Here is a 456,851-nt window from a genome sequence, read left to right as displayed (position 1 = left end):
TGGTGGCCGCGCTGGTCGGCGGTGCGACCGGGTTGTGGCAGATCATGCTCGTCGTGCCGTTCGCGGTGCTCCTGCTGTTCGTGCTCCGGCCGATGCTGATCAGGCTGGGCGAGCGGCGCGCGCAGGCGGGGGATACCTGGGTCGGCCGCGTCGGTGTGGTGATCGCTGTCGCTGTCGGCCTGGGCCTCTCGGCCGCGGTGACCGAGTGGATGGGGCTGCATCTGATCTTCGGCGCGTTCCTGTTCGGAGCGGCCATGCCGCGCGAATACGGACGGCGGGTGCGCGAATGGGCGCTGCCGTGGGTGTGGCGGGTGTCCTCGCTCCTGCTGCTGCCGGTGTTCTTCGCGGTCGCCGGATTGAAAGTCGACCTCTCCGGTGTCGGCGCGACGGCGCTCGGGGAACTGGTCCTGATTCTGCTGGTGGCCATCGGGGGCAAGGGAATCGGCGCTTATGTGGGCGCCCGCGTGCACGGCATTCCGCCGCGTCATTCGGCGGTGCTCGCCACCTTGATCAACACCCGCGGATTGACCGAACTGATCGTGCTGACCGTCGGGTTGGGGCTGGGTGTGCTCGACACCGAGTTGTATTCGCTGATGGTGGTGATGGCGTTGGTCACTACCGCGATGACCGGCGTCGTGCTGTCGCTGATCTATCCGGAGCACCGCGCGCGGGCCGACCGGGAACCGGCTGTCGATAGGGAGCCACGGCCCGACCGCTCCGGCATCTGACCCGAAAGCTGTATCAGCAGTGGGTGATTCGGTGGATCACCTGGCCGGCAAGTGTGGATCCGACCTGCTGAGCGGGCGACGGGCGGCCTGCCGAGAGGTCAGCGCGCGGGGATGAGATAGGGCGCGAGGGACGCGAGTTTCTCGCACGTCTCCTCGTGCTCGCGCTCGGGCGCCGAGCCCGCGACGACGCCCGCCCCGGCTCGCAGCCAGCTGCGGCCCGCGCGCTGGTAGACGGCGCGCAATATCAGTGCGGTGTCGAGGTTTCCGGCGCTGTCGGCGCGAACGACGGTGCCGCTGTAGAGATCTCGCGTACCGGGTTCGAGGTCGCCGATGGCGGCGCGCGCGGCGGCCTTGGGGATGCCCGACGCGGTCACCGAGGGGTGCACGGCTTCCAGTGCGTCCCAGCAGGTCCGCCCGGCGTGCAGCCGTGTCTCGACGCGCGAGGCGAGGTGCTGCACGCTGCCGCGCTGCGCGACCGCGAGGAAGTCGCGGACGCGGGCGTCTCCGCCGACCCGGCCGAGTTCGTCGCAGGCGAGCCGGACGGAGGTGGCGTGCTCGTAGATCTCCTTCGGATCGGCGAGCAGTTGATCCCGCAGGGCGCGATCGCGCGCGGCGTCACCGGTGCGGGCGCGAGTCCCGGCCAGCGGCCGGGTCGCGACCAGACCGCCCGCGTCGACCTCGACCACGGTTTCCGGACTGACCCCGGCGGCCTGCCAGCCTCCGAGGTCCAGCAGGAACGACCGGGCCGGGGTGTTCGCGCGGCGGATCGCCGCGTAGGTGGCGGGCATGTCCACCGCGAAGGGCAGATCGACCCGGCGCGACAGGATCACCTTCTGGAATTCGCCGTCCCCGATCCGGCCCAGGGCGGCCCGGACGCGCCGCAGGTAGCCGGTGTCGATCGCGTCGGTCCGCACCGCGGCCGCAACGCCGTCGACGGCGCGCAGCGCCTCGGGTTCGAAGTCGAATGACGTGTCGTAGCTGTGGATTTCGACCGTGGTGCCGGTGATCTCGAGTTCCACGCCCGGCACCATGAAGTGGGCGAGGGCGCCGTCGTGGGTGACGGCGCCGGGCCGGCCGAGTTCGAAACCCGCCCAGCCGTACGCGCGCCAGCGCGGCGTGGGCGCGCGGTGCAGCGCGTCCCGGATCTGCGCCCACGGCCTGCCGTTCGCGGGTTCGGTGTACTCACCACCGAGCGTCGAGTGCACCCGGTCGCGATAGACGCGCACCGCACCGATCGGGTTGCCCGCCACGAACCAGCGTCCCGGCCGCTCGTACACGACGTAGTCGGTGAGCAGCCCGGACGCGGCGACGGCGGCCGCCGTCGCGACCGGATCCCCGCGGTGTGGGCGCACGGTGTGCGCGGATCTCACAAGAAGGAGTCCCTGATGAACCCGGGCGCGTCGGTGCGGGACCAGCGCATGAACCGCATGGCGACGTCCTGGCTGATGTCGAAGTACTTGACGTCGGGGTTGCCGTGCGGCAGGTAGTCGGGCCAGAACCGCTGCTCGTTGATCCGGTCGACGATCGCCTTCGCGCCGGCGTCGGGCGCCAGCTCCCCGCGGTCGACCGCCTCGCAGGTGGTGCGCGCCGTGGCCAGCAGCTCGGACAGCGCCTTCGCCAGCGCGGAGTCGTTGCGCTCCAGGTTCCGGAAGATCGAGTCGTCGCGGCTGCCCAGGTAGCGGGACAGCGAATGTTCCAGGGCCGCATCCGAATAGAAGCTGTAGGTGTGCCACACCCGCACGATCGCGTCCCACAGGGGGTAGTGGCGGAATCCGACGTAGGAGGAGTAGGCGAGATCGTCGTGCACGTCGAACATCCGCTGCTGCACCGCGTCCACGCCGGCGAACCGCTCGGTGGACCAGTCGTTCGCGCGCGCCGCGTCGATGAGCCGCCAGGCCAGCGCGTTCACGGTCTGGAAGGAGTTCGCGAGTCCGCGCGAGAACAGCGCGTCGATGGTGCCTGCCGACTGCGCCGTGAGACAGAACCGGTCACCGACGGTATTCGACGCGGAGTACTGCAATCGCCCGGTACTCACCCAGGGCCGAACGGCTTTGGCGTCGCGGAACTGTGCCGCGACGGCGGGGAATCGTTCGAGGAAGTCGGCGAATTCGCGCTCGGGCGCGGCGCGGTCGTCGAAGACCGCGTCCCCGGTGAGCGTGAGTCCCACACTGCACAGGGGATTGTGCGACTTGTCGTTATTGTCGAACGGGATCACCCAGAGCCAGCCGCCGTCGAAGACGTGGTGCAGCGTGCCGTTGTGCCACCGGCTCGGCTGCCCGTACGGCACCGGCGTCACCTCGTCGAAGGGGCGCACGCCGATCATGTGGGTGAACAGCGACCGCGAATGCGTGCGCGCCCGGGTGGGCTCCTCGCGCAGCCCGAACCGGTCGGCCAGCACGGACCGGAAACCGGTGGCGTCCACCAGATATCGGGCGCGGAAGGTCTCGCCGGAGGCGGTCCGCAATTCGGCCCCGCGCTGCGGATCGACGTCGATGTCGCTGATCCGCGTGTTCAATCGGGGCGTCGCGCCGTAGCGGACGGCGAGATTGAAGACGTGGGCGTCGATATCCTGGCGGAACCAATGGGATTCGGCGCGGCGGTACGACGACGCCAGCACGACCTGATTGGCCGCGTCCCGGTCGGGCGCGCGGCCCGGCTCATGGTAGACGAATCCGAAGTTCTGCTTCTGCCCGCAGGTGGTGCTCACGTGCTCGGCGGTGTCCTGGAAGTTGGCCAGGTGCGCGAATTCCGGGATGTCGTAGCGCTCGGCGAGGATGTGCATCGTGGTGGTCGCGTGCGGAATCGTGGACTCCCCGACCACGAATCGCGGGTGGACGCCGGCGTCGATCAGCAGCACCCGCACGTCGTGACGGGCCAGGATGGCGCCCAGGGTGCTACCGGCGATCCCGGCTCCGAGGATGGCGACGTCGTACTCGGTGTCGGTGGACGGTGTCATGGCGCGAACTCCTTGTGCCCTTCGTGGCCGACTCGACAGCGCGGGTTCCCGCACCGCCGAGTCCAGCGGCCCCTGCCCACCGTGCGCGAATGCCTACGCGGTGGCGGTTAATGAAAATGATTGTCACTAGAGTAGCGTAGGTCCGTCCGCTGCGCCAGCGGCTCATTCGCGGGCCGTCCACTGCGGGGCCGGGTAATCGGTTGTGCCGCAATGACTTCGGGTATCGCCGACCTGGTTGCCGATGGCGCTGCGGGCGTCGATCTCGGTAATGACAATCGTTTCTGATTTGGGTAGCGTGTCGCGGGAGGGCGATTCGGCTGCGCGCGGCAGGGGCGGACGCGGCCGCGATGGGATCCACCCGAACACCGGACAAGGAGCCGTGATGAAGGCTGACGCCGAGGTGTCGCCGCAGGTGAACGAGGACGAGCCGGGCGCGGACCCGCCGTCGGGGGCGACGCCGGGGAGCGCGCTGTTCCGCGTGGTCGCACCGGTCCGGGGACGGTTGGGCCTGGCGCTGGCGGTCGCCGGTCTGGGCGCTGTCGCGGGCGTGATCGGCTACGTCGGCATCGCGCTGGCGCTGTGGGAACTGCTGGAGGCCGACACCGACTCCGGTCGCGTCACGCGATGGCTGGCGGTGGCCGCGGTCGGGGTGCTGGCCCGGTTCGGATTGCGCGCGTGGTCGTTCCGCGCCTCCCATATGGCTTCGTTCGATCTGGAACAGCGGTTGCGCACCGATATCGCCACGCACCTGGCCCGGGTGCCGCTGGGGGACGTGCAGCGGCTCGGCGCGGGCGCGGTGAAGAAGGTCGTCCAGGACGACGTGCGCGGTCTGCACATCGCGGTGGCCGACTCCGTGCCGCTGGCGGGTTTCAGTGTGGCGCAACCGATCGCGGCCCTGATCGCCCTCGGCTTCGTGGACTGGCGGCTGCTGCTGGCAGTGCTGGCGATCTTCCCGCTGGTGATGATCGGGATGCAGCTGTCCATGCGCGACTACGCCGAGGTCCGCCGCCGCTACGACGACGCGAACGAGGCGATCAACGCGGCCGTGGTGGAGTTCGTGCAGGGCATGCCGGTGGTGCGCACCTTCGACGACGGCGCCGGCTCGTTCCGGCGCTTCGTACAGCGCGTCCGCGAGTTCACCGCGGCCACCACGGCCTGGCAGGACTCCAGTCGCGGCGCGATGATCTTCGCCAACCAGGTGATGGCCCCGCTGCTCACGCTCGCGCTCGCGCTGCCGGTGGGCATCTGGCTGATCTCCGCCGGGTCGATGTCGCCCGCGCAACTGATCGCGGTGATTCTGCTGGGCACGTTGCCGGTGGAGTCGATCCTGCCGCTGATCTACCTGACCAACATGATCAACCAGTCCAAGGCGGGCGCGGCGCGCATCGTCGACCTGCTCGACATCCCGGCGCTGCCGGAGCCGACGCAGCCCGCCGTCCCGGCCGACGGCTCGATCTCCTTCCGCGGTGTCGAGTTCGCCTACGCGGGCGCGGACCGGGCCGCGCTGGACGGACTGGATCTCGAGATTCCCAGCGGCGCCGTGTGCGCGCTGGTCGGGGCCTCGGGTTCCGGGAAATCGACTGTCGCGCGGCTGATTCCGCGGTTCTGGGACGTGACGGCGGGGCAGGTGCTCGTCGGCGGCGTGGATGTGCGCCAGATCCCGTCCGAGGAACTGCTGCGTCACGTGACGCTTGTGTTCCAGGACCCGTTCCTGCTGGCCGACACGGTGGCGGAGAACATTCGCCTCGCGCGGCCCTCGGCCACCGACGCCGAGGTGGAGGCCGCCGCGCGGGCGGCGCAGGCGCACGACTTCATCGTGACGAATCTGCCGCAGGGCTACGACACCCCGGTCGGTGAGCGCGGCGCGCGCCTGTCCGGCGGCCAGCGCCAGCGGATCACGATCGCGCGGGCGATGCTCGCCGACGCGCCGATCGTGATCCTGGACGAGGCGACGGCGTTCGCCGATCCGGAGAACGAGGCGGCGATCCAGGACGCCGTCGCCGCGTTGACCCGCGGACGCACCGTGGTCGTGATCGCGCACCGGTTGTCGACCATCGTCGACGCCGACCAGATCGTCGTGCTCGACGCGGGCCGGGTGGCCGAACGCGGAACGCACGCCGAACTCCTTGCGGCGCAAGGCCGGTACGCCGGGCTCTGGGAACACCATCAACGCGCGCGCGGCTGGGGACTCAACGCCGGCGCGACCGAGGAGACGACTGTCCGATGAGAAGGATCCTGAGGCTGATGCTGCTCGCGGCGGGCAGCTATCGCGCCGAATTCCGCCGCGCGCTGTGGTGCGCGGTGATCGCCGCGATCGCCCAAGCCCTGGCGTACGCCGCGCTCGTGCCGCTCCTGTACGAACTCAGCCGTCCTGAGATCGACACCGGCGCCGCGTGGCTGTGGTTCGGCGTGTTCGCGGCCTGCTACGCCGTGGAAGCCGTATTCCACTACGGGGAGCTGCGATTCGAGTTCGGCCGGTGGGCCGATATGCTCGCCGCCACGCGTCTGGAGTTGGGCGAGAAGCTGCGGACCATGCCGCAGTCCGAACTGGAGCGCCGCTCGGCGGGTGACCTGACCATGCTGCTGGGCGCCACCGTCGCCAACGCCACGGTGAGCGCGTCCACGCTGGCGCTGTGGTTCTTGCGCCTGGTCTCGGTGCCCGCGATACTCGGGGTGATCGTGCTGGTCATCGACTGGCGGCTGGGCCTGGTGCTGGCGTTGTCGGTGCCGTTCGCCGCGCTGTTCGTCCGCCGCATCCAGCGGGTGTCCGGCGCGGGACTGCGCGAGACCGACGAGGCCGACGCCGCGGCGGCCAACCGCATCGTCGAGTACGTGCAGGGGTTGCCGGTGCTGCGCGCGACCGGACAGGTCGGCGCGTCGTCGCGGCGGCTGGTCGAGACGCTGGAGCGGCAGAACGAGGCGATGTCGGCCATGCAGAACCGGTTGACGTGGCCGGGTCTGCTGGCCTCGAGCATCGTCCAGCTCTGCCTGGTCGCCATGGTGTCGGTGGGCGCGGCGCTGGTGCTGGACCTGGACATCTCGGCGGCGCTGCTGGTCGCCGTGGTGGTCGCGGCCGTGCGTTTCGCCGAGCCGCTGTCGAACGTGGCGTCGATGTCGTCGCTGTTCGAGGTCACCGACTCCGCGCTGGAGCGGATCGGCGACGTGCTGAGCACCGATCCGCTGCCGGTGGGCGACCCCGAGGCCCGGATCACCCGCCACGACTTGGCATTCGACGACGTGCACTTCGCCTACGCGGACGGACCGCCGGTGCTGCGCGGGGTGTCGTTCGCCCTGCCCGCGCGGTCGCTGACCGCGCTGGTCGGTCCCTCGGGGTCGGGCAAGACCACGATCACCCGGCTGCTGACCCGCTACGCCGATCCGGAGCGGGGCACGGTGCGGATCGGCGGCCTCGACCTGCGGGATCTGGACCCGGTCGAGATCTACCGCCACATCTCGGTGGTCTTCCAGGACGTGTACCTGTTCGACGACACCATCCGGGCGAACATCGCGATGGCCCGACCCGACGCCGGCCAGGAGGAGATCGAGTCCGCGGCCAGGGCGGCCAACGCCCACGATTTCATCGCGCGGTTGCCGCACGGCTACGACACCCGCGCCGGCGAGATCGGCAACGCGCTGTCCGGCGGGGAACGCCAGCGCATCTCGATCGCCCGCGCGATCCTCAAGGACGCGCCGATCGTGCTGCTGGACGAACCGACCGCCGCGCTCGACGCCGAGAACGAGGTCTACGTCCAGCAGGCCATCGACGCGCTCGTCGCGGAGAAGACGGTGGTGGTGGTCGCGCACCGGCTCTCCACCGTCGTCGCGGCGGACCGCATCCTGGTGCTGGAGGACGGCGAGATCGTGGAGCAGGGCACGCACGAGGAGCTGATCGCCGCGGACGGGCGGTATCAGTCGATGTGGTCGGCGCAGACCCGCGCGCGGCACTGGCGGGTCCCCACCTCGGCCTAGCGGAGATATGTCCCCGGCACGAATCACCGTGCCGGGGACAGCCGTTCCGTCGGGTGAGGGCCGCACCGGGAGGCGACGCAGCCCCCGCAACCCCATGCCGGGGCGCCAGCGCAGTTCGGCGGGGTCCACGGCCAAGCGGCAGGTCGGGCCAGCGGGCGAGCAGCGCGGTGGGCGCGATCCGGCCTTCGGTGCGCGCGAGCGCGGCGCCCATGCAGTGGTGGGTGCCGCCGCTGAACCCGCGGTACGGCCGCGGTGCGCGGTGGATGTCGAAGCGGTGCGGATCGGTGACGTGGGCGGGGTCGCGGTTGGCCGCGGCCGGGAACACCAGCACCCGATCGCCGATTTGGATGCGCCGCCCGGCCAGATCGATCGGCAGGCGGGCGTAGCGCGCGGTCGCCGATTCCACCGGCCCCCAGTAACGCATGGTCTCTTCTATTGCGGGAGCGGCCAATTCGGGATCGGCGCGCAGCGCGTCCCATTGCGCGGGGTGGGTGATCAAGGACAGGACGGCGCTGGCGATCAACCCTACTTCCTGTGTTCGCGCCGAAACACATTCGGCGCGTGGGTATTCCGATCTGGGAGTTCGGGAAGTGCCTTGACCTGAGTTGGGCGGACCTCGTAGATTGTAGCACTAATGAAAATGATTGTCGTTTGCTAGCGTTGGGGTGTGTGATGCAGGAAAAGCTCGGCCGACCGCACGGACGCACCGCCGGGGACTTCGACTGGAACCGTGGCATCGACGCCCTGCGCGAGTGGGTCGGAGAGCTCGCGGGCGTGCCCGTCGCGGCGTTGACCGACGACACCGATCTGCTGGCGCTGGGGTTGGACTCGGTGACCGTCATGCGGATCTCGGGGTTGCTACGGCGCGCGGGCAAACGGGTGGAGTACCGCGACCTGGTCCGGAGCCCGACACTCGGCTCGTGGTGGAAGTTGTTGCAGGACAGGGACTCCGAGGGTGCCGTGGAGACGACCGCGGTGGACCCGGCGGCTCCCTTTCCGCTGGCGGTGATGCAGCACGCGTTCTGGATCGGGCGGACCTCGGCGCAGGAACTGGGCGCGGTGGCCGCGCACCTGTACGGCGAGTTCGACCACGCCGGAGGTCTCGAACCCGAGCGGCTGGAGCGCGCCGTGCGCGCACTGATGGCGCGACACCCGATGCTGCGGGTGACCATCGACGCCGAGGGCATGCAGCGGGTGACCGAGCGCGGGCACTGGCCGGGCCTGACCGTGCACGATCTGCGGGCGCTGCCCGAACCCGAGCGCACCCGGTGGTTGGCGCGCACGCGGGGCGCGCTCTCGCACCGGAGCATGGACGTCGCGGCGGGTGAGGTGTTCGACCTCCAGCTCTCGCTGCTGCCCGACGGCGGCACCAGGGTGCACCTGGATCTGGACATGATCGCCGCCGACGCGCTGAGCCTGCGCAATCTGCTGGCCGACCTGACCGCGCTCTACACCGAAGGGCCCACGGCGCTACCCGCCCTCGGATACAGCTACCAGCAGTATCTGGCGGATCGGGCGGGCGTTCGAGCCGCTGCGCGCGAGCAGGCCCGCGCCTGGTGGCAGTCGCGACTGCCGGAACTGCCCGCGGCACCGGAACTTCCGGTGCTCACGTCCGAGACGGCCACCGGGGGACCGCGAGTCGACCGCCGCCACCACTGGTTGTCCCCGGAGCGCGCGGCGCTGTTGCGGGAACGGGCGCACCGTGCGGGTCTGACCACGGCGAGCGTGCTGGCCACCGTATTCGCGGAGACGGTCGGCGCGTGGAGCCGCTCCGATCGCTTCCTGCTGAATCTGCCGGTGTTCGACCGGGAACCGTTGCACGACGAGGTGGACCGGCTGGTCGGCGACTTCTCGAGTTCGGTGCTGCTCGATGTGGATCTGTCCGCGCCGATGTCGGTGACCGAACGGGGCCGGGCGATCACCGAGCGCCTGCGTGAGGCGTTGGGCTATGCCGCCTACACCGGTGTCGAGGTGCTGCGGGACCTGAGCCGCGCCCAAGGCGGCGCGCGGGTGCTGGCGCCCGTCGTGTACACCAGCGCGCTGAGTCTGGGGGAGCTCTACGCGCCCGAGGTGCGGGAGTGTCTGGGCGAGCCATGTTGGACGGTGTCGCAGGGCCCGCAGGTCTGGCTGGACGCGCAGGTGACCGAGTTCGACGGCGGCATCCTGCTCAACTGGGATGCCCGCGTCTCGCTGTTCCCGCCCGGGATGCTGGACGCGATGTTCGGCGCCTACACCCGTTTCGTCGAGCTGTTGCTGAACGACGACGGCGCGTGGGACCGGGCCGCGCCGTGGCCGGTGACCGATCGCACGTACCGGGAGATCGTCACCCCGCCGCCCATTCCGCTGCACCGGCGATTCTTCGCTCGCGCCGAGGAGCATCCGGACCGGACCGCGCTGATCGCGGGCGATGCGGAGATCACCTACGGCGACCTCGCGCTCCGGGCTCGCCGTATGGCTGGCCTGTTGGCGGCCAAGGGAATCGGGCGCGGCGACAGTGTGGCGATAACCCTGCCCAAGGGCGTCGACCAGATCGTGGCCGCCCTCGGGGTGCTGGCCGTGGGCGCGACCTACGTTCCATCGGGCGTCGATGTGCCGCCCGCGCGGCGGGAGCGGGTCTACCGCACGGCGGGCGCGCGGCTGGTGGTCACCGACGTGGACACCGCCGCCACTGCGCCGTGGCCCGACGACATCGCACTGCTCTTCCCCGAACAGGTGCACACCGTGGCGCCGTTGGCCGATCTCGTCGCGGTGGACTCGGAAGACGTGATGTACGTGATCTTCACGTCGGGTTCGACCGGTACCCCGAAGGGCGTCGAGGTGCCGCATCGCGCGGTCGCCCACACCGTCGACGCGGTCGGCCTGCGGTTCGGCATCGGCGCGGACGATCGCACGATCGCGTTGTCCGCCTTGGACTTCGACCTCTCCGCCTACGATCTGTTCGCGTTCCTGTCCGTCGGCGGCTCCGTGGTGGTGGTCGAGGAGGGGCAGCGCCGCGACGCCGCCGCCTGGGCGGAGCTGATCCGGCGCTGGGACGTCACCGTGGTCAGCGCCGTCCCCGCGCTGCTGGACATGCTGTTGATCGCCGCCGCCGAGACCGGGCTGGGTACGGCGCTGCGGGTGGTCATGCTCGGTGGCGATCGCGTCACCGTCGATCTGCCCGATCGGCTGCGCCGGCTCGTCCCCGGGTGCCGGTTCGCCGGACTGGGCGGGATGACGGAGGCGGCCATCCACGCCACCGTCTGCGAGGTCGACGAGGTGGACCCCGACTGGACGAGCGTGCCCTACGGCGCGCCCCTGCCACATGCTTCCTGCCGGGTGGTCGACGGCCAGGGTCGGGACCGTCCGGTGTGGGTGCCCGGTGAGCTGTGGGTCTCGGGTGGAGGCTTGGCCCACGGCTATCGCGGCGACCCGGAGCGCACCGCCGAGAAGTTCGTCCAGCGCGACGGGGTCCGCTGGTACCGCACCGGCGATCTGGTGCGGTACCGCCCGGACGGGACGCTCGAGTTTCTCGGGCGCACCGATCATCAGGTGAAGATTCGCGGCCACCGGATCGAACTGGGCGAGATCGAAGCGGTGCTGGCCGAGCACCCAGAGGTGAGCGCCGCGGTCGCGGCGGTGCTCGAGCGGCCCACCAGGGCGCTCGCGGCGATCGTCGTCGGCGACGCGGACGAGAACACCCTGCGCGAGTGGCTCCGGGATCGGTTGCCCCGCTACATGATTCCCCGGCGCATCCTGCGCCGGACGGAACTCCCGATCACGCGCAACGGAAAGGTCGATCGCGCCGCTGTGCACGCCACCCTCACCGCCGCCGGCGAGCACGAGGGTGGCGATGGAGCGGGCGCGTCGCCGCGCGGCCCGCTGGAGCGGATCGTGGCCGAGGCCTGGCGCGAGCTGCTCGGCGTCGACGAGATCCGCCGCGACCACGACTTCTTCACCCTCGGCGGTGACAGCCTGCTGGCCACCCGGCTGATCCGGCGTCTCGGCGCGGCCGGAGTGACGGGTGCCGAGCTGGGGCGGCTGTTCACGACGCCCACCCTCGCCGAGTTCGCCGCGCACCTCGCGCCGGGTGCGGCGGTGGCGGTGCCGGCGATCCGTCCCGATCCCGAGCGCCGGTTCGAGCCGTTCCCGCTGACCGATATCCAGGTCGCCTATTGGTTGGGCCGATCCGCGGATTTCGACCTCGGTGGTATCCCCGCCCAGTTGGCGGTCGAGTACGGCTGGCCGGGGGTCGACGTGGCCCGGTTGGCGCGGGCGTGGCGCCGGGTGGTCGATCGGCACGCCATGTTGCGCGCGGTGATCGAGCCCGACGGCAGGCAGCGAGTGCTGGAAGAGGTTCCCGCGTACCGGATTCCGGTTTTCGACGGCCCGACGGAATCGTCCTCCGACGAGTGGCCGGAGGAGCGTTCGGATGCGGGCGCGTGGCCGCCGTTCGACATCCGCGTGATTCGCGACGGCGAGAGCAGCCGGGTGCTCGCGGTGTTCGACACGGTGGTGGTCGATGGGCTGAGCGCGCTGGTGCTCCTGTCGGAATGGACCCGGCTCTACGACGATCCCGATCTCGAATTGCCGCCCTTGGCCCTCGAATTCCGCGACTACGTGACGACGTGCCTACCGTCCGACGCGGAAGTACAAGCGGCCCTGACGTACTGGCGGTCGCGATTGCCGGAGCTGCCACCCGGTCCGCAGTTGCCGTTGCGGGTGTCGCCCGCGGCGGTGGAGCATCCGAGGTTCAGGCGCCGCGAGGTTCGGGTCGAATCGGAAACCTGGCGGCGGATAGTGGCTCGTGCGCGGGGCTACGGTGTGACGCCGAGTGTTGTTCTGCTCGCTTGTTATACGTGGGTGTTGGGGGGATGGAGTGCGCAGCGTGATCTGACGGTCACGTTGACGCGGTTCGATCGCCGGGACGTGCATCCCGACATCATGCGGGTGGTGGGCGATTTCAGTTCGTTGCTGCTGGTGGCCGATCAGCCCGCGGCGGGGGAGAGCTGGCTGGGGCGTGTGCGGCGGTTGCAGGAGCAACTGTGGCGCGACCTGGATCATCAGCAGGTGTCCGCCGTTCGCGTGTTGCGCGAACTCGCCCGCGAGAACGACGCCCCGGTGGAACCGGTGCCGGTGGTGTTCACGTCCATGCTCGGCGTGGACGACGACCTGGCGCATTCGGTGCGCTGGCCGGACCGGATGCGCACCCGGACGCCGCAGGTGTGGCTGGACCACCAGGTCGTCGAGCTGCCGGAAGGGCTTGTGCTGAGCTGGGATTCGGTGGACGAGCTGTTCCCGGACGGGATGGTCGATGCCATGCTGGCCACCTACTACGAACACCTGACCCGGCTGGCGGATCTGGACTGGGACGCGTCGCTGCCCGATGCGTTGCCGGTACTGCCCGCCCGGCAGCGGGCCGTCCGGGACGAAGTCAACATGGCCGGCCAGCCCGTTGCCGTGAATTCTTCTGCCCCGCAGTTGCATACGCCGATGTTCGATATCGCGGAGGCCGATCCGGACCGCGTCGCGATCATCGACGGTTCGCGCGAAGTCGGCTTCGGGGAACTCGCCGATCACGCGCGGCGGATCGCGGCGCTGTTGCTCGAGCACGGAGTGCGTCCCGGTGCTGCGGTCGCCGTGTCGGCGGCGCGGGGCGTTGCGCAGGTGGCGGCGCTCTACGGCGTGCTGGCCGCCGGGGCGGCATACGTGCCCGTGGCGAAAGACCAACCATGGCAACGGCGTAACGGCATCCTCGAACAGGCCGAGGTGTCGGCGGTGCTCACCGACGACGTCGCCGGATTCCCCGACGGAATGCCGATCGTGCCGATCGCCGAGGCGAGCCGGCATCGCCCCGCCCCGGTGTTCCGGGGTGCGCCCGGCGATCTCGCGTACGTGATCTTCACGTCCGGTTCCACCGGCACCCCGAAGGGCGTCGAGATCACGCACGGGAGTGCGCGGAACACCCTCGACGATCTGCGGGGGCGGTACCACCTCGGTCCTGGCGATCGCGTGTTGGCGGTAGCGGCAACGGATTTCGACCTGTCGGTGTTCGACCTGTTCGGTGTGCTGGGTGCCGGGGGCAGCGCCGTGATCGTCGCCGACGAGGATCGGCGCGACGCGGCGGGTTGGCTGGCGGCCGCGCACGCGCACGGGGTGACGGTGTGGAACAGCGTGCCGGCCATGCTGGACATGCTGCTCACCGTGGCCGAGTCCGGGCCGGGTCTGCCCGCGACGCTGCGCCTGGCTTTGGTTTCCGGGGACTGGGTGGGCCTGGACCAGCCCGGTCGCTTGGTGGCACTGTCGCGGGATTGCCGTCTGGTGGCGTTGGGTGGGGCGACGGAGGCGTCGATCTGGTCGAACTACTTCGAGGTCGAGAAGGTGGACCCGGAGTGGACGTCCATCCCCTACGGCCGTCCCCTGCGCAACCAGTACTTCCGGGTGGTGGACGAGTCCGGACGGGACCGGCCCGACTGGGTGCCCGGGGAACTGCTGATCGGCGGCCTCGGCGTCGCGCGCGGCTACCGGGGCGACCCGGAGCTCACCGCGGCCAGGTTCTTCGAGGAAGACGGCGTGCGCTGGTACCGGACCGGCGATCTGGGCCGGTACCGCCCGGATGGGGTCCTCGAGTTCCTGGGGCGGGCCGATCGTCAGGTGAAGGTGCGCGGGCATCGAGTGGAGTTGGGTGAGGTCGAGCAGGCGATCGCGGCGCATCCGGAGGTGCGGCGGGCGTTCGCGGTGGCGGTGGGGGAGCGGTCTCGGATGAGACTGGTGGCGTTCGTGGAACCTGCTGTACCCGAGGGACTTTCGGAGTTCGTGGCGGAGAGGTTGCCGTCGGGCTGGTTGCCGGAGTTGATCGCGTTGCCCGACCCGCCGCTGACCGGCAACGGCAAGATCGACCACGCCGCACTCGTGCACCGCGCCGAATCGGCTGGAGGTGCTCGCGCCTCGGTGTCCGAGCAAGGCGAACCGCTGCGGCCCGGACTGGAAACCCGGATCGGGCACGTCTGGCAAGAGGTGCTCGGCGGCGAACTCCCCGCGCGGGACACGAGCTTCTTCGCCGCGGGCGGCGATTCGCTGTCCGCCACCCGGCTGGTGAGCCGCCTCGCCCGCGAACTCGGCCGGACGGTGACCCTGCGCGAGTTCTTCACCAACCCGACGGTCGCCGGCCTGGCCCGCGGCCGATCGCTCACCGAGGCGACGACACCGGCCCCGCTGGCCACCGCCGACCCCTCGCGCCGGTGGGAACCGTTCCCGCTCACGGACATTCAGGTGGCCTACTGGCTGGGCCGATCACCGGATTTCGATCTCGGCGGCGTCGGAGCGCAGTTGTACGTCGAGTACGACTGGCCCGGCGTGGACGTGCCCCGGTTGGCGCGGGCGTGGCAGCGGGTGGTCGACCGGCACGCGATGCTGCGCGCCGTGCTCACCGCCGACGGCCGGCAGCGCGTACTCGAAAACGTTCCCGCCTACCGGATTCCGGTGCTCGAGGGCGCGCAGGCCCCCGTCGCGGTGCGGGAGGAGATGGCGAACGGGTGCCTCGACGCCACCACCTGGCCGCTGTTCGATATCCGTGTCGTCCGCGACGGCGAGCGCAGCCGGGTGTGCGCGGTCTTCGACACCTTGGTCGTGGACGGATTGAGCGCGCTGGTCCTCATCGCCGAGTGGACCCGGCTCTATGACGACCCCGATCTCGAATTGCCGCCCTTGGCCCTCGAATTCCGCGACTACGTCACCAGCTCTGCGCCCTCGGAGGCGGAAGTGCGAGCGGCGCTGTCCTATTGGCGCGCCCGCCTGCCCGAGCTGCCGCCCGGACCGCAGTTGCCGTTGCGGGTTTCACCGGCGGCGGTGGAGCGTCCGAGGTTCAGTCGCCGCGAGTTCCGCCTCGACCTCGACACGTGGCGGCGGATCGTGGCCCGTGCGCGGGACTACGGTGTGACGCCGAGTGTTGTTCTGCTGTCCTGTTATACGTGGGTGCTCGGCGGGTGGAGTGCGCAGCGTGATCTGACGGTCACGTTGACCCGGTTCGATCGCCGGGATGCGCATCCCGACATCATGCGGGTGGTGGGCGATTTCAGTTCGCTGCTGCTGGTGGCCGACCGGCCCGCCGCCGGGGAGACCTGGTTGTCGCGCGCCCGGCGCCTGCAAGAACAGCTGTGGAGCGATCTCGACCACCAGCAGGTGTCCGCCGTCCGCGTGCTGCGCGAACTGGCCAGGGACAGCGCGACGATGGCCGAGCCGGTGCCGGTGGTGTTCACGTCCATGCTCGGCGTGGACGACGACCTGGCGCGCTCGGTCCGCTGGCCCGACCACACGCGCACGCAGACGCCGCAGGTGTGGCTGGACCACCAGGTCATCGAGTTGCCGGAAGGTGTTCTGCTGAGCTGGGATTCGGTGGACGAACTGTTCCCCGAAGACCTGGTCGACGACATGTTCGCCCGGTACCGCGACCACCTGACCCGGCTCGGCGATCTCGACTGGGAACACCCGCTGCCGGAGGCGCTGCCGGTGCTGCCGGAGCGGCAACGGTCGGCCCGCGCGCGGGTCAACGACACCGCCGGGCCCGGACCGGAACACAGCCGGTGGGGTGGCTTGCTGCACGCGCCGCTCTTCGACATCGCCGCCACCGACCCCGGCCGTGTGGCGCTCATCGACCACGACGACATGACCGTCGGCTTCGGTGAGCTGGCGGACCGGGCCGCCCGGATCGCGGCGCTGTTGCGCGAGCACGGCGTGCGGCCCGGCGTGGCCGTCGCGGTGTCGGCGACACGCGGTGCGGCGCAGGTCGCGGCGCTCTACGGGGTGCTGGCCGCCGGAGCGGTGTATGTGCCGGTGGCGAAGGATCAACCGCCGCAACGGCGTATCGCCATCCTCGGGCAGGCGCAGGTGTCGGTGGTGCTCACCGATGATGTGGCGGGACACGGAGGCTTCCCCGAAGGTGTGGCCGTCGTGGCGATATCGGACGCGTCGCGGATGCCTCCGGCCCCGGTGCACCGGGGTGCGCCCGGCGATCTCGCGTACGTGATCTTCACGTCCGGTTCCACAGGAACCCCGAAGGGCGTCGAGATCACGCACGGCAGTGCGGTGAACACCCTCGAAGACCTGCGCTGCCGCTACGAACTCTGCGCGAGCGATCGTGTCTTGGCTGTGGCGGCAACGGATTTCGACCTGTCGGTGTTCGATCTGTTCGGCGTGCTGGGTGCGGGTGGCCGTGCCGTTCTGATCGCCGACGAGGATCGGCGCGACGCGGGTCGGTGGCTGGAGCGGGTTCACCAGCACGGGGTGACGGTGTGGAACAGCGTGCCTGCCATGCTGGACATGCTGCTCACCACCGCCGAGTCCGGGCCGGGCCTTCCCGCGACGCTGCGCCTGGCACTGGTTTCCGGGGACTGGGTGGGCCTGGACCTCCCCGGCCGACTCGCGGCCCTGTCCCAGGACTGTCGCCTGATCGCACTGGGCGGGGCGACGGAGGCGTCGATCTGGTCGAACTACTTCGAGGTCGAGAAAGTGGACCCGGAGTGGACGTCCATCCCCTATGGCCGCCCCCTGCGCAACCAGCGATACCGCGTGGTGGACGAGTCCGGTCACGACCGGCCCGACTGGGTGCCGGGCGAACTGCTGATCGGCGGCCTCGGCGTCGCGCACGGGTACCGGGGCGACCCCGAACTCACCCGATCCAAGTTCTCCGAAGCGGACGGCGTGCGCTGGTACCGGACCGGCGATCTGGGCCGGTACCGCCCGGATGGGGTCCTCGAATTCCTCGGCCGGGCCGATCGTCAGGTGAAGGTGCGCGGGCATCGAGTGGAGTTGGGTGAGGTCGAGCAGGCGATCGCGGCGCATCCGGAGGTGCGGCGGGCGTTCGCGGTGGCGGTGGGGGAGCGGTCTCGGATGAGACTGGTGGCGTTCGTGGAACCTGCTGTACCCGAGGGACTTTCGGAGTTCGTGGCGGAGAGGTTGCCGTCGGGCTGGTTGCCGGAGTTGATCGCGTTGCCCGACCCGCCGCTGACCGGCAACGGCAAGATCGACCACGCCGCACTCGTGCACCGTGCCCAAACCTCCACCGGCACTGCCGCGTCCGGCCCGGCGGAACCGCTGCGGCCCGGACTGGAAACCCGGATCGGCCGCCTCTGGCAGGAGATCGTCGGCGGCGAACTCCCCGGCCGGGACACGAGCTTCTTCGCCGCGGGCGGCGACTCGCTGTCGGCCACCCGCCTGCTCGGCAGGCTGCATCGCGAACTCGGCGTCACCACCGGCCTGCGCGAGTTCTTCACCACCCCGACCATCGCCGGACTCACCCGCAACCAACCGCAGAACGATCTCGAGCTCGAAGAAGGTGCATTGTGAACGTCGCCGACCTGGTAACCGATCTACGACAGCGCGGAGTCCATCTGTGGGCGGACGGAGAGCACCTGCGATTCCGCGCGCCGCGCGGCGTGCTCACCGCCGAACATCGCGAGCGGCTGACCGCTCACAAACCCGCTGTGCTGGACTATCTTTCGCGCGACCAGGTGGCGCTCGAGGTGTCCGCCGACACCGTCAACGCGCACGAACCGTTCCCGCTCACCCCCGTCCAGTCGGCCTACCTCATCGGCCGCGACCCCACCTACCCGTTCGGCGGCGTCGCCTGTACCAGCTACCTCGAAATCGCCTACGACGACGTCGAACCCGCCGTCGTGGAGCGGGCGTGGAACGCGCTCGTCGAGCGCCACGGCATGCTGCGCGCCACCGTGCACGGCGACGGCCACCAGCGGATCGCCGCGACAGTGCCGTGGTACGAGATCCTCGTGACCGACCTGCGCGGTGCGGACCCGGCCCGGATCGACGCCGCCCGCGACCGGCAGCGCGACGAAATGCTCGGCCCGGCGACCGCCACCGAGCAGTGGCCCTTGTTCGCGCTGCGCCTCACCCGCACCGACACCGGCTGCGTGCTGCACCTGCTGCTGGAACTGCTGGTGATCGACGCCGCGAGCCTGCGGCTGCTGCTGGCCGAACTCGACCGGCTCGTGGGCGCGGACGGGGACGTGTCGGTGCTGCGGCCCGCGCCGGAGATCGGGTTCCGCGACTACGTGATGGGCGTGCAACGGCTGCGCCACGGACCCCGGTACCAGCGTGATCGCGAGTACTGGCTGGAGCGGCTCGACACCTTGCCCCCGGCTCCCGATCTGCCCGTCGCGGCGGGCGACAGCACCGACCCCGGCTTCGACCGGCTGCACCACTGGCTGCCCGCCGCCGACCTCGCGAACCTGACCGCGCACGCGGCCGCCCACGGGTTGACCGCCTCCGGCGCGGTGCTCGCCGCCTACGCCGAGGTGGTCGGCCGGTGGAGCCGCAGCCGCCGGTTCACGCTGAATCTGCCGGTGTTCAACCGGCTTCCGGCCCACCCCGACATCGACGCGGTGCTCGGCGATTTCACGTCGGTGAACCTGCTCGGCATCGACCTCGACGCGGACAGCTCCTTCGCCGCCCGCGCCCGTGCCATCACCGCGCGCCTGTTCACCGATCTCGACCACCGGCTGTTCGACGGCGTGGAAGTGCTCAGCGAGTTGACCCGCCGCGCGGGCAGCCCGGTCCTGATGCCCGTGATCTACACCGGCGCCCTGGGCGGCGAGATCTCCGCCGCGCCCACCGGCGGCGGCCGCATCCTGCGCGGCCTCACCCGCACACCCCAGGTGTGGCTCGACTGCCAGGTCACCCCGCACGAGGACGGGGTGCTGCTCGCCTGGGACGTGCGCCGCGACGTGCTGGCCGGCGACACGGCGGCCGACGCTTTCGCCGCGTTCGTCGACCTGCTCACCCGCCTGGCCGGCGACCCCGACGCCTGGACCGAGGAGCACCCGGTCCCGCTGCCCGCGGCGCAACGCGCCCGCCGCGAGGCCTACAACGACACCGCCGCCGTGGCCGAACCGCGCCTGCTGCACCGGCTCGTACTGGACCGGGCGGACGCCGATCCGGACGCGCCCGCCGTATTCCACCGTGGCGCCGCCGTGAGTTTCGCCGATCTGCGCCGCCGTGCCGTCGCGGTGGCGGCGGCCCTGCGCGCGACCGGTGTGGAGCCCGGCGACCGGGTCGGGATCGTGATGGAGAAGGGGCCGGAGCAGATTGTCGCGGTGCTCGCCGTGCTGCTCGCCGGCGCCGCCTACGTGCCCATCGAGGTGACCCAGCCCCGGGCGCGCAAGGAACGCATCATCGACCGCGCCGGGATCGACGTGGTGCTCACCCAATCGTGGCTGCCCGACGTCGATGAACTCCCCGCGACCGCGAAGGTCGTGCGGGCCGACGCGGTGCCGGAGGCCGACGCCGCGCCCGACCTGCCCGCCGACGTGGACCCGTCGGATCCGGCGTACGTCGTCTACACGTCCGGCTCCACCGGGGAGCCGAAGGGCGTCGTCATCTCCCACCGGGCCGCGGCGAACACCATCGACGACATCAATCAGCGGTTCGGGCTCGGCCGCGGCGATCGGGTGCTCGGGGTGGCGAGCCTGGCCTTCGACCTATCGGTGTGGGACATCTTCGGCGTACTCGCGGCCGGAGGTGCGGTGGTGCTGCCCGAACAGGATCGCGCCGCCGACCCGTCGCGGTGGGCCGAACTGGTCGACCAGCACGCGGTGACGGTGTGGAACAGCGTGCCCGGCCAGCTGCAAATGCTGCTGGACTACCTCGACACCACCCCCACTCGTGCGGCCGAGTCGCTGCGGCTGGTCCTGCTGTCGGGCGACTGGATTCCGCTCGACCTGCCCGACCGGGTGCGCCTGGCACATCCGGAGGTCGCGGTGGTGGGTCTGGGCGGGGCCACCGAGGCATCGATCTGGTCGATCCACCACCCGGTGCGCACGATCGATCCGGCCTGGCGCAGCATCCCGTACGGCATCCCGCTGCGCAATCAGACTGTGCGCGTACTGGATTCGGCGCTACAGGATTGTCCCGAGCTCGTCACCGGGGAGATCTACCTCGGCGGTCTCGGCGTCGCGGAAGGGTATCTGGGCGACGATCAACTGACCGCCGAACGATTCCTCCGCCACCCGCGCACCGGTGAAAGGCTGTATCGCACCGGCGATCTCGGCCGCTTCCACCCAGACGGGCGGCTCGAGTTCCTGGGCCGGGAGGACACCCAGGTCAAGATCCGGGGACACCGGGTCGAGCTCGGCGAGATCGAGTCGGCGCTGCGCCGCCACCCCGCGGTGGCCGACGCGGCGGTGCTGGTGAGCGAGCGCGGGCGGCTGTTCGGGTTCGCCGAAGTCGCGGCCGACGCGGTCGCGGGCGGGACGACCGGCGAGGAGACCGCCGTGCTCGCCGCCGCCGAGGACGCCGCGGCGGCGGCCCAGGACGAGATCGACGGCGAGTCCTTCGTCGCCCTGATGCGGGCGGTCGACGAGATGGCGATGCTCTCCATCGCCGCCCGGCTGCGCGCCGACGGCCTGTTCGCCGACCGGGAACGCCCCTACGATATCGCCGAGATCGCCGCCGCCACCGGGGTTTCCGACCGCCAGCACGGTCTGCTGAAGCGGTGGATGGCGGCCCTCGCCGACGGGGGCGCGGTCGTGCACGACCCGGCCACCGGATGGTACAGCGACCTGATCGCGGCGGGTCCCGACGCGGTCGCCCAGGCGTGGCGGCGCATCGACGAACTCGACGCCGTCGTGGGTTACGGCAGCGACACCCTCGACTACATCCGCCGGTGCAGCAGCAGACTGGACGACCTGCTGCGCGGCGAACTCGACGTGCGGGAGCTGCTGTTCCCCGCCGTCGAGCCGGGGGCCGCGCACGCCGTCTATAGGACGAACCTGGTGGCGCGCAGCGCGCATCGCGTGGTGATCGACACCGTGCGCGAGGTGGCGCGGGGGCTGCCGCACCGGCTGCGGGTGCTCGAAGTCGGCGGCGGCATCGCGGGCACCAGCACCGAATTGATCCCCGCCCTGGCGGAATTCACGCCGGACTACCACTTCACCGACATCTCGGAGTACTTCCTCGGGGAGGCGCGCCAGAAGTTCGCGGACTACCCGTGGGTCCGGTACGGCCGCTTCGACATCAACGCCGCCGCGCTCGATCAAGGGCTGCGGCCCAATTCGGCCGACGTGATCCTGTGCGCGAACGTGCTGCACAACTCGCGCGATGCCGACGAGGTGCTGGCGCGGCTGCGCGATCTGCTGGCGCCGGGCGGCTGGCTGGTGTTCCTCGAACCCACTCGGCAGCACAACTACGCGCTGCTGGTGTCGATGGAGTTCGAATTCTTCAGTGAGCTCACCGCGTTCACCGACGTGCGGGCCGGTACCGGGCAGGCGTTCTTCACTCGCGACCAGTGGTTGCGCCAACTCGAGCACGCGGGCGCCGACCACGTGCGGGTGTTGCCCGCCGAGGGGGAGCCGCTGGCGGCGTCGGGGCAGGGCGTGTTCGTCGCCCGCTTCAAGGGCGAACGGCGCGCCGTCACCGACCAGCAGCTCACCGAGCACGTCGCGGCGCTGCTGCCCGGCCACATGGTGCCCGACGAGCTGAGCCTGCTGGACGCGCTGCCCCGCTCGGCGAACGGGAAGCTGGACCGCGCGGCGCTGGCCGCCCGCCTCACCGAGACTCCGGCGGCCGCGACGGACATCCCGTACGTGCCGCCCGCCGACGAGATCGAGGAGCGGATCGCCCAGTTGTGGCAGGAGATGCTCGGCGTCGCGCGCGTGGGCCGCGACCAGAACTTCTACACCCTCGGCGGCGACTCGCTGCTGCTCTCGCAGATGGTCGGGCGCCTGCGCGATCGTGTGCCCGAGATCGCCGAAGTCGAGTGGCAGGAATTGCTGCGCGACATGTTGCGCAACCCCACGGTGGCCGCACTCGCCGCGCGCAGGCACCGCGCCGAGGCCGCTCCCGCGCAAGCGGACCGGCGGGTGGCGGTGCGCGCGCTCGGGGGCGAGCCGGGGCACGAGAGCGGCACCTGGGTGCTGGTCCCCGGCGGCACCGGGACCCTGACGCCCTACCAGGCGCTCGTCCCGCATCTGCGCGCCGCGCATCCCGGCCCGCTGATCGGTCTCGAGGTCACCGACCCGGCGCGGTACCGGGCGTTGCCCGCAGACGCCGTGGTCACCAGGCAGGCCGCCGATTACGCGACCGAACTGCTCGACCACGATCGGCGCTTCCGCGTCATCGGGTACTCGGTGGGCGGACTGCTCGCCGCCGAGATCGCGCGCACGCTCACCGAGGCCGGCGCGACGGTGGACGAGCTCACGGTGATCGGGACCCACCAGCCGCCCGCGGTGTACGACGACCTGCTGGTCGAGTACGTGTTCGCCCAGGCGATCGGTGTCGATCCGGCCGCTGTCGGATTCCCCGCCGAGGCCGAAACCTTCGAAGCGGCAGTGCGTTCGGTGCTCGAGCGCAGTCCGGACGAGGTACCGGCGGGCGCGCTCAGCGGGCTGGACGGCGCGTTCGCCCCGCTGGCGGAAACGTTGCGGAAAGTGGCGGCCGCCCCGCGCGCCGATCGGCTCGCGGCGTTGCACGCCGCGTCGGCCCAGGGCGCGGGCCCTTATTATTCCTCCGGTCATTCGCTGGACGAATTCCGTAGTCAGTTCGATCTTTTCGCGCAGAACTTGCGCGCCATGGGCGCCCACCGGGCCGAGCCCTACTTCGGCCCGGTGCGCGTGCTGCGCAACCGCGAGGGCACCATGTTCCTGGGCTCGCGGGTGGACGTGGACGGCTTCTGGTCCCGAATCGTCCTGGGCGCGTTGGCCTTCGAGGACATCCCCGGCGATCATCTGACCAGCATGTCGGCGTCGAACGCGGCGGCGGTGGCCGAGCGGATCACCGCGCTCCTGCCGGACGCCGGCTCGGAGGCGCGACCGTGACCCGGGTGGCGGTGGTGGGCGCCACGGGTGTGGTCGGGCGGGCGGCGGTGCGGATGCTCACCCGGCTCGGGATCGACGCGCTGCGGCTCGGCGCGCGCGACGAGACCCGCATCGACCTCGCCGCCCTGCCCGACGCCACCGAATGGCGCCGGGTGGATATCGACGACCCCGAGTCGCTGGCGCGGTTCTGCGCCGGAACCCGGCTCGTGCTCAACTGCGCGGGGCCGTCGTACCTGGTGAAGGACCGGGTGGCGCGGGCCGCGCTGGCGGCGGGCAGCGACTACGTGGACGTGTCGGGAGACGGGCCGGCCCACCACCTGCTGGCGGGGTCGCCGCTGCTCGGTCCGGAGCGGATCGCGGTGCTGTCGGCCGGGATGCTGCCCGGCCTGGCCAACGTGGTGCCCCGGCTGCTGGCCGACGATCTGCGCGGGGCCCGGCTGGACGTCTACGCGGGCGGCATCGAGCCGTTCGCGGCGGCCTCGGCCGCGGATCTCGCGCTCTCGCTGGACAGTTCGGGCGACGGCGAGCACTGGTACGGGGAGACGCTGGCCGCCTGGTCGGGCGGCCGGCGGCGGCGCTGCGCGCTGGCGGTGCGCGAGAACGTCGAGATCGCGGGCTTTCCCGGCGCGGTGACCGCGATGCCGTTCCTCACCGCCGACGCGGAGCGCATGGCCCGCGCGGCCGGGCTCACGGATCTGCACTGGTACAACGTCTTCGTCGGCACTGCGCTGCGGTTGACGCTCACCCGGCTGCGCGGCCGAGTGCACGCTCACGCGGAAGCCCTGGCGGGGATCGCCGAGGAGATCCGCGCGGCGGCCGACCTCGATCTGGCCGGGCTGGATCCGTTCTATCTGATGGCGTTCACCCTCACCCGTCCCGGGCGCACCGACACCGCCGTGGTGCGCACGCCGAGCAGTTTCGCGCTCACCGCGGCGGTCGCCGCGCACGCTGTCGTGGCCGTGCTCGACGGCGCGGTGCCGCCGGGCCTGCACTTCGCCGACGACGTCCTCGACCCGCGCGGTCTGCTCGACGCCGTGCGCCACCTCGGGGCGCTGTCGGTGTGGCAGACGCACCCGCACGCCCACGACGAACCGATGGAGGCCGGAATCCTGTGAGTGCGACTACCTCGCCCGGCGTGCCCAAAGTCGTGGTGTGTGGCACCTCGTTCGGCCGGGTGTATCTGCGTGCGGTGCACGAAGATCCGGGCGTCGAGCTCGCGGGCGTGGTGTCGCGGGGCAGTGCCCGCTCGGTGGAGTGCGCGAAAAGCTATGGGGTGCCGCACTATACGGGCATCGACCAGCTGCCCGACGATATCGACATCGCCTGCGTCGCCGTGCGCGCCGGCGTCGCGGGCGGTGACGGCGCGAAACTCGCGCAGGGCCTGCTGACGCGCGGAATTCATGTGCTGCAAGAACATCTGGTGCATCCCGACGAGCTCGCCGACTGCTTGCGGGTCGCGCGTGAACACGGGGTGTGCTACCGGCTCAACGCCTTCTATCCGAATCTGCCGCCGGTGCGACTGTTCCTGCGCGCGGCGTGCGTGCTCCGGGAGCGGCAGCCGCCGCGGCACGTGGACGCCGCGACCGGAGTCCAGGTGCTCTACCCGCTGCTCGACGTCCTCGGCGCGGCGGTCGGCAAACTGCGCCCGTGGGCGTTCGGGGAGCCCGCCCCGCTGCCGCCGGAGGTGGCGGCACTGGCCGATACGCCGATGCCCTACACCGCCCTGTCCGGCGTGATCGGCGGTGTCCCGGTGTCGCTGCGGGTGCAGAACCAGATGCACCCCGGCGACCCCGACAATCACGCTCTCGCGCTGCACCGCATCGCGGTGGCGTTCGAAGGGGGCGTGCTGACGCTGGCCGACACCCACGGACCCGTGTTGTGGAGTCCGCGACTGCATTCCGACCGCGACGAGACCGGGCGGCTGCTCATGTCCGGGCCCGGCACCGAACGGTTGGCGGTGCCCAGCACCGAGGTGCTGGCACCGTCGGACACCGCGACGTTCCGGGAGGTCTTCGACGAGATGTGGCCGCAGGGCGTTCGACATGCGTTGGCGCAGGTGCGCGCCGATATCGCCGACCCGCGCCGCACGGCCGGCGCCGGACAGTGGGCGATGACGGTGACCGGGATGTGGCAGCGGCTCACGACCGTGCTCGGTCAGCCCGAGCTGATCCGGCCGCCCGCGCCCGTCGCGGTGCCGCTGCCGGACCTGCTCGCCGCGTCGGGCGGCGATCTCGGATGAGCGCGTCGCCCTCGCCGCGCGCACTGGCGGATCTCCAGGCGTTTTCGTCCGACCCGTACACGACGATGGCGCGGCTGTACCGGGAGAACGGACCGGTGACCGCGCTCGGGGCGGGGCCGATGGGCTTCCGGCTCACCCTCGGCGCCGAGGCGTGCGAGTTCATCCTGGCCAACAGCGCCTTGTTCAGCTGGGAGCAGGCTTTCGCGGCGCTGACGCCGCTGACCGGACCGTCCGCGTTGCTGGTCAACGACGGTGACGCGCATCGCCGTCTGCGTAAACTGGTCGCGCCGGCGTTCACCGCCCGCCGGGTGGCGGGGCGCCTGGAGACGGTCGTCCGGCATATCGAGGCCGCGATGGCGGACTGGCGCCCCGGCGCGGTGCTGGATGTGTACGGCTCGCTGCGCAAGGCGCTGCGCCTGGCCACGCTGGAGAGCCTGTTCGGTGTGGCCGCCGTGGAGCGTTCCGACGGTTTGAGCGACTGGTTGCACGATATCCACCGCGCCATCGATACCGATGTGCTGGGCGGCACGCTCGAACGCGGCGCCGGTTCACCCGTCTGGCGGCGGGCCCTGCTGGCGCGGTCCTCGGTGCACCGGTGGGTGGTCGCGGAGATCGAGCGCCGTGGCGCGGCGGCTGAGCCGGGCGAGGACGCGCTCGGCGTGCTGCTCCGGGGCGTCGGCGACGCGCGGCTGACCGACGCCGAGATCACCGACCAGCTCGTGAGTCTGCTCGAAGCCGGCGCCGAAACCACAGCGGCGCAACTGGCTTGGACGCTGTACTGCGCGCTGCGCGATCGCGCGGTGTGGGACGGCATCCGGGCGGAGATCGCGGAACGGCTGCCCGCCGGTGCGCCGGTCTCGATCACGGACCTGCCCGGCCTGGACGGCATCGTCTCCGAGACGATGCGGCTCTACCCGGCCACGGCCATCGTGTCGCGGAAGGTGGCCGCCGAATTCACCTTGGCGGGAGCGCGTTTCGTGCCCGGTGACCTGTTGATATTCAGTCCGTACCACACCCACCGGCTGCCCGCCGTGTGGCGAGAGCCCGAGCGGTTCGAGCCCCGGCGCTGGGATCCGAGTTCGGCGTTCTACCACCGTCCGGCGCCGCACGAGTTCCTGCCGTTCGGGGGTGGTCCGCACCGCTGCATCGGTGCGGGGTTCGCGACCATGGCGGTGAAGGCGGCCTTCGTCACCGTCGCGCGCCACTTCGAGGGGGAACTGCTGACGACGGACGCGCGCCCGGCCGGGCTCATCGGCATGCGTCCACGCGACGGGATCACCGTGCGTGTCGACGAAAAGCGTTGACACACAAGGCGATGTGCCCGCATGTGCGAGCACACCCCCTTTGCGCGTCGAGTCAGTTTCGAGAAGCGCGCAGGACTGCGGTCTGCGGCGTCAGCTGTTCGCCGGCGAGCCCGGTCTCCTCGGCCAGATCCTCGATGCCGAAGGTGTGCCAGCGGCTGACGTTGCGGACCACGCGCGTGGGCGCCGCCGCGCCGCTGACCTCCCAGGTCGAGGTCATCTCGATGAGGTCACCGCCCACCGGTTCGGCCTCGATCGACCCCTCGTACACCAGCTCGCCGATCTGCTCACGGGCCAGCCGCATCTTCGGCAGCGTCGTGGGACGCGTGACCGGCAGCAGTTCCACCAGCACCGGCGCGCCGGGCGCGAGCCGGGGGAGCACCCGATCCCACAGCGCCCGCCGATCCTCCTGCCCGATGTGCCCGAGCACGCCGAACAGGATCAGCGCCGAAATCGACTCGGGCAGCACGACCGACTGCGCCGCCTCCGGCACGATGGTCACCCGGGCGCGCAGGTCGTCGTCGGTGACCACTTCGTGGGTCAGCACCGCGCGCATCGCCGGAGCGGGTTCGCTCGCAAGGATTTTCGCCGTCGGCAGCACCTCGGCGACGATGCGACAGGTGCGCCCGGTGCCCGCGCCGATATCGACCACCGGGCCCGCGCTCGGATCGACTTCGGCCAGGATCTTGCGCAGTGCCGCCTCGCCTTCCGCGTGCGCGCGGGGAACGAGGTCGTAGAACTCGGCGACCGGCGAGTAGAAGTCGTCCATGTGTCTCTCCTGCTTCGTGCGGTGGTGCACCCCTTCTTGTTGAAAAACGTTATCATTAAGCGGTTGCGGCCGGTAGCGGTGGAAGGGGCCTGTGGTGTCGATCGTCGAGTTGTGCGCGTGCGGATTTCGCCGGACACGAGTTGTCGCATGAGTCCCGGCCCGCGCGACGCGGCGGCGGCCGGGGTCGCCCCGCCCGCGATCGAACCGCGCCGGTTCCGGAATGTGCTGGGCCAGTTCTGCACCGGGATCACCGTGATCACCGCGTTCGGGCCCGGCGGTGCGCCGGTGGGGTTCGCGTGCCAGTCGTTCGCCGCGGTCTCGCTCGACCCGCCGCTCGTGCTGTTCTGCCCGGTGCGGGATTCGAGCACCTGGGCCGCGATCGAGGAATCGGGCCTGTTCTGCGTGAACATCCTCGCCGAGGAACAGCGGGAAGTGTGCGCCCGCTTCGGGTCCCGCGAACCCCACCGTTTCGCCTCGATCGCGTGGCACACGTCCGGGCGGGGTCTGCCGCTGCTGGACGACGCGCTCGCCACCCTCGAGTGCTCGGTCGCAAGCGTGGCCGACGGCGGCGATCACCACATCGTCGTCGGCCGCGTGCTGGAGCTGTCGGAACCGGCCGCCTCGGGCCGCCCACTGCTCTACTACCGGGGTCGCTACACCGCCCTCGGGCCGGTCGCGACCTCCGCCCCCTCGTGGCGGACCGATCTGGAGCACTTCCTGGACACCACCACGTTCGACCTGTGGCTCTGAGCGCCCGGCGAATCGGCTGAAGCACACGAAATCGGTCGAAGGCCGCCATGTCCAGAGGGACATCGTGCTGGTCCCGTAGCTCGAGGTCCGACGGGCCACGGTCCGGAGACCGGCGGATTTCCAGTGGGTTGAATGCACCATTGTCGATCACAACCGAGATGGGATAAATGGCATGTCAACGTTGACGGTGGACTTCATCGCTTCCCTGGACGGCTACGGCGCGGCCGAAGGCTGGCCGGCCTACTGGGGGCTGGAAGGCCCGGAGCACCTCGCCTGGCTGAAGGAGGACAGCCAGCAGGAGATCGTTCACCGCATGGGCGCGAACATCTGCCGGCTCATGGCCCAGTTCGCCGGCCAGTCGGACGCGCCCGAGTCCGTCGCGCTCGACGCCGCCCGCAAGATCGTGTTCTCCGCCACGCTCACCACGCCGCTGACGTGGGCCAACGGCGAACTCGTCAGAAGCGACCCGATCGCGTTCGTGCCGGACCTCGAGGAGCAGGAGTCGCGGCCGCTGGGCACCCTCGGCGGCATCAGCCTCAGCCGGTCGTTGATCGCCGCCGGGCTGGTGGATCGCTTCCGGGGCGGTCGTGTTCCCCGTGATCACCGGCGTCTCCGGCCGCGAGCGCATCTTCGACGGTCGGACCCAACTGCTCGAGTACGCCCACGGTGCTCGACGGCCCCCCGAGCGCCAGCGACTGGGTAGCCGAAGCGAGCCGATATGGGGCTGATCCTGGAGGAATCCCTCGCCGACCGGACTCGCCGAAAGTAGCGAGCCCTGCGCCCACCGCATGCGCGGCGCCGGGAAATGGCAACTCCCGCAACAGTGTCGACTCCGTCCGTGTCCTCCCCGAGGTGACGTCAACGCCCGAGACTGCCAAGGAAATACGTGGTCCGGCTCGGTTGCCACGGCCGGGTGGTTCCGAGGGGCTCGGCGGAACCACCCGGCCTGGCGCGACCGGCTCCGCGCTCCGTTCGTCCGGCACGATCGAACGGCTGGCGGACAGCGGCCCGGCCGCAGTTCAGCGGTGCGGCTGGGTCATGTCCCGGTTCATCACCGGGATTTCGATGCTGATCGGCATGCGCAGTTCGGCCAGGTAGATCAGGGCGGCGCGGCGGAGGAATTCGTCGAACAGCCAGTAGGCGTCCGGGGCCAGCGGCACGACGGGCAGCAGCCCCTCCCGGACCGCGATGAACGGGCCCCAGCTCGCCTGGAGCAGCGGTGTCCAGATCGGTTCGCGGGGGATGTGCAGCCCGTCGGCGAGGTGATCGCCGAGCAGGAACCGGGTGAAGGCGCCGAGGACCGGTTTGCTGAGCACGGTCAGGTCCAGGTTCGCGCCGAGTTGCAGCAGCCGATCGGCGAGTTTGACGCCTTCCGGGGTCGGCGACAGGATCGGGTCGAGCACCTGCGCGGCCTGAGAGTTGGCCTCCGCCCAGGAATTCGGGATGTACTCGTCGCGAATGCCGAGCATGTGCGCGGCGACCTGCCAGGAGTGCAGGAAGGCGTCGGACTCGTGGGCGGGGATGGGCACCCGCCACGCGGTCAGGTGCTTCATGACGGTCGTGGGCAGGCTGTGCCAGGTGACCATCATGTCGTTCTGACTGATCGGAATGCCCTCGTCGGCCACGTGCACCCAGAACGGCGAGGACGGCAGCAGGTGGCGCACCGCCGCGTGCACCAGCCGGGTTTTGACGCAGGTCACGATCATCTCGCCGTCGGGTGCGTAGGCGTTGGCCGTGCCGATGTCGTAGCCGAGCTTCGCGGTCTTGGTGATGCGGTCCTTGAGATCGTGACCGCCCTTGGAGTAATAGACCGCCCGAGCTTCCCGGGGGATGGCCGTGCTCATCATGCCGCTGGCCAGGCCGTAGAGCACCCCGAGGTAGAGGCCGCGTTTCTTGTTGAACTCGAAGGCGGTGGCGAGTTTGCCGGGGTCGGTCCACGACGGCATCCGCCGGGCGTACTCCATGAAGTCCCGCAGATCGGCCGGCAGGCCCTCGGGCAGCGGCTGGCCGTTGTGGGTCCAGGTCCGCAGCAATTCGTTGATCCTGGGCACATCGCCGCGGTCCAGCACCGAGGCGACCAGGTCGTCGGCCTCGGGGTCCCACACGGTCATCGGGTCGGCGCCGGTTCCGCTGCCCGCCACCGAACCCTGTGGTGACCACGTCCACGGTTCCGCGCGCACCGGTGCGGTCGCCATCACCGCGCCGAACGCGCCCAGGGCACCGCTCACCTTCAGAGCGTTGCGCCTGCTCAGCTTGTCCATGCCGTCACTCCTCGTCGAGATCCACGCCGTGCTTGATGCAGGGATACAAATTTTGTATCTGCGTATCATTCATGAGAGCATATTGTGTCAGGCATCACAAGAGTGGCGCGGGCATTCGGGCCTCGGGCGCAGGGTGAGGCCGGAGCACAGGAGGACGACGTGGAACCACAGCCCGCGCGCGGCGCCGACCGCGACTCGCTCATCGAGCGCGCGTACCTCGAGGCGGTCGAGCGGGTCGACGAGCTGGACGAGTTGCGCTCGCGCCTGCTCGATGCCGCCTACGAGCAGTTCTGCCGGTTCGGCATCCAACGGTCGACGATGGACGATGTGGCGCGCCGCGCGGGAGTCTCGCGCATCACGGTCTACCGCCGGTTCGCGACCAAGGACGCCCTGGTCGAACAGGTGGTGCTGCGGCAGTTCCGCCAGTACTTCGACCGGTTCCTCGTGGACATCCAGCGGGCCACCTCGGCCGCCGATCGCGTGGTGCTGGGGTTCGTCAGTTCCCTGCGCGCCATTCGGGGGAACCCGCTCATCGACGGGTTGATCTCGGCGGAACCCGGCTATCTCGCCACCTCGCTGATCGGTGACGGAGGGCGAACCGTGGCCACCGTGCACCAGTTCGTCGCGGGTCAGCTGCGCGCCGAGGTGCGCGCGGGCACCATCTCCGGTGAGGTGAACGTCGAGCTGGTCGCGGAGCTTTTCGTGCGGCTGTGCACCTCGTTCCTGACGATTCCGAGCCACGTGATCGACCTCGACGATGACGACCAATTGGCCGCCGTCGCAGAGCAATTCCTCGTGCCGATGCTCACGCCGCCGCCGAAGAAACGGTGATCGGGCCGGTCGCGCGAGGCCTACGAGCCGGCGGCTCCGGACAGGTCGCGCGGCCGCACCATGGGCACCAGGTAGAGCCTGGCGAACTCGGCCAGTTCGTCCTCGTCGTCGAGGTTCGCCACCTGGCTGGGAATGGTCAGGAAGGAGGCGCAGATCCGGACCATGATCTCGGCGACCCGCTCCGTGTCGAGGGTGGACGCGACGAAGCCCGCGCGCTGCTCGTCGCGCAGCCGGTTCGCGACGAATCCGCGCACCGCGGCCAGGGTCCGGCCCTCGTCGCCGAACATCGAACTCGCGAACTGATCGGGGTCGGCGGCGACGAGTCCGGCGATGATCGGATCGCCGCGGATCGCGCGCAACGAGGACACGAAGCCGGCGGCGATGCGCTCGTCGAGCGAGTTCGCCTGCCGGACTTCGGCCGAGAACTGCTGGAAGTACCTGCGGAACTGCCGGAGCACCACCTGCTCCACGAGTTCGTCCTTGCCGGTGAATCTGCGGTACACGGTGATCCGCGAGACGTTCGCGCGGCGGGCGACGTCCTCCATCGTGGAACGCTGGATACCGGACCGGCTGAACTGCTCGTACGCGGCGTCGAGCAGCCGGTTGCGGATCTCGTCGGACTCGTCGGCCGCAACGGGCCCGGCCGTGAACGCCCGGGAGATCAACGACTCCGTCGCGCCGCGCATCCCGCCCGGGGGTGCTGAGTCCACATCTCCTCCTCCGGCGAGTCATCCCGACTCGCCGCCACCGTCGCTCCCGCCCTGCCCGATGACACGGCATCGCGCAACGAATCCGATGGTACTGAGAGACAGGACGCATAGCCCGAGTGCCGGACGTGTGCTGGGCGCGCGTGTCGGTCGCACGGGCGTCGCACTGGATGCGGCGAGGAGGGGTGATCACCGATGGGCGGATGTTCGGACGCCGAAGTGGTTGCCGGACTTCGCGGTTCGCGTGCCCTGTCAGTAGGCCTTCGGCGCGGGGCACGGGGACGGCAGTGCCGACAGGGTGGCGAGGTCGCAGACCCCGCCGGTCAGCATCTGGAACGGCGTCACGCCCAGGAGGATGAGGAGGCCCAGGACGTCGCCGCGCTGGGCGAACCATCCCGCGGACTGCGCGGCGGCCGATCCGGCGTCGAGCGCCGACGAGCCGGTTCCGGTCGCCACCGGGGCCGCGGGCTGCGGTTCGGCAGCGGCGCCGCCCGCGGTGGCGATGAGGGCGGTCGCGGCGATCGAGGCGGCGCCCACCTGGAGGAAGGTGCGCGCCACTGCGCTCCTGGAATGAAGAATCATGACCAACATAATAGAGTCGTACATGCCAGTTTTACTGGTAATAGCCAAGTATTCTTCAGCGACTTGGTGATAGAACTCATCGAAACTTCATGGAACGAGATCCGTCCAGCCTTCGGTGGATGTTCCGGACCGGGTCGCTCTCGGTCGAAGGGTGTCGCAACCACAGTAACCATGTTACTGTGCCTGCCGACTCATCGACGCGGTGCGTCGCGGTCCGTCTCCGAAGTCTCGAAGGTGTGGAATGACAGTGCTTTCTCGCCGGTCACTGCTGACCGGTGCCGCGGCCGTAGGTGTCGCGATGGCCGGAGCGAAGGGGGCCTCGGCCACGCCGGTCGGCGCGCGTGTCCGCACCGTCCCGCTGACCCGCGAGGTCCATCGTGTCGTGGTGATCGGCTCCGGGTTCGGCGGCGGCGTCAGCGCCTTGCGGTTGGCGCAGGCCGGCGTGCAGGTCACCGTGCTCGAACGCGGGATGCGGTGGCCGACCGGGCCGAACCGGGACACCTTTCCCCGCGCCTCCGCACCCGACAAGCGCCTGCTGTGGTGCCGGTCGAATCCCGATCTCTTCGGCAGGCCGCTGCTGTTCGAGCCGTACACCGGGCTGATCGAGGCCGTGGCCGGGGAGAATATGACGGCGCTGTGCCCCGCCGGTGTCGGCGGCGGCTCCCTGGTCTATCAGGGGATGTCCCTGCAGCCCTCGGAAGCCGTGTTCGCCGAGCATCTTCCGGCCGAGTTGGACTGGGGTCTGATGGACCGGGTGCACTATCCGAGGGTCGCGCGGATGCTGCGGCTGGCGGTGGCGCCGGACGAACTCGTCGCGACCGAGAACTACCGGGCGGCACGGTATTTCGCCGAGCGCGTGCGCGCGGCCGGGATGCCCCTCGCGAAGATCCCGATGCCCATCGATTGGAATTACGCGCTCGCCGAACTCCGCGGGGAGATGAAGCCCTCCTACACCAACGGCGACGGGGCCATGGGGGTGAACAACGGGGGTAAGCACTCGGTCGACGTCACCTACATCGCCGCCGCGGAAGCGACCGGACGCGTCCGGGTGCACGCCTTGCACGAGGTCACCGATGTGGAGCGCGCGCCGGACGGGCGGTGGACGGTGCACGTGCGGCGCCTGGACACCACCGGCGCGACGCTCGAGCACAAGATCCTGACCGCCGAGGCGTTGATCATGGCCGCCGGCAGTGTGAATACCACCCGGTTGCTGATGCGGGCCGGAGCCAAGGGGCTCGTTCCCGACCTCCCCGGCGAGCTGGGCCGAGGGTGGGGGACCAACGCCGACCGCATCTACGTCTGGACCGATCCCGCCGCCGGATTCGGCTCGGCCCAAGGCGGGCCCGTGGTGTACGGCAGCAAGAACTGGGACGATCCACGCTCGGCGTTCACCCTGATCCAGGCGTCCATTCCGCCGCTGGGTGTCGATCCCAGCAGCACGATGATGGTGGGCTACGGCGTCAGCGACGCCCGCGGCGCCTTCGCCTACGACTCGGCTCGCGACGACGCAGTGCTGCGCTGGCCGCACGAAGGCGATCACGTCATCCAGAACGGGCACATCGGTCCGGCGGCGCACCGGATCGTCGCGCCCGGCGGCAGCTTGCTGGACACCAACGCGCTGTTCCCCTCGACCTGGCACCCGCTCGGCGGCGCGAACATGGGCCCGGTGTGCGACCTGGACGGCCGCGTCCACGGGCAGCGGGGACTGTACGTGCTCGACGGCGCGCTGGTGCCCGGCACGGCGGCGGCGTGCAACCCCTCGATGACGATCGCGGCGATCGCCGAGCGCGCGCTGGACAACATCGTGGCGCGCGATATCGGTACGGCGATCTGACCGGATCGTCCAACAGGAGAGGAACGCGATCAATGGCGATCGACAAACCATCACGAACGAGCCGGCGCTCCGCGGGCGCGGCGGTGCTCGCGGCGATGGTGCTGGTGCTGCCCGGGGTGACGGCCTCCGGTCAGCCGGGCGACGAGACCGGCGGCCTGCAGGACACCAGCGCGACCTTCGACATCGCGGCCGACCGCGCGGAATGTCTCGGCGACGCCGCACCGGAGACGGGCCTGCAGGGCGACGTGCCCGCGGCCGATCGCGACAGCGGTCGCAGTGAGCAGGGGTATCGCTGCAATCTCACCCGTCTCGGCGGCAACGCGGGGCGGGGCGGCGGGATCACCTCGGTGACCTTTGACCACTGCGCCTATATCGGCACTTTCTTCCCGGGCAACTTGGTGGGTCCCGACCAGGGCGTGCGGGTGCTGGACGTGTCCGACCCCGGCAATCCCGTCCATACCGCGACGTTGAACGAGCCCGCCATGCTCGCCGGAACCTGGGAGAGCCTGAAGGTGCACGCGGGCCGCAAACTGCTCGTCGGTGCGGGTGCTCCCGTACTGACCGGGGCGGGATTGCTGTCGGTGTACGACATCTCGGACTGCGCGCATCCGCGGTTGCTCAATACCGGTGCGGGCACGGATCTTTCGTCGCCGCTGCCCATCACCGCGCACGAAGGGGGATTCTCCCCGGACGGCCGCACCTACTGGAGTTCGGGCACCGCACCCGGCCTGGTCAGCGCCGTCGATCTGACCGATCCCGCCGAGCCCCGGGTGGTCTGGCAGGGCTTGGCCGGATTCTCCATGCACGGAATGGGTTTCAGCGCCGACGGCGAAACCCTGTACCTCGCCGACAATTTCGGCGGCATGAAGATCATGGACATCAGCGCCGTGCAGCGCCGTGACCCCGCGCCCGAGGTGCGGGAACTCGTGCACATGACGTGGTCGGACGGCTGGGCGACGCAGCACGCGATTCCGGTGACCTACGACGGCCATCCCTACGTCTTCGCCGTGGACGAGGCGGGCTCGGGTGGCGTGAAGCTCATCGATGTCGCCGATCCGTATCGCCCGCGGATCGTGCGGTCCATCAAGCTCGAGATCAACCTGCTCGACAACCAGGATGCCGCGATGGCATCGGCGGCGGGTGGGTCGCTGTTCGCCTACGACGCCCACTATTGCGCGGCCGACCGTCCGGTCGATCCGACCGCGCTCGCCTGCGGCTGGACGTCGTCGGGGATTCGCGTCTTCGACGTCAGCGATCCGGAGAATTTCCGGGAGATCGCGTACTACAACCCGCCCGCCCAATCGCAGCGCAGTGACGAGCTCACCAATTCGCCGCACGCGCTCGCGTCGCTGGTCGGCCCTCCGCTGCTGGCCGCGCCGACGGTGGCGCAGGCGGTGCTCCAAGGGCGCTTCGATCCGGCGCAGGCCACCAGCGACCGCACCGGGATGATCATGAACGGTGACTTGTCCACCGACTGGTGCTTCTCGCCGCCCGAGTGGCGCGGCAACCAGATCTGGACGACCTGCGCGGACAACGGTTTTCTCGCCCTGGAGCTGTCGGCCGAGGTCTACACCCCGCCCGCCGACCAGATGTCGACCATCGGCTCATGACCCGCGCCTATCTGGTCGCCGCCGGGCTCGCCGCGGCCGCCCTCCTGCTGGTCACGGGGGCGGCCTTGCGGCCCTTGATCACCGACGGCCACAGCCCCGCTCCGCCGGTACTGACCGCCGAGGAGACGGCCTTCGTCCAGGACATGTACGCCCACCACAGCCAGGCGCTGGTCATGGTGGACCGGTTGTCCGAGGACGCGTCACCGGAGGTGCGCGCGCTCGCCGGGCAGATCGCCGAGGTCCAGCGCGCCGAGTCGGGCATGATGCTCGGCTGGCTGCGGCTGGCGGGGGAGAGCACCGTGAATCCGGACCCCATGGCCTGGATGCACGTCGCCCCGGCGGGCCACGGGCACACGCCTGCGCCGGAACCGATGCCGGGGATGGCCACCCGGGCCGACCTCGACGCGTTGGCCGCGGCGCGCGGGCCGGAGGCCGAGGCGATCTTCTTGCGCCTCATGTACTTCCACCACCAGGGCGGTATGACGATGGCGCGTGCCGCCATGAGCGTGCTCCCGGACGGTGCCGTGTCGCGCACCGCACGGGAGATGCTGCGGCATCAAGGCCAGGAGGCGAGCGTGATCGGCCTCCTGATGGGGCAGCGGGAAGTCCGGTAGCTCTCGTCCGTCCACGACACTCGAGCCGCGTCTTCGCGTCGCTGTCGGTGGGGGTGGGTAGCGTCACGGGTTGTGGATATCGGGGAACGGATTCAACAGCTGGCCGATCGTGTCGTGGCACTGCGGGAGGCGTATTACCAGGGTGAGCCGTTGGTCGCGGACGCCGACTACGACGCGGTCGAGGACGAGCTGCGCGGGCTGATCGAGGCCCATCCCGAGCTCGCGCCGGAGCAGAACCCGCTGGACGAGGTGGGGGCGCCGGCGACGCTGCACGCTCCGGTGCGGCACTCGCGTCCCATGCTGTCGCTGGAGAAGGCGACCACGCCGGCGCAGGTGGAGGCGTTCTTCCACCGTTTCCCCGGCCAGCCGGTCGTGGTGATGCCCAAGCTCGACGGGTTGTCGCTGGCGGTGGTGTTCGAGGACGGGCGGCTGGCGCGGGCGGTGACGCGCGGCGACGGAACCACCGGCGACGACGTCACGATGCTGGTGCGCGCGCTGGTCGACGGCGTTCCGGACCGGATCGAGGTCGGGGGCCGGGTGGAGGTGCGCGGCGAGGTGGTCATGCTCCGCTCCACCTTCACCGCCTACAACACCGCGCATCCGGACCGGCCGTTGATCAACCCGCGCAACGCCGCGGCGGGCACGCTGCGCGCGAAGGACCCGGCCACCGTCGCCGAGCGTCGTCTGCGCTTCTTCGGCTTCGACCTGGACACCTCCGGCGGCGAGACCGCGGTCGATCTGGCGGAGGGGTTGCGCGCGCTGGGGATCGAGGGCGCGCGGATGCGGCACTGCGCCGATGCCGCGGCGGCGCAGGCGGCGATCACCACGATCGAGCAGGGCCGCAACGATCTGGACTACGACATCGACGGCGCGGTGCTGCGCCTGGCCGACCGCGACGCCTACGCCGCGGCAGGCACCCGATCGGCGAGTCCCCGCGGCGCGCTGGCGTTCAAGTTCGCGGCCGAGGAGAAGACCACACTGCTCGACGACGTGGTCTGGGACGTCGGCAAGACGGGCAAGATCGTCCCGGTCGCCTGGCTGGAGCCGGTGTTCGTCGGCGGCACCACGATCACGCGCGCCACCCTGGCCAACCAGGAGGTCATCCGGGCGCGCGACATCCGCATCGGCGACACCGTGCTGGTGCGCCGCGCCGGCGACGTGATCCCGTTCGTCGCGGGCGTGCTCGACGCGTCGGCGCGCACCGGCGCCGAGCGCGAGATCGTGCCCCCGTCGGTGTGCCCGTCGTGCGGGCAGCCGGTGACCGAGCAGGGCAACAGCCGGGAGTTGTTCTGCACCAACGTCTCCTGTCCCGCGCAGACCGTGCGCAGGCTCATCCATTGGGCGTCGCGCGCCGCGGCCGATATCGACGCGATCGGCCAGAAGTGGATCGAGCGCCTGGCCGAGGCGGGCCTGCTGGAAAGCCCGGCCGACTTCTACTCCCTGACCACCGAGCAGTTGCTCGAGTTCGACGGCGTGGGTGAGGTGTCGGCCGCCCGGATGATCGACTCGATCGCCGCGAGCCGCGAGGTCGGGCTGCGGCGCGCCTTGATCGGCCTGGCGATCCCGATGGCCTCCGAGGGCACCGCCGCGCGGCTGGCCCGCGCGGGCTTCGGCTCGCTGGAAGAGGTCGCCGACGCCGGGGCGGACCGGCTGGTCGAGGTGGAGGACATCGGCCCGAAAGTGGCCGCGTCCCTTGCCGAACACCTCACCCGCCTGCGCCCGGAACTCGAGCGGTTGCGCGCGGCGGGTGTCAGTTTGGATGTCCGCGCCGAGGACCTGCCCCCGGTCGTGGCGGCGGGCGCGCCGCTGGCGGACAAGACGGTGGTGGTCACCGGCGCGATCAGCGACCCGCGCACGGGCGAGAAGATCGCCCGCCCCGCCTTCCAGCGCCTGTGCGAAGCGGCGGGCGCCGCGGCGGCATCCTCGGTCTCGGCCAACACCGACCTGCTCATCACGGGTGCCGGTGTCGGTGATGCCAAGCTGGCCAAGGCCGCCAAGCTCGGCGTCGAGGTCGTCGACCAGGGCGAAATCTGGAAGCTCCTGATCGAAGCCAATCTCGCCTAGATCGAGCATCTGCCGGGGTGCCCGGAAGTCCGCTGGCGGCCGGTGTGAGGGTGGGCGGCAGGTTCGGGGTGCGGGTGGCTTGGTCGGCGCGCACCGATGACTTCCGGGCGAGTCGATCGTCAGTACTTCTGGAGAGCCGTGGAGAGGAATCCAGGAATGGCGAGTCGGTTTGGCGAGGATGTGGATTCGGTGCCGGTGAACGGGGTGGACCTCGGTGTCGGGAGCTTCGGCCGGCCCGCGGATCCGCTGGTCCTGCTGGTCGGCGGTGTGACGATGCTGTCGTGGCCCGATGCGCTGTGCGAGCGGCTCGCGGCCGGTGGGCGTCGCGTGGTCCGCTACGACCTGCGCGACGCCGGTGCGTCGACCACCCTCGACCCGGACAACCCGGCGTACGACCTGCGGGATCTCGCGGCCGACGCGGCCGCGCTGGTGCGGACCCTCGGGGCCGGGACCGCGCATCTCGCCGGGATCGGCGTGGGTGGGATGGTCGTCCAAGTCGCCGCGCTGGATCATCCGGACACCTTCCGCGCGCTGACCCTCGTCGGGACCCGGCCGGTGGCGCCGGGCCCGGTCGATCCCGATCTGCCCGACCACGATGCCTCGGTGATGAATGCCCTGTTCGCCCACCCTATGCCGGACTGGGCCGACCGGGATGCCGTCGCGGCGTTCGCCGCCGAGGGCGCCGAGGCGCTGGGCGACGATCCGGCGGAAGCGCGGGCCCAGGCGGCGAGGATCTGGGATCGGACGCCGTCGAACGATCCCGCGGTGCATCAGGCCAATCAGCTCGGGATGGTGTTCTCCCGGCTCGACTGCGCCCCGCGATGGCGCGAGCGGCTCGGCGAACTCGACGTGCCCACCCTCGTGGTGCACGGCCGCGCCGACCCGTTCTTCCCGGTCGGGAACGGCGAGGCCCTCGCCGCCGAGATCCCCGGGGCGCGACTGCTCGTTCTCGACGACATGGGCACCGCCCTGCCGAACGCGGCGGCGGACCGGGTCGCCGCCGCCATGCTCGCCCTGTGAACGATCCACCGCGCTACCGTCGGCTCTGTGGACCCGATCGTGTTCGACAGCGATCTCGGCGCGGGCTGGGACGTCGCGCACGCGGCGGTGCGCGAGAGCGGCGTCGAGATCGTCGGGTTCCGGGATCGCGCCCGCGAGGGAATGGACGCGCGGATCGTCCCCGGGCCGATGGTCGCCGTCGTCCTCGATTTCGGTGCGCACGGTGTGGAGGTCGTGCGGGGGAGCGGAAGTCAGGCGACGGGTGGGGTCGTGTCGGCAATGGCGCCCGGCGCGGTGCGCGTGCGGAGCCGGCGGGTCGAGTGCGTGGAGATCCGACTCTCACCGGTGCGGGCGTATTCGCTGTTCGGCACGACCGTTCCCGGTGTCGTCGCCGCGGACGAGGTGTGGGGGTCGTCGGCGCAGCGCCTGCGGGAGCGACTGGCGGAGGCGACGTCGTGGCAGCGGCGCTTCGAGTTGGCGGAGGCGTTCGTGCTGAGCCGGTGCTCGTTCACGGCCGACCCGGAGGTGGCGGCGAGCTGGGAGCGCATCGTCGCCGGCCGAGGACAGGTGCGCGTCGCGGAACTGACCGAACTGTGCGGGTGGAGCCGAAAACGGCTGTGGTCCAGGTTCACCGCGCAGATCGGCCTCACCCCGAAACGCGCCGCCATGCTCGTGCGGTTCGACCGCGCCGTCCAGGCCCTCACCTCCGGCGCCGCCATCGCCGACGTGGCCGTGCGGTGCGGCTACGTGGATCAGTCGCACCTGCACCGCGACACCCTGTCCTTCGCGGGCTGCACGCCGAAAGCCCTGACAAGCCGGGAACATTCGTCCAAGACGCGCGCCTGAACGCGCCCGATAGTCGTGGGCATGGACCTGCGCACCATCGATGAGGGCAGCGGCCCGCCGATCCTGATCGTGCACGGCGGCATGGACGACGGCTCGGCCTGGACCCGAGTGGCCGCGCGGTTGACGCCGCGCTTCCGGGTGCTCCGGCCGCACCGCCGCCGGTATCGCCTCGACCTCACACCACCGGCGACCCTCACCGAGGAAGCCGACGACATCCTGGCGCTCGCGGCCGGGCTCGACGAGCCGCCGCTGCTGGTGGGGCATTCCTCGGGTGCCGTCGTCGCCCTGGAGGCCGCCGCCGCGGCGCCGCGTTCCTTCGCCGGTCTGCTCGCCTACGAACCCCCGGTGACGGTCGATGAACCGTTCGACCAGTCCGCGCTGCGCACCGCGCGGGCCGCGGTCGACGCGGGCAAGCCGGGCAAGGCCGTCGCGATCTTCGAACGGGACCTGTTCGGGGCGAGCCTCGCCGCGGCCTTGCTGTTCCGTGTCGTGGTGACCGCGACGCCGAGACTGCGCGCGTGGGTGCCCCGTCAGATCGATGACCTGCGCGCGCTCGACCAGCTCGGCCGGCGGCTGGACACCTACGCCACCATCGACCTGCCGACGGTACTGCTCGGCGGGCAGCGCAGCCCCGCCCACCTCGGCGAGCGGATCGACGCGCTGCTCGCGGTCATGCCGAACGCCCGCAAGGTCGTCCTGGCCGGCCAAGCGCACAACGCCAACGATTTCGCCCCGCGCGCGCTGGCGCGGATCATCGAAGAGTTCGCCGTGGCTGTGCATTCGTGAAAAGTGTTGTCGCCCTGCCGATCATCTTCGTGCTGGCCATTCGCTGACAGCAACGGACTCCCTGTCGTCGACCGAAGCCAGCGTGCCGCGCCGGTGCCCGGGACAGCGGGGTCGGTTGCGTGCTTCGAAGCCCCGCCCTCGTGGACTGCACCGGTGTCGAGTGCGGACCGGGACCGTCACGCCTACGGCCGGTACTCGCTCGAATCCGCGTGCCGTGGGCTGATGTTCGACCGTCGGCGCGCGGGAATCGGCTGTTGCCGGACGACACCTCCGGTGGTAGTGTCCGGACACATGTCCAGCCGAATGTCTCAACGGCTTTCCGGTCCCGAGGGGGACGCGAGAGCCGAGCCGACACCGAGCGGGATACGAGCTGGTGAACGAGCGCTGCGCCCGGCCGGGGCGGCGTGTGTTCGCCCGGCGGGCACCGTGACGATCGTGGGAAAGGTGGGCGGTGAGGTGCGCGATGCGAATCATCGTTGATCTCGACCTGTGCCAGGGGCACGCGGTGTGTCAGGCGGAAGCGCCGGACGTGTTCACCGTGCCCAAGCGCGGCAAGGTCGAAGTCCTCGTCGACCACCCCGCGAGCGATCAGCGCGACGCGGTCGGCGACGCGGTGACCTACTGCCCGACGCGTGCGCTGTCGATCGTGGACGACGGCGCGTCCGATGACGAAGGAGAATGATGGTGGCCGGTTTCTCGCGGGACGAGCTGGAAGAAATGGTCGAACGCTGGCTGGCGGAGAACAAGCGCTGCGAGGCGCTGGGCGATTGGCGCGCGCTGGCCGAGATGTACACCGAGGACGCGACATACGGATGGAATTACGGCCCCGACCACGAGTTCATGGCGGTCGGCCGCGACGAGATCCGCGATATCGCGGTGGGTCAGGAAATGGACGGGCTCGAGGGCTGGAGGTATCCGTACCAGCACATCGTGATCGATGAGAAGTCCGGCGACGTGGTGGGCTTCTGGAAACAGATCTTCGACGGCACCCGGCCCGACGGCACCCCCTACGCGGTGGACGGAATCGGCGGCAGCTGGTTCCGCTACGGTGGCGACTTCCAGTGGAGCTGGCAGCGGGACTTCTTCGACTACGGCAACGTCTCGAGCCTGTTCCTCGAGATGATCACGAATAACGCCATGACCCCGGGAATGCTCGCCCGGATCGAGAAGGCCACCAAGCATCAGCCGCTGCCGGGCTGGTACCCGATCGGCAAGGCCCCGGTGCCGCTGTGGTGAGCAGCGAGGAACGCCGGTCGTTCGAGACACTGAGCCGGGCGGAATTGGCGGCGCTCGTACCGGAATTGCTGCTGTGCGGGCACCTGATCGACCGGTCCGGCATGCCCCACACGATCGGCGCGTTCGGCCGCGAGGGCATGACCCAGGTGGCGATCGAGGAATGGCAGGTCTCGAGCCCCGTCTACACGCGCCGGATGCAGGACGCGCTCGGCTATCGCGGCGACAGCGTCGAAACGATCTTCAAGGGACTGCAACTCGACATCGGCGCACCGCCGCAATTCCTCGATTTCCGCTTCCGGGTCGACGATCGCGACCACGGCGAATTCTGGCTGGACCATTGCGGCGCGCTGGCCGATGTCGAGCCGCTGGGCCCCGAGTACGTGCGCGCCATGTGCCACGACATCGAGGACCCCACCTTCGACGCGACCGCGCTGGCGACGAACGCGCACGCCCAGGTGCGGCCCATTCACCGGCCGCCCCGCGCACCGGCCGACCGCAAGCCGGTGTGCGCGTGGCGGGTGACGATCGATCCCGCGCACGAGCCGCCGCCCGTCCCGCGTAACGCCGGTCTCGTGGAGGCCTCGGTCGCGGCGTCGGTGCGGCTGTCGCCCATCGACCCGGCCGACGAAGGGGCGTCGGATTATTCGGGGCCGCTGCTGAGCGACATCCGGTTCGCGGACTTCTCGCGCTCCGCGCTGATCCGGATCGCCGAGGAGGTGTGCCTGCAACAGCATCTGCTGGCGCTGGGATTCCTGATCGCCGTCCGTGAACGCGTCGACGCGGAGCGCGCGCAGGAGATCGGCCGCAAGCAGTTCGCCGGTGTGGCCGGGGTGACCTCCGAGCGTCTTCGCGCGGTGCTGGGCCTCTCCGACGATTTCGCCTCGCTGGCAACGGTTTTGAACCTGCACCCGGCGTTGAATCCACCGCAGTACGTCGGCGCCGGGATCGACGTGACCGCCGACGGGCTCACCTTGATCCTGGACCGGCGCTGCGGCGGCGTGGCCGACGGCGTGTGGCCCGCGCTGGTCACCCCGGAGGACCTCACCCCGCTCGACACCCTCGTGCGCGGCGTGAGCCCCTACTACGGGTGCCAGGTGCTCGCCGCCACGGCCGACGAACTGGCCGTGCAGGTCGTGCGTGGCGACGCGCCCGCCCCCGAGGCGACCGAGGTCGCCCTGACCCGGATCAGCACCGGCGCACACTTCGCCTTCGCGGATCGGGGAATTCCCTTGCCGCTCACGGTCGTCTGAGGAGCGAGGCGTGACTGTAGTTCTGTTGAGTAATGGCGTGGTGGGGGAAGGCGATCGCCTGTCCGTCGCGCCTGTTCGCTGTGTTTCGCGCGCCGCGGATGGCGCTGGGCGTCGTGACGGATTCTGCCGAGGGAGTGCGCTGTGAATGTGGGTATGGAGACGCGGATACCGTTCGACCCTTACGACTATCTGTTCCACGAGGATCCGTACCCCACCTACGCGCGGCTGCGCGCCGAGGCGCCGGTGTACCACAACGCGACCAGGGATTTCTGGGCGCTGTCACGGCACGCCGACGTGCGGGCGGCGTTGCGCGACAGCGCCCGGCTCTCGAACGGGTGGGGTGTGTCGCTGGACCCCACGTCCTACAGCCCGGACGCGCACAAGGCGATGTCGTTCCTGGCCATGGACGACCCCAAGCACGCGCGGATCCGCAAGCTGGTCTCCAAAGGCTTCACGCCGCGCCGCGTGATGGAACTGTCCGACCGGATCACCGCGCTCACGCGGCAGCACTGGCTGCGCTGCCTCGAGCTGAAGGAGTTCGACTTCATCCGGGATTTCGCCGGCCTGCTGCCCATGGACGTGGTCTCGGAGCTGCTGGGAGTGCCCGAGTCCGACCGCACCCACCTGCGCGAGCAGTCCGATCTGCTGCTGCACCGCGAGGAGGGCGTGCTCGACGTGCCGGAGGCGGCGATCTACGCCTATGTCGAATTGGTGCGCTATTACCAGGAATTGCTCGCCGGTCGCCGCAAGAATCCGGGCGACGATATGGTCTCGGTGTTGATCGGGGCCGAGATCCCCGACGGTGACGGCGGCACCACGAAGCTCTCCGACGAGGAGATCATCGGATTCATGGTCCTCATGGTGGTGGCGGGCAATGAGACGACCACCAAATTGCTGGGCAACGCGATGTATTGGGGTCGGCGTTTCCCGGACGAGCTCGCCAAGCCGTTCGCCGACCCGGGTGTCGTGCCGGAGTGGACCGAAGAGACGCTGCGCTACGACAATTCGACGCAGATGCTGTTGCGCCGGGTCGCCGCCGATGTCGAATTCGGCGGGCACACCATTCCCGAGGGCGACCGGGTGCTGCTGCTGGTGGGTTCCGCGAATCGGGACGAGGACGTGTTCGAGGACGCCGCGGAGTATCGGATCGGACGCGACAGCGCGCAGACGCTCATGAGTTTCGGGCTCGGTGTGCATTTCTGCCTGGGTGCCCACCTCGCCCGGCTGGAGTCGAATATCGCGCTCGCCGAGATCGTTTCGTCGATCAAGGGCTACGAGATCGACGTGTCGTCGGCACAGCGGGTGCATTCGGTCAACGTGCGGGGATTCGCCGAGCTGCCGATGTCGGTGCGCACCGCGTAGAGATTCGTGACCGGATGTCCATCGGCCGTGCCGGGGGACATCCCGGTCTTCTACGGCGTCTTGTGCGGCACCGCGGCGACCAGTCCGCCGTCCACGACGAACTCCGCGCCGGTGGCGTAGGACGACTCGTCGCTGGCCAGGAACAACACGAAGGTCGACACCTCCTCCGCCGTGGCCGGGCGCCCGAGCGGAATGGTGACCAGATCGTCGGGGATGGCCTCGGTCATCGGTGTCCTGATCAGGCCGGGGTGCAGCGAGTTCACCCGGATGTTGTGGGGCGCCAGTTCGAGCGCCGCCGACTTGGCCAGACCGCGCACACCCCATTTCGAGGCCACGTAGCCGTGCGCCCACGGCGCGCCGCGCAAGCCCTCGATCGAGGACACGTTGATGATGGAGCCGCCGCGCGCCTCGATCATCGGCGCCACGGCGGCGCGCATGCCCAGGAAGGTGCCCGTCAGATTCACGTCGATGATCCGGCGCCACCGATTGATATCGAAATTCTGGAGTGAGCTGCCGTTGATGATGCCGGCATTGTTGACCAGAACGTTCAGCGCGCCGAATTCCCCGACGGCGGTCGCCACGGCCGCCGTCCAGTCCTCGGGCTCGGTGACGTCCAGGTGGACATAGCGGGCGGCGTCGCCGAGTTCGGCGGCCACTTTCCGTCCCTCGTCGTCGAGGATATCGCCGACGACGACTTTCGCGCCCTCGGATACGAGCAGTCTCGCGTGCGCGGCGCCCATGCCGCGGGCGCCGCCGCTGATGATCGCGACTTTGTTGTCAACACGTCCCATGGCGGCTCACGCTAGCACGGAAAAGGCTGGACTGGAACATGTTCTAGACACTAGTCTGGTCAGTAGTCGATGGCGCCGACGGGACTGCCGCGCCGTCGGCCCCGGGGCCTCGCGCCGCGGCGACCACGAGGAGTACATCGATGACGATTCGCGTCGTCCACATCGGCACGGGAAATGTCGGCCGGCCCGCTCTGGCCGGAGTGATCACCAATCCGCGATTCGCCCTGGCCGGTGTGTGCGTATCGAACCCCGAGAAGGTGGGCAAGGACGCGGGCGAGCTGGCCGGGCTGGACGTGACCACCGGGATCACGGCCACGGACAGCCTGGACGAGCTGATCGCCCTGCGGCCCGACTGCGCCGTCTACTGCGCCATGGGCGACACCCGCCCGGCCGAGGCGTTCGCCGACTGCCTGCGCCTGGTCGCCGCCGGGATCAACGTGGTGGGCTCGGCGCCCGGGATGCTGCAGTACCCCTGGCAGGTCATACCGGACAAGTACATCGCGCGCGTCGAGGAGGCCTGCCGTCGGGGCGGCGCGAGCATCTTCGTCACCGGGGTCGACCCGGGATTCGTGAACGACCTGATCCCCCTGGTGCTTTCGGGTACCTGCCAGCGGATCGAGCGCGTCCGGTGCGTGGAGATCGCCGACTACGCCACCTACGACGGGTCGACGGTGATGTTCGACGTGATGGGTTTCGGCAAACCCGTCGAGGAGGTCCCGCTGCTGTTCCAGCCCGGGGTTCTGGCGGCCGCGTGGGGGACGGCGATCCGGCAGCTCGCCGCGGGTTTGGACATCCCGGTGGACCGGATCGAGGAATGGCACGAAAGAGAGCCCGCCCCCGAGGGTTTCGATGTGGCGGTGGGGCATATCGCCAAGGGTGGGATGGCCGCCGTGCGCTTCGAGATCCGCGGCATGGTGGGCGACACCCCCGTGATCGTCATCGACCACACCACCCGGCTCCGGGGCGATCTGCGCCCGGATTGGCCGCAACCCGCCCAGCCCGGCGGCTCCTACGGTGTCGAAATCGTCGGGGAGCCTTCCTATCGCGTCGACATCTGTCCGACCAGCGGGCACGGGGACCACAACTACGCGGCGATCCTCGCGGCGGCCGGGCGGATCGTCAACGCCATCCCCGCCGTGGTCGCCGCGCGACCGGGCATCAGGACGACTTTGGACCTGCCGCCGACGTTCGGCAGGCAGCTGTACGCCGGACCGAACGCGGCACGGGGAGAGGGGTTTTCATGAGAACGAAGGGCGCGCTGCTGTGGGAGTTCGACCGGCCGTGGTCGGTCGAGGAGATCGAGATCGGCGACCCGCGCAAGCACGAAGTGAAGATCCAAGTGGAAGCCGCGGGGATGTGCCACTCCGATCACCACTTGGTGACGGGCGGCATTCCGATGGCGGGCTTCCCGGTGCTGGGCGGGCACGAGGGCGCGGGCATCGTCGTCGAAATCGGCGAGGGCGTCGAGGATCTGGCGGTCGGCGATCACGTCGTGCTGTCGTTCATCCCGTCGTGCGGGAAGTGCCCGTCGTGCCAGGCGGGTCTGCGCAATCTGTGTGATCTGGGTGCGCTGTTGCTCGCGGGCACGTCGGTGACCGACGGGTCGTTTCGCGTCCGGGCCAAGGGGCAGAACGTCTTTCCCATGACGCTGCTCGGGACGTTCGCGCCGTACATGGTGGTGCACGAGAGCTCGGTGGTGAAGATCGACCCCTCGATTCCGTTCGAGGTGGCGTGCCTGGTCGGGTGCGGTGTGACCACCGGCTACGGCTCGGCGACGCGGATCGCCGACGTGCGGCCGGGCGAGGATGTCGCGGTGATCGGGGCGGGCGGTGTGGGGATCTCGGCGTTGCAAGGCGCGGTCAACGCGGGCGCGCGCTACGTGTTCGTGGTCGATCCGGTGCCGTGGAAGCGCGAGCAGGCGTTGAAGTTCGGCGCCACCCACGCCTATGCCACGGTCGAGGAGGCCACGGCCGCCGCGGCCGAGATCACCGCGGGCGGGATGGCGAAGAAGGTGATCGTCACCGTCGGCGAGGTGCACGGCGAGGACGTGGACGCCTGGATGGGCATCACCGCCAAAGCCGGGACCTGTGTGCTCACCGCGATGGGCAGCCTCACCGACAACAAGGCCACCCTGAACCTGGCCATGCTCACCTTGTTGCAGAAGAACCTGCAAGGCGCCATCTTCGGCGGCGGCAATCCCCACTACGACATCCCGCACCTCCTCTCCGTCTACAAGGCGGGCAAGCTCAACCTCGACGACATGGTCACCCGCCGCTACCGCCTCGAACAGATCAACGAGGGATACCGGGACATGCTGGAGGGCAAGAACATTCGCGGCGTCATCCGCTTCACCGACGAAGACCGGTGACTCAATCGGTCGCCGACTCGATCGCGGTGGTGTCGGACAACGGCCCGTGCTTTCGCGGAGGTGTTCGGGACCGCTTTCGCCCACCGGCCCGGGGGCTGCGACCGGAACTGGGCCGAGATCGACGGACCCGGCCCGGGTACCCGACACCACCTACCGGACGGCGATGGCGTTCTGCAATCCGCCCACTTCGGAGATCTTCCAGTCGGCGTTGCGGTCGATCGTCAGGGAGTACGTGACGGTTGTCTGTGCGCCCTCGGGGTTCTGGACGCTGGTGGAGCTCACGGTGAGATAAGCGTTCACCTTGTAGCGGCCGTCGGACTCGGAGATCACGGTGGCGGACAGGGGGTTTGCGGTGGAGGTCCATTGCAGGGGGAGGAGGACCTGTTCGAGTTGGGTGGCGGTGGCGTCGAATTTCGCGGCGAGTTCCGGTGTGGTGCCGGATTCGAGGCGGTCGAACCACGCTCGGGCGTCGCGGTAGTCGATGGTCGACGCGCCGACCGCGTAGTCGGTGGCGATCTGTTCGGCACGGCGGGCGTCGGCCTCGCGGCGGTCGCGGTCGGCGAGATCGGATCGGGCCGACGAATACAGCACGGCGAGAACCACTGTGGCGATCAGCAGGGTCGCGAGCGCGGCGCTCGTCACCAGGGTCGACCACCGCACCGAGAGCGTTCGGGAAGGTGCGGCACCTGTCGGGCGGGCGATATCTTCAGGCATGACAAGTCCTTTCGCGCGCGGTCCTACTTCGGCTGGATCCGGAAGTGCACGGTGCCGTCCTCGCCGACGCCGTGCAGGGCCTGCTCGATCAGGGCGCTGAGGTCGAGGCGGGGCGCCCGCCCGACGGCGTCGGCGACCACCGGTTGCAGCATCGGGCCGAGCGGCGCGAGATCGGGTCCGATCTCGCCCACCAGGGCCTCGACTTCGTTCAGCAGGGGAAGCAGGCCGTCGCCGGTGAAGTACTGCTCGGTGGGACGGCTGTCGATGAGCCCGGCACTGGATTCCACGATCGCGTTGAGGGTGATGCCGAACTCGCCGAACAGCGGTCCCGCGGCGGTGAGCGAGGGCCCCATCCAGTCGATGTCGCCGCCGAGGAACTGCACGTCGCCGAAGAGCTGCCGGATGTAGTCGGTCCGGCTCAGCAGGGTGGCCGCGAGCAGCGTGGTCGAGCGCTGCAATGTCCGCATCGCGGCATCGGTGCCGTCCAGGGCGCGGTCGAACGTGTCCACCAGGCGCGCCATCACCTCGGGGTGGATCTGGTCGAGCAGCTCGACCAGGCGCGCGGACAGGGCCGTGATCGTCATCGGCGTGTGCACCCGTTCGGCGGGGACCACCTGACCGTCCGTCAGGTACGGGCCCGCGTCGTCGTGGGGCTCGAAGCCGATGTAGGGCTCGCCGAGCGCGGACAACTGCTCGATCCGCACATCGCTGGTCACCGGGATGCGGTAGCGGTCGTCGATCGCGAGGCGGACGAGCACGCCGTCGGCCTGGGTGCGTACCGATTCCGCGCGACCGACCCGCACGCCGTTCACGAGCACCGGCGCGTTCGCGCCGAGCCCGGCGGAATTGTCCAGGTGTAGCTCGACGGTGAGGTAGGAGCGCCGCGGGTCGATATCGAGGACGCCGAGCGTCATGTAGGCGACACCGAACACCAGCACGGCCGCGATCGCCGTCAGCGACACCGCCGCCCGCGCGTTCACCGGACCGCTCCGATCATGCGCAGGAGGTCGATGACGCGGCGGGTCTGCTCGTCGCGATCCGCGTTCTCGCCGACGGAGAACTCGGTGATGTCGACCTTCGGTCCGCGCTCGACGAACGGAATGACTTGCGTGTGAATGAGTTCCACCAGCTTCTTGACGTTCGACGGCGAACCGGTGTCGAGCGGGCGCGCCCCGAACAGCATCGGCACCACCGCCGTCGCGGTGTCGTCGAGGGAGCGCAGCAGCGGTGCGACCCAGAGCGTGCTCGGCGCGACCGGCCCGAGCGCGGTGAGCACGAAGATCACGCCGATCTGGGCGTTGATCACGTCCGTGGTCTGCCGCACGCCGTACGGGGTGAGCAGTTCCTCCAGCACCGGGGCGTTGGCGATCACGCCGTCCTCGAGGGTGGATCGCAGCCCGTCGAGAAGGGCGTCGACCGCATCCATGTGGTCGGCGAGGTCGGTGAGGTCGGCGCCGAGCGTGCCGGCGATCCGGGCGGTGTCGCGCGGATCCTCCGGCAGCACGGTGTTCATCGTGCGGAGGATGCCCTGGATGTCGGTGATCGCACCGCTGCCGACGAAGACCGACAGCGCCGCCAGGATGTCCTCGATCGTCGCGGACCGGGTGGTGTCCGACAGCGGGATGGTCGAGCCGGGAGCCAGGACGGTCGCCGCGGCGGTGGCCGGCTCGGCGAGGGCGATGTGCACATCGCCGAGCGGAGTCTCCTGCCGCAGTTCGGCGGTGGTGCCCACCGGCAAGCGGACCGAATCCATGATCGCGACCTCGGCCACGACATGTCCGGTCGACGCGCCGTCCCCGGCCACGCGCACGCCGGTCAGTTCACCGACCCGGACGCCGTCGGAGATCACCTTCGCCCCCTGCGGAAGATTCAGGACGCTGGCGAACTCGATGTGCAGGGTGTAGGTCGGCCCGCTGACGCCGTAACCCGGCACCGGAAGTTCGGTCACCCGCACACCGCAGCCCGCGACCGCGCACACCACGGCGGTGGCGGCGAGTGTCGCGCGCAGGAACGGGTTCATCGCGCACTCACCGTCGCGAGCAGCAGGGGCAGCGCGGGGATCGTCACCGCGCCGTCCTCGCGCACCGTACATCGTTGTCCCATAAGCGCTTCGAGTGCCGGGCAGACGTGCGGCGCGTCCTGTGGCGGCACCGCGAGACCGGGTGCGGCGTACCGAATGGTGGGGCGGCCCGTCGCGGGATCGAGCGCTTGGGCGAACCCCGACGCGATCGCGGGCGTCATGCGGATCACCTCCGAGAGCGAACCCACGCCCGAGGCCAGCATCGCGGGCAGATCCGTCATCGCGTCGAGTGCGCGCACCGCCGGGGTGCCGAACATCATGACGACGTCGTTGAGCTGCGGCAGCACCTGCGCCAGATAGGTGACGATCTCGATGATGGGCGGGAACGCGATGACGACGATGTCGTTGAAGGTCCGCGGCAGCTCGGTGACCATGGTCTCCACGGTGTCCCACCCGGATCGGGCCCGCCCGGTGAGTTCGGTGAGCGCGTCGATCAGGGCCCCGAGGTGGCCGATCGCGGCGTCCGGCGCCGACAGCGCGCGCCCGAGTTCGCGGATGACGGTATTGATGCGCTCGGCGGAGTCGGCGGTGGCCTGGTCCAGCGCGGTCAGTCCGGCTCCGAGATCGCCGCGGCGCGCGGGATCGTGCGCGCCGTTCAGTTCGTCGGCGAGCCCGGCCAGGGCGTCGAAGGTCCGCGAAAGGCTCTGGGGTGTGAGGGTATTGGTGATGCATTGGCCGGGGTCCCAACCGGGACCGTCGGGTTCGTCGCCGACGAGGGCGAGGTTCCGGTCGGCGACGAGGGTGTCGCTGACCGTCACCGCGCCCACATTCTCGGGCAGGGTCCGGTCCTCGCGGACGGTGAAACGCACGCGCGCCCACCGCCCGTTCGGCTCGATTCCCGTCACCTCGCCCACCCGGATGCCCATCACGGTTACCGCGCTGCCTTCGCGCAGCCCGATGCTGTCGGGCATCTCGGCGCAGTAGGACCGGGTGTCGGGTGCTGGTCTGCTCAGCTGGAGCACGGCGCCGCCGGCGAGGACGAGCGTGACGACCACCGCGACGGACATGAGTCCGCGCGAGCCGAGCGCGCGATGCAGTGCGGTCCGGCCGCCCATCAGCAACCCCCTCCCGGCACCGGGACGCAGATCCGCTCCGGCAACACGGTCACGGCGGACTGGTCGACCGTCACCCCGCCGTCCTGAGACAGCAACGGCAGCAAGCGATTCTGCAGGGCGCGCAGCGCGTCGAGCAGGGCGCCGAGTTGGGTACCCAGCTCCTCCAGCTTCGGCACCGCCTCGGCCAGCGGCGCGGCGCGGTCTCTGATCGAGGCGTCCCACGCCCGGCCCAGGGGCGACACCTTGCGCAGCACATCGGCGACGTCGCCGAGCGCCTGGGCGATGCTCGCCTTGTGGGTGAACACGATCGTCTCCAGCGTCCGCAGCTGATGCACCAGTCGCACCAGCACATCGGAACTGCCGTTGATCGCGGTCAGGTACTCGTCGGCCATGTCGAGCGCGCGCGAGATATCGGAGTTCTGCTTGTTCATGATCCCGACCAGGTCTTCGGCTGCCCGCAGCGCCGCCCGGACGGCTTCGGGGCTGTCGTGCACCGAGTCGGACAGGGCGGCCAGATTCCGCCGGACGAGATCGCCGTCGATCTCCTCGACGGGCGCCACGGCGTCGCGGAAGAGCTGGGTCAGGTTGTAGGGCAACAGGACTCGGTCCCGGGGGATGACCTGCGACCCGAGCGGCGCGGTGCCCGCGGGCTGCACCGCGACGTAGTAGCCGCCGACGATGGTGAGCATGCGGATATCGAGAATCGTCTGATCGCCGAGGAATACGTCGTCGCGGACCGCGAAGGTCATCCGCACGCGGTCGGCCAGCAGCGTGAGCGATTCGACGCGCCCGACGGGGACGCCCGCGAGGCGGATGTCGTCACCGGTGCGCAGGGCGCCCGCCTGCGCCAGCTCCGCGGTGTAGACGTTTTCCGCCGTGGTGCCGGTCAGGTGGACCAGCCCGATCGCCGCCGTGAGCAGCGCGGTGGCGACGAGGCCGGCCAGGCCCCACCGCAGATCGTCAGTGCGCGAATCGTGTGGGCGAGCGCGGCGGAGTCGAGCTGTCAGCCTCGGCACAGTGTGACCCCCTGTCCGGTGAGGAGAACGCGCAGCGGCTCGGGCGCGACGGCCACGCCGCCGGCGCAGGTGATCGGCTCGCTCATGGCGGCGGGGACGAGCGAGGCCATGGTCTGGATCAGGCCGGGCAGCCGAGCGAACACGGCCGTCGCCACCTCGGGATCGGGAAAAGCGTTGCGCAGCAAGGCATCCAGATCGGACCCTGCGTCACCGGTGATGCCGAGGACGTCGAGCAGGTGGCGGATCGGCTGGATCACGGGCGGGATGGCCAGGGCGAAATCCGCCAGGCCCGGCAGTTTCTCGGCGATCGCCACGAACAGGTTGGTCAGGTTGGTCAGCATCTGGACCGCGTCGCCGGACTTGCCGCCGAGCCGGTCCGCGATCTGGGCGAGGTTGCTCACCAGCCGCGACAGCACCGCCTGCCGGTCGGAGGTGTAGCGGCTCAGCTTCTCGATGGCGTCGAGCGCGGGGCCCAGTCCGGTGCCGTCGCCCTGGATCACGGCGAGCAGGCTGGCGGTGAACTGGTTGATCTCGTCGGTGGACAGCTCGGCGAGCACCGGTTGGAGTCCGTTGAACAGCGTGGTGATGTCGAACGCCGGAACGGTGCGCGCGGTGTCGAACACCTCACCCGGGTCGCGGCGGGCGCCCGGCCGCTCGGGTTGCCCGATGTCCAGATAGCGGAAACCGGTGAGGTTCTGGAACCTGATCGCGATCGTGGTGTCGGTGTAGACCGGGTGTTCGCGCAGGACCGTGAACCGCACGCGCGCCAGGGAGCCGTCGAGTCCGATGTCGGTGACCTTGCCGACCTGGACGCCGTAGAGGCGCACGTCGTCGCCGGTGCGCAAACCGTTCGCGTCGGTGAACAGCGCTGTGTACGAATCGGTTTCACCGGCGACCGGCCGGTCGATGAGTTGGAGGACACCGGCCAGCACCACCGCCATCGCGACGGTGGCGGCGCCTACGCGCAGGAGCAGGGCGCGGATCGTCATCAGCGGTGGCCTCCTGGCGTCTGCGCGCCGAGCGTCGACAGCAGGGGAGTGGCGAGTCCCGGCACGGCGTCCAGTTCCACGCCGAGGCGCAGCACCGGGCCCGACGGCGTGTCCTGGAACGCGGCGCCGAGCCGGTCGAGCAGTTCACCCAGCTGATCGGCGGAGCGCTGTGGCGTGCCGACCGAGGCGGAGAGCAGGTCGAGCACCATCGTCACGATCGGCAGCATGCCGGCGAAGTACCGGCCCGAGGTGGTCATGGTCCGCGTGACGGCGGGCAGGAGTTCGTACTGCATGTCGTCCCAGAACCGCCGGGTGCGTTCGATGTTCTCCGGCGGGCGCATGTACTCGTTCTCGTACGCGGATTCGAGCACGTCGAGGCTGCCCGTCAGCATCGGCGGCGCACCCGCCAGCGCCGCGCCGAATCGCTCGGCCAGCACCGAGGGCGGCAGCTGCCTGGTCTCGGTGTAGGCGCGCACGGTCGCCCCGATCGCCTCCAGCAGCGGGGTGAACGCGCCGAGGTCGCGCGAGATCCGGCTCAGCAAGTCGGCCAGTCGCGGCGTCAGCACGTCTTCGGTGAGCAGGCCCGTCGAACGCAGCAGCGCCGACAGGGTGGCGTCGGTGACGCGGCCGGAGTTCCGGTCGCCGAGATCGACCACCGCGCCGTCCGCGAGTTCGGTGCCGCCGGCGCCGGGCACCAACCCGACCGTCGTGATGCCGAACAGGTTGCCGGGCGCGAAGTCGACGCTCAGGCTGTCGGTGAGTCCGAACAGCCGAGATCGGCGCAGCGCCAATGCGATTCGCTCCCGTCCGGCGCCCGCCGCGGTGATCTCGGCGACCGTGCCGACCTCGACGCCGTCGAGCCGCACGACCGTGCCGGGCTCGACGCCCTCGCCCACCTGTTCGGTGAGGACGGCGACCCGGATCACGTCCGGGGATTCGGGTGTCGGCGCGTAACGCCACGTGAGCACGCCCGCCAAGGTGAGTAGCACCGCGCAGGCGCCGATGATCTTGGCGTGCCGTGGCCGGATGTCGGCGCCGGGCAAGGTGTACGGAGGCATAGGCGGTCACCCGGTGAATGTGATGGGGGACTGGAATCCCCACAGGACGATCGTGGCGACCATGTCCAGCGCGATGATCGCCACCAAGCTGGCGCGGATGGCGCGCCCGGAGCCGATACCGACCCCTTCGGGTCCGCCGACCGCGAAATACCCCTGGTAGCTGTGGATGAGCACCACGGCCACGGCGAAGATCACCACCTTGATCGTCGCGGCGATCACGTCCCAGGAGAGGACGAACTGGTCGAAGTAGTGGTCGTAGGTGCCGGTGGGCACGCCGTGGATGGTGGTCACGATCAGCCGGCACGACAGGTAGCTGAGCAGCAGCGCGACGACGAAGGCGGGCGCCACCGCGATCACCCCGGCGATGACGCGCGTGGTCACCACGAACGGCAACGACCGGATGCCCAGCGATTCGAGGGCGTCGATCTCCTCCGAGATCCGCATCGACCCGATCTCGGCCGTCATCCGGCAGCCCGCCTGCGCCGCGAACCCGACCCCCGCCGCGATCGGTGCCAGTTCCCTGGTGACGCCGAAAGCGGAGATGAGGCCGCTGAGCTGCCCGAGCGCGAGCGAGTCGAGCGCGTGGTAGGCCTCGATGCCGATGGACGCGCCCATGGCGGCGCCCATCAGCAGCATCAGGGGCACCACGCCGCCGCCGATGATCACCGACCCGCGCCCCCACGTCATGTCCGTGATCGCGGTGACCGTCTGACGCCGGTAGTGGACCAGGGTGAACGGCACCGAGGCGAGCACCCGCCCGCAGAAGCCGAGCACGAAGCCGACGGTCTCGACCGGCCGCATCGGGTGCACCCGGTGCCGCACGCGCCCCACCCAGCGCACTCCGACCGGCAGATACGAGGATGCCGTCATCTCACGCCGTCCTCATCGGGACGAGCATCGTGACCAGTTGCGTGACAACGGTATTCAGCACGGTGATGGCGGCGACCGACATCACCACGGCGGCGTTGACGCCGTCGGCCACGCCGCGCGGACCGCCGTGGGCCTCCAGACCGCGCTGGCAGGCGATGACGACGACCAGGAACCCGAACAGCAGCGACTTCACCAGCGACACCCACACGTCGGTGGCGGAGGTGAACGCGCCGAACGAGTCCCAGTAACTGCCCGGCGTCACGTCCAGCGCGAGGACCGCGACGAGGAAGCCCGCGGCGATGCCGACCACGATGATCAGGATGGTGAGCAGCGGCGCGACCAGCATCATCGCCGCGATGCGCGGAACCACCAGGCGCCGTACGGGATCGGCGCCCATCACCCGCATGGCGTCGACCTCCTCGCGGACCGTGCGCGCGCCCAGGTCGGCCGCGATCGCCGCCGCGCCCGCACCGCCCAGCAGGATGCCCGCGGCCATCGGCGCGCCCTGTTTGATCACGCCGAGCCCGCCCGCGGCGCCGATCATCGAATTCGCCCCCAACTGGGAGACGATATTGCCGACCTGGGCGGACAGGATGACGCCGAACGGAATGGCCATCAGGACGCTGGGGATCGCGGTCACTTTGATGAGAAACCATGCCTGCCCGAGGCTTTCGTGGGTGTGGAAGCGCAGGAGTGCGGCGTCGGCGGCGCCCACGCGCGCCGCGTGCACGGCCATGCGCAGCGCTCGGCCGAAGGTGGCGAGGCTCGACAGCACGGTCTCGGCGAAATTGCGGCGCAGGACCGCGCCCGCGGTGTCGGGCACGGGAGTCGCCGGTGTGGTCACGGTGACGGTCGACATCGCACCTCCCTGTGCCACCGGAGTCCGCGCGTCACGACTCGGCGGAAGGCCGCGAGCCGGCGGGCGTCGCGGCGAAACCTCTCGGGATTCAAATGTCCAGTCAGTAAACTGGACAGCAGTCTGGACCGTACTACATGTAAAAGGGGTGGGCAAGGGAAGAATGTGGCGGCAGACACTTTCGTCCGGTGCTGATTCCGATGTCGACGGGAGTTCTGGATCGGCTTTCGGGGTTGAAATCGCGTGAAAACGCAGTTCGATGGCGCATTCGCACGTCCACCAATGCTCGATGGATATATACACAACAGCTATTGATCCGATCGGGCCGTCGGGCGGTCTGGCCCGTGCGGTACGTGCCGATATCGGTGATAGACAGCGGGTTCCTCCGGGTGGCTGGCTCAGCGGGGACGCATCCCCCTCGGCTACCTGGGCGACGAAGCCAAGACCGCGCGCACCTTTCCGGTCGTCGACGGCACCCGGTGGGCGGTCGCCGGGGACCGAGCGACCGTCCTCGGCGACGGGCGGATCGAACTGCTCGGCCGCGACAACCCCACCGTCGACTCCGGCGGCGAGAAGATCTTCGTCGAGGAGGTGGAGCGCGCCCTCGCCGCCCATCCCGGCGTGCTGGACGTGGTGGTGGTCGGGCGGCCCTCGGACCGGTGGGGCAGCGAGGTCGTCGCCCTGGTCCAGTTGAGCGACAACGGCATCGGCGATCGGGAACTCCTGGACGAGTGCGCGGTTCATGTGGCGCGCTACAAGCTGCCCAAGGCCCATCATCCGGTGCCGGGAGATCGTGCGGTCGCCGACCGGCAAGGCCGACTACCGGCGGGCGAGCCGGCTCGCCGCCGAACACACCGGGAGTTCAGGGCCTCGGTGAGTGCGAGTTCGTGACCCGTGCCGCGGTCGCCGGCCGAGAACGCCAGCCGAGAACGCCGAGCGTCGGCAGCGCTGGGGGTGATACGGCGAGAACCCGGGGTGCGGGTCGCGCTGCGGGTGATCCGCCGTGAATGCAGGGCGCCGGGCGTGCTGGGGGCAATGCGCCGTGAATGCCGGGCGCGGGCCGGGCTGCGGGCGATCCGCCGAGAACGCCGGGCGTCGGCCACGCTGCGGACGATCCGCCGAGGCCGCCCGATCCGCGGCCTCGGCGGCGCGGAAGCGTCAGTCGAGCGAAGTGAGCAGTGCCCTGGTCCTTTTCGCGCTCTCACCCCGCGTGAACGGGGCCGCGACGAAGTCCGTGGCCCCCGCGTCGGCGATGGCGCGAATCCGGGCCGCGACCTCGTCCTCGGTGCCGATGAGGGCCAGGTCGACGGGGCCGTCCACGCCTTCCCGGTCCATCATGGCGCGGTAGGACGGCAGCTGCCCGTAGAAGCCGAACGCCTTCTCGGCCCGGCTGCGCGCGTCGTCCGGATCGTCGGTCACGCAGACCGGCAGCGCGCAGATGATGCGCGGATCGGGGCGTCCGGCGTCGCGGGCGGCCGCGGTGATGGTGGGCGTGATGTGCTCGGCGATGGTCTTCGGGCCGGTCATCCACAGCGTGGTGCCCGCCGTCCGCCGCCCGGCCAGGCGCAGCATGCGCGGGCCGAGCGCCGCCAGCACCAGGGGCACCGGTTCGGGGTTGGGAACGCCGAGATCGAGGGTGCCGGACAGGGTTTCGCCCCGGAAGTCGGCGGGTTCGCCCGCCAGCAGCGGGGCCAGGACGGCGACGTACTCGGACATGTGCCGTGCGGGCTTGTCGAAGTCGTAGCCGTACATGTCCTCGATCACCCGCTGGTGCGACAACCCGACGCCGAGCGTGAGGCGGCCGGGGCCGACGGCGAGCGCGACGGTGCGAGCCTGCTGGGCGAGCGCGGCGGGGTGGCGCGGATAGCTCGGCACGACCGCCGTGCCGAGTTCGATATCGGGCACGCGGGCGCCGATCACCGCGAGGGCGGTGAGGGCGTCGAGGCCGAAGATGTGCGACAGCCACGCGGAGGAGAACCCCTCCGCGTGGACCTCGGCGAGGTCGTCGGCCAATCGGTCGAGGGAATCCGCGCCGGCGCGCTCGCTGAGTAGGATGCCGATCCGCACGGTGGTCTCCTTGGGTGTCGGGGTGAATGGTGGTGGTGGACTTCGGTATCGGGTGCCGCCGGTCGAGGCGGGGGAGTCAGGTCCCCGCGGCCGTCCGGTCGCTCGCGCCGGCCGGCTCCCGCAGCGCGGGCGCGACCCATCGGCGCAGGAACCGGCGCAATTCGGCGGAGTCGCGCTCGGACGGTCGCGGGTCGGCGATGAACGACAGCAGCAGCCGGACCACGAACTCGCTGAGCTCGATCAGCTCCGCGTCGCCGTAGCCCCGGCGCGCCCAGTCGACGGGCGAGCGCTCGAGGACCGCGCGGCACACCTTGAGGGATTGCTCGGTCATGGCGCGGCGCGAGAACGCGGACGGCCGGCCCGCCGCGAGCAGGACGGTCAGGTAGCGATCGTGGGGGAGTCGTTCGATCGTGTAGGCGACGGCCTCGACCACGAACTCCGCGGGATCGTCGGTGTCCCCGAGATGCGCGAGGAGCTGGTTCACGTAGTGGTCGAGCGCGGCGAAACCGACGGCGGTGAACAGTTCCTCGGTGCTGAGGAAGTGCCGGTACACGGTCTGGCGCGTCACGCCCAGCGCTTCGGCGACGGTGCTGAGGTTCGTGCGCCGCGCCCCGCGGGTGTCGATGCCGCGCATGGTCGCCTCGAGGATCCGGGTGCGCGCCTCGTGCGCGTCCCGTGGGGGCGAGCCGTTCCACGCCGGTCGTTTCATGGGTCAAGTGTGCTCGATGGGTGCGGTCGGGCGACGGGCGGTACCGGTGGGCGCCCCGCGCTGTGCGGGTGTCGTCCCGGTCGCTGGAACCGTCGGGGGCTTCCCCTGGAGTCGATCATACGATTCAATGTGACATGTATGATCGCAGTGTGCTCACCAGCTCAATCTGATCGTTAATTGAAACGCGTTTTAGTGAGCGCAGGATTGCGCTCCGCGCGGCACCGCAGCAGGCCCGCACGAGTCATCGCCCGGCGGGCGGTCGCCGCGGACGGTCGGTGCGATCCCCGCCGACGTCACAACCGCTGCCCGCACGGCGGGCCGAGGAGGTAATCGTGTCCCCAGCAGCGCTGCCCGCCGCCCTGGATTTCTCCGACCCCGATCTGTGGGCCGATCGCACACCCGTCGAGGAGTTCGCCCTGCTGCGGCGCACCTCGCCGGTGTGGTGGAACGGCCAGTCCGACGAGATGTGCGCGCCGTACCACGACGGCGGCTTCTGGGTCGTGACCAGGCACGAGGACGTCCGGGAGATCTCGCGCAGCCCGGCGCTGTTCTCGTCCAACGCCAACGGCGCGATCCTGCGCTTCCCGGGCGATGTGAGCCCCGACGCCTTCGAACTCACGAAGACGATGCTGGTGAACATGGATCCGCCGAAACACTCGAAGGTGCGCCGGATCATCTCGCGGGGCTTCACCCCGCGCGCGGTCGAGGCGCTGCGGGCGGCGCTGGCCGAGCGGGCCGGAGCCATCGTGCACGCCGCGCGGCAGACGGGCGGCGGCGACTTCGTCGACCAGGTCGCCCGGGAACTGCCGCTGCAAGCGATCGCCGAATTGCTCGGTGTGCCACAGGAAGACCGGCTGCGCCTGTTCGACTGGTCGAACGAGATGCTGAACTTCGACGACCCCGAGTACGGCGACCCGACCGTCGCCACCGCCGGCATCCTGGGCTACGCGTGGCAGATGGCCGAGACCCGGCGCCAGGATCCCGGCGAGGACCTGGTGTCCAAGCTGGTGACCGCCGATATCGACGGCGAATCGCTCACCCCCGACGAGTTCGGCTTCTTCATGATCCTGCTGACGGTCGCGGGCAACGAGACCACCCGCAACGCCACCACGCACGGCATGAAGGCCTTCGTCGACCACCCCGAACAGTGGGAGATCTTCAAGCAACAGCGCCCGCGCACCGCGCCGGACGAGATCGTGCGCTGGGCCACCCCGGTGATCGCCTTCCAGCGCACCGCCACCCAGGATGTCGAACTCGGAGGACAGGCGATCCGCGCCGGCCAGCGGGTGGCGATGTTCTACAGCTCGGCGAACTTCGACGAGGAGGCGTTCGACGACCCGTCCACCTTCGATATCCTGCGAGATCCCAACCCGCACTTGGGTTTCGGCGGTACGGGGCCGCACTACTGCGTCGGGGCCAACCTCGCGCGGCTGCAGCTGGAACTGATCTTCGACGCGATCGCCGACGTGATGCCCGGCCTGCGACAGGTGGCGGAACCGGCTCGGCTGCGGTCGAGCTTCGTGAACGGCATCAAGCACTGGCACGTCCGCTACGCGTAGCGCCGCAGCGCATCCGACGAGGAGAGATATGGCCATCATCCGAACGCTGCCCGACACCGCCGCGGGCAGGCGCCGCCTCGCCCTGGTCAGCCCGGTCGACCGGCGCCGCCTCGGTGAACTGGAGGTGAGTGGGCGCGGCGATGTCGACGAGGCCGTCGCGCGCGCCCGCGCGGCGCAGCCCGGCTGGGCGGCGCTTCCGGTGCGCGAGCGCGCCAGGATCGTGGGGCGCGCGCTGGACGTGCTGGTCCGCCGCCGTGACGAGATCATCGAGACGGTGCACGCCGAGACCGGCAAACCGCGCGTCGAGGCGCTCACGATGGAGATCGTGCCCGCGTGCGACTTCCTCAACCACTGGAGCGCCCGCGCCGAGCGGGCGCTGCGGCCCGAGCGGCGCGGGCTGCACGGCTACCTGCGCCCGTTCAAGACGCTGTTCGTGCACTACCGCCCGCTGGGGGTGGTGGGCGTCATCACTCCGTGGAACGGGCCGTTCGTGCTGTCGCTCAACCCGGTGGCGCAGGCCTTGCTCGCGGGCAACGCCGTGATCCTCAAACCGTCCGAGGTGACGCCGTATTCGGGCGAGTGGGTGGTGCGCATCCTGCGCGAGGCCGGGGTGCCCGCCGACGTCGTCCAGGTGCTGCACGGCGACGGCGAGACCGGCGCCGCCCTGGTCGAGGCCGGGCTGGACAAGATCAGCTTCACCGGCAGCGTGGCGACCGGCCGGAAGATCGGCGCGGCGTGCGGCGCGGCGCTCACGCCGTGCACGCTGGAGCTGGGCGGCAAGGACGCGATGATCGTGTGCGCGGACGCCGATCTCGAACGCGCCGCGGCCGGCGCGGTGTACCTCTCGCTGTTCAATTGCGGGCAGGTGTGTTTGAGCGTCGAACGCGTCTATGTCGTGGACAGCGTCGCCGACGAGTTCATCCGGAGCGTGTGTGAGAAGGTGGCCGAAGTCCGTTATCGCCGTGCGGATTCCGCCGACGTAGGTCCGCTTGTCTGGGACCGGCAGCTGGAGGTGGTGCGCCGCCACCTCGCCGACGCGCGCGACCGGGGTGCGACCGTCCTGCTCGGCGGTGAACCGGTCGGCGGCGACGGCCTGCATTTCGAGCCGACGGTGGTCACCGACGTCACGCACGACATGACACTCATGACGGAGGAGACGTTCGGACCGGTCGTCGCGATCATGCGCGTGCGCGATGAGGACGAAGCCATCCGCCTCGCCAACGACAGCCCCTACGGGCTGAGCGGTTCGGTCTTCACCGAGGATCGCGAGAAGGCCCGCCGGATCGCCGCCCGCCTCGACACCGGATCGGTGGTGCACAACGACGCGGCCGTCATCTACGGCGTCCCCGAGGCGCCGTTCGGCGGCCGCAAGGACAGCGGACTCGGGCACATCAATAACGGCGCCGAGGGACCGCGCGGCTACACCCACGCGCAACCCGTCCTCCTCACCCGCCGCGCCGCGCGCAAGGAGCACGTGTGGTACCCGTACGACGCGTCCACGGCACGGCAGCTGAATGCCTTGGTGCGCTTCGGATTCGGCAACCGGCTCCTGCGCAGGCTGCTGTCGTGAGGGCTGCCGCCCGGGGGCCTACTGCCCCCGGGCGGCGCTCAGGACATGCTCGAGGGTGATGAACTTGGTGCGCGGCCGCCCTCGGGAGGCGCCCGCCGCCCGTTCCGCGCTGTCGATCGCGAGCCAGCCGGTGCGATCGACGACCTCGGGCTGACGTTCCCGGACGAGGCGATTCAGCTCCGCCCGATCGATGTCCGGGGTGGGCAGCAGGCCCGCGCGCCGGCTAGCGCGAGCGCCTGCGGTAGCGGACGCGGCAGGGCTGCTGCAGCTGCACCACCATCTTCGAGTGGTCGTTGCGGTAGGTGTCGGAGGGCTGGGCCATCTCGAACTCCCAGTCGCGCAGGAGAATGCAGAAGATCGCCTTCATCTGCATGAGCGCGAACGCCGCACCGACACACCGGTGCCTGCCCGCCCCGAACGGAATCCAGGTCCAGCGGTTGATCACGTCGGCCTGATTCGGGTCGATGTATCGGCCCGGGTCGAAGGCGTCGGGATCGGGGAAGCTCTCGGGGAGCCGGTTCGACACCGCCGGTGTGGCGGCGACGAGATCGCCAGGGGCGATGCGATGTCCGCACACCTCGAACTCACCCCGGGCCACGCGCATCAGGACGATGAGCGGCGGATGCAGGCGCAACGTCTCCTTGAGCGTGGCCTCGAGTCGTGGAATCCGTCGCAGCGCACGGAAATTCACCTCGGTGTCGTCGGCGAACAGGCTGTCCAGCTCCGCGACGACCTCGGCCATCACCTCCGGGTGGCGCAGCAGTTCGATGACCGTCCACGCCGCGGTGCCCGAGGTGGTGTGGTGCCCGGCGAACATCATGGAGATGAAGATCCCGGTGATCTCGGAGGCGGAGAACCGGGGCGCGCCGGCCTCGTCCTTGATCGAGACGAGGACATCGAGCATGTCGCGGTCGTCCTTGCCCCGCGGGGGATGCGCGATCCGGTCGTTCATGATCTCCTGCACCAACTCCACGAGCTTGCGCCGGGATTCGTCGCGCACGCGGAAGCTCTCGATCGGCAGGTACGGGTCCACGTAGGCGAGGGCGTCGGTGCCGCGTTCGAGGTCGTGGTAGAGGCGTGCGAAGCGGCTGTCGAGCTGCTCGCGGAACTTCGTGCCGATGAGGCAGGCCGAGGAGGTGTAGATCGTCAACTCGGCGAAGAACTCCAGCAGGTCGATCTCGCCCGACTCACCCCAGTGCTCGACCATCCGGTCGACCTCGCGGGAGATCGTGGCGGCGTGGCCCCGCATGTGGTCGGCGCGCAGCGCCTGGTTGTGCAGCATCTCCTTGCGGCGCTCGGGGCTGGCGTCGAACACGACGCCTTCGCCGAAGATCGGCTTCATGAAGGGATAGGCGGCCTGCTGGTCCAGGTCGTCGTCGGAGGACCGGAAGAAGAACTCGTTGGCCTCGTCGCCGGAGAGCAGCACCACGTCGCGCCCGGCCAGCTCGAACACGCCGACATCGCCGCACTCCTCGCGGACCCGCCACATCAGGCCGATCGGATCGACGCGCATCTCCTCGAGGTGGCCGTGCTCGTGCTCGCCGCCGGACACGCGCTGTGGCTTCAGAAGCGTCATCGAAGACCTCTCAATCGTCTGGCTCGGACTTCCCGCGGCCGTGGCCGATCGGGTCGTAGCCTCGTATAGACACCTGTCCAGACGGTACTACAATCCGGGGGGTGTCGCAATGTCGCGCAGAGTCGAACGGGCGCGAAAAAGCCGCCCCATTTTCGCGGGGCGGCCGCTGATTCTCTGTGCTGTCAGCGCAGGAGCAGGCGCGTGGTCTTTTCGATCCGGTCGGCCATTTCGTTGTACGTTCCGTAACCCATGCCCGCACGTACCAGCGCGCCCGCGTACAGCATTTCCAACGCCTCGAGAATATGGTCGTCGGGGTCCGGTCCCATGGCCTCGGCGATGCGATGCCGAATCTCCAAGCCGATGCGCACCCGTAAATGGGCGACGTCGGGATCCTGGCCGAGCAGCGCGCTGGTCACCGCGCCCGCGAGTTCGCTCTCGCCCCCGACGACGAGCGAGACCTGCCGCAGGGCCGCGACCACGCGATCGGCGCTCGTCTGCTCCCGGGTGTACTCGAGGTGGGGTGCTTGTAGCAAGCGCCGCCAGAACACTTCGGCGACAAGGTGTTCCTTGGAGGAGAAGTACGTGTAGGCCGTGGCGGTGCCCACGCCGGCCGCCGCGGCGACCATCCGTACCGTGAGGCCGGCGTAGCCCTCGCGCTCGAGCACCTCGATGGTGGCCTTCGTCAGCCGGTCGACCGTGTCGGCCTGCTTCTCGGTCAGGCGCCGCCGCGTGGCTTCGAGAATCACGGAATCGGAATTGTTTTCGGACACCATTCCATGGTAGTCGGAGAAGTTGTGAAACGGCAAGCCACACGCATTCCGCGCGCTATTTCGGTTGCCTTTGTTCACGGCGATATCCGTCCGTGCAGAAACCCGCGCGGATGGACATCACCGGCGATCCGGTCGCTCTAATTATCGGGTATTCTGCGGCGCGGTCGTGTTGTCCGAACCCAGGTCGCCGAGTTTGCCCGCCGAGGGTGAATCCCGCTGGGTGCCGCCTGCTATTTCGGTCGTCGCATCTGCGGTTGCCCGCCTTTGCGGACCCGGTCCACGACGGTGCCGATCGTGGTGTCCAGGCGGGTGCCGTTCGGCCAGCCGACGTAGTGACACAGGAACAGCGCGATCTCGCGCAGCTGCTCCTCGGTCAGCTCTTCGTTGTGCAGGGCCGCGTGGATCTGGATCTCCGCGGTCTCCATCCGGCCCTGGGCGGTGAGCACGCCGAGCAGCAGCAGTCTGCGGTCGCGGTCGGTGAGTCCCGGGCGGTTCCAGATCTCGGCGAAGAGGTGGTCGACGGTGGTGGCGAAGAAGGCGCCGTCGATCTCGGGCGGTTGCCAGCCGTAGACCTCCTTCATCCGGGCCAGTCCGCGGGCGCGCGCGTCGTCGGTCATCGGGGTGCTCCGTTCGGTTCGGTGACGGGGGAGGCGTCGAGGCCGAGGCCCTCGGCGAGGCGGATCAGCCCGAGCCGGGCCAGCGGCAGGTCGAGCCCGAGTCGGTCACCGAGCGCCAGCGCCAGCCCGAGATCCTTCTCCCCGAGGTCGCGGACGTGGGACATGATCGGCAGCCAGGAATCGCCGGGTGTGAGTGCGGCGGTGGTGTCGCGCCACAGGATGGCGCCGGGCCCGCCGGTGACCGCGTCGGAGTGCCGGACGACCTCGCCGAGGCGGCGGATGTCGAGACCGGCGGCCTCGGCGAGCCGCGCGGCCTCGGTGGCGGCGGCGAAGGAGACGAAGTGCAACAGGTTGCGCGCCAGCTTCATTCGCGTCCCCGCGCCCACATCGCCGGCGTGCACGATCAGGTCGGCCCAGAGCCGGAAGGGGTGGCGGACGGCGGCGAAGGCGGTGTCACTGCCGCCGACCATGACGGCGAGCCGCCCTTGCGTCGCGCCCGGCGCGCCACCGCTGACCGGGGCGTCGACCAGGTCCACGCCCTGGGCGCGACAGAGTTCGGCGAGTTCGATCGCCGTGCTGTCGGCGATCGTGGAGTGCACGGCGACGACGGTGCCGGCTTTCGCGCTGCGCAGGATGCCGTGCTCACCCGCGACCACATCGCGGACCTGGGTGTCGTCGAGGACGGTCACCGAGATCACCGACGCGGTTTCGGCTACCTCGGCCGGTGTCGCGGCCACCGTGGCCCCGGCCGCCGCGAACTTCTCCGTCGCTTCCGGGCGCGCGTCGCACACCACCAACCCGCCGGGCCAGTCGGTCAGCCGCCGCGCCATCGGCGCACCCATGTTGCCCAGTCCGATGAACCCCACCCGCACGTCGGCGCCTTCCTCGGCCGCGGCGTTCATGACCGGATGACCTGACCGCCGTCGATATTGAAGATCTGGCCGGTCACCCAGCTCGCCTCGTCGGAGAGCAGGAACAGGCACGCGCCCACCAGATCCCGCGGTGTGCCCATCCGCTTGAGCGGCAACCGCTGCACCATGTCCGACACGATGCTCTTCGGCGTGATGGTCTTGGTCGCCTCGGTGTCGATCGGGCCGGGTGCGATGGCGTTGATCCGGATCTTCGAGCCGCCGAGTTCGTGGGCGAGTTGCTGGGTGAGACCGTTCACCCCCACCTTCGCCAGACCGTAGAAGCCGGAATACACCCAGGCGGCGGTGGAGGATTGGTTCACGATGGAGCCGCCGGACTTGGCCATGATCGGCCACACCGCGCGGGTCACGTTCAGCGCGCCGTCTAGGTTCACGCTCATGAACCGCTTGTAGTAGTCCCAGGGGACGGTCAGCAGCAGATCCAGTTTCATTGCGCCGTAGATCGCGGCGTTGTTCACCAAATGGTCGATGCCGCCGAACTTCTCGGCGGTGAAGGCCGCCAGCGCGACGGCCGAATCGGGGTCGGAGACGTCGACCTCGTGGAAGGCCGCGGTGCCACCGGCCGCGGTGATCTCCTTGGCCACCGACTCGCCCGCCTCGGCGTTGATATCGGCCACCACCACCCGGGCGCCCTCGGCGGCAAGCGCTTTGGCGTACTCCGCGCCGATGCCCTGCGCGGCGCCGGTGACGATCGCGGTGCGATCGGTGAAACGTTTCATGTCGACGTTCTCCTCGAAAAGTGTTGGGGCCGTTGTGATGTGCCGGTCAGGCCGGGTAGGCGACGAGCTTGGTCTCGAGATATTCCTCGAAGCCGGCAACGCCCATCTCGCGCCCGATGCCGGACTGCTTGTAGCCGCCGAAGGGCGCATCGGCGGCGTACCAGGTGCCGCCGTTCACGCCGAGCGTGCCGGTGCGGATGGCGGAGACCACGCGGTCGATCCGGTCGGGATCGGTGCCCCACACCGCGCCGGACAGGCCGTAGGGCGAATCGTTGGCGATGCGGATCGCGTCGTCGTCGTCCTCGTAGGGCAGGATCACCAGCACCGGGCCGAAGATCTCCTCCCGGGCGACGGTGGCGGCGTTGGAGACCCCCGCGATCAGCGTCGGTTCCACGAAGAACCCGTCGCCGCCGTCGGCGGGCCGCCCGCCGCCCACCACGATCTCGCCGCCCTCTTTCCCGGCGAGCGCGAGGTAGCGTTCGACGCGGTCGCGCTGCCGCTCGGAGATGAGCGGTCCGCACACGGTGCGGGGGTCGTCCGGGTCACCCGCCCGGATGCCGCCCAGCGTTTTCGCGGTGGCCGCGAGGGCTTCCTCGTACCGCGAGCGGGGAACGAGCAGGCGGGTGCACAGCGCGCATCCCTGGCCGGCGTGCACCGACACCGAGAAGGCCGCCATGCTGCACGCCGCCTTGATATCGGCGTCGTCGAGCACCACGAACGCGGACTTGCCGCCGAGTTCGAGGAACACCTTCTTGATCGTGTTCGCGGCCGCGGCCATGACCGCCTTGCCGGTGCGCGTGGAACCGGTGAACGACACCAGATCCACGCGCGGGTCCTCGCTCAGCAGCGCCCCGACCTGGTGGTCGGAGGAGGTGACGACATTGAGGACGCCGGGCGGGATGTCGGTGTGCTCGGCGGCCAGCGTGCCCAAAGCCGCTGCGCACCAAGGAGTATCGGGCGCGGGCTTGAGGACGACGGTGTTGCCCGCGGCCAAGGCGGGACCGATCTTGGCGAGGTTGATCTGGTGCGGGAAATTCCACGGCGTGATCGCCCCGACCACGCCGACCGCCTCCCGGCGCAGCTGCCTGCGGGTGCGCAGGCCCATCGGCTCCGCGATCGGGAGATCGGTTCGCCACGAATAGGTTTCGGCGAGATCGGCGAAGAAGCCCAGATCGGCCACCGGCCCCTCCAGATGCGGGCCGGAGGTCAGCATCCGGGGCGCGCCCACCTCGGCGATGGTGATCTCGCGCAGCTCCTCGACGTGCTCGGTCATCGCGTCCCGCAACTGGCGCAGGCACCGCGCGCGGAATGCCGGATCCGTCGACCAGTCCGTCTCGTCGAACGCCGCCCGCGCGGCCGCGATCGCCGCACCCATGTCGTCGGCGGTCGCGTCCGCCGCCGTGCCCAGGTGCGCACCGGTCGCCGGATTGATCGTCGCGAAAACACCACCCGACCCCTCGAGCAGCTTGCCGCCGATCAGCAGTTTCGTGCCGTCGGCGGGGCGCAGATCACTCATTCCCGTGTCTCCCTCAATGTCCGGACAGGTGTCCGGACTATATTTCAGCCTTGGGTCCGGGCGCAAGGGGATGGCCAACGCCTTCGGCGTATTGCCTGGCATTCAGTACCGGCACCACACGCGTGGGTGGGGGGATCTTCGGGTCAGCGGGAGCGGGCCGGATTCGAGGAGGGCGGCCCGGCCTGCCGAGGCTGTGAGAATGCGCTGGTGACGGGCCTTCCGGCGCGGACGGGAGGAGATGCGGGTGCCCATCGATTCGCTTGCCCGACAACGGGATTCCGATTCCATCGGACGGCGCCGCGCGATCTGGACGCCGGGGTCTCGTCACTTCTTCTGGATCAGGATCCTGATCATCGTGAGGCCCATGACCATCGTGGCGGTGAACGCACCCGCGGCCGCGGCCATGGTGTGGAGCACGGCGGCGTGGCTCGCGGTCCAGATGAGCGCCGTGATCAGCCCGGCGATCGCGGCTATCAGGGTGGCTACCGCGAGGCACCAGAGACGAAAGGCCTGTTGCTGTTTCGAATGATCGCGGCGTTGGGGCCGCGTGCTGTTGCGTGCCATGACCTGTGCTTTCGAAGCGTGGTTGAGCGTTCGCGGGAATGAGGTCTGTCGTGCCGCGTGGTGCGGCGGCCGTAGGGGGTCCGAGTGGACGGTGGGGCGGTCTCAGTCGGAGTCGCGCTCGGTGGTGATCGCGTTGAGCTCGACGTCGAGGGCCCTGGCGATCCTGCGTGCCAGATCCAGAGTGCAACCGCGCCGGCCCGACTCGATGTTCGCCAGATGCGACGGGGCGACCCCGGCCTGTCGAGCTAGGTCGGCGCCGGAGAGTCCTGACTTCGTGCGGATGGCTCGGATAGTCGCTCCGACGCGGGTTGCATCCTGCAATGCCATGTGTGCATCGTAGCCAGGAAGTGGCAGGACTTGCCACATTGAAAAGGAAACTGCTGTCACCAAATCGTGACGTACTGGTCAAAGTAGGTGGTTGAAGTCGGAGGCTATTCCTTGGCGTCAGCGCGAGCGGGTGGCATAGTGTGCCCATGGGAGCAGCCGAGGACTGTGATTGGAAGCGGCTGGCAGATCGGGTGGTGGTTCGCCGCGAGGAGCTCGATCTGCGCACACGTCACCAGCTCGCCGAACAGACCGGGTTGAGCTACCGCGTGCTGGGCGACTTGGAGCGCGGCAGCCGGGGGGTTTCCGAAGGCACGCTCGCGATCGTCGAGCAAGCTCTGGGCTGGATGCCGGGCAGCGCGAAGTCCGTCCTCCACGGTGGTGAACCCACCATTGCCGGACAGTTGCCGCCGGCGCGAGGTGGCGGTGAACCGTCCGCGATGCGAGCTGGCAGTGCGGCTTTGCGGTTGATGAACGCGGTGTCGGAGGGCAGTGACGCCGCCAAAGGCGTCCGATTGGCCGAGACGATCTCGGACATAATCGGGTCACTGGGCGCGGGGGATGTCCATGATCCCGCCCCGAGTGCCCACGGCGGACGTGCGGCCGCTCACGAGGTGGGAGGCAGTGAACGCAGGCTTCGGCAAGCTTTGGGCTCGTACATCCGGCATCTGCGTGAACGCCGGGGGCTCACCGAAGAGGTCGCGATCGAGATGCTGGACTGCTCACCCGATCATCTGCGCCGGCTCGAGGACGGCCACGCAGAGCTGGACGATCTGACGATTCCGCGGATCTTGAAGGCCTACGGCGCCGACGACTCCGACTTTCGTGCCGAACTGATGTGGCTCACCGCCGCGTTGACCCGTTCCGGATGGTGGACGCAGTACGACGATGTCGTACCCAAATGGTTCGAACAGTACATCGGTCTCGAGCAGCAAGCCGAGTCGATACGCACGGTCGAAATGGCTTTCGTGCCCGGACTTCTGCAAACCGCCGACTATGCGAGCTGGGTCCTGCGCGCGTCTGGAGTCGGCGAGGTGACCCAGCGGGTCGAAATGCGGATCGGGCGCCAGAATGTCCTGTTCGGACCGTCTCCTCCGAAACTGTGGGCGATTCTCGACGAAGGCATATTCAAACGCGTCACCGCGCGGCCCGAGGTGATGCTGGAGCAGATCGAACACCTGCTCTACATGGCGGGCAAACGAAACGTGACCATCCAGATCCTGGCGTGGAAGGGGGCACCCGCCCTGACCGCGGAGTCGTTCAGTCATCTGCGATTCGGCTTCTCGGAGACCGTTCCGGACCTGGTCTACATCGAACAGTTCACGAGTGCCGTGTACATCAGCCGGCGAGACCACATCGCCGCGTATTCGGCACTGATGGACAGGTTGGGTGTCGCGGCGCTCTCGCCGGAGGACTCGATTCTCTACCTGCGGCGGTTGAAGAAGAGTTATGCGGCCCGGCAGAGCAGGGGGACGTCGTAGCTCCGCTGCTGTGCACCGGACGTGTCGGAAGGCCCGCGTAGGTGCGTGGGGAGGCGAGTGGTGACGTCGGCGCGATAGACCGATCGGGCGGAAGTCCCCCGGGAAACGGCCGTTCTGCTCTGTCGCCGGCGGCACGGCGCGGGGCAGCGTGGGGGAATGGATGGAGACCGGCTCGCGGTGTCTGTGGATCACGTGCTCACGCTGGCGATCCGGGCGCCGTCGGTGCGGAATTCGCAGCCGTGGCGGTTTCGCGTGGACGGGCCGCTGGTGCACGTCTACCTCGACCCCGCGCGGGTGGGGTCCGGCTCCGGTGCCGACCGGCGGGACGCCGTGCTCAGTTGCGGTGCGGTGCTGCATCATCTGCGCATCGCGCTCGCGACGCACGGTCGTTCGGCGATCGTGCGGCGGTTGCCCGATCCCGCGGACCCGGCCCATCTGGCGACGGTGCGTCCGGTGCGCAGCGAGCCGACCATGACCGCCACGGCGCTGGCCGCGGTGATCGGCTCGCGGCGTTCGGACGTGCGGTGCTATCGCAGTGCGCCCGGTCCGCCGGGGTGTTCGGGACTGCTCGCCGAACGGGCGGCGGCCCACGGGGGAGTGCTGCGCGCGGCCGGGGGCGAGGGGTCCGAATGGCTCACCGCGAGCGTGCGGGCGCTGGTCGGTGCATGCGACCGGGCGGATCTGCTGGTGCTCGGTACCCCTGGCGACGATCCGCTGTCGTGGTTGCGGGGCGGTGAGGCGCTGAGTTCGGTGCTGCTGACAGCGGCGAATCTGGGTTTGGCCTGCTGTGTGCTGACGGAGCCGTTCGGCGATGCGGCGCTGCGCGATCGAGTCGGTGCCGAGGTCTTGGGCGGGTCGTCGTCGGCGCAAGCCATCGTCAGGATCGGCTCCTGCCCCGACGAAACCCAGCCGTTGCCGCCGACCTCTCGGCGGGCGCTCGGTGAGGTTCTCGACCGCTGACTGCTGGGCCGGACCCGATGTCGGGGCGCCGGATCGAAACCGGGGCCCACGGACCGTCACCTCGGTGACCTTCTTCCCTGCCGAGCGCCTGCTCGCGGGCGGGATGCTCAGCACAGTCCGTCCGCACCAGGGAGTTCACCTCATGTCAGCCGTGATCGCCGCCGAGGCGCTGAGCAAATACTTCGGGAGACATCCCGCGGTGATCGACCTCGACCTCGACATTCCGCCGGGCGTCGTCTTCGGTTATCTGGGCCCCAACGGCGCCGGGAAGACCACCACCATCCGGATGCTGGTCGGCCTCTCGCGCCCGAGTTCGGGGCGCGTGCTGATCGGCGGCGCCGACGCGGTGCGCGACCGTGCCGCCGCGCAGCACCGGATCGGTTACCTGCCAGGACAATTCGTCGCCTACCCGGATCTCACCGCGCGCGAATATCTCGGCTATCTGGCGCACCTGCGCGGCGGGGTCGACCACAAGGCGGTGACCCGCCTGGCCGAGCGCCTCGATCTGGACACCGGCGGCCGGATCGGTGCGATGTCGCACGGCAATCGGCAGAAGGTGGGGCTGGTGCAGGCGTTCATGGCCGAACCGGAGGTGATCGTGCTGGACGAGCCGACGACCGGTCTGGACCCGCTGGTGCAACGCGAGTTCCAGGCGATCGTGCGTGAGGCGCGCGAGCGCGGCGCCACCGTCTTCCTCTCCTCGCACGTGCTGTCGGAGGTGCAGGCGGTGGCCGACACCGTGGGCATTCTGCGGCAGGGCCGGCTCGTCGAAGTGCGGGCGGTCACCGAACTCACCGCCCGCGCCCTGCACCGGCTCCGGTTCGAGTTCGCCGGAACACCGCCGAACGCGGCGATTGTGCGCGCCCTCGACGGCGTGCGCACGGTGCGTGTCGAGGGCCGCACCGCGCACGTGGAGATCGAAGGGTCCACGGCGGAGCTGCTGAAGGTGGTGGCGCCCCACGACGTCGTCGACATCACCGGACACGAGCCCGATCTCGAGGACGTGTTCTTGACCTACTACGGGCGGGAGTGAACCGTGCTGCGGACCGTCTACCTGAAATCGTTGCGCGACCAGCGCCGCGGGCTGATCGGTTGGAGCCTGGGCATCGTGCTGCTCGTCCTTGCCGAATGCGCGCTGTGGCAGTCGTTCTCGGAGATGACCGGCATCGAGGAGTTCCTGGCGAGCTATCCCGAGCCGTTGCGCGAACTGTTCGATCTGGACGCGTTCACGACCGGAACGGGGTTCCTGAACGCCGAATTGTTCAGCATGCTGATCCCGGTGCTGTTCCTGGTGTTCGCCATCGCCAGGGGCGCGCGCGGCGTCGCCGGTGACGAGGAGCGCGGCACGCTGGAAGTGGTTCTGGTCAACGGTGTTTCGCCCGTGCGGCTGGCGCTCGAGCACGCCGGCGCGTTGGTCACGGCCGTCGCCGCCCTCGGTGTCGTGCTGTTCGGCGCGGTGCTCGGATTCGGCGCCGTGTTCGGTCTGGGCATCGCGGTGTCGGGCGCGGCGAGTGGTGCGCTGGCCATGGTGCTGCTCGGCGTCGAATTCGGCCTGCTCGCGCTGGCGGTGGGGTCGGCGACCGGACGCCGGGTGGTGGCGCTGGCCGTCGCGTCGGTGTTCGCGGTCGCGGCCTACGTGCTCTACGTCGCGAGCAAATTGGTCGAATCGATGGGCGGCTGGGGACCGTGGTCGCCGTTCCATCAAGCGCTGGAAGGCGGGCCGCTGGGCGCGGGTCTGCCGTGGGCGTACCTGTGGTTACCCGTCGCGGGCACGGCCGCGTTGCTGATCGCGCTGCCGGTGTTCGACCGCCGCGACATCACCGGAGTCTGAGCGATGTTCCCGACCGGAAGGAAGACCGATGGACCGGCCACCGGCACCCGTGAGCACCTATGTCGGCAGGCGCTCACCATGAGAGGGCGCTGGGTCGTCGCCGCGGCGGCGATCGGTGGTGCTGTCGCACTGCATCTCGGCCCCGGCCGGCGCTACTACGCGACGTGGGGTGCTACCGAGGAGGAGACCGTGCTGCGCCTGCCCGGCGACGAGATGCTCCCGGACGCCGATCTCGTCACCACCCGTGCCATCGGCGTCCGCGTGCCGCCGGCGGCGGTCTGGCCCTGGCTGGTCCAGTTCGGCCCCGGACGCGGCGGGGCGTACACCTACGACTGGATCGAGAACCTCTTCGGACTGGGGATGCACAGCGCCGACGAGATCCTGCCCGAATTCCAGAGCCTGTCGATCGGCGACTCCTTCGCGCTCGGGAAGAACGGTCAGCGGATGTGGGTGCGCGTCCTCGACCCTGAACGCTGCCTGGTGTTCGGGTCCGGGGACGGCACCTGGATCTGGTCGTTCGCGCTGCGCGGGGGCGCGGAGGGGACGCGGCTGATCAGCCGGAACCGGATCCGCACGCCGGGCCGCTCGGCGATCGCCGCGATCCTCTACGCGGCGTTCATGCCCGCCGCCAGCCTGGTGATGGAGCGGAAGATGTTGCTGGGCATCAAGAAACGCGCGGAGCGAACAGGCGCCGGCGGGCTGATCTCCCTGTGATGCGAGCACTGTCCGTGCCCGGTGCGCCCGGCCGCCGCCGGGGCGGGCATCGTCGGCATGGCATCGCGCCGCCGGAGCGGTCCGGATGTCCGGTGTCCGTCCGGTTCCGCATCGCGCGGACCACGGGGCGGTGTGGTGTCGCTAGCTTTCGCCGCTGACCGAACGGTCCATCAGCGCCCACTCGCGCTCCCACTGTCGAGCGTGCCGCCGATCCGACAGCAGTGTCGTGCCGTGCCACACCCCGGCCGCGAGGGCCACGCTCGCGGCCCACAGCAGGATCGTGACGCCGATGCCGTTGAACACCGCGGCCGCGGGGCCGCGCGGTGGTCGCGTGGGCGTTCCGTCGGCACCGAGCCAGACCGGGATCGTGTCGCCGAGGCCGGTGCCCTCGGGCACGGTGACGGTGGCCTCGGTGGCGTGGCCGTCCGCGTTCCAGCGCGCCTTCGCGCGGTACTCGCGCGTCTCGGTCCACACCGGCTCGGAGGTCACCGATGCCTCGACGGTGGTGACGCCGGCGCGCTCGGCCCGGATGCGCTGTGCGTCATCGGTGTAGACCTGCGTTCCGATCGCCATCGCGACGGGTAGTGCCACCAGGACGATGCCCACCAGCACCGTCCGCACCAGGAACTCCATCCGGTCCGATCCGCGCAGCAGCGGACTGGCGTTCCACGGGCGGGTACACCACCAGAGCGGGGCCGGTCCGCGGCTTCCGTGGTTCTCGGCGTCGATCATGACCGATCCCTCTCGAGCGACGTCCGTTCTCCGACGAGCGTCGCGCGCGCGGGAGGGTGCCGGCCAGGGGCGAAGGCCATCGCTGACGGTGCGCCAACGGCCTCGCGGTGGGGGTCCTGTGGCCCTGCCGCAGCGCCTCGGGAGCGGCGAGACTGGTTGTCGTCCACTGTCCGCCCGGACCGGGGAGGCGTGATGAACCGGAGCGTTCCCGACGACGCCACCGTGCGCGCCGTTGTCGCGCGCGCGAATCGGGCACCGTCGCTGCACAACAGCCAGCCTTGGCGCTGGCGGTGGAACGGTGTCCGCCTCGCGTTGGCTGTCGATACCGGCCGATTGCTGCCCGGGACCGACGCCTTCAACCGGCAGGGTGTGCTCGGCTGCGGTGTGGCACTGCACCACGCGGTGACGGCGATGACGGCCATGGGGTGGCGGCCGGTAGTGTCGCGTTTCCCGGAGCCGGCCGACCGGGCCCACCTGGCTTCCCTCGAATTCCGCGGCCGCACCGAAGTTTTCGACGGCGATGTGGAGCTGGCCGACGCGATCGAGGCCCGCTGTTCCGATCGCGCGCCGTATGCCCACCCGGAACAGTGGCCGCGGCTGCTGCCGGTGCTGTTGGAACTGTGCGCCCGCCACGACACCCGGCTGCTGCCGATCGCCGACGCCGAGTGCGCGGCCCTGGCCGAAGTGGCGTGGACCGCTTCGGCGTTGCGCCGGCGCGATCCGGTCTACCAGCACGAGATGACCTGGTGGCTCGGTGGCGGCGAACCGGGTTCGGGGGTGCCCGCGGCGGCGCTGCCGCATCGCGAGGACGGCGCCCGGGTCCCGCTCAACCGCGAATTCCTGCCGGGGACAAGCGATTCCGGGCCGGAACGCCGAGACGGTGCGCGGATCGTCGCGCTCGGCACCCGCGACGAGAGCGCGGAATCGCTGCTGGCGGGTGGCGAAGCACTGTCGGCGCTGCTGCTGGAATGCACGGTCCACGGCCTGTCCACCTGTGTCATGAGCCATCTGACCGAACTGCCCGCCGCCAGGGCGAAGGTCGTCGAGGTGATCGGCGACCCGCACCCGCAGGTCTTCGTCCGCATCGGCAGGTCCACCGCGCCGCGGCCGCCGCGCACGCCGCGCCGCGACGTCGACGATGTCCTCACCACGGAGTGAGCCGGACACGCCTGACCTTCGGCACCCCGATCGGGGACCAACAGCACACGCCGGGAGCCGTGATCGCCTCCTACGCTTCGGATATCGACCACAGCGAAAGGGCGAAAACAATGTCGACCCATCACGATCTGCCGGTAGTCGTCGGCTGCGACGGCTCGTTCCCCTCCCTCGACGCGGTGCGGTGGGCCGCCGCCTACGCCGCCGAACGCAAAGCGCCGCTGCGCATCGTGTACGCGATCGGCATGGCGGCGGAGTTCGGGCTGCGGGCGCCCTACGCGCCGGTGGACGACGAATACGAGCGCGCCGAGGGTGAGGCCGTGCTCGCCGACGCGCGCGTGGCCGCCGAATCGGTGGGGGAGCCCGGCCTCGGCGGTGACATCGGTACCGAACTCGTCCGGGCAGCCGCCATACCGGCTCTGCTCGATCGCGCCGAGCACGCCCGCCTGGTGGTGAGCGGCACCCGTGGCCACGGCGCCTTTCTGCGTGGACTGCTGGGGTCGACCAGTTCGGCACTCGCCCGCCACGCCCGGTGCCCGGTCGCGGTGGTCCCCGGGCCGGGACAGGACTCGGGTCCGGTCGTGGTCGGTGTCGACGGATCGCGGCACAGTGCGCTGGCGATCGAGATCGCCTTCGACGAGGCGGAGCAGCACGGCGCCGAACTGGTGGTAGTGCACGGCTGGTCGGAGGTCTTCCGCTACGCGCCCCGCACCGAACTCCAGCGCGAGGGCGAACTCGTGGTGTCGGAGAGCATCGCCGGGTATGGCGAACGCTATCCCGAGGTGAAGGTCCGGCGCGTCGTGGTCGAGGAGCGGCCCGCCCGCCGGCTGCTGAGCGAGGGCGAACGCGCGCGCCTGATCGTGGTCGGCAGCCACGGGCGCGGCGGCTTCCCGGGGATGACCCTCGGATCGGTCGCGCAGGCCGTGGTGCACGGCGCGACCGTGCCGGTGATCGTCGCCCGCGAGCCCTCCTGAACCGGCGTCCGGTCCTCGACCGGGTGTCACGAAGCGGGGCCGAGCCGCTCCGACGAGGCGAAGGGCGAGGTGGAGCGATGATCACGCCGGCACCGGAGGCGGCCCACCACGAGCTGGCCGCCCACGAAGTGGTGCTGTTGCTGGAGAGCGATCCGCACCGCGGGCTCTCCGAAGGCGAAGCGGCGCAACGCCTGCTGCGGTTCGGGCCGAACGCGCTGCCGGGCACCGAGACCGCGGGCCCGGTACGGCGGATGCTGCGGCAATTCCACCACCCGCTGATCTACGTCCTGCTGGCCTCGGGCGCGCTGACCGTCGGCCTCGGTGAGTACGTCGACGCCGCGGTCATCCTGGGCGTGGTGGTCGTGAACGCCGTCGTCGGCTACCTCCAGGAGACGAAGGCCGAGGCCGCGCTGGAAGGGTTGCGGTCGATGTTGCGCACCCGCGTCACCGTGGTCCGCGAGGGCCGTCGCCACCGCGTCGACTCCGCCGATCTGGTCCCCGGCGATCTGGTGCAGCTCGAGGCGGGCGACAAGGTGCCCGCCGACCTGCGCCTCGCCCGATCGGCGGAGCTGCGGGTGAACGAGTCCGCGTTGACCGGCGAATCCGCGCCGGTCCGCAAACACGACGGTGTGCTGTCCGGGGCGCTGCCGGTGGCCGATCGCCGCAACATGGTGTATTCGGGCACGCTGGTCACCACCGGAACCGGCGCGGGGATCGTGGTCGCGACCGGCACCACCACCGAACTCGGCGAGATCCACCGCCTGGTCGGTGCGGCACACACCCTGGCCACGCCGCTCACCCGCAAGCTCGCCGAGTTCAGCCGGATCCTCACCGCGGGCATCCTCGCGCTGGCCGCGGCCACTTTCGCGGTGGGCCTGCTGCGCGGCCAGGACACACAGGAGACGTTCGTGGCCGCGATCGCGCTGGCGGTCGCCGTGATCCCCGAGGGGCTGCCCGCGGTCGTCACCGTCACCCTCGCGATCGGTGTCGCGCGAATGGCGCGGCGGCACGCGGTGATCCGCAGGCTGCCCGCCGTCGAGACGCTGGGCAGCACCACGGTGATCTGCTCGGACAAGACCGGCACGCTCACCGAGAACCGGATGACGGTCACCGCCGTGTGGACGCCCACGCGGCGCTACGAGGTCACCGGATCCGGCGGCACACCGCTGGGCGGTCTGCGGACCGGGGACGGCGCCCCCGTCGGCGCCGACGACGATCGAGCCCTGCGCTGGTCGCTGCTGGCCGGGGCGGCGTGCAACGACGCCGCGCTCACCGAGCGCGACGGCCGCTGGCAGCTCGTCGGCGATCCGACCGAGGGTGCGATGCTGATGGTCGCGGCCAAGGTGGGGCTGTTCCCCGGCGAGGTGCGGCGACAGTGGCCGCGCGCGGCGGTGATCCCGTTCAGCTCCGAACGGCAGTACATGGCGACACTGCACGCCGACGGCGCGGGCGGCCACGTGGTGCTGGCCAAGGGGTCGGTGGAGCGAATGCTGGAACTGTGTGGCGCGCAGTTGGATTCGGCGGGCCATCGCGAGCCGCTGGACCGCGAGGCGACGCTGCGCGCGGCGACGGACCTCGCGGGCGAGGGACTGCGGGTGCTGGCGACGGCCGTGCGATCCGACGCGACCACCCGGGCGTTCGCCGAGGATGCGCTGCCCGGCACGTTGGTGCTGACCGGCCTGCAGGCCATGCACGATCCACCGCGCGCGGCGGCGCGGTCCGCGATCGAGGCGTGCCGCTCGGCGGGCATCACCGTCAAGATGATCACCGGTGATCACGCGGTGACCGCGGCGGCCGTCGCCGAGCGCGTCGGCCTGCTCGACGCGCCGGGGCCGGGCGCCGTGCTCACCGGAGCCGAACTCGCCGCGCTGCCTGCGGGCGATCTGCCGGCGGCGGTGCGGCGGGCGAGCGTGTTCGCCAGGGTCTCGCCCGAACAGAAACTGCGCCTGGTCGAGGCGTTGCAAGCCGCGGGCGAGGTCGTCGCGATGACCGGCGACGGCGTCAACGACGCGCCCGCGCTGCGCCAGGCGGGCGTCGGCGTCGCCATGGGCCGCGGCGGCACCGAGGTCGCCAAGGACGCGGCCGACATGGTGCTCACCGACGACGATTTCGCCACCATCGAGGCGGCCGTCGAGGAGGGGCGCGGCGTCTTCGACAACCTCACCAAGTTCATCACCTGGACGTTGCCCACCAACGTGGGCCAGGGCCTGGTGGTGCTGGTCGCGATCCTGCTCGGCCTGACCCTGCCGATCCTGCCCACCCAGATCCTCTGGATCAACCTCACCACCGCGGTCTTCCTCGGGCTCGCGCTGGCCTTCGAACCCAAAGAACCCGGCATCATGGCCCGGCCACCGCGCACGCCGGACGCGCCGTTGCTCACCCGGGCGGTGGTCGTGCGCATCGCGCTGGTCTCGACGCTGCTCGTGGCCGGTGCGTGGTGGCTGTTCGAATGGGAGTTGAGCCGGGGCGCGAGCCTGCCCGAGGCCCGCACCGCGGCGGTGAACCTGTTCGTCGTGGTGGAGACCTGCTATCTGCTCAGCTGTCGTTCGCTGCGCCGATCCGCCTGGCGCACCGGACTTTTCACCAACCGGTGGGTGGTGGCGGGCATCGCCGCGCAGGCGGCGGCCCAACTGGCGTTCACCTATCTGCCGGTCATGAACACCATCTTCGACACCGCGCCGATCGGCCCGGACGCGTGGTTGCGCATCGGAGCGCTCGCGGCCGTCGCCTCGGCGGTGGTGGCGCTCGACAAACGAAAGGGAATGTGATGTCCGACAACAACTCTCTCGATCTGCGCGAACGCAGCGCCGTCGTCACCGGCGGGGCGCGCGGCATCGGCGCGGCCACCGCGCGCGCCCTGGCCAAGACCGGGGTGGGCGTGGTGGTGGCTGACATCCTCGACGCCGACGGCCGCGCCACCGCGGCCGATATCGGTTCCGGCGCGGCCTATCACCGCCTCGATGTGACCGACGAGGAGCAGTGGCGGCGCGCCCTCGACGACGCCGAGGCCGAGTTCGGTCCGCTCGCGGTCCTGATCAATAACGCGGGCGTGCTGGCCTCCGGCGCGATCGACACGCAGGCGCCCGCCCTGTTCCGGCACGTGCTGGAGGTGAATCTCATCGGCGCCTGGCTCGGCATGCACCTGGCGGCGCCCCGGCTGCGCGCCGCGGGCGGCGGCGTCATCGTCAACGTCTCCTCCACCGCGGGATTGCAGGGATATCCCGGCATCGGCGCGTACGCCGCGTCCAAGTGGGGCCTGCGCGGACTGACCAAATCGGCCGCGCTGGAACTCGGGGCGGCGGGCATCCGGGTGTGCTCGGTGCACCCCGGGCCCATCCACACGGCGATGACGGCCGACTTCGACCCGGATATCGCCGCGGCGCAACCACTTCCGCGTTTCGGGGAGCCCGAGGAAGTGGCCGCCATGATCCGGTTCGTCGTCACCGAGGCGACGTTCTCGACGGGGTCGGAATTCGTCCTGGACGGCGGGGCGACCGCCGGTCAGCAGCTCACCGTGTGAGGGACCGGATGCACCCGAACGCGAGACCCCCGCGGGCGCCGACGGCGAGAGCGGCAGCATTGCCGTGACACCACACCGCGCGCGGGCCGAGATGAGACTCGAGCACCTGCCCGGCCCGGCGGGACGCACCGCCGACGGCTTCGGTGCGGTCGTATTCGACATGGACGGCGTGGTCACCGACACCGCCGCCACGCACGCCGCGGCCTGGAAGGCGCTGTTCGACGAGGCGCTGCCCCGCCTGGCCGCCGCCGCGCCCCCGTTCGACATCCGGGCCGACTACCGGCCGTACGTGGACGGTCGCGCCCGCGAAGACGGGGTGCGCGCGTTCTGCGCCGCGCGCGGGCTCCCCCTTCCGGAAGGCGACCCGGACGACGATCCGGGCGCGCTCACCGTGCACGGCTTGGCGAAACGCAAACAGCGGCTGTTCGCGGCCGAACTGGCGCGCACCGGCGTGCGCGTCTTCCCCGACGCGGCGGCGCTGCTGGAATCGCTGCGAGCCGCGCACGTGCCCACCGCCCTGGTGACCGCCAGCCGCAACGCCGCCGCCGTGCTGGACGCCGCCGGACTGACCACCCTGTTCACGGTGCGGGTCGACGGCACGGACGCCGAGGCCATGGGGTTGCCGGGCAAACCCGATCCGGCGCTGTTCCTGGAGGCGGCGCGCAGGCTGGGCGTCGAGCCCGCCGACACCGTGGTGCTCGAAGACGCCGAGGCCGGGGTGCGCGCCGGCGAGGCCGGCGGCTTCGGATTGGTGGCGGGCGTGGACCGCGCGGGGGCGGGCGCGCGCCTGGCCGCGGCGGGAGCCGACGTCGTGGTCACCGATCTCGCCGATCTCGCCTTGGCGCCGCGCCACCCCGGCGGGCCGGGCACCCGGTGGGGCGGTGGCGCGGCCGGCGACGTGCCCGGCGGGTGGAATCTGATCTACGACGACTTCGTGCCCGCGGCGGAGACCACACGGGAAGCGTTGTGCACCACGGGAAACGGCTACTGGGCCAGCCGCGGCTCGGCGACCGGTGGCACCGCGGGCGCGGTGCACAACCCCGGCACCTACCTGGCCGGGGTCTACAACCGCGCGATCGCCCGCATCGACGGCCGCGTGGTCGAGATCGAGCACCTGGTGAACGCCCCCGACTGGACGCACACCACGATCAGGCCCGACGGCGGAGCGCCGCTGACTCCGGACTCGCCCGCCCTGGTGGGCCACCACCGCGACCTGAACCTGCGCGCGGGCGTCCTCACCACCGTCGACCGCTACCGCGACGACCGCGACCGCGCGACCACGGTGACCACGCGCCGGTTCCACTCCGTGGCCGAACCGCACCTGGCGGTCATGGAGGTCACCGTCGAGGCCGACAACTGGTCGGGCACCGTGTGTTTCGGCGTGGGAGTGAACGGCGGGGTGCGCAACCGCAATGTCGCCGCCGACCGCGTGCTGGGCGGCGACCACCTCGCGCCGGGCCGCCACCGCGCGCTCGATCGCGACACCCTGCTCTACGAAACCTCCACTCTCCGTTCCGGAGTCGCGCTCGCGTTCGCGCTGCGCACGCGCACCGAATCGCGCGTGCTCGCGCGCACGGCACGGGACGACCCACTGTGCCCCGGCACCGAGCTGGAATTCGAGATCCGCCCCGGTGCGGCGGTTTCGGTGGAGCGCGTGGTCGCGGTCGCGACCTCGCGCGACCGTGCCGTCGCTACCGCCGCCCTCGCGGCCGCCGATCGGATCGCCCGCGCGCCGCGCGCGGCGGCGATCCTGGCGGCCCATGTCTCGGCCTGGGCGGGGCTGTGGGGGCGCTTCGGCATCCGGCTCGGCGGCGATCTGCGGCATCGGCTGGCGCTGAACCTGCACGTCTTCCACGTGCTGCAAGCGACCGCCGCCGCCGGGCCCGATCTCGACGCGGGGATGCCCGCCCGCGGGCTGCACGGCGAGGGGTACCGAGGTCACATCTTCTGGGACGAACTGTTCGTCTACCCGATCCTCACGCTGCGCAGGCCCGAACTCACCCGCGCGTTCCTGCGCTATCGCGCTCGCCGGCTCGACCGCGCCCGCGACGCCGCGCGCGCCGAAGGGCTCGACGGCGCGCTGTTCCCTTGGCGGAGCGGCAGCGACGGCCGCGAGGAATGCCCCACGGAGCTGCTGAACACCCGCACCGGGCGGTGGATGCCCGACCGCTCGCATCGCCAGCGCCACATCGGGCTCGCCGTCGCCTACAGCGTGTGGCAGTACTACCAGAGCACCGCCGACGACCGCTTCCTGCTCGAGCACGGGGCGGAGCTGATGATCGAGGTGGCGCGGCTGTTCGCCGGGCTCGCCGTGCACGATCCGTCCGAGGACCGCTTCGACATCACGGGGGTGATGGGTCCCGACGAGTACCACGACGGCTACCCGGACCGGTCCGAACCGGGGTTGCGCAATAACACCTACACCAACGTCCTCACCGCCTGGGTCCTCGCCCGCGCCGGGGAGGTGGCGCGGCTGCTGGACGGCTGGGATTGCGCGCCGCTGCGGGAGCGGTTGCGGTTGCGCCCCGAGGAACCCGCGCGCTGGGACCACATCAGCAGGCGCCTGCGCGTTCCCTTCCACCGCGACGGCATCGTCAGCCAGTTCGAGGGCTATGAGGATCTCGCCGAATTCGAGTGGGACGCTTACCGATCCCGGTACGGCAATATCGAGCGCCTCGACCTGATCCTGCACGCCGAGGGCGACACCACCAACCGCTACAAACTCTCCAAACAGGCCGACGTGCTCATGCTGTTCTACCTGTTCTCCGCCGAGGAGCTGCGCCACGTCTTCGAGCGGCTCGGATACGCGCTGCCGCCGGAGCTCATCCCGCGCACCGTGCGGTACTACCTGGCCCGGACCAGCCACGGGTCCACCCTGAGCAGGCTGGCGCACGCCTGGGTGCTCGCGCGCACCGACCGCGCCGCGTCGTGGACGTTGTTCACCCGCGCGCTGGACGCGGACCTGGCCGACACCCAGGGCGGCACCACCCGGGAGGGCGTGCACATCGGCGCGATGGCGGGCACCGCCGACATGGTGCTGCGCTGCTACGGCGGCATCGAGACCCGCCACGATATGCTGCGCCTGCACCCGGTCCTGCCCGTCGAACTGCGCGAGGCGGAGTTCACGATCGCCTACCGCGGCCAACTGCTCGGCGTGCGCGTCACCCACACCGAAGTCCGTCTCGACCTGCACCCCAGCAGCGCCGAGCCGATCCGGGTGTGCGTGGAGGACGAAGAGCGCGTGCTCGGCGCGGGACAGAGCTGGACCGTTCCCCTGTTGCCGCGCAACGCTTTTCCCGAGAACGCGGACCGACCGGAGTGAGGTCGGGCGGGCGCCGGCGTCCTCCTGGCTCCCTGCCTGCGGAATGTGTTGTGGATGAAGGAATTTCGTGCGCGAGGCGCGATCTCAGCGTTTGGTCGCGACCACCGTCTGCGCGAGTCCGCTGAGCGTACGGTCGGTCGCGCCGAATCCGGCGTTCTCGAGGTAGCCGGTGATCTCGTCCGGGTCGAACATGGTGACGCCGCTGAGTTTCTCCCACGCGGGGTGGCGCAGGAGGGGGCCGCGGGCGGCGCTGGTGACGATGACCAGGCGGCCGCCCGGCCGCAGCACGCGGGCCATCTCGGTGATCGCGCGGACCGGCTCGTTGATCAGATACAGGGCGGCCAGGCAGCTCACGGCGTCGGCCACGCCGTCGGCGAAGGGCAGGTGCTCGGCGTCGCCGCGCACGTAGGCGACGGTGGGGCCGGAATTGTCGTGGACGGCGCGGCGCAGCATCTGGTGGGAGGCGTCCACGCCGACGGCCAGCCCGTCCGGGGCCACGCCGGTGCCGAACCAGCCGGTGAAATTGCCGGGGCCGCAACCGATGTCGAGCAGCGTGTCGCCGGGGCGCAGCCGCAGCAAGCCGGAGATCCTGGCCCGCTCCGAATCCCGTCCGGAGCCGATCGCTCCGGCGAGCAGGCGGTAGCCGAGCGGGCGCGCGAGCTGATACCCGGCCGAGTAGACGCTGGTGCGCATGAGCCGCTGGGCGACGCTGTGCACCGGGGGCGCGCTCGCGCCGAGCGTGTCCGTGTACCCGTGCCGGGTGAGCACGACGCGGGTGCAGCGGCGCGGGTCGAGCAGCGCGGTGAGGCGGGCCGTGGCGCCGGGAGCGGGTCCGGTCATGATCGCGACCTCGTGGTTCGGGGGAATTCGCCGGAGTTACGCATCTGTCCCCGTGCGAAGCTCGGTGGCGTGCGCGGAGGCGACGACTGCGCGGTGGAAGTCGGCCATGTGCCCGAGGGCGGCGCGGGCGTCGGGCAGGAGGTCGGCGGCCGCCTGGAAGACGTGAACGGCCTTGTCCCAGATCTGGATCGTGCACGCGACCCCGGCCTCGGCGTAGCGCCGCGCCAGCTGTTCGGTGTCGGCGAGCAGCACTTCCTGGGCGCCGACCTGGATGAAGGTCGGTGGCATACCGGTGAAGTCGTGATTCACCGGTGACCACGCCGGGTCGATCCGGCCGTCGCGCGCGAACCCTGTCGAGACCGGGACGGAGAGCGAATAGGCCGACAGCAGCGCGTCTTTCGCGTTATTGGGATGAGCGCGGCGGCGAGCGGAGTCGAGATTCGCCAGCGGTGCGATCGTCGCGATGCCCGCGGGCAGGGGCAACCCGCGCTCGCGCGCGGCGAGGACGGCCAGGTAGGCCACGCCGCCGCCCGCGGAATCGCCCGCCACGACGATCCGGTCCGCCGCGCATCCCCGGTCGAGCAGGTGCCGGTAGGCGGTGAGGGCGTCGTCGACGGTGTCGGTGAGGTGAGCGCGCGGCAACTGCCGGTAGGCCACGTTCAGCAGCGGCATCCCGCTGGCCGCGGCGAGGCGTGCCACCATCCGCCGGTGGCTGTGCAGGCCGCCGGTGACGAAGCCGCCGCCGTGGAAGTAGAGGATCACCCCGTCCTCGATGTGCTCGGGACCGGGAATGTCCTGGTGCCACAGCCATTCCGCGCGGCAGTTCGGAAACCGGTGCGCACGGACACGGGTGCCGCGCGGTGGCCGCAGCGGCCGGACCGCCGACTCGGCGGCGTTGGCGATCCGGAACGCGGGCGCACCCGCCAGCGGTCCCCGCTCGGCCACCGTGGCGGCCGTGTCGACCAGGGGGCGCAGGGTGGCCCGCGCGACGGCGTGGGAGAGCCGGGCGGTGAGGCCCGCGCGATTGACCAGTTCGACGGAACCGCCGCGAGGCACGGCGACGAGGGTCGTCACGACGAAACCCCCACCGGCGCATAGGAGTAGTCGTCGAGCGGGAACTTGCGATTGCCGCGACGGGCCTCGAAGAAGCCGGACGGGCGCACGTAGGTGCTGTCGCCCTGGGAGTTCCGGTAGTAGGTCGGCACGTGGCCGTTGAGCTCGGCGAGGTAGTAGCGCAGCGAGCGGCCCCGCTCGTAGACCTTGCGGTGGTAGGCCTCGGCGGCCTCCTTGCGGATCTCGCAGACCTGCGCGCCGCGTCGGCGGGTCTCGGTGATGGCGCGTACGGCGTGGTCGGCGGTCATCTCGACGAAGGCATGCCAGCCGGATCCGGTCCACGAATACGGTCCGCACAGTGTCCACCGGTTCGGCAGGCCGTGCACCGACACGCTCTCGTAGGCCTGCAACCCTTCGGCGTTGTAGAACTTCGCGAGGTCGAAACCGTTGCGGCCCACCACCGTTCCCGGACGGTAGGTCTGCGGGTCGGAGAACACCTCGTACCCGGTGGCCAGGATGAGCACGTCGAAGTCGTGCCGCTCACCGTCGCGGGTGCGCACGCCCGCCGGGGTGATCTCCGCGATCGGCGTGGTCACCAGCGACACGTTGTCGCGGTTGTAGGCCCGCAGATAGGAATTCGACATGGTCGGCCGTTTGGCGAGCAACCCGAAATCCGGTGTCAGCCGCTCCCGCGTCGCCGGATCGTCGACCACCCGGCCCAGGTACCGGCGATAGGCGGCGACGCAGGCCGAGTCGAAGGTGCGCATCGCCGAGCGCACGGCGCGGTCGGGTCCCTTGACGACGCCGCGCAGCACCAGGTCGATCGCCACCAGCGCAGCCCCGTGCAGGGCGGCCTGCACGCCGGGGACGGCGAGCACCTTCTGCGCGGCGGGTGGCACGGGGAAATCCGGTTTGGGAATCGACCACACGGGCGTGCGCTGGAAGACCGTGAGCGACCCGGCTTCGGGCGCGATGGCCGGAATGATCTGCACCGCACTGGCTCCGGTGCCGATGATGCCGACCCGCTTGCCGCGCATATCGTAGTCGTGGTCCCAGTCGCTGGGCCGCTGGATCTTGCCCGCGAACGACGCGGCCCCGGCGATGCCCACTTCCTCCTTGGGCCGCACGAACGCGCCGACCGCGCTGACCACGAAGCGCGCGGTGACCGTGGCGCCGTCGCCGGTGTGCAGCGTCCAGTGGCCACCGTCCTCGTCCCACTCCTCGCGTTCGACGTTCGTGCCGAAGCGCACGCGCCGGTAGAGGTCGAAACGGCGCGCGACCTCAGCGTGATACCGCTTGACCTCCGCGCCGTGCGGAAACACCCTGCTCCAGTTGGCGTTTCGCGCGAACGAGTACTGGTACGCCACGGCCGGAATATCGACACCCAGTCCCGGGTAATGGTTCTCGTGCCAGCTACCGCCCACGTCGTCGGCGCGTTCGAGAAGGACGAAGTTCTCGAGGCCCGCCGCGCGGAGTTTCACGCCCGCGGCGATGCCGCCGGGCCCGGCGCCGATGACGGCGACGTCGTACCGGGGTGCGGTGGTCATGCGCTCTCGCCTTCGAGGAGGGCCGTCGACCGGGTGAACCGGTAGTCCGACAGCGGGAAATGACTGTTGGTCCAGCGCATCTCGGCGCCGCTGGAGGGGCGGAAGGCCGCCGCGTCGCCTTGATGGTTGAGGTAGTAGGTGTTCGAGCCGTGACAGGCGGGGGTCAGCAGGGGACCGCGCGTGACGCGCCGCTGCATGTCCTGGAAGTAGCGGTCGTGGGGTTCCTGCCGGATCTCCACGCGGGTCGCGCCGCGCCGCCGCGCCTCGGTGATCACCCGGATCATGTGCTTACCGGTGGCTTCGATGAGCACCAGGTAGGAGCCGGGGGCGTAGGCGTAGGGCCCGATCACCAGGAAGGCGTTCGGAAACTTGGGCACCGAGACGCCCTGATACGCCTGGTAGCGGTGGCGCTCCCAGTATTCGTTCAGATCCAGGCCGTCGCGGCCCAGGGCCGGGAACGGCGGGGTGGCACCCTTGGCCATCACCTTGAATCCGGTGGCGCACACCAGGATATCCAGCTCGTGGGCGGCGCCGTCGCGGGTGTGCACCGCCTCGGGGGTGACCTTCTCGATCGGATCGGTCACCAGATGGACGTGCGGCAAGTTGTAGGTCTTGAAGTAGGTGTTGTGCAGCGACGGGCGTTTGCACCCGAGCAGGTACCGGGGCGTGAGTTTCCGGCGCGTCTCGGGATCGTCGACCTGCGTGCGCATCCAGAGTTTCAGCGCCGCTTCCGCGCCGCGGATCAGCGGCATCATCGCCCGCCCGTGCACCATGCCCGCCCCGACGCCGATCTCGACGCCGACCATGCCCACACCGCGCAGCGGCGCGCGCAGCAGTGGGTTGCCGAGCACCCTCTTCGTGAGCGGCCCGGCCCGCCAATCGGGCTTGGGCGCCACCCAGATCGGTGTCCGCTGGAAGACGGTGAGGTCGGCGGCGACCTCGGCCGCCTCCGGAATCAGTTGCAGCGCACTGGCTCCGGTGCCGATCACGCCGACGCGTGTGCCGCGCAGGTCCACGCTGTGATCCCAGTCGGCGGTGTGCAGCACGGTGCCGCCGAAGCTCTCGATGCCCGGAATGCCGGGCAGGTTCGGCACTTCCAGCCCGCCGACGCCGGCGACGAGGAACCGCCCGGTGACCTCGCCCGCGTCGGTGCGCACGTGCCAGGTGTCGGTGGCTTCGTCGAAGCGGGCGCCGGTCACCGTGGTGTTCAGGCGCAGTTTCGGGCGCAGCCCGAAGGTGTCGACGACGTCCTCGGCGTAGGCCTGGATCTCCCGACCCGGCGCGAAAAGCCGTGACCAGTCGCCCTTTTGGTGATAGCTGAACTGGTAGAGGAATGACGGGATGTCGACGGCGACGCCGGGATAGTGGTTGGCGTTCCAGGTGCCGCCGACCTTGTCCCATTTGTCGAGGATGACGAAGTTCTCGATGCCGGCCTTGCGCAGTTGCACGCCGGCGTTGATCCCGCCGAAGCCCGCGCCGATGACCACGACCTCGTAGTCGGGGGTGGATGTCATGCGTGCTCTCCTCACCGTCCCGCGACCCGAGCCAGGACCGGCCGGGCGAGGGGGATCAGCGCTTCGAGGCGCTCGAACGAGACCCGGCTGAGTACCTCGCGGGTGAGCGCGGGGGACAGGCGGAACAGGGCGTAGGTCGCCCACGCCTCCGGATTGACCGGCACCACGGCCCAGTTGTGGCGCACCGAGCGCTCGATGACCCGGGCGACCTTCTCCGGTGTGCCGAACGCGAATTCCTGCATCCCGCCCGCGGATGAGCGCCACTGTTCGGCCTCCTGCGCATTCAGGCCCGCGCGCTGCCCGTTGGCGAGCAGTTCGGTGCGGATCGCGCCGGGCAGGATGGCGGTGACGCCGATGCCGTGCCCGCGCAACTCGATGCGCAGCGACTGGCTGGCCATCAGCACCGCCGATTTCGCCACGCCGTAGGCGGGTTCCAGCGGGGAGGGGAAGCAGGCCGCCATCGAGGACAGATTGACGATGTGTCCGCGGACCCCGTGATCGATCATCTGCCGCGCGAACACCTTCGCGCCGTACACCACGCTCATCAGGTCGATATCGATCTCGCGCTGCCACTGCGCGGCGCTCATCTCCACGAACCCGCCCAGGTCCATGACGCCGGCGTTATTGATCAGGATGTGGGCGGGCCCGAACTCGTCCAGCACCCACGCGCCGAACTCGTGCCACTGCTCGTCGTCGGCGACGTCCAGTCGGCGGGCCGCCGCCTGTCCACCGTCCGCGACGATCTCCGCGGCCGCGTTCCGGGCGGCGGCCTCGTCGATATCGGCGAGGATCACGCGATCTCCCTTGTGCGCGAACAGCTTCGCGGTCGCCCGCCCGATGCCCGCACCGCCGCCGGTGACGATCACGGTTCTCATCGCGCGCCTCCCAGCACCGTGCCGACGCGTTCGGTGGCCGCGTCGACGAACGACATCGAGAACAGGCCGGTGAGGCCGCGCATCAGCGACGGCGACAGCCGGTAGAGGTACCACCCGGCCCACGCTTCGGCGCCGACGGGCACGGTCGAGAGGTTCCAGCGCACGGCGCGCTCGACGGCCGCCGCCACGGTGTCGGGGCTGCGCCCGACGTAGCGGTGCAGGCCGCCGAGGCGGGCCGCCCACGCCGCGCTCGCCCGCTCGTCGGCGCCGCCGCGAGTTCCGTTGGCGGCCAGGTTGGTTCGGATGAGCCCGGGGCAGATCGCGCTGACTCCGATGCCCCGGCCGCCGAATTCGGCGCGCAACGCCTGGGTGCCGAACCACGCGCCCGCCTTCGCGGTGACGTAGGAGGGGGCGAGCTCGGCGGGCAGGAACGCCCCGACCGAGCAGATGTTGACGATGTGCCCGCGCACGCCGGCCTCGGTCATCCGCTGCACGAACACGCGCGAGCCCAGCAGCGGGCCCATCATGTTGATCGCGATCATCCGGCGCCAGTCCGCGGTGGTCTGTTCGAGAAAGCCTCCGCCGATGAGGATTCCGGCGTTATTGACCACTACATCGGGCACGCCGTGTGTCGCGCAGACCCATTCGGCGAAGCGCTCCCAGTCGTCCGCGCCGGCCACGTCGAGCCGGCGGAACTCCGCCGCACCGCCCGCGGCGACGATCAGCTCGACCGTCTCCTTGCCGGTGCGCTCTTCGATATCGGCGACGATCACCGTCGCGCCGCGCCGGGCGAATCGGCGGGCGGTCGCCCGCCCGATGCCGCTGCCCGCGCCCGTCACCACTGTCACCGGCATGGTCCGCGCCCCTCGCGTGGTGCGGATGGGGTGTGTGGGTCGGTCATGGTCGACTCCCTTGTCGGTCCGTGGTTCCTGTTATCTCAGACAGTAAGTCACTTCCGATTGCGTTGCAATCTGAAATTTCGGCAGAGTGGTACCGGGCAGGGGAGCAGGGAGTGTCAGTCGGCCGGGGAGATGTCGGCGATCCACATCCGCGCCGCGCGGATCAGCAGATCGCCGACCTGGTCGTCGTCGAGCACGCCGAAGGTGCGGCCCAGCGCGACGCCGGCCGAGGTGGCGAGAATGCCGTTGAGCGCCGTCTCGCGCTGCGCGTCCGAGGTGCCGGGCGGGAACGCCCCGGACACCATGGCGCCGAACATGTTGCGCCCCATCTCGATGTACCCGCGCGAGACGGCGAGCTGGTCGGGACTCTTCTGCGCCGCCAAGGCGTACTCCGCGGCCAGCGTGACCAGGCTCTCGTCGCGGATCAAGTCCTTCCACCAGGTGATCAGCGGCGCGAGCTGCTGGTTCGACAGGTCGCCCACTTCGGCGACCTTGCCGAGGAGTGCGGCGAAGGTCCGCAGGTAGCAGCGCATCAGAACCTCGGCGCAGAGGTTCTCCTTGCTGTCGAAATTCGCGTAGATCGCGCCCTGGGTGCGTCCGGCGGCGGCCGCGATCTTGGCGACGGTGGTGCCGTGCAGGCCGTAGGTGAGGAAGAGGTCCTCGGCCGCGTCCAGCACGTCCTCGCGCGTGCGCTGCTGGGACTCGGCGCGGGTCATCCGCTTGCGCTCGCCTGGCATCGCGCACCTTTCCGGGTCGGCCGTCGTTCGTGTGGGTCGAGTTTAGCCGTCGAGGGTGATCGAAATACTGGTGCAATCCGGATTGCGTCGAAATGGGCGGCGGTGGATCGGAACCCAGGCCAGGGGGTCGGAGCGCTCGTGCTTGTCGTTGCGCGATGAATCGGCCCGATTCGGTGACGGGCCGCTATCTGTCTCAGACTGATATCGCCGGGATGGTTCCGGCACGCCGAGCGCTTCGGATCGGTCGCCGTGGCCGGGATCGTCATGGGCGTGTCGTGGTGGCCACGTGCCCGACGCTTGGAGGATGGACGCATGGCCGGACCCCGACTCGTTCAGTTGGCGGTGTTCGACGGCTTCCAACTGCTCGACCGCAGCACCTCGTACGGGCCGACGAGATCGAGAGCCGTCACCCCGGACAGGTGAGAAATGCGATCTGCATGAAAACCGTCTCCTCGTCCGCTCCTGGCGAGCCGCGAGCTCCACCTCGGCCCGCGACCCCGGTGGGGGCCGCACTATCGATCATCGAGCGCGCAAGGAGATGTCCACTACGACACAGTCATGACGATTCGCGCCCCGAGCAGGCTGTAGAGGAGAGGCCAGGAGCGCAGGTCTCGCTGGGCGGAATCCGGGAGTTCCGTTGGTGCCCTGCGTAATCCGAGCATGAATGAGGCGGCGGTCTTCCGAGCAGGTGAGGGGTGCGATCGCCGTGGCTGCGGCGGATCGGGGCGCTGAATGCCAGGCCGCGGACGACGTCGGCGGTGAGCTCGCCGACGCGGGTCGACGACGGCCCCCTCATCGGTTGCTGTCGATGTCTTCGCGCGCGGTCCTGATGAACTCGAGGCTGAGATCGCTGATCTCATGGACGTCTTCCTGGTCCAGTTTCCGCTCGTACACGACGGAAACCAGAATTTCCGTGGTCTTGGCGCTCAATCGATCTGCTATGTGGATGATGGAATCGGATCCGAACAGATTCACTCTGACGGCAGTTCGCGACATGCTGTGCAGCGCCTGTGTCACTGCATCGAGATTCTCGGAGTCGACGCTCGCGTCGGAACCTCTGTCATCGGTGTGGCCGACGGTAGCCGGGTGCTGGACAGCTGCATCTGCCGCATCGATGAATTCCGTGACCGCGATGACATACTCCACGTAGATCGAGTGGCGTTCTCCGGCGAGGAATTGGGCGCGCGAACGATCGTTCTCGCTGTCGATCTGCCGACTGGCGACGCTGAATGTCGCGAAGGCGGTGACAATCGAACTCACGATGGCGACCAGCGCGGTTGCCCAGACCGCGCCAATAGCGGATCGGCTGCTGATCCGCGCTGCGCGGATCGTCTCGGATCTATTGTCTCTGTGTTGCGCGGGTGTCCGTTTCCAGAATGCCCACCACGGAGACCTGCCAGCATGCAGACGGTACGGAACCTTTGCTCGCCGAGTCGTCCCGGCAGCAGGCCTCGCGCGTGGCCGTAACGAGTTCATCGCCACCGAATTCGAGCTATCCCGATCCGGTAGGTGGACGAGACCCTGGATCGCATCGCCACAACGGGGGAGGTTCGGAACCGGGGAAATTCATACCGGTGGCGCTGCCGATCCTGCGAAGGGCTGTCGGATCGATAACACAGATGATGTCGTCGAGTATCTCGCGCGCCACGCCGATTCCGTGACCTACGGCAGAAGTGACGGGATCGGCCTGGCGTTCGGACACCGAATCCGCCTTCGCCTCGCCGCCTGCGCCGAGTAGCCAGCCTGGTATCACGACAGCAGCGACCATCAGGCCGTGCATGGTTCTCATAGAGGTGGTACCTCACATTCACGATATCCAGGGGTTTGCAGTGCCACGAATGTATCGGTCCGTAAATCGGGTTGCTCCTGATCGGTGGTAATTACTAGCGGGTAGGCATGGTCGACCTTCCGGTAGCTGGGGTCGGCGGCGGGCGGGAGTGGCATCGCCGGCTCCGGAACAATTCGTCCGAGCTGCGGAAAGTCGCCTGCCAGGGGCATCGGAAACCGGCCAGGTGTGCTCGTGACATCGGCATACGACGTTCGCGAATCGTCATCCCGTCTTGACGAGTCGTGCGAGTTTCTGAACGAAGTAGGGATGAAACGCGGCAATTGTGATGAGTTTTCGTTCTGGGTCTCCGGAATGTATGCAACTTTTGGGTGCCCTCGGTGGCAGACAAGCGAGGTAGTCGTAGACGTCCGAGGGCGAACTTTTGAGGTAGGCCGAAGTCGCCTTGGTGCCGCCCCGCGCATCGCGGAACTCTCCCGTGGGCTGCCGTGGTGGTCGGTATTCAGGCCGCCAGGCGCAGGTGACGGCGGGCGGGCCGCGCACCGGTGCGGCCGAGCAGGCGGGCCAGGGCGTCGGCGACGGGCGCCGGTTGTTCGAGGATCACCGAGTGGCCCGCGCCGTGGACGGTGACCAGGTCGGCGTACTCGACGGTGGCCGCCATGGCGACCGAGTGCGAGAGCGGGGTCATGAGATCGGCGGTGCCGCACAGGATCACGGTCGGGATGCGGGAGAGCAGGGGCAGGGCGTCGGTGCGATCGAAATCGGCGAACCCGCTGAGGAAGCTCGCCATCGTGACGATCGGGGTCGCGTTGTGCATCGCCTTGGCCAGCGCGAGGGTGCGGGGGCTCACGGTGCGGTTGCCGAATTCGGCGGTGCGGATGATCGGCGCGAACACCTTGCCCGCCAGCAGTTTCGCGCGCTGCATGGTCTTGGGCGCCCAGCGGACCGCGGTCTGGAAGGCGGCGATCACCGGGCTGCGGAGCAGCCGCCCGAAGCCGGCCTCGGCGAGGCCGTTCGCCGCAGTCGCGATGAGGGCGACACCGGCGATCCGGGCGCCGATCTCGTGGGGGTTGCGCGCGGCGTAGGTGAGGGCGGTCATGCCGCCCATCGAGTGACCGGCCAGGACGACGCGCCCGGTGGGGGCGACGGCGTCGAGCACCGTGCGCAGGTCGTCGGCGAGCTGGTCGAGGTGGTAGGTGCGGCGGGCGGCGGTGGCGGAGTCGCCGTGCCCGCGGTGGTCGTAGCAGACGATCCGCGCGTCACCGCACCGCCGCGCCAGCAGGTCGCGCACGTAGGTCCACGACTCCGAGCGCAGGCAGTGCCCGTGCAGCAGGACGACGGTGACCTCGGCGTCGCGCGGCCCGTACTCCCGCACCGCCAGCTCCGCGCCGTCCATGGCCGTGACCACGGAACGGCGTTCCTGGCTGGTGAGCGTGGTGGTCGGCATCGGTCTCTCCGGTCGCTGGTGGCGTGGTCTCCCACTCTCCGCCCTCGACCGCTCCGGCAGCAGACCCCCGAGTGCTGAGTGTGCTGCTCCGAGGTGGCACGAATCCCCACCCTGGGTGGAGTCGATGCCGTGCCGGGCGGCCCGCGCGCACCCGAACACACCAGCGCCAGGCCTAATTGGTCGGTATCTCGATATCGCCGGGCCGAGCTGTGCTCCACCGCTGCCGGCTGCTCGGTGTCGGCCGACTCGGTGCGGCGGCTGACGATCCGGGAGCGCGACAGTGGCGTCGCGCTCCCGAATCAGGAACGGGCGGCGCGTTCGATGCGGCGATGGCCGAGCCGGGATGGCCTGGCTCGACCACGGCCGCCGACGTTCTCGTGAACCGTGTGTGCGTAATCCTAGTTGGCGCAACCGATCGCGACGCCGTCGGCGCGCGGGACGCCGAGACGGTTCACGCAGTCCATGCCGAGGCCGATCTCTAGCAGGCGCCAGCCCTCCTCGGTGTACTTGAACAGGTACATCTCGGGGTGCAGCACGCCCTCGGGGTAGGTCATCGCGGTGGCGAAGTTGCCGCTGCACCGCGCGTCCTGGAGGTCGGCCATGTGCACGTCCGGCGATCCCGTCATCCGCAACGTGGTGATCAGGTATTCCCTGGTCACCACGTCGCACGGGGCGGACTGCGGCGGTGCGGTCGAAGGTGCGGGCGCCGGGTTTTCGGGGGCCGGTGCGGGTGCCGGGTTTCCGGGGGCGGGCGCGGGTGCCGGGTTTCCGGGGGCGGGCGCGGGCGGGTTGCCCGCCGGGGCCGGGGTGTCACCGGCGGGAGCGGGAGCTTGCTCGGCGGGCGTGGGGGTCGCGCTCGCGGGCGCGGTGGTCGAGGCGGAGACGGTACTGGACGCCGATGCTCCGGCATCGGCAGCGTCTTCGCCACCACATGCCGTCAGGGCCATCGCGATCGCGGCGGCGGCCGCGAGTAGAGCAGGTCGTTTCACTGTGTCTCCCGAGTGAGGCCGCGCTGGGCGGCTGCTGTCAGATAGTTCGGTCCGCTGATGCCGACCGAAGGGCCGTCACGGCACAGCTCCGCCCCGAGTCGTATTCTCGAAAAGGCAAGGGAAAGAGCGTCATCCGACCGGCAAATGGGTGCGGATGGCCGAAATGGGATTGCGACGACACCTACTGTGTCGTGATCAGAATTTCGCCTACGCCGCGCCGGGCTGGAAGTGCGCGGCTTTCGGAGCGGCGGACATCATCATCGCACCGCCCGGCACGGCTCCCGCGCCGGGGCAGCGACGGATCGAATCATCCGAAATCCGTTTCTCTCGAGTTGTTTTCGGTCACCGTTGTGACTCACCGACTGAATCGATCATCGCGAACCGCGCGTTACACAGTTTCGCCACCGTGTTCGAACGCGCTGGTCGAAGGGCTGGCCGGGTGCGTACCCGGCTCAGGCGCGTGCGGCGCGGGCGATCGACCGCCGGGCCAGCTGGCGCAGTCCGGGCAGGGTCATGGCGCGGATGGCGGCGTGCTGGGCCCACACGTGGGCGCGAGTCGGCGGTGTGTACTGGACCATGCCTTTGCGCGCCTGCGCTTGTCGCGTCCGAACGTCGGGCCTGCGCCGGGATTCCCACTCGGACAGGGCCGACGGGATGTCGCCGGGGTGGTTGTCGAGGGCGTCACCGAGTGTGGTGGCCCCGGTGAGCGCGAGGGCGGCGCCGTGACCCGCGAACAGGGAGACGCACCAGGCGGAATCCCCGAGCAGCGTCACGCGTCCGTCGTGCCACGCGGACATCTTGATCTGGCTGACCGAGTCGAAGTAGACCTCGGCGGAACTCGCCGAAAGCTGAGACAGGACTGCGGGTATCGCTCCGCCGAGATCGCCGAACGCCTCCGTGAGCGCTCGGTGCGGGCCCCGCGCCAGGTGCGCGGCCGCGTCGGCGGTGCGGTAGGTGAAGAACGCGCACGAACGCCCCGGCCCCAGGTTGATCACCGCGGCGGTGCGGCCGGGCCCGATGAAAGTCGTTCCGGCGCAGTCGGGTAGATCCTCCGGGACTTAGCTGAGCGGAAAGGCCGCCACCACGCAGCCGAGGTCGACCAGGTGTTCGGCTTCCGGTCCGAAGACGAGTTCGCTTACGCCCGAATGCAATCCGTCGGCGCCGACGAGGAGGTCCGCTTCCTCGTGGGAGCCGTCGCTGAACGTGACGTGCACGCGATCGTCGTCCTGCGTCACGCCCGTGACGGTGGTCGCGAACCGGACCTCGACGTCGTCGCGCACCGCCTCGAACAGCGTGGCCTCGAGATCGCCGCGGAACACGGTGAGCGCGCGTTCGCCGAGCGCGGCGTGCGCGAGTTCGGTCGGAACTGTGAGCTTATGGGTCCCCTCGGCGTCGACCAGGATCGACGTGAACGGCCCCAGATCGTGGCGGCGCAACGCCTCGGCGATGCCCAGCTGTTCGGCCGCCTCGTAACCGGCTCCGAGCAGGTTCACCATGTATCCACTGCTGCGCCGGGCCGGTGCCCGCTCCACGATGAGCGGGTGCCACCCGCTGCGATGCAGCCGCAGCGCGGTGGCCAGTCCCGCGATGCCGGCACCGGCGATGATCACGCGCCGGGTCGAGTTGTCGGGCCGTGTGTTCGTCATCGTGAGGTCTCCCATCGCCCTTGGTTTGAGCGTTTGCTCAAACCAAGTATGAACATACGCTCAAACCGGTCGTAAGCGGGACGGCCCGTGGCTCTACACTCGGGGGATGCCCAGAGGTGTCGCGATTCCAGAGGTCAGGCAGCAGCTGTTCGCCGCCGCCGAGTCGGTGATCCTGCGCGACGGGGTGGCGAGGCTGCGCGGCCGGGCGGTCACCGACGAAGCGGGCGTCGCGACCGGCCTGCTGTACGCCCACTTCGCCGATTTCGACGACTTCGTGTACGGCTATGCCGTCGACCGGCAGTTCCAGCTCTCGGCCGGGGCGGCCGCGCTGCGCGAGCGCGTCGGAGCGGCGACTGTCGTCGAAAACCTCTGTGCGGCAGTCGAAGAACAACCACCGGTCGCTGTGATCGCGCTGACCCGCCTGCTCGCCGCGCGCCCCGACGTGGGCCGGCGCATCGAGGAAATTCTGGGGGAGCGGACGGCGGGGTTCGATGCCCTCGAAGACGCGGTCGCCGCCTACCTGGCCGCCGAGCGGGACCTGGGCCGCCTCGCCGCGACCGCCGACCCCGGCGTGCTCGCGTTCACGGTGGTCGCCGTCGTCCACCGGCTGGTCCTGAACGCCGACGATCCGCCCGCGATCGGTCCGGAGTTGCGTCGGCAGCTGACCCATCTCCTGCGCGGATTCGCCTCGGCGGGGACACCTTCCGAGGCGGATGTCCAGGACCGGGTCATCTAGGCCGGTAGCCGATCGCGTGGAACGGCTAGGAGATGGACAGTCAGTCCGCGACCGCCGAGTACACGGGTCCATCGAGTTCGGTCCTGTCCGCGCGGACCCAGGAGCTCACCTCGGCGTCGTACTCATCGCTGGCGGAAGGATAGATGTAGACGCACCCGATCACGTCCCCACCGACGATCTCGAGGACGGTATAGGTGAATCCGCGGCGCTCGACGAAGTGGGTCGCGTGACGCTGCAAGTCGGCGAGGTTTCGTTCCAGCCTCATCCCGTCCACCGGCGGCCAACTGCCGTCAGGGAAACCCGGCGTCGCCCGGGTTCTTGGGCGAGGTCTACCGCCGACGCCTGGAGGGGGCCTGGGTGAACGTGCCCGGCTTCGCCCGGGACGGCGCAGCGATCTGGCCGGTCGCATGGTCCCTCGCTGGAGAATGTCAGCGTTGACGAATCGGCACTGACAATTTCGTGTCTTCGTGCAGAGCCTGCACAACGGGGCCAGAGGGCTTCGGGGCGCTGAATCCGCGAGGTCAGACGCCAGCCAGTTCGGGCAGGAGGTGGGCGATGTCGGCGCGGAGTTGGCCGGGTTCGGTGAAGTGGTAGGCCGATCCGCCCCATTCGCGGAAGATCTGGCAGGTGTCGGCGCAGTCGTCGATGAGGACGGCGTCGGCGGGGGTCAGCCCGTAGCGGTCCAGAGTCGGGCCGAAGAACCGGTCCGGGGACTCCTTTTTCAGCGATCCGACTGAGGAGGAAACGATCAGCTCGTCGATGCGCAGCTCACCGGTTAGGACGCGGGGTGCGGCGTGGACGAAGCATTCCATGTTGTCGGAGGCGACTGCGAGGAAGGCCCGGTCGCGTAGGGCTCGGACGATGTCGGCCATGTCGGGGTTGATCTTGGCGTTGCGGCAGTCGCGCAGCAACTCTCGCAGCAGGTAGTCGTTGCTGTAGCCGCGGGGCAGGGTCAGGTTCAGGGTGTCGATGACTTGTTCGTCGGTGACCTGCCCGCGCATCCAGGAGCCGACGAATTCCTTGCGGCCCCGGAACAGGTCTTCCAGCGCGGCGTTGAGCGGGCCAGCGAGGGGGTGGCGTTGGTTGCCGAGGATCGAGTCCCAGAACTGGGCCGTGGACAGGGTGTTGTACCAGTCGAAGAAGACGAAGGTGCCGAAGATCGGCAGCACGCACTGCACTGGGGCATCGACACGGTTGGTCATTCGGTCTCCCGGGTCCGAGGCTGGATCGGTGCGTGGCCGCGAGCGACGTCGCGGGCGAGCAGCGCTGCTCCGCGCAGTCCACCGGCCCAGCAGCTCACCGCAGCGACTGGGTAGTAGAGGATCGCCCGGGTGATGTGCCTGCGCCGGGGCCGGTAGGCGCTGGGGAAGTCGAGCCGGCGCAGGCCGAGGAGCATCGCGATGAGCGGCCCGTAGAGCGCGAGGAGCCATCCGAGGATGGCCATGACCCGCTGGCGAGGTGAGGCCACGATCAAGGTGATCGCCTGGGCGGGCACGGCCAGCGCCCATTTGACGCCGCCGTAGGTGCCTTGGGCGGCGATGAGGTGGCCGCGGCGGGTGCGCGGGTATTCGCTGCTGCACAGCGGTCCGCGGATCCAGGTCGAGCGCTGCCGCTGCACTTCCCGGACCGAGGAGGGCGCGTCACCGCATTCCAGGGTGGAGAACGGGTGGATGTGCAGGCCGGCTTCGCGGATCGCGACGCCGAGGGCGGCGTCCTCGAGACCGTGGCGCGGGCTTGGCAGCCCGCCGAGGCGCCGATAGGTGGCAGTCGCGATGAGCAGGCCGTGCCCGACGGTGTGCTGGTACCAGATCGACCGCAGCCAACCCGGCAGACAGTGCAGGTGCCCGGCCCCGGCGAGGTAGCGGAAGATCTCGTGCTCGAAGCTCCACCGCGATTGGTAGAATGCTTCGGCGGTCGCGACCGGCCCGAGGTCGTCGAGGTTGCCGAAGAACACACTGGACTGCTGCGCCACCGCAACGGTGGCGGCGAGTTCGACGATCTCGGCGCAGCCGTGGGGCGAGAGCCGGGAATCGATGTTGGCGACGTAGAGGTGGTCCGGCGGCGCGGGACGGGTGGTCAGCAGGTCCAGGGCCCAGCCGAGCTGTTCACCGTAGGTGCGGTTCACGCGCGGGTAGTGCAGCAGTTCCGCGCGACCGGCGACAGTGGCGCGGCGAAAGCTCGCGGCGGCTGTGACCGCGTCCCAGCTGTGCGGTCCTTCGGGGCGTTCGTGGCGTTCGCGGTCGGTGGTGAGGACGCACAACCGAAGTTCGGGGTGGTCGGCGAGGAGTTTGCACCAGTGGTCCACGCACTCGGCGGCGCGGTCGGCTTCGTGGAGCATCGGCACGACGACCACGATATCGCTGCCCGCCGCGACCCGCCCGGGCTCGGATCGGACAGATTCGCGCTGGTCGGCGAGCCGCCGCAACCCGCGGACGGCAGCGTGTGCGCACCAGGTGCTCCACACCCCGTTGACCAGCATCACCGCGGCGCTCACCCATCGGACCCGGTCAGAGGACATCACGGACGCACTCGCATGCGTGGGCGACGACCTCGGCCAAGGGCTGGTTGGAGTTCACGACCAGGACGCGGGCATCGCAGGCGGTGAGGACCTGGCGGTAGGAGTCGATGAGCGTCGACAGGAACTCGTGTGTACGTAGTCGGGTATCGATGGTGCGCGCGAGCCGGTGGTGGCGTTCGACGGCCGCCTGAGCCGAGACGGCGAAGAACACCACGACCGGCGGGATGGTCCGCTCACACACCGCGGCCGGTGCCTGCCCGGCAGTGTCGGGGTCGCCGGGCAGGCCGAAGGCGGTGTGCAGGGCGATCCGGTAGGCGGCGATCGACAGGTAGCAGCGGTCGAAAATCACTGTCGGGCTGCCGGATTCGTCGGCCTGCTTCCACCGGCGGTCGTCCAGGTCCCGATACATTGCGACCCGGTGATGCTGGTCGTCAGCCGAATCCGACAGCTGCGCGATGCGCACGCGCTCGGTCGGAGTCAGCATCTCGTGGTAGTCGGGTACGACCCTGACCTCGGGGTGCTGGCGGGCCAGTTCGGTGGCGGCGGTGGATTTCCCGGCGAACGGAATGCCTTCGAAGGCGATCACGCGCGGTGCGGTGTCGGTCATGATGTGCTCGCTTCCTCGGTGATGCGCTGGGCCAGGGTGATCGGGGTGTCGTCCGAGGTGAGCAGGAACCGGGGCCGCAACAGCTGCCCGGTGTCGATGCCCGGGTCGGTGGTGGTCAGGTGCGGGTAGAGGCCGAACCGCTGGTTCAGCGCGAGGGTGGCCGGGTTGTGGCAGCCGTAGGGCAACACGAACTCCCGGCACGCCCCGGTCAGTGCGTCGAGGTGTTCTTTGGCTTCCACCAGCTGGAACAGCACCTCGTTCTCGGTGGCCGGGTCGTGCTGTCCGGCGCCGGGCCGGTCGGTGTATCGGCCGCCGATCGGTGTCGCCAGCAGCGCCCCGTGCGGGTCGTAACTGGCCAGACGGGTATGGGAGAACCCATGTGCGGCGATTCGCACACCGCGGGCGGTGGCCGCTCGCAAGTCGGTGGTGGTGCCGTGGCCGGTGCGTCCGATCGAGGCGACCGGGACGGCCGCGACGACTTCGGCGAACTCGGTGACGTCCAGGGCGGGGAGCACCAGGTCGAACAGCGACCGGTGGTTGTCGTCGAAATACAGCCGGACCCGCCTGGTCAGGGCGAGGTCACGGCACCATGCCGCGATCGCGTGCAACCGGTCGATGGTGGTGTCGAACCGGCTCCACAACCCGTCGGAGTCGGTGGCGATGTCGTGGAAGACGAGGTTGACCAGGGCGCCGGTGTGGGCGAGCCGGTCGGCCAGTGCGGTGGCGGTGTGGTGGTCGTCAGTCGAGGTCATGGGCGAGGAACTCCGTGAAGAACCGGCGGTGCGCTGTGGCCAGGTGGGTGTCGCGGTCGCGCTGGTTGTGGTGGGCCGGGTTGTGTTCGACGTGCACCGCGGCGACGGTGATCTGGGGGATCACCGGGACGCCGGAGGCGGTCAGCCGGGCGGCGAGACTGGTTTCGGTGAACCCGTAGCGGGCGAAGGCTTCGTCGAAGCCGCCGACGGCAAGCGCAGGGCCCACCGGGACAGCGAAGCAGCCACCGAGCACCATGTTCGGCAGCAGCCACGGACCTACCGCGCCGTGCCAGCTGCGGAAGTAGTTGGTGGCGGGGACCAGGTTGAAGCGGTGCCCGACATACATCCAGTCGCTGGGATCGGCGATCCACGACGGCTGAAACCGGCAGGAGAACCGCCAGTCCGCGGTGATCGACGCCGCCGAGATCGCCCGCGCGGGTGCGAACTTCTCGGCGCCGGCCCGGTAGGTCGACATCAGCGAAGCCACGATCGGCCCCGGTCGCGTGGTCGGTGGCTGCCACAGCCGACAGGTTTCGATGACCAGGTCGGGGTGGACCAGAACATCGGAGTCGACGAACAGCGCCAGGTCGAACTCGCGGCTGGCCCGCAAACCGGTGTTGCGTGCGGCGGCTCGGCCCTGGTTGTGGGGCAACCGGATCACCCGCACCAGCCCCGGCGCGGCGTCGGCGGGGAACGGGTGGGTCCTCGATCCGTCGTCGACCACGACGATCTGGGCGGCCGGTGCGCCGAGGCCGATCCCAGCGCGGTAGGCGGCGACGGCCGCGGCGAGCCGGTGCACGCACTCGATCGCCAGCGGACCGGTCTCGTAGTACGGGACCACGCACGACACCCGCAGCGGAGGCGCCGGCCAGTGCGGCGTTCGTGGATCGAACCCGTAGTCGTTGTCGTGGGCCAGGATCGCCGACCGCAACGTGCGCCGCCGACCCAACCGGCTGTTCATCCCCGAGTTCACCTCAGATCACCTGCTGCTCAGAGGAATTCGACATTCGAGCTGCGGGGCAGGATGGCGCAGGCGTCGAAGACGTAATCGGCGGCGGCCAGCGCTGCGGTGTCGAGTTGGTCGTGGCCGACGAGCACCGCCACCGCGGACACTGCCGCGATCAGTTCCGGTGTCACTACCCGCAGGACCTCGGCGGCGGACTCGGCGACCGGGTCGTAGACGAGCACCTGAGCCCCGCAGCCGCGCAGGTGCGCGATCACCGCGGCGGCCGCCGAGCCCCGCACGTCACCGATGTTGGGTTTGTAGCTGATCCCCGCCGCCAGCACGACCGCCTGCCCGGCGCCGATGCCGCGCTGTGCGAGGCCGGTGAGGATCCGTTCGGCCACCCACACCGGTGCAGCGTCGTTGACCGACAACGCCGTCTCGATCAGGTCCGCCGCCGCGCCGCCGGTTTCGCCGATCCGCCAGGCCAGGTAGCGGGGTGCGACCGGGATGCAATGTCCGCCCGCACCGACGCCCGGGGTGAACGGCATGTACCCGTAGGGTTTGCTGCCCGCCAACTCGATCGCGGACCACACATCGGCGCCGAGGTCGCGCCCGTGGTGGGCGATCTCGTTGACCAGGGAGACGTTGACCAGCCGGAAGGTGTTCTCGATGAGTTTGGCCAGTTCCGCTGTTCGCATGTCCGGGGCCAGGACGACGGTGTCGACGATGGTTTCCCAGAACACGGCGACCGCCGCGAGCGACGCCGTGTCCGAGCCGGAGACGATCTTGGGGATCGTGACCATCGCATCGATCCCGTCGCCGGGGTTGATCCGTTCCGGCGTGTACCCGACATGCAGGTTCACCCCGGCCCGCAGGCCCGAGGACTCCAGGGCCGGGATCACGATCTCGTCGGTGGCGCCCGGCCACGTCGTGGATTCCACGATCACCAGGCATCCGGGGCGCGCGTGCGAGGCGACGGTCTTGGCCGCGGCCTCGAGGCTCCGCAGGTCCGGTCGGCCCGCGGCAAGAGGTGTCGAGACGCTGATGACCGCGACCTCGAACCCGTCCAGCGCGGCGGCGTCGGTGGTCGCGGCGAACCGGCCGGTCGCCAGCGCCGTGGCCAGCCGGTCGCGGGGCACGTCGCCGAGATCTTCGCCGCCGCTGGTGATCCGGTCGATCCGCAGAGGGTCGGTGTCGTAGCCGAGGACCTTGTGGCCGGCTTCGGTTGCCAGGACCGACACCACCAACCCGATGTGTCCTTGACCGATCACCGCGACCCGACGCCCCACCCCCGATCGCGCTGGTGCCGGTCCCTGCTGAGTCGGTGGAGTCATCATGGTTGACCTCGAATCCCTTGCCGGACAACGTCGTAACTCCAAGAATCGACGCCCGGCACGGCGCCCGGAAGGTAGCAACCCGTAGCACGACGACCCGGAACCAGTCGTCTGGCCGGTACCGTGAGGACATGGCTTCCCCGCCCCGCACGGACGTGCATTCCGACCGCACCGTCTACGAAGCGTCCCCCTGGCTGCGGGTGAGCCTGCACGACATCACCACCCCCGACGGTGTGGCGCGCACCCATCACGCCGTCCGGCTCAACACCGTGGCCTGCACCGTGGTCGTCGACGACCACGGCCGGGCACTGCTGCTACACCGGCACCGGTGGATCGTCGGCGCACTCGGGTTCGAAGCCCCGGGCGGCATCGTCGAACCGGGTGAAGCGCCGGAGGTGTGCGCCCGCCGGGAACTGCTGGAAGAGACCGGGTTCGACGTCGGCTCCCTCGAATTGGTGGCTGTTCTCGAGCCGATGCCGGGTCTGGTGCAAACCCCCCCATCACATCTTCATCGGCCGCGCGCCGCGCCAAGTCGCCGCCCCGAGCGACGGTGAGGAAGCCGCCGACCTGGTGTGGGTGCCGTTGACCGAAACTTGCGAGCTGCTCGCGGCGGGCCAGCTGCTGGGCACCGCGACCGCTGTCGGGATGCTCGCCGCGCTACCGGCTGCCGCTCAGCTCCCGCACGCGCCGCGCGAGCAGGTCGTGACGGTAACGCAGACGCCGTGACCCCACCTCGGTAATGGCCCGCGACGCTGCCGTCAGCCGCGCCGTCGCCTGGTCCAGATCGCCGGTGCGCGCGGCGTACTCGGCCAAGTCGAGCACCTGCCCGGCGCGGGCCCGCACGAACTCAGCAGGCAACCCCGCCAGCGCCTGCTCGGCGATCGGGCCGGCCCGCACGGTCACCGAGCCGCACCAGCAGATGCCCGTTCCACCGCTGAAGATGGATCTCGTTGAGGGCGAGGAACGGCAGCGCAACCTCGTCGCCCTGTCGGGCGTGGGCGAGCACTGTTTCCGCCTCGGACATCGCCTCACGCACGGTCGAGGCTTCACCAGGACACCACGTGGCGACCTGCGCGCGGGTCGCCGCGAGCCAGGCCCGCAACAGCATCGGCAGGCCAGGCAGGGATTCCGCGCGCCGGACCTGGGCCAACGCCCGGCGGGCATGCCCGGTTTCCGACAGCATCACCGCGTGCTCGCCGAGCGCGTGCGCCAGCAGCGTCGAATCCCCCGACCGTGACGCGGCCTGCCTGGCCAGCCCGAAATGCCGGTTCGCTGCGGCGTGGTCGCCGACATCGAGGTCTTCCCAGGCCGCCAGCGCCGCAGTGTCAGCTTGCACCAGCGCGACGGTGCGCCGATCGGCACCCGATCGGCTCTCCCACATCGCCTCCAGCGCCGCCACGTGACCAGCGGTCTGTGCCCGCACGAACGGCGCGCCGAGGCGCCGGTCCAGCAACCGCAGGCTGTTGGTGTGGTGAGCCAGGACCCCGAACAGCGAATCGTCGCGGAGCTCATCCTGCTCATCCATCGGCCCAGCCGGGTTCGTGGGCGAGAGTTCCAGGACGCTGCACAACAGCCGGGTATGGACCGGGTCGGGCGCGGTGTGCCCGTTCTCCCACCGCGACAACGCCACGCGTAGCGACGCCGGGCTCATCAGCGTGACGTGCTCGAGCACAGCCCGGCTCCGCAGGGCAGCCAAGAGCTGGGATTGAGACCATCCGCGAGCGTGGCGAGCTGAGCGGATGAGGTGTCCGTCCATCCGCGGTCATCCTGTCGAGCGAGCAGCGGCGCGGGCGCCGAATCCGGCACGGGGCAACGAATCTCAGAGTCTCACATCGGCCCGCAGGCCGCACCAATCACGGGAACAACGGCGATCACCGGCGCGCCGACCAGTGGTTTCGGTTAGAATCTGCCGCTTCGGTCATACGTGGGATGTAGCCGACGTACTCTCTACCCAGCGGGCCGTCCACCACGGGTGGGTACCAACCGAGCTTGAACCGAACAGCCATCGTGTGCGCTCCTCGTCCCGAAACAATGCCGTGCCGACGGTCTGTCATCACCAGAAACCGGGCAAGCAACGATTGAGAGTTGTTGCCTGGCAGCCGAAATCGAATGGACGGCATTGTCGCGCGGCGGCGGTGCTCGTGGTCGTCCTGGGGTGTTGCCGGTGTCAAGAGTTGATACCGAATCTGCCCGCGGATTCAGGTAATTGCCGCGTATACCGGCAACTCGGGGGAGCGGCGGATCGCGCCCGGGGCGACGCCGAGGGTGCGTTTGAAGGCGCGGCTGAAGGCGGCTTCGGATTCGTAGCCGAGGCGGCCGGCCAGTTGGGTGACGGCGACGTCTTCGTGGCGGAGCAGGTCCAGTGCCACTTGCATGCGCCAGCGCGTGACGTACCGCATGACCGGTTCGCCGACCAGTTCGGTGAACCGCGCCGCGAACGCCGAGCGCGACATGGCGGTCTCGCGGGCCAGGGACGCCACCGACCACGGGCGGGCGGGGTCGCGGTGCACGAGGGCGAGGGCGTGCCCGATGCGGGGGTCACGCAGCGCGGCCAGCCAGCCGGAGCGGTCGCCCTCGCGGGCGATCCACGCGCGGATGGCCTGGATGACGAGAATGTCCGACAGCCGGGTGATCACCGCTTCGCCGCCGGGGCGCAGGTGCCTGCCCTCGGCGGCGATGAGCCGCAGCGTGCTGTACATCCACTCCGATTCCGGGGTCGGGGAGTCCGGCGCGCCGTCCACCACGATGGTGCGGGGCAGCGCCGCCACCAGGTCGCGCGCGGCCGGATGGCCGAAACGCACTGTGCCGCAGACGATACCGGTGGGTGCGCCACCGCCGCCGTGGCGCAGGATCGCATAGCGGTCGCTGGCGTAGTCGTAGGGCAGCTGTTCCACTGGTGCGGCGGGTGATCCCGGTTCGCTGAGCAAAAGGTGTCCCTCGCCGTGGGGGACGAGGGCGAAGTCGCCGGGCTGCAACTGGCGGGGCTCGTGGCCGTCGACGTCGAGCCAGCATCGCCCGGTGTTCACGACGTGAAACCACATCGACCCCGGCTCCGGAGACAAACGCAGTCCCCACGGCGCGGTCAGCTCGGACCGGCAGTAGAAGGTGCCCGACATGCGCAGGAAATGCAGGGCCTCGCCCAGGGGGTCGGAAGTGGTCCAGGGATCGTCGCCGCGCATGGGCTCAGTCTGCTCGCGTGGTGCTCGATCGTCCAGACGCGGTGGACGAACAAGCATGGATCAGCGATGAACGAACATTGGTTGTTCGCCCTTCGTGGCGGAAAGTGGATGTAGGAAGCCGATCCGAACGAGAGGGAAGTCCGATGACCAGCCAGCAAGTCCACACTCCGGTACGTGCCGCGACCGGCGGGGGAGCCGGGTTCGGGCTCGGTGCCGCGCTGGTGGTCATGGCGCTCGTGGCGGGCCTGAACTTCACGTTCTCGGCCGCGGTGATGCCCAACCTGTCCGGCGTGGACGACGAGACGTTCGTCCTGATCACGCAGCGGTTCAACGAGAACCCGGTGTTCCCCCTGTTCTTCACCGCCGCCCTCGTGCTCACGGCCGTAGCCGCCGCGCTGGTGGCGTGGCGGGCGCCGGGACCCGCGCTGTACTGGACGGTCGCCGCGCTCCTGCTCTACATGGTGGTGCTGGCGATCACCGGCGGGCTGCATCTTCCGCTCAACGAGGCGATCGATCGCGCGGAGCCCACCGACCTCGCGCGAGCCCGGGACGATTTCGAAACCCCGTGGGTGATCGGCAATTTCGTGCGGACAGTGTTCTGCGTCGCCGCGCTGGCCGCGCTCGCCCGAGCGCTCCGGCTCTGCGGCCGAGCCGGACGATGAGCACGGATCGGCGATCGGCCGACAGGTAGGGCGAGCGCGGTCCGGAATGCGTTGAGCGCCGGTGTTTCCCGGGAGTGCGGGCCGAGCGACGCTCGGCCCGCACCCCAATGCGACGAATTCCCGTGGGCGACAAGCGCATCAGCGCTCGAAGCCCTGGGGGACTCGCCGGGATAACCGATCTCAGCCGCGGGCGGCGGTGAGCCTCCATCCGGCCGCGCGGGTGCGCTCGGACCAGAACGCCGCGTAGCGCCCGCCGGCTTCGAGGAGTTCGTCGTGGGTACCGCGTTCCACGATGCCGCCCTCGTCGAGGAAGAGGATCTGGTCGGCGTGGCGGATGGTGGGGAGGCGGTGGGCGACCACGAGGACGGTTCTGCCCTGGGTGAGTTCGCGGATGCCGCGCACGACGGCGGCCTCGTTCTGCGGGTCCAGGGCGCTGGTCGCCTCGTCCAGGAGCACGACGGGCGCGTTCTTGAGCAGGGCCCGCGCGATCGAGATGCGCTGGCGCTCACCGCCCGACAGCGCGGTGCCGCCCTCGCCGACCCGGGTGTCCCAGCCGTCGGGGAGCCGCGCGGCGATCTCGTCCACCCGCGCGGTGCGGGCGGCCTCGAGCACCTCCTCGTCGGTGGCGTCGGGCCGTCCCACGCGGATGTTGTCCAGCACGGTCTGGTCGAACAGGTACACGTCCTGGAAGACCAGCGAGACCTGGTTCAGCAGCGTTTCCGAGGTCAGGTCGCGCACGTCGCGGTCGCCGAGCAGGATGCGCCCCGCGTTCGTGTCGTAGAACCGCGCGGCCAGACGCAACACGGTGGTCTTGCCCGCTCCGCTGGGCCCGACGATCGCCGTGGTGGTGCCGGCGGGCGCCTCGAACGAGACCCCTTGCAGCACCGGCTCTTCCGGCCGGTAGCCGAACTTGACGTCCTCGAATCGCACGCCGGCGTCGGCGGGTTCCGCGGGCTCGGCCGGCTCGGCGACGACCGGGGTGTCGAGGAACTTGTTGATCTTGTTCACCGCGACCATCGCGCGCCGGATGGCGGTCGACAGCTCGGCCGCCTGGTTCAGGGGCTCGACGAACCGGGAGCTCACGGCGATCAGCGCGATCGCGACCGGCACCGAGATATCGCCGGACGTCGACAGCGAGATCACCAGCCACACCAGCGGAATGAACGTCAACTGCACCACGAACGAGAAGATCACCAGGCCGGGCACCGACGCCCAGATGGAGCGCCGGGTGGCCTCGCCCTGTTCGCGCAGCGCCGTGCGCAGCTGCCGCGTGCCGGAGTCGTCGGCGCCGAACGCCCGCAACACCGGTTGCGCCTGGGCGAATTCGATGACCCGCGAATTGGCCTCGGCGGCGGCCTGGTGCTGGCCGACGGTGGCGTGCGCGTAGAGCGAGCCGCCCCACTTGTTCACGAAGTAGAGCACGGGCGCGCTGGCCACCATGGCCAGCGAGATCCGCCAGTCGATGAACAGCATGCCGACGGCGACCGTGGCGGGCACCAGCACGGCGGTGACCAGCGGCGTGAGCAGGTGCGCGAACACGCCCATCACCTCGCGGGTGCTGGAGGTGATCAGGCGCGAGGCCTGGCCCGAGGTGGACGGGCCGAACGCGCCCAGCGGCATGGCGCCCAGGTGGTCGCCGAGGCGCATCTGCAGGTGCCGCATCAGGGCGACGCCGATGCGCAGGCCGATCTGGGCTTGCAGGAAGCTGGCGGCGGCCACCACCAGGTAGGCCGCCACGATGCCGGCGAGCCACCAGCCCGCGCGGTCGAGCCGGTCGGCGAAGACGTCCTCGAGCAGCGGCGCGAGCAGCACGTAGGCGATGCCCTGCGCGACCGAGAGCACCACCAGTGCGGCGCCGTAGCGGGGGAGCAGGGGCCGGTGCTCTTCGGGCACCAGGCGGGTGATCTGGCGGATCATCGTGCGGCTCCCTCGATTTCGCCGAGGTCGCGGACCGCGGCCTCGTTCGCGTCCCACAGCCCGCGGTAGGTTCCGCCGGCCGCGAGCAGTTCGTCGTGCGTGCCCCGCTCGACCAGCTTGCCGTCCTCGAGGACCAGCAGTTCGTCGACACCGGTGATGGTGTGCAGGCGGTGCGCGATCACCAGCACGGTGCGCCGGGCCACCAGTTCGGCCAGGGCGTCCTGGATCGCCGCCTCCGATTCCGGATCGGCGAACGCGGTGGCCTCGTCCAGCACCAGGATCGGCGCGTCGGCCAGCAGTGCCCGCGCGATCGAGAGTCGTTGCGCCTCACCGCCGGACAGTCGCGCGTCGTCGCCGATCACCGAGTCGTAGCCGCGCGGGAGTTCCAGGATGCGGTCGTGGATCTGGGCCGCGCGGGCGACGCGTTCGATCTCCTCGGCGCTCGCGTCGGGCCGCGCCAGCGCCAGGTTCGCGCGCACCGTGTCGTGCAGCAGGCGCACGTCCTGGAACACGAACGACACGAGCCGGTACAGGTCCTCCTGCGGCATCGAACGGATGTCCTGGCCGTCGATGGTGATGCGGCCCCGCGTGACGTCGTGGAAGCGCGGCAGCAGCTTCGCCATCGTGGACTTGCCGGACCCGCTCGGCCCCACCAGCGCGGTGATGGTGCCCGGCCGCAGCGTCGCCGACACGCCCTTCAGCACGTCGTGGCCCTCGTGGTAGCCGAATTGCACGTCCTCGAACACGACCGTCCCCGGCTCCACGACCTGCGCGTCGACCGGGTCGATCTCCTCGAGTTCGGCGACCTGCATCTGCTCGTGGAGCCGCAGGCAGGCCGCGTCGGCCTGGCGCAGCGACTGCGCCGAGTAGCCGACCGTGAGCACCGTGGTGCCCAGGCCCAGGCCCAGCAGCAGGAACGGCAGCAGGTCCAGCGCGGACATGCCGCCCGAGACCAGCGGCAGGCCGACGGCCAGCACGACCACCATGAGGAACACCGGGTTGAGCAGCAGGCTCGCCGACGCCTCGATCCGCGTCATCGGCGTCGCCCACGCCTTGAAGTAGTCGGTGAAACCCTCGACCGCCTCGCGGTAGCGGGTGTGGGCGCGGCGGGCCTGACCGAACGCCCGCACCACCTGGATGCCGTCGACGAATTCGACCGTCGCCGATTCCGAGCGCTTCTCCCACTCGGTGTACTCGCGCATCTTCTCGTCGTAGTTGCGGCCCATCATCGCCCCGAGCGCCACGCCGTAGAGGGCCAGCGGCGCCAGCAGCGCGAGCGCGAGCCGCCAATCGACGAGGAACAGGTAGCCCAGGGTGAGCAGCGGCGTGACGATGGCCGCGGTGAACTCCATCTGCGCGTGGGCGACCAGGTAGTGGATCGCCTCCACGTCGTCCTGGAGGAGCTTCTTGACCTCACCCGAGGTGCGCGCGCCGAACCAGCCCAGCGGCACCCGGCGCAGCTTGTCGGCCAGCGACTGGCGCAGGTGCAGTTGGTTGTCGGCGTCGATGACGTGGGTCCACAGCAGCGCGCCGGAGTAGAGCATGCCGCGCAGGCCGAGCAGGATCAGCGCCACCAGCACCGGCTGCCACACGGCGGTGGTGTCGCCGTCGAGCAGCCGCCGGGCGGCCTCGACGATGAGGACGAAGGGCAGCACCGCGCACACCGCGGAGGCGAACACGATCGCGCTGGCGATCGCCAGGCGCCCGCGTACGGGGGCGAGGATCGCGGCGCGCGCCGCCTTCTCGGCTTGTTTGGCCTGTTTCGGGTCGGCGACCGTCTCGGGACGGTCGCCGGTCAGGCTGTCTTCGGGCACAGAGGAACCCCTACGCATCGTTTCGGGTGGGTAGTCATCGCGCAGTGTATCCAGTGCGCGCGGATGCAGGAAAGCCTTGCCTAATGCCTGGGAGCGGACTGTGACCAGCGGTACTTTCCGGGCCGTGTGCGGCGGCGGAGGGCCGGACGTAGGTCCCCTTCGTCCGGATCGGCACTGCTATGGTCGGCAGTGGACACGGGGTGCTTCGCGTCCGCGAGGCTGAGAACACACCCGCCGAACCTGTTCAGGTAATACTGACGAAGGGATGTCACGGCGTTGTACGCCTCTACGACGAACACCGGTCGGTTCACCGACCAGCTCTGGGACCGCACGAAGGACCTGCGGGTCGCCATCGAGGAACTCGAATTCCTGCGCCGCCTCGGCGACGGCACGCTGCCGCCCGAGGTGTTCCGCACCTACATCGAACAGGATTCGCTGTACCTGACCGCGTATTCGAAGGCGCTGGCGATCCTGGCCTCGAAATCGCCCGATCCGCGGACTGCCGCGTTCTGGGCGACCTCGTCGGCCACGGCGGCCGCCGTCGAATCCACGATGCACGACGAACTGCTCAACGGGGGAGCGCTGCCCCCGCGCGAGGGTGAGCCGGAGCATTCGCAGACCTGCCTGGCCTACGTGTCGTTTCTGATCGCGACCGCCGCGACCGAGTCGTACGCGGTGGCCGCGGCGGCGGCGCTGCCGTGCTTCTGGATCTACGCCGAGGTGGGCCGCGACCTGGCCGAGAGCGCCGCGAAGGTGATCGCCGCCGATCCGGACCACCCGTACGCGCGGTGGGTCACCACCTACGGCGCCGAGGAGTTCCAGAACTCCGCGGTCACCGCCCGCGCACTGGTCGACGAGGCCGCCGAGTCGGCGAGCGAGCGGGACCGGGACGCGATGGCGACGGCGTTCACGATCGCCACCCGCTACGAACTGATGTTCTGGGACACCGCCCTGCATCCGCAGCCCTGGCCCGCGTCATGACCGGTCGCCTGCGCCGCGCGCTCGCGGTCGTCGTCACCGGTGTCGCGCTGCTCTCGGCGCTCACCGCCTGCGGTTCGGGATCGGATTCCGGCGACACCATCCGCTTCGCGCTCGACTGGACGCCGAACACCAACCACTCGGGGCTCTACGTCGCCCTGCAGCGCGGCTACTTCGCCGAAGCGGGGCTGGACGTGCAGGTCCTGCCGTACAACAACACCTCGGTCGGCACCGTGATCGACGCCGGGAACGCGGAATTCGGTATCAGCACGCACAATTCGGCGACGTTCGCCCGCGCGGCGGGGGCGCGCACGAAGTCGGTGCTCGCCCCCTTGCAGCACTGGGCGACCGGGATCGGTGTGCGGGCCGACCGCGCCGACATCGCGAGCCCGAAGGACCTCGACGGCAAGACGTACGCGGGCTTCGGCGATCCGGGGGAGAAGGAAGCGCTGCAACAGGTCATCCGCAACGACGGCGGCACCGGCGATTTCACGTCGGTGACGCTGGGATCGTCGGCCTACGAGGCGGTCTACTCCGGCAAGGCCGACTTCACCGTCTCCTACCTGGCGTGGGAGGGCATCGAAGCCGAGCACCACGGCACGCCCATGAAGTACTTCCGCTACACGGATTTCGGCTTCCCCGACGCCTACGCCATCGTGATCGACGCCAACGAGGACTGGCTCGCGGCGAATCCGGAGCGCGCGCGGCAGTTCGTGCAAGCGTTGCAGCGCGGCTACCAGTTCGCCGCCGACAACCCCGACGCGGCGGCTCAGGATCTCATCGACGCCAATCCCGGTGCGTTCAACGACGAGAAGCTGGTCTTCGAGAGTCAGCGCATGCTGGCCGAGCAGTTCATGAAGGACGCCGACGGCCGGGTGGGCACCCAGACGCAGGCGCAGTGGGCGGCCAATTCCGGCTTCCTGTACCGGGGTGGTCTGCTGAACGGGCCCGACGGCTCACCGCTGACGGCGGAGCCCGACTGGTCGACCTATTTCACCAATGAGTACCTCGGCAACCCGTGACATCGCGGTAGGCGGTGCGGCGCGCTCGGGCGGAATCCGGTGGGCCGTCCCGTCCGTCGTGACGGTGGCCGTGCTGGTCGCCGTCTGGCAGATCTACGTTTCGGCCAGTGGAATTCGCCCGCAGGTGCTGCCCTCGCCGATGCGGGTGGCGCGGCAGGGGTGGGCGCATCGCGAGGAGATCGGCACCCACGCGGCCGCGACCTTGCAGGTGACGCTCCTCGGGTTCGCGGTGTCGCTGACGCTGGCGTGGGCGCTGGCGATCGTGGTGGATTTCTCGCCGTGGTTGCGGCGTGCGTTCGTGCCGCTGTTCGTGGCGTCGCAGACGCTGCCGATCGTGGCGATCGCGCCGCTGATGATCATCTGGTTCGGGTTCGGACTGCTGCCGAAGATCCTCGTGGTCTCGTTGGTGACCTTCTTCCCGATGGCGATCGGCCTCATCGAAGGGTTCGCCGCGGCCGACCGGGAGGCGGGGGCACTGCTGCGGAGCATGGGCGCCTCGCGCGCGCAGGTGTTCCGGTATGTGCGGCTGCCTTCGGCGGTGCCGCGGTTCTTCACGGCCCTGCGCATCGGCATCACCTACGCGGTGGTCGGTGCGGTGTTCGCCGAATACGTCGGTGCCAGTGCAGGTCTCGGCATCTACATGAGCCTGCAGAAGAACTCGTTCCGCACCGACCTGGTGCTGGCGGCGGTGCTGGTGACGGCGCTGCTGAGCATCGCGCTGTACCTGTCGACGTTCCTGATCGAACGGCTGGTCGCGCCGTGGGCGCTCGCGGAGAACAGGAGCGGTCGTGGTTGAGGACCGGCTCGTCGTGGACGGGCTTCGGAAATCGTTCCCCGGGCACGGGCGGCGCGCCCCGGATCTCGCGGTGCTGGGCGGGGTTTCGTTCACCGTGCGGTCGGGGGAGTTCGTGAGCGTCATCGGGCCCAGCGGGTGCGGGAAGAGCACCGTCTTCAACATGCTGGCCGGACTGGAAACCCCGGATTCGGGCGGCGTGCGCTTCCGCGCGGCCGAGGGCGAGGATCCGGCCTCGCATTGCGCCTATATGCCGCAGAAGGATCTGCTGTTCCCGTGGCGGACCATCCTCGACAACACCATCCTCGGGTTGCAGGTGCGGGGCGTGCCGAAATCGGAGGCCCGCCGCCGCGCCCTCGAACTGTTCCCGGTGTTCGGGCTGGCCGGGTTCGAGAACGCGCGACCGTCGCAGCTGTCGGGCGGGATGCGACAGCGGGCCGCGCTGTTGCGCACCGTGGTTCAGGAACGCGAAGTGCTGCTGCTGGACGAACCTTTCGGCGCGCTCGACTCCCTGACCCGCACCGAGATGCAGTCCTGGCTGCAAGAGGTGTGGCAGCGCTACCGATGGACGGTGCTGATGATCACCCACGACATCCGCGAGGCCGTGTACCTGTCCGATCGCGTGATCGTGCTCTCGGCCCGCCCCGCGACCGTGCGCCACGAGGTGCGCGTCGACCTGCCCCGGCCCCGCGACCTGTCCACGATCACCGCACCCGAATTCGCGGCGCTGGAACAGGAATTGCTGGAGATCCTGCACGAGGAATCGCGGCGGGCGTTCGCCGAACAGAAGACGGTGTGAGGGTGGGCCTTGCGGTGGGCCGCTCCACCGGGCGGCGGCGTCGGCGACCAGATCGCGCAGGGTGGCCCACGCCGGGGCGGCACGGTAGTCCTCGATACCGCCCCGGGTGGTTCTAGCCTCGGAAGACCTCGACGTGGGCGCCGGTCGCGATGGCGAAGATGCCGGGGCCCGCGCCGGTGCAGCCGGCGGTGATGCGGTCGCCGGAGGGGGTGAAGGGGTAGCTCAGCGTGTGGTACGGGCCGATGGCGTAGAGCGGAAACGGGCCGCTGGCGTAGAGGCCGACGCACTCGACGCGCAGCACGTAGTTGCTGCCGCCGTCGGGATGACAGATCGCCGATGCGCCGAACAGGTCCTTTTCGACGACGCAGTCCTGCGGCGCCGCCTGAGCGGCCCCGGAACCGAGGACCACCGTGCCGGCCAGGCCCGCGAGTCCTGCCGCCGCCGTGACGAATGCTTTCTTCATGGATTCTCCTCCGGTGTTCGAGTGGGTTTCGTCGGCAAGGTATTCGATGCCGACGGTGATGCGGGGACGGGTCGTCCGCCGCACGTCAGGGGAGTCGCCGCGCGAGCTGGTTCGTGGGCCGCTCACCGGCGGCCGAAGTGCTCGACGAGGCGCGAATAGCTGTCGTCGCCGTGGCCCGCCGCGAGCGTGTCGGCGACGAGCCGGCCGGTGTAGGTGGGGAATTCGGTATCGATGCCGCGCGCACGGCTTTCGGCGATCAGATCCTCGAGCGAGGGCAGGTGGTGCTTCAACGCGCCGAAGGGAGTGGCGAATTCGGCGCGATCGATCTCGCCCGCGAGCATCGGGAACAGGCCGGGCAGGCCCGCCAGCGCCGGCTCCGCCTGTTCGGCGTAGCGGACGATCGGGATTCCCGCATCGCCGAGCAGCGCCGCGGCGTGCAGGAATCCGTTCAGCAGGCCCCACATGATGTCGTGGAACGCCAGCCCGTAGACCAGGGGCACGCGCGGGTCCTCGGAGACGTGGGTCGCGCGGCCGCCGAGCGCCCGCAGGATGGGCTCGTGGCGGTCGAACACCGGGCGCGGACCGCCGTAGAAGATCACCGCGTCCGGGGAACCGATCGCGGGGGCGATGGTCATGATCTGGCCGTGCAGGTAGTCGGCGTAGTGGGCGGCCACCGATTCCGCTGCCGCCGCGGCCCGTTCGGACGGACCGTCGGTCAGGTTCACCACGGTCCGGCCCGCCAGCGCCCCGCCGACCGACCGCAGCAGATCCACGGCGATCTCGCCGCCTTGGACATTGACGATCACCAGTTCCGCCTCGGCGACGGCCGCCTCCGGTGACGCGGCCAGGCGTGCTCCCTTGGCCACCAGCGTTTCCGCCTTGGCCGCGGACCTGTTCCAGACGATCAGCGGGTGGCCGGCGTCCAGCACGGCGGTAGCCAGAGCGGAGCCCATTTCGCCCAAGCCCAATACTGCGACTGTCATGATTCTCCTTCTTCGTGGATACCGAAAGGCGTTGTCGTATAGATGGTTTCGAGGTTCTCCACGCTCATCCGGCCGAAGCGGGCACGGGCGCCGCGGTGTGATCACGCGTGTCGACCCCTCGACGTCCGCGCATCACCCCCGCCGCGAGCAGGCCGAGCAGGGTGGCCGCGGCGGCGACCACGACCGTGGTGCGCAGCCCGTCGGCGGTCGCTAGGCGCAGGGCCGTGCCGTCGAGACCGTCCAGTCCCGCGTTGGCGATGCCGACGAGGACCGCGAGGCCCGCGCCGATGCCGACCTGCATCGCGGTGTTGGCCATCCCGCCCGCGGTGCCTTGTTCGTGTTCGGCGACACCGGTTCCGGCGGCGGCGAACATGGTCGGGAAGATCGTGCCCATCCCCGCGCCGTACACCAGGATTCCGGGCAGGATCGTCCAGTAGGAGCCGTCCACGGCCATCCCGGCGGCGAGGAGCCCGCCGCCGGCCGCGCCCAGCAGCAGGCCGGTGATCAGGGTGGCGCGGATACCGGTCCGCACGATGAGCCTTTCGGCGACGAAGTTCGCGACCGCGATGACCACCGACAGGCTCAGGAACACGAGCCCGGTGACGAGTGCGCTGTATTCCCACACGTTTTGGAGGAACAGCGTGAGGAAGTAGACGACATTCTGTGTGCTGGCGCCGAACACGAAGATGACCGCGAGGGCCGGGCCCAGCGCCCGCGCCAACCGCAACGGCATGAGCGGGCCGGCACTGCGCGCCTCGATCATCAGGAACGCGCCCAGCAGCACGACCGCCGCCGCGCCCCCGGCCAGGACGGGTTTCGACGTCCACCCGGACTCGGGCGCCTGCGCCACCGTGAACACCAGCAAGGTGACGCCCACGGTGCCGGTGAGCGCGCCGGGCACGTCGAAGCCCCGCGTGCGATCGCGGGGACCGTCGGCCCGGAGCACGAAGAACGCCGCGCCCGCGCCGGCCAGCACGAGGGGGATGTTGATCAAGAACACGGCCTGCCAGCCGAACACACTGGTCAGCACGCCGCCGAGCAAGGCGCCGAGGCTGAGCCCACCGGCTCCGGCGCCCGCCCAGACCGCGAGCGCTCGGATGCGTTCCCTTCCCTCCTCGAACATGGTGTTGACCAGCGAGAGCGTCGCGGGGAACAGCAGAGCCGCGCCGGCCCCTTGGATCGCGCGCGCGGCGATCAGCGCGGCCGTGGTGGTGGCGAGGCCGCCGAGCAGGGAAGCGGCGCCGAACAACGCCATGCCGAGGACGAAGATGCGTCGTCGGCCGAGGAGGTCGGCGGAGCGTCCGCCGAGGAGCAGCAGGCCGCCGAAGAAGATGGCGTAGGCGCTGACGACCCATTGCATGGTGTGTCCGGTGAACCCGACATCGCGGGCGATGTCGGGCAGGGCGACGTAGATGATGGTGAAGTCCAGCGAGGTGATCAGACTGGAGAAGGCCAGGAGGGCCAGAGCCGCGGCCGGGTGTTTTCTCATCGGGGTCCTTCTTCGTGCTCAGAGCGGGTAGGGGCGCGCGACGCGGGCGTCGTGGAGCGCGCGGGCCCACCAGGTGAGCTGGTTGAGCAGGGCCGTCGCGGCGGCGCCCGCGCCGGCGAGGTCGAGCGGCTTGCCGGCGTCGTCGAATTTGTTCCAGCACGAGTGGAAGCTCACGGTGTCGCGAATTGTCACGGCGTGCAGTTCGCCGAACACTTGGCGCAGTTGTTCGGCGGCCCGCAAGCCGCCCGAGACGCCGCCGTAGCTGACGATGGCGACCGGTTTCGCCTTCCACTCCTCGACATAGGAGTCGATGGCGTTCTTGAGCGGGGCGGGATAGCCCCGGTTGTACTCGGGCGAGACGATCACGAACGCGTCGGCGCGCGCCAGGCGCGGCGCGAGTGCGGCGACGGCGGCGTCGGATTCGTCGAGGACATCGGAGAGCCCGGCGTCGGCCAGATCGATGAGGTCGAGGTCGAGTCCGCCGTGCGCTGCCGCGTGGTCGTGAAACCATGTGGCGACCGTGGGCCCGAATCGGTGTGCGCGGGTGCTGCCGATGATGATCGCCACGTGCACGGCATCGGTTGCGTGCATAGGATCCGCCTTTCCAGCCGAAGTCGTCGTACCCGCACGACTTTCGCGGCCCCGGCCTACACGCCCCTTACCGCCGCCCTACACGGTGATCACCCCCGGTTACGCGGGCCGTATCGTCACGGGCATGAGGTTCGGCGTGCTCGGCGCACTGGCGGTGTGGACGGAGGAGGGTGCGCCCGTCGCGATCCCGCCCGGCCAGGTGCGCACGGTGCTCGCCGTTCTCCTCGTCCATCGCGGGCGTCCGGTGTCGACCGATCGGCTGATCGATGTGCTGTGGCCGCGGCGGGCGCCCCGCGACGCGGCGAGCGCGCTCCAGGTCAAGGTCTCGCAACTGCGCGCCGCCCTCGCCGCCGCCGAACCGGACGCGCGCGCGTTGGTGGCCTCCGGCTCCGCGAGCTACCGGCTGGAGGTCGCGGCCGACGCCGTGGACGCGGGCCGGTTCGAGGAGGCGCTGGCCCATGCCGGACCGGACGCCCGGTCCCGGGCCGAGGCTCTCACGGCCGCATTGCGACTCTGGCGCGGCCCGGCGTTCGCCGACGTGGCCGACGCGGAGTTCGCGGCGGTCGAGATCGCCCGGCTGGAAGAACTGCGGCTGTCCGCGGTGGAGACCCGGGCCGAGGCGCTGCTCGAACTCGCCGAAGACAGCGATCTGGTGGGCGAATTGGCGCCGCTGGTCGCCGAACATCCCCTGCGCGAACGACTGCGCGCCGCGCACCTGCGCGCCCTCTACCGGTCCGGACGGCAGAGCGAAGCCCTGGCCGGTTTCACCGAGTTGCGCGAACGGCTGCGCACCGAACTCGGCGTCGATCCCGGCCCCGAGGTGGCCGCCGTGCACCGCGCGATCCTCGCGCAGGATCCGCTGCTCGCGCCCAGCCCGGCGAGCACGCCGACCAACCTGCCCGGCGAGCTGACCGAACTGATCGGTCGCGCCGAAGCGGCCCACGACGTGCGCGGCATGCTCGGCGAGTATCGGATGGTCACCCTCGTCGGACCGGGCGGCGTCGGCAAGACTCGGCTCTCGATCGAAGTGGCGCGCTCGCTGCGCCCCGACCACCCCGATGGCGTGTGGTTCGTCGAGCTGGCCGGACTCGACGCGAGCGCCGCCGCGCGGACGACCGTCGTGGACACCGTGCACGCGGCGCTCGGCATCCGCAACGACATCCGGTCCGCCGCCGATCCGTTCGACCAGCTGGTCACCGCGCTCGACGGCAAGCGGGTTCTGCTGGTCCTGGACAACTGCGAACATCTGGTGGCCGTGGTCGCCGAAGTGGCTGAGCGACTGATGCGTTCGGCCGCCGGATTGCGTGTGCTGGCCACGAGCCGCGAGCCACTGGGCGTGGACGGTGAAGCCGTCTACCCGGTGCCCGCGCTCGAATTGCCCTATGCGCCCGCGGATATCGGTGTGGAGGCGCTGCCGAAGTTCAGCGCCGTCCGGCTGTTCGCCGCGCGGGCGGCGGCCGCCTCGCCCGGCTTCGCGATCGATGCGGGCAACGCCGCGGCCGTCGCGGTCATCTGCCGTCGCCTCGACGGGATTCCCCTGGCGCTGGAGCTGGCCGCGGCCCGCGTGCGGGCCCTGGGCGTGCGAGAGTTGGCCGCCCGCATGGACGATCGGTTCGAGCTGCTGGTCACCGGACGGCGGGGCGGTCCGGGCCGGCAGCAGACGCTGCGCGCCGTGATCGACTGGAGCTGGGAGCAGTTGTCCGAGCCGGAACAGGCAGTGCTGCGCAGGCTTTCGGTGCACGGGGACGGATTCGGGCTCGCGGCGGCCGAAAGTGTCTGCGCGAGCGCCGATCTGCCGGGAGCCCGGGTGCCGGACCTGCTCGCGCGCCTGGTGGATCGCTCACTCGTCGCGATGAAGGACACCGATGCCGGGCCGCGCTACCGGCTGCTGGAATCGGTCGCGCTGTACTGCGCGCAGCGGCTCACCGAAGCCGGTGAGGCCGACGCGGTGCGCGGTGCGCGCAACGAGTACTACGCGGCGCTGGCGGAGCGGGCGCGGGCGTGGCTGCGCGGCGCCGATCAGCGGCGGTGGCTGGCGGTCCTGGACACCGAGTACGCGAATCTCCGGTCTGCCGTGGAGGATTCGGTGCGGCGTGGGGACGTCGAGGTCGCGCTGCGCCTGGTCGATGCCCTGGGCTGGTACTGGTTCCTGCGTGGGCGGATCAGGGAGGGTGTCCGGCTGCTCGACGCGGCGCTCGGCGCTGCTCGAGGCGCCGCACCGGCGCTGCGGGCGCGCGCCAACGGGTGGTGGTCGGCGCTCACGCTGCTCAGCGCGGGCGCGTCGGACCGGTCGGAACTGGTCGACGCGGCGGTCGCGGGATTCGACGGGGTGGACGATCCGGCCGGCCTGGCGTTCACCGAGTGGCTGCTCGGCGAGGTGCTGCTCGGCGGTGGCGACCATTCGGTCGGCGAAGCCCTCGCGCAGCGTGCCGTGGCGGGATTCCGTGCGGCCGAGGACGAATGGGGTCTCGCGGCCGCTTTGAGCAGCGCCGGCCACCACGCCCTGCTGCGCGGCGACCTCACGGCCATGCATCGCGACGCGACCGAAAGTGCCCGCCTCTTCACGGTTCTCGGCGACCGGTGGGGGCAGCTGCGGGCCGCCGAACTCCTCGGCAGGCGTGCCGAGATCGTCGGCGATTACACCGAAGCCGTGCGTCTGCGCCGCGACGGACTGCGCCGGGCCGAGGAACTCTGCCTGTGGCCGCAGGTCGCCGACATGATGTCGGGGCTCGGCCGGCTCGCGTTGCTGGCCGGCGATCTGCCCCGGGCGCGGCTGCTCCACGAACGCGCGCTCGCGCTCTCGGTGGGGCAGGGCCACGAACTCGGCCGGGTTTTCGCCGAGGTGGGCCTCGGTATCGGCGCGCGCCGTGAGGGACGACTCGACGACGCCGAGCAGCACACCCGCGCCTCCTTGGATTGGAACCGGGCCGTCGGCTACGCGCCCGGCGTCGCGCACAGCCTCGCCGAACTCGGCTTCATCGCCGAGCTGCGCGGCGATCCCGAGCGCGCCCGCGCCCTGCACGACGAAGGCCTGACCGTTGCCCGGTGCACCGGCGACCCCCGCGCGGTCGCCCTCGCGCAGGAAGGTCTCGCCGGCGCGGCCGCCCTCGCCGGGAACTTCGACGAAGCCCGCCGCCTCCTCGCCGCCGCGACGGAGGCGCGGGCCGCGGCGGGTGCGCCCCTGCCCGACCAGGAGCGTTTCGACGTGGACCGCATCGCGACGGCGATCAGTGCGGACGCGCACGAGCGTTCTTGATGCGTCGAGGGCTCGGGTTGACGCGGATATGCTGCGCCGCATCATGATCGGTGAAGCACAACGGTTGTTCCGGCTCGGTATGTTCCCGATCCGGCCTGCGGGGTGTTCTCGCGGCGGCCACGCGGGCGGCGCTCACGGAGTTGCGTTCCTGACATCCCGAACGGTTCTATGTCTACGCACTGCTGACGACGGGCGAGGCGCTGCCGCCGCACCTCGCCGTGTGCCCGCTCGAAGGTGACGGGCGCGCCGGAATCGAGCGATGGAATCCGTCCGAAAGCCCCCACGTGATAGCGGGATATGAGGGAGTGCTTCCGACACGTGGTGCTTGCGTTCGGCACCCGGGGATCTCTACATCGGATGCGGGAGGCCGTGGACGCCGAGTTTCACACTCGGTTGGCCTCGATGAAGAAGCGTTGCGTCTGCCGAACACCGTGGGACTGTCCGACTCCGGAATCGACCGGAAGGCCGTCCTTCTCCTACCGTCGGCCAATGATAACGGTATTCTTGGCCGACGGTCAGACGGATGAAGAAGCCCCCGTTCATTGCGGGCGACACCGCCGCAGCGAACCATGAGCATCGCCGTGAAGCCTGGAGTAGGCGGCGGCAACAGTGAAGCAAACTGGAGGCCGGTGCTTCTTCGCGGCGAGCAGTTGGCGCGGTCTGTTTCGATGTCATTCGCGTCGCGGTAGGTGGACCTCTGTCGGTGACTCGCCGTGCTCGAAGCGTGCGGCACGTGCGGACGCTATGGCGTTCAGTACATTGAGACCGAATGTCTTTCTTGCGGACCTTTCGTTTCGCAGATGGTGGCCGAAAACTTGGGCCCCGGTGTATTTGCAGAACTCGGTCTGCTGAAACCAATAGTCGTCGGCTATTCGGTATCGCTTGGGGGTGTAGTCGTCAAAAAATACTGCCCAGAAGGATCGTTCGTCCATTCCAGGAGCGACACAATTGAATAGCCGAAGTGCAGGCTCTCCGGTAAGCAAGATCACGGGATGTCCGGTCAGGTTTGCTAATCCGCGACACAGGCGAACATGGTCGCCCTCGAACATGTCCACGTTGCCTCCCTTGACTTCGGCAAAGGTTTCTTCCTCGTTGGGGTGCAGCAATTTGAAGTCAGGAAGATAGGGTGTACCACCGATCACGTATCCATCGGGCTCGTATTCCCATCGGATTCCGAGTACGTCGAAGAAGACAGCCCAGCGTGCCTCCAACCTCGATCTGAAGCGATACCCCTTGTACCGCGTCTCGATCGCACGCGGAGATTTCATACCGGTCCCTTCATGTCCAAGTCCTCCCAACCCTCTGCTTGCCCGACGCTACACCGGCGCACCGACACCGCTCCTTCATCGGCTGAGCAGCCGATCCGACCGACCGCCCTCGTGGATTCAGCGCGATAGAGCAATCAGTACCCAACTGCCACCCAGCGACGCGAGGCACGCGGTTCTGACGCGGAGATGTCGAAGTCCCGGCCGGGCGTCGATACCGGTTGATGCCGGAGCCTGCTCAGCAGCGACGCGTCATCGTGTACCGGGTCGTGAGCGGGCCGATTATTGGTGGCGCAGGGCGGAATGCCGTCGCTACGGTGAGCTGATGGGGACGGTCAGGCAGATCCAGGTCACCTTCGATTGCGCGGAACCCGAACGGGTCGCGCGGTTCTGGGCCGAGGCACTGGGGTACGAGCACCGAGGGGACGCGTGCGCCGATCCCTCGGGGGTGGGGCCGCGCCTGTACTTCCAGCGGGTGCCCGAGGGGAAAGTCGTGAAGAATCGCGTGCACGTCGATGTGCGGGTCGGGACCGGGCTGGTGGGTGCGGAGCGGGTCGAGGCGCTGGAAGCCGAATGCGCGCGGTTGGTCGCACTCGGCGCGAAGCGGGTGCGGCTGCTGCCTGCCGACGGCGTCAACGAGTCGTGTTTGGTGATGCGGGACATCGAGGGCAACGAGTTCTGTCTCGACTGAGTGGTCGATGACGTGGCAGGGGGCGTGCAGGCGAGGTTCTGCCGCGTATCGAGAGGAAGCGTTGGGCGCGAGCGCGATTCAACATACGTGCCGCCGGAATCCACGGATGGCGCGGGCCACGAGCACCAGCGCGACCACCCACGCGGACGCGCGGGCCGGCGACATGCGGGTGGCGGGTCCGTGCCCGGACGGCTACCGGATTCAGTGTCCGGTAGCGCGGTGTGTGGCGTCGAGATAGGCGAGGACGAGAGGCCGGTCATCGTCGCGACGCCGGGCGACGGCCAGTTCGGCGGGGGCCAGCCCGCGAACGGGACGGACGACGACGCCGTCGCGGGCGATGAGCCGGGAGTTGCCCTCGGCGAGCAGGACCAGGCCCAGCCCGGCCGCGACGGACTCGTGGGTTTCCTCCGCGCTGGCGATCTCGCCGCCGATCACGGGCGGGCGGCCCGCGCGGGCGTCGACCGCCAGCCAGAAGTCGCGCATCGGGCCCGCCTCCGGGGCGGGCAGCTGTCGTTCGCCGGGTTCTCCGCCTACAGCGCAACGAAATTCGCGTTGGAGGGCCTGTCCGAGGCGTTGGCCGACGAGGTGAAGGGATTCGGCATCAAGGTGCTCGTGGTGGAGCCGGGTTCCTTCCGCACCAACCTGTTCGGCAAGAACGCCGCGTACTTCAGCGCGAGCCACCCCGCGTATGCCGACACCGTCGGCGGCACAGAACAATTCGTGCGCGGCGGTGACGGCGCGCAAGCCGGTGATCCGGCGAAGGCTGCCGCCGCGATCCTCGCCGCCCTGGACGCCGACGAAACCCCGCTGCGCCTGCCCCTGGGCGGCGACGCCGTCGACGCGATCCTCGCCCACCTCGACGGCGTGCGGGGCGAGATCGAGCGGTGGGAAAAGGTCTCGCGCGACACGGCTTTCGACGAGTAGGTCCGCGTCAGCCGCGTGACCTGTACTCCCGCAACAGGTTGCCGCCGATGATCAGCTTCTGGATCTCGCTGGTGCCCTCGTAGAGGCGCAGCAGCCGGATGTCGCGATAGATCCGCTCGACCGGCACGTCGCGCATGTAGCCGCTGCCGCCGTGCACCTGCACCGCGAGATCCGCGACCTTGCCCGCCATTTCGGTGCAGAACAGTTTCGCCGCCGAGGGCGCGATCCGGCGGTCCGCGCCGGAGACGTACTTGGCGGCGGCATCGCGCACCAGCGCGCGACCGGCCGCGACGCCCGCGTACTGCTCGGCCAGCATCGCCTGCACCAGCTGGAAGTCGCCGATCGCCACGCCGCCCTGGGTGTTCGCGGCGGCGTAGGCGACGGATTCGTCCAACGCGCGCTGCGCCTGACCGACGGCCAGCGCCGCGATGTGCACCCGGCCGCGCACCAGCGACACCATCGCCGCCTTGTAGCCGACGTCCTCGGACCCGCCGACCAGCGCCGAATCCGGCACGCGCACACCGTCGAAGCGCACATCCGCGGTCCACGCGCCTTCCTGGCCCATCTTCGCGTCCTTCGGCCCGACGCTCACCCCCGGCGCGTCGGCGGGGACGAGGAAGACCGCGATGCCCGGATCGCCCTTGCTCGGTTCCCTGGTGCGGGCGAAGGTGACGAACAGGTCAGCGACCGGGGCGTTGGTGATGAACCGCTTCTGCCCGTCGAGGACCCAGTCGTCGCCGTCGCGGCGGGCGCGGGTGCGCAACCCGGCCGGGTTGGAACCCGCGCCGGGCTCGGTGAGCGCGAAGGAGGCCACCACTTCGCCCGAGGCGATCCGCTCGAGCCATTCCTTCTTCTGCTCGTCGGTGCCGTAGTGGACGAGCACCTGCCCGGCGATGCCGTTATTGGTGCCGAACATCGATCGCAGTGCGAGGGTGGTGTAGCCGAGTTCCATGGCCAGTTCGACGTCTTGGCTCAGGTTCAACCCCAGCCCGCCCCATTCGGCGGGTATGGCGTAGCCGAACAAACCCATGTGCGCGGCGGCGTCGCGCAGGTCGTCGGGAATGCGGTCGGCGGAGGCGATCTCGTTCTCCCGGGGCACGACGACCGTGCGGACGAACTGCTTGACCTGGGCGAGGATCGCCGCGAAATCCTCGTCGCCGACTGCGGTGCTCATGCCTGCCGATTCTCGGAGGTGCGGGCGGCCGCGTCCAGTACCGAGTCGGCTGGGACTGATGCGGATTCGGACATAATCGGCGCACCGAGTCTCAGGTGACGGTGGGGAGCACCTTTCCCGACAGCCGCAGCACCCGTTCCAGCGCCGGATCGCGATCCCCGCGCCGCCACACCAGATAGCCCAGCACGGGCGGGATCGCGATATCGGCGGCGAGTGGCACCACCCGGACGCCGTCCAAGGGCATCTGCCGGGCCGCCGCGTCGGTGGTGAAGTGCAGCCCGACGCCCGCCGCGACCAGCGCGACGCAGGTCCACGTGTCCGGGGCGGTCTGCACGATCTCCGGTACGAACCCGGCCGTACGGCAGGCGGTGGTGAACATCGACCGCACCGCCGAGCCGGAGTCGTCGGGCAGCGCGAGGAACGGTTCTCGCCGCAGTGCGGTCAGCGACACCTCCGCGAGTGCGGCGGCGGGGTGTGCGGCGGGCACCATCAGCACACCGCGTTCCCGCGCGACGGGACGGCAATCCACCTCGGCGGGTTCGTGTTCGAAGCGGGCGATGGCGAGATCGGTGGATCTGTCCAAGAGGTCGGCGAGGACGCCGGGGCCGTACCGTCCGGGGCGCACCGCCAGTGCGATGCCCGCGTACTCCTCGCGTACCGCGCAAGCCAGCCGCCCGACCATCGCCTGGGACGACGGGCCCGCGAAACTCAGTCGCACCGTGCCGATCTCGCCGCGCTGCGCCGCCGCGACATCGGCGCGCGCCCGCGCCTCGATCCGCAGCATCGCCTCCGCCGAGGCCAGCAGCGCCCGGCCCGCCGGGGTGAGTTCGACGCGGCGCGTGGTGCGGTCGAACAGCGGCGCGCCGAGATCGGTCTCCAAGGCGCGTACGATCCGGCTGAGGTGGGGCTGGGCCAGGTGCAGGCGCTCGGCGGCGCGCCCGAAGTGGAGTTCCTCGGCCACCACGCGAAAGACCTCGAGTTGGCGCAGCTCCATCCGGGGATTCTATCGGGGCCGGTCGGGCGCCGATTGCTGCCGGGACTGCCGCGCTGCGATCTCCTCCTCCGCCATCGGCGTGATCATCCGGGCGGTCATGGCGATGATCTCGGCGCGGTCGTAGCCGTCGTCGGCGAGGGCGGCGCGCAGCACGGCCGCGATGCAGGTGTTCACCACGACCGAGGTCATCACCTCGTACTCGTGGCTGTCGCCGGGGCCGAGCAACTGCATGATCAGCAGTTTGACCATCAAACGGACGCGGAGTTCGAATTCCGGCATGCCGCTGCTGTAGAACGGGACGCCGTCGGCCAGCGCCCGCACCAGCGGTGCTTCCGCGGCGACCTGCTCGGTCATCACCTCGAGGATGATGGTGATGACCTCGCGCACCGATTTCTGCTCGAGCCCGAACATGCGGGCGGTCAGGCGTTGCTCCAGCGTGTCGAGGAGGCGGTCGAGCAGTTCGTCGACGAGGGCGGAGCGGTCGGCGAAATAGCGGTACAGTGTGCCGATGCTGACGCCCGCCTCGGCGGCGATCCGGTTGGTCGAGGTCTGCGCGATCCCGCGCTCCCCGAACAGCCGGGCGGCGGCATCCAGGATCTGCCGCTTCGTCGCCACGCTGCGTTCCTGCGTCGGGCGACGACGCGGACTCACGGCCCTCGGCGGCACGAACCATCCTCCCCATCGCTCGGACGAACAGCGGCGGGCCCGAGTCTAACCACGGCGGCGCACGCCGGGGTCGTCTCACCGAAAACGTTCTGACCTGCGCCAACCATCGCCGTTCGGTGTTTGTGAACCGGCACAGATGGGGATCGAGGAGGGCGGTCAGCGGTGCGGACCGAGTGCCGCGATGCCGTCGAGGGCGCAGTGGTCGACCTCGTCGGCGGCCACCGCGTCGCTCACCCCTCGGCTCGCCGGACGAGGTCGCCGATCACCTGCGCGCGGAGCTGGAAACCCCCGGGCTGCACCGGAATCTGCTGATCATCGACGGAACCGGGCGGACGAGCCGGGCGCAGGAGAACGCGGCGGCGGTCGCCGCGGCGTTGCGGGTGGTGGGTCATGGGCGGGCGGGTGCGGGTGGCACGCGGTGCCGAGCCCGAGGTCGCCGGGGTGGAAGCCGAGGGCCTGCGGTTCACTGGCGCTCGGTGAACGGTCGGCGTCGAATGCCGTTCGGAAACCAGCATGGTCGAGTTCAGCATGTGCCCCACCTGATTTGTGGCCCGAATCGGGGTCTCGGGGGGAACGTACGCGCCGTGCGATCACAATGGTTCCGATACGCGCGTCGACGCCCGCTATCCGGACCCTATGTGTGGTCGGTGCCGCGCTTTCCGCCCAGATGGTCGGCGAAGTGTTCCTCGATCGCCCGGTAGAGCCGGAATTGGTTGTCGGGGTTGTCGAATCCGTGGCCCTCGTCTTCGGCGAGGAGGTAGCGGACGGGGATGCCGCGGTCGCGGAGGGAGGCGACGATGTTGTCGGACTGTTCCTGGGGGACGCGAACGTCGTTGGCGCCCTGGGCGACCAGCAGCGGGGTGCGGATGCGGTCGACCATGGTGAGGGGGGAGCGGGCGGTCATATCGGCCTCCTGCGCGGGGTCGTCGGGGTCGCCGACGTAGCGGAACCAGCTGTTGGCCTGGTAGGGGCGGACGAACGGCGGGAGGGTGCGCAGGAACCGGGCCAGATCCGAGATGCCCACGTAATCGACGGCGGCCGCGAAGTATTCGGGCGTGACGGTGACGCCGACGAGTGCCGCGTAGCCGCCGTAGGAGCCGCCCATGATGCCGATGCGCGCGGGGTCGGCGTAGCCCTGCGCGACCGCCCAGTCGGCGGCGTCGATCAGGTCGTCGTGCATCGCGCCCGCGAATTCACCGATCGCGGAAGTGATGTGGCGTTTGCCGTAGCCGGTGGAGCCGCGGAAGTTGACCTGGAGCACGGCGTATCCGCGATTGGCCAGGAACTGCGTCGTCGGGTCGTAGCCCCAGCTGTCCTGGTACCACGGCCCGCCGTGCACGACCAGCACGAGCGGCAGGTTCGCGGGTTCGACGCCGACCGGGAGGGTGAGGAAGGCGTGCAGCGGCAGTCCGTCGCGCGCGGGGAAGCCGACCGGCGTCATCGGGGCGAGGTCGTCGGGGTTCAGGTGCGGGTGGGGGCGGAACAGCAGCCTGCTGTCCTTGGTGGCGTGGTCGTAGAGCCACGTCACCGCCGGGTCGCGGTCGTGGACGAATTGCGCGACCCACCACCGCTCCGATTCGTCGGAGGTGAGCGTGCCCAGGACGCCGTCGGAGAGATTGGTGAGTTCGGCGTAGACCTCGGCGAAATGCGGGTCCAGCACCTCGATCCGGGGACGGTCCCCGACGAAACGCGCCGCGATGACCTCGTCGGTGCGGCGGCTGGTGTAGACGGTGGGTGGCAGCACGCCCGGCGCCATCGTGCCCGTGATGTCCAGGCTGTGGCCCGCCACGGCGGCGAGTACCGTCTCCTCGCCGGTCTCTCGGTCTACGCGGACCAGGCGCAGGTCGTCGGAGTCCTGATATGTGCTGATCAGCAAGCCCTTTCCGTCGGGAGTCACCAGTTGCGGCTGCACCCCCATCGGATACTCCGCGCCGCCCATCCGGCGCAGCACCCGTCGCTCACCGGTGCCGGGGTCGATCGCGGAGAACTCCATCGCACCGTCCTCGGCGAGTGTTGTCGCGAACGCGGGCTCGCCCTGGCGATCCAGCAGCACGGTGTCGGCGGGGTCGGCCTGCTCGTGATGCACGGTCGTCACGCCGGTCGCGATATCGATCCGGAACACGTCGATGAACATGGGGCGCCGGTTCATCCACACCAGCATGCTGCCCGGGACCGACCGGAGCGGCTCGGCCCCGAACACCCGCGACCCGGGCTCCAGCGGAGTCAGATCGACGGCGGGTTCCCCGGGCGCGTCGAGATCCACCCGGTGCAGGTGCCAGTCCTCGTTGCCGTCGGTGTCCTGGAGATACAGCAGCCATCGCGGGTCGTCGGTCCAGAAGTACTTGGTGATCCCGCGCCTGGCGTCGTGCGTGACGCAGACCGCGTCGGCGTGCTCCTCGTGAATCCCCCGCACCCACACATTCCGCCGCCCGTATTCCGGTGCGAGATAAGCGATCCTGCTCCCGTCCGGCGAGATCGTCGCCGCCGCGAACTCCGGGTCGGCGAAGAACTCCTCCACGGGAACGAGTCTCGGCAGTCCCCTCCGATCCGGGCTGCTGCCCGTGCGCGCGCTGCCGCCGTCGGCGTTCGATGTGCCCATTCTCGCCCTCTCGGTGGGTTTGGTGTTGCCACCAGTCCAAACCATGCCGTCGCGGCACAGTCAAGGGCGACGCCGGATCGGCGGCGAGGCGATGCCCGGTTCGCGGAGCGCGACGGTGGCTCCGGTGCGTCCCGTCGCCGCGGCAGTTCGGCGGCGGCGTGGCCGGCGCCGCGAAGGGTCAGCGGCCCAGCGCGTCGGCCAGCTCGGCCTTGGTCATCTGCGAGCGGCCCTTGATATTGCGCTGTTTGGCCTCGTTGTAGAGCTGGTCGCGCGTCGGGCCCTTCGGCCCGCGTTTGCCCGAACGCAGGCCGCCGCGCCGCGACGCGGACATGTCTTCGGTCGAGGACCGGCTCGCGGTCTCGGTCTTGCCCTGCTGGGCGCGATTCTTGTTGACGGTGCGCGCGCCGATCTCCTTGGCGCGCTTCGTGCTCGCACCGCGCTTCTTCGCGGAATCGCGGATGTGCTCGTACTGGCGTTCGTCCTTGTCGGTCCATTCCTTCGGCATGGCACACCTCCTGGCGACCGGCTACCCGGAGCGGGCCGTGACAAACGGCGCCGCGACGAGATCACCGATTCGGTCGCGACCGATTCGAGAGCGCGAGCCGGGGTAGCCGCACAACAGCGCCCCGCTCACGCGGAGCCCGTGCCACGCCACGGAAAGGAGCGACCCATGTACGACAGGACAGGCGACGATCTGCCGGGCACGCCGGAGGAGCCGCCGACACCGGATCGGTACGTCCACCCGCCGCACGGTGACAGCCGATTCCCCGACGACGCCCGCACCACGAGGGCGCACGCGGGCGAAGCGCTGGAAGACGGCTACAACGTGCCGGGAATCGTGCTGTGCGCGGTCGGCGTGATCGCGCTGGCGCTGGCCCTGACCGCGGCGGGATACGGCTACGCGGGGTGGGCGATCATCGCAGGCGTCGCGGCCGCGGCGGGATTGATCGTCGGAGCAACCTGGATCCTGCTGGAACACCGGCGGGTCAAGAGCCGGGAAGGCCTGTACCTGCACGACCAGCGCGGGCACTGACCATGACGGAACCGAGGCCGGGCGACCGGCCTCGGTTCGGCGTGGACATGCCTATCGATCCGGTAGTGCCTGTTCGCGCAGTGTGGTGAGGGTGCGCGACAGGACCCGCGATATCTGCATCTGGGAGACGCCGAGTTCCTCGGCGATCTGTGATTGCGTGAGGTTGTCGAAGAACCGCAGGTGCAACACCCGCCGCTCCCGCTCCGGAAGCGCGTCCAGCAACGGGGCCACCGCTAGCGTGTCGTCGATGAGCTGAAAGTGCGGGTCCACCTCGGCGAGCGCCGAAGCGATGCGATACGCCACGCCTCCGTTCGCGCCCTCGTCGTCGACGGCGATGGTGTCCAGGGAGTTGGTCCGGTAGGCATTGGCGGCGAGGAGGGCCTGGGTGATCTCGGTGAGATCGGCGTGCAGTTCGGCGGCGAGCTCGTAGGCGGAGGGGGCGCGGCCGCGGCGCTGGGAGAGGGTTTCGATGGCGGGGCCGAGGGTGAGCTGGAGTTCCTTGATCCGCCGTGGCACGCGGACGGCCCAGGTGTGGTCGCGGAAGTGCCTGCGGATCTCGCCCATGAGCGTGGGAATCGCGAAGGCGAGGAAGGAACTGCCGCGGCTGGGATCGAAACGGTCGACGGCCAGGACCAGACCGAGGGAGGCGATCTGGAGCAGGTCGTCGTAGGTCTCGCCGCGGCCGGTATAGCGGCGGGCGATGTGATCGGCCAGGGGTAGGCAGCGCCGCAGGATGGACTCCCGCAGACTGGTGTGCTCGGTGGTGCCAGGAGTGAGGGCGCAGAGTTTGTCGAGCCAGGGTTCGATGTCGTCGTAGCTGTCGCCCGCCGTGCGGCGGGGGGTGATTCGATCGTGAGCGGTCGCCGGATTCATGGCGATCCTCGCTTCTTCCGAGTCGACGGCGGCCCCGGCCGATTGCTTCAGCGCGAGGGCCGCCCGTGAGCGGGGTTCCCACGGCGGCGCGGATTACCGGCACAGCGGTCGATCGTTCGTATTTCGGATGGCGGGGAGCCGAACGTTCGTTTCCTGCGCGGTGGGCGCCGCACGATCGGACGCGAATTCCGCGAGATGGACCGAAGGGGTGGATACTCTCTCTGTGAGCATCGATGGGCTGGACCTCCCCACGACCGGGAAGACGTGTCCGGCCGGTAGTTTTCGATACTGGTTCGCTGATCAGCGGTGGGAGTGGTCGGACGAGGTGGCGGCCCTGCACGGCTACCCGCCGGGGGAGGTGGCGCCGTCGACGGAACTGCTGCTCTCCCACAAACATCCGGACGACCGCGCGATTGTCGCCGAGATCCTGCACGACGTGGTGACCGGTGACGCGCCGTTCTGCAGCAGGCACCGCATCATCGATGCGCAGGGCGTGGTGCGTCCGGTGCTGGTGGTGGGTGACCAGATGGCGGACGAGCAGGGCCGGGTCGTCGGTTCGGTCGGCTATTACATCGACCTCACCGACACGGTGGACGAGGCACGCAACGAAACCCTGGACGAGACCATGCCCGAGGTGGTTGCCGCACGGGCGGTGATCGACCAAGCCAAAGGCATGCTGATGCTCGTCTACGGCATCTCCGAGGAGCAGGCGTTCCGCGTGCTGCGGTGGCGATCCCAGGAGACGAACACGAAAGTGCGCGATCTCGCGGCCCGGCTGATCGCGACGGTGGCGCGGCAGAACGTGATCACCGCACCCACCCGCACCCGCTTCGACCACGCCCTGCTCACCGCGCACGAGTGCGAGCCGGAGGACCGGATGGGGCGGTCTGACTGAGAGACCGGCTCGAGCCCGCCGATGGACGTGCTCGCTGCGGAGTAGACGGCGCGTGAACGACCGGAAGACCCGTTCGCCGTCGCACGCCGGGCCTATCATCGTCGGGTCCGGCGCCGAAGCGTTCGTTTTCCGGATGGTTGCCGGCGAACCGTTCGCCGGCCGCCCTGGCGCCGTCTCGTCCGGGGTGCTGGAATGGGCGAACCGGCCGGTCTCGAGAACACGGGCACCGCCGGGGCGCAGTGCCGGGTCGCGGTGAGTTTCCGACGGCCCCGGCGTCTCATGCGTAGAACGCGCAGGCATCACTCGCCTCGACGCCGCGGGCGCTGCGGTAGCGGCACATGGAGGAATCAAGCATGCAGTTTGAGCCCGACCCCGCCGATCGCACCTCCTCCGTGTCCGACATGGACACGTTCGTGGTCCATTGGCCCGATCCCAGTCCCCTGGAATCCTGGTGGGCCGCCGTGATGAGAGGTGCGGTACCCGGACGCCGCGGCAGTGCGCCCGAGGGGGCGCCCGCCGGCATGAAAGCTCTCGCGGCCGTGCCGGACCACGCTACGTCAGCCGGTGGTACTCCGCTGCGGCGCGACATGGTTCCGCACCCGAGTGCCGCGGACCCGAAGCCTCCCCGACGGCGGGCCTCCTGACGCAGCGGAACAGGGCGCCACGCCGTGGCACCCTGTTCCGGGCGCGGCTGTTCACGCCGTGCTGGTCGACGCCGTGCGCAGCGCGTGGCCGACGGCGGGGAGGAAGTCGTCCAGATCCCTCGGGTTGCGCGAGGTGATCAGCGGGTAGCGGACCTCGTCGACGACCACCGGTTCGTCCGCCCACCTCGCCCCGGCGTTCTCCAGGTCGACGTGCAGCGACGGGTAGGAGGTGAGCGTCTTGCCCGCCACCACTCCCGCGCTCACCAGCAGCCACGGGCCGTGGCAGATCGCCGCGATCGGTTTGCCCGCGGCGACGAACCCGCCGACGATGCCGAGCGCGTCAACGTCGAGGCGCAACTTGTCGGCGTTCAGGGTGCCGCCCGGGATCAGCAGGAGATCGTGGTCGACGGCGGTCACCGCCGCGAGTGTGGCGTCCGGCGTGATCTCCTGTCCCGGATCCCGGTCGCCGACCAGTGTGCGGATCGCCTCGTCGGACACCGCCGCGACGGTCACCTCGGCGCCTTGGGCGCGTAACCGCTCCACGGGCACCACGAGCTCGTCCTGTTCGACGCCGTAGTTGCTGACGATCGCGAGCACACGACGATCGGCGAGAGCCTTGTCGGACATGGCATTTCCTCCTCAGCGCTCGCCCGTGAGACGGCGGGCCAGCAGTTCCTTGGCCTGGCTCGCGCCCTTGCGGCTCTCGTGCTGGGCGCGTGCGAAGAACTCGGCGAGTTCGGTGTCGCCCGCGCGCTCGGCATCGCGCTGGTACACCTCCATGCGCAGCGCGTTGCTGAGGGAGGCTTCGGCGAACCAGATGAGGTCGTAGTCCTTGTCCTTGGTCCCGGTGATCTGCCCGGTCTCGGTCTCGGTGTGCATGGTGACCTCCTGTGGGAATCGGATTTCACCGACGCGCTACCCGGGGTGGAGGGCGACAAACAGGGTGCGGTGTTTGCGCCGCGCGGGCGCGGGCAGTGCGGCGGTATGCCCACCGAACATGACGACGAGGACCTGTTGAGTGCCACCGAGAGCCTCGACCCCGACGAACTGCGCGACGACGGCGAGGCGGTCGACCCGCCGTCGGAGTGGCGCGGTGCCGACGCGTTCGGCACCACCGCCCGCGAACAGCGCACCGGCGAGGACCTGGACAGCCGATTGGCCGAGGAGGAACCCGATGGCGCGCCACCGGACGCGCTCGGCGACCCGTTCGACGACCTCGCCGAGGACGATGCCGACCGTGCCCACGGCCGTTACCGCGGCCAGGTGAGCGGCGCGCCCGAGGACGGCGACCCGCTGTTCGGCGGGCAGAACCACCGGACGTAGCCGTACCGAGCGAACAACTTTCGAGGAGACCGTCATGGCAGCACGAAACGGCGACGCCAAGGACCGGCAGCTGGAGGACCATCGCCAGGACCGGGACCGCGGCGCACTCACCACCCAGCAGGGTGTGCGCGTGGATTCGACCGACGACTCGCTGACCGTGGGCGAGCGCGGCCCGACCCTGCTCGAGGATTTCCACGCCAGGGAGAAGATCACCCACTTCGACCACGAACGCATCCCCGAACGCGTTGTGCACGCCAGGGGCGCGGGCGCCTACGGTTGGTTCCGGCCCTACGACAGCTGGCTCGCCGACTACACCGTGGCCCGGTTCCTCACCGAACCCGATACGACCACACCGGTTTTCGTGCGCTTCTCCACCGTCGCCGGTTCACGCGGCTCCGCCGACACGGTGCGGGACGTGCGGGGATTCGCGACGAAGTTCTATACCGCGCAAGGCAATTACGACCTGGTCGGCAACAACTTCCCGGTGTTCTTCATCCAGGACGGCATCAAGTTCCCCGATTTCGTGCACGCGGTGAAGCCCGAGCCGCACAACGAGATACCGCAGGCGGCGTCGGCGCACGACACACTGTGGGATTTCGTCGCCGAGCAGCCGGAGACGCTGCACGCGATCCTGTGGCTGATGTCGGACCGAGCTCTCCCGCGCGGCTACCGGATGATGCAGGGTTTCGGCGTGCACACGTTCCGTCTGGTGAACGCCGAAGGCACGGGCACATTCGTGAAGTTCCATTGGAAGCCGGCGCTCGGCACGCATTCGCTGTTGTGGGACGAATGCCAGGAGATCGCCGGGCGCGACCCGGATTTCCATCGCCGCGATCTGTGGGACACCATCGAGGCGGGTGACTTTCCCCGCTGGGAGCTGGGCGTGCAGTTGGTACCCGAGGATCGCGAGTTCGATTTCGACTTCGACCTTCTCGACGCCACCAAGATCATTCCCGAGGAGCAGGTGCCGGTGCGCCCCGTCGGTGAACTCGTGCTCGACCGCAACCCGGACAACTTCTTCGCCGAGACCGAGCAGGTGGCCTTTCACACCGCGAACGTGGTGCCGGGTATCGACTTCACCGCCGATCCACTACTGCAGATGCGCAACTTCTCGTATCTGGACACGCAGTTGATCCGGCTCGGCGGGCCGAATTTCGCGCAGTTGCCGGTCAATCGGCCGGTGGCCGATGTGCGCAACCACCAGCAGGACGGCTACGGCCAGCACGCCATAGCGCGTGGCGAGGCGTTCTACACGAAGAACACCATCGCGGGCGGCTGCCCGGCACTGGCCGACGCCGATGTCTTCCGCCACTACACCCGCGCGGTCGACGGGCGGACGATCCGGCAGCGCAGCGCCTCCTTCCAGGAGCACTACCGCCAGCCGCGCATGTTCTGGCGCAGCATGTCCCCGCCGGAGGCCGACCACATCGTGGACGCGTTCGCGTTCGAGCTCGGCAAGGTGAACCGGGTCGAGATCCGCGAGCGGGTGCTCGAGCGGCTCTCCCACGTCGACGGTGTGTTGACGGCGCGGGTGGCCGCCCGGCTCGGCTTGCCGGAGCCACCCACCCGGGAACTGGACGACGCGCCGCTGTCGCCCGCGTTGTCGCAGCTCGCGGGCGCACCCGACGCGATCGCCACCCGCAAGGTCGCGGTACTGGCGGCCGACGGCGTGGACGGCGCGGGCATCGAGGCGCTGCGGGAGGGACTCGCGCAGCGCGGCGCGCAGGTGGAAGTGCTTGCGCCGCACGGCGGAACCCTTCGCGGTCGAGACGGAGCGGTACCGGTGGATCGCGCGCTGCCGACCATGGCGTCGGTGCTCTACGACGCGGTGGTGGTCGCGGGCGGTGCGGATTCGGCGCGGACCCTCACCGCCGACGGCGGCGCGGTCCGGTTCGCCGCGAGCGCGTATCGGCATCTCAAGCCGGTGGGCGCGATCGGTGTGGGACAGGACGTGCTGCGCGCCGCAGGTGTGTCGGTGGGCGTGTCGGGGGACGACACCGAGATCACCCCCGACGGCGTGATTGTGTCGGCCGAAGGCGGCGGGCACGTGTCCGATACGTTCGTGGACCGGCTGGCGGCCGCGCTGTCGGAACACCGGGTATGGGGCCGGTCGACCTGAGCCCGGCCTGCTCCGTGTAACGCCGCCGCGAAAGGGTAGGCCCGGGACGTGGACCAGTCACGAGCACCCCTGGTGGAAGCGCTGGCCGACTACCGCCGGCGCCGACGGTACGGCTTCACCCCGCCCGGCCACCGGCAGGGCCGAGGGGCGGACGAGCGCGTCCTGGACGTCATCGGGCGCGCGGCGTTCGCCTCCGACGTCCTGCTCTCGCCCGGTCTGGACGACCGGCTCGCGCGCGGCGGGTACCTTTCCGGCGCCGAGGAACTCATGGCCGCGGCAGTCGGCGCAGACCGCGCCTTCTTCTCCACCTGCGGCAGCTCGCTGTCGGTGAAGGCGGCCATGATGGCGGTCGCGGGCGGCCACGACGGCGGGCTGCTGGTGGCGCGCGACAGTCACAAATCCATCGTGGCCGGGCTGGTGTTCTCCGGCGTGCGGCCGCGCTGGATCGCGCCCCGCTGGGACGCCGAGCGCCATCTGTCCCATCCGCCATCGCCGGAACAGGTGCGCCGCGCCTGGGACGAGCATCCCGACGCGGCGGGCGCGCTGATCGTGAGTCCCAGCCCCTACGGCACCTGCGCCGATCTGCCCGCCCTCGCGGCGATCTGCCACGAGCGCGGCAAACCGCTCATCGTGGACGAGGCATGGGGCGCGCACCTGCCCTTCCACGAGGACCTGCCCACCTGGGCGATGGACGCGGGCGCCGACGTGTGCGTGGTCAGCGTGCACAAGATGGGCGCGGGGTTCGAACAGGGCTCGGTGTTCCACCTCGCGGGCGATCTGGTCGATCCCCGACGGCTCGGCGCGTGCGCCGACCTGCTCATGACGACCAGTCCGAACGTGCTGGTGTACACGGCGCTGGACGGATGGCGCAGGCAGATGGTCGAGCACGGCCACCGCCTGCTCGGCCACGCGCTCCGTATAGCCGAGCGCGCCAGGTCGGCGTTGGCAGGCGTCCCCGGCATCACCGTGATGGAGCGGGAACTCCTGGGCGCGCAGGCCTCGCACGACCTGGACCGATTGCAGGTGCTGATGGACGTGTCGGCCACGGGTTCCTCGGGGTACGCGGCCGCGGATTGGTTGCGCGAGCAGTGCGGTATCGACATGGGACTCAGCGACCATCGCCGCGTGCTGGCGACGTTCTCGATCGCCGATGACGCCGAGCGGGCCGACACGCTCGTCGAGGCGGTCCGCGCGTGGTCACAGCGCGCGCACGAGGACACCGCGCCGTCGATCCGCCTGCCCGCCCCGTCGGAGCTGGCGCTCGAGACCGCGATGCTGCCGCGCGACGCCTTCTTCGGACCGGTGGAGGCGGTGCCCGTCGGGTCCGCGGCGGGGCGGATCTGCGCCGAACAGCTCACGCCGTATCCGCCGGGCATCCCGGCCGCGATTCCCGGCGAGGTGCTCGACGCGGGAGTGCTCGATTACCTGCGCACCGGCGCGGCGGCCGGGATGAACATCCCCGACGCCGCCGACCCGTCCGTGCGCACGGTGCGGGTGGTGGCGCGATGACGCCGGAGGAAATGGCGAGACGGATCGCCGAGGCCGCCCGGGTGGGCGGGCACACCGTCGCCGTGGCCGAGTCGCTCACCTCGGGCAAGATCGCCGCCCGGTTGGGCGCGGCTCCCGATGCGGCGCAGTGGTTTCTGGGTGGTGTGGTGGCCTACGACCCCGGGGTGAAGCGGTCGGTCCTCGACGTGCCGGACGTGCCCGTGGTGTCGCGCGACTGCGCCGAAGCGATGGCGCAGGGTGTGCGCGGGCTCCTCGGCGCGACGGTCTCGGTGGCCGTCACCGGGGTCGGCGGGCCCGAGGATCGCGACGGCGAATCCGCCGGGTGCGTGTGGCTGGCCACCGCCTCCGACGACATGGTGATCGCGCACCGCCGCGACTTCGAGGGCGACCCCGAGTGGGTGCTGGCGCAGACGGTGGAGTGGGCGCTCGGCTACCTGCTCGACGCGCTGGACGATCCGCGCTGACCGCTCACGAGGGCTTGCGCCTGCGGGTGCGGTGGCTGGTGTCGCACAGCGGATAGGTCGTGGACCGTTTGCACAGGCACAGCGCGACGGTGAAACGGTCGCAGCGCAGCGTGCGCCCGTCGGCCGTCACCACCTCCACCGGGCCCTCGACGAGCGCGGGCCCGTCGGCGACGAAGGTGACGCGGCGCGGTTCACGGGCGGACGCGGTCACCGCGGATCACCACCAAGTCCTCGGTGTCGCGACCGGGCTCGAGCAACCCGGTGCGGCGCAACCAGTCCTGCCTGCCGCGCAGCACGGGACCGAACGGAATCGAATCCCGGTCCACTACAGCGGCTTTCAATCCCATGGTGCGCAGCGCGGTGACGGTCGACTCGCCGCACGCCAGCGCCGAGTGCACGATGAGCGCCACACCGCGCGGCCGCAACAGGCCCGGCAGCACCGCACACAGGCGGTCGAGCACCTCTCTGCCGTCGGGGCCGGCGTCCCAGGCGGCGTGGGGTCGCAGGCCGGGCGGGGCGGGCACGTACGGCGGGTTCGCCAGCACGAGATCGAAGGTGCGCCCGGCCAGCACGTCGGCGAAGTCACCGCGGCGGACCTCGGCGGGCACACCACCCAGCCGGCACGTCAGCCACGCCGACAGCGCCGCGGTCCGGGAGATGTCGACAGCCGTCACCCGCGCGGCTCCGGCGCGGGCGGCGGCCAGGGCCAGCGCGCCCGATCCGGTGAACAGGTCCAGCGCGTGCCCGCCGCGCGGCAGGCCCGCCCCGCGCAACGCCCGCGCCAGCAGGCGGGTGTCGCCCTGAGGGCGATAGACGCCGGGCAGGCGGACCACGGGGAACTCAGCCGACATGCTCGCCTCTCGGTCCGACGAGGGTGTCGCGCAACGAGGTTCGACCGGCGCGCCACGCCTCGAGCACGGCCGCGCCGAAGCGGTCCTCCAGCATCTCGGTGACCTGGATGCCGAACACCACGCTCGCCCGTTGCGCGGGTTCGCGGGCCAGCAGATCGCCGAGGACGTCGTGGCGCATCACCTGTTCGTGCACCGCGTCGGCCTCCACGTGCTCGCGGTAGAACAGCACGCACGCCGGGTCGGCGCCGAGGCGCGTGAGCGCGTCCACCATGTCGCGCGATCCGGGGGAGGAGGCGATCTCCACCGCCGCGACATGGCCCACCAGCGCGCCGCGGTGGGCGCGGTGCAGTCCGAACAGCGACATCATGTTCACCAGCGCCAGCATGGGCGCGGGCACCACGTCGAGGTAGCGCAGATAGCCCGGATCCAGTCCGGCGGCCGCCAGCAGATCGGCGTAGAGCTGGGCGTGCACGCGCTCGCCGCGCCCGCCGCCGAACTCGTCGTATTCGACGGCCACCAGCGACGCCTTGGCCTGGCCGCGCAGCCGGGGAATCACCCAGGCGTACGGATCGGCCTCCTTGTGGTGGTGCACGGAACGGTGCGTGAAGTATTCGAGGACCTGCCACCACTCGCCGTCGTCGCGCAGGAACCGCGTGGTGCCCACGGCCTCGGACGGGGTGAGCAGGGCGTCGAGTTCGGCGTCGAGATCGTCACCGCCCGCGACGCCGTCGCGCAACGTGCGCAGGAACTGGCGCTCCAGCCCCGCGCGCAGTCCGAGCAGCCGCTCGTCCCACTCCCAGCCGGGGTCCACACCGGCAAGGCCCTGGTAGTGCAGTTCGTAGCACGCGTGCAGGGTCAGCTGCGCGTCGTCGCCGAGCGGGTCGACGGTGCCGACCCGCGGGACGGGTGACCCGGGCGGGTCCTGCAACACGTCGAGCACGGACGCGGACAACTCGCCGCGGGGCACGGGGAGCGTGGACGCCGGGACACAACGGATCGTCATGCGGGACCTGCCTGGTCGAAGGGACGCGAGTGCCCTCGTGCTACCCGCGCCCGCCCTCCCGAAACCGGCGGTGGGGCCGGTTGCGACGGCGCCGCGTGGCTATAGCGGGGAGAGCAGGGGCGTGCGCGCCCACCTTTCGGACAGGAGGTCTCCACCATGCCGGAACTGAACGCCGTGGCGCTGGTCTGCACCTTGCGACCCTCGCCGGCCCCGTCGAGCAGCGACACTCTCGCCCGGCACGTCCTGGACGAACTCGCCGGGCACGGGGTGCGCGGCGAGGTGCTGCGCGTGGTCGATCACGACGTGCGACCGGGTGTGAGCGCCGACGAGGGCGACGGCGACGAATGGCCCGCTCTGCGCGAGCGCATCCTGGCCGCCGACGTGCTGCTCGTCGCCACCCCGACCTGGCTCGGGCACATGTCCTCGGTCGCGCAGCGCGTGCTGGAGCGGCTGGATGCCGAACTGTCCACCACCGACGACCAGGGCCGTCCGGTGCTGGTGGGCAAGGTGGCGATCGCGGCGGTCGTCGGCAACGAGGACGGCGCGCACAAGATCGTGGCCGACCTGTTCCAGGGGCTCGACGACATGGGCTACACCATTCCCGCCCAGGGCTGCACCTACTGGAACGACGAGGCCATGGGCGGGCGCGAATACCGCGAGCTCGACGAAGTGCCCGAGGCGGTCGCCACCACGACCCGCACGCTGGCCCGCAACGCGGCGCACCTGGCCGGCGCGCTACGCGCGAACGCCTACCCGGCCTACCGCTGAGCGCCGCACCCCATTCGACACACGAGGAGGCACGATCATGGGATTTCCCGCGCAACAGCAAGACGTTCCCGGCGTTCAGGGCCGGATGAGCCCCGTCCCGGACTGCGGCGAGCAGAGCTATCGGGGCTCGGGCAAACTGACCGGCAAGGCGGCGGTGATCACCGGCGCCGACAGCGGCATCGGCCGCGCGGTCGCCATCGCCTACGCGCGTGAGGGCGCGGATGTGCTGATCTCCTATCTCGACGAACACGACGACGCGAACGAGGTCGTCGCGCTGGTGGAGGCGGCGGGCCGCAAGGCGGTGCCGGTGCCCGGCGATCTGTCCGATCCGGCGCACTGCCGCGCCGTGATCGACCGCGCCGCGGCGGAATTCGGCCGGATCGACATCCTGGTGAGCAACGCCGCGTACCAGATGACCCACGAGACGCTGGAGGAGATCGGCGACGAGGAGTTCGACCACACGTTCAAGCTGAATATGGGCGCCTACTTCTACCTCGTCAAGGCGGCGCTGCCGCACATGCCCGAAGGCGCCTCGATCATCGGCAGCACCTCGGTGAACTCGGACATGCCCTCGCCCACGCTGGCGCCCTACGCGGCGACCAAGGCCGCCATCGCCAACTTCTCGGCCAGCCTGGCCCAGCTGCTGGGCCCGCGCGGGATCCGGGTCAACAGCGTCGCGCCGGGCCCGATCTGGACGCCGCTCATCCCGTCGACCATGCCCGAGGAGAAGGTCACCCGCTTCGGCGACGACACCCCGCTCGGACGCGCGGGCCAACCTGCCGAACTGGCGGGTGCCTACGTGTTGCTGGCCTCCGACGAAGGCAGCTACATCTCCGGCGCGCGCGTCGCGGTGACCGGTGGCCGCCCGATCCTGTGAGCGAAATAGCCCGCCGATTGCCCCCTCCCGCAACGGGTATGGCGATGATGTCCGCGATACGGAGCCGCCCGCGCATCGGCCCGTCAATGGCGACGGGTGTTCGCAACGGTGCGAACCACGCGATGCGACGGGGGGACCGAAACGCCGGTGTCGAGCGCCCTGCCTTCCGGAACGGAGTCGTCCGGAATGCGAACGGCGTGGCCGAAACGATCCGGTGAACGAATCCCGGCCCGCGAACGCTTTTCGCTTCCGGCTCGTCGCGGTACTCGATGAAGAGCGTCCCGTGCGAACGAACCCCGTGACCCGACCCGCGCGGGACGCTCCGACATCGAGGGAAGCGAGGACCACCATGGTGTTGGCGATTGCTGAACATCGACCGAAGGCCGGACGCGACAGCTACGACGACATCGAGCCGTGGCTGGCGAAACTGGCCGCGCTCGAACACGACGATCCCGCCCGCGCGACTCTGCGCGAGGACATCGTGCGCCGGTGCCTGCCGCTGGCCGACCACATCGCCCGCCGATTCACCGGCCGGGGCGAGCACTACGACGACCTGCATCAGATCGCCTCCGTCGGCCTCGTGCTGGCGGTCGATCGCTTCGACCCCGATCGAGGCTGCTCGTTCCTGGCCTTCGCGATCCCGACCATCATGGGCGAGGTTCGCAGGCACTTCCGCGACCACACCTGGGCCGTGCGCGTGCCGCGCCGAGTCAAGGAACTCCAGTTGACGATCGGCCCCACGGTGGAGGCCCTGTCCCAGCGCCTGGGGCGCACCCCGTCCGCCTACGAGATCGCCATCGAACTGGACGTGGATTTCGCCGAAGTCACCCAAGCGCTGCTGGCGGGCAACGCCTATCGCACCAATTCACTCGACACCGTGCCCCAAGATGACGACGCAGGCGCCTCCACCCCGGCGAGCCGCGTCATGGCCGCGCTGGGCACCGAGGACGCGCACTACGAACTCACCGAGGATGCCCTCGCTGTGCTGCCGCTGCTGGACGAGCTGCCCGAGCGCGAGCGCCACATCCTGTATGCGCGGTTCTTCCGCAACCGCACGCAGTCCCAGATCGCCGAGGAACTCGGCGTCTCCCAAATGCAGATTTCCCGCATCTTGTCGCGGACACTCACCGCTCTGCGCGACCGAGCACTGCGGGACTGAGCGCCACCGGAGCGCTTCGTGCCTTCGACGCGGGATCAGGCGGATTCGCGGAACTCCACCCCGACCGCCTCGCCCAGTTCGGTGCGGTGGCGCTCGAGGTCGGGGTGCTCGTCGCTGAGTTCTCCCATGAGATCGCCGAGCGCGTCGGCGATGGCGTTGAGTTTCTGCTGCACCGCCTCGTCCGACCGCGACCGGGTGTTCTGCAACAACGCCACCAGCAGGAACGTGATGATCGTCGTCGCGGTGTTGATCACCAACTGCCAGGTGTCCATGTTCGGCAGCACCAGGAACGACGGCGCCCACACCAGGACCAACAGCACACACAACACGAAGAACGTCGCTTTGGAGGTGATCCGGTCGGCGGAGCTGGCGAATCGATCGAACAGCGACGGTCCGTCGCCGACGTCGGAAGGCATTGTCCGGCCGGGGGCGCTCTCCCGATCCGGCGCACTCATGACGGCACCGGGAACCCGCGCGGCGTAAGCGCGGCAGCGCGGTGGATTCGGTGGTGCTGGGTCATGGCTCTCCTGTGGTCCGGGGGCCGATGTCGAGCGCCTACCCCGAGATTCCGTCCCGAAACCGGGATGGGCCGCGGTTTCCACCACGCGGCACCGGGTATCGGGTCGGCAACGGCGCACCGCCGGTGCGCTCGAGATGGTTGTTTCGTGTCTTGTCGAAGGAGGTTCGATGACCACCCAGGATGTGATCGCGCAACTGCGCCAGGACATCACGGCCGCGCGAGACGCCGGTGACGACGAGGCAGTCCGGCGATTGCGCGGCGAACTCGACATCGCCCTGCACGCCGCTGGAGTGGACCCGGATCAGCTGCCTCTGGAGGGTACGGGCACCGCGCCCCAGCCTCCGGACGCAGTCGAGGACGGCACGGCGTAGTGCCGTACCGGGTCACCACGCTGTCAGGTGGTGAGCGTGGTGTGAGGCGAACAGCCGTAGGCGCGGCGATACGCGCCCGCGAACCGGCCCGGATGGGCGAAACCCCACTCCCACGCGATCGAGGACACGGTCTGCCCCTCGCCCGGCATGGTGCGGCGAAGCTGTTCGTGCGCGCCGCGCAGCCGCAGCTCCCGCAGATACGCGGTGGGTGTGGTGTCGAGGTGGCGGCGGAACGCCAGCTGCAGTGCCCGAACAGTGACGTAGGCCGCGGCGGCGATGTCGACGACCGTGATGTCGTCGCGCACATGGCTGTCGATGTAGGCGAGAGCGCGCCGCAGCGCGTCGGGATGCGCGTCGTTGCGGTCGCTCGCCGAGGGTTCGAGCACCGCCGTATTCGGCAGCGCGTGCAGCACACTGGCCGCCAGATACTCACTCGCGGTCGACGCGATCAGCGGCTTCGTGCGCAGGTCGGGGTCGGTGGCGATGGTTCCGAGGTGGTCGATGGCCTTCCGCAGATGCGCACCCGCGGCCGGGGAGACGGGGCGGTGCCCCGTGAGCCGGACGGGCCCGCCGCCATGTGGCTCGTCGGCGGCCACTCGCGAGAGCAGCGCGGGATCGAACATGGTGATGGTGTAGTTCGCCCGGTGGATCACGCCGGAATACGGCAGATCCGGCGGGGTCAGCAATCCGACATCGCCGGGAAGGAAGAAGTCGGTCGTCCCGTCGACGTAGTTCTCCTCGATGGCGCCGGAGCCGACGGTGCACAGGCATATCCGCCCGAGCGGCGCGGCCCGGTAACGCATATCGAACCGGAGGTCGAGCTGGTCGAAACTGACCTCACCGAGCACATCGCGGGTGATGTGCGTATGCACCGCGGATTCGGAGACGTTGGCGATGCGCATCGTCGTGTAGTTGGCGTTGAGGAACTCTTCGGTGGCGCCGAGATTGTCACTGTCGAACGTCATGGAGTCCATGTCGACCTCCGAGCTTGGCAGATGGGGTGAGCCGGCGCGTTGCTCGGCCGGGACATCTCCGCGTGCTCGCTACCCATCTTGGCATGGCGTCCGCGTTCGCGACAGGGGTCGACGAACCGGTTTCGACGCCGCGGGCTCGGGTAGCCGACGCAAAGACCGCCCTGTACCGCCCCGCGATGCGTTGGAGGAGTGTTGGTGGATTCCGCCCGGAGCGATCTCCCGGCTCGCACGGGCTCGACCGTCGGCATCCGAGTCGCCGCTCAGCCCGGGCAGCTGATGATGCTGCGCGCGCTGACCGAGACCCTTGCGCTGGTGGCCGGTTTTCCCATCGACGGAGCGGTCGACATCCGCTTGGCCGTGGACGAGGCCGCCACCGCACTGGTGCTGGACGCGACGCCCGCGACATCCATCGATTGCGTGGTCGATTACGACGACACCCACGTGTTCGTCCAGGTGTCGGGCCTGTGCGCGTCCCGGAACGTCGTCGAGCGCGCGAGACTCGGCTGGCACGTGCTGCGCACCCTCACCACCTCGGTGACCTTCGACCGCGCGGACTACGACCCCGCGAGGGGCGGATACCCGATCACGGTGCGGTTCCTGTGGTCGCGAATCCGCACGGGAGGTCCGAACGGGTCGGAGGGACGGCGGCCACACTGACCGGCCGACGAGGACGTGCCCCGCGCGGACGGGCAGAGGAACGCGATGTCGCCGGTGTGCCCGAGGTCGTGAGCGGGATCGCTCACGACACCCGTGGCAGCCGGTGGCCACGGTCGCCGATCTCGTACACCGCGAAGGCGGTATCGATCACCGGCTGCGCCACATTGCGCACCGGCACCCCGCCCGGTGTGGTGCCGCGTTCGCAGCCGGCGTGCGCGTGCCCGTGCACGGCGAGGTCGGCTCCGGCCGTGTCGATCGCTTCGCCGAGCAGATACGACCCCAAGAACGGGAAGATCTCCGGCGGCTCGCCGCGCAAGGTATCGGGCACAGGGGAGTAGTGGGTGAGCGCCACGGTGACGTCGGCGTCGAGCGCCCCCAGCGCCGCCCCCAACTGTGCCGCGAGCTCGACCGTGTGTCCGGCGAATTCGCGCATCAGCCGCTCGCCGAACACGCTCGCGCACTTGCCCGCGAAACCGCCGCCGAAGCCCTTGGTGCCCGCGACGCCGAGCGTGCCGCCCGCGACCGTCACCGTGACACTCTCGCCCTCGAGCACGGTGACGCCGTGATCGGCGAGCAGCAGCGCGATCTCCTCCGGCACATCGCCGTGATGATCGTGGTTGCCCAGGACCGCGACCACCGGGACGCCGGCGTCGGCGAACTCCTTGGCCACCACCCGCGCCTCTGCGATCGTGCCGAGGCGGGTCAGGTCACCGGCGAGCAGCAGCACGTCGGCGCGGTCGGGCAGTGCGCGCAGCGCGGGCCGCAGCGTGCCCCGCGAATCTGTTCCCAGATGAATGTCGCCGACGGCGGCGATGCGCATCCGATCCTCCTCGCGTCGTGGGTGGAGCGGTGTCGTGGGTGGCGCTCAGGGCAGGCGTTCTTCGTGATCCGGGGCGCCGGCACCGGTGACCAGCACGTCGTTGCGGACCCGCGCCCGGGGCATCGCTTCGCGGACCTTCTCCTCCAGTCGCTCGCGGCGCACGGCGGTGGCGACCGCGCCGTCGAGCAGGACGGTGTCGCCGCGCAACCGGACCCGCACGCCGGGCTCGGCCACCTCGGGGTCCTCGGCCAGCAGCCGGTGCAGCTTCGCCGCCACGTATTGCGGTGGCGCGCCGGAGGATTCGGCACCGGTGTCGGCGATGCCGAGGTCGTCGATCAGTCCCAGGAAGGCCCGCGCGTAGGGCGAGTGCGCGGTGCGTTCGCGCACCTGCGGCCAGTGCACCTGTTCGCGCAGGGCGCGGGCGATCTGGAGCAGCGGGCTCAGGTCGAGGCGGTGATCGTCGCACACCAAGAGCTTGTCCACCAGCAGGTCGGTCCCCGTGACCACCGGCGCGGTGGTCGCGCCGACCCGCATCATCTCCGCGCGGGCCAGCAGTTGGCCGGTGACGTCGCGGTCGTTGGGGCGGTGCACGATATCGATGAGGATGTCGCCGTCGTAGGCCTTGGTGAGCCAGTCCTCGGCGGCGTCGGCCACCCGGAGCCCGGCCCGCGCGAGCGCGCTGCGCGCCCGTCCGCTGTCCTCGGGGCGCACGAACAGGTCGACGTCGTGGTCGGTTGCGGGCCCGCCGCGCGCCCAGACCGCGCAGCCGCCCGCGACGGCGAAGGGGATATCGCTGTGCGCCAGCGCATTCGCCGCCCGCGCCAGCGCGTGGAGGAGTCGGTCCATGGTGTCCATACATCGGCCCTACCCGGTGCGCGCGCCGTCAACCGGGCCGATCACACCACGACGATCAGCAACCCGATGGCCGTGGCGAAGAAGAGCGCGGCCAGCAGCACGGTGAGGGCGATCGCCGCGATGCCGGTGCGCGGAAAGCGGTGCCGGGTGGTGGGTTCGGGCGCGGACAGGCCCGAGGTCTGAGACGTCTCCGGCGGGGTGGCCCCGGGTGGCACGCCGCCGCCGGGTTCGAGATCGGGGATGCGCTCGGGGTCGGGATCCATGGCGGTCACGGGTATTTCACCTACTTCCCGTCGTTGCCGGGGACTTCGGGCGTCTCGCGGGGGCGCGCGGTGCGCTTGCGGTACAGCACTACCGCGGCGACGGCCACGGGAATGGCGAGGATGACGAGGAGTTCCATCACTGATCCGATCGGTCATATGGGGTTGGGCGGCACGGGATCACGCGAGGGGCCCGGCGGTTCGGGCGGACTCGGGTGTCCGGGGGCCGGGTCGGGCGCGGGTGGGACCGGCGGTGGCACGGGCCGTGGCGGTGTGCCGGGCTCCGGTGGTGTGCCGGGTGGTGCGGGTTCGGGGCCCGGCGGTTCGGGCGGCCGGTCGGGGCCGGGAGTCGGCGGAATCGGGTCCGGTTCCGGGATAGGCGGCGGGGGTGGCGGCACGGGATGCGGCGCGGGCTCGTCGGGCAACGTCGGATCGGGCGTCGGTGTGGTGTTCATATCCCTGTCCTTTCCGGTGCGCAGTGGCGATCACCGCGAGAGCGCGTCCGGTTTCGCCGCGGCACGGTCGCTACACCTGGGCGCTACCCGGGGCGCGCAGGCGGAAACACGGGACTCGCCGGATGGCGCGTGGGAGCCGTTCATCCGGCGCGTGCCGGAGGTCAGCCGCCCTCGGGGGTGTTCGCCGCCGCGCGGCCTCGGTCGCCTGCGCCCGCGTGACGGGGAGATTGGCCCACCGAGGTGCGGGTAGGGGCGACACGAGTACCGCACCAACTACTGCGAAGGGGTACGACATGTCGGGAACGGTGGGCGAGCACATCGTGCGGCGGCTGGGCGAATGGGGTGTCCGGCACGTTTTCGGGTATCCGGGCGACGGGATCAACGGCCTGGTGGCCGCGTTCGGGCAGGTGGCGGACGCGCCGGCGTTCATCCAGGCCCGTCACGAGGAGATGGCGGCGTTCCAGGCCACCGGGTACGCGAAGTTCGGCGGCGGCGTCGGCGTGTGCCTGGCGACCTCGGGCCCGGGCGCCATCCATCTGCTCAACGGTCTCTACGACGCGAAACTCGACCATGTGCCGGTGGTGGCGCTGATCGGGCAGACCGCGCGCGCCGAACTCGGCAGCAGCTACCAGCAGGAGGTGGCGCTGGCGCGGCTGTTCGCCGACGTGGCCTCGGACTACCTGGTGGAGGTCGAGGTGGCCGAGCAGTTGCCCGGCGCGCTGGACCGAGCCCTGCGCACGGCGGCCGCGCGCCGGGCGCCCACGGCGGTGATCATCCCCGCCGACCTCCAGCAGGAGGACTATCCGCCGCCCGACCCGCCCGCGCCCACCGCCTCAGCGCCCGGGCACACGGTGCCGCCCGCCGAGGAGCTGCGCCGCGCCGCCGAGGTGCTGGAGTCCGGATCACGGGTCGCGATCCTGGTGGGGCAAGGCGCGCGGTCGGCGCGCGAGGAAGTGCTCGAGCTCGCCGACCGCACCGGCGCGGGCATCGCGAAGGCGTTGCTCGGCAAGGACGTGTTGCCCGACGAACTGCCGTACGGCACCGGTCCTATCGGCCTGCTCGGCAGCAGGCCCAGCTACGAGCTGATGCGCGACTGCGACACTCTGCTGATCGTCGGGTCCGGCTTCCCGTACGCGGAGTTCCTGCCCGAACCCGGCCACGCCCGCGCCGTGCAGATCGATATCGACGCCGCCATGACCGGCCTGCGCTACCCCACCGAGGTGAATCTGGTCGGTGACGCGAAAAGCACGCTGGCAGAACTGATTCCGCTGGTCAGCCGCAAGGCGGACCGTTCGTGGCGCGCACGCGTGGAAGGTGACGTCGCCCGCTGGCGCGAGACGATCCAGGCCCAGTCCCTGGTGGACGCCGACCCGGTGAACCCGATGCGCGTGGTGACCGAGCTGTCGGCGCGGGTGCCCGGGAATGCGATCGTCACCGCCGATTCGGGCTCGGCCGCGAACTGGTACGCGCGCTGCCTCGACTTCCGCGGCGAGATGCGCGGGTCGCTGTCGGGCACGCTGGCGTCGATGGGGTGCGCGGTGCCGTACGCGATCGGCGCGAAGTTCGCCCACCCCGACCGTCCCACCGTGGCGCTCGTCGGCGACGGCGCGATGCAGATGAACGGGCTGGCCGAACTGCTGACCGCCACCCGCTACCGCGACACCTGGACCGATCCCCGCTTCGTGGTGTGCGTCTTCCACAACAACGACCTGGCCCAGGTGACCTGGGAACTGCGCGCGATGGGTGGCGCGCCGAAATTCGAGGACTCCCAGGCACTCCCGGACGTCTCCTACGCCGACCTGGCCCGCTGCCTCGGATTCGAAGCCGTCGCCGTCGACCGGTCCGATCAACTCGGCCGCGCCTGGGACCTCGCCCTCAGCGCGCAACGCCCGGTCCTGCTCGACGTCCGCTGCGACCCGGACTTCCCACCCATCCCGCCGCACGCCACCTGGGAGCAGCTGAAGAACACCGCCGCCGCCGTCCTGCGCGGCGACCCGAACGCCCGGCACCTGGTCACCCAGGGCGTGAAGGTGAAGGCGCGCGAGTTCCGGCCGAAGACGTGAGCGGGTCGCGTCACCCGCCGTGCGGCGGGTTGGTGAGCTCGCACGCCGAAGCGCAGCGGACCGTGATGAGGAAGGCGGAGGGCGCGTCCGAGAAGACGAGTCCGGTGTCGAGCGACGGCAGACCCGACGGACGCACCGACCTGTCGGCAGCCAGGTCATAGGTGAGCACGTGGGAGGAAGCCCGCACCGTCGGCGCGTCGATCAGGCACCGGGGTCCGGCGGCTTCGTCGAGGGCCACGCGGCCCGCGAGGGTGCCGCCCGGGGCGGGGTAGGGCGCGCCGGGCAGCGGCGAGAGCGCGCCGTCGGCGCTGATGTGGAAGCCGCCGATGCGGCCCGCCATCGGTTCGGGGAGATGAAGGCGCGAGCTGTCGGCGCCGATCGCCGCGCCGTGCGGGAGGAAGCCGGTGGCGTAGGCGAGCCGGGAGTCATCTGCTTGTCGCCGGACGCTAAGCAGCATCCAGAACGCCGAGTGTCCAAGAATCAGGACACCCCCCGCGGCGGGCCGCTGTCGGGGATGCGGGCAATCCCACACCGTGCGTGGGCGAACGCGGGCGGGCGACCGGGGTAAAATCGGTGGTTCTTGTGCCTGCCGGGGCGCACAATCGAGCGGCAACCGCCCAGCACCACCATCCGTGAGGAGCCATTCTGTGATCACCGCGACCGACCTCGAGGTCCGGGCCGGAGTCCGAACCCTGCTGTCGGCTCCCGGGCCCGCCTTGCGGGTGCAGGCGGGCGACCGGATCGGCCTGGTCGGGCGCAACGGCGCGGGCAAGACCACCACGCTGCGCATCCTGGCGGGCGAGGGCGAGCCCTACGCCGGAAAGATCCTGCGCTCCACCGAGATCGGCTACCTGCCGCAGGACCCGAGGGAAGGCAACCTGGACGTGCTCGCGCGCGACCGGGTGCTCTCCGCGCGCGGCCTGGACACGCTGATCCGCGATATGGAGAAGCAGCAGGCGCTGATGGCCGAGGTAGCCGACGAGAACGAGCGTGAGAAGGCGGTGCGCAAGTACGGCCGGCTCGAGGAGCGGTTCTCGGCGCTCGGCGGTTACGTCGCCGAGAGCGAGGCCGCCCGCATCTGCCACAGCCTCGGCCTGCCCGACCGCGTGCTCGGCCAGGCGCTGCGCACCCTGTCCGGCGGTCAGCGCCGCCGCATCGAGCTGGCGCGCATCCTGTTCTCCGCCTCCGACGGCAGCGGCGGGCGCTCCGACCGCATCCTGCTGCTGGACGAGCCGACCAACCACCTCGACGCCGATTCCATCACCTGGCTGCGCGGGTTCCTCCAGAACCACGACGGCGGCCTGATCGTGATCAGCCACGACGTCGACCTGCTCGAGGCCGTGGTCAACAAGGTGTGGTTCCTCGACGCCGTGCGCGGCGAGGCCGACGTCTACAACATGGGCTGGAAGAAGTACCTCGACGCCCGCGCCACCGACGAACAGCGCCGCCGCCGCGAACGCGCCAACGCCGAGAAGAAGGCCTCCGCGCTCAAGGCGCAGGCGGCCAAGCTCGGCGCGAAGGCCACGAAAGCCGTTGCGGCGCAGAACATGGTCAAGCGCGCCGACCGGCTGCTCAACGAGCTCGACGACGTGCGCGTGGCCGACAAGGTGGCGCGGATCAAGTTCCCCGAGCCCGCCGCCTGCGGCAAGACGCCGCTGATGGCCGAGAACCTGACCAAGATGTACGGCTCGCTGGAGATCTTCACCGGCGTCGACCTGGCCATCGACCGCGGCAGCCGGGTGGTGGTGCTCGGCCTCAACGGCGCGGGCAAGACCACGCTGCTGCGCCTGCTGGCGGGTGTCGAACAGCCCAGCGCCGGCCGGCTGGTGCCGGGCCACGGCCTGAAGGTCGGCTATTTCGCGCAGGAGCACGACACCCTCGACGACAGCGCGTCGGTCTGGGAGAACATCCGCCACGCCGCGCCTGATGCGGGCGAGCAGGACCTGCGCGGCCTGCTCGGCGCGTTCATGTTCACCGGTCCGCAGCTGGACCAGCCCGCGGGCACCCTGTCCGGCGGCGAGAAGACCCGTCTCGCGCTGGCGGGCCTGGTGTCCTCGGCGGCGAACGTGCTGTTGCTCGACGAGCCCACCAACAACCTCGATCCGATCTCGCGCGAGCAGGTGCTCGACGCGCTGCGCACCTACGCGGGCGCCGTCGTGCTGGTGACCCACGATCCGGGCGCCGCCGAGGCGCTGTCGCCGGAGCGGGTGATCCTGCTGCCCGACGGCACCGAGGACCACTGGTCGGCCGATTATCTGGAACTGATCCAGCTCGCGTGATCTCGATCACAACAATTCGTTGATCGGGGCCTGCTCAGTGCTTAGCCTGGAAAGACGCGCTGCTCGGCGACTCGGAGGAAGCCATGGGCGACAGGGCCACACAGGGCAAGGCATTGGGCAAAGGCACACGCGTCACGGGGAAGTCGCGTGATCGCCTGCAAACGCAGCTGAAGAAGCAGTACGAAGCGGGTGCGAGCATCCGGTCCCTGGCGCGGTCGACCGGCCGCTCCTACGGGTTCATCCACAACGTGCTGGTGGAATCGCACGTCCAGCTGCGCAGCCGCGGCGGTGCGAATCGGCGCAAAGCCCAGTAGACACCCGCATCGTCGCGCGCCGGTCTCGGTCACGCCGGGTTCCGCGTGCGGCGGTGAATTCCCGGGGCCCGCGCCGTCTGCACTGTCGACGCCGACAGTGAGGAGATTCCGGTGCCGATGGTGATCGCCCAGATGATGGTCACACTGGACGGATACGCGGCGGGACCCGACGGTGCGCTGGACTGGGTGCACACCGAGGACCCAGAGCTGGACGACTACCTGGCCGACGTGCTGACGTCGGTCGGTGCGCAGGTCTTCGGCCGCACGGCCTACGAGGGCGTGGCGGAGTACTGGACCGGTGACGAGGCGGCCTTCGAGTCGTCCGGTGACGCCCGGCTGGCGCCGCTGGTGAACGGCGTGCCGAAGATCGTGGTGACCTCCCGGCCGGACCGGCCGCTGGCGTGGCAGCCCGCCACCGCGATCGGCGGTGACCTGGCGGACGACGTGCGCCGCCTGAAGTCCGAGCCGGGCGATCCGGTGATCGTGTTCGCCGGCGCGACCACGCTGAACTCGTTCCTGCGCCTCGGCGCCGTGGACGAGTTGCGGTTGCTGGTGTTCCCCGTGTTCGCCGGGGGCGGGCAGCGGCTCTTCGACCTCGCCGACACCGGGCCGGTCGAACTGATCGACGTGCGGGCGTTCCCCGCCTCGGGGGTGGTGCTGCAGCGCTATCGGCTCTGAATGCCGTTCGGAGCCCGGGAGATTCAGTACCCGGGCACCATGCCGTCGCTGTGGACCAGGAGGTTGGCCAGGCTGCGGAAGATCGGCAGCCCGGTCTTGATCTCCAGGTAGGCGAACTGGCCCTGCGGATTGACCTCGAGGAAGTAGTACTCGCCGTCGAGGCCGAGCCGCAGATCCACCACGCCGAAGCTCAGGCCGAGCGCGCCCATCAGCATTGCCAGCGATTTGCTGATACCGGGCGGGAGTTGATCGCGGACGAAGTCAACCGACGTGTCGAGTCGCGAGTCGACACGGCCGACACCAGCCTGCGAATCGATCCGCACGGTCCAGGCGATACCGTCCACCCACACCACGCGCAGATCGCAGACGGCGGTGACGTAGTCCTGGAAAGTGGTGGGGGAGGACCGGATACCGGAGAGTTTGCCGAAATCGGCCTTCGTGATGATCCTGGTTTCGGCGAACTCGGCGCGACCCGTGCCGGTGCGCTTGTAAACCACGGCGCCGGAACGTGATTCGACGAAGCTGCGGGCCTCGTCGGGATCGTTGGTGATCAGAGTCTCCGGGATCGCGAAACCGGCGCGCTGCGCTGTCTCCAATTGCACGATCTTGCGGGAGGCGGTGCGGTCGGCCCCGGGGTCGTTGATCCAGAACGCCGGGATCGACCACAGCAGGCCCTGCACGAAACCGTCGCATTCGGCCTGGCGGAACGCGTCGTCGGCGGCGCGCACCCCGGCGGGCACCAGGCACGGGTGCGGGCGCCGCCACCACACCGACTGCACGTCGTCCAGTCCGAAGACGTGCGAGAACGAGCGGGCCGTGCCGAACCTGTCCAGCCGGAAACTGCCCGACTCGCGCGGGAAATCGCGCAGGTCGAGGTGAATCGGGCTGAGCCCGTGGTGATCTCGCAGCGTCGCCGCCATGGCGGTGGCGTGCAGATCATCGGATTCGGACACGATCAGAATCGAGCCGGGACGGCGCGCCACCACAGAGCAGGTCCGCTCAGTCGAGACTGTCGCAGTTGATGCCGTCGTCGCTGGTCGCGAGCGATTTCGTCTGACAGTAGGTGAAGGTCGCTCCGCCGGTCGCCGGGCACGGCGCCAGGCGCAGGCCCTCGGCCCAGGAATCCGTGAGTTGTTGCAGCAGTTCGTCTCCCAGCGCGGGGGAGGGCGCGGCGGCCAGCGTCATCGGGCGGTCCACCAGTTCCACGCGCAGGCGGCGGGTGAAATCGGCGGTCGCGCCGGGGCGGATGTCGACCAGTACGCGACGGCCCGCTTCGGCCTCGGGCGCGGGGTCGGCGTGATCGAGGACGCGCAGCACATCGGACCGGCGGAACGTCCACGTACCCTCGGCGACGCGCACGGATATCTCGCGGTCCGACTCGGCCACGAGCAGGCCGTGGAGTGCGGGGACGCGGTCGTCCGTCGGCGCGGCACCGGGGCGGTGGTATGCGTCGGCCATGGTCTGCTCTCCGATCTGCTCGCGATTTGCCAGGACCCCCGAGCGTGACCTGGATCATAACGCGTGCCGTGGGACGCCCGGCCCGGATCGCGAGATTTCACCACGCCTGTCGCGCGGTTCGGCGTGCGCGCCGAAAGTTTTTCCGTGCCACGGAAAAACGCGGTTCGCAACGTTGGAGCTACAACCCCGGGCGCCGTGCGCCAGAGCGCTTGCCCGGGGGTGGCGGCGGGCTACAGATCCAGCAGATCGGGGCGATCGGCGAGGGCCCGCAGGCGCTCGGCGGGGTCGGCGATCAGCTTGCGCGCGGTCAGATCCATGACGCCGCCGGTGACCACGAGCTCGGCCGACACGGTGCCGTCCAGCTTCACGATCCTCTGGCGGAAGCGGAAGATCTTGCCGCTGGTCCATTCCGAGTCGGTGGTCACGGTGATCTCGTCGCCGCCGCGCAGCTCGCGCAGGTACTTGATGGTGGTCTCGAGGACCACCGGGGCGATGCCCGCGGCGATCAGCTTGTCGCCGGCGAGGCCGGCCTCGCGCAGCAGTTCCCAGCGCGCGTGCTCGGCGTACTGGTGGTAGACGGCCTGGTTCACGTGGCCCAGGGTGTCCAGTTCGTAGCCGCGGACGACGATCGGCACAGTGTGGCTCATAACCCGGTCCAACCGAGGTCGGGTGCCTGCCTGTTCCCGGATCGGGTGCCGTGTGCGCCACATTCGGGCTGGTGGGCGCATGATCCGGCGCCTCAGGCGCGGTGGGCGTTGCGCTCCGCCCACCAGGCGGGGGCGTCGACGAAGTGGTTGTCGTACTCGTCCTGGCTCGCGGCCAGGTCCTCGAAGGTGGCCTCGCCGCGGGCCAGGCGGTCCAGGAGGCGGAAGTAGCCGAAGCGGCGCACGCCCGGCATGAGGGCGATCACCAGGCGCGCGGTGCTGTCGGGGGTGGCGCCGAACGCGTGCGGCATGAATTTCGGGACCACCAGGGCGCCGCCCGCACCGACCGTGACGATCTCCTCGCCGGCGAGGACCTGGATCTCGCCCTCGGTGACGACGAACAGTTCGTCGGACTTTGTGTGGAAATGCGGTGCGGCGCCGTCGGCTCCGCGCGCCAGGATCACCTCGACGGTGCTCACCGAATCGCCGGTGCGGTCGGCGTCGAGGAGCAGGCGCACCCGAGCGGTGTCGGTGCCGATGGTCTCGGCCTCGTCGGGGTGGACCAGGGCGGCGGGGCGGGTGGGGGCGGTCATGACGACTCCAATTGTTCGGTGATTGATAATTCGTTACCGAACTATATCGCGACGAATAGACTCCTGTCCATGACCGAATCGAAGCCGGATGCCGTCGACGCGATCGCCGCCCAGTGGCGCCGCGAGCGCCCCGACCTGGACCTCGAGGCGATGGCGATCATCGGCCGCCTGGGCAGGCTGATGGTTGTCGCGCAGCGCGAGATCGAAGCCGTGTTCACCGCGCACGGTTTGCAGCGCGGCGAATTCGACGTGCTCGCCGCGCTGCGCCGCTCCGGTGCGCCCTACGAACTGAACCCGTCGGTCCTGGCCGACACACTCATGCTCTCCCGCGCGGGCATGACCGGCCGCCTCGACCGCCTCGAATCGGCGGGCCTGGTCCGCCGCACCGCTGACGCCACCGACCGCCGCGCCATCCGCGTCGCCCTCACCGACGCCGGCCGCACCCTCGTCGACGAGGTCGTCACCGCCCACGTAGCCAACGAATCCCGCCTCCTCGCCCCCCTCTCCACCCCCGACCGCCACACCCTCGACCGCCTGATCCGCCAACTCCTCACCGCTCTGGAAGGCGAACCCTGACGTGACCACTCAGTCGTCGAGCGCGCAGCGTTCCTCCAGCACCGCGGGCAGGTCCAGCTGCCACACCCGCGCCGAGCCGACCACCAGTTCGTCCCAGGTCCGCGCCGAATACCGGTCGGTGGAGCGCGCGTCCCGGACCACGCCGACGGCGAGGTGCCCCGCGCGGATCAGGGTCGGCAATTGGAGGTGCCGGATCGCCGCCGGGTGCGGGCGTCCGTGCGCGCCGGGCATCGCGACCAAGCGCGCGGCCGTCTTGCCCAGCGAGACGGCGCCGACCAGCGTGTGCGCGGCGAGCAGCAGCTCCGTGCGTTTGCGCCGCTGTGCTCGGGTGGGCGCGGACAGGGCGCCGGTATGCTCGTACGCCTCCGCTGCGACGTGGGTGCGCACGATCACCTCGGTCAGGAGCGCGGTGAAGCCGGGGCCGACCGTCGCGCTGCGCAGATTCCACCCTTCGCCCGCGCGCAGCCCAGAGTACGCATGCAGGGCGAACTGCTCGACCCGCTCGTCGTCGCTGTCGTAGAGCCAGCTCGTACCGGGGACGGGCAGGCTCATGGGCGTGAGGAAGTCGGCCGCGAGATGGCGCATGAGCCGGCCCGCGGCGTCGGCCCACCCGTCGACCTCATCGAATCTCCCGCCCTCGGAGAAGTCCACCTTGCGGCCGGATTCTCTTCTCTTGCCGTGGAATTCGCCGTCGACGATCGACCGCAGGGAACTGAAGACGCGCAGCAGATCATGTCCGCCGGACTTGATGCGATGGGTCCGGCCGCCGAATCCGGCACCCATGAAGTCGATGGGCAGCCGTTCGCCCGCCTTCTTCCACCGGCTCACGCGGTCGGTCGCCTCGAGCTTGCCGAATCCGGTGCGCACGCCGCCGTCGATCGACGAGTCGAACCAGACCGACAGCGCGCCGACCAGCCCCGCGACGCCGACGATCGCCAGGTCGCGGTCCGTCCACCGCAGGCGGTGCCGCTCCCGCCACGCCGCCAGGGCCTCGCGGTGTTCCGGAGTGAGTCCGGCTTCGGGATCCACCCCGGTCCATCCCGAGCGCTCGCGCAATTCGTCGTTGAAGGCGGTGAGTTCGTCATAGGACAGGCGGTGCGGGGAGACCTGGAGGGACGCCGCGACCGGATCGTCACCGAGCGCGGCGTCGACGGCGCGGTCGACGTCGGCCAGGCGGCGGGCGAGCGCGTCGAGGTTGCGGTCGGCGTCGTCGCTCATTCGCCGGCCGCCACCGACGGCAGCCGGTCGAGAACAACGTCGACCGTCGCCCGATCCCGTTGCGCCGCTTCGAGTTCCGCGCGCAGCCGCTTGGTGTCGGCCCTGGCGTCGATCAGCTCGGTGCGCAGCCGCGTCACCGCCGCGCGCAGGCTATTGTTGTCGTCGGACAGCGCGCGGTTCTGTTCCTTCAACTCGGCGATCCGCTCGGTGAGCAGATTCGTCTTCTCCGCGAGGTGGTTCGCGGTCTGCTGCAGGCTCTCCACGATCCGCCGCAGTTTCTGATCGCGGTCGGCGTCCTCGGCGGCGAGCAGCCGGGCGGCCAGCGCGATCTTCACCGCGTCGAGGGCGAGGGTGCCGCTGCCGAAGCGGCTGTACCGGGCGCTCGCGCCCGCCACACCGGCGGCGGTCAGCCCGCTGACACCGGTCACCAGCGCGGTGCCGCCCGCGACGCCGAAACCGCCCGCCGCGAGTGATCCGCCGCCCAGCGCGGCGAGTCCGGCGGAGGTCGCGGCGGCGCCGCTGAGCCCGAGCGTGCCGCCGACGGCGGCGCCGATCGCCGGCGCCGCCATCCCGCCGGTCATGACGCCCGCTCCCAAGCCGACGACGGTCACCGCCGCGACCCGTCCCCACCGGATCGACTTGCGCCGCAACTGTTTCATGACGGCGTCGAATTCGCGGGTGAGGGCCGCGAGATCGCCGGGCGCCAACCCGGCAAGGTCGCGGGCGGCCTCGTCCAGCGCGGATTTGCGGGCCCCGGAATCCCAGGTGATCCCGTCCGGCCAGGGCGTGAACACCATCAGTTCGATCAGCGCGGAGACCGCGCGCGGGCGTTCGGTGATCCGCGTCGCCAGTGCGGTGACGTCCCCCAGAATGGCGTCGAGATCGAGCGGTGCGGCGTTCTCGTCCGCCGCCGGGGTGGGTGCGTCACGCAATGCGGTGAAGGCCGAGGCGAATTCGTCCAGCACCGCCGACTTACGTTCGGCGGCCTTGCCTTTGCGTGTCGCCGCCACGTCGGCGCGCATCATCCGGATCTGCAACCCGCGCACGGCGAGTTCGTCGGGCGGGTCCAGTCGCCATTCCGCCGGAGCGTCGACGGTCGGCGGTGCGTCGGTCATGGGCGGCCTCTCTGCGTGCCGGACGACGGTCGCGGCGTGTCTCGGCGGGACGTCGCCGATCGGTGCACAAGGCGTCGGGATTCGAATCGGCGGAGATATCAACCCAGTCGCGCGAGGCGAAGCGCCTGTTACCGGGACGCGCCGGGCGCGCACGTTCAATCCTTGCGGCGGACCGAGGCTTCGACGAGATCCAGGACGGCGGAGAGGTTTTCGTTGGTGTGGCCGGAGGCGATGCGGGCGATGAGGCCGTCGAGGACGAGGTCGAGGTAGCCGAGCAGGACGTCGGTGGGGACGTCGTCGCGCAGGGCGCCCGCGGCCTTGCGGCGCTCGAGGCGGGCGAGGGTGGCGGCGGTGAGGTCGGCGGAGCGCTGGGTCCAGCCGGCGCGGAAGTCGGGGTCGGTGCGCAGGCGGCGTGCGATCTCCAAACGCGTACCGAGCCAATTGAATTGGTCGGGGTCGGCGAGCATGTCCCGCATGACCTGCACCAGACCCTGATTGGCCGCGACATCGGCCATGCGCTCGGCGTCCTCTTGGGCCAAGGCCAGGAACAGCGCGTCCTTGTCGCGGAAGTGGTGGAAGATGGCGCCGCGCGACAGGCCGATGGCTTCTTCGAGGCGGCGCACCGTCGCGCCGTCGTAGCCGTATTCGGCGAAGCAGCGCCGGGCCCCGTCGAGTATCTGACTTCGTCGGGCGGCGAGATGGTCGTCGCTGACCTTGGGCATGGGGGCTGAGGCTCCTCGGCGAGGGCGAAACGGGCAATGCGGACAGGTCCGCGCACCGCGAAACGTGCGGTGCGCGGACCCTCGGACGATCGGCCACGCGCGGCCGACCACATGCTCCGCGACGGACCCGGTTCCCGCGCACGGGAACCGGGACACGTCAGCTGCGGATCATGTTGCGCAGCACGTACTGCAGGATGCCGTCGTTGCGGTAGTAGTCGGCCTCACCGGGGGTGTCGATGCGGACCACCGCGTCGAAGGTGATGACCTCGCCGCTCTCCTTGGTGGCGGTGACCTTCAGCGTCTTCGGGGTCACACCCTCGTTGAGCTTGGTGATGCCCTCGATGTCGAAGGTCTCGGTGCCGTCCAGGCCCAGCGACTTGGCCGACTCGCCCGCCGGGAACTGCAGCGGGATGACGCCCATGCCGATCAGGTTGGAGCGGTGGATGCGCTCGAACGACTCGGTGATGACGGCCTTCACGCCCAGCAGGCGGGTGCCCTTGGCGGCCCAGTCACGCGAGGAGCCCGAACCGTACTCCTTGCCGCCCAGCACGACCAGCGGAATGCCGGCCTTCTGGTAGTTCTGCGAGGCGTCGTAGATGAACGCCTGCGGACCGCCGGGCTGGGTGAAGTCGCGGGTGTAACCACCCGAGACGTCGTCGAGCAGCTGGTTGCGCAGCCGGATATTGGCGAAGGTGCCGCGGATCATGACCTCGTGGTTACCGCGCCGCGAACCCAGCGAGTTGTAGTCCTTGCGCTCCACGCCGTGCGAGTCCAGGTACTGCGCGGCCGGGGTGCCGGGCTTGATCGGGCCCGCCGGGCTGATGTGGTCGGTGGTGACCGAGTCGCCCAGCAGCGCCAGCACGCGCGCGCCCTTGATGTCGGACACCGGCGACGGCTCGAGCTGCATGCCGTCGAAGTACGGCGCCTTGCGCACGTAGGTCGAGTTCTCGTCCCACGCGAAGGTGTCGCCCTCCGGGGTGGCCAGGTTCTGCCAGCGGTGGTCGCCCTTGAACACGTCGGCGTAGGACTTGCGGAACATGTCCTGGCTGATCGCCGACTTGATGGTGTCGTCGATCTCCTGCGGCGAGGGCCAGATGTCGCGCAGGTAGACGTCGTTGCCCTCGGTGTCCTTGCCCAGCGGGTCGGTCTCGAAGTCGAAGTCCATGGTGCCCGCGAGCGCGTAGGCGATGACCAGCGGCGGCGAGGCCAGGTAGTTCATCTTCACGTCGGGGGAGATGCGGCCCTCGAAGTTGCGGTTGCCCGAGAGCACCGCGGTGACCGACAGGTCGTTGTCGTTGACCGCCTTGGAGATCTCCTCCGGCAGCGGGCCGGTGTTGCCGATGCAGGTGGTGCAGCCGAAACCGCCCAGGTAGAAGCCCAGCTTCTCCAGGTACGGCCACAGGCCGGCCTTCTCGTAGTAGTCGTTGACGACCTGCGAGCCCGGCGCCATGTTGGTCTTCACCCACGGCTTGGACGACAGGCCCTTCTCGACCGCGTTGCGGGCCAGCAGCGCCGCGCCGATCATGACCGACGGGTTGGAGGTGTTGGTGCAGGAGGTGATGCCCGCGACCACGACGGCGCCGTGGTCGAGCACGAACTCGCCGCGCTCCTCCGACCGCACCCGGACCGGCTTGGTCGGGCGGCCCTCGGCGCCGTTCGCGGCCGAGTGCACGATGACGGCGTCGTCGTCGGCGAAGGACAGCACGGCGGGATCGCTGGCCGGGAAGGATTCCTCGATGGCCTCGTCCAGGTTCGAGTGCGGGGTGTCGGCGGCCGCGCCGCCCTCGGCGTCGGAGGTGTAGTTGTGGATGTCCTTGCGGAAGGCGATCTTCGACTCGCTGAGCAGGATGCGGTCCTGCGGGCGCTTCGGGCCGGCGATGGAGGGCACCACGGTGCTCAGGTCCAGCTCGAGGTACTCGGAGTAGGCGGGCTCGTTGTCCGGGTCGTGCCACATGCCCTGCTCCTTGGCGTACGCCTCGACCAGCGCGAGCTGCTCGTCGGTGCGGCCGGTGAGGCGCAGGTAGTTCACGGTCTCGGCGTCGATCGGGAAGATCGCCGCGGTGGAGCCGAATTCGGGGCTCATGTTGCCCAGGGTGGCGCGGTTGGCCAGCGGCACCTCGGCGACGCCCTTGCCGTAGAACTCGACGAACTTGCCGACCACACCGTGCTTGCGCAGCATGTCGGTGACGGTGAGCACCACGTCGGTGGCGGTCACGCCGGGCTGGATCTCACCGGTCAGCTTGAAGCCGACCACGCGCGGGATGAGCATGGAGACGGGCTGGCCCAGCATCGCCGCCTCGGCCTCGATGCCGCCGACGCCCCAGCCCAGCACGCCCAGGCCGTTGACCATGGTGGTGTGCGAGTCGGTGCCGACGCAGGTGTCGGGGTAGGCCTGGCCCTTGCGGACCATGACGGTGGGCGCCAGGTACTCGATGTTGACCTGGTGCACGATGCCCATGCCCGGGGGGACGACCTTGAAGTCGTCGAACGCGCCCTGGCCCCAGCGCAGGAACTGGTAACGCTCGCCGTTGCGCTCGTACTCGAGGTCGACGTTGCGCTCGAGGGCGTCGGCGCGGCCGAAGACGTCCAGGATGACCGAGTGGTCGATGACCATGTCGGCGGGCGAGAGCGGGTTGACCTTGTTCGGGTCGCCGCCGAGGGTGGTGACGGCCTCGCGCATGGTGGCGAGATCGACGACACAGGGCACTCCGGTGAAGTCCTGCATGATCACGCGGGCCGGGGTGAACTGGATCTCGATGCTCGGCTGGGCCGAGGGATCCCAATTGGCGATGGCACGGATGTGATCGGCGGTGATGTTGGCGCCGTCCTCGGTGCGGAGCAGGTTCTCCGCGAGGACCTTCAGTGCGTAGGGGAGTTTCTCGGTGCCGGGCACGGCCGAGAGACGGAAGATCTCGTAGGAGTTGCTTCCGACCTCGAGGGTGCCCTTGGCGCCGAAAGTATCGATACTTGTCGTCACGTCAGCTCCACTCGTCTGTGAGGGTTGGCCATCGGCGGGGCTGTGCCGATGGCTCGAGTCCTTGGAGGGGCCCCGGCGCCGCAAGAGCGCCGGTTCCTCGCGCCTCGACTCTAACAGTACGCTTGTCCTGTGAAACGCGCGGGGGGCGTTCGGCGTGGCGGGGGTCGGTGCCGCGGGCCCCGGTCGCGTACTGTGCTTCCGAGCTGGCTCAGGGTCGAACTCAGCTCACCCTGCAGTGTTGAATGTCCGCCGACGCGGCTCGACAGACCGGATGGAAGATGGCGCCCACGTACACCTCGGTTTTCACTCCCCAGCGCGCGGAGCTGCCGCCGACGATCGACGCGGACACGCTGTCGACGATCAAGGCCGAGGTCGCGCAGACCAACGTCGCCGCACCGGAGGGCAGGGACCGGGCCGGGCTCGAGGCGATAGTGACCGAGGCGCGGGCCGACGGGCTCGAGCTGACCATCGTGGTGATCCCCGGGAATCCAGGACACGATTCCAATCTACGGGACCTGGCCATCGAGATCGGCAAATCCGAACCCGGGACCGTGGTGGTCTTCAGCGACGACTGGGTGGGCACGCACAGCGACACCATCAGCCGGGTGAAGCTCGAGTGGGCCGAGGACGCGGCCAAGAGCAAGCAGGGCGATTCGGTGGCGGCCGCGCGGATCTTCGTGGACCGCCTCGAGGAGTCGGACATGGTGTCCTGGACCGCGATCACCTCGGTGTTGCTGGCGGGCACCGCGCTGGCCGTGGGCGGGCTCTACTGGGTCAAGGTGCGCCGCGCCAAGGCCGAGTCGGACGCCGCGCCGCCGAGCGAGAATCACCCCGTCGACCGGTAATCGGTCTCCTCTTCGCCACTTTTCCTAACGGTCGGTTTGTTTTAACCCCGAATCCCCTGCGCGCATCTGGCTAATTCCCGGCAATGCGCGGAATTACGCGTGTGTGATTCTGTTGCTGGAGTTTTCTTGGTGACAGAAGTGTCGTACGGTTCGAGTGGTTACCGATGGGGAACAAGTGTTGTCGAGGGCTATCCGCCCACCACTGAGCTCGATGGTGCGGTCGGGGCTCGTGAGGCGAAGCCGGACTCGGGTCCTTGGAGGTGCGATGCGCGGAACAGGCCGGATCGGGCGGCGCGGGCTATCGGTCGCTCTGGGTTTGCTGGTGTGTGTCGCGGTGGTCGTCACCGCCGGTCCCACCGCCTCGGTGCCGCCCCCGCCCCCCAACCCCAGCGACGGGGAGATCGCCGACGCGGGCGCGCGCGTCGACGCGGGCATCGGCGAGGTGGGCGCGCTCATCAACCAGGTCGGCTCGGTGAACCAGCAACTCCAGGAACTCGACGGCGCGCTCGCGATCAAGCGCGAGGAGGTCAACCGGGCGCTGGTCGACCTGCAGAACGCCCGCGACGCCGTCGACGCGGCGGCCGCCGTGGTCACGAGCACCGAGCGGGATCTGGCCGTCGCCGGCGACGAAGTCGTTCGCGCCCGGCATGAATTCGACGACTTCGCCACCCAGGCCTACACCCGTCCCGGCGTGGGCTCCATGGTCACCTACCTCGCCGCGTCCACACCGGGCGCTGCCATCGACCGCTCCCAGGTGCTCGGGCTGGTGTCCAAGAACCAGCGGCAGGTGCTCGACGCGCTGCGCCGCGCCCAGATCGAGCAGGGCAACCGCAATTCGACTGCGCGCCAGGCCAAGGCGCAGGCCGACGCGGCCGCGGCGGTGGCCCAGCAGAAGAAGGACGACGCCGAGCACGCCGTCGCGCAGGCCAAGGCCGAGGTGGACCGCCAGACCGCGCAGCGCGACAGCCTGCTGCGCGAACGCGATGCCGCGCAGAGCCGGCTGGACGCCGCTCGCGCGAACGTGGCCGGATTGCAGAGCCAGCGCGAGGCGTACCAGTCGTGGGATCAGCAGCGCCGCGCCGAGGAGGCCGCGATCCAGGCCGCCGCCGCGGCGGCCGCCGCCCGCGCCGCCGCCGACCAGGCCGCGCGCGATCGAGCGGCCCAGGCGGGCAACGGGAAACGGCCGCACACCCAGCTCGAGGACGCACCCCCGCCCAAGCGCAGCACACCCAAGACGGACGTGCCGTCGGTGCGCGGTTCGGAGGCGGTGGAGATCGTGGTGGACCGCGCCATGTCGCAACTGGGTGTGCAGTACGCGTGGGGCGGCGGTGACGAGGACGGTCCCACCCTCGGCATCCGCGACGGCGGCGTGGCCGACAGCCACGGCGACTACAACAAGATCGGCTTCGACTGCTCCGGCCTGATGCTGTACGCGTTCGCGGGCATCGGCGTCTCGCTCCCGCACTACAGCGGCTACCAGTACAACGCGGGCACCCGCGTGCCGGTGGGCGAGCGGATGCGCGGCGACATGCTGTTCTGGGGGCCGGGCGGTAGCCAGCACGTGGCGCTGTACCTGGGCAACGGGAAGATGGTGGAGGCCCCGCAGTCCGGTGACGTGGTGAAGGTGTCGCCGGTCCGCGAGAGCGGCATCATGCCCTACGCCGTGCGCATCGTGTCCTGAACCGGGACACCGAACGATCCGGGCGAATCGGACGTCGAAAGGACACGCCCCCGCGTCGTCGCGGACGTCGGCGTGTCGCCCCGCGCGCCCGTCCGAACGCGCGAATTGCGCTGATACCGGAGCCGGTTGCGGCATCCCGCGCGATTACCTGGAATAGTTGGGGCCAGCACGACCGATACCGAGGCGAAAGCGGGGATGTTGGTGACTTCGACGGACAAAGTGAGCGGGCCGGAATTGGCCAAGGACGCGCCGGAAAAGGCGCCGGGCTCGCTGGAACGCGACGTCGCGACCCTGGAGAAGGCGATCTTCGAGGTCAAACGGGTGATCGTGGGCCAGGACCGGCTGGTGGAACGGCTGCTGGTCGGCGTTCTCGCGCGCGGTCACGTGCTGCTCGAAGGCGTGCCCGGCATCGCCAAGACGCTCGCGGTGGAGACCTTCGCCAAGGTCGTCGGCGGCTCGTTCTCGCGCGTGCAGTTCACGCCCGACCTGGTGCCCACCGACCTCATCGGCACCCGGATCTACCGGCAGGGCCGCGAGCAGTTCGACACCGAACTCGGCCCGGTGGTGGCGAATTTCGTGCTCGCCGACGAGATCAACCGCGCGCCCGCCAAGGTGCAGTCCGCGCTGCTCGAGGTGATGGCCGAGCGGCACGTCTCCATCGGCGGCAAGACCTACCCGATGCCCGACCCGTTCCTGGTCATGGCGACGCAGAACCCGATCGAGAGCGAGGGCGTGTACCCGCTGCCCGAGGCGCAGCGCGACCGCTTCCTGTTCAAGGTGGTCGTGGACTACCCCTCGGTCGAGGAGGAGCGCGAGATCATCTACCGGATGGGCGTCACGCCGCCGGAGGCCAAGCCGGTGCTCTCGCCCGAGGACATCATCCGCCTGCAGAAGGTCGCCGCGAACACCTTCGTGCACCACGCGCTGGTCGACTACGTGGTCCGGGTGATCGCCGCGACCCGCAAGCCGCAGGACTTCGGCCTGAACGACGTCGCGGGGTGGATCGCCTACGGCGCCTCGCCGCGCGCCAGCCTCGGCATCATCGCCGCCGCCCGCGCCGTCGCGCTGATCCGCGGCCGCGACTACGTGGTGCCCCAGGACGTGGTCGAGGTGATCCCCGACGTGCTGCGCCACCGCCTGGTGCTGTCCTACGACGCGCTCGCCGACGAGGTCACCCCCGAGGAGGTGATCCGGCGCGTGCTGCAGACCGTCGGCCTGCCGCAGGTCGCCCCGCAGGCGGTGCCCTCGGGTGAGCGTCCCGTGCCGGCGCCCGGCGTGCCGCAGCCGCCGCAGCAGCAGTCGCATATTCCGCAGCCGCCGCAGCCGCAGGGCCAGGGCGCGCAGCCGCAGATGGCTCCGGCCGTCGGCAACAACCAGCCCAAGTGACCTCCGCGTCGGCAGGGCCCGAGGTTCCCCGAGTGAACAGCAGGACATCGCACGCACCGCCCTCGTTCCGCGCGGGCGAGCTGACCGATCCGCGGCTGTCGGCGGCGCTGAAGACCCTCGAACTCACCGTCCGCAGGCGCCTGGACGGCGTGCTGCACGGCGACCACCTGGGCCTGATCCCCGGCCCCGGCTCCGAGCCGGGCGAGTCGCGGATGTACCAGCCCGGCGACGACGTGCGCCAGATGGACTGGTCGGTGACCGCCCGCACCACCCATCCGCACGTGCGGCAGATGATCGCCGACCGCGAGCTGGAGACGTGGATGGTGGTCGACCTGTCGGCCAGCCTCGACTTCGGCACCGCCGCGTGCCAGAAGCGCGATCTGGCCATCGCGGCCGCCGCGGCCGTCACCCATCTCACCAGCGGCGGCGGCAACCGCATCGGCGCCGTCGTCGCCACCGGCGAGCAGCTGGTCCGAATTCCCGCGCGCAGCGGGCGGATTCACGCGCAGACCCTGCTGCGCGGCATCGCGACCACCCCGCACGCCCGCGACGGCGTGCGTGGCGATCTGCGCTCGGCGATCGAATCGCTGCGCCGACCGCAGTGCAAACGCGGTCTCGCCGTGATCATCAGCGACTTCCTCGGCGACATCGACTGGCAGCGTTCGCTGCGCGCGATCTCCGCGCGTCACGATCTGCTGGCCGTCGAGGTCCTCGATCCCCGCGACCTGGAACTGCCCGACGTCGGCGACGTCGTGCTGCACGATCCGGAGAGCGGCCGCACCCGCGAGTTCAGCGTGACGCCCACGCTGCGCGCCGATTTCGCCGCCGCCGCGCGCGAGCACCGCGCGCAGGTCGAGCAGGCGCTGCGCGGCTGCGGCGCGCCGGTGCTGTCGTTGCGGACCGATCGGGACTGGATCGCCGACGTGGTCCGGTTCGTGTCCACCCGGCGCCACAGCTTCGGCGCCCCGAGCGGGCGGGTGCCTCGCCAGTGAGTATTTCCCATTTCACCGCGTTGGTCTGGCTCGGTTTCCTGGTCGTCGTCCTGCTTCTCGCGCTCGGCTACGTGCTGGTGCAGCGCAGCAGGCACAAGCAGATGCTGCGGTTCTCCAACATGTCGGTGCTGGAGAAGGTCGCCCCGGCGCGGCCGAACCCGATGCGCCACGCGCCGATCGCGCTGATGCTGGTCGGCTTGGTGCTGCTGACCATCGCCGCCGCCGGTCCCACCTCGGTGCAGAAGGTGCCGCGCAACCGCGCGACCGTCGTGCTGGTGATGGATGTGTCGCTGTCGATGGAGGCCACCGACGTGTCGCCGAGCCGCCTGCAGGTGGCACAGGAGGCGGGCAAGAAATTCGTCGACGGCCTCACCCAGGGCATCAATCTGGGGTTCGTCACCTACGCGGGCACCGCGTCGGTCATGGTGTCGCCCACCACGAATCGCGAATCGGTGAAGGCGGCCATCGACAACATCAAACTGGCCGAGCGCACCGCCACCGGCGAGGGCATCCTCACGGCGTTGCAGTCCATCGACACGCTCGCCACCGTGCTCGGCGGCGCGGAGACCCCACCCCCCGCCCGGGTGGTGCTCATGTCGGACGGTAAGCAGACCGTCCCCGACGACACCGACGTGGAGAACCCGCGGCACGCGTTCACCGCGGCCCGGCTGGCCAAGCAGAAGGGCATCCCGGTCTCCACCATCTCCTTCGGCACCGACTGGGGTTCGGTGGAGATCCCGGACCCCGACGGCGGCAACCCGCAGCGGGTGAAGGTGCCCGTCGACAACGAGTCGCTGCGCGAGATCGCGACCCTGTCCGGCGGCGAGTTCTACACCGCCTCCAGCCTGGAGGAACTCAACGCCGTCTACGACACCCTCGAGGAGCAGATCGGCTACGAGACCACCCGCGGCGACGCCAGCAGACCGTGGCTGCTGATGGGCATGCTCGTCGTGGCCGCCGGCATCGTGACCGGATTGCTCTATCGTCAACGGCTGCCCTAGCGGCCCGCGTACGCTGCTGCGACGTGGAGAGCCCGTGCGCGGGCGGACGAACTCGAACAGATAGGTTGGTGCTCATGTCGAACATCACATCGCGCTCGGTCCTGGTGACCGGCGGCAATCGCGGCATCGGACTGGCGGTCGCGCAGCGGCTGGCGGCGGACGGTCACAAGGTGGCCGTGACCCATCGCGGATCGGGGGCGCCGGACGGGCTGTTCGGCGTGAAGTGCGATGTCACCGATATGGATTCGGTCGAGCAGGCGTTCGCCGAGGTGGAAGCCCACCAGGGTCCGGTCGAGGTGCTGGTGGCCAACGCGGGCATCGTGGACAACACGCTGGTCATGCGCATGAGCGAGGAGCAGTTCAGCCGCGTCATCGACGCCAACCTGACCGGCGCGTTCCGCTGTGCCAAGCGCGCCAGCCGCGCCATGATCCGCGGCAAGTTCGGTCGCCTCATCTTCCTCGGCTCGGTGATGGGCACCTTCGGCGGCCCGGGCCAGGTCAACTACTCCGCGTCCAAGGCGGGCCTGATCGGCATGGCCCGCGCGCTCACCCGCGAGATCGGCAACCGCAACATCACCGCGAACGTGGTCGCCCCCGGCTTCATCGACACCGACATGACCCGGGAAGAGGCCAACGAGGAGCTCAAGGAACTGGTGCTCAAGGTGATCCCGGCGCGCCGCGTGGGTGATCCGAAGGAAGTGGCCGCCGCCATCAGCTTCCTGGCCTCCGACGACGCCTCCTACATCAACGGCGCGATCCTGCCCGTCGACGGCGGCATGGGCATGGGCCACTAGTCCCGCCGTCACCTGCACTCACGACTTTCAGGAGAACCGAGAAACTCATGGGCGGATTGCTCGAAGGCAAGACCATCCTCATCACCGGCATCATCACCGACTCCTCCATCGCGTTCCACGCGGCGCGGGTGGCGCAGGAGCAGGGTGCCAAGGTGCTCATCACCGGTATCCCGGAGCGGCTGCGGCTGATCGACCGGATCGCCAAGCGCCTGCCGCAGGAGATCCCGCCCGCCATCGGGCTCGATGTCACCAGCGAAGAGGATCTGGCCGCACTCGCGGACAAGGTGCGCGAGCTGGCGCCCGAGGGCATCGACGGCGTGCTGCACTCCATCGCGTTCGCGCCCCGCACCCTGATGGGTCCCGACGCCAAGCCGTTCCTCGAGGGCCCCGGCCCCGACGCCGCCAAGGCTTTCGAGATCTCCGCCTGGAGCTACGCCTCGCTGGCCCGCGCCGTGCTGCCCGTGCTGAACGAGGGCGGTTCGCTGGTGGGCATGGACTTCGACCCGCGCACCGCGATGCCGTTCTACAACTGGATGGGTGTGGCGAAGGCGGCGCTGGAGTCGGTCAACCGCTACGTCGCGCGCGAGGTGGGCGAGGCCAAGCGGGTGCGCTCCAACCTCATCGCGGCGGGCCCCATCAAGACGCTGGCCGCCAAGGCGATCGCCGGCACCGCCACCGACGACGCCGCGAAGCTGAACCAGCTCAACGTCTACTGGGACGGCGCCTCGCCCATCGGTTGGGACGTCGACGATCCGACCGCCGTGGCGAAGTCGATCGTGGCGCTGCTCTCGGACTGGCTGCCCGCCACCACCGGCTCCATCATCTACGTGGACGGCGGCGCCAGCCACAACACCTGGTTCCCGGAAAACGGCTTCGTCCACTGATATCGCTCCCGAGGAGGTGACTGTGGCCGCCGATGCGCTGCTGCTGCTGTCGTTCGGCGGCCCGGAACGCCCCGAGGACGTGATGCCGTTCCTGGAGAACGTGACTCGCGGGCGCGGGGTGCCGCGCGAACGGCTCGAGGAAGTGGCCGAGCACTACTTCCACTTCGGGGGCGTCTCGCCGATCAACGCGCTCAACCGCGACATCATCGCCGCGGTGGAGCGCGAATTCGCCACCGCGGGACGGGATCTGCCGGTCTACTTCGGCAACCGCAACTGGTATCCGATGGTGGAGGAGACCGTCGCGCGGATGGCCGCCGACGGTGTGCGCGAGGCGCTGGTCTTCACCACCTCGGCGTGGGGTGGCTACTCCGGCTGCGCGCAGTACAACGAGGACATCGCCAGGGCGCGTGCGGCATTCGGCGAGGGCGCGCCCGATCTGGTGAAGCTGCGGCAGTACTTCGACCACCCGCTGCTGGTCGAGGCGTTCGCCGACGCGATCCGCGCGGCGCTGGCGGAACTGCCCGCCGAGCGCAGGGACGGCGCGCGGCTGGTGTTCACCGCGCACTCCATCCCGGTGGCGGCCGACACGGCCCCCGCGCCCGACGCCGACGTTCGCCTGTACAGCCGTCAGGTCGCCGACGCGGCCCGATTGTGCGCGGCGGCAACAGATTTCGGCGACTACGACCTGGTGTGGCAGTCGCGGTCGGGGTCGCCGCAGGTGCCGTGGCTCGAACCCGACATCGTCGACCACCTCGAGGATCTCTCCGCCAAAGGCGTGGACGCCGTGGTGGTGTGTCCGGTCGGATTTGTCTCCGATCACCTCGAAGTGATCTGGGATCTCGACAACGAGGCCAAGGAGAAGGCGGGCGAACTGGGCATGGCGTTCGCGCGGGCCGCGACACCCGGCCCCGATCCCCGGTTCGCGCGGATGGTGGCCGAACTCGTCGCCGAACATCTCGACGGTGTGCCCGCGCGCAAACTCGGGGCCGTGCCCGGTCACGGGTGCACGCGCAACGGCACGCCCTGCGCCGTCGGTTGCTGCGCCCTGCCGCCCCGGGGCAGGCCCGCCGGGAACTGAATCCTGTTCCGGTGCGGGTGCTTCTCGGGCCGGAACCATCGAGTCGGAGGGGAGGTCGCCGGGATGGCGCTCGAATTACACGGTCTGCGTAAGTATTTCGGTGAGATCGTCGCGCTGGAGGACGTGAGCCTGCGGGTCGGTCCGGGGGAGATCCTGGGTTTCGTCGGCAGCAACGGCGCGGGCAAGTCCACCACCATGCGCATCGTGCTCGGCGTCCTGGCCGCCGACGCGGGCACCGTCGTATTCGACGGCGCGCCGGTCGATTTCGCCGCCCGCCAGCGCTTCGGCTACATGCCCGAGGAGCGCGGGCTCTACCCGCGCATGCAGGTCGGCGAACAGCTCGAGTTCCTGGCCGAATTGCACGGACTCACCCGCGCCGACGCGCGCGCCGAGATCCGGCGCTGGGCCGAACGGCTCGGCATCGCCGACAAACTCGACAGGCCGCTGCAAGAACTCAGCCTCGGCAACCAGCAGCGCGTGCAGCTCGCCGCCGCGCTGGTGCACCGCCCCGCGCTGCTGGTGCTGGACGAACCGTTCTCCGGGCTCGACCCGGTGGCCGTGGACATGATGAGCGAGGTGCTGCGCGAACGGGCCGACGCCGGCGTGCCGGTGATGTTCTCCAGCCACCAGCTGGAACTGGTCGAGCGCTTGTGCGACCGGGTCGGCATCATCGTCGCCGGCCGCATCCGGGCCGACGGGACCGTCTCCGAGCTGCGTTCGCGCGGTGCCCGCAGGCTGGAGGTCTCCGTGTCCGACGCGCCTGCCACCTGGGCCGGCGGGCTGTCCGGCGTGCGAGTGCTCAGCCACGTCGGGGCGGCCGACGGTGCGCCGCCCGCCACCGTGCTCGAACTCGACGACGCCGTGGACGACCAGACCGTGCTGCGGCACGCGCTGGCCGCGGGCCCGGTGCGACACTTCGCCTCGCACCGGCCGACCCTGACCGAGCTCTACCGGGAGGTGGTGGCCTCGTGACGGCCCCGGACACCGCGTGGCTGCGCGCCGTGCGCCTCATCGCGCGCCGCGAACTGCTCGCCCAGACCCGCACCAAGGCGTTCCGCCTCGGCCTCGCGATCACCGCCGTCGGCATCGTGGCCGCCGCGGTGATCTACTCGCTGTTCCTCCGCGACGACGGCCAGCCCGCGTTCGACGTGGCGGCCGCCGGTGTGGACGCGGCCGTGGTGACGCCGTTGGCCGAGGCCGGGAAGGCGGCCGGTCTCGAGCTGACCGTCACCGACGGGCTCACCGCCGAGGAGGCCCGCGCCCGCGTCACCGACGGCGACGCCGACGCGGCGCTGCTGCCGGGTGACGGGGACGGCGTGGTCGCGGTGGTGGAGGACGACCTGGACCCGGCCCTGGGGTCGGTGCTGACCGGCGTGGTGCGCGGGGTGGCGCTGGAGCGCGCGCTCGCCGCGAGCGGGGCCGACAGTGCGGCCGTCGCGGCGGCGATGACGGGCGCGACCGTCACCGTGGAGGCCGCGGAGCCGGTGGATCCGCAGCGCGGCGAGAAGGTCGGCATGGCGTGGTTCGTGCTGATCCTGTTGCTGATCTCCGTCCTCGGCTTCGGCGTGTACGTGGCGATGGGCGTGGTGGAGGAGAAGTCCAACCGCGTGGTGGAGCTGCTGCTCTCCACGGCGCGCCCGCTGCAGTTGCTGTGGGGCAAGGTGCTCGGCATCGGCGCGGCGGCGCTCATCCAGGTGGTGGTGCTCAGCGTGGTGGGCGCCGCGGCGGGCAGCGCGGCGGGGTTGATCACGCTCAGCGGGACGGCCGCGGTGGTCATCGCGGGCGCGCTGGTGTGGTTCGTGCTCGGCTATCTGCTGTTCGCGCTCGTGTACGCGGCGGCCGGTGCGCTGGTGTCGCGCCAGGAGGAGGTCCAGGGCGTCACCACCCCGGTGATGCTGATCGTCATGGTCTGCTACTTCGTGAGCATCTTCGCCATCGGCAGCCCCGACAACCCGCTCAGCGTGATCGCCGCCTGGATCCCCCCGTTCTCCGCGTTCGTCATGCCCGTCCGCACCGCCGCCGGCGACGTCGCCCCCTGGGAGATCGCGGGCTCCCTCGCCCTCATGGTCGCCGCCTGCGCCGCCGTCGCCTGGCTCGCCGCCCGCATCTACTCCCGCAGCGTCCTGCACACCGGCTCTCGCGTCCCCTGGAAGCAGGCCCTGCGGGGTTGACCGCGCTCCCGGTGGTGCCGCGCCTGTTGGATCGTCGCCCGCATGCATCCTGCGCACCGGCTCCCGTTCGCCAGGGCGGCAGGCTGTGCGCTGAGCGCCACCCGTCACCGGCGTGCGCCGCTTTCGGCGCACGCCGAGTCACCGGGACATCTCCGTGTCGGCCGTGCCGGATACGGGTGCGTGGTTGGCGTTACTCGCCGGTGGTGCCCGCCGGGTGAGCACGCCTCGTCTCGAGGTTCCACCGATCCGGAGGGTTCCCGCCCTGGGCTCGAGGGGTTCGATCCGCGCGCGGTGCAGGGACTGGCGGCGGTCGCTCTCCGAGCGACGGGGAAGGTCATGGTGGCCGCTGGGCGAGTCAGGCGGGCCCGCGGGCGGCGGTGTGGATGGCGACGAGGCGGGCGGCGCGGATGGCGTCCCAGAGGGGGCGGAGCAGGCTTTCGTGGGCGCCGATGGCGGTGGCGGAGGTGGGGGAGGAGGCCGGTTCCCGTTGCGCCACCGTGAGAATCGCGGCCACGTGGTCGGCGGTGTCGAGAATTCGCCTGGCGCGCAACGGGATCGACTCGGGGTAGTCGTGGCGCGAGTAGTCGGCCAGTTCGGCCTCGATGAGTTCGCGCGGATCGGAGTCGGTGACGCCGACGGCGGTGGTGTGCAGTTTCATGAGCGCGTCGGCGGCGTCGCGCACGGCCTCGCGCATCGTGTATTCGGCTTCGCCCAGCGACATGTCGGGCCCGGCGGCGAGCGGCATCGGCACGCTGTACACGGTCCACTGCAGCGCGTCGTCCTCGGCCAGATGCGGTATCAGGCCGGTCCCTTCGCCGCCGGGCACCCCGATGAGCAGACCCTCGCCCGCCTCCACCGCGTCGGCGGCGAACACCGTGCCCACCGGCAGCCCGCGCACGTCGCCCGGCACCGGGAGCACGAGCCGCAACTGCGCCCCCGGCCGCGCCATCGCTTCGCGAATCACCTTGAGCAGCGGCATGACTCCGCTCCCGGGCAGGTTCGCGCGCGAGGACCACGGCAGGTCGGTGCGCCCGCCGGTGACCGGATCACCGGCGGCGATGGTGTGCCTCGGCGCCCAGGCGTGCATGGCCTCCAGCACGTCGTCGGGCGCGCTGTTCCCGGCCAGCCAGGAGCCGGCCCACACCGTCAGCGTGGCACTTGGGGAGCACATAATCTTCGAGCATAGAGGGATCCGCGCGAGCGCACGGACCGGTGGGCTACTCCGGTTCGGTGACGAAGTCGATGAGCCGCTCGACGGCGCCGATCAGCGGCGACTCCAGGTCCCGGAACGAGCCCACCGCGTCGTACACCCGCCGCCAGCCGTCCTGCGGCGTGCCCCAGCCGAGCCTGCGGCACACGCCGGTCTTCCAGTCCTCGCCGCGCGGCACGGTGGGCCAGGTGTCGATGCCGAGCGCGGCCGGGCGCACCGCCTGCCACACGTCGACGTAGGGGTGACCGGTGACCAGCACGTGCGGCCCGAGCCCGGTGGTGAGCTGGGTTTCCTTCGACCCGGTCACCAGGTGGTCCACCAGCACGCCCACCCGCCTGCCGGGGCCGGGCGCGAAGTCGGTGAGCCGGGCGGCGAGATTGTCGAGGCCCTCGAGGTGTTCCACCACCACGCCCTCCACGCGCAGATCGTGGCCCCACACCCGTTCGACGAGCGCGGCGTCGTGCACGCCCTCCACCCAGATCCGGCTGGCCTTGGCGACGCGCGCCCGCAGTCCCTCCACCCGCGTGGACCCCGAGGCCGAGCGCACGGGCTGCTTCGGGGCGCCGACGGCGGGCCGCACCAGCGTGACCGGTTCGCCGTCGATGAGGAACGCCGCCTCGCGCAGCGCGAACAGCCGCACCGCGCCGCGCCCGTCCTCGAGTTTCACGAAGTCGCCGTCGTAGCTGCGGTCGAAACCCACCACGGCGCCGCAGAATCCGGTCGCGGCGTCCTCCACGACGAGATCGCGGTCGGCCGCCACGGTCGGCACCACCCGTTTCCGCGACCGGGCGTGCCCGGAGTAGATGTCACCGCCGTACATGTCACGCGTACCCACCCGCTCGAAACTACCGGGTGGCAGGGCGATTTCGCGGTTGCGACGCCGCGTTTCGCCGAACCTGCGGCCCCGGGGCGCCGCGCCGTCGCCCGAGAGCGGCCCGAGATCAACTCCGGACGGTTAGAGTGGGGGTGTGGCCGCTATTTTTTGGCTGGTCGCGGGAATTCTGCTCGCGGCGGCGGAGATGCTCACCGGTGACCTCACGCTGCTCATGATCGGCATCGCCGCCCTCGGCACCGCCGGTGTGAGCGCGGCGGCGGACACCTCGCTGGTCGTGGACGCGATCGTGTTCGCGGTGATCACCGCCGTGCTGATGCTGGGGGTGCGCCCGATCCTGCGGCGCCGCTACAGCCTGCCGCCCGCCGTGCCCACGAATGTCGATGCGCTGCAAGGTAAGTCGGCGCTGGTGCTGGAAGAGGTCGCCGCGCATTCGGGCCGGGTGAAGCTCGGCGGCGAGGAGTGGACCGCGCGGCCGATGAACCCGGACGAGGTGTACGAGCCGGGTGTGACCGTGTACGTGATGAGGATCGACGGCGCGACGGCCGTCGTCTGGAAGGGGCCTTGATGGCTGTACTGATCGTCGCCGCCGTACTGGTGCTGCTGGTCGTGGTGGTGGTGTTCAAGTCGATCGCGCTGGTGCCGCAGGCCGAGGCCGCGGTGATCGAGCGGCTCGGCCGGTACTCACGCACCGTGTCCGGGCAGCTGACGTTCCTGGTGCCGTTCGCCGACCGCATCCGCGCGAAGGTGGACCTGCGCGAGCGCGTGGTGTCGTTCCCGCCGCAGCCGGTGATCACCCAGGACAACCTGACCTTGCAGATCGATTCGGTGGTGTATTTCCAGGTCACCAGTCCGCAGGCCGCGGTCTACGAGATCAGCAACTACATCGCCGCCGTGGAGCAGCTCACCGTTACCACCCTGCGCAACGTGGTCGGCGGCATGACGCTCGAGGAGACGCTCACCTCCCGCGACCAGATCAACAGCCAGCTGCGCGGCGTCCTGGACGAGGCCACCGGTCGCTGGGGCCTGCGCGTGGCGCGGGTCGAGCTCAAGGCCATCGATCCGCCCCCGTCGATCCAGGAGTCGATGGAGAAGCAGATGAAGGCCGACCGCGAGAAGCGCGCCATGATCCTCACCGCCGAGGGCACGCGCGAATCGCAGATCAAGACGGCCGAGGGCGCCAAGCAGGCGCAGATCCTCTCCGCCGAGGGCGCCAAGCAGTCGGCGATCCTGTCCGCCGAGGGCGAGCGCCAGAGCCGCATCCTGCGGGCCCAGGGTGAGCGCGCCGCCGCCTACCTGCAGGCGCAAGGTCAGGCGAAGGCCATCGAAAAGGTGTTCGCCGCAATCAAATCCGGCAAGCCGACGCCGGAACTGCTGGCCTACCAGTACATGCAGACGCTGCCGATGGTGGCGCGCGGCGATGCCAACAAGGTGTGGCTGGTGCCCAGCGATTTCGGCAAGGCCCTGGAAGGGTTCGCCAAGAACTTCGCCACGCAGGGCGAGGACGGCGTGTTCCGCTACGAGCCTCCGCAGGAGGACGTCCCGCCGGTGAAGGTGGAGGACGACTCGGATGTGGCGGACTGGTTCGACACCGCGCCCGACCCGACCATCGAACGCGCCGTTCGCGCCGCCGAGGCCAGCGCCCGGACGCCGGTCGAGGGGCTGGCCCCGCTCACCCCCACGCCGCCGGCGCGCCCGCGCGATCTGGAGAAGCCCCCGGCCCCGCCCGCGGAGCCGGCGCCGCCGCAACCGCAGCAGCCCTACCCGCCGCAACAGCAGCAACCCCCGCAGCAGCAGCCGGGCTACCGTCCGGACGACCCGCACGGACGGCCGTGGCAGCCGCCGGAGAACTACCGGCGCTGACGACATCCTCGGCACGCCCCGCCACCCGATCCCGGGTAGCGGGGCGTTCTGCGTCTCCGCACGTTCGAATGCGCTCGGGGTGGGTAGGTGACCAGGTGAGCGGGGTCTCACGACCCGGCGCGCGATGATTTGCTGAAAAGTTGCAGAGTCCGATGTGTCCGACTACGGTTCTGGGCGTCGCTGAGAACAGCGCGCGACCGAACCGACGAATCCGGGAGACTTCGATGCAGTACCGGCCCGTAGCTGCGGCGTTGCCTGCCCGCGTGCCCGGCGTGACTCCGCCGGGCGCGTTGCGGGAGGACCAGATCGCGGTCAAGGAGTTCCAGCGCGAGGGCACGCAGGTGTCGGTGACGATCGGGCGCCCCGCGCAGTTCCCGGAGCGGGCGGGCTGGCGCTGCCGGGTGCGGGTGGAGCGCGAGACCCGGCTCGAGCAGTCGCAGGTCGTCGCCCCCACCGAGGCGGAGGTGCTGCGCATGGCCATGGAGTTGGTGACCAGCCGCCTCGGGCTGACCGGCGCCGAGTTCCTCGACGGCGCGCACGTGCGCTCCGATTTCCTGTGCGGGCTCACCACCGCGGGCTGAATCGCCGGGTCGGTGCGCCCGTGCCGATCCCGTTGTGGTGCTGGGCAATACGGTCGGCGTGGTCACGTTGACGCGGCGGGAGTCGCGGGCTACTAATGGACGGTGGCGCGACGCGCGCAGCCCCCTCGTCCGACAGCCCACGGGAGCGCCCACCCATGTCCGGCTCGCTCAGCCTTCCGGTCGACCGCTTCGACACCGAAGTGCTCGGCCTGCACTGGATTCCGCTGCCGGAGGCCGACGAGAACACCGCCGCGGTATTGCGCGAGCGCCTCGGCGTCGACTTCCCGCCCGTGGCCGACGAGCCTTGGGAGAGCGGCGGTTTCGCCTACTTCCCGGTGACGTTCCGGTATCCGCGCGGTGAAAGTTTGGTGGACGCGCGGGTCGTGCTCGCCCTCGGGGCCGATTTCGTCGTCACGCGTCAGCCCGCCGAGCCGTTCGTCCCGTTCGACGCCGCCGTGGCCGAGATGGCGCGCACGCCCGCGCTCACCCGCTCCCCGCACGGCGTGCTGTACGCGCTGCTGCGCGCGCTGAACGAGACATCCGAGCGGGTCGTCGCCCACGCGGCGGACGACGTGGACGCGCTGGCCGGGCTGGTCGGCGGGCTCTCCGGTGGCGCGGGTGCGCTGCGCGACGTTTCCGCGCGTCTGGACCGTGCTGAGCGCACGGTGGCGCAAGTGCGCGAAACCCAGCGCGGGCTCGCCCGTGCGGCGCGCCACCTGCGCGCGGTGCACGCCGGTGAACTCGGCGCGCCCGTCGCCGCCTTGCTCGCGGCGATCGAGGCGGCCGACGCCCGCGCGCAGGGCGTGCAGGACCGCGTTCGCCACGTGGAGGCGGCACTGGCCGCGCACCTGGCACTGCGCCGGACCCGCCTGCGGACACTGCTGGCACTGTGCGCGGCGGGTCTGGTTCCATTGCTGATGATTCTGGGCTATCTGGCCTTCTCCGCCTGACCGATCCGCCGCGATCACATGCTACGGAGCCGAGCGCTCCGGCGGTTGGTCCTCGCCGCACCCGTCCGGCGGCACACGGGCGTTCGGCATCCCCGTGCGCAGCGCATCCGCTTCGCCACTTCGGTCGGTCGAACCGCCGCCCATGCCGGCACGCGTATCGAATCGGCTGGCTGGACCACGTGGAACCAAGGCCGATGCGCTGCCTCCCGCGAAGCGCGCCACGACCGCGGCGGCGAGAGCGGCGATGTCGTGCGCCCGCAGTACCGCCCGCTCGGCCCGCCGGGCGTGCTTGCCACCGTGCACGGCATTCCACGCGATGCCGTGAGCGGGCGGCGCGCGAGCACCGACCCGGCCGTCGCGGCGAAACCAGCCAGCGAGGCCCAGATCCCGATCACGAAGAAAGTCCCGCGCCGACTCGGTCCACACCCACAGCCGTACCGGTGGACACCCGGCCGCTACGGCACCCTCGGAGGTAGCACGGCTGTGATCTGGGTCGCGGGACCGCCTCGCCGCCGTTCGCGACACGACCCGGCTCGCTGGTCTCCGGTCGGACACGGCTGGGCGAATTCTCTTGCGGGATACCCGAACACGGTGCGGCCTGTGCTGTCTGAGGAGCATCCTGGAAAAACTGGTGTCGGCGCGGGACGAGGTGGTCGGTGTGGACGAGGTCGAGCGGGATGCGTATTCGCGCGCGGTGATCGGGGTGGCCGCGGAGGTGGCGCCGCGGGTGGCGCGGGTGCGGCTGCGGCGGACCGAAGGCTCGGCGGTGGTGTGGGCGGACGGCGTGCTCGTCACCACGGCGCATGTCGCCGGGGTCGAGACCAGTGGGGACGTGCTGTTCGCCGACGGGAGCGAGTCGCGGTTCGAGTTGATCGGCATCGAGCCGGTGTCGGATCTGGCGGTGCTGCGGGTGCGGGACGGATCGCCCGACGCCGCGACATTCGGGGACGCCGACGGTCTGGACGTCGGGCAAGTGGTTGTCGCAGTGGGTAGTCCGTTGAGTCCGGGCGCTTACGTGAGCGCGGGGGTGGTCGGTGCGCTGGGGCGCGCGCTGCCGGTGACCTCACGCCGCGCGGGACGCCTTCTCGAATCCGTCATCCAGACCGACACCACACCCAACCCCGCCGATGCCGGTGGCGCGCTGTGTGACTCGGCGGGCCGCGTGATCGGCATCCTCACCACGGTGACGGGCATCGGCACGGGTCTGGCGATCCCCGTCGACCCCACCACCCGCCACATCATCGACACCCTGCGCACCGAGGGCCGCGTGCGCCGCGCCTACCTCGGACTGATCGGCATCCCCGCCCCGCTGCCCACCGGAGGCGGGGGAGTGCGCGTCTTCGACGTGGTGCGCGGCGGTCCGGCCGAACGCGCGGGCCTGCGCCGCGGCGACGTCGTGCTCGACATCGGCGGTGCGAAAGTCGAGGACGCCCAATCCCTCCAGCGCCTGCTGTTCGCCGACGCCATCGGCCACCCCACCCCGATCACCCTGCTGCGGGGCGGCGAACCGACGGAGGTGACCGCCGTCCCGATCGAACTGGGCGCGGACTGAGCGAACGGCGCGGCGGGTCGAACCGGAATCGGAGAGTGCGCGGTACTCCCGTCCGGGCCGTGGACCGCGGCCGGTCAGGTCCGGGCCTCGCCCCTCAGTCGCGCGCGCCGACCGGTTCGGCGACCGGAACCGTTTCGGACTCCACCGGTTCCGGCTTCCAGCGCGCGTCGACCAGCAGCCCAGCGAAACCGATAGCCAGGCACACACCGGAGACGACCAGCATCGCCGGATGGGAGCCGCCGGTGAGCGCGTCGGCGAGGACGACGGTGGCGATGGTGCCGGGCGCGGACCCGGCCAGGGTGGCCGCGAGGTAGGGCCAGAAGCGCACGGAGGACAGTCCGCAGCAGTAGTTCACCACCGAGAACGGGGCGAAGGAGATCATCCGCAGGGAGCCGACGGCCAGCCAGCCGCGCCGGCGCAACCGGTCGTCGATCGCCGTGACCGCCGGGTGCCGGATGCGGGAGGCGACCTTGTTGCGGTCCAGCGCCCGCACGAGCTGGAACGCCAATGCCGCCGCCACCGTGGTCGCCGCGAGCGCGACGATCACACCCAGCAGCGACCCGAACAACACCCCGCAGCTCACCGTGAGCACGGTCCGGGGGACGGGTGCGACCGCGACCAGCGCGTACACCACGAAGAACAGCACCGGCAACCACGGACCGGCCGTCCCCGCCCACTCCTGGATGCGCGCGGGACCGGGCAGCGGAACCAGCAGCGCGGCCGCGCAGAGTGCGCCCACCCCGGCGAGCAGCGCGACGATACGCGGGTTCCTGAGCAGCCTGGTCACCCGCGACAGGTTACCGGTTGGTAGTGGCGGCCAGGGTCAACCCGCGCGCGCCGGACCGCTAGCATCGAGGGGAACGGGACGAATACTCGTTAACCGAAGTGTGCGCTGACCAGCGCAAACGCGGCGGAAGTGAGTGTTTGCCAGTGGTGCGTCCCGTGGGTCGAACAGAAGAGGAACAGCAGCTATGCCGATTGCTTCAGATCCGCCCCCGGGCGGGGAGGTCGCGGATCGCCCCGAGGGTGTCGTGCCGCAGTACGACGCCTGGCGCAAGGGTGTGGCGGGAGTCCTCGCCAAGGCGCGCCGGGTCGAGATCACCGAACTGCCGGACGAGCCGGAGCGGCTGCTCGAGCAGACCACCTACGACGGCCTGACCGTCGCCCCCCTCTACACGCTGCGCGACGAGCGCCCCGAGCTGCCGCTGCCCGGCGAGTTCCCGTTCGTGCGCGGCCGCGACGCCACCCGCGACGTGCATCGCGGCTGGTTCGTCAGCGCTTACGTGGGCGATGCCGACCCCGCCGTCGCCAAGCGCGAGATCCTCACCGGACTGGAGAACGGCGTGAGCGCCGTGTGGCTCGGCGCCGGAACGCGCGGCGTGCCCGTGGCCGCACTGCCCGCTGCGCTGGAGGGCCTGCTCTACGAACTCGCGCCGCTCACCCTGGACGCGGGCGCGCAGGTGTCCGAGGCGGCCACCGCCGTGTTCGGCCTCCTCGACGGCTACCAGCCCGCGGGCGACCGCGCCGACATCCGGCTCTCCCTCGGCGCCGCACCGCTCACCAGCCGCTTCGCCGGCCTCGAGGACGTGGACACCGCCGAGGCCGTGGTGCTGGCCGGTCGCGCGATCGCCCGCGCGGAGACGGTGCGCGCGATCACCGTGGACGGCACCGTCTTCCACGACGCGGGCGCCTCCGACGCGCAGGAACTCGGCGCCGCGATCGCCGCCGGACTCGAATACCTGCGCGCGCTCACCGAGGGCGCGGACCTGGCGGATGCCCTGGGGCAGCTGGAGTTCCGGTTCGCCGCCACCGACGACCAGTTCGCCACCCTCGCGAAATTCCGCGCCGCGCGCCGCCTCTGGGCGCGCGTCGCCCACGTCTGCGGCGCACCGGATTTCGGCGGCGCGCCCCAGCACGCCGTCACCTCGGCCGCGATGATGAGCCGGCGCGATCCCTGGGTGAACATGCTGCGCACCACGCTGGCCGCGTTCGGCGCGGGCGTCGGCGGGGCCGACACCGTCACGGTGCTGCCCTTCGATTCGCCGCTGCCCCCGGGCGAGCTCGGTGTCTCCAAGTCGTTCTCGGACCGCATGGCCCGCAACACCCAGCTGCTGCTGCTCGAGGAATCCCACCTCGGCCACGTGCGCGACCCCGGCGCCGGCTCCTGGTACGTGGAGGACCTGACCGCCGAATTAGCCGTCAAGGCATGGGAATTCATGCAAGAGCTGGAGGCCGCGGGCGGCTACCTGGCCGCCCTCGAGTCGGGCCTGCTCGCCGAGCGCATCGCCGAGACCAAGGCGGCGCGCGACAGAGATGTCGCGCACCGGAAGACGGCCGTCACCGGCGTCAACGAATTCCCGAACCTGGGGGAGCAGCCGCTGTCGGAGGCGGCGCGCGTGCCCGGCCGGGTGGCGCGCTACGGCGCGGCGTTCGAAGCGCTGCGCGACCGCTCCGACGCCTTCCTCGCCGCCACGGGCGCGCGCCCCAAGGCGCTGCTGGTGCCGCTCGGCACCGTGGCTGAGCACAACGTGCGGGTCACGTTCATCGCGAACCTGCTGGCCTCGGGCGGGATCGAATCGATCAACCCCGGCCCGCTCGACCTGGACGGAATCGGCGCGGCCGCACGGGAATCCGGTGCGGGCATCGCGGTGCTGTGCGGGTCGGACGCGCGCTACGGCACGGACGCGGGCCCGGCGGTCGACGCGCTGCGCGCCGCCGGTGTGGAGACGGTGCTGCTGGCCGGCGCGGCGAAGTCCGTGGCCGAGCTGGACGGCGCCCAGCGCCCGGACGGGTTCCTGGCCGCGAAGATCGACGCGGTCGCCGCCCTGTCGGGCCTGCTGGAGAAGGTGGGAGCCTGATGACAACGCGTGAGATCAAGCACCTGATCGGCAATTTCGCCGACGTACCGCTCGAGGAGCGGGCGCCCGAACCCGCCGCGGTGGACGCCGCCCGGGTCGAGGAGTTCGTGCGCACCGCCGCGACGGCGAACCACTACACCCCCGAACAGCTGGTGTGGTCCACGCCGGAAGGCATCGAGGTGCCACCGGTGTTCACCAAGGCCGACCGGGATGCCGTCGCGGCCGAGGGCTATCCGCTCGACAGCGTGCCGGGCATCGCGCCGTTCGTGCGCGGCCCGTACCCGACGATGTACGTCAACCAGCCGTGGACCATCCGCCAGTACGCGGGCTTCTCCACCGCGGCCGACTCGAACGCCTTCTACCGCCGCAACCTTCAGGCCGGGCAGAAGGGTCTGTCGGTCGCGTTCGACCTCGCCACCCACCGCGGGTACGACTCCGATCATCCGCGCGTGCAGGGTGACGTCGGCATGGCGGGCGTGGCGATCGACTCGATCCTGGACATGCGCCAGCTCTTCGATCACATTCCGCTGGACCAGGTCTCGGTGTCGATGACGATGAACGGCGCGGTGCTGCCGATCCTCGCCCTCTACGTCGTGGCCGCCGAGGAACAGGGCGTCGAGCCCGAACAGCTGGCCGGAACGATTCAGAACGACATTCTGAAAGAGTTCATGGTCCGCAACACCTACATCTACCCGCCCAAGCCCTCGATGCGGATCATCTCCGACATCTTCGCCTACACCAGCGCGAAGATGCCGAAGTTCAACTCGATCTCCATCTCCGGCTACCACATCCAAGAGGCCGGGGCGACAGCGGATCTGGAGCTCGCCTACACCCTCGCCGACGGTGTCGAGTACATCCGCGCGGGCATCGACGCGGGCATGGAGGTCGACAAGTTCGCGCCGCGCCTGTCGTTCTTCTGGGCGATCGGCATGAACTTCTTCATGGAGGTCGCCAAACTCCGTGCGGGACGGCTGCTCTGGAGCGAGCTGGTCGCGAAGTTCAACCCCAAGAGCGCGAAATCGCTGTCGCTGCGCACCCATTCGCAGACCTCGGGCTGGTCGCTCACGGCGCAGGACGCCTACAACAATGTGGCGCGCACCTGCATCGAGGCGATGGCCGCGACCCAGGGGCACACTCAGTCGCTGCACACCAACGCACTCGACGAGGCGCTGGCGCTGCCCACCGACTTCTCCGCGCGCATCGCCCGCAACACCCAGCTGCTCATCCAGCAGGAGTCCAACACCACGCGGCCCATCGACCCGTGGGGCGGCTCCTACTACGTGGAATGGCTGACCCACCAGCTGGCCAACCGCGCCCGCGCGCACATCGCCGAGGTGGAGGCGCACGGCGGGATGGCCCAGGCCATCGGCGAGGGCATCCCGAAGCTGCGCATCGAGGAGGCGGCCGCCCGCACCCAGGCGCGCATCGACACCGGCCAGCAGCCGGTGATCGGCGTCAACAAGTACCAGGTGGAGGAGGACCAGCAGGTCGAGGTCCTCAAGGTCGAGAACTCGCGGGTGCGCGCCGAACAGATCGAGAAGCTGGAACGCCTGCGCGCCGAACGCGATCCGGCGGCGGTGGAGCGGGCGCTGGCCGAATTGACCCGTGCCGCGGGGTCTTCCGAGGGCGGCATGGCGAACAACCTGCTGGCCCTGGCCATCGACGCGGCGCGCGCCAAGGCCACCGTCGGGGAGATCTCCGACGCGCTGGAGAAGGTGTACGGGCGGCACCAGGCCGAGATCCGTACGCTGTCGGGCGTGTACCGCGATGAGGCAGGCAAGGTCACCAGTATCACCAAGGCGAGCGAACTGGTCGAGGAGTTCGCCGAGGCCGAGGGCCGCCGCCCGCGCATCCTGGTCGCCAAGATGGGCCAGGACGGCCACGATCGCGGTCAGAAGGTGATCGCCACGGCCTTCGCCGATCTCGGCTTCGACGTGGACGTGGGCCCGCTGTTCCAGACGCCCGAGGAGGTGGCGCAGCAGGCGGCCGACAACGACGTGCACGTCGTCGGTGTGTCGTCGCTCGCGGCGGGCCACCTCACGCTGGTGCCCGCCCTGCGGCAGGCGCTGACCGAGGTCGGGCGTCCCGACATCATGGTCATCGTCGGCGGCGTCATCCCGCCGGGCGACTTCGACGAGCTCTACGAGGCCGGCGCGGCGGCGATCTTCCCGCCCGGCACCGTGATCGCCGAGGCCGCCATCGATCTGCTGCGCAAGCTGTCCGCCGAACTCGGGCACGAGCCGGGCGGGGCGGAGCCGGACGCCGCGGAATGAGCAGACGCGTCATCGATGTCGACGCACTGGCGCAGGCGGTCCGCGCCAACGAGCGGGCCGCCGTCGCGCGGGCGATCACCCTGGTCGAATCCACCAGGGCCGACCACCGGGAACTCGCGCAGCGATTGTTGCTGAAGCTGACGCCCGAATCCGAAGCGGTGGTGTCGAATCGGGTGGGCATCACCGGTGTGCCGGGCGTGGGCAAGTCGACGTTCATCGACGCGCTCGGCATGTCGCTGATCGGCAAGGGTCACCGGGTGGCGGTGCTGGCGGTGGACCCCTCGTCCACCCGCACCGGCGGCTCCATCCTCGGCGACAAGACCCGCATGGCGCGACTTTCCGTGGAGCGCAACGCCTATATCCGTCCCTCGCCCACGGCGGGCACGCTCGGTGGCGTCGCGAAGGCGACCCGCGAGACCATCGTGCTGCTGGAGGCGGCCGGGTACGACGTGATCCTGGTGGAGACCGTCGGTGTCGGGCAGTCCGAGGTGACCGTCGCCAACATGGTCGACGTGTTCTGCTTCCTGACCCTGGCGCGCACCGGAGATCAGTTGCAGGGCATCAAGAAGGGTGTGCTCGAGCTCGCCGATCTGGTGGCCGTGAACAAGGCCGACGGCAAGCACGAGGTGGAGGCCAAGGCCGCCGCCCGCGAACTCGCCGGGGCGCTGCGGCTCATCCACCCGCACGACACCCTCTGGCGCCCACCGGTGCTCACCATGAGCGGCTTGGAAGGCACCGGCCTGGACAAGTTCTGGGACACCGTGCTCCAGCACCGCCGCGTCCTCACCGACGCCGGCGAGTTCGACGAGAAGCGCCGCCGCCAGCAGGTCGACTGGACCTGGACCATGGTGCACGACAACCTGTTACGCCGCCTCGCCGACAACCCGAACGTCAAGGCGATCCGCCACCAGGTCGAAAAGCAGGTCCGCGACGGCACTCTGACCGCCGCCCTCGCCGCCGAAGAACTCCTCCAGGCCTTCGATTCGGGGGAGCGGGGGTAGGCCGCGGCCGCTCGGCGCGCGGAAGGCGCTACGTCACCCGACCGCCGAGGCGTGGGCGGCGACGACCCGCCAGCCGAGCGAGTCGTCGTGCGCCCAGGTGCGGGTGTAGCGCATCTTGGCCGCGAAGGGGGAGCCGTGCACACTGCCCTCGAGGACGCCGAGGAACCATGTGACGCCGGTGGTTCCTTCCACCAGGACCGTCAGCTGTTCTTCCTCGAGCTTGCTCAAGGTTTGAGCCTTCGTGCGGTGCAACTCGAGATCGTCGGCCTTGGTGAACGTGTCGGCGCCGAAGGTGAAGATCAGCCGGTCATCGAGTAGCGCGTCCAGCGCCTGGACATCCCCGGCCAGCTGCGCGGCCTGAAGTCGCCGTTCGGCCTGCCGCAAGTCATTCTCCATACCACTCAGCATGCCAGCCGAGTGCCGATCCGCCCCGCACGTTTCGCTGACAGCGGATATGCGACCCCGCGCGGATTCCGCCGCCGAGCCGGACTACGCGGAGGTCTGGTCGAGTTCCCGGAAGGCTCTGGCGAATTCGGCGTCGGTGCGGAGGAGATGGTCGCGGGCGGTGGTGAGGAGGGTGCGGAGCTGTTCGGCGGTGGTGCGGTAGGCGTCGAGGGTGGTGGCGGCGTTGTTCGGGCCTCCCGCGGCCTTCTCGCGGAAGATTCGGACCAGGGCGGAGGCGGTCCAGAGGCGGGGGTTGTCCTCGCCGAGGCCCCAGGGGGAGTGTGCGGCAAGGGATTCGGCGGCGGTGCGGGCCTCGGTGAGGCGGTCGATGACGTCGGCGCAGGCGCGGTCGAGGGCGAGGAACGCGGCGGGTTCCATGCGCAGGCGGAGCGCCCCGGCTGTCGCGTCGTCCACGGCGGCCCCGACGGGGTTCGGCACGGTCATGGGTCACCCTCCCAGTGGTGTCGTTTGCAGGGTTGGACGCACCACGCCCGGCCCTGGTTCCCCCGAAGTGCCGACACGCGTTGCGACACGCCGTACCGGGTGAAAGTCACACCGGGGCAAGGGGATCGGTGACGCCGCAGCGCTCCACGCCGGTTGCTCGGCCCGCTCTCAGTCCTCGTGCCCGACCAGCAGGGGGCAGTCGGCCGACAGGACCAGGGACTGGCTGGTGGAGCCGAACAGCATGCTGGAGAAGCCGCCGCGTCCGCGGCTGCCGACCACCAGCAGTTGTGCGGTTTCGGAGCGTTCGCGCAGGTAGCGTTCGGGGCGGTCCTTGACGACCTCGCGGTGGATGGTCACCTCGGGGAAGCGTTCCTGCCAGCCCGCCAGGCTTTCGGCGAGGACGTAGTTCATGTCGGTCTCGGTGTCGGCGGGGTCGAAACCGTAGTCGGCGGGCAGTTCGACGCCGGTCCAGACGTGCACCGCCACGAGGTCCACGCCGCGCACGGACGCCTCGGACAACGCCAGTTCGATGGCCGGTTCGCTGACGGCGGTACCGTCCACGCCGACGATCACCGGCCGCGTGCGCACCGCGGCGGAGAGATCGGCGCCCTCCCGGATCACCGCGACAGGGCAGTGCGCCCGGCGCGCCAGCGCGGAACTCACCGAGCCGAGCAGCGCCCGCCGCAGGCTCCCGCGATCGCGCGTGCCGACCGCGATCATCCGCGCTCCCTCGGACCGTGCCAACAGCGTGGGCGTGGCGGGGGACTGCACGAGTTCCACCCGCACCTCGACACCGCCGAGGTCGGCCGCCGCCTCCTCGGCGCGCGCGGTCGCCGAGTCGAGCAACCACCGTCCGTGCTCGGCCAGGCGGTCGTAGTCGGTGGCGGTGAGCGGTTCGGTGCTGCCGGGCCCGTAGTCGGCGACCACGTCCACGACGTGCAGTAACAGCAGCGGGGCGCGGTGCAGCGCGGCGGTGTGGGCGGCCCACGTCACCGCCGTCGTCGCGCCGGCCGATCCGTCGACCCCCACCACGATCGGTGCGTTCCCAGCCATCGCCGTCTCCTCTCGGGTGCCGCCTGCGACCATACCGTGCACGTGACGACTGTCCGGGGATCTCGCGCGGCACTCCGGGTATGGGCCGAGATCGCCCGGTTCGCGCCGCCGGAACGAGCCCGCGCGCCCGGTCGAGATCCGCTTCGGCCGTCACTCTTTCGGCGTGCATCCGCGGCCCGCCCACCGCCGAATACCGCTAGCTGTCGAGCGAACGACCCGAACTCGCAGAACGACTTGCGTGCCGTAGTCCTCCTCTCGGGCCGAGTCCGACTGCCGCCGGGAAGTCCGGGACGAGGTGGCCACCTGGCCCACTGCGGCGTCCACCCCGGAACCTCCCGCACCGGGGTCGTTCGCCTCAGAGCCGGAGCAGGCCCACGAGACGTCGAAACATCGGCGGCGACAGGTCAATCCGAAGAACCGAGCCGGTGACCGATCCGTTAGCGCCCCGGTTCAGGACGGCGTGCCGACCGTCCCCGGCTCCTTCTCCACCACCGTCGCGCCCACGCGCCGCGACCGCCCACCCGGCATCCACCAATTCGCCGGGCCCATCAACTGCACCAGCGCGGGAACCAGCAGCATCCGCACCAGCGTCGCGTCGATGACCAGCGCGATGATCATGCCCAGCCCCAGGAAGCGCATCGGGGTGAGCGGGGAGAGGGTGAACGCGCCGGTCACGATGACGAGCAGCACGGCGGCCGCGGTGATGACGCGCGCGGTCTTGAGGGTGCCCGCGCGCACGGCCTCGGCCGTGGACGCGCCCGCGTGGTGCGCTTCCACCATGCGCGAGAGCAGGAACACCTCGTAATCGGTGGACAGGCCGAACACCACGGCGATGATGAGCACCAGCATGCCCGCCGCGATCGGCCCCACGCTCACCCCGAGCAACCCGGCCAGGTTGCCGTCGGCGAAGATCCACGTCAGCACGCCGAAGGTGGCGGCGAGACTCAGGAACGCCATGGCTACGGCCTTGAGCGGCAACACGATCGAGCGGAACGCCGCGAGCAGCAACAGCACGGTCGCGAGCACCATGGCCAGTACCATGAACGGCATTCGCTCCACGATGGAGTCCACGCTGTCGCGGGTCGCGGCCGTGTCGCCGCCGACGCGCAGCACCGTGTGCTCCGGCGGGGTGAGGGCGCGGATCGCGCGCACCGTGTCGGTGGCGGCCTCGCTGCGGTCGGGGTCGGTGAGGAAGGCGTGCAGCACGACGAAATCGTCCGCGCGCCCGACCTGGAGCACGGTGCGCACGCCGTCGAGACCGGAGATCGCACCGATGGTCTGCGAGATCGCCGCCGCGCCCGGCGCCGAACCGTCGACGCCTTGCAGCACGGTCGTGGCCCCGCTGCTCGCGGCCGGGAAGGTGTCGGTCAATTCCTCGACGGTCGCGCGCATTTCGCTGCCCGCGGGCAGGGCGCGATGGTCGATGTCGCCCAACCTCAGCCCGCTGAGCGGGGTGGCCAGCACGAGCAGCAGCGCGCCCACCGCGACGGTCACCACCCCCGGCCTGCGCAGCACGGCGTCGACGATCCGCCCCCAGAACCGTTCGGTGCGTTGCGAAGTGCGCGCCCGCCCGATGCGCGCGCCGAACAGCGTGAGCAGGGCGGGCAGTACGGTCAGCGAGAGCGCAGCCGCCAGCGCCACCGCGGTCATCGCCCCGATGCCGAGTGAGCGCAGCACCGCTTGCGGGAACACGAACATGCCCGCGAACGCGCAGATCAGCAGCAGCGCGGAGAAGGCGACGGTGCGCCCGGCCGTCGCGACGGTGCGCTCGATGGCGGCGGGCACCGCATGCCCCTCGGCGATCTCCTCGCGGAAGCGGTTGACCAGGAACAACCCGTAGTCGATGGCCATGCCGAGCCCGAGCAGCGAGGCGATGTTCACCGCGAACGTGCTCACCTCGGTGACCTCGCTGAGCACCCGGATCGCGCCGAGCGAACCCGCGACGGCGAGCAGCCCCACGGCCACCGGCAGCGCGGCGGCGGCGAATCCGCCGAACACCAGGACCAGGATCAGCAACGTCAGCGGCAGCGAAATCGATTCCGCCACCAGCAGATCCCGCTGCGACTGCGCGGTGATCTCGGTGGACAGCGCGCTGTAGCCCGACATCCTGGTCTCGATGCCCGGAATCCGCAGCGCCGCTTCGATGTCGGGGAAGGCGGCGACCCGCTCGGTCTCGTCGCCCGCCGTGAACACCACGGCGAGCGCGCGCCGCTCGTCGGGGGAGCGCAGGAAGTTCTGGCGCGGCGGGACACTGCTCCAATAGCTTTCGACCGGTTTGGCCAGGAGCGCCGGGTCGATGCTCGTGATGGCCTCGCGCACGCGCGGCCCGAGATCGGCGAGGGTCTGTCCCTCCGGCACGGTGTATACGGCGACCACGTCGGGGTTCTGCGGCCCGAAGTGCTCGGTGACGAGACGGTCCACGAGCGCGGATTCGCTGTGCGGATCGGTGAATCCGCCCGCGCTCAGGTGCTGTGCCGCGCTCGCGCCCACCAACCCGCACAGGCCCATGAGGGCCACGACCACCGCCAGCACGGTGCGCGGCCGCGTCATCACCAATCGCGCGAACGCCGTCATCGCGCACCCGCCGGGCCGGAACACGTCCTCATCGCAGAACTCCTGTGCCGCAGTGATATCGGGCGATCAGACCGCGGCCGCGGTGAGGTCGCGTTCGAGCGTGGCCGCGATCAGGTCCAGCAGCGCCTCCAGCCGGGCCTCGACGCCCTCGCCGTTGCGGCACGACACGGTGAGTTCGAGCTTCCCCGCGCTCTCCACCATGCCGAACAGCAGCGGCATCATCCCGCTGTGCTGCGGCAGCACCCGCATGGTGGTGGGCGTGTAGCCGGGCACCGCCATCTCGGCGAGGTCGAACGCGCCCATGTGGGACACGGTGGCCGACACCAGATTCCGGTTCAGGCGCGCGCCCACCCAGTTGCCCGCGCGCAGCACGCCGCGCACGACGGCCCCGGGGAACGCGGTGAGCCCGCCGTTGTCCATCTGGTTCAGTTCGCGGTTCTCCCGCAGACCCGCCCGCAGCTGAGCGTTGACGCTCTCCCAGCCCTCGCCGGGCGCGACGTCCAGGAACAGCGGCAGCGCCAGGTTGCCGGTGGAGCGCAGATCCGGATCGTGCCTGCGCAGATCGACCGGAACCATGAAGCGGGACTCGGCATTCGCCGCGTCGGCGAGCACCGCCGACACCCGCGCCACGATGCCTTTGCCGGTGGCGGGAATGGTGCGGTGCCGCAACAGCCACCGCACGCGCGCCGGGTCCTGGCGGCCCTTGCCCGCGGCGGATCGGAAGCGGGGCAACAGGATCGACGGCTTGCCGGGTGCGCGGAGGCGGGCGACGAGTTCCGCGTCGGCCACCGGGTCGGGCGCGCCGATCGGCTCGGCGCCGCGCAGCGCGCGGAACACGTCGTCGGCCCACATCCGCATGCCCATACCGTCCATGACGCCGTGGAAGACGCGGAACACCACGGTGACCGGATCACCGGTGAGCAGCAGCACCTCGCAGGTGCGTTCGGGCGTGGGGCCGATCGGGCTGTTGAGCACCGGATCGTCCTCCAGCCCGGGGTAGGTGAGCGTGTGCCCCTCCACCACGCGCACCGAGGCCGCGATCCCGCTGTCGACCCAGTAGTCGCCGTCGCGGACCAGACGCGAGCCCGGGTTGGCGGCCGAGGCCACGTCCACCGCGCGGCGCAACGCGTCGGCGTCGAGAGTGCCCTCGCCGTGCACGGCCATGTGCATCAGGAAGGGCGGCGCGACATCGCGGGTGGCGAAGTACAGCCGCTCGGTCGGGGAGATCTTGCGGCGGAAGACGGTGCTGCTGTTCATGATTGCCTCCGGGGCTCAGCGCAGATGCCGGTTCAGTTCGCGGACGCCCCCCTGGGTGTCGAGCCAGGCGAGGAACTCCGCCAGCCCGGTCGCGCGGTCCACGATCGGCCGGTAGCCGAAATCGCGGGTCGCGGCGCTCGTGTCGTAGGTGGCCGAGCGCGTCATCAGCGCCACCGCGTAGCGCGACAGCGGCGGTGACCAGCGCGTCGCCACGGCCGGGATCCGCCACACGGTCTCGATGGCGGCCACCACCGCGTTCAGGACCCGCCGGTTCGGCTGCCTGGTCGGCGGCGCGTAGCCGAGGCCGGCGGCGACCTCGCCGAGAAAGCCCCACACATCGGTCTTCTCGGCGTCGGCCACGAAGTACGGCTTGCCGCCGACCGCGTCCGAGCTCAGCGCGAGCACGGTGGCTTCGGCGATGTTCTCCACGTGGCACAGCGACGCGTACACCGCCCGCCCGTAGGACAGATCGGGCAGCTTGCCCTCGGCGGTGCGGCCGAGCAGGCGCACGATGGGGCCCGAGCGGTCGCCCGCGCCCCAGATGGCGCGCGGTCGCAACGCGCACGTGGTGAAGCCAGGAGCGTTGGCGGCCAGCACTTCTCGCTCCGCCGCCGCCTTGGTCTCGGAGTAGAGATTCAAGTAGCGGGCGGGGTAGGGGATGGACTCGTCCACGTCCAGCTGGTCGCCGCCGTGATAGTCCATCATCGCGCTGGGGCTGGAGATGAACACGAACCGCGAGGCGCCACCGCGTTTCGCCGCGTCCAGCAGCCGCTGTGTCGCCGTGACGTTCTCGGCGACGAACTGCGCGCGGGTGCCGCGCTCGTCCACGCGCGCGGCGCTGTGCACCACGGCGTCGACGCCGCCGGCCGCCGCGACCAGCGAGGCCGCGTCGGTGAGATCGCCGTAGACGATCTCGACCCGCTCGCGCACGGCACCCAGATCGTCCAGCTTGCTGGTGCGGCGCACCAGGATTCGCACGTCGTGGTCGCCGTCGGCCACCAGGCGGCGCACGATGGCGCCGCCGAGGAAGCCCGACGCGCCCGTGACCAGGATCTTCATCGCGGTGCCTCCGTGCGGGTGTCGGTGTGCTCGGTGGCCCAGTAGGTGAGACCGAAGATCTGGGTGAGCACGGCGGTTTCGAGGGGGGAGTGCCCGGTGTCGCGCGCGGCGCGCAGGGCGACCGGGATCTGCGCGGCGTGCACCACCACGCTCAGGAACGCGTCGATCCACCACGCGGCCCGCAGCAGCCGGTTGTCCGGCGCGCGGCCGGCCAGCGCGGCGACCAGCCCGGCGAACAGGTACAGCCAGCCGAGAATCGGGATCGCCCGCAGCGCCGTGGTCCTCATCGAGCCACCTTGTCGCGCAGGCGTTTGCCCGCCCACACCGCCAGCTGCTCGCGGCCGATCTTGGCGTTGTGGCGGATGTCGACCGGGAACGTCTTCGGGTAGATCAAGAAGTCCTGGATCGGCTTGGTGAGCGCGAATTCGACGCCCTTGGTGCGCACTTGGAGTTCCACCGCGGTGGCGTCGGCGCCCGGCTTCAGTTCTACGCACAGCACCGGGCGCTGCGCGCCGCGCGCTCCGACCCCGACCAGCGCGGTGCGCGCCACGCCGGGCACCGTGTTGAAGATCTGCTCGATCTGCACGGTGAACAGCGGACCGTCGGCGGTGACCACGCGCTGACTCTTGCGGCCGCAGAACCAGATCCGGCCCTGCTCGTCGATGCGGGCCAGATCGCCGGTGCGGTGCCAGACCCGGTCGCCGTCGAGGATCTTGCCCTGCGCGTTGGCCGATTCGGGCCAGTAGTAGCGGGTGCTCACATTCGGCCCCGACACCACGAGTTCGCCGATGCCGTAGGACTTCTCCAGCTCGCCCGCGCGTTCCTCGGCGCGCGCCCAGGTGGGGATCACGTCGTCGGTGATCGCCACCAGGCGAGCCTCCACGCGGTCCGACGGCCGTCCGATGCAGGTGCCGTCGCCGCGGTGGGCGCGAGTCACCAAGCCGCCCAGCAGTTCCCGCGATTCGATGGTCGACATCGGCAGCGCCTCGGTGGACCCGTACCCGGCGAAGATCCGCACATCGGGGTCGAGCACCTCGCGCAGACCGGCGATGCACCAGTCCGGCACGGGCGCGCCGCCCGAGTAGATGCTGCCCAGCGCGGGCAGCGGCGTGGGGTGCTGTTCGAGGTGGCGCAGCAGCGGGATCAGCACGGCGGGGGAGGCGAACATGGTGCGCACCTCGAACCTCGCCAGGGCGTCCACCACGTGCGCCGGATCGGTCGAGCCCACCTTGCTCGGGATCAGCGGCGGCAGCACGCAGCGCGCACCCAGCAGCAGGTCCAGCACGCCCACCAGCGGCAGCGTGATGAGCGAGGTCCCCGGCGGCACATGATCGCGCGCGGTGTCGACCTGCTCCACCATGGCGGCCAGGTTGCCGTGGGTGAGCTGCACCGCCTTGGCGGGCCCGGTGCTGCCGGTGGTGAACGCGATGAGCAGCAGATCATCCGGGTCGGCGGGGGTGCGCTCGGGAGCGGGACCGGACGGGCGGCGGCCCCAGTCGTCCAGGCGCTCGGCGCGCCCGAACCGCGGCTTGCCGACGGTGACGGCCGTCCGCACGCTGCGGAAGCTGCGCCGGAACAGCACGCGCAGCGCGTGCGCCTGCGGGATCCCGATGAACGCTTCGGCATCCACCGCGCGCAGGCAGCGCAGCATCTTGCGCACGCCCATGCCCGGGTCGATGACGACCGGCGCGGCCCCGATCTTCAACAGCGCGAACAGGATCGCGTACAGCTCGGGGCTGGGCAGCACCAGCACGATGGTGCGGGTGCCGGTGCCCACCCCCGACGCGGTGAGCCGTTCGGCGATCGCGTCGGACCACTCGTCCAGCTCGCGGTAGGTGAGGTGCCGGTAGCGGGGGAGCCCGGCCTCGCTGCCGTCCGGGTAGATCACGGCCTCGCGATCCGGTTCCGTGCGCGCGAACGCACGGAACCGGTCGATGGCCGCCCAGTAGGTGCCGTCGGTCACGCGGGAGCTCCGACGAGGGCCGGGAGGCGGTACAGCGACGCCGCGGCCGAGGGGCCCGCGCCCGCCGCCACGAACAGCACGCGGGTGTACTCGGCGAGCGTGCCCGCGCCGACCGCGCGGTCGTAGGCCTGCGGGAGCGACGCGGTATGCGGGTCGCCGTCGCCGAGATCCGGTGTGCACACCGAATCCCGGGCGATGCCGAGCGCGTCGGCGAGGCGCAGCGGGAACTCCGCGCTGGGGGTGGAGGCGATCAGCGCGACCTCGGACAGGTCCTCGAGATCGGCTTCGGCCAGCGCCGCGCGGGCGACCTCGAGCGCCGCCTCGAGCAGGCGGTCCTCGAAACCGTCCTCGCGCACCACGGTCATCAGGCCGCGCCCGACGGTTCCCATGGTGGCCGTGTCCACGTACGCCTCGACGGCCGGTGTGCCCTCGGTGGTGGTGACGTGCACCGGTCCGAAGCCCTCCGGTTCGTCGGTCTGCTCCAGCAGCAGCGCGGCACCCGAAGTGGCGTACGGGAATTCGTCGTCGGCCACGGCCCGGGTGAGCGACGGGTGGGTGTCGCCCGCGACCACCAGCACGTGCTCGACGCCGCCGGCCGCCAGGATGGCGCCCGCCACCTGGACGGCGTTGAGCACGCCGGTCGCGCCGTTCATCAGATCGAACGAGAAGGTGGTCGGATCGCCCTTCGCGTACTCCAGGCCGATGCCCGCCGCCTTCTGGATCAGCGCCGAGACGGCCGGTTCGACGGTGTTGGAATCGCGGTGGATGCCGGTGTTGATCAGCACGCCCACCTGCTCGGGAGCCACGCCCGCGCGCTCCAGCGCGCGGCGGGCGGCCCGGCCGCTGTGGGTGACGACGCTGTGGGTGTCGCCCGCGCGGCTGACGGCGGTGGACTTGATGCGCACGCCCATGACGATGACCTCAGACCTTCAGGGAGGAGATGGTGGTGGACAGGAAGCCGGTGACGACACCGGACGCCGCGGGGATCATCAGCACCTTCGACCCGGCCGGGATGGCCTGATCACCGAGCTGATCGTGCAGCACGATGAAATGCGACGTGGTGGAGGTGTTCCCGTACTTGTGGATCACGTTCAGGTCCGGCGGCATCGGTGTGCCGAACTCGCGCGCGGCGATGGCGTTCGCGTACGGCACGGCCGCCGCGCCGAACTGATGATGGATGATGTAGTCGAAGTCCTCGTCGGCGAAGGTGGTGCCGCGTTCGCGCAGGTAGACGTCCTGAGCGTTGGGCCACAGCATGAACCGCGCTTCGTTGTGCATCTTGCGGTTGTCGGTGTAGAGCGCGACGCCGGGGGTGCGCCCGCTCGGCATGCCCAGGCACAGGTGCGAGTGTTCGGAGGCCGTCATCAGCTCGATGTAGTGGATCTTGTCCGCGTCGTCCACGGCGCGGTCCAGCACGACGGCGCAGCCGGAATCGCCGACCGAGAGCGAGGCGAATTGGAGATCGTATTTCTCGGTGATCTCGTCGACGGCCGTTTCGGCGATCGGGGTAATGGCCTCACCACTGACGACCATGCCGTTGCGCACCACGCCGGCGCGGATCATCCGGTCCAGAATGTAGGTGCCCGTGAGCATTCCGGCGCAGGCATTGGATACGTCGAAGGTAATCGCGTCGCGGGCGCCGAGATGTTTGCCGATGGTGGACGCGAACGACGGCTCCATGTAGACGCGGGTGGCGTGGCGGCTGCGCGTGATGGAACTGGAGATGATCACGTCGAGGTCGCCCGCGGAGTAGCTCGACCTGGACAAACAATCCTCGGCCGCGGCGATCGCGAGCGCGAAGGAATCCTCGTAACTTTCCGGACGCGTATCGTGCACCCGGCGTTCTTTGATTCCGGTGATTTTCTCGAGATCGAACTGGGGCGGCACTTTCAGCCGGCCGATCAACTCCTCGGTGGTGACGATTGTCGAGGGCAGATGGGCGCCGATGGATTCGAAGCGGGAATGCGGCACGGGATGCTCCTGGGAATCGGTGGCGGAGACGCTCGGAGGATCAGCGCTGATCGTCGACGTGACGGAACGTTACCCGAGAGTAACTAGAAACGTGAACGCGTCCGGCGGGCGAATGCGGCTGCGCGGGAGGGGCATTCAAGTTTCTGTATCTGTGGGTATCGGATATCGGTCACCGCGTGGCTATGGCCGATGGCTATGGCCGTGACCGTGCGTGTTCGCGACATCGTTCCAGGTGGGAGTGGGTCGCGCGACGTGCTTCAGCTAACTTTTGGCGAACCTGAATCGGGTGCGGGGAACTGGACAAAATATGGTCCGTGTCCAGCGACTATGTGAGTGACTTCACTCGACTCATGGGAGTGGAAGTGGGACTGCGATGCCGTTTCGCGTGCATCCAGCAATGTCGTCGGATCCTAATTTCTCCGGTGCCGTCTTGTCGCCGAAGACAAATCGGGGATCCGGCCGCGCGTGCGGCGGCGGACGGTCCGGGCGATAGGCTCCGGGTATCGCGGACGCGGCGGAAAGCGCGACCGCGCGGAGTCGAAGGAGTGGTGCGATGACGACCGCGGGCGAGCAGGTGGACGTGCTCATCGTGGGGGCCGGGCTGTCCGGGATCGGGGCGGCCTGCCAGGTGCGTCGCGCGTTCCCGCGGCGGCGTGTGGTGGTGCTGGAGAGCCGGGGTGCGCTGGGCGGCACCTGGGACCTGTTCCGCTACCCCGGAATTCGCTCCGACTCCGACATGTACACGCTCGGGTACCGTTTCCGGCCGTGGCTGGGCGAGGAGGCGATCGCCTCCGGGAGTGACATCCTCGATTACGTTCGCGCGACGGCGGCCGAATACGAGGTGGAGGAGTGCGTCCGGTACCACCACCGGGTGGTCGCGGCGGACTGGTCGTCGGCGGAGAGCCGGTGGACGGTGCGCGTGGAACGCACCGATAGCGGCGAAACCTGCACGCTCACGGCGGGTTTCCTGTTCTGCTGCTCCGGCTACTACCGCTACGACGAGGGCTACACGCCGGAATTCGCGGGCGCGGAACGGTTTCCGGGCCCGGTCGTGCACCCGCAGCACTGGCCCGAAGATCTGGATGTCGCGGGCAAGCGCGTCGCCGTCATCGGCAGCGGCGCCACGGCGGTCACGCTGGGCCCGGCGCTCACCGCGCGCGGCGCGCACGTGACCATGGTGCAGCGGTCGCCGAGTTACGTCATCTCCGCGCCCGCCCGCGACGATCTGGCCCTGCGGGCCCGGAAGTTCCTGCCCGCCAAGGCGGCCTACGCCGTGGCGCGGGCGAAAAACGTCGCCGTCGCCACCGCGATCTACCAACTCAGCCAGCGTTACCCGGAGCGCATGCGGGCCCGCATCCGCGGCTGGCAGCAGCGCTGGCTGCCCGAGGGATACGACATCGACACCCACTTCACGCCCCGTTATGGACCGTGGGATCAACGGTTGTGTTTGGCGCCCAATGGCGACTTCTTCCGCGCCATCCGCAAGGGCGAGCTCGACATCGTCACCGACCGCATCGCGTCGTTCACCGAGACCGGCCTGGCCTTCGAATCCGGGGCGGCGCTGGACGCCGACATCATCGTCACGGCAACGGGATTGAACCTGCTGGCGTTCGGCGGGATCGACCTGGCCGTGGACGGGCGCCCCGTATCGATGGCCGACCACCTCGCCTACAAGGCGTTGATGCTCTCGGGCGTGCCGAACTTCGCGTTCGTGATCGGCTACACCAACGCCTCCTGGACGCTGAAGGCCGATCTGGTGAGCGAGTACGTCGTCCGGCTGTTGCGCCACATGGATTCTCGCGGGTACGCGACCTGCGTGCCGGTCCGCGACCCGTCCGTCGGCAAGGCGCCGCTGTTCGAGAACTTCATGCCCGGCTACGTCCTGCGCGCCGCCACCCTGTTCCCGATGCAGGGCGACCGCGCCCCGTGGAAACTCCGCATGAACTACCTGCGCGACCTGATCACCTTGCGGCACAAGCGCATCGAGGACGGCGCACTGCGGTTCGAGCGGTCGGGGAAGACCGCAGGCAGCGCTGTGAGTGCGCGCTAGCAACCCACGCGTGCTCTATCGCGTCCCAGATCTGGGCCTGACCATGTCCGGCGCGGTCAACCAGATGCGCTACCGCAGTCTCCCGCACCGCCTCCTGCTCGCGCTCGTCACGAAGTTCCTGCGAGAGCCCCTGTCTCTCACGGGTCTTCGGCGAACAGGTTCGGAATCGTCAAGGCGTATTCGATGTCCGTGCGGGTGCCGAGGGTGGTGAGCAGGACGCGGATCATGGTGAGCCTGGCCTCCGCGACCGTCTCGGCGTCGGGCTCCCCGCCGGGCGCGGTGCCCGACGAGATCCGGTAGACCACGTACTCGCAGACGTGCAGCGCCGCGTCGAGGTCCAAGGGGGAGGGGACCGGCCTGCCGAGTTCGGTGAACGTCTCCCGCACCGTGACGCGGATGTCCTCGAGCGCGCGCTCCCGGTACTCCGACACGGGCGAGCCGGGATCGTGCAGTTCCGCGAAGAGCGGACGCAGCATCGGGCCGTGGCCGCGCGCCCAGTCCAGGTAGGCGTCGATCAGGCGGATGCCGAGTTCCACCGGCTCGTCGGTGCCGGTGAGGGCGGCGCGGATGCCGCCGACCAATCCGTCGTTCGACGTGGTCAGCAGCACGTGCAGCGGTTCGGTCGCGTTGCCGAAGTAGCGGTAGAAGGTCGGCCGCGCGATCCCGGCCTGCTCGATGATCTGCGCGACGCTCAGCCCCCGCGACCCCGTACGCGTGAAGACCTCGGCCGTGGCCAGCACGATCCGCGACCGCACCTCCTCGGCCTGCTCCGCCGTCTGCGGCGGACGTCCGCGCCGGGCGCTGCCCACCTCAGTGGTCACCATGAGACCTCACAGCCGGATTCCTGGGATGTCTGTGCCGCACACCAAGAGCTTGACACGCGACGCCGTGCAGGCATTAATCTAACACCACTGTTCATTTAATGCGGACCGGCGACGTTCCGCTTTCCGAGAGGGCCGACAATGACGACCGCCCCCACGCTGTCCGCCGACGCCGCGCTGCCCGCCGGGCTGGTCCGGTCGCTGCTCGAGCACGCCGTCGCGGGCGGCGCGCCCGCGGTCGAGGTGTCCGCGCCCGCCACCGGGCAGCGCATCGCCGAGCTGCCGCAGTCCTCCGTCGACGACATCGACCGCGCCTTCGCCACCGCCCGCGCCGCCCAGCGCGAGTGGGCCGCCACGCCCGTGCGCGAGCGGGTCGCGGTGCTGCGCCGCTTCCACGACCTCGTGCTCGCCGAGCAGGACGCCATCCTCGACATCGTGCAGACCGAGACCGGCAAGTCCCGCGCGCACGCGTTCGACGAGGTCGGCGACGTCGCGGTGAACGCCCGCTACTACGCCTCGGTCGCGGAGAAACTGCTCGCCACCCGCAAGCCGCGCGGCGTGCTGCCCGTGCTCACCCAGGTGGACGTGCGCCACCGGCCCAAGGGCGTGGTCGCGGTGATCTCGCCGTGGAACTACCCGCTCGCGCTGGCCGCCTCCGACGCGCTGCCCGCCCTGGTCGCGGGCAACGCCGTGATCGCGCGCCCCGACAACCAGACCGCGCTCACCGCGCTGTGGGCCATCGACGCCGCCGTGCGCGCCGGACTGCCGCGCGGGCTGTGGCAGGCCGTGCTCGGGCGCGGGCGCGAGATCGGCGGCGAGGTGATCGGGCGCGCCGACTACGTCGACTACACCGGGTCCAGCGCGACCGGCCGCACCATCGCCCGGCAGGCCGGCGAGCGGCTGATCGGGTACTCGCTGGAGCTGGGCGGCAAGAACCCGCTGCTGGTGCTGGCCGACGCGGACGTGTCGCGGGCGGCGAAGGTCGCCGTGCGGGCGTGCTTCTCCTCGGCCGGGCAGCTGTGCGAATCGATGGAGCGCATCTACGTCCACGACGGCGTCTACGACAAGTTCGTGGGCGAGTTCGTCGCGAACGTGCGGGCGCTGAAGCTGGGCGCGGCACTGAACTACGACAGCGATATGGGGTCGCTGACCTTCCAGCGCCAGCTCGACACGGTGAGTTCTCACGTGGACGACGCCGTCGCCAAGGGCGCGACGGTCCTGGCCGGTGGCCGCGCCCGCCCCGACCTCGGCCCCTACTTCTACGAGCCGACCGTGCTCGCCGACGTGCGCCCCGGCATGACCGTCTACCGCGAGGAGACCTTCGGCCCGGTCGTCTCGGTCTACCGCGTCGCGAGCGACGACGAGGCGGTGGCCGCCGCCAACGACACCGCCTACGGGCTCAACGCCAGCGTCTGGACCAAGGACGCCGGCCGTGGCCGTGAGATCGCGGCCCGGATCAACGCCGGCTCGGTGAACGTCAACGAGGGGTTCATCGCCGCGTGGGGCAGCGCCGACGCGCCGTCGGGCGGGCTGGGCATCTCCGGCACCGGCCGCAGGCACGGACCGGAGGGCCTGCTCAAATACATCGACACCCAGACCATCGCGGTCCAGCGGGTGCTGCCCATCGCGCCCCTGCCCGGCATGTCCGAGCAGCTGTGGGCCAAGACGATGACGTTGTACTTCGGCGTCATGAAGACACTGCGTCAGAAGTGACGCCGAGAACGGAATCCGGAGCATTCATGAAACTCGACTCGGTCGCGGGTAAGAAGGTGCTGGTCACGGGCGCCGCGATGGGCCTGGGCAAGCTGTTCGCCGAACGCGCGGTGCGCGAGGGCGCCGCCGCGGTGGCGCTGTGGGACATCAACGAGGTGGCGCTGAAGGAGACCGCCGACGAGCTGTCCGGTAAGGGCACCGAGATCCACCGCTTCGTAGTGGATGTGTCCGACCGCGACGCCATCGCCGAGGGCGCCACCGCCACCCGCGAGGCCGTCGGCGGCATCGACATCCTGGTCAATAACGCGGGCATCGTGCGCGGCAACCGGTACTTCTGGGAGACCGACGACCGCGCCGACATCGACAAGACCATGGCGATCAACTCGCTCGCCCCGATGTACCTCACCCTGGAGTTCCTGCCCGCCATGGTGCAGGGCACCGGCCAGGCGCGCGTGCTCACCATCGCCTCCTCGGCGGGCCTGGTGTCCAACCCGCGCATGGCCGTGTACGCGGCGTCGAAGTGGGCGGCGCTGGGCTGGTCGGATTCGGTGCGCCTGGAACTCGAGCAGGCCGGGCACGACCATGTGAAGGTCACCACCGTCTGCCCGACCTACATCAACACCGGAATGTTCGACGGCGCCAAGGGTTTCTGGCTCACCCCGATCCTGGACCAGGACGAGGTGGTCGACACGTCCTGGAAGCAGATGAAGGACGGCACGCCGCTGGTGATCCTGCCCTGGACCTCGCGGCTCAACAAGGCGCTCTCCGGTCTGCTGCCCATCAAACTGCGCGACATGTTCCTCGACACGGTGGGCGTCTACCGCTCGATGGACCAGTTCACCGGGCGGAAGAAGTAGGACGATCGCCGGCGGCGGGCCCCGCCCGCTGCCGCTCGGCGAGCGTGGTTAGCCCAACCATATGTTGCGACCACTTGGTAGATCCCGTGCTCCGTTCGCTGCTTCCGGTGATCGCCGGACTGGTGCTGGTGGTCGCCGGGTGCGCGTCCGGTCGAGGACGGTGCACCGGAGTCGGGTGGTGCGGACGGTGGCGCGGGGTACCCCGTCACCATCGATCACCGATTCGGGCAGACCGTCATTCCGGCGACGCCGCTGCGCGTCGTGACGATCGGATTCAACGAGCAGGACTTCGCGCTGGCGTTCGGCGTGGTGCCGGTGGGCGTGCGGGAGTTCCTCAGCTAGGATGCGCCGTCGCGCCCGTGGGCGCCGGAATCGGTGCGCGACAAGCCCTTACCCACCGTGGGGGCCACCGAGTTGAACCTCGAGAAGATCGTCTCGCTGAAGCCGGATCTGATCCTGGGCATCAACTCCTACATCGATGAGACGGGCTACCGGGACCTGTCGTCGATCGCGCCCACCGTGGCCGAACTGGCCGGCGTCCTGCCGGGCGCGACGACCTCGGAGGAGCAGACCCGCATCACCGGCAAGGCGCTGGGTCGGGAGGATCGGGCCCAGGAGTTGGTCGCCAGACGCGGCAGCTCTTCGACGACGCGATCCGCGAACATCCCGAATTCGCCGGGAAGTCGGCGCGCTTCCTGCTCGGGCTGAGCCGGACGGGCGATCTGCGGATCAGCCCGGGCGTCGACGACTACCGGAGCCGGTGGTTGACCGAACTGGGTTTCCAGGTCCCCGCGCGGTCGGAACAGATCAGCTTCGAACTGATCGACCGGCTCGAGGCCGACGTGCTCGTCGCCGAGGGTGTGGACCCCGACTCTTTCGCCAGCCCGCTCGTCCAGCAGATGCCCGCGGTCCGCGAGGGACGATTCCTGAACATGGGCGCTTCGACCAGGACTTCGCCGGCGCGTGGGGCTTCAACTCCCCGCTGAGCATTCCGTTCCTGCTCGAGACCGCGGTTCCGCGACTGGCCGCCGCGTTGGATGGGGACCCGGCGACGACGCCGGAACCCTTCGGCAACTGACGGATTCGAGTTCGAGTCAGGGAAGCCGGGGGTTCGGGGATCGCCGCGCGGCCTCCGGCGAAGGTGAACGTCGGGGTGCGATCGGGTCTGCATCGCGAGGGCTTGGCTGTTCCGTCGATGGACGACCGTCGCTGTCGGTAGCTCGCGGATGCGGTGGGCAGGGGAGGCCGACGACTCGCCCACCGCCGAGACCGGCCGCGCCGCCGAGGCGCCACCGTCGGCGAGCCCGACCGCGCGGAGATCATTCAGGTCGAGATGTTGCGAGCGCAGGCTCACTCGGGGCACGTGCCGATGACGACGGTGGCGTAGTGCTCCTCGGATTCGGCGAGGCGTGGGGTGAGGCCGTGGGTTGTGAGGATCGCGGTGGCGGTCGGGGCTTGTTCGGTGCTCGTCTCGACGAGGAGGTGGCCGCCCGGGGCGAGCCAGTGCGGGGCTTCGGCGGCGACGCGGCGGAAGAGGTCGAGGCCGTCGGGGCCGCCGTCGAGGGCGGAGCGGGGTTCGTGGTCGCGAGCCTCGGGCGGCATGTCGGCGATGTGGGCGGTGGGGACGTAGGGGGTGTTGGCGAGGAGGATGTCGACGCGGCCGCGGAGGTGGTGCGGGAGTGGGGTGAAGAGATCGCCCTCGTAGACGGACCCGCCGATCGGTGCGAGGTTGCGGCGGGCGCAGGCGACGGCGACGGGTTCGATATCGGCGGCGTGCAGGTCGACGGGGATGTCCTGGCCGGCCAGCGCGGTGGTCAGGGCGAGTCCGAGTGCGCCCGACCCGCAGCAGAGATCGACTATGACGGGGCGGTTCGGCTGCGGCCCGGATCGTGCTGCGCCGTCGAGGAACGCCTCGGTGCCAGATGGTGCGGCGGTCGTGTGGGGTGTACGGGTGGCGGTCGTGTGGGACGCGGGGGTGCCGGGGCGCGTCGCGGTCGCCGAAGGTGCGTCCTCGCCGAGCGCCCTCATGCTGTGCCGGACCAGCGCCAACGCCTCGTCCACGAGGAAAACGCTCCGCTGTCTCGGCACGAACACCCCCGGCCCGACCGCGACCCGCACTCCCCGGAACTCGGCCCACCCCAGCAGATGCTCCAGCGGCGTGCCCGAAACCCGTTGCGACACCAGCCGCTCCAGCTCGACGGCGGAACCGCCCGCCGCCTCGGTCAGCAACCGTGCTTCGTCCTCGGCGAACACACACCCCGCCGCGCGCAACCGCGCCACCACGTCACCCGAAACGCCCACCTCCACGTGGTCATCGTGCCGCACCGGTCCGGGCGTGACCAGCGAATTGTCAGCGCGAGGTGGCGAGCTGGAACGTCCGGGTCGCGTCGAGGTAGATCCCGCGCTGGGCGTGCCGGGGCGGCGGCGGGAGCTGCGACACCAGCTGCTCCAGCGAGGTGGTCGCGCCGACGACGCGGGTCCCCGCGACGATGAAATCGGCCACCGCGCGCCGGATGTGGTTGGGGGAGGTCACCACCACGGCGCTGGTCGCACCGATATCGCGCAGGATGCGGGTGCTGAACAGCGCGTTCTGCACGGTGGAGCCGGCGCGGTTCTCGATGTGGATGCGCGAGGCGGGGATGCCGCGCCCGATCAGCCAGTGCGCCATCGCGTCGGCCTCGGCGATCCCGTTGCGCGGATTGCCGCCGGTCAGCACGATCGGCGAGAACGGCGACGCCACCGCCTGCAACCACGCGGCCGTCAGCCGGTTCACCAGCTCGGGCCGCAGCGCGCCGTCGGGCAGCAGGCCGTAGCCGAGCACCACGATGCCGGTCTGCGGGCCGACCAGCGCGGGCAGGGGATTGGGCAGGGTGCCCGCCGCCGCGGTCACGGCGTGGATCACGTTGTCGGTGCCCGCCTTCTTGGCCGGGTCGACGGCCGCGAGCCGACCCATCGCGTCGGCGAACGCGGGGATGTCGCCCGCGTAGTGCGACCAGATGGCTTGCAGGGCCAGCGCGTCGGCGTCGGCCGGGTCGGCGTCGATCAGGGCGCGCAGATCGGCGCGGCCCGCGGCGTCGTTGCCGTCGGTGAAGTGCCGTTGCGCGGAGTTGTACAGGGCGTCGGTGTCGGGGGCCGCCTGGGCGGGGGCGCCGAGCACACCGGTCAGGGTGACGGTCGCGAAAGCGGCCGCGACCAGGGTTTTCCAATGCCTCGAGATCTTCACTACAGTCGACACCTTCCACGCGTGAAACGGGTTCCGGTACGTCAGCTGGCAGTTAGCCGGGGGCAGAGCACCCACCACGATACGACTGGTCGCGGCGATCGCGGCGCAATTACCGGACCGAAACGCGCGCTGATTCACCCGGCGCGGCGAAGCGCGGGCCGGCACCCGGATAAACTGTGGCACCGTGGATACCGTTTCGCTGTCCGGCAAGGAACTCTCGGCCGCCCTCAACGCCGACTCCAAGGAGCGCGCCGCCGCGCTCACCGAGCGGGGCGCCGCGCCGCGCCTGGCGCTCGTGGTCGCCAACGACGACCCGGCCAGCGCCTGGTACGTGAACTCGCTGCGCAAGGCCGCCGAACGACTCGGAATCGCTTGCGAGCGTATCGATCTCGGCGCCGACGCGTCCGCCGACCGGATCCGCGCCGAACTCACCGAACGCAGCGCGGACCCCGCGTTCGACGCGATCATGTTGCAGACCCCGCTGCCCGCCGGCGTCGCCCTCGACGACGTGAGTGGCGCGATCGCCGCCGACAAGGACGTCGACGGCGTCAGCCCGCTCTCCCTGGGCCTGCTGGCCTCGGGCCTGCCCGGCTTCGTGCCCGCCACTTCCGAAGCTGTGGTGGAACTACTGAAGCACCACGACATTCCGCTCACCGGCCGGCACGTGGCGGTCGTCGGCCGCTCGAACGTGGTCGGCAAACCGCTCGCTCAGTTGTTGCTGGCCGAGAACGCCACGGTGACCGTCTGCCACTCGCGCACCGCCGATCTGGCCGCCGTCACCACCACCGCCGATGTGGTGGTCGCCGCCGCGGGCCGCGCGGGCCTGATCACCGGCAAGCACATTCGCGAGGGCGCGGTCGTCATCGACGTGGGCACCAACGAGTCGCCCGACGGCGGGATCGTCGGCGATGTCGACGCCGACTCTGTCGCCGGGAAGGCCGAGGGCCTGAGCCCGGTTCCCGGCGGCGTCGGCCCCGTCACCACGGCCCTGCTGATGCGGCACGTGGTGGACGCGGCCCAGCGGCACCGGGGCTGAGCGCACGCGGACGCCCGTCGGCCCATCGCGACCCGAGCCGGATTCCTGCGTTCCGCGAATCCGCGCTGTAGGCCGGCGGCGCGATCGGGAGTATCGTCCGGTCGAATGTGACGGCTGCTCGTCCCGGAGTCGGCCGACCGACTGCCCCTCGAGGGGACGACAGATTCATGACGAACTCTCGTGCGACCGTGGTAGTTCTGGGTGTGAGTCTGCTCGTCGCGTTCGGCGCGGGAGCAGCCGGCGCCACGCCGCCGCCCGCGAACCCCTGGTCCGCGTGGCTGGACCCGATCATCCTGTTCATCGGGCAGTTGCTCGGCCTTCCCGGGTACCGGCCGGGGATCTGAGAGGGCTCGGACGCCGCTGCCGGATACGTCGCGGTGTCGGAGTCGAGTAGGCAGCGGCGCGGCTATTCGGTGGCTGTCACCCGTGACCGGTAGGCGCGCTGCCGGCACGCCGCCGAGCAGTAGCGGCGTTTGCGTCCGCTGGCCGGCTGGTCGAGGGGCGCGGCGCACACCGGGCAGGTTTCGTCACCGAAAGTGCTTATTTCGTCACCGGATCGGGCCGCCCGGTGCGCGTCCGCGTACTCGGCGGCCGCCAGCAGGTCGGCGACCGGGATGCGGCCGCGCGGGGTGTACTGCCGCAGTTCCTTCTCCAACATCGGGCAATGTCCCGCCGGGTCGTCGTCGGTGCAGGTGAGTAGATGTTCGAGGTAGTCGCGGGCGCCGTGCAACCGCCGGATCCGCTCCTCGATCACCCCGATCTGCGTGCGCACTTCGCGCTGCCAGTCCGCGTGCCCGGCCCGCCCGGTGGTGACCACCGCGGCCCGGTCCAGCGGCATCATCCCGGTGACGCAACAGAGGTAGGCGAGCCCCAGTCGGCGCAGGTCGCGGTAGCTGTAGCGGCGGCGCCCACCGGCGCGATCGGGCGGCGGCAGCACCCCCGCGCGCTCCCACCACCGCACGGTGGAGGCCGGTAGATCGAACAGCGCGGCGGCGGCCGCGATCGGTACCCGGGATGCGCCCATGATCACCAGTTGACATCAAGCCGACTTCAAGAACAAGACTTGGGTCGGCCTTGGTCACCTGGGTCACGCCGCGTCGAGAGGGAGCCGATGACCCGTCATCGAGACCCGGCCGCCCGCCGAATTATCCCGCGCGGGTGGGGCTTTCGCGGTTGCTCTCAGGCGGTGCGGGGTGGCGGATCGCCGGAAAGGATTGCGATGCGGGGACTTCTGTTGCTGGCTGTGGTGGTGCTGGTGGGTGCCTGCGGCACGGTGGACGGGCCGGAGACCGGGGCCGAGGTGACGGTGCAGGGCGCCGACGGGCCGGTGTCGATTCCCGCCACCGACCGCGGGATCTGGGCGCTGGGCGACGCGACTGCCGTGCATCTGCTCGCCTTGGGCGTGGTTCCGGAGCATGCCGCGCGCAACCGATACCAGGGTCGTGGGCGCGGTCCAGGTGAACGTGCCGTCCCCGCTGAGCGTGCTCTGGTCGCGGGGGACGATCCCGGGGAGAGTACGCCGTCCCCGACTGCGCGCACTCAGCTCGCCGGCGCGATCCCGGTGATGAGTGTGCGGTCCCCGGTGCGGGCGACGCTCACCAGTTGCGGGTTGTAGGTCGTGGCGGCGCTGTCGGGGCGCTTCTCGGTGACTACCACGCGGAACTGTCCGGCGAAGGTACCCGGCGTGATGGTGACGCAGTGGGTGGTGCCCGCCGGGATGCTGTCGATACCGGTCTGGATGGCCTCGGCCGTGGGCACCGACGCGTTGGGCGCCACCACCGCGCGCGCCAGCTCCGCCGAGCGCGTGACGTAATACGCGTGCTGGAAGGCGAAGATCGCGGACGGGCCGGAGTCGGTGCCGCCCTCGATATTGCCTTGGAATCGGTCGCCGACCCGCTCGAACGCACACGGCGCGGCCGCGGCGGGTTCGGCGGCCGGGGCGGGAGCGCTCGAGGACGTGGGCGCGGGATCGTCACTGCCGATGAACGTCAGCGCGCCACCGGTGAGGGCGAGCGCACCGATCGATGCGATCAGCGCGGGCGCCCACCGACGGACCCGGCCGCGTTTGGGCGAGCGGTCGATCATCCGGGTGAAGACGTCCTCCTCGGGGAAGGAGGTGGGCTGGAACTCGGGCTCCGGGCGGTTCGTGGGCGGCTCCCCGGGGCTGGACCCGTAGCCCGGTTCGGCGGTCCGTGCGGCTCGCGCCGCCGCCAGTTCGGCGAGCGGATCGCGCACACGCGCGGGCTGCTCGGCGGAGCCGCCGGACGACCACGGCCTGCGCTTGCGGGCCGCCGAGGCTTCGACCAGCGGTTCGCGCACGGCGGTGTCGGTCTGCGCGGCGCTCACCGTGCTGTAGCGGCGGGTGGGCCGGAAATCGGCGGGGGAGTCGGCGGTGGTGCGCCGGGCGGTGCGCGCGGCGTGCGCGCTGCGGTGGTCCAGACCGGGGGTGTCCGGCGTGACGACCGGCCCCGGCTCGGTTGTGGAGGCGGCGGGTCTCGCGGCATCGGGTGCGAGGCGGGGCATGCGTTCGGTCGGCGAGGTGCTGAGCGGCTGACGCGCCTGCGGTGCGCCGAGATCCCGGGCGGCGTGCCGCGATCGAGTCGTGCTCTCGGGGGAGATGACCGGGGCCGGGCGGGGTGCCCTGGCGGCTTGCGGGGCGGGGCGCGTCTGCGGTGCGCGAGGGGGCTCGTTCCTCCGGGCGAGCGGGCCTGTTTCGAACGCGGCGCCGGACGGCGGCGTGAGCCCTCGAGGCGACGTCTGCGCCGGTTGGCCGGCCTGGTGCCGCGGTCCGGGGGGAGGCGGTGGTGCGGTGCGCGGCAGCGGGCCGGAGTCGTGCGGGCGGTGGGGGACGTTCGGTGCCGGACCACCCGCCGCTTGCGCGGGCCGCGGTGGCGGCGTGCGATGCCGGCCGGACGAGTCCGTCGCCGGTGCCGGACGGCGGGGGATCGGACCCGAATCGTTCATCCCCCGCGAGACTTCCGGTAGTCGCGGCGATTCGGAGTTTCCGTACCTACCGGTCGGGGTATTCCGGGTTTCGTGCGGGCGCGGGCCGGTCTCGGGCGTCGGATAACCAGGAGTGCGCCGGGCTGCGGACGGGTCGGACCCCCACTGATCCGGGCGGCCGCCTCGGCCGTGCGCCGGGCCGGGCCCTGAAGTCGCATCCGGTCGATCCATCTCCCCGCCTTCGTCAGATCGCGCCCGTCGGGTACGTCGCGCTCGAAACAAGCTCCCCGGCACGATACTGCCAGTCCGGGGTGTTCGGCGAAACGTAGCGGCGCGTCGCGTGGCGGAGCGGCCGTCACGGTGACGGCGGGAAGGCCTACCAGTGCACGGTCACCGGATCGCCGATACCGACCGTTTCGTAGTACCAGCGGGCGTCGTCGGGAGCGAGGTTGATGCAGCCGTGGCTGACGTTGGCGTAGCCCTGGGAATCCACCGACCACGGCGCGGAGTGCACGAAAACGCCACTCCACGTGAGCCTTTCGGCGTACTCCCCGTTGATGAGGTAGCCCTCGGGGTGGTTCAGCGGGATGCCGATGGTGCGGGAGTCGAACACGATCGAGCGGAACTTCTCCAGCACGGGGAAGGTGCCCGTCGGGGTCTCCCAGCCGGGCTTGCCCATGGACGCGGGCATGGTGCGCGCGATCTGTCCACCGATACTGACGGTGAAGGTGTGCGCGGACATGTTCGCGACCGCCGTGACACCCGCGTTGGTGCGGAACTCGGTGCGCGCCCCGCCCGCCACGACGCTGATGCCCGTCCTCGCGGGCAGGAACCCGTCGGGTGTCCAGGTGAGTTCGCGGTCGCCGGTCCAGGCGAGCGTGCCGGGGAGCGAATCGCCGGCGCGGACGTCGACGAACCGTTCCGCCCGCGCCCGGTTCTCGACCGGTTCGGCGAAACGGATGGTCACCGGATGCGCGATCCCCACCTCCTGACCGGCCGACGGCGTGATCGAGGCGACGCGTTCGACGGAGGCGGCGCCGACCGTGACAGCGGCCGCCGCTCCGGAACCGAACGCGGCCGTGGCGACCACGACGGTCGCGAGAAACAGGTGGCGACAGGCGCTCCACATGGCTGCCACCCCTTTCGCATGCTCGGGGTACGCGGAGATCCAGTTTACGCCCGCATGATCATCCGGGTCGACGGCGAAGATCGACTTGTAACCGAGGGGAAACCTGCGTGATCACCCCGGTTCGGCGGCGCCCGCGACCCGTTTGTCGAACCTCGCCCGCGCCTCGGCCACCTCCCCGTGATGCCGCTGCGACCATTCGCCCAGCGCACGCCCGATATCGCCGATGCTCACCCCGAGTTCGGTGAGCGAGTACTCGACCCGAGGCGGCACCGTGGGGTAGACGGCGCGATGCACGAGACCGTCACGCTCCAGTGTGCGCAGCGTTGTCGTGAGCACCTTCTGGGTGATCCCGTCGAGCGTCCGCCGCAACTCGTTGTAGCGGATCGGGCCCGTCTTACGGAGCACGCCCAGCACCAGCAACACCCATTTGTCGGACAGGATGGTCAGCACCTCACGCGCCGGGCAGTCGGCGAGGTACTCGGAGACGAGACCCGACGTCCGCTCCGCATTCGGCCCACCGCTCACGATTCGATCCGCCCGGACGCGAGGTGATGCGGATCGGCGGCAGTCCCGGCGCCGCCCGGCCGGCAGTACGCGGGTCCTGCGGAGCACCCGGCACCCTGCGCGGCGTGCATCGCACCGCGATGGGTCGCGCGAAAGGCGGCGACGTCGGGCGCGGACGTTGCGTACAGCATGAGTCGAGCGTATCCGCACCCCTCGGCACGAGAGGTACGACGGCGCTCAACCAGCGCAGTTCCCGGCGGGCGCCCGTGGTCGCGCCGAGTGCTCTCGCGTCCCCGCCACCGTTCGATCCGGCGGACGGGCAACCTGGAGTTTCGCACCGCACACCCCGAGTTGCGGCGACCGAAGAACGGAACAGCCTCGCCATCAAGGGGAGGTGAGCTGGAGCGCTGCGTAGAGGATGGTCGCGGTGGCGCCGAGGATGCCGGGGTGGGTTCCCGGAAGTGCCTGGGGATCCCGAAAGTGCCTTCTTCCGGTACCCATTCGTGCGCAGCAGGATCGAACGCATGTTGGTGATCACGCAGGATGAGTTCGGGGGGCCGGAAGTGTTGCGGGCGGTGACGGTGGAGCGTCCGCGGCCGGGGCCGGGTGAGGTGGTGGTGCGGGTGGCGGCGACGAGTGTGAATCCCGCTGATTGGAAAGTGCGGGCGGGGCAGGTGAATCCGCCGTGGGAGCTGCCGTTCACGCTGGGATTCGATGTGTCGGGGGTCGTGGCCGAAGCCGGGGCTGACGTGAGTGAATTCCGGGGAGGGGAGCCGGTTTTCGGGTTGGTGTTCGGTCGTTACGGCGCGAACGCCGAATACCTGACTGTGCCTGCCGCCGTGCTCGCCCAGATCCCCGCCGGCGCTTCGTATCTGGAGTCGGCGGCACTGCCGACGGCCGGGCTCACGGCGTGGCAGTCCCTGTCCGCTGTGGCCGCGGGGCAGCGTGTTCTGATCCACGCTGCGGCGGGTGGTGTCGGGCACCTCGCCGTGCAACTGGCGGTCGCGCGCGGCGCGCATGTCATCGGCACGGCGAGCGCGAAGCATCACGGCTATCTGCGGGGGCTCGGCGCGCACGAGCTGATCGATTACAGGACAGCGGATTTCGCCGAATCGCTCGCCGAAGTCGACGTGGTCCTCGACCTGGTGGGCGGCGATTACGGCAAACGCTCGCTCCGCGTGCTGCGCCCCGACGGCGTACTCATCGCGGCCCTGGACTCCGACGCCGAGGGCGACCCGCGCTATCACCGCCTGCACGTGCAACCATCGGCGGCCGACTTGTCATCTCTCGCAACCGAATTCGAGGCCGGACGCCTGCGCCCGGCCATAGCGGCGGTCTACCCGCTCACGGACCTGGCCACCGCCCACCGCCATAGCGAATCCGGCGGCGTGCGCGGCAAGATCGCGATCGAAGTCGACGCCTCGCTCACCACCGGCTGAGCCCACGACCACGCACCGCAGGGCGCGCCCCGACCGCGCGCCCTGCCCGAGTGCGCCCACACGCGCCTCCACGCCCGCGCCGGTGGTGAGCCTGCGCCACAGGTCGGCGGCCTCGCGTGCCCTGCGAGGCCGATGTTCCGCCCACCGGCGCGGCGAACCGGTGGGCGGAACGGTGTGCACCGGCGAACCGGCACACGTCTATTCGAGATCGGCGCCCGTTCTGGGCGGGGGCGCCGCTTCGAGGTCGGTGAACTCCTCGTCGGTGAGGAGGCGGGAGCGGATCAGGAACCGCACGCCTTCGGGCGCTTCCAAGGAGAATCCGCTCCCGCGACCCGGGACGACGTCGACCGTGAGATGGGTGTGTTTCCAATACTCGAATTGATCGGCGCTCATCCAGAACGGGGTGTCCGCCGCGACGGTGCCGAGCAGCACGTCCGAGGCGCCCACGCGGAACTCGCCGCGCGGGTAGCACATCGGGGCGCTGCCGTCGCAGCAGCCGCCGGACTGATGGAACATCACCGGCCCGTGCTGCCCGATCAGATCGTCGAGCAGCAGTTCGGCCCGTTCGGTCAGTTCGACGCGGCGGACGGGCATCAGAAGAATCCGAGCTTCTGCGGCGAGTAGCTGACCAGCAGGTTCTTGGTCTGCTGGTAGTGGTCCAGCATCATCGCGTGATTCTCTCGCCCGATCCCGGACTTCTTGTACCCGCCGAACGCGGCGTGCGCCGGGTAGGCGTGGTAGCAGTTGGTCCACACCCGGCCCGCCTTGATGCCACGGCCCAGCCGGTACGCGGAGTTCATATCGCGAGTCCAGACGCCCGCGCCGAGCCCGTAGAGGGTGTCGTTGGCGAGCTCGAGCGCCTCCTCCTCGGAATCGAACGTGGTGACCGAGACGACCGGGCCGAAGATCTCCTCCTGGAAGATCCGCATATCGTTGCTGCCCTTGAAGATCGTGGGCTCGATGTAGTACCCCTCGGGGAACTCGTCCACCTTGCGGGCGCCGCCGCCGGTGAGGACCTCCGCGCCCTCCTTCCGGCCGATATCGATGTAGGAGAGGATCTTCTCGTACTGATCGTTGCTGGCCTGCGCGCCGATCATGGTCTCGTCGTCGAGCGGGTTGCCGCCGCGAATCGCCTCGGTGCGCTCGATGGCGCGCGCGATGAACTCGTCGTAGATGGACGAGTGGATCAGCGCCCGCGACGGGCACGTGCACACCTCGCCCTGGTTCAGCGCGAACATCACGAAACCCTCGACCGCCTTGTCCAGGTAGTCGTCGTCGGCGGCGGTCACGTCGGCCAGGAAGATGTTGGGGCTCTTGCCGCCCAGCTCGAGGGTGACCGGGATGATGTTCTCGCTCGCGTACTGCATGATGAGCCGGCCGGTGGTCGTCTCACCGGTGAACGCCACCTTCGCCACGCGCGGGCTCGACGCCAGCGGCTTACCCGCCTCCACGCCGAAACCGTTGACCACGTTGACGACTCCCGGCGGCAGCAGATCCGCCACGAGTTCGATCACCTTCAGGATCGACGCCGGCGTCTGCTCGGCGGGCTTGATCACCACGGCGTTGCCGGCCGCCAGCGCGGGCGCCAGCTTCCAGGTCGCCATGAGGATCGGGAAGTTCCACGGGATGATCTGCCCGACCACGCCGAGCGGCTCGTGGAAGTGGTAGGCGATGGTGTCGGCGTCGATCTCGCTGATCGAGCCCTCCTGCGCGCGGATCGCGCCCGCGAAATAGCGGAAGTGGTCGACGGCCAGCGGCAGATCGGCGGCCTTGGTCTCGCGGACCGGCTTGCCGTTCTCCCACGTCTCGGCCACGGCGAGGGCCTCGAGATTGTCCTCGATGCGGTCGGCGATCTTGTTGAGGATAGTGGCGCGTTCGGCGGCCGAGGTGGCGCCCCAGCCGTCGGCGGCGCGATGCGCCGCGCCCAGCGCCCGGTCCACGTCGGCGGCCGTGGAGCGCGCCACCTCGGTGAACGGCTGCCCGTCCACGGGCGAGGGATTCTCGAAGTACTTCCCCTCCACCGGGGCCACCCAGTCCCCGCCGATGAAATTGTCGTAGCGAGCCGCGTAACTGACAATGCTGCCGTCGGCGCCGGGCTTGGCGTAGGTCATGGTGCTGCTCCTCGATGAGTCGGACGCGTGATCCCACGGCCGCGGGGTCGTGGTGCAGGTCACTTTTCTCCGCGAGGGTTGGCGGAAGGTTGACGCGCGATCGTCCGTCATCGGTGCGACCACTCCGACGGATGAGATCGCGCCCGCGCTGGTGGTCACCGCCGCGAACTCGGTTGGCGTGTAGCGCATGGTCGCGCGTGTGGCGCCTGGCGGTTGGTCGGCGCCGGGTCCGGGCGATCCGGCGTGACGTGCGTACGATGGCAGCGGCCTGCGCACGACCCCTGCGACCGTACGAGGTGCCGTTCGATGAGTTCCTTGCCTGTCTCGTGGCGAGTCCCGTTGCGGGTCGCGGTGCGCCTGGTGGTGAGCGCCGCGGTGCTGTGCCTGCTGACGGTCGCTCCCGCGCACGCCGAGACCATCGCGACAACACCACCGCCGCAACCGACTTCGGGTCCCGGCGGCAGCGACTACACCGCCGGCGGCGTGCGTGTGAGCGAGGGCGGCAGCGGCGACAGCGCCTGGTACGTCTTCGAACCCGTCGACCCGCAACCGGCCTCGGCACCGCTCGCCGTGATCTCCCACGGCTACGGCGAGTTCGCCGGCTACCAGATGCTGGCCGGGCTCATCCACCACACGGTGCGCAAGGGCAATGTCGTCATCTACCCGCGCTGGCAGGCGAGTCCGCTCACGCCATGCCCCGGACCGTTCGATATCGAACCTTGCGTGCGCGCGGCCGTCGACGGTATCCGCGGCGCGCTGGACTTCCTGCGCGCCGACCCCACCCGGGTGCCACCGGACCTCGCCCGCACCAGCTACTTCGGCAACTCCTTCGGCGGTATCCTCACCGCCAACTTCCTCACCCGCTGGGAGCACTACGGCGTGCCGCGCCCCCGCGCCGTCTTCCTGGAGGACCCGCACGACGGCGGCCTCGCGGGCCCCGGCGAGCCCGCCCTCGCCGACGACCTCGGCGGCATCCCGTCCGATGTGCTGCTCGAATGCCACAGCGGCGCGGAGGGCGTGATCTCCGAAGCGGGCAAAGCGGATTCGAGCTGCAACGCGATCTTCCCGAAGCTCACGAGCCTGCCCGCCGAGAACAAGAGCATCGTCCTCACCCACACCGACGCCCACGGCACCCCGCCCTTGTCCTCCGACCACGGTGTCGCGGGCGGTTCCCCCGATCCCGAAGGCGCGGTGTGGGGAACGATCGACGCCTACGACTACTACTTCGTCTGGAAGGTCTGGGACGCGCTGCGCAACGCCGCCTACTACGGCGAAGACCGCGAATACGCCCTCGCCGACACCCCGGAACACCGGTACACGGGCACCTGGAGCGACGGAACTCCGGTGATCCCCTTGAAGATTCAGGACCACGCACCCATCCGGCCGTGACGCGGTCGGTTCAGTCGGCGTCGGCGGTAAGTCGGCGAAAGCTCAGCTCCGCGTGGGCGATTCGTCGCAGGGCCGCGATGATGGGCTCGTAGAGGATGGTGCCGAGTACGGAGTACTCGATGGCGGCGGAGGCCGAATCGAGCGGCATGTTCTCGATTTCGTAGGCGGCTATCGCGGTGACGTGCTCAGTGTAGATGCGGAACCGTTCGTCGGTGATCGGCATACCCGCCGCCTCGGCGTCGGCCAGGGCCTGTTCCAGTTGCGCGACCGGGGGCGCTTCGGTGGGCAGGGTGAGCCCGAGGGTGGCGAGTATCGACGCGGCGCGGGGATTGCCGGCGCTCGCACCGGAGTCCGGTGCGGCTTCGGTGACCGGGGGCAGGGCCCACGTCGCGGCGGCGATCAACTCCAGGAGCGGACCGTCGGCGGTGTCGATCAGGCCGACGATCACCTTGATCCTGGTCATCGAGACCCCGAGCGCGGACAGCGCCTTGATCAGCGCGATACGCCGGATGTGGGTCTCGTCGTACTCGGCGCGCGTGGCGCTGGTCGCGCGGCCCGGCATGAGGACCTTCTCGCGCAGGTAGTACTTCACCGTCGGCACCGGCACCCCGGCCCGCGCGGCCAACTCGGACATCAGCACGACGGCATCGCTCCTCGGACATTCGGTCTTGACATTGGATACTAACACTATCCAATATTGGATAGTCGCAGTATCCAACAGCGCCGTCCCTTTCCGCAGCCCGAGACGCAGGACACTTCCATGCAGCACATCAGCCCGTTCATGACCATCGCCCTCGGCGCCACCGTCATCTCGGTCGCCACCATCGCCTCCGGCGGTGCGTTCCTCTTCCGCATCGCCACCGGAGGCCACGGAGCCAACGACCTCCAGAAGACCTTCTTCCGCGCGGGTCACGCGCACGCCGGCGTCCTCGTGACGCTCGGCCTGCTCCTGGCCGTCCTCGGCAACGCCGCGGGCGCGAGTCCCGGCTGGGCGAACGGCGGTGCGCTCGCCGTGCTGGTCGCCGCGATCCTGATCCCGGCCGGCTTCTTCCTCTCGGTCCTCGGTAGCGACCCGGTGCGCCCGAATCGGGTGGTGAACGTCATCTGGGTGGGCGCGGGGCTCCTGGTGGCCGGTGTGATCACCTCGGGAGTCGCCGTCCTGCTGGCGGGCGTCGACCGCCTCTGAGCGCCGCCGGCGCCGGTCTTCCCGACCTTCGCCCCCAGCGCGCGGGCCGTGCGCCCGAGCGCAGGGCGATCTGTTCGGGCGATGCGCTGGCGAAAGCCTTTGTGCCGGTTGGTTACCTGAGCATGCGCCGCCTCGACTCCGGCCGGAGTGTTCGGACGTCAGTCGGATCGTGGTCGCGCCACCACGATCCGATCCGGCGGGCGATGTCGTGTCAGGTGGCGGCCGTGCGGGACGCGGCCCGGCATGATGCGCGGTGCGTCAGCCCTCACCCTCGCAGCGCGGTGTGCAGCCTTGCCGTCGCGATCGCTCGCCGCGAATCGTGGTGGGGGAGAAGGTGGAGGGCGTGTTCGTGGACGGCGATGTCGTCGGGGGCGCGTTCGCCGTAGCGGAGGGCGATGTCGGGGTCGGGGTCGGTGAGGACGGCGGTGCGGACGGCGACGGCGAGGTGGTCGCGCCATTCGACGATGCCGGGGGTGTCCGAGCCGGGGAGCAGCGGGCCGCGGTAGAGGCGCACGGCGGTGGCGGTGTCGCCCGCTTCGAGGGCGGCCAGCAGGTCGACGGCGTCGCAGGACACCGGTGTGGTGAGGCGGTAGACGCGGTTGGCGATGTCGCCGCCGGTGGCCGAACGCAGGTGCGACACATCGGCTTTCAGCGTGCTGGAGGTGACGGGGCGGTCGCCGTAGATGGCGTTGTGCAGGCGTTCGGGGGTGAACCCGTCGGGTTCGAGGGCGAGCAGCGTGAGGATTTCGAGGTGCCGGGGCCGCAACCGCACGGGGCGGCCCGCACGGACGAGTCGCGCGTCGCCGAGACAGGTGAGCCGCACGGCGGGCGGCGCGGGCGCGAGATCCGGCAGCCGCGCCTCGATCGCGGTGACGAGCGAGCGCACCGTCGTCATCGCGAGCGGATGCGAGCGGTCCCACGTGGACGAGAGATCGAGCACGCCGAGTTGCCGCCCGTCGGGGGCGTGGATCGGCGCGCAGTAACACACCCATCCGTGCAGCGCGGCGACCAGATGCTCGGCGGAGAACACGGTGGCGGGTCTGCCCGAGCGCATGGCCAGCGACAGCGCGTTGGTGCCCATGTGCGGTTCGTCCCAGCAGCCGCCCGGCGCGAAGTTCACCTTCTCGGCCCGCCGCCGCATGACGGCGCCGCCGAAGGACCACAGGATGGTGCCGCTCTCGTCGGTCACCGCCGCCACGTAGCCGGCGTCCTGCGCGACATGCCGGAATTCGTCGGCCAATTCGGTCACCGGCCCCCGCAGCGGCGAGGCCTCCCACCGCGCGCCGACGTCGCCGGAGTCGGCTTCGGGCGCGCTGGGGATGCCGGGATCCACCGTTCGGACCGAGCGCATCCAGGACCGCACCACGTCCCCGCGCAGCCCGGTCGCCGAATCCGCGCTCCCCGGAACCCGATTCGCGCGCGCGGGCACCCAGCGGGCCCATTCCCGCTCGAGTGCGGCCCGCCGCTCGGCGAGAGTGCTCCGTTGCCCCATCCCGCGATACTTTCGTCGTCTCGGTCGTGTACCCCCATGATGCCGCACCGCGACCACGATCGGTGCCGCAATCTCCCCTCCGTTCGGACAGGATCGCCCGTCGTCCGAATGATCAGCCAACGCCTTCGGCGTATTGCTCGGCATTTGGTGCCGGCGTCACAGGTGTGGCCTGTGCCCTGGTTCGGTATCGGGTGTGCGGGTTTGTGAGCCGGGTGGCGGACGCCTTCGGCGTATTGCTCGGCATTTTGGTACGCCCCGGTTTCCTACGGCGATCCACGCACCCGCGCTGGGCAAATGCGGGATGCTGGGACCAGGCCGTTCCGCCGAACCCCGACCGCACGGGAGCCCGCCATGAATACCGCCTGGGTCATCGTCACCGTCGTCCTCGCGCTGGGGGCCGCCGCGTCCGGCGTGGGGACGCTGACCCGTCAGCCTCAGATCGTCGACATCATCACCGCCGTCGGATTCCCCGCCGACCGGATCTGGATACTGGGCGCGCTCAAAGTAGCCGGCGCCGTGGGTCTGCTGGTCGGACTCGCGTGGTGGCCGCTGGGTGTGGCGGCGGCCGTCGGGTTGGTCGCGTACTTCTGCGGTGCACTGGCGATGCACCTGCGGGCGCGCCGGTTCGACATCGCCCCGGCGACCGGGTTCCTGGTGCTGTCGGTGGTGGTTCTGGTGCTCTTCCTCGCCGTCGGTCCGTGATACCGCCGAATCACGCTGTGCGGGTGGATGTCTGACGTGGTGGCCCGTGGTGCCGCGCCGCATCGGCCCGGCACCACGGGAGTCGGTCAGCTGAGGTGGTGCACCGGCCCCATCCCGTACACCGGGGTCGGGATGCCTTCGTAGCGCGCCTTCAACTGGAGTGCCAGATACAGCGAATAGTGCCGTGACTGGTGGAGGTTCCCGCCGTGGAACCACAGCGCTTCCTGATGGGTCGGCTTCCACATGTTGCGCAGTTCCCCTTCCCACGGCCCGGGGTCCTTGGTGGTGCCGGAGCCGTAACCCCAGCATTTGCCGACCTTGTCGGCCACCTCGCGCCCGATGAGGTCGGCGGCCCACCCGTTCATCGAGCCGTAGCCGGTGGCGTAGACGACCAGGTCGGCGGGCAGTTCCGTGCCGTCGGCGAGGATCACGGCGTCCTCGGTCAGCTCCCGCACCTCGCCGTGCGCCAGCGCGATATCGCCGTTGGCGACGAGATCGCACGCGCCCACGTCGATGTAGTAGCCGGAGCCGCGCCGCAGGTACTTCATGAACAGGCCGGAACCGTCGTCACCCCAATCCAATTGGAAGCCCGCGCGTTCGAGCCGGTCGTAGAAGTCGGCGTCGCGCTCGCGGATCGCCTGGTACACCGGGACCTGGAACTGCGGCATGATCTTGTAGGGGAGCGAGGCGAACAGCAGATCCGCTTTGTCGGTGGTGATGCCCGCCGCGACCGCGCGTTCGGAATACAGGTCGCCGAGGCCGAGTTCCATCAGTGAATCCGACCGCACGATGTGGGTCGAACTGCGCTGCACCATCGTCACCCGCGCGCCCGCCTCCCACAGCGCGGCGCAGATGTCGTGCGCGGAGTTGTTGGCGCCGATCACCACCGCGCGTTTCCCGGCGTAGGCGTCGGGGCCCGGGTGGGCGCTGGAGTGGTGCTGGTCGCCGCGGAACCGGTCCTGCCCCGGGAAGGACGGGATGTTCGGCTTGCCCGACATGCCGGTCGCCAGCACCAGTTGCGTCGGACGTAGCGTGACCGGCTCGCCGTCGCGCACCACCTCGACCGTCCACTGCCCGCTCGCCCCGTCGTAAGAGGCGGAGGTGCACGTGGTCTTGGACCAGTACGGCACCTCCATCACCCGCGTGTACATCTCCAGCCAGTCGCCCATCTTGTCCTTCGGGGTGAACACCGGCCAGTTGGCGGGGAACGGCAGGTAGGGCAGGTGGTCGTACCAGACCGGATCGTGCAGGCACAGCGACTTGTACCGCTTGCGCCACTGGTCGCCGGGCCGCTCGTGCTTGTCCACCACCAGGGCGGGCACCCCGAGCTGGCGCAACCGCGCGCCCAGCGCGATCCCGCCCTGCCCGCCGCCGACCACCAGCACATACGGTTGCCGCTCGTATCCGAGTTCGCGCTCCTCCCGCGCGCGCCGCTCGGCCCAGGTGACGCGCTCCGGGTCCGCGCCGTGCACCACCCCGCGCGGCCGCGTCGGACCCTTGCGCTCCTCGTGGCCGTGCAGCTCGCGCAGCGAGGTGAGCAGCGTGAACGCGCCCTCCTCGGTCAGCCGCAGGTGCCCGGTGCAGCGGCCGGTCGCGGTCTCGAAACCGATCCACGCGGAGATCACGCCGTCGGCGGCGGTGGGCGGTTCGGTGGTGTGGAAGCCGCGCGGATCGGTGTCGGCCAGGCGTGCGGTGAGCATGTCCGCGACGCCCTCGCGCCCCTCCACGGTGGCGATGTTCCAGGTGAACGCCACCAGGTCGCGCCAGAAACCGTTGGTGGCGAACAGATTCGCCGCGGCGGTCACATCGCGGGCGGCCAGCGCCGCTTCGAACGCGGTCAGCCACGCGTCCACCCGTTCCTGGGGACCGAGCCCGTCCGGTCGCGTCGCGGTCGGTGCGAGTGTGCGGGTCATCGTCGACTCCTTCTCGTGCTGATCTGTGACCTACAGCACACGCCGGGCGAACCGATGTCACAATCGTTGCAAGGCGTTGCATCATCGGTGGACTTCGCGCCGGTGTCCGCGCCGGAGCGGGATCGAGGATGGGACCGTGGGCGATTTCAGTGCGATAGGACCGGGCACCGACCTGCCGCGCTATGCCCGCGACCTGGTGCGGATGCACGACGCGGTGATCGGCGGCGGGCGTTCGCCGCTGCGCCCGCGCACCGTCGTGGCGCGGTCGTGGTCGCGGGTGCTGGCGGCCGGGCTCTCCCCGGCCGGATCGAACGCGCGCGCGGTGCTGCCGTTCGACGAGGTGGAGCGCCGCCGTCGCGCATCCCCGCTCGCCGAGACCATCGGCGGGCTCACCCAGGTCGTGGCAGGCGTGGCCGACGCCTCCCAGATGATCATGGTGGTGACCGACGCCGACGGCGTGGTGCTGTGGCGCTCGGGCGCGGCGCGGGTGCGCCACCGCGCCGACACCCTGGGTTTCCAGGAAGGCGCCCGGTGGACCGAATCGGTGGTGGGCACCAACGCGATCGGCACGGCGATCGCGGAAGCCGTTCCGGTGCAACTGTTCTCGGGCGAGCACTTCGAACAGTCCCAGCACCCTTGGTATTGCACGGCCGCTCCGATCCACGATCCCCGCTCCGGTGAGCTGCTGGGCGTTGTCGACGTGAGCGGTCCCGCGCTGACCCTGCACCCGGCGATCACCGCGCTGGTCGGTGCGGCCGCCCGGCTCGCGGAAGGCGAGATCGCGCGCGGACAGGTCGATCGGCTCGAACGCCTGCGGACGGCGGCCATGCCGACGCTGTCCGCGCTGACCGGCCCTGTGCTGCTCGTGGATGAAAATGGTTGGGTGGCGCACTCTTCCGGCGTGGCGCCGGTACGGCGCATCGGGATCCCGAATGCCGGTCGCGCCGTGCATGTTCCGGGGTTGGGGCTGTGCGCCACCGAACCGCTGCGCGGTGGGTGGGTGGTGCGGCCGGTCGGCACCGAGGCCACCATCCGGCTCACCCTCGACTTGACCGGCACGCCCGTGGTCCATGCGACCGGCGGGGAAACCGAATGGCGCGCAGCCCTTTCCGCGCGGCACGCCGAAATACTGCTGATCCTGCACCGGGCGGGTGCGCGCGGCGTGACGGTCGCCGAGTTGAGCACGGCCCTGCACGGCGACCCCGACCACGCGGTCGCCGTGCGCGCCGAACTCTCCCGTCTGCGTCGCACCCTCGGCGCGGTGATCGAGAGCCGTCCCTACCGGCTCGCGCCTTCGGTGCGGCTCACCGTCACCCCGCCCGAGGCGATCGGGAACCCGGCGCCGCGAGGCTCCTCCTCGATCTGATCGGCGACGGCGGCGTGGCGTCGAGCTTGCCGAGCAGATCGTCGCCCGGCTCGTCGTCGAGGCCCGAGCGCCGGTTCCCGGGTACCGCGCGGTGATCTCCGGTCAGGGTGCCGCGCAGGACACGTCGTCCTCGGGCATGGTGCCGTCCACCAGGTAGGCGGTGGTGACGTCCTGGGCGCAGGCGTTCTTGCCGAGCACGTACGCGCCGTGGCCGCTGGCGTCGACGCTCACCAGTCGGGCGCGGTCGCCGAACTGCTCCCGCAACATCTCGCCGCCCACGTGCGGCGTGGGCACGTCGCGCCGGTTCTGGACGAGCAGGATGTTCGACGGGCCGTCCTGGGAGATCTCGACCGGTTGCTCGGCGGGCTCGAACGGCCAGTAGGCGCACGGCGTGATGTTCGCGGGGGCGGCGCCGAAGAGCGGGTAGCGGTCGCGGTCCTCGGAGACCGCCCGGCGATAGGTCTCCACGTCCTCGGGCCAGTCGATGTCGTTGCAGGTCACCGCCAGGAACACGGTCCACGAGTTGTCGTAGGACGCGAGGTCGGGCGTCTCGCGGGGCGGCGCCGGCAGCGGTGCGTCGGTGCGCAGCGCCTGCCAGAGTTCGGCCAGCGCGGGATATCCGGACTCGGCGAAGAGGAGGCCGAACAGGACGGAACGGAAGGCGGGGCCGTTCATATCGGGCCGGGGGCTGTCGTCCAGGCGGTGGGCCAGTTCGAAGTAGGTCGCGCGCACCTCCTCGGGTGTGCGGCCCAGACCGTATTCGTCGTCGCGCTGCGCCGCCCATGCCGCGAAGGCGGGGAAGGTCTCCTCGGTGCCGAGGCTGTAGCGGCGCATGCCGTCCTGATCCAGGTGGGTGGTGCCGACGTTGCTGTCGAGCACGATCCGGTCGGTGCGCTCCGGGAACAGCGACGCGTAGGCCGCGCCGAGCGCGGTGCCGTAGGAGTAGCCGAGGAAGTTCGTCTTCTCCTCGCCGAGCGCGGCGCGGATGCGGTCCAGGTCGCGGGCCTTGTTGGCGGTGGACAGGTGGCGCAGGCGGCCCTCGCTGTCGTTGCTCGCGCATTGCCGCGCGACGGCTTCGACCTCGGTCGCCCGGGCGAGGACCGCCGCGTCGTCCACCGCGTACGGCGGGATGTTGCCGATGTAGGGGCCCTCGCCGGTGAAACCGCAGTGCACGGGGGCGGAGTACTTGATCCCCCTGGTATCCATGGCGATCACGTCGTAGCTGTCGGTCACGCTCGCGGGCAGGCCCAGCTTCACCAGGAACGCCGAGAACGCCAGGCCCGACTCGCCGGGACCGCCCGGGTTGAGCATCAGCACCCCGCGCCGCTTGTCCGGATTCGGGCTCGCGAGCCGGGAGATCGTGAGGTCGATCCGGGTGCCGTCGGGATCGGCGTAGTCGAGTGGAACGGGCACGGTGGCGCAGTCCAGCCGCGACGGCGCGGCCTCGGTGACGACGTCTTCGGGGCAGGCGCCCCAGGCGACGGTCGGTGCGGGCTCGTCGGCGGTGGTGGAACACGCCGAGGCGAGCGCGCCGGCCATGCCGAGCACCGCCACGACCGCCAGGCCGCGGGTCACGGCGCGGTGTCTGGTCACAAGAATCTCCTCCTTCGCACCCTCGCGCCACCGAGCCAACACCGTGCCGCTACGGCACAGTCAAGTCGGCGGCGCGGGATCGATGAGCGGAGACTTCGTGGCCGGTGGGGCACATATCCACGGCCCGCTACGCCTCGCCGAGGACGTCGCCGAAGTCGTCCTCGACCCGGCGCACGAGAACACCCCGGTGGCCGACGCGGCGACCCGTCTGCCCGTCCCCGTCCGGTGGCACCCCGGATTCCGTTTGCACACAGACGAACTCGTCCACCACACCGCCTACCGCGGCCCCCACATCGTCGCCCTCGCCGAGTACGGCTGGCTCACTCCGCGCGTCCTCGGCGACGCGGCGCGCGGGCACCCACGATCCCCAGGACCTGAAGAAGGTCTGGCACCGCCTCGCCCGCTTCGGCTACGCCTGGACTGATCCGACTGCCTGACAAGGAGTTTCGGAACGTACCGGAAAAGCGTTGGCGTGCACCATGAACCGCTCAATGCTCTGCGCGGTGCACGGGGTACCAGTCCTGCCCGGCAGGTTCACCGGCCAGGTTCCAGCTCCAGGACGTTGTCGGGGTGACGCGCACGTAGTACCCCGGACCGACCATGCCGGTGCGCTCGAGGGGTTTCTCGGCCCTGCCGTAGATGCGGATCCCGCGGGCGATGAACGGGTCGAGGGACACCACGTCGTCGAAAACGAGGGCTACGTGGTGGTTTCCGGCAGCGATATTGCGGATCTTGCGGGTGCGAAGGACTTGTTCGCCCGCACCGCAGATCCACAGATGCGGGAGGTCGAGTTCGACGGCGACGGGCACCACGTCGGGGTGACCGGTGGGGGAGACGGTGGCGAGGCGGGCGACGGGTTGCGTGCGCAGGTAGGCGACTTCGTCGTCGGTGAAGGACATGAAGGCTCCTCGGGGAGAGTGGACTCGTCACCAGTTATACGAACGGGCACCCGCCGGATCGACAGTTCACGGCGCGGACACGCGCCCGGCGGGGCGGGGCGTCTCCGGCGGGCGGCTCACGCGCCCGCCCAGCCGCTCCTGCACGGTGAATCCGTGGCGGCGGCACCAGCGCGCCAGGGCGGGGATCGCGTCCTCGTCCTCGCGGAACGTCGGGATCAACTGGCCGGTGATGTGCAGGCGGTGGGCGTCGGCCGTGCGGCACAGGTGGGTGAGCACGGCGGTGCCCAGGCCCATGCCGCGCAGCGCGGGCGTCACCGTGATGGTGTCGAGTTCGAGTGTGCTGGTGCGGATCACGAAGGACACCTCGACCGGGCTCGGCCCGCTCCGCAACAGCGTCAGCACATCGGAGGGGACGGGCCGCAGGTCGCCGGGCAGGTGGTCGATCAACCGTTGCCGGGCCGCCTCCGAGGGGGCGAGCCGCACGGCCGTGAGCAACCGGCCGGTCACGTGCTCCACGGCGAGCCGGTCACCCTCGGCGGCCGCCTCCCGCGCGGTGAGGCAGTCCCGCGCGATGGCGCGCAGCTCCCGCGACCACGGTGGCGCGCTCGCCGCGAAATACGGTGCGACCGTGGCGACGGTCGCCTCCAACCCGACAACTCCGTCCAGCGTGTTGGTCTCGCCGCCGGACAGCACGCCCCAGGCGCGGTCCTCGGCGCCCACGCCGTGCCGGGACAGCTCCTGCCGCAACCGCTCCAGCCGCCGCTCCGCGCGCTCCACCGCACCGCCGGGCAGTCGCGCCAACCACAGCGGCCGTCCCGCCAGATTCGTGCGGATCCGCAACCCCGCCAACGCGATGCGCGCCGCCCGATAGTTGCTCCACGCTTGCTCCCTGCGGGCGCGCACCTGCGCCGCCGGACCGGGGTCCGGCGCCGCGGGGGAGGGAGGGTCGGCACTCATGACTTATCAACCGTAGATCGGTCCACGGCGGTTCGGCGACAACTCGGCGCACGACGATCCGAGAACCTCCCGGACGCCGCTGGTCAGCCCGTCGGCGCGCGGAAAACCGCCGCGTGTCCGCCTATCGGCGTGTCGGTGGGCGGGATTCAGCCGCGGACGGCGCGGAGCACCTCGGCGTGCAGCGCGTCGGCCCGCGCGGCGATCTCCTCGACGCGCAGCAACGCCGGGGCGAACGGGTCGCCGAGCGCGGCGGGCAGCGAGGTCACGTTGATCTCGATGTTCAGCCGCGAACTCGTCGCGGCGGCGCGGGCGGCGTCGGCGGCGGCCCCGATATCGGTGACCACGTTGGGATTTCCGATCGGCAGCAGCTCCGCCGCGAGCGAGAGCACCTCGTCGGCCTCGTCCATCACGCGCGCGGGCACCCGCGCGGCCTCCACCAGCGCGGCGTTGATCGCCTCGGTGCGGGCGGCAGCCTCCTCCTCGGTCGCCTTGGGCAGTTTGTAGGCGGCGCCGACGGCGGTGAAGGCGGCGGCGTCGGCGTCGGCGAGCGCCAGCGACCGGGCGCGCGCGGCGTCGGCGGCCTCGATCAGGCGGTCGATCACCGGACGGTGCTCGGCGTCCTTCGCGCGCGTCGTGTAGCGGGCGACCATGGCCACCAGCGCGGCCCCCTGCGCGGCGTGCAGCGCCGCCACCGCGCCGCCGCCGGGCGCGGGGATCTTGGCGGCCAGATCGGACAGGTACCCGTCGAGGGTGGCCGCGCCGAAGGAGGACGCGGTTTCCTGGGACGACGTGCTCGGCTGCGACACGGGTGACCTTTCGTTCTCGGATCTGCGGGAATCGCACCCACGCTACCGCCCGCCCCGGCGGACCGGCGCGCGGGCGGGCCGTATCGAGGACTATGTTGTGGACTATGCGGATCGGATTGGGCATCAACTACTCGGGCGGTTTCAAGGAAGCCGCCGCGGAAGTGGCCGACCTGGAGAAAGCCGGGCTCGACATCGTGTTCGTGCCCGAGGCGTACTCCTTCGACGCGGTCAGCGCGCTCGGCTACCTCGCCGCGCGGACCGAGCGGATGCAGCTGGCCTCGGGCATCCTGCAGATCTACACCCGCACCCCGAGCCTCACCGCCATGACCGCGGCCGGCCTGGACTTCGTCTCCGAGGGCCGCTTCGTGCTCGGGCTCGGCGCATCCGGCCCGCAGGTCATCGAGGGTTTCCACGGGGTGCCCTACGACGCGCCCATCGGCCGCACCAGGGAACTGGTGGAGATCTGCCGCAAGGTGTGGCGGCGCGAGCGCCTGGAATACCAGGGCAAGCACTACCAGATCCCGCTGCCCGCCGAGCGCGGCACCGGCTTGGGCAAGGCGCTCAAGCTCATCAATCACCCGGTGCGCGAACGGATTCCGGTGCTGCTGGCGGCGCTGGGCCCGAAGAACGTGGAGCTGGCCGCCGAGATCGCCGAGGGCTGGCAGCCGATCTTCTTCCTGCCGGAGAAGGCGCGGGACGTGTGGGGCGATGCGCTGGCCGCGGGCAAGGCCAAGCGCGATCCCGCGCTCGGTGAGCTGGAGGTGTACGCGGGCCCGGCGCTGGCCATCGGCGAGAACGTGACGCCACTGCTGGAGTTCGTGAAGCCGCACCTGGCGCTCTATATCGGCGGCATGGGGGCCAGGGGTAAGAACTTCTACCACACGCTGGCCACCAAGTACGGCTACGGCGCCGAGGCCGACCGTATCCAGGAGCTGTACCTGGCGGGGCAGAAGGAGGAGGCGGCGAAGGTGGTGCCCGACGAGCTGGTGCGCGACGTGTCGCTGGTGGGGCCCGCCGGGTTCGTCAAGGAGCGGGTGCAGGCGTTCCGGGAAGCCGGGGTCACCACGCTGAACGTGGTGCCGCTGGCGGCGACGCCCGCCGACCGCGTCAAGCTGATCGAGCAGCTGCGCGAACTGGTGTGAGCGAACGGGGCGCGTCCGGGCCGGACGCGCCCCGTTTCTCTCGTCCTCAGTTGGCGCGCAGCGCGGCCAGCGCGGCCTCCAGCGTGGAGTGCAGCGCGAACACCTGGTCGAGGGCGGTCATCTTGAGCTGGCGGCTGGTGGCGGGCCCGTCGGCGACCACGGCGATCGAGGTCGCCGCGCCCGCCCGCTGATGCGCGGCGACCAGGGCGGCCATCCCCGCCGAGGCCAGGAAGCTCACCCCGGTCAGGTCGATGATCAGGGCCGCGGGCTTGTCGCCGAGCACGCCTTCGATGGCGTTCTCCAGCGCGGGAGCGGTCGCCAGATCGACCTCCCCGGTCACCGTCAGCACGGTCGCGCCGTCGTGCGCCGCGACCGAGGTGGTCATCGTGTCCGCCATGGGATACGCGTCTCCGGAAGTGTTGGTCACCTATCAACAACACACAAACCGCGCCGAATTCGCAACCTCATCCGGTGACGATTGTGCGACGCGGGCTCACTCGCGCTCCAGGACCGCGTGGAGGAAGTCGCGGGTGCGTTGGTGGGTGGGGGCGGTGAAGACCTGGTCGGGGGTGCCGTCTTCGATGACGCGGCCGGCGTCGAGCATGAGGACGCGGTCGGAGACGGTGCGGGCGAAGCGCATTTCGTGGGTGACGCACAGGAAGGTGATGGGGGTGGTGTCGGCGATGTCACGCAGCAGGTGCAGCACGCCGGTGACGAGTTCGGGGTCGAGCGCCGAGGTGACCTCGTCGAGCAGCAGGACTTCGGGGTCCATGGCCAGGGCGCGGGCGATGGCCACCCGCTGCTGCTGGCCGCCGGAGAGCTGATGGGGGCGCGCCTCGGCCTTGTCGGTCAGCCCGACCAGCTCGAGCAGTTCGAGGGCGCGCTCGCGCGCCTGCTCCTTCGGCCTGCCCAGGCCGCGCACCGGCCCCTCGGTGATATTGCGCAGCACCGACATGTTCGGGAACAGGTTGAACTGCTGGAACACCATCCCGATCGCGGTGCGCGCCCGGCGCAGGTGCCGGGCGTCGGCGGGCACCAGCCGGTCGCCGCGGCGCAGGTGGCTGAACGGCTCGCCCGCCACCTCGATGGTGCCCGCGTCCACCCGTTCGAGGGTCATCAGCAGGCGCAGCACGGTGGTCTTGCCGCAGCCGGACGGGCCGATCAGGGTGACGAACTCGCCGGGCGCCACCGCGAAATCCATCCCGTCGAGCGCGACGACCGGCCCGAAGGTCTTGCGCACGTCGGTGAACCGGATCATCGGCGAACCGGGCTGGTCCTCAGGCGAATTCGACACGGCGTTCCAGCTTTCGTACCAGGAGCGAACACGGGTAGCTCAGCGCGAGGAAGGTGAGGCCCACGGCGAACCAGGCTTCCGGGCCCGCGCCGCCGGTGTCGGCGGCGTAGGCGGTCTTGATCTGGTAGACCATGTCCAGCACGACGATCGCGGACAGCAGCGGCACCTCCTTGAACATGCTGATGGTGTAGTTGCCGAGCGCGGGCAGCACGCGGGGAATGGCTTGCGGCAGAATCACATCGGTCCAGGTGCGCCCGCGCGGCAGGTTCAGCGCCACGGCCGCCTCCCACTGCGCGGCGGGCACCGCCTCGATGCCCGCGCGATACACCTCGGCGGTGTAGCAGGCGTAGTGCACCCCGAGGGCCGCGACGCCGACGATCACGCGTTGCGTGTCGATCGACAGCCCGTCCAGCAGGGCCGGGCGCACCACCCAGTACAGCACGAACAACTGCACCAACAGCGGTGTGCTGCGCACGAATTCGATGAACAGCCACAGCAGCTGGTACACCACCGGAACGCGGCTGCGCAGCAGCACGGCGAACGCCAGCCCGAGCGTGTAGGCGACCAGGGCACCCAGCACGGTGAACTGGATCGTGACGAGCAGGCCGTCCCAGATGTAAGGGAAGGCGTCCCAGAACTTGTCCCAGCGCCAAAGTCCCATCAGGTCCCCAGCTCCATCAGGTCACCGTCGCCATTCGCAAGCGCCACCCGGCTCCGGTCGGACGTGGGCGGCCCGCGCGATGCGCGGCCCAGCGCTCCAGGATCCGCATGATCAGCGTGATCACCACGGCGATCGCGAGATAGCAGAGCAACTGGATGGTGTAGACCACCCCGAGTTCCTGGGAGAACTGGGGCACGGCGCGCAATTCGTCGCCCTTCTTGAAGATCTCGGGCACGGCGATGAAGCTCAGCAGCGCGGTGCTCTTCATCAGCTGGATGAACAGCGTGTTGAACGAGGGCAGCATCTCGACCACGGCCTGCGGCAGGATCACCCGCCACATCCGTTGCACCGGGCCGAGATTCAGCGCGATCGCGCCCTCCACCTGGGCGCGCGGCACCGAGCGCACCGCGCCGCGCACGATCTCCGCGCCGTAGGCGCCGTGGTTGAGGCCGAGCACCAGGATGCCGATGAGCAGCAGGCCCTGCGCGGTGGCGCCGAGCGCGATGCCGAGGAAGATCGGCACCGCCACGGCGAAGAAGAACAGTTGCACCACTTCGGAACTGCCGCGGAACCCTTCGACGTAGATCCGGGCCGGGACGCGCGCCCAGCGCGTGGGCGCGAGCAGCGCCAGGCCCGCCAGGAACGAGAGCACCACGGTGAGCGCGATGCCGCCGATCGTGGCCCAGAGGGTGAACGGCAGGCCCGCCAGTATCCGCTCGAGGTAGATGTCGAGGTTGTCGGACAAAGGCTATGCCGCGCAGTACTGCTCGGTGGACAGGGCCGGATCGGGTTCGTTGGCCGCGGTCAGTCCGAACGGCTCGACCAGGCGCAGCCATTCGCCGCTCTCGTGCAGCGCGCGCAACTCGCGGTTGAAGTCCTCGCGGAACTGGTCGTCGCCGATGCGGAAGTTGAACGTGCCCACGTCGGGACGGTCGCCGTACTGGAAGGATTCGGTCACTTCGAGATTCGCGTCCGGGTTGTTGCGCACCAGCCAGGAGGCGGTGACGTCGAGCATGGCCGCGCCGTAGACGTCGCCGCCCGTGACGGCGCGCAGGATGTCGTCCTGTTTGGCCATCGGCTCGATGAGGGTGTCCGGCACGCCCGATTCGGTGGCGTAACCGTTCTCCACGGCGCCGCCTAGGGTGGCGATGCGCACTTGTTCGCGGGTGATGTCCTCGAAGCGAGTGATATTGCGCGGGTTGCCCTTCGGGACGAGGAACGCCGAACCCACCTGGTAGTCCGGGATCGCGAACGCCGAACTCTCGCAGCGGCGCGGGTTGATGAACATGCCCGCGGCGACGAAGGCGTAGTTCTGGGCGCGCACGCCGTCGATGAGGCCGTCGAAATCGGTGACCACGCCTTCGATCTCGTCGATGCCGAGCCGTTTCAGCACGGCCCGCGCGACCGTGGGGGCGTAGCCGGTGAGTTCACCGTGCTGGTCGAGGAACGCCCACGGCGCCTCGTTGGCGAAACCGACCTTGATCGTGCCGGAGGCCTTGGCGTCCTCGTAGGCGACGGCGGCCGCGCCGTCGCCGCCGAGTCCGCAGCCGGTGGCCGCCAGGGCCGTGGTCATCGTCACTGCCGCCAGTATCCGCCGGACCCGACCCCGCATTCGCGTCGCCATCGCCCATCCTCTCCTCGACGGCGCCGGGCAGCGTCGAGGGGATCGCCCCCGGCCGCCGGCGCTCGAATCGCCACAACCCACCCGGGCCCGCAGACACGGGCCGATCGGTGCCTTCAAGGCTGGCGAACGAACTTTGCGGCCGCCGATCGAGTCGTTTGCGGTTGTGTGACAGATGTCACTTCACTTGCGGAAAGTGACACGGGCACGACGCCGGCGATCGGTGTCATGGCCGGTCGTGTGCCAGGGTGGCGAGCAGATCGCGCCAGCTCGGGGCGTCGCGGTCGCGCGCGGATACGAGGGTGACCGGCTCGGGCCAGGGCAGGGCGAGGTCGGGGTCGTCGTAGCGGACGGCCAGGTCGTCGGCCGGATCGTGCGGGCGGTCGATGCGGTAGCAGACGTCGGCGCGCTCGGTGAGCGCCTGGAATCCGTGCAGGAAACCGGGCGGGATGTAGAGCTGGTGGAAGTTCTCGTCGTCCAGGCGGAACGCGGCCGAGCGGCCGAAGGTGGGGGAGCCGGGCCGGATGTCGACCACGATGTCGAGGATCGCGCCCGCCGCGCAGCGCACCAGCTTGGCCTCGCCGCGCCCGCGCCGCGCGTGCATCCCGCGGACCACGCCGCGCCGGGACCGCGACTGCGAGTCCTGGACGAAGCGGCCCGAGGCGCCCGCGCCGAAATGCGCGTCGAACACCGCCACGTCGAAGGTGCGGGTGAACAACCCGCGCTCGTCGTGGGCGGGGTCGGGGATCAGCAGCGCGACGCCGTCGAGGTCGGTGGACTCGATGCGCACGGTGGTCACGACGGCCGCACCGTCCGTCCCGGGTGCAGAACGGCGTCGACCTCCGCGGCGATCCGGCTGCGGAAGGTCGCCGGGGAGAAGTTCTCGGCGTGGTCGCGGATGCGGGCCGGTGCGTAGGCGGCGGGGTCGAAGGCGGTGAGGAGCCGGGCCAGCTCGTCCACGACGTGCGCGTCGTCGCCGGGTGGGACCAGCGCGCCGGTTACCCCGGGTACGACGGTGTCGAGTGCGCCGCCCGCGCCGACGGCGAGCACCGGCGTGCCGCAGGCCATCGCCTCGACCGGGACGATGCCGAAATCCTCGATGCCCGGCATGAGCAGCGCCCGGCACCGCTGGTACATCTCGGCGAGCACGTGGTCGGGCGCGGCGCCCAGGAATGTGGTCTCCGGGCCCGCGATGCTCTCCAGGTGCGCGCGGTCGCGGCCGTCGCCGACCACCACGAGCCGGCACCCCGCCCGCTGCGCGGCGCGGATGGCGAGGTCGGGCCGCTTGTACGGGACGAGCCTTCCGGCGAACAGTACGAAATCCTCGCGGTCCACGCCGGGGTCGTGCCGGAACCGCTCGACCCGGACCGGCGGCGGCACCACCGTGGCAGGCAGCCCCCACCAGCTGTTCACCCGCTCGGCGACCGCCTGCGAATTGGCGATCACGCGGGTGAGCCGGGGCGCGGCGCGCAGTTCGGCGCGACGGGCGAGGGTGCCCAGCGCGGCGAGCGCACCCGCCCCGAGCGGCCCGCCCGCCTCCCGGCGGCGGAACGCGGTGTCCCACGCCCAGCGAGCCGGGCTGTGGACGTAGGCGACGACGGGCGCGTCGGTGGCGAGGGCGGCCTGGGTGGCGAACGAGTGGTGGCTCACCACCACCGCGTCGGCGTCGGCGAGCGGGAACCGCCGGAACGCGGCGGGCGCGAACGGCAGCAGCGGCGCGTGCGAGCGACGGCCGGTGGCGGCGTGCGCGCGGCTGAGCCAGCTGTCGCGCACGGTGGACCAGTCCAGCCTGTCGCCGCCCCGGTCGCGGACGGCGGTGCGGTCCACGATGGGCGCGAAAACCGGTGCGGCGGGCCAGATCCGGGTGAACTCGTCGATCACCGCCTCGGAACCGCCGTATTCGGTGAAGCGTTCGTGGACGATCGCGAACGTGTTCATCGGGTGTGCTCCTCGAGCTGTCGGGGGGCGGCGTAGCGGCGCAGCGCGGGCGCGACCGGGCGGCCGTGCAGCAGGCCGTCGACGCCGCCGCGTTCCAGTGCAGTGCGGTAGATCTCGGCGGCCGCGCGGATCGCGGTGAGGGTGTGGTCGATATCGGCGGGCAGGTGCGCGGCGGAGGTGACGAACGACTGGCCGAGCACGCCGTGGCGGAGGAGCTCTTGCAGGAACAGCGTCCGGAACTCCTGCGACGGCGCGCCCGACGGGTCCTCGGTGCGGAACACCAGGCACGAGGAGCGGCCCAGCACGCGCAGCCGGTCGGCGATGCCGAGTTCGGCGGTGATCTCGGCGAATCCGGCGGCCAGCGCGTCACCGGCGGCCTCCAGCCGGCCGATCGGATCGGTGGTGGCGTAGGCGTGGACGACGGCGCGGAACGCGGCCAGCGACGCCGTTTCCGGGCCGTGGGTGGTCGAGAGGAGGAACACGCGCGGCCGGTCGGTGCGCAACCCGCCGAGCTCCATGTACTCGCGCTTGCCCGCCAGCGCCGAGATCGGAAACCCGTTGCCCATCGCCTTGCCCCAGCACGACAGGTCGGGCGTCACACCGTAGACCTGTTGCGCGCCACCGGAAGACCAGCGGAAACCGGTGATCATCTCGTCGAACACCAGCAGCGCGCCGTGGTCGTCGCACAGTGCCCGCACGGCCGCGAGATACCCCGGTGCCGGTTCGGCCATCGCGGTGGCCGCCTCCATCACCACGCAGGCGACGGCGTGCTCGGTGAGCACCCGCGCCAGGGAGTCGATGTCGTTGTAGGCGAACACGACCGTGCCGGGGGCGGGGATGCCGCTGTCCATCTCGGTGGTGCCGATGAACCAGTCGTCGGTGGAGAAGAACGGCTGCGCGCACACCGCGACGGTGGTGCGCCCGGTGGCGGCCCTGGCCAGCCGCACGGCCGCGGTGGTGGCGTCGGAGCCGTTCTTGGCGAACTTGACCATGTCGGCGCCCGGCACCAGGCGCAGGAAGTCCTCGGCCGCCGCGAGTTCGAGGTCGGTGGGGCGGGAGAAGTTCACGCCGTCGGCGATGGCGCGCGCGACGGCCTCCACCACGGGCGGATATCCGTGGCCCAGGGTCACCGACCGCAGTCCCATGCCGTACTCGACGTACTCGTTGCCGTCGCAGTCCCAGACCCGGCATCCGTTGCCGCGCACCAGGACCGGCGCCATCGCCTCGGGGTACTGGTCGGAGCCGCGCGCGTAGGTGTGCGCGCCGCCGGGGACGATCTCGTGCAGCCTGGCTTGGGCCGCTTCGCTTTTCCGCAGTCGGGTGGTGTCCCGGGTGGTGGTGCGCATCGCTTCCTCCTCAGCATCCGCGATCGGCGAAGGCCCGTAGATATCCGGCGGACTGACGGATGTACATCCAGGCCCAGAACAGCGGCCCGGACGGGCTGGGGGAGGCGACCATGGTGATCCGGCCGCCGAAACACTTCCCGACGATGTAGCGGGCCCGCGAGACGTGCGGGGTGAAGGTGATGACGATGATGTGGCGCCAGCCCCCGGCGTCGGCGCGGCGGCGGATCTCGCGCGCCTCGCCCTGGGTGGTCCACGGGTCGGGAACGAAACAGTCGACGCGGAACGGGTGGCCCCCCGCGCAGTAGCGGTCCATCTCGTGGTCGTCGGCGCCGGTGGAGCGCGAGATCAGCAGGCGCGGCGCGTACCCGCGCTCGGCGAGGTCGAGGCCGAGGTCGAAACGCTCGTAGGCGGTGCCGCCGAGCACCACGATGGCGTCGGCGGGTTCGAGCGCATCGGTCTGGGGGTGCACGAAGACCGGCACCCCGGCGGCGGTGACCGTGACGATCACCAGCAGGGCGAGCACGAGCCGGGTCGCGACGCGGCGGACGGTGGTCATGGGCGGCCCCCGAGCGCCACGGCCCACAGCTCCCGGTTGCCGTCCGCGACCTCCCGCAGCACGCCCTCTTTGTGAAACCCATTGGCGGACAATGCCTTCGCCGCGAGCGAATCGGCGGGGTCGGCGAGTATCGTCACGCGCTCGATGCCCAGCAGGCGGCAGCGGGCGACGACGGCGCTCAGCACTGCGCCGCGCAGGTCCCCGGCCAGCGACGGTGGGTCGAGGGCGGCGCTGATATTGCGGTCGAACATGTCCAGCCCGAACAGCCGCGCGTGGCCGAGGGTTTCGGCACCGCGCCGGATGGCCAGCGCCAGCCCGTCCGGCGTGCGCAGATCGTGGAACCTGGTGCCGCGCAACACCACCTCCGGAAAGCCAGGCACCTCGAGCGTGATCCGCCGGGTGGGCAGCCGCGTCCGGATCGGCCGCGCCGTCGACGCGGCGGCATGGCGCGAGGCGACCGCGACGACGGTGGTCACCGGCGGCGCGGTGCGCTCGGGCACACGGACCGAGGTGAGCGCGGCAGGGGTGCGTCCGGGTCCGGGACGCGCGGTTCCGTGCTCGGCGCGCAGCCAGCGCGCGACGAATCCGCCGGCGGGCACGTCGGCGCGGGTGAGGGCCCACAGTTCGTGGTCGGTGCGGCGGCCGCCGGCGTCGACGGCGCGCACCAGGAGGGCTTCGCGCCGCATGCCCATGGCGGCCGCGCCGGTGCGGGTGACGATATTGTCGGCCGCGATGGGCGCGGTGACGCGGCGCAGGCCGAGCGGACCGGAGGCGAAGTCCAGCAGCAGGGCCGCGGCCAGCCCGCCGAGCCCGGAACCCGCGTGGTCGCGGTCGATCCAGATGCCCAACTCGGCCGACTCCGCGCGGGCGTCCAGGGAGCCGAGCTCGCACTGCCCGGCGAAGCGGCCGTCGACCTCGATGACCGTCGCCAGCCGCCGCCCGCGCCGGATGTCCGCGCGCGCTGTGAGCCACTCCCGCGTCCACGCCGCGCCGTCGTGGCGGGCCTCCCAGTCCAGCGGGGAGCTGATCATGAACGGCTGCAACGCCTCCTGGTCGCGCAGGCGGATGCGCCGCCACTCGCCGAAGTCGTCCAGCCGCGGTGGCCGCAGCCGGACATGGTGCCCGGCGAGCGCCACCGGGCCGAGGGTGAGTCCCGTGAGCACGGGCCATCGCGCCGTCACCGATGCGGCCGCCGATCGCCGAGGGCGGCGGTGGTGACCGCGCCGTCCGTGCCCACCGAGAGCCGCCAGTACGCGCCGTTCTCGTCCCGCAGCACCACCCCGGCCTCGGACAGCAGCGCGCCGCTGGGCAGCACCGCCGCGACCGCCGCGCCGTCGGGGGATTCGAATCGCGCGATTTCGGCGTCGGTGGAACCGCCTTTGGCGACGACGGTTCCGGTGAACGTCGGATCGGTCGTATGGCCGCGGGCCAGGACGTGCCAGGCGCGCGGGAAGACCGCGTCCGAGAGGTCGGCCCCCGCGCTCGAGATGAGGTTGATCGCCGTGCCCTCCGGGCAGTCGCCCGGGTCGATGCGCAGTTCCACCGGCATCCGGTCCGCGAGATCGGGGTCGAAGCGGACGTTCGCCAGATAGGGCTGGCGGCAGTACGCCAGATCGAGCCCGACCGAGCGGGCCGCCACCTTGCAGTTGACCATGCCGAACTGGGAGGGGCCTCCGACGCCGCGACGCCCGACCGCGAGCGCGGTGTCGGCGCCCTCGAACCAGATGTTGGTGAGCCACCAGTTGTTGGCCGCGCCGTCGATGTCGACGTGGCAGCGGGTGGTGCGGGGATCGTTGTCGGAGACGAATTCCACGTCGGTGAGCGACAAGCCGGCGTTGTGGTCGTTGCCGGTGCCCAGCACGCCCACGTGGTTGGCCGCGAACTTGGACGCGGTGACGTAGTTCTGAATGCAGGAGGTGACGAGCCCGACGCCGAAGTTGTTGATATCGCAGTTGATGAACGCGGTGCCGCCGGTGTTGCCGGACAGGACGACCCCGCGCTGGTCCAGATAGCGCGGATGGTTGTCGGGCAGGTGATTGCCCCGAATCACCATGCCCTCGAACGAACACCGGAAGCACTCGTCCAGGTGCACGGCCGTGGCGCGCTCGCCGGTGAGGTAGAGGCCGAAGTGGGAGAACCGGATTCGCTGTTTGCGACGCAGCGCGATGAGCGTGGTGTCGGTCTCGCAGCCGACGATGGAGGCGTCCCCGCCATCGCCGTAGACGGTGGCGTAGTCGGGGAGCTCCGGCCAGGCGGTGATCCGGTAGTGCCCGGCGGGCAGGTACAGCAGCGGCGCCCGCCCGCCGTCGGTGCGGGCGGCCGCGGCGAACGCGGCGGTGTCGTCGGCTACCCCGTCCCCGACGGCGCCGAAGTCGCGCACATTGCGGACCTCGGCGGGCCGTCCCGCGGCGGGCGCGGTCCCCGCCGTGCACCCGAGCACCGGGACGGCGGCCGCCGCGCCGAGCGCGACGGCCAGCATGCGCCTGCGGCCGACATCCTCGGTACTCATCGCGCGCCTCGCCCGAGGAGCAGGCGCACGCCGGCGCGGGCCTTCTCGACGACCAGCGCTCCGGCGAGCATGCCGCCGGAGTCGGTGAGCAACTCGGCGCGGGCGCGCAGGTCGGTCACCGTGGTCCGCGCCGGCTCGACGACGCCCACGGTGGTGCCCGCCGTGGCGAGCGTGAGCGCCTCCGGGTGCGCGGCGGGCGGCGCGGCGATCACGATCACGTCGAAGCGCCCGCGCAGGTCGGGGAGCAGTTTGTCGAGATCGCCGCGGGCCAGCGCGTCGGCGGTGTCGGCCGCGCTGCCACCCACCGGCAGCACGCCCGCGCCGGTGTCGTCGGCGTGCCGGATGAGGTCGGGCGCGGACCCGCCGTTGCGGAACAGCTCGGCCAGGCCGGGTTCGCCCGTCGCCGGGCCGGTCGTGTCGGCGTCGATGAGCAGCGCGCGCGAGCCCACCGCCGCGAACGAGCGGGTGAGCGCCCCGGCGACCTCCGGTGCGGAGCGATCCGACAGCGCCGTCACCACGAAGGTGCCGGTCCCATCGCCCAGCAGGTGCAGGCGGGTGCGGGCGACGCGGACGCCGGTGTCCTGGGCGCCGGGCACGGGAGCGACCGACGCGAACACCGGAACCCCCACCGCCGCTTCCACTTCCGCGTTGTCACGGGGCCTGCGGTCGGTGCGGTCGCGGACGAGCGCCGCGACCGCGCCGAGGGCGAGCCCGGCCAGCAGTCCCAGCGCGGCCAGCCGCGAGGTGCCGGGCCCCGTCGGGGCGGTGGGCACCTGCGCCGTGTCGACCACCGCGACGCGCGCGGCCGGGGCGGCGGTGGCCTCGATGGTCTCCAATTCGTCCACGAGCGTGCGGAACTTGGCGACCACCACATCGGTGAGTTCGCGCGCGCCCTCGGCGGTCGAATCGGTCACCGCGATGGTGAGCAGCGAGGTGGCGGGCGGTGAGGACGCGGTGATCCGGGCGCGCAGTTGCTCGGCCGAGATCGGCAGGGCGCGTTCGGCGAGCACCCGCTCGGCCACCTCCGCGCTGCTCGCCAGCTCCAGATACGAGCGCACCCGCTGCTGGGCGGCCAGCCCGCCCTGGTACGAGTCGTTGACCGACGTGCCGGTCGCCATCGAGACGTACATGGTGCTCGACGCCGTGTAGGTGACGGGCCGCGACTGCGCGTAGTACACCGCCGCGGCCACACCGAACAGGCCGCACAGCCCGATGATCAGCCAGCGGCGGCGGACGATCCCCCGGATGTCGTTGGGGTTCATGGGTGTTTCCTTCCTGCGGACAGGACGGGTGCCGTCCGTGGCGCGGGTGCGGGGACGCGGTCGGTCCGCACGGCGGCGACCACGAAGTAGACGGCGACCACCAGGACGATGGTCTGCAGGTATTTGCCGACGGTCTCGACGCTGCCGAGCATGCCGCGCTCGAACACCACCGGCACCTCGATGAGCGCGACCGCCATGACGACCACGACGAGGTTGCGCGCGTAGATCGCCCGCGACCAGGCCAGCAGCAGCGCGGCGGTGAACAGGACCCCCAGCGCGACACCCGGATACCCGGCCAGCACGTAGCCCTCGTTCACATTGCCCTCGGCCAGCGACACCGAGATCTGGCTCATGTCGACCGAGGCGCCGCGCACCTCGCTCGCCCACGCCGTGCCGGACTGGAACTTCTCGACGCCGAGCAGCTGGCCGGGGATGAGGCTGAGTACGGCGTGCTGGGCGACCTCGCCGGCGCTCAGCCAGGAACTCGGCCCCCGGTGGGCGGCGTCGGTGGCGGCCTCGAGCAGGTCGAAGCGGCGCAGCAGGCTCAGGAACGGCTGTACCGCAGGGGGATACGCGGCGTCGGTCGCGGCGGACTCGGCGCGCAGGAACGGTGTGGCCTTCAGCGATTGCAGCCAGCCGAACCCGCCCACCCCGGCCACCGACAGCACGGTGATGGCGGCGATCTTGCGCCGGGTCCAGCCGGTGAGCGCGAATCGCACCGCCACCGCCAGCGCGGCGCCCATGATCGGGGTCTTGGACTCGATGGACACCGTCCACCACAGCTCCCCGGCCATCAGCACCAGGATCAGGGCGGCGGGCGCGCCGGCCCGCACCGGGCGGGCGAACACGATCAGCCCGACCGCGCCGACGGTGGCGAGCGTGGCCGCCAGACTCAGGACGGGACTGGCGCTTTCGACCTCACCGGCCTGCCCCGCCGAGCCGGTCGCGACCGCGGCCAGCCGGGCGAGGGTGCCCAGCGCGTAGAGCGCCCACAGCGTCGGCACGAAGACCGGGTCGTCGAGGATGCGGGGTGTGGGCTCGGTGCGGCGGCTCCGGGCCCACACCGCGTAGGCGACGATCACCCCCGCGTACAGCCACAGGCCGAAAACGACCGGCTGCAACACCAATTCGAGTCCGGGACCGTAACCCAGGCGGGCCAGGCGCGGGTCGGCGATATTGTCGCCGAAGCGAGGGTCGGGACGCACCCACAGCAGCACGATCGGGCGCGCGACGTAGCTCATGCCCCAGTAGATGGCCTGGGCGATGAGCAGCACCCGCACCACGCCGGGCAGGGTGAGGGCGGCGGCCACGAGGGCCGCCAGCGCGCCCGCGATCAGCGCGACCTCCGAGATCGCGGTCATGATCGCACCCCACGGGGTCCCGGGTCAGCCCAGCGCATCGAGGATCTCCCTGGCCCGGTCGACGTAGCGGTGCCTGCCGCTGGCGATGCGGCGATACCCGGCCTCGGCGATGCGCGCCGCCTCCTCCGGATGGCCCGCGCACCATTCGAGGATGTCGTCGAGTTCCTCGGCGGTGGAGAACAGCAGGCATTCGGTGCCCTCGTCGAGCAGCTCGGCGTGGTCGTCGGTGCGCTGTCCGACGAAAAGGCCACCGGCGGCGGGGATCTCGAAGCTGCGGCAGGTGTGGGTGTCACGGTTGTCGGAGTTCAGCAGTACCAGGTTCGCGACGATGGAGGCGACCGTGATGGAGAACTGTTCGCCGTAGGCGCCGTCGCCGATCTCGGCGCGGGTGGCCCGCAGCGCCGCGTTGCGCCGCCACCCGGGCCCGCTCACCAGCATGCGCGCGCCGTAGGCTCGGGCCAGCGACACCATCGCCGCACTGCGGTCGGGGCGCTCGACCCCGATGAACCCCACCAGGAACAATCGCGAACCGCGCCGCGCGCTGGGCCGGTGCCAGGCCGGGTCGTAGGCGCTGTGCACGTACTTCACCTGCTGGGCGCCGCGGTCGAGCAGCTCGCCCACGTTGTGGCGCTTGGTGGTGACCACCAGGTCCCAGAGTTTCTCGTGCGCGAGGTATTCCGGCGTCAGGTTCTCCGGGTTGGACACGTCGTCGGGGCTGTAGTGCACCCGCAGCGCGGCGGGCGTCTCGAGCAGGCGCTGCTGGTCGAGGTGAATCCCCTTGAACACGAACAACATATCCGGGCGCAGCATGGTGGCGACCCGGTCGATGCGGGTGTGCACGGCGGCGACGCTGCCCCGGGAGCGGTGCCCGGCGACCTTCGAATACGCCCAGGGCGCCGACCAGCGGTCGGGCAGCGTCACGGTGGTGGTGTCGATGACGACGACTTCGTGCCCGGCCTGACGGAAGCCCTCGGCCAGGGAGCGGGCGTTGCTGCCCACCCAGTCGTCGCCGACGAACAGGATCTTCATAGCTTCTCTCCAATCCGGGGCGCGGGCGTGACCGCCGCCCCGGCCGGTCCGCCGTCGCGGCGATACAGTTGACGGGCGCGCAGCAGATACCAACCGGCGACGGCGAATTCGGCCGCGACGGTCCCGTAGACCAGCGCCCACACCGAGTGGTTGCGCGCGCCCGCGGCCAAGGCGACGCCCGCGACGGCCACGCCGACGCAGGCGCCGATGAACACCCCGGCGGTGTCCTGCCGGACCGGCAGCACCGCCGTGGTGAGGAACGACGAGATGGTGGTGGCGGGCAGGATCAGCGCCTCCACCCGCAGCAGGGTGACGGCGTCGGCGAATTCGCTGCCGAACAGCAGTCCGATCAGCAGCGGCGCGGTCACCCAGATCAGTGCGACCGCCGCCACGGCCGCGGTCACGCAGGCTCCCAAAACTCGGATCGTGGTGCGCCAGAAGCGATCCGCGCCCTGGTCGCGCGCCATGCGCGGGAGCATGGCGAGCCCGATCGGATCGAGCATGGACTGCACCGCGCGCACCAGCCGGTCCCCGGCCGAGAACAGGCCGAGCGACACGGCGTCGAGCACCGCCGCGTACACCACGGCCGCGCCCTGCCCGTAACTGCTGACCAGCAGGCGTGCGGTGAGCACCGGCGCGCCGATCCGCAGGGTGGCGCCCACGTCGTGCGGCGTGCCCGGTTTGCCGTGCCTGCGCACGACGTCGAACCAGGTGAGCGCGAGCACGATCAGCGCCGAACCCAGCAGGCACAGCAGTGCCACCGACGCCGACGGGAACCGCGGCAGCAACACCACCAGCAACACCAGGTAGCAGACTCGCGCGATGCCCTGGTACACCGTCGAGGTGCCGAAACGGCCTTCGCCGATGAGGATCCAGTCCTCCGACACCGCCCACATGCCGCCGACGAACAGCCCGAGGAACACCATGTGCACGGCGGCGGGCGCGCCGAGCGCCCACTGCGCGCCGAGCGCCAGACCGAGGGCGGCGAGGACGGCGACGCGGATGAGCAGGTAGTTGCCGCGCAGCGTGGCCAGCTGGGGTCCGCCGCGCGGCACCAGGGCCGCGAGGAACGAGGTGATGCCCAGGTCCACCAGCAGCGAGCCGATGAAGTAGGCGGCCATGCCGATGGCGAGCAGGCCCATGCCCTCGGGGCCGAGGACGCGGGCGGTGAGCGGCACGGTGGCCAAGGTGATGAGGTACTGGCCGTACTTGCCGAACATCACGTAGACGATGTCGCGCAGCACCGCGCCGATCTCGCGCAGGCGGGCGTGCCGGTGCTCGCTCATGTCCGCACCGCCTTCGCGCGTCCGGCCCCGTGGACCGTGGTGGTGAGGAATCCGGCGACGACCGCCGCCGAATCGGTGATGTCGAAGCGGCGGGCGTGCACGCGGGCCCGCTCGCCCAGACGGATGCGCAGGCCGCGATCGCCGATCAACCGGTCGAGCGCGCGGACGAGGTCGTCGTGGCGCGGGGCGACGAGCAGGCCGTCGACCTCGGACTCGACGATCTCGGCCGGGCCGCCCGCGTCGGCGGCGACCACGGCGCAGCCCGCGCGCATGCCCTCCACGACGACCTGCCCGAACGGTTCGGCGAGCACCGAGCAATGCACCAGGATGTCGGCCTCGCGCATGAGCGCGGCGGGGTCGTCCACGTGACCGGTGAAGGCGACGGGCAGACCGGTCTCGGCGGCGAGCGCCTCCAGCTCCGCGCGAAAGTCCTGTTCCCCGAAGAACGTTCCGCCCACCACCAGCACGCGGCGTGGCCGGATAGTGGTAGCGGCCAGTGCCCGCAGGGCGACGTCCTGTCCCTTCCAGGGGGTCAGGCGGCCCACGATCGCGACCACGGTGTCGGCGGGCGGGCGCTGGGGTGAGCGTTCGTGGTCGGCGTCGAATTCGATGCCCGGGTAGGCGACCACGGTCGGGACCCGCCGCGTCGGCAACGAGCGTTCGGTGGCGCGGCTGTTGGCGATGAGCCCGGCGCAGCAGAGCACGGCCAGCAGCCGGACCAAGGGAGCGAGCAACCGGCCGAAGTACTCGGCGCTCACCCGGTCGTGCACCTGCCACACCAGGGGGACGCCCGCCCGGCGCGCGGCCAGCGCTCCCATCAGCAGCGCTTTCACGCTGGCGGCGACGACCACGTCGGCGTGTTCGTCGCGCACGAGGGCGCCGAGCCGCCAGCCGATCCGGGCGAGCGAGAAGCCGCCGGTGAGCAGCCGCAGCGGGGAGGAGCCGGTGATGGTCATGGACCGGTTGTCGAAGTCGTTGGCGTACACGGTGACCGGGATGCCCCGGGCGCGCAGGGCGGTCACCATCGGACCGGGCTCGGTGCACACCATGACCGGGTCCACGGCGCCGAGCGGGGAGTCGCGCAGCGCGGTGAGCAGGCGCATCGTGGCCAGCTCCGCGCCGGAGGGCGCGGCGGTGTGGGAGAGGAAGACGGCCTTGATCATCCGGTCAGCTCCCGGTACAGGGCGGCGTGCCGCTCGGCGGCGGCCGCCCAGGAGAAGGTTCGCGCGTGCGCGCGGCACCGTTCGGGCGTGGGAACCTTGCCGTCCAGCGCGGCGACGAGCCGCGCCGCGAGCGCGTCGGGGTCGCCGGACGGCACGATCAGCGAATCATCCAGCGCGCGCACCGAATCGGGCAGTCCGCCGCAGTCGGTGACGATCGGCGCGCGCCCGGCGGCCAGGGATTCCAGAGCGATGAGCCCGAAGCCCTCCAGCGCGATCGACGGCACTACCGTCACCGTCGCTCGCGCGTACAGGCCGGCGAGTTCGGCGTCGTCCACCCGGCCAAGGAATTCCAGGGAGCCGCGGTGGTAGTAGAGGTCGGCCATGGCGCGCAGCTCGTGTTCGGCCGTGCCCGTGCCCACGATCAGCAGGCGCGCGCCGGGATGCTCGGCCAGCACGTCGGGCCAGGAGCGGATGAGCCGGTCGATGCCCATGCGCCGTTCGAGCCGTCGCACGCACAGCACCGTGGGCGCGTCCGGTGCGGTGTCGGCCGCGGCGTACCGGTCGGCGTCGATGCCCGGCGGGATGACCGTCACCCGGTCCTCGGGCACGCGATAGTCGTGGACCAGTAGATCGCGGAAGTGGTTGGACAGCACCACGATCCGGTCCGCGCCACGATAGCGCAGTCGCTCCACCGCGTACTTCGCGGCGACCCCGGGCCGGCCCGCGCCCCCGGCTCGGCTTTCGGCGGCCCACGGGCCGTGGAAATGCACGACCAAGGGGTCGCGCCGCGCGGCGGGACCGTACAGCGCGAAATGCCGGTCCACGATCGCGCCCGGTGGCGGCGCGGCACCGCGATCGGTGAACGCGCGGGTCGCGCGGCGCAACGTCGAACCACCCGTGGGGCCCCAGCTGTGCCCACCGCCGGGCGCCTCGCCGAAAGCCGCTGCGCTGACGGTGATTCCGGGGTGCCGCGACAGCGCGGTGTACAGGTCGGTGAAGTACCGGTTCAGACCGCCCGGCGCGGAGCCGAACCACTCCGCGCCGGTCATGTGGACGTGTGGCGTCGTCATCCGCGGCCCCCGTGGGCCAGGGCCGCGACCCGGACCCGCACCCGCTCCAGCGCGGTGCGCACGAGCCGGCCGTCGCCGCCCATCACGTCGCTCGCGCCGATCAGGTCCGGGTATTCGGCCGCCATCCGGTGGTGGAAGCGCAGCTGTTCGGTCAGTTTGCTCACGGTGGAGGTGGTGCTGCACAGGTTGAACGACGAGTGCCGCCAGGCGGCGAGCACGTCCGACAGCCCGGCGAACACCCCGAACGCGCCGATCCTGGCGAACAGGTCGATGTCCATGGGGAACACCAGGTCCCCGCGGAAACCGCCGACGCGGTCGAACAATTCGCGCCGGAACATCGCGGCCGCCGTGGGACCGAACTCGGCCGGTCCGCGCCGCACCAGGGTGCGCACGAACGTGCGCGGGTCGCGCACCCCGATCAGGCCGGGCAGGCCCAGATCGTCGTCGAGCACCGCGCCCGCCTCGTCGATCACCCGGAAACGCGAGGCCGTCACCGTGACGCGCGGGTTCGCCAGCACCTCGCGCTGGCGCGCCAGCGCACCCGGCAGCAGGATGTCGTCGGCGCACACGACTTTCACCAGCGTGCCGGTGGACAGCCGGACGGCCTTGTTCCAGTTGGCCCCGATCGGCAGCACGCGGTCGTTCGCGTGGTACCGGAGGCGGGGATCGTCGAACGCGTGGGCGATCTCGGCCGTGCGGTCGGTACTCGCGTTGTCCAGCACCACCAGCTCGAAGTCGGCGTCCTGCGCGAGCAGCGAGGCGAGGGTGGCTTCCAAGGTGCGGCCCGCGTTCAACGCGGGCACGCATACCGAGATGGACATCGCTCAGGTGGTCCACGTGGGACCGTAGGTCACCACGGTGTCACCCGATGCGCCCACCACCGACACGAACGGCCGGATCGTGGTGGGGCCGACCACGCCGGTCACGGTGGAATGGAAGCCGGAGACGCGGAGGAACCCGTCGGTGCCGGAGATCTCGCCCGAGGCGACCTCGACGGTCTGGATGCCGGGACCGAATCCGACCTCCAATTCGATGCCGCCGCGCGGGATCAGGCCCTCGATCTTGACGACGGCGCCGGTGCCCAGCTCCACGCCCAGGCCGGGCGTCGAGTACTCGAACTTCAGCTTGCCGCCCGCGGTGGCCGGGTAGCCGACCTGGTAGCCGAGGGTGATGCGGCCCGACCAGTTCCCGGCGTCGGGGCCTGCCACGGTGAATCCGGCGCGTCCGTGGTGGAACCACTCGCGGGTGAGCGGGTTGCCGTCGAGCGGGGCCACGAAGTCGATGCGGGTGTCGGCCTGGATCGCCGAGACCGTGCGGCCCGCGCTGTCGACGATCTGGTTGGAGCTCTCGATCTCGGCCGCGGCGGTGCCGGTGAGGCCGGTGGTGAGGATCGCGGCCGCAGTGAGGGCGACGCCGGTGGTGAGGACGCGACGCGCACGCCGCGAGAAGTGGGAGGACATGACAACCTTCATCAGTGGATCCGACAGCGAAACGGCCCGCCCCGTCGCGGGGCCGCGGTGTCCGGCGAATCATGGTGTCCGCCGGTCTTTTCCTTCGGTACAGCAGAGAACTGAGGCATAGGCGTGCTCACGTCGGTGTGGGCAATGGTGTGGCGGGGACCGGGCCGCGGCGCGGATCGACCACCCAGGCCCCCGCGAGTGCGGGCAGCGCGGCGGAGACCTCGGGCAGCAGGTCGGCGAGGGTGAGCAGGACCCGGTCGGGTCGCGCGGCGACGAGCTCGGCGGGCGCGATGATCGGGATGTCGGTGCCCGGCATGCGGCGGCCCTGCTTGGCGGGCGCCGCGTCGGCGACGCCGGCGAGCAGCGTCCGGTCGAGGCAGGCGGCGGCGAACAGCGCGACCGCGCGGGAAGCCGCGCCGTACGCGTAGACGGTGTTGCCGCAGCGCTTTTCGTCCTCGAGCCAGCGGCGCAGCGTCGCGCGGTCGTCGTCGGCGGCCTGTTGCAGGTCGCTCGCGGCGGCGGGATCGGCGCAGAACGCCTCGTCGGCGAGCAGGTCACGCACGCGGTGGTCCGGTTCCGCGGCGCCGTGCACCGCGGCGAGCAGCACCGTCCCGCCGTAGAGCGGGAACCGCCACGCGGTCGTCACCGACAGGCCCGCGCCGGCGAGCAGCCGCGTCAGCACGGGCAGGCTGTAGTACGCGAAATGGCCGTGGCGCAACGCATTCCACTGGCGACCGGTCAGGATGGCCCGCAGCGAGTGGTATTGCAGCAGCAGCACGCCACCGGGCGCGGTGGCCGCCGCGCGCCGGGCGAACGCGGCGGGCTGATCGGGTTCGTGCATGAGGCCGAAGCAGTCGACCACCACGTCGGCCGGTCCGGTGGTCACAGGCTCGAGCCCGGCCGCCGAGAGCGGACCGAGCCAGGAACCGCCGTGCGGACTGGGGAATTCACGCACCGTGCGCCCCGTCAGCAGCCCCGCGCGCGCCACCTCGGCGATCGCGTCGACGGCTTGATCGCGCAGCGCGCGCGGTTCGACGGATTCGGGTTCGCGCCCCTCGTAGCCGCCGGATTCGAGCTGGGCGAGACCGCAGTCCCGGCAGACCGCCATGCGCAGCGGCGGCACCGGCGCCGCCTCGGGTTGGCCCGGGCGCGGGAAGTAATCGGTCGCCGGCATCGCGCCGAGGTCCAGCACCCTGGTCAATTGCCGCCCTCCGCAGGCCCGGCAGCTCGGATCACGCTCGCGCACCGGACTCACCGAGCCCTCGCCGTGAGGCGCAGCGACGCGTCGAGGCTGCCTTCGGACTCCAGCTGCCGCAGTTGCGCCAGCCGGGTGTAGCGGTCGAAATCCGCTGCGGCCAAGCCGTATTCGACGTAGGCGCGATGGAGTTCGCGCGCGCCGTCGGCGACCGTGCGGTCCGCGCGGAAGCCGAGATCGTCACGGGCGGCGGTGAAATCGACCCGGTACGAGCGCGGATCGGGCCCGGTCTCGCCCGTGATCACCACCCGCGCGCCCGGGACCGCATCGGCGACGGCGTCGGCGATCTGCGCGACGGTCATGTTGTTCGCCTCGTGGCCGATATTGAACGCGCGGCAGTGGATCCGGTCCCGCGGCGCGGTGAGAGCGGTCTCGAAGGCGCGGGCGATGTCGTCGGCATGCACCAGCGGCCGCCACGGCGTGCCGTCGGACAGCACGCGGATCTCCCCGCTGGTCACCGCGTGCGCCACCAGATTGTTCAGCACGATGTCGAGACGCGGGCGCGGCGAGATGCCGAAAGCCGTGGCGTTGCGCAGGAACACGGGGGAGAAGTCCGCGTCGGCCAGGGTCAGCAGATCGTCTTCGACCCGCACCTTGCTCTCCGCGTACGGGGTGAGCGGGCGCAGGGTGGCGTCCTCGGTCACCAGCCCGTCGGCCGACCCGTAGACCGAACAGGTGGAGGCGTACAGGAACCGCCGCGCCCCGGCCTCGCGCGCCAGGCGGGCCAGCCGCACCGACGCGTGGCGGTTGATCTCGTGGGTGATCTCGGGTGCGAGGGAACCGAGCGGATCGTTCGACAGGGCGGCCAGATGCACGATCGCCTCGACGCCGGCGACGTGCTCGGCGGTGACGTCGCGCAGATCGATCCGGTGCCCCGGCGGATCGTCGGGCTCCGGCCCGAGCACGCACTCGGCGAAATAGCCTGTGTCGAGCCCGATCACGTCGTGGCCGGCGGCGCGCAGGCGCGCCGACATGACCGAGCCGAGATAGCCCTGATGGCCGGTGAGGAGGACGCGCATCGTTTCACCTGTTCCCGAGTTGGAGGACGGCTTTGTCCGAGGAGAAAGCCTCGGCGTAGGGGGCACGGCACTGCACGCCGCGCAAGCGGGCCACGCTGAGGAAGGTCCGCTCGTCGAACCAGTCGCGACCGGTCTGCGAACGATAGTGCTTGTGCAGCAACCGCGATTTGTGCTCGGCGTGCTCCGCGGTGAGCGGCAGGTACACCGAGGGCCGCCAGGATTCGGCCTCCCACTTGGGGATCTCGTAACCCAGCACGAGGTGGTCGCGGAACTCGGTGGGCACCAGCTCGGCCAGCAGCCGGTGGTCCTGGTGCGCGTCGCACCGGTGCGGTCCGAACACCAGATCGGTGCGCAGGCCGCGCCGGAACTCCGCGAGCGCGTCCTTGATCCGCTCCCAGTGGCCGGGCGCGCGCCCGTCGGGGATGTCGAGGACGGTGAGCCGCACCGAGCCGCCCGCGCAGAAGTCCGCCAGCGCGTCGCGCTCCTCGGCCTCGCGCGGCGAGCCGCCGCCGCTGAGTACCAGCGCGTGCACCCGCAGGCCCGGATTGGCCGCGACGGCGGCGAGCAGCGCACCGCCCATGCCGATGGCGATGTCGTCGCAGTGGGCGCCGAGAACGGCGATCTCGGTGAGCGCGCCGGTGTCGAGAGCAATCATCGCGCGTCGCGCTCCCACACCATCCAGGGCCGGTCGCCGTGCTGATAGGCGGCGTCGAGTTCGGCGCGTTCCTTGAACGTGTCGGCGGGCTTCCAGAAGCCGAAGTGCTGGTAGCCGAACAGCCGCCCCTGCCGGGCGAGCGCGCCGCACGCGTCCTCCACCAGGTCGCCGCCCGGGGGCAGCAGGTCGAACACGTCCTGGGTGAGCACGAAGTAGCCGCCGTTCTCCCACAGCGGCAACCGCGACACCGGCGTGATGCCCGAGATCTCGCCCGAGGGGCCCACATCGACGCAGTGGAACGAGGATTGCGGCGGCACGATCATCATCGAGGCGGCCGCGCCGGAGGCGGTGAACTTCTCGATCATCTCGTCCAGCGGTGCGTCGGTGAGCACATCGGAGTAGTTGGCCAGGAAGTACTCGTCCTCGCCCAGGTGCGGGCGGACCCGCCGCAGGCGTTCGCCGATCGCGGATTCCACGCCGGTGTCGACGAAGGTGATGGTCCAGTCGCTGATATCGGTGTGCAGCAGCTCGACCTGCCCGTTGCGGATGACGAAGTCGTTGGACATCGACTCCTGGTAGGTCAGGAAGTAGTTCTTGATGTGCTCGGCGCCGTAGCCCAGGCACAGGATGAATTCGGTGTGCCCGAAGTGCGCGTAGTAGCGCATCACGTGCCAGATCAGCGGTCGCGGACCCACCATCTGCAACGGCTTGGGCGCCGCGTCGGATGACCCGCCGCGCATCCGCATCCCGTATCCGCCGCAGAACAAGACGACCTTCATGCCACTCGCCTCGCGATCTCCGCCGGGTCGATGACGCGCAGCGACGGCATCGGCACCGCCAGCCGCCCGCCCCACTCGGCGACATGGGCGAGCTGGGTGACCAGCTCGCGCTCCAGATTCCACGGCAGGATCAGCACCACGTCGGGCCGGTCCCGCGCGATGACCTCCACGGGCCGGACCGGGATGCGGGCGCCTGGCGTGAATCTGCCGTGTTTATAAGGGTTTCGGTCCACGGTGTAGGCCAGGAGGTCGGGCCGGATTCCGCAGTAGTTGAGCAGGGTGTTGCCCTTGCCGGGCGCGCCGTAGCCCACGACGCGCCGGCCCGCGGCGCGCGCGTCGAGCAGGAAGCGCAGCAGGTCGTGGCGGACCGCCTCGGTGCGTGGGCGCAGTCCGTCGTAGCCGGAGGGGTCGTGCAGGCCGGCGGCCGCCTCGGCGGCGAGCACCTCGGCCACCCGCTCGCTCGGGCGGTGCGCCGTGCCGGGGCGGGCCCAGAGGCGCAGCGAGCCACCGTGACTCGGGATCGGCTCGACGTCGACCACGGTGAGGTCGCCGGTGGCCAGCGCTCGCGCGGCGGTGGCCAGCGTGAAGTATTGGAAGTGCTCGTGGTAGATGGTGTCGAACTGGTTGTCGCGGAACAGGTTCAGCGCGTGGTGCACCTCGATCGACACCCAGCCGTCGTCGGCGGCCAGCGTGCGCAGCGCGCGGGTGAAGCCGAGCAGATCCGGCACGTGCGCGTAGACGTTATTGGCGACGACCAGGTCGGCGGGCCCGTGCGCGGCGCGCAGCGCGCTCGCGCGGGCCTCGTCCAGGAAGGCGGTCTCGGTGGGCACGCCCTTCGCGCGGGCCGCGGCCCCGACGTTGGCCGAGGGTTCGACGCCCAGGCACGGGATGCCGGCCGCGACGACGTGCTGGAGCAGATAGCCGTCGTTGCTGGCGACTTCGACCACGAACGAGTCCGCGCCGAGGCCGAGCCGGCCGATCGCGCTGTCCACGAAGGCGCGCGCGTGCGCTACCCAGCTGTCGGAGAACGACGAGAAGTACGCGTACTCGGTGAAGATCTCGTCCGGAGTCACCAGTTCGGGCAGTTGCAGTAGTAGGCACGCGTCGCAGCGGCGCAGGTGCAGGGGATAGGTGGCCTCGGGCAGGTCGAGGGCGTCCGCGGCGAGGAAGCTCTCGCACGGCGGTGTGGCGCCGAGGTCGAGCACCGACGTCAGTGACGGGGAATTGCACAGGCGGCAACGCACAGGGGTCTCCCTAGAGAAACTTCGCAGAACGAATTTTTCAACGCTGATTCGCGACCCCCAAGCCGAACGCAGTCGACAGTACAACCATTGCTGAGCGCGCGCCACACCCCGCCGCGAATTCTCGGCGAAAAGTTTCGTACAGCACACTTATAGCAAACCGATCTGTCTCGCGCCTCCTCTTCATAGCGCGAACTAATGGAACGTGTTCTGACTCACCCGCATACTCCCAGTCAACTGAGGGCGGGCGACGGCAATCCAGGAACACCTGCTATTTTCACGACAACTGCCAGTAAAATTGCTGGTAGAGGCGATTCATGAGATGGTAGGCTGGCGTAGCCGCGACATTGCCAGTTGTTCGTTTAATCATCGAGTTTCTCCTATAAAAGGTGCAAACTGTGATGCTCGCCATAGGTGTGTAGCATCGGGGGCCCTTTCTGCGACACTCTTGCACAAGTAAGTTGCGTTCTCCGCGAGACGATTGGCGAGCCGGTGGCAAACTTCGTGCCACCGTGTCGAGAAACAGCTGTGCGGCGGGGCTCGAAGTACGCAGGGAAAAATGGATACAGGTTCATGGAATCGATAATCGACCGCGCGCCCGCCGGTCTGCACGCCCCGGTACTCGAATTCCCTCGGATCGACCAAGTCCGATCGCGGGGCAGGCACGCGCGCCGGGTGTTCGCCACCGACGCCCTGGTGATCGCCGCGGCAGTCGGGCTCGCGCAGTGGTACAACGGGCAGACGCCGCGCGGTGACGTGCGCGAATGGGTCACGAGCGCCGGCGCCGCGACGTCGCTGGCGCTGGCGTGCGCGTGGCTGCTCGCCTGCTCGGCGCACCGCACACGCTCGGCGCGCGTCATGGCCGCCGGCGTCGAGGAGTACCGCAGGCTGGCGGTGGCCACCGTGCAAGTCTTCGGACTGTTCGCCATCGCCGCCGGGATGTTGCGCGCCGACTCGCTGCACGGGTATCTCGTGATCGCTATGCCCGCAGGGCTTTTCGGCTTGGTCCTCACCCGCTGGTCGTGGCGCTCGGCGCGGCGCCGGGCCTCGCCCGCCGGGCCGGGGCGCGGGTCGGTGGTCGTCTACGGCGCCGCGCAGGCGGCCCGGGAGATGGCGGGCACGATGGCCGCGCACGGCGGATACGGTGTCGTGGGCGTGGTGCCGCCCGGCGAGACGCCCGGTGGTGACCATCGCGCGGTGATCGCCGCGGTGCGCCGCACCGGCGCCGACTACGTGGTGGTCGCGCCCGGCGGCGGTGCGGGCGCGGGCGAAATCCGGCGCCTGGCTTGGGAACTCGACCCCCTCGGCGCCGAACTCATCATCGCGCCCGGTGTGATCGACGTGGCCCGGATCCGGCTCAGCAGCCACACCGTCGCCGGTGTGCCCATGCTGCACGTCGGCAAACCCCGCTACGATCGCGCCACCGCCCGGCTCAAAGCCACGTTCGACATGGCGTTCGCCCTCACCGCGCTCCTGCTCACGGCTCCCGTGCTGATCGCCATCGCGGTCGCGGTGAAAGTGAGCAGCGCCGGGCCGGTGTTCTATCGCTCCGAACGAATCGGCCTGGACGGCAAGCCTTTCCGGATGACGAAGTTCCGCAGCATGACCACCGACGCGGACCGGCACGCGGAGGCGCTGATCGCCGCACACGGCGGCGGCGCGTCGTTCTTCAAACTCGCCGACGATCCGCGCGTCACCCCGGTCGGCCGCATCCTGCGCAAATACAGCCTCGACGAACTGCCGCAGTTCTTCGACGTGCTGCGCGGCGATATGAGCGTGGTCGGCCCCCGCCCGCAGGTGTGGCGCGAGGTGGCGGGCTACGACGGCACGATCCGGCGCCGCCTGCTGGTGAAACCGGGCATCACGGGGCTGTGGCAGGTGAGTGGCCGCTCGGACCTGTCACCGGAGGAGTCCTATCGGCTCGATCTGTCCTACGTGGAGAACTGGTCGATGGGGCTCGATCTGCGCATCATCGCGCGCACCCTCTCGGCCGTCGTGGCCGGCGACGGTGCCTACTGACGTGCGGCTCGCCGCGGCCGGGCGCGTCGTAACGCCGGACGCGCCTCGGCGGATATTCCCGGCGTTCGGGGAAGAACGAGACCGTCGTGCACCGCGCGTTCGCGCCGCTCACGCGGTACCCGGATTCGGAGTTCGACGGTGGACGTGCACAAGGTCCTGATGCGACTGCTCGAGGTCGCCGATCCCCTGGAGATGGAGATCCTGCTCCGCCTGCACGCCGCGGGTGACCGGTGGCTGACCACCGCGGAGGTGGCCGCGGGTGTGCCCGGGGCGGAACCCGTTGTCGCCGAGGCGTTGCGGGAGCTGGCCGTGGGCGGACAGGTCCACTGGGACGTGCGCTTCCGCACCACCGGTAAACCGCTGCCCGAGCACGCGAGCCTGGCGCAGGCGCGAGTCATCCGGGAACTGACACCCGAGCCGAGGTCCTACGCCGAGCTCAACCCGAACCGCACCTCGATCTCGGGTACCAAGATCACGGTGAACTGGCTGGTGGCCAACGGTCACGCCGAGGTCGTCGACATCTGGCGCGCCTCCGAGAGCACCGACCGCAAGCTCACCGGCCTGTAGCGGGTCAGCCGGCCGCGGGGACCGCGGCTCGCGCGTGTTTGCGGGTGATGAGCCAGCCGAAGATCGCGGCGAGCGGGAACATCAGCACGCCGTACACCGCGGCGGGCACGGCCATCTCGGTGCTGTCCAGGACGCTGATGGCGATGGTGATCGCGATGGTGCTGTTGTGGATACCGATCTCCATCGAGCACGCGATGGACTGGCGGGCGTCCACGCCGAGCCTGCGCGGGACGAAGTAGCCCACCGACAGGCTGACCAGGCAGAACAGCACGGTGACCGGGCCGACGTCGATCAGGTAGTCGAGCAGGTTGTCGCGCTCGGCCAGCATGGTGCCCAGCACCACGAGCACCAGCATCAGCGCCGAGCCGATCCGCACCGGGCGGTCCATCCGATCGGCGAAACCGGGCGCCAAGCGCCGCACCACCATGCCCAGCGCCACCGGCACCAACACGATCGCGAACACCTGCACCGCCTTGCCGAACTGCAACCCGACCGTGCCCGCGTCACCGGCGGGATCGAAGTAGCCGATCGCGAAGTTGGTGACCAACGGCAAAGTGACCACCGCGATCACCGAATTGACCGCGGTGAGAGAGACATTCAGCGCCACGTCGCCGCGGAACAGGTGGCTGTAGAGGTTGGCGGTGGTGCCGCCGGGGGAGGCGGCCAGCAGCATCATGCCGACGGCGAGGACCGGCGGCAGATCGAACAGCAGCACCAGGCCGAACGCCGCCGCCGGGAGCGCCAGCAGCTGGCAGGCCAGCGCGATGGTGACCGCGCGGGGGTTCTTGGCGACGCGGGCGAAGTCCGCGACCGTCAAAGACAGTCCGAGGCCGAACATGATGACCGCCAGCGCCACCGGCAAGCCGACCGATACGAACGGAGAGTCCATCGTCATTCCTTGTGCTACCGCAGGTTCCGGCCGGGCGGGCCGGAAATCTGATACCGACTCGTCTCAGATTGCGATGAGGGTAGCCCGATGTGATCTGCGTCGCAAGAAGATGGGTTGGCCGGTGCGGGTCACACCTCGATCCGCGACCCGGCGTCGCGCGCCCTCGGCGCCGGTGGCGGCCAGGACGATCGCGGCCGCCGCGACGCCGGGTGCGGAGCACGATCGGCGCTCAGTCCAGCTTGTCGAGTTTCTGTCTCAGGACGTCGCGCTCGTTCTCGTTGCCGCACAGGGCGAGAGCGCGTTCGAATTCGGTGCGGGCCTCGGCGGGGCGGCGCAGGCGGGTGAGGAGTTCGCCGCGCACCGTGGGGAGCAGGTGCGAGTTGGGGAGGGCCCCTTCGGCGATGAGGCGGTCGACGAGGGGGAGGGCCTGGGCGGGGCCCGAGGCCATGGCTACGGCCACGGCGCGGTTGAGCTCGACCACGGGGGAGGGGGCGAGACGGCCGAGGGCTTCGTAGAGGACGACGACGCGGTCCCAGTCGGTGTCCTCGACCGACGCCGCGACGGCGTGACATTCGGCGATCGCCGCTTGCAGGCCGTAGGCGCCGAGTCCGCGCCCCGATTCGGCGGCGCGCGCGAGGGCGGCGCGCCCGCGCGTGATGGCGGACCGATCCCAGCGGCGGCGGTCCTGATCCTCCAACAGGACGGGACGCCCGTCGGGGCCGGTGCGCGCGGGGAACCGCGCGGCGGTGAGTTCCAGCAGCGCCAGCAGCCCGTACACCTCGGGTTCGTCGGGCACCAGGCGCGACAACACGCGGGCCAGCCGCTGTGCCTCCCCGGCCAGGTCGAAGCGGATGTGGCCGGAACCCGAAGTGGCCGAGGACCCTTCGGTGAAGATCAGGTACACCACGCTCAGCACCGAGCCGAGCCGCTCGGCGCGCTGCGCGGCGGGCGGCACCTCGAACGGCACCCGCGCGGCGGCGAGCGTCTTCTTGGCGCGCGTGATGCGCGCCTGCACGGTGGCGGGCGGCACCAGGAACGCCTTGGCGATCTCGTCGCTGGTCAGGCCGCCCACAACGCGCAGGGTGAGCGCGACGCGCGCCTCCCGGCTCAGCACGGGATGGCACGAGACGAACATCAGGGCCAAGACGTCGTCGTCGATGCGGTCGGGGTCCCACAGCACATCGACTCCTTCGCGGGACGGGTCGGCGGGCGCGCCGCCGGTCGCGGCACCGCCCTCACCGAGTTCCCCGGCGAGAGCGGCGTACCGCGTGTCGAGCGCGCTGCGGCGGCGGAAGGTGTCGATCGCGCGCCTGCGGCCGACGGTGAGCAACCAGCCCGCCGGATTGTGCGGCACGCCGTCGCGCGGCCAGGTCACCAGCGCCTCGGCCAGCGCCTCCTGGGCGAGGTCCTCGGCGAGGGCGAAATCGCCGGTGTAGCGGGCGAGCGCGCCGACGATCCGCGCCGATTCGATGCGCCAGACGGCGGCGACCGCCGCCCGGCCGGTGTGATCACTCATCGAAGTCGCTCAGCGGGCTCCGCTCAGAGCTGACCGGTGGACTCGCGCCACGCGCGCTCTTTCTGGATCCACACATTGTCCTGCGGGAACTCGTCGATGGACGGCACCCGGCGGATCTCGGTCTTGAAGCCGGGGCCGTTGCCGGGAATGCGCTTGGCCCACTCGATGGCCTCTTCCTTGGAGGCCACGTTGAGGATGTAGAAGCCGCCGAACAGCTCCTTCGTCTCGCCGTACGGGCCGTCGGTCACCACGGGCGTCTCCGACTCGTAGTCGACGACGACACCCTCGGCGGGGTCGTCGAGTCCCTCGGCGGCGACCAGCACACCCGCCCGGATCAGCTCGTCGTTGAACCTGCCCATGGTCTCGAGCATTTCGGCGAAGTCGATCTCGCCCATCTTCGCCATACCCTCGTCGGTCGCGCGCATGATCAGCATGTACTTCATGGTCGTCTCTCCTCGGATCGTGTTCCGGGTCCCGTTCGGACCCTTTCACACCTAGGTCGAACGGGGATCGACTCGAATCGACACCGCCGCGAAATTTTTCCGGGAGATTTTTTCCGGCTCAGCTCAGGCGGCGGTGGGTGCCGCGCAGCGGGTTGGCGACGGGGGATTTGATGGCGGGCAGGGTGACCGACATGCGGACGTGGGTGCCGTCCTCGCCGTGGTCGATGTGCAGTTCCTCGGTGAGCGCGCGCATCATGTCGATGCCGCGGCCGCGATGCCCGGGGTCGGCCGGGCGCGGCTTCCACCTGCCCGTGTCGGTGATCTCGATGACGACCTGTTCGGTGTCGCACTGGGCCGACAGGCGCACCCGCCCCGACGCGGCGGCCCCGTTGCGGTACGCGTGCTCGATGCTGTTGCTGCACGCCTCGTTCGCGGCGGCGACCAGATCGGAGGCGAGGTCGTGCGGCACGGCGGCTGCGGCGAACCAGTCCTTGAGCGAACGCCGCAGCGCGGACAGTTCGTCGGCGCGCGCGGGCACGTCCAGGTGCAGCGGGGCGGGCGGCTGCCGATAGACGACCATCGCGACGTCGTCGTCGTATCCGGCGGCCGGGCGCAGGCGGGAGAGCACCGCGTCGGCCACCTCGCGCGGCAGCTTGCCCGGCGTGTCGGCCAGCACCGCGGCGATCTTGGCGAACCCGTCGTCGATGTCGACGCCACGTTGCTCCACCAGCCCGTCGGTGAACAGCACCAGCGTCGACCCGGGCGAGAGCGCGGTGGTGGCCTCGGGCCTGCGCGGCATCTCGAAGGTCGCCAGCGGCACCGAGCGTCCGCCCTCCAGCATGCGGCCGGTGCTGCCGACGTCGGCGAGGATCGGCGGCATATGGCCCGCGCTGCTGTAGCGCAGGACGCCGCGCACCGGGTCCAGCACGGCCGCGCAGACCGTGGTGCACATCGCGCCGGGAATCCGGCTCGCGACGGTGTCGAGTTCGGCGAGCAACTGCGCGGGCCCGGCCCCGCGCAACAGCAGAGCCCTTCCCGCCGAACGCAATTGGCCCATCACCACGGCCGCCGACAGTCCTCGGCCCACGCAGTCGCCGACCACCACACCGATGGTGCCGTCGCGCAGCGGCACCACGTCGTACCAGTCGCCGCCGATCTCGAGCGGCGGCAGGGCCGGTTCGTAGTGCACCGAGAACCGGGGCGGCAGTTCGATGGGGCCGAGCATGGCCCGTTGCAGGGTGAGCGAGGTGGAGCGCGCCTGATCGAAGTTGCGCGCCCGCTGCACGGCCAGGCTCAGGTGACCGATCAGCAGCGAGAACAACGTCCAGTCGGCGGCCGTGACGGCGCGGGGCGCGGCGAAGCGCAGAAGCAGTGCGGCGTCGCCGGTTTCGCCGAGCGGGGCGACGATGCCGACCGCGCTCTCCCCACCTTCGGGCACGGTGGCCAGGCTGCGTGGCGAGCGGCGGCGCGCCCGGTCCAGCAGGGCGCGCTCCCCGTCGTCGAGGGCCGTGGGATCGCCTTCGGCGCCCGAATGGTCCACGTTCCCGGAGACATACACCTCCGGTTCGGCGGTGCGGCTCGGCCACACGGTCACCACCGCCGACTGCGCGCCCACCGTGCGGCGCAACTCGTCCAGGCCCACGGCCAGGACTTCGACCACGCTGGTCGCCGCGCCCACCGCTGTCGCCAGGCGGGACGCGGCCTGGTCGCGGGCCTGCGCGTCGTGCTCGGCGGTGACGTCGCGGACGGTGCCGACATAGATCAGTTCGTTGTTCTCCGGCTTCACCAGCGCGCTGGTGCTCACCGCCAGCCACAGTTCGCGCCCGTCGCGGTGCCGGATCGGCAGCACGAAACGCAGGGCCTCGGTGCCCAGATCCGGATAGCGCGAGCCGGTCGGCAGCGACCACGGATGCGGCAGGGCGAACGGCAGATCCGCCGCCCCGTACCCGGTGAGCGCGCCGAACGCCGAGTTCACCTCGGTGATGGTGCCGCGCGCGTCGGCGACGAAGAACCCGTCCTGCAACGACTCCACCAGCGCGGTGCGGAACGCGTCGCGCCCGGCGAGATCGTCGGCGCGGGTCCGCTGCTGCTCGGCCCGGCGGGTGCCGTCGAGGTAGCCGCGGGTGGCGATGTCGAGCGCGGCCAGCGTCTGGAGCAGGAACTCCAGCGCCGTCTCGGTGACGCGCGGATCACCGGATTCGGCGGCGGCCTCGGTGGCCAGCCGGAAGTGGTGCTCGGTGAGGTCGAGCAGGCTGATGCTCTCCACCAGCGCCCGGCGCCCCAGCTCGTAGCCCTCCTCGAGACTGTCCTGCGTGCGCGTCGCCAGGTGGTGACGCAGCGCGACGGCGTAATCGTCGAGGAAGGCGGCGAGCACGGCACTCATCGGCGGCCGGTCATCTGAACCCGTTCGCCGCGCCGCCGCGATGGCGGGCCGCGAGGACCAGGGCGTCGTCGGTGTCCTTGGCGTGCTTGGCGAGGATGTCGGCGGTGATCTCGGCGGTGGAGCGGGACAGGTCGATGTCCTCGCCGGACTCGGGGACGATGCCGTCGGTCGACATGACCAGCAGATCACCCGCCCGCACCTGCACGGTCTGGGGTTGCAGGTGCTGCGGCAGCCGGTAGCCGACGATGCCCGCCGTGAGCAGCACGGTGGCTTTCACGTTGAGCCCGACGGGGCCCGCGCTGAGCACCCGCGTCTCCACGTTGCCGACGCCGAGCCACTGGATGCTGTCGTTGACGTCGAACAGCGCCAGCGACACCGCGGCGCCCCTGGTGTCGGCCATGGCCCGATGACACAGCACCATCAGCACGTCCAGCGGTTCGCCGCGGTTCTCCGCGAGCACCTGGGCCGCCCGGTCGGCCGCGTCGGCGGCCGCCGCGCCGTGCCCGAGCCCGTCGAGCACCGCGAACAACACCGTGCCGCCGCCGGAGTCCAATACCACGCAGCGGTCGCCGGACACCCGCTGGCCGGGCAGGGCACGTCCGGCCGCCGCCCATTCGATGCGGCCGATGAAGCCGTCCTCATGCACCGTTGGGTACCCACTTCCACATCTCCACCAACGTGCCGCGGCCGGGCGCGGAGTCGATGGTGAGCCGGTCCATGAGCCGGCGCGCGCCGGGCAGGCCCAGGCCGAGGCCGCGCCCGGTGGAGTACCCGTCCTCCAGCGCGCGGGGGATGTCGCGGATGCCGGGGCCCTGATCCTTGGCCTGCACCACCAGCGCCCGCCTGCCCTCGCGGTCGTCGACGAGCAGCCGGATCTCGCCGATCCCGGCGTAACTGGTGATATTGCGGGCGATTTCGGAGATCGCGGTCGAGATCATGGTGCGGTCGGTCAACGAGAAGCCGAGCTCGGCCGCCAGTTCCCTCCCGGCTGTTCGTGCGGTGACGATGTCGCCGGACACCTTCACCGTGATCACCAAGATCTCAGCGGCCACTGTCACGACCGTCTCGATGGCGCCGTCCGGAAGATTTGTTTTCCAGCCAAGCCAGCCCTTCCTCCAGGTCCAGGGCAGTGTGCATGTCGTCGAAGGTGAGGCCGAGCTGCACCATGGCGAACGCGACCTCCGGCTGTAATCCGACGATCACGGTCTCCGCGCCGCGCAGCTGGGTCATGTGCGCGATGGTGCGCAGCGATCTGGCGGCGAAGGAGTCGAGCACGTCGATCGCGGTGACATCGACGATGATGCCGTGCGCGCGGTACTTGCTGACCTGTTTCATCAGGTCGTCGCGCAGGCGCTCGGTGTCGGCGTCGGTCAGCGCGGACTGGACCGACGCGATGAGGTAGGTCCCCTGCTTGAGGATGGGTACCGGCATCGGGCGGCCCGATCAGCGACCGTCGCGCTCGGTGACGCGATCGGTCCCGCGGGTCACTTCGTAGCCGAGCAGGCGCTCGGCCTCCTCGATACCGCCCTGGAGGTCGCCCACCGCGTTCATCTTCGACAGGTCCAGGCCGATGGTGGCCAGGGTGAGCGCGATCTCCGAGGACAGGCCGGTGATGATGACGTTGGCGCCCATCAGGCCGGAGGCGTCGACCGTCTGCACCAGGTGGTTGGCCACCGTGGAGTCGATGTCGGGCACACCGGTGATGTCGATGACGACGACCTTGGCGCGGTTGGCGCGGATCGCGCGCAGCAGCTGTTCGGTGAGCTGGCGGGCGCGCTGGCTGTCCAGCACGCCGATGATGGGCAGGATGAGCAGCTGTTCGCGCACCTGCAGCACCGGGGTGGACAGCTCGCGGATGGCTTCCTGCTGCTGGCGGATGACGCGCTCGCGCTCCTGCACGAAGGAGATGGCCACCGTGCTCGCGATGCGGTTGGCGGCAGGCTCGTAGGCGTCGAGCACGTGGTTGAGCAGCTCGAAATTGGTCTGGTACTTCTCGAACAGCGAGCGCGCCAGCACATCTCGCAGCAGCAGGACGATGCCGATGACCTCGTCGGTCTCGACGCCTCGCGGGATGATGCGCTCGGACAGGTCGCGGGCGTAGGCCTGCAGCGCCTCGACGCTACCGGTTTCCAGGGCCTCGACGTAGTTGTCGTAGATGGAAGTGGCCTCGGAGAAGATCTCCTCCGGGGTCATGGCGGTGAGCAACTGGGCGTCGGTGATGCGGCGCGCCCACTCCTCGCGCAGCGCGGTGCGGTTCTGCCGCAGGTGCTCGACCAACTGGGGGAGCAGATTGTCCACCGGTCCCGTGGACAGGGGATCCGCCGAAAGGCCCATGGATACCTCGGACATGGAAACTCCAGCCCCTTTCGACGTGGTGGTGTCGGGATCGTCGTGCGCTCGGCCCGTGCCGAGTCCGAGCCTAGTCATACCCCATCGTCTTCGCCGCCGAAACCTGCGGGTCGGTGTGCACGATGCACGTCTCGGGCGCGAATCCCCGCTCCAGCGCCAGCAATGCGCGGTCCAGGTAGACGGTGAGGTCGGCGTCGGCCCCGCGCAGCCAGGCGTCGAAGGCGGCGCGCGCGGCGGCCAGCGCGGTGCGGCCCACGGCCATCGGGACCAGGTCGTCGGGGGACTGGCCGAGCCTGCGGGCGGCGAACGCGCTGACCGCGCGCTCCCACGCGTCGTAGTGCGCGCCCGCGCTGGCGGCCAGGGCGGGGACCGAGGCGACCAGCCCCATCCGGGTGCGCAGCTCGGGCACGTCCTCGGCGCGATATCGGTTGGCGTTCACCACGACTCGGCGCACCGCGGTCATCATGGGCACGTCGTCGGCGACGGCGTCGAAGGCCGCGCGCAGGGCGCGCACCTCCTCGTCGAACTGGTACCACAGCACCTCGCCCTTGCCGGGGAAGTAACGGAAGAACGTGCGGCCGCTGACACCGGCCGCGGCGGCGATGTCCTCCACGGTGGTGTTCTCGAAGCCGCGCTCGGTGAACAGGCGCATGGCGATGAGCTCGAGTTCGCGCTTGCTGGTCCCGCGCGGCCTGCCGCGTCCGGTGCCCTTGGTCGTCACGATTACCGATTATGTCGCCACCCGCGGCCCTTGATTATGTCACTCAGTGACGATAATCTCGCGGCATGTTGTCGGATCTCACGTGGCCGCAGGTCGACGACCGGGCCGCGGGTGTGGTATTGGCGGTGCCGGTCGGGTCGACCGAACAGCACGGCCCGCACCTGCCGCTGTCCACCGACACCGATATCGCCGTGGCGCTGTGCGCGCGGCTGGCGGCGACCCGTCCCGACGTGCTCGTCGCGCCCGCGTTGCCGTACGGATCCAGCGGTGAGCACGCGGGTTTCGCGGGCACGCTGTCGATCGGGCAGGCCGCGCTGGAACTGGTGATCGTGGAGCTGTGCCGTTCGGCCACCGACACTTTCGATCGCGTGCTCCTGGTGAACGGGCACGGCGGCAATCGCGAACCGCTGCGCCGCGCCGAGGCGCTGCTGCGCGCCGAGTCCCGCGACGTGCGCGTGTATATGCCGCGCTACCAAGGGGATCCGCACGCCGGGCGCGCCGAGACCTCGATCCAGCTCGCGCTGCGGCCCGATCTGGTGCGCGCCGAGGAGGCGGTGGCGGGCGACACCCGTCCGCTGGCCGAGGTGCTGCCCCTGCTGCGCGCGGGCGGCGTGCGCGCGGTGAGTCCCAGTGGCGTGCTGGGCGATCCGGCGGGCGCGACCGTCGCGGAGGGGCGCGCCCTGCTGACGGCCCTCGCCGACGACTTGACCGAGCAGACCGGCCGCTGGTGGCCGGCGGCCACCCCGAAAGGACACCCGTCATGAATCCCTGGTTCGAGACCGTCGCCGAGGCGCAGCGCCGCGCGAAGAAGCGGCTGCCGAAATCGGTGTACGGCGCGCTCATCGCGGGCTCCGAACGCGGGCAGACGATCGAGGACAACCAGGCGGCCTTCACCGAACTCGGTTTCGCCCCGCACGTGGCCGGGCCGATCGGGGAGCGCGACCAGTCGACCACCGTGCTCGGGCAGCCGCTGTCGATGCCGGTGATGATCTCGCCGACCGGGGTGCAGGCCGTGCACCCGGACGGGGAGGTGGCCGTGGCCCGCGCGGCGGCCGCGCGCGGAATCGCCATGGCGCTCAGCTCTTTCGCGAGCAAGCCGGTGGAAGAGGTGATCGCGGCCAATCCCAGTACGTTCTTCCAGCTGTACTGGTGCGGCGGCAAGGACGACATCCTCGCGCGCATGGACCGGGCGAAGAAGGCGGGCGCGGTCGGGCTCATCCTCACCTTGGACTGGTCGTTCTCGCACGGGCGGGACTGGGGCAGCCCGGTGATCCCGGAGAAACTGGACCTGCGCACCATGGTGAAGTTCGCGCCGCAGACCCTCGCGCGGCCGCGCTGGCTGGCCACCTACCTGCGCTCCGGCCACATCCCCGATCTCACCGCGCCCAATATGGCGGTCGGCGGCGCGCCCGCCCCCGGCTTCTTCGGCGCCTACGGCGAATGGATGGGCACCCCCGCGCCCGACTGGGACGACGTGCGCTGGATCTGCGAGCAGTGGGACGGGCCGGTCCTGCTCAAGGGCGTCATGCGGGTGGACGACGCGCGCCGCGCCGTCGACGCGGGCGTCGCGGGCATCTCGGTGTCCAACCACGGCGGCAACAACCTCGACGGCACCCCGGCCGCCATCCGTGCCCTGCCCGTGCTCGCCGACGCCGTGGGCGGCGAGATCGAAGTGCTGCTGGACGGCGGCATCCGCCGGGGCAGCGATGTGGTGAAGGCGGTCGCGCTCGGCGCCCGCGCCGTGCTGATCGGCCGCGCGTACCTGTGGGGCCTGGCCGCCAACGGCCAGGCGGGCGTGGAGAACGTACTCGACATCCTGCGCGGCGGCATCGATTCGGCCCTGCTCGGCCTGCGCAAGACGAAGGTGACGGACCTGACGCGCGACGACATCGTCGTCCCGGAGGGTTTCACCCGGGCGCTGGGTGTGCCGGAAGGTGCTCGGGACACGGTGTCCGCCTGAGTGTTCGCGTGGGGCGGTGCCGTAATCGGTGCCGCCCCACACTGTTTCGCGATCGTCAGCGCCAGGGCTCGTAGCGGCCGAAACGGGCTCGTTACGTAGTTGACGAGGCGGCAACCTCGAGGTGATCTGGGGCCAACCTGTATGCGCGACTGTATACACCGAAGTACACGAAGTGCGTATACCTCTGAGGTGACAGGTTGCCATGGACAGCAGTACCTTTCAGCGTCTTCGGCGGTCGCCGGCCCGGGTGGTCGTGGCCGCGATGGCGCTGCTCCTGACGGTCGCGGGGTGTTCCTCCATCGACTCGACCTTCACGCCCGGCGCGGGCGGCGGGGACGGGCAGGTGGTGCGGGTGGGCACCTTGCGCGGCCAGCCGCACCTGTTCGCGCCCTTCTTCTACGAGCGGGCGCTCGCCGACGGCGTCAGCGCCGACGTGCTGGTCTTCGACTCCTCCCCGGACATCAAGAACGCCTTGGTGTCCGGGCAGATCGACGTCGCGGTGATGGGCCTGCCCGCCATGCTGGCGGGGGCGGCCGCCGGACAGGACGTGCGGTTGATCGCGTCGTCGGCCGACGGCGGATCGGCGATCGTCGGCCGCCCCGAGATCGGCGACGTCACCCACTTGCGCGGCAAGCGGGTCGGCTTCCCGGTCGGTTCTTCGCAGGAGGTGCTGCTGCGGGCCACGCTGGCCCAGCACGGCATGGACGCCGATCGCGATGTGACGCTGGTGAATCTGGCGTTCGCCGATATGGCCAACGCCTACCTGAGCGGCCAGATCGACGCGTTCTCCTCCGCCGAACTCGGGCCCTCGGTCGCGCGGCAGCAGGGCGCGCGAGATGTGGTGTCGCCCTATGACACTCCCGTCGGGAAGGTGAACATCGGCCTGGCCACCACGCAGCGCGTCATCGACCGCGCGCCCGATCTGATCCAGGCCGTGCTGGACGCGCACGTCCAGACCGTCGAGTACATGGACACCCACCGCGCCGAATGGCGCGACCGCGTGGTCGCCGAGTTCGGGCTCGACCCCGAGGTGGCGGCGGGCGCGATCGCGAACACCTGGCCGCGCTCGGATCTGTCGGCCGAGTACGTCGCCCAGGTGACGGCGCTGGCCGGGGAGATGTTCGCGCTGGGGCAGCTGCCGAACCGGCCCGACATGTCCGCCTTCGTCGAGGACACCTTCGTCACCGCCACCGAGGGGAGCGGGAAATGACCGCCACGACAGCGGCTCCGGCCGCGACACCCGTCCGCGTCACCCCCGCGCCCGCCGCGCCGGGGAAGGCCGCGAAGTACGCCAAGACGTTCGCGAACATGGTGGGATTGCCGATCGTGCTGGTGTGCCTGTGGGCGCTGGCCGTGCGCGGGCAATGGCAGTTGCCGCTCGGCGTCGACATGCGGTTCGTGCCCTCGCCGTGGGCGGTGCTGGAACGGCTGTGGGACCTGGCCGTGGGCTCGGGCGCGGAGGCGACCAGCGGCTCCCTGTGGCGCCACACCGCGGCCAGCACGCTGCGCGTGGCCAACGGGTTCCTGATCGCCGCCGCCCTCGCCATTCCGCTGGGACTGCTGATGGGCCGGATCAAAGCGGTCAACAGCCTGTTCGATTCGACGGTCAGCCTGCTGCGGCCCGTCCCGGTGACGGCGTGGGCGCCGTTGGCGTTGCTGCTCATCGGCTTCGGCGACCGCTCGACCATCTTCCTCATCGTGATCGCCGCGTTCTTCCCGATCCTGCTCAACACCATCGCGGGCGCGGCCACCGTCTCGCCCCGGCTGCTGGAAGCCGCCGCGATGCTCGGCACGCCCACCTGGAAGTCCTTCTTCACGGTGGTGCTGCCCAGCGCCATGCACTCGATCACGGCGGGGCTGCGGGTCGGGCTCGGCCTGTCCTGGGTGGTGCTGGTGGTCGGCGAGACCGTCGGTATCCGCACCGGCCTCGGCGCACTCATCACGCAGGCCAGGGACATGAGCCGCACCGACATCATCATCGCCGGGATGGTGGTGATCGGCCTGGCCGGACTGCTCAGCGACCGCCTGCTCACCCTCGGCCTGCGCCTGCTCACCCGCGGCCGTCCCACCCTCACCTGACCGGAGGCACCGTGACCACAGCGACCCGACTCGGCGCACCCCTCACCCTCGCCGGGCTGACCAAGAGTTTCCCCTCCGAACAGGGCCCGGTGACCGCGGTCGCCGACCTGGACTTGGCCATCGAGGCGGGCGAGTTCATCGCCGTCGTCGGCGCCAGCGGCTGCGGCAAGTCCACGCTGCTGCGCATGCTCGCCGGTTTCGAGGCGCCCACCTCGGGCGTGCTCGAGGTGGGCGGCGCGCCTGTCGCGGGACCGGGACCCGACCGCGGGGTGGTGTTCCAGGACTACGGCCTGTTCCCGTGGCTCACCGTGCTGGAGAACGTGGCCTACGGGCCGCGCCAGAACGGCGCGTCGCGCGCCGAGGCCAGGAAGCGCGCCGAGCGGTTCATCGAGCTGGTCGGGCTCACCCGCGTGGCCGCGCGCTTCCCGAACCAGCTCTCCGGCGGTATGCAGCAGCGCGTCGCCATCGCGCGGGTGCTGTGCAACGAGCCCGCCGTGATGCTCATGGACGAACCGTTCGGCGCGCTGGACGCCCTCACCCGCGGCGCGATGCAGCGCGAACTCGGCAAGATCCACCGCGACCTCGGCACCACCACCGTATTCGTCACGCACAGCGTGGAGGAGGCGGTGTATCTGGCCGACCGGGTGGTGGTGATGAGCGGCGGTATCTCACACGGGATACCGGGACACATCGAGGCGATCGTGGATATCGGGATCGAGCACCCGCGCGATGTGAACTCCGCCGAGTTCGGGGAGCAGCGCAGGCGGATCAGCGCGCTGATCGAGGGCCACTGAGCCCTGCCCGCCGTCCCGTGCGACCTGGGCCCAGGGCCGCGGACAGCATTGCGCGCCGACGTGCATCGAGTGCAGGGCTGCCCGGAATGCGGAAGCGCCTCGACTGCCGATCTGGACTGTTTCAGGTGCGCAGGGCGCTGATGATGCCCGCCATCGACACCGCCTGGCTCGCGCGTTCGATGGCGACGCGGCGGGAGGTGTCGATGTGGGCCAGCAGCGCCGCGCGGGCGCCCGCCAGGTCGCGGTCCAGGACGCGCTGGGCGATATCGATGTGCTCGGTGATGGTGGCGGCGATGCGGTCCTCGGTGAGGTAGTCGTACATGCGCACCGGGCGGATGCGCACGTTCACCAGGGCCAGCGCGCTCACCAGGGCGCGGTTGCCCGCGGCGGCCAGCAGCCGGTCGTGGAAGCGCTCGTCGTCGGCGACGAAACCGGCGTCGGGTTCGGGCGGGGCGGCGTGCAGGGCCGCCCAGCGGTCCAGCTCCGGGCCGAGGATGTCGGGGTCGTGGCGCAGCGCGTCGTCCTCTTCGATGCGCACGATGCCGCGCAGTTCCACCGTGGTGCGCAACTCGTAGAGCTGCGCCAGATCGTCCAGGCTCGGCCGGTACGGGAACAGCCCGCGCTCGCGGCGCTCCACCAGCCCGTCGGCGAGCAGGCGGGCCAGCGCCTCGCGCACCGGCGTGCGCGACACCGCGTAGCGCTCGGCGAGGACGGTCTCGCTGAGGCGTTCGGCGGGGGAGATCCGGCCCGACATGAGGTCGTCGCGCAGCGCGACGAAGACGCGTTCCGTCAGATTGGTGTCGCTCATCCCGCCCTCGCCCCGCCGTCGTTCCGTTGTATCCGCCAGCGTATACCCAGCCGGACGCGGCGCTGCGCGGCCGATCAGGGTGTGGCCTGCCGCCGGTGATGGGCCAGCAGCGTGTCGTAGATGTCGGCGAGCGCGGCCAGTTGCTCGCGGTCCAGCGCGTCGATCATGTGTTTGCGGACGCTGATCACGTGCGCGGGCGCGGCGGTGGCCAGCACGTTCGCGCCGCGTTCGGTGAGTCGCGCGGCGGTGCGGCGGGCGTCGTCGGGGATCGGCTCGCGCACCACGAGCTCGCGCTTCTCCATGCGGGTGATCTGGTGCGAGAGCCTGCTCTGCGACCACTCCAGCACCTCGGCGAGTTCGGCGAAGGTGCGCCGGTGTCCGGGCGATTCGGCCAGTCGTGCCAGCACCGAGTACTCGACGTAGGTGAGGTTCGACTCGCGGGCCGAGTCACGGCCGATCGCGGCGGCGATGAGGTCGCGCGTGCGCACGAATCCGACCCAGGCCCGCATTTCGACGTCGTCGAGCCATTGCGGTTCGGTCACGAGAAGCCTCCAGTAGTTCCGGCGTGTGGGGTGCATTGTCCCGGTGTCGGTCGCGAGCCGGGAACTGAGAGTTAACACCGCCGGGTTGAACGTGCAACCTTTCCGGTCCCCATCGGCTGGATAGGGTTGCCTAACCGATCGCGCTCCCGACCGGCCTGGATAGGCTCCCTCCTGCTCGTGACCAGCCCGGTTCGGCTCAGCCCCCACGCCGACCGCAGGCTCCGTCGCGCCCCAGCCCGACCTCGAAGGAGAGCGATCCGTGACCGCCCCGGAATTCCGCTATTCAGACCTGCTGCCGATCGGCGCCGACGACACCCCGTACCGGCTGCTCACCACCGAGGGCGTCAGCACCTTCGAGGTCGACGGACGCACCTTCCTGCGGGTCGAACCCGAGACGCTGCGGCTGCTCACCGCCGAGGCGATGCACGACATCAGCCACTACCTGCGCCCCGCGCACCTGGCCCAGCTGCGCAAGATCATCGACGACCCCGAGTCCTCCGGCAACGACCGGTTCGTCGCGCTGGACCTGCTCAAGAACGTGAACATCTCCGCGGGCGGCATCCTGCCCATGTGCCAGGACACCGGCACCGCCATCGTGATGGGCAAGAAGTCCGAGGGCGTGCTCACCGGCGCCGACGATGCCGAATGGATCAGCCGGGGCGTGTTCGACGCCTACACGAAGCTGAACCTGCGCTACTCGCAGCTGGCGCCGATCACCATGTGGGACGAGAGGAACACCGGCACCAACCTGCCCGCGCAGATCGAGCTGTACTCCACGCCGGGCGATCCCGCGCAGCCGTCCTACAAGTTCCTGTTCATGGCCAAGGGCGGCGGTTCGGCCAACAAGTCGTTCCTGTACCAGGAGACCAAGGCGGTACTGAACCCCACCCGCATGCTGGAGTTCCTGGACGAGAAGATCCGCTCGCTCGGCACCGCGGCCTGCCCGCCCTACCATCTGGCGGTCGTGATCGGCGGCACCAGCGCCGAGTTCGCGCTCAAGACGGCGAAATACGCCTCGGCGCACTACCTGGACAACCTGCCCACCGAGGGGTCGCTCGCCGCGCACGCCTTCCGCGATGTCGAACTCGAGGAAGAGGTGTTCAAGCTCACCCAGTCGTTCGGGATCGGCGCGCAGTTCGGCGGCAAGTACTTCTGCCACGACGTGCGCGTGGTGCGCCTGCCCCGCCACGGCGCCAGCTGCCCGGTCGCGGTCGCGGTGTCCTGCTCGGCCGACCGGCAGGCGCTGGCCAAGATCACCCCCGAAGGCGTGTTCCTGGAGCAGCTCGAGCGCGAGCCCGCGCAGTACCTGCCCGAGCAGACCGACGCCATCCTCGGCGGCGACGTGGTGCAGATCGATCTGAACCGCCCGATGTCGGAGATCCGGGCGGAACTGTCGAAATACCCTGTTAAGACCCGTCTTTCGCTGACCGGGCCACTGGTCGTGGCGCGCGACATCGCGCACGCCAAGATCAAGGAGCGCCTCGACGCGGGCGAGCCGATGCCGGAGTACCTGCGCGAGATGGCCGTCTACTACGCGGGGCCCGCCAAGACGCCCGACGGATACGCTTCCGGTTCGTTCGGCCCCACCACGGCGGGGCGCATGGACTCCTACGTCGACCAGTTCCAGGCGGCGGGCGGCTCGTTCGTCATGCTGGCCAAGGGCAACCGCTCCGCCCAGGTCACCCGGGCGTGCCAGGAGCACGGCGGCTTCTACCTCGGCTCCATCGGCGGGCCCGCCGCGCGGCTGGCGCTGGACTGCATCAAGTCCGTCGAGGTGCTCGAGTACCCCGAACTGGGCATGGAGGCGGTCTGGAAGATCGAGGTGGAGGACTTCCCGGCGTTCATCGTGGTGGACGACAAGGGCAACGACTTCTTCGCCGAGACGCAGAAGCCGATCGCGCTGCGGGTCCGCACCCGCTCCACAGAGCGCGTCTGAGCGCCCGCCGCGCCGGTGCGGGCACGGGTGCGGACACCGCGTTGTCACCCTGTTCGCCGCAGCGGCGCGGGCATCCGCCGGTGCACCCTGGTCGGGGTAGGTCGTACTGGTTTCGATGCGAGGAGGGCGAGCAAGGTGATGACCACGTCGTTTCGCGTCTCGGAATCGGCCGGGCGACGCCTCGTCGCGCGCGCCGCACAGGAAGGAACCAGCTCCACCGCACTGCTCAACCGATTGATCCGGGAGGGGGTCGACCAGTTGGAACACCCGGGGATCGTGTTCCGCGGGCCGATCACCGACCGGCGGGCCGCCCTGGCGGCCGGGCCCGAGGTGTGGGAAGTCGTGGCCCGGCTGCTGGAGCTCGACGGTCCGGTGGAACGCCGGATCGCCGTGCTGAGCAGCCGCTGTGATCTGCGCGCGCCGACCATCCGCACCGCGCTCGCGTACGCGCGGGCGCACGGTGCGGAGATCGGTGCGCGGATCGGGCGGAATCGTCAAGTGGCCGAGGCGATTCGGCGGGGCGAGCCGGTGTGAGCGGGTGAACGCGCGGGTGCACGGGGGCGCCGAGGCCGGGTGAAGGTCTCGGCGTCGTCGTGTGAATGGGGGCGAAAAGTAGTGGGGGAGAGGTGTTTCGGGGGTTTCGGCGTGGACTGTTCGGGTCTGCCGGTGTGATCGTGGCCGTGGCTCGGGCGTGATGCGCGGTGGGGTGGTTGCCGGTGCGCGGGGCGTGGTTCGGTGCGTGCATTCCAAGCGGGTAGTGGCTGTCGCCGGCGTGGGTGTCGTCTATTTCCGGCCGTGGTGGTGTGTGGTTCCCGCGTGGGTTGCGTCCTGGTGGGCGCGCGGGTGGTGGTTCGTCCGTAGAGCGGTCGCGGGTCGGAGTCGAGAAGCTACGCGATTGCTGTGCCGATCCTCGAAGGTCGTGCGGGCCCGTCGGATTCACGCTGGAATGTGATGTCCATCACTTTATTGCCCGCACTTCGGCGTGTCTCCGCAGCACCTGCCTGGCCGGACTGGTCGGTATCGTCCGCTCCTGCTTGGGGATTGGTAGCCCGGTGTGTCCCGATGTGATCCACAGCACTGGATAACTATGTGGACAACGTCCGTTCCTGTGGACATTCCTGCCGTCCGGCAAGGGTTTTCGGCCATCGAAGCGCCCAAACCGCCCGAATCGCCCGCTCCGGCACCGTCACTCGTCCCCAATTCATCCACAGCCGATGTGTATAACCAGTGGTCGCGAGGGTCTGGGGGCGGCCGGAGCGCCCGCGGGCCTGTGGATATCGGGCGGCGGTTCCGCCCGGGTCGTGTCGGGGCGGGCGCGGTGCGCGCCGCTACGATGGCGCGATGGCGCAGACGACGGTGCGGTGCGGAACGCGGATGGTGATCGGGGCGCTGGCGTTTGCCGCGCCGGTGCTGATGGCGGTGCCGGTGGCGCAGGCCGCGCCCGGCCCGCAGTGGGCGGTGGTCGGATCGGCCGAGGGCACCGAGGGATTGGACCCGGCGCTCACCGTGGCCTACACCCTCGCCGAGAACGCCGCCCACGTCGAGGGTGTCCCGCTCTACATCAACTCCGGCCACCGCACCCACGCCGAACAGCAGGCCCTCTGGGACCAAGGCCTCGCGACCTACGGCAGCCCCGAGGAAGCCCGCCGCTGGGTCCTGCCGCCGGAGGAATCCACCCACGTCACGGGCCGCGCCATCGACGTCGGCCCCCAGGAGGGCGCACTCTGGTTGGAGCGCAACGGAAATCGCTGGGGCCTGTGCCGCACCTTCCTCAACGAGTGGTGGCATTTCGAGCTGGCCACCCTCCCCGGCACTCCCTGCCCACCCATGCTCCCCGACGCCGGCCACCGGTAGGCGGATACGTCCGGTAATCCGCGAAGGTCGAAGGCGCCGAGCCACTTCCGCCCTCCGATGAGCGGCATGGCGGGCCGGCGAGGAGCCACAGGACTGGCCACCGGGACGGGCAGATCGTCGGCGATGTCGTTGTCGTCGGCGCCCCTACCGCGGGTCGCGGCGCGCCGCACTCGACGGCTCGGTCGGCATATTCGTCGACGCTCTGCTGCCGCGCAGTGGGACCGACGACGTCGAACCGTGCACCGAGCTGCGTTGGTCGCGGCCGTGACCGGGGATGGTCACGGAGGAGACGCACGGCAGGCCGACACCGGCACCGCAGGGTCGGCCGAGCCCGACCGGGCTCCGTGTTCCAGGCGCGCCGCTCGGATACGCACTCGACGGCGCATCGCGCGCGACGGTGGGTTACGTCCGGGCCGGCGGTTCGGCCCGCCCCAAGACCTCGGCCGGAACCAGCCGCTGTGCTCCCAACACCTCGAGGCCGAGCAGGGTGCCCGAGGAGTTGAAGTCGAGCACCACCGTGCCGCCCGCGACCGGGGTGACCACCTGCCGGGTGGCCTCGCCGGGGGCGATGGCGTCGGCGATGGTGAAATAGGCGGCGTCGGCAGCCGGATCGTAGGTCACACGCATCATCCACACCTTTCGTCCCTCGACGCCCGTCGAACTTCCCCGGTGAGCCCTCCACGGTAGACCGGTAACGCCGATGTCGCCCCGCGTACCGCGAGAACGCCGGGAACACGCAGGTAGCCGCCGTGTGCGCGCGTGGCGCAGGGTGTAGGGGCCGGGCCCGATGGACTCGCCTCGGCCCGGTCACGGTGGAGCTGTGCTGCGGGGTCCCGGTAGCGCGGTGCTGCCGTGCCGCCTGGTGGAGGTAGCGCCGTGCTGTCCTGTCGCCCGGCCGAAGTTGCGCCTCGCTGTCCGTCGCGGCAACCGCCCCCGTCGCCGGTCGCTCTGCCGGGCCGCGGCGCTGCTGCCTGGGTGGCCGTGCTGCTTTGGCGCCCCCTGTCGGTCGCCCCGCTGCCGCGGCACTCGCGGCATGCGTCTCGGCGACCACACTCGTGGTGCGCGGACCGGGCGACCGCGAGTTGCGGGACGGCCGTGTCGCTCGGGATCGAGGCGGCGAGGGCGTCAGCGCGCGTCGACCAGCTCCGGTGCCACGCCGGACTTCGCCCGGCGGGGCAGGGCCCAGTACAGGACGTAGGTGCAGGCCAGGCTCATGGCGCAGATGCCGATCGCGTAGAGGGTGACGGGGGTGGAGCTGGCGCCGGTGGTCCAGAGGGCGGTGGCGATGAGCGGGGCGAAGCCGCCGCCGAGCATGACGGAGAACTGGACGATGAGGGAGGTGCCGGAGTAGCGGACGGCGGGCGGGAAGAGGTCGGCGATGATGATGCCGCCCACGCTGTGGCTGACCGGCAGCGCCAGGCCCATGCCGAGCAGGGCCAGGATCGCCACCACCGGCGAGCCGGTGTCGAGCAGCGGGAAGTACAGCGCGCACCACAGCAGCAGGACCGCGGTGCCCGCGAGGAACACGCGGTGGGTGCCGAACCGGTCGCCGAGCGAACCCCACAGCGGCATGGTGGCGCACCACAGCACCGACCCCGCGATCACGCCGCCGAGCAGGAAGTCGCGATCGAACCCGAGCGAGGACGTGCCGTAGGTGAGGGTGAACGCCATGAACAGGTACACCACGGCCGAGGTCGCGGTGGCCGCCCCGAGGATCAACAGCAGCCGCGCCGGACCCACCCGCAACGCGTCGCGCAGCGGGAACTTCGACAACTCCCCGCGCCGCACCAGATCGGCGTACGCGTCGGATTCGGTGACGGCCAGCCGCACCGCCAACCCCACCGCGACCAGGATCACGCTGAGCAGGAACGGGATTCGCCACCCCCACGACTGGAACGCGTCCTCGGGCAGCAGCGCGCTGGTGCCGAGGAATACGGCGTTGGCCAGCACCACCCCGGCCGGCGTCCCCATCTGCGGGAAGCTCGCGTACCGGTTGAGCCGTCCGCGGGGTGCGTGCTCCACGGCGAGCACGGTCGCGCCCGCCCCCTCGCCGCCGAGTCCGATGCCCTGCACCAACCGCAACGCCACCAGCAGCACCGGCGCCCAGAACCCGATGGCGTCGTAGTTCGGCAGCAAGCCGATGAGCGTGGACCCGACGCCCATCAGGATCAGCGAGACCACCAGCGTGTTGCGCCGTCCGAGCCGGTCGCCGAAGTGCCCGAACAGCAGCCCGCCGACGGGCCGCGCGCCGAACCCGACGGCGAACGTCGCGAACGAGGCGAGGGTCCCGGCCGCCGGACTCAGCTCGGGGAAGAACTGGGTGCGGAAGATGAGCGCGGCGGCGGTGCCGTAGAGCATGAAGTCGTACCACTCCAGCGTGGTGCCGACCAGGGTGGCGGCGGCGACCTTGCGGTGGACGGCGGTGGTGCGGGGTACTGCGGTGGTCACGCGAATCCGTTCGGGTCAAAGGGTGTTCGATACTGCGTGGGCTGAAGCTGCGCTACGGCCTCCGGGCTCGTCCGGGTCGTGCTGTGTTCCATTGGGCCTGTCCTGGGAGCCTTCGTGGCGACGCTGCGCTGCGGACTCGTCGGGTCGGGCGGTGGTCGTCGAGCCTGCTCCGTGGCGACGCTGCACTACCACTTTCGGGTCTGACCGGGACAGGCTATACGGCCGCGGGCGCGCCCGGCATGTCGTCGAGGGTGAGCCCGCCCTCGATGCCCACGGGCACGCGGCGGCGGTTGGGGGACCCGAGCGCGGCGGTCAGGTCCGACCCGTCGTGCTCGGCGAGCAGATCCCCGCTGTCCCACACCAGCAGCGTCGCGCTGACGGTGTTCTCGGCGGTGGAGTGCGCCAGGTCGTAGTGCGCGCAGCCCGGCACGTGCGGGTAGGTGATCCACAGGTCGTAGCCGGTCATGAACAGGTCGAGGTCGAATTGCACGCTCAGGCTGAGCAATTCGCTGCGCCCGTTGTCGTCCACGCCGGCGAACGCCTCGTCCAGCGCGAGCAGGCGCGGGGCCTGCGGGTCGGCCGAATCGAGCATCACGTGCGCGGCCGCGAACAGCGGCAGGTGCAGCGACACCGACTGCTCGCCGCCCGACAGCGCGCTGTGCCGGGCCACCGTGAGCTTGTCCTCGCTGCCGTCGCCGGAGATGAGGGTGAAGGAGAACACCCGCCAGGTGCGGTAATCCAGGGTGGCGGCGAGGATTTCGGGATAGGAGCGCTCCGGGTGCGCGGCGCGGGCGGAACGGATCTCGGCGGCGAAGTGGGCGCGGATGGCGGCCAGATCCTCCGGCGCGAGCGCCGACGCGTCGCGGTCGAGGAGTTTGCACACCGCGCGCGCCGCGTCGGACAGGTGGTCGGCCAGCACCCAGTGCACGCCGATGGTGTTGCCCGAGGACATGCGCCGCTGCTTCATCTCCGCGCCCATTTTGGCGATGAGTTCGCGGGCGTCGCCGGTGCGTTCGTGGATCTGCTGGGCCAGGCCGGTGAGCAGCGCATCCTCCAGGATGCGCCGTTCGGCGTCGGTGAGCAGCTGTTCCTGGTCGTGGCGGGCCCGGTCGACGCGGTCGGCGAAATCGGCCAGCGCGGCGGCGCCGTGCTCGTCGTGCACCTGGACGACGGTGAGCCCGTCGGCGGCGTCCCACTGCAACCGGTAGTCGCGTCCGGAGGCGGACAGGGCCGCGTCGAACTCCTGGAGCGCGGCGGTGACCGCGCTGCGAGTGGACTTGCGGGCCGCCTCCCCCGCGCGCACGGAAGACGTTGCGGTGTCGAGGCTTTCGAAGAGATGGGCGACCTCGCCGGGCAGCACCTGCGGCGTCTGCTCCGGCCCGGCCTGTGCGATCCGGTACAGCAGCTGCTCGGGGGTCGACCACGCCGCTTCGCCCGCAGGCCACCGGCATTCGGTGTCGGCGCCCAGCAGCGAGAGCAGGTCCGGGCGCGCGTACGGGGCCAGGCCGCGCACGTCGGCGAGCACTTCGGTGAGCGCGGTGCCGAGCGACTCGTGCGCGGTGCGGTAGGCGGCCTCCGCGTCGCCGACGGCCTCGATGGCCTGGTTCGCGGCCTTGCGCGCCGCCTTCTGCTCGGCGCGGGCGGCCTCGATGCGCTGGCGGGCCTGCTCGAGTTCGTGGTCGATATCGGCGGCGCTCGCACCCAGGGCCTCGCGCAGCGTCTCGAGCTTGCGCAGCTGTTCCTCGTAGCCGGCGCGGGCGGCCTCGGCCTCTTCGGCGAAGGCTTCGGCCAGGTCGCGGGCCTCGTCGTGGCGGTCGGCGCCCTCGCGCTCGCGTTCGCGTTCCCGGTCGTGCTCGGCGCGCAGCCGCAGCAGCCCGGTGCCGGTGGTCTCGAAATGACGGATGGCGGCGGCGAGCGCGTCGAGCTCCCGGGGATCGCGCGGCGCCCGGTGCGCGACGGCGGCGGCCCGCAGCTTCTTCTCGAGGGCGGCCACCTCGGTCACCGCTTGATCGAGATCCTTCTCGGCCTGGGCGGCGGCCTCGGCGCGCGAGCGCATGAGCCCGGCGGTCTCGGAGACGGCGCGCAGCGCGGCGGTCACGGCGGTGGGGCGGGGGAGCGCCTTCGCGGCGGCGGTCAGGGCCGCGAGCCGGGACGCGGCCTCGGCCTCGGCCGCGCGCGCGGTCGCGAGTTCGGCCTCGGCCTCCTCGACCGCCGCGTCGAGTTCCGCGAGCCGCAGCGCGCGGCGGCGGGAACGCGCTGTCGCGCCGATGAATTCGGCGTCGGGTTTGGTGTGGCGGCCGAGCAGGACGCCGTGCCGGAAGCTTCCGGATGTGTCGACGGCGGCGTCGGATTTCGTGGAGCCGGTGGCGAACCCGGTGGAATCGGCGAGCGCGATGGAGGCGAGGACGTCGGACACGGTCTGCCGGGGGACGCTGAGATCGTCGGTGTCGTCCTCGATCACCAGGACGTCGGCGAGGGTCCGACCGGCCGGACGCCGATCCGCCGGAAGGGGGACCAGGTAGATGTCCGCATCGTCGGCCGGCGTCGCGCCGTCGGGGCACAGCCAGGCGTCGAGCAGATTCGCCGCCTCCAGGGCCGCTTCGATGCCTGCGGCGTCCTCGGCGGGTACCTCATCGGCGAAACGCACGAGCCGCCACAGCGGTGCGCCGGGCCGGTCCGCGCGATCGGCACGCGCCGCCGGCACCTTCGGCGCGTCATCGCGCTGGGCGCGCACCCGGGCTCGTTCGGCGGTGAGTTCCGCGATGCGTTCGGCGGTCGCGGCGGCGCGCGCCTTCGCCTCGAGCCTGCCCTGGCGGATCTCGTCCAGCAGCGGTTCGCTGCGCTCGGCCAGCACCTCGGCCGCACCCGCCGCGTCGTCCGAACCGACGTGCGCCAGTGCGGAATCCAGCGCGTCGTACAACTGGGAGCCGAATGCGCCGTAGTGCTCGCGGTGGGTCTCCCACCAGGTGCGCAAGGCGGCGGCGGTCTCGGTGCGGGCCAGGGTGACCGCGGCCTCCGCGTGCGCCACCTCGGCCGCCGCCGACTCGCGGGACTGCCCGGCGCGCTCGGTGAGCCGTTCGGCCCTGGTGCGCTCGGCGAGGGCGGAATCCATGAGCACCAGCGCTTTTCGCACGGCGCGCACATCGGCGTCGCGCTCCTCGGCGCGGGCCCGCACGGTCGCGGTGAGCTGGTCGCCGCGCGCGTCCTCGGGCGGCGCGGTCCAGGTGATGCCCGCTTCCTCGGCGGCGCGGCGCAATTCCTCCTCGCCGCGCGCCAGCGCCTCGGCGGCGGCGCGGACCGCGGTGCGGGCGCGTTCGGCCTCCTCGGCGCGCTGGTCGAGGGTCTGGCGGGCCTTGAGCGCCTTGTCGGCGTGCACGGCGGCCGAGGTCTCCAGCCTGCGCACCGCGTCGGCCAGGTCGTCGAGCTGCTGTTTGCCCTCGTAAGCGCTGGAGCGCTGGAGGGTTTCGCGATCGGTGAGGGCCTGTTCGTAAGCGCGGTCGGCGTCCTCGGCGCGCTCCTCGGCGGCCGTGCGCTCCGCCTCGCGCCGCGCGCGCAGCGCCTTGGCGGCGAACAGCGCCGTGCCGGCGTGGGTTACCGCGTCCAGACGCCCCCGCACCTGCTCCACATCCGTCTTCGCCTGCACGGCAAGGTATTTGCGATACACCCCCACGAACGCGCGGGTGGCGGTGTCGGCGTGGACGAGACCTTCGAGGGTGCGCCCGACCTCCTCCATATCGCTGAACGAGCGCGCCGCGTCCAGGATCAGCTGCTCGTCCAGCGGGCGCAGACCGTCGGTGAGCGCCTGCGAGAGCCCGCGCGGGTCCAGGTTCTTGGCCAGCTGCGGGCGGCGCAGCGTGAGGATCAGGTTGATCAGCTGGTCGTAGCGCTGCACGCCCAGGCCGAACATGCGCGCGTCGATCGCGGCGCGGTACTCGACCGGCCGGTCCACGATGGAGTCGGTGCCGATCTGCTCGGCCAGCTGCTTGCGGGTGAGCGGGCGGTCGTCGGGGCCGATGAGCGAGAAGTCCACGCCCACACGGCCATCCGCGACGAAGTACCAGCGGGTGACCTTGTCCGAGGACCGTGTGGCGCGCATGCCGATGCCGACGGTCACCACCTCGGGGTCGGCCCAGCGGCCGCGCGCGAACTCCATCCACACGTACGAGTACGCCGACTCCTGTTTGCGGTACAGCAGATTCGACTTCATGGTGCGCTCCTCGCCCGCGAACGGGTTGAGGCGGCGCGGCTCGATCCGCCCGTCCAGCACGAACGGGAACAGCACCTCGAGGGCCTTGGTCTTGCCGGAACCGTTGGGGCCGCGCAGCACCAGCCTGCCGTCGGCGAAGCAGAACTCCTGATCGCGGTAGTCCCACAGGTTGACGATCCCGGCGCGGGTGGGCAGGAAGCGCACTCCGCCGTGGATGACCGACATGTTCAGTTCCCTTCCGTCCCGGTGCTCGCCGCGACGGTGTCGGCGGCGGTGACGAACAGTTCCTCGGCCCGTTTGGTGCGCACCGTGACCACCGCGCCCCGGTAGCGCGCCAGCGCGGGCAGCACCAGCAGGCCGTCCTCGACCGGCGCGACCAGGCGCAGCCGCGCCAGCAGCGCGGTCACCTCGGCGGTCAGTCCCGGCACGTCGGCCTGCCACTGCGCGGCGAACGTGACGCCGTAGCGGTCGGTGAGCGCGCGCACGGTCTCGCGCACCCACGCCGCGGTGACGAACGGGTAGTCGGCGGGCGGGGTTTCGGGCTCGGCCTCCGGAAGATCTTCCGCCGCAACGGTTTCGGTGAACGGCAGGTCGGCCATCGCGGTGAAGACGGTGGATTCGGGGATGGCGTCGTCCAACTGCGCGGCCAGCGCCACATCGGGCTCCGGCCCGCGCGGACGGCGGGGGAGCGGGTTGTCGATATCGAGCACCACGTCGGCGATCTCGCCCGCCAGCAGCAGCGCGACCTGCGCGAGCGTGCCCGTGCCGGGGAACCGCACGTCGGAGAGGCGGCCCGAGGTGTCGATGAGCGCGACGCCCTCCGCGCGGCGTTCGGCCCGCAGGCCCGTGAACATCTCCACCTCGGCGACGAGCTTGTCCTGGGAGAGCGCGGTCCGCTCGCCGGGCGCCAGATCCTCGGCGTAGACGACGGGCCGCTCCACCAGCGCCCGCCGCACCCGCCGGGCGTTCTCGGCGGCGATGACGGCCGGTTGCGCGCTCGGCGGGACCTCTTCGGCGAGCAGGCCCCGCACGCTGTGCAGGTGTTGCAGCGCGCGCGGCGGGCGGAACAGCGCGAACACCACCGGGCGGTCGATGTCGTAGAGCGCTTCGCCCGCGTCGGGATCGGCGGCCCAGCCGCCCGCGTCGCCGTCGGCGAGGGTGAGCGCGCCGCGCGCGGCCAGCCAGCCCACCGCGTCCACGAACGCGTCCCGGTCGACGGCGCGGTCGGGCGCGAGTTCCAGGCCCTCGACGCGGCCGGTGTAGGCGGCGACCTGGTCGGCCAGCTCCGACAGCGTGATCTGATCGCCCGCGCGGCCCAGCGCGGCCAGCGCCAGCGCGAGGTAGGCGTAGCGGCGGCGGTCGAACACGCGGTCGTTCACGGTGCGGGCGGGCTTGCCGCCGTCGAGCCGGTCGGTCACCGGGAACAGGCGGGCGGTGGTCTCGGTGACCTCGAGGCGGTAGCCGAACAACTCGGCCAGGTCCTCGCGCAGTTCGGTGGCCCAGCGGCGCACCAGCGGCAGCGCGATCCGGTCCGGGTAGGTGCGGGTGATCAGGTGGTTGGCGAGCACCACGCGGGCGGCGCGCTGATAGTTGTCCAGCGCCAGGGAGTCGATGCGGCGCGCGTGAATCATGCCGTCCCCCTCGCTGATCCGCTCTTCTTCCCCGACCGCGTCGGCCGCACCTCGAGTTTGCGGTTGTTCAGGTGCAGCAACCCGCGGGAGGTGCGCACCACGGTGGGGCCCGCGTGCTCCGACACGGTCAGGGTGACGCCGCTGTCGGTGCCGGTGGTCCCCGCCACGCGCCCGCTCACCGGCACCCACGCCGTGGACGCGGCGTCGAGCAGGCGCAGCAGCACCTCGGTCTCGCGGTCGTCGAGTTCGCGCTCGTGCACGTCGGCCGAGGCCAGCGAGCGCGCCGCCTCCGCCCTGGCGCGCTGGGCGGCCAGCTGGTTCTCGCGCAGCCTGCGGATACCGGCGTCGTTGCGTTGAATGCGGCCGGGCGCGCCCGCCGAAGGCGGACGGCCGGTCTCGGCGAGCGTGCGCGAGATCTCCAGCGGCGGCGCCTCCCACCACGACCGCACCGCGGGCACGATATCGGCGTCCGGATGCTCCATGGCGAGGTGGCGCGGCCTGCCCAGCCCGAACACCGCGTCGAACAGAGCGTGCGCGCTCTCGGCGGTGGGCGCGGCGGTGAACCAGCCGGCCAGGTGCCGCAGCGCCGACTCGCGGCTCACCCCGCCGCGGCGCGTCTCGGTGACCCGCCGCAGCAGCGAGAGCACCGCCGCGATCGCGCTCATGGTGGCCTCGCGCAGGCGATCGGCCTCGGTGGATTCGGCCTCCACCGCGACGAACCAGGTGCGCAGGCCGTGCCAGCGCGCCCGCCAATCCGCTTCCCGCTCCGCCGGACTCAGCAGCACCCGCTCGTCGCAGCTCGCCGCGCGGGCCAGCAACTCGTCCACGCCGGTGGCCTCGATCTCGGTGATCGCGGAGGCCAGGCGCGGGGCGAAACGCGCCAGATCCATGCTGAATTCGCGCATGTGCGCCAGCAGCGCGTCCTTGTGCGCGAGGAACGACTCGGGGGTGATCTCGGTGGTGCGCACCAGATCGCCCAGGGAGAGGTAGAAATGCGCGGCGCGCGCGGCCATGTCGGTGAGGGCGGCGTCGAGCCTGCGCAGCGTGCGGTAGACGCGTTCGGCGTCGCCCGCGCGGTTCACCTCGGCGAGGGTGTGCAGATCGGCCAGCAGTTCGGGCAGCACCAACCGGGACAGCGACGCCTCGTCCAGCCGCGCCTCCAGCACCCCGGCCACCGCGCGATAGGCCTGGAAACCGGCCTGCGAGAACTGATAGACGTAATGCCGGTTCCGGTACTCGGCCAGCGTCGCGGCGCGGGTGCCGTCGTAGCTGCGCTCCAGCACGCCCCAGCGGTGCAGCTGGTCGAGCAGCGGGCCTATCTCGGCCGCGCTGAGCGGTTCGGTGTCGGCGCGGTGGAACAACCCGATCTGCGGCGCGCCCGGCTCCTCGTCGGCGGTGACCACACCCTCGGCGACGCGCGCCCGCCCGCCGTGGCGGCGGATCCACTCCGCGACGTCGTCGGCGTGCAGCAGCACCACGTACGCGGCCCGCGCACTGTCGAAGGCGCGCAGCACCCACAGGTAGTCGGCACGCCGCTCGGCCGTGGCGAACGAGAACAGCCGCAGCCGGTCGTCCCACGGCGCGGCGTCCATGCCCGGCGGGCCGTCATCGGAGTCGGTCACCGGGAACAGGGTAGTAGCGGGCAGGTCGCCGTGGTCGTGCCCGGGGCGCGTTCGGCGTGGCCGTGTCCGGTTTGCCGATCATTCGCCCACGTCCGGAACGGGACCCGCGCCCACGCGGCCCCGCTCACTCGACGGACAGCGCGCGCAGCTGATCCAGGTACGAGCGGGTGCGCGGATCGCCGGGGTAGCGCTCGATGATCTCGCGGGCCGTCTCGCCCGCGATCCACATCAGCGACGGCAGCGACCGGCGCTTGCCCTCGAAGGCGCGCATGCCCTCGTCGATGGCCCGTTCCAGATCGCGGTCGCGCACCGCCACCACCGCCAGCGTGAGGTGCGCCTCCGACACCCGCATCGGGTTGCGGATCGTGCCGTCGGGCCGGGTGGAGCTCCGGATGACCTCGCGGGCGAAGGCTTCCGCGAGCTTGTCCTGGCCCGCCACGCGGCAGGTGTCCATCGCGTAGAAGTCGAACTTGCTCGCGTCGACCACGAAGTGATTGTCCAGATTGGCCGGATGCTCGAGTCGCTCCAAGATCGCCCGGCCCTGCGCCAGCGCCTTCTCGACCTCGGCCTGATCGCCCAGCCTGGCCCACGCCTTGGCCCGCTGCGCCGCCAGCTGCACCCCTACGCCGATATGTCGGGTGTCCTCCGGTGCGGTATCGGCCGCCTCCACAGCACCCTTGTAGTTACCTTGGGTGAGCGCGAACCAGGCGGCCATCTCCGCGGCCCAGCCGGTGATCTCGGGGTGGTCGGCCTCCTGGCCCAGCGACCACGCCGCGCGGCGTGTCGCCTCCGCCGAGGTGCGCCGCCCCAGGTCGTAGTCGACACACCCGACCAGCAGCGCCACCCAGCCCGCCAGCACCAGGATCTCGCGGTGCTGGGCCAGCGTGAGGCGGGCGTCGAGCAGCGAGGTGATGCGGCGCAGCCACGCCGTGCCCTCGGCGTGCAGCTCGTACGGATCGGCGAACGGATACTCGCAGCACAGGCGCTCGGCGGTGATGCGCACGGCGTCCAAAGTGCTTGCGGAGACGTCCGACATGCGCAGACGGCCGATGAACTCGAGGGTGTCCATCCCCGTCGCGGAGAGCAGTTCGTCGTCCCGGTTGGGGCGCGATTTGGGGAAGAACGCCGCCGTCACCGTGTCGAACGCGGCCGCGATGATGGGCGCGTAGAAGTCGTCCGGCCGGGATTCGCCCGACTCCCACCGCCGCCAGTTGCGCAGCAGCGTGGAGTCGGTGGGTAGGTTGTGCGCGGACTTCGCGCGCATGACGCGGACGGCATCGGCCTGGGACCACCCCCTCGCGTCGCGTTCAGAGCGCATGCGGACTGCCCAGACGGGTCGATCGTCTCCTCCGGCCACGGTTGTAGTATCGCACCAGTTAACGTTCGGTGGCCCGAATAGGGCACCAAGATGTCAGTGGGTTGACATCTGCATTCGCAACATGGCGTCGACGATTCTGGAAGAGGGAGCGGCCCGGTTGCCCACTTGCAGATGTAAGTACATTTGTAAGAGCACCGGCGTTTCCGAGATGTGGCAGTTAGCTCGTTCCAGCAATTCAACCCCGCGCCGACGCGGGGATGAGCCAGGAGGTTCGGGTGGAAGCGTTGATCTATGGATACGTGCGTGACGACCTGGCCGAGGGCCGGAGCGCGGAGCTCGAGGACGCGATGTGCACCCTCGCCCGCAGCGAAGGACTCTGCTTCGCCGCCACCTTCCATGAATCGACAGGGGGAGACGGCACGGCGTTCGCCGAGCTGACCCAGGAGTTGCGGCGCGCCGATGCCCACCATGTCGTGGTGCCGTCGCTCGATCACTTCGCGGGACAGACGATTCCGCGCGACATCCTCATCGCGAAGCTGGCTCAGGACGCGGCGGCGCAGGTGTGGACGGTGGAGGACGTCGAGGCGGCCGCGCAGCGGGTCCGGCGGCCCGCGTAGGTCCACCGCGATCCCGGCCGCCGCACGCCGGCGGCCCGATCGCGATGGCGCACGCGCGGTGACGCCGGTTCGGTGTCACCCACGGGCATGGTGCCGCGGGTAGATGCCGGCGCGGTGTCCGGGCGCGCCGGGACAGGGCGCGGCCCGGATCGCCCGTGGCGCAACGGTTTTCAGGGACGAGAGTTCCGGGACACGACGGCGGTTCGCACCGACCGGAGCTCCATTGCCGCCGTGCCTCGCGGTGTCCGAGGGCCTACAGACCGCCGAAGCTGCCCGGACCGCGCCTGCGCAGGTAGCGCTCGAACTCGGCCGCGATGGCGTCGCCATCGATCTTGGCCATGGCCTCGTTGACATCGGTCGCCGCGTCGCCGCGCTCCTCGAGCGAGCGAACGTACTCGGTGATCTCCTCGTCGCCGACGGTCATCTCGTTCACCGCGGCCTCCCACTCCTCGGCCTGCTTGGGCAACTCGCCGAGCGGGACCTCGATGTCGAGCACGTCCTCCACGCGGTGCAGCAGCGCGATCGTGGCCTTCGGGTTCGGCGGCTGCGACACGTAGTGCGGGACCGCCGCCCAGAACGACACCGCGGGCACGCCGGCCTTCACGCACTGGTCCTGGAGCACGCCGGTGATGCCGGTCGGGCCCTCGTACCTGGTCTGTTCCAGGTTGAAGCGCTCCGCGGCCTCTTTGCTGTAGGCGGAACCGGTGACCGGGACGGGACGCGTGTGCGGCGTGTCGGCGAGCAGCGCGCCGAGGATGACCACCGTCTGCACGCCCAGCTGTTCGATGAATTCCAGCAGGTCGGCGCAGAAGCTGCGCCAGCGCATGTTCGGCTCGATCCCGCGCAGCAGCACCACGTCGCGCTCGCTGCCCGGGGGCGAGCACACCGACAGCATGGTGGCGGGCCACTGGATCTCGCGGGTCACGCCGTCCACCTGGCGCACGGTGGGCCGATTCACCTGATAGTCGTAGTAATCCTCGGAATCGAGCTCCGCCAGCGGCTCGGCATCCCAGATGAGTTCCAGATGCTCCACCGCGCCACTGGCCGCGTCACCCGCATCGTTCCAGCCCTCGAAGGCCGCGACCAGCACCGGTTCCCGCAACGTCGGCAGTTCCGAATCGGGAGTTTCACTGGGGTTCACCCGGTCAGCCTACGGCGTGGAACCCGGTATCGGCGCGCCAGGGCGCGCCGTGTTCCGGGCCGGGGTGGTCCCCGCGTGACCCGTCCGACCGGTCCGTACGGGCGGCGGATCGCGCGGTCCACAGCCCGCCACCGACACGCGGGGGACGCACGTTCTCGCGACCTGGCGACCGCTCGGCCACCGCCGGGGTGCGCACCGATCCGGCCCGCGCGTGCCTGACCGACGCCCGGTCGCCCGCGGTGGCCGCGGCCCCGCAGCGGTACCGCCGGATCGCCCGCCCGGGCGGAGCGCGCCCCCGGCGTCCGTCCGGCAAACGTGGTCGCGGGGTGTGTGGTGTGGGGCACGCTCACCGGAGGGGGAAGGATGCTGTTGGTTTCGTGTCGCCGTCGGCCTTTACGCTTGTACGCATGTCTGTGTCCGATCGCGCGTTCGATACCTCGCTTCTCGACACGCTTCAGCGGCGTGTCGTCATCGGCGACGGGGCGATGGGCACCATGTTGCAGGCCGCGGATCTGACGCTCGACGATTTCCGCGGCCTGGAGGGCTGCAATGAGATCCTCAACGAGACCAGGCCCGACGTGCTGCGCGCCATCCACCGCGCCTACTACGAGGCAGGCGCCGACGCCGTCGAGACCAACACCTTCGGCTGCAACCTGCCCAACCTCGCCGACTACGACATCGCCGACCGCATCCGCGACCTGTCCGAGCGCGGCACCCGCCTGGCCCGCGAGGTGGCCGACGAGATGGGCCCCGCAGAGGACGGCACCCCGCGCTACGTCCTGGGCTCGATGGGCCCCGGCACCAAGCTGCCCACGCTGGGTCACGCCCCCTACACCGTGCTGCGCGACGCCTACACCGAGGCCGCGCTGGGCATGCTGGACGCGGGCGCCGACGCGATCCTGGTGGAGACCTGCCAGGACCTGCTCCAGGTGAAGGCCGCCGTCACCGGCAGCAGACGCGCGATGGAGCGGGCGGGCCGGCGCATCCCGATCATCACCCACGTCACCGTGGAGACCACCGGCACCATGCTGGTGGGCAGCGAGATCGGCGCCGCGCTGGCCGCGCTCGAGCCGCTCGGCATCGACATGATCGGCCTGAACTGCGCCACCGGCCCCGACGAGATGAGCGAGCACCTGCGCCACCTCTCCCGCCACGCGCGCATCCCGGTGTCGGTGATGCCGAACGCCGGCCTGCCCGTGCTCGGCGCCCACGGCGCCGAATACCCGCTCACCCCCGAGGAATTGGCGGTCGCGCTGCGCGGGTTCGTCTCCGAGTTCGGGCTCGCGCTGGTGGGCGGCTGCTGCGGCACCACCCCCGAGCACATCCGGCAGGTGCGCGACGCGGTCCGCGAGGTGGAGCCCACGCTCCCGCCGCTGGACGACCGCCGCGCCCCCGTGCACGAGCCGAGCGTGTCGAGCATGTACACGGCGGTGCCCTTCGAACAGGACGCCTCGGTCCTGATGATCGGCGAGCGCACGAACGCCAACGGCTCCAAGGCTTTCCGCGAGGCGATGCTGGCCGAGGACTGGCAGAAGTGCCTCGACATCGCCAAGGACCAGACCCGCGACGGCGCCCACATGCTCGACCTGTGCGTCGACTACGTCGGCCGCGACGGCGCGAAGGACATGGAGGCCCTGGCCAGCCGCCTGGCCACCGCGTCCACCCTGCCGATCATGCTGGACTCCACCGAAACCCCGGTGCTGCGCGCGGGCCTGGAGCACCTGGGCGGGCGCTGCGCGGTGAACTCGGTGAACTACGAGGACGGCGACGGCCCGGACTCGCGCTTCCAGCAGACCATGGCCCTGGTCGCCGAGCACGGCGCCGCCGTGGTCGCCCTGACCATCGACGAGGAGGGCCAGGCCCGCACCGCCGAGAAGAAGGTCGAGATCGCCGAACGCCTCATCGCCGACATCACCGGCAACTGGGGTCTGGCCGAATCCGACATCATCATCGACACGCTGACCTTCACCCTGGGCACCGGCCAGGAGGAGTCGCGCCGCGACGGCATCGAGACCATCGAGGCGATCCGCGAACTCAAGCGCCGCCACCCCGACGTGCAGACCACCCTGGGCCTGTCCAACATCTCCTTCGGCCTGAATCCGGCCGCGCGCCAGGTGTTGAACTCGGTGTTCATGCACGAGTGCGTGCAGGCCGGGCTGGATTCGGCGATCGTGCACGCCTCGAAGATCCTGCCCATGGCGCGGATCCCCGACGAACAGCGCGAGACCGCCCTGGACCTGGTCTACGACCGCCGCACCGAGGACTACGACCCGCTCCAGAAGCTGATGCAGCTGTTCGAGGGCGTGTCGGCTTCGTCGTCGAAGGCCTCGCGCGCCGAGGAACTGGCCGCGCTGCCGCTGTTCGAGCGCCTGGAGCGCCGCATCGTCGACGGCGAGAAGGCCGGTATGGAGGCCGATCTCGACGCCGCCATGGCCGAGGTGCCGCCGCTGCGGATCATCAACGAGACGCTGCTGTCCGGCATGAAAACCGTTGGCGAACTGTTCGGTTCGGGCCAGATGCAGCTGCCGTTCGTGCTCCAGTCCGCCGAGGTGATGAAATCCGCCGTCGCCTACCTGGAACCGCACATGGAGGCCACCGACGATTCCGGCAAGGGCCGGATCGTGCTGGCCACCGTCAAGGGCGACGTGCACGACATCGGCAAGAACCTGGTCGACATCATCCTGTCGAACAACGGCTACGAAGTGGTGAATCTCGGGATCAAACAACCGATCTCGACCATCCTGGACGCCGCCGTGGACAAGAAGGCCGACGTGATCGGCATGTCCGGACTGCTGGTGAAGTCGACCGTGGTGATGAAGGAGAACCTGGAGGAGCTCAACGCCAAGGGCGTGGCCGACCAGTTCCCCGTGCTGCTCGGCGGCGCCGCGCTGACCCGCGCCTACGTGGAGAACGACCTCACCGAGGTCTACGAGGGCGATGTGCACTACGCCCGCGACGCGTTCGAGGGCCTGCGCCTGATGGATGACATCATGAGCCGCAAGCGCGGCGGCGGTCCCGACCCGGACAGCCCCGAGGCCGTCGCGGAGCGAGAGAAGGCCGCCGAACGCAAAGCGCGCCACGAGCGTTCGCGGCGCATCGCGGAGAAGCGCAAGGCCGCCGAGGTGCCTGTGGTGGTGCCGGAGCGCTCCGATGTGGCCGCCGACCTGCCCGTGCCGGTGCCGCCGTTCTGGGGCACCCGCGTGGTGAAAGGCCTGGCGCTGCACGAGTATTCGGGCCTGCTCGACGAGCGCGCCCTGTTCCTGGGGCAGTGGGGCCTGCGGGGCCGGCGCGGCGGCGACGGCCCCAGCTACGAGGAACTGGTGGAGACCGAGGGCCGCCCGCGCCTGCGCGCCTGGCTGGACCGGCTGTCCACCGAGGGCGTGCTCCAGCACGCCGCCGTGGTGTACGGGTACTTCCCGGCCGTGTCCGAGGGCGACGACGTGATCGTGCTGACCGAACCCACGCCCGACGCGCCCGAGCGCTACCGGTTCACCTTCCCGCGCCAGCAGCGCGACCGGTTCCTCTGCATCGCCGACTTCCTCCGCTCGCGCGCGCTGGCCCGCGAGACCGGGCAGGTCGACGTGCTGCCGTTCCAGCTGGTCACCATGGGCCAGCCGATCGCCGATTTCGCCAACGAACTGTTCGCCGCCGACAACTACCGCGACTACCTCGAGGTGCACGGCATCGGCGTGCAGCTCACCGAGGCGCTGGCCGAGTACTGGCACCGCCGCATCCGCGAGGAACTCACCCTCGAGGGACACGCGATCGCCGAGACCGATCCCGACGACGTGCTCGACTATTTCAAGCTCGGCTACCGGGGCGCGCGCTACTCCTTCGGCTACGGCGCCTGCCCCGACCTGGAGGACCGCGCCAAGCTGGTGGACCTGCTCGAGGCCGACCGCCTCGGCGTCGTGCTCTCGGAGGAGTTGCAGCTGCACCCCGAGCAGTCCACGGATGCCTTCGTGCTGCTGCACCCGGAGGCGAAGTACTTCAACGCCTGACCGGCGGTGTGATGGTGCTCACCGTGGGTGCGAAAGTCCGCGCCGCGCCGCCGGTTCGGCGCGCACGGTGCCGCTGACCTGCTGTTCGAGGTGGAATGCGCTGGTGCCGAGGAGAAGTCGCGAGGATATCCGGTACCGCTCGGCACACCATTCTCACCCGCGCGTTTCACCTGGTCGACCGACCGGTCCGCGTGGGGTCGTGCGCGCGGGTGGCTCTGTGTCGGTTGGGTGTGCCATTGTCGAGGGGTTGCAACTGCATCCGGAGCAGTCGGCGGATGCCGTTCGTCCCTGCTTCGGGTGCAATGTACTTCGGCGCGAAGGATTTTCGGGGCCCTCCGGGAACCCCGCGCCGGGTGCTGTTGGCTCGCGGGTAGCAGGAGGGGCACGACCACATGACGTCGGACCGGTTGATCGCTGGACGGTATCGGCTCGCGGATCCGATCGGCACCGGCGCGATGGGCGTGGTGTGGCGGGGCACCGACGTGCGCCTGCGCCGCACGGTCGCCGTCAAACAGTTGCTGCTGGCGCCCGGACTCTCGCGCGAGCAGGCCCTCGAATCGAAGCTGCGCGCCATGCGTGAGGGGCGCATCGCCGCCCGGCTGCACCACCCCAACGCCATCACCGTCTTCGATGTCGCCGAGGAAGACGGCCAGCCGTGGCTGGTCATGGAGTACCTGAACGCGCCGAGCCTGGCCGCGAAACTGTCGGGCAAGCGCACGCTGCCGCCGCTCGAGGTGGCCAGGATCGGCGCGCAGGCCGCGGCCGCGCTGGCCGCCGCCCACGACGCGGGCATCATGCACCGCGACGTGAAACCGGCCAACCTGCTGGTGGCCGACGACGGCACGGTCAAGATCACCGACTTCGGCATCTCGCGCGCGGTCGGCGACGTCACCGTGACGGCCACGGGATTCCTCGCGGGCACGCCCGCCTACCTGGCGCCGGAGATCGCGCGCGGCGAGAACCCCGAACCCGCCTCCGACGTGTTCGCCCTCGGGTCCACGCTCTACGCGGCGGTGGAGGGCTCGCCGCCGTTCGGCGAGGGCGACAACCCGCTGGCCGTGCTGCACGCGGTCGCCCGCGGGGACGTGCCCGAACCGCGCAACGCCGGACCGCTCGCGCCCGTGCTCATGCGCCTGCTCGCCGCCGGTATCGACGCGCGCCCGACCATGCGGGAGGCCGCGGAGGCGCTGGGAGCCGTTGCGGCGGGCCGCGTTCCGAAGCTGGCCGACGCGCCCGTCTCCACCAAGATGCTGCCCGCGCCGGGCGCCGACGCCACCACGGTGCTCGCCGCACCGGGGCAGGCGAGCGCGGCGAACGCCGACGCGGCCACCACCTTCGTCCCCGCGCCCGTCGCGGCGGTGCCGCCACCGGCACAGGGTGGCGGCACGTTGCCCGGCGGCACGAACCCGCCGAGGCCCAGCCGGACGACAGTGGCCGTGGTCGCGGCGGCCGCGCTCGTGGTGATCCTGGCGGGGGCCGTGGCGCTGGCGAGTCGCGGGGGCGACGGCGAGCAGACCGCCGCGCCGCCCGCGACGACCGGCCAGGCGCAGCAGCCTGCCGAGTCCGGGGACCCCGGCACGCCCACGGTGGTTCCGTTGCCGCAGGGCGGGGGAGAGGCCGCGCCGCCACCGGTCACCGTCCCGACGACGACGCCCGAGCCCACCTCGGCCGCACCGAGCCCCACGACCACCACCGAGCCGACCCCGACCTCCACCACGAGTACGAGCACGACGGTCTCCGCCACGCCGTTCGGACCGCCGCCCGCCGACCGGGTGGCCGGCTTCATCCAGGGCTACTACGGCATGCTGCCCGGCAACGTCTCGGGCGCGTGGTCGCAGCTCGCGCCCGGCTACCAGGCGCAGACCGGCGGATACGCGCAGTACGCGTCGTTCTGGTCGACGATCCGCGCGGTGCGGGTGGAGGCCATCAGCCCGAGCGGCGAGGGCGCCGCCACGGTGACGCTCACCTATGTGAAGTCCAACGGTTCGGTGGAGAGCGAGAACCGCTGGGTGCAGGTCCGGCAGGAGGGCGGGCGGATGGTGATCACGGCCTCCGGGCTGTGATCTGGCCCGCGCGAGTGGCCCGCCGCTCACCTCGCTGACTACGGTGGGGACGGCCGAGGTGGACGACGAACGGAGCAGCGAACTGTGACAGCGCGACTCGCCGCGGTGCTGTGGGACATGGACGGGACGCTGCTGGACTCGGAGAAGCTGTGGGATGTCGCGGTCCGCGAACTCGCCGTGGAACTCGGCGGCGTGATGACCGACGCGGTGCGCCACGCGCTCATCGGCGCGTCGGGGCCCAACGCGCTGCGCATCCTCTTCGACGGGCTGGGTGTGCCGTCGACCCCCGACGCGCTGCGCGAGGCGGGGGAGTTCCTGGAGCGCCGGGTCAGCGACCTGATGACCGGCCCCATCCCGTGGCGCCCCGGCGCGAAGGACGCGCTGAACCTGGTGCGCGACGCGGGCCTGGCCTGCGCGCTGGTCACCAACACCAAACGCTCGCTCACCGAGTTCGGCCTCGACACCCTCGGCCGCGACTACTTCGACATCTCCGTCTGCGGCGACGAGGTCCCCGAAGGCAAACCGGCGCCCGACCCCTACCTGCGCGCGGCGTCGCTGCTCGGCGTCGATCCGGCGCACTGCGTCGCGGTGGAGGATTCGCCGACCGGGTCGGCCGCCGCGGCGGCCGCGGGCTGCGCGCTCATCGTGGTGCCGTGCGAGATCCCCGTGCCGCCCGCCCCGGGCCGCGTGCACCGCGACTCGCTGGTCGGGTTGACCGTCGCCCACCTGGAAGAGGCGTTGTTCGCGCGGGTCTGACCCGGGTCAGCCCTTCTTGTGGTTATTGCGCGAGGTCTCGTACTCGTAGCGGACGCGTTCCCACAGGCGGCGGGGCATGAGGTCGAAGCAGCCGCCGAGATGTTCGCCGTCGAGGTCGGTGGTGCGACCGTCGGCGTCGACGATCGAGACGACGCGCACGACGCCTTCGTGCACGTACCAGACGGCGGTGGCGCCCTGGGCAGTGGTCGAACGCAGTCGCCCCGCGGGCTGCGTTGTGTCCATGGGTTCTCGGCTCCCGGCGTTCACGGTCGGACATCGGCGTCGGGACCGGGCCTCGGCGCGCCATGCGGACGACCCCGGCCCCTGTGCTCGAACGAACGACACGCGGCAATCCCGAGCGGCGGCGTCGAACCCGATCCCGTGTTGGAACACACTCAGACGATCATCATCCACTACCGGGTGCCGATCGCGTGCGCGACTCCGCGAATCGGTTTCCGACCGGCGCGAATACCCGGCCCGATCCGGCGTGCGGGCCGAAAGGTGTTGCCGCACAGTCAGGCGGGGCCGCGCGGTGGCTCGGGTGGCAGGTCGGCGACGGCGGCGGTGACCGTCGGGTACACCTCGAGCCGGTGGCCGGCTGGAGCGCCCGCGCGCAGGGCGTCGGCGAATTGGCCGATCGGGCGGGCGATGCGCAGGCGGATCCGGCGGCGGGCCAAGGAATCCCGGAGATCGGCGAGCATGCGGGCGGCGCTCACGTCGATGGACGGGGAGGTCTCGGCGTCGAGGACGACCAGGCGGGTCGCGTCGGTGCAGAGGTTCTCGATGGCGTGGCGGACGTAGTCGGCGTTGACGAAGTACAGGCCCGCCTCCACGCGCACGACCACCAGGTCGGGGCGGCGCGGCAGCCCGGGGTGGCGCGCCGCGTCGAGCCAGAGATCGCCGCGCCGGGCCACCTCGGCGACGTGCGGCCGCGACGTGCGATACACCAGCAGCAGGATCGACACGCCGACGCCGATGAGCAGCCCCGGCAGCGTGCCGAACAGCAGCACCCCGGCCAGCGTGACGAGCGCGGCGGTGAAATCGGCGCGTGCCGCCTTGCCGTAGATGCTGCCGAGCCGTTCGGTCCACACCCCGTAGAGCCGGCGCAGCGCGGCGAAATCCACGAGTTCGACGACGGCGGCGATCACCACCGCGGCCAGCGTCGCCTCGGGCAGGTTCTCGAACAGCCCGGTCAGGAACAACAGCGTGAGGATGGTCAGCGCGGCCATCACGAGCCCGCTGACCTGGGTCTTCGCGCCCGCGCCGCCGTTGACGGCGGTCTTGGAGAGGCTGCCGTTCACGATCATGCCCGAGGCGAGTCCGGAGCCGAGATTGGCGGCGCCGAGCCCGAACAGTTCGCGATTGGCGTCGATGGGATAGCCCTCCTTGGCGGCGTAGGCCCTGGCCGCGCCGAGCCCTTCGGCGAACCCGATGAGCACCACCCCGACGGCCGGTCCGAGCAGATCGAGGTAGTCGTGGAAGCCGAGACCGTCCGGCGGGCCGAGCGCGGGAAGTCCCGGTTCGATGTGCCCGACGATCGCGACGCCCCGCTCGTCCAGATCGAACAGCCCGACCACCGCGATACCGAACAGCACCGCGAGCAGCGCGCCGGGCACCAGCGGCAGCCACCGGCGCAGCGCCAGCACGACAGCGAGGCTGACCAGGCCGACGAGCAGTGTGCGCCAGTGTGTTTCGCCGAGCCGGCGCAGCACGCCCCAGGCCTGCCCGAAGAACTCGCCCTCGCTCTTCTCGATGCCGAACAGCTTGGGGACCTGGCCCACGATGATCGTCAGCGCCAGCCCGACGATGAAGCCCTTGAGCACCGGCTCGGAGATGAACGCCGCCACGAACCCGAGCCGAGCCAGCCCGGCCAGCAGGCCCACGATCCCCGTCGCGAGGGCGAGCGCGGTGGACAGCGCGACGTACCGCCCGCCGTCGGCGCCCGCCAGCGGGGTCACGATCGCCGCCGACAGGGCGGCCGTCGCCGACATCGGCCCCACCACCAGGTGCCGGGAGCTGCCCGCGAGCGCGTAGAGGACCAGCGCGGGGATCGCGGCGTAGAGCCCGACGACCGGGGGGACGCCCGCGATCGAGGCGTAGGCGAGCGATTCGGGCACCAGTACCGCCCACACCGTGAGCCCCGCGAACACATCGGGCCGCAACCACGCGCGCCGGTATCCGCGCAGCGAGTCGAAGACCGGCCACGGGCGGGCCGATCCATCGGTCGCGGGCCCCGCCGTCACAGCCCGCCGATGCCTGTGCCGAGGACCACGCTGCCCATCACGAGCAGCACGATCGCCAGGACGGCGTGGCTGTTGTCCTGCCACCGCGTCCGGGCCCGGTCGAGGGTGGGGCGCAACCGGTCGGCGGCCACCGCATAGTCGATCGCGACGTCGACGCCGAGGATGCCCGCCACCCAGCCCGCCGCGAAACCGGAACCGGCGTCCCCGGTGCCGGGCGAGAGGATCATCAGGATCGCGGCGACGATCGGGATCGGCGAGAGCGCCACGCCGACCACGAGGGGGAGCGGCTCTCCGATGACCGGGCCCATCCCGCGACGCTAGAGTTCGCGGCGGGGAGGAGTCGTCACACGTGACGGGTGATTTCGCCGGTGCGGTCGTGTCGTCCGTCGGCGGGGATGTGCGCGTGTGACCCGCGCACGGCGGTGGCTCGGTTGACAGGTGGCGTCGCTTCGACCTGGGCACACGGACCGTGTTCACCGGACGCCGTGTGCGCCACGCTCCCGACGCGGTTCGCCACGACGTGCCACATCGACCGGACGCCGAGATCGCCGCAGCCCGCGAGACCCGCGCGGTGTTTCCGAACGGCAGCGACACCCCGCCGGAAAATTGTCGGCCGATCACCCGCCGCGCCGCCGAATTGGCCTGTCGCATCAGTGTGAATGATCACGTTTGCCACGGGAGTTACTGCGCCGCAACGCAAATGAGCACCGATGATAGGTGTGACCGGCGTCACCGGCAATCTTTCCGAATTCCGGGCGTGTCGTCGGCGGCTGCACCAGAATATCGCCATGGCAGGGACGGGAGTGCTGGACGAAATCGTCGATACCGCAAGGTATCCGCTCGATGCGCCGGACTCGGCGCGGTGGCGGGAGGCGGTGGCCGCGGCACGGACCGACCTGGCCGCCGACGGGTGCACCGTGCTGCGGGAGTTCATCCGGCCCGAACTCACCGAGCGGCTGCGCGCCGAGGGCGAGGCGATGGCGCCGCACGCGTACTACCGGACCGAACAGGTCAACGCCTACAACATCCCGCTCGACACCGACCTGCCCGCCGACCATCCGGCCGCCATCGTGCTCGAGCGCGGCAACGCCTTCGTGCCGCGCGACCGCATCCCCGCCGACGCGCTCATCCACCGGCTCTACACCTCCGCGCCGTTCCAGCGCTTCGTCGCGGACTGCTTCGGGCTGGCCGACCTGCACGAATACGCCGACCCGCTGGCCGGGCTGTGCCTGAACGTGGTCGCGCCGGGCATGTCGCACCCGTGGCATTTCGACACCAACGAGTTCACCGTGAGCATGCTGACGCAGCTGCCGGACGCGGGCGGGGAGTTCGAGTACTGCCCCAATATCCGCACCCCGCACGCGGAGAACCTGGCCGACGTGCGCGCGGTGCTCACCGGCACCGGCGAGCGGTTCGTGCGGCGCCTGGCCCTGCGCCCCGGTGATCTGCAACTGTTCCAAGGACGCTTCTCCCTGCACCGCGTATCCCCGGTTTCGGGTGCGGCGCAACGTCATTCGGCGATCTTCGCCTACACCGACCAGCCCGGGGTGATCGGCACCGCCGAACGCACCCGGCAGCTGTTCGGCAGGGTTCTGCCCGCACACGTCGAACGGGACAGCGTGGTCCGCGGCGACCGACTACTCGACTAGGCCCGGTCGTGGAGTCCGGGCGGCGGTGCCGGACGGGCTTCGAGACCTGGCCTACCGACCGAGCCGAGAGGAACGAACACGTGCCAGTGCCGTTGCATACGACCGGGAAAGCGTCCTTCGACCACATCTACGACCGCCCCGATCCCCGCCTGTACTACGCACGGATGTCCGAACTCGACTATCGGATTCCGCAAGCGGCGAAACCCTTTCTGGAACAGCAGATCCGGGAGTTCCGCGCCTCCGAGCGCACCGACACTCCCACGGTGCTCGACATCGGCTGTTCCTACGGTGTGAACGCCGCCCTGCTGCGCTTCGACACCACGATCGACGAGCTGGCCGCGCACTACCGCGACGGCGACGGACTCGACCGCGCCGCGCTGATCGCCCGCGACCGCGCGCGCCTGGCCGCCCGCGATCACCTGCCCGGCGTGCGCTTCGTCGGTATGGACGCCTCGGCGCCCGCGCTCGACTACGCGCGCGAGGCCGGTCTGCTGCACGACAGCGTGCACGCCGATCTGGAAGCGGCCGAACCCACCGACGCCCAGCGCGCGGTGCTGGCCGCCGCGGATCTGGTCGTGTCCACCGGTTGCATCGGCTACGTCACCGAGAAGACGCTCGTGCGCATCGCGACCGCGCATCCGCGCAAGCGGCCGTGGATGGCGCACTTCGTGCTGCGCATGTTCGATTTCGGGCCGATCCAGGCCGAACTCGACGCCCTCGGCTACCGCACCGAGCGGATGTCCGGTCTGTTCCCGCAACGCCGCTTCGCCTCGGCGGATGAACAGCGGCAGGTGCTCGGCACGCTGGCCGCCGCGGGCGTCGACGCCGACGGCCACGAATCCGAGGGATGGCTCTACGCGAGTCTGTACATCTCGCGCCCACTCAGGAATCGCCGGGCCTGACCTCTTGCCCAAACCCGGTCCCGCACCGAGGATCAGTCGTGGAGGACGTACTCCGCGAGTCTCACCGCACGGTCGCCCATCGACGTGCGCCCGTAGCACCCCCCGCACCCCCGATTCGAGGAATCCGACTTGACCGACCGCACCTTCGCCGCCGAAGACCACCTGCCCCGGGTACCGCTGCCCACATTGGAGGACAGCTGCGCCCGGTTCCTGGAGTGGTGCAGCCCGCTGCTGACCCCCGAGGAGCTGGCCACCACCGAGGCGGCGGTCGCCGACCTGCTACGGCCCGGCGGCGCGGGCCGCACGCTGCACGCGGCGGTGGCGGAGTACGACGCCACGCCCGGCGTGGGCAGCTGGCTCGACCAGTTCTGGCCCTCGCGCTACCTGGGCCGCCGCGACCGGATCGCGTTGAACGCCAACTTCTTCTTCCTCTTCCGCGACGACACCGCGCTGGCCGCCTCCACCGGGGCCAACCAGGTGGAACGGGCCGCGGCCATCGTCTCGGCCGCCGTGGACTACAAGCTCGCGCTGGACGAGGAGAAGATCCCGCCGGTCACCCAGCGCGGACAGCAGCTGTCCATGTGGCAGAACAAGTACCTGTTCTCCGAAACCAGAATCCCCGGCGCGCAGCAGGATTCGGTGCGGGTGCCCTACACCGAGGAGTGGCCCGGCCCGTCGCGTGAGCGGCACATCCTGGTCTTCTACCGCAGCAACATGTTCCGCGTGGACGTGATCGGCCCCGACGGCGCGCCCTACGCGCCCGAGGACCTTCAGGAGGGCCTGCGCGCCGTGCTCGAGGCGGGCGCGCACCCGGCGCGCACCGACACCGCCGTCGGCCACCTCACCACCAAGGCGCGCGCGGAGTGGGCGGCCAGCCGCGAGGCCCTGCTCGCCGAACCCGCCAACGCGGCCGCGCTGGACACCGTCGAGCGGGCGCTGTTCTGCGTCTGTCTCGAGGACTTCGCGCCGCGCGACGAACTGCAGGCCTGCGATCATCTGCTGCACGGTGACAGCGCCAACCGCTGGTTCGACAAGGCCGTCTCGTTCATCGTGTTCGCCGACGGCGGCGCCGGCATCAACGTGGAGCACTGCGGCTTGGACGGCACCACAATCCTGTCGTTCGTGGACACCCTGCTCGAGACGCCCGTCGCCGAGCACGCCGAACGCTCCGGCGCGCGCGTGCAGGGCAAGCCCCCCGTCGAACCGGTCGAGTTCGTCCTCGACGACGCGCTGCGCGCCGACATCGGGGCCGCGGGCGCGGCGTTCGCCCGCTACGCCGCCGAGAACGCCACCCAGACGGTGTCGTTCGAGGATTTCGGCACCGCGCGCGCCAAGCAGCTCGGCATCTCGCCCGACGCGTTCGCCCAGCTCAGCTACCAGCTCGCGCACCGGCGCAGCAAGGGCCTCACCGGCGCCACCTACGAATCCATCGCCACCCGCCAGTACCGCAACGGCCGCACCGAGGCCATGCGCGTGGTGACGCCGGAGATGATCGCGTTCGTGGACACGATGCTCGACGAGTCCGCCGACAAGGCCGTGAAACTGGCGGCCGCCCGCGCCGCCGCGCAGGCGCACGTGCAGCGCGCCAAGCAGTGCCAGGCCGGGGACGCGCCCGAACAGCACCTGTGGGAACTGCAATGGGTGCAGCGCCGCCGGGGCGCCGAACTGGGCGTCACCGAGCCGATCGCGCTCTACGACAGCCCCGGCTGGACGATCATGCGCGACGACTACCTGAGCACCAGCTCCGCGCCCTCGGTCAATATCCAGTACTTCGGTTTCGGCTCCACCAGCCCGAAGTGCATCGGCGTGGCGTACGTGCTGCTGCCCGACCGCTGGAACCTCTACCTGGCGACGCCGAAGTCGGTGGCCGACGAGATGCACGCGTTCGCGGGGCACCTGCGGGAGGCCGTGGAGGAACTCGCGGAGCTGCTGGCGTCGGGGACGTGAGGGGGTAGTGCGGGGATTCGGGCCGCGCCTCGATGATCGAGGCGCGGCCCGCGTCCGTCCTGTTCCGGCGGTCTGAAAGAATCTCCTCCCGTGAAAACTTTCGAGGCCCTGTTCGCCGAGCTGCAGGATCGTGCCGTCACCCGTCCCGAGGGTTCCGGCACCGTGGCCGCGTTGGACGCCGGTGTGCACACCCAGGGCAAGAAGGTGCTGGAGGAGGCCGGTGAGGTGTGGCTGGCCGCCGAACACGAGAGCGACGAGTCGCTCGCCGAGGAGATCTCCCAGTTGCTGTACTGGGTGCAGGTCCTGATGGTGGGCCGGGGGTTGAAGCTGGAGGACGTGTACCGACATCTGTGACGGTCGCGCCCTTCCGTAGTTTCTCCCCGAAAGGACATCTGCCCATGCTGCGCGTCGCAGTTCCCAACAAAGGCGCACTCTCGGAGTCGGCCACCTCGATCCTGTCCGAGGCCGGCTACCGCAAGCGCACCGATTCGCGCGATCTGAGCGTCATCGACCCGAACAACCAGGTCGAGTTCTACTTCCTGCGCCCGAAGGACATCGCCGTCTACGTCGGCTCCGGCGATCTGGACCTCGGCATCACCGGCCGCGACCTGGCGCTGGACTCCGGCGCGCCGGTGCGCGAGCGCTTGGCGCTGGGCTTCGGCCGCTCCACGTTCCGCTACGCCGCCCCCGCGGGCGCCGAATGGAAGGTCGAGGACCTCTACGACAAGCGGATCGCCACCTCCTACCCGAACCTCGTGCTCTCGGACCTGCAACGGCGCGGGATCGAGGCCGAGGTGATCCGCTTGGACGGCGCGGTCGAGATCTCCATCCAGCTCGGCGTGGCCGACGCCATCGCCGACGTGGTCGGCTCCGGCCGCACGCTGCGCCAGCACAACCTGGTCGCGTTCGGCGAGACGCTGTGCGAGTCGGAGGGCGTGCTGGTCGAGCGCGAGGACTCCGATCAGAACGACCGGGCCCGCAACCAGCTCATCGCCCGCGTCCAAGGCGTGGTGTTCGCCCAGCAGTACCTCATGCTGGACTACGACTGCCCCAAGGAACTGCTGGACCGGGCCGTCGAGATCACGCCCGGCCTGGAATCGCCCACCGTGTCGCCGCTGGCCGACGAGTCCTGGGTGGCGGTGCGCGCGATGGTGCCGCGCAACCAGAGCAACACGGTGATGGACCAGCTCGCCGACATCGGCGCGAAGGCCATCCTGGCTTCCGACATCCGCTCCTGCCGCGCCTTCTGAGGTGATCCGGGCGGGTGCCGCAGGGTACCCGCCCGAATCCCGCGCCGCGCGTAATCAATTCACGCGGAATACAACCGGCGTGGGTCCCGGTGCCCGGTTGCTACGGTGCGCCCCTCGATGAGGGAACGCAAGGAGTACGACCGTGTCCGACACACCGCCCGAAGAACGTCCGGGCAGCACTTTCACCTGGAACGAGGACTGGCTCGCCGCCGTCGCCGGGCTCACACTGCTGGTGCTCGTCCTGGTGGGCGTCATCCCGGGCTGGCTGGTGCCCTGATGGCCGAGGAGAAGACCACAGAGGCCCCGATCCGTTCGGAAACGGCCGCGCTGCAAGCGAATCCGAGCCCCACCCCGGCGCTGATCGCGGCCGGTGTCGCGGTGGTGTTCGCGCTCGGCGCGCTCACCAGGTTCCTGGAACTGCACGTGCCGGACTGGGCCGAGGACACCGCGTTCCAGCGCGTGGCCAAGTCCGTCGAGTACCCCGTCTACGCGATCGCGCTGGGCCTGATCGGCAACGTCGTGCTGTCGAAACTCGATCTGCGGGAGAAGCTTTCGGCCGGGTTCCGCACCGAGTTCTTCATCAAGACCGGCGTGGTGCTGCTCGGCGCGTCGATCAACCTGAAGATCCTCGTCACCGCCGCCGGGCCCGCGATCCTGCAGGCCCTGCTGCTGATCACCGCGGTGTTCGCGTTCACCTGGTGGTTCGGCGGGCTGCTCGGCCTGGACGACAAGTTGCGGGCGCTGCTCTCCTCGGCGGTGTCGATCTGCGGCGTGAGCGCGGCCATCGCCGCCGCGGGCGCGGTGCAGGCCCGGCGCGAGCAGATCGCCTACGCGGCCTCGCTGGTGATCCTGTTCGCGCTGCCCTCGATCTTCCTGCTGCCCTGGCTGGCCGACGTGTTCGGCCTGTCCGACGCGGTGGCGGGCGCGTGGATCGGCGGCAATATCGACACCACGGCCGCCGTCGCCGCCTCCGGCGCGATCGCGGGCGAGGAGGCGTTGCAGATCGCGACCATCGTCAAGACCACGCAGAACGCGCTGATCGGCGTGGTCGCCATCGCGCTGACCGCGTACTTCACGCTGCGCGTCGAGCGCAAGCCCGGGAGCCCGCGCCCGCCGGTGCGTCAGCTGTGGGACCGGTTCCCGAAGTTCGTGCTGGCCTTCATCGCGGCGTCGGTGATCGGCACCGTCTACCTGGCCTCGGTGGACAAGGCGACCGGTTCCGAGCACATCGGGATCGTCAACGATCTGCGCACGTGGTTCCTGATCCTGGCCTTCGTCTCCATCGGCCTGGAGTTCTCGCTGCGCGGCCTGCGCGACGCGGGCTGGCGGCCGATCGCGGTCTTCGGCTCCGCGGCCGTGGTGAATCTGGTTGTCGGACTGGGCCTCTCGGTGCTGCTGTTCCGCAACTTCACGGTGTGATGCCAGGGGTGGTGGTCCGGTGTGCGGGCCACCACCGCCGTCGACCTACAGTCGCCCCTGATCACCCGTCAGTCCGCGACGGCCTCCGCCAGCTCTTCCCCGGGCGACTCACCCGTCGGCCACCCCGGATACGGCGGCGGCGTGCCACCGAACGCCGGGCACAGCGCCTTGTACTCGCAATACCCGCACAACCAGCTGGTGCTCGGCGGGAAATCACCGGTGCGCCCGGCCTCGAGGATCGCCGCCCACAGCGCCGCGAGGGTGCGCTCGAAGCGATCGAGCTCCTCGGCGTCGGGCTCGTAGGTGAGGATCTGCTCGTCGGCCAGGTAGATCAGCCGCAGTTGCGCGGGCAACACGCCCCGCGTGCGTAACACCATGAGCGCGTAGAACTTCAGCTGGAACAGCGCCCGGGTCTCGCGCGTGACGCCGGGGGAGCGGCCGGTCTTGTAGTCCACCACCCGCAGCTGTCCGGTGGGCGCCACGTCGATCCGGTCGACGAAGCCGCGCAACAGCACCCCGCCCTCGAGTTCGACCTCGACCTCCGCCTCGCGCGATTCCGGATCGAACCGGGTGGGATCCTCCAGCCGGTAGTAGCTCGCCACCAGGCGCTCCACCTCGCCGAGGAACGGATCGTCGGCCCCGTCCACCAGCTCGGCCACCTCGGGCCGCTCGGTCCGCACCCGCTCCCACGCGGGACCCACCAGGGCCGCCGCCCGCTGCGGGACACGCTCGGCCGCGGGGAGCCCGTACAGGTCCTCCAGCACCGCGTGCACCACCGTGCCGCGCACCGCCTGGCGCGAGGGCGGCTCCGGCACCCGATCGATCGCGCGCAGCCGGTATTTCAGCGGGCACTGCTTGAAATCCATTGCCCGCGAAGGCGACAGCGCCGGCCTGCGCCGCGCCCCACCCGATCGGGACGCGGCGTCGGCAGGGGGCGTGGACACGGGCGCTGGCATACCTGGCAGGCTATCCGGCGGCACCGACACGCCGGAGCCGAACCAGACACGAGCAGCGGAACGGAGATTCATGACGGCCAGACGGACCGGGCCATTCACCCTCGGGGACCGGGTGCAGCTGACCGATGCCAAGGGCCGCCTGTACACGGTGGTGCTGGAACCGGGCAAGGAGTTCCACACCCATCGCGGCGGGATCAAGCACGACGCCCTCATCGGCGCCGACGAGGGCAGCGTCGTGCAGTCCACCAACGGCACCCCGTATCTGGCGCTGCGGCCGCTGCTGGTCGACTACGTGTTGTCCATGCCGCGCGGCGCGGCCGTCATCTACCCGAAGGACGCGGCGCAGATCGTGCACGAGGGCGATGTGTTCCCCGGCGCGCGGGTGCTGGAGGCCGGCGCGGGCTCCGGGGCGCTGACCTGCTCACTGCTGCGCGCGGTGGGTCCCGAGGGCGAAGTGCTCTCCTACGAGATCCGCGAGGATCACGCCGAGCACGCCGTACGCAATGTCGAGACGTTCTTCGGCGAACGCCCCGCGAACTGGTCGCTCACCGTCGGCGACGTGGCCGACTACGCCGGCGAGCGGGTCGACCGCGTGGTGCTGGACATGCTGGCCCCCTGGGACGCGCTGCCGACCGTGTCGAAGGCGCTGGTGCCCGGCGGCGTGCTCATCGTCTACGTGGCGACGGTGACCCAGCTGTCGAAGGTGGTGGAGGCGCTGCGCGAGCAGGAGTGCTGGACCGAGCCGCGCTCCTGGGAGTCGCTGGTGCGCCCGTGGCACGTGGTGGGCCTGGCCGTGCGCCCCGAGCACCGTATGCAGGGCCACACTGCCTTCCTGGTGAGCGCGCGGCGCCTGGCCGAGGGCACGGTCACCCCCAAGCCGCAGCGGCGGCCCTCGAAGGGCTGAGCGGCCGACAGCGCCCGTGCGGGGATCACCCCCACGCGGACGCTGTCACGCCGGCGCGCGCCTTACTGACAGGGCGCCTGGGCGAACTGGAGCAGGGTGCACGCGGTGAGGTCGGACAGCTTCCAGGTGCCGTCGACGCGCTCCCAGGTCATGGGCATCGCGGGGGCGGCGCCCTGCGGCGCGGTGATGACCACCTGGGCGGTGGCGGCCTCGCCGGTCACCACGATGTCGGAGACGGCGAAGGTCAGGGTGCCGTAGCCGGCCAGCGCGGCGTTCATCTGGTCGATGTTCGCGGCGCGCTGCTCACCGTTGACGATGACAGCGGTCTTCTCGGGGGTGGTCTTGGCCGGATCGGCGACCAGATCCAGGGTGGCCTGCAGTTCCTCGGCGGTGGGCGCGCCCTCGGCTGCCTCGGCGGTGGTCGTGGCGGCGGCGCTGGTGGTGGCGCTCGTGGTGGTGGTCGCGCCGGCATCGCTGTCGGAGTCGTCCGAGCCGCAGGCGGTCAGGCCGACAGTAACGGCGAGCGCCGCTGCGGCGGTAGCCACGGAAACACGCAGTGTCCTGGCAGGGAGGAACATGTGAGCAACCTTTCGGTTTCGTGTGGCGACAGACCGCGCCACGTGTCGGGTTAGGGCAGGCTAACATGGTCCATCGGCCGTCGATCGCAGCACAGATGTGATCACCACGAAACCATGTCGGACAGCGAGAACGGTTCGCGCCCGGTAGCGTTGATAGACCGGGACTGGGAGGAGCAGCACATGAGCCCCATCGAGAATTCGGATTCGGCGGCCTGGAGAGAGCTCGAGGCGGTACGCGCCGAGGCGGCTGCGCTCCGAAGGCAACTGGCCGATTCACCGGATCGCGCACGGGAATTGGAAGCCCGCATCGATTCGCTGACCATTCGCAACACGAAGCTGATGGACACCCTCAAGGAGGCGCGCCAGCAGCTGGTCGCGCTGCGCGAGGAGGTCGATCGGCTCGGCCAGCCTCCGAGCGGCTACGGTGTCCTGATCGGCGTGTTCGACGATCAGACCGTCGACGTGTTCACCTCGGGCCGCAAGATGCGGCTCACCTGCTCGCCGAACATCGACACCACCACGCTCGAGTACGGCCAGACCGTGCGCCTCAACGAGGCGCTCACCGTGGTCGAGGCGGGCAACTTCGATTCGGTCGGTGAGATCGGCACGCTGCGCGAGATCCTCGACGACGGCCGCCGCGCCCTGGTCGTCGGACACGCCGACGAGGAGCGCGTGGTCTGGCTGTCGGCGCCGCTGGCCAAGGTCGCCGAGGTCGACGATCTGGAGGATCCCGACGCCCCCATCCGCAAGCTGCGCCCCGGCGACTCGCTGCTCGTCGACACCAAGGCCGGCTTCGCCTTCGAGCGCATCCCCAAGGCCGAGGTCGAGGACCTCGTGCTCGAAGAGGTGCCCGACGTGGACTACGGCGACATCGGCGGTCTCGGCAGGCAGATCGAGCAGATCCGCGACGCGGTGGAACTGCCGTTCCTGCACAAGGATCTGTTCCGCGAATACGCGCTGCGCCCGCCCAAGGGCGTGCTGCTCTACGGTCCGCCCGGCTGCGGTAAGACGCTCATCGCCAAGGCGGTGGCCAACTCGCTGGCCAAGAAGATCGCGGAGGCGCGCGGTGAGGACGCCAAGGAAGCCAAGTCGTTCTTCCTGAACATCAAGGGCCCCGAGCTGCTCAACAAGTTCGTCGGTGAGACCGAGCGCCACATCCGGATCATCTTCCAGCGGGCGCGCGAGAAGGCCTCCGAGGGCACGCCGGTGATCGTGTTCTTCGACGAGATGGACTCGATCTTCCGCACCCGCGGTTCCGGTGTCTCCTCCGATGTGGAGACGACCGTTGTGCCGCAGCTGCTTTCGGAGATCGACGGCGTCGAGGGCCTGGAGAACGTCATCGTGATCGGCGCCTCCAACCGCGAGGACATGATCGACCCCGCGATCCTGCGGCCCGGCCGCCTGGACGTGAAGATCAAGATCGAGCGGCCCGACGCGGAATCGGCGCAGGACATCTTCTCCAAGTACCTCACCGCGGACCTGCCGCTGCACGCCGACGATCTCGCCGAGTTCGGCGGCGACCGCGTCGCCTGCATCCGCGCCATGATCGAGCGCGTGGTGGAGCGGATGTACGCCGAGAGCGAGGACAACCGCTTCCTGGAGGTCACCTACGCCAACGGTGACAAGGAAGTCCTGTACTTCAAGGACTTCAACTCCGGCGCCATGATCCAGAACATCGTGGACCGGGCCAAGAAGTACGCCATCAAGGCCGTCCTGGACACCGGCAACCCGGGCCTGCGCATCCAGCATCTCTACGATTCGATCGTGGACGAGTTCTCCGAGAACGAGGACCTGCCCAACACCACGAATCCCGATGACTGGGCCCGCATCTCGGGCAAGAAGGGCGAGCGGATCGTCTACATCCGCACCCTGGTCACCGGCAAGAACGCCAGCGCGAGCCGGGCGATCGACACCGAGTCGAACACGGGTCAGTACCTGTAATCGAGTCGTCGAGGGCCGCGCATCTCAACCGGATGCGCGGCCCTCGGGCTGTTCCGGGGCCCCATTCGCGCCTACGGCGAAGCGTCCTGATCCGGACTCCGTGCACCAGCGAATCGATGTTCCCATGTTCGCTTCACCCGACGCGTCAGTGTAGGTCTGCCTGGAACGTGAAACCCATTCGACCTTTGTCACGTCAGCAAACACCAGACCGCCCCGGGCGTAGCAATAACGGGTGCCCGGCGGCGGAGTATGGTGCCTCGGATGCTGTTGCGTGAGAACCGCTTCGAGTTCGAAGCTCACCCCACCCGCCCCCTCTGATACGTCGAGAACGTAGCTGTCCTCGAGGTAGACGTCTGCCAGATCCGGGTAGTCCGTATAGTCGCGCCTCGCCGCCGATCCCACTCGGCAAGGGTCTGGGTTCGCGGAGATTCGTCTGTCCGCAGTGCGCCCGAACGGCGGCGCTTTCTCCGCTTGTCGAACGAACTGTTCCTCCGAAACTGCGTTCGCCCTGCGCCGCGAGGGGCATGATCCCCGGAATCCGCCTGCCGGATGCGCGGCCCCCGTCGTCGCTGTGACGGAGGGCATCGGCCCGTTCTACGCGGAATAGCGGCAGGTAGGTGCGGTGGTGATGGCCCCGGATCCGAGTCGCCACCGATCCAGGCCCGTGCTCGCGCTGCCCGGTGCCTCGAGATCGTGCATGCTCCGACGGGCGCGGTGTCGACCGATCCGCGCCACCGAGTAGAGGAGGCTCCCATGACCGGTTCCGCTGCGGCGTTCGCCGCCGATGTCCTGTTCCGACTGATCACCCAGCTGCTCGCCAGCGGCAGCGCGAGCTGAGCGGGCGCGTGGGGGCGGTCCGGCCCCGCGCGTGAACTCGGCGCTCCACGAAACGGCGCCGAATGAAGAGAAGAGACCGTGTTCCACCGGGAACCGGTCTCTTTGTCGTTGGATGCCTGCAGGTTTCGGCGAAGCGACGTTCTGGAAGCGTGGGGGATCGTCGGTCCGGCGGGGTGGCGGATCGTGTCGGTGAGATGCGACGGATCGGGCTGGCGAACGCGGGACGGCTGGAACCGGGGACGCCGGATCAGGTCGTCACCGTCTCGTCCTCGAGCATGTTGCGGAGTTGTTCGCGCAACTCCGGCCCGTCCTGGTGTTTGTGGACCGAGACCGCGTGCTCGCAGGCGGCCTGCAAAACTTCCTCTTCCTCACCGGCGATGGTGAGCGTGCAGTTGGATTCGCTGGGAAACCGACGACAGTCCGCGACCTTCCTCGTCATCGGAAACCTCCTCGGGATCGAGAGTGGTGCCGTCCCTCACGATAGTCCGCCCGCTACGTGCGAGAACACGATCCAGCAGGTCGGATCCCGCCAATGCTCCGAGGTGCGTATGCGAGCGTAGAACTCGGCGGGAAGGCGAGGTGGCCCTGTACGGTGGCCGGGTGGCGATTCGGTGTTCTGCATGTGATTCACCGATTGAGGTCGGCGGTGACCACCCTCACTGAACTTCCCCACTGACGCTCACCGAAATTCCCCACTTCCCCGTGTGGCTCCGCCGTGAAGGGCGGGCCTGCTCCGATGCTGGTGGTTACCACGCCTGACCAGCAGTTTCGTTCGGAGGAGGCGCGCTTTTCCATGTTGACATGTGAGGAAGATGTGGAAATCAGTGCCCTACGCGCACGAGGCTGGACGATCTCCCAGATCGCCCGCCACACCGGCCGCGACCGTAAGACGATCCGCGCCTATCTGGCCGGGGAACGCAGCCCCGGCGTGCGGAAACGGCATCGGCGCGACCCGTTCGAACCGTTCGTCGACTACGTGACAGCTCGCCTGGCCGAGGACCCACACCTGTGGGCGCAAACGCTGATGGACGAGCTGGAGCCCCTCGGGTTCCCGCTGTCGTATCAGACGCTGACCCGCGACATCCGCGCCCGGGGACTGCGGCCGGTCTGCCAGGCCTGCCGGACCGCGACCGAACGGCCCAACGCGGTCATCCCGCACGCACCGGGTGGTGAAACCCAGTGGGACTGGGTGGATCTGCCGAATCCCCCGACGCTTGGGGGTGGGGCGGATGCGCGCATCTGCTGGTCGGATCCCTCTCCCATTCGGGCCGCTGGCGCGGCTATCTCGCGCCGTCGACTGATCAGCCGCACCTGATCGAGGGCTTGGACCGGGTCGCCCGCGCCCTGGGCGGGGTGACCGGGTCGTGGCGGTTCGACCGCATGTCCACCGTCTGCCACCCGGCAAGTGGGCAGGTCACCGCGTCGTTCGCTGCGGTGCTGAAGTATTACGCGGTCGCACCCGCGATCTGCCCGCCACGGCGCGGGAACCGCAAGGGCGTGGTCGAGAAGGCCAACCACACGGCTGCGCAACGCTGGTGGTGCACTCTCGCCGACGAGACGACGCCCGAGCAGGCCCAAGCCTCGCTCGACAAGTTCTGTTCCCTGCGGGGCGACACCCGGCTGCGGCCCACCGCCGATGGCCGCGCCACCAAGGCCGTCGGCGCCGACGAGACCGCGACCCGCTACCAGCAACTACGATCGCATCTGGGCACGCTGAAACTGCATGCCGCCGCCGAAGCTCTGCCACAGGTCCTCGAAGACGCGACCGCGCAGAATCTTTCGGCGACACGTCCTGCTCATCGGCACGCCCGGCACCGGGAGGACACACCTGGCGACCGGGCTCGCGAGGGCGGCCGCGCACGCCGGCTACCGCACCTACTTCACCACCGCCGCCGACCTGGCCGCCCGCTGCCACCGCGCCGCGATCGAGGGCCGCTGGGCCACCACCATGCGTTTCTACGCCGGACCAGCACTACTCGTCATCGACGAACCCGGCTACCTGCCACTACCCGCCGAGGCAGCCGCAGCACTGTTTCAGGTTGTGTCGCAACGGTATTTGAGAACCTCGATCGTGATCACCACCAACCGTGGTGTCGGATCCTGGGGTGAAATACTCGGCGACAACACCGTCGCCGCAGCCCTGCTGGACCGGCTCCTACACCGCTCCATGGTCATCAACCTCGACGGCGACTCCTACCGGCTCCGCGACCACCAAGCCACCGCCGACAACCTCCGCCGCCACCACCGGGAACCGGCAACCCCTATAATCAGGACCGCTCACGGGTGGGGAATTTCCACGAGCACAGGTGGGGAACTTCGGCGAGCGCAGTCATCGAGCCGTTGGCGTGCGTTGTGGCTGAGCTGCACCTCCTTGGCCGCGGCCCGGATCGTCAGGTCTCGGCCTTCGCGCCCCTCGAGCGGGGGCCGTCCGAGCTGTCCTCGCAGCAGCGTGGGGCATTGCTCCTCGAATCACGAATAGATACGGGATAGTTCGAGCTCGACGCGCGGGGAGCGCTGCCGATGGCGTTGACTCGAACGGTAGGTGGCATGGTTCGGTACGGCCGAACTGATTGCCCCGCGTGATCGTCAGGCGGGAGCGGACGGGATGGTTGAGTGCGGGCGCCCAGCCGGAGTGGGGTGGTGATCTGTATCACTGTGCGAGCGCCAGCGACATGATTGCAGGTAGATGCCCTGGTGTTGGCGATGGTGGGGCCTGTATCCGATCTCCGGTTTCTCGAAACGCTCGCATGAACAATCTGAATCGTGCATGCTTCAGAATAGCGGCGCGCCGGCAGGGTGCGTGCCAGTGGTAGAGATGAGGAGCACCATGTCCGGATCCGCTTCGGATTTCCTGGCCGACGTCCTGTTCAAGACCCTTCAGCAGCTGCTGGGGAGTGGTAGCGCGAGCTGAGTGTTCCGCGTGATGCGAGGCCGGGTCTCCGAGGGGGCTCGGCCTCTTCGCTTTCCGCGCGGTGAGAGATTCGCGGGCAACGAGCACGTAGTGTGCGGCGACGAGGGGGTGTTCGGCGGAGACGCCGCGAACGACCTGAGCGACTGCTGGCGGCGTGAAGCCCAGTGTGCCCCGCCCGGGCTGGGACTTCCGCGAGCGGCGGTGCTCGAGGGCGCGTCCAGGCGGGACCTGTTCGATCGGTGGTGGCCGACGGCAATGCTCTGACGGCTACCCGTGCACCGGCGTCAATTCCACCACCAACCACCCTACTGCCAGGTTTGGTACAGGTATACCTTGTTCGGTGACCCGCCGGGACCGAACCCGATGCCGTTGAACTCGGCGTGGGGCTTGTTGTCGCCGGCGACGATCGCGAACAGGCGCAACACGTCGGCCTCGGTGGTGTGGACGACCTGGTCGAACTGTTCGGGCCGCGGATGACGGTGACCGAGGGCGGGGCGCGGGTTGCGGACCCACGGGCGGGACGAGGTGCCGATCAGGAGGGTGTCGCCGTGGCGCGTGTGGGCGAGGGGGACCTGGTAGACCGTGCCGGATTCGCGGTCGACGACGTGCGGCGTGAGCGATCGCTTGCCGATGACGCGGGAGAGCCACGGCACCTTCAGTAGTGTCCGCACCACCGTATTCGTGGTGGATCGGTAGCGGGAGAGCGGTTTCGGCCCGGTCGTCGCCGGTGTGCCGTCGGGGTTCGCATCGCTGATGTCACCGGTATGATCGCGCCGGCGCGGATCGGTCGGGGCCGAGGCGACCGGGAATGCCGGGCGCGGTGGCACTCCCCGGCTAGTGCCGTGTCCAGGAAGGTTGGTGCGGTAACCCCGGTGTTCGGGCTGGCCCGTTGATCATCGGCTGCTGAGCGGTGATGCTGCCGGTGCAGGTGATGCCGGTGACTCGGAAGCCGGATGTGTTCGTCAGAGCGGTGTCCCCGGAGGCGGGCCGCAAGCTTGCTCGGATCGCGCGGCGCAGCAAGCAGCCGATCCGGATGCGGCGGGCGGTGGTCGTGATGGCCTCAGCGCGGCACCAGCCGGTCGGGTTCATCGCGAAACTGATGCAGGTGTCGGAATCGTATGTGCGGCAAGTGATCCACGACTTCAACAGGCATGGATTCGAGGCGTTGGACCCAGAAGGAACACTGTTGGCGAATTCCACTGATGCGCACTCTGATTCGGCACGATCAGCACTGGCGGGGGAACCTCACCTACCGAACGTTGCCTGACGAGGCACTAGATTCGACGCTATCGGAATCCGTGAGGAGTGGCGTGAGCGAACGTATTGAGCGGGGCCTGGCCAGGCGCCGGTGGAGGAGCGGTGTGAGCGATAGCGGGGTGCGTGCGGAATCCGGTGTGGGGGAGCGGCCGCCGGTGGCGACGGGCGGGCTGAGCGCGGTGGCCGCGGCGTCGACGGCGGTGCTGGCGTTCGCGGCGAGCCGCTACGACTACTTCGGCGACGAGCTGTATTTCCTTGCGGCGGGGCGGCATCCGTCGTTCGGGTACGCCGATCAGGGGCCGGTGCTGCCGATGCTGGCCCGCCTCATGGACGCGCTCGCACCCGATTCGTACTTCGCACTGCGCCTGCCGGCCGTCGCGCTGACGGTGCTGGCCGTGGTGCTCACCGGGCTGGTGGCCAGGGAACTCGGCGGCGGCCGGACGGCCCAGATGCTGGCGGCCACCGCGTACGCGACCTCGCCGTTTCTGCTCCTCCAGGGCAAGTTGCTGACCACCAACGCGGTGGACACGGTGATGTGGGTGGTGATCACCTGGTGCGTCGTGCGCTGGGTGCGGACCCGCCGCGACGGGCTGTTGCTCGCGGCGGCGCTGGTGACCGCCGTGGACATGCAGGTGAAATGGCTGATTCCGTTCTTCTGGCTCGCGGTGGCGGCGTCGGCGCTGGTGTTCGGGCCGCGCGACCTGGTGCGGCGCCCGCTGCTGTGGGTGGGCGGCGCGCTCGTGGTGCTCGCGACACTGCCGACGCTGATCTGGCAGGCGCGGCACGACTGGCCGCAGCTGCGCATGGGCGGGGTGATCAGCGGTGAGCAGGACATCCTCGGCGGCAGGCTGATGTTCGTTCCGCTGGCGGTGCTCACGGCGGGCACGCTGGGCGCGGTGGTGCTGGTGTACGGGGTGTGGGCGCTGCTGCGGAATCCCTCGCTGCGCGAGTACCGGTTCCTCGGCGTGGCGTTCCTGCTGGTCACGCTGGTGTTTCTGATCGTCGGCGGCCGGGTCTACTACATGGCGGGCATGTACGGCGTGGTGCTGGCGGCGGGTGCGGTCGGATTGGTCGAACTGGCTACCGAGTCACGGCCTTTCGTACGAAGGTTCCTGACGGCGGGCGGCACCGTGCTGACGGTGGGGTCGGTGGTGTTCGTGCTGTGGGCGACGCCGTGGCAGTCGCCCGAGGACATCGCGCCCCCGATCGACGACACCGAGGCCGCGCTCAATATCGACGTCTACGGGCAGTTCGGCTGGCCCGAACTGGTCGACGGCGTCACGGCCGCCTACGCGAAGCTCACCCCGGCCGAACGGGAGGACGTCGTGGTGGTGACCGACACCTATTGGCAGGCAAGCGCTCTCGACCAGTTCGCCCGCCACGAACTGCCCGCGATCTACAGCCCGAGCCGCGGCTACGGCTATTTCGGCACGCCGCCCGACGACGCCACCGCCGTCCTGGCGGTGGGCGTCGACGAGGACTTCCTGCGCTGGAACTTCGAACGTGTCGAAGCGCTCACGAAGGTGGACAGCCGGCTCGGCTTCCCGGGCAGCACCCAGAACGTCACGGTGTGGGTCGCGACCGGCCTGCGCCACCCCTGGTCGGAGACCTGGCCGAATCTCATGCATCTGTAAGGGGTTTCGCGGCCTCGCGCAGGATGCGGACCATGCGATCCGGGTCGTCCACGCGGAGGCTGACGGCGGTCACCTGCGCCGTGGGTGCGCGGCCGGAAAGCCGGGCCTCCACCGGGTTGTGCAGGGAGAGCGCGATATTGGCGCCGTCCTGGGTGGGCAGGTGCAGGGTGTCGCCGTCCACTTCGGGCGAGGTCTTGTCGTAGCGGGCGCGGGCCGTGACGGCGGCGAGGTCGGCCACGGGGATCGCGGCGACCACGCGACCGGAGCGGCGCAACACCACGGTGTCGCCCGCGAGGTGGTGCGGGTGGACGACGTCGGTGGCGACCACGCCGAAGAGCAGCACCAGCGACCATACCGACAGCGCCGCGAGGGTGAGGTTCAGCCACGGCCACGGCACCAGGAAGTGCACCACGCCGATCTCGATCATCGTCGCCACGGCGAACGCGGCGGGCAGGCCCAGCGTGCCCTTGGCGGAGGGGAACACCGGACCGTCGGGCCGATCCGTGCGACCGCGCAGCCACATCCACAGGGATCGATAGGGGCGCAGCAGGTTTCGCATCACGACTCCCGCCATCACGACTCCCACAGTGCCCGCGCGCCGCGCACGATCACCGCGCGCTGGGCGGGATCGGGGATCAGATCCTCCACCGACAGGCCGTCGGCTTCCTCCGCCCGCGTCGCGAACATCTCGGGGGTGAACCGCTCGCGCAGCAGCTCCGCGAGTTCGGCGGCCAGCGCGGCGATCCGGGGCTCGCACTCGGCGACCGGCTTGCCGCGCAACGACTCCCACTCGCCGAGGAAGCGCAGGTAGGTGTGGCGGAGGCCGTCGTCTTCCAGCACGGTGGTGACGGGGATCAGCATCTCCTCCGGCACCGCGCCCGAGACGGCGAGCACCTCGAGCAGATCCCGTTCCTGCTGCAACGCGCGCACCTGGCGCGGATCGGTGGTGCTCGCGCGGACCCGCTCGAACGCGTCCACGACCTCGTCCGGCAGCGCGGTGAGAGTGCCGCCGCGCGTGGCGGATTCGAGCATCCGGTGCAGCCGGTCGCGCTTGCGGGTGAGCACGGCGATATCGCGTTCGCAGCCCGCGACCAGGGCCCGCAGATCGGCGCGGATGTCGTCGTCGGCCTCGCCGTCGCGGCCCTCGGCCAGCACGGCGGCCACCGACCCGAGCGGCAGACCGTTCTCGGCGAGCCACCGGATGCGCAGCAGCCGGGCCAGATCCGCCGCGGTGTAGTCGCGGTAGCCGTTGGCCTTGCGCGCGGGCTCGGCCAGCAAGCCCAGCCGGTGGTAGTGCCGGACGGCTCTCGGTGTGGTGCCCGCCGCGCGGGCGACGTCGCTGATCCGCATGACTCGAGTCTCGACTATGACGCCGCGTCAAGGTCAAGGGCGCGCACCGGGCCGCGCACGGAACACCATGTGGTTGGCTGATTCCATGACCTCCGAGCAGACCGAGATCTGGCACAACCCGCGCTGCGGCAAGAGCCGCGCGGCCACCGCGCATCTGGACGGGGCGGGCGTCGAATACCGGGTGCGCCGCTACCTCGACGATCCGCCCACAGCCGACGAACTGCGCGCGGTGCTCGCCAGGCTGGGCGCCGAACCGTGGGACATCACCCGCACCGGTGAGCCGGTCGCGAAGGACCTGGGCCTGGCGTCGTGGGGCCGCACCCCCGCCGACCGCGAACGCTGGATCGAGGCGCTGGCCGCGCATCCCAAGCTCATCCAGCGCCCGATCGTGCTCACCGCCGACGGCGGCGCGGTGGTGGCGCGCACCGACGAAGCGCTGCGCACCCTGGGCTGAACCGCGCCCGCGCCGCGCCGAATTCGCCGCCGCCTGCCCGACACTCGCGCGCGGTAGGGTCGGCGGCATGAAGGTACAGTTGCGCCACAATCCCGCCTCCGCCGTCGCGCGGTGCTTCCTCGCGGGTGGCGAACCGATGCGGGTCGAGAGCGGCGCGATGGTCGCGCACTCGGCGGGAGTCACACTGCAGGCCAAGGCGGAGGGCGGCATCCTGGCCGGGCTCAAGCGCTCGGTGCTGGCGGGCGAATCGTTTTTCGTCTCCACGTTCACCGCACCGCAGCAGGGCGGCTGGGTGGACGTGGCGCCCGCGCTGCCCGGCGACATGCTCAACCTGCAGATCAGCCCGGATCGCCCGTTCTTCATCAGCCGCGGCGGCTGGATCGCCAACTCCTACGGCGTCCAGATCGAGAGCAAGTGGGGCGGCTTCGCGAACCTGTTCGGCGGCGAGGGCGGTTTCGGCCTGCGCGCGCACGGCGAGGGCGAGGTCGTGGTGGGCGTGTTCGGCGCGATCGACGTGATCGACCTGCAGCCCGGCGAGCCGATCACCATCGACACCGGCCACGTGGTGGCCTACGACCTGGCGATGAACTTCTCCATCCGCCGCGCGGTGTCGGGCCGGTCCATCCAGTCGCTGAAGTCGGGCGAGGGCTTCGTGTTCGACTTCGTCGGCCCCGGCCGGGTGCTGTTGCAGACGCGCAACCCCGGCGCCTTCGCGGCGTGGGCGGCGTCGAGCGCGTCGTCGGGGTAGCCGGCGTGCGGTGCCCGCGCCGCGCCGGCGAGGCACCTGCTCAGGCGAGCAGTGTCTCGATCAGCGCCCGGGTGTCGGGCACGAACGGCCAGTCCGGGAGAGCCAGATGCGCGCGCAGTTGCGCGTCGGTCCACCACCATCCGTCGGCGATCTCCTCGGGCTGGTGCCGGATCGGGCCGTCATAGCGCAGTTCGTAGGCGAACAGGTGGCAGCGCATGTCCAGCCCGTCCCACGCGCCCTCCCACGCGATACTCCCGAGCGGCCGCACCGCGCTCGCGGGCGCCTCGATCCCGAGCTCCTCGGCGAGTTCCCGCACGGCGGTGACCTCGGGCGTCTCGCCCGGCGCCACCACACCGCCGGCGAGGCAGTCGTGCGCGCCCGCGCCCACCAGCTTCGTATCGGTGCGGCGGTGCACGTAGAGGCGTTCGCCGTCCCCGGAGCGGACCAGCACGCCCGCGCTCGCGTGCCAGAGCCCGTCGCGGTAGACGTCGCCGCGGGCGGCCGCCCCCACGGGGCGCCCGGCGCCGTCGTAGACGGCGATCGTCTCCCGCGCGGCGGGCGGCGGACTCTGTGGGGCTGACACGGCTCGAGGGTACCCTGGGCTGCGCACCCCACCCGGTAGAGAGGACCTTGCGATGGTGCTGCCCCGCGCGTTGGCGTCGTTCAACCGGCAGGTGACCAATCCGATCGCGGGCCTGGTGGCGGGCAAGGTGCCGGTGCTGGCCGTCGTCCGGCACGCGGGCCGCCACTCGGGCCGCGCCTATCGCACCCCGGTGTGGGCGTTCGAGGCCGAGGGCGAATTCCGGATCGCGCTCACCTACGGCATCGACTCGGAGTGGGTCAAGAACGTCCTCGCGGCGGGCGAGTTCGCGCTCGAGACCAAGGGTCGCACCGTCGAGCTCATCGATCCGGCCGTGCTGGAGGACCGTTCGGCCTCGTGGGCGCCGTTCGGTGTGCGGCAGGCCCTCCAGCTGTTCGGCGCGAAACACTACTTGCGGGCCCGCCGCGTGGTCTGAGTCCGCTGGCCGCGCACCGGTTTCGCACCGGGTTTCGGAGCGGTCGCCCTCGACGCGGAAACAGGTGCCGCGACGGCGGTTTCGGCGTCCACCCGCCGGTGCACGAGGTACTGCTGCCCGAGCGTCCACCCGTTGTTCGCGACCCAGTACACCAGAATCGCCACCGGCAGCAGCGGCCCGCCGATCAGCAACCCGGCCGGGAAGACCCAGAGCGTGAGGGTGGTCAGCAGTGCGGGTTGCGCGGCGGTCTGCCGGGCCGCCGCGCCCCGGGCGGTGAAGTGGGTGGCGACGGCGGCGAGCACGAGCGCGCCCGCCACCAGCATCATCGGCACCGTCGGCTGCCCGGCCAGGGTGGCCGAGAGCGGCGCGCCGAAGACATGGGCGTCGAGGAAGGCGCGCACGCCGTCGGCCTCGAAGAGGTAGTTCGGCGTCCGCGCGTTCTGTTCGGCCGACATCGGCGCCGCCGTCGCCTGGAACGGCAGCTGCCCCACGGCGTGGGTGCGGTCGAATGAGCGCAGCACGTGGAACAACCCGAAGAACACCAGCGCCTGCCCCAGCAGCGGCAGGCACCCGGCCAGCGGCCGCACGCCCTGCTCCCGGTACAGGGCTTGGGTTTCGGTGGCGAGCGTGCGCGGATCATCGGGGTACTTCGCCTTCAGTGCGTCGACGCGGGGCCGCAGCCGCAGCATCGCCGCCTGGGTGCGCGTCTGGCGCAGCGCGACCGGGATCAGCGCGGCGCGGAAGGTGATCACCAGGAACACGATCGCGAGCACCCACGCGACGGCCGACGCCGGGCCGAAGGCGAGCGCGAACAGGGAATGCCATGCCTTCAGCACGGCGGAGACAGGGTAGTAGACGATATCGAGCATGGGGGTACACCTGATTCGGTGAGACGTGCGCGCGCACGTACGGGGACTGGGTCACGGCGACTCGGCCGAACCACCCCGCGCGGGGGTGCTCAGCCGGTGACCAGTCCCGGAGCTCGTGGCCGCGGGCGGCCCGGCGTGTCCGGATTGCTCTGCCGCAGATAGGTGCCCCGCCTGCGGCGACGGGCCGAGGGCGGCGGGCCGGCCCACGCGGCGCGGGCGGGCAGCCGGACGCCGCGCACCGACACCAGCGTGACGACGGCGGCCGCCAGCACACCCAGTGCGGCGAGCGCGGCGTGCTCGGACATCGGCGCCGCGAGCAGCGCGAGGACCGGTGCGAGGCACGCGAAGACCGCGAACGTCGCGAGCCGGACCCGGGAGAGCATGCCGCCGAGCCTACCGGCCGGGTTCGGCCTCGCCGAGATCCCACTGCTCGGGGCGGTGCAGCGCGGCGGGCGTGAGGCCGAAGGTGCGCTTGCAGGTGCGGGTGAGCTGGGTGCCGTCGTCGAAGCCCGCGGCGCGGGCGGCGGTCGCGAGATCGTCGCCGCTGCGGAACCGGCCGATGGCGACGCGCAGGCGCAGCCACAGCATGTAGGGACGCAGGGGCAGGCCGACCTGATCGGCGAAAAGGTGCGACAGGCGCGCGGGGGACAGGCCCACCCGGGCGGCCACGTCCGCGCCCCGGACGGTGCGGTCGGTGACCAGCGTCGGCAGCAGGCGCAGCGCCTCGAGCACCGCGCTGTGCCGCGGGCCCGCGGAACCCGGTGCGCCGGAACGCAGTTCGCGCACGATCACGGCCACCTGATCGGCCAGCGGCGCGGCGGCGAGTTCGGCGGGCAGGGGTGCGGCGTCCTCGGCCCAGCCGCCGTGGTGGGCGCGACGGTCGGCGCTCGCGCCCGCCGCGGTCTCGGGGTCCAGGTACAGCGCGGCGCCCTCGGCGGCCGTCTCGATGCGGTGCGGCGCGTCGGCGGGCACCACGACGCGGGTGCCGCGGTGGCGCACGCCGCTCGCGTCCATCACCGTGACCGGGGTGCGGGCGACGAGCACCTGCACGGTGTGGTGGGCGTGCAGGTCGGTGGGGCGGATCGGGCCGCCGAACGCGAGCAGGCCGGGCCGCAGCAGAGCCGTCGCCCGGCCTGCGGTGTCGTCGGGCGGATCGGTGACCAGAGCCTGCTCCATTGGATGCTCCCGGCTGCTCGCTGCGGTCCGCCAGATCGGACCCATGGCCGAGATTATCCGGACCGCACCGCCCCGGTGAGCGTTTCGGCGAGCCGATCGAGGAATTCGCCGACCACTTTGCGCGCGGCCGGGGTGTCGGGAAAGCGGGTGCGCAGCGCCAGCCCGTCGTCGGCCCTGGTGAACCACAGCTGCACGTCGTCCAGCGGTGCGGCACGGCTGAATTGGGCCGGATCGCGCGGTCGCGCGCGGGTGGTGTCGGACCGGCTGCCGCCCGGCAGATGCCGGTAGTCGGTGTAGGAGACGCTGAACAGGTCGCGCCGGGTCCGGCGCAGTTCGGTGCCCATCGCCTCGAACACCCGCACGGCGGGCACGGTCGCCAGCCGCTGGCCCGCCTGCACGGCGGCGTGGGCGGCGTGGGCTGTCGCGAGGAAATCGCCCGCGACCGGCACGCGGGCCGGTGCGTTGGCGACCAGCCAGCCGAAGGTGTTGTGGTGGCGGGGTTCTCGGCGCGTGTGCACCGGGAAGACCAGGTCGATCGCGGGAGCGCCGCCGAGTTCGGCGGCGGTGAGCGCCACGGCCGCCAGCAGCGCGGCGAACAGCGAGAACCCCTCAGCGCGGGCTCGCAGATGCAGGGCGTCGGTGTCGTTGGGGCCCAGTACCTTTCGCACGTCGCTGCCGAAGGGCGCGGGTTCGCCGCCGGTGCCGAGGTCGAGTGGGAAGTGCGGCAGGTCGTTGTCACCCGCGCGCAGGAACTCGCGCCACGCGTCGAGCAGGGGCCCGGTGGCGGCCGAGGGGGTGGCGGCTTCGCGGGTGGCGTAGGCCAGGAAGCTGCCCGCCTCCGGCAGCGTGCGCGCCGCGGCCGCCGCGGCGGCGGGTCCCTGTTCGACGGCCGCGCGATAGAGCACGTCGAGTTCGGTGACCGCGATCATGATCGACCACGCATCGCAGATGGCGTGGTCGAATCCCACTACAACAGTGGAGGTTTCGGTCCGGCTGACGGCGCCGAGGAAGTACGGCGGGAAACTGGTGGGCGCGCACGCGTCGTCCAGCCGCTCGCCCAGCAGCGCCCGCAGCCGGCCGGCGGAGTCGACGGTGACGGGCGCGCGGGCGGCGAGCGTGATGCCGGTATCGGGGGCGACCCGCACCGCCACCCCGCCATCGGGCGCGGTGCCGAAGGCGCAGTGCAGCGCGTCGTGGCGCGGAATCCAGTGGGCGAACGTGGTTTCCAGCGCCGTGGTGTCGATCGGCCCGGCCACATCGAAGTGGGCCGCCAGCCAGGTGGTCGGCCCGCCGGAGGACAGGTGAATCGTCTGGTTGGAGGTCGGCGGGGTCGGGTCGGGCACCGGGTCGGCCAGCGCGGTCCATTCCAGCAGCACACCGGGATCGGCGGCGAGATGGTCGAGGAAGAGCAGTCGCATCACGGCCCCTCGCTGTCGTGCGCGACCGCGCGCAGCACCGCGCCCAGCCGAGCGAAATACTCGGCGGCCGAGGCGTTCGCGGCGGGTGTGTCCGGGTACATCGCCGTGACGTGCAGGCGGTCGAGTTCGCGGCTGAACCAGATCGGCGAGGTCTGCCCGATCCGGCTGCGCGAACCGAGGCCGTTGATGCCGCTCACCGCGGGCAGCGCCTGTTCCAGCGCGGCGCCGGAGATGGCGCGCACGTCCATGTAGGAGACCCACGGCCAGTCCGTGGTGACGGGCTGCGGGGCCCCGCTGCGGACCGCCGCCAGCCGCAGCGCGGCGTGCACGGGCACCGAGCCCAGCGCCTTCACATCCTCGAGCGCGGCGGCCGCGCGCCGGACGAGTTCCGCGAAATCGGCGTCGGCCGTGTCGAATCCGACGGGCAGCAGGTTCACGAACCAGCCCTGCGCCATCTGGTACTCCGGCGCGGAGCGGGTGCCCACCACGTTCATCGCGAGATAGCCGGTGCGCCCGGCGGTTTCGCGCTCGGTGAGCGCGAGTGCGGCGTACAGGCCCGCCGAGAAACCGCCGCCCGCCGCCTTGCAGGCCGCCGCGAACGCCTCGCATTCGGCGGCGTCGAGCAGATCCACCTTGGTGCCCCGGCTCTCGGCCAGCTCGCCGGGCGCCAAACCGAGATCCCACGGCAGCGGCGCGACCCGGTCGGCGTATCCGGCGAGCAGGGCCGCCATCCGGTCCAGCTCGGGCGACCCCGCCGCCACCGCCGCGCGTTCGGCGGCGGCGAAATCGACATAACTGCCGACCGGGGGCAGCACCGGGTCGGTGCCCACCGCGTGTGCCGAGTAGCAGTTGTACAGCTCGAAAATCGCGGTGACCAAGGAGATTCCGTCGCTGAACGCGTGGTCGGTGCTGTAGAGCAGCGTGAAGCCGTCTGGTCCGTGGTCGATCGCGCCGCACACGAACGCGGGCCAGCGCGTCGGGTCGGCGGCGGCCCGGAACCGCGCGACGAGCAGATCGCGCAGCTCCTCCCCGGAGTCGAACTCACCACGGTGCTCCGCCACCAAGTCGACGTCCTCGGCGGCGACGATATGTCGGCGCGGATCCCCGCCGCCGGTGTCGAGATCGAAACGGCAGCGCAGGGTTTCGTGCCTGCGCAGGAACGTGACGAACGCGCGGCGCAGCGCGTCGGCGTCCAGCGGGGTGGCCACGGTGAAGCACAGCGACAGCTCCGAGGCCAACGGGTTGTCGGTGTGCCTGCGCTCGGCCCACCGGGAGATGTGGGATTCCTGGAGGAAGGTGGGCGGCACGGGGGAGGCGGGCGCGTCCAGCGCGGCGGCGCGGGACTCGGCGGTCGGCGTGAACTCCAGCAGCGCACCGGGTTTCGGCAGCCAGTCCTCGGTGAGGGTCATCTCCATGACAGCGGCGCTCCTTCGACGGGTCGGACGGGGACGTCGCCGCGCACGGCGAATTCGGTGAGCAGCTCGCGCATCCGCAGCACGTGGCGGTGGATGTCGCGGGTGGCGCGGGTGGTGCCGGGGTAGCGCATGTTCAGCGAGACGCCGCTGGGCGTGCGCAGGAACCAGAAGAAGAACTCCTCGCCGGAGCGGTTGCGGCTGCGCAACCACCTGGTTTCGGAATCGGCCCAGGCGTGCGCGCCGGGTACGGCGCGAATATCCATGTAGGACACCATGAACGCGATACGCGGACGCACCTCGAGCACGTCGCAGACATGGCGGAACGGCACCCGCGCGGCGCCACGCACGCGCCGCAGTTCCGCGCCCGCCGGGCCGACGAGTTCGGCGAGGGTGCGCGCGCCGCCGGTGTCGAGCGCGAACGGCGCCAGCCCCACGAACCAGCCGAGCGTGTCGGCCCAGCACGGCTCGCTGCGCGTGTGCAGCGGCACGACGGTGCGGAAGTCGCGTCCCGCGCCGAATTCGGCCGTGGTGGCGGCGAACGCGGCCAGCAGCACCGCGAACAGGCTCTGCCCGTGCTCGCGGGCCAGGGCGGCGGCCGCGTCGGCGGCGCGGGAGTCGAGCAGTTCGAGGGCCAGGGTGCGCTGGGTGGCCTCCGGGGCGGGCGCGCCGACGGCGACCGGACGGGCGGCGACGCGGGCGAACGGATCGTCTCCGGGGAGCACGGCCAGGCCGTTGGCGGAAGCGGGTTCGGCGCGCAAGCCGTTGCGCGCGTAGTCCGGCGCGGCGGGTGCCGGATCGACGACACTCAGGACCGGCGTCCGGTCGACTTCGTCGGAATTCGCTGTGCTGGACAGGAATTCGCGCCAGAGCGCGACGCCCGGATCGTCGGCCGTGACCGTCGCGGCGACGGCGCGCTCCCGCTCGGAGAAGTCCACGTAGCTGCCCGGCGCGGGCAACGCGGGCGCGGTGCCGGCGCGGGCGGACTCGTACAGCGCGCGCAGTTCGCCACCGATGCCGGTGGTGGAGTACCCGTCCATGATCGAGTGGTCGGCGGCCAGCACCACGGTGCACCCGCGACGTCCGTCGATGGTGACGCACACGTACGACGGCCAGCGCAGCGGCGAGGTGCCCTCGTCCAGGAGGTCCTGGACCAGCCGGAAGGTGGCCATGGTGGAGGCGTGCGTGCCCGCGTCGACGGGGCGCACACGGATGACGCCGGGCTCGGCGGTGTAGCGCGCCGGGCGCCCGCCCTCCACGGTGACGTGGGTGCGCAGCGCCTCGTGCCGGTCGATCCACTGATCGAGGGCGATCCGCCAGGCGGCGGCGTCGAGCGCGCCGTCGAGACGGAACGCGTGACCGAGCCAGTAATGCCTGCGCTCGCGTATACGGTTGTGTTCCAGCGCATCTCGCAGATGCTGTTCGTGATTGTGGGACACCGCCCTGGTGTCGCGGGGCCAATCCGCCCAATGGGAGGCGGCCGTGGGGAGCCACTCGACGACGTGTCCGCCCGGCAGCGGATAGTCGGCCAACTCGATGAATTCCATGACGCACACCTTCAGCTGCCCATCGAGAACTGTCTGTTTCGTACGGTTCCCGATCAGAAAACGTGACCAGAATCGCTCTTCGGGACGTTCCGAAGTGTTTTGTCGAGCTTTTCCCGGGACGTCGTCGTCTACCGGGCTGCACAAAACAATAGGAGAAGATTCCGATCGGTGTGTAAGTGAGTTGAGTCACCGTCGGGTGTGGTGTCAGCCCCGGGAATCCTGGGCACCCTGTGTCGCGTGCCCGCTGCCAGGGGGTTTGTGAAATAGAAGCGCTTCATGGGCTCGGGTGCGGCGTGTGCGCAGGTGGGAGGCCGTCGAGGCGATTTCATCCTATGTTTTCCGGTCTTTAACGCGCGCGGCCGGACTCAGGGCGTGAACGCGGCCGATTCGAGCTTGCGCGCCAGCCGCGCCGCCGACAGCGTCATCGCGTCGGCGGGCCGGTGCGGGTCCAGGCCGGTCAGCTCGTGCACCCGCGACAGGCGGTAGGTCACGGTGTTGCGGTGCACCGTGAGCTGCCGTGCCGTGGCCACCTGGTTGAAGCCGCTGTCCACGAAGGTGTCGAGGGTCTCGGCCAGCATCGGCTGGCTGTCCAGCGGGGCCAGCACGGCGGCCAGGCCGGGACGTGCCGTATCGCTCATCGCCACCGTGTACTCGAACTGCAGATCGCTTCGGCGGCAGACGATCTCGCTCCGCCGCAGGCACCGCCCCAGCTCGCCCAGGACGCGCGCCTCGGTGTAGGCGCCAGGAATCTCGGCGCGGGTGCAGGCCGCGGCGACACCCACCCAGTACGGCGTCGCGTCGGTGGGCGCGGGGGCGGGCAGCCGGGCGGTGAGTGCGGCGAGCGTGTGCGACCCGTCGTCGCCGGGACGCAACGGGATCAGCGCCGTCCACCCGCCGGCGTCCAGGCGCAGGAACACCCCCGGAATCGCTTCCGCGCGATGCCGCAGCGCGGCGGCCGGACCGCTGCCCGCCGCGCCGAGCCGGAAGACCGCCACCAGGAACGCGTCGGCGATCGGGATCACCGGACCGTTCGCCCACTCCACCGGGTCCTGTCCGGCCAGCAGCGCGTCGGCGATGGCGCGGCGGCGCTCCAGCAGCTCCCAGCGCGGATCATGGGCGCGCTGCGCGACGCCGGTGGCGATCCGGGTGACCACCAGCGTGATGTACTTCAGCAGCGCGGGCGCCGCCGTGAACAGCACCTCGCTGTCCTCGGGAGCGACGGTGTGGCGCAGCCGGTCCCACAGCAGCGCCGACCCGAGCCGGTACCGCTCGAGCACCTCCGCTACCGGCGTGCCGTCGCGCACGCGGTCGAGCGCGAGCTCGACGAGTTCCCTGGTGTCCTCCTCGGAGGGATCCACGCCGGTGCGCAGATACTCGAAGAACAGGTCCACGTTGAGCTTCGTGCCGCGCGCGAAGTCGGGCTCGACCAGCGACTGCGGCAGGCGCGCGTACGGCGGCAGCGCGGCGTAGAACCCGTCGATGAGCGCCCCGGCCCGCCGGTGCAGGTCGTCGATCGGGGTCGGTGCCGGCATCGTTGCTCCCTCCGTCCGTCCGTCTCGGACAGTACTACGCCGAATACATGGCCTCGATGGTTTCGGCGTAGCGGGCGGCGATCGGGGTGCGCCGCAGCTTGCCCGTCGCGGTCAGGCATGCGCCGCCGGGCTCCCAGGTCTCGCCCAGGACGCGGAACTTCTTGATCTGCTCCACGCGCGAGAGTTTCGCGTTGGCCGCCGCGACGCCGCGCTCGATCTCGGCCAGCACCTGCGGGTCGCGCGCGAGATCGCCCACGCCGGTCGCGGACAGCCCGGCGCGCGTGGCGAAGGCGGCGGACAGATCGGGATCGAGGCAGATCAGCGCGGTGTTGTACGGGCGCTGCTCGCCGATCACCGCGACGGCGCCGGCCAGCGCGCAGTGATCGGTGACGGTGTTCTCGATATTGGCCGGGGACATGTTCTTTCCGGCCGCGTTGATGATCAGCTCCTTCTTGCGGTCCACGATGCGCAGGTAGCCGTCGGCGTCGAAGGACCCGATGTCGCCGGTGTGCAGCCAGCCCTCGGCGTCGACCGTCTCCGCGGTCTTCTCCGGGTCGCCTCGGTAGCCGCGCATCACCATGCGGCCGCGGATCAGCACCTCGCCGTCGTCGGCCAACCGCACCTCGGCGCCGGGGAGCGGGGTGCCGACGGTGCCGATCTTGACGCGCTCCGGACCGTTGAGCGTCGCGCCCGCCGTGCACTCGGTCATGCCGTACCCCTCGCACAACGGCAGACCGAGTCCCAGGAAGAATTCGTGGACGTCCGGCGGGATCGCGACCGACCCGGTCACGGCCACGCGCACGCGGTCCAAGCCGAGTCGCTCCCGGAGTCTGCGCAGGACGAGGCGCTCCGCGACGGCGTGACGCAGGCGGTCGGCCGGACCTTCGGGAATACCGTCCGAGACAGCACGCGCCCGGTGGCGGCCGGTCTCGACCGCCCAGCGGATCAGGGCGCGGCGTGGCGCGGGCTCGGCGGCGAAGCGCTCCTCCAGCGCGCCGCGGACCTTCACCCACACCCGGGGCACGCCGAGGAAGACCGTCGGGCGCACCTCGGTCATGGCGGCGGCGACCTGTTTCAGGTCGGCGACGGTGGTGATCTCACCGCCCTCGAGCATGGTGAGGTAGTGCGCGAACCAGCGGTTGGCGGCGTGCGCGTCGGGCAGGTAGGAGATCACCCGGTCCTCGGCGCCGCCCCCGCCGAACTTCTCGATGACGCGGGCGTTCTCGAGGAAGTTGGTGTGGGTCAGCTCGACGCCTTTGGGCGGTCCGGTGGTGCCGGAGGTGTAGACGATGGTGAGCAGATCCTCGGGGTCCACCGCCCGCCACGTCGCCTCGAAATCGAACCCCTCGGGAGCGGGGGCGGATTCGACGGCGGCCAGTGTCGTGGTGCCGGGAACCGGTTCGTCGACCACGATCACGTGTTCCACGCGGTGTCCTTGTTCGGCCGCCAGCGCGGCCGCTTCGAGAATTCGCGAGGCGAATTGTTTCTCGCAGATCACCATTTTGTTTCCGGCATTGCCGAATTGGTAGGCGAGCAATTCCACGGGATTGGTGTTGTACACCGAGAACGGCGTCGCGCCCGCGTGCAGAACGGCGGTATCGCACAGGTGGAATTCGGGCCGGTTGGTCAGCATGAGCGCGACGGTGTCGCCGGAACGCAGCCCGAGCGCGCGCAGGCCCGTGGCGATGGCGCGCACCCGCTCGCCGTACTCGCGCCAGGTGAGGGTCTGCGCGCCACCCAGGGTGCGCAGGGCGACGGCGTCGCCGTAGCGGGCGACGTTGGACTGGAACGCCGCGCAGAGCGTGCGGGGGCGGGTGCGGCCCGCGGTGGTCGATGAGGCAGCCAAGACCGGAAAACCTTCTGTTCGAGAGTGAGTGAGGCCACCTGACCTCACTGTCCCTCTCAGCACATCGCATGAACCCGCACCGCCACCACCGGCAAACCCCAAGACTGCGCGCGCCCGGATTGTGCACTCGACCAAGACGCGCGGACGCCGCCGCGATCGGAGCGGCGGCGTGGGCGCGGGGGATCAGCGTTCGCGGGCGAGCAGGCGGTAGGCCTCGTGCCAGGCCCACTCCACCGGGCCCCGCTCGAAGCGGCGCAACCACAGGTGAGCGGCGCCCATCAGGACGATCGCGACCACCACGTACACCGCGATTGTGAACGGCACCCGGTGGTCGGGGGAGAAGCGCGCCGCCAGTCCCAGGCCCCAGCCGTAGCAGATCGCCGCCGCGATCAGGTTCTGGAGGATGTAGCAGGACAGCGCGGTCCGGCCCACCTCGGTGAGTCTGCGGCCGGCGTAGCCGAGTCGCGGCCTGCGCAGGTAGAACTCGGCCACCGCGGCCAGGATGCCCAGCGCCACGAAGGGGGCGATGCCGTAGCGGGTGAACACGATCAGGTCGCCACCGACGCCGATGCCGATGCCGAGATCCAGCGGCACCGCGAGCGCGCCGATCACCATGAGCCGCTTACGGATTCGCGTGCCCTCGGGGCGGAACACCCCGGCCCGGAACAGTCGCGCGCCGGTCAGGAACAGCGCCACCGACATCGCGAACACGAAGACCGCCTCGAGCCGGAACGCGAACACGTTGTCGACGCGGAACACCACCAGATCCCAGAACGACCCGTCCGCATAAAGGTTGGGGTCCAACGGTTTCGACTCCGTCCGCGGGGTGTCGTCCCCTGGGCCGAACGCCAGGCCGACGGCGATCAACGTCAGCAGCGCGACGTGCACGCTCGCCGCCACGATCAGCCAACGCCGTTGCGCCCGTTCGCTCGTCGCGAGCAGGAACGCCACCACCAGGCCGGTCACCGCGTACCCCATCAGCACGTCGAACTCGGCGATCAGCAGGAAGTTCAGCAGGCCGTCCAGGAACAGCAGCGCGGCGCGCCACGGATACTTGCCCGGCCACGGCCGCCCGCGCCGCTTCGCCGAGGCCTGCTGGATGGCCAGGCCGATGCCGAACATGATGGTGAGCAACCCGAGGAACTTGCCCTGCGCCACCTGTTGCAGCGCGCGCTCGGCCCACATCCAGCCGTCCTCGGCGGGGGCGCCGAGCCGGCGGACGTAGCCGACCATGCCCTCCGGGTCGGTCAGGATCCAGATGTTGGTGCCCAGCGTGCCGAGAATCGCGATGCCGCGCAGCACGTCCAGCGCCACCAGGCGCGACGGCGCGGGCGCGGCGGTGCGTACGGTGGGGGCCTGGGTGCCCGCGAGGGATTCGGTCATGGTTCGACTATCGAGTCCGCGGCCGCGCGGGCGAATCCTCCGGAAGTACCACCCTCGGTATGAGATCGGTGATGGTCGCTAGGCTCGACCCCATGCAGCGCATCATCGGCATCGAGGTCGAATACGGCATCTCGACCCCCACCGAGCCGTCGGCAAATCCGATCCTCACCTCCACCCAGGCGGTGCTGGCCTACGCGGCCGCGGAGGGCGTGCCGCGCGCCAAGCGCACCCGCTGGGACTACGAGGTGGAGTCGCCGTTGCGCGACGCGCGCGGATTCGACCTGAGCCGGATGAACGGACCCGCCCCCGTGATCGACGCCGACGAGGTCGGCGCGGCCAACATGATCCTCACCAACGGCGCGCGCCTCTACGTCGACCACGCGCATCCGGAGTACTCCGCCCCCGAGGTCACCGACCCGCTGGACGCGGTCATCTGGGACAAGGCGGGCGAGCGGGTGATGGAGGCGGCCGCGCGCCACGCCTCCAGCGTGCCCGGCGCGCCGCGCCTGCAGCTGTACAAGAACAACGTCGACGGCAAGGGCGCCTCCTACGGCACCCACGAGAACTACCTGATGAACCGGGACACCCCGTTCAACCAGATCATCCTCGGGCTCACGCCGTTCTTCGTGTCGCGCCAGGTGGTGTGCGGGTCGGGCCGCGTCGGCATCGGCCAGTCCGGCGACCACGCCGGGTTCCAGCTGTCCCAGCGGGCCGACTACATCGAGGTCGAGGTGGGCCTCGAGACCACCCTCAAGCGCGGCATCATCAACACCCGCGACGAACCGCACGCCGACGCCGACAAGTACCGCAGGCTGCACGTCATCATCGGCGACGCCAACCTGGCCGAGATGTCGACCTACCTCAAGGTCGGCAGCACGGCGCTGGTGCTCGACCTGATCGAGGCGGGCGAGGACCTCACCGATCTGCAGCTGGCCCGGCCGGTCACCGCCGTCCACCAGATCAGCCACGACCCCACCCTGCGCGCCACCGTCGCGCTGGCCGACGGGCGCGAGCTCACCGGCCTGGCGCTGCAGCGCCTCTACCACGAGCGGGTCGCGAAGTTCATGCACCGCGAGGGCAACGACGACCCGCGCGTGACCGACATCCTGGACAACTGGGCCATGGTGCTCGACCTGCTCGAGCGCGATCCGATGGAGTGCGCCGACCTGCTGGACTGGCCGGCCAAGTTGCGCCTGCTGGAGGGCTACCGCCAGCGCGAGGGCCTGGGCTGGTCGGCGCCCAAGCTGCACATGCTCGATCTGCAGTACTCGGATGTGCGCCTGGACAAGGGCATCTACAACCGCCTGGTGGCGCGCGGCTCGATGAAGCGGCTGGTCACCGAGCAGCAGGTGCTCGACGCGATGACCCAGCCGCCGACCGACACCCGCGCCTACTTCCGCGGCGAGTGCCTGCGCCGTTTCGGCGCCGATATCGCGGCCGCCAGCTGGGATTCGGTGATCTTCGACCTGGGCGGCGACTCGCTGGTGCGCATCCCCACCCTGGAGCCGCGCCGCGGCACCAAATCGCACGTCGGCAAACTGCTCGACGGCGTGGACACGGCGGCCGAACTGGTGGAACAGCTCACGACGTAAACGGCAACGGCCACACGGCGAATTGCGCACAGATCCGACGCCGTGTCGGCCCGCCTGGGTAGTGTTGGTGTACGAGCACGCACATTGCTCATGACCGAGGCCGTGCTCACCATCGGGCCCCGGTCATGATGAGGACGACAGGAGGTCGGCTGCCATGGCACAAGAGCAGACCAAGCGAACCGGCGGCGGCGACGAGGACGAGGGTCCCGGCGCCGACGCCGCCGGACAGGAGCGTCGCGAGAAGCTCGCGGAGGAGACCGACGACCTGCTCGACGAGATCGATGACGTGCTCGAGGAGAACGCCGAGGACTTCGTCCGCGCGTACGTGCAGAAGGGCGGCCAGTGACAGCAGGTGATCCGATGCGGCTCCAGCCGGGGCACGCCCTCTCCTCGTTCACCGAGCACCTGCGCCACCACGCACCGGAACTGTTGCCCGCCAACAAGTTCGCCGCGCTCGACGGTGCCACCGGGAGTCCCGGTGGCACCGGCGTGAAGGACATCGCGCCGCACGGCACCACCATCGTGGCGGTGACCTACCGGGGCGGCGTGCTCATCGCGGGCGACCGGCGCGCCACCCAGGGCAACCTGCTGGCCAGCCGGGACATGGAGAAGGTGTACATCACCGACACGTACTCGGCGGCCGGAATCGCGGGCACCGCGGGCCTGGCCGTCGAGCTGGTGCGCCTGTTCGCGGTGGAGCTCGAGCACTACGAGAAGATCGAGGGCGTCGCGCTCACCTTCGACGGTAAGGCCAACAAGCTGTCGAAGATGGTGCGCGACAATCTGCCCGCCGCGCTGCAGGGCTTGGCGGTGGTGCCGGTGCTGGTCGGCTACGACGAGCGGGCCACCGATCCCGACCGCGCGGGGCGCATCGTGTCCTACGACGTGGTGGGCGGGCGCAGCGAGGAGCGGTTCGGCTACGCGGCCGTCGGCTCCGGCTCGGTCTTCGCCAAGACCTCGCTGAAGAAGTTGTACGCCAAGGGAATCGACGAGGACCGCGCGCTGCGGATCGCGGTGGAGTCCCTGTTCGACGCCTCCGACGACGACACCGCCACCGGCGGGCCGGATCTGCTGCGCCGCATCTTCCCGACCGCGGTGCTGGTCGACGCCGACGGCGCGGTGGAGGTGCCCGAGTCGCGGCTCGGGGAGATCGCGCGCGACATCACCGCCGCCAGGGAGGCGGCCGAGGAAGGGGGTGCTCCGGCATGACGCTGCCGTACTACGCTTCCGCCGAGCAGATCATGCGCGACAAGACCGAGCTCGCGCGCAAAGGTATCGGCCGCGGCCGCAGCGTCATCGTGCTGGTGTACGACAAGGGTGTGCTGTTCGTCGCGGAGAATCCGTCGGCGACCCTGCACAAGGTGAGTGAGCTCTACGACCGCATCGGGTTCGCGGCCGTGGGCAAGTACAACGAGTTCGAGAGCCTGCGCCGCGGTGGCATCCTGCAGGCCGATCTGCGGGGCTACCAGTACGACCGGCGCGACGTCACCGGCCGGGCGCTGGCCAACGCCTACGCGCAGACGCTCGGGTCGATCTTCACCGATCAGCTCAAGCCGTTCGAGGTGGAGATCTGCGTGGCCGAGGTCGGCTATCCGACGCAGAGCCCGCAGTCGGTGCTGTACCGGATCACCTTCGACGGCTCGATCGTCGACGAGCGCGAGTACGTGGTGATGGGCGGCACGACCGAGCCCATCGTCACCGCGCTCAAGGCGTCCTACAAGCCCGGCCTGGAGCTGGGCGAGGCGATCGGGGTCGCGGTGAAGGCGCTGCAGGCGGGCATCCCCGAGGGCACCGACAAGGACAAGCGCGGCCTGGGCGTGAACTCGCTCGAGGTGGCCACGCTGGAGCAGTCGCGGCCGCGCCGGGCGTTCCGGCGGGTCGGTGAGGCGGCGCTGGCGCAGTTGCTCGACGGTGTGGTGGAGGCGAAGGCCAAGCCGACCGAGGATGTCGAGCTGCCCGAGGCGGACTCGAAGTAGCGGCGAACCCGCGTCCCGGACCGCCCCGTCGGGGTGGTCCGTGGCGCGGGTTCCGTCTTTTTCCAGGGGGTCTGCGGGGGTGCCGCGCCGTGTCCGGAATCCGCTGGTGACCGGGCGTTCGCCGTCGCGGGGCGGAGCCGAATCGTTGTGAAACCGGATGCGTCCGTGTTGCGCGCAGCGCCGCGCGAGCGCATCACATGGCTGTAATGTCGAAGGTGTGCAGCGACGAATCATGGGGATCGAGACCGAGTTCGGTGTGACATGCACCTTCCACGGTCACCGTCGGCTGTCCCCCGACGAGGTGGCCCGGTACCTGTTCCGCCGGGTGGTGTCCTGGGGCCGTAGTTCCAATGTGTTCCTCCGCAACGGGGCCCGGCTCTATCTCGATGTCGGGTCGCATCCGGAGTACGCGACGGCCGAATGCGACAGCCTGCATCAGCTGGTCACCCATGACCGCGCCGGTGAGCGCGTGCTCGAGGAGCTGCTGATCGACGCCGAGCAGCGCCTCGCCGAGGAGGGCATCGGCGGCGACATCTACCTGTTCAAGAACAACACCGACTCCGCGGGCAACTCCTACGGCTGCCACGAGAACTTCCTCGTGGTGCGCGCCGGCGAGTTCTCCCGGATCTCCGATGTGCTGCTGCCGTTCCTGGTCACCCGCCAGCTGATCTGCGGCGCGGGCAAGGTGCTGCAGACGCCGAAGGCGGCCACGTTCTGCCTGTCGCAGCGCGCCGAGCACATCTGGGAGGGCGTGTCCTCGGCCACCACGCGGTCGCGGCCCATCATCAACACGCGCGACGAGCCACACGCCGACGCGGAGAAGTACCGCAGGCTGCACGTCATCGTGGGCGATTCGAACATGTCCGAGACCACCACCATGCTCAAGGTCGGCACGGCCGCGCTGGTGCTGGAGATGATCGAGGCGGGCGTCTCGTTCCGCGATTTCGCGCTGGACAACCCGATCCGCGCCATCCGCGAGGTCAGCCACGATCTCACCGGCCGCCGCCCGGTGCGCCTGGCCGGGGGACGGCAGGCCAGCGCGCTGGACATCCAGCGCGAGTACTACGCCCGCGCCGTCGAGCACCTGCGCAACCGGGACCGCGACCCGCAGGTCGACCAGGTGGTGGACCTGTGGGGCCGCACCCTGGACGCGGTGGAGGCGCAGGACTTCGCCAAGGTGGACACCGAGATCGACTGGGTCATCAAGCGCAAGCTGTTCCAGCGCTACCAGGACCGCTACAACATGGAGCTGTCCGACCCCAAGATCGCCCAGCTCGACCTGGCCTACCACGACATCAAGCGCGGGCGCGGCGTGTTCGACCTGCTCCAGCGCAAGGGCCTGGCCAAGCGGATCACCGAGGACGAGGCCGTCGACGCCGCCGTCGACACCCCACCCCAGACCACCCGCGCCAAACTGCGCGGCGATTTCATCACCGCCGCCCAGGAGGCAGGCCGCGACTTCACCGTCGACTGGGTCCACCTCAAGCTCAACGACCAGGCCCAGCGCACAGTCCTGTGCAAGGACCCCTTCCGCTCCGTCGACGAACGCGTGGACCGCCTGATCGCGTCGATGTAGGCATTATAGCGCTGAAATAGCGCTATAATGACGCTATGGCGACAATGCAGATCCGCGACATCCCCGAGGAAGATGCCGAAGTGCTTCGGCAGCGAGCCGAGGCAGCCGGTATGTCGCTACAGGCGTATATGCGGCGTGAGTTGATCGCGCTGGCGCGACGACGTACGAAGCGTGAAGCGTTGGCGGCGATTCGCGAAGCGCTGGCGCAGGACCCTGCCCCAGGGGGCGACCGCGAGAGCATTCTCGACGCCCTGCGTGAGGCTCGCGATGAGTGACGAGTGTGTGGTCGATGCCTCGGCCATATGCGAGTCTTTGCTGCGCAAAGATTCTGTGGGGCTGGCCGTCGCCGAGCGCATCAACGGTTCGACCTGCCATGCGCCGCATCTGATCGACGCGGAAGTCGGCAACGTCCTGCGCCGGCATGAGCGCAAAGGCATGATCGGGGCGAACTCCGCGGTGATGAGCTTGCGACTACTGCGGACCTTGGTGGATCTGCGCTACGCCCACGATGGTTGGTTGGTGCAAGACGCGTGGGCACTTCGGCACACCGTCAGTTTCTACGACGCGCTGTACGTGGCGCTGGCGACGCGGTTGGATGTTCCCCTGTTGACCGCCGATGAGAAGCTGTCGCGCGCACCCGGCTTGCCCTGCCGCGTGGATCTGATCGTGTGATGCCGCCGGGGCGAAGTCGGCCCCCTCACCCCTCGGAGAGCCGGCGTAGGCGGGTGTTGAGGTAGCGCTGTTCGGGGAGGCTGGTGGTGAGTTGGGCGGCGCGGCGGTAGCTTTCGGCGGCGGCCGCGCGGTCGCCTGCCATGTCCAGCAGGTGGGCGCGGACGGCGTGGGTGCGGTGGTGGCGGCGCATGGCGGGATTGGTGAGCAAGGGGTCGATCAGGGCCAGGCCGTGTTCCGGACTCAGGGTCATGCCGAGGGCGACGGCGCGGTTGAGGGTGACGGCCGGGCCCGGGGCGAGGCGGTCGAGCATGGCGTACAGGACGCAGATCTGTGGCCAGTCGGTGGTTTCCCAGGTGGGCGCCTCCGCGTGGACGGCGGCGATCGCCGCCTGCACCTGGTAGCGGCCGACTTCGCCGCGGGGCAGGACGCGTTCGAGGATCGCGACACCCTCGGCGATCGCCGCGTGGTCCCAGCGGCTGCGGTCCTGCTCGGCCAGGGGCACCAGGTCGGGGCCGTTCATGCGCGCGGCGGCGCGGGCGTGGGTGAGCAACATCAGGGCCAGCGCCCCGGCGACCTCGTCGTGGTCGGGCACGACGCGGTGCAGCTCCCGGGTGAGCCGAAGGGCCTCCCCGGCGAGGTCCGCGTCCACCACCGACGCCCCGGCGCTCGCGTGCCCCGCGGTGAACATCAGGTGACAGACGTCCAGAACCGCCGCGATCCGCGCGGGCAACTGCGCCGGAGCGGGCATCTCGAATCGGGCGCCCGCCGCCCGCAGCGCCGCGCGCGCCCTGGTCAGCCGCTGCGTCATCGTGCGCTCCGGCACCAGATAGGCGGCCGCGATGCGCCCGACGCTCAACCCGGCCACCGCGTGCAAGGTCAACGCCACCTGGGACGGACGGGTCAGGCTCGGATGGCAGCAGAGCAGGAACAGGCGCAGCGTGTCGTCGCGGTCGTCCGGCGTCCCGGCATCGGCCGGGGGAGCGAGGCGCGCGTCGTCCGGATCGGCCGCCGCGTGCGCCCATTCCCGCTGCGCTCGTGCGTCCTGCGCGCGCACCCGATCGATCAACCGCCGCGACGCGACCCGGATGAGCCAGCCTCGCGGATTGTCCGGCACACCGTCGCGCGCCCACTGCCGCGCCGCCGCCTCGGCCGCCTCCTGTGCGGCGTCCTCGCAGTCACCCAGATCGCCGTGCCTGCGCAGCAGGGCGGCCAGGACGTACGGCGCCTCGCGACGCCACACGTCCGCGACCGCCCGCGCGCTCACTGGTCGTCGCCGCCCGGCCACATGGTGGGCCGCAGCTCCACCGTCTCCCCGGGCCCGGCGAACACGGCGGCGATCTCCTCGGCCCTGGCCCGGCTCTCCACGTCGATCAGGAAGAACCCGGCCAGATGTTCCTTGGCCTCGGAGTACGGCCCGTCGGTGGCGAAGGGCGCGCCGGCCTCCCACCGGTACAGCCGCGCGGCCTCGGGCGCGCCGAGCGCCTCGCCGGTGACGAATTCGCCCTTCTCCTGCATCTCGGCGAGCAACCGCTCGAAATCGCCGGTGATCCGGTCGCGTTCGGCCTGCCGCAGCGCCTGGAACTCGGCCAGGTAGTCGCCGGTCGGATGCCCCCACGGCTGCGGGTTGGAGTGGATCAGGATCACGTATTTCACGATGTCTCCTCGGGTCGGGGACGGACCGTCGCGGTCCATCTTCGTCCAGAACGTCGGCGCCGAGGCCGCGATGTCGACATCGCCGCGCGGATTGTGTGGGTTCGCGAAGTGCGCGCCGCCGCGCCGGACGCCGGGGACGGCGATTACCCTCTAACGGGTGGCGATATCCAAGGTCGAGCGGCTGATGAATCTGGTCATCGCGTTGCTGTCGACCCGGCAGTTTCTCAGCGCGGAACGGATCAGGGACAGCGTCGCCGGCTACGAGGACTCCGCCAGCGACGAAGCCTTCAGCCGGATGTTCGAGCGCGACAAGAACGAGCTGCGCGACCTGGGCATTCCGCTGGAAGTCGGCCCGGTGGGCCGGTTCTCGACGCTCGAGGGCTACCGCATCAACCGCGACGCCTACGCGCTGCCCGATATCGACCTGTCCGACGAGGAGGCCGCCGCCGTCGCGGTGGCCGTGCAGATGTGGGAGTCACCGGAGCTGGCCGCGGCCGCCGAGGGCGCGCTGCTGAAGCTGCGCGCGGCCGGCATCCACGTGGAGACCGACGCCGCCGTCGCGTCGGTGCCCGCGGTGCCTGCCCGCACCCGCGGCTCGGAACCGGTGCTCGGGAAACTGCTCGCCGCGATCGACGAGGGCCGCGCCGTCCGGTTCGAACATCGCGGGGGAGCCAACGCGCCCTACCTGATGCGAGATGTGGAGCCGTGGGGTGTCGTCACCCACCACGGCCGCTGGTACCTGGTGGGCCACGACCGCGACCGCGACGCCACGCGCAGCTTCCGCCTCTCGCGCATCGGCGACGACATCACCCCCTACGGCCCGCCGAACGCCGTGCACAAACCCGAAGGGGTCGACCTGCGCGAGGTCGTCACCCGCGTCACCAGCAGGGCGCCGGTGAGCGGTTCGGCCACCGTGTGGGTCGCCGACGGCCGCGGCCGCGAGATCCGCAGGCTGGGCCCGGTGCTGGAGGAGCGCACGGTCGGCGGCCGCCCGGGCGCGGTGGTGGAGGTGCCGGTGCGTTCGCGCGACTGGCTGGCCCGCCTCATCACCGGCCTCGGCCCCGACGCGCTGGTGTTCGGCCCCGCCGACCTGCGCGACGACGTGGTGGCGCGGCTGCGGTCGGTGTTCGACACGACGGAGGTGAGCGCATGAGCGAACGCAGTGAGCGAATCATGTGCCAGCGCGCACCGCGCGTGCCGGAGCCGAGCGTCAGCGAGGCGCAGGCATGAGCGGGCGCCTCTCCGTGCGGCTTTCGCGGCTGCTCAACATGATTCCGTACTTCATCGCCAACCCCGGCATCAGCGCGGCGGAGGCGGCGGCCGATCTGGGCGTCACCACCAAACAGCTCATGAGCGATCTCAACCAGCTCTGGATGTGCGGCCTGCCCGGCTACGGCCCGGGTGATCTGATCGACCTCTCGTTCTCCGAGGAGTCCATCGAGGTCACCTTCTCCGCAGGCATGGACCGCCCGCTGCGGCTCACCTCCACCGAGGCGACCGCATTGCTGGTGGCGCTGCGTTCCCTCGTGGACATGCCCGGCATGGTCGATCCCACCGCCGCGCACGCCGCCATCGCCAAGATCGAATCCGCGATCACCGGCGCCAGGCCCGAGCGGCCGGGCCCGGAACCGTTCGCCGCGCCGGTGGAGGCGCCCGCGGTGGCGACCGTGCGCGCGGCGCTGGCCCGCCGGCACGCGCTGCGGCTGGTCTACTACTCGGCCAGCCGGGACGTGGTGTCCGAGCGGGTCGTCGACCCGATCCGGACGGTCCTGGTGGACGACAACAGCTATCTGCAGGCCTGGTGCCGCGAGGCCGAAGGGGTGCGGCTGTTCCGGTTCGACCGGATCGAAGACGCCACCGAACTGGACGAACCCGCCCACCCGCCGAGCCACGCCGCCAGCGAGGCGGCCGCCTCGCTGGACCTGTTCCAGGACGATCCGGCGCTGCCGTCGGCGCACCTGCGCATCCGGCCCGACTACGGCTGGGTGTTCGACCAGTACCCGATGCACCGCCTGGCGGTGCATCCGGACGGCACGCTGGAGGCGACCATGCGGTTCGCCACCCTGGACTGGATGGCACGGCTGCTGCTCGGCTTCGGCGCGGGCGTCACCGTACTCGGCCCGCCCGATCTCGTCGCGGCGGTGCGGGAGCGTTCCGAGGCGGCCCTGGCCGCCTACACGGACGCCGGACTCGAAGAAATGGAGTGAGGTGTCGGGGCTCGACAACATGCCGGCGCGGGTCATGGTGCTCGGCGCGGGCAGCATCGGCGTCTACGTCGGTGGCAGGCTGGCGGCGGCGGGCGCGGAGGTCACCTTCGTCGGCAGGCAATGGCTGGTGGACGAGATCGGCGCGTCCGGACTGCGCCTGACCGATCTGGACGGCGCCGAGGTGCGGGTACCGCCCGACGGCTTCCGCCTGGCCACCCGTCCCGACGAGGTCGGTTCGGCCGACCTGGTGCTCGTCGCGGTGAAATCGGGCGCCACTGCCGACGCGGTGCGCGAACTGGCGGGCAAGATCCGGCCGGGTACGGTGGTGCTGAGCCTGCAGAACGGCATCGGCAACGACACCGTGATCCGCGAGATCCTGCCCTCGTGCGTGGTGCTGGCGGGCATGGTGATGTTCAACGTCGTGCACCATCCCGACGGGCATTTCCATCGCGGCACCGCGGGCGGGCTGGCCGTGCAGGACGATCCGGCGCTGGCCGATTTCGTGGACGTCTTCGACCGGGCGGGACTGCCGCTGCGCAGGCACGCGGACCTGCGCCCGGTGCAGTGGGCGAAACTGCTGCTGAATCTGAACAATCCGATCAACGCGCTGTCGGGGCGCCCGCTGCGTGAGGAACTGGGCGAGCGAGACTATCGCCGCTGCCTGGCGCTGGCCCAGCGCGAGGCGCTCACCGCGATGAACAAAGCGCGAATTCGTCCCGCCCGGCTGACGCCGCTGCCGCCCGAGCTGATGGCCCGCGTGCTCACCGTGCCCGACGGCGTGTTCCGGCGCGTGGCGGGCGCGGTGCTGGCCGTCGACCCGCTCGCGCGCTCCTCGATGGCCGACGATCTCGCCGCCGGGCGCAAGACCGAAATCTCTTGGCTCTGTGGCGAAATCGTAGGTTTGGGCGCCATGGTCGGCGTGCCGACGCCGGTGAATCAGCGCCTCATCGAACTGATCGTCGCGGCCGAACAGGGTGACCGGCGCGCGTGGTCGGGCCGGGATCTGCTGGCCGATCTGCGCGCCGCGGCGGCCGCTGTGACCGGTTGAACACCGGGCTAACGAGCACGTCGAGCGGCGTGCTCAGGGTCGAGGTCCGGTAGCATCGGAGCTACCACAGTCTTGGGAGGTTTCACATGTCAGGCACGTTCAGCTGGTCGCACCTGCTGATCATCGCGCTGCTGTTCGTGGTGTTGTTCGGCGCGAAGCGGCTGCCCGATGCCGCGCGCGGCATCGGCCGTTCGCTGCGGATCTTCAAGAGCGAGGTCAGCCAGATGCAGAACGACGCGGCCCCCGCCCAGGGCGCGGCCGCCCCGCAGCAGCCGCAGGCCCAGCAGCTGCCGCCGGCGCAGCCCGCGGCCCAGCCCGCCGCCGCGCCGCAGGCCGAGACCAAATCGGCCTGAGCCGTATGCTCCCGCCGGGGTGAGTCCGAGCTCACCCCGGTCAGTGCTGTTCGGCGGTTTGTGACAGGCGAGGGCGACCACACATATGCGAATCCCGTTCGATCCCCGGCGCAGCAGGCGCAGGACGAATCCCGACGGCACCATGTCGTTGGTCGAGCACCTGCAGGAACTGCGCAGCCGGTTGCTGAAGTCGCTGGCGGCGGTGGCGCTGACCACCGTGCTCGGCTTCCTCTGGTACGCCCATTCCTTCCTCGGCATCGAGAGCCTCGGCGAGATCCTGCGCGGTCCGTACTGTGCGCTGCCGCCGGAGTCGCGCGCCGCGCTCTCGCCGGACGGCGCCTGCCGCCTGCTCGCCACCGCTCCGTTCGAGCAGTTCATGCTCCGGGTGAAGGTGGGCTTCACCGCGGGTGTCGTCCTGGCCGCGCCGATCTGGCTCTACCAGGTCTGGGCGTTCATCACGCCGGGCCTGTACGCCAAGGAACGCAAGTACGCCGTCGGGTTCGTCACCACCGGCACCGTACTGTTCGCCCTCGGTGCCGTGCTCGCCTACGTGGTGGTCGCCCACGCGTTGAGCTTCCTGCTCACCATCGGCGACAACGTCCAGATCACCGCGCTCAGCGGTAGCGAGTATTTCTCGTTCATCATCCAGCTGCTGATCATCTTCGGCGTCAGCTTCGAAGTGCCCTTGCTGATCGTCGGGCTGAACCTGGTCGGCGTGCTCAGCTACGAGAAGCTCAAGGCGTGGCGGCGCGGCATCATCTTCGGCCTGTTCTGCTTCGCCGCGGTGGTCACCCCGCAGGACCCGCTGTCCATGCTGGCCCTGGCGTTCGCGCTGACGATCCTGTTCGAGGTGGCCGTGCAGATCGCCAGGATCCACGACAAGCGCAAGGCCCGCCGCGACGCGCTGGCCGCATTGGACGACGACGAGGCCTCCGAGATCGGCGCGCCCGAGCCGATCCGTCCCGCCGAGGGCATGGTGGACCCGGCCGGGAAATCCACGCGCCCGGTGTCGGACTACTCCGATACCCTCTGAACGGTGACAGATGACCGGTCCCTGACTGGCGAGCTGGCGACCTTCGCCGCCGAGCTGACCTTCTCTCTCGACCCGTTCCAGCGGCAGGCCTGCCGCGCGCTGGAAGGCGGCCACGGCGTGCTCGTGTGCGCGCCCACCGGCGCGGGCAAGACGGTGGTCGGCGAGTTCGCCGTGCACTTGGCCCTGGCCTCGGGCGGCAAGTGCTTCTACACCACGCCGATCAAGGCGCTGTCGAACCAGAAGTTCGCCGACCTCACCGAGCGCCACGGCCGCGAGCACGTCGGCCTGCTCACCGGCGACCAGTCGATCAACCCGACCGCGCCGGTGATCGTGATGACCACCGAGGTGCTGCGCAACATGCTCTACGCGTCGTCGGACGCGCTGCGCGGCCTGTCCTACGTCGTGATGGACGAGGTGCACTACCTGGCCGACCGCTTCCGCGGCGCGGTGTGGGAGGAGGTCATCCTGCACCTGCCCGCCGACGTGCGGCTGGTGAGCCTGTCGGCCACGGTCAGCAACGCCGAGGAGTTCGGCGCGTGGATGGCGACCGTGCGCGGCGACACCGCGGTGGTGGTGGACGAGACGCGCCCGGTGCCGCTGTGGCAGCACGTGATGGTGGGCAGGCGCATGTTCGACCTGTTCGACACCAAGTCCAGCGATCAGAAGGTCCTCGTCGACGAGGACCTGGTGCGCTACATCCGCCAGCGCGAGGCCGCCGACCGGATGAACGGCTGGGGCCACGGCCCGCGCGGCCGTGGCGGCGGGCGGCGCGACTTCCGGCCGCTGCCGCGCCCGGAGGTGCTGGCGCGGCTGGACGAAGAGGGCCTGCTGCCCGCGATCACGTTCATCTTCAGCCGTGCCGGGTGCGACGGCGCGCTGGCCCAGTGCGTGCGCTCGCGCCTGGACCTGAGCCGCGACGGCGAGGCCGACGAGATCGACGCCATCATCGAGAAGCACACCGGCGACCTGCCCAAGGGCGATCTCGAGGTGCTCGGCTACTGGGAGTGGCGCGAGGCGCTGCACCGCGGCCTGGCCGCGCACCACGCGGGCATGCTGCCCGCCTTCCGCCACACGGTGGAGGAACTGTTCGTGCGCGGGCTGGTACGGGCGGTGTTCGCCACCGAGACGCTCGCGCTGGGCATCAACATGCCCGCGCGCACCGTGGTGCTGGAACGGCTGGTCAAGTACAACGGCGAATCGCACGCCGAACTCACGCCCGGCGAGTACACGCAGCTCACCGGGCGCGCCGGGCGGCGCGGCATCGACGTCGAGGGTCACGCGGTGGTGCTGTGGCAGCCGGAGGTCGACACCAGCGCTGTCGCCGGCCTGGCCTCCACCCGGACGTACCCGCTGCGCAGCTCGTTCCGCCCCGGTTACAACATGTCGATCAACCTGATCGACCGGATGGGCGCGGCCGAATCCCGCGCGCTGCTGGAGCGGTCGTTCGCGCAGTTCCAGGCCGACCGTTCGGTGGTGGGCCTGGTGCGTGGCATCGAGCGCAACGAAGCACAGCTGGCGACGTTGCGCGAACAGCTGGGTGGCACGGAAGGCGGCTTCCTGGAATACATCTCGCTGCGCGAGCGGATCAAGCAGCGCGAGCGCCAGCTGGCCCAGCAGCACCGGTCCGACCGGCGCGGCGCGGCCGTGACCGCGCTGACGGCGTTGCGCCGGGGCGATGTGGTGGCCATCCAGTCCGGGCGGCGCACCGGGCTCGCGGTGATCCTGGAACCCGACGCCACGCCGAACGATCCGCGCCCGCTGGTGCTCACCGAGGACAAGTGGGCGGGCCGCGTGTCGGTCGCCGACTTCCCCAACCCGGCCGAGCCGCTGGGCCACATGCGCCTGCCGCGCCGGGTGGATCACCGCACCGCGCGCACCCGCCGCGATCTGGCCTCGGCCCTGCGCAGCACCGGCATCACCGCGCCGGGGCGCTCGCGGCGCGGGAAGCGGGCGGAGGCGGCCGACGACCGGGAGCTCTCCACGTTGCGGCGCAGCCTGCGCGCGCACCCCGCGCACCACCGGCCCGACCGCGAGCAGATGGCCAGGATCGGCGAGCGCTACAACCGGCTGGCGCGCGAGACCGAGGCCATGCGCCAGAAGGTCGCGGCCACCACGAACTCGCTGGCGCGCACCTTCGACCGCATCGTCGGGCTGCTCGAGGAGCGCGGGTTCGTGCGCGAGGGCGAGGTCACCGCCGACGGGCGCAGGCTCGCCCGCATCTACGCCGAGAGCGATCTGCTGGTCGCCGAATGCCTGCGGCAGGGGCTCTGGCGCGGTCTGGGGCCTGCCGAGCTGGCGGCGGTGGTGTCGATCCTGGTGTACGAATCCCGGCAGGAAGGCGGTTTGCTGGGCGTCACCGGCCCGACCGCGCCGATCAAGAGGGCGGTCGGCGAGACGGTCGGGGTGTGGCAGGAGTTGCGCGGCGACGAGGCCCGCCACAAGCTGCCGCCCACGCGCGAACCCGATCTCGGATTCGTGTCGGGCGTGTACAAATGGGCGCGCGGCGACGGGTTGGCCGAATCGTTGCTGGCCAGTGGTGACCAGGGCACGCCGCTGTCGGCGGGCGATTTCGTGCGCTGGTGCAGGCAGGTCATCGACCTGCTCGACCAGATCAACGGCACCGCCGACGACCCCGAGCTCGCGGGGACCGCCGCCAAGGCGGTGCGGGCCATCCGGCGGGGTGTCGTGGCGGTGGACGCCGCGTAGCGGATTCAGTTGTGATTTGATTTCTTTCGCGCACCGACCGTGGTGGAGGAGTCGTTACCGTGCGACGAGTCGCCCGCGGGGGGCTACCGTGTGAAGAACGATGCGAGTGGAGGCAAGCAGATGAGCGGCCCGTACGGACCGAACGACCCCGCCGGGGAGGGACGTAACGATCCCACCCAGCAGTGGGGCGGACAGCAGACGCCCGGCGGCGCCGGACCGACCCAGCAATGGGGTGGGCAGCCGAATCCGCAGGCCCAGCCCACCCAGCAGTGGGGCGGCGACCCGAACCAGCCGCCGCAGCAGCAGTGGGGCCAGACGCCCGGCCAGCCGCAGCAGCCGTGGGGGCAGCAGCCCCAGCAGCAGCCGCAGCAGCCGTGGAGCCAGACCCCCGGCCAGCCGCAGCAGCAGTGGGGGCAGACCCCGGGCCAGCCGCAGGATTGGAACCAGCAGCCGCAGCAGCAGTGGGGCCAGGCGGGCCAGCCGCAGCAGCAGTGGGGCGGTCAGGGCGCAGGCCAGCCGCCGCAGGGCGGCAAGAGCAAGAAGGGCCTGATCGCGGCGCTCGCCGTGGTCGGCGTCCTGGTGATCGCCGGTGTGGTGGGCCTGATCCTGTTCCTCACCGCGTCCGACGAACTGGACCAGACGGCGGTGCAGGAGGGCGTGCAGAAGGTCCTCACCGACTCCTACGGCATCCAGGACGTCACCGACGTCGCGTGCCCGTCCGGTCAGGCCGTCGAGGTCGATGCCACCTTCTCCTGCACCCTGAAGGTCAGCGGCGAGGAGAAGACCGTCAATATCAAGATCACCAAGGAAGACGGCACCTACGAGGTAGGCCGCCCCAGCTGATCCGCTCGGCGGACGGGCGGCCCCGCGCCGCCCGGGGTGGGGACCCTCGGCCCGTGAAGGCTCCGCGATCACACCGAATGCGGTGTGGGCGCGGGGCGTTCACGGGCCTTTGCGTTGGTGGGGGAGGTACTCAGCCTCGGGGAGCTTGCAGCGCCGCGATCAATCGCTTGATCGGGCTCTCGGCGTTGTAGAGAACCGCCAGTTCGGCGAGGCGGTCCGGGTCGGCCGGGCTCACCGGCAGCGCGTCGGGCCGCGACAACACCACTTCGGCATCGCGGACCACGCGCACCACCGGTGCGGCGGCCGTCAGATAGTCCTCGGCCGCGCGCAGCTTGCCGCGCACACCGGGCGCGAGGTCGGAGGCGGGGTCGTCGACGGCGGCGCGCAGCGCCTCCAGCGAGCCGAAGCGCGAGATCAGGGTGGCCGCCGACTTCTCGCCGATCCCGGCCACACCCGGCAGACCGTCCGAGGAATCGCCGCGCAAGGTCGCCAGATCGGCGTAGCCGGGCCCCGCGTTCTCTTCTCGCACACCGTATTTCGCCGCCACCTCGGCGGGCCCGAACAGTTCGGCCTTGGCCAGCCCGCGCCCCGCGTACAGCACCCGCACGGGCGGCGCGGGCTCGTCGCGGACCAACTGCAGCAGGTCGCGGTCGCCGCTCACCACGATGACCGGGTCGGTGCGCTCCCGGGTGGCGAGGGTGCCGAGCACGTCGTCGGCTTCGAGCCCCTCCGCGCCGCCGGTGGCGATGCCCGCGGCCTCGAGGACGTCGAGGATCATGTCGACCTGCGGGGTGAGGCGGTCGGGCACCTCCTCCGTGCCCGGCTCCGGGGCCGAGGTGTCGAGGCGGTGCGTCTTGTAGGACGGCACCAGTTCCACGCGGAAGCTGGGCCGCCAGTCCAGGTCCAGGCACACCACCAGCCGCGCGGGCGCGTGCTTGGTGACGAGCGAGGCGACCATATCGGTGAACCCGCGCACCGCGTTGACCGGGCGGCCGTCGGGCGCGGTGATCTTGTCCGGGATGGCGTAGAAGGCACGGAACCACAGGCTGGCGCCGTCGAGCAGGAGCAGCGGGCCACCGGTCGTCGCAGAGGTCACCCGCCGAAGGCTACCCGGCGCCACCGACGAACCGGCGGCGATCCCGCGGGGCGGGTCCGCCGCGGCGGGCGGGCGGGTAACGTCGGAAGGTATGAGTTCGCACACGGAATCCAGGTTCGCGGCGGATGTGTACGGGGAGCGGCTGGAGCGGGCGGTCGAGCTGATGCGCGCGGCGCACCTCGACGCGCTGCTCATCACGCCGGGGCCGGATCTGCGGTATCTGATCGGGTCGGCGGCCGAATCGTTCGAACGGCTCACCTGCCTGGTGATCTCCGCCGACGGGGCGACGCCCTCGGTAGTGATTCCGAAGCTCGAGCTGGCCTCGCTGGAAGGCTCGGCGGCGGGCGAACTCGGTCTGCAAGTGCTGGACTGGGTCGACGGGGTGGACCCGTACCAGGTGGTGCGCTCGACGCTGCACGCCGGTTCGCGCGTGGCCGTGGCCGACGCGATGCCCGCGCTGCACCTGATCCCGCTGGCGGGGGCGTTCAGCGGGTTGCCCGCCTCGGCGACGCCGGTGCTGCGCGAGATGCGGATGATCAAGGACGCCGCCGAGATCGACGCGCTGCGCCGCGCGGGCGCCGCCATCGACCGCGTGCACGCGCGGATGGGTGAGTTCCTCGTCGCGGGCCGCACCGAGGCGGAAGTGGGGGCCGATATCTCGGCGGCGATCGTAGAGGAAGGACATACGGAGGCGGCGTTCGTCATCGTGGGCAGCGGTCCGCACGGCGCCGACCCGCACCACGGCGTCTCCGAGCGCCGGATCGGCAAGGGCGACGTGGTGGTGATCGATATCGGCGGGCCGGTGGAACCCGGCTACTACTCCGACTCCACCCGCACCTACGTCCTCGGCGAGCCCAGCGCGGCGATCGTGGACCGGTTCGCGGCGCTCGAGCGCGCCCAGGCGGCCGCCGTCGCCGCCGTCCGGCCCGGCGTCTCCGCCCAGTCGGTGGACGCCGCCGCGCGAGATGTGTTGACCGAGGCCGGTTTCGGTGACGCGTTCGTGCACCGCACCGGCCACGGCATCGGACTGTCGGTGCACGAGGAGCCCTACATCGTCGCGGGTAACGACCTGGTCTTGCAGCAGGGGATGGCGTTCAGCGTCGAACCCGGCATCTACTTCCGGGGCAGCTGGGGCGCCCGCATCGAGGACATCGTGGTCGTCACCGAGGACGGCGCCGAATCCATGAACACCCGCCCCCACGGCCTCACCGTCCTGTGACCGGCCCGGTGTCGACGTTCACCACCACGATCGAACTCGGTGGCAAGACCGCCACCGGGTTCCGCGTCCCCGCCGACGTGGTCGAATCCCTCGGCAGCGGAAAGAAACCCAAGGTGCGCGTGACCATCGGCGACCACAGCCGCATCGAGAAGATCGTCACCGAACTGTCGGTGTAGCCACATCCGCGTTCGGACGAGGGCGGCGGCCGGCGAGTGGACGACCACCGGGCGTCACCACGTGCGCGGGCCTCCGACTCGCCCCGGGTACGGTCGGATGATGCCGACCACCACCGCCGATCTGAGCCCGGCCGCCGTCGAATTCGTCACCGAACGCCACCTCGCCACCCTCACCACGCTCCGCGCCGACGGCACGCCGCACGTGGTGGCGGTGGGTTTCACCTGGGACCCCGACGCCGGACTGGTCCGCATCATCACCGACGGCGGTTCGGTGAAGGTGCGCAATGTCCGCCGCTCCGGTTACGCCGCCGTGAGCCAGGTCAACGGTCCCCGCTGGCTCACCCTCGAAGGTCCCGCGACCGTGCTGACCGATCCCGCCTCGGTCGCCGAAGCGGAGGAGCGCTACGCCGCCCGCTACCGCATCCCGCGCGAGAACCCCACGCGCGTGGTGATCGCGATCCAGGTGGGGCGCGTGCTGTCCTCCGGCTCGCTCCGCTGAGGGGCGGGCGCTTCGGCCGCGGGCCGATAGGCGATGAGGGAGGTCGGCCGCCCGGTTCGTGTCCGCATCCGAGCGTGTCTCGTCCCCTCGCCGAAGCGCGTCAGCACTGAAAGGCACACCGGCACGTGGTTCCGCGCGCACCTGAGCGTATGGGCGTGCACGTCCCTCGTCCTCGGATGACAGACTGGGCGCATGGGTAAGCGAGGGATCGACGACGGTTCCGTCCTGGTGCTCGGCGGACGCAGCGAGATCGGCCTCGAGGTCGCGCGCAGGCTCGCGCCGGGCCGCACGGTGATCCTGGCGGCGCGGCCGGGCGGCGACCTCACCGCCCCGATCGCGCAGGTCCGGGCCGCGGGCGCGACCGCCGTGCACACCGCCGATTTCGACGCCGACGACATCGCGAGCCACCAAGCGCTGCTGGAGAAGATCGCGGCCGAGCACGGCCCGATCGGCGTCGCCGTCCTCGCCTTCGGGGTGCTCGGCGACCAGGCCCGCGCCGAACGCGAACCCGAGCACGCCGCGGCCGTGGTGCACACCGACTTCGTCGCCCAGGTCAGCGTGCTCACCACCCTCGCGAATCTCCTGCGCGCGCAGGGCCGCGGCCAGATCGTCGCGTTCAGTTCGGTGGCGGGCGTGCGGGTGCGCCGCGCCAACTACGTGTACGGCTCGGCCAAGGCGGGCCTGGATGGTTTCGTCTCCGGGCTCACGGATGCGTTGCACGGCAGCGGAGTTCAGCTCCTGCTGGTGCGGCCCGGCTTCGTCATCGGCCGCATGACCGAGGGCATGGATCCGGCCCCGTTCTCCAGCACCCCGGACCAGGTCGCCGACGCCGTCGTGCGCGGGCTGCGGCGGGGCACCGACCAGCTCTGGGTGCCGTGGGTCCTGGGTCCCGTGTTCGTGGGTATGCGACTGCTGCCCCGCGCCGTCTGGCGCCGGCTGCCCCGGTGACGCTCACCTGGGCGGGCCCGCCCCTCGTGGTCGTCGGCCTCGGTGCCGACGGGTGGGACGGGCTCGGCGTGCGCGCCAAGGAGGCGATCGGCGCGGCCGAGGTCCTGTTCGGTTCCGCCCGCCAATTGGCCCTTGTCCCTGAGGAAGTCGGCATCCAACGCCGGGCATGGCCGTCACCGTTGCTGCCCGCCCTGCCGGACCTGTTGCGCGAGCAGACGGGTCGGCGCGTGTGCGTGCTGGCCAGCGGCGACCCGATGTTCTACGGCATCGGCGTCACGCTGGCCCGGCTCGTGGGTCCCGCTGCGCTGCAGGTGTTTCCGCAGCCCTCGTCGGCCACGCTGGCCTGTGCCCGCCTCGGCTGGCCGCTGGCCGAAACACCGGTGGTCAGCGCGGTCGGCAGGCCGCTGCACGCGGTGCTTCCCGAATTGTCGGACGGCAGCAGGTTTCTTGTCCTGAGCGCCGACGAGCGAACACCGTCCGCGCTTGCGGAACTGTTGCGCGAGAACGGTTTCGGCGACTCCACCCTCACCGTCCTCGAACAACTCGGCGGCCCCGCCGAGCGCATCTCCCAGGACCTTGCCGCGAAATGGACTGCGCGCGAAGTCGATCCGCTCAATATCATCGCGCTCGAATGCGTCGCGGACCCGGACCGCCCCCGCGCTACCCGACTGCCCGGCCTCCCCGATGCCCTGTACGGCGGCGACGGCCAGCTCACCAAGGCGGAGGTGCGCGCGCTGACCCTCGCCGCCCTCGCCCCCGCTCCGGGCGAACTGCTCTGGGACGTGGGCGGCGGCTCCGGCAGCATCGCCATCGAATGGTGCCGCACCCACCCCACCTGCCGCGCGGTCACCTTCGAACGTCTCGCCACCCGGCGCGCGGGCATCGAGGCCAACGCGACGGCGCTCGGCGTCCCGCAGCTCCGCGTGCGCGGCGAGGTGCTGGCCGAACTGGCGGACGCGTCCGGGGAACCCGCTCCGGACGCGATCTTCCTCGGTGGCGGTGTGACCCAGCCTGGCGTGCTCGAGACATGCTGGGCACAGCTGCGTCACGGCGGCCGGCTCGTCGCCAACGCGGTGACCGCCGAATCGGAGGCGCTGCTGGTGTCCTCGGCCGCTCGATACGGCGGTGACCTGCGGAAATTCCAGATCTACCGTGCCGAGCCGCTCGGCGGGTTCACCGCATGGCGCCCGCAGCTCCCGGTCGCGCAGTGGTCGGCCGTCAAACCGCGATAGCACACCGGCCGGGACTTTCGGGGGATGAAACCCCGGTTGGCCTGCGGGTAGGGTCGGCAGCGAGATTCGATCGTCTCGAATCCGATACCTGATGGGGAGAAGTATGAAGTACAAGAAGTTCGCCGCCACCGCCGTGCTGGCCATCGCCGCGACCGGTGTCGCCGCGGGTACCGCCTACGCGGGCCCCGGCGTGCCCCCGGCCGCCGAGCAGCAGGCCACGCTGGCCGCGCAGGGCACCGACCAGGGCGTGAACTACACCGCCACCCTGGCCGACGCGGGCCGCTCGATCGTCACCACCGTCACCGGCGGCGCGTTCAGCCTGGACGCCGACAGCACCGCGGTCACCCTGACCAACGCCGCGGGCGAGGTCGTCACCCGCATCCCGCTCGGCGCCGTGGACGCGGCCACGGGCGCGCCCGTCGAGTTCGGCGCGGCCATCGCCGACGAGGGCCGCAGCCTCACGCTCACCCCGAAGGCCGGTGCGATCGCCACCCAGGACATCAGCTCCCAGCAGTGGTTCTTCGCCGAGTTGCAGCGCGCCTCGCTGGGTGCGGCGGTCGGCGCCGTGATCGGCGGGCTCATCGGCCTGTTCGGTTTCGTGGTCGGCGTCATTCCGGGCGCGGCCCTCGGCGCGGTCATCGGCCTGCTGGTCGCCGGTGGCCCGTCGCTGCTGAACTCGGGTCTGGCGTACTTCAGCGGCCAGCCCTGAAAGCCCTGATCCTGGGCGGCACCGGCGAAGCCCGGCGCCTGGCCCACCTGGCCACCGGCGAGCGAGGTCTCGAGATCGTGACCTCGCTCGCCGGCCGCGTGCGGAATCCTGCGTGGCCCGAGGGCGAGGTGCGCGTCGGCGGTTTCGGCGGCGCCGAGGGGATGCGGGAGTGGTTGGCGGACAACGATATCGACGCCGTGGTGGTGGCCACCCATCCTTTCGCCGCGCGGATCAGCGCCAACGCGTCGACGGTCGCGCGGGCGGCGGGCGTCCCGCTGCTGCATCTACGCAGGCCCGGTTGGACCGAAAGTCCCGGTGACCGTTGGATTCGCGTGCCCGATCTCGACGAGGCCGCCCGCGTGCTCCCGAGCCTGGGGGCGCGGGTGTTTCTGACCATCGGGCGTCAGGGCGTGGGGGCGTTCGCGGGCGTGGACGGTCCGTGGTTCCTGATCCGATCCATCGACCCGCCGAGTGGTCCGCTGCCCGCCCGGCACGAATTACTGTTCGCCCGTGGGCCGTTCACCTCCGAGGAGGAGGCGCAGCTGCTGGCCGCGCACCGCATCGATGTGCTGGTCACCAAGGACAGCGGCGGCGAGCAGACCGAGGCGAAACTCGTCGCGGCGCGCGCGGCCGGCATTCCCGTCGTCGTGGTCGAGCGGCCGCCGCTCCCCGGCGGCGAGGTCGTCGACAATGTGGAGGACGCGTGGGAGTGGTTGCGGGACAAAGTCTCCCGCGCCGCGTCAGCGGCCGAGCAACGTCGGTAGGTTGTCGAACCACTCGAGGACCGCGCGCTCGTAGCGGATGCCGAAATCGAGCGTGGCGCGCGAGTGCGGGGGGATGTTGTCGTGGTCGTCGGTCAGATAGTGCGCCAGGCGTGCCTCGTGAATCTTGCGATTGGCCGCGATGATCCGGTCCAAATGCTCGGGATCGAGGTGCCTGCCGAACGACATCGTCAGCAGCAGCGGCACCCGGATGGTCTCGGCGCCGGGATCGCGAGCGATCCACTCCGCGAACGCTTCCCGGCCCGCGTCGGTGATCCGGTAGGGCGTGCGATCGCGCGCGCCGCTCTCGCCCTTCTCGACCAGGCCGGCCGTGTGCATGGCGGCCAGCTCGCGATACACCTGGCTCTGTGTGATCGTCCAGAAGCCGCCGATCCGCTCCTGGGCGATGGTCACCAGATCCCAGCCGGACATGGGGCCTTCGTGCAGGAACCCGAGCAGCGAGGCCGCCGTCGAGTTCAGGGTCTTGCGCCGAGTGGCGGTCTCTGTCACCGCGCGCTCCCTCCGCGTAGACATTCCATAGTGGAATGTAAGTCTACCGCGCCGTCCCCGGGATCCGGTCGAGGAGATGATCGACGAACCTGCGGGCTTCGTCGGCGCTGTGGTGTCCGGCCAACATACTCTGCGTCAGCCCGACGAGCGCGCCGAGGATCAGTCCCGCGTCCAGTTCGGCCGTGGCGGCGCTGTCGGGGTCGGCCTTGCTCAGCACGTCGGTGAGCGTCGCGACCAGCAGGCGAGGTGGGGCCAGCAGGTCCTCGGACACGATCTCCGAGCCGGTGAGCCCCGCGACGTGGAAGGCGACGTTGACCAGGGCGTCTGAGCGGCTGTCCGCGTCCAAGGGCAGCAGGGCGTCGGCGACGGTGCGGACGATCTCGCGCGGGTCGGTGATCGGCCCGCCCGCCGTGATCCGCTCGGTGAACCGGGCCGCCGAATCGTCGATCACGGCGCGATGCGTCGCCATCAGGAAGTCCTTCTTGGTGCCGAAGTAGTACTGCACCAGGCGCACCGAGATCCCCGCCTCGGCGGCGACCGACTGGAAGGTGGCCGCTTCCATCCCGCCGCGCGTGATCACGCGCCGGGCGGCGTCGGTGATCTGGCGGCGGCGTTGCTCGTGGTCGACCAAGCGCGGCACGGGCGTGGGCTCCTCTCGCGGGCGGGGAAAGCCTTCATGGTACGCCCTTACCATCATGGAGGGGTGTGGGCGCAGCTCGAGTCGGCGTGGATGACGAGGCGCTGGCGGAAGCGGCCGGACTATCCGCTCGGCGAGGTCGTCGCCGTCCAGCCGGAGCGCCGGGCAGCCCTCGGAATGAATGCCGGTGGGGCTCAGCTGGTTCCGTAGCGGCGGGAGGTGTAGACGCGGGTGCCGTGCGGGGTGTCGACGGTGGCCGTGGTGGAGGCGCCGATGATCAACAGCGTACGCATGTCGACGTCGGCGGGATCGAGGTCGGTCAGGGTGACCACGCGCACGGATTCGGTCGGGCCGCCCACATCGCGCCCGAGGACCACCGGGGTGCCGGGCTTGCGGTGCTCGAGCAGCAGGTCGCGCATGGCGGCGACCTGCCAGGTGCGCTGCGAGGACGCCGGGTTGTAGATCGCGATCGCCATATCGGCCGCCGCCACCGCCGACAGGCGCTGCGCGACGACCTCCCACGGCTTCAGCCGGTCGGAGAGCGAGATCATGGCGTAGTCGTGGCCCAGGGGCGCGCCCACGCGGCTGGCGACGGCATTGGCCGCGGTGAGACCGGGCAGCACTCGGACCGGCACGTCGCGCCACTGCGGGTCGGCCGACTCCTCCAGCACGGCGGCCGCCATCGCGAAGACCCCCGGATCGCCCGAGGACACCACCGCCACTTTCGCCCCGTGCTTGGCCAGGTCCAAAGCCATGGCCGCGCGCTCGGATTCGACCCGGTTGTCACTGGCGTGCCTGCGCTGGCCGGGGCGTACCGGGACCCGGTCGATATAGGTGGTGTAGCCGACGAGATCGGTGGCGGCGTCGAGCGCGGCGCGCACCTCGGGGGTGGTCCAGTCCGGCGCGCCGGGACCGAGGCCGACTACGACCACCTCGCCCGGGGCGGCGGACTCGGATCGAGGCGCAGTCTCGGTAACCGTTTGGGCGGCAGGGGAATCCGTGCGGGGGAGCGGTGTCGTCGGGCGCGGGCCGGGAACGAGGGTGATCGAGAAGTACGGCACGTCCGCGTCGTTCACGTCGGCGGCGGCGAGCACGCGCTGCTTGCCCGTGCTGGCGCGCTCCACGTAGTAGGCGTCGTCCAGGCGGCCGGAATCCGAGAGCGCCTGGCGCACACCGGGATAGGTGCGACCGAGCTTCATGATCGCCGCGGCCTCCGTGTCGCGCAGACGACGGGTGAGCTCGTCGGCGGGCAAGGTGCCGGGCAACACCGTCAGCACCTGCTCACCCTCCACCAAGGGCGTCCCGAGAGCGGCGGAGGCGGCGCTCACCGAGGTGATGCCCGGGATGATCTCGGCCTCGAACCGGTCCGCGAGCCTGCGGTGCATGTGCATGTACGAGCTGTAGAACAGCGGATCGCCCGCCGCCAGCAGGGCGACCGAGCGTCCCACCGCGAGATGTTCGGCGAGCCGGGCGGCGGCCTGCTCGTAGAACTCGTCGATCGCGCCCTGGTAACCGCCGGGATGGTCGGTGGTCTCGGTGGTGACCGGGTAGACGAGATGTTCCTCGAGCTGGCCTGGCCGCATATAGGGCGCGGCGATGCCCCGCGAGATGCTGCGCCCGTGCCGCGCGCTGTGGAATGCGATCACGTCGGCCTCGGCGATGACGCGCGCGGCTTTCACCGTCACCAGTTCGGGGTCGCCCGGTCCGAGTCCGACGCCCCAGAGTTTGCCCGCGCTCATATCCTCGCCTCACGATCGGTGCCCGGTTGTCCGTCCGTCTGTGCGACAAAGCCTTTCAAGCCACCCGGCTCGGCCTCGCGCTCGGTCGATTCCCCGAGAGGTTGCCCGCTCATTCCTGTTCGCTCGCGATCGCGTTGAGCGCCGACGCGGTGATGGCGCTGCCGCCGCGCCGCCCCCGCACGGTGAGGAACTCCACGCCGCCGTACGCGGCCAGCGCGTCCTTCGACTCCGCCGCGCCGATGAATCCGACCGGGATACCGAGGATCGCGGCAGGCCGCGGCGCGCCCGCGTCGAGCATGTCGAGCAAGTGGAACAGCGCGGTGGGCGCGTTGCCGATGGCCACCACGGCCCCGTCGAGACGGTCGCGCCACAGTTCCAGCGCCGCCGCCGAACGCGTATTGCCCAGGGCCGCCGCGAGTTCCGGTACGCGGGGGTCGGCGAGCGTGCAGATCACCTCGTTGTCGGCGGGCAGGCGTTGACGGGTGACGCCGGAGGCGACCATGGTGGCGTCGCACAGGATCGGCGCGCCGTCGCGCAGGGCCGCGCGGGCGGCCGCGACCACGCCGGGGGAGAAGGCGATATCGCCCGCGAGATCGACCTGGCCGCACCCGTGGATCATCCGCACGACGACCCGCTCCACATCCGGGGGGAACGCGCTCAGCTCCGCCTCCGCGCGGATGGTCGCGAACGACCGCCGATAGATCTCGGCCCCGTCGGTGAGGTAGCTGGCACGCACGTCGGACATGACTCACACCCTAGAGTCACGCCGGAACCGGGCACGCCTCAGCCCGTGCGGGCGGTGGCGTGCGCTGTCAGGCGCGGTCGGCGATCGCGTTCTCCGCGACCGACGTCCGGTCGATGACGCCGATCGCCGCGTACACGGCGGTGCGGACGCGCTCGGTGACGGCTTCGTCGGAGGAGGTGTCGAACTTGCCGTCCAGGTGCAGGAAGGCCAGGCCGTGCACCAGGGCCCAGAGCGCAGTGGCCATCGCGTCCACGTCGGAGTCCGGGAACGCCTCCTGGGCAAGGTGTCCGACGTATTCGCTGATGGCCTCGGTGGCGGCCACCCGCTCGGGGCTGGTCGGATCGCAGGGCTCGGCGAACATGGCACGGAACATGCCCGGGCGCGTCAGGGCGAAGCGCACGTAGGTGGTCGCGATCGCGGCGAGGCCTTCGGGGGTGGCCGGGGCGGGGTGCGCGGCGCCCAGGTCGGCGGTCAGTTCGCGGTAGCCCACCGCGGCGACCGCGGAGAGCAGGGCGTCGCGGTCGGCGAAGTGGCGGTACGGCGCGGCGGTCGAGACGCCCGCGCGCCGGGCCGCGGCGCGCAGGGACAGTTCGGTCGCGCCGCCCTCTTCGAGCAGCTCGACGGCCGCGCGCACCAGCGCGTTGGGTAGGTCGCCGTGGTGGTACGACGTGGACGACGGTGCCATGCCTCCAATCTAGCCGTTGTCGACAGTGCTTACATCCCTTCCTGCCGTGGTGTCCAGCTCTATGTGAGCGATGTAAACATTTGCGGGGGAGAGGAAGGTCTCCCATGTCGAGCGGTACGGCGTCGGACGGTTCGTTCGCACCCCTACGGCTGCGGTCCGGCCAGGTGCTGCGGAACAGGATCGCGAAAGCCGCCATGGAGGAGGGCATCGCGGGCCAGGCAGCTGCCCTGCCCGCCGCGACCCGCGCCTGCTGGTTCGGGCGTGCGTCGGTTCGGGCACCTGCCGGGTCGGGCGCCTGTACGCTGGGGCGCCCGTTGGCTCGAGTCGCTCGAGCGCCCGTCGGCTCGGTTGCCCGTGAGCTGGCGCACGTCGTCGGTCGGAGCGCCGTGTGGTCGGTCCCTAGGTGGGGCGCTTTCCGTCAGGTGCGGGGGCGTTCCAGGATGCGCGACATGACGATCGAGCTGCGGGTGCGGCCGACGCCGGCGTTCTCCCGGATCCGCTCGACGGTCGATTCGATCTCGGCCATATCGGTCGCCATGACGTGCAACAGGGCGTCGGCCTCGCCCGCGATCGTCCACACGCCCACCACCTGGGGGATCGGTTCGAGGCTGCGGCGCAGTTCGGCGGGGGAGATGTTGTCGCGGTAGTAGACCTCGACGTAGGCCTCGGTGGTCCAGCCGAGGGCGGCCGGATTGACCAGCGCGGTGAAGCCGGTGATCTGGCCGGAGGCCACCATGCGGTCCACGCGACGTTTCACCGCGGGCGCGGACAGCCCCACCGCGGAGCCGATCTCCTGGAACGACGCGCGCGCCGAGCGCAGCAGGTGGCCCAGAATCAGCCGATCGGTGTCGTCCACGTCACACCACTTCCTCTCTCGCGCAATAATTCGCCGCAAGCCACGGGTAATGCGCAATGAATGGATGTTCCTGGCGCAATGCTATGCCGATTACGGTCATCTCAGCCGAATTGCGACTCTTGCCGGGAGCCACGATGACCTCAGTAGCAACCCTGGAGATCCCCGAACCGACACCGGTCCGCCGACCCGTGCCGCGCCGGTTCGTGATGTGCCGCCCCGATCACTTCGACGTGCGGTACGCGATCAACCCCTGGATGAACCCGGGCGCGCGGGTGGACCGCGCGCTCGCCCTCTCGCAATGGGACGCGCTGCGCGACACGTTCGCACGGTTCGGGCACACGGTGGAAGTGGTGCCGGGCGCGCCGGGCCTGCCCGACATGGTGTTCGCCGCGAACGGCGGGCTGATCGTCGGCGAGCGGGTGATGTCGGCCCGGTTCACCCACGCCGAACGCACCGCCGAAGGTCCCGCCTACCACGACTGGTTCGCCCGGCGCGGCGGCGCGGAGCTGGCCGCCGCCTCCGAATTCAACGAGGGCGAAGGCGATTTCGCACTTGTGGGCGGACGGTTCCTGGCGGGCACCGGATTCCGCACCTCGCTCGCCGCGCACCGCGAGGTGGAGCTGTTCTTCGAAATCCCGGTCGTGTCCCTGGAATTGGTGGATCCGCGCTTCTACCACCTCGACACCGTGCTGATGGTCCTCGACGACACCACCGTCGCCTACTATCCGCCGGCGTTCAGCCCCACCAGCCGCACCATCCTCGCCGGCCTGTTCCCCGACGCGATCGAGGCCACCGACGCCGACGCCGCCGTCCTCGGTCTCAACGGCGTGTCCGACGGCGCGAACGTCTTCCTCAGCCCCCGCGCCACCGACCTGGCCGCCGCACTGGACGCGCGCGGGTTCCGGCCGGTGCCGGTGGATGTGTCCGAACTGCTGAAAGCGGGCGGCGGCATCAAGTGCTGCACGCTCGAGGTGCACTGATCGGCGCTCGGGCTAGCGGACCGGCCGCACGGACCGCCTGGCGAAAACTGTCGACTCGATCGTGCTGGGGCACGCCCGACCGGGGGTGCGCCGACGGATGTGGTCCTTGCCGGACGTGCCCACGGTGCGAGGAGTCGCTCCAGGAACGGCAGGCCGTCTCAGTCGACGCGGTAGCCGTTCGGTGTGGCGGTCACCGATACGGCGTCGTGGGGCCGTCCGCAGTGGCGGTCGCAGCCGGACCAGTGCTGGCGGCCCGCGACGACGAGTTCGCTTGCCGGGAGCGGATTCTCGTTGGGCTCGGTGGGCTGGTCTGCGGGCAGGACCCGGCCGGATTCCACGGCGGCCGTGAGGTCGGCGCGCACGTCGGTGTGGGACTTGGCGCAGCCGGGCCGTCCCGCGCAGGCGCTCACCCGCAGCCACGGTGAGGCGGCGTCGAAGATCAGGCCCATGGGGGCGAGGACGCGCACGACCTGTTCGGCGGTCCATTCGTCGAGGTCGGTGAGAACCAGTCCGCGCCAGGGTGTCACGACGACGGGACGCTCGACGGCGGCGAGAAATTCCGCGGTCCTGGCGTCGAGGGTGCCGAGCCGCACCCCCGCGCCGAGCGCGACCAGCCCGTCGTCCTGGGGCAGCCACCCGATCGGAAGATCTTGCGGCGCGGGCGGATCGAGGCGGTCCGCGCCGGGCGTGAGGCCGAGCCCGTCCACGATGCGCCCCGGGCCGCCAGGCACCTCGTGCACCCGCCAGCGCCCCTCACTCACGTCGAGGAACAGGTGCGCGGCGGCGAGCAGCACCGCCACCGCTTCGGCTGTCGCGACCCGGATGCCGGTGTCGGCTCCGGCGAGCAGCAGGGCGAACTCGTCCGTGCCGACCGCTCGGACGCCGATGTCGCCGCCGAGCCCGCTCACGTCACCGCGGCCGTCGTCGAGCGTGAACAGCACCCGGCCCGGCAGGTCCGCCAGGCGCGCGTCACCGCACAGACCCGCATCGAGCTCGCCGACCAGGCCGCGCACATCGGCCACCCCGCCGACCCGCCCCGACAGCGGCGACGCCACGATATTGCGCACCCGCTCGTGCGTGCGGCTCGGCAGCAACCCGGCCGCGACCAGCCGCGCTTCCAGCGCGGCCGCGTCCCGCACCCGCCGCAGCTGCACGTTCCCGCGCGAGGTCAGCTCGATCGCCCCGTCCCCGACCTCCCGCGCCGCCTCCGCCAGCGCCGCCACCTGCCCCGCCGCGAGCAGCCCACCCGGCACCCGCACCCGCGCCAACGGCCCGTCGGCCGCCTGATGCAACCGCAGGACGCCGGGACAGGAATCGGGAACGATGCGCGCCATGATGAGCCCAGCCTACGACGGGGTGCGCGAAGGCCGACCGCCCGCCAGCCGCAGGCGGGTGTCCCGGCGCGCAGCACCCGCCGGGTAGCATCGGCGTGCTCGGCGGCTGACGAGGAAACCGGTGGAATTCCGGTGCGGTCGCGCCACTGTGAACAGCCAGACCCTCTCCGGCGAGCACCACACCCCCGATGGGCGCGTCACCCGAGGAAGGTCACCCGTGATCCTGCTGCTGTCCACGTCCGACACCGATCTGCTCAGCGCGCGCGCCAGCGGCGCCGACTACCGGCTCGGCAACCCCGCCCGGCTGCTGGTCGACGACCTGCCCGGCCTGCTCGACGGCGCGGACCTGGTGGTCGTGCGCATCCTCGGCGGCAAACGCGCCTGGGAGGAAGGGCTGGACGCGCTGCGCGGCAGCGGGGTGCCGATGGTCGCGCTCGGCGGCGAGATCGCCCCCGACGCCGAACTCATGGAATGTTCCACCGTTCCCGGCGGTGTGGCGGCCGACGCCCACAACTACTTGGCGGCGGGCGGCCCGGCCAACCTGCGACAGTTGCACAACTTCCTCTCCGACACCGTGCTGCTCACCGGCCACGGTTTCGAACCGCCCGTCCAGCTGCCGACCTGGGGCGAACTCGAGCGTGAAGCGCGCCACCCCGCGCCGGTCGCGGGCGTGCCCACGGTCGCGGTCGTCTACTACCGTGCCCAGCACCTGGCGGGCAACACCGGCTACGTCGACGCCTTGTGCACCGCGATCGAGGACGCGGGCGCGCGCCCCCTCCCGCTGTACTGCGCCTCGCTGCGCACCGCCGAACCCGAACTCCTCGCCACCCTGCGCCAGGCCGACGCGCTCGTCGTCACCGTCCTCGCGGCGGGCGGCACGAAACCGGCCACCGCGTCGGCGGGCGGCGACGACGAGGCCTGGGACGTGGGCGCCCTCGCCGACCTGAACGTGCCGATCCTGCAAGGACTCTGCCTCACCAGCGGCCGCGCCCAGTGGGAGGACAACGACGACGGCCTCTCCCCGCTCGACGTCGCCACCCAGGTCGCGGTGCCGGAGTTCGACGGCCGCATCATCACGGTCCCGTTCTCCTTCAAGGAGTTCGACGCCGACGGCCTGTCCACCTACGTTCCCGACCCGGAGCGCGCCGCCCGCGTCGCCGGCATCGCGGTGCGCCACGCGCGCCTGCGCCACATCCCCGCCGCCGAGAAGCGCCTGGCGCTGGTGCTTTCCGCATATCCGACCAAACACGCCCGCATCGGCAACGCCGTCGGCCTCGACACCCCGGCCAGCGCCATCCGCCTGCTCACCGAATTGCGCGCGGCCGGTTACGATCTCGGCGCGCCCGGCGAGATCCCCGGGCTGGAGGAGCGCGACGGCGACGCCCTGATCCACGCCCTGATCGCCGCGGGCGGCCAGGACCCGGACTGGCTCACCGCGGAACAGTTGGAGGGCAACCCGATTCGCATCGGCGCCGCCACCTACGCCGCGTGGTTCGACACGCTGCCCGAAGACCTGCGCGAGGCCGTGATCGAGGCGTGGGGCCCGCCGCCCGGCGAACTCTATGTCGACCGCTCCGCCGATCCGAACGGTGAGATCGTCATCGCCGCACTGCGTTTCGGCAATGTCGTGCTGATCGTGCAGCCGCCGCGCGGTTTCGGCGAGAACCCGGTCGCCATCTACCACGACCCCGACCTGCCGCCCAGCCACCACTACCTGGCCGCCTACCGCTGGCTCGCCGCGCCCGAGGCCCAGGGCGGTTTCGGCGCCGACGCCATGGTGCACCTCGGCAAGCACGGCAATCTGGAATGGCTGCCGGGCAAGACGCTGGGCATGTCGGCCTCCTGCGGCACCGACGCCGCGCTCGGCGATCTGCCGCTGATCTACCCGTTCCTGGTGAACGATCCCGGCGAGGGCACCCAGGCCAAGCGCCGCGCCCACGCCACCCTGGTGGATCACCTGATCCCGCCGATGGCGCGCGCCGAGAGCTACGGCGACATCTCGCGGCTGGAGCAGCTGCTCGACGAGCACGCCAACATCTCCGCGCTCGACCCGGCGAAGCTGCCCGCCATCCGCCAGCAGATCTGGACGCTGATGCGCGCCGCCAAGATGGACCACGATCTGGGCCTCACCGAGCGCCCCGACGAGGACTCCTTCGACGACATGCTGCTGCACGTCGACGGCTGGCTCTGCGAGATCAAGGACGTGCAGATCCGCGACGGCCTGCACATCCTCGGCAGCGCGCCCGAGGGCGAGGCCGAGGTGGATCTGGTGCTCGCCATGCTGCGAGCCCGGCAGCTGTGGGGCGGCGAGGCGAACGTGCCCGGTCTGCGAGAAGCATTGGGGCTGAACGAATCCGGCGGTGAGGCGCGCGAGCGCGTGGACGCCGTCGAGGCGCGGGCGCGCGAACTGCTGGTCGCCCTGCAAGCCGCGGACTGGTCGGTGGACGCCGTCGACGGCTTGGTGGCCGAATTCGCCGGGGACGCCGCCGAGGCCGTGCGCCCGGTGCTGCGGTTCGCCGCGACCGAGGTGGTGCCCCGCCTGCGGCAGACCTCGATCGAGGTGGAGCGCGTCCTGCACGCGCTCGCGGGTGGTTTCGTGCCCGCAGGTCCCAGCGGCTCGCCGCTGCGCGGCCTGATCAACGTGCTGCCCACCGGACGCAACTTCTATTCGGTGGATCCGAAGGCGGTGCCGTCGCGGCTGGCGTGGGAAACCGGGCAGGCCATGGCGGATTCGCTGCTGGAGCGCTACCTGGCCGACCACGGCGAGTACCCGCGCTCGGTGGGCCTGTCGGTGTGGGGCACCTCGGCGATGCGCACCTCCGGCGACGACATCGCCGAGGTGTTCGCGCTGCTGGGCGTGCGGCCGGTGTGGGACGAGGCGAGCCGGCGCGTCACCAGGCTCGAGGTGATCCCGCTCGCGGAGCTGGGCCGCCCGCGCGTCGATGTGACCGTGCGCATCAGCGGCTTCTTCCGCGACGCGTTCCCGCACGTGCTGGCCCTGCTCGACGACGCGGTGCGCCTCGTGGCCGATCTGGACGAGCCCGCCGAGTCGAATTACGTCCGCGCGCACGCGGAATCGGATCTGGCCGAGCACGGCGACGCCCGCCGCGCCACCACCCGCATCTTCGGGTCCAAGCCGGGCACCTACGGCGCCGGCCTGCTCCAGCTCATCGATTCCAAGAGCTGGCGCACCGACGACGACCTCGCGCAGGTCTACACCGCCTGGGGCGGCTATGCCTACGGCCGCGACCTCGACGGCGCGCCCGCCGCCGACGACATGCGCAGCGCCTACAAGCGGATCGCGGTGGCGGCCAAGAACACCGACACCCGCGAGCACGACATCGCCGACTCCGACGACTACTTCCAGTACCACGGCGGCATGGTCGCCACGGTCCGCGCGCTCACGGGCAAGAACCCCGAGGCCTACATCGGCGACAGCACCCGCCCCGACGCGGTGCGCACCCGCACGCTCTCCGAGGAGACCACCCGGGTGTTCCGCGCCCGCGTGGTGAACCCGCGCTGGCTGGAGGCGATGCGCAGGCACGGCTACAAGGGCGCGTTCGAGATGGCGGCCACCGTGGACTACCTGTTCGGCTACGACGCCACCACCGACGTGGTCGCCGACTGGATGTACGAGAAGCTCACCGAGAGTTACGTGTTCGACGACGTGAACCGCAAGTTCATGGAGCAGTCGAATCCGTGGGCGCTGCACGGCATCACCGAGCGGCTGCTCGAGGCGGCCGAGCGCGGTATGTGGTCGGCGCCGGAGCAGGACACCCTCGACAAGCTGCGCCAGGTGTACCTGGAGACCGAGGGCGAACTCGAGTAGGGGCGCGGGGGGCGGGTTCGGTGAATCCGCCCCCATCGTTTCTCCCGTCACAAAGACGACGTTCCGGTTTCGTTGCGCCCGAGCGCATCCGGATATTTCCATGAATTGTTTCCGCGTAAATACCTGCCGCCGGAATGCAACCCCCCAATTCCGATGTCAATTTCTTGATCTTGCAACGCAATTCGCTTCCATCACGCTATCGACAATGCCGGTCACAGTGGCGCATCATTATTGATGTCCTGAAAGCCGATTCTCGGGGCACACACAATTCGGATCGGCCGGATGATGGGAAGATTCATCATGATCAAGAAGATGATTGCGGCCGCGGTACTCGCCGTCGCCGCCACCACCGGAATAGCGACCGCGACCGCGCACGCCGCGCCCGGCGCCGTGGTGGCCGGCGTGGACCGCGGTGTCGAATACACCGCCGCTGTGGCGCCGGATCGTTCCGCCGCGACGGTCACGCTCGCCGGGGGGACCTTCGAGGTCACGCCCGGCGCCGTGGCGGTGCGCGCGCCGGATGGCGCTGTGCTGGCGAGCCTTCCGACGTCGCTGCACACGGTGACGGGTCAGCAGGTGCGGGTGGTGCCGTCGCTGGACGCGACCGCCACGCAACTGACGCTCACCCCGGCGAGCGCGCCCGCCCAGCCGGAACTGTCGTTCATCGGTGACGCGGGCACCACGATCGCGGGTATCGCGATCGGTTGTGCGATCGGGGCGCTCATCGGCGCGATCTTCCTGATCCTGCCCGCGATTCCCGGGTGCATCATCGGCGCGGTGATCGGCGGCATCATCGGCGCCAACGCCTGATCGGCGAGAATGCGGCCCGTCCGGTGGTGATCACCGGGCGGGCCCCGTTCTGTCACAGCGCAATTCCGGCCGCACCGGTCCTCGGTGCGATATTCGGTCCGATCATTCGACGCGGATCCGCATGATCATTCCGCGGCGGGTACGAGCGTATTCTGCCGCGCGGCCACCCACCATTGATCACCTTCCTTCACGAGGACATACAGCGCGACCATCGCCGGGGACCGGTCGATCAACTCGCCGTCGGGTGTGGTGGCGCGAGCGGCTTTGTGCGCCAAGGCGATATCGGGGCGCAGGAACGTGATGCCGGTGACGTCGTAGCGGACGTATTCGTTCTTCAGGAACCCGGCCAACCCGCGCCGCCCGGAGTCGAGGAGCGCGTCGTAGCCGGAGATCAGGGTGCCGACGGCATTGCCCGCGACGGCGTTCGCGGTGAACCCGCTGACCATGAGCTCGGCGTCGTTGGTGTTGTAGCCCCGTTGGACGTCGGCGATCAGCTGTTCGATGGCGGCGATGTCGGCCGTGTGGTCGACGGTGTCGTCGGCGACGTGTGGTCGATGCGTGGTGGAGTTCATGGACCCAGGGTCATGCATCAACCTAAGTTGAGGTCCAGTCCCACATCGATGTGAGCGCGGTCGCTGTCTCCGCGCCAGGGTTTGGCGCAGCGGCGTCGATGGGTCGCGCGGCCCCTGGGTGACGGATTCGTGTTCGACGTCGCCACGGGGAAGTTGAACGAGGTCACCGCTTGAGCGATCTCGTCGCCGCCGGTGAGCCGGACGCGCACCACGGCCATCGCTTCGCCGCGGGTGACCGAGAGGACCGTGCCATCATGTCGGCATGCGTGGCGCCCTTCGTGCACAGACGGCCGCCGTTGGCGGGGTGCGCCTTGTCGCCGGAGACCTTCCGGACCTGTCGGCCGTCCGTCTCCACCGCGAGACCGCAGCCGACGCCGCAGTACGAGCCCACCGTCCGCACCGGCTCGGACCCGGGACCTGCGGCCACCGGCACACCTCCTCACCCGTCGACGCCACACCCACTGCCCGCCACCGTAGGAACTCGGTGTTACCGGCTGGTCACCTCGGCTGCTACGGTCACCTCTCCGAGGGCGCGTGCCGGCTGTGCGGGACTGAGAGGCAGGTCACGGCCACGCGGCCGGCGAAGTCTGGTCGGATGGACCGCATGGCCGACATCCTGCTGTTCTCCTACGGAACCCTGCGCCAGCCGGAGGTGCAACGCACCGTCTTCGGCCGCGAACTCGACGGTCGCCCCGACGAGATCACGGGCTACTCACTGGGTGAGGTCCTCATCACAGACCCGGCGTGATCGCCGCCAGCGGCAGCGCCGTCCACCCCGTCCTGCGCCCGGCCCCGTCCGACGCGGGCATTCCCGGCACCGTCTTCACGATCGACGCGCACGACCTGGCCGCCGCCGACGCTTACGAGGTGGACGACTACACCCGCGTGCTGGTGCCGCTGCGATCGGGGGCGAAGGCGTGGGTGTACGTGCTGGCTTCGGAAGCGCCTGCCTGAGCAGTTTCGCGGGCGGGCATCCGACGTGCCCGCCCTGCTCGATCACGCCGGGTAGGTGTGGGTTTCGGTGGCCTTGACCGCCGCCCACAGCTCGAGTCCGGGGCGTAGAGACAGGTCGGCGACCGTCGCGGGGGTGATATCGGCGAGGACGGTGGGGGTGCCGTCGAGGCGGACGCGGGTGGTGTGGGCGTGCTGTTCGATGCCGGTGACCGTGACGGGCCAGGTGTTGCGGGGGCTGCCGGCCGGGCGGTCGGGGTGCAGGCTCACGGCGCTGGGCGGGAACGCCACGTGGACGCGGCCCGCGGCCGGTTCGGCGACGGTGAAAGTGCCGCCCTCGTCCAGGGCGACGCGGGTGCCGTCGACGGTGCCGCGATACAGGTTGAGCCCCACCAGGTTCGCGACGTAATCGGAGCGGGGGCGGCGCGCGACCTCGGCGGGCGGCCCCTGCTGGATGACGCGGCCGTGCTCGAGGATGACGAGGCGGTCCGCGAGCACCATCGCGTCGAGGGGGTCGTGGGTCACCAGCACGGTGTGGCCGGGATAGTCGCGCAGGTGCTGGGCCAGGTCGGCCCGCACCTGGAGGCGGGTGCTCGCGTCGAGCGCGGCGAGGGGTTCGTCCAGCAGCAGCAACTGCGGATCGGTCACCAGCGCCCGCGCCAACGCCACCCGCTGCGCCTGCCCACCGGAGAGAGCCCGCGGCTTGCGTTGCGCGAACTCGGCGAGCCCCACGCGGTCCAGCCACGCGGCGGCCCGCTCCCGCGCCTCCGCGCGGCCGCATCCGCGCGCCCGCAGCCCGAACGCCACATTCTCGAGCGCGGTCAGGTGACCGAACAGCAGATAGTCCTGGAACACCACGCCCGCCGCCCGCTTCTCGGCGGGGACGAACACCGAAGGCGCCTCGTCCCACGTGTTTTCACCGAGCCGCAGGTGCCCGTCGGTCAACGCGAGCAACCCGGCCAACGCCCGCAGCGCGGTCGTCTTCCCGGCCCCATTCGGGCCGAGCAAGGCCACCACCTCACCCGGCTCCGCGCGCAGGTCGAGTTCGAGCGTGAATTTCCCTCGGGCGACCAGGATTCGAGCATCGAGCGTCATCGCGGGCCTCGGGATCGCGCGTGCCCGAATCCGCGACTCACACCGCACCTCGAATCCACCGCTCCCGCAACGCCACCAGCACACCCACCGACACCAGCAGCAGCACCAGGCTCAGGACGATCGCGGCGTCCGGATCGGTCTCGAGCGCCAGATACACGGCCAGCGGCATGGTGGTGGTCTTGCCGGGAAAGTTGCCCGCGAACGTGATGGTGGCGCCGAACTCGCCGAGCGCGCGCGCCCAGCACAGCACCGCCCCCGCCACCACACCCGGCAGCACCGAGGGCAGGGTCACGCGCCGGAAGGTGTACCAGCGCGAGGCGCCGAGTGTCGCGGCCGCCTCCTCGTAGCGGGGATCGGCCGCCCGCAGCGCACCCTCCACGGCGATGACGAGAAACGGCATCGCCACGAACGCCTCCGCCACCACGACCCCCGCCGTGGTGAAAGGCAGTGAGACACCGAACCATTCGTGCAGATACTGCCCGACCAACCCGCGCCGACCCAGCACCAGCAACAGCGCGACACCACCCACCACCGGCGGCAATACCAGCGGCACCGTCACCAGCGCCCGCAACAATCCGCGCCCCGGCACGTCGCCGCGCGCGAGCAACCATGCCAGCGGAATGCCGAGCACCAGGCACACCAGCGTCGCCAGCGTCGCGCAGACCAGCGAAAGCCGCAGCGCCTGACCGACTTCGGCGCTGAACAGCCGCTCGGGCACCGTGTCCCACGGCGCGCGCAGCAGCAACCCGAGCAGCGGGACGAGCAGGAACAGCAGCCCGACGACGGCGGGCAGCACGAGGATCAGCGGCCGCCGCCCCCGCACCGCCCGTCGTCGCGAGGCACTGATCACGGCGTGCCGAATCCCGCCGCCTCGAACACCGCGTCGGCCTCGTCGGAGGTGATGAACGCGACGAACGTCTCGGCCGCCGCGGCGTTCGGCGCACCGGACAGCGGGGCCACCGGATAGTCGTTGACGGCCTGCTGCGATTCGGGGAACTCGATGCCCTCGACCTTGTCGCCCGCGGCCCGCACGTCCGTCCGGTACACCAGGGCGGCGTCGACCTCGCCGAGCGTCACCTTGGTGAGCACGGCCTTCACGTCCTGCTCACGGGTGTCGGGGTGCGGCGTGATGCCGGCGACCTCGAACACCTTCTGCGCGGCCGCTCCGCACGGCACCTGTTCCGCGCACAGCGCGATCGTCGGCTCGGTCTTGCCGAAGTCGGCGAGTCCGGTGATGCCGCCCGGGTTCCCGGCCGGCACGGCGATCTCGAGCCGGTTGCGCACGAAGACGGTGGGTTCGGCGGTCACTTCGCCGGTGTCGACCACCTGCTGCATATTGCGCGGCGCGGCGGAGGCGAACACGTCGGCGGGCGCGCCCTGGTTGATCTGCTCGGCGAGCGCGGAGCTGGCGCCGAAGCTGTAGACGACCTTCACCCCGGGATGCTCGGCCTCGAACTTCTCGCCGAGTTCGGTGAAGGTCTCGGTGAGCGAGGCCGCGGCGAACACGGTGACCGTGCCCGAGACCCCGCCGTCGGGCGCGGCGGTGGGTTCGTCCGAACCGCAGCCGGCCAGCGCGACCACGCCCAGCGCCGCGGTGGCCGCGCCGAGTGTGCGAATCATCCTCATCTGCGTCAACTTTCCGGTATCTCGACAACGACGTGCGTGGACTTGACCGACGCGACGGCGACGCTGCCGACCTCCAGGCCCAGCTCGTCCACCGATTCCCGGCTCAGCAGCGACACCAGCCGGAACGGACCGGCCTGCATCTCCACCTGCGCCATCACGGTGTCCTTGACGATCCTGGTGACGATGCCGCGCATGCGGTTGCGCGCGGACGCGGCCACGGTGACGCCCGGTTGCGGCGCGTCGGCGGTGGCCCGGAGGAATTCGGCGACGTCGCGGCCGCTCACACCCTTGCGCCCGTTGTCCAATCGGATCGAGGGCAGGCGGCCCTGGTCGATCCAGCGGCGCACGGTGTCATCGCTGACACCCATCAGCGCCGCGGCCTCACTGATCCGTAGATTCGACACAGGGGAGAGTTTATTTCCGCATCCGCGGTTCGTGTGGCGGGGTCGGCGCGTCGCGGTCATCGGGGGAGCGGCAGCAGTTCGGCGAGGCTGCCGCGGACGGTGCCGGGGCGCAGCACCGCGAGCGCGGAACTTCCGATGAGGTCGGCCAGGTGCGGGGTCTGCACGGGGCCAGCGGTGCGCCACACCCCGCCCGGCACCTGGCGCACCGGCAGCACCTTGGTGATCTCGCCGGTGATGCCCGCGGCGATGCGGCCCCACATCGGGGCACGGGACGTGCGGGCGGTGAGCGCGTCGACGAGGGCGGGACCGGTGAGCAGGAGGGCGGCGACGGCGGCGTAGGGGTTGCCGGGCAGGCCGAGCAGGACGCGGCCGTCGGGGAGGACGGCGACCAGGTGGGAGCCACCCGGGCGCATGGCGACACCGTCGATGAGTACGCGCGCGCCGGCTTCGGCGAGCAGGGGGCGCAGGTGGTCGGCCGCGCCGCGCCCGGTGGCGCCCGCGACGACGATCAGGTCGGCGTCGGTGGACAGCTCGAACCAGGAGCGCAGCAGGTCGCGATCGTCGTCGAGGTGCCAGATATGGTCGCAGCGAATGTCACAGGCGCGCAGGTAATTCGGGAGGATCGGGCCGAGTGCGTCCCGGGTCTGTCCGTCGCCGAGGGGGCCGTGTGTGCGGATCTCGTCGCCGGTGAGCAGGACGTTCGCGCGCACCGGACCCCGCACGGGCAGCGCGGTGACCTCGGCGGCGGCCGCGGCCGACACCACCGCCGGACACACGCGCGTCCCGGCGGGCGCCAGGTGTTGCCCGGTGGTCCAGTGTTCACCGCGGCGGCGGGTGTCGTCGCGCATCGGTGCGCCGGGGGCGCGCATGATCACGCGCTGGCCGGAAACCTTTGCGGTGACGGCGTATTCGTCGCGGATGACGGCGGTCGCGCCGAGCGGGGTGGGCGCGCCGGTCGCGAGGCGCACTGCGTGCCCCGCCGCGAGGTGCTTGCCGGTGGCGATGCCCGCCGTATGGACGTCGCGGCGCAGCGTCCACCACGGGCCGGGACCCGCTGACGGCGTAGCCGTCCACGGCGGCGGAATCGTGGCGGGGGAGTGCGGTGCGGGTGGTGAGCGGCTCGGCGAGCGTCGCACCCATCGCGTCGGCGAGGTCCAGGGGACGCACCGGCAGCGGCGCGATCCCGGCCCGGAGGATCGGCCCTATCTCCTCGACCGCGACCCGCTCGCCCGTCGATTCCAGAGCCCGCGCCGGTACCGCACCCACTCGATATCCTGTCCCTCGGATTCCGGTATAAGCCGGGAGTAGATACTCATGTGCGGTGATTTCCGCCGATTTGCTCTGTATTTGCCGAGGGGTGACTTTGTGCTCACGCGGGCGGGGTGGGGGTTGAGAAGTCGATCGTCAGCGGCCAGGTCGGGGTCAGTGGTTCGGATTCTGTGTCCGCGTCGCGCGGTTCGTCGATCGCGAGTAGGCGTCCTGATTGCGGAGGGGTCGGACGAATCGCGGCGCGAGGTGCACGCGTTCCTTGCCGATGAGTGGCAGGGCTCCGGTTGCGCATTGTCTGACGCACCATCGGGTGCCGGGGTTCCGCGCCGATGCTGACTCGGTGACCCCCGCGATGGGGTGTGCCGGTGGTGTCGGCGGTGAAGTTGCGTCGCCGTGGGCAATGCGTGCGCGCAGCAGCCGGGATCGTCGGCGTCATCAGTTCTGGTGGGCCACCGATTCGCTTGTGTCGGAGGTTGTTTCGGTTGCGCCCGGCAGGACCGAGCCGAGAATGTGGAGGAAGGTCGGGCATTCGATGTGGCGCGGTGCGGGGCAGTATGCGGCATGGCGGAGGCCGTCGCGCAGGACCGTGAGCTCGCGGATGGTGCGGTCGAGGTCGTCGGCCTTGGCGGACAACGTGTTTCGATCCAATGTGGGTTCGCCGTCAGGGGCGAACATGAGGGCGATCTCGTCCAGGGAGAAGCGGGCGGAGCGGGCGAGAGCGATGAAGGCGAGGCGCCGCAGAACGCCGGGGTCGAACTGGCGGCGCAGGCCCCGTCGGCCGGCGGCGGTGATCAGGCCTCGCTCCTCGTAGTAGCGCAGGGTCGAGGGCGGCAGTCCGGAGCGGCGTGAGACTTCGGCGATATCGAGGAGTGTCGTGTTGACCTCGAGTCGGCTTGAATTGAGACAGTCTAAGCATGGAGACCAGTCGAGAGACCTACAAGACGACCGCCCAGGCATGGAACGGGGCGGCGGGGAACGCCTGGGTGGACTCCCAGGAACTCCTGGACAGCATCCTGCGGCCCTACGAGAATCTGCTGGTCGACGAGGTGCGCGACCTCCCCGCGCGCGATGTGCTGGACGTCGGCTGTGGGTCCGGCGGGACGACCGTCGCGGTGCAGCGCGCACTCGGCGCGCGCTGTCTGGGGGCCGATGTGTCGGCGCCGATGGTCGAGGCGGCGCGGGCGCGGGCCGAGCGCGAAGGATCGCCGGTCGAGTTCCTGCTGGCCGACGTCCAGCGCCATTCGTTCGAGGCGGCGAGTTTCGATCTGATCGTCTCGCGATTCGGCGTGATGTTCTTCGACGATCCGGTCGCGGCGTTCGCCAACCTGCGCCGCGCCACCCGCGACGGGGGCGAGCTGCGCTTCATCGCGTGGCGTTCCATGGCGGAGAACCCGTTCATGACGACCGCCGAGACCGCCGCCGAGCCGCTGCTGCCGAACCTGCCGGTGCGTGACCCGGACGGCCCGGGTCAGTTCGCGTTCGCCGACCGTGATCGCGTGACGGCGATCTTGACCGAAAGTGGTTGGGGGCGTGTGGAGCTCGAGCCGGTCGATGCGGAATGCACGATGCCCGAACCCTCCCTCATTCCGTACTTCAGTCGGCTGGGGCGGGTCGGGATGGTGTTGCACGAGGTGGACGAGGAGACGCGTGCCCGCGTGATCTCGACTGTCCGGGCCGCGTTCGAACCCTTCGTGGACGGGGACACGGTGCGGTTCACGGGGGCGTGCTGGATGGGGCGCGCCGCCGCGGTGTGACTTCGCCAGGATCGTCGTGCGCCGCGGCGGGCCGCCGCTCGACAGCAGCATCGGCTGGCCGGTGGCGCACTCGGTCACGGCCTCGGGTACTGACGGCTGAGTTCGCCCATGGCGGATCCGTCGCGCGTGATCGAGTTCTGTTGTCGCTCAGGCGGATTCGGCGAGGCTGGCCGCACGCCAGGTGTCGGCGAGCTCTTGCAGCGGGATGTCCAGGGCCTGGCTGAGCGCGACGACGGTGCCGAAGGCGGGGGAGGGGAGGCGGCCGGTCTCGATCTTGCGGAGAGTCTCCGGGGAGATGCCGGCGGCCTCGGCCACGGAGGCGAGGTCGCGGTCGCCGCGCGCGGTGCGCAGATGGGTGCCGAGGCGGCGACCCGCCTCGATCTGGGCGGGCGTGAGCGGAAGACGGACCATGACTGCCAGATTACCGGCTTGCGCGGTCAGCCACGCGGAGCGCGGACCGGCAGCACACCGGCCGCGACCAGCTCGTCGTAGACGCGCTGCTGCTCGCCGTCGAGTCCGGAGTACAGCATGTCCCAGGCGCGTTCCTCGGCCTCCAGCACCGCGATGGGGTCCCAGTCGTCGCCGAGCGCCTGCATCACGGCGGCGCGGCGGTGCGCCTCACCCAGCGTCAGATCGAGCGTGAAGCTCTCCTCGTTCGCGCTCTCCCGCATGGACACACCTCTCGTTCGCGCGGTCACCGCAGGTCACGGCGACGTCGAGGAGGGATGGTGGTCGAGGAGGTGTCAAGATCGCAATGATCTGGGTCACTCCGTGGCGGGCGGAATCGCCGACTGCGCGCCGCGCGGCTTCGTGGTGCCCGAGGGGACCTTGTCGCGGGTCAGCGGGTGGCCGGGGTGAGCTGGGTGATCTCGCGGAGGATCGCCGACTGGTCGCAGGGGGTGAGGTGGAACTCGTTGAACTGCTTGCGGTAGAGGTAGCGGCCGTCGCCTTCGATGTCGAACCAGTTGAGGTAGCGGGGTTCGGGCGGGCGATGGTCGCGGACGTTCGGGAGGGATTCGATGGTTCCCGAGCCGGAGCGCGGCGCGCGGAGCAGGCGCAGGATGCGGTCGGCGGCGGTCTCCTTGCTGCCGGTCCACGAGTCGATGCCGAGCTGGAGGCGGTCGAGATCCTCGGAGAGGGCGCGGTGCCGTCCGGCGGGGACGTCGCCCGCGACCGCCGTGAACACCTTCGCGACCAGCGCCGCACTACCGGCTTGGATGACGACGTTGCCACCGAACTCGGTGGTCGAGCCGGGGCGCTGCACCAGCGTGACGCCGATATCGGTGTCGATCGCGCCATAGGCGCGCATGGGCTTGCGGCGGGTGCCGATCAGCGACAGGGAGGTCTCGGGATCGGCGGCGACGCGCAGCGCGGCGGAGAGGTCGGGGTCGCCGTGCCGGGGCAGGCGCTGGTCCAACTGCCTGGTGAGGGCGTCGAATTCGTCCTCCCACCGGACCGACGCGATCAGGCGCAGCGGGAACGGGAACCGGTCGGCACCCGTCTCCCGCCAGACATGCATGAACTCGTCGGGGGTGAACTCCCACCGCATCAGCGCTGTTCTCCGTCGAAGTCGGGCCGGTTCGCCGGCGCGTCGTCACCGATGGCCTGCGGGACCGTAGGCTCCGGCGTGCCCAGCAGTTCTTCCTGGACGCCGATGAGGTAGTCGGGGATCTGGCGATTGCTCTCGTTGTCGTCCTTGCCGCGACCGGTGCCGGGGGCCATCATGCCGGGCATGCCCGCCCGTCCCGCGCCGGGCGCGCGGTTCGCGGCGTTGGCGGCCGCCGCGGTCGAGCCCAGGCCCGTCGGTGCGCCGGTGACGCTGCGGCCCTGGCCGGGACTGCCCGGACCGGGGACGCCGGGGCCGGGTCCGCCGCCCGGGCCGGGGCCGGGCGTGCTCGGGTTGCCGGTGCCCGGCGTGGTGGGCGTGGTGGGCGTGCTCGGCTGCGTTCCGGAGGGTGTTGTGGAGGCCGGGGTGGTGCTGTTGTTGGCGGGGTCTGTGGTCGCGCCGGTCCCGGACGGTTGAGTGTCGGCGGGCGAATCCTGTTCGTCCCCTGCGGGATTCGTGGATTCGTCGTTCTCGCCCGGCGTCTCCTGATTCTCGGACGGGGTGCCGCTGCCGCCCGGATTCCCGGTGCCAGGCCCGTTCGTCCCGGGACCATTGCCCCCGTTTCCGGGATCATCGGTGCCCGGCACCGTGACCGGGGTGAAGGTCGGCACGCCGGTGCCCGCCGGGCCGTAGGACGGCTTGTAGCTGTTGTTCATCGTGTCGATCGCGGCGCGGTAGAGGGCTTCCGCACCCCGCTCATACGCGACCTGCTCACTCGCGCCCGAGTCCACGAGGCCGGTGCCGAACGCGGCGATGATGATCTGAGCGGGATCGAGGGTGCCCTCGGAGCCGTTCTGGCCGTAGGGGGCGACGGGCGGCGGGACGGAGGTCTTGACCACCTCGGCGGCGTGCGCCACGGCCTTGATCCGCGTGCCGGTCGTATTGATCACCTGCTGGATCCCGGTGGCTTCTTTGTAGAACTGCTGCGCGGAAGCCAGTGCGGCATCGGCCATCTGGCCCTCGATCCCCTCGGCCAGCGCGGACTGGATCGCGAGATGCGTCCCGAGCAGTCCGCCGCTCAGGGAGTGCCCGATCTCCATCCACGAGTCCGCCTGCTGATGCATGAGCCCGGGATTCATCAGCTGCGCGTTGGCGTAGATCTCGGCGTGCGTGTGCCCCTCGAACTGCTCCATCCGCGTGATGTACGCGGGGTCCTCCCCGAACTGGGTGAGATCCGATTCGTACTTCTCCGCACCCTCCTGATTCAGGCGCGAACGCTCACTGGGACGCGTGACGTCCGGGCCCTTGCCGTCCATGAAGACGCCCAAGGCGGCCGGGTTGTCGTTGATATTGATGTAGGGGTCGGCCATGGTCAGTTGTCCTTGCCGATTTCCGGCTCGATGGTGGAGGCGATGTCGGTGATGCCGGCGCAGGGGTCGGTGCCGGCGGGGGATCGGTCGGTGAGATCGACGGCAATCTGGACGAATCCGACCTCCGTGCGCACGTCTACTTGGCAGCCGCGACGCATCCCGGGGTTGCGGACGAGTAGTGCTTCGCGGCCGTTGATGTTGGTTGGCTCGCTGTAGGACCCGACCTTCGCGATGTTCTCCTCCCACGTGGCGTTTCCGGAGTAGACGGTCAAATCCTTTGCAAGAGCATCGAACTGGCAAATGAAGAAGCTGTACTCTGCCACGAGATCCTTGCCGCGCTTGCGTGAACCCGGCTCGAATCCCGCCCTCAGGATGGTTTCGTCACTGATCCATGTGCAGGGGTCGAAGACGATCTTGGGACGCCCGCTGCTCTGGGTGTATTGATTGTTCTGAGAGGGGGGCTGAAGCTTCGAATCGGTCAGGGTGGGTCGTGCCGCCGTTGTCTCAGCAGGCAGTGTCGACTGGCCGGGCGTGGACGTCGGCGTTCCTTCGGTCGAGCAGCCGATCGCGAACAGTACGACCGCGAGCATCGGGATCGCCCATCGTCGGTTCGTCCGGGTCATGACTGCGATACCTCCGTTGCGGCGGTGTTGATGGCGCGGGCGTTCATCGCGTCCGCCTCCTCTATGAGCTGTCCCGCTCGAAGGTAGGCGGCCGCCATCCTGAGCGCAGCTTCCTTCATCGCGATCAGGGCTTCTGTCATCTTGAGGGCTTTGGCTGCGAATCCGGATTGGAGTTGCTGCGCAGACTCGAACCCGCCGAACCCCTCCAGACGCTGCAAGTCCCCCGCAGCTCGGAGTTGCGTGTCGATCGTGGTCTCCACGAATCGCGTATACACCTCCGCACACTTGCGCGCGGCATCCGCCTCCATGCGGAAGGTTCCCCCCACCGCCTGCTGATACAACGCGTTCGCTGTCGTCTGCCCGACTTCCATCGACCGGCCCTCCCTCCGCACGCGTGCGCTCACTGTACTTGACGCTTGAAACCGGAGATCGGTTCCCCTGGGACGCCAGATACCCGGAAGCTGGGTTCCGTCCTGGGCTTTTGCGGCGATGTGAGCGATTCGCCACGTTATCGTGGCGCGAGTCTCGGCGATGCGGACAATGCGACCGCTCCGGCGGGATCACCGCCCGCTGGTCGGCGTTCGAGCGACGCGGCAGATCCCGCGCACCCGGTACGAGCGGACTGATGCGCTCGCCGCGCCGGCACCCGTGTCTTCGAACCTGTGCGTCGACTGGGACCATGGTGCGGTGTCCGGGGAGGTTCCCGGACAAGGCGGTGGTTGGGGCTCGAAGGTGCGCAACGGGTGCGAGAACCCTGACCGCCAGACGCCGCGGCGAACTGGATCAGCTCCGGTATCGGTTGCAAAACGCAAGCCTTCCTGGGCTTATGCGGCAATTGAATCGAATTTCGTGTCAATGGTTCCGGGCGCGACGGACCCGTGATCTGCTTGCGCGCAACGAGATCTGGAGGGAGGCGGGAATGTCGGGCGAGAGGTCGACGCTGGCGCGCAGGCAGCTCGGGAAGTACTTACGCGAGGGGCGGGAGGGGTGCGGGTTCACGCTCGCGCGGGTGGGGACGCTGATCGACCGCAGTACGAGTACGGTGCAGCGGATCGAGAAGGGGCTCGTGACTCGGCTGCGGATGGTCGACGTGGAGGCGCTGTGCGCGTTGTACGGGTTCGACGACGAGAAGACCGCGGCGATGAAAGCGCTTGCCACACAAGGGATCGAAGAACCCTGGTGGTGCGGGTACGACGACATTCTCGGCCGATTCGACTTCTACGTCGGCTTGGAGTCGTCGGCGGAGCTGATCACGACGTTCGAGTCGGAGGTGGTGCCGGGCCTGTTGCAGACGGCGGGTTACGCGCACGCCCTGATGCGGGCCGGCTATCCGCGCGAAAGTCTCGAACAGCGTTCTCGCAGAGTGCAAGTGCGGATGCGCAGGCAATCGCGGATCACCAGGAAATACGATCCGATGCGGCTGAACGTCATCGTGCAGGAGTCGGTGCTGCGCGTGGACGTGGGCGGACGGGGCGTGATGGGTCCGCAGTTGACGCACCTCGCGGACATGAGTCTGCGTCCGAACGTCGAACTGCGCGTACTCCCTTTCGGCGCCGGGCTTCCCATGGGCGTGTCGATCGGATCGTTCGTGCTGCTCGACTTCGGGACGGACAAGCGCGGGAAATCCCTGGAACCGCAAGTGGTGTATACCGAACGTTTCGCCGGAGACCTGTATTTCGATCGTCCCCGCGTTGTCGAGCGCTACCATCGTGCGTACGAGAGCATGCGCTGGAACGCCATGGATCCCGTGGCGAGCCGGACCCTGCTCAGAAGGACGGCCAAGGAGTGCGAATGAACGTCGACATGACCGGTGCCCGGTGGTTCAAGAGCAGCCGCAGCGGTGCCGACAAGAATTGCGTCGAGGTAGCCTACTTCGCGAACAATACTGTCGGAGTTCGTGATTCGAAGAATCGGTCCGGATCCGCCCTGGCCTTCAGCGCCGACGAGTGGTCGGCCTTCCTGAGCGCGGCGGCTCGAGGCGCGTTCAACCGCTGACTTCGGGAGCGCAGCACACGACCATCTAGACGTGCGCCTGCGCCGCACCCGAACAGCTCAGCGCGCCCCTGGATCGACTCTCACCGCGGTGGGCGGTAGTTCGCTGCCGCCGGGGAGGAGGCGGGAGTGCGGCCGCAGAAGGCCATGGACGTGCGGATGAGGTGCGGTTGGTCGGCGAAACCGGAGGTGGCGGCCACTTCGGCGGCGGGCTGGTAGGGGAGTTGGAGACCGGCCTCGCGGAGGCGGTGCCAGCGGCGCAGCGGGGCGAGAGGGCCGTGAAAGTGAGCTTGCGCCAGTTGGCGGAGGCGACGCGGTGAGAGATCGAGAGTTCTTGGGGCCATTTGGAGTTCGTCCTCGGTGGCGGTGAGCGCGTAGGTGATTCGAGGGTCCGCCGGGGGCGGGTCGCCGAACGTTTCGCGCAGAGAGTGTCGTAGCGGGTCGGGGTCGAAATCCGTTGTGATCGCGGCCAGTAGGCGCCGCACCTGAGTGCTGTCGAGGGCATGGATGCGGGGTGCACCCGGGACGCGCAGGTGATGGGGATCGATCCACAAAGTGGTCGCGGCGATTTCGCCAGTCGTCGTATGGAAATGGTGGGGTGGCACCAGAATTCCGGCCGCCTGAACTTTCGCGCCGGAATCGTCGACGGCGGTCAGCGGCCCGTCCGCCGACAACGTGAGGGTCCATGCCGGATGACGGTGACCGGCGGTGCCCCACGGGCCCCCGGACTCCGCGTAGCAGGTGAACTCGCCGGCGACCGCCAGGAAGACGGAGTTGCCGTTTCGTTCAATACGGGACGAGCGCGCCTGCTCGATCATTCCTCCATGGTCGCACCGATCCGGCCCGGCGGGTTGGGCGGTGTGGCGGAACTCGCGCCCGGCAGACGGCGCCGATCGAGGAGGAACACCATGCGGCTCCCGGAGTCCGAACACACCTCGCGCCCCTGGCGCATCCACGAGATCACCCGCGACTTCGAGCTCGAGGACGTGTGGGCGTTGCCCACGCCGGGCGGTCCCGACGACTTCCCCCTGCTCATCGACCTGTTCGACAGCGACGAGGACGACCTCGTGTCCCATCCCGTCGTGCGCGCGCTGTTCGCGATGCGCACTCGCCTGGGCGCCCTGTTCGGCTTGGACAAGGCGGGCAGCGCGGTCGGCGCCCGCGTCGGCTCACTGCGGGATCGGCTGCCCGCCGACCTCCCCGCGGCCCCACCCCCGACCACCCCGCCCTCCGACCGGCTCGATCCCGCCGAGTTCGGTCCCATCTACGAACTTCCCGACGAGTGGGCCGCCGAGATGTCGAACCGCACCGCCCACATGGTCATGCACCTCGGCTGGGTGCGCGACGGCGACACCTACCACGGCCGCCTCGCCGTCCTGGTGAAGACCAACGGCCTCCTCGGCCGCGCCTACATGGCCTTCATCAAGCCCTTCCGCCACTTCCTCGTCTATCCCTTGCTCTTCCGCTCGATCGACCGGAAATGGGCCCAGCGTGTGCGCCTCGGCTGCGGTCTTCGGCCACGAGGCGTTCAGAACTCCTAGGTCCCGTCACTGACGAACAGGACGGCTACTTCAGTTCCGCGAAAGCTGCCGGGCGACTGGGCGCGGTGCTCAGTGATCGGGTGTTTGCGCGTCAGCTCGTGCGTCGGCCATGAGCCGGAATGGTGCTGCCAGGTCGAGGCGTCGGGCGAGTCGCTCGAACAGCCGTGGTGATACAGCGGCGGCTGCCATGGCCGGTCGCGGAGTTCCGCGCATCACGACAGCCTCGGGGAGGTCGTGCTCGACGGCCCGGACGACCGCGTCGGCGACCCGGCCGACAGGGAGGGACCCCATGCTGGCCGGGGCGCGGATACCGAATTCGGCGCGCATGTCCTCGTACATCCCGGCTCCGTCGGTGAATCCGGGGCACACCGCTGACGCGCTGACGCCCCATTCGCGGTCCTGAGCGGTCAGCCGGAGCGATTTCGTGAATCCGATCAACCCGAACTTGGTTGCGTTGTATGGCTCTTCGTAGGCTGCGGGCAGCAAGCCGGCGATCGACGCCATGTTGACGATGTGGCCGCGCCTGCGTGCGATCATCTCGGGTAGCACGGCCCGCGTGAGCAGCATCGGGGCGAGCAGATTGACTTCGGTGAACGTCGCGATGTCGTCGAATGAACGTAAGTCGAAGCGGTGCGAGGCCTCCACGCCCGCATTGTTGACCAGCAGATCGATCGGTCCCGCCGCCGATTGTGCCCGTTCGACCAGCTCGGTGGTCTGCGCGCGGTCGTTCAGATCTACCGGCAGCGTGCTGACCGCTACCCGGTGCCGGTCTCGGATCTGTGCCGCTACCCGGTCCAATCGGTCGGCAGACCGGGCGGCCAGGGCCACGTTGACTCCGCGGGCGGCCAGCGAGAGCGCCAGATGGTGGCCTATCCCGCGTGAGGCACCGGTGATCAGAGCAGTGTCTCCTGGTGTGATCCGCATCGGAACTCCTGTCGTCGAACCACCGATTCCATAATGACACAATGTTCACTATGACGCAGAGGCCAGTGGACAGGCCACGCCGCGGGAGGCCCGTCGACACCCGTCGGCGGTTGGTGCGTGCCGCGGCCGAGACGTTCAACAGATACGGTTATGCGGGTACCGACGTACGGCGAATCGTGGCTGCGGCCGGATACGCGACCGGCACGTTCTATCGCCACTTCCCGCACAAGGGCGCCGCATTGCTCGCCGCCTATGAGACGTGGGTGGTCGAGGAGTGGGAGGCGTTGAGCGCGGCGGTGTCGGCGCCGGGCAGTCCGGCAGAGCGTGCCGAACGCCTCGTCGATATCGGTGCTGATCTGCATGCCCGCTGGCACGGTCTCCGCCAAGCGATGGCGACGTACCGGTCGATCGACGAGCAAGCCGTCCTGGCGTATCGAGAACTGCAGCGACGTCAGGTCGCCGTTCTCGGTGGTCTGCGTCGGCAGATAAGCCCGGGCGCGTCACGACCGCCCGAGGCGGATGTGCTGCTGATCATGCTCATCGAACGCGCTGTGGAAGGAATGGTCGTCGGCGAGCCCGCCGACCTGGGCTTGAACTGGCAAGTCATGCGCGGACTGCTCATCGATGCGGTCGCCGAGGCGCTGGTGCTCGAGTGAGATCCGGGGTCGGCGTCAGCGTGCTGGCCATGCGTTGTCACGGGGCCGAGCTTCTCGATGCGCATCCGGTCGCTCGGTCCAGCCGGTGCGAGGCGGTCTTGGCGGACGTGCGTCGCTCAACTGGCTGTCACCGGCCGACTCGTCACCGCGCGCCGGACGCGACCATGGTCCACCCACCCCGCCGCCGGTGGACACAACCGCGACGCGGGGTTGGGGGCCGGGCCGGGCTCCCGTCGCGGCCCAGGTGATGGTGCCGCACGGCGCGGTTGAGGAGCCGGTCGGGTCGCGCGCGCGGGCGGGCTGGCCCCTCGGCCGTAGCTCGGCGAGCAGCCTGATCGGACTGTTCCGTGTGGTCGCGGCGTGCGCGGACGACTCCAGGCGCGCCGCTCACGCGTCGAACAACAAGTACAACCCCAGGAAGGTGAAGCCGACCATCACGAGCATGAGGGCTAGTTGGCCGGTGAGGCGGTGGGCTGGGGGGAGCAGGCGCAGGCAGCGGTCGTGGGCGGCGGCTACGCCGAGGATGTGGCCGGTGAGGACGGCGAGGACCTTGATGGTGGCCAGGACGCCGGGGTGCTGGGAGAGGAGGTAGTGCACCTCGAGGTTGTCGAGGCCGAGGAGGTTCCAGCCGAGGCCGAAGGGGTCGGCGCAGAGCAGGAGAGTGGCTTGGCCCTTCTCCACGAGGAAACTGAGGTAGTGGGCGACGATGTAGCCGGCGATGATCGGGGTCAGGCTGTGCGCCAAGCGGATCGGCAGCAGCGCGCGGTCGGCGCGGGAGACGCCGCCGGTCGCGCGGGTGGCGAGTTCGAAGAGCCCGCCGACGACCGCGATGAAGACGAGCAGGCCGAGTGTGCGTACGGGCGTCGCGAAATCACCCGCGTCGTAGACGATGTCGCGCCAGAAGGGGAACATCGAGAAACTGTCGAACGCGGTGGAGCCCAGCAGGGTCGCGGCCACCGCCACCGACCCCAGCAGCGCGGGCGTGCCCGCGAGATTGTCGAGGGGCCAGCGCAAGACCGGCGCACCGGAGGCGCGGCGCGCGAACGGACTCAACCGCGCCATCAGCCCGCTGTACACCTCCATGGGGTCGGCGCGCTCGGCCCACACCGTGCCGAACACCACCAGGCCCGCCAGCGTGACCATCAGGTACCCGCACAGCCAAAGGGTCACGGCCAGAACAGATCCCGGGTCGGGTGACGCCAACTCGAGCCACACGAACGAGAACAATCCCAGCGCCGCCGGACGATACCCCCACGACGACGGATACGGCAGCAGCCCGTCTTCGGGTGACCGACCCAGCACCTGGCACAACGCCCGATGCACCGCTCGCACGGGCGACAGCACCTTCCACACCGGCCCCACCAGCAGCGAGGCCACCATCACCCCGACCCACAGGTAGATGTAGACAACCCCCGGCACCGGACTCGCCGACGGCTCCCGCGGCCCGAAGAACCCCGACACCAGTACCGCCACCGTGAACGCGACACTCAGCACCGCGAGCACCGTGCGCAGACCCCGTGAATCCACCACCGCGCGAACGGCATTCGGTAGCGGCTTCCCCGGCGCGTCCGGATCGAGCCGGGGATCCTTCCACGCGAAGGCCAGCACCGCGAAAGAGAAGGTGAGTGCCCACGCGGCCCCGATCAGGGCGTAGGTCAACGGGATCGGCAGGTCGGTCGCGCCGCCGATCCCGTGCGCCAGGACCGCCGTCACGCGGCGACGAGAATGGTGGCGACGGTCCGGTGCGCGCCGTGCAGTTCGATCTCGACCCGGCCCGGCACCTCGACGACGAACTCGAACCGCTGGTTCTGGGCGGCCTCGACCGGGAACGTGTGCTCCGGGGTGGCGTGCACGTGCAGTTCGTCGGTGGTATCGCTGTCGACGAGGAGGACGATCGGTTGTCCCACCCGCGATGTCAGCTGGGCGTTCACCGGGTCCACCGAGCCGTCGGACAGCGTGACGCCGATGGTCATCGGCTGGCTGAAGTCGGGGGCGGGGGTGGGCTCGGTGGTGAGCTCGGCCGAGGTGGCCGGCGCGGCGTCGGTGGACTCGCTCGACGAGCATCCGGCCAAGGCCAGGCCCGCGGCCAGGACCAGGACGCCGAGACGGGCGCGGTTCATGGGGTCTCCTCCTCGGGAGTCGATGTCGGGTCGGCCAGGCCCTGTTCGCGCTCGCGTCGTTCGGCGCGGCGGTCGCGCACCGCGATGAACACCACGATGCCCACCACGGCGAACGCGGGCGCGAAGGCGGGGACGGCCAGGATCAGCGGATGGTCGGCCAGCACGTCCACGCCGGGTGGCACGGACGTCATCCGGCGGGCACCGGCTCGTCCGCCTCGGTGGGCAGGGCGGTCGGGTACCGGTCGTTGATGCGGGCCGCGCCCCAGGACAGCGCCCCGACCAGGATCAGGCTGCACAGCAGCACCACCAGCGAGGCCGCGCCGAACAGCCAGTCCGGGTGATCGAAGTTGCGCTCGCGCTGCAGCACCGTGATCTCGGCGACGAACGGGCGGGTGAACTCGGCGGGCGCGGAGACCTCGTCGGCCCCGATGCCGGGATCGGCGGGCATGAAGATCGGCAGCGCGGTCAGCACGCGGCCGTCGTGCAAGCGCAGGACCGTCTTCCAGGTGCCGTAGGCCGGCACGGGTTCGGTGGAGCGGAAGTGGTTGGGGCCCACGCGTTCCAGGTGGTCGATGATCAGGCCGTTGCTCGGGGTGTCGATGCCGCCCTGCCAGGCGAGGATCTGCACCCACTCGGGATCGTCGCTCACCACGTACTCGGGCGAGATCCGGACGTCGGCGGTGACCATGCGCCCGCCGTCGACGGGTTCGGCGTCGCGCAGCGTGACGGTGGCGGTCGCGTTCTCGGGCACCTCGACCATGAGGCCGTTGGCGGTGGCCGCCGAGACGATCAGCACCGCGGCGACGATGATCCCGCGCCGCACCGGCGGGCGCGGCAGCGGCTCACCGCGCAGCACGATGCCGAGCAGCGCGCCGACCACACCGCCCGCGACGCCGACAGGCACCGCCATGAGCAGCAGTTCCGGCCACATGCCGGTGGGCCACGGATCCATGAAAACGGCGTTCACCCAGAGGGATTCGAGCCACAGGCCGACGGTGGAGATCGCGAGACCGGCCGTGGCGCCCCACAGGATCGGTGTGCGCATCAGCGGTAGCAGCGCCAGCAGCTCGACCACCACGGCCGCGCCGAGGAAGAGCGGGAAGATGTTGTAGGGCGCGCCGATGATCGGGCCGCCCACCAGCCAGGCGACGATACCGCGCACCACGGCCGCGAACGCGACGAGCACGAAAGTACTGAACGCGCCGAGCACCGTCCGCGCCGCGACGAGCGTGATGGTCGCGGCCACCACGATCAGCATCGGCTGGAACACCAGGCGGAATTGCTCGACGCCGAAGTCGAATTCGACCGGGAACACCGACAGGCCGATGAGCAGGCCGCCGAAGGCGAACGACCGCATGACCCAGATCAACCGGCCGTCTTCGCGATCGGGGTCGGGACGGCAGCGGCGGCCCTCGAACTCCAGCAGCAGCACACCGACCAGCGACAGTCCGGCGCCGCCGATGAGCATCAGGTGCGTCGGGCCCCACAGCGTGACGTCCTGGCCGAAGATGCGGTGCCAGATGTCGTCGAGCGGGAAGCCGATCAGCGCGTAGAGGCCGGCGCCCGCGAGCAGTACGCCGCCGACGGGGGCGTACCAGGTGCGGGTGATGCGCACGGCGGCCGGGCCGGGCTTCTCGTCCAGCGGCAGCACGATGGCGAGCATGCCCGCGGTGAACAGGAAGAACAGGCCGACCAGGATGAAGTAGTGCGCCGGGTTCGCCAGCGGGCCCTCGTCGCGGCCGTTGCCGATGTGCAGGGAGACGTCCCAGATGAAGCCGAGGAACGCGGTGAGGATGGTGCCGAGGAACAGGACGATCGGCAGCGCGACCCAGCCGGGCCGGTTGAAGATCGCGCCGACGCGGTCGGCGAGCGCGCCGAGCCAGGTGATCTTGCGGGTCCGGTGCAGGTAGCCGACCCACAGCAGCACGAGCGCGACCAGGCCGGCCGACCCGGTCATGATGGCGACCTGATCGAGCGCCGCGCCGCCGCCTTCGGAGCCGGACTGCGCGAGGCTGCCTATCGCTTCGTGGATCGTGCCGGACACGAAAACCTCCAACCACACTGAGTTTACACTCGTCGCAAGTAAGTGTTACGAAAGGTAGCACGCACATGGCGGCCGTGGGGAATCTACGTTTTCGTTCTTGGATCGTCGCAGGACAGCGGCCGGTCGGGGGTAAATGTTGTCGTCTCGCAACACTCTGGTGGCGGTGGCCGGGTGGGCAGGTCTCGGTGAACAGTTGTGCTCCGAATCGCGAGAATTGGTATTTAAATACCGGTCGCCTAGACTGGTATTTAAATACCGAGCGGAGGTCGTGATGGTGGAGTTGAAGACGGCGGACGAGATCGAGCGGATGGCGGTGGCGGGGGAGTTCGTCGGCGGCGTCCTGGCAGAACTGCGCACCCGCGCGCGGGTGGGTGTCAACCTGCTCGAGCTGGAAGCCCTTGTGCGGCAACGGATCGAGGAGCGGGGTGCGGTGTCCTGCTATTGGGACTACGCACCGTCGTTCGGGCGCGGGCCTTTTCGCAACACCGTGTGCCTCTCGGTGAACGACGCCGTGCTGCACGGGCTTCCGTTCGACTACGCGCTGCGCGACGGCGATCTGCTCAGCGCCGACCTGGCCGTCGGCGTGGACGGGTGGGTCGCCGATTCGGCGATCAGCTTCGTCGTGGGCGCGGCCGACGAGGAGGATTTGCGACTGGTGCGCGCCACCGAGGACGCGCTGGCCGCCGCCATCGCGGTCGCGGTGCCCGGCAATCGGATCGGCGACATCTCGGCTGCCATCGAGGCGGTCGCGCGCGCCAACGGCTACCCGGTCAACACCGAATTCGGCGGTCACGGGCTCGGGCGCACCATGCACGAAGATCCCCATGTCGCGAACGCGGGCCGGGCCGGGCGCGGCTACCGGCTGCGGCCCGGGCTCACTCTCGCCCTCGAACCGTGGTTCGCGCGCACCACCGACCGCATCTACACCGACCCCGACGGCTGGACCATCCGCTCCGCCGACGGCTCTCGCACCGCGCATTCCGAACACACCGTCGCGATCACCGAGGAGGGCCCGCGCATCCTGACCCTCGCCCGGTGAGCGTTGGGGCTCAAGAGTTTTCGGTGAGCCAGCGCTCCAGATCGGCGCCCGCGCGCAACTCGGCGGCCACCGCCGCGCGGTCGGCATCCGAGAGGCCGAGCGCGCTGATCTCGGCGCGGTGCTTCTCGGCGAGCTCCGGATCGCCCGCGGCGACGGCGATCTCGGCCAGCATGGCGAGCGCTCGCGCCCGGTCGGCGACCGGAGCGGTCGCGCCGTGCCTGCGCAACCCGGACTGCACCAGCCGGGCGGCCGCGCGGTCGTCGTTCTTGAAATCGCGCAGTACGCGGGCGAATTCGAGCGTGCTGGCCAGGTCGACGAGATCGCGTGCGGTGTATCGGGGCTTCTCGGGTTCGTCGCGCTGGATGAACAGCATGGTGTTGCCGTCCGGGTCCACCAGGCTGAAACGGCTCTGACCGGGCCGGAATCGCGTCAGGCGGGGGCAGCCCTTGGCGGGCACCTTGCCGAACGCGGCCCGCAGGCGCGCCGTGAAATCGGCGTGGCGGGCGGCGACGTCGTCGACCATCACCAAACAGGCCACCGACTCGAACGGCACGGGGAGGCCCTTCGGCGAGTCCGAGAAATGCAGTGCGGTGCCGTCGCGTTCGACCACCAGGTAGGTGTAGGGGCGGGTTTGCTCGTGGGTGACGGTGTAGCCGAGCGTCCGGTAGAAGTCGAGGGTGGTGGCCGGCGACGCGGACCACAGCACCGGGACCGTGGTGTCGTCCATGGGACTCCTCCGCGATTACTAGTCAAATTTGAGTAGCGCAACGATAGGCCTCGCGCCGCGTGGAAGTCAAGTTTGAGTAGCATGGGCCGTTCGATGCCGACGAACGAAGGGAGTGCGCCGTGGCGGCCGTGCGCCTGCTGGTCCTGGGGGTGATCCGCACCCGTCAGCCGACCTACGGCTACGCGGTGCGGCGCGAACTGCTGTCCTGGCGCGCGGAGACGTGGACGAACATCAAACCCGGATCGATCTACCACGCGCTCAAACAGCTCACCCACGAGGGAAAGCTGCGCGCCGCCGGCACCGAGGACAGCGATCAGGGCCCGGGGCGCACGCTGTTCGAGCTGACGGAGGCGGGCGAGGCGGAGTTCCGCGAGCGGATGGACGCGGCACTGGTCTCGATCGATATGGAGGAACTCGGCGCGGGCATCGCGTTCATGGACGCGCTGCCTCGCGCGCACGTGATCGCGAAACTGCGGGAGCAGCGGCGCAACGCCGCCGCGGTGCGCGACGAGCTGCGCGCCATGGTGCCCGATTTCCCCGGCCGCTACGAGCCGCCGCACGCGCCCGACCTGCTGGAACTGTGGGGCGGGGTGTTCGACAACCTGACCGCCTGGACGGACGGGCTGATCGAGCGGCTGGCGGCGGGTGAGTACCGGATGCCGGAGTGAGCGGTCGCAGTCCTGCCGGTCGGCGCGCGGGCCGATAGGCTGGCGGCCATGACCAATCCCTTCGGCGAGGCCGGGACCGCCGACTACGTCATGCTGACCACGTTCCGCAAGGACGGCACCCCCGTCGGCACACCCCTGTGGGCGGTCGAGGACGGCGGCAAGCTCTACGTCTGGACCGAGACCGAGAGCTGGAAGGTCAAGCGGCTGCGGCGCGATCCGTCCGTCACCGTGCAGGCCTGCGATCTGCGCGGCAAGAAGGTGCACGGCGCGGTCGTCTCGGGCACCGGACGGGTGCTCGAGGCCGAGGAGACCGACCGGGTACGCAAGCTGATCCGCAAGAAGTACTGGCTGACCGGGCCGATCGTCGTCTACGGCAGCCTGCTGCGGCGCGGCAAGGCCGGGACCATCGGCATCGAGATCACCCCGGCGGCCTGAGGATCGCTTCCGTCCGGAACGTCCGGAATCGGCAAGGCGGGCACGGCGATTCCGGGGGACCGGCACCCTGGCGGGGTGGGCTGGGCTATCCTCCACGGGCATACCGGGGTAGTCCCCAGGCGGACGCCATGTTCCGACCCTGCCCCGGGGGAGGGGATCGTTCATGACAGCACCGACGCGGCAACCTCGGGAATCCCAGCCCTATCCGGTCGCCGCCCACGCCGAGGACGAGACCACCGAAGGTGGCTGGGTTCCCGTGTTCGTCGCGGGCATCGTGGCCGCCGTGGCCATCGCCATCGCCGGGATCATCGCCGGGCTCATCGTGGTGAACATCCGCGAGGGCGATGTGGCCGAGGCGCCCGCACCCACACCCGCCGCCGCACCGCCGTCGGCCACGGAACCCGCGACCCCGGTGCTCGCCGCCCCGGCCCCGCCCGTGATCGCCGCCGAGCCGGAACCCGCGCCCACGCCCCAACTGCTCGACCGGACCGATCTCCAGCGCGGCGTCCAGCTCATCCTGATCGACACCTACGGCCTGGACAACGCCCGCGACGTGCGGTGCCCCGACGGGCAGCAGGTGGTGGTCGGCGCCACCTTCGACTGCACCGTCCGGATCGGCTCGGCCGTGCGGACGGCCGCCGTCACCATCACCGGGACCGACGGCACCTACGAGGTCGCCCAGCCCGAGTGATCCGAGCGGGCCGCCGTGGTTCGGGCGGCCCGCACGAATCGGCCGACGGGCCAGGGATATTCGAGACCCGCCCGGTCGGCGGCGCCACCCCTCCCGAACATTCCCCGCTCGCCCGTCAGGTCGCCTGGCTCACCGACGACATGTGGAAGTCGGGAATCCGCAACGGCGGCATGGCCGTCCGGGTGAACCAGTCCTTCCATTCGCGCGGCAGCGTCGTGCGCGTCGCGCCCGCCTCGGTGGCGCGGCGCAGCAGATCGATCGGGCTCTCGTTGAAGCGGAAGTTGTTGACCGCGGCCGTGACCTCGCCGTTCTCCACCAGGTAGACGCCGTCGCGGGTGAGGCCGGTGAGCAGCAGCGACGCCGGGTCCACCTCGCGGATGTACCAGAGCGTGGTGAGCAGCAGGCCGCGTTCGGTCTTCGCGATCATCTCGTCCAGGCTCGCGCCGGAACCGCCCGTCAGCAGTAGGTTCTCGCCCGGCGCCGCGACGGGGGCGCCGAATTCGGCCGCGGTCGCGCGCGGATAGACCAGCGATTCGATCGCGCCGTCGCGCAACCAGTCCACGCGCTCGGCGGGCATCCCGTTGTCGAACACCGACACCGATTCCGAGGACGTCGAGGTGGCCACGAACGGCACGTACTCCAAGCCGGGCGCCGCGGGATCGGAATACAGCGTGAACGGAATGTCGCTGAGCCGCTCGCCGATCCGGGTGCCGCCCGCGCGGGCGAATGCGTTGTGCCCCTCCTGCGCGCCGCGGCCCTCCATCGTCCAGACCATGTAGATCAACAGGTCCGCCACCGCCGAGGGCGGCAGCAGCGTCTCGTAGCGACCGGCGGGCAGGTCGACGCGCCGGGCCGCCCAGTCCAGCCGCCGCGACACCTCCGCGAGCAGGCCGGGGGTGTCCACGTCGGTGAAGTCGGTGGTGCCGACGCCCGCCCACGCGCTCGCCAGATCCGCACCCGCGCCGCGCTTTCCGTTGATCTCCACCGACCCGGTCGGCTGCGCGTAGCGGCGGCGGACGCCCGTGGAGGTGCCCAGCCAGGTGGTGTGGACCTGGTGGTGCGCGAAGCCGTAGAGCTTGTCGGCGCCGTCGAAACCGGGGGCGAGATCGCGCGCCAGGTCGGTGAACACCTCGATGCCGGTGGTGGCGGGCTCGTCGGCCCACCCCGGGTCGGTGACCGCCGAATCCAGCAGCGGCATGGCGTCTCTCGCGGGTTCGGCGGTGCGCGCCGACTCCTCGCTGGCGCGCACGACCGCCTCGATACCGTCCAGGCCGACGGAGGTGGCCGACACGCTGCCCACCCGGGCCGCGTGCGGGCCCTCGCGGAAGATCGAGACCACCGACCAGCTCCGTGACACCGAGGAACCGTTGGTGGTCATGGAATTACCGGCCCACCGCAGCGACGCGTCGTGCGCGTCGGTGACGAGCACGATCGCCTCGTCGGCGCGCGACAGCGCCAGCGCCCGCTCCACGACCTCGCCCGCGGGCGCCACGGCCCGCGCACTCCGTTCCGTCACCGACCGGCCTCCGTCCGCGTGTTGAGGATGTTGATGCCGCGCACCAGGATCGACGGGCAGCCATGGCTGACCGCCGCCACCTGACCGGGCTGGGCCTTGCCGCAGTTGAACGCGCCGCCGAGCCGCCAGGTGGACGGGCCGCCGACGGCCTCCATCGCGCCCCAGAAGTCGGTGGTGGTGGCCTGGTAGGCCACATCGCGCAGCTGTCCGTCCAGCCTGCCGTCCTTGATGCGGAAGAACCGCTGGCCGGTGAACTGGAAGTTGTAGCGCTGCATGTCGATCGACCAGCTCTTGTCGCCGACGATGTAGATGCCGTCCTCGACGCGTGCGATCAGGTCCTCGGTGCTGGTATCGCGGTCGGGATCGGGTTGCAGCGAGACGTTGGCCATGCGCTGGATCGGCACGTGGTGCGCGGAGTCGGCGTAGGAGCAGCCGTTGGAGCGCTCCAGGCCCAGGCGCGGGGCGAACACCCGGTCGAGCTGGTAGCCCACCAGCACGCCGTCGCGCACCAGATCCCAGCGCTGGCCCGCCACCCCCTCGTCGTCGTAGCCGACGCTGGCCAGGCCGTGCGCCTCGGTGCGGTCGCCGGTGACGTGCATGACCGGCGTGCCGTAGCGCAGCGTGCCGAGCTTGTCGGGCGTGGCGAACGAGGTGCCCGCGTAGGCCGATTCGTAGCCGATGGCGCGGTCGTATTCGGTGGCGTGGCCGATGGATTCGTGGATGGTGAGCCACAGGTTGGTGGGATCGATGACCAGATCCGTGGGCCCCGGGGTGACGGTGGGCGCCTTCACCTTCTCGGCCAGCCACTGCGGGATGCGCGCGAGTTCGCCGTCCCAGTCCCAGATTCCGTCGGCGCCGGTCACGTACTCCCAGCCGCGGCCCGCGGGCGCGGCCAGGGTCCGCATGGTCTCGAAGGCGCCCGCCGAGACGTCGACGGTGATGGCCTCGAGCTGCGGATGCAGTCGCACCCGCTGCTGGGCGATCGACGAGCCCGCGGTGTCGGCGTAGAAGGTCTGCTCCTTGACCTGCAGCACCGAGGCGGTCACGTGGTCGACGCCGTCGGCGCTCGCCAGGCGGTCCGAATAGTCCTGCAGCAGTGCGACCTTCTCGGTGGTGGGCACCGCGAACGGGTCGATCTCGTAGGGGGAGACCCAGCGCACGCCGTCGTAGACGGGTTCGTCGGCCAGCTCGACGCGCTCGCGGTTGAGGGCGCGCAGCGCGGTCGCGACGGTCACCGCGCGGCGGGCCACCTCGGCGGCCGTCTCGGGGGTGAGCGCCGCGTGCGAGGCGAAACCCCAGGTGCCGTCGACGATCACGCGGACAGCCAGGCCCACGTCGGTGGCGTCGACGACGCCCTCGACCCGTCCGTCGCGCAGGCGGATGGACTGGGTGACGAGGCGGTGCACGCGCAGATCGGCGTGCTGGGCGCCGGCCGCGGTGGCGGCCGCCAGCGCCGCGCCGGCGAGCTCGGTCAAAGGGAGCGCGAGGAATTCGGCGTCGATGTCCTGACTCGCCGCCGGGGAGGTCGGGATGCTCACCCCGGCTACGCTACCGCGTCCCCGCGAGGGCGTCCGGGCGCGTCCACGGCGCGCCGACCGGCCACGACGGTCCGCCCGTGCGAAACACACGGCGGCGCAGGGGGAAATCGGACGGGCGGCGGCACGCGCGACACGGGTGGTTGCGACACGGTCGGCGCGCGATGCCGTAGCCTGCCCGCGTGCCGCCATCCGCCCTCCGTGACCGCAAACGTGAACGTACCCGCCGCGCGCTGCTCGAGGCCGCCGTCGAGCTGTTCGAGACGAGAGGCTACGAGGAGACCACGGTGGCCGATATCGCGGCCGCGGCGGAGGTGGGCACGCGCACCTTCTTCAACTACTTCGCCAGCAAAGAGGAACTGCTGTTCCCCGAACCCGACGAGCGGGTGCGGGCCGCGGTGGCCGCGATCGCCAGCCGCCGCCCCGGCGAGCTACCGGTGGAGGTGCTGTTGCGAGCGCTGCGCGCGGCGGGTGACAACCCGGGTGAGCACCTGGTGGACGACGTCAGCGCCCGCATCGCCGCCGTCCGCGCCGAGGTCTCGCGCACGGTGCCCGCGGTGAGCGGGCGCGCGGCGCACGCGCAGCTGGTCGCGCAGCTCGAGATCGGCAGGCAACTGCACGCGGCCTTCCCGGAGGAACTGGACGAGGTGCGCGCCGCGGCCCTGGTGGGCGCGGTCGTCGGCGCGGTGTCCGGGGCGCTGACCGTGCTGTTCCAGCGGGCGGCCGCGGGTCACGACGACGGCGAACTGGACCGCCGGATCCACGAGACCACCTCGGACGTGCTGCGGCCGTGGCTGGCCGCCGCCCGGCCCGCTCCGGTCGGCTGACGGCTCAGCCGAACTGCTGCCAGCCCAGCCGCAGCACCATCGCGATCACCACGACCAGCAGCACCACCCGCACGAACTCCGCGCCGCGGCGCAGCGCCATGCGCGAGCCCACGATCGCGCCCGCCACGTTCGCCGCCGCCATCGCCAGGCCGAGCGCGAACAGGATGTGCCCGGTCGCCGCGAAGAAGATCAGCGCGCCGACGTTGGACCCGCAGTTGATCACCTTCGCCATCGCGGCCGCCCGCACGAACTCGGTGCCGAGCAGGGTGGCGAAGGTGATGATCAGGAAGGTGCCGGTACCGGGCCCGAGCAGGCCGTCGTAGAGGCCGATGAGGCCCGCGGCGAGCGCGACCACCAGGATCGTCTTGCGCCGCGTCGGCGGGTGCGTGGCCATGGTGACGCCGATCGAGGGACGCAGCGTCACGAACTGCGCGACGCCGACCAGCACCACCATCACCAGCGGGATGAACAGGTCGCGATCGATGAGCGAGACCGCCGCCGCGCCGCAGGCGGCCGTCACCGCCGCGATACCCGCCGCCGGCAGCAGCACCCGCCAGCGCATCGGCACCTTCCTGGCGAAGGTCGCCACGGCGGCGCCGGTGCCCGCCACGGCGGCGAGCTTGTTGGTGCCCAGCGCGGTCTGCGGCGCGATGCCCGGCATCACCAGGAACAGCGTCGGCAGGATGATCAGCCCGCCGCCGCCGACCACGGCGTCCACCCAGCCCGCGGCGCCCGCGGCCACCAACAGCGCCACCCAATCTGCAATGTCCACCCGGTAAGACAACCAGACGTCCCATGAATACGCGGTGTCCGGGACAGGTTCGCTCGCGTCGGCGAGCCGCGGGTGGGTGAGCGCGCGGCGCCGTACCCGCGCGTGCCCGCGGCGCGGCCGGCCGCACCCCCTAACCTGGTGCGGTGCGCCGTTTCAGCCTGTGGCTTCGCGGAAAGCCCGTCGTCGCGGATTCGATCCTGGCGTTCGGGTTGCTGATGCTCGACCTGACCGGGATCGGGGAGAGCAACCACAAGGTCGTCTACCTGGTGGTCGCCGGCCTGCTGCCGCTGCCGGTCGCAATGCGCCGCCTGTTCCCGCGGGCGATGGCGGCGACCCTGCTCGGCATGAGCATGCTGGTGACGCTGCTCGGGTACGTGCTCGACGACTCCGCGATGCACCCGGCGCTGATCGCGCTGGGGATCATGCTCTACACCCTCGTGGCGTATGTGGGGCGGCGCGAGGCCGCGTTGCTGCTGATCGGCCTCGGGGTGGACGCCGCGCTGGCGATGTGGCTGGTACCGGAGTTGTGGAGCTGGTCGACACCGATGCTGGTCGGCCTGATCTACGCGCTGTGCTGGACGCTGGCCGAGTTCAACGGCGCGCGCCACGCCTACGACGCGGAGGTGGCGGCCCGGCTCGCGGTGGCCGACTACGACCGCGAGCGGCGCACTCACGAGGCCGTCGCCCAGGAGCGCACCCGCATCGCCCGCGAACTGCACGACGTGGTCGCGCACGCGGTGAGCGTGATCATCGTGCAGGCCGACGGCGCGAAGTACGCGCTGCGCCGCGACCCCGACATCGCCGAACAGGCCCTCGCGACGATCGCCAGCACCGGCCGCGACGCCCTGCGCGAACTGCGCCGCACGGTGGCGCTGCTGCGCACCGAACACGCCCCCGACCAGTTGCCCCAGCACGGCACGGCGGGCATCGCGCGCGTGGTGGACATGATGCGCGGCACCGGTCTGGCCGTGGAACTCGAGCTCACCGGCGACATCGACGACATCGCGCCCGAGGTGAGCCTGGGCGTGCACCGGATCGTGCAGGAGGCGCTGACCAACACGCTGCGCCACGCGGGCGCGCACCCGAAGGCGTGGGTGCGGGTGCAGCGCCGCGACGACGACGTGCTGGTGGAGGTCATCGACTCCGGCGGCGTCCCCGTGCACGGGCCCGAGTTGAACCCGATCAAGGGCAGCGGGCTCGGGCTGCTGGGCATGCGCGAGCGCACCGCGGTGCTGGGCGGCACCCTGCACGCGGGCCGCACCGCCGACGGCGCGTGGCGGGTGCTGGCCACCATCCCGCTCGACCAGGGCGCGCGAGAGTAGTTCCGGCTCAGTCGAATACGGTCGCCAGTTCGCGCAGGACCTCGCTCGCGTCGATCGGGTCGAGCACGCCGAACGCGGTGTCGCCGCAGCGCCGCCACCACGGCGACGGCGGCGCGGAGCCCAATTCCACCGCCTCGATGACGTGTTCGCCCTCCTCGATCGGCTCGCCGGCCGCGATGCCGTCGTCGAGTTGCAGCAGCACCTGCAGGCCGCCGCCCACCGGGCGAAACAGGTGATCGTGCACGCCGTCCACGGAACCGCCCAGCCGCCAACCGAATTCGCGCAGCCGCAGCAGCGACGCGGTGGGCACCATGTGATTCGCGAACCGGTCCAGCGAGGTGGACGCGCGCTCCCGCTCGGTGAGCACGTGCACCTCCCGGGACAACTGCGGAAACGGTTGGCACAGTGCGTGATCGGAGAACTCGGCGAGCCAGCACGGTAGCTCGGCGGCCAGCTGCAACGGGTGCGCCACCGCGATGTGCGGTGCGTCGATGTCGACGAGACGGCCCGCGCTGTCGGTCGGCCTGCCGTCGTCGGCGATGCGGAAGGACACGCCCTGCTCGGCCCGGTCGTCGAAACCGAGCCAGACGAGTCGTCGCGCGGGCTCCCGGAGGTCCGGGTGCTCGAGCACGGAGCGGTGCTGCCCACCGGTCCAGGTGCGCCTGCGGATCATCGCGATCTCGAGACGCCGAATCTGTTCGTACATAACCCCGCTCGCGAGAGTTGGTTGTTCGGAACGAAACTGCTCGGAACTTCAGGAGCGTAATGGTCGGCGGCCGGGATCGCGCGGGCGGCTAGATTGGACGCGTGCCGATCACCGTTCTCGTCGTGGACGACCAGGAATTGATGCGCATGGGCCTGAAGATGGTCCTCGGCGCCCACCCCGACATCGAGGTGGTGGGGGAGGCCGAGAACGGCGCCGCCGCGGTGACCCGGGCCAAGGAGTTGCGGCCCGACGTGGTGCTCATGGACGTGCGGATGCCGGTGGTGGACGGCGTCACCGCGACCGGGCGCATCGTGGAGTCCGGCGACGGCTGCCGCGTCCTGGTCATGACCACCTTCGACCTGGACGAGCACGCGCTGGGCGCGCTGCGCGCCGGGGCGAGCGGGTTCCTGCTCAAGGACACCCCGCCCGAGGATCTGATCTCGGCCATCCGCAGCGTCGCGGCGGGCGACGCGGTGGTGTCGCCCAAGGTGACCAAACGGCTGCTGGACCGGCTCATCGCCGACGATCCGGGCGGGATGCGCGATCCCGCCGTGCTCGACGTGCTCACCGCCCGCGAACGCGAAGTGCTCGAGCAGATCGCGGCCGGGCGGTCCAACGCGGAGATCGCCGAGCAGCTGTTCCTCTCCGAGGCCACCGTGAAGACCCATGTCGGCCGCGTGCTCACCAAGTTGGGCTTGCGCGACCGCGTGCAGGCGGTGGTGCTCGCCTACGAGACGGGGTTGGTGCGGCCGGGCGGCTGAGGGCACTTGCGCGTCCGCTCCGTTTGTGCGCGGGCTGAGGGCGCTCCCACTCGGTTGTGCACGGGTCGAGGGCGGGGAGGGCGCGCATCTCAGCGACCTATCAGGCGCGATCGGGAGAAAAACGGCGGGCTCGCGCGTTGGTAGGGGTAGATCGTCCCGGAAGGAACGCCATGCCCGCCCTGTTGTTCGTGCTCTACGTCGCCGTCGAGGTCGCCGCGCTGATCGCGGTGGGCCAGCTGATCGGCGTGTTCCCCACCATCCTGCTGGTCATCGCCGGATCCGCGGCGGGCATGCTGCTGCTCGGCTCGCAGTGGCGGCGCGTCGCGCGGCAGTTCCGGCGCGCGCAGCGCGGCGAGATCCCGCCCGGCACCGCCGTCGCCGACGGCGCGCTGGTGGGCCTGGGCGCCGGCCTGATGTTCGTGCCCGGCCTGGTCACCTCGGTCGCGGGACTGCTCCTGCTGCTGCCGCCCACCCGCGCGCTGCTGCGCCCGCTGGTGACGGCGCTGGCCGCGCGCCGCGTCGGCAAGTTCGTCACCGCGGCCGAGTCGCGCTACAGCGGCGTGATCATCGACGGCGACGACGTGGTGGACGGCGTCGTGGTCACCGAGTGGTACGACGACGGTCGCGGCACCGGCCGTCGCGCGGTGGGCCCGGCCTGGGACGCACCGGCGCGGTGACCCGCCGGAGACGGCATACGGCAGACTGGTGACCCGTGGGTACCCAGTTGCTGATCGGCGGTCGTTTCTACAGTTCCAGTTCCCCCGACGCGACGGCCATGGCGGTCAGCGACGGCACCGTGGTGTGGCTGGGGGCCGAGCGCCCCGGCCGCGCCCTGCATCCGGACGCGGAGGTCATCGATCTCGACGGCGCGTTCGTCGCGCCGGCGTTCGTGGAACCGCACGTGCACGTCACGGCGCTCGGATTGCAGCTCACCGGCCTCGACCTCTCGGCCACCCGCTCGGTCGCCGAACTGCTGGACGCGGTGCGCGCCCACGCGTCGGCGCACCCCGACGGCGTGATCCTCGGCGACGGCTGGGAGGAGACCCGCTGGCCGGAAGGCCGCCCGCCGACCCCCGAGGAGATCGACGCGGCCGCGGGTCCCGGCAGGCGGGTATACCTGGCACGGATCGACGCGCATTCGGCCGTGGCCTCGACCGCGCTGCTGGACTCCGTTCCCGGCGTCACCGCCGCCGCGGGCTATCGCGCGGGCGAGCCGCTGCGCGAGCAGGCCCACCATCTGGTGCGCCGGGCCGCGCTCGGCGCGCTCGACCGCGCCCGCCGTGACGACGCCCGCCGCGCCGCGCTGGACCACGCCGCCGCGCACGGCGTGGTCGCCGTGCACGAATGCTCCGGCCCCGACATCGCCGGGCGCGACGACGTGCGCGAGCTGCTCGCCTTCGAACACGGCGTGCGCGTGCGCGCCTACTGGGGCGAGGCGGTGCGCACCGCCGAAGAGGCGAAGGCGCTGCTCACCGACCTCGGCGTGCACGGCCTCGGCGGCGACCTGTTCGTCGACGGATCGTTCGGGTCGCACACCGCCTGGCTGCGCCGGCCCTACGCCGACACGCCCGGGACCGGAACCTCTTTCCTGGACGCCGCCGCGATCGCCGAGCACGTGCGCGCCTGCACCGAGGCGGGCATCCAGTCCGGCTTCCATGCCATCGGCGACGCCGCTCTGGACGCGGTCACCACCGGCCTGCGCCGCGCCGCCGACGCGCTCGGCGCGCCCGCCGTCGCGGCGCTCGGGCACCGGGTCGAACACGCCGAGATGCTCGACGCCGGGCAGATCGCCGAACTGGCCGCGCTCGGCGTGATCGCCAGTGTGCAACCGGTTTTCGACGCCGCGTGGGGCGGCCCCGACGGCATGTACGCGAGTCGGCTCGGCGCCGAGCGCGCCGCGGCGCTCAATCCGTTCGCGGCCATGGCGGCGGCGGGTGTGTCGCTGGCCATCGGCTCCGACGCGCCGGTCACCGCCCTCGACCCGTGGGCCGCGATCCGCGCCGCCACCGAGCACCGGACGCCGGGCCACGGCATCTCGCCGCGTGCCGCGTTCGCCGCCGCCACCCGGGGCGCGTGGCGCGCGGGCGGCGTGCGCGACGGCGTCGCGGGCACTCTGGTGCCGGGCGCGCCCGCGTCCTACGCGGTGTGGGACGCCGGTGAGCTGGTGGTGGCCGCGGCGTCGGATTCGGTGCAGCGCTGGTCCACCGATCCGCGCTCACGGGTGCCGGGATTGCCTTCGCTGGCACCGGATTCCGCGCTGCCGCGCTGCCTGCGCACCGTGCGCGACGGCGTCACGATCTTCGAGGCGTGACCGTGACGCGAGACCGCACCGGCGTGCTGTGGCGCGCCCTGACCGCCGTCCTGTCGGGCCTGCTCCTGTTCGGCAGCTTCCCGCCCCGCCCCTACTGGTTCCTGGCCCCGATCGGCCTCGCGCTGCTCACCCTCGCGGTCCGGCGCGCGGAGCGCGGGCGGGGGGCGTTCGGCTACGGAATGCTCGCGGGGCTGGGCTTCTTCCTCCCGCTGCTGCCGTGGACGGGGATCTACGTCGGCCCGGTGCCGTGGCTCGCGCTGTCGACGGCGTGCGCGGTGTACATCGGGCTGTTCGGCGTGCTCGCCCGTCTGGTGTCGGCGCTGCCGCTGTGGCCGCTGTGGGTGGCACTGGCCTGGGTCACGGCCGAGTGGGGGCGCTCCAGCTTCCCGTTCGACGGCTTCCCTTGGGGCCGCGTCGCTTTCGGCCAGGCCGACGGCTGGTATCTGCCGCTGGCCGCGTACGGCGGCGCGCCGCTGATCGCCTTCGCGGTCGCGCTCACGGGCACCGCGCTGGCCGCCCTGATCGAACGGCTGCCCGTGCCGTCGCGGGTGCGCACGGTACTGGCACCCATCGTGCGGTTCGACACCGATCCCGACGCAACGGAATCCGAGAAGGACCCCACCGCGAGTGGACGGCGGCGTGTCGGAATCGCCGCGGCGGGAGTCACTTTCGTCCTGATTCCCCTCCTCGGGCTCGCACTGCGACCGACCCTGCCCGGACCGATGGACGGCGACTCCACCCTCACCGTCGCGGCCATCCAGGGCAGCGTGCCGCGGCTCGGCCTGGACTTCAACGCCCAGCGCCGCGCCGTGCTGGACAACCACGTCCGCCGCACCGAGCAGCTCGCCGAGGACGTGGCCGCCGGACGTGCTCCCCAGCCCGACGTGGTGATCTGGCCGGAGAACTCCTCCGATATCGACCCCCTCCGCAACGCCGACGCGGCCGCGCTCATCACGGGCGCGTCCGAGGCCGTCGGCGCCCCCATCCTGGTCGGCGCGGTGCTGGTGAACGGTGACCGCACCACCACCAATTCCGTCATGGTGTGGAACGGCGCGGACGGGCCGGGGGAGCGCCACGACAAGAAGATCATCCAGCCTTTCGGCGAGTACCTGCCGATGCGCTCGTTCTTCCGTCTGTTCTCCGAATACGCCGACCGCGCAGGCTATTTCGTGCCCGGCGACGGCGACGGCTCGGTGCGCGCGGCGGGCGTGGAGATCGGCGTGGCCACCTGCTACGAGGTGGCCTTCGACCGGGCCTTCCGCGACTCCATGGAGGCGGGCGCGCAGTTGCTGACCGTGCCCACGAACAACGCCACGTTCGGCGACAGCGAGATGACCTACCAGCAGATGGCCATGTCGCGGGTGCGGGCCGTGGAGCACGGCCGGGCCCTCGTGGTGGCGGCCACCTCGGGCGTGAGCGCCATCATCACCGCTGACGGCGCGGTGGCCCAGCAGAGCGAGTTGTTCGTGCCCGCGGCGCTGGTCGCGGAACTACCGTTGCGCACCAGCACCACACCGGCTACCCGAATCGGCGGCACATTCGAGCTGTTCTCGGTTATCCTGACCGCTGCCGCCGTTGTCGTCGCGCTCTTCCGACGGCGGGGGTCGCGGTCTGGACACGCGACCGACCAGGTCCTTCCGGTGAGCGACTCGGCCGGCTGATCTGGTCACCGCACTTCTCCACAACAGAACAGCCGGTATTTTCCGGTGTGGATGAGGCCGCCGTTGCGCGGCCGTGATGTTGCGCGCTATTCGCTGAGTCCTCCGCACCGGCGTCGTACCCGCACGCGTTTTTCGCGCCCGGACCTCGGGGTTGTCCCCGGGTCCCGCGCCGCTCGGCCGAAGTTTGCCGAAATGTAGCTGTTGAAAACAACGTTCTGCCAACGCCGTTCGCCGGAAACAAATCCAAAACGTCGGCCATCCGTGTTCCGGCGTGCTCCGAATCATAGGGCGTGGATCTCACGTCCTACGGCTCGTGCGCGCTCTCGAGCCGTAGTCGGGCTCGGGGAGTTGCGTCAGTAGCGGCAGAACGGAGTGATGAATGAGTTCATTGGCCACCGATCGTGTCGACCAATGCACTTCGGGTGATCTCTCGGTACAACCTTTCGCTCTCTCGCCTGCGCAGACGGCCCTGTGGTATGCCCAGCGGATCCGGCCGGACGTACCGTTGACGATCGCCCAATACGTCGAGATCCACGGGGATCTGGACGTGGGGTGCCTGCTCTACGCGATCGAGCGATTCGGCGCCGAGACCGAGGTGGGCCACGTCCGCCTCGAGGAGATCGACGGCGTCCCGCACCAGCTGGTCGACTGGTCGCGCCGCCCCGGCTGGGGCCGCGTGGACCTGCGCGACGAACCCGATCCGCACGCCGCGGCGCTGCGCTGGATGACCGAGCACGCCAGCTCGCCGATCGATCTGGAACGGGACCCGCTCACCATCAACGTGGTGCTGCGCACCGGCGACTCCGACTACATCTGGTACGCCAGGGCGCACCACATCGTGATCGACGGCTACGGCGCGATGAACGCGCTCACCCGCACCGCCGAGATCTACACCGCCGCGCAGCAGCACACCGAGCCGTCGGTGTCGCGGGCCGCGTCGCTGGAGCGGATCTACGCCGACGAGTCCGCCTACCGGGAATCCAGCCGGTTCCGCAACGACCGCGACTACTGGCTCGAACAGCTGGCGGGCGCGGGCGGTCCGGTCAGCCTGTCGAACGTGCCGCTGACCACCGCCACCCCCGATCCGGGCCGCCGCCTGGCCAAGGGCGCGCTGAGCGAGCGGGTGGACGCGTCGATGAGCGCGGCCGCCACCGAGTTCGGCACCCACAGCTCCACGCTGTTCGTCGCCGCGCTGGCCGGCTACGTGCGGTCGGTGACCGGCGACGCCGACGTGGTGCTGAGCCTGCCGGTCGCCGCGCGCACCACGGTCGCGCTGCGCCGCTCGGCGGGCGTGCTCTCCAACGTGGTGCCGATCCGCGTGCGGTTCGACGCCGACACCACCGTCGCCGACGTGGTGCGCGCGGCCGAGCTCCAGATCACCGGCGCGCTGCGCCACCAGCGTTACCGTCACGACGACATCCGCCGCGACTGCGGCTACTCCCGCGACGCGCGCGGCTTCTTCGGCCCGATGGTCAACATCATGCTGTTCCACGACGAGCTGCGCTTCGGCGATCTCGTCGGCTCGCTGCACGTGCTGGCCACCGGACCGGTCGAGGACCTGTCGATCAACCTGTACAACGGCGAGGGCGGGCGCATCCACGTCGACTTCGAGGCCAACCCCCGGCTGTACGGGGACACCGAGGTCGCCACCCACCACACCCGGTTCCTGGACTACCTCGGCAAGTTCCTGGCCGCCGATCCGCAGACTCCCGCGGAATCGCTGTGCGCGCTGACCGACGCCGAACGCGAACTGGTGCTGCGCGGCTGGAACGACACCGCCGCCCCGGTGCGCCCCGGCACGCTGGCCGGGATGTTCGCCGACCGCGTCGGGGTGAGTCCCGAGGCCGTCGCCCTCGAGTTCGGCGACGACCAGCTGACCTACCGGGAGCTGGACGAGCGCGCCAACCGCCTGGCCCGCGCGCTCATCGCGCGCGGCGCCGGACCCGACACCGTGGTCGGCCTGTGCCTGCGGCGCAGCCTCGACCTGGTCGTCGGCATGTACGCCGTGGTGAAGGCGGGCGCGGCCTACCTGCCGCTGGACCCGGAGCACCCGGCCGAACGCATGGCGGGGATCCTCGACCAGGCGAAGCCGGTGTGCCTGCTCACCGCCGAACGCGACGGCCTGGCGCTACCGGTGCGGGCCCCGATCCTGGCGATCGACACCCTCGACACCTCCGCCTACGACGGCGCGCCGGTCACCGATGACGACCGGCGCGTTCCATTGCGCCCGGACCATCTGGCATACGTGATCTTCACCTCCGGCTCCACCGGCAAGCCCAAGGGCGTCGGCGTGAGCCACGGCGCCATCGTCAACCGGCTGCGCTGGATGCAGCACGAGTACCCGCTCGACCACACCGACGCGGTGCTCCAGAAGACCCCCGCCACCTTCGACGTGTCGGTGTGGGAGTTCTTCTGGCCCTTGCAGATCGGCGCGCGCCTGGTCGTCGCCGAGCCCGACGGGCACCGCGATCCCGCGTATCTCGCGCGCGTCATCGCCGAGAAGGGCGTCACCACCGCGCATTTCGTGCCTTCGATGCTGTCGGTGTTCGTCACCGACACCGATGTGCGCGCGTGCCTGAGCCTGCGCCGGGTGTTCTGCTCCGGTGAGGCGCTGCCCGCCGCCACCGTGCGCGACTTCCACGCCGCGCTGCCCGGCCCCCGGCTGCACAACCTCTACGGGCCCACCGAGGCCGCGGTGGACGTGACCTACTGGCCGTGCCCCGACGATCCGGAGAGCGTGCCGATCGGCTCCCCGGTCTGGAACACCCAGACCTATGTGCTCGACGCGCACCTGCGGCCCGTGCCCCCCGGCGTGGTCGGCGAGCTGTACCTGGCGGGTGTGCAGCTCGCGCGTGGCTACCTCGGCCAGCCGGTGCTCACGGCCGACCGGTTCGTCGCCAACCCCTTCACACCGGGCACGCGGATGTATCGCACGGGCGACCTCGCGCGCTGGCAGCTGGAGCCGACGGCCGAGGGCCGCGGCGTGCTGGAGTACCTGGGCCGCACCGACTTCCAGGTCAAGATCCGCGGTCTGCGCATCGAACTCGGCGAGATCGAGGCGGCGCTGCTCGACGACGCGCACGTCGCGCGGGCGGTCTGCGTGGCCCACCGGGGCCGCGCGGGCGACGAGCTGATCGCCTACGTGGTGGCCGCGCCGGGCAGCACCGACGGACTCGACACCCAGGCACTGCTGGCGGCGCTGCGCCGCACCCTGCCCGCGTACATGGTGCCCGCCGCGCTGATCGAACTGGACGAACTGCCGTTGAGCGCCAACGGCAAGATCGACCGCAAGGCGCTGCCCGTACCCGCGCTGCCCTCGGCGTCGACGGCGATCACCGCCGAACCGCGCACCGAGGTGGAGCGCACGCTGGCCGCGATCTTCGCCGAGGTGCTGGGTATGGAGGCGGTCGGCCTGGACGACAGCTTCTTCGACCTGGGCGGCAACTCGCTCATCGCGGCGCGCGCGGTCGCGCGCATCAACGTCGCCCTCGGCACGGCGCTGACCATCCGCGACCTGTTCGAGGCGGCGTCGGTCGCGGCGCTCACCCAGCGCTTCGCCACGCACACCCCCGACATGGCCTCACCGCGCCTCACCCGCGCCGAGCGCCCGGAGCGGGTGCCGCTCTCGCTGGCTCAGCAGCGGCTGTGGATCCTCAACCGGTTCGCCGAACACGCCGCCGCCTACAACATGCCGCTGGCCATCCGGCTGGAGGGCCCGCTCGACCACGCCGCGCTGCACGCCGGCCTGGTCGACGTGATCGACCGGCACGAGAGCCTGCGCACCACGTTCCCCGAGGGCCCCGACGGCGCGTACCAGCTGGTGCACACGGCGGCGGAGATCCCGCTGACCCTCGACCCGATCGAGGCCGAGGGCGCCGACGTGGCCGCGCTGGCCACCGAATTCGCCGGCTACGGGTTCGATCTGCGCAGCCAGGCCCCGATCCGGGTCGCGCTGTGGCGCACCGGGCCCGACCGCCATGTGTTCCTCGTGGTGCTGCACCACATCTGCGGCGACGGCTGGTCCATCGCGCCGCTGGCCCGCGACCTGGTGCAGGCGGTCACCGCGCGCGTGCGGGGCGCGGCGCCGGAGTGGGAACCGCTGCCGGTGCAGTACGCCGACTTCGCGCTGTGGCAGCGCGAACTGCTCGGCGACGAGAACGATCCGGCCAGCGCCCTGAGCCGCCAGCTCACGCACTGGCGTTCGGCCCTGGCGGGGCTGCCCGAACAGCTGGACCTGCCGCTGGACCGCCCCCGCCCGCTGCGCCGCTCCACCGAGGGCGGCCGGATCGAGTTCACCATTCCGGCCGAGATCCGCCGTGCGGCGGGTGAACTCGCGGCCAGCCGCGGCGTCAGCATGTTCATGGTGCTGCACGCGGCGCTGGCGACGCTGCTGGCGCGGCTGTGCGCGAGCACCGATATCGCCATCGGCACGCCGATCGCGGGCCGGTCCGATCCCGCGCTGGACGAACTCGTCGGCATGTTCGTCAACACGCTGGTGCTGCGCACCGAGGTGGACCCCGCCGCGGGCTTCGACCGCATGCTGGACGTGGCCCGCGAGACCGACCTCAACGCGTTCGCCAACGCCGACGTGCCGTTCGAGCGGCTGGTCGAGGTGGTCAATCCGGAGCGCTCCACCGCGCGCCACCCGCTGTTCCAGGTGATGCTGTCCTACGACCGCGCCCCGGAACTCGGCATCGCGCTGCCCGGCGTCACCGCCGAGGTGCTGCCGCTGGCCGCCGATATCGCCAAGTTCGACCTCCAGCTCGAGGTGCACGACAACCTCGGCGATGGACCGCTGAGCGCCGAATTCGCCTACGCCACCGACGTATTCGACCGGCGCACCGTGGCGGCGTTCGCCCGCCGGTTCAACGCGGTGCTGGCCGCGGCCGTAGCCGCGCCCGATCTGCCCGTGGGCGATATCGACCTGCTGGACCGCAAGGAGTCGGCGAACCTCGTCCCGCTGGCCGCCGCGCCCGCCGAGCCGCCGATCACCCTGGCACGGCTGCTCGGCGCGACGGCCGAGCGGCTGCCCGACGCCGTCGCGGTGCGCTACCTGGGCCGCGACACCACCTACCGGGAACTCGACGAACGCTCGAACCGGCTGGCGCGCACCCTGATCGACCAGGGCGCCGGTCCGGAATCGGTGATCGCCCTCGCGCTGCCGCGCGGCCTGGACTCGATCACCGCGATCTGGGCCGTGGCCAAGACGGGCGCGGCCTACGTGCCCGTGGACCCCGGCTACCCGCGCGAGCGCATCGAGCACATGCTCGGCGATTCGGGCGCGATGCTCGGCCTCACCGTGCGCGACTGCCTGCCCGACCTGCCCGCGTGGCCCGCCCCGCCCGGCAGGCACAGCAAGACGGCGGTGGACTGGGTCGTGCTCGGCTCGCCCGCGCTGGAGGCCGACGTCGCCGCGCGCCCGGCCGCGCCGATCGCCGACACCGAACGCCACCACCCGCTGCGCACCGCGCACCCGGCGTACCTGATCTACACCTCGGGGTCGACCGGCAAGCCGAAGGCCGTCGTGGTCACCCACGCCGGCCTCGCGTCGCTGGCCAGCGAGCAGACGCACCTGTTCGGCGTCACGGATTCCGCACGCACGCTGCACTTCTCGTCGCCGAGCTTCGACGCGTCGGTGCTGGAGTTGCTGCTCGGGTTCGCGGCGGGGGCGACCATCGTCATCGCGCCGGCCGGGATGTACGGCGGCGCGGAGCTGGCCGGCCTGCTGCGCACCGAACGCGTCACCCACGCGTTCGTGACGCCCGCCGCGCTGGCCACCGTGCCCGACGACGGGCTCGACGAGCTCGAGGCCGTCATCGTCGGCGGCGAGGCGTGCTCGGAGGACCTGGTGGCCACCTGGTCGGCGCGCCACCGCATGCACAACATGTACGGCCCGTCCGAGGCGACGGTCGCGGCCACCGCGTCCGGGCCCATGGTCGCGGGACAGCCGGTGCCCCTGGGGCATCCGGTGCGCGGCATGCGACTTTTCGTGCTGGACAACAGGTTGCACCCGGTGCCGCCCGGCACCCCCGGCGAGCTGTACCTCTCGGGACCCGGCGTGGCCCGCGGCTACCTCGGGCGCGTCGACCTCACGGCCGCGCGATTCCCGGCCAACCCGCACGGGCGCCGCGGCGAAAGGATGTACCGCACGGGCGATCTCGTGGTCGCCGACCACGCCGGGCACCTGCGCTTCCTCGGCCGCGCCGACGACCAGATCAAGATCCGCGGCTTCCGCGTGGAACTGCGCGAGATCGACCTCGCGCTGCGAGCGCACCCGGGTGTGGCCACGGCGCTGACCATGGTCCACCGCGACGAGCACGGGCACGACCGCCTCATCGCCTACGTCACGGCGGAACCGGGCGCGGCGGTCACGGCGCGCGACGTGGTGGAGACCGCCCGGCAGCGGCTGCCCGGCTACATGGTGCCCGCGTCGGTGACCGTGCTGGACGCCCTGCCGGTGACCCCGGCGGGCAAGCTGGACCGGAAAGCGTTGCCGGAGCCCGTATTCGTGGCCGCCGGACCCTCGCGCGAACCGGGCACCGAGGCCGAGCGCCGCGTCGCGGCGGTCTTCGGGACGGTGCTCGGCCGCCCGGTGACCGGTGCCGAGGACAGCTTCTTCGACCTCGGCGGCACCTCGCTGCTGGCCACCCGGCTGGCCTCGGCGCTGCACGCCGAGTTCGGGGTGGAGCTGGCGGTGCGCGCGCTGTTCGAGGAGCCCACGGTCGCCGGGGTCGCGCAGCGGCTGGCGGAAGCGCCCCGGACGCAGCGGATCGCGCTGGCTGTGCACACGCCGCGTCCGGGTCGCCTCCCGTTGTCGCTGCCGCAGCAGCGACTGTGGTTCCTGAATCGATTCTCACCCGAATCGAGCGCCTACAACATCGCATTCGTCATACGGATCGACGGCGATCCCGACGTGGCCGCCCTGCGCGCCGCGCTCGGCGACGTGGTGGCGCGCCACGAGGTGCTGCGCACCGTGTACCCCGAGGACGGCGCGGGCGCCCAGCAGGTCGTGCTGCCCGCGGCGCGGGCGGTGCCCGCGCTGGTGCCGGTCGACGTGGACGAGGCGGGCGCGGCCGACGCGCTGCGCGTGCTCGCCCGCGGCGGCTTCGACCTGACCCGCGACACCCCGCTGCGCGTGGCGCTGCTGCGCACCGGCCCGCGTCGCCACCAGCTCGGCATCGTGTTGCACCACATCGCCGCCGACGGCTGGTCGCTCGGCCCGCTCACCCGCGATCTGGCCGTGGCGTACGCGGCCCGGTGCGGCGACGCGGCCCCCGCGTGGGCGCCACTTCCGGTGCAGTACGCGGACTTCGGGCTCTGGCAGCGCGAATGCCTGGGCGACGCGAGCGATCCCGAGAGCGTGGCGGGCGCGCAGCTGGCCTTCTGGCGCGAGACGCTGGCGGAGCTGCCCGACGAGCTGCCGCTGCCCTACGACCGGCCGCGTCCGGCCGACCCCACCCACGAGGCGGGGACAGTGCGCTTCACCGTGCCCGACCCGATCGCGCGCGGTCTCACGGCGCTGGCCCGCGAACAGGGCGCGAGCCCGTTCATGGTGCTGCGCTCGGCGCTCGGCGTGCTGCTGCGCGCCGTGACGGGCGGGCGCGACATCGTGATCGGCACGCCCATCGCCGGACGCACCGACGCCCAGCTCGACGAGCTGGTGGGCATGTTCGTCAACACGCTGCTGCTGCGCTCCGACGTGGACCCCGACGCCACCTTCGCGGCGCTGCTGCGCGCCGACCGCGACGGCGAACTGGCCGCCATGGCCAACGCCGACGTGCCGTTCGAGCGGGTCGTGGAGGAGCTCGGCCGCACCGTCGGCGCGAACCGCCCGGTGTTCCAGGTGGCGCTCACCGTGCAGGACGGCCCGCCCCCGGCGCTGGACCTGCCCGGCCTGACGCTGCGCGCCGACGAGCTCGACATCGCGCGCGCCAAGTTCGACCTGGAACTGCGCGCGGGCCAGAGTGGATACGAATTCGTCTACGCCGCCGAGCTTTTCGACGAGGCGACGGTGCGGACCCTGGCCGACCGGTTCCTGCGCGTGCTGGCCGCGATCACCGCCGACCCGCGGGTGCGGGTGTGCGATATCGACGCGCGCACCGAACTGGAACGCCGCCACTTGACCCCGGCCATCGGCGGCCCCGCCGCCCCGCCGGTCACGCTGGCCGAACTGTTCGTCGCGGCCGCGCGGCGGCACCCGGAGAACGTGGCGCTGCGCGCGGACGGGACGTCGATCACCTACGCCGAGCTCGACCGGCGCTCGAACCGCTTGGCGCGGGCCTTGATCGGGCGCGGACTGGGTGCGGGCGATCGTGTCGCGCTCGGGCTCACCCGCTCGGTGGAGTCGGTGCTCACGGTGCTGGCCGTCGCGAAATCCGGTGCGGCGTACGTGCCGGTGGACCCGAACTACCCGGCCGACCGCGTGCGCCACATGCTCACCGACTCCGGTTGCGCCTTCGGCGTGACGGTCGGCGCGCACGCGGCGAACCTGCGGGCGGCGGCCGCCGACGCGGCCACGCACTGGCTGCTGCTGGACGACCCGGCCTTCGCGGGCGAACTCGCCGCGCTGGGTGAGCGGCCGATCGCGGATGCCGAACTGCGCAAGCCGGTCCGGATCGCCGACCTGGCCTACCTCATCTACACCTCGGGCTCGACCGGCACGCCGAAGGGCGTGGCGGTCACGCACCGCGGCCTGTCCAACTTCGCGGCCGAACTGCGCGATCACGTGGCGGTGGACGAGCACTCCCGCACGCTGCACTTCTCCTCACCCAGCTTCGACGCGGCCGTGCTCGACCTGCTGTTGGCGCTCGGCGCGGGCGCGACCATGGTGATCAGCCCGACCGACATCTACGGTGGCGACGAACTCGGCGCCCTCCTGCGGCGCGAGCGGGTCACCCACGCCTTCTTGACTCCGGGGGCGCTGGCGACCGTGGATCACGACCGCTGGCCGCTGCCGGACCTGCGCGCCCTGCTGGTCGGCGGCGAGGCCCTGCCCGCCGATCTGGTGGCGCGCTGGGCGCCCGGCCGGGCGATGTACAACGCCTACGGGCCGACGGAGACGACGATCGTCGCCACGATGGCGGGACCGCTGCGACCCGGCGGTCCGCTCACCATCGGCTCCCCGGTGCGCGGCGCGCGGGCCCTGGTGCTGGACGAGCGGATGCGCCCGGTCCCGATGGGTGTGCCGGGTGATCTGTACGTCGCGGGTCTGGGCGTGTCGCGCGGGTACTTCGAGCGCTACGGCCTCACCGCGTCGCGGTTCGTCGCCGACCCGTTCGGCCCCGCCGGTGAGCGCATGTACCGCACGGGTGACGTGGTGCGCTGGAACGGCGACGGCGAGCTGGTGTACCTGGGCCGCAGCGACCACCAGGTGAAGGTGCGCGGTTTCCGCATCGAGCTGGGCGAGATCACGGCCGCGCTCGGCGCGCACCCGGACGTGCGGTTCGCCTTCACCCAGGTGCGTCCGGTCGCGGGCACCGATCGCATCGTCGCCTACGTCCAGCCGGCCGATCCGTCTGCCGGTGTCGACGTGGACGCGGTGCGCGCGCACGCGGCCGAGGCGCTGCCCGCGCACATGGTGCCCGCGAGTATCACCGTGCTGGAACGGATTCCGCTCACGCCGGTCGGCAAGCTCGACACCGCCGCGCTGCCGGAACCGGAACTCGCCGCCGGCCCGGTCCGCCGCGAACCCGCCACCGACTCCGAGCGACTGGTGGCCGCGGTAATGGCCGAGCTGGTCGGTGCCGAATCCGTCAGCGCCACCGACAGTTTCTTCGATATCGGCGGAAACTCGCTGCTGGCCACGCAATTGGTGGCGCGGCTGGCCGCGGCGGGCGCCGCGCGCCTGGAGGTGCGCACCGTGTTCACCGCGCCCACCGTCGCCGAACTGGCCGCGCTGCTCGACGCGGGCGTCGCGGGGGAGGCCGAGAACGGGCCGGTGCGCCAGGAACGGCCGGACCGCGTCCCGCTCTCCGCGGCGCAGCACCGGCTGTGGTTCCTCAACCGGTTCAACGAGACCGGCGCCGAGCTCAGCGCGGGCGCCTACAACGTCCCGGTCGTGCTGCGCTTGCGCGGCGACCTCGACGTGCAGGCGCTCGTGCACGCGCTGCACGCGGTGCAGGAGCGGCACGAAACGCTGCGCACCGTATTCCCCGAGCTGGACGGCGAACCCGCCCAGGTGGTGCTGGACCCGGCCGCGGCGGCCATCACCCTGTTCGTCGCGACCGTCACGCCCGGCGAGGTGGACGACGCCGTCCGCCGTTTCACCGCACCGGGATTCGACCTGGCCGAGAGCGTGCCGCTGCGCGCGGCGCTGATCACCGTGACCGACCGTCCCGACCCGGACGGCGCGATCGCGCCCGGCGCGTCGCAGGAGAACGTGCTGGTGCTCGTCGTGCACCACATCGCGATGGACGGCTGGTCGCTGGAACCCCTCGCCGCCGACGTGGCCGTCGCCTACAACGCGGCGCGCGACGGGCTGCGGCCCGGCTGGGACGAGCTGGCCGTCCAGTACGCGGATTACACGCTGTGGCAACGGGATACGCTCGGCGCCGAGGACGATCCGGAGTCGGTGCTGAGCAAGCAGCTCGACTACTGGCGGCGCACCCTGCACGGCGTGCCGGAACTGAGCACCGTGCCGGCCGACCGGCCGCGCCCGCCCGTGCCGTCCTACCGCGGCGGCGAGGTGGCGTGCACGGTCGACCCGGCCACGCACCGGGAGTTGCAGGTCGTCGCGGCGAGCCGCAATGTCAGCATGTTCATGCTGCTGCACGCCGCGCTCGCCGTGCTGCTGCACCGGATGGGCGCCACCGACGACATCGCCGTCGGCACCCCCATCGCCGGGCGCGGGCACCCCGCGCTGGACCGCATGGTCGGCATGTTCGTGAACACGCTGGTGCTGCGCACCCCCGTCGACGGATCGGCGCGGTTCACCGACCTGCTCGACACCGTCCGCGACACCGACCTGGACGCCTTCGCGCACGCCGACCTGCCGTTCGAGCGGCTGGTCGAGGTGCTCAACCCGCACCGCTCGCAGGCGCACCACCCGCTGTTCCAGGTGATGCTCTCGGTGCGCAACCGCCCGGTCACCGAACTGACCCTGCCCGGACTGCGGATCGAGAGCGTCGAGACCGACGCCGGGATCGCCAAGTTCGACCTGCAATTCACCCTCACCGAAGGGCTCACCGCGGACCGCGAACCGGACGGCATCACGCTCGCGGTGAACTACGCGGCCGACCTGTTCGACGCGGACACCGCGCACGCGCTCGGCAAGCGCCTGGTGCGCCTGCTCGGCGCTATCGCGGCGAATCCCGCTGCGGCCGTGGGTGATCTGGACCTGCTCGACGCCGAGGAATGGAGCGGGCTCACCCCGGTGCGGGGCGCGACCGCCGACCGTCCGGTCACCTTCCCCGAGGTGTTCGAGGCGGCCGCCGCCGTCGACCGCGCCGCCGTCGCGATCCGCGCCGACCAGACGCAGGTGAGCTACGACGCGCTCGACCGGTGGACCAACCGCCTGGCGCGCGTGCTCATCGGGCGCGGCGTCGGTCCGGAAACCCTGGTGGCGCTGGGCATTCCGCGGTCGGTCGAATCCGTGGCCTCGGTGCTGGCGGTGGCCAAGGCGGGGGCGGCGTTCGTCCCGGTCGACCCGCTCTACCCGGCCGGGCGCATCAGCCACATGCTCTCCGATTCCGGTGCGGCACTGGGCATCACGCTCGCCGAGTACCGCGACGAGCTGCCCGGCGACGTCGAGTGGATCGTGCTGGACGACCCGGAGTTCCGCGCCACCGTGCTGGCCACCGGCGACGCAGCCGTCACCGACGCGCAGCGGGTGCGTCCGCTGCGGCTGGACAACCCCGCCTACGTCATCTACACCTCCGGCTCCACCGGCACCCCGAAGGGCGTGGTCGTCACCCACGGCGGCCTGTCCAACTTCGCCGCCGAGACCGCGCAGCGCTTCGGCGTGCACCCGGGCAGCCGCATCCTGCACTTCGCGACGCCGAGCTTCGACGCCGCCATGCTGGATCTGCTGTTCGCGCTCGGCGGGGCGGCCACGCTGGTCATCACGCCGCCCGGCGTGGTCGGTGGCGCGGATCTGGCCGAGGTGTTCGTCGCCGAACGCATCACGCACGCGTTCATCACCACCTCGGCGCTGGGCACGGTCGACCCGGCCGGCGTCACCGAACTCCAGCACGTGCTGGTGGGCGGTGAGGCGCTGCCCGCCGATCTGGTGAACCGCTGGGCGCCGGGCCGCAACCTCTACAACGTGTACGGGCCGACGGAGACCACCATCGTCACCGTCATCTCCGAGCCCATGCGGGTGGGCGCGCCGATCCTCATCGGCGGGCCGATCCGCGGCGTCGCGACCACCGTCCTGGACGCCCGCCTGCATCCCGCGCCGGTCGGCGTCACCGGCGAGCTGTTCCTCGCGGGCAGCGCGCTGGCGCGCGGCTACCACAACCGGCCGGGACTCACCGCGCAGCGGTTCGTCGCCAATCCCTATGGCAAGCCGGGGGAGCGGATGTACCGCACCGGCGACCTGGTGCGCTGGTGGCCGGGCGCGCCCGCGGGCAGGCACGAGATCGAGTACATGGGCCGCACCGACCACCAGGTCAAAATCCGCGGCTTCCGCATCGAACTCGGCGAGATCGACGCCGCGCTGCACCGGCATCCCGCGGTCGAATGGGCGCACACCATCGGGCACCGCACCCAGGCGGGCACAACGGCGCTGGTGTCCTACGTGGTGCCGCGCGCGGCGGTCACGGCCGGCGAACTCACCGAGCACGTCGGCGGCCTGGTGCCGAATTACATGGTGCCGCAGTCGATCATGCTCATCGACGAGGTGCCGCTCAGCCCCGTCGGCAAGCTCGACCGCAAGGCCCTGCCGGAGCCGGTGTTCACCGCCGCCGTCGGCTACCGCGCCCCGGCCACCCCCGTGGAAGCGGTGCTGTGCGCGGCCTTCGAGACCGTGCTGGGAGTCGAGCGGGTCGGCGCGGACGACGCGTTCTTCGAACTCGGCGGCAACTCGCTGCTGGCCACGAAGGTCGTCGCGCAGGTGCGGGCCGAGGGCATCGACCTGCCGGTGCAGCTGATGTTCGGTGACGCCACCCCCGCCGCCATCGCGGCCCGGCTCACGGCCGCGGGCGGTGCCGATGCGGCGCTGGCTGCCACGCTGGCGCCGGTGCTGCCGATCCGCCCGCTGCGCGCGGGCGGCAAGGCGCCGCTGTTCTGCGTGCACCCGGCGATCGGACTGTCCTGGTGCTACTCGGGGCTGCTCGCGCACCTGGCGCCGGACCGTCCGGTGTACGGGTTGCAGGCGCCGCACGTGGCGGGTGACGAGCAGTTCGACTCGATCACCGAGGCCGCGAAACAGTATGTGGCGCATATGAAGTCGGTGCAGCCGACCGGTCCGTACCATCTGCTCGGCTGGTCGCTGGGCGGTCTCATCGCGCACGAGATCGCGGTGCAGTTGCGGGACGCGGGCGACGAGGTGGCCCTGCTGGCCATGATGGACAGCTACCAGCTCGGCGACCGCTGGCTCGACGACGCCGTGCCCGGCGTCGCGGAGATCGTCGCCGAATTCGGCGGCGACGGCATCGACCCGGCCACCGTCACCACCCTGAGCGACGCCGCCGAGGTGTTGCGCGCCCAGCAGGGACCGTTCGCGGCGCTCACCCTCGAGCACCTCGAACGCCTCTACACCGGATACGCCAACGGCACGATCCTCGCGCACGGATTCCGTCCGCGCGCCTTCGACGGCGACGTCGTGTTCTTCACCGCCGCCGACGACGAGACCAACCGCGCGGATCCGCAGCGGTGCGCGGCGGCCTGGGAGCCGTTCGTCACCGGCACCGTGCACGACCATCCCCTGTCCTGCCGCCATTCGGCCATGACCGCACCCGACGCGCTCGCCGTGATCGGCCCGGTGCTGCACCGGCATCTCGACGGCGGCCCGAACGACCACGAAGGAGATCAGCCGATGAGTGAGACGCGCTCATGACACTCGCCGTCGAGGTGCGCGGCCTGGTCAAGAACTACGGGAAGGCCCGGGTGCTGGACGGGATCGACCTGGACATCCCCGCGGGCACGGTGCTGGGACTGCTCGGGCCCAACGGCGCGGGCAAGACCACCACCGTCCGCATCGTCACCACCCTGCTGCGGCCCTGCGCCGGCTCGGTGCGCGTCGCGGGCGTCGACGTGCTGCGCGACCCGGCCGGGGCGCGCCGGCGCATCGGCCTGTCGGGGCAGTACGCGGCGGTCGACGCGAACCTCTCGGGCTACGAGAACCTGCGCATGGTCGCCCGGCTCTACGGGATGTCACCGCGCCAGGCCACCCACCGCGCCGCCGAACTGCTCGGCGCGTTCGGCCTCGACTACGCCGCGCACCGCCGTGCGGGCGCCTACTCCGGTGGCATGGCGCGCCGGCTCGACCTCGCGGGCGCGCTGGTCGCGCGGCCCGCGGTGGTGGTGCTGGACGAGCCGACGACGGGTCTGGACCCGCGCGGGCGCAACGACATGTGGCGGGTGATCGGCGATCTCGTCGACGACGGCACCACCGTGCTGCTCACCACGCAGTACCTGGAGGAAGCCGATCTGCTCGCCGATCGGATCACCGTCATCGACAAGGGCAAGGTCATCGCGCGCGGCTCGGCCGACGAGCTGAAGACCTCCATCGGCGGCGACCGGCTCACCGTCACGCTCGCGGCGGGGCAGGAACCCCGGCCCGCGCTGACGGTCCTGGCGCAGGTGGGGATCGGGGAGCCGAGTCACGAGTCCGGCACCGACGAGGTGTCGGTGGTGGTCGGCGACGGTTCGCGCACGATGGTCGAGGCGTTGCGCAGGCTCGACGACGCCGGCGTGTGCGTGGTCGACGCGCACGTGCACCGGCCCTCCCTCGACGACGTGTTCCTGTCCATCACCGGCACCCCGGCCGCCGAATCGAGCACCGAGCCGGAAACCGACGACGTACCAGAGGAGATCATGTCGTGAGCCAGCGACGCGAGACGACGACCGCGGGCCGGGTGGTTCGGTGACCAGCGCAGCCACCGTGGAGCGCGACGACGCCGCGGGCGAGAACACCCCGCCGCCGGCGAAACCCCGTCCCGCCCAGGACTTCACGTCCCCCAAACTGCGGGTCTTCCGGGACAGCGCGATCGTGGCGCACCGGAACCTGCTGACCATCCTGCGGGTGCCGACGCTGCTGGTGACTGCCACCATCCAGCCCCTGATGTTCGTGTTCCTGTTCGCCTACATCTTCGGCCCCACCGTGGGCGGCGGCCAGTACCGGGAATTCCTGCTGGCGGGCATCTTCGCGCAGACCGTGGCGTTCAACGCGGCCTTCACCACGGTGGGCCTGGCGGGCGACCTGCACCGGGGCATGATCGACCGGATGCGCACGCTGCCGATGTCGCGGCTGGCGGTGCTGATGGGGCGCACGCTGTCGGACCTGGTGGTGAACATCGTCGCGGTCGCGGTGATGGTGGGCTGCGGTTACCTCGTCGGCTGGCGGATCAACGGCGGCATCTGGGACGCGGCGCTGGCGTTCGGCATCATCCTGCTGTTCGCGTTCGCCATGTCGTGGGTGGGCGCGGTGACCGGCCTGATGTCGCCGTCGGTGGAGGTGGCGCAGAGCGCGGGCCTGATCTGGCTGTTCCCACTGAGCTTCATCTCCTCGGCTTTCATCTCCGCCCAGACCCTGCCGCAGCCGCTGCGGACCATCGCGGAGTGGAACCCGATCACCGCCGTCGCGGCGTCGGGGCGCAAGCTGTTCGAGAACGGCGCGCCGCCCTCGTTCGGCGTGCCGACGGGCTGGCCCGCCGAGCACTGCGTGGAGTACGCGATCCTGTGCTCGGTGGCGATCCTGGCGGTCGCGATCCCGATCGCGCTGTGGCAGTACCGCAAGGTCGCCAGCCACTGAGCCCCTTCGCAAGAGGCCGGTTCCGATTCGGGACCGGCCTCTTTTCGTCGGCCCGGCCGATTCGGGGCGGCGAAGGCGGGTAGGGCGTAGTCAGGCCGGGGCGCCGAATGATTTGCCAGAGGAACCACCCATGTCCACACCGCACGCACCTCTCAGCGGTGAGGGGCCGCGCGAGAAACGCCGCGAGTCCGCGCCCGCCGCGCACGACGCGTGGAACCTGCGGGCCCGCGCGGAGACGCCGACGCAGCGATTGGACCGCAACTGGGCGCACCTGCTGCAAGAACTGCGCGTGCTGCAAACCGGCGTGCAGGTGCTCACCGGATTCCTGATGATCCTGCCCTTCCAGCCCGCGTTCGGTGCGCTCTCGGACGGGATGCGCGCCGTCTACCTGATGACGGCCGCGGCCGCGGTGTGCGGCGCGATCGTGCTGATGGCGCCGGTGGCCTGGCATCGGCTGCTGTTCCGCCGCAGGCGCCTGCAGACGCTCGTGTGGGCCGCGCACCGGTACGCGATGGTGGGGCTGGTGCTGCTCGGGGTCGCGATCGGCGGGGTGTGCACCTTGATGGTGGATCTGGTGGTGGGACCGGTGGCGGCCGCCTTCGCCGGAGCGTCGACGGTGGTGCTGTTCCTGGTGGTGTGGCTGGCCGCGCCGATGCGCAGGCGGTGGACGGCGGGCGAGCCGGACCACGGTCTGCCGGTGCGGCGGCGGGATCGCCGGGTGGTGCGCGGGACGGGACCACCCAACCGGCGGGGAGTGCCTGGGCTGATGCGGTAGTGCGTTATCGCACGCGGTGCCGGGGTGCCTCGAGTGCCGGGTGAACAGCACGAAGGCCGGCTCCCGTGTCGGGAACCGGCCTTCGTCTGTCGTGCTCAGCCGCGGCGGCGGGTCTTCAGCAGCTCGAGGCGCTCCTTGAGGAGTTCCTCCAGCTCTTCCTTGCTGCGGCGTTCCAGCAGCATGTCCCAGTGGGTGCGCGGCGGCTTGACCTTCTTGGTCTCCTGGGTGGTGCCCTCCATGAGGGTGCCCTCCTGGCCGTTGCGGCACAGCCAGGTCGGGGGGATCTCCGCGTCGTCGGCGAACGGCACGTCGAACTCTTCACCGTTGTCGGTGCGGTAGCGGGCGATCCGACGCGGAGCCAGGTCGTGGTCGCGATCGGTCTCGTAGCTCACCGCTCCGAGCCGACTGCCCCGGAGTACGCGATCTGCCATGGTGTGCCTCTCCCTGTGTGCTCGAGTCTTGCGCTGCCACCGACATCCGCGAGTTGCGGACCTCTGGTGCAACGAACGGGCCTGCGTCAATAGTTCCCGACACGGCGGCGGTGAACCGTTCCATTGTAGTGGGTGCGCGTTCACCTCCCCGCCACGCGCCGGGTCAGGCGGTGCCGTGGTCGTCGCGGAGGCGGTGCAGATCGGCGTGCAGTTCGGCGTTGGCGTCCTCCAGATCGAGGATGCGGCCGATGCCCGCGAGGTTGACACCCTGGGCGACGAGGTCGGTGATCCGGCGCAGGCGGGCGAGGTCGTCGCCGCTGTAGCGGCGGGTGCCGCCGTCGCTGCGCGCGGGGGTGATGAGTCCGTGGCGTTCGTACAGGCGCAGGGTCTGTACGCCGATACCGGCGAGGTCGGCGGCCACCGAGATGGCGTAGACGGCGCGGCCGGGGTCGGGTACGGGGTGGTCGTCCTGTGGCATCGTGCTCCCGCGTTCATCGGCATCAGATTTTCTGAGGGTATCCACTTGCGATCACTTCAATCCGGTGCTATAAGAAATATGTGTCAGGTGACACAGATTATCTGACACGAACCGCAGGGAACCGAACCGGACATTCGGAGTGACGCCATGCGTGACATCGAGATCCCGGTACCGCTGGACGAGCTGGACGCGCGCCTGCTGGCGCTCGACCCGGACCTGGCGCCGCTGGTCGCGGAGATCGAGGAGATCTTCGCCGAACTGCCCGCGAGCCGACGGGTCCCGGTGCGACCGCGACTGCGCACCCGCCCGGCCCGGCCGGCGGCGGTCACGCCGCGGTTTCCCGAACCGCCCCGCCTGACGGGGCTGCCGCGACGACGCGTCCGGGCGACGCAGCGCGGCCCTCCGCGGCGTGCGCGCAGCAGGACATGAGGACATGAGCCAGGAGGTGATAGCCGAATCGGAGTCCACGACCAGGTTCGCGTCGCGGGATGCCGACCGCGCCCAGCACCCGGCGCCGTCGAGCACAGCGACCAGATCTCCGCGCACCGCCACGTCCGTGGCACGACCGGGCGCGGCGGCATCCCCGGCGGCGGACCACTATTCGCAATGTCACGTCTTCCTTCGCGGGGCGGGCCCGGCAGCGGTGCCCGTCCCGTCCCGATGGGCAAGGAGGTTCGCCGATGACCACGATCCCCACCCGCGACGACGCGGACCACGCCGACCAGCAGACGGTCGTCCACGCCGCCGATCGCGACATCGGCTGGGACGACGGCGCGTTGCCTCCGCTGACCGAACGCGTCCGGGCGGGCTTCGACGCCGCCGACCTCACCGACCGACTCGACCAGGCTCTGATCACACCGCTCCCCGATGACGACTATCCACTCGCCTACTGACACCGCCCCCGTTCCCGACGCCGCGCCGGCCCACTGGCATCACGGCACCGTCGCGTGGTTCAACGCGGAGAAGGGTTTCGGGTTCCTCACACCGGACGACGGCACCGCCGCGGTGTTCGTCGACTTCACGAGTATCGACGTGGTCGGCTACCGGACGCTGAGCGCCGGTCAACCCGTCATCTACACGATGCGGGAGACCCGGCGCGGGCCCGAGGCCGCGTGCGTGCGCCCCTACTCCCGCGCGCAGACCGGATCGTCGGCGCGAATTCCCTTGGCGCGCCTCGGTTCCTGCCTGCCCCGGTGGGGTGCACGGGACCGCGCCGTGTGAGTGGTCTTCCCCCGGTGCGGCTGCCGCACCGGGGGAAGGGGACCGGTCGCGGGCCGGTTCGTGGGAATGTGGTGGGGTGGATGTGGAGATCGTTTCGCCGGTGGTGGCGTCGGTAACGCCGTTCGGGGAGTCCGGGCGGGTGGATCACGGTGCGCTGGCGGACTTCCTGGCATTGTCCGCGTCGGCGGGAGTCCGTTCGATGCTGGTCGGCGGGACGACGGGGGAGTTCCCGAGTCTGACCGTGGGGGAGCGGCGGACGCTGCTGGAGCGCAGCCGCGCATCGTGGGCAGGGACGGTGATCGCGCACGTCGGAGCGACGGCGGTCGAGGATGTGGTCGCCCTCGCGGACCACGCGCGGGAGTACGCGGACGCGGTCGCGGTGGTCGCGCCGTACTACTTCGCCGACGCGACGGGTGTCGAGGCGTTCTTCCGGCAAGTGCTGCAACGGGTTTCGATGCCGGTGTGGTTGTACAACTTTCCCCGGCACACGGGGAACGTGATCAGCGGGGCCGTGCTCGAGCGGCTGGCGGCGGAGTTCCCGCAGCTGGTCGGGGTGAAGGAGTCCGGCAAGGATCGCGACGTGACCGCGGCGATGACCGCGTTGCGCCCCCGGCTGTCGGTGTATCTCGGCGACGACGGCGCGGGTGCCCGCGTGCGCGCCTTGGGCGTCGACGGTGTGGTGAGCGGCGCGGGCGGGCCGGTGGCGGAACTGCCCGTCGCGATCGCCCGCGCGGTGGCCCGCGATGACCTGCCGCGCGCCGACGCGGCGCAAGCGATCTTCGACCGCTACAGCGCGTTCCGGCGCGAGATCCCGCTCAGCGACATCGCTTTCGCCAAAGCCGCCGTCGCCACCCGCCTCCCGGGATTCCCGGTCGCGGTGCGCGCCCCGCTGACCGCGGCCGACGCGCAACAGCGCCGCTCGATCGACACCTTCCTGCGCGAGCGGATCCTCGACGAGCTGCCCACGCTCTGAGCTCGACAGTGGCCCACGGATTGCCACGCTGCGCGACGCCGGGGCCGCGTGGGTGACGTGTCAACGTGCGGCGTTGGTGGGAGGGGTGGGGAGGGGCGCGCTATCGTGTCCGGCGTGCCTCATGCGTCCATGCCGGGTCGTACCGTCGTCGATCGTCATCTGTCGTGCCTGTGGTGCGGGCGGGAGATCGTGGAGTCGGAGGGCGGGCGGCGCAGGCGGTACTGCAGGCAGTCGTGCCGGCAGCGGGCCTACGAACACCGGAACAGCTTGAAGGGCACCGGGATTCCGGAGGATTCGGTGGTGCTCAGCGCGCAGGAGGCGGCCGATCTGGCAGACCGGTGGTTCGCGGCGCGCTGCGCGGCCGAGGACGTCGCCACCGCCATCCAGGAGGGCGCCGACCGCGACGAACTGGCCGCGCTCAGCGCGACCCTGGTGGACCTCGCCCGCGACGCCGAACGCCTGCGGTGACTCAGCCGACGCGCCGGTAGGTGAGCGGGAAGTCCTCGGTCCACTGCTCGCCGTTCGCCGAGATCTCGTAGGCCCCGCTCACGCGGTCGCCGCCGTCGGAGATCGCGCCGACCCACCGCTGGGAGAAACCCGGCTCGAACCGCCAGATGATCCACGTCGCCGAGTCCAGCTTCATCCGATACGTGCGGGTGACACCGCGCGAGTCGTAGGTGTGCATGACGAAGACGTCGTCGCCCTGGTACCCGATGACGTTCAGGGCGTCCGGCATGTCCGGATGGTCGCTGACGGACCGTTCGGTCAGGAAGTGCCTGCCCGGCACCCACTCGAAGGTGGACCTGCCCGGCACCGTCAGCTCCGGCGCGCCCGGCCCAAGGAACCCGGCTCGGAAGTGGGCCGACGTCTCCCAGGTCCCGACCAGGAAGTCGAGCCGGTCCAGGGCGGGGTCACGTCCGGCGGGGATGTCGGCGGGTTCGATCGACTCGGTGGACATGAGCGCCTCCTGTGCTGTGCGCGTACCGGAACAAACGCCGGCGGCGCGGCCTGAACATCGGGGTGCGTGGTCCGAGGATGCGTCGCGGTCGGGCTCGGTTCCCGCTGTTCGAGGCGTTGCGCCCGGGTGAGGTTGCTCTGTTTCATGCTACGCAGCGAACCTGGTCAACACGCCGGAACGAGCGGGCCGGGCCTCTCACGCGGTGGAACTGCGGACGGTGGGCCGCGGCCTGGCGTCGAGTTCCGCGCGGGCGCGGGTGTAAACGGTCGCGGTCGTGAGGGCGACGAATCCGAGGACGGCCGCGGCGGCCGCCAGGGTGGCGGCGTCGGGATGGATCAGGGGCTGCGCGCGCATCGCCTGGGTGAACACGATGACCAGCGCGCCGCCGTAGCCGAGGGCCAGCACACCGACGAGCACGGCGCGGGTGCGTTCGTCGCGCAGCCAGACGTGCCGGTGCGCCAGCCAGGCCAGCACCACCGCGGCGAGCAGCAGGACCTGGATGCCGTGCAGGCCGACGAAGTGCGGGACGCGCAGATCGCCACCGACCGTGCTCCACTGCGTGATCGGCATCCCCGGCCCGGCGTCGCGCACCAGTTCCCCGGGAGCTCCGTCCGGCAGAACGGTATGGCCGGCGACCAACTCGACTATGTCGCCGTTGGCGTCGCGCACGAGCTGCTTCCCCGTGAACCCCATGAGATAGCCGAGCGCCATACCCACCACGGCCAGCACAAGGCCCGCTTGTATGGCCCGTGTGGTCGGCCGGTCCGCCAGGCGCTGCCATATCAGCATGACCATGATGAGCACATTCGCGAAGAACAGTCCGGGCACGCCGGACGCGAACACCGTCTGGCCGATCGAGTTGACCGGGTCCTCGGCGGTATTGAAGTGGCTGAACGTGCCGCGCGCGGCTTGCAGGACGATGAATCCCACGTCGATCACGCCGGTCACCGCGAACACCGTCCCCAACCACCACGTGAAGCGGGATCCTTTGTGCGGCAAGGAGAGCAGCCACGCCAAGGTGAGACCGTAGAGGGCGAACGCGAACCCGAATTTGAACGTCTTCAACCACACCGACTCGCCCAGCAGCTGCCGGTCGTCGGCGAGCATGCCGATCACCGAGGCGAGGGTGAGCGTCGCCATCGCGGCGGACATGTACAGCAGCGGCCGGTGCAGACCCGTCGTGGCGCGGATCGTGGCGGGTGCGGCGATCTCGGTGGTGACCATGCGATGACGGTAGGAATCGGCGGCGCGCGCCCACGTCCCGCGACGGGACGATTCGCGGCTCATACCGTGGTACCGGATCGCGCCCCAGCTCACTCCCCGGTACGCGAAACACCCGTGCCCGCGAACGAAAGTCGTTCGCGGGCACGGGTGCCGGAGGAGTTTCGCGAGCCCCTCATCTCACTCGCGAACCCGATACATCAGGCCGGGTGGCGGAACACGTCCACACCGCGCGCGGCCAGCCACGGGATCGGGTCGATCGGACCCACACCGGGCATGTGCACCTCGTAGTGCAGGTGCGGACCGGTGGAGTAGCCGCGGCTGCCGACGGTGGCGATCACGTCACCGGCGCGGACGTGCTGGCCGACCGACACCAGGATGTCCTGCATGTGGCCGTAGACGCCGACGCTGCCGTCGTCCTGCTGGATGCGGACCCACAGGCCGAAGCCGGAGGCGGGACCGGCCTCGAGGACGACGCCGTCGGTGACGGAGACGATCGGCGCGCCCATCGGGTCACCGAAGTCCAGACCGGCGTGCATCGCGCCCCAGCGCATACCGTAGTGCGAGGTCAGCATTCCCGCGACCGGACGGACGGTCTTGGGGCGCGCGGCCTCCTGGGCCAGGCGGTGCTGTTCCCACAGGACGGGCTCGGGCACGATCTGCGGCATCTGCGCTTCGCGGGGTGTGAAGGCGGTGAACTCCACAGCGTGCGACTCGATGGAGTCGGCAGCCGCGGGAGCGGCGTCGTCGGGGCCCACGGCGGCGAACAGGCCGAGCGAGGCGCCGACGGCGGCGGAGACGGCCACGGCGCGGGTGGCGACGCGGCGTCGGCGAGAGCGGGTCACGCCGGGCCGCCGGTAAAGTAACGGATCGGTCACGGGCATGGAAACGAACGTACGGGAGTCCTCACGGCGTTCCGTAATCTTGTGGTTACCCTCACAGGGGTACAAAAGCCCAGGTGGCGTGTCACGACTAGGTAACGACGCGGCGTGTCTCCGTTTGTGACCTCGCGATTTGGGGTAATCGCGCAAGTTGACCGGAAGTGTGCCAGTTGATCACACTATGTGAGTGGCGACTAACGGAGTTCGGGCGCTCGAAGCGCTGGCCGACCCCACCCGGCGCGCCCTGTTCGAGGCCTTGCCGCAGGGTCCGCGCTCGGTGGGCGAACTGGCGGCCCAGGTCGGGGTGAGCAGTTCGGCGGCCTCCCAGCATCTGAAGATCCTGAAGGCGGCGCGCCTGGTGGCGGTGCGGCCGGAGGGCACCCGGCGGCTCTACACGCTGGACCCGCGCGGGCTCGGCGACGCCCGCGACTACCTGGAACAGTTCTGGCCCAGCGCGCTGGCCGCCTACGCGGCCGCGCTGAGCGAGGCCAGGACCGAGAGCGAGACCAGGCCGGGCGGCGAACCCGCTCAGCCCACCCGGCGGTAGGTGGGCCTGCGCCCGGCCGTCCCCGGCCAGGTGCGCTGATTGAGCTGCTTCTCCAGCGCCGCGATCACGTCGGGCACGTCGATGCTGAGCAGACCGGGGTCGGGGGTGTCGGCGTGCGGATCGCCGACCTGTCCCGCCCACAGCACCGCGTGCCTGCCCAGCAGATGCGGCGGCGGCCCGCCCCAGCGCGGCGGCGTGGGCCCGAACAGCAGCACGGTGCGGGTGCCGAACGCGGTGGCCAGCCGGGCGACGCCGGTGTCGCCGCTGATGAGCAGCGCCGCCTCGGCGACGGTGGCGGCGATGTCGATGAGGTTCTGTTGGCCGGCCAGCACCCGGTGCGTGGACAGTCCGGCCCGCGCGGCGACCGACAGCGCGAGATCGCGCTCGGAGTCGTCACCGGTGAGCACCACCTCGCGGCCCAGCACCAGCAGATGCCGCACCACCGCGGCGAACCGCTCGGGCGGCCAGCGGCGGGCGGGCGCGCCCGCGCCCACGTGCACCACCACGCAGTCGCGGTGGCTGGTGGTCGAGACCGGCGGCACCAAGCCCAGATTGCGCCGGTCGGCGACGATCCCGTCGGATTCGAGCAGATGACACCACCGCTCCACCGGATGCATGTCCTCCACCCACTCCGGGCCGCCGTATTCGGGGAACGCCGGATTGCGGTAGGTGAGCACGCGGCCGGGGGCGATCTTGGTCAGCTCCACGATGCTCTCGGTGTTGGCGCCGTGCAGGTTGACCGCGAGTTCGGGCGGCGGTCCGTCCCAGCGCAAGGTCCCCAGATCGGGGGTCGGCAGCAGGGTGTCCACCGACGCGATGAGATCGACGATCGGCTTCAGACGGTGGGGTGCGGCCAGGACGATGTGATCGCTCGGCCGGGCCCGCCGCAGCGCGCGAAGCGCCGGGACCGCGGTGAGCACATCACCGAGTCCGCGTGCCTGGAGCACGAGTACAACCGCCACCTTTTCTCCCTAGCAACCCGAAGCCCACGAATCATGTTCTCCGCCTCGCGACCACGCGCGGCGAGAGGCACTGACCGATGACTTCCCCGGGGGGTTGAGCGGTAAACGTCCGCGGCCCGGGACGTAATCGACGCCACCCTCCGCGCGGGCGCAGTAGGCTCGCCGGTGGCGGAAAACTACAGGTGAGGAGCTATGCCATGGTCTCCACGCTCAACCCGTACCTGGGCTTCGGCGACAACGCGCGCCCGGCGCTCGAGTTCTACCGCGACGTCTTCGGCGGCACCCTGCGGATCAGCACCTTCGGCGAGTTCGGTGACAAGGACGCGCCCGGCGCGGATCTGGTCATGCACGGCCAGCTGGAGACGCCCAGCGGGTACACGCTGATGGCCTCGGACACCCCGCCCGGCATGGAGTACGAACCGGGCAGCGCCATCTCCATCAGCCTCAGCGGCGACGCGGCCGAGGAACTGCGCGGCTATTGGGGCAAACTGATCGAAGGCGGCGTCGTGACCGTGCCGCTGGAGAAGCAGATGTGGGGCGACGAATTCGGCATGTGCCGCGACCGTTTCGGCATCTCGTGGATGGTGAACATCAGCCCGGTGGGGACCTAGGTCCCCGGCCCGGTGAGGACTTAGGTCACCAGTGCGTATCGGGCGGCGCGTTGCTGCCGCGATAACCCCGAAATCCACTGGTCGCGGGCCTAACATCTGATCATGACGACAAACAGTGTGCTGGAGGGTCCCCTGGAGGCGCTCGCCAAGAGCGCCTGGACAACCGTCCTCGTCACCGGGGCGCTCTCGGTGATCCTCGGTGTGATGATTCTGGTGTGGCCGGGAAAGACGCTGTTGGTCGCGGGCGTCCTGTTCGGCATCTACCTGGTGATCTCCGGGGTATTGCAGCTCGTGGCCGCCTTCGGCGCGACCGCGAGCGCGGGAATGCGCGTGCTGTACTTCATCAGCGGCGTGCTCTCGATCATCATCGGTATCTTCTGCTTCCGCGACGAACTGGCCTCGATCCTGCTGCTCGGCATCTTCATCGGCATCGGCTGGCTCTTCCGCGGCGTCGCCGTGGTGGTGGCGGCCCTGTCCGACCCGGAGATGCCGGGGCGGGGCTGGCAGCTGTTCTTCGGCGTCATCACCGCCATCGCGGGCGTGGTGCTGATCGTGTGGCCGGTCACCTCGGTCGCGACCCTGACGCTGGTCGCGGGCATCTGGTTGATCGTGCTCGGCATCATGGAGATCATCACCGCCTTCGGGGTCCGCAAGGATGCCAAGGCGCTCGCCGAGAGCCTCTGATCGCGCGCTGACGGCGGCCGGTTCGTACGCGGACCGGCCGCCGTCTCCTGCGCCGACTCCGGTGGATCGCGCGGGATTTCGGCTCACCGCGATTTCGGTGGATCATCCTGAACGGAAGCGTTTCCGGGACCGGAAGCGATGTCGGGCGCCCGGTACGGTCCGGACGTGCGACCAGCCCCTGATCACCGTGCCGCCCTGTGGTGCTGCCTCGGCGCGGGTTTCGCCACGCTGCTCGACAGCGCGGTGGTGGCGTTCACCGCGCCGGCCGTGCAGGCGAACCTCGGCCTGTCGAACGCGGGCGTGCAGTGGTTCCTGGCGGCGTTCTCGCTGACCTTCGGGCTCGGACTCGCCCCGGCCGGCCGCCTCGGCGACGCCTACGGACGGCGGAAGCTGTATATCGCGGGGCTCGCGCTGTTCCTGGTCGGGGCGGTCGTCTCGGCGTGCGCGCCGGGCGCGTGGCCGTTGATCGGCGGACGGCTGATCCAGGGTTTCGGCGCGGGCGTGATCAGCGCGCAGGTGCTCGGCGTGATCCAGGACGTCTTCACCGGCCCGGACCGGCTGCGCGCGCTGGCGCGCTACACCGCCGCCGGCGCGCTGGCCGCCATCGCGGGACCGGTCGCGGCCGGGGTGGCGCTGTGGGTGCTGCCGCAGGAGTACGCGTGGCGGGCCGTGTTGCTGGCGCCGGTGCCGTTCACGATCGCGACGATCGTGCTCGGCGTGCGCGGACTGCCCCGGGACGTGCGGGTGCGGCGCGCCACGGATCTGGACCTGCCCGGGATCGCGGCGCTCGGCGCGCTGGTGGTGCTGGTGACGATTCCGGTCATCGATCCGGGGCTGCCGGGGCGCGCGGTGGTGGCCGTCGTCGTGTTCTGCGGCGTCCTCGTCGCGGGGCTGGTGCTGTGGGAGCGCGGCTACGCGCGGCGGGGGCGGCTGCCGCTGTTCGCGCCCGCGCTGATGCGGTCCAGGGGCTACGTCACCGGAAATGTGGTGGCGCTGTTGTGGTTCGGGTCGGGGTTGGCGTTCGGCACCGTCAAGACGGTGTTCTTCCTCCAGGCACTCGGGATTCCGGCGCTGGCCGTGGCGGCCGCGATGATCCCGTCGGCGGTGGCGCGCCTGGTGGCCGCGCGCTGGGGCCAGCGCTTGTTCGCGCGACACGGCGCGCCCGTGGTGACCCACGGGTTGGTGGTGGCGGCGCTGTGCGTGGGCGCCAGTGTGCTGGTGTCGTTCTGGTGGGACGGGATGGCGTTGTTCGCGGCGCTGTCGGTGATCCAGGTGGCGGCGGGCCTGTCCAGCGGGGTCGTGGAGCCGCCGCTGCGCGTGGTGACGCTCGGGTTCTCGCCGCCGTCGCTGCACGGCGTGGCGGCCTCGTTCCTGCAACTCACGCAACGGCTTTCGGCGACCTTCTGCATCGCCGCCGCCACTGGATTGCTGCTGGCGTTCGGCACTGCGGCGTCGGTGGTGTCGCTGCGGTGGTCGATGGTGTTGTGCCTGGTGGCCGCGGTGCTGGCGGCGGTCGCGTCCCTGGTGCCGGAATTCCGCGCGGGCGATGCGGGCCCGGTGGCCGCGCCCCGGCGCGAGCCGGCCGTGGAAGTGAACTGAACCGGGGAGATCACGCTCGGGCCGTGCGGGCGCGGCCATACTGGATCGCGGAACAGCCGCCGATCCGAGGAGCCTCGATGACGAGCAAGTCCGATCTTTCCGACCTGACCGTGGAAGACCGTGCCGCGCTCGGCAGCGGAGCGGATTTCTGGACGACGAAGGCGATCGGCCCCGTCGGCTCGGTGACCATGACCGACGGCCCGCACGGCGTGCGCAGGCAGGCCGGCGCGACCGACCACCTCGGACTGGCGCAGAGCCTGCCCGCCACCTGCTTCCCGCCCGCCGTGGGGCTCGGGCAGAGCTGGGACCGCGACCTGGTGGCCAGGGTGGGCGCGGCGCTGGGGCGGGAGGCGCGCGGCCTCGGGGTCGATGTGCTGCTCGGGCCGGGCATCAATATCAAGCGGGACCCGCGCGGCGGCCGCAACTTCGAGTACTACTCGGAGGACCCGCACCTGACCGGCGCGCTCGGCGCGGCCTGGGTGACGGGGGTGCAGGGCGCCGGCGTCGGAGCGTCGCTGAAGCACTTCGCCGCCAATAACGCCGAATACGACCGGATGCGCATGAGTTCGGACGTCGACCCGCGCCCGCTGCGCGAGATCTACCTGCGCGCGTTCGCCCACATCGTGCGCACCGCGCGCCCGTGGACGGTGATGTGCTCCTACAACCGGATCAATGGTGTGCACGCCGCGCAGAACCGCTGGCTGCTCACCGACGTGCTGCGCGGCGAGTGGGGATTCGACGGTGTAGTGGTGTCGGACTGGGGCGCGGTCGCCGACCGGCCCGCCTCCGTGGCCGCCGGCCTCGATCTCGAAATGCCCGGCGGCAACGGCGCTTCCGACGCGCAGGTGGTGGCGGCGGTGGCGGCGGGCACGCTCGACGTGTCGGCGGTGGACCGCGCGGCGGAGAACGTCGCGCGGCTGGCGGCGCGGGCCGAGGCGGGCCGCGCGCTCGCCGAGGACGGTGACACCGTCGACGCGCACCACCGACTGGCGCGCGAGGTGGCGGGGCGCTGCGTGGTGCTGTTGCAGAACGAGAACGGTGTGCTGCCACTCGCGCCGGGCCGGTCGCTGGCGGTGATCGGGGAGTTCGCGGCCGAGCCGCGCTATCAGGGCGGCGGCAGCTCCCATGTCAACCCGACCCGCCTCGACATCCCCCTCGACGAGATCCGCGCGCTCGCCGGGACGACGCCCGTGACCTACAGCCGCGGATTCACCACCGACGGAACGGATTCCGGCGCGCTGCGCGCCGAAGCCGTGGCGGCGGCGCGCGCGGCCGACGTGGCCGTGCTGTTCCTGGGCGTGGCCGCCGCGCAGGAGTCCGAGGGCTTCGACCGCGACGACATCGAGCTGCCCGCCGGCCAACTCGACCTGCTCACCGAGGTGGCGCAGGTGCGGCCCGAGACGGTGGTGGTGCTCGCGCATGGCGGTGTGGTGCGGCTGGCGCCGGTGGCCCGCGCGGCGGCCGCGATCCTGGACGGCGGTCTGGTCGGTCAGGCGGGCGGTGGCGCGCTGGCGGATGTGCTGTTCGGCGTGGTGAATCCCTCGGCCCGGCTGGCGGAGACGGTGCCGATGGCGCTGGCGGATGTGCCCGCGTACCAGAACTTTCCGGGCGAGCACTCGCACGTGCGCTACGGCGAGGGACTGTTCGTCGGATACCGCTGGTACGACCACCGCGCCATGACGGTGTGCTTCCCGTTCGGGCACGGGCTGTCCTACACCACGTTCGCCTACGACGGCCTCGCGCTCGACGCGGGCGAGTACGGCATCCGCGTCCGCGTCACCGTCACCAATACCGGCGACCGCGCGGGACGCGAAGTGGTGCAGGTGTATTCGGGGCTGCCCGGCTCGGCGGTGGTGCGGCCGGTGCGCGAGCTCACCGGTTTCGCGGTCACGGCCGAGCTGGAACCCGGTGCGAGCGAGGATGTTTCGATCCTGCTCGCCCGGGACGATCTGGCGTACTGGGACACTCGCGTCGACCGGTGGGTGCTCGAACCCGGCACGTACCGGGTGTGGGTGGGCGCGTCCAGCCGCGATCTGCGGGTGTCGGGCGAGGTCGACGTCGCGGGTGACCAAGTGCGGGTCCCGATCACACTGGAGTCCACGCTCGGCGAGGCGCTGGCCGAGCCGGCGACCGCCGCCGCGCTGGCCGAGGTGTTCGGCGGGATGGCCGGGGGCTTCGGCGGCGGCTCCGCGCTCGGCGTGGACATGATGCGGATGATCGCCTCCATTCCGCTGAACCGGCTCGCCGGGTTCGGGGTCGACGCCGACCGCCTCGCCGCGGCGCTGGACGCCGACGCGCCGTGATTCGGCGTGCGCTGAGCCGAACCATTGTGCGCGCGCGGCGGTGCTGGTTCGATCCCGAACGTGACCGATCAGACCGATGTGCCCCGTATCGTCAGCGCCAGCCGTGACATCGCCGCGAGCGCGGCCGACCTCTTCGAACTCATCGCCGACCCGTCCCAGCAGCCGCGCTGGGACGGCAACGACAACCTGGCCGAATCCGCGCCCGGTCAGCGGGTGCGCGCGGTGGGCGAGATCTTCCGCACCACGCTCACCGTCGGCGCGGTCCGCGAGAACCACATCGTCGAGTTCACCGAGGGCCGCCGCATCGCGTGGCGGCCCGCGGAGCCGGGCAAGCAGCCGCCCGGCCACCTGTGGCGGTGGGAGCTGGAACCGGTGGGCGACACGCTGACCCGGGTCACCCACACCTACGACTGGACCGAGCTGCACGACGAGAAGCGCCAGGTGCGCGCCCGCGCCACCACCGCCGACAAGCTCACCGCGTCGCTGGACCGGCTCGCCGAACTCGCGGAGAAGGAAGCGGGCCCCGCCTGATCCGCGCCGCACCGAACCGCCGGGCAGCCACGGATGTTGTGTTGGCCGGCGGTTCCGTTTGCCGGGACTTCGTCACCCAGGACGGGCACGTTCGCCGAGTCGCACCTCCCGGGGTCGTCGGAGGCCGATGGCGACCGGCCGTCCGGCCCGGTCCGCGCTTCGGCACCAATTGTGGTGAAAGGTAGCCATTTTCGCGGATGGCCCGGCACCCGCGCCCTGATCGAACCCTTCACCGCCGCCGACCGCTACACCCGCGCGACCGCCCGCAAGGCGCTCCGGAAGTTCCCGCCCGAGCGGTGATCTCCTCGGCGTCCGGCGCGGTATGTAGCACGGCAAACGAAATGCGCGATGGTAGGGGAGAGCGCTTCGGTCGCGATCTCGGGTCGCCGCGCGAGTTCGTGCCCATCCGTTCGACGAAGGAGTTCCGCTGTGTCACCCGTGAAGGCAAGCCGAGCGTTCGCCGCGACCGCCGTGGCCGTGGCCGCCGTGATCGGCGCGAGCGCCCCCGCGTCGGCGTCGAACTACATCCCCGTCGAGCTGCCGCTCGCCACGACCGCCGCGCACGGTCTCGGCTGCGCGGGCGACGTGTGGGCCATCGGCAACGTGTACCCGGACGGCGACGTCGCGGGCACCGTCGACCTCCAGGTGCAGGGCTGGCTGAAGGTGCTCGGCGTCCCGGCCCCGTGGTGTTCGGTCACCGCCACCGTCCACTGGCACAACCACGACACCGGCGCCAGGGGTTCGGGCTCGGTGTTCCTCGGCGCGGGCAACGGCACCCCGTTCTTCTGGATCCGCCCGCAGCTCGGCAATGTCCGCCTCGTGACCGGCGCGGGCAATGTCACGTTCACGCTGACCACCGACCTCCCGCACGCGCCGAGCACCACCACGTTCCGCGTGTACTGAGCCCGTCGCGAACCCCGTGGTCACGCGGGTGCCGTGAACTACGATGGGCCACGTGGTGCGCAAGGCGGCGGCGGACCGGCGGCACCTGCCGGTCCTCAAGGGCGATGCTCGCGCCGATCGGTGGCGGGAGCATCGCGCCGCCGTCCGCGTGGAGCTGATCGAGGCGACCCTGCGCGCCATCGACGAGTACGGCCCGGACCTCTCCATCGAGGAGATCATCAAGACCGCGGGCATTCCCCGGCCCAAGCTGTACCGGTTCTTCGGTGACAAGGACGAACTGTTCGCCGCCGTGACCGAGCGGGTCCAGGAACTCGTCGTGCAGCGGCTCACGCCGCATTTCGCGCTCACGGGCACCGTGCTCGGCGCCGTCACCGCCGGATTGCACGCCTACGTGGATCTGGTGGACGAACGGCCCAACCTGTTCCGCTTCATCGTCGGCTCCCAGGTGGCGGCGGGCCGCTCGCCCATGGTGCTGCTCGAGTCCGGCCGCCCGCTGTCCGACGCCATGGCCGCGCTCGTCGGCGCGGTGCTGGGCGGGCGCGGTGGCGATGTGCGCGATATCGAGTACTTCGTCGACGCGGTACTGGGCGCGGTCGGACTCGCGGTGCTGCGCTGGCTGAACTCGCCGACCATCGAAAAGGACGAACTGGTCGGGCAATTGGTGACCTTCGTGTGGGGTGCGCTGTCGGCCACCGCCGCGTCGCGCGGCGTCGCGCTCGCTCCGGACGACGTGCTGACGCTACCGTCTCAGTCGGTTCCGCCGGAGGCCTGACCGCCGCCCTCGACCTCGCTCAGTTCGGTCGGGACGTGGAACGGCGGCGTGCTCTTCCCGGCGATCCGGTAGCGCCCCCACGGGTCGGGATCGCCGATGACCGCATCGCGCGCGCTGTGCGCGGTGCGGACGGTCACGGGTGTGCGCGGCTCGTCACCGAGGAATTCGGTGAGCGCGTCGTGCGGGCGGACCCGCCCGATCCACCGGTAGATCCCGTCGATCGGTTCCACGTACCCGCGGAATTCCACGCGGACGGCGAACTCGCGCCCGCCGATCACCAGGGTGGCCTCGCCGAGGTAGTCGGCGTCGTCGTGCGGGCTGTGGGGAACGGCGCTGGTCATGGTGTCCGCCTTCCTCGTTCGGAAATCGACGCCCCGATCGCGTTGACACGCCTTCGTGTCTGGGACACACTCGAATATACATCGAACAACCAGTACTAGGTACCGGTTGTCTCTGACCTCGCTTCGGCGATCGGAGGAATGCCATGGGGACAACGAAGTCCTACGGCGACCACGAGTTCCGGCCCGCGACCACCGCGTCGGGCGGCCCCGTCCGCCATCGGCGCGGGATCGCCGATGGCGCCACCGCGACGCGGCTGCTGTTCGCGGCCTCGGAACAGGCCTACGATCCGGATGTCGACATCGACTGGGACGCACCGGTGGTGCCGGACGCGGAATGGCTTCCCGCGCAGTGGATTTCGCTGCACGGAACCTGGCTGTGGCGGTGGCTCGGCGAGGAGCAGCGGGCCGAACTCGCCAAGCGGGAACTGGTCGCGCTGCTCACGGCGGGCATCCACGCGCAGTCCGTCGTCGGGATGCTCGACTTCCGCGATCTCATCGAGGGCGACAGCCCGGTCGACGACCGCAGCCGGTTCCTGCTTTCGGCGATCAACGACGAGGCACGCCGCACCACCATGCTCAGCAGGCTCGTCGCGAAATCCGGTGTCGCGCCGTATCCGCTCTCGCCGCCGCTGCGGGTGCTGGCCAAATTCGTCCTGCTCACTCCGACCGGGCCGGCCGGTCTCGCGTTCCGGCTGCTGCTGGAGGAGATGGTCGCGGCCGTCCTGCGCGACGTGGCCGGCCATCCCGGCGCGCCGCCGCACCTGCGGCAGGTGTCGATACTGACCGCGCCCGGGGCGGCCCGCCACGTGGAACTGACGCGCGAGGAACTGGTGGCCGCGGTGCGTTCGCGCGGACCGGCCGCCAACGCGCTGCACCGGTGGCTCGCGGCGGCGATCACCGCGTCGCTGTACGCGGCGGCGATCGAACCCCGTGCGTATCGCGACGCCGGGGTGTCGCCGGGGATCGCGGTGGTGGCCGCGCTCACCGGCCCGGCGTATCGGCGCAACGCGCGCCGCGCCACCGCCTCGTTCCGCGAATTCGCCACGGCGCAAGGCATTCTGCGCGGCCCGGTGGCGGCGACCATTCTGCGCCTCGGCGGCCTGCGGTAGCCCGGCGCACCCGAAGGAAGAAGGACCGGCATGACCCTCGACGCGAGCACCCCTCCGATCGTCACCACCGCGGGCGCCTCGACCGCCCGCCGCCGCACCGTCGGCGATCGGCAGAAGACCGCGCAGCGCCTGCTGCGCTCCACCGCCGAACGCGCCTACGACGGCGAACTCGACATCGACTGGTCGGCCCCGCCCGACCCGCACCGCAAGTGGATGCCCGAGCACCGCCAATCGCTGTACGGGACGGCGCTGTGGGACCGGCTCACCCAGGAGCAGCGCGACGAACTGGGCAAACACGAGGCCGTGAGCGTGCTCAGCTTCGGCATCTACGCCGAGGCCGGGCTGAGCCTGGTGCTGTGGCGCTCGGTGCTGGAGTCGGGCGACCCGTCCGACGACCACACCCGCTACGCGCTCGCCGAGATCGGCGAGGAGACAAGGCATTCCACCATGTTCAGCCGTCTGGTGAACCTCACCGGCGTGCGGCCGTACGTGCAGCCCCGGTGGACGCGCACCGCGCTGCGCCTGGCCGGGCTGATCCCGATCGGCCCGTCCTCCTACGCGGGCACCCTGCTGATCGAGGAACTCCTGGACCGGCTGCAACGTGAGGCGATGAACGATCCCGAACTGCAACCGCATCTGCGCCAGCTCATGAAGATCCACGTACTCGAGGAGGCCAGGCACATCACCTACGCGCGCGAGGAGATGGTGCGCGCCATCGAGGCCCGCGGGAAGCTCTCGAATGCCTTGCACCGCATGGTGTTCGGCGTGATGATCACCGGCGTCTACCCGGTGCTGATCAACCCGAACGTCTACCGCAGCGTCGGCATCAGCCCGTGGCGCGGCTTTCTCGCCATGATGACCTCGCCGAACTACCGCGCCAACGCGACGTTCGCCGCCGAGCCGCTGCTGCGTTTCTGCCACGAGGCGGGGTTCCTGGACGGCGTGGTCACCCGGCGCCTGGCGCGGGCCTCGCGGGCGGTGCCCGACGACATCCTCGACGACCTGTTCGGCCGGAAGGCGGCACGCTCGTGAGCTCCGTGCGCACCGAAGTGGTGATCATCGGCAGCGGATTCTCCGGCCTGGGCATGGGAATCGCGTTGCGGGAGGCGGGCATCGAGGACTTCCTGCTCCTGGAGAAGGCCGGCGAGGTGGGCGGCACCTGGCGCGACAACACTTACCCGGGCGCGGCGTGCGACGTGCCGACCCACCTGTATTCGTACTCGTTCGCCCCGCGCACCACGTGGACGCAGCTGTTCTCGGCGCAGCCGGAGATCCAGGAATACCTGAAGTCGGTGGCCGACGAGTACGGCCTGCGCCCGCGAATCCGGTTCGGCCGGCATGTCGTTCGCGCGGAGTGGGACGAAGGGCGACACCGCTGGCACGTCGCGACCGCCGACGGACAGGAGTACGACGCGCGCTACCTCGTCTCGGCGATCGGCGCGCTGCACATCCCCAGCATCCCGGACATCGAAGGGCTGGCGCGGTTCCGGGGTCCGGCCTTCCATTCGGCGCGGTGGGACCACGACGTCGACCTGACCGACCAACGCGTCGCCGTCATCGGGACGGGCGCGAGCGCCGTCCAATTCGTGCCGGAGATCCTCGGCCGGGTCGCCGCATTGCACCTCTACCAGCGCACCGCGCCCTGGGTGCTGCCGCGCCGCAACCTCGACCTTCCGCCGCTGGTGCGGCGCGCGCTGCGCGTGGTGCCCGGCCTGCGTTTCGCCCTGCGCAACGGCATCTACTGGTCGGCCGAAGCCGGCGCGTACGCGATGACGCGCCGTCCCGGACTGCTGCGGGCGGTGGAATGGGCCGGGCGGCGCCACATCCGGCGGCAGGTCTCGAACCCGGCGCTGTGGGACGCGCTCACGCCCGACTACCGCGCGGGGTGCAAACGGCTGCTCGGGTCCGACACCTACTACCAGGCCGTCGACGACCCGAAAACCGAACTGGTCACCGCGCGTCTCGAGCGCATCACCGAGAGCGGGATCGTCACCGCCGACGGCATCGAGCGCGAGGTGGACGCGATCATCTTCGGCACCGGATTCCACGTGCTCGACTCGTTGACGAATCTGCGGGTGCGCGGCCGCGACGACGAGGACCTGGCCGACCGCTGGACGCGCGAAGGCGTGCAGGCGCACCGGGGCATCACCGTCGCGGGTGTGCCCAACGCGTTCTTCCTGCTCGGCCCGAACACCGGGCTCGGCCACAACTCGATCGTGTTCATGATCGAAGCGCAGATCCACTACACCATCCAGGCCATTCGCCTGGTCCGGGAACGCGGTGCCCTGGCGCTGGCTCCGCGTCGCGCGGCGCAGGATCGCTACAACGCGGCCCTGCAACGCGACCTGGCGGGCTCGGTGTGGAACACCGGCGGCTGCCGCAGTTGGTATCTGGACGAGCACGGTGAGAACCGCACCCTGTGGCCGGGATTCACCTGGCAGTACTGGCTGCGCACGCGGCGCGTGGACCCCGCCGAGTACGAATTCACCGGCGCGCCCGCGCTTCCCGCCGTCCGTAGAACGGTCGCGCGGGAAAACGTTCCGGCGCAGGTCTTTCCGGCCACCACCGTCCCGAACGCCGAAAGGGTGACCCGATGAGGAACTTCAGGAACAAGGTCGCCGTGCTCACCGGCGCGGGGTCGGGCATCGGCCGGGGCCTGGCGCTCGAACTGGCCGAGCGCGGGGCGAAGCTGGCGCTGTCGGACGTCGACCCCGTGACCGTGGCCGAGACCGCCGCCCGGTGCGAAAAGCTCGGCGCCACCGCGATTCCCTTCGAACTCGACGTCGCCGACCGCGCCGCCGTGTACGCGCACGCCGACGACGTGCGCGCGGAGTTCGGGCGGGTGGACCTCGTCGTCAATAACGCGGGCATCGCGCTCAACGCCGATGTGGTGGAGATGACCTGGGCCGATTTCGACCGGGTGATGAACGTCGATTTCTGGGGCGTCGCGCACGGTACGAAAGCATTTCTGCCGGACCTGATCGATTCCGGCGACGGGCACCTCGTGAATATTTCGTCGGTGTTCGGCCTGATGGGAATTCCATCCCAAAGTGCCTACAATGCGGCAAAATTCGCGGTGCGCGGATTCACCGAGGCGCTGCGGCAGGAAATGCTGATCGGGAAACATCCGGTGGGCGTCACGTGCGTGCACCCGGGCGGGGTGAAGACGAATATCGCGGTGAATGCCCGCGGTTTGCCGGACACGGTGGATATCGAGACTGTCCGCAAGGGATTCGATCTGATCGCGCTCACCAGCCCGCGCTCGGCGGCGCGCACCATCCTGAAGGGCGTCGAGAAGAACAAGGCGCGGGTGCTGATCGGGCCGGACGCCCGGGGATTCGACCTGATCCCGCGGGTGCTCGGCCCGCGGTACGAGGACGCGGGCGCACCGCTCTACCGGGTCGGGCGACGGGTCGCGGGACGCTTCGGCGTGGAGCTCTGACGGGCCGCCATGACCGATCTCGCGACCCGGGCCACCACCGCCAACGCGCACGTCCACACCCTCGAGATCGTCGAGGTCATCGTGGAGACCGCGCGGGCGCGCTCGCTGGTGTTCGCGGTGCCCGACGAGCTGGCGCACCGGTTCCGCTACCACCCCGGTCAGTTCCTCACCCTCGAAATCCCCGGCGCCGGCGGCGATTCCATGGCGCGCTGCTACTCGCTGTCGAGTTCCCCGCACCTGGACGACACCCTCGTCGTGACCGTCAAGCGCGTCGAGGGCGGCTACGCCTCGAACTGGTTGTGCGACAACGCCGTACCCGGGATGAGCTTGCGCGTGCTCACGCCCTCGGGGGTGTTCGTGCCGAAATCGCTGGACGCCGACCTCTTGCTGCTCGCGGCGGGCAGCGGCATCACCCCGGTGATGTCGATCGCCAAGTCCGCGTTGCTCGGCGGCTCGGCCACCGTGTACGCGCTCTACGCCAACACCGACGCCGAATCGGTGATCTTCGGGGCCGAACTCGCCGAGATGACGGTCGAATTCCCCGACCGGTTCCAGGTCGTGCACTGGCTGGAATCCGAGCGCGGCAGGCCGTCCGCGGCGGCGCTGGCCGGGCTGATCGCGCCGTACCGGGCCTATCGGGCGTACGTGTGCGGCCCCGAGCCGTTCATGGCGGCGAGCCGGGCGGCGCTGCGGGCGATCGGCATGCCGGACAACCACGTCCACGTGGAGAAGTTCCGCTCGCTCACCGGGGACCCGTTCGCCGATATCGTCCGGCCCGAGGGCGGGGGCGCGGCGGCCTCCGCGACCGTGGCACTCGACGGCCAGACGATCGACCTGGAGTGGCCGCGCGGCACACCCTTGCTGGATGTGTTGCTGAGCAACGGTTATGACGCGCCGTATTCCTGCCGGGCGGGGGAGTGCAGCGCGTGCGCGTGCACGGTGCGGTCCGGCGAGGTACGGATGCTGAAGAACGACACGCTGGTGGACGCCGATCTCGCGCTGGGATTGACGCTGGCCTGCCAGACGATTCCCGTTTCCGAGCGGATCGAGATCGCGTTCGACCAATAGCGGGCGGTGACGAACGCCTGGACCGCAGGTTGCGGGACGTCGAACTGCGGGCCGATACCGGCCGGGCCGTTTCGCGGATTGCCAGAGTATGTGAAATGCTCGCGCTGCCACTGTGTCACGTCGATTCGGACGGCAGGGCTGATGCTTGCAATCGACACGAGGAGGAACGATGACCGCAGGTGGATACGACCCGAATCTCGGCAAGCTGGGGGTGAACCCGGCCGGTATCGGCAGCCGGGCGGGCGCCAGGTTCATCGACTGGATCATCGCCGGCATCGTCGGCGCGATCATCTTCTGGCTACTGGACCGGGCCACTGATCTACCGCAGTGGGTCAGCGTCCTGCCCGGCGCCGGATTCGGCTTCCTGTACTTCGTGTTCTTCGAGGTGCTCACCGGCTCCACCCCGGGCAAGAAGGTGCTCGGCCTGCACGTCAACGGTTCCGGCGGCGCCCCGAAGCCGAACATCAAGGACTCGGCGCTGCGCAACGCCTACATGCTGCTGAACCTGATCCCCTGGGTCGGCGGCCTGCTCTGGTTCATCGCCGCCATCGCCATCGCGGTGACCGTCAGCTCCAGCCCGACCAAACAGGGCTGGCACGACAACCTCGCGGGCGGCACCCAGGTCATCAAGGACTGACCGGCGCGGACCACTCTCCGGCCCCTCGAACCTGCGGGATCGAGGGGCCGGAGCGCGTTGCGGGCCCGTGCTCAGCCGCCCATGCCGACCAACGCGCCCGCCAGGTCCTCGGTGCCGAGGGCATCGAGCGCGTTCTGGCGCACGTCGGGGCAGGCCTGAGTGGTGACGTCGTCCACGATCGTTTTGTCGCGCAGGATCTCGTCGTTGAGGCCGTCGTTGCGCGCCGCCCAGTTCTGGACGGTGCCGTTGAAGCTCACCCGGGCCACGGCCGTGCCCTGGTCGCGCCAGGTGTCCACTTCCGAGCCGATCATGTCGCACAGCTGCTGCGCGGCGGCGGGCGTGATCTCGGGCTGCTCGCCCGGCGAGGTGGTGGTGTCCGTGTCCGGCGCGGTGGTGAGTGGCGAGGTGGCGGGCATCGTGGGCATCGGATCATCGGCGGTGTCGTCGGTACATCCGGCGAGCACGAGTCCGCCGAGCGCGAGCCCGGCCACGATCGCGCGGACAGGGGTTCGGTAGGTGGGCATGGGGTCCTCCTCAGCGAGCGGTGTCACATCGGGACGACGGTCTTCAGCCAGCCGTCGTCGCGGCGGTCGAACGCCGCGTAGGCGTCGACCATGGACAGTGGTTCGGCGTGCCGGGTGATGAAGCGACGCGGGTCGATATCGCCGCGCGCGACGCGTTGCAGCAGACCGGGGATGTAGCGGTGGTGGTTGCAGTTCCCGGCCTGGACGGTCAGGTTCCGGTTGACGGTCACCCCGAGGGGATAGCGGTCGAACCCCGGCGGATACACGCCGATGATCCCGACCGAGCCGGCCTTGGCGACCATGCCGGTGGCCCAGCGCGCGGCCAGGCTCGGCGCGTCGCCCACGAGCCACGGCCCGCCCTCGGTGTTCCCCTCCGGCGCGGCCACCCGCCGTTCCTCCTCGAACGTCTCGGCGCCGACGGGCAGGGCGTCGGCGGCCGGCCCGGCACCGGGCGCCTGCGCGTCCACGCCGACGGCCTCGATCACCCGGTCGGCGCCGATCCCGCCGGTGAGGTCGCGAACGGTCTCGACCGGATCCTCGTCGTGGAAGTTGATCGGTTCGGCGTTCTGGGCGCGCGCCGTCGCCAGCCGGTCGGGCAGGCCGTCCACCACCAGCACCCGGGCGGCCCCTTGGCGCTTCGCGGCGGCGATCGCGCACTGGCCCACCACGCCCGCGCCGAGCACGGCGACGGTGTCGCCCTCGCCGACCTGGGCCAGACGCGCGCCGAACCAGCCGGTGGGCAGCACATCGGACACCATGACGGCCTCGTCGTCGGTGACGCCGTCGGGGACCCGCACCAGGGTGTTGGTGGCGTGCGGGATCCGCGCCGCCTCGGCCTGCAACCCGTCGACGGGGCCGGTGCCCTCGGGGCCGCCGAAGAAGCTGGTGCCGGCCTGCGGGCCGTTCGGGTTGGCGACGTCGCACTGCGCGGGATACCCGCTGCGGCAGTACGCGCAGTATCCGCAGGAGATGGTGGAACACACCACCACCCGGTCGCCGACCGCGAAACCGCGTACGGCGGAACCGGTTTCGATCACGACGCCGACGGCCTCGTGGCCGAGGACGGTACCCGCCCGCATCCCGGGCACGGTGCCGCGGACCAGATGCAGGTCGGTGCCGCAGATCGCCGAGGTGGTGATCTGGACGATGGCGTCGGTGGATTCCTCGATCTTGGGATCGGGCACGTCGTCGAGGCGGATATCGCCCACGCCGTGCCACACGATAGCTTTCATACGAGCACCTCCTGCCGTGCCCCTACCCGGCATCGGGGAGGCGAAACCGCAGCCGGAGGCGTCGACCGGGTATCGCCCGGATATGCGGAATCGGCGTGAACCTACGCTTCCGGAACTTACGCCACCGAATGTATTCCGCGTCACTCCCGCATGCGGCCGGGTATTCGCGAAACCGCCCGTACCAGTAATTGTCTCGTTCCGTCGCCGGGCCGAACGGGGCCCGCCGACGTGCTAGGGTGCCCCTGGTCAAATGCTCGGAAGTCGGAGTCGCATGCGTACGGAGAACATCAACAGAAAACTCAAACTGCACGAAGAGCGCAGGGCGACGGATCGGCTTCCCGAACAATTGCAGGGCTTCGAGATCGTCGAATTCGTTCGCGAAGACGAGTTTTCACCGGAACTGCTGAAATCGCTGGCGGAATTCACCGGCGGCGCCGTCGCGCCGCATTCCCGGATCTACCGCAACGCGCAGGCGCATCGCATCGACGAGTGGGTGCTGGCCCTGCTCACCCGCGCCCGCATCGGCGAGCGCCTCTACCTGCGCACCGGCCTCGAGTACTTCCCGTGGGTCGACTGCCGGGTGGTGGACCACCGCTGGTTGGAGTCGCTGCGCCGGGTGTTCGGTCCCGACCAGGCCTTCATCGCCCACGACAAGTACTCGGCGGCGGCCACGGTCGGCGCGCAGTACGAGGTGCTGGGCTACGTGGCCCCCGAGGACCTGGCCCACGCGCCGCTGCCCGACCCCGAGCCGGCGGGCTCCGACGCGCCCACCAGCCTCCTCCCGGCGCTCGGCGACATGGTCGCGCCGGACGCCGAGACCGAGCTGATCCGGCGCATCGAGCCGCTGCCCGCCGGCGACGACCCGACCTGATCCGCCACTCGGTACGGCCCGGTGCGGGCGGCGGCTATCGGCGTCGTCCAGTCCGACCCAGCACCGCGCTTCAGCCGCACGCCCGGTGCGAGCCGGCGCCTGCCGAACCCGGTCAGCACACCGACGACCGGGGGTTCGGCGCGACCGAGATCGCGCGCCGGGAAGGCGATCGGGCGGGCGCGGTCTCAGAGTCCGGCCGGATGGGATCAGGGCTTCAGATGGTGGTCCGGCGTGGCGATGGGCCGCTCAGTCGAATGTCACGGCCACCACGGGATCGGAGGTGGGCTGGGGTGAGCCGCCCGCCGGTTCGACCGAGACGGCCAGGGTGCGGGCGTCCTCGACGGGCATGACGAGCGGGTCGTCTGCCGACGGCAACGCGTCGAGCACCGCCGCCGAGCGCGGGGTCCCGTCGGCCGGAATCAGCCATACCTGGTAGGTCCGGCCCTCGGGGGCGGTGGCTACGGCGTCGAACGCCACGGTGGCCGCGCCCAGCGCCCGCGAACTGTTGACGGTGAGCGTGCCGCCACCGGTGACGGGCGCGATGTCGGCTTCGACGTCGTCCTGCGCGATCACCTCCGCGGCGGTGAGGGTGCCGGGTTCGGTGGATTCGATGCGGGACAACGCGATTCCCACGCCCACCGCCACCGCGACCAGCACGGCGGCGGCCGCCGCGAGCCAGCGCAGGGCCGGCGGGCGCCGCGCGGGCGCGACGTCCTCCTCGTCGGCCTCGGCCTGTTCGTCGAGCGCGCGCAGCAACGCGGCCTCCACGTTGGGAGGTGCGGGCACGGCGTCGACCATGGTGATAGAGGCGAGGGTTTCGCGCAGGTCGCGGACGGTCGCGCGGAACGCCGCCGCCGTCTCCTCGTCGGCTCGTTCCAGCAGGTGCTCGACGGCGCGCCGGTCGGCGTCGGGCAGCGCGTCGAGCGCGTACGGGTAGGCGAGGTCGAGCAACTCGTCGTGGGAATGGATGTCAGGCATCGGCCACCGATCCTGCCAGGCAGGTCTGCAACCGCTTCAGACCGTCCCGGATGCGGGTCTTCACCGTATTCAACGGGATACCGAGATGGTCGGCCACCTGGGCGTAGGTGCGGCCGCCGTAGTAGGCCAGGGCGAGGGTTTCGCGCTGGGTGTCGGTGAGCGTGCCGAGGCAGTCGACCACCGCGCGCTCATCGGAGCGCTGCCCGACGGTCTCGGCGACGATGTCGTGGTCGCGGCCCAGGTTGCGGTGGCCGTACGCGAGATCGCGAGTGCTGGCGGAGGATTCGACGCGGACCCGGTCGACGGCGCGGCGGTGGGTGAGCATCATGAGCCAGCCGATCGGACTGGCCAGCGCGCCGTCGTACTGCTCGGCCGCGTTCCACACGTAGAGGTAGATCTCCTGGGTGATCTCCTCCGCGGCCGCGGGCTTGCGCAGGATGCGCAGCGCCAGGCCGAATACGCGGTCGTGGGTGGAGCGGTAGAACTCGGTGAAGGCGTCCCGGTCGCCGGTGGCGATCTCGGCGAGCAGCGCCGCGAGCCGCCGCATGACCGCGGGGTCGGCGCCGGGCCGCTCGGCGGGGCAGGAATCGGCCGGGCCGCGCGCCTCGGCGCGGCCGGTGTCGGCCGAGTGGCGGGGTTCGTTCCCCATAGTGTGGTGTCTCCGTAGGTCGAGGTAGCTCGGCGGTGACTCGGGTGCCGTCGCGACGGCGGGCTTGCTGGCGGCTCGGGTCCGTCCTCCTTGGCAGACTACTGGCGTTCGGTGCCGGATGACCGCCACTTCGGCCACCGTGCTGGTCACGGCCGGCTCCGGCGGGGCGGGCGCGGGAAGAAGTACGCGGTGCGGCGCTGGTACTCGCGGTAGCCGGGGCGTTCGGCCATGTGCTCTTCGAGCAGCCGAGCGCCGGTGCCCTGGACCAGCACGTATGTCATGAGCAGCGGAGCGAAGACGGTCAGGGCGCCCGGCCAGGCGGCCGCCGCGACGAGCCAGAGGCCCCACCAGACGCAGGCGTCGCCGAAATAGTTCGGGTGGCGCGTCCACGCCCACAGCCCGCGATCCATCACGGTGCCGCGGTGGCGCGGATCGGCGCGGAAGCGGGCCAGTTGCCGGTCGCCCACCGCCTCGAAGACGAACCCGATCAGCCAGACCAGCACACCGGCGACCACGAGGAGCCGGACCACGCCCGACACCGGACCCGTGACCGCCGCCACCTGGAGGGGGAGCGAGATCACCCACTGCGCGAGCCCCTGGGTGAGGAAGATACGGCGCACCACCACGCCCGCCGAATGCCCGTGCCGATCCAGCAGGGCGGTGTAGCGTGGGTCCTCGCCGTGCCCGGCCGTGCGCCGGTGCATGTGCAGGCTCAGCCGCAGACCCCACACCGCGACCAGGACGAGCAGCAGGACGCGACGTTCGACCGGCGCGGTCCCGAGGAGGGCGGCGAGCGCGGCGACCACCACGAAGCCCAGCCCCCACACCACGTCCACCACGTTGTAGCGGCCGATCCGGCGCGCCACCGCGAAGGTGACAGCCTGGAGCGCGGCGAGCCCCAGCAGGGACGCGGCGGCGAGGACGAGGGCCGACGAAACGTTCACGACGCCACCACCCGTTCCGCACACGCAGCCCGGTCGCCGCGCGGGCCACCCGGGCGGCGCAGCAGGATCTGGTCCACGCCCATCCGCCCTTCGGCGAACGCGAGCGCACCGCCCGCCAGATACAGCCGCCAGGTGCGGGCCCCTTCGACGCCGAGCAGTGCGACGGCCTCGTCCCAGCGTTCCTCCAGGCGCCGCGACCAGTCCCGCGCGGTCCACACGTAGTGCTCCCGCAGCGCCTGCACGTCGCGCGTCTCGAAGCCGGCGTCCTCCAGCAGCGACACCGTGTCGCCCACCGGGCGCATGGCCATATCGGGGGCGATGAACGATTCGATGAAGGGCCCGCCGCCGGGGTGCCGTCCGCGCCGCGACATCTGTTGCACGAGGACGGGCGCGCCCGGCGCGGCGGCCGCGAACAGCGCGCGGGCGTAGCGCGGGTAATGGCGTTGTCCCACATGCTCGCCCATCTCCAGGGAGGCGACGGCGTCGAAGCCGGTGCCGTCGAAGTCGCGGTAGTCGAGCAGCCGGACTCGGACGCGGTCGCCGAGTCCGCGTTCGGCGACGCGGTGTTCGACGTAGCGCTGCTGTTCGCGTGAGAGGGTGATGCCCTCCGCCCGCGCGTCGTAGTGCTCGGCCGCGTGGAGCAGCAGCGCGCCCCAGCCGCAGCCGACGTCGAGGAGCCGCGCGCCGGGGGTGAGACCCAGCTTGCCGCACACCAGGTCCAGCTTGTCGCGCTGCGCGTCGGCGAGGCCGTAGCCGGGATCGGCGGGCGTTCCTGGGACGTTGCGGGTGTAGTAGCCGCACGAGTACGCCATCGACGGGTCCAGTACCAGCGCGTAGAAATCGTTGGACGCGTCGTAGTGGTGGCTGATGGCGGCGCGGTCGCGGGACGGCCGGTGCCGCGGGCCGCGCAGCCGCACCTGGGTGGACGGCGCGCGCGGGGGAGCGCCGAGCCCGGCGAGGCGGGCGGCGGTGACCGCGAGGCGGGCCACCTCGAGCGGTCGGAGCCCGGGGATGCGGCGGTCCCGCACCGTGCGCCAGGCCAGGGCGAGGGCATCGGTGAGGTCGCCCTCGACGTCGATCGCGCCGGTGATGTAAGCCTGCGCGGCACCGAGTTCGCCAGGGTGCCAGAGGATTCGGCGCAGCGCCTCGGGACGGTTCACCCGGATCACCGGTGCGTCGTCCGGTCCCGCGGCGCTGCCGTCCCAGGCGATCAGGCGCACCGGCAGCGGCCCGCGCAGCAGCGGGCGCAGGGCGTTCTCGAGGCGAGGGGCGACGCTCACCGGTGCTCCTCCGGACGGTCCAGCACGAACTGCGCGACATCGAGGTATCCGGAGCGGAACCCGGCCTCGGAGTACGCGAGGTAGAACTGCCACAGGCGGCGGAATCGGCTGTCGAAGCCGAGGTCCGCGACCCGGGCGGCGTGGGCGTCGAAGCGTTCCCGCCACAGTCGCAGTGTCTCGGCGTAGTGCGGGCCGAAGTCGAACCGGTCTCGGACCCGTAACCCGGTGTGCGCGTGGGCTGTTCGTTCGATCGCCGCCACGGAGGGCAGGAAACCGCCGGGGAAGATGTACTTCTGGATCCAGGTGTAGGTGCGCCGGGTGGCGAGCATACGGTCGTGCGGCATGGTGATGGCCTGGAGCGCGACCCGCCCGCCCGGGGCGAGCAGCCGGTCCAGGCACGTGAAATACGTTGCCCAGTGGCGGTATCCGACCGCCTCGATCATCTCGATCGACACGATGGCGTCGTAGGTGCCGCGTATGTCTCGGTAGTCGAGCAGGTCGATGTCGACGATGTCGGCGTGGCCCGCGGCCGCCACCCGGTCGCGCGCCAGGTCGAGTTGGCGGCGCGACAGCGTCACCGAACGCACGATCGCACCGCGCGCGGCGGCCCGGACGCAGAGTTCGCCCCAGCCCGTGCCGATTTCGAGGACCCGGCTGCCCGGCCCGACGCGGGCGGCGTCGAGCAGCCGGTCCATCTTGCGGCGCTGCGCCTCGGCCAGCTCCTCCCAGGTGGCGGTCGCGGAGTCGGCGTCGAACAGGGCGGACGAGTAGGTCATGGTCTCGTCGAGGAAGAGCCCGAACAGCTCGTTCGACAGGTCGTAGTGGTGCTCGATGTGGCCGGGAGCGTTGGCCTGCGTGGCGGTCTCCGTCACCGGCGGCGCGGGCAGCAGCGCCCGGAACCGTTGCAGCGGACGGGGAATCAGCCGGGTCAGAGCCGTGGCCAGCACGGTGAGCACGTCCGCCGGGTCGGGGGAGGTCCACTCGGCGGCCGTGTAGGACTCGCCGAACCCGATGAGGCCGTGGGTGCCGAGGCGGGCGACGAACGCGTCCGGATCGCGAAGGATCATGCGCGGCAACGGTTCCGGGTGCGCGGCGCCGAGGACCGTGCCGTCGGGGAACTCCACGCGCAGCGGTAGCCGCGCCACCGCGCGCCGGAACAGCAGCGCGGCGACATCGGCGCGGAGCCGGGCGCGCGGTCCGCCGGGGACGGGCGGCAGCAGGTCGCCGGTGTGGGTGTCGAGGCAGGAGCTGGTCACGGGGCCGTCCTCAGCGGTGATTCGGCGCGGGGGCGCGGGGTGATCGGCAGCCCGCGCGCCCACAGGGCGATGCCGTGGCGGCGGATGCGGGCCGAGGTGAGCAAGGGCGAGAGCGGGGCGCGGAGGTTGGCGCGCAGCACAGTGCGTGCCGTCACCGGCAGCCGGTGGCCGGTGAGCGCGGCGTGGAACGGGGGCTGCGCGTCCCGGAGCAGGGTGATCCGCAGGTCGAGGGCGTCGGCGGGTTCCGGTAGCCGCAGCCGGTAGCGGCCCTCGACCCGGTGGAACGGGGAGACGTGGAAAGCCTTGTCGATCTCGGCGCGGCCCCGCTTGTCCGGCTGGACGACGTAGGCGTGCCGCTGCCCGTACGTGTTGTGCACTTCGGCGACGACGCAGCGCAGGTCACCGCGCCGATCGTGGCACCAGAACACGGTGAGCGGGTCGAAGACGTAGCCGAACACGCGGGCGTTCATGAGGGCGGTGACCGGCCCGCCGGCGTCATGGATGCCGTGGGCGGCGAGGACAGCATCGACCCGAGCGCGCAGGTCGTCGGGGCGGCCCCCACCGTGTTGCCGCCGCGACCTACCGGACGGCGGGAAGAGGTGATCCTCGGCGCGGAAGCTTGCCAACGGGCGCAGAAGCAGCGGGACCTTCGGCGGGTGCGCGAGGTCGAAGTACCAGCTGTAGCCGCGATAGTCGAACTCGTGGCGCACGGGAGCGCGGCGCGCGTGGTGGATGCGCGTGAAGTAGAGGGCGGGTTCGGTCATCGCGCCTCCACCGGGGCCGCCGACCGGGGGCAGCCCCTCCCGCGCGCCCGCGAAGGCCCGTCGTCCGCGCGGACGGGGAGGTCGGGTGGAGGGCGGCGCAGGCCGAGGCGTTCGGCGGCGCGCAGGCCGGAGCGCGCGCCGTCCTCGTGGAAGCCCCAGCCGTGGTAGGCGCCCGCGAACACGATCCGGTCGGTGTCGAGGTCGGGGAGACGGCGTTGCGCGGCAACGGATTCGGGGGTGTAGATCGGGTGCTCGTAGGTCATCTCGGCGATCACCCGGGACGGGTCGACCAGGTGCGCGCCGCCGAGCGTGACGAGGAAGCGCCGGTCGCCGATGTGGTCGAGCCCCATCAGCCGGGTGAGGTCGTAGGTGACCACCACGCCGTCCTCGGGGCCGGACGGCACCAGGTAGTTCCATGAAGCGCGCGCCCGCCGCGCCCTCGGCAGCAGCGACTCGTCGGTGTGCAGTTGCGCGGGATTCACCGAGTACGGCATGGCGTTGAGCACGTCGCGGGCGAGGTTCGAGGGCGCCGCCAGCAGGTCGAGAGCCTGCCGGGGATGGGTGGCGATGACGGCGGCGTCGAACCGCCGCGTGCCCGACGGCTCCACGACCACCACGCCCTCCTCGCGTTCGGCGACGGCGAGAACCGTGGCGTTGGTGCGAATTTCGGTGACCGTCTCGGCGATCCTCGCCACGTAACGGGCCGACCCGCCGATCACGGTGCGCCACGTCGGCGAGCCGAACACGGTGAGCATCCCGTGGTGCTCCAGGAACCGGAACAGGTAGTGCGCCGGATACCGCGTGGCCAGGCCGGGTGCGCAGGACCAGACCGCCGCGACGATGGGCGTCACGAAATGGTCGGTGAAGTAGGCGCTGAACCGGTGGCGCGCGAGGAAATCCGCCAGGGTGACGCCATCGTCCGCCCGGCGCACCAGGTCGCGGGCGGCGCGGTGGAAGCGCGGCACCTCGGTCAGCATCCGGAGGTAGCGCGGATCGCGGGCCGTGCGCACCGACGGGAAGAGGCCGGGAAGTCCTCTGGCCCCGGCGTATTCGAGTCCGGTGGCGTCGGCGCGCACCGACATGGACATATCGGTCTCCCGGGTCGCCACGCCGAGTTCGCCGAACAACCACCGCAGCGTGGGGTAGGTCCGGTCGTTGTGCACGAGGAACCCGGAGTCCACGCACACCCGCCGCCCCGGCGCGTACTCGATCTCGTGCGTGTGCGCGTGGCCGCCGAGCCGGGAGTCCTTCTCGTACAACGTCACCCGGTCGTGCCCGGCCAGGAGATAGGCGGCGGTGAGCCCGGCGACACCGCTGCCGATCACGGCGATGTCCCGGGGCGCGGGCAGCGGGGTCACGGTGCCCCCGCTCGGCGTCGCGGTCGGGCCCACGGCGTGCGCGGGACGGGCACACGGCCGGGTGGGGCGTTGTCACGAACTGCTCGCATATCCCCACTTCGATAGGAAACCGCTCGCGGTTTGGCGGCGAGGAGTGTTCTCGGTCACGACCGGACGGCGGAAATGTTCGTCCGGGACCAAACCCCCGGCGTGGTGTGCGCGAAGTCCTGTGCGGTGCCCACCGGATACGTAACCGGGCACCGGACGGGGTTCAGCCGCCCCGTCGCTGGAAGTCACCGGCCGAATCCTCCCGACCTCGGCCGGTGACCCAGGGAGATCGATCCGTGGCCCCGCCCCCCGTCCCGGAGGTAACGAACGATCATGACACCGACGCAGAGCCCGGCCGCGGTGCTGGAGCGCGAGATCCGCCCGGCCGAAGAGGATGCGTCGGATCGCACGGGGCGTGGCGCGCCCACCCGCGACGAGAGCCCGTCGCGGCGTTTCATCGCGCTGGTGCACGCGATCGGCGACGGCGACCGGCGGGCGTTCACCGAGTTCTACCGGCAGACGAGCCACCGCGTCTTCGGGCTGTCGCTGCGGATGACGCGCAACCGCACCGTCGCCGAGGAGATCACCCAGGAGGTCTACCTGCAGGTGTGGTCGTTCGCCGCGCGCTACGACGAGCGGATGTGCGGCCCGGTGGGCTGGCTGATGATGCTGACCCACCGCCGCGCCGTCGACCGCATCCGCTCCGACCGCGCCGCGGGGATGCGCGATGTCGTGTTCGGGTTCGTGCACCTGGGCCGGGAGCACGATGTGGTGAGCGAGACCGTCGAACAGCGTCTCGACGAGCAGGCGGTACTGCGCGGACTCGACGCCCTCACCCCGCTGCAATACGACGCCGTCACCCTCGCCTACTACGGCGGCCTGACCTATGCCGAGGTGGCCGAGAAGCTCGGCGCGCCCCTGCCCACCGTGAAGTCCCGCATCCGCGACGGTCTCGCCCGCCTGGCGGCCGCGCTCGCCGAGGGCGCCCCTCGATGACTCCCGCCGACCTGCTCGACCTCGCCTACCCGTACGCCCTCGACGCGGTGAGCCCGGCCGAACGCGTCGCCATCGAACTGCTCCGCGACCGTGCGGGCCCCTACGCGGCCGCCGAATTCGACGCCGTCGTCGCCACCGTCCACGACATCATGGCCGTCCTCGCGATCCTCGACGCGCACCCGCCGCCGCCCGGCCTCGAACCTCGCCTACTGAACGCCCTCGGCGAGCGCTCCGACCCCTGCCCGGGTCACTGGTGGCGCGGACGCCGGTGGGGATCACCCCTGTGATGTGCGGGCGGGTTAGCCGCGCCGCCACATTGCGGTAACCCGCGCGGGACACAATCTCCGGTGGATGCCCCGCGCGGAAGGAAGGTGGGGGTGGAACCCGACGATCTGGCCGTCCTGGACTTCGCGCTCATCTGGGAGCCGTTCGGGGGACCCGGCACCGAGGACATCTTTGTCACCTTCGGCATGACCGACCAGCAGTTCCGCGTCCACGTGCGCGGCATTCTCACGGCCCCGGGCACCCGCGCCGACCGGCCCCTGCGCACACACGCCCGCGCCGCGCTGCGGTCCTACCTGGTGTGAGATCGGTTGCGCCCGTTACCGTCCGGGCGCGAAATCGCGTGCGCCCGCGTCGGTCTGGTCCAGGTCGCGGCGGCCGCGCGCCGCGCCTACGAGGGCGGTGAGTGGACTGCCGCGGGGCGCCGGCGCATCGTCGCGATCGCTATCGACGGCCCTACGCCGACGCCCAGTGGCGCGGGCCGATCGCAGCGGCGTCGGCGGGGAGGATTCCGGGAGTTCTTCGGGTCGAGCACAGTCAGTCGCCCTGGTGACGGTTCACGCGCAGTCCGTGGCCCACACCGGTTCGAGGTGCGCCGTGTTCGTCCGATGGTCGTACGGGAACGGTGCCGCCGACTGCCGGTAGCTGTGCGCGACGTACGCCGAACGCAGGTACCAGAGTCCGTCGGACTTGCCCGCCTCGAGCCCGGTGAGGGCCGCGATCCGGCGCAGGCGGTAGTCGATCGAGTTGACGTGCAGGTGCAGCAGGCGGCTCGTGCGTTTGCGGTTGAGTCCGGTGGCGATGTGGCAGCCCAGGGTCTCCAGCAGTTCGGGCTGGTCGTCGAGCGGGTCGAGCAGGGCGGCCAGCGTCTCCAGGCCCGGTCCGGGGCGGGTGAGCTGGTACTCCAGTGCCAGATCGCCGAACCGGTGGACGCGGGCCGGGAGGCCCAGGCGCAGGGCGATGTCGAGCATGTCGTGCGCGACGGCGGAGTCGGCGGGGATCTCGGCGGTCGCGGCCCGCAGCGCGACCACCGTGAGCGGCAGCTCGGCGGCGCCGGTGAGCCCGCGCACCAGCATCTCCAGGTCGGCGTCGTCGCAGTCGGCGGCGGGCAGCAGTAGCGTGCCGCCGTCGGCGGAGAGCACGGCGGCGCCGCGGCCCGGGAACTGTCGCGAGAGCTCGAGATCGAGGGCGCGCAACACCCGCCCGGCCCAGACGCGCGGGTCGATGCCGGGGCGCGGCACCGCGGGAAACCGCGGGCGGGCGAGGGCCAGAATCCAGTACTCGTCGGCCAGGTGGCACCCGCACTGGCGCGCCACGGCGGTGGTCGCCGTGCCCGCGAGCAGCGCGGCGGCGAAGGTCCTCGATCCGGGCCGTGGCTGCTCCGGCGCCGCGTCCAGCCTGCGCAGGTAGGCGCCCGAGATCCGTGCGGTGGTCTCGTCCAGCAGGTCGAGCGTGCCGCGCAGTAGATCCAGCGGTTCGGCGTCGCCGGGGTGGGCCGGTGCGGTGCGCAGGCGGGCGCGGATGGCTTCGTGCACCGAGGCCAGCACCGTCTCGAGGGCGACGCCGTGGTCGATCCAGCGCTCCACGGCCTCGTCCAGCAGGTCGTCGGCGGGCACGCCCGGCCCGGCCGCCCGGCGCAGGCACTCCTCGATGGTGGCCTCGACGGACTCGGGGACATCGACGAGGGCGGTGGGTGCGGCGGACATCGGCGCCATGACGGACTCCTCTCAGCTACCTGCGGTTTCAGCGTGCCCGGTGCGAGTCCGCGGCGGTATCGGCATTTCTGCGTAGGCCGGTGCCGTAGGCATCGGCAGCGGTGGCCGGAACCGAGCGCCCGGTTTCGCCCCTGGCGGGGCATGTCGGCGCAGTACGATGCCGTTGCGCCGGCCGCCCGGTGGCCGTGGGCGGTAGGTGTTGCGGGGAGCGAAGGGAGTGCACGGCGCATGACACGCGAGCTGCCCGACGCGGAGCCGACCAGCTATGTCGGCCGCCGCGACGAGGCCGCGGAGGTGCGCCGCCTGCTCGGGGACCGGCGACTGGTCACGCTCACCGGATGCGGCGGCATCGGGAAGACGCGCCTGGCGCGGCGGGTCGCCGGGGAGATCGGGCGCGCCTATCCCGGCGGGGCGGTGTTCGTGGAGCTGGCCGAACTCGCCGACGGCGCGGCGCTCGCCGCCAGCGTGGCCGACCGGCTCGATCTGCGGTTGCGGTCGGGCGAATCGATCACCGGACGGGTGCTCGGGTACCTGCGCGAGCGCCACGTGCTGCTGATCATGGACAACTGCGAGCACGTGCTGATGGCGTGCGCCGAGTTCGTCACCGACGTGCTGGCCGACTGCCCGCGCGTCACGGTGCTGGCGACGTCGCGGCAGTCGCTCGGCGTCCCGGGCGAGCACGTGGTGCGGGTGCCGCCGCTGCCGGTCCCCGCCGACGAGACCGGCACGCCCGCCCGGGCGCGGACCTTCGACGCGGTCCGCCTGTTCGTGGACCGCGCGCGGGCCGCGTCCTCGGAGTTCACCCTCACCGCGGCCAATTGCGCGGACGTGGTGCGGTTGTGCCGGACTCTGGACGGCGTGCCCTTGGCCATCGAATTGGCCGCCGCCCGGATGCGGTCGCTGTCACCGCGCCAGGCGCTGGAGCGGTGGTCGGGGCAGCTGGCCCTGTCGACGGCCGCGAGCCGCACCGGCTCGCCCAGGCAGCAGACGCTGCGCGCGACCCTGGACTGGAGCTACGACCTGTGCACCGAGGTCGAGCGCGCGGTGTGGCGGCGCCTGGCGGCGTTCGCCGGCTCGTTCGCGCTCGATTCCGCCGAGTTCCTGTGCGGCGACACCGCGGCCGTGGTGGTCGACACGATCGACGGATTGGTCGACAAGTCCCTCCTGGAACGCCACGGTGACGCCGTGTTGCGCTACCGGATGCTCGAACCGGTCCGCGAATACGGACTCGAACAGCTGCGCGCGGCGGGGGAGCTGGACGGGGTGGCGCGGCGTCACCGGGATTGGTTCCACCGGGTGGTGCGCGCCGCCGACGACGGCTGGATGAGCGCCGCCCAGCTCGACTGGGTGTGGCGGCTGCGCCGCGACCACGCGGATCTGCTTGTGGGACTGGAGTATTCGCTGAGCGAGCCCGGCGGCGCGGACCTCGCGCTGTCGATGGCGTGCCGGGTGCCGGAGTACTGGACGTTGCGCGGCGCGAACCGGGCCGCCCGCGCCTGGCTCGACCGGGCGCTGGCGGCGGCCTCGCCCGAACACCCGGAGCGCGCGTACGCCGAGGCGGTCGCGGCGTGGCATTCGCTGTGGCTGGCCGACCTCGACGACGCGCACGCGCGCCTGGCCCGCGCCGAAGAGGCGCTCGCCCCCGGCGACGCGCACACCGAGGCGATGATCATGGCGGTGGGCGCGCACGCCGCCAAGATCGTGAACGACAACGCACCCGCCGCGAAGCTCGCGGCGGTGGCGATGGACCGGTTCCGGGAGCTCGGCGATCTCCGGTTCGCGGTGGCGGCGGCGAACCTGCTCGCGCTGGCGACGATCACCACCGACTCCGCCGAGAGCCTGCGCGTGCTGGACGCGGCCGTGGCCGACTGCGAACGGTGCGGCGACACCTACTACCGCGACGTGCTGCTCTTCGCGCTGTGCCTGACGCATCTGGCGCGCGGCGACCACGACGACGCCGAGCGCGCGGCGCGGCAGGGCCTGGCCTCGACGATCCGCCGCGACAGCCGCTTCGGCGACGCCTACCACATCGAATCGCTGTCCTGGATCGCTTGCCTGCGTGGGGAATACGAGCGGTCGGCGCGGCTGTCGGGTGCGGCCGCGTCCTGCTGGGAGATGCTGGGCGCCGACCCGGAGGTGATCCTGGTGGTGCCCTACACCCAGTGCCGCGACGGAAACCTGCGCGCGCTCGGTGACGCCGCCTTCGCCGAGCACTTCGCGGCCGGCCGGGCGATGTCGCTGGACCGGGCGCGCCGCTACGCCCTGGGGGAGGACGAGCCCCCGGCGGCCGAGGCCGAACCGCTCACCGCCAGGGAACTCGAGGTGGCCGAACTGGTCGCGCTGGGCCTGACCAACCGGGAGATCGCGAACCGGCTGGCCATGGCCCATCGCACCGCCGACACCCATGTGCGCAACATCCTCGCCAAACTCGGCATGACCAATCGCGCGCGCATCGCCGCCTGGATCACCGACCGCGTGCGCGAAAAGGCGTGACGAGGGATCAGGTGCGCGCGGCGACGAAGTTCGCGGCGTCGCCCGCGTGGCGCTTGTATTGCAGGTGCACGTTCCAGTTCGAACCGCGCGGATCGCAGACCGGATCGTTGTCGTTGCAGACGTCGAAGGTGCGCTCGGCGTAGGTGCCCGTGACGCGCTTGCCCAGCTCCCGGATCGGGTTGCCGAACAGCAGCACCGCCGCGATCCGCGGCTCCACCGACGCGGGCAGGGTGGCCACGATCGGCCCGCCGACCTTGGCGCCCTCGCTACTGATCCCGAGCGAGTTCACCACCACGTTGGCGCCCTGGGAGTAGCCGACCAGCACGAACTTCTGATCGGGACAGGCCGCGGCCTGGTCGACCACGTGGTCGACCAGATCGCGGTTGCCCGCCTGCACAGATGCCGGTTGGTTCAGCGACGCCGGGTACTCCACCCGGTAGGCGTCGGTGCGGACGTTCAGTTTGTCGTCGATGGCGGCGTAGACGGGATTGCCGACGACGGTGCCGAGCTTGTACCGGCTCAGGAACCCGCCCATCTCGTTGGTGCCGCGCGCCGCGACCACATGGATGTCGCTGCATGCCGGTGCCGCCTGGGCGGTGCTCGCGGTGACTGCGGTGCCGGTGAGCGCGGCGGTCGCGAGCGCGGCCGCGAGGGCTGTGCGCGCGGCCTCGCCCCGAGTGATCGTCATCTGTCCTGCCTTTCGCCGTTGTCGTCGGACGAAAGGGAACGTAAGCGCGGCATTCGGGACGGCGGGGAAGCTTTGGAGGAATCACGAACTCCGGTGCCCGGCGTCCGTGGTGGGTGTGAAATCCCTGGTGGCGGGCGTGGTTCCGGGACCGGAGTCGGGCACGTGGTCGGCGGGCGCGCCCACCCCGCTAGCGCGCGGCGGCGGCCGCGGTGTGCGCGTTGGAGGACAGTTCCCAGACGTGCCCGTCGGGGTCGGAGAAATAGCCCATGTAGCTGCCGTCCTGTTCGGTAGCGGGATGGGGGACCGCACCGCCCGCGGCGGTGGCGCGGGCGAGGATGTCGTCGAGTTCGGCCCGGGTCCCGATGGCGCACGAAATGATGCAGGCTCCCGAGACCGGCCGGACACCGGGCACGCCCGCCCGCGACGCGTAGGCGGCGTATTCGTCGGTGGCGATGAGGAACAGCGAGAGGTTCGGCAATTCGAACGCGAGAATCCCCTCCTCGATCCCCGGCGTCTCGAGCCCGAGCCCGTCACGGTAGAAGCGCAACGATCGTTGCGGGTCGGCGATGGGCAACGACAGCACAGTGGCCACGATCCTCATGCCCCCACGGTATCGCCGAGCGCGATCACCGTGGGCACTCGGGTGCTGCCCCCGGTGCCGTGGGCCGTGGAAACGGGGTCTGGGGGTCGGGGCGGTGCCCGCATAGCGTGATCGGCACTGTCCCGGGTAGTCGGGCCGGACGAATAATCAAGAGTAGAGGGAAGTTTCGATGAAACGATCAATCGCCGCCGCCACGTTCGCCGGTGCGCTCGCGCTCACCCCGGCGGCCACGGCGCACGCCGCGCCCGACGCGGGCACCGCCCCGGCCACTCCGGTGGCGGCGTGCGTCGAGTTCCCGATCGGCGCGCCGGGTGGATGCGACATCATCCAGAACATCCTGCAACTGCTGAGCATGGGCTCGTCCAGCCTCAGCGGCTCGTAGGCGGTGCGTCGGCGCCCCGGTGACCAACCCCGGTCACCGGGGCGCTGGCGTGTTCAGGCCGCGTAGCCGCTGTCACCGGCGCGGCCGCCTGAGCCTGCGGCCAGTTCTCCTGGACCACGGTGTGCGGGTGGCGCACAACGAGTCTCAGGTTCGGTGAGTTCTCCGAGCAGCTTCTGGACGTGCGCCCGCAGCGGTGACCGGACGCGGTGGTCGGTCCGGGATTGCGGTCGGAATAACGACGTTGTGTAGTAGACGGGCCGGAGATCAACTAGCGTGTGGGTTCATGGAATTCGTCTACAACGTCGTGGTCGTCACGCATTTGCTGGGGATGGCCGCTCTGGTCGGCGGGTATGCCGTCGGGCAACCCAAGGTCAACGAGGTGATGGTGTGGGGCGCGCGGGCGCAGATCATCACCGGACTGGTCCTGGTCGGGATGGCCGAATCGATCGGCTCGCTCGACAAGGACCTGAACATGGTGAAGATCGGGGTGAAGCTGATCGTCGCGTTCGCCGTCGCGGCGTTCGCGGAGATGGCGCACGCCGACGCCAAACGCGGTAAGGATGTGCCGTGGATGGCGCACGCCGCGGGCGGACTCGGCATCGTCAACGTCTTCATCGCCGCCCTCTGGTCCTGATCGCGCCCCGGGGCCGGATTCACAGCCCCCGGCCCCGGGGTGGATCAGGATTCGAACAGCGTCTGCCCGAGATAGCCGCCCGGCGCCGCGACGCCGGGCGGGATCACGAAGACCGACGACCCGATCGGCGTCGTCCACACGTTCAACGCGTCGAAGTCGGCCAGCCGTTGCTGCACCGGCACGAACTGCGCGTCCACGTCCCGCTGATACGCGGTGAACAGCAACCCGGAATTCGACGTCGTGCCCGGCGCGGGCGCGTCGTCGTAGTTGTATCCGCGGCGCAGGAACCGTTCCCCGTCGTGGGTATGGCGGGCGCGGGCGATGTGCGAACCGGGCGGGATCACCGGGATGCCGTTGGCGTCCACCGCGGCGAAATCGGGTTCGTCGAACTCGTGGGTGCCGCCCAGCGGTGCGCCGTCGGCGAGCCGGCGGCCGACGGTGAATTCCCGTGCATCCGTGTCGATCTCGTCCCACGTGTCCAGCGTCATCGCGATCCGGCGCAGCACCAGTGAGGTGCCGCCTGCCAGCCACGGTTGCGCCGCGCCGTCGTCCCAGACCAGCCGGTCGAATTCGGACGTGCCCGGGGTCAGGTTCACCGTGCCGTCCACCTGGCCCATCAGGTTGCGCGGGGTCCGGCCCGGCGCCGCGTCCCGGAACCCGCGCTGCACCCAGCGCACCGCGGTGAGCGAGACGACGCTGCGGCACAGCACGCGGACCGCGTGCGCGACCGCCGTCGGCTCCTCCGCGCACACCTGGAGCAGCAGATCACCATCGCTCCACGCCGGGTCGAGCCGGTCCACCGAGAACGGCGGCAGCGGGCGCAGCCACGCGGGCTTGTGGTGCTCGAGCTCGGCCGCCGTGAACGCCCCCGGCCCCAACCCCGCGGTGACGGTGAGCCGCGACGGGCGCTGCGCCAGTTCGGGTTCGGTATCGGCGAGGGCGGGCGCGCCGCGGGTGAGACGTTCGGCGTCGGCGGTCCAGATCTTCAGGATGCCCGCGAGGTCGTCGCGGCCCACGCCGGGGCGCAGGTCCAGGCCGACGAACGCCGCGTGGGTCTGCGGCGCGGTCGCGATGCCGGCCTGGTGCACGCCGTAGAAGGGTTCCGTCGCGAGGGCGGGCGGCGTGGCGGCGGTGTCGCGGCCGGTCA

Annotated in this window: 420 protein-coding genes, 6 pseudogenes and 1 riboswitch (2 of these 427 running past the window's edge); of the genes and pseudogenes, 197 read left to right on the top strand and 229 right to left on the bottom strand. The window is 70.8% G+C overall.

Translation table 11 applies throughout. From position 1 onward, the window contains the following. Positions 1-728, top strand: the 3' portion of a protein-coding gene (locus OHB21_RS32085; protein WP_195124445.1) for a cation:proton antiporter domain-containing protein. It extends 547 nt beyond the left edge of the window; 728 of the gene's 1,275 nt are visible here — the last part of the coding sequence; its start codon lies off the left edge, out of view; the stop codon is at positions 726-728. Between the two features lie 98 nt (positions 729-826). On the opposite strand, the gene OHB21_RS32080 is transcribed toward OHB21_RS32085, so the two are convergent. Further along, entirely contained in the window at positions 827-2,098 is a 1,272-nt protein-coding gene (locus OHB21_RS32080) for a salicylate synthase (RefSeq protein WP_195124444.1), read from the bottom strand. After that, a complete protein-coding gene (locus OHB21_RS32075; RefSeq protein WP_228788472.1) occupies positions 2,095-3,684 on the bottom strand; it encodes an NAD(P)/FAD-dependent oxidoreductase in 1,590 nt (529 codons plus the stop codon). The genes OHB21_RS32080 and OHB21_RS32075 overlap by 4 nt, the downstream gene beginning before the upstream one ends. A 382-nt stretch (positions 3,685-4,066) precedes the next feature. Between OHB21_RS32075 and OHB21_RS32070 the strand changes: the two genes are divergently transcribed. Together OHB21_RS32070 and OHB21_RS32065 are read left to right on the top strand one after the other, a co-directional pair. Continuing rightward, a complete protein-coding gene (locus tag OHB21_RS32070; RefSeq protein ID WP_084538242.1) occupies positions 4,067-5,911 on the top strand; it encodes an ABC transporter ATP-binding protein in 1,845 nt (614 codons plus the stop codon). After that, positions 5,908-7,653 (top strand): ABC transporter ATP-binding protein, encoded by a 1,746-nt coding sequence (locus OHB21_RS32065; RefSeq protein ID WP_195124443.1) that lies wholly within the window; start codon positions 5,908-5,910, stop codon positions 7,651-7,653. Before OHB21_RS32070 ends, OHB21_RS32065 begins: the two co-directional genes overlap by 4 nt. 163 nt (positions 7,654-7,816) lie before the next feature. Here the strand turns inward: OHB21_RS32065 and OHB21_RS37665 are convergent. Further along, a pseudogene (locus OHB21_RS37665) lies at positions 7,817-8,104 on the bottom strand (cytochrome P450); the annotation flags it as partial. 221 nt (positions 8,105-8,325) lie between these two features. Here OHB21_RS37665 and OHB21_RS32060 point away from each other — a divergent pair. From OHB21_RS32060 to OHB21_RS32040, 5 genes are read left to right on the top strand one after another with little or no spacing between them, the layout of a single operon-like run. After that, positions 8,326-17,973, top strand: coding sequence for a non-ribosomal peptide synthetase (locus tag OHB21_RS32060; protein ID WP_195124541.1), 9,648 nt, complete (start codon positions 8,326-8,328; stop codon positions 17,971-17,973). Continuing rightward, positions 17,970-23,453, top strand: a complete 5,484-nt coding sequence (locus OHB21_RS32055) for a non-ribosomal peptide synthetase (RefSeq protein WP_324191877.1) — start codon at positions 17,970-17,972, stop codon at positions 23,451-23,453. Before OHB21_RS32060 ends, OHB21_RS32055 begins: the two co-directional genes overlap by 4 nt. Then, positions 23,450-24,568: a saccharopine dehydrogenase NADP-binding domain-containing protein gene (locus OHB21_RS32050; RefSeq protein WP_195124442.1), complete on the top strand. Its 1,119-nt coding sequence runs from the start codon at positions 23,450-23,452 to the stop codon at positions 24,566-24,568. Before OHB21_RS32055 ends, OHB21_RS32050 begins: the two co-directional genes overlap by 4 nt. Then, complete coding sequence (locus OHB21_RS32045; RefSeq protein ID WP_324191878.1) at positions 24,565-25,692, top strand: Gfo/Idh/MocA family oxidoreductase; 1,128 nt, start codon at positions 24,565-24,567, stop codon at positions 25,690-25,692. Before OHB21_RS32050 ends, OHB21_RS32045 begins: the two co-directional genes overlap by 4 nt. After that, positions 25,689-26,996, top strand: coding sequence for a cytochrome P450 (locus OHB21_RS32040; RefSeq protein WP_084537839.1), 1,308 nt, complete (start codon positions 25,689-25,691; stop codon positions 26,994-26,996). Before OHB21_RS32045 ends, OHB21_RS32040 begins: the two co-directional genes overlap by 4 nt. A gap of 52 nt (positions 26,997-27,048) precedes the next feature. Here OHB21_RS32040 and OHB21_RS32035 read toward each other — a convergent pair whose 3' ends face one another. Continuing rightward, a complete protein-coding gene (locus tag OHB21_RS32035; protein ID WP_067510918.1) occupies positions 27,049-27,762 on the bottom strand; it encodes a class I SAM-dependent methyltransferase in 714 nt (237 codons plus the stop codon). A gap of 147 nt (positions 27,763-27,909) precedes the next feature. Here OHB21_RS32035 and hsaB point away from each other — a divergent pair, with 147 nt between their 5' ends. Both hsaB and OHB21_RS32025 read left to right on the top strand, forming a co-directional pair. Further along, positions 27,910-28,512, top strand: coding sequence for a 3-hydroxy-9,10-secoandrosta-1,3,5(10)-triene-9,17-dione monooxygenase reductase subunit (hsaB, locus tag OHB21_RS32030; protein ID WP_195124441.1), 603 nt, complete (start codon positions 27,910-27,912; stop codon positions 28,510-28,512). Positions 28,513-28,699: 187 nt separating this feature from the next. Beyond that, positions 28,700-29,215, top strand: a complete 516-nt coding sequence (locus OHB21_RS32025) for a dihydrofolate reductase family protein (RefSeq protein ID WP_324191928.1) — start codon at positions 28,700-28,702, stop codon at positions 29,213-29,215. A 316-nt stretch (positions 29,216-29,531) separates the two neighbouring features. Here OHB21_RS32025 and OHB21_RS32020 read toward each other — a convergent pair whose 3' ends face one another. Further along, on the bottom strand, positions 29,532-30,773 hold the full coding sequence (locus tag OHB21_RS32020) for an oxygenase MpaB family protein (RefSeq protein WP_195124440.1): 1,242 nt from the start codon (positions 30,771-30,773) through the stop codon (positions 29,532-29,534). A gap of 159 nt (positions 30,774-30,932) precedes the next feature. Between OHB21_RS32020 and OHB21_RS32015 the strand changes: the two genes are divergently transcribed. Then, positions 30,933-31,604, top strand: a complete 672-nt coding sequence (locus OHB21_RS32015) for a TetR/AcrR family transcriptional regulator (protein WP_067510922.1) — start codon at positions 30,933-30,935, stop codon at positions 31,602-31,604. 20 nt (positions 31,605-31,624) lie between these two features. On the opposite strand, the gene OHB21_RS32010 is transcribed toward OHB21_RS32015, so the two are convergent. Next, on the bottom strand, positions 31,625-32,314 hold the full coding sequence (locus tag OHB21_RS32010) for a TetR/AcrR family transcriptional regulator (protein WP_324191879.1): 690 nt from the start codon (positions 32,312-32,314) through the stop codon (positions 31,625-31,627). Positions 32,315-32,563: 249 nt separating this feature from the next. Further along, positions 32,564-32,893: a hypothetical protein gene (locus tag OHB21_RS32005; protein ID WP_195124439.1), complete on the bottom strand. Its 330-nt coding sequence runs from the start codon at positions 32,891-32,893 to the stop codon at positions 32,564-32,566. A 241-nt stretch (positions 32,894-33,134) separates the two neighbouring features. Here OHB21_RS32005 and OHB21_RS32000 point away from each other — a divergent pair, with 241 nt between their 5' ends. The 11 genes from OHB21_RS32000 (at position 33,135) to OHB21_RS31950 (ending at position 45,494) form a co-directional block, all read left to right on the top strand. Further along, positions 33,135-34,727 (top strand): GMC oxidoreductase, encoded by a 1,593-nt coding sequence (locus tag OHB21_RS32000; protein ID WP_195124438.1) that lies wholly within the window; start codon positions 33,135-33,137, stop codon positions 34,725-34,727. Between the two features lie 32 nt (positions 34,728-34,759). Next, entirely contained in the window at positions 34,760-36,337 is a 1,578-nt protein-coding gene (locus OHB21_RS31995) for an LVIVD repeat-containing protein (RefSeq protein ID WP_067510926.1), read from the top strand. Next, positions 36,334-36,951, top strand: coding sequence for a DUF305 domain-containing protein (locus OHB21_RS31990; protein WP_195124437.1), 618 nt, complete (start codon positions 36,334-36,336; stop codon positions 36,949-36,951). Before OHB21_RS31995 ends, OHB21_RS31990 begins: the two co-directional genes overlap by 4 nt. Before the next feature lie 72 nt (positions 36,952-37,023). Continuing rightward, complete coding sequence (gene ligA / locus OHB21_RS31985; RefSeq protein ID WP_195124436.1) at positions 37,024-39,015, top strand: NAD-dependent DNA ligase LigA; 1,992 nt, start codon at positions 37,024-37,026, stop codon at positions 39,013-39,015. A 156-nt stretch (positions 39,016-39,171) separates the two neighbouring features. Continuing rightward, positions 39,172-40,035, top strand: a complete 864-nt coding sequence (locus tag OHB21_RS31980) for an alpha/beta fold hydrolase (RefSeq protein ID WP_170160681.1) — start codon at positions 39,172-39,174, stop codon at positions 40,033-40,035. A gap of 27 nt (positions 40,036-40,062) precedes the next feature. Continuing rightward, positions 40,063-40,860 carry a helix-turn-helix domain-containing protein gene (locus tag OHB21_RS31975; protein WP_324191881.1) on the top strand — a complete coding sequence of 266 codons (798 nt, stop codon included), beginning with the start codon at positions 40,063-40,065 and terminating at the stop codon, positions 40,858-40,860. Positions 40,861-40,881: 21 nt separating this feature from the next. Then, the gene (locus tag OHB21_RS31970) at positions 40,882-41,646 is read left to right on the top strand and encodes an alpha/beta fold hydrolase (RefSeq protein WP_067510930.1); all 765 of its coding nucleotides are present in this window, start codon (positions 40,882-40,884) and stop codon (positions 41,644-41,646) included. Positions 41,647-42,109: 463 nt separating this feature from the next. Continuing rightward, positions 42,110-42,328, top strand: a complete 219-nt coding sequence (locus OHB21_RS31965) for a ferredoxin (RefSeq protein WP_067510931.1) — start codon at positions 42,110-42,112, stop codon at positions 42,326-42,328. Further along, entirely contained in the window at positions 42,325-42,882 is a 558-nt protein-coding gene (locus tag OHB21_RS31960) for a nuclear transport factor 2 family protein (protein ID WP_407675056.1), read from the top strand. The genes OHB21_RS31965 and OHB21_RS31960 overlap by 4 nt, the downstream gene beginning before the upstream one ends. Further along, on the top strand, positions 42,876-44,132 hold the full coding sequence (locus tag OHB21_RS31955; protein ID WP_195124435.1) for a hypothetical protein: 1,257 nt from the start codon (positions 42,876-42,878) through the stop codon (positions 44,130-44,132). Before OHB21_RS31960 ends, OHB21_RS31955 begins: the two co-directional genes overlap by 7 nt. A gap of 153 nt (positions 44,133-44,285) precedes the next feature. After that, the gene (locus OHB21_RS31950; protein ID WP_067510933.1) at positions 44,286-45,494 is read left to right on the top strand and encodes a cytochrome P450; all 1,209 of its coding nucleotides are present in this window, start codon (positions 44,286-44,288) and stop codon (positions 45,492-45,494) included. Positions 45,495-45,544: 50 nt separating this feature from the next. Here the strand turns inward: OHB21_RS31950 and OHB21_RS31945 are convergent, their stop codons facing one another. Beyond that, positions 45,545-46,285, bottom strand: coding sequence for a glucose 1-dehydrogenase (locus OHB21_RS31945; protein ID WP_067510934.1), 741 nt, complete (start codon positions 46,283-46,285; stop codon positions 45,545-45,547). A 140-nt stretch (positions 46,286-46,425) separates the two neighbouring features. Here OHB21_RS31945 and OHB21_RS31940 point away from each other — a divergent pair, with 140 nt between their 5' ends. After that, the gene (locus tag OHB21_RS31940) at positions 46,426-47,529 is read left to right on the top strand and encodes an NAD(P)H-dependent amine dehydrogenase family protein (RefSeq protein WP_195124434.1); all 1,104 of its coding nucleotides are present in this window, start codon (positions 46,426-46,428) and stop codon (positions 47,527-47,529) included. After that, positions 47,526-48,653 carry an NDMA-dependent alcohol dehydrogenase gene (locus OHB21_RS31935; protein ID WP_067510936.1) on the top strand — a complete coding sequence of 376 codons (1,128 nt, stop codon included), beginning with the start codon at positions 47,526-47,528 and terminating at the stop codon, positions 48,651-48,653. The genes OHB21_RS31940 and OHB21_RS31935 overlap by 4 nt, the downstream gene beginning before the upstream one ends. Before the next feature lie 150 nt (positions 48,654-48,803). Here the strand turns inward: OHB21_RS31935 and OHB21_RS31930 are convergent, their stop codons facing one another. Genes OHB21_RS31930 through OHB21_RS31890 form a run of 9 tightly spaced genes read right to left on the bottom strand, consistent with a single transcriptional unit; the run spans position 48,804 to position 57,294 of the window. After that, the gene (locus OHB21_RS31930; RefSeq protein ID WP_228788469.1) at positions 48,804-49,367 is read right to left on the bottom strand and encodes a hypothetical protein; all 564 of its coding nucleotides are present in this window, start codon (positions 49,365-49,367) and stop codon (positions 48,804-48,806) included. 23 nt (positions 49,368-49,390) lie between these two features. Then, complete coding sequence (locus OHB21_RS31925; protein ID WP_195124433.1) at positions 49,391-50,347, bottom strand: MlaD family protein; 957 nt, start codon at positions 50,345-50,347, stop codon at positions 49,391-49,393. Next, the gene (locus OHB21_RS31920) at positions 50,344-51,387 is read right to left on the bottom strand and encodes an MlaD family protein (RefSeq protein ID WP_067510939.1); all 1,044 of its coding nucleotides are present in this window, start codon (positions 51,385-51,387) and stop codon (positions 50,344-50,346) included. Before OHB21_RS31920 ends, OHB21_RS31925 begins: the two co-directional genes overlap by 4 nt. After that, positions 51,384-52,502, bottom strand: a complete 1,119-nt coding sequence (locus tag OHB21_RS31915) for an MlaD family protein (protein ID WP_195124432.1) — start codon at positions 52,500-52,502, stop codon at positions 51,384-51,386. Before OHB21_RS31915 ends, OHB21_RS31920 begins: the two co-directional genes overlap by 4 nt. Beyond that, on the bottom strand, positions 52,502-53,518 hold the full coding sequence (locus OHB21_RS31910; RefSeq protein WP_195124431.1) for an MlaD family protein: 1,017 nt from the start codon (positions 53,516-53,518) through the stop codon (positions 52,502-52,504). Before OHB21_RS31910 ends, OHB21_RS31915 begins: the two co-directional genes overlap by 1 nt. Further along, positions 53,506-54,507 (bottom strand): MlaD family protein, encoded by a 1,002-nt coding sequence (locus tag OHB21_RS31905; protein WP_067510941.1) that lies wholly within the window; start codon positions 54,505-54,507, stop codon positions 53,506-53,508. The genes OHB21_RS31910 and OHB21_RS31905 overlap by 13 nt, the downstream gene beginning before the upstream one ends. After that, positions 54,507-55,565, bottom strand: coding sequence for an MlaD family protein (locus OHB21_RS31900; protein ID WP_195124430.1), 1,059 nt, complete (start codon positions 55,563-55,565; stop codon positions 54,507-54,509). Before OHB21_RS31900 ends, OHB21_RS31905 begins: the two co-directional genes overlap by 1 nt. Positions 55,566-55,571: 6 nt before the next feature. Then, positions 55,572-56,435, bottom strand: coding sequence for an ABC transporter permease (locus tag OHB21_RS31895; RefSeq protein WP_195124429.1), 864 nt, complete (start codon positions 56,433-56,435; stop codon positions 55,572-55,574). A gap of 1 nt (position 56,436) precedes the next feature. Further along, the gene (locus tag OHB21_RS31890; protein WP_195124428.1) at positions 56,437-57,294 is read right to left on the bottom strand and encodes an ABC transporter permease; all 858 of its coding nucleotides are present in this window, start codon (positions 57,292-57,294) and stop codon (positions 56,437-56,439) included. A gap of 384 nt (positions 57,295-57,678) precedes the next feature. On the opposite strand from OHB21_RS31890, the pseudogene OHB21_RS31885 reads away from it, so the two are divergent. Next, positions 57,679-58,168 (top strand): annotated as a pseudogene (locus OHB21_RS31885) (AMP-binding enzyme); the annotation flags it as partial. Between the two features lie 281 nt (positions 58,169-58,449). Here OHB21_RS31885 and OHB21_RS31880 read toward each other — a convergent pair. Then, the gene (locus tag OHB21_RS31880) at positions 58,450-59,358 is read right to left on the bottom strand and encodes an LLM class F420-dependent oxidoreductase (RefSeq protein WP_195124427.1); all 909 of its coding nucleotides are present in this window, start codon (positions 59,356-59,358) and stop codon (positions 58,450-58,452) included. A 76-nt stretch (positions 59,359-59,434) separates the two neighbouring features. Beyond that, the gene (locus OHB21_RS31875; RefSeq protein WP_195124426.1) at positions 59,435-60,067 is read right to left on the bottom strand and encodes a TetR/AcrR family transcriptional regulator; all 633 of its coding nucleotides are present in this window, start codon (positions 60,065-60,067) and stop codon (positions 59,435-59,437) included. Between the two features lie 332 nt (positions 60,068-60,399). On the opposite strand from OHB21_RS31875, the gene OHB21_RS31870 reads away from it, so the two are divergent. Both OHB21_RS31870 and OHB21_RS31865 read left to right on the top strand, forming a co-directional pair. Further along, entirely contained in the window at positions 60,400-61,626 is a 1,227-nt protein-coding gene (locus OHB21_RS31870; protein ID WP_195124425.1) for a cytochrome P450, read from the top strand. 28 nt (positions 61,627-61,654) lie between these two features. Continuing rightward, a complete protein-coding gene (locus OHB21_RS31865) occupies positions 61,655-63,196 on the top strand; it encodes an aldehyde dehydrogenase family protein (protein ID WP_067510949.1) in 1,542 nt (513 codons plus the stop codon). Between the two features lie 223 nt (positions 63,197-63,419). On the opposite strand, the gene OHB21_RS31860 is transcribed toward OHB21_RS31865, so the two are convergent. The 8 genes from OHB21_RS31860 to OHB21_RS31825 form a co-directional block, all read right to left on the bottom strand. Then, on the bottom strand, positions 63,420-64,772 hold the full coding sequence (locus tag OHB21_RS31860; protein WP_067510950.1) for a cytochrome P450: 1,353 nt from the start codon (positions 64,770-64,772) through the stop codon (positions 63,420-63,422). A 182-nt stretch (positions 64,773-64,954) separates the two neighbouring features. Next, positions 64,955-65,518 carry a TetR/AcrR family transcriptional regulator gene (locus OHB21_RS31855; RefSeq protein ID WP_195124535.1) on the bottom strand — a complete coding sequence of 188 codons (564 nt, stop codon included), beginning with the start codon at positions 65,516-65,518 and terminating at the stop codon, positions 64,955-64,957. A gap of 254 nt (positions 65,519-65,772) precedes the next feature. After that, positions 65,773-66,159, bottom strand: a complete 387-nt coding sequence (locus tag OHB21_RS31850) for a carboxymuconolactone decarboxylase family protein (RefSeq protein ID WP_067510952.1) — start codon at positions 66,157-66,159, stop codon at positions 65,773-65,775. Next, positions 66,156-67,061 (bottom strand): NAD(P)-dependent oxidoreductase, encoded by a 906-nt coding sequence (locus OHB21_RS31845; protein WP_195124424.1) that lies wholly within the window; start codon positions 67,059-67,061, stop codon positions 66,156-66,158. The genes OHB21_RS31850 and OHB21_RS31845 overlap by 4 nt, the downstream gene beginning before the upstream one ends. After that, the gene (locus OHB21_RS31840) at positions 67,058-67,807 is read right to left on the bottom strand and encodes an SDR family oxidoreductase (protein WP_067510954.1); all 750 of its coding nucleotides are present in this window, start codon (positions 67,805-67,807) and stop codon (positions 67,058-67,060) included. The genes OHB21_RS31845 and OHB21_RS31840 overlap by 4 nt, the downstream gene beginning before the upstream one ends. A gap of 46 nt (positions 67,808-67,853) precedes the next feature. Next, positions 67,854-69,323 (bottom strand): aldehyde dehydrogenase, encoded by a 1,470-nt coding sequence (locus OHB21_RS31835; protein ID WP_195124423.1) that lies wholly within the window; start codon positions 69,321-69,323, stop codon positions 67,854-67,856. Between the two features lie 324 nt (positions 69,324-69,647). After that, complete coding sequence (locus tag OHB21_RS31830) at positions 69,648-69,887, bottom strand: hypothetical protein (protein WP_067510956.1); 240 nt, start codon at positions 69,885-69,887, stop codon at positions 69,648-69,650. 102 nt (positions 69,888-69,989) lie between these two features. Next, positions 69,990-70,214 carry a helix-turn-helix transcriptional regulator gene (locus OHB21_RS31825; RefSeq protein WP_067510957.1) on the bottom strand — a complete coding sequence of 75 codons (225 nt, stop codon included), beginning with the start codon at positions 70,212-70,214 and terminating at the stop codon, positions 69,990-69,992. Between the two features lie 146 nt (positions 70,215-70,360). On the opposite strand from OHB21_RS31825, the gene OHB21_RS31820 reads away from it, so the two are divergent. From OHB21_RS31820 to OHB21_RS31800, 5 genes are all read left to right on the top strand, one after another. Further along, positions 70,361-71,692, top strand: a complete 1,332-nt coding sequence (locus OHB21_RS31820) for a Scr1 family TA system antitoxin-like transcriptional regulator (protein WP_084537845.1) — start codon at positions 70,361-70,363, stop codon at positions 71,690-71,692. A gap of 177 nt (positions 71,693-71,869) precedes the next feature. After that, positions 71,870-72,652 carry an NAD(P)H nitroreductase gene (locus OHB21_RS31815; RefSeq protein ID WP_232331797.1) on the top strand — a complete coding sequence of 261 codons (783 nt, stop codon included), beginning with the start codon at positions 71,870-71,872 and terminating at the stop codon, positions 72,650-72,652. A gap of 64 nt (positions 72,653-72,716) precedes the next feature. Then, positions 72,717-73,685 (top strand): ABC transporter ATP-binding protein, encoded by a 969-nt coding sequence (locus tag OHB21_RS31810; RefSeq protein ID WP_232331798.1) that lies wholly within the window; start codon positions 72,717-72,719, stop codon positions 73,683-73,685. 3 nt (positions 73,686-73,688) lie between these two features. Beyond that, positions 73,689-74,483 (top strand): ABC transporter permease subunit, encoded by a 795-nt coding sequence (locus tag OHB21_RS31805; RefSeq protein ID WP_195124422.1) that lies wholly within the window; start codon positions 73,689-73,691, stop codon positions 74,481-74,483. A 78-nt stretch (positions 74,484-74,561) separates the two neighbouring features. Then, positions 74,562-75,197 carry a hypothetical protein gene (locus OHB21_RS31800; protein ID WP_067510992.1) on the top strand — a complete coding sequence of 212 codons (636 nt, stop codon included), beginning with the start codon at positions 74,562-74,564 and terminating at the stop codon, positions 75,195-75,197. Between the two features lie 141 nt (positions 75,198-75,338). On the opposite strand, the gene OHB21_RS31795 is transcribed toward OHB21_RS31800, so the two are convergent. Next, positions 75,339-75,929, bottom strand: a complete 591-nt coding sequence (locus OHB21_RS31795) for an Rv1733c family protein (RefSeq protein ID WP_067510960.1) — start codon at positions 75,927-75,929, stop codon at positions 75,339-75,341. A 192-nt stretch (positions 75,930-76,121) separates the two neighbouring features. On the opposite strand from OHB21_RS31795, the gene OHB21_RS31790 reads away from it, so the two are divergent. The 5 genes from OHB21_RS31790 to OHB21_RS31770 all read left to right on the top strand — a co-directional run bounded on the left by OHB21_RS31790 (position 76,122) and on the right by OHB21_RS31770 (position 84,900). Further along, positions 76,122-77,087 (top strand): Acg family FMN-binding oxidoreductase, encoded by a 966-nt coding sequence (locus OHB21_RS31790; RefSeq protein ID WP_067510961.1) that lies wholly within the window; start codon positions 76,122-76,124, stop codon positions 77,085-77,087. A gap of 110 nt (positions 77,088-77,197) precedes the next feature. Continuing rightward, positions 77,198-78,058, top strand: a complete 861-nt coding sequence (locus OHB21_RS31785) for a universal stress protein (RefSeq protein ID WP_067510993.1) — start codon at positions 77,198-77,200, stop codon at positions 78,056-78,058. 77 nt (positions 78,059-78,135) lie between these two features. Further along, positions 78,136-80,826: an HAD-IC family P-type ATPase gene (locus tag OHB21_RS31780; protein WP_195124421.1), complete on the top strand. Its 2,691-nt coding sequence runs from the start codon at positions 78,136-78,138 to the stop codon at positions 80,824-80,826. Then, positions 80,826-81,578, top strand: coding sequence for an SDR family NAD(P)-dependent oxidoreductase (locus tag OHB21_RS31775; RefSeq protein ID WP_195124420.1), 753 nt, complete (start codon positions 80,826-80,828; stop codon positions 81,576-81,578). The genes OHB21_RS31780 and OHB21_RS31775 overlap by 1 nt, the downstream gene beginning before the upstream one ends. Positions 81,579-81,669: 91 nt before the next feature. Beyond that, positions 81,670-84,900, top strand: coding sequence for a beta-phosphoglucomutase family hydrolase (locus OHB21_RS31770; RefSeq protein WP_067510964.1), 3,231 nt, complete (start codon positions 81,670-81,672; stop codon positions 84,898-84,900). Between the two features lie 84 nt (positions 84,901-84,984). Here OHB21_RS31770 and OHB21_RS31765 read toward each other — a convergent pair whose 3' ends face one another. The 12 genes from OHB21_RS31765 to OHB21_RS31710 all read right to left on the bottom strand — a co-directional run bounded on the left by OHB21_RS31765 (position 84,985) and on the right by OHB21_RS31710 (position 98,233). Further along, on the bottom strand, positions 84,985-85,740 hold the full coding sequence (locus OHB21_RS31765; protein ID WP_195124419.1) for a methyltransferase domain-containing protein: 756 nt from the start codon (positions 85,738-85,740) through the stop codon (positions 84,985-84,987). Between the two features lie 36 nt (positions 85,741-85,776). Next, positions 85,777-86,814, bottom strand: coding sequence for an alpha/beta hydrolase (locus tag OHB21_RS31760; protein WP_195126424.1), 1,038 nt, complete (start codon positions 86,812-86,814; stop codon positions 85,777-85,779). Next, positions 86,811-88,340, bottom strand: a complete 1,530-nt coding sequence (locus tag OHB21_RS31755) for a flavin-containing monooxygenase (RefSeq protein ID WP_195124417.1) — start codon at positions 88,338-88,340, stop codon at positions 86,811-86,813. Before OHB21_RS31755 ends, OHB21_RS31760 begins: the two co-directional genes overlap by 4 nt. Beyond that, positions 88,337-89,854: a flavin-containing monooxygenase gene (locus OHB21_RS31750; protein ID WP_195124416.1), complete on the bottom strand. Its 1,518-nt coding sequence runs from the start codon at positions 89,852-89,854 to the stop codon at positions 88,337-88,339. The genes OHB21_RS31755 and OHB21_RS31750 overlap by 4 nt, the downstream gene beginning before the upstream one ends. An 11-nt stretch (positions 89,855-89,865) precedes the next feature. Further along, positions 89,866-90,729, bottom strand: coding sequence for an SDR family NAD(P)-dependent oxidoreductase (locus OHB21_RS31745; RefSeq protein WP_195124415.1), 864 nt, complete (start codon positions 90,727-90,729; stop codon positions 89,866-89,868). Continuing rightward, positions 90,726-91,583, bottom strand: coding sequence for an SDR family NAD(P)-dependent oxidoreductase (locus tag OHB21_RS31740; RefSeq protein ID WP_195124414.1), 858 nt, complete (start codon positions 91,581-91,583; stop codon positions 90,726-90,728). The genes OHB21_RS31745 and OHB21_RS31740 overlap by 4 nt, the downstream gene beginning before the upstream one ends. Before the next feature lie 161 nt (positions 91,584-91,744). Then, positions 91,745-92,365, bottom strand: a complete 621-nt coding sequence (locus OHB21_RS31735; RefSeq protein WP_195124413.1) for a TetR/AcrR family transcriptional regulator — start codon at positions 92,363-92,365, stop codon at positions 91,745-91,747. 792 nt (positions 92,366-93,157) lie between these two features. After that, positions 93,158-93,625 (bottom strand): hypothetical protein, encoded by a 468-nt coding sequence (locus OHB21_RS31730; protein WP_195124412.1) that lies wholly within the window; start codon positions 93,623-93,625, stop codon positions 93,158-93,160. Between the two features lie 1,028 nt (positions 93,626-94,653). Beyond that, entirely contained in the window at positions 94,654-95,598 is a 945-nt protein-coding gene (locus tag OHB21_RS31725; RefSeq protein ID WP_195124411.1) for an alpha/beta fold hydrolase, read from the bottom strand. A 398-nt stretch (positions 95,599-95,996) separates the two neighbouring features. Further along, positions 95,997-96,587, bottom strand: a complete 591-nt coding sequence (locus OHB21_RS31720) for a hypothetical protein (protein WP_147265708.1) — start codon at positions 96,585-96,587, stop codon at positions 95,997-95,999. 452 nt (positions 96,588-97,039) lie between these two features. After that, positions 97,040-97,582, bottom strand: a complete 543-nt coding sequence (locus OHB21_RS31715; RefSeq protein ID WP_228788468.1) for a Rossmann-fold NAD(P)-binding domain-containing protein — start codon at positions 97,580-97,582, stop codon at positions 97,040-97,042. A gap of 63 nt (positions 97,583-97,645) precedes the next feature. Then, positions 97,646-98,233, bottom strand: a complete 588-nt coding sequence (locus OHB21_RS31710; protein WP_228788467.1) for an FAD-dependent oxidoreductase — start codon at positions 98,231-98,233, stop codon at positions 97,646-97,648. Positions 98,234-98,339: 106 nt separating this feature from the next. On the opposite strand from OHB21_RS31710, the gene OHB21_RS31705 reads away from it, so the two are divergent. After that, positions 98,340-98,969 (top strand): TetR family transcriptional regulator, encoded by a 630-nt coding sequence (locus OHB21_RS31705; RefSeq protein WP_067510968.1) that lies wholly within the window; start codon positions 98,340-98,342, stop codon positions 98,967-98,969. A 40-nt stretch (positions 98,970-99,009) separates the two neighbouring features. Here OHB21_RS31705 and OHB21_RS31700 read toward each other — a convergent pair whose 3' ends face one another. From OHB21_RS31700 to OHB21_RS31670, 7 genes are all read right to left on the bottom strand, one after another. Then, positions 99,010-99,234 (bottom strand): hypothetical protein, encoded by a 225-nt coding sequence (locus OHB21_RS31700; RefSeq protein WP_067510969.1) that lies wholly within the window; start codon positions 99,232-99,234, stop codon positions 99,010-99,012. Positions 99,235-99,490: 256 nt separating this feature from the next. Continuing rightward, complete coding sequence (locus OHB21_RS31695; protein WP_195124410.1) at positions 99,491-100,171, bottom strand: HAD family hydrolase; 681 nt, start codon at positions 100,169-100,171, stop codon at positions 99,491-99,493. After that, positions 100,168-101,463: a glycosyltransferase gene (locus OHB21_RS31690; protein ID WP_195124409.1), complete on the bottom strand. Its 1,296-nt coding sequence runs from the start codon at positions 101,461-101,463 to the stop codon at positions 100,168-100,170. The genes OHB21_RS31695 and OHB21_RS31690 overlap by 4 nt, the downstream gene beginning before the upstream one ends. A 13-nt stretch (positions 101,464-101,476) precedes the next feature. Then, entirely contained in the window at positions 101,477-102,094 is a 618-nt protein-coding gene (locus OHB21_RS31685) for an AAA family ATPase (RefSeq protein ID WP_067510971.1), read from the bottom strand. After that, positions 102,091-102,846: a polysaccharide deacetylase family protein gene (locus tag OHB21_RS31680; protein ID WP_195124408.1), complete on the bottom strand. Its 756-nt coding sequence runs from the start codon at positions 102,844-102,846 to the stop codon at positions 102,091-102,093. The genes OHB21_RS31685 and OHB21_RS31680 overlap by 4 nt, the downstream gene beginning before the upstream one ends. Beyond that, a complete protein-coding gene (locus OHB21_RS31675; RefSeq protein ID WP_195124407.1) occupies positions 102,833-103,807 on the bottom strand; it encodes a glycosyltransferase family 2 protein in 975 nt (324 codons plus the stop codon). Before OHB21_RS31675 ends, OHB21_RS31680 begins: the two co-directional genes overlap by 14 nt. Positions 103,808-103,836: 29 nt before the next feature. Then, positions 103,837-105,126 carry a nucleotide sugar dehydrogenase gene (locus OHB21_RS31670; protein ID WP_067510995.1) on the bottom strand — a complete coding sequence of 430 codons (1,290 nt, stop codon included), beginning with the start codon at positions 105,124-105,126 and terminating at the stop codon, positions 103,837-103,839. Positions 105,127-105,257: 131 nt separating this feature from the next. On the opposite strand from OHB21_RS31670, the gene OHB21_RS31665 reads away from it, so the two are divergent. After that, positions 105,258-105,680 (top strand): NUDIX hydrolase, encoded by a 423-nt coding sequence (locus tag OHB21_RS31665; protein ID WP_195124406.1) that lies wholly within the window; start codon positions 105,258-105,260, stop codon positions 105,678-105,680. A gap of 103 nt (positions 105,681-105,783) precedes the next feature. Here OHB21_RS31665 and OHB21_RS31660 read toward each other — a convergent pair whose 3' ends face one another. From OHB21_RS31660 to OHB21_RS31650, 3 genes are all read right to left on the bottom strand, one after another. Then, positions 105,784-105,984 carry a hypothetical protein gene (locus OHB21_RS31660; RefSeq protein WP_195124405.1) on the bottom strand — a complete coding sequence of 67 codons (201 nt, stop codon included), beginning with the start codon at positions 105,982-105,984 and terminating at the stop codon, positions 105,784-105,786. Beyond that, the gene (locus tag OHB21_RS31655) at positions 105,974-106,798 is read right to left on the bottom strand and encodes a hypothetical protein (RefSeq protein WP_195124404.1); all 825 of its coding nucleotides are present in this window, start codon (positions 106,796-106,798) and stop codon (positions 105,974-105,976) included. The genes OHB21_RS31660 and OHB21_RS31655 overlap by 11 nt, the downstream gene beginning before the upstream one ends. Before the next feature lie 526 nt (positions 106,799-107,324). Next, positions 107,325-108,305, bottom strand: a complete 981-nt coding sequence (locus OHB21_RS31650) for an AraC family transcriptional regulator (RefSeq protein ID WP_067510976.1) — start codon at positions 108,303-108,305, stop codon at positions 107,325-107,327. A 143-nt stretch (positions 108,306-108,448) separates the two neighbouring features. On the opposite strand from OHB21_RS31650, the gene OHB21_RS31645 reads away from it, so the two are divergent. Beyond that, a complete protein-coding gene (locus tag OHB21_RS31645; RefSeq protein ID WP_084537849.1) occupies positions 108,449-108,967 on the top strand; it encodes a DUF1772 domain-containing protein in 519 nt (172 codons plus the stop codon). Between the two features lie 180 nt (positions 108,968-109,147). On the opposite strand, the gene OHB21_RS31640 is transcribed toward OHB21_RS31645, so the two are convergent. Together OHB21_RS31640 and OHB21_RS31635 are read right to left on the bottom strand one after the other, a co-directional pair. Then, positions 109,148-110,884: an ABC transporter ATP-binding protein gene (locus tag OHB21_RS31640; RefSeq protein WP_067510977.1), complete on the bottom strand. Its 1,737-nt coding sequence runs from the start codon at positions 110,882-110,884 to the stop codon at positions 109,148-109,150. Continuing rightward, on the bottom strand, positions 110,881-112,698 hold the full coding sequence (locus tag OHB21_RS31635) for an ABC transporter ATP-binding protein (RefSeq protein WP_324191887.1): 1,818 nt from the start codon (positions 112,696-112,698) through the stop codon (positions 110,881-110,883). The genes OHB21_RS31640 and OHB21_RS31635 overlap by 4 nt, the downstream gene beginning before the upstream one ends. Before the next feature lie 186 nt (positions 112,699-112,884). Next, a riboswitch (TPP riboswitch) is annotated at positions 112,885-112,981 on the top strand. Between OHB21_RS31635 and OHB21_RS31630 the strand changes: the two genes are divergently transcribed. The 4 genes from OHB21_RS31630 to OHB21_RS31615 all read left to right on the top strand — a co-directional run bounded on the left by OHB21_RS31630 (position 112,975) and on the right by OHB21_RS31615 (position 116,290). After that, entirely contained in the window at positions 112,975-113,679 is a 705-nt protein-coding gene (locus OHB21_RS31630) for a TenA family protein (RefSeq protein ID WP_195124402.1), read from the top strand. It overlaps the preceding riboswitch by 7 nt. Beyond that, positions 113,676-114,698, top strand: a complete 1,023-nt coding sequence (locus OHB21_RS31625) for an ABC transporter substrate-binding protein (RefSeq protein ID WP_067510979.1) — start codon at positions 113,676-113,678, stop codon at positions 114,696-114,698. Before OHB21_RS31630 ends, OHB21_RS31625 begins: the two co-directional genes overlap by 4 nt. After that, positions 114,676-115,494, top strand: coding sequence for an ABC transporter permease (locus OHB21_RS31620; protein ID WP_067510980.1), 819 nt, complete (start codon positions 114,676-114,678; stop codon positions 115,492-115,494). The genes OHB21_RS31625 and OHB21_RS31620 overlap by 23 nt, the downstream gene beginning before the upstream one ends. Then, positions 115,487-116,290 carry an ABC transporter ATP-binding protein gene (locus OHB21_RS31615; RefSeq protein ID WP_067510981.1) on the top strand — a complete coding sequence of 268 codons (804 nt, stop codon included), beginning with the start codon at positions 115,487-115,489 and terminating at the stop codon, positions 116,288-116,290. The genes OHB21_RS31620 and OHB21_RS31615 overlap by 8 nt, the downstream gene beginning before the upstream one ends. Before the next feature lie 112 nt (positions 116,291-116,402). Here OHB21_RS31615 and OHB21_RS31610 read toward each other — a convergent pair whose 3' ends face one another. The 4 genes from OHB21_RS31610 to OHB21_RS31595 form a co-directional block, all read right to left on the bottom strand. Next, positions 116,403-116,753 (bottom strand): hypothetical protein, encoded by a 351-nt coding sequence (locus OHB21_RS31610; protein WP_067510998.1) that lies wholly within the window; start codon positions 116,751-116,753, stop codon positions 116,403-116,405. Between the two features lie 122 nt (positions 116,754-116,875). After that, on the bottom strand, positions 116,876-117,736 hold the full coding sequence (locus tag OHB21_RS31605; RefSeq protein ID WP_067510982.1) for an NAD(P)-dependent oxidoreductase: 861 nt from the start codon (positions 117,734-117,736) through the stop codon (positions 116,876-116,878). Between the two features lie 64 nt (positions 117,737-117,800). After that, the gene (locus OHB21_RS31600; RefSeq protein ID WP_195124401.1) at positions 117,801-119,225 is read right to left on the bottom strand and encodes an MFS transporter; all 1,425 of its coding nucleotides are present in this window, start codon (positions 119,223-119,225) and stop codon (positions 117,801-117,803) included. A gap of 18 nt (positions 119,226-119,243) precedes the next feature. Continuing rightward, positions 119,244-119,816, bottom strand: a complete 573-nt coding sequence (locus tag OHB21_RS31595) for an NADPH-dependent FMN reductase (RefSeq protein ID WP_195124400.1) — start codon at positions 119,814-119,816, stop codon at positions 119,244-119,246. Between the two features lie 124 nt (positions 119,817-119,940). Between OHB21_RS31595 and OHB21_RS31590 the strand changes: the two genes are divergently transcribed. Next, the gene (locus tag OHB21_RS31590; protein ID WP_195124399.1) at positions 119,941-123,072 is read left to right on the top strand and encodes a BTAD domain-containing putative transcriptional regulator; all 3,132 of its coding nucleotides are present in this window, start codon (positions 119,941-119,943) and stop codon (positions 123,070-123,072) included. Positions 123,073-123,743: 671 nt separating this feature from the next. Here the strand turns inward: OHB21_RS31590 and OHB21_RS31585 are convergent. Beyond that, positions 123,744-124,340 carry a PDDEXK family nuclease gene (locus OHB21_RS31585; RefSeq protein WP_195124554.1) on the bottom strand — a complete coding sequence of 199 codons (597 nt, stop codon included), beginning with the start codon at positions 124,338-124,340 and terminating at the stop codon, positions 123,744-123,746. Between the two features lie 322 nt (positions 124,341-124,662). On the opposite strand from OHB21_RS31585, the gene OHB21_RS31580 reads away from it, so the two are divergent. Next, complete coding sequence (locus tag OHB21_RS31580) at positions 124,663-125,028, top strand: VOC family protein (RefSeq protein ID WP_067513575.1); 366 nt, start codon at positions 124,663-124,665, stop codon at positions 125,026-125,028. Positions 125,029-125,229: 201 nt separating this feature from the next. Here OHB21_RS31580 and OHB21_RS31575 read toward each other — a convergent pair whose 3' ends face one another. Further along, positions 125,230-125,511, bottom strand: coding sequence for a LysR substrate-binding domain-containing protein (locus OHB21_RS31575; protein ID WP_084538114.1), 282 nt, complete (start codon positions 125,509-125,511; stop codon positions 125,230-125,232). A 69-nt stretch (positions 125,512-125,580) separates the two neighbouring features. Here OHB21_RS31575 and OHB21_RS31570 point away from each other — a divergent pair, with 69 nt between their 5' ends. Further along, positions 125,581-125,952, top strand: a complete 372-nt coding sequence (locus OHB21_RS31570) for a Rossmann-fold NAD(P)-binding domain-containing protein (protein ID WP_228788466.1) — start codon at positions 125,581-125,583, stop codon at positions 125,950-125,952. A 7-nt stretch (positions 125,953-125,959) separates the two neighbouring features. On the opposite strand, the gene OHB21_RS31565 is transcribed toward OHB21_RS31570, so the two are convergent. From OHB21_RS31565 to OHB21_RS31545, 5 genes are all read right to left on the bottom strand, one after another. Next, a complete protein-coding gene (locus tag OHB21_RS31565; RefSeq protein ID WP_067513577.1) occupies positions 125,960-127,126 on the bottom strand; it encodes an acyl-CoA dehydrogenase family protein in 1,167 nt (388 codons plus the stop codon). Positions 127,127-127,217: 91 nt separating this feature from the next. Next, positions 127,218-128,120 (bottom strand): LysR substrate-binding domain-containing protein, encoded by a 903-nt coding sequence (locus OHB21_RS31560; RefSeq protein ID WP_067513579.1) that lies wholly within the window; start codon positions 128,118-128,120, stop codon positions 127,218-127,220. Between the two features lie 9 nt (positions 128,121-128,129). After that, positions 128,130-128,735, bottom strand: a complete 606-nt coding sequence (locus OHB21_RS31555; protein WP_067513580.1) for a TetR/AcrR family transcriptional regulator — start codon at positions 128,733-128,735, stop codon at positions 128,130-128,132. Positions 128,736-129,420: 685 nt separating this feature from the next. Further along, a complete protein-coding gene (locus tag OHB21_RS31550) occupies positions 129,421-131,385 on the bottom strand; it encodes a S9 family peptidase (RefSeq protein WP_195124398.1) in 1,965 nt (654 codons plus the stop codon). Between the two features lie 178 nt (positions 131,386-131,563). Next, positions 131,564-131,890, bottom strand: coding sequence for a plasmid stabilization protein (locus OHB21_RS31545; RefSeq protein WP_067513584.1), 327 nt, complete (start codon positions 131,888-131,890; stop codon positions 131,564-131,566). Positions 131,891-132,055: 165 nt separating this feature from the next. Between OHB21_RS31545 and OHB21_RS31540 the strand changes: the two genes are divergently transcribed. Next, positions 132,056-132,418 carry a hypothetical protein gene (locus OHB21_RS31540; protein ID WP_324191889.1) on the top strand — a complete coding sequence of 121 codons (363 nt, stop codon included), beginning with the start codon at positions 132,056-132,058 and terminating at the stop codon, positions 132,416-132,418. Between the two features lie 51 nt (positions 132,419-132,469). Here the strand turns inward: OHB21_RS31540 and OHB21_RS31535 are convergent, their stop codons facing one another. Continuing rightward, positions 132,470-133,291, bottom strand: coding sequence for an RNA polymerase sigma factor SigF (locus tag OHB21_RS31535; RefSeq protein ID WP_067513586.1), 822 nt, complete (start codon positions 133,289-133,291; stop codon positions 132,470-132,472). 223 nt (positions 133,292-133,514) lie between these two features. On the opposite strand from OHB21_RS31535, the gene OHB21_RS31530 reads away from it, so the two are divergent. Next, positions 133,515-134,186, top strand: a complete 672-nt coding sequence (locus OHB21_RS31530) for a PAS and ANTAR domain-containing protein (RefSeq protein ID WP_232331893.1) — start codon at positions 133,515-133,517, stop codon at positions 134,184-134,186. Between the two features lie 695 nt (positions 134,187-134,881). On the opposite strand, the gene OHB21_RS31525 is transcribed toward OHB21_RS31530, so the two are convergent. Further along, entirely contained in the window at positions 134,882-135,457 is a 576-nt protein-coding gene (locus OHB21_RS31525; RefSeq protein WP_067513590.1) for a type 1 glutamine amidotransferase domain-containing protein, read from the bottom strand. A gap of 12 nt (positions 135,458-135,469) precedes the next feature. Further along, the gene (locus OHB21_RS31520; protein WP_067513592.1) at positions 135,470-135,709 is read right to left on the bottom strand and encodes a hypothetical protein; all 240 of its coding nucleotides are present in this window, start codon (positions 135,707-135,709) and stop codon (positions 135,470-135,472) included. On the opposite strand from OHB21_RS31520, the gene OHB21_RS31515 reads away from it, so the two are divergent. From OHB21_RS31515 to OHB21_RS31500, 4 genes are read left to right on the top strand one after another with little or no spacing between them, the layout of a single operon-like run. Then, entirely contained in the window at positions 135,704-136,153 is a 450-nt protein-coding gene (locus OHB21_RS31515; protein WP_407675052.1) for a hypothetical protein, read from the top strand. The genes OHB21_RS31520 and OHB21_RS31515 overlap by 6 nt on opposite strands. A gap of 34 nt (positions 136,154-136,187) precedes the next feature. Further along, entirely contained in the window at positions 136,188-138,272 is a 2,085-nt protein-coding gene (locus tag OHB21_RS31510; RefSeq protein WP_067513594.1) for a catalase, read from the top strand. Positions 138,273-138,320: 48 nt separating this feature from the next. Beyond that, a complete protein-coding gene (locus tag OHB21_RS31505; protein WP_067513596.1) occupies positions 138,321-139,781 on the top strand; it encodes an aminotransferase class I/II-fold pyridoxal phosphate-dependent enzyme in 1,461 nt (486 codons plus the stop codon). Beyond that, entirely contained in the window at positions 139,778-140,245 is a 468-nt protein-coding gene (locus OHB21_RS31500) for a CinA family protein (protein WP_195141950.1), read from the top strand. Before OHB21_RS31505 ends, OHB21_RS31500 begins: the two co-directional genes overlap by 4 nt. A 4-nt stretch (positions 140,246-140,249) precedes the next feature. On the opposite strand, the gene OHB21_RS31495 is transcribed toward OHB21_RS31500, so the two are convergent. From OHB21_RS31495 to OHB21_RS31485, 3 genes are read right to left on the bottom strand one after another with little or no spacing between them, the layout of a single operon-like run. Continuing rightward, entirely contained in the window at positions 140,250-140,456 is a 207-nt protein-coding gene (locus OHB21_RS31495) for a CDGSH iron-sulfur domain-containing protein (RefSeq protein ID WP_067513600.1), read from the bottom strand. Continuing rightward, positions 140,437-141,096, bottom strand: a complete 660-nt coding sequence (locus OHB21_RS31490; RefSeq protein ID WP_067513602.1) for a HemK2/MTQ2 family protein methyltransferase — start codon at positions 141,094-141,096, stop codon at positions 140,437-140,439. The genes OHB21_RS31495 and OHB21_RS31490 overlap by 20 nt, the downstream gene beginning before the upstream one ends. Then, complete coding sequence (locus tag OHB21_RS31485; protein ID WP_067513604.1) at positions 141,086-142,099, bottom strand: iron-containing redox enzyme family protein; 1,014 nt, start codon at positions 142,097-142,099, stop codon at positions 141,086-141,088. Before OHB21_RS31485 ends, OHB21_RS31490 begins: the two co-directional genes overlap by 11 nt. Positions 142,100-142,255: 156 nt before the next feature. On the opposite strand from OHB21_RS31485, the gene OHB21_RS31480 reads away from it, so the two are divergent. The 3 genes from OHB21_RS31480 (at position 142,256) to OHB21_RS31470 (ending at position 144,903) form a co-directional block, all read left to right on the top strand. Beyond that, entirely contained in the window at positions 142,256-142,867 is a 612-nt protein-coding gene (locus OHB21_RS31480; protein ID WP_067513606.1) for a flavodoxin family protein, read from the top strand. 37 nt (positions 142,868-142,904) lie between these two features. After that, positions 142,905-143,744: an SDR family oxidoreductase gene (locus OHB21_RS31475; protein ID WP_067513608.1), complete on the top strand. Its 840-nt coding sequence runs from the start codon at positions 142,905-142,907 to the stop codon at positions 143,742-143,744. Positions 143,745-144,093: 349 nt separating this feature from the next. After that, positions 144,094-144,903: a SigB/SigF/SigG family RNA polymerase sigma factor gene (locus tag OHB21_RS31470; protein ID WP_067513611.1), complete on the top strand. Its 810-nt coding sequence runs from the start codon at positions 144,094-144,096 to the stop codon at positions 144,901-144,903. Positions 144,904-144,938: 35 nt separating this feature from the next. Here the strand turns inward: OHB21_RS31470 and OHB21_RS31465 are convergent, their stop codons facing one another. Then, a complete protein-coding gene (locus OHB21_RS31465; RefSeq protein WP_067513613.1) occupies positions 144,939-145,358 on the bottom strand; it encodes a low affinity iron permease family protein in 420 nt (139 codons plus the stop codon). Positions 145,359-145,590: 232 nt separating this feature from the next. On the opposite strand from OHB21_RS31465, the gene OHB21_RS31460 reads away from it, so the two are divergent. Further along, on the top strand, positions 145,591-145,794 hold the full coding sequence (locus OHB21_RS31460; RefSeq protein WP_067513615.1) for a hypothetical protein: 204 nt from the start codon (positions 145,591-145,593) through the stop codon (positions 145,792-145,794). 23 nt (positions 145,795-145,817) lie between these two features. On the opposite strand, the gene OHB21_RS31455 is transcribed toward OHB21_RS31460, so the two are convergent. Next, entirely contained in the window at positions 145,818-146,768 is a 951-nt protein-coding gene (locus OHB21_RS31455) for a helix-turn-helix transcriptional regulator (RefSeq protein WP_067513617.1), read from the bottom strand. Positions 146,769-146,963: 195 nt separating this feature from the next. On the opposite strand from OHB21_RS31455, the gene OHB21_RS31450 reads away from it, so the two are divergent. Beyond that, the gene (locus tag OHB21_RS31450; RefSeq protein WP_067513645.1) at positions 146,964-147,425 is read left to right on the top strand and encodes a hypothetical protein; all 462 of its coding nucleotides are present in this window, start codon (positions 146,964-146,966) and stop codon (positions 147,423-147,425) included. An 82-nt stretch (positions 147,426-147,507) separates the two neighbouring features. Here the strand turns inward: OHB21_RS31450 and OHB21_RS31445 are convergent, their stop codons facing one another. From OHB21_RS31445 to OHB21_RS31435, 3 genes are read right to left on the bottom strand one after another with little or no spacing between them, the layout of a single operon-like run. Further along, complete coding sequence (locus tag OHB21_RS31445) at positions 147,508-148,245, bottom strand: metallophosphoesterase family protein (RefSeq protein ID WP_067513619.1); 738 nt, start codon at positions 148,243-148,245, stop codon at positions 147,508-147,510. 45 nt (positions 148,246-148,290) lie between these two features. Continuing rightward, positions 148,291-149,100 (bottom strand): nucleotidyltransferase family protein, encoded by an 810-nt coding sequence (locus OHB21_RS31440; protein WP_067513620.1) that lies wholly within the window; start codon positions 149,098-149,100, stop codon positions 148,291-148,293. Between the two features lie 41 nt (positions 149,101-149,141). Then, entirely contained in the window at positions 149,142-149,363 is a 222-nt protein-coding gene (locus OHB21_RS31435) for a DUF6480 family protein (RefSeq protein ID WP_067513646.1), read from the bottom strand. A gap of 745 nt (positions 149,364-150,108) precedes the next feature. On the opposite strand from OHB21_RS31435, the gene OHB21_RS31430 reads away from it, so the two are divergent. After that, positions 150,109-151,878, top strand: a complete 1,770-nt coding sequence (locus OHB21_RS31430; RefSeq protein ID WP_067513621.1) for a thiamine pyrophosphate-requiring protein — start codon at positions 150,109-150,111, stop codon at positions 151,876-151,878. Positions 151,879-151,888: 10 nt separating this feature from the next. On the opposite strand, the gene OHB21_RS31425 is transcribed toward OHB21_RS31430, so the two are convergent. Continuing rightward, positions 151,889-152,335: a hypothetical protein gene (locus OHB21_RS31425; protein WP_147265772.1), complete on the bottom strand. Its 447-nt coding sequence runs from the start codon at positions 152,333-152,335 to the stop codon at positions 151,889-151,891. 190 nt (positions 152,336-152,525) lie between these two features. On the opposite strand from OHB21_RS31425, the gene OHB21_RS31420 reads away from it, so the two are divergent. The 3 genes from OHB21_RS31420 (at position 152,526) to OHB21_RS31410 (ending at position 155,149) form a co-directional block, all read left to right on the top strand. Next, positions 152,526-154,157: an ABC-F family ATP-binding cassette domain-containing protein gene (locus tag OHB21_RS31420; RefSeq protein WP_067513623.1), complete on the top strand. Its 1,632-nt coding sequence runs from the start codon at positions 152,526-152,528 to the stop codon at positions 154,155-154,157. An 83-nt stretch (positions 154,158-154,240) separates the two neighbouring features. Beyond that, on the top strand, positions 154,241-154,471 hold the full coding sequence (locus tag OHB21_RS31415) for a helix-turn-helix domain-containing protein (RefSeq protein ID WP_067513624.1): 231 nt from the start codon (positions 154,241-154,243) through the stop codon (positions 154,469-154,471). 117 nt (positions 154,472-154,588) lie between these two features. Continuing rightward, positions 154,589-155,149 carry a dihydrofolate reductase family protein gene (locus OHB21_RS31410; RefSeq protein WP_067513625.1) on the top strand — a complete coding sequence of 187 codons (561 nt, stop codon included), beginning with the start codon at positions 154,589-154,591 and terminating at the stop codon, positions 155,147-155,149. Positions 155,150-155,172: 23 nt separating this feature from the next. Here the strand turns inward: OHB21_RS31410 and OHB21_RS31405 are convergent, their stop codons facing one another. From OHB21_RS31405 to OHB21_RS31390, 4 genes are all read right to left on the bottom strand, one after another. Next, the gene (locus tag OHB21_RS31405; protein ID WP_232331894.1) at positions 155,173-156,102 is read right to left on the bottom strand and encodes a hypothetical protein; all 930 of its coding nucleotides are present in this window, start codon (positions 156,100-156,102) and stop codon (positions 155,173-155,175) included. A gap of 46 nt (positions 156,103-156,148) precedes the next feature. After that, positions 156,149-156,607 carry a hypothetical protein gene (locus OHB21_RS31400; protein WP_067513627.1) on the bottom strand — a complete coding sequence of 153 codons (459 nt, stop codon included), beginning with the start codon at positions 156,605-156,607 and terminating at the stop codon, positions 156,149-156,151. 230 nt (positions 156,608-156,837) lie between these two features. Next, positions 156,838-157,254: an acyl-CoA thioesterase gene (locus OHB21_RS31395; protein ID WP_067513629.1), complete on the bottom strand. Its 417-nt coding sequence runs from the start codon at positions 157,252-157,254 to the stop codon at positions 156,838-156,840. Positions 157,255-157,346: 92 nt separating this feature from the next. Further along, complete coding sequence (locus OHB21_RS31390; protein ID WP_067513631.1) at positions 157,347-157,844, bottom strand: cupin domain-containing protein; 498 nt, start codon at positions 157,842-157,844, stop codon at positions 157,347-157,349. 69 nt (positions 157,845-157,913) lie between these two features. Here OHB21_RS31390 and OHB21_RS31385 point away from each other — a divergent pair, with 69 nt between their 5' ends. Continuing rightward, positions 157,914-158,420: a MarR family winged helix-turn-helix transcriptional regulator gene (locus OHB21_RS31385; RefSeq protein ID WP_067513633.1), complete on the top strand. Its 507-nt coding sequence runs from the start codon at positions 157,914-157,916 to the stop codon at positions 158,418-158,420. A 9-nt stretch (positions 158,421-158,429) separates the two neighbouring features. Here the strand turns inward: OHB21_RS31385 and OHB21_RS31380 are convergent, their stop codons facing one another. The 4 genes from OHB21_RS31380 to OHB21_RS31365 all read right to left on the bottom strand — a co-directional run bounded on the left by OHB21_RS31380 (position 158,430) and on the right by OHB21_RS31365 (position 164,452). Further along, positions 158,430-159,638 (bottom strand): hypothetical protein, encoded by a 1,209-nt coding sequence (locus OHB21_RS31380; RefSeq protein WP_195124397.1) that lies wholly within the window; start codon positions 159,636-159,638, stop codon positions 158,430-158,432. Then, a complete protein-coding gene (locus OHB21_RS31375; protein WP_067513637.1) occupies positions 159,635-160,753 on the bottom strand; it encodes a cell division protein ZapB in 1,119 nt (372 codons plus the stop codon). Before OHB21_RS31375 ends, OHB21_RS31380 begins: the two co-directional genes overlap by 4 nt. Before the next feature lie 155 nt (positions 160,754-160,908). Further along, positions 160,909-161,475 carry a TetR/AcrR family transcriptional regulator gene (locus OHB21_RS31370; protein ID WP_067513640.1) on the bottom strand — a complete coding sequence of 189 codons (567 nt, stop codon included), beginning with the start codon at positions 161,473-161,475 and terminating at the stop codon, positions 160,909-160,911. Between the two features lie 157 nt (positions 161,476-161,632). Beyond that, the gene (locus OHB21_RS31365; RefSeq protein ID WP_067513642.1) at positions 161,633-164,452 is read right to left on the bottom strand and encodes an aconitate hydratase; all 2,820 of its coding nucleotides are present in this window, start codon (positions 164,450-164,452) and stop codon (positions 161,633-161,635) included. 278 nt (positions 164,453-164,730) lie between these two features. On the opposite strand from OHB21_RS31365, the gene OHB21_RS31360 reads away from it, so the two are divergent. The 10 genes from OHB21_RS31360 to OHB21_RS31315 all read left to right on the top strand — a co-directional run bounded on the left by OHB21_RS31360 (position 164,731) and on the right by OHB21_RS31315 (position 175,284). After that, positions 164,731-165,297, top strand: coding sequence for an Rv1476 family membrane protein (locus OHB21_RS31360; protein WP_067513648.1), 567 nt, complete (start codon positions 164,731-164,733; stop codon positions 165,295-165,297). A 265-nt stretch (positions 165,298-165,562) separates the two neighbouring features. Beyond that, complete coding sequence (locus OHB21_RS31355) at positions 165,563-166,978, top strand: NlpC/P60 family protein (protein ID WP_195124396.1); 1,416 nt, start codon at positions 165,563-165,565, stop codon at positions 166,976-166,978. A gap of 195 nt (positions 166,979-167,173) precedes the next feature. Continuing rightward, on the top strand, positions 167,174-168,364 hold the full coding sequence (locus OHB21_RS31350) for an AAA family ATPase (RefSeq protein WP_067511220.1): 1,191 nt from the start codon (positions 167,174-167,176) through the stop codon (positions 168,362-168,364). A 32-nt stretch (positions 168,365-168,396) separates the two neighbouring features. Next, complete coding sequence (locus tag OHB21_RS31345; protein ID WP_195141951.1) at positions 168,397-169,356, top strand: DUF58 domain-containing protein; 960 nt, start codon at positions 168,397-168,399, stop codon at positions 169,354-169,356. Next, positions 169,353-170,357 carry a VWA domain-containing protein gene (locus tag OHB21_RS31340; protein WP_067511218.1) on the top strand — a complete coding sequence of 335 codons (1,005 nt, stop codon included), beginning with the start codon at positions 169,353-169,355 and terminating at the stop codon, positions 170,355-170,357. The genes OHB21_RS31345 and OHB21_RS31340 overlap by 4 nt, the downstream gene beginning before the upstream one ends. A 74-nt stretch (positions 170,358-170,431) precedes the next feature. Next, complete coding sequence (gene fabG1, locus OHB21_RS31335; protein WP_067511217.1) at positions 170,432-171,151, top strand: 3-oxoacyl-ACP reductase FabG1; 720 nt, start codon at positions 170,432-170,434, stop codon at positions 171,149-171,151. 47 nt (positions 171,152-171,198) lie between these two features. Further along, complete coding sequence (gene inhA / locus OHB21_RS31330) at positions 171,199-172,035, top strand: NADH-dependent enoyl-ACP reductase InhA (protein ID WP_067511216.1); 837 nt, start codon at positions 171,199-171,201, stop codon at positions 172,033-172,035. A gap of 22 nt (positions 172,036-172,057) precedes the next feature. Next, positions 172,058-173,113: a ferrochelatase gene (locus tag OHB21_RS31325; RefSeq protein WP_195124395.1), complete on the top strand. Its 1,056-nt coding sequence runs from the start codon at positions 172,058-172,060 to the stop codon at positions 173,111-173,113. A 63-nt stretch (positions 173,114-173,176) separates the two neighbouring features. Beyond that, entirely contained in the window at positions 173,177-174,085 is a 909-nt protein-coding gene (locus tag OHB21_RS31320) for an ABC transporter ATP-binding protein (RefSeq protein ID WP_067511214.1), read from the top strand. Continuing rightward, on the top strand, positions 174,082-175,284 hold the full coding sequence (locus tag OHB21_RS31315) for an ABC transporter permease (RefSeq protein ID WP_324191892.1): 1,203 nt from the start codon (positions 174,082-174,084) through the stop codon (positions 175,282-175,284). The genes OHB21_RS31320 and OHB21_RS31315 overlap by 4 nt, the downstream gene beginning before the upstream one ends. Positions 175,285-175,639: 355 nt before the next feature. Here OHB21_RS31315 and OHB21_RS31310 read toward each other — a convergent pair whose 3' ends face one another. Further along, complete coding sequence (locus tag OHB21_RS31310) at positions 175,640-176,455, bottom strand: hypothetical protein (RefSeq protein ID WP_067511212.1); 816 nt, start codon at positions 176,453-176,455, stop codon at positions 175,640-175,642. 46 nt (positions 176,456-176,501) lie between these two features. Continuing rightward, the gene (locus OHB21_RS31305; protein WP_067511211.1) at positions 176,502-177,314 is read right to left on the bottom strand and encodes a DUF3097 domain-containing protein; all 813 of its coding nucleotides are present in this window, start codon (positions 177,312-177,314) and stop codon (positions 176,502-176,504) included. 148 nt (positions 177,315-177,462) lie between these two features. Here OHB21_RS31305 and OHB21_RS31300 point away from each other — a divergent pair, with 148 nt between their 5' ends. The 5 genes from OHB21_RS31300 (at position 177,463) to OHB21_RS31280 (ending at position 182,272) form a co-directional block, all read left to right on the top strand. Beyond that, positions 177,463-177,894 (top strand): NfeD family protein, encoded by a 432-nt coding sequence (locus OHB21_RS31300; RefSeq protein WP_067511210.1) that lies wholly within the window; start codon positions 177,463-177,465, stop codon positions 177,892-177,894. After that, positions 177,894-179,189: an SPFH domain-containing protein gene (locus OHB21_RS31295; RefSeq protein ID WP_067511209.1), complete on the top strand. Its 1,296-nt coding sequence runs from the start codon at positions 177,894-177,896 to the stop codon at positions 179,187-179,189. The genes OHB21_RS31300 and OHB21_RS31295 overlap by 1 nt, the downstream gene beginning before the upstream one ends. A gap of 224 nt (positions 179,190-179,413) precedes the next feature. Next, positions 179,414-179,770 carry a hypothetical protein gene (locus OHB21_RS31290; RefSeq protein WP_228788465.1) on the top strand — a complete coding sequence of 119 codons (357 nt, stop codon included), beginning with the start codon at positions 179,414-179,416 and terminating at the stop codon, positions 179,768-179,770. A 155-nt stretch (positions 179,771-179,925) separates the two neighbouring features. Next, the gene (locus OHB21_RS31285) at positions 179,926-180,720 is read left to right on the top strand and encodes a CorA family divalent cation transporter (protein WP_195124394.1); all 795 of its coding nucleotides are present in this window, start codon (positions 179,926-179,928) and stop codon (positions 180,718-180,720) included. A gap of 631 nt (positions 180,721-181,351) precedes the next feature. Beyond that, positions 181,352-182,272, top strand: coding sequence for a S1C family serine protease (locus tag OHB21_RS31280; RefSeq protein WP_324191893.1), 921 nt, complete (start codon positions 181,352-181,354; stop codon positions 182,270-182,272). A 94-nt stretch (positions 182,273-182,366) separates the two neighbouring features. Here OHB21_RS31280 and OHB21_RS31275 read toward each other — a convergent pair whose 3' ends face one another. After that, complete coding sequence (locus OHB21_RS31275; RefSeq protein ID WP_067511206.1) at positions 182,367-183,059, bottom strand: TVP38/TMEM64 family protein; 693 nt, start codon at positions 183,057-183,059, stop codon at positions 182,367-182,369. A gap of 184 nt (positions 183,060-183,243) precedes the next feature. Here OHB21_RS31275 and OHB21_RS31270 point away from each other — a divergent pair, with 184 nt between their 5' ends. The 3 genes from OHB21_RS31270 to meaB are packed head-to-tail and all read left to right on the top strand — an operon-like array spanning position 183,244 to position 188,404. Then, positions 183,244-185,130: a methylmalonyl-CoA mutase family protein gene (locus OHB21_RS31270; protein WP_084537888.1), complete on the top strand. Its 1,887-nt coding sequence runs from the start codon at positions 183,244-183,246 to the stop codon at positions 185,128-185,130. Continuing rightward, positions 185,130-187,403, top strand: coding sequence for a methylmalonyl-CoA mutase (gene scpA, locus OHB21_RS31265; RefSeq protein WP_195124393.1), 2,274 nt, complete (start codon positions 185,130-185,132; stop codon positions 187,401-187,403). The genes OHB21_RS31270 and scpA overlap by 1 nt, the downstream gene beginning before the upstream one ends. Beyond that, positions 187,400-188,404, top strand: coding sequence for a methylmalonyl Co-A mutase-associated GTPase MeaB (gene meaB, locus OHB21_RS31260; protein WP_067511204.1), 1,005 nt, complete (start codon positions 187,400-187,402; stop codon positions 188,402-188,404). The genes scpA and meaB overlap by 4 nt, the downstream gene beginning before the upstream one ends. Before the next feature lie 33 nt (positions 188,405-188,437). Here the strand turns inward: meaB and OHB21_RS31255 are convergent, their stop codons facing one another. The 10 genes from OHB21_RS31255 to OHB21_RS31210 all read right to left on the bottom strand — a co-directional run bounded on the left by OHB21_RS31255 (position 188,438) and on the right by OHB21_RS31210 (position 199,169). Further along, entirely contained in the window at positions 188,438-188,800 is a 363-nt protein-coding gene (locus tag OHB21_RS31255) for a nuclear transport factor 2 family protein (protein WP_195124392.1), read from the bottom strand. Positions 188,801-188,893: 93 nt separating this feature from the next. Further along, positions 188,894-189,292 carry a hypothetical protein gene (locus tag OHB21_RS31250; RefSeq protein WP_195124391.1) on the bottom strand — a complete coding sequence of 133 codons (399 nt, stop codon included), beginning with the start codon at positions 189,290-189,292 and terminating at the stop codon, positions 188,894-188,896. 168 nt (positions 189,293-189,460) lie between these two features. Further along, positions 189,461-190,345 carry a universal stress protein gene (locus OHB21_RS31245; protein WP_195124390.1) on the bottom strand — a complete coding sequence of 295 codons (885 nt, stop codon included), beginning with the start codon at positions 190,343-190,345 and terminating at the stop codon, positions 189,461-189,463. Positions 190,346-190,795: 450 nt separating this feature from the next. Continuing rightward, the gene (locus OHB21_RS31240; RefSeq protein WP_067511201.1) at positions 190,796-192,919 is read right to left on the bottom strand and encodes an MMPL family transporter; all 2,124 of its coding nucleotides are present in this window, start codon (positions 192,917-192,919) and stop codon (positions 190,796-190,798) included. 66 nt (positions 192,920-192,985) lie between these two features. Beyond that, on the bottom strand, positions 192,986-194,176 hold the full coding sequence (locus OHB21_RS31235) for a peptide synthetase (RefSeq protein ID WP_195124389.1): 1,191 nt from the start codon (positions 194,174-194,176) through the stop codon (positions 192,986-192,988). Between the two features lie 15 nt (positions 194,177-194,191). Next, complete coding sequence (locus OHB21_RS31230; RefSeq protein WP_195124388.1) at positions 194,192-195,235, bottom strand: NAD-dependent epimerase/dehydratase family protein; 1,044 nt, start codon at positions 195,233-195,235, stop codon at positions 194,192-194,194. Next, entirely contained in the window at positions 195,232-195,522 is a 291-nt protein-coding gene (locus tag OHB21_RS31225; RefSeq protein ID WP_067511198.1) for a hypothetical protein, read from the bottom strand. Before OHB21_RS31225 ends, OHB21_RS31230 begins: the two co-directional genes overlap by 4 nt. Continuing rightward, positions 195,519-197,198 (bottom strand): fatty acid CoA ligase family protein, encoded by a 1,680-nt coding sequence (locus OHB21_RS31220; RefSeq protein WP_067511197.1) that lies wholly within the window; start codon positions 197,196-197,198, stop codon positions 195,519-195,521. Before OHB21_RS31220 ends, OHB21_RS31225 begins: the two co-directional genes overlap by 4 nt. Next, positions 197,195-198,109 carry a beta-ketoacyl-[acyl-carrier-protein] synthase family protein gene (locus tag OHB21_RS31215; protein WP_067511196.1) on the bottom strand — a complete coding sequence of 305 codons (915 nt, stop codon included), beginning with the start codon at positions 198,107-198,109 and terminating at the stop codon, positions 197,195-197,197. Before OHB21_RS31215 ends, OHB21_RS31220 begins: the two co-directional genes overlap by 4 nt. Positions 198,110-198,119: 10 nt before the next feature. Continuing rightward, positions 198,120-199,169, bottom strand: a complete 1,050-nt coding sequence (locus OHB21_RS31210; RefSeq protein ID WP_067511195.1) for a 3-oxoacyl-ACP synthase III family protein — start codon at positions 199,167-199,169, stop codon at positions 198,120-198,122. Between the two features lie 553 nt (positions 199,170-199,722). On the opposite strand from OHB21_RS31210, the gene OHB21_RS31205 reads away from it, so the two are divergent. Next, positions 199,723-201,219 (top strand): flavin-containing monooxygenase, encoded by a 1,497-nt coding sequence (locus tag OHB21_RS31205; RefSeq protein ID WP_195124387.1) that lies wholly within the window; start codon positions 199,723-199,725, stop codon positions 201,217-201,219. A gap of 137 nt (positions 201,220-201,356) precedes the next feature. Here the strand turns inward: OHB21_RS31205 and OHB21_RS31200 are convergent, their stop codons facing one another. After that, on the bottom strand, positions 201,357-202,043 hold the full coding sequence (locus tag OHB21_RS31200) for a TetR/AcrR family transcriptional regulator (RefSeq protein WP_067511193.1): 687 nt from the start codon (positions 202,041-202,043) through the stop codon (positions 201,357-201,359). 138 nt (positions 202,044-202,181) lie between these two features. Here OHB21_RS31200 and OHB21_RS31195 point away from each other — a divergent pair, with 138 nt between their 5' ends. From OHB21_RS31195 to OHB21_RS31180, 4 genes are all read left to right on the top strand, one after another. Beyond that, the gene (locus OHB21_RS31195) at positions 202,182-203,753 is read left to right on the top strand and encodes a succinic semialdehyde dehydrogenase (protein ID WP_195124386.1); all 1,572 of its coding nucleotides are present in this window, start codon (positions 202,182-202,184) and stop codon (positions 203,751-203,753) included. A gap of 26 nt (positions 203,754-203,779) precedes the next feature. Next, positions 203,780-204,610, top strand: a complete 831-nt coding sequence (locus OHB21_RS31190) for an SDR family oxidoreductase (protein ID WP_195124385.1) — start codon at positions 203,780-203,782, stop codon at positions 204,608-204,610. Between the two features lie 375 nt (positions 204,611-204,985). Next, complete coding sequence (locus OHB21_RS31185) at positions 204,986-205,318, top strand: ABC transporter substrate-binding protein (RefSeq protein ID WP_324191896.1); 333 nt, start codon at positions 204,986-204,988, stop codon at positions 205,316-205,318. A 56-nt stretch (positions 205,319-205,374) separates the two neighbouring features. Beyond that, the gene (locus OHB21_RS31180; RefSeq protein ID WP_195124383.1) at positions 205,375-205,596 is read left to right on the top strand and encodes a TroA family protein; all 222 of its coding nucleotides are present in this window, start codon (positions 205,375-205,377) and stop codon (positions 205,594-205,596) included. Between the two features lie 364 nt (positions 205,597-205,960). Here OHB21_RS31180 and OHB21_RS31175 read toward each other — a convergent pair whose 3' ends face one another. After that, entirely contained in the window at positions 205,961-206,917 is a 957-nt protein-coding gene (locus tag OHB21_RS31175) for a putative protein N(5)-glutamine methyltransferase (protein ID WP_324191897.1), read from the bottom strand. Positions 206,918-206,960: 43 nt separating this feature from the next. Then, positions 206,961-207,833, bottom strand: coding sequence for a YdcF family protein (locus OHB21_RS31170; protein ID WP_084537884.1), 873 nt, complete (start codon positions 207,831-207,833; stop codon positions 206,961-206,963). 184 nt (positions 207,834-208,017) lie between these two features. On the opposite strand from OHB21_RS31170, the gene OHB21_RS31165 reads away from it, so the two are divergent. Together OHB21_RS31165 and OHB21_RS31160 are read left to right on the top strand one after the other, a co-directional pair. Continuing rightward, positions 208,018-208,869 carry a bifunctional 5,10-methylenetetrahydrofolate dehydrogenase/5,10-methenyltetrahydrofolate cyclohydrolase gene (locus OHB21_RS31165; RefSeq protein WP_195124382.1) on the top strand — a complete coding sequence of 284 codons (852 nt, stop codon included), beginning with the start codon at positions 208,018-208,020 and terminating at the stop codon, positions 208,867-208,869. 167 nt (positions 208,870-209,036) lie between these two features. Continuing rightward, positions 209,037-209,213, top strand: coding sequence for a hypothetical protein (locus OHB21_RS31160; protein ID WP_157115856.1), 177 nt, complete (start codon positions 209,037-209,039; stop codon positions 209,211-209,213). Between the two features lie 62 nt (positions 209,214-209,275). On the opposite strand, the gene OHB21_RS31155 is transcribed toward OHB21_RS31160, so the two are convergent. Further along, positions 209,276-209,893: a helix-turn-helix domain-containing protein gene (locus OHB21_RS31155; protein WP_067511225.1), complete on the bottom strand. Its 618-nt coding sequence runs from the start codon at positions 209,891-209,893 to the stop codon at positions 209,276-209,278. A 195-nt stretch (positions 209,894-210,088) separates the two neighbouring features. Between OHB21_RS31155 and OHB21_RS31150 the strand changes: the two genes are divergently transcribed. Further along, positions 210,089-210,484, top strand: a complete 396-nt coding sequence (locus tag OHB21_RS31150; RefSeq protein WP_147265769.1) for a hypothetical protein — start codon at positions 210,089-210,091, stop codon at positions 210,482-210,484. Here OHB21_RS31150 and OHB21_RS31145 read toward each other — a convergent pair. The 3 genes from OHB21_RS31145 to OHB21_RS31135 all read right to left on the bottom strand — a co-directional run bounded on the left by OHB21_RS31145 (position 210,409) and on the right by OHB21_RS31135 (position 213,466). Beyond that, positions 210,409-211,392, bottom strand: a complete 984-nt coding sequence (locus tag OHB21_RS31145) for a hypothetical protein (RefSeq protein WP_067511189.1) — start codon at positions 211,390-211,392, stop codon at positions 210,409-210,411. The genes OHB21_RS31150 and OHB21_RS31145 overlap by 76 nt on opposite strands. 796 nt (positions 211,393-212,188) lie before the next feature. Next, complete coding sequence (locus tag OHB21_RS31140) at positions 212,189-212,941, bottom strand: L,D-transpeptidase (protein WP_195124381.1); 753 nt, start codon at positions 212,939-212,941, stop codon at positions 212,189-212,191. 111 nt (positions 212,942-213,052) lie between these two features. Continuing rightward, positions 213,053-213,466, bottom strand: a complete 414-nt coding sequence (locus OHB21_RS31135) for a winged helix-turn-helix transcriptional regulator (RefSeq protein ID WP_324191898.1) — start codon at positions 213,464-213,466, stop codon at positions 213,053-213,055. A 503-nt stretch (positions 213,467-213,969) separates the two neighbouring features. Here OHB21_RS31135 and OHB21_RS31130 point away from each other — a divergent pair. Next, complete coding sequence (locus OHB21_RS31130; protein ID WP_067511186.1) at positions 213,970-214,884, top strand: NADP-dependent oxidoreductase; 915 nt, start codon at positions 213,970-213,972, stop codon at positions 214,882-214,884. Between the two features lie 198 nt (positions 214,885-215,082). Here OHB21_RS31130 and OHB21_RS31125 read toward each other — a convergent pair whose 3' ends face one another. Together OHB21_RS31125 and adh are read right to left on the bottom strand one after the other, a co-directional pair. After that, entirely contained in the window at positions 215,083-215,478 is a 396-nt protein-coding gene (locus OHB21_RS31125) for a DUF779 domain-containing protein (protein WP_067511185.1), read from the bottom strand. Further along, positions 215,478-216,995: an aldehyde dehydrogenase gene (gene adh / locus OHB21_RS31120; protein WP_195124380.1), complete on the bottom strand. Its 1,518-nt coding sequence runs from the start codon at positions 216,993-216,995 to the stop codon at positions 215,478-215,480. Before adh ends, OHB21_RS31125 begins: the two co-directional genes overlap by 1 nt. 306 nt (positions 216,996-217,301) lie before the next feature. Between adh and OHB21_RS31115 the strand changes: the two genes are divergently transcribed. Beyond that, positions 217,302-218,384 carry an alpha/beta fold hydrolase gene (locus tag OHB21_RS31115; protein WP_195124379.1) on the top strand — a complete coding sequence of 361 codons (1,083 nt, stop codon included), beginning with the start codon at positions 217,302-217,304 and terminating at the stop codon, positions 218,382-218,384. 10 nt (positions 218,385-218,394) lie between these two features. Here the strand turns inward: OHB21_RS31115 and OHB21_RS31110 are convergent, their stop codons facing one another. After that, positions 218,395-219,018, bottom strand: a complete 624-nt coding sequence (locus tag OHB21_RS31110) for a MerR family transcriptional regulator (RefSeq protein WP_228788803.1) — start codon at positions 219,016-219,018, stop codon at positions 218,395-218,397. A gap of 126 nt (positions 219,019-219,144) precedes the next feature. On the opposite strand from OHB21_RS31110, the gene OHB21_RS31105 reads away from it, so the two are divergent. Then, positions 219,145-219,570, top strand: a complete 426-nt coding sequence (locus OHB21_RS31105) for a hypothetical protein (RefSeq protein ID WP_228788463.1) — start codon at positions 219,145-219,147, stop codon at positions 219,568-219,570. A gap of 265 nt (positions 219,571-219,835) precedes the next feature. Here OHB21_RS31105 and OHB21_RS31100 read toward each other — a convergent pair whose 3' ends face one another. Next, on the bottom strand, positions 219,836-221,062 hold the full coding sequence (locus OHB21_RS31100) for a transcriptional regulator (protein WP_195124377.1): 1,227 nt from the start codon (positions 221,060-221,062) through the stop codon (positions 219,836-219,838). A gap of 351 nt (positions 221,063-221,413) precedes the next feature. Between OHB21_RS31100 and OHB21_RS31095 the strand changes: the two genes are divergently transcribed. Further along, positions 221,414-221,764: a DoxX family protein gene (locus tag OHB21_RS31095; RefSeq protein WP_067511179.1), complete on the top strand. Its 351-nt coding sequence runs from the start codon at positions 221,414-221,416 to the stop codon at positions 221,762-221,764. An 86-nt stretch (positions 221,765-221,850) separates the two neighbouring features. On the opposite strand, the gene OHB21_RS31090 is transcribed toward OHB21_RS31095, so the two are convergent. After that, entirely contained in the window at positions 221,851-223,677 is a 1,827-nt protein-coding gene (locus OHB21_RS31090) for a flavin-containing monooxygenase (RefSeq protein WP_195124376.1), read from the bottom strand. Positions 223,678-223,813: 136 nt separating this feature from the next. On the opposite strand from OHB21_RS31090, the gene OHB21_RS31085 reads away from it, so the two are divergent. After that, positions 223,814-225,043, top strand: coding sequence for a GAF domain-containing protein (locus OHB21_RS31085; RefSeq protein ID WP_067511177.1), 1,230 nt, complete (start codon positions 223,814-223,816; stop codon positions 225,041-225,043). 102 nt (positions 225,044-225,145) lie between these two features. On the opposite strand, the gene OHB21_RS31080 is transcribed toward OHB21_RS31085, so the two are convergent. Next, positions 225,146-226,636: an alpha/beta hydrolase gene (locus OHB21_RS31080; RefSeq protein WP_324191899.1), complete on the bottom strand. Its 1,491-nt coding sequence runs from the start codon at positions 226,634-226,636 to the stop codon at positions 225,146-225,148. A gap of 82 nt (positions 226,637-226,718) precedes the next feature. On the opposite strand from OHB21_RS31080, the gene OHB21_RS31075 reads away from it, so the two are divergent. Next, on the top strand, positions 226,719-227,060 hold the full coding sequence (locus OHB21_RS31075; protein ID WP_228788462.1) for a DUF3626 domain-containing protein: 342 nt from the start codon (positions 226,719-226,721) through the stop codon (positions 227,058-227,060). Between the two features lie 64 nt (positions 227,061-227,124). Here OHB21_RS31075 and OHB21_RS31070 read toward each other — a convergent pair whose 3' ends face one another. From OHB21_RS31070 to OHB21_RS31060, 3 genes are all read right to left on the bottom strand, one after another. Next, entirely contained in the window at positions 227,125-227,535 is a 411-nt protein-coding gene (locus OHB21_RS31070; protein WP_067511174.1) for a PPOX class F420-dependent oxidoreductase, read from the bottom strand. A 66-nt stretch (positions 227,536-227,601) separates the two neighbouring features. Then, positions 227,602-228,492, bottom strand: coding sequence for a GNAT family N-acetyltransferase (locus OHB21_RS31065; RefSeq protein WP_195124375.1), 891 nt, complete (start codon positions 228,490-228,492; stop codon positions 227,602-227,604). 146 nt (positions 228,493-228,638) lie between these two features. Next, positions 228,639-229,298 carry a cyclodeaminase/cyclohydrolase family protein gene (locus tag OHB21_RS31060; RefSeq protein WP_067511172.1) on the bottom strand — a complete coding sequence of 220 codons (660 nt, stop codon included), beginning with the start codon at positions 229,296-229,298 and terminating at the stop codon, positions 228,639-228,641. Positions 229,299-229,402: 104 nt separating this feature from the next. Between OHB21_RS31060 and OHB21_RS31055 the strand changes: the two genes are divergently transcribed. Next, complete coding sequence (locus OHB21_RS31055) at positions 229,403-230,440, top strand: LLM class F420-dependent oxidoreductase (protein ID WP_067511171.1); 1,038 nt, start codon at positions 229,403-229,405, stop codon at positions 230,438-230,440. A 46-nt stretch (positions 230,441-230,486) separates the two neighbouring features. Here OHB21_RS31055 and OHB21_RS31050 read toward each other — a convergent pair whose 3' ends face one another. The 24 genes from OHB21_RS31050 to OHB21_RS30935 all read right to left on the bottom strand — a co-directional run bounded on the left by OHB21_RS31050 (position 230,487) and on the right by OHB21_RS30935 (position 253,948). Further along, positions 230,487-230,825, bottom strand: a complete 339-nt coding sequence (locus OHB21_RS31050) for an STAS domain-containing protein (RefSeq protein WP_067511224.1) — start codon at positions 230,823-230,825, stop codon at positions 230,487-230,489. Positions 230,826-230,933: 108 nt separating this feature from the next. Beyond that, positions 230,934-231,698, bottom strand: a complete 765-nt coding sequence (gene ehuA / locus OHB21_RS31045) for an ectoine/hydroxyectoine ABC transporter ATP-binding protein EhuA (RefSeq protein ID WP_067511170.1) — start codon at positions 231,696-231,698, stop codon at positions 230,934-230,936. 19 nt (positions 231,699-231,717) lie between these two features. Beyond that, positions 231,718-232,395: an amino acid ABC transporter permease gene (locus OHB21_RS31040; protein WP_067511169.1), complete on the bottom strand. Its 678-nt coding sequence runs from the start codon at positions 232,393-232,395 to the stop codon at positions 231,718-231,720. A gap of 16 nt (positions 232,396-232,411) precedes the next feature. Further along, a complete protein-coding gene (locus OHB21_RS31035; RefSeq protein WP_067511168.1) occupies positions 232,412-233,140 on the bottom strand; it encodes an amino acid ABC transporter permease in 729 nt (242 codons plus the stop codon). A 3-nt stretch (positions 233,141-233,143) separates the two neighbouring features. Beyond that, positions 233,144-233,968, bottom strand: coding sequence for an ectoine/hydroxyectoine ABC transporter substrate-binding protein EhuB (gene ehuB / locus OHB21_RS31030; RefSeq protein ID WP_228788795.1), 825 nt, complete (start codon positions 233,966-233,968; stop codon positions 233,144-233,146). Between the two features lie 274 nt (positions 233,969-234,242). Continuing rightward, a complete protein-coding gene (rfbC, locus tag OHB21_RS31025) occupies positions 234,243-234,806 on the bottom strand; it encodes a dTDP-4-dehydrorhamnose 3,5-epimerase (protein WP_195124529.1) in 564 nt (187 codons plus the stop codon). Positions 234,807-234,811: 5 nt separating this feature from the next. Next, positions 234,812-235,954, bottom strand: coding sequence for a glycosyltransferase (locus OHB21_RS31020; RefSeq protein ID WP_195124373.1), 1,143 nt, complete (start codon positions 235,952-235,954; stop codon positions 234,812-234,814). Then, entirely contained in the window at positions 235,951-237,300 is a 1,350-nt protein-coding gene (locus tag OHB21_RS31015; RefSeq protein WP_067511165.1) for a glutamate-1-semialdehyde 2,1-aminomutase, read from the bottom strand. The genes OHB21_RS31020 and OHB21_RS31015 overlap by 4 nt, the downstream gene beginning before the upstream one ends. 10 nt (positions 237,301-237,310) lie before the next feature. Beyond that, the gene (locus OHB21_RS31010; RefSeq protein ID WP_195124372.1) at positions 237,311-237,856 is read right to left on the bottom strand and encodes a YdcF family protein; all 546 of its coding nucleotides are present in this window, start codon (positions 237,854-237,856) and stop codon (positions 237,311-237,313) included. Next, complete coding sequence (locus OHB21_RS31005) at positions 237,853-239,037, bottom strand: GNAT family N-acetyltransferase (protein WP_195124371.1); 1,185 nt, start codon at positions 239,035-239,037, stop codon at positions 237,853-237,855. The genes OHB21_RS31010 and OHB21_RS31005 overlap by 4 nt, the downstream gene beginning before the upstream one ends. Further along, positions 239,034-240,365 (bottom strand): glycosyl hydrolase family 28-related protein, encoded by a 1,332-nt coding sequence (locus tag OHB21_RS31000; protein ID WP_067511162.1) that lies wholly within the window; start codon positions 240,363-240,365, stop codon positions 239,034-239,036. The genes OHB21_RS31005 and OHB21_RS31000 overlap by 4 nt, the downstream gene beginning before the upstream one ends. Continuing rightward, positions 240,362-241,627, bottom strand: a complete 1,266-nt coding sequence (locus OHB21_RS30995) for a Wzz/FepE/Etk N-terminal domain-containing protein (RefSeq protein WP_067511161.1) — start codon at positions 241,625-241,627, stop codon at positions 240,362-240,364. Before OHB21_RS30995 ends, OHB21_RS31000 begins: the two co-directional genes overlap by 4 nt. Beyond that, positions 241,624-242,988 (bottom strand): hypothetical protein, encoded by a 1,365-nt coding sequence (locus OHB21_RS30990; protein WP_195124370.1) that lies wholly within the window; start codon positions 242,986-242,988, stop codon positions 241,624-241,626. Before OHB21_RS30990 ends, OHB21_RS30995 begins: the two co-directional genes overlap by 4 nt. A gap of 24 nt (positions 242,989-243,012) precedes the next feature. Beyond that, complete coding sequence (locus tag OHB21_RS30985; RefSeq protein WP_067511159.1) at positions 243,013-244,017, bottom strand: CgeB family protein; 1,005 nt, start codon at positions 244,015-244,017, stop codon at positions 243,013-243,015. Beyond that, positions 244,014-245,303: a lipopolysaccharide biosynthesis protein gene (locus OHB21_RS30980; protein WP_195124369.1), complete on the bottom strand. Its 1,290-nt coding sequence runs from the start codon at positions 245,301-245,303 to the stop codon at positions 244,014-244,016. The genes OHB21_RS30985 and OHB21_RS30980 overlap by 4 nt, the downstream gene beginning before the upstream one ends. Beyond that, positions 245,300-246,466, bottom strand: a complete 1,167-nt coding sequence (locus OHB21_RS30975) for a glycosyltransferase family 4 protein (RefSeq protein ID WP_195124368.1) — start codon at positions 246,464-246,466, stop codon at positions 245,300-245,302. Before OHB21_RS30975 ends, OHB21_RS30980 begins: the two co-directional genes overlap by 4 nt. Beyond that, the gene (locus OHB21_RS30970; protein ID WP_195124528.1) at positions 246,463-247,515 is read right to left on the bottom strand and encodes a glycosyltransferase family 4 protein; all 1,053 of its coding nucleotides are present in this window, start codon (positions 247,513-247,515) and stop codon (positions 246,463-246,465) included. The genes OHB21_RS30975 and OHB21_RS30970 overlap by 4 nt, the downstream gene beginning before the upstream one ends. Positions 247,516-247,532: 17 nt before the next feature. Beyond that, positions 247,533-248,357: a glycosyltransferase gene (locus OHB21_RS30965; protein WP_067511155.1), complete on the bottom strand. Its 825-nt coding sequence runs from the start codon at positions 248,355-248,357 to the stop codon at positions 247,533-247,535. A 3-nt stretch (positions 248,358-248,360) separates the two neighbouring features. Further along, positions 248,361-249,008: an MspA family porin gene (locus OHB21_RS30960; protein ID WP_228788461.1), complete on the bottom strand. Its 648-nt coding sequence runs from the start codon at positions 249,006-249,008 to the stop codon at positions 248,361-248,363. 115 nt (positions 249,009-249,123) lie between these two features. Continuing rightward, positions 249,124-250,242 (bottom strand): class I SAM-dependent methyltransferase, encoded by a 1,119-nt coding sequence (locus tag OHB21_RS30955; RefSeq protein WP_324196549.1) that lies wholly within the window; start codon positions 250,240-250,242, stop codon positions 249,124-249,126. Positions 250,243-250,247: 5 nt separating this feature from the next. After that, complete coding sequence (locus OHB21_RS30950) at positions 250,248-251,270, bottom strand: NAD-dependent epimerase/dehydratase family protein (protein ID WP_067511154.1); 1,023 nt, start codon at positions 251,268-251,270, stop codon at positions 250,248-250,250. Positions 251,271-251,274: 4 nt separating this feature from the next. Beyond that, on the bottom strand, positions 251,275-251,925 hold the full coding sequence (locus OHB21_RS30945; protein WP_067511153.1) for a PIG-L deacetylase family protein: 651 nt from the start codon (positions 251,923-251,925) through the stop codon (positions 251,275-251,277). Continuing rightward, a complete protein-coding gene (locus OHB21_RS30940) occupies positions 251,922-252,704 on the bottom strand; it encodes a sugar phosphate nucleotidyltransferase (protein WP_195124367.1) in 783 nt (260 codons plus the stop codon). The genes OHB21_RS30945 and OHB21_RS30940 overlap by 4 nt, the downstream gene beginning before the upstream one ends. After that, positions 252,701-253,948: a methyltransferase domain-containing protein gene (locus OHB21_RS30935; protein ID WP_195124366.1), complete on the bottom strand. Its 1,248-nt coding sequence runs from the start codon at positions 253,946-253,948 to the stop codon at positions 252,701-252,703. Before OHB21_RS30935 ends, OHB21_RS30940 begins: the two co-directional genes overlap by 4 nt. A 570-nt stretch (positions 253,949-254,518) precedes the next feature. Here OHB21_RS30935 and OHB21_RS30930 point away from each other — a divergent pair. After that, on the top strand, positions 254,519-255,964 hold the full coding sequence (locus tag OHB21_RS30930) for a sugar transferase (RefSeq protein WP_195124365.1): 1,446 nt from the start codon (positions 254,519-254,521) through the stop codon (positions 255,962-255,964). 138 nt (positions 255,965-256,102) lie between these two features. Beyond that, on the top strand, positions 256,103-256,531 hold the full coding sequence (locus tag OHB21_RS30925) for a hypothetical protein (RefSeq protein WP_067514273.1): 429 nt from the start codon (positions 256,103-256,105) through the stop codon (positions 256,529-256,531). Between the two features lie 4 nt (positions 256,532-256,535). Here the strand turns inward: OHB21_RS30925 and OHB21_RS30920 are convergent, their stop codons facing one another. The 9 genes from OHB21_RS30920 to mftR form a co-directional block, all read right to left on the bottom strand. Further along, complete coding sequence (locus OHB21_RS30920; RefSeq protein ID WP_067514291.1) at positions 256,536-257,420, bottom strand: bile acid:sodium symporter family protein; 885 nt, start codon at positions 257,418-257,420, stop codon at positions 256,536-256,538. Positions 257,421-257,649: 229 nt separating this feature from the next. Then, positions 257,650-258,936, bottom strand: coding sequence for an RNA polymerase sigma factor (locus OHB21_RS30915; protein ID WP_195124364.1), 1,287 nt, complete (start codon positions 258,934-258,936; stop codon positions 257,650-257,652). Between the two features lie 23 nt (positions 258,937-258,959). Next, entirely contained in the window at positions 258,960-259,379 is a 420-nt protein-coding gene (locus OHB21_RS30910) for a YciI family protein (RefSeq protein ID WP_195124363.1), read from the bottom strand. A 118-nt stretch (positions 259,380-259,497) separates the two neighbouring features. Then, positions 259,498-261,762, bottom strand: a complete 2,265-nt coding sequence (locus OHB21_RS30905; RefSeq protein WP_067514276.1) for a SpoIIE family protein phosphatase — start codon at positions 261,760-261,762, stop codon at positions 259,498-259,500. A gap of 10 nt (positions 261,763-261,772) precedes the next feature. Continuing rightward, the gene (locus tag OHB21_RS30900) at positions 261,773-262,408 is read right to left on the bottom strand and encodes a SpoIIE family protein phosphatase (protein ID WP_067514277.1); all 636 of its coding nucleotides are present in this window, start codon (positions 262,406-262,408) and stop codon (positions 261,773-261,775) included. Further along, positions 262,401-262,814: an ATP-binding protein gene (locus tag OHB21_RS30895; protein ID WP_067514278.1), complete on the bottom strand. Its 414-nt coding sequence runs from the start codon at positions 262,812-262,814 to the stop codon at positions 262,401-262,403. Before OHB21_RS30895 ends, OHB21_RS30900 begins: the two co-directional genes overlap by 8 nt. Continuing rightward, positions 262,804-263,193 carry an STAS domain-containing protein gene (locus OHB21_RS30890; RefSeq protein ID WP_067514279.1) on the bottom strand — a complete coding sequence of 130 codons (390 nt, stop codon included), beginning with the start codon at positions 263,191-263,193 and terminating at the stop codon, positions 262,804-262,806. The genes OHB21_RS30895 and OHB21_RS30890 overlap by 11 nt, the downstream gene beginning before the upstream one ends. Before the next feature lie 12 nt (positions 263,194-263,205). Next, positions 263,206-264,111 carry an STAS domain-containing protein gene (locus tag OHB21_RS30885; protein WP_067514280.1) on the bottom strand — a complete coding sequence of 302 codons (906 nt, stop codon included), beginning with the start codon at positions 264,109-264,111 and terminating at the stop codon, positions 263,206-263,208. A gap of 70 nt (positions 264,112-264,181) precedes the next feature. After that, on the bottom strand, positions 264,182-264,832 hold the full coding sequence (gene mftR, locus OHB21_RS30880; protein WP_067514281.1) for a mycofactocin system transcriptional regulator: 651 nt from the start codon (positions 264,830-264,832) through the stop codon (positions 264,182-264,184). Between the two features lie 65 nt (positions 264,833-264,897). Between mftR and mftE the strand changes: the two genes are divergently transcribed. The 5 genes from mftE to OHB21_RS30855 all read left to right on the top strand — a co-directional run bounded on the left by mftE (position 264,898) and on the right by OHB21_RS30855 (position 269,665). After that, on the top strand, positions 264,898-265,596 hold the full coding sequence (gene mftE / locus OHB21_RS30875) for a mycofactocin biosynthesis peptidyl-dipeptidase MftE (RefSeq protein ID WP_195124362.1): 699 nt from the start codon (positions 264,898-264,900) through the stop codon (positions 265,594-265,596). Continuing rightward, the gene (gene mftD, locus OHB21_RS30870; RefSeq protein WP_067514283.1) at positions 265,593-266,792 is read left to right on the top strand and encodes a pre-mycofactocin synthase MftD; all 1,200 of its coding nucleotides are present in this window, start codon (positions 265,593-265,595) and stop codon (positions 266,790-266,792) included. The genes mftE and mftD overlap by 4 nt, the downstream gene beginning before the upstream one ends. Before the next feature lie 202 nt (positions 266,793-266,994). After that, on the top strand, positions 266,995-268,002 hold the full coding sequence (locus tag OHB21_RS30865) for an ABC transporter substrate-binding protein (RefSeq protein WP_067514284.1): 1,008 nt from the start codon (positions 266,995-266,997) through the stop codon (positions 268,000-268,002). Then, the gene (locus tag OHB21_RS30860; RefSeq protein WP_067514285.1) at positions 267,999-268,871 is read left to right on the top strand and encodes an ABC transporter permease; all 873 of its coding nucleotides are present in this window, start codon (positions 267,999-268,001) and stop codon (positions 268,869-268,871) included. The genes OHB21_RS30865 and OHB21_RS30860 overlap by 4 nt, the downstream gene beginning before the upstream one ends. A gap of 11 nt (positions 268,872-268,882) precedes the next feature. Further along, positions 268,883-269,665, top strand: a complete 783-nt coding sequence (locus OHB21_RS30855; protein ID WP_067514286.1) for an ABC transporter ATP-binding protein — start codon at positions 268,883-268,885, stop codon at positions 269,663-269,665. 121 nt (positions 269,666-269,786) lie between these two features. Here OHB21_RS30855 and OHB21_RS30850 read toward each other — a convergent pair whose 3' ends face one another. Together OHB21_RS30850 and OHB21_RS30845 are read right to left on the bottom strand one after the other, a co-directional pair. Then, on the bottom strand, positions 269,787-270,473 hold the full coding sequence (locus OHB21_RS30850; protein ID WP_067514287.1) for a GntR family transcriptional regulator: 687 nt from the start codon (positions 270,471-270,473) through the stop codon (positions 269,787-269,789). Between the two features lie 74 nt (positions 270,474-270,547). Beyond that, on the bottom strand, positions 270,548-271,015 hold the full coding sequence (locus OHB21_RS30845) for a MarR family winged helix-turn-helix transcriptional regulator (RefSeq protein WP_067514292.1): 468 nt from the start codon (positions 271,013-271,015) through the stop codon (positions 270,548-270,550). Between the two features lie 259 nt (positions 271,016-271,274). Between OHB21_RS30845 and OHB21_RS30840 the strand changes: the two genes are divergently transcribed. The 3 genes from OHB21_RS30840 (at position 271,275) to OHB21_RS30830 (ending at position 274,805) form a co-directional block, all read left to right on the top strand. Further along, entirely contained in the window at positions 271,275-272,951 is a 1,677-nt protein-coding gene (locus OHB21_RS30840; RefSeq protein ID WP_067514288.1) for a fumarate hydratase, read from the top strand. Between the two features lie 138 nt (positions 272,952-273,089). Beyond that, a complete protein-coding gene (locus OHB21_RS30835) occupies positions 273,090-273,485 on the top strand; it encodes a hypothetical protein (RefSeq protein ID WP_067514289.1) in 396 nt (131 codons plus the stop codon). Positions 273,486-274,292: 807 nt separating this feature from the next. Continuing rightward, entirely contained in the window at positions 274,293-274,805 is a 513-nt protein-coding gene (locus tag OHB21_RS30830; protein ID WP_407675048.1) for a M15 family metallopeptidase, read from the top strand. Between the two features lie 402 nt (positions 274,806-275,207). On the opposite strand, the gene OHB21_RS30825 is transcribed toward OHB21_RS30830, so the two are convergent. The 6 genes from OHB21_RS30825 to OHB21_RS30800 all read right to left on the bottom strand — a co-directional run bounded on the left by OHB21_RS30825 (position 275,208) and on the right by OHB21_RS30800 (position 285,977). Continuing rightward, complete coding sequence (locus OHB21_RS30825; protein WP_228801534.1) at positions 275,208-275,435, bottom strand: DUF2283 domain-containing protein; 228 nt, start codon at positions 275,433-275,435, stop codon at positions 275,208-275,210. A 495-nt stretch (positions 275,436-275,930) separates the two neighbouring features. Then, positions 275,931-277,253, bottom strand: coding sequence for an MFS transporter (locus OHB21_RS30820; protein ID WP_195124361.1), 1,323 nt, complete (start codon positions 277,251-277,253; stop codon positions 275,931-275,933). A 214-nt stretch (positions 277,254-277,467) separates the two neighbouring features. Then, complete coding sequence (locus OHB21_RS30815; RefSeq protein ID WP_195124360.1) at positions 277,468-281,685, bottom strand: TIGR02680 family protein; 4,218 nt, start codon at positions 281,683-281,685, stop codon at positions 277,468-277,470. Positions 281,686-281,687: 2 nt separating this feature from the next. Further along, positions 281,688-283,088 (bottom strand): TIGR02678 family protein, encoded by a 1,401-nt coding sequence (locus OHB21_RS30810; protein WP_195124527.1) that lies wholly within the window; start codon positions 283,086-283,088, stop codon positions 281,688-281,690. Then, positions 283,088-284,683, bottom strand: a complete 1,596-nt coding sequence (locus tag OHB21_RS30805; protein ID WP_084537996.1) for a TIGR02677 family protein — start codon at positions 284,681-284,683, stop codon at positions 283,088-283,090. The genes OHB21_RS30810 and OHB21_RS30805 overlap by 1 nt, the downstream gene beginning before the upstream one ends. A gap of 154 nt (positions 284,684-284,837) precedes the next feature. After that, complete coding sequence (locus OHB21_RS30800; RefSeq protein ID WP_067512276.1) at positions 284,838-285,977, bottom strand: hypothetical protein; 1,140 nt, start codon at positions 285,975-285,977, stop codon at positions 284,838-284,840. A gap of 329 nt (positions 285,978-286,306) precedes the next feature. Between OHB21_RS30800 and OHB21_RS30795 the strand changes: the two genes are divergently transcribed. Continuing rightward, complete coding sequence (locus OHB21_RS30795; protein WP_067512274.1) at positions 286,307-286,648, top strand: hypothetical protein; 342 nt, start codon at positions 286,307-286,309, stop codon at positions 286,646-286,648. A 253-nt stretch (positions 286,649-286,901) separates the two neighbouring features. On the opposite strand, the gene OHB21_RS30790 is transcribed toward OHB21_RS30795, so the two are convergent. Further along, positions 286,902-287,789: a PAC2 family protein gene (locus OHB21_RS30790; protein WP_067512256.1), complete on the bottom strand. Its 888-nt coding sequence runs from the start codon at positions 287,787-287,789 to the stop codon at positions 286,902-286,904. A gap of 407 nt (positions 287,790-288,196) precedes the next feature. Here OHB21_RS30790 and metH point away from each other — a divergent pair, with 407 nt between their 5' ends. From metH to OHB21_RS30775, 3 genes are all read left to right on the top strand, one after another. Then, positions 288,197-291,790, top strand: coding sequence for a methionine synthase (gene metH, locus OHB21_RS30785; RefSeq protein WP_067512254.1), 3,594 nt, complete (start codon positions 288,197-288,199; stop codon positions 291,788-291,790). 392 nt (positions 291,791-292,182) lie between these two features. After that, positions 292,183-293,853, top strand: a complete 1,671-nt coding sequence (locus OHB21_RS30780) for a serine/threonine-protein kinase (RefSeq protein WP_195124359.1) — start codon at positions 292,183-292,185, stop codon at positions 293,851-293,853. 84 nt (positions 293,854-293,937) lie between these two features. Then, positions 293,938-294,609, top strand: coding sequence for an HAD family hydrolase (locus OHB21_RS30775; protein WP_324191903.1), 672 nt, complete (start codon positions 293,938-293,940; stop codon positions 294,607-294,609). Between the two features lie 6 nt (positions 294,610-294,615). On the opposite strand, the gene OHB21_RS30770 is transcribed toward OHB21_RS30775, so the two are convergent. From OHB21_RS30770 to OHB21_RS30760, 3 genes are all read right to left on the bottom strand, one after another. Continuing rightward, positions 294,616-294,852 (bottom strand): hypothetical protein, encoded by a 237-nt coding sequence (locus OHB21_RS30770; RefSeq protein ID WP_067512249.1) that lies wholly within the window; start codon positions 294,850-294,852, stop codon positions 294,616-294,618. 272 nt (positions 294,853-295,124) lie between these two features. Beyond that, the gene (locus OHB21_RS30765; RefSeq protein WP_067512247.1) at positions 295,125-296,852 is read right to left on the bottom strand and encodes a SulP family inorganic anion transporter; all 1,728 of its coding nucleotides are present in this window, start codon (positions 296,850-296,852) and stop codon (positions 295,125-295,127) included. Continuing rightward, positions 296,849-297,160, bottom strand: coding sequence for a hypothetical protein (locus OHB21_RS30760; protein ID WP_067512246.1), 312 nt, complete (start codon positions 297,158-297,160; stop codon positions 296,849-296,851). The genes OHB21_RS30765 and OHB21_RS30760 overlap by 4 nt, the downstream gene beginning before the upstream one ends. Positions 297,161-297,640: 480 nt before the next feature. Between OHB21_RS30760 and OHB21_RS30755 the strand changes: the two genes are divergently transcribed. The 7 genes from OHB21_RS30755 to OHB21_RS30725 all read left to right on the top strand — a co-directional run bounded on the left by OHB21_RS30755 (position 297,641) and on the right by OHB21_RS30725 (position 304,019). Beyond that, entirely contained in the window at positions 297,641-298,501 is an 861-nt protein-coding gene (locus OHB21_RS30755) for a HalD/BesD family halogenase (protein ID WP_067512270.1), read from the top strand. An 80-nt stretch (positions 298,502-298,581) separates the two neighbouring features. Next, positions 298,582-299,403 (top strand): class I SAM-dependent methyltransferase, encoded by an 822-nt coding sequence (locus OHB21_RS30750; protein ID WP_195124358.1) that lies wholly within the window; start codon positions 298,582-298,584, stop codon positions 299,401-299,403. Between the two features lie 129 nt (positions 299,404-299,532). Further along, positions 299,533-301,350 (top strand): choline/carnitine O-acyltransferase, encoded by a 1,818-nt coding sequence (locus OHB21_RS30745; RefSeq protein ID WP_195124357.1) that lies wholly within the window; start codon positions 299,533-299,535, stop codon positions 301,348-301,350. 90 nt (positions 301,351-301,440) lie between these two features. After that, complete coding sequence (locus OHB21_RS30740) at positions 301,441-301,704, top strand: phosphoribosyl-ATP diphosphatase (RefSeq protein ID WP_195124356.1); 264 nt, start codon at positions 301,441-301,443, stop codon at positions 301,702-301,704. A 44-nt stretch (positions 301,705-301,748) separates the two neighbouring features. After that, positions 301,749-302,600 (top strand): ATP phosphoribosyltransferase, encoded by an 852-nt coding sequence (gene hisG / locus OHB21_RS30735; protein WP_067512236.1) that lies wholly within the window; start codon positions 301,749-301,751, stop codon positions 302,598-302,600. A gap of 142 nt (positions 302,601-302,742) precedes the next feature. Beyond that, positions 302,743-302,877 (top strand): hypothetical protein, encoded by a 135-nt coding sequence (locus OHB21_RS30730; protein ID WP_267465086.1) that lies wholly within the window; start codon positions 302,743-302,745, stop codon positions 302,875-302,877. Then, complete coding sequence (locus tag OHB21_RS30725; protein ID WP_195124355.1) at positions 302,877-304,019, top strand: YeiH family protein; 1,143 nt, start codon at positions 302,877-302,879, stop codon at positions 304,017-304,019. The genes OHB21_RS30730 and OHB21_RS30725 overlap by 1 nt, the downstream gene beginning before the upstream one ends. A gap of 68 nt (positions 304,020-304,087) precedes the next feature. Here OHB21_RS30725 and OHB21_RS30720 read toward each other — a convergent pair whose 3' ends face one another. Further along, complete coding sequence (locus OHB21_RS30720) at positions 304,088-304,975, bottom strand: RecB family exonuclease (protein WP_067512232.1); 888 nt, start codon at positions 304,973-304,975, stop codon at positions 304,088-304,090. A 70-nt stretch (positions 304,976-305,045) separates the two neighbouring features. On the opposite strand from OHB21_RS30720, the gene OHB21_RS30715 reads away from it, so the two are divergent. Further along, entirely contained in the window at positions 305,046-305,879 is an 834-nt protein-coding gene (locus OHB21_RS30715; protein WP_067512230.1) for a tRNA (adenine-N1)-methyltransferase, read from the top strand. 62 nt (positions 305,880-305,941) lie between these two features. Here the strand turns inward: OHB21_RS30715 and OHB21_RS30710 are convergent, their stop codons facing one another. Next, positions 305,942-306,424 (bottom strand): hypothetical protein, encoded by a 483-nt coding sequence (locus tag OHB21_RS30710; RefSeq protein WP_324191904.1) that lies wholly within the window; start codon positions 306,422-306,424, stop codon positions 305,942-305,944. A 213-nt stretch (positions 306,425-306,637) separates the two neighbouring features. Here OHB21_RS30710 and arc point away from each other — a divergent pair, with 213 nt between their 5' ends. Both arc and OHB21_RS30700 read left to right on the top strand, forming a co-directional pair. Beyond that, on the top strand, positions 306,638-308,398 hold the full coding sequence (gene arc, locus OHB21_RS30705; RefSeq protein WP_067512268.1) for a proteasome ATPase: 1,761 nt from the start codon (positions 306,638-306,640) through the stop codon (positions 308,396-308,398). 693 nt (positions 308,399-309,091) lie between these two features. Next, positions 309,092-309,235 (top strand): hypothetical protein, encoded by a 144-nt coding sequence (locus OHB21_RS30700; RefSeq protein ID WP_195124353.1) that lies wholly within the window; start codon positions 309,092-309,094, stop codon positions 309,233-309,235. A gap of 247 nt (positions 309,236-309,482) precedes the next feature. Here OHB21_RS30700 and OHB21_RS30695 read toward each other — a convergent pair whose 3' ends face one another. After that, entirely contained in the window at positions 309,483-309,674 is a 192-nt protein-coding gene (locus tag OHB21_RS30695) for a DUF1059 domain-containing protein (RefSeq protein WP_067512215.1), read from the bottom strand. A 297-nt stretch (positions 309,675-309,971) separates the two neighbouring features. Between OHB21_RS30695 and OHB21_RS37660 the strand changes: the two genes are divergently transcribed. Then, positions 309,972-310,550 (top strand): helix-turn-helix domain-containing protein, encoded by a 579-nt coding sequence (locus OHB21_RS37660; RefSeq protein ID WP_195124553.1) that lies wholly within the window; start codon positions 309,972-309,974, stop codon positions 310,548-310,550. A gap of 305 nt (positions 310,551-310,855) precedes the next feature. Continuing rightward, positions 310,856-311,502 (top strand): annotated as a pseudogene (locus OHB21_RS30685) (ATP-binding protein). Between the two features lie 949 nt (positions 311,503-312,451). Here OHB21_RS30685 and OHB21_RS30680 read toward each other — a convergent pair. Continuing rightward, complete coding sequence (locus tag OHB21_RS30680) at positions 312,452-312,817, bottom strand: hypothetical protein (protein WP_067512266.1); 366 nt, start codon at positions 312,815-312,817, stop codon at positions 312,452-312,454. Between the two features lie 242 nt (positions 312,818-313,059). Between OHB21_RS30680 and OHB21_RS30675 the strand changes: the two genes are divergently transcribed. Next, entirely contained in the window at positions 313,060-313,413 is a 354-nt protein-coding gene (locus OHB21_RS30675) for a helix-turn-helix domain-containing protein (RefSeq protein ID WP_228788762.1), read from the top strand. Between the two features lie 94 nt (positions 313,414-313,507). After that, positions 313,508-315,037 (top strand): glycosyltransferase family 39 protein, encoded by a 1,530-nt coding sequence (locus OHB21_RS30670; RefSeq protein ID WP_324191905.1) that lies wholly within the window; start codon positions 313,508-313,510, stop codon positions 315,035-315,037. Here OHB21_RS30670 and OHB21_RS30665 read toward each other — a convergent pair. Both OHB21_RS30665 and OHB21_RS30660 read right to left on the bottom strand, forming a co-directional pair. Then, on the bottom strand, positions 315,024-315,611 hold the full coding sequence (locus tag OHB21_RS30665; protein WP_067512211.1) for a hypothetical protein: 588 nt from the start codon (positions 315,609-315,611) through the stop codon (positions 315,024-315,026). The genes OHB21_RS30670 and OHB21_RS30665 overlap by 14 nt on opposite strands. After that, a complete protein-coding gene (locus OHB21_RS30660; RefSeq protein WP_067512209.1) occupies positions 315,611-316,387 on the bottom strand; it encodes a MerR family transcriptional regulator in 777 nt (258 codons plus the stop codon). Before OHB21_RS30660 ends, OHB21_RS30665 begins: the two co-directional genes overlap by 1 nt. Before the next feature lie 85 nt (positions 316,388-316,472). Here OHB21_RS30660 and OHB21_RS30655 point away from each other — a divergent pair, with 85 nt between their 5' ends. Together OHB21_RS30655 and OHB21_RS30650 are read left to right on the top strand one after the other, a co-directional pair. Next, a complete protein-coding gene (locus OHB21_RS30655) occupies positions 316,473-316,841 on the top strand; it encodes an arsenate reductase family protein (protein ID WP_067512208.1) in 369 nt (122 codons plus the stop codon). Positions 316,842-316,908: 67 nt separating this feature from the next. Next, a complete protein-coding gene (locus tag OHB21_RS30650; RefSeq protein WP_067512206.1) occupies positions 316,909-317,589 on the top strand; it encodes a TIGR00266 family protein in 681 nt (226 codons plus the stop codon). Between the two features lie 40 nt (positions 317,590-317,629). Here OHB21_RS30650 and OHB21_RS30645 read toward each other — a convergent pair whose 3' ends face one another. Next, the gene (locus OHB21_RS30645) at positions 317,630-318,172 is read right to left on the bottom strand and encodes an NUDIX domain-containing protein (protein WP_067512204.1); all 543 of its coding nucleotides are present in this window, start codon (positions 318,170-318,172) and stop codon (positions 317,630-317,632) included. A gap of 52 nt (positions 318,173-318,224) precedes the next feature. Between OHB21_RS30645 and OHB21_RS30640 the strand changes: the two genes are divergently transcribed. Further along, positions 318,225-318,605, top strand: a complete 381-nt coding sequence (locus tag OHB21_RS30640) for a nitroreductase/quinone reductase family protein (RefSeq protein WP_195124351.1) — start codon at positions 318,225-318,227, stop codon at positions 318,603-318,605. Here the strand turns inward: OHB21_RS30640 and yidC are convergent. The 9 genes from yidC to OHB21_RS30595 all read right to left on the bottom strand — a co-directional run bounded on the left by yidC (position 318,578) and on the right by OHB21_RS30595 (position 329,788). Further along, positions 318,578-319,474, bottom strand: a complete 897-nt coding sequence (gene yidC / locus OHB21_RS30635; RefSeq protein ID WP_195124350.1) for a membrane protein insertase YidC — start codon at positions 319,472-319,474, stop codon at positions 318,578-318,580. The two genes, OHB21_RS30640 and yidC, sit on opposite strands and share 28 nt — an antisense overlap. Positions 319,475-319,563: 89 nt before the next feature. Further along, positions 319,564-319,857 (bottom strand): DUF6412 domain-containing protein, encoded by a 294-nt coding sequence (locus OHB21_RS30630; protein WP_067512198.1) that lies wholly within the window; start codon positions 319,855-319,857, stop codon positions 319,564-319,566. 10 nt (positions 319,858-319,867) lie between these two features. Beyond that, positions 319,868-320,650: an AraC family transcriptional regulator gene (locus OHB21_RS30625; RefSeq protein ID WP_067512196.1), complete on the bottom strand. Its 783-nt coding sequence runs from the start codon at positions 320,648-320,650 to the stop codon at positions 319,868-319,870. Positions 320,651-320,703: 53 nt separating this feature from the next. Beyond that, on the bottom strand, positions 320,704-322,068 hold the full coding sequence (locus tag OHB21_RS30620) for a condensation domain-containing protein (RefSeq protein ID WP_195124349.1): 1,365 nt from the start codon (positions 322,066-322,068) through the stop codon (positions 320,704-320,706). Further along, complete coding sequence (locus OHB21_RS30615; RefSeq protein WP_067512192.1) at positions 322,068-323,483, bottom strand: condensation domain-containing protein; 1,416 nt, start codon at positions 323,481-323,483, stop codon at positions 322,068-322,070. Before OHB21_RS30615 ends, OHB21_RS30620 begins: the two co-directional genes overlap by 1 nt. After that, complete coding sequence (locus OHB21_RS30610) at positions 323,474-325,027, bottom strand: condensation domain-containing protein (RefSeq protein WP_195124348.1); 1,554 nt, start codon at positions 325,025-325,027, stop codon at positions 323,474-323,476. The genes OHB21_RS30615 and OHB21_RS30610 overlap by 10 nt, the downstream gene beginning before the upstream one ends. A gap of 365 nt (positions 325,028-325,392) precedes the next feature. Continuing rightward, positions 325,393-326,559 carry a PucR family transcriptional regulator gene (locus OHB21_RS30605; protein ID WP_067512188.1) on the bottom strand — a complete coding sequence of 389 codons (1,167 nt, stop codon included), beginning with the start codon at positions 326,557-326,559 and terminating at the stop codon, positions 325,393-325,395. A gap of 34 nt (positions 326,560-326,593) precedes the next feature. Continuing rightward, positions 326,594-328,405 carry an AMP-dependent synthetase/ligase gene (locus tag OHB21_RS30600; protein WP_195124347.1) on the bottom strand — a complete coding sequence of 604 codons (1,812 nt, stop codon included), beginning with the start codon at positions 328,403-328,405 and terminating at the stop codon, positions 326,594-326,596. A 183-nt stretch (positions 328,406-328,588) separates the two neighbouring features. Continuing rightward, positions 328,589-329,788, bottom strand: coding sequence for a DUF418 domain-containing protein (locus OHB21_RS30595; RefSeq protein ID WP_195124346.1), 1,200 nt, complete (start codon positions 329,786-329,788; stop codon positions 328,589-328,591). Between the two features lie 92 nt (positions 329,789-329,880). Between OHB21_RS30595 and dop the strand changes: the two genes are divergently transcribed. The 7 genes from dop (at position 329,881) to OHB21_RS30560 (ending at position 335,604) form a co-directional block, all read left to right on the top strand. Further along, on the top strand, positions 329,881-331,380 hold the full coding sequence (gene dop / locus OHB21_RS30590) for a depupylase/deamidase Dop (RefSeq protein ID WP_067512182.1): 1,500 nt from the start codon (positions 329,881-329,883) through the stop codon (positions 331,378-331,380). Between the two features lie 154 nt (positions 331,381-331,534). Continuing rightward, positions 331,535-331,726, top strand: a complete 192-nt coding sequence (locus OHB21_RS30585; protein WP_067512180.1) for a ubiquitin-like protein Pup — start codon at positions 331,535-331,537, stop codon at positions 331,724-331,726. 14 nt (positions 331,727-331,740) lie between these two features. Next, positions 331,741-332,589 carry a proteasome subunit beta gene (gene prcB / locus OHB21_RS30580; RefSeq protein WP_067512178.1) on the top strand — a complete coding sequence of 283 codons (849 nt, stop codon included), beginning with the start codon at positions 331,741-331,743 and terminating at the stop codon, positions 332,587-332,589. After that, the gene (gene prcA / locus OHB21_RS30575) at positions 332,586-333,356 is read left to right on the top strand and encodes a proteasome subunit alpha (protein WP_067512176.1); all 771 of its coding nucleotides are present in this window, start codon (positions 332,586-332,588) and stop codon (positions 333,354-333,356) included. The genes prcB and prcA overlap by 4 nt, the downstream gene beginning before the upstream one ends. A 217-nt stretch (positions 333,357-333,573) precedes the next feature. Then, positions 333,574-334,932 (top strand): Pup--protein ligase, encoded by a 1,359-nt coding sequence (gene pafA / locus OHB21_RS30570; RefSeq protein ID WP_195124345.1) that lies wholly within the window; start codon positions 333,574-333,576, stop codon positions 334,930-334,932. Positions 334,933-334,967: 35 nt separating this feature from the next. Beyond that, positions 334,968-335,207: a FitA-like ribbon-helix-helix domain-containing protein gene (locus OHB21_RS30565; protein ID WP_067512172.1), complete on the top strand. Its 240-nt coding sequence runs from the start codon at positions 334,968-334,970 to the stop codon at positions 335,205-335,207. After that, positions 335,200-335,604, top strand: coding sequence for a type II toxin-antitoxin system VapC family toxin (locus OHB21_RS30560; RefSeq protein ID WP_067512170.1), 405 nt, complete (start codon positions 335,200-335,202; stop codon positions 335,602-335,604). The genes OHB21_RS30565 and OHB21_RS30560 overlap by 8 nt, the downstream gene beginning before the upstream one ends. Before the next feature lie 25 nt (positions 335,605-335,629). On the opposite strand, the gene OHB21_RS30555 is transcribed toward OHB21_RS30560, so the two are convergent. Both OHB21_RS30555 and OHB21_RS30550 read right to left on the bottom strand, forming a co-directional pair. Then, positions 335,630-336,868 (bottom strand): RNA polymerase sigma factor, encoded by a 1,239-nt coding sequence (locus tag OHB21_RS30555; RefSeq protein ID WP_067512168.1) that lies wholly within the window; start codon positions 336,866-336,868, stop codon positions 335,630-335,632. After that, positions 336,865-337,257: a YciI family protein gene (locus OHB21_RS30550; protein ID WP_195124344.1), complete on the bottom strand. Its 393-nt coding sequence runs from the start codon at positions 337,255-337,257 to the stop codon at positions 336,865-336,867. Before OHB21_RS30550 ends, OHB21_RS30555 begins: the two co-directional genes overlap by 4 nt. Before the next feature lie 157 nt (positions 337,258-337,414). Between OHB21_RS30550 and OHB21_RS30545 the strand changes: the two genes are divergently transcribed. The 7 genes from OHB21_RS30545 to OHB21_RS30515 all read left to right on the top strand — a co-directional run bounded on the left by OHB21_RS30545 (position 337,415) and on the right by OHB21_RS30515 (position 345,447). Continuing rightward, positions 337,415-338,410 carry a helix-turn-helix transcriptional regulator gene (locus tag OHB21_RS30545; RefSeq protein ID WP_195124343.1) on the top strand — a complete coding sequence of 332 codons (996 nt, stop codon included), beginning with the start codon at positions 337,415-337,417 and terminating at the stop codon, positions 338,408-338,410. Between the two features lie 73 nt (positions 338,411-338,483). Then, entirely contained in the window at positions 338,484-339,464 is a 981-nt protein-coding gene (locus OHB21_RS30540; protein WP_067512166.1) for a helix-turn-helix transcriptional regulator, read from the top strand. 19 nt (positions 339,465-339,483) lie between these two features. Beyond that, a complete protein-coding gene (locus OHB21_RS30535) occupies positions 339,484-340,512 on the top strand; it encodes a 2-dehydropantoate 2-reductase (protein WP_195124525.1) in 1,029 nt (342 codons plus the stop codon). 86 nt (positions 340,513-340,598) lie between these two features. Continuing rightward, on the top strand, positions 340,599-340,865 hold the full coding sequence (tatA, locus tag OHB21_RS30530; protein WP_113975020.1) for a Sec-independent protein translocase subunit TatA: 267 nt from the start codon (positions 340,599-340,601) through the stop codon (positions 340,863-340,865). Positions 340,866-340,950: 85 nt separating this feature from the next. Further along, a complete protein-coding gene (tatC, locus tag OHB21_RS30525; protein WP_067512781.1) occupies positions 340,951-341,898 on the top strand; it encodes a twin-arginine translocase subunit TatC in 948 nt (315 codons plus the stop codon). A 3-nt stretch (positions 341,899-341,901) separates the two neighbouring features. After that, positions 341,902-344,604, top strand: a complete 2,703-nt coding sequence (locus tag OHB21_RS30520) for a DEAD/DEAH box helicase (RefSeq protein WP_067512783.1) — start codon at positions 341,902-341,904, stop codon at positions 344,602-344,604. A gap of 120 nt (positions 344,605-344,724) precedes the next feature. Beyond that, the gene (locus OHB21_RS30515) at positions 344,725-345,447 is read left to right on the top strand and encodes a DUF4333 domain-containing protein (protein WP_067512882.1); all 723 of its coding nucleotides are present in this window, start codon (positions 344,725-344,727) and stop codon (positions 345,445-345,447) included. A 130-nt stretch (positions 345,448-345,577) separates the two neighbouring features. On the opposite strand, the gene OHB21_RS30510 is transcribed toward OHB21_RS30515, so the two are convergent. After that, complete coding sequence (locus OHB21_RS30510) at positions 345,578-346,543, bottom strand: 5'-3' exonuclease (protein ID WP_195124342.1); 966 nt, start codon at positions 346,541-346,543, stop codon at positions 345,578-345,580. A gap of 91 nt (positions 346,544-346,634) precedes the next feature. On the opposite strand from OHB21_RS30510, the gene OHB21_RS30505 reads away from it, so the two are divergent. The 7 genes from OHB21_RS30505 to OHB21_RS30475 all read left to right on the top strand — a co-directional run bounded on the left by OHB21_RS30505 (position 346,635) and on the right by OHB21_RS30475 (position 352,090). Next, positions 346,635-347,762 carry a M24 family metallopeptidase gene (locus OHB21_RS30505; RefSeq protein ID WP_067512787.1) on the top strand — a complete coding sequence of 376 codons (1,128 nt, stop codon included), beginning with the start codon at positions 346,635-346,637 and terminating at the stop codon, positions 347,760-347,762. Then, positions 347,759-347,938, top strand: coding sequence for a DUF1905 domain-containing protein (locus OHB21_RS30500; RefSeq protein WP_067512789.1), 180 nt, complete (start codon positions 347,759-347,761; stop codon positions 347,936-347,938). Before OHB21_RS30505 ends, OHB21_RS30500 begins: the two co-directional genes overlap by 4 nt. A 100-nt stretch (positions 347,939-348,038) precedes the next feature. Next, on the top strand, positions 348,039-348,437 hold the full coding sequence (locus OHB21_RS30495) for a pyridoxamine 5'-phosphate oxidase family protein (protein ID WP_067512884.1): 399 nt from the start codon (positions 348,039-348,041) through the stop codon (positions 348,435-348,437). Positions 348,438-348,629: 192 nt separating this feature from the next. Next, positions 348,630-349,385, top strand: a complete 756-nt coding sequence (locus OHB21_RS30490; protein ID WP_067512791.1) for an SDR family NAD(P)-dependent oxidoreductase — start codon at positions 348,630-348,632, stop codon at positions 349,383-349,385. Further along, positions 349,364-350,617 carry a precorrin-6y C5,15-methyltransferase (decarboxylating) subunit CbiE gene (gene cbiE / locus OHB21_RS30485; protein WP_195124524.1) on the top strand — a complete coding sequence of 418 codons (1,254 nt, stop codon included), beginning with the start codon at positions 349,364-349,366 and terminating at the stop codon, positions 350,615-350,617. The genes OHB21_RS30490 and cbiE overlap by 22 nt, the downstream gene beginning before the upstream one ends. A gap of 103 nt (positions 350,618-350,720) precedes the next feature. Then, positions 350,721-351,326, top strand: coding sequence for a hypothetical protein (locus OHB21_RS30480; RefSeq protein WP_195124341.1), 606 nt, complete (start codon positions 350,721-350,723; stop codon positions 351,324-351,326). Beyond that, complete coding sequence (locus tag OHB21_RS30475) at positions 351,323-352,090, top strand: cobalt-precorrin-6A reductase (protein WP_195124523.1); 768 nt, start codon at positions 351,323-351,325, stop codon at positions 352,088-352,090. Before OHB21_RS30480 ends, OHB21_RS30475 begins: the two co-directional genes overlap by 4 nt. Here the strand turns inward: OHB21_RS30475 and OHB21_RS30470 are convergent. The 6 genes from OHB21_RS30470 to OHB21_RS30445 form a co-directional block, all read right to left on the bottom strand. Then, positions 352,067-352,621, bottom strand: a complete 555-nt coding sequence (locus OHB21_RS30470) for a PadR family transcriptional regulator (protein WP_067512795.1) — start codon at positions 352,619-352,621, stop codon at positions 352,067-352,069. The genes OHB21_RS30475 and OHB21_RS30470 overlap by 24 nt on opposite strands. Positions 352,622-352,640: 19 nt before the next feature. Next, positions 352,641-353,237: a TetR/AcrR family transcriptional regulator gene (locus OHB21_RS30465; protein WP_067512797.1), complete on the bottom strand. Its 597-nt coding sequence runs from the start codon at positions 353,235-353,237 to the stop codon at positions 352,641-352,643. Between the two features lie 191 nt (positions 353,238-353,428). After that, a complete protein-coding gene (locus OHB21_RS30460; protein ID WP_067512799.1) occupies positions 353,429-354,973 on the bottom strand; it encodes a precorrin-2 C(20)-methyltransferase in 1,545 nt (514 codons plus the stop codon). A 109-nt stretch (positions 354,974-355,082) separates the two neighbouring features. Further along, positions 355,083-355,718 (bottom strand): precorrin-8X methylmutase, encoded by a 636-nt coding sequence (locus OHB21_RS30455; protein WP_067512801.1) that lies wholly within the window; start codon positions 355,716-355,718, stop codon positions 355,083-355,085. 67 nt (positions 355,719-355,785) lie between these two features. After that, entirely contained in the window at positions 355,786-356,403 is a 618-nt protein-coding gene (locus OHB21_RS30450; protein ID WP_195124340.1) for a TetR/AcrR family transcriptional regulator, read from the bottom strand. A gap of 418 nt (positions 356,404-356,821) precedes the next feature. After that, positions 356,822-357,259 (bottom strand): Lrp/AsnC family transcriptional regulator, encoded by a 438-nt coding sequence (locus OHB21_RS30445; protein ID WP_195124339.1) that lies wholly within the window; start codon positions 357,257-357,259, stop codon positions 356,822-356,824. A gap of 134 nt (positions 357,260-357,393) precedes the next feature. Here OHB21_RS30445 and ddaH point away from each other — a divergent pair, with 134 nt between their 5' ends. Next, the gene (gene ddaH, locus OHB21_RS30440; protein WP_195124338.1) at positions 357,394-358,239 is read left to right on the top strand and encodes a dimethylargininase; all 846 of its coding nucleotides are present in this window, start codon (positions 357,394-357,396) and stop codon (positions 358,237-358,239) included. 158 nt (positions 358,240-358,397) lie between these two features. Here the strand turns inward: ddaH and cobG are convergent, their stop codons facing one another. Beyond that, the gene (gene cobG / locus OHB21_RS30435; protein ID WP_195124337.1) at positions 358,398-359,573 is read right to left on the bottom strand and encodes a precorrin-3B synthase; all 1,176 of its coding nucleotides are present in this window, start codon (positions 359,571-359,573) and stop codon (positions 358,398-358,400) included. Between the two features lie 217 nt (positions 359,574-359,790). Here cobG and cobN point away from each other — a divergent pair, with 217 nt between their 5' ends. After that, the gene (gene cobN, locus OHB21_RS30430; RefSeq protein ID WP_195124522.1) at positions 359,791-363,402 is read left to right on the top strand and encodes a cobaltochelatase subunit CobN; all 3,612 of its coding nucleotides are present in this window, start codon (positions 359,791-359,793) and stop codon (positions 363,400-363,402) included. Positions 363,403-363,702: 300 nt separating this feature from the next. Next, positions 363,703-364,212, top strand: coding sequence for a hypothetical protein (locus OHB21_RS30425; RefSeq protein WP_233444436.1), 510 nt, complete (start codon positions 363,703-363,705; stop codon positions 364,210-364,212). Positions 364,213-364,337: 125 nt separating this feature from the next. Here the strand turns inward: OHB21_RS30425 and OHB21_RS30420 are convergent, their stop codons facing one another. Further along, positions 364,338-364,784, bottom strand: a complete 447-nt coding sequence (locus OHB21_RS30420; RefSeq protein ID WP_195124336.1) for an SgcJ/EcaC family oxidoreductase — start codon at positions 364,782-364,784, stop codon at positions 364,338-364,340. Positions 364,785-364,947: 163 nt separating this feature from the next. Further along, positions 364,948-365,139 (bottom strand): hypothetical protein, encoded by a 192-nt coding sequence (locus OHB21_RS30415; protein WP_232331871.1) that lies wholly within the window; start codon positions 365,137-365,139, stop codon positions 364,948-364,950. Positions 365,140-365,388: 249 nt separating this feature from the next. On the opposite strand from OHB21_RS30415, the pseudogene OHB21_RS30410 reads away from it, so the two are divergent. Further along, positions 365,389-365,738 (top strand): annotated as a pseudogene (locus OHB21_RS30410) (gamma-glutamylcyclotransferase family protein). 42 nt (positions 365,739-365,780) lie between these two features. On the opposite strand, the gene OHB21_RS30405 reads toward OHB21_RS30410, so the two are convergent. The 7 genes and pseudogenes from OHB21_RS30405 to OHB21_RS30380 all read right to left on the bottom strand — a co-directional run bounded on the left by OHB21_RS30405 (position 365,781) and on the right by OHB21_RS30380 (position 371,086). Next, entirely contained in the window at positions 365,781-366,830 is a 1,050-nt protein-coding gene (locus OHB21_RS30405) for an ABC transporter ATP-binding protein (RefSeq protein WP_195124335.1), read from the bottom strand. A 37-nt stretch (positions 366,831-366,867) separates the two neighbouring features. Then, positions 366,868-367,653: a molybdate ABC transporter permease subunit gene (gene modB, locus OHB21_RS30400; RefSeq protein WP_324191908.1), complete on the bottom strand. Its 786-nt coding sequence runs from the start codon at positions 367,651-367,653 to the stop codon at positions 366,868-366,870. Between the two features lie 23 nt (positions 367,654-367,676). Continuing rightward, positions 367,677-368,450 (bottom strand): molybdate ABC transporter substrate-binding protein, encoded by a 774-nt coding sequence (modA, locus tag OHB21_RS30395; RefSeq protein WP_195124334.1) that lies wholly within the window; start codon positions 368,448-368,450, stop codon positions 367,677-367,679. Between the two features lie 11 nt (positions 368,451-368,461). Continuing rightward, a complete protein-coding gene (locus OHB21_RS30390) occupies positions 368,462-368,860 on the bottom strand; it encodes a TOBE domain-containing protein (protein WP_195124333.1) in 399 nt (132 codons plus the stop codon). A gap of 56 nt (positions 368,861-368,916) precedes the next feature. Continuing rightward, a complete protein-coding gene (locus OHB21_RS37655) occupies positions 368,917-369,570 on the bottom strand; it encodes a molybdopterin-binding protein (protein ID WP_407675265.1) in 654 nt (217 codons plus the stop codon). A gap of 93 nt (positions 369,571-369,663) precedes the next feature. Further along, a pseudogene (locus OHB21_RS37650) lies at positions 369,664-370,000 on the bottom strand (molybdopterin-binding protein); the annotation flags it as partial. A gap of 564 nt (positions 370,001-370,564) precedes the next feature. Further along, positions 370,565-371,086: a helix-turn-helix domain-containing protein gene (locus tag OHB21_RS30380; RefSeq protein WP_084538049.1), complete on the bottom strand. Its 522-nt coding sequence runs from the start codon at positions 371,084-371,086 to the stop codon at positions 370,565-370,567. Here OHB21_RS30380 and OHB21_RS30375 point away from each other — a divergent pair. Further along, a complete protein-coding gene (locus tag OHB21_RS30375; RefSeq protein ID WP_195124332.1) occupies positions 371,044-371,883 on the top strand; it encodes a class I SAM-dependent methyltransferase in 840 nt (279 codons plus the stop codon). The two genes, OHB21_RS30380 and OHB21_RS30375, sit on opposite strands and share 43 nt — an antisense overlap. 147 nt (positions 371,884-372,030) lie before the next feature. Here the strand turns inward: OHB21_RS30375 and OHB21_RS30370 are convergent, their stop codons facing one another. From OHB21_RS30370 to OHB21_RS30345, 6 genes are all read right to left on the bottom strand, one after another. Beyond that, the gene (locus OHB21_RS30370; protein WP_067512832.1) at positions 372,031-372,294 is read right to left on the bottom strand and encodes a helix-turn-helix transcriptional regulator; all 264 of its coding nucleotides are present in this window, start codon (positions 372,292-372,294) and stop codon (positions 372,031-372,033) included. Positions 372,295-372,320: 26 nt separating this feature from the next. Then, positions 372,321-372,554, bottom strand: a complete 234-nt coding sequence (locus OHB21_RS30365; RefSeq protein WP_195124331.1) for a DUF6400 family protein — start codon at positions 372,552-372,554, stop codon at positions 372,321-372,323. Positions 372,555-372,721: 167 nt separating this feature from the next. Continuing rightward, a complete protein-coding gene (locus OHB21_RS30360; protein WP_195124330.1) occupies positions 372,722-373,432 on the bottom strand; it encodes an ESX secretion-associated protein EspG in 711 nt (236 codons plus the stop codon). Further along, the gene (locus OHB21_RS30355) at positions 373,432-374,799 is read right to left on the bottom strand and encodes a hypothetical protein (protein ID WP_195124329.1); all 1,368 of its coding nucleotides are present in this window, start codon (positions 374,797-374,799) and stop codon (positions 373,432-373,434) included. Before OHB21_RS30355 ends, OHB21_RS30360 begins: the two co-directional genes overlap by 1 nt. A 2-nt stretch (positions 374,800-374,801) precedes the next feature. After that, complete coding sequence (locus tag OHB21_RS30350; protein WP_084538050.1) at positions 374,802-375,422, bottom strand: DUF3558 domain-containing protein; 621 nt, start codon at positions 375,420-375,422, stop codon at positions 374,802-374,804. Then, positions 375,419-375,793: a hypothetical protein gene (locus tag OHB21_RS30345; RefSeq protein WP_067512893.1), complete on the bottom strand. Its 375-nt coding sequence runs from the start codon at positions 375,791-375,793 to the stop codon at positions 375,419-375,421. Before OHB21_RS30345 ends, OHB21_RS30350 begins: the two co-directional genes overlap by 4 nt. A gap of 548 nt (positions 375,794-376,341) precedes the next feature. On the opposite strand from OHB21_RS30345, the gene OHB21_RS30340 reads away from it, so the two are divergent. Further along, on the top strand, positions 376,342-377,217 hold the full coding sequence (locus OHB21_RS30340; RefSeq protein WP_195124328.1) for a helix-turn-helix domain-containing protein: 876 nt from the start codon (positions 376,342-376,344) through the stop codon (positions 377,215-377,217). Next, positions 377,214-377,417, top strand: coding sequence for a DUF397 domain-containing protein (locus OHB21_RS30335; protein WP_067512844.1), 204 nt, complete (start codon positions 377,214-377,216; stop codon positions 377,415-377,417). The genes OHB21_RS30340 and OHB21_RS30335 overlap by 4 nt, the downstream gene beginning before the upstream one ends. Before the next feature lie 80 nt (positions 377,418-377,497). Here OHB21_RS30335 and OHB21_RS30330 read toward each other — a convergent pair whose 3' ends face one another. After that, complete coding sequence (locus tag OHB21_RS30330; protein ID WP_084538051.1) at positions 377,498-378,232, bottom strand: helix-turn-helix domain-containing protein; 735 nt, start codon at positions 378,230-378,232, stop codon at positions 377,498-377,500. 90 nt (positions 378,233-378,322) lie between these two features. Between OHB21_RS30330 and OHB21_RS30325 the strand changes: the two genes are divergently transcribed. Continuing rightward, positions 378,323-378,955, top strand: coding sequence for a DUF2867 domain-containing protein (locus OHB21_RS30325; protein ID WP_067512846.1), 633 nt, complete (start codon positions 378,323-378,325; stop codon positions 378,953-378,955). A 69-nt stretch (positions 378,956-379,024) separates the two neighbouring features. On the opposite strand, the gene OHB21_RS30320 is transcribed toward OHB21_RS30325, so the two are convergent. Continuing rightward, positions 379,025-379,879: an SDR family NAD(P)-dependent oxidoreductase gene (locus OHB21_RS30320; protein ID WP_195124327.1), complete on the bottom strand. Its 855-nt coding sequence runs from the start codon at positions 379,877-379,879 to the stop codon at positions 379,025-379,027. A gap of 113 nt (positions 379,880-379,992) precedes the next feature. Here OHB21_RS30320 and OHB21_RS30315 point away from each other — a divergent pair, with 113 nt between their 5' ends. Then, positions 379,993-380,535 (top strand): TetR/AcrR family transcriptional regulator, encoded by a 543-nt coding sequence (locus tag OHB21_RS30315; RefSeq protein WP_232331872.1) that lies wholly within the window; start codon positions 379,993-379,995, stop codon positions 380,533-380,535. Between the two features lie 387 nt (positions 380,536-380,922). Here OHB21_RS30315 and OHB21_RS30310 read toward each other — a convergent pair whose 3' ends face one another. From OHB21_RS30310 to OHB21_RS30295, 4 genes are read right to left on the bottom strand one after another with little or no spacing between them, the layout of a single operon-like run. Then, positions 380,923-382,248: a hypothetical protein gene (locus OHB21_RS30310; RefSeq protein WP_195124325.1), complete on the bottom strand. Its 1,326-nt coding sequence runs from the start codon at positions 382,246-382,248 to the stop codon at positions 380,923-380,925. Continuing rightward, a complete protein-coding gene (locus OHB21_RS30305; RefSeq protein WP_067512853.1) occupies positions 382,245-382,655 on the bottom strand; it encodes a hypothetical protein in 411 nt (136 codons plus the stop codon). Before OHB21_RS30305 ends, OHB21_RS30310 begins: the two co-directional genes overlap by 4 nt. Next, positions 382,652-382,846, bottom strand: a complete 195-nt coding sequence (locus OHB21_RS30300) for a hypothetical protein (protein ID WP_067512855.1) — start codon at positions 382,844-382,846, stop codon at positions 382,652-382,654. The genes OHB21_RS30305 and OHB21_RS30300 overlap by 4 nt, the downstream gene beginning before the upstream one ends. Further along, positions 382,843-384,612 carry a hypothetical protein gene (locus OHB21_RS30295; RefSeq protein ID WP_228788734.1) on the bottom strand — a complete coding sequence of 590 codons (1,770 nt, stop codon included), beginning with the start codon at positions 384,610-384,612 and terminating at the stop codon, positions 382,843-382,845. Before OHB21_RS30295 ends, OHB21_RS30300 begins: the two co-directional genes overlap by 4 nt. Before the next feature lie 358 nt (positions 384,613-384,970). On the opposite strand from OHB21_RS30295, the gene map reads away from it, so the two are divergent. Then, positions 384,971-385,738, top strand: coding sequence for a type I methionyl aminopeptidase (gene map / locus OHB21_RS30290; RefSeq protein ID WP_067512858.1), 768 nt, complete (start codon positions 384,971-384,973; stop codon positions 385,736-385,738). 10 nt (positions 385,739-385,748) lie between these two features. Here map and OHB21_RS30285 read toward each other — a convergent pair whose 3' ends face one another. Next, a complete protein-coding gene (locus tag OHB21_RS30285) occupies positions 385,749-386,465 on the bottom strand; it encodes a VOC family protein (RefSeq protein ID WP_067512860.1) in 717 nt (238 codons plus the stop codon). A gap of 119 nt (positions 386,466-386,584) precedes the next feature. Between OHB21_RS30285 and OHB21_RS30280 the strand changes: the two genes are divergently transcribed. The 3 genes from OHB21_RS30280 (at position 386,585) to OHB21_RS30270 (ending at position 388,259) form a co-directional block, all read left to right on the top strand. Then, positions 386,585-387,133 carry a PadR family transcriptional regulator gene (locus OHB21_RS30280; protein ID WP_195124324.1) on the top strand — a complete coding sequence of 183 codons (549 nt, stop codon included), beginning with the start codon at positions 386,585-386,587 and terminating at the stop codon, positions 387,131-387,133. Positions 387,134-387,181: 48 nt separating this feature from the next. Continuing rightward, the gene (locus OHB21_RS30275) at positions 387,182-387,568 is read left to right on the top strand and encodes a PPOX class F420-dependent oxidoreductase (RefSeq protein ID WP_067512864.1); all 387 of its coding nucleotides are present in this window, start codon (positions 387,182-387,184) and stop codon (positions 387,566-387,568) included. Between the two features lie 163 nt (positions 387,569-387,731). Further along, positions 387,732-388,259, top strand: coding sequence for a DUF4333 domain-containing protein (locus OHB21_RS30270; protein WP_067512866.1), 528 nt, complete (start codon positions 387,732-387,734; stop codon positions 388,257-388,259). A 115-nt stretch (positions 388,260-388,374) separates the two neighbouring features. On the opposite strand, the gene OHB21_RS30265 is transcribed toward OHB21_RS30270, so the two are convergent. Further along, on the bottom strand, positions 388,375-389,751 hold the full coding sequence (locus OHB21_RS30265) for a metallopeptidase TldD-related protein (protein WP_195124520.1): 1,377 nt from the start codon (positions 389,749-389,751) through the stop codon (positions 388,375-388,377). 20 nt (positions 389,752-389,771) lie between these two features. Continuing rightward, entirely contained in the window at positions 389,772-391,277 is a 1,506-nt protein-coding gene (locus OHB21_RS30260; RefSeq protein ID WP_195124519.1) for a TldD/PmbA family protein, read from the bottom strand. Between the two features lie 215 nt (positions 391,278-391,492). On the opposite strand from OHB21_RS30260, the gene OHB21_RS30255 reads away from it, so the two are divergent. Then, positions 391,493-392,137, top strand: a complete 645-nt coding sequence (locus tag OHB21_RS30255) for a TetR/AcrR family transcriptional regulator (protein ID WP_195124323.1) — start codon at positions 391,493-391,495, stop codon at positions 392,135-392,137. A gap of 4 nt (positions 392,138-392,141) precedes the next feature. Here the strand turns inward: OHB21_RS30255 and OHB21_RS30250 are convergent, their stop codons facing one another. Beyond that, positions 392,142-392,909, bottom strand: coding sequence for a TSUP family transporter (locus OHB21_RS30250; protein ID WP_195124322.1), 768 nt, complete (start codon positions 392,907-392,909; stop codon positions 392,142-392,144). 143 nt (positions 392,910-393,052) lie between these two features. On the opposite strand from OHB21_RS30250, the gene OHB21_RS30245 reads away from it, so the two are divergent. After that, complete coding sequence (locus tag OHB21_RS30245; protein WP_067512874.1) at positions 393,053-394,231, top strand: sensor histidine kinase; 1,179 nt, start codon at positions 393,053-393,055, stop codon at positions 394,229-394,231. Between the two features lie 7 nt (positions 394,232-394,238). Here the strand turns inward: OHB21_RS30245 and OHB21_RS30240 are convergent, their stop codons facing one another. Then, positions 394,239-394,937 carry a DUF4132 domain-containing protein gene (locus OHB21_RS30240; protein WP_067512876.1) on the bottom strand — a complete coding sequence of 233 codons (699 nt, stop codon included), beginning with the start codon at positions 394,935-394,937 and terminating at the stop codon, positions 394,239-394,241. A 101-nt stretch (positions 394,938-395,038) separates the two neighbouring features. Here OHB21_RS30240 and OHB21_RS30235 point away from each other — a divergent pair, with 101 nt between their 5' ends. The 8 genes from OHB21_RS30235 to OHB21_RS30200 all read left to right on the top strand — a co-directional run bounded on the left by OHB21_RS30235 (position 395,039) and on the right by OHB21_RS30200 (position 416,358). Beyond that, entirely contained in the window at positions 395,039-395,698 is a 660-nt protein-coding gene (locus OHB21_RS30235) for a response regulator (RefSeq protein ID WP_067512878.1), read from the top strand. Between the two features lie 170 nt (positions 395,699-395,868). After that, positions 395,869-396,375, top strand: coding sequence for an FxsA family protein (locus OHB21_RS30230; RefSeq protein WP_067512880.1), 507 nt, complete (start codon positions 395,869-395,871; stop codon positions 396,373-396,375). Between the two features lie 35 nt (positions 396,376-396,410). Next, on the top strand, positions 396,411-398,009 hold the full coding sequence (locus tag OHB21_RS30225; RefSeq protein WP_233444435.1) for an amidohydrolase: 1,599 nt from the start codon (positions 396,411-396,413) through the stop codon (positions 398,007-398,009). Further along, complete coding sequence (lnt, locus tag OHB21_RS30220) at positions 398,006-399,670, top strand: apolipoprotein N-acyltransferase (protein ID WP_407675042.1); 1,665 nt, start codon at positions 398,006-398,008, stop codon at positions 399,668-399,670. The genes OHB21_RS30225 and lnt overlap by 4 nt, the downstream gene beginning before the upstream one ends. A 379-nt stretch (positions 399,671-400,049) precedes the next feature. Continuing rightward, positions 400,050-413,666 (top strand): non-ribosomal peptide synthetase, encoded by a 13,617-nt coding sequence (locus OHB21_RS30215; protein ID WP_195124321.1) that lies wholly within the window; start codon positions 400,050-400,052, stop codon positions 413,664-413,666. Further along, positions 413,663-414,655: an ATP-binding cassette domain-containing protein gene (locus OHB21_RS30210; RefSeq protein ID WP_067514314.1), complete on the top strand. Its 993-nt coding sequence runs from the start codon at positions 413,663-413,665 to the stop codon at positions 414,653-414,655. The genes OHB21_RS30215 and OHB21_RS30210 overlap by 4 nt, the downstream gene beginning before the upstream one ends. Before the next feature lie 139 nt (positions 414,656-414,794). Further along, positions 414,795-415,583, top strand: coding sequence for an ABC transporter permease (locus OHB21_RS30205; protein WP_067514327.1), 789 nt, complete (start codon positions 414,795-414,797; stop codon positions 415,581-415,583). Positions 415,584-415,713: 130 nt separating this feature from the next. After that, positions 415,714-416,358, top strand: coding sequence for a DUF6328 family protein (locus tag OHB21_RS30200; protein ID WP_228788453.1), 645 nt, complete (start codon positions 415,714-415,716; stop codon positions 416,356-416,358). A 95-nt stretch (positions 416,359-416,453) separates the two neighbouring features. Here the strand turns inward: OHB21_RS30200 and OHB21_RS30195 are convergent, their stop codons facing one another. Next, a complete protein-coding gene (locus OHB21_RS30195) occupies positions 416,454-416,789 on the bottom strand; it encodes an RNA polymerase-binding protein RbpA (RefSeq protein WP_030202367.1) in 336 nt (111 codons plus the stop codon). Positions 416,790-416,952: 163 nt separating this feature from the next. Beyond that, entirely contained in the window at positions 416,953-417,267 is a 315-nt protein-coding gene (locus OHB21_RS30190) for a MerR family transcriptional regulator (protein ID WP_067514315.1), read from the bottom strand. Positions 417,268-417,414: 147 nt separating this feature from the next. Here OHB21_RS30190 and OHB21_RS30185 point away from each other — a divergent pair, with 147 nt between their 5' ends. From OHB21_RS30185 to OHB21_RS30165, 5 genes and pseudogenes are all read left to right on the top strand, one after another. Continuing rightward, positions 417,415-417,696 (top strand): hypothetical protein, encoded by a 282-nt coding sequence (locus OHB21_RS30185; protein ID WP_067514316.1) that lies wholly within the window; start codon positions 417,415-417,417, stop codon positions 417,694-417,696. A 251-nt stretch (positions 417,697-417,947) separates the two neighbouring features. Further along, on the top strand, positions 417,948-418,160 hold the full coding sequence (locus tag OHB21_RS30180; RefSeq protein WP_067514317.1) for a hypothetical protein: 213 nt from the start codon (positions 417,948-417,950) through the stop codon (positions 418,158-418,160). Positions 418,161-418,203: 43 nt separating this feature from the next. After that, positions 418,204-418,389 (top strand): annotated as a pseudogene (locus OHB21_RS30175) (cold-shock protein); the annotation flags it as partial. Between the two features lie 175 nt (positions 418,390-418,564). Continuing rightward, positions 418,565-419,461, top strand: a complete 897-nt coding sequence (locus OHB21_RS30170) for a dihydrodipicolinate synthase family protein (protein ID WP_067514319.1) — start codon at positions 418,565-418,567, stop codon at positions 419,459-419,461. A gap of 129 nt (positions 419,462-419,590) precedes the next feature. After that, entirely contained in the window at positions 419,591-419,929 is a 339-nt protein-coding gene (locus tag OHB21_RS30165) for a hypothetical protein (RefSeq protein ID WP_084538219.1), read from the top strand. Between the two features lies 1 nt (position 419,930). On the opposite strand, the gene OHB21_RS30160 is transcribed toward OHB21_RS30165, so the two are convergent. The 3 genes from OHB21_RS30160 to OHB21_RS30150 all read right to left on the bottom strand — a co-directional run bounded on the left by OHB21_RS30160 (position 419,931) and on the right by OHB21_RS30150 (position 422,524). After that, complete coding sequence (locus tag OHB21_RS30160; protein WP_195124319.1) at positions 419,931-420,419, bottom strand: hypothetical protein; 489 nt, start codon at positions 420,417-420,419, stop codon at positions 419,931-419,933. A gap of 195 nt (positions 420,420-420,614) precedes the next feature. After that, complete coding sequence (locus tag OHB21_RS30155) at positions 420,615-421,643, bottom strand: hypothetical protein (RefSeq protein ID WP_195124318.1); 1,029 nt, start codon at positions 421,641-421,643, stop codon at positions 420,615-420,617. Positions 421,644-421,840: 197 nt separating this feature from the next. After that, positions 421,841-422,524 carry a M23 family metallopeptidase gene (locus OHB21_RS30150; protein ID WP_084538220.1) on the bottom strand — a complete coding sequence of 228 codons (684 nt, stop codon included), beginning with the start codon at positions 422,522-422,524 and terminating at the stop codon, positions 421,841-421,843. A gap of 184 nt (positions 422,525-422,708) precedes the next feature. Here OHB21_RS30150 and OHB21_RS30145 point away from each other — a divergent pair, with 184 nt between their 5' ends. Next, the gene (locus OHB21_RS30145) at positions 422,709-423,068 is read left to right on the top strand and encodes an ArsR/SmtB family transcription factor (RefSeq protein ID WP_195124317.1); all 360 of its coding nucleotides are present in this window, start codon (positions 422,709-422,711) and stop codon (positions 423,066-423,068) included. Here the strand turns inward: OHB21_RS30145 and OHB21_RS30140 are convergent. After that, positions 423,050-424,030, bottom strand: a complete 981-nt coding sequence (locus OHB21_RS30140; RefSeq protein WP_067514323.1) for a glycosyltransferase family 9 protein — start codon at positions 424,028-424,030, stop codon at positions 423,050-423,052. The genes OHB21_RS30145 and OHB21_RS30140 overlap by 19 nt on opposite strands. Before the next feature lie 197 nt (positions 424,031-424,227). On the opposite strand from OHB21_RS30140, the gene OHB21_RS30135 reads away from it, so the two are divergent. The 7 genes from OHB21_RS30135 (at position 424,228) to OHB21_RS30105 (ending at position 431,433) form a co-directional block, all read left to right on the top strand. Further along, positions 424,228-424,641 carry a VOC family protein gene (locus OHB21_RS30135; protein ID WP_067514324.1) on the top strand — a complete coding sequence of 138 codons (414 nt, stop codon included), beginning with the start codon at positions 424,228-424,230 and terminating at the stop codon, positions 424,639-424,641. 102 nt (positions 424,642-424,743) lie between these two features. Next, positions 424,744-425,325, top strand: coding sequence for an HdeD family acid-resistance protein (locus tag OHB21_RS30130; protein ID WP_067514325.1), 582 nt, complete (start codon positions 424,744-424,746; stop codon positions 425,323-425,325). Positions 425,326-425,490: 165 nt separating this feature from the next. Next, entirely contained in the window at positions 425,491-426,924 is a 1,434-nt protein-coding gene (locus OHB21_RS30125) for an MFS transporter (RefSeq protein ID WP_195124316.1), read from the top strand. A 77-nt stretch (positions 426,925-427,001) separates the two neighbouring features. After that, positions 427,002-429,227 (top strand): glycoside hydrolase family 3 C-terminal domain-containing protein, encoded by a 2,226-nt coding sequence (locus OHB21_RS30120; RefSeq protein WP_195124315.1) that lies wholly within the window; start codon positions 427,002-427,004, stop codon positions 429,225-429,227. A 60-nt stretch (positions 429,228-429,287) separates the two neighbouring features. Further along, positions 429,288-429,758, top strand: coding sequence for an SRPBCC family protein (locus OHB21_RS30115; RefSeq protein ID WP_195124314.1), 471 nt, complete (start codon positions 429,288-429,290; stop codon positions 429,756-429,758). Between the two features lie 429 nt (positions 429,759-430,187). Then, complete coding sequence (locus OHB21_RS30110) at positions 430,188-430,661, top strand: hypothetical protein (protein ID WP_147265764.1); 474 nt, start codon at positions 430,188-430,190, stop codon at positions 430,659-430,661. A gap of 55 nt (positions 430,662-430,716) precedes the next feature. Further along, on the top strand, positions 430,717-431,433 hold the full coding sequence (locus tag OHB21_RS30105) for a TetR/AcrR family transcriptional regulator (RefSeq protein ID WP_324191932.1): 717 nt from the start codon (positions 430,717-430,719) through the stop codon (positions 431,431-431,433). Here the strand turns inward: OHB21_RS30105 and OHB21_RS30100 are convergent. Beyond that, positions 431,409-431,774 (bottom strand): DUF4873 domain-containing protein, encoded by a 366-nt coding sequence (locus tag OHB21_RS30100; RefSeq protein WP_195124312.1) that lies wholly within the window; start codon positions 431,772-431,774, stop codon positions 431,409-431,411. The two genes, OHB21_RS30105 and OHB21_RS30100, sit on opposite strands and share 25 nt — an antisense overlap. Before the next feature lie 143 nt (positions 431,775-431,917). Between OHB21_RS30100 and OHB21_RS30095 the strand changes: the two genes are divergently transcribed. From OHB21_RS30095 to OHB21_RS30070, 6 genes are all read left to right on the top strand, one after another. Beyond that, the gene (locus OHB21_RS30095; protein ID WP_195124311.1) at positions 431,918-432,883 is read left to right on the top strand and encodes a diiron oxygenase; all 966 of its coding nucleotides are present in this window, start codon (positions 431,918-431,920) and stop codon (positions 432,881-432,883) included. Between the two features lie 30 nt (positions 432,884-432,913). Next, positions 432,914-433,915, top strand: a complete 1,002-nt coding sequence (locus tag OHB21_RS30090; protein ID WP_067514556.1) for an AurF N-oxygenase family protein — start codon at positions 432,914-432,916, stop codon at positions 433,913-433,915. Beyond that, on the top strand, positions 433,912-435,480 hold the full coding sequence (locus OHB21_RS30085) for a flavin-containing monooxygenase (RefSeq protein ID WP_328436201.1): 1,569 nt from the start codon (positions 433,912-433,914) through the stop codon (positions 435,478-435,480). The genes OHB21_RS30090 and OHB21_RS30085 overlap by 4 nt, the downstream gene beginning before the upstream one ends. Then, complete coding sequence (locus OHB21_RS30080) at positions 435,477-436,325, top strand: SDR family NAD(P)-dependent oxidoreductase (RefSeq protein WP_195124310.1); 849 nt, start codon at positions 435,477-435,479, stop codon at positions 436,323-436,325. The genes OHB21_RS30085 and OHB21_RS30080 overlap by 4 nt, the downstream gene beginning before the upstream one ends. A gap of 9 nt (positions 436,326-436,334) precedes the next feature. Beyond that, complete coding sequence (locus OHB21_RS30075) at positions 436,335-437,393, top strand: ferredoxin--NADP reductase (protein WP_195124309.1); 1,059 nt, start codon at positions 436,335-436,337, stop codon at positions 437,391-437,393. A gap of 169 nt (positions 437,394-437,562) precedes the next feature. Beyond that, positions 437,563-438,030: an RDD family protein gene (locus OHB21_RS30070; protein WP_067514549.1), complete on the top strand. Its 468-nt coding sequence runs from the start codon at positions 437,563-437,565 to the stop codon at positions 438,028-438,030. Between the two features lie 71 nt (positions 438,031-438,101). Here the strand turns inward: OHB21_RS30070 and OHB21_RS30065 are convergent, their stop codons facing one another. Both OHB21_RS30065 and OHB21_RS30060 read right to left on the bottom strand, forming a co-directional pair. Continuing rightward, complete coding sequence (locus OHB21_RS30065) at positions 438,102-438,554, bottom strand: hypothetical protein (protein WP_067514547.1); 453 nt, start codon at positions 438,552-438,554, stop codon at positions 438,102-438,104. A gap of 23 nt (positions 438,555-438,577) precedes the next feature. Continuing rightward, positions 438,578-439,786: an alcohol dehydrogenase catalytic domain-containing protein gene (locus OHB21_RS30060; protein WP_195124308.1), complete on the bottom strand. Its 1,209-nt coding sequence runs from the start codon at positions 439,784-439,786 to the stop codon at positions 438,578-438,580. 271 nt (positions 439,787-440,057) lie between these two features. Between OHB21_RS30060 and OHB21_RS30055 the strand changes: the two genes are divergently transcribed. Beyond that, positions 440,058-440,657 carry a hypothetical protein gene (locus OHB21_RS30055; protein WP_067514540.1) on the top strand — a complete coding sequence of 200 codons (600 nt, stop codon included), beginning with the start codon at positions 440,058-440,060 and terminating at the stop codon, positions 440,655-440,657. 246 nt (positions 440,658-440,903) lie between these two features. Here OHB21_RS30055 and OHB21_RS30050 read toward each other — a convergent pair whose 3' ends face one another. The 7 genes from OHB21_RS30050 to OHB21_RS30020 form a co-directional block, all read right to left on the bottom strand. Continuing rightward, the gene (locus OHB21_RS30050; protein ID WP_067514538.1) at positions 440,904-441,635 is read right to left on the bottom strand and encodes an anti-sigma factor; all 732 of its coding nucleotides are present in this window, start codon (positions 441,633-441,635) and stop codon (positions 440,904-440,906) included. Beyond that, positions 441,628-442,284, bottom strand: a complete 657-nt coding sequence (gene sigK, locus OHB21_RS30045; protein ID WP_195124307.1) for an ECF RNA polymerase sigma factor SigK — start codon at positions 442,282-442,284, stop codon at positions 441,628-441,630. The genes OHB21_RS30050 and sigK overlap by 8 nt, the downstream gene beginning before the upstream one ends. Positions 442,285-442,430: 146 nt before the next feature. After that, the gene (locus OHB21_RS30040) at positions 442,431-443,228 is read right to left on the bottom strand and encodes a DUF1295 domain-containing protein (RefSeq protein ID WP_067514534.1); all 798 of its coding nucleotides are present in this window, start codon (positions 443,226-443,228) and stop codon (positions 442,431-442,433) included. Beyond that, positions 443,225-444,508: a class I SAM-dependent methyltransferase gene (locus OHB21_RS30035; RefSeq protein WP_195124306.1), complete on the bottom strand. Its 1,284-nt coding sequence runs from the start codon at positions 444,506-444,508 to the stop codon at positions 443,225-443,227. The genes OHB21_RS30040 and OHB21_RS30035 overlap by 4 nt, the downstream gene beginning before the upstream one ends. After that, positions 444,505-445,785, bottom strand: a complete 1,281-nt coding sequence (locus OHB21_RS30030) for a class I SAM-dependent methyltransferase (RefSeq protein ID WP_084537160.1) — start codon at positions 445,783-445,785, stop codon at positions 444,505-444,507. The genes OHB21_RS30035 and OHB21_RS30030 overlap by 4 nt, the downstream gene beginning before the upstream one ends. Then, positions 445,761-446,528: a DUF1365 domain-containing protein gene (locus OHB21_RS30025; protein ID WP_067501142.1), complete on the bottom strand. Its 768-nt coding sequence runs from the start codon at positions 446,526-446,528 to the stop codon at positions 445,761-445,763. The genes OHB21_RS30030 and OHB21_RS30025 overlap by 25 nt, the downstream gene beginning before the upstream one ends. Next, positions 446,525-447,886, bottom strand: coding sequence for an NAD(P)/FAD-dependent oxidoreductase (locus OHB21_RS30020; protein ID WP_067501145.1), 1,362 nt, complete (start codon positions 447,884-447,886; stop codon positions 446,525-446,527). The genes OHB21_RS30025 and OHB21_RS30020 overlap by 4 nt, the downstream gene beginning before the upstream one ends. A 360-nt stretch (positions 447,887-448,246) precedes the next feature. Between OHB21_RS30020 and OHB21_RS30015 the strand changes: the two genes are divergently transcribed. From OHB21_RS30015 to OHB21_RS30005, 3 genes are all read left to right on the top strand, one after another. Then, the gene (locus OHB21_RS30015; RefSeq protein ID WP_067501148.1) at positions 448,247-448,909 is read left to right on the top strand and encodes a sigma-70 family RNA polymerase sigma factor; all 663 of its coding nucleotides are present in this window, start codon (positions 448,247-448,249) and stop codon (positions 448,907-448,909) included. Further along, the gene (locus OHB21_RS30010; RefSeq protein ID WP_195124305.1) at positions 448,906-449,196 is read left to right on the top strand and encodes an RskA family anti-sigma factor; all 291 of its coding nucleotides are present in this window, start codon (positions 448,906-448,908) and stop codon (positions 449,194-449,196) included. Before OHB21_RS30015 ends, OHB21_RS30010 begins: the two co-directional genes overlap by 4 nt. A gap of 90 nt (positions 449,197-449,286) precedes the next feature. After that, positions 449,287-449,496, top strand: a complete 210-nt coding sequence (locus OHB21_RS30005; RefSeq protein WP_067501154.1) for a hypothetical protein — start codon at positions 449,287-449,289, stop codon at positions 449,494-449,496. 252 nt (positions 449,497-449,748) lie between these two features. Here OHB21_RS30005 and OHB21_RS30000 read toward each other — a convergent pair whose 3' ends face one another. Next, a complete protein-coding gene (locus tag OHB21_RS30000; RefSeq protein ID WP_195124304.1) occupies positions 449,749-450,906 on the bottom strand; it encodes a PucR family transcriptional regulator in 1,158 nt (385 codons plus the stop codon). A gap of 228 nt (positions 450,907-451,134) precedes the next feature. Here OHB21_RS30000 and OHB21_RS29995 point away from each other — a divergent pair, with 228 nt between their 5' ends. Next, a complete protein-coding gene (locus OHB21_RS29995; RefSeq protein WP_067501161.1) occupies positions 451,135-453,399 on the top strand; it encodes an ATP-binding protein in 2,265 nt (754 codons plus the stop codon). A 7-nt stretch (positions 453,400-453,406) separates the two neighbouring features. On the opposite strand, the gene OHB21_RS29990 is transcribed toward OHB21_RS29995, so the two are convergent. Continuing rightward, complete coding sequence (locus OHB21_RS29990; protein WP_195124303.1) at positions 453,407-454,087, bottom strand: cutinase family protein; 681 nt, start codon at positions 454,085-454,087, stop codon at positions 453,407-453,409. Positions 454,088-454,274: 187 nt separating this feature from the next. Next, positions 454,275-454,688, bottom strand: a complete 414-nt coding sequence (locus OHB21_RS29985) for a VOC family protein (RefSeq protein WP_067501167.1) — start codon at positions 454,686-454,688, stop codon at positions 454,275-454,277. Between the two features lie 169 nt (positions 454,689-454,857). On the opposite strand from OHB21_RS29985, the gene OHB21_RS29980 reads away from it, so the two are divergent. Continuing rightward, positions 454,858-455,070 (top strand): hypothetical protein, encoded by a 213-nt coding sequence (locus OHB21_RS29980; protein WP_067501170.1) that lies wholly within the window; start codon positions 454,858-454,860, stop codon positions 455,068-455,070. 283 nt (positions 455,071-455,353) lie between these two features. Further along, the gene (locus OHB21_RS29975) at positions 455,354-455,704 is read left to right on the top strand and encodes a hypothetical protein (RefSeq protein ID WP_195124302.1); all 351 of its coding nucleotides are present in this window, start codon (positions 455,354-455,356) and stop codon (positions 455,702-455,704) included. Positions 455,705-455,748: 44 nt separating this feature from the next. Here OHB21_RS29975 and OHB21_RS29970 read toward each other — a convergent pair whose 3' ends face one another. After that, a protein-coding gene (locus OHB21_RS29970) for a Dyp-type peroxidase (RefSeq protein WP_113975015.1) crosses the window boundary here: on the bottom strand, positions 455,749-456,851 show its 3' portion. Its footprint extends 103 nt past the window's final position; 1,103 of the gene's 1,206 nt are visible here — the last part of the coding sequence; its start codon lies beyond the right edge, outside the window; the stop codon is at positions 455,749-455,751.

Source organism: Nocardia puris (assembly GCF_036051655.1).
Lineage (GTDB): Bacteria > Actinomycetota > Actinomycetes > Mycobacteriales > Mycobacteriaceae > Nocardia > Nocardia puris.
Note: the sequence above shows the minus strand (reverse complement) of the source record. Positions and strands in the feature narration are given on the sequence as shown.

Excerpts from the sequence above, each read along its gene's own strand:
- OHB21_RS32075 (WP_228788472.1), bottom strand. The coding sequence starts at position 3,684 with ATGACACCGTCCACCGACACCGAGTACGACGTCGCCATCCTCGGAGCC.
- OHB21_RS32070 (WP_084538242.1), top strand. The coding sequence starts at position 4,067 with ATGAAGGCTGACGCCGAGGTGTCGCCGCAGGTGAACGAGGACGAGCCG.
- OHB21_RS32065 (WP_195124443.1), top strand. The coding sequence starts at position 5,908 with ATGAGAAGGATCCTGAGGCTGATGCTGCTCGCGGCGGGCAGCTATCGC.
- OHB21_RS32060 (WP_195124541.1), top strand. The coding sequence starts at position 8,326 with ATGCAGGAAAAGCTCGGCCGACCGCACGGACGCACCGCCGGGGACTTC.
- OHB21_RS32040 (WP_084537839.1), top strand. The coding sequence starts at position 25,689 with ATGAGCGCGTCGCCCTCGCCGCGCGCACTGGCGGATCTCCAGGCGTTT.
- OHB21_RS32035 (WP_067510918.1), bottom strand. The coding sequence starts at position 27,762 with ATGGACGACTTCTACTCGCCGGTCGCCGAGTTCTACGACCTCGTTCCC.
- hsaB (WP_195124441.1), top strand. The coding sequence starts at position 27,910 with ATGAGTCCCGGCCCGCGCGACGCGGCGGCGGCCGGGGTCGCCCCGCCC.
- OHB21_RS32020 (WP_195124440.1), bottom strand. The coding sequence starts at position 30,773 with ATGGACAAGCTGAGCAGGCGCAACGCTCTGAAGGTGAGCGGTGCCCTG.
- OHB21_RS32005 (WP_195124439.1), bottom strand. The coding sequence starts at position 32,893 with ATGATTCTTCATTCCAGGAGCGCAGTGGCGCGCACCTTCCTCCAGGTG.
- OHB21_RS32000 (WP_195124438.1), top strand. The coding sequence starts at position 33,135 with ATGACAGTGCTTTCTCGCCGGTCACTGCTGACCGGTGCCGCGGCCGTA.
- OHB21_RS31995 (WP_067510926.1), top strand. The coding sequence starts at position 34,760 with ATGGCGATCGACAAACCATCACGAACGAGCCGGCGCTCCGCGGGCGCG.
- OHB21_RS31990 (WP_195124437.1), top strand. The coding sequence starts at position 36,334 with ATGACCCGCGCCTATCTGGTCGCCGCCGGGCTCGCCGCGGCCGCCCTC.
- OHB21_RS31980 (WP_170160681.1), top strand. The coding sequence starts at position 39,172 with ATGGCGAGTCGGTTTGGCGAGGATGTGGATTCGGTGCCGGTGAACGGG.
- OHB21_RS31970 (WP_067510930.1), top strand. The coding sequence starts at position 40,882 with ATGGACCTGCGCACCATCGATGAGGGCAGCGGCCCGCCGATCCTGATC.
- OHB21_RS31965 (WP_067510931.1), top strand. The coding sequence starts at position 42,110 with ATGCGAATCATCGTTGATCTCGACCTGTGCCAGGGGCACGCGGTGTGT.
- OHB21_RS31960 (WP_407675056.1), top strand. The coding sequence starts at position 42,325 with ATGATGGTGGCCGGTTTCTCGCGGGACGAGCTGGAAGAAATGGTCGAA.
- OHB21_RS31950 (WP_067510933.1), top strand. The coding sequence starts at position 44,286 with ATGGAGACGCGGATACCGTTCGACCCTTACGACTATCTGTTCCACGAG.
- OHB21_RS31945 (WP_067510934.1), bottom strand. The coding sequence starts at position 46,285 with ATGGGACGTGTTGACAACAAAGTCGCGATCATCAGCGGCGGCGCCCGC.
- OHB21_RS31940 (WP_195124434.1), top strand. The coding sequence starts at position 46,426 with ATGACGATTCGCGTCGTCCACATCGGCACGGGAAATGTCGGCCGGCCC.
- OHB21_RS31935 (WP_067510936.1), top strand. The coding sequence starts at position 47,526 with ATGAGAACGAAGGGCGCGCTGCTGTGGGAGTTCGACCGGCCGTGGTCG.
- OHB21_RS31930 (WP_228788469.1), bottom strand. The coding sequence starts at position 49,367 with ATGCCTGAAGATATCGCCCGCCCGACAGGTGCCGCACCTTCCCGAACG.
- OHB21_RS31920 (WP_067510939.1), bottom strand. The coding sequence starts at position 51,387 with ATGAACCCGTTCCTGCGCGCGACACTCGCCGCCACCGCCGTGGTGTGC.
- OHB21_RS31915 (WP_195124432.1), bottom strand. The coding sequence starts at position 52,502 with ATGGGCGGCCGGACCGCACTGCATCGCGCGCTCGGCTCGCGCGGACTC.
- OHB21_RS31905 (WP_067510941.1), bottom strand. The coding sequence starts at position 54,507 with ATGACGATCCGCGCCCTGCTCCTGCGCGTAGGCGCCGCCACCGTCGCG.
- OHB21_RS31900 (WP_195124430.1), bottom strand. The coding sequence starts at position 55,565 with ATGCCTCCGTACACCTTGCCCGGCGCCGACATCCGGCCACGGCACGCC.
- OHB21_RS31895 (WP_195124429.1), bottom strand. The coding sequence starts at position 56,435 with ATGACGGCATCCTCGTATCTGCCGGTCGGAGTGCGCTGGGTGGGGCGC.
- OHB21_RS31890 (WP_195124428.1), bottom strand. The coding sequence starts at position 57,294 with ATGTCGACCGTCACCGTGACCACACCGGCGACTCCCGTGCCCGACACC.
- OHB21_RS31875 (WP_195124426.1), bottom strand. The coding sequence starts at position 60,067 with ATGAAACGACCGGCGTGGAACGGCTCGCCCCCACGGGACGCGCACGAG.
- OHB21_RS31865 (WP_067510949.1), top strand. The coding sequence starts at position 61,655 with ATGGCCATCATCCGAACGCTGCCCGACACCGCCGCGGGCAGGCGCCGC.
- OHB21_RS31860 (WP_067510950.1), bottom strand. The coding sequence starts at position 64,772 with ATGACGCTTCTGAAGCCACAGCGCGTGTCCGGCGGCGAGCACGAGCAC.
- OHB21_RS31850 (WP_067510952.1), bottom strand. The coding sequence starts at position 66,159 with ATGACCGACGACGCGCGCGCCCGCGGACTGGCCCGGATGAAGGAGGTC.
- OHB21_RS31845 (WP_195124424.1), bottom strand. The coding sequence starts at position 67,061 with ATGAACGCCGCGGCCGAGGAAGGCGCCGACGTGCGGGTGGGGTTCATC.
- OHB21_RS31840 (WP_067510954.1), bottom strand. The coding sequence starts at position 67,807 with ATGAAACGTTTCACCGATCGCACCGCGATCGTCACCGGCGCCGCGCAG.
- OHB21_RS31835 (WP_195124423.1), bottom strand. The coding sequence starts at position 69,323 with ATGAGTGATCTGCGCCCCGCCGACGGCACGAAACTGCTGATCGGCGGC.
- OHB21_RS31830 (WP_067510956.1), bottom strand. The coding sequence starts at position 69,887 with ATGGCACGCAACAGCACGCGGCCCCAACGCCGCGATCATTCGAAACAG.
- OHB21_RS31825 (WP_067510957.1), bottom strand. The coding sequence starts at position 70,214 with ATGGCATTGCAGGATGCAACCCGCGTCGGAGCGACTATCCGAGCCATC.
- OHB21_RS31820 (WP_084537845.1), top strand. The coding sequence starts at position 70,361 with ATGGGAGCAGCCGAGGACTGTGATTGGAAGCGGCTGGCAGATCGGGTG.
- OHB21_RS31800 (WP_067510992.1), top strand. The coding sequence starts at position 74,562 with ATGAGAGGGCGCTGGGTCGTCGCCGCGGCGGCGATCGGTGGTGCTGTC.
- OHB21_RS31795 (WP_067510960.1), bottom strand. The coding sequence starts at position 75,929 with ATGATCGACGCCGAGAACCACGGAAGCCGCGGACCGGCCCCGCTCTGG.
- OHB21_RS31790 (WP_067510961.1), top strand. The coding sequence starts at position 76,122 with ATGAACCGGAGCGTTCCCGACGACGCCACCGTGCGCGCCGTTGTCGCG.
- OHB21_RS31785 (WP_067510993.1), top strand. The coding sequence starts at position 77,198 with ATGTCGACCCATCACGATCTGCCGGTAGTCGTCGGCTGCGACGGCTCG.
- OHB21_RS31780 (WP_195124421.1), top strand. The coding sequence starts at position 78,136 with ATGATCACGCCGGCACCGGAGGCGGCCCACCACGAGCTGGCCGCCCAC.
- OHB21_RS31775 (WP_195124420.1), top strand. The coding sequence starts at position 80,826 with ATGTCCGACAACAACTCTCTCGATCTGCGCGAACGCAGCGCCGTCGTC.
- OHB21_RS31770 (WP_067510964.1), top strand. The coding sequence starts at position 81,670 with ATGAGACTCGAGCACCTGCCCGGCCCGGCGGGACGCACCGCCGACGGC.
- OHB21_RS31765 (WP_195124419.1), bottom strand. The coding sequence starts at position 85,740 with ATGACCGGACCCGCTCCCGGCGCCACGGCCCGCCTCACCGCGCTGCTC.
- OHB21_RS31755 (WP_195124417.1), bottom strand. The coding sequence starts at position 88,340 with ATGACCACCGCACCCCGGTACGACGTCGCCGTCATCGGCGCCGGGCCC.
- OHB21_RS31750 (WP_195124416.1), bottom strand. The coding sequence starts at position 89,854 with ATGACATCCACCCCCGACTACGAGGTCGTGGTCATCGGCGCGGGCTTC.
- OHB21_RS31745 (WP_195124415.1), bottom strand. The coding sequence starts at position 90,729 with ATGAGAACCGTGATCGTCACCGGCGGCGGTGCGGGCATCGGGCGGGCG.
- OHB21_RS31740 (WP_195124414.1), bottom strand. The coding sequence starts at position 91,583 with ATGCCGGTGACAGTGGTGACGGGCGCGGGCAGCGGCATCGGGCGGGCG.
- OHB21_RS31735 (WP_195124413.1), bottom strand. The coding sequence starts at position 92,365 with ATGCCAGGCGAGCGCAAGCGGATGACCCGCGCCGAGTCCCAGCAGCGC.
- OHB21_RS31725 (WP_195124411.1), bottom strand. The coding sequence starts at position 95,598 with ATGCCGACCACCACGCTCACCAGCCAGGAACGCCGTTCCGTGGTCACG.
- OHB21_RS31710 (WP_228788467.1), bottom strand. The coding sequence starts at position 98,233 with ATGACGAACACACGGCCCGACAACTCGACCCGGCGCGTGATCATCGCC.
- OHB21_RS31705 (WP_067510968.1), top strand. The coding sequence starts at position 98,340 with ATGCCCAGAGGTGTCGCGATTCCAGAGGTCAGGCAGCAGCTGTTCGCC.
- OHB21_RS31700 (WP_067510969.1), bottom strand. The coding sequence starts at position 99,234 with ATGAGGCTGGAACGAAACCTCGCCGACTTGCAGCGTCACGCGACCCAC.
- OHB21_RS31695 (WP_195124410.1), bottom strand. The coding sequence starts at position 100,171 with ATGACCAACCGTGTCGATGCCCCAGTGCAGTGCGTGCTGCCGATCTTC.
- OHB21_RS31685 (WP_067510971.1), bottom strand. The coding sequence starts at position 102,094 with ATGACCGACACCGCACCGCGCGTGATCGCCTTCGAAGGCATTCCGTTC.
- OHB21_RS31680 (WP_195124408.1), bottom strand. The coding sequence starts at position 102,846 with ATGACCTCGACTGACGACCACCACACCGCCACCGCACTGGCCGACCGG.
- OHB21_RS31675 (WP_195124407.1), bottom strand. The coding sequence starts at position 103,807 with ATGAACAGCCGGTTGGGTCGGCGGCGCACGTTGCGGTCGGCGATCCTG.
- OHB21_RS31670 (WP_067510995.1), bottom strand. The coding sequence starts at position 105,126 with ATGACTCCACCGACTCAGCAGGGACCGGCACCAGCGCGATCGGGGGTG.
- OHB21_RS31665 (WP_195124406.1), top strand. The coding sequence starts at position 105,258 with ATGGCTTCCCCGCCCCGCACGGACGTGCATTCCGACCGCACCGTCTAC.
- OHB21_RS31650 (WP_067510976.1), bottom strand. The coding sequence starts at position 108,305 with ATGCGCGGCGACGATCCCTGGACCACTTCCGACCCCCTGGGCGAGGCC.
- OHB21_RS31645 (WP_084537849.1), top strand. The coding sequence starts at position 108,449 with ATGACCAGCCAGCAAGTCCACACTCCGGTACGTGCCGCGACCGGCGGG.
- OHB21_RS31640 (WP_067510977.1), bottom strand. The coding sequence starts at position 110,884 with ATGATCCGCCAGATCACCCGCCTGGTGCCCGAAGAGCACCGGCCCCTG.
- OHB21_RS31625 (WP_067510979.1), top strand. The coding sequence starts at position 113,676 with ATGACCGGTCGCCTGCGCCGCGCGCTCGCGGTCGTCGTCACCGGTGTC.
- OHB21_RS31620 (WP_067510980.1), top strand. The coding sequence starts at position 114,676 with ATGAGTACCTCGGCAACCCGTGACATCGCGGTAGGCGGTGCGGCGCGC.
- OHB21_RS31610 (WP_067510998.1), bottom strand. The coding sequence starts at position 116,753 with ATGAAGAAAGCATTCGTCACGGCGGCGGCAGGACTCGCGGGCCTGGCC.
- OHB21_RS31605 (WP_067510982.1), bottom strand. The coding sequence starts at position 117,736 with ATGACAGTCGCAGTATTGGGCTTGGGCGAAATGGGCTCCGCTCTGGCT.
- OHB21_RS31600 (WP_195124401.1), bottom strand. The coding sequence starts at position 119,225 with ATGAGAAAACACCCGGCCGCGGCTCTGGCCCTCCTGGCCTTCTCCAGT.
- OHB21_RS31595 (WP_195124400.1), bottom strand. The coding sequence starts at position 119,816 with ATGCACGCAACCGATGCCGTGCACGTGGCGATCATCATCGGCAGCACC.
- OHB21_RS31590 (WP_195124399.1), top strand. The coding sequence starts at position 119,941 with ATGAGGTTCGGCGTGCTCGGCGCACTGGCGGTGTGGACGGAGGAGGGT.
- OHB21_RS31585 (WP_195124554.1), bottom strand. The coding sequence starts at position 124,340 with ATGAAATCTCCGCGTGCGATCGAGACGCGGTACAAGGGGTATCGCTTC.
- OHB21_RS31580 (WP_067513575.1), top strand. The coding sequence starts at position 124,663 with ATGGGGACGGTCAGGCAGATCCAGGTCACCTTCGATTGCGCGGAACCC.
- OHB21_RS31575 (WP_084538114.1), bottom strand. The coding sequence starts at position 125,511 with ATGCGCGACTTCTGGCTGGCGGTCGACGCCCGCGCGGGCCGCCCGCCC.
- OHB21_RS31565 (WP_067513577.1), bottom strand. The coding sequence starts at position 127,126 with ATGAGCACCGCAGTCGGCGACGAGGATTTCGCGGCGATCCTCGCCCAG.
- OHB21_RS31560 (WP_067513579.1), bottom strand. The coding sequence starts at position 128,120 with ATGGAGCTGCGCCAACTCGAGGTCTTTCGCGTGGTGGCCGAGGAACTC.
- OHB21_RS31550 (WP_195124398.1), bottom strand. The coding sequence starts at position 131,385 with ATGGGCACATCGAACGCCGACGGCGGCAGCGCGCGCACGGGCAGCAGC.
- OHB21_RS31545 (WP_067513584.1), bottom strand. The coding sequence starts at position 131,890 with ATGCCGAAGGAATGGACCGACAAGGACGAACGCCAGTACGAGCACATC.
- OHB21_RS31540 (WP_324191889.1), top strand. The coding sequence starts at position 132,056 with ATGTACGACAGGACAGGCGACGATCTGCCGGGCACGCCGGAGGAGCCG.
- OHB21_RS31535 (WP_067513586.1), bottom strand. The coding sequence starts at position 133,291 with ATGAATCCGGCGACCGCTCACGATCGAATCACCCCCCGCCGCACGGCG.
- OHB21_RS31525 (WP_067513590.1), bottom strand. The coding sequence starts at position 135,457 with ATGTCCGACAAGGCTCTCGCCGATCGTCGTGTGCTCGCGATCGTCAGC.
- OHB21_RS31520 (WP_067513592.1), bottom strand. The coding sequence starts at position 135,709 with ATGCACACCGAGACCGAGACCGGGCAGATCACCGGGACCAAGGACAAG.
- OHB21_RS31510 (WP_067513594.1), top strand. The coding sequence starts at position 136,188 with ATGGCAGCACGAAACGGCGACGCCAAGGACCGGCAGCTGGAGGACCAT.
- OHB21_RS31500 (WP_195141950.1), top strand. The coding sequence starts at position 139,778 with ATGACGCCGGAGGAAATGGCGAGACGGATCGCCGAGGCCGCCCGGGTG.
- OHB21_RS31490 (WP_067513602.1), bottom strand. The coding sequence starts at position 141,096 with ATGTCGGCTGAGTTCCCCGTGGTCCGCCTGCCCGGCGTCTATCGCCCT.
- OHB21_RS31485 (WP_067513604.1), bottom strand. The coding sequence starts at position 142,099 with ATGACGATCCGTTGTGTCCCGGCGTCCACGCTCCCCGTGCCCCGCGGC.
- OHB21_RS31480 (WP_067513606.1), top strand. The coding sequence starts at position 142,256 with ATGCCGGAACTGAACGCCGTGGCGCTGGTCTGCACCTTGCGACCCTCG.
- OHB21_RS31475 (WP_067513608.1), top strand. The coding sequence starts at position 142,905 with ATGGGATTTCCCGCGCAACAGCAAGACGTTCCCGGCGTTCAGGGCCGG.
- OHB21_RS31470 (WP_067513611.1), top strand. The coding sequence starts at position 144,094 with ATGGTGTTGGCGATTGCTGAACATCGACCGAAGGCCGGACGCGACAGC.
- OHB21_RS31465 (WP_067513613.1), bottom strand. The coding sequence starts at position 145,358 with ATGAGTGCGCCGGATCGGGAGAGCGCCCCCGGCCGGACAATGCCTTCC.
- OHB21_RS31460 (WP_067513615.1), top strand. The coding sequence starts at position 145,591 with ATGACCACCCAGGATGTGATCGCGCAACTGCGCCAGGACATCACGGCC.
- OHB21_RS31455 (WP_067513617.1), bottom strand. The coding sequence starts at position 146,768 with ATGGACTCCATGACGTTCGACAGTGACAATCTCGGCGCCACCGAAGAG.
- OHB21_RS31445 (WP_067513619.1), bottom strand. The coding sequence starts at position 148,245 with ATGCGCATCGCCGCCGTCGGCGACATTCATCTGGGAACAGATTCGCGG.
- OHB21_RS31440 (WP_067513620.1), bottom strand. The coding sequence starts at position 149,100 with ATGGACACCATGGACCGACTCCTCCACGCGCTGGCGCGGGCGGCGAAT.
- OHB21_RS31435 (WP_067513646.1), bottom strand. The coding sequence starts at position 149,363 with ATGGATCCCGACCCCGAGCGCATCCCCGATCTCGAACCCGGCGGCGGC.
- OHB21_RS31430 (WP_067513621.1), top strand. The coding sequence starts at position 150,109 with ATGTCGGGAACGGTGGGCGAGCACATCGTGCGGCGGCTGGGCGAATGG.
- OHB21_RS31425 (WP_147265772.1), bottom strand. The coding sequence starts at position 152,335 with ATGCTGCTTAGCGTCCGGCGACAAGCAGATGACTCCCGGCTCGCCTAC.
- OHB21_RS31415 (WP_067513624.1), top strand. The coding sequence starts at position 154,241 with ATGGGCGACAGGGCCACACAGGGCAAGGCATTGGGCAAAGGCACACGC.
- OHB21_RS31410 (WP_067513625.1), top strand. The coding sequence starts at position 154,589 with ATGGTGATCGCCCAGATGATGGTCACACTGGACGGATACGCGGCGGGA.
- OHB21_RS31400 (WP_067513627.1), bottom strand. The coding sequence starts at position 156,607 with ATGGCCGACGCATACCACCGCCCCGGTGCCGCGCCGACGGACGACCGC.
- OHB21_RS31395 (WP_067513629.1), bottom strand. The coding sequence starts at position 157,254 with ATGAGCCACACTGTGCCGATCGTCGTCCGCGGCTACGAACTGGACACC.
- OHB21_RS31390 (WP_067513631.1), bottom strand. The coding sequence starts at position 157,844 with ATGACCGCCCCCACCCGCCCCGCCGCCCTGGTCCACCCCGACGAGGCC.
- OHB21_RS31385 (WP_067513633.1), top strand. The coding sequence starts at position 157,914 with ATGACCGAATCGAAGCCGGATGCCGTCGACGCGATCGCCGCCCAGTGG.
- OHB21_RS31380 (WP_195124397.1), bottom strand. The coding sequence starts at position 159,638 with ATGAGCGACGACGCCGACCGCAACCTCGACGCGCTCGCCCGCCGCCTG.
- OHB21_RS31375 (WP_067513637.1), bottom strand. The coding sequence starts at position 160,753 with ATGACCGACGCACCGCCGACCGTCGACGCTCCGGCGGAATGGCGACTG.
- OHB21_RS31370 (WP_067513640.1), bottom strand. The coding sequence starts at position 161,475 with ATGCCCAAGGTCAGCGACGACCATCTCGCCGCCCGACGAAGTCAGATA.
- OHB21_RS31360 (WP_067513648.1), top strand. The coding sequence starts at position 164,731 with ATGGCGCCCACGTACACCTCGGTTTTCACTCCCCAGCGCGCGGAGCTG.
- OHB21_RS31355 (WP_195124396.1), top strand. The coding sequence starts at position 165,563 with ATGCGCGGAACAGGCCGGATCGGGCGGCGCGGGCTATCGGTCGCTCTG.
- OHB21_RS31350 (WP_067511220.1), top strand. The coding sequence starts at position 167,174 with ATGTTGGTGACTTCGACGGACAAAGTGAGCGGGCCGGAATTGGCCAAG.
- fabG1 (WP_067511217.1), top strand. The coding sequence starts at position 170,432 with ATGTCGAACATCACATCGCGCTCGGTCCTGGTGACCGGCGGCAATCGC.
- inhA (WP_067511216.1), top strand. The coding sequence starts at position 171,199 with ATGGGCGGATTGCTCGAAGGCAAGACCATCCTCATCACCGGCATCATC.
- OHB21_RS31320 (WP_067511214.1), top strand. The coding sequence starts at position 173,177 with ATGGCGCTCGAATTACACGGTCTGCGTAAGTATTTCGGTGAGATCGTC.
- OHB21_RS31310 (WP_067511212.1), bottom strand. The coding sequence starts at position 176,455 with ATGTGCTCCCCAAGTGCCACGCTGACGGTGTGGGCCGGCTCCTGGCTG.
- OHB21_RS31305 (WP_067511211.1), bottom strand. The coding sequence starts at position 177,314 with ATGTACGGCGGTGACATCTACTCCGGGCACGCCCGGTCGCGGAAACGG.
- OHB21_RS31295 (WP_067511209.1), top strand. The coding sequence starts at position 177,894 with ATGGCTGTACTGATCGTCGCCGCCGTACTGGTGCTGCTGGTCGTGGTG.
- OHB21_RS31290 (WP_228788465.1), top strand. The coding sequence starts at position 179,414 with ATGCAGTACCGGCCCGTAGCTGCGGCGTTGCCTGCCCGCGTGCCCGGC.
- OHB21_RS31285 (WP_195124394.1), top strand. The coding sequence starts at position 179,926 with ATGTCCGGCTCGCTCAGCCTTCCGGTCGACCGCTTCGACACCGAAGTG.
- OHB21_RS31270 (WP_084537888.1), top strand. The coding sequence starts at position 183,244 with ATGCCGATTGCTTCAGATCCGCCCCCGGGCGGGGAGGTCGCGGATCGC.
- scpA (WP_195124393.1), top strand. The coding sequence starts at position 185,130 with ATGACAACGCGTGAGATCAAGCACCTGATCGGCAATTTCGCCGACGTA.
- meaB (WP_067511204.1), top strand. The coding sequence starts at position 187,400 with ATGAGCAGACGCGTCATCGATGTCGACGCACTGGCGCAGGCGGTCCGC.
- OHB21_RS31255 (WP_195124392.1), bottom strand. The coding sequence starts at position 188,800 with ATGGAGAATGACTTGCGGCAGGCCGAACGGCGACTTCAGGCCGCGCAG.
- OHB21_RS31250 (WP_195124391.1), bottom strand. The coding sequence starts at position 189,292 with ATGACCGTGCCGAACCCCGTCGGGGCCGCCGTGGACGACGCGACAGCC.
- OHB21_RS31245 (WP_195124390.1), bottom strand. The coding sequence starts at position 190,345 with ATGGCTGGGAACGCACCGATCGTGGTGGGGGTCGACGGATCGGCCGGC.
- OHB21_RS31240 (WP_067511201.1), bottom strand. The coding sequence starts at position 192,919 with ATGACGGCGTTCGCGCGATTGGTGATGACGCGGCCGCGCACCGTGCTG.
- OHB21_RS31235 (WP_195124389.1), bottom strand. The coding sequence starts at position 194,176 with ATGAACAGCAGCACCGTCTTCCGCCGCAAGATCTCCCCGACCGAGCGG.
- OHB21_RS31230 (WP_195124388.1), bottom strand. The coding sequence starts at position 195,235 with ATGAAGATCCTGGTCACGGGCGCGTCGGGCTTCCTCGGCGGCGCCATC.
- OHB21_RS31225 (WP_067511198.1), bottom strand. The coding sequence starts at position 195,522 with ATGAGGACCACGGCGCTGCGGGCGATCCCGATTCTCGGCTGGCTGTAC.
- OHB21_RS31215 (WP_067511196.1), bottom strand. The coding sequence starts at position 198,109 with ATGGGCGTGCGCATCAAGTCCACCGCCGTCAGCCGCGCGGGCGACACC.
- OHB21_RS31205 (WP_195124387.1), top strand. The coding sequence starts at position 199,723 with ATGACGACCGCGGGCGAGCAGGTGGACGTGCTCATCGTGGGGGCCGGG.
- OHB21_RS31200 (WP_067511193.1), bottom strand. The coding sequence starts at position 202,043 with ATGGTGACCACTGAGGTGGGCAGCGCCCGGCGCGGACGTCCGCCGCAG.
- OHB21_RS31195 (WP_195124386.1), top strand. The coding sequence starts at position 202,182 with ATGACGACCGCCCCCACGCTGTCCGCCGACGCCGCGCTGCCCGCCGGG.
- OHB21_RS31190 (WP_195124385.1), top strand. The coding sequence starts at position 203,780 with ATGAAACTCGACTCGGTCGCGGGTAAGAAGGTGCTGGTCACGGGCGCC.
- OHB21_RS31160 (WP_157115856.1), top strand. The coding sequence starts at position 209,037 with ATGACGAACTCTCGTGCGACCGTGGTAGTTCTGGGTGTGAGTCTGCTC.
- OHB21_RS31155 (WP_067511225.1), bottom strand. The coding sequence starts at position 209,893 with ATGGGCGCATCCCGGGTACCGATCGCGGCCGCCGCCGCGCTGTTCGAT.
- OHB21_RS31150 (WP_147265769.1), top strand. The coding sequence starts at position 210,089 with ATGCGGGGACTTCTGTTGCTGGCTGTGGTGGTGCTGGTGGGTGCCTGC.
- OHB21_RS31145 (WP_067511189.1), bottom strand. The coding sequence starts at position 211,392 with ATGCCCCGCCTCGCACCCGATGCCGCGAGACCCGCCGCCTCCACAACC.
- OHB21_RS31140 (WP_195124381.1), bottom strand. The coding sequence starts at position 212,941 with ATGTGGAGCGCCTGTCGCCACCTGTTTCTCGCGACCGTCGTGGTCGCC.
- OHB21_RS31130 (WP_067511186.1), top strand. The coding sequence starts at position 213,970 with ATGTTGGTGATCACGCAGGATGAGTTCGGGGGGCCGGAAGTGTTGCGG.
- OHB21_RS31125 (WP_067511185.1), bottom strand. The coding sequence starts at position 215,478 with ATGCCCGTCCGCCGCGTCGAACTGACCGAACGGGCCGAACTGCTGCTC.
- adh (WP_195124380.1), bottom strand. The coding sequence starts at position 216,995 with ATGACCTACGCCAAGCCCGGCGCCGACGGCAGCATTGTCAGTTACGCG.
- OHB21_RS31115 (WP_195124379.1), top strand. The coding sequence starts at position 217,302 with ATGAGTTCCTTGCCTGTCTCGTGGCGAGTCCCGTTGCGGGTCGCGGTG.
- OHB21_RS31110 (WP_228788803.1), bottom strand. The coding sequence starts at position 219,018 with ATGTCCGAGTTGGCCGCGCGGGCCGGGGTGCCGGTGCCGACGGTGAAG.
- OHB21_RS31105 (WP_228788463.1), top strand. The coding sequence starts at position 219,145 with ATGCAGCACATCAGCCCGTTCATGACCATCGCCCTCGGCGCCACCGTC.
- OHB21_RS31100 (WP_195124377.1), bottom strand. The coding sequence starts at position 221,062 with ATGGGGCAACGGAGCACTCTCGCCGAGCGGCGGGCCGCACTCGAGCGG.
- OHB21_RS31095 (WP_067511179.1), top strand. The coding sequence starts at position 221,414 with ATGAATACCGCCTGGGTCATCGTCACCGTCGTCCTCGCGCTGGGGGCC.
- OHB21_RS31090 (WP_195124376.1), bottom strand. The coding sequence starts at position 223,677 with ATGACCCGCACACTCGCACCGACCGCGACGCGACCGGACGGGCTCGGT.
- OHB21_RS31075 (WP_228788462.1), top strand. The coding sequence starts at position 226,719 with ATGAGCGGAGACTTCGTGGCCGGTGGGGCACATATCCACGGCCCGCTA.
- OHB21_RS31070 (WP_067511174.1), bottom strand. The coding sequence starts at position 227,535 with ATGTCCTTCACCGACGACGAAGTCGCCTACCTGCGCACGCAACCCGTC.
- OHB21_RS31065 (WP_195124375.1), bottom strand. The coding sequence starts at position 228,492 with ATGAGTGCCGACCCTCCCTCCCCCGCGGCGCCGGACCCCGGTCCGGCG.
- OHB21_RS31055 (WP_067511171.1), top strand. The coding sequence starts at position 229,403 with ATGCGGATCGGATTGGGCATCAACTACTCGGGCGGTTTCAAGGAAGCC.
- OHB21_RS31050 (WP_067511224.1), bottom strand. The coding sequence starts at position 230,825 with ATGACCACCTCGGTCGCGGCGCACGACGGCGCGACCGTGCTGACGGTG.
- ehuA (WP_067511170.1), bottom strand. The coding sequence starts at position 231,698 with ATGATCCGGTTCACCGACGTGCGCAAGACCTTCGGGCCGGTCGTCGCG.
- OHB21_RS31040 (WP_067511169.1), bottom strand. The coding sequence starts at position 232,395 with ATGGGACTTTGGCGCTGGGACAAGTTCTGGGACGCCTTCCCTTACATC.
- ehuB (WP_228788795.1), bottom strand. The coding sequence starts at position 233,968 with ATGACCACGGCCCTGGCGGCCACCGGCTGCGGACTCGGCGGCGACGGC.
- OHB21_RS31020 (WP_195124373.1), bottom strand. The coding sequence starts at position 235,954 with ATGAACACGTTCGCGATCGTCCACGAACGCTTCACCGAATACGGCGGT.
- OHB21_RS31015 (WP_067511165.1), bottom strand. The coding sequence starts at position 237,300 with ATGCGCACCACCACCCGGGACACCACCCGACTGCGGAAAAGCGAAGCG.
- OHB21_RS31010 (WP_195124372.1), bottom strand. The coding sequence starts at position 237,856 with ATGACCACCGTCCGCCGCGTCGCGACCCGGCTCGTGCTCGCCCTGCTG.
- OHB21_RS31000 (WP_067511162.1), bottom strand. The coding sequence starts at position 240,365 with ATGAGTACCGAGGATGTCGGCCGCAGGCGCATGCTGGCCGTCGCGCTC.
- OHB21_RS30995 (WP_067511161.1), bottom strand. The coding sequence starts at position 241,627 with ATGAACCCCAACGACATCCGGGGGATCGTCCGCCGCCGCTGGCTGATC.
- OHB21_RS30990 (WP_195124370.1), bottom strand. The coding sequence starts at position 242,988 with ATGACCGCGATCTCGGAGGTCGCGCTGATCGCGGGCGCGCTGGCGGCC.
- OHB21_RS30985 (WP_067511159.1), bottom strand. The coding sequence starts at position 244,017 with ATGAAGATCCTGTTCGTCGGCGACGACTGGGTGGGCAGCAACGCCCGC.
- OHB21_RS30980 (WP_195124369.1), bottom strand. The coding sequence starts at position 245,303 with ATGAGCGAGCACCGGCACGCCCGCCTGCGCGAGATCGGCGCGGTGCTG.
- OHB21_RS30975 (WP_195124368.1), bottom strand. The coding sequence starts at position 246,466 with ATGATCAAGGCCGTCTTCCTCTCCCACACCGCCGCGCCCTCCGGCGCG.
- OHB21_RS30970 (WP_195124528.1), bottom strand. The coding sequence starts at position 247,515 with ATGACCGGCGCGGAGTGGTTCGGCTCCGCGCCGGGCGGTCTGAACCGG.
- OHB21_RS30965 (WP_067511155.1), bottom strand. The coding sequence starts at position 248,357 with ATGTCCATCTCGGTATGCGTGCCCGCGTTGAACGCGGGCCGCACCTTG.
- OHB21_RS30960 (WP_228788461.1), bottom strand. The coding sequence starts at position 249,008 with ATGAAGGTTGTCATGTCCTCCCACTTCTCGCGGCGTGCGCGTCGCGTC.
- OHB21_RS30950 (WP_067511154.1), bottom strand. The coding sequence starts at position 251,270 with ATGCGCGTCCTCCTCACCGGCCATCAGGGCTATCTCGGCTCGGTCATG.
- OHB21_RS30945 (WP_067511153.1), bottom strand. The coding sequence starts at position 251,925 with ATGATTGCTCTCGACACCGGCGCGCTCACCGAGATCGCCGTTCTCGGC.
- OHB21_RS30940 (WP_195124367.1), bottom strand. The coding sequence starts at position 252,704 with ATGAAGGTCGTCTTGTTCTGCGGCGGATACGGGATGCGGATGCGCGGC.
- OHB21_RS30930 (WP_195124365.1), top strand. The coding sequence starts at position 254,519 with ATGGAATCGATAATCGACCGCGCGCCCGCCGGTCTGCACGCCCCGGTA.
- OHB21_RS30920 (WP_067514291.1), bottom strand. The coding sequence starts at position 257,420 with ATGGACTCTCCGTTCGTATCGGTCGGCTTGCCGGTGGCGCTGGCGGTC.
- OHB21_RS30915 (WP_195124364.1), bottom strand. The coding sequence starts at position 258,936 with ATGAGTGATCACACCGGCCGGGCGGCGGTCGCCGCCGTCTGGCGCATC.
- OHB21_RS30910 (WP_195124363.1), bottom strand. The coding sequence starts at position 259,379 with ATGAAGTACATGCTGATCATGCGCGCGACCGACGAGGGTATGGCGAAG.
- OHB21_RS30905 (WP_067514276.1), bottom strand. The coding sequence starts at position 261,762 with ATGAGTGCCGTGCTCGCCGCCTTCCTCGACGATTACGCCGTCGCGCTG.
- OHB21_RS30890 (WP_067514279.1), bottom strand. The coding sequence starts at position 263,193 with ATGCCGGTACCCATCCTCAAGCAGGGGACCTACCTCATCGCGTCGGTC.
- OHB21_RS30885 (WP_067514280.1), bottom strand. The coding sequence starts at position 264,111 with ATGTCCGAGGTATCCATGGGCCTTTCGGCGGATCCCCTGTCCACGGGA.
- mftE (WP_195124362.1), top strand. The coding sequence starts at position 264,898 with ATGTTGTCGGATCTCACGTGGCCGCAGGTCGACGACCGGGCCGCGGGT.
- mftD (WP_067514283.1), top strand. The coding sequence starts at position 265,593 with ATGAATCCCTGGTTCGAGACCGTCGCCGAGGCGCAGCGCCGCGCGAAG.
- OHB21_RS30865 (WP_067514284.1), top strand. The coding sequence starts at position 266,995 with ATGGACAGCAGTACCTTTCAGCGTCTTCGGCGGTCGCCGGCCCGGGTG.
- OHB21_RS30860 (WP_067514285.1), top strand. The coding sequence starts at position 267,999 with ATGACCGCCACGACAGCGGCTCCGGCCGCGACACCCGTCCGCGTCACC.
- OHB21_RS30850 (WP_067514287.1), bottom strand. The coding sequence starts at position 270,473 with ATGAGCGACACCAATCTGACGGAACGCGTCTTCGTCGCGCTGCGCGAC.
- OHB21_RS30835 (WP_067514289.1), top strand. The coding sequence starts at position 273,090 with ATGACCACGTCGTTTCGCGTCTCGGAATCGGCCGGGCGACGCCTCGTC.
- OHB21_RS30830 (WP_407675048.1), top strand. The coding sequence starts at position 274,293 with ATGGCGCAGACGACGGTGCGGTGCGGAACGCGGATGGTGATCGGGGCG.
- OHB21_RS30825 (WP_228801534.1), bottom strand. The coding sequence starts at position 275,435 with ATGATGCGTGTGACCTACGATCCGGCTGCCGACGCCGCCTATTTCACC.
- OHB21_RS30815 (WP_195124360.1), bottom strand. The coding sequence starts at position 281,685 with ATGTCGGTCATCCACGGCGGAGTGCGCTTCCTGCCCACCCGCGCCGGG.
- OHB21_RS30805 (WP_084537996.1), bottom strand. The coding sequence starts at position 284,683 with ATGGACGCCGCGCCGTGGGACGACCGGCTGCGGCTGTTCTCGTTCGCC.
- OHB21_RS30800 (WP_067512276.1), bottom strand. The coding sequence starts at position 285,977 with ATGCGCGCGAAGTCCGCGCACAACCTACCCACCGACTCCACGCTGCTG.
- metH (WP_067512254.1), top strand. The coding sequence starts at position 288,197 with ATGTCTGTGTCCGATCGCGCGTTCGATACCTCGCTTCTCGACACGCTT.
- OHB21_RS30780 (WP_195124359.1), top strand. The coding sequence starts at position 292,183 with ATGACGTCGGACCGGTTGATCGCTGGACGGTATCGGCTCGCGGATCCG.
- OHB21_RS30770 (WP_067512249.1), bottom strand. The coding sequence starts at position 294,852 with ATGGACACAACGCAGCCCGCGGGGCGACTGCGTTCGACCACTGCCCAG.
- OHB21_RS30760 (WP_067512246.1), bottom strand. The coding sequence starts at position 297,160 with ATGGGCCCGGTCATCGGAGAGCCGCTCCCCCTCGTGGTCGGCGTGGCG.
- OHB21_RS30755 (WP_067512270.1), top strand. The coding sequence starts at position 297,641 with ATGGCAGGGACGGGAGTGCTGGACGAAATCGTCGATACCGCAAGGTAT.
- hisG (WP_067512236.1), top strand. The coding sequence starts at position 301,749 with ATGCTGCGCGTCGCAGTTCCCAACAAAGGCGCACTCTCGGAGTCGGCC.
- OHB21_RS30725 (WP_195124355.1), top strand. The coding sequence starts at position 302,877 with ATGGCCGAGGAGAAGACCACAGAGGCCCCGATCCGTTCGGAAACGGCC.
- OHB21_RS30720 (WP_067512232.1), bottom strand. The coding sequence starts at position 304,975 with ATGCCAGCGCCCGTGTCCACGCCCCCTGCCGACGCCGCGTCCCGATCG.
- OHB21_RS30715 (WP_067512230.1), top strand. The coding sequence starts at position 305,046 with ATGACGGCCAGACGGACCGGGCCATTCACCCTCGGGGACCGGGTGCAG.
- arc (WP_067512268.1), top strand. The coding sequence starts at position 306,638 with ATGAGCCCCATCGAGAATTCGGATTCGGCGGCCTGGAGAGAGCTCGAG.
- OHB21_RS30695 (WP_067512215.1), bottom strand. The coding sequence starts at position 309,674 with ATGACGAGGAAGGTCGCGGACTGTCGTCGGTTTCCCAGCGAATCCAAC.
- OHB21_RS37660 (WP_195124553.1), top strand. The coding sequence starts at position 309,972 with ATGCTGGTGGTTACCACGCCTGACCAGCAGTTTCGTTCGGAGGAGGCG.
- OHB21_RS30675 (WP_228788762.1), top strand. The coding sequence starts at position 313,060 with ATGCTGCCGGTGCAGGTGATGCCGGTGACTCGGAAGCCGGATGTGTTC.
- OHB21_RS30665 (WP_067512211.1), bottom strand. The coding sequence starts at position 315,611 with ATGGCGGGAGTCGTGATGCGAAACCTGCTGCGCCCCTATCGATCCCTG.
- OHB21_RS30660 (WP_067512209.1), bottom strand. The coding sequence starts at position 316,387 with ATGCGGATCAGCGACGTCGCCCGCGCGGCGGGCACCACACCGAGAGCC.
- OHB21_RS30655 (WP_067512208.1), top strand. The coding sequence starts at position 316,473 with ATGACCTCCGAGCAGACCGAGATCTGGCACAACCCGCGCTGCGGCAAG.
- OHB21_RS30650 (WP_067512206.1), top strand. The coding sequence starts at position 316,909 with ATGAAGGTACAGTTGCGCCACAATCCCGCCTCCGCCGTCGCGCGGTGC.
- OHB21_RS30640 (WP_195124351.1), top strand. The coding sequence starts at position 318,225 with ATGGTGCTGCCCCGCGCGTTGGCGTCGTTCAACCGGCAGGTGACCAAT.
- yidC (WP_195124350.1), bottom strand. The coding sequence starts at position 319,474 with ATGCTCGATATCGTCTACTACCCTGTCTCCGCCGTGCTGAAGGCATGG.
- OHB21_RS30630 (WP_067512198.1), bottom strand. The coding sequence starts at position 319,857 with ATGCTCTCCCGGGTCCGGCTCGCGACGTTCGCGGTCTTCGCGTGCCTC.
- OHB21_RS30625 (WP_067512196.1), bottom strand. The coding sequence starts at position 320,650 with ATGGAGCAGGCTCTGGTCACCGATCCGCCCGACGACACCGCAGGCCGG.
- OHB21_RS30620 (WP_195124349.1), bottom strand. The coding sequence starts at position 322,068 with ATGCGACTGCTCTTCCTCGACCATCTCGCCGCCGATCCCGGTGTGCTG.
- OHB21_RS30615 (WP_067512192.1), bottom strand. The coding sequence starts at position 323,483 with ATGGAGATGACCCTCACCGAGGACTGGCTGCCGAAACCCGGTGCGCTG.
- OHB21_RS30610 (WP_195124348.1), bottom strand. The coding sequence starts at position 325,027 with ATGGAATTCATCGAGTTGGCCGACTATCCGCTGCCGGGCGGACACGTC.
- OHB21_RS30605 (WP_067512188.1), bottom strand. The coding sequence starts at position 326,559 with ATGCCGGCACCGACCCCGATCGACGACCTGCACCGGCGGGCCGGGGCG.
- OHB21_RS30595 (WP_195124346.1), bottom strand. The coding sequence starts at position 329,788 with ATGACCGAATCCCTCGCGGGCACCCAGGCCCCCACCGTACGCACCGCC.
- dop (WP_067512182.1), top strand. The coding sequence starts at position 329,881 with ATGCAGCGCATCATCGGCATCGAGGTCGAATACGGCATCTCGACCCCC.
- OHB21_RS30585 (WP_067512180.1), top strand. The coding sequence starts at position 331,535 with ATGGCACAAGAGCAGACCAAGCGAACCGGCGGCGGCGACGAGGACGAG.
- prcB (WP_067512178.1), top strand. The coding sequence starts at position 331,741 with ATGCGGCTCCAGCCGGGGCACGCCCTCTCCTCGTTCACCGAGCACCTG.
- prcA (WP_067512176.1), top strand. The coding sequence starts at position 332,586 with ATGACGCTGCCGTACTACGCTTCCGCCGAGCAGATCATGCGCGACAAG.
- OHB21_RS30565 (WP_067512172.1), top strand. The coding sequence starts at position 334,968 with ATGGCGACAATGCAGATCCGCGACATCCCCGAGGAAGATGCCGAAGTG.
- OHB21_RS30560 (WP_067512170.1), top strand. The coding sequence starts at position 335,200 with ATGAGTGACGAGTGTGTGGTCGATGCCTCGGCCATATGCGAGTCTTTG.
- OHB21_RS30540 (WP_067512166.1), top strand. The coding sequence starts at position 338,484 with ATGAGCGGGCGCCTCTCCGTGCGGCTTTCGCGGCTGCTCAACATGATT.
- OHB21_RS30535 (WP_195124525.1), top strand. The coding sequence starts at position 339,484 with ATGCCGGCGCGGGTCATGGTGCTCGGCGCGGGCAGCATCGGCGTCTAC.
- tatA (WP_113975020.1), top strand. The coding sequence starts at position 340,599 with ATGTCAGGCACGTTCAGCTGGTCGCACCTGCTGATCATCGCGCTGCTG.
- tatC (WP_067512781.1), top strand. The coding sequence starts at position 340,951 with ATGCGAATCCCGTTCGATCCCCGGCGCAGCAGGCGCAGGACGAATCCC.
- OHB21_RS30515 (WP_067512882.1), top strand. The coding sequence starts at position 344,725 with ATGAGCGGCCCGTACGGACCGAACGACCCCGCCGGGGAGGGACGTAAC.
- OHB21_RS30505 (WP_067512787.1), top strand. The coding sequence starts at position 346,635 with ATGAGTTCGCACACGGAATCCAGGTTCGCGGCGGATGTGTACGGGGAG.
- OHB21_RS30495 (WP_067512884.1), top strand. The coding sequence starts at position 348,039 with ATGCCGACCACCACCGCCGATCTGAGCCCGGCCGCCGTCGAATTCGTC.
- OHB21_RS30490 (WP_067512791.1), top strand. The coding sequence starts at position 348,630 with ATGGGTAAGCGAGGGATCGACGACGGTTCCGTCCTGGTGCTCGGCGGA.
- OHB21_RS30480 (WP_195124341.1), top strand. The coding sequence starts at position 350,721 with ATGAAGTACAAGAAGTTCGCCGCCACCGCCGTGCTGGCCATCGCCGCG.
- OHB21_RS30470 (WP_067512795.1), bottom strand. The coding sequence starts at position 352,621 with ATGTCTACGCGGAGGGAGCGCGCGGTGACAGAGACCGCCACTCGGCGC.
- OHB21_RS30460 (WP_067512799.1), bottom strand. The coding sequence starts at position 354,973 with ATGAGCGCGGGCAAACTCTGGGGCGTCGGACTCGGACCGGGCGACCCC.
- OHB21_RS30455 (WP_067512801.1), bottom strand. The coding sequence starts at position 355,718 with ATGTCCGACGTGCGTGCCAGCTACCTCACCGACGGGGCCGAGATCTAT.
- OHB21_RS30450 (WP_195124340.1), bottom strand. The coding sequence starts at position 356,403 with ATGGCACCGTCGTCCACGTCGTACCACCACGGCGACCTACCCAACGCG.
- ddaH (WP_195124338.1), top strand. The coding sequence starts at position 357,394 with ATGACCTCAGTAGCAACCCTGGAGATCCCCGAACCGACACCGGTCCGC.
- cobG (WP_195124337.1), bottom strand. The coding sequence starts at position 359,573 with ATGGCGCGCATCGTTCCCGATTCCTGTCCCGGCGTCCTGCGGTTGCAT.
- OHB21_RS30425 (WP_233444436.1), top strand. The coding sequence starts at position 363,703 with ATGATCAAGAAGATGATTGCGGCCGCGGTACTCGCCGTCGCCGCCACC.
- OHB21_RS30420 (WP_195124336.1), bottom strand. The coding sequence starts at position 364,784 with ATGAACTCCACCACGCATCGACCACACGTCGCCGACGACACCGTCGAC.
- OHB21_RS30405 (WP_195124335.1), bottom strand. The coding sequence starts at position 366,830 with ATGACGCTCGATGCTCGAATCCTGGTCGCCCGAGGGAAATTCACGCTC.
- modA (WP_195124334.1), bottom strand. The coding sequence starts at position 368,450 with ATGATTCGCACACTCGGCGCGGCCACCGCGGCGCTGGGCGTGGTCGCG.
- OHB21_RS30375 (WP_195124332.1), top strand. The coding sequence starts at position 371,044 with ATGGAGACCAGTCGAGAGACCTACAAGACGACCGCCCAGGCATGGAAC.
- OHB21_RS30380 (WP_084538049.1), bottom strand. The coding sequence starts at position 371,086 with ATGCCTGGGCGGTCGTCTTGTAGGTCTCTCGACTGGTCTCCATGCTTA.
- OHB21_RS30370 (WP_067512832.1), bottom strand. The coding sequence starts at position 372,294 with ATGGTCCGTCTTCCGCTCACGCCCGCCCAGATCGAGGCGGGTCGCCGC.
- OHB21_RS30365 (WP_195124331.1), bottom strand. The coding sequence starts at position 372,554 with ATGCGGGAGAGCGCGAACGAGGAGAGCTTCACGCTCGATCTGACGCTG.
- OHB21_RS30360 (WP_195124330.1), bottom strand. The coding sequence starts at position 373,432 with ATGCGGTGGGAGTTCACCCCCGACGAGTTCATGCATGTCTGGCGGGAG.
- OHB21_RS30355 (WP_195124329.1), bottom strand. The coding sequence starts at position 374,799 with ATGGCCGACCCCTACATCAATATCAACGACAACCCGGCCGCCTTGGGC.
- OHB21_RS30350 (WP_084538050.1), bottom strand. The coding sequence starts at position 375,422 with ATGACCCGGACGAACCGACGATGGGCGATCCCGATGCTCGCGGTCGTA.
- OHB21_RS30345 (WP_067512893.1), bottom strand. The coding sequence starts at position 375,793 with ATGGAAGTCGGGCAGACGACAGCGAACGCGTTGTATCAGCAGGCGGTG.
- OHB21_RS30340 (WP_195124328.1), top strand. The coding sequence starts at position 376,342 with ATGTCGGGCGAGAGGTCGACGCTGGCGCGCAGGCAGCTCGGGAAGTAC.
- OHB21_RS30335 (WP_067512844.1), top strand. The coding sequence starts at position 377,214 with ATGAACGTCGACATGACCGGTGCCCGGTGGTTCAAGAGCAGCCGCAGC.
- OHB21_RS30330 (WP_084538051.1), bottom strand. The coding sequence starts at position 378,232 with ATGATCGAGCAGGCGCGCTCGTCCCGTATTGAACGAAACGGCAACTCC.
- OHB21_RS30325 (WP_067512846.1), top strand. The coding sequence starts at position 378,323 with ATGCGGCTCCCGGAGTCCGAACACACCTCGCGCCCCTGGCGCATCCAC.
- OHB21_RS30320 (WP_195124327.1), bottom strand. The coding sequence starts at position 379,879 with ATGCGGATCACACCAGGAGACACTGCTCTGATCACCGGTGCCTCACGC.
- OHB21_RS30305 (WP_067512853.1), bottom strand. The coding sequence starts at position 382,655 with ATGAACCGCGCCCGTCTCGGCGTCCTGGTCCTGGCCGCGGGCCTGGCC.
- OHB21_RS30300 (WP_067512855.1), bottom strand. The coding sequence starts at position 382,846 with ATGACGTCCGTGCCACCCGGCGTGGACGTGCTGGCCGACCATCCGCTG.
- OHB21_RS30295 (WP_228788734.1), bottom strand. The coding sequence starts at position 384,612 with ATGACCGGGTCGGCCGGCCTGGTCGCGCTCGTGCTGCTGTGGGTCGGC.
- map (WP_067512858.1), top strand. The coding sequence starts at position 384,971 with ATGGTGGAGTTGAAGACGGCGGACGAGATCGAGCGGATGGCGGTGGCG.
- OHB21_RS30285 (WP_067512860.1), bottom strand. The coding sequence starts at position 386,465 with ATGGACGACACCACGGTCCCGGTGCTGTGGTCCGCGTCGCCGGCCACC.
- OHB21_RS30275 (WP_067512864.1), top strand. The coding sequence starts at position 387,182 with ATGACCAATCCCTTCGGCGAGGCCGGGACCGCCGACTACGTCATGCTG.
- OHB21_RS30270 (WP_067512866.1), top strand. The coding sequence starts at position 387,732 with ATGACAGCACCGACGCGGCAACCTCGGGAATCCCAGCCCTATCCGGTC.
- OHB21_RS30240 (WP_067512876.1), bottom strand. The coding sequence starts at position 394,937 with ATGTACGAACAGATTCGGCGTCTCGAGATCGCGATGATCCGCAGGCGC.
- OHB21_RS30230 (WP_067512880.1), top strand. The coding sequence starts at position 395,869 with ATGCCCGCCCTGTTGTTCGTGCTCTACGTCGCCGTCGAGGTCGCCGCG.
- OHB21_RS30215 (WP_195124321.1), top strand. The coding sequence starts at position 400,050 with ATGAGTTCATTGGCCACCGATCGTGTCGACCAATGCACTTCGGGTGAT.
- OHB21_RS30210 (WP_067514314.1), top strand. The coding sequence starts at position 413,663 with ATGACACTCGCCGTCGAGGTGCGCGGCCTGGTCAAGAACTACGGGAAG.
- OHB21_RS30200 (WP_228788453.1), top strand. The coding sequence starts at position 415,714 with ATGTCCACACCGCACGCACCTCTCAGCGGTGAGGGGCCGCGCGAGAAA.
- OHB21_RS30195 (WP_030202367.1), bottom strand. The coding sequence starts at position 416,789 with ATGGCAGATCGCGTACTCCGGGGCAGTCGGCTCGGAGCGGTGAGCTAC.
- OHB21_RS30190 (WP_067514315.1), bottom strand. The coding sequence starts at position 417,267 with ATGCCACAGGACGACCACCCCGTACCCGACCCCGGCCGCGCCGTCTAC.
- OHB21_RS30185 (WP_067514316.1), top strand. The coding sequence starts at position 417,415 with ATGCGTGACATCGAGATCCCGGTACCGCTGGACGAGCTGGACGCGCGC.
- OHB21_RS30180 (WP_067514317.1), top strand. The coding sequence starts at position 417,948 with ATGACCACGATCCCCACCCGCGACGACGCGGACCACGCCGACCAGCAG.
- OHB21_RS30165 (WP_084538219.1), top strand. The coding sequence starts at position 419,591 with ATGCCGGGTCGTACCGTCGTCGATCGTCATCTGTCGTGCCTGTGGTGC.
- OHB21_RS30160 (WP_195124319.1), bottom strand. The coding sequence starts at position 420,419 with ATGTCCACCGAGTCGATCGAACCCGCCGACATCCCCGCCGGACGTGAC.
- OHB21_RS30155 (WP_195124318.1), bottom strand. The coding sequence starts at position 421,643 with ATGGTCACCACCGAGATCGCCGCACCCGCCACGATCCGCGCCACGACG.
- OHB21_RS30150 (WP_084538220.1), bottom strand. The coding sequence starts at position 422,524 with ATGCCCGTGACCGATCCGTTACTTTACCGGCGGCCCGGCGTGACCCGC.
- OHB21_RS30135 (WP_067514324.1), top strand. The coding sequence starts at position 424,228 with ATGGTCTCCACGCTCAACCCGTACCTGGGCTTCGGCGACAACGCGCGC.
- OHB21_RS30130 (WP_067514325.1), top strand. The coding sequence starts at position 424,744 with ATGACGACAAACAGTGTGCTGGAGGGTCCCCTGGAGGCGCTCGCCAAG.
- OHB21_RS30120 (WP_195124315.1), top strand. The coding sequence starts at position 427,002 with ATGACGAGCAAGTCCGATCTTTCCGACCTGACCGTGGAAGACCGTGCC.
- OHB21_RS30100 (WP_195124312.1), bottom strand. The coding sequence starts at position 431,774 with ATGACCAGCGCCGTTCCCCACAGCCCGCACGACGACGCCGACTACCTC.
- OHB21_RS30095 (WP_195124311.1), top strand. The coding sequence starts at position 431,918 with ATGGGGACAACGAAGTCCTACGGCGACCACGAGTTCCGGCCCGCGACC.
- OHB21_RS30090 (WP_067514556.1), top strand. The coding sequence starts at position 432,914 with ATGACCCTCGACGCGAGCACCCCTCCGATCGTCACCACCGCGGGCGCC.
- OHB21_RS30080 (WP_195124310.1), top strand. The coding sequence starts at position 435,477 with ATGAGGAACTTCAGGAACAAGGTCGCCGTGCTCACCGGCGCGGGGTCG.
- OHB21_RS30075 (WP_195124309.1), top strand. The coding sequence starts at position 436,335 with ATGACCGATCTCGCGACCCGGGCCACCACCGCCAACGCGCACGTCCAC.
- OHB21_RS30070 (WP_067514549.1), top strand. The coding sequence starts at position 437,563 with ATGACCGCAGGTGGATACGACCCGAATCTCGGCAAGCTGGGGGTGAAC.
- OHB21_RS30065 (WP_067514547.1), bottom strand. The coding sequence starts at position 438,554 with ATGCCCACCTACCGAACCCCTGTCCGCGCGATCGTGGCCGGGCTCGCG.
- OHB21_RS30060 (WP_195124308.1), bottom strand. The coding sequence starts at position 439,786 with ATGAAAGCTATCGTGTGGCACGGCGTGGGCGATATCCGCCTCGACGAC.
- OHB21_RS30055 (WP_067514540.1), top strand. The coding sequence starts at position 440,058 with ATGCGTACGGAGAACATCAACAGAAAACTCAAACTGCACGAAGAGCGC.
- OHB21_RS30050 (WP_067514538.1), bottom strand. The coding sequence starts at position 441,635 with ATGCCTGACATCCATTCCCACGACGAGTTGCTCGACCTCGCCTACCCG.
- sigK (WP_195124307.1), bottom strand. The coding sequence starts at position 442,284 with ATGGGGAACGAACCCCGCCACTCGGCCGACACCGGCCGCGCCGAGGCG.
- OHB21_RS30025 (WP_067501142.1), bottom strand. The coding sequence starts at position 446,528 with ATGACCGAACCCGCCCTCTACTTCACGCGCATCCACCACGCGCGCCGC.
- OHB21_RS30015 (WP_067501148.1), top strand. The coding sequence starts at position 448,247 with ATGACACCGACGCAGAGCCCGGCCGCGGTGCTGGAGCGCGAGATCCGC.
- OHB21_RS30010 (WP_195124305.1), top strand. The coding sequence starts at position 448,906 with ATGACTCCCGCCGACCTGCTCGACCTCGCCTACCCGTACGCCCTCGAC.
- OHB21_RS30000 (WP_195124304.1), bottom strand. The coding sequence starts at position 450,906 with ATGGCGCCGATGTCCGCCGCACCCACCGCCCTCGTCGATGTCCCCGAG.
- OHB21_RS29995 (WP_067501161.1), top strand. The coding sequence starts at position 451,135 with ATGACACGCGAGCTGCCCGACGCGGAGCCGACCAGCTATGTCGGCCGC.
- OHB21_RS29990 (WP_195124303.1), bottom strand. The coding sequence starts at position 454,087 with ATGACGATCACTCGGGGCGAGGCCGCGCGCACAGCCCTCGCGGCCGCG.
- OHB21_RS29985 (WP_067501167.1), bottom strand. The coding sequence starts at position 454,688 with ATGAGGATCGTGGCCACTGTGCTGTCGTTGCCCATCGCCGACCCGCAA.
- OHB21_RS29980 (WP_067501170.1), top strand. The coding sequence starts at position 454,858 with ATGAAACGATCAATCGCCGCCGCCACGTTCGCCGGTGCGCTCGCGCTC.
- OHB21_RS29975 (WP_195124302.1), top strand. The coding sequence starts at position 455,354 with ATGGAATTCGTCTACAACGTCGTGGTCGTCACGCATTTGCTGGGGATG.